The 458,691-nt window shown below is 53.6% G+C and carries 397 protein-coding genes, 19 pseudogenes and 3 riboswitches (1 of these 419 only partly in view); of the genes and pseudogenes, 212 read left to right on the top strand and 204 right to left on the bottom strand.

What is annotated here, in order from left to right:
* From ACTJKZ_RS12375 to ACTJKZ_RS12365, 3 genes are all read left to right on the top strand, one after another.
* Nucleotides 1-37, top strand: the final stretch of a protein-coding gene (locus tag ACTJKZ_RS12375; protein WP_161735723.1) for a LysR family transcriptional regulator. The gene continues 845 nt to the left of window position 1, outside the view; the window shows 37 of its 882 coding nt (coding positions 846-882); the start codon falls outside the window, past its left edge; it ends in the stop codon at nt 35-37.
* Between the two features lie 36 nt (nt 38-73).
* Nucleotides 74-493, top strand: a complete 420-nt coding sequence (locus ACTJKZ_RS12370; RefSeq protein WP_161735725.1) for a bleomycin resistance protein — start codon at nt 74-76, stop codon at nt 491-493.
* Between the two features lie 478 nt (nt 494-971).
* Nucleotides 972-1,274 (top strand): type 1 fimbrial protein, encoded by a 303-nt coding sequence (locus ACTJKZ_RS12365; RefSeq protein WP_161735727.1) that lies wholly within the window; start codon nt 972-974, stop codon nt 1,272-1,274.
* Between the two features lie 329 nt (nt 1,275-1,603).
* On the opposite strand, the gene gabP is transcribed toward ACTJKZ_RS12365, so the two are convergent.
* Nucleotides 1,604-3,019, bottom strand: a complete 1,416-nt coding sequence (gene gabP / locus ACTJKZ_RS12360) for a GABA permease (RefSeq protein WP_222925593.1) — start codon at nt 3,017-3,019, stop codon at nt 1,604-1,606.
* Between the two features lie 76 nt (nt 3,020-3,095).
* Nucleotides 3,096-4,382 (bottom strand): 4-aminobutyrate--2-oxoglutarate transaminase, encoded by a 1,287-nt coding sequence (gene gabT / locus ACTJKZ_RS12355; protein WP_161735731.1) that lies wholly within the window; start codon nt 4,380-4,382, stop codon nt 3,096-3,098.
* A gap of 110 nt (nt 4,383-4,492) precedes the next feature.
* On the opposite strand from gabT, the gene pdxR reads away from it, so the two are divergent.
* The 4 genes from pdxR to ACTJKZ_RS12335 all read left to right on the top strand — a co-directional run bounded on the left by pdxR (nt 4,493) and on the right by ACTJKZ_RS12335 (nt 9,640).
* On the top strand, nt 4,493-5,983 hold the full coding sequence (gene pdxR / locus ACTJKZ_RS12350) for a MocR-like pyridoxine biosynthesis transcription factor PdxR (protein WP_222925591.1): 1,491 nt from the start codon (nt 4,493-4,495) through the stop codon (nt 5,981-5,983).
* A 90-nt stretch (nt 5,984-6,073) separates the two neighbouring features.
* Nucleotides 6,074-7,450, top strand: a complete 1,377-nt coding sequence (locus ACTJKZ_RS12345) for a glycoside hydrolase family 10 protein (protein WP_440829659.1) — start codon at nt 6,074-6,076, stop codon at nt 7,448-7,450.
* Between the two features lie 81 nt (nt 7,451-7,531).
* Nucleotides 7,532-8,272 (top strand): nitroreductase family protein, encoded by a 741-nt coding sequence (locus ACTJKZ_RS12340; protein ID WP_222925572.1) that lies wholly within the window; start codon nt 7,532-7,534, stop codon nt 8,270-8,272.
* A 165-nt stretch (nt 8,273-8,437) separates the two neighbouring features.
* On the top strand, nt 8,438-9,640 hold the full coding sequence (locus tag ACTJKZ_RS12335; RefSeq protein WP_161735736.1) for an MFS transporter: 1,203 nt from the start codon (nt 8,438-8,440) through the stop codon (nt 9,638-9,640).
* 63 nt (nt 9,641-9,703) lie between these two features.
* Here ACTJKZ_RS12335 and ACTJKZ_RS12330 read toward each other — a convergent pair.
* From ACTJKZ_RS12330 to ACTJKZ_RS12320, 3 genes and pseudogenes are all read right to left on the bottom strand, one after another.
* Nucleotides 9,704-9,817, bottom strand: a pseudogene (locus tag ACTJKZ_RS12330) (YdgH/BhsA/McbA-like domain containing protein); the annotation flags it as partial.
* A 119-nt stretch (nt 9,818-9,936) separates the two neighbouring features.
* A pseudogene (locus ACTJKZ_RS12325) lies at nt 9,937-10,290 on the bottom strand (universal stress protein); the annotation flags it as partial.
* A 6-nt stretch (nt 10,291-10,296) separates the two neighbouring features.
* On the bottom strand, nt 10,297-11,775 hold the full coding sequence (locus ACTJKZ_RS12320) for a SulP family inorganic anion transporter (RefSeq protein ID WP_440829686.1): 1,479 nt from the start codon (nt 11,773-11,775) through the stop codon (nt 10,297-10,299).
* Nucleotides 11,776-12,257: 482 nt separating this feature from the next.
* Between ACTJKZ_RS12320 and ACTJKZ_RS12315 the strand changes: the two genes are divergently transcribed.
* The 9 genes and pseudogenes from ACTJKZ_RS12315 to ACTJKZ_RS12275 all read left to right on the top strand — a co-directional run bounded on the left by ACTJKZ_RS12315 (nt 12,258) and on the right by ACTJKZ_RS12275 (nt 20,749).
* Nucleotides 12,258-12,611 (top strand): metalloregulator ArsR/SmtB family transcription factor, encoded by a 354-nt coding sequence (locus ACTJKZ_RS12315; protein ID WP_161735738.1) that lies wholly within the window; start codon nt 12,258-12,260, stop codon nt 12,609-12,611.
* 85 nt (nt 12,612-12,696) lie between these two features.
* A complete protein-coding gene (locus ACTJKZ_RS12310) occupies nt 12,697-13,980 on the top strand; it encodes an arsenic transporter (protein WP_440829658.1) in 1,284 nt (427 codons plus the stop codon).
* A gap of 49 nt (nt 13,981-14,029) precedes the next feature.
* Nucleotides 14,030-14,458 (top strand): glutaredoxin-dependent arsenate reductase, encoded by a 429-nt coding sequence (gene arsC / locus ACTJKZ_RS12305; protein WP_222925570.1) that lies wholly within the window; start codon nt 14,030-14,032, stop codon nt 14,456-14,458.
* A gap of 78 nt (nt 14,459-14,536) precedes the next feature.
* A pseudogene (locus ACTJKZ_RS12300) lies at nt 14,537-15,127 on the top strand (DinB/UmuC family translesion DNA polymerase); the annotation flags it as partial.
* A 165-nt stretch (nt 15,128-15,292) separates the two neighbouring features.
* The gene (gene ycgZ, locus ACTJKZ_RS12295) at nt 15,293-15,532 is read left to right on the top strand and encodes a regulatory protein YcgZ (RefSeq protein WP_253418014.1); all 240 of its coding nucleotides are present in this window, start codon (nt 15,293-15,295) and stop codon (nt 15,530-15,532) included.
* Between the two features lie 55 nt (nt 15,533-15,587).
* On the top strand, nt 15,588-15,866 hold the full coding sequence (locus ACTJKZ_RS12290; protein WP_285088531.1) for a hypothetical protein: 279 nt from the start codon (nt 15,588-15,590) through the stop codon (nt 15,864-15,866).
* A gap of 871 nt (nt 15,867-16,737) precedes the next feature.
* On the top strand, nt 16,738-18,297 hold the full coding sequence (locus ACTJKZ_RS12285; protein WP_161735752.1) for a sensor domain-containing diguanylate cyclase: 1,560 nt from the start codon (nt 16,738-16,740) through the stop codon (nt 18,295-18,297).
* 316 nt (nt 18,298-18,613) lie between these two features.
* On the top strand, nt 18,614-19,249 hold the full coding sequence (locus ACTJKZ_RS12280; protein WP_440829657.1) for a DUF2268 domain-containing protein: 636 nt from the start codon (nt 18,614-18,616) through the stop codon (nt 19,247-19,249).
* Nucleotides 19,250-19,861: 612 nt separating this feature from the next.
* Nucleotides 19,862-20,749, top strand: a complete 888-nt coding sequence (locus ACTJKZ_RS12275) for a GntR family transcriptional regulator (protein WP_134187325.1) — start codon at nt 19,862-19,864, stop codon at nt 20,747-20,749.
* A 42-nt stretch (nt 20,750-20,791) separates the two neighbouring features.
* Here the strand turns inward: ACTJKZ_RS12275 and ACTJKZ_RS12270 are convergent, their stop codons facing one another.
* A complete protein-coding gene (locus ACTJKZ_RS12270; protein ID WP_440829656.1) occupies nt 20,792-22,129 on the bottom strand; it encodes a CitMHS family transporter in 1,338 nt (445 codons plus the stop codon).
* An 81-nt stretch (nt 22,130-22,210) separates the two neighbouring features.
* Nucleotides 22,211-22,954, bottom strand: a complete 744-nt coding sequence (phbB, locus tag ACTJKZ_RS12265; RefSeq protein WP_440829655.1) for an acetoacetyl-CoA reductase — start codon at nt 22,952-22,954, stop codon at nt 22,211-22,213.
* Between the two features lie 315 nt (nt 22,955-23,269).
* Between phbB and ACTJKZ_RS12260 the strand changes: the two genes are divergently transcribed.
* A complete protein-coding gene (locus tag ACTJKZ_RS12260) occupies nt 23,270-24,373 on the top strand; it encodes a lactonase family protein (RefSeq protein ID WP_440829654.1) in 1,104 nt (367 codons plus the stop codon).
* 1 nt (nt 24,374) lies between these two features.
* On the opposite strand, the gene ACTJKZ_RS12255 is transcribed toward ACTJKZ_RS12260, so the two are convergent.
* From ACTJKZ_RS12255 to ACTJKZ_RS12225, 7 genes are all read right to left on the bottom strand, one after another.
* The gene (locus ACTJKZ_RS12255) at nt 24,375-25,328 is read right to left on the bottom strand and encodes a LysR family transcriptional regulator (protein ID WP_440829653.1); all 954 of its coding nucleotides are present in this window, start codon (nt 25,326-25,328) and stop codon (nt 24,375-24,377) included.
* 9 nt (nt 25,329-25,337) lie between these two features.
* Nucleotides 25,338-27,986 carry an aconitate hydratase gene (locus ACTJKZ_RS12250; RefSeq protein ID WP_440829652.1) on the bottom strand — a complete coding sequence of 883 codons (2,649 nt, stop codon included), beginning with the start codon at nt 27,984-27,986 and terminating at the stop codon, nt 25,338-25,340.
* A gap of 124 nt (nt 27,987-28,110) precedes the next feature.
* Nucleotides 28,111-28,821 carry a transporter substrate-binding domain-containing protein gene (locus ACTJKZ_RS12245; protein WP_440829685.1) on the bottom strand — a complete coding sequence of 237 codons (711 nt, stop codon included), beginning with the start codon at nt 28,819-28,821 and terminating at the stop codon, nt 28,111-28,113.
* Nucleotides 28,781-30,166: an MFS transporter gene (locus ACTJKZ_RS12240; RefSeq protein ID WP_440829651.1), complete on the bottom strand. Its 1,386-nt coding sequence runs from the start codon at nt 30,164-30,166 to the stop codon at nt 28,781-28,783. The genes ACTJKZ_RS12245 and ACTJKZ_RS12240 overlap by 41 nt, the downstream gene beginning before the upstream one ends.
* A gap of 26 nt (nt 30,167-30,192) precedes the next feature.
* The gene (locus ACTJKZ_RS12235; RefSeq protein ID WP_440829650.1) at nt 30,193-31,065 is read right to left on the bottom strand and encodes an amidohydrolase family protein; all 873 of its coding nucleotides are present in this window, start codon (nt 31,063-31,065) and stop codon (nt 30,193-30,195) included.
* A gap of 40 nt (nt 31,066-31,105) precedes the next feature.
* Nucleotides 31,106-31,762 carry an arylsulfatase gene (locus ACTJKZ_RS12230; RefSeq protein WP_440829649.1) on the bottom strand — a complete coding sequence of 219 codons (657 nt, stop codon included), beginning with the start codon at nt 31,760-31,762 and terminating at the stop codon, nt 31,106-31,108.
* A gap of 56 nt (nt 31,763-31,818) precedes the next feature.
* Nucleotides 31,819-32,889, bottom strand: a complete 1,071-nt coding sequence (locus tag ACTJKZ_RS12225; RefSeq protein WP_134187307.1) for an isocitrate/isopropylmalate dehydrogenase family protein — start codon at nt 32,887-32,889, stop codon at nt 31,819-31,821.
* A gap of 327 nt (nt 32,890-33,216) precedes the next feature.
* Here ACTJKZ_RS12225 and otnK point away from each other — a divergent pair, with 327 nt between their 5' ends.
* The 4 genes from otnK (at nt 33,217) to ACTJKZ_RS12205 (ending at nt 37,247) form a co-directional block, all read left to right on the top strand.
* Nucleotides 33,217-34,473, top strand: a complete 1,257-nt coding sequence (gene otnK / locus ACTJKZ_RS12220) for a 3-oxo-tetronate kinase (RefSeq protein WP_440829648.1) — start codon at nt 33,217-33,219, stop codon at nt 34,471-34,473.
* Nucleotides 34,470-35,108, top strand: a complete 639-nt coding sequence (gene otnC, locus ACTJKZ_RS12215; RefSeq protein WP_440829647.1) for a 3-oxo-tetronate 4-phosphate decarboxylase — start codon at nt 34,470-34,472, stop codon at nt 35,106-35,108. The genes otnK and otnC overlap by 4 nt, the downstream gene beginning before the upstream one ends.
* A 79-nt stretch (nt 35,109-35,187) precedes the next feature.
* Entirely contained in the window at nt 35,188-36,489 is a 1,302-nt protein-coding gene (locus ACTJKZ_RS12210; RefSeq protein WP_440829646.1) for an SLC13 family permease, read from the top strand.
* An 11-nt stretch (nt 36,490-36,500) separates the two neighbouring features.
* Nucleotides 36,501-37,247, top strand: a complete 747-nt coding sequence (locus ACTJKZ_RS12205; RefSeq protein WP_440829645.1) for a DeoR/GlpR family DNA-binding transcription regulator — start codon at nt 36,501-36,503, stop codon at nt 37,245-37,247.
* Between the two features lie 122 nt (nt 37,248-37,369).
* Here ACTJKZ_RS12205 and ACTJKZ_RS12200 read toward each other — a convergent pair whose 3' ends face one another.
* The 3 genes from ACTJKZ_RS12200 to ACTJKZ_RS12190 form a co-directional block, all read right to left on the bottom strand.
* A complete protein-coding gene (locus tag ACTJKZ_RS12200; RefSeq protein WP_285088560.1) occupies nt 37,370-37,990 on the bottom strand; it encodes a LysE family translocator in 621 nt (206 codons plus the stop codon).
* 540 nt (nt 37,991-38,530) lie between these two features.
* Nucleotides 38,531-40,195 carry a carboxylesterase family protein gene (locus ACTJKZ_RS12195; protein ID WP_440829644.1) on the bottom strand — a complete coding sequence of 555 codons (1,665 nt, stop codon included), beginning with the start codon at nt 40,193-40,195 and terminating at the stop codon, nt 38,531-38,533.
* 399 nt (nt 40,196-40,594) lie between these two features.
* Complete coding sequence (locus ACTJKZ_RS12190) at nt 40,595-41,203, bottom strand: TetR/AcrR family transcriptional regulator (protein WP_285088564.1); 609 nt, start codon at nt 41,201-41,203, stop codon at nt 40,595-40,597.
* A gap of 93 nt (nt 41,204-41,296) precedes the next feature.
* On the opposite strand from ACTJKZ_RS12190, the gene ACTJKZ_RS12185 reads away from it, so the two are divergent.
* The 6 genes from ACTJKZ_RS12185 to ACTJKZ_RS12160 all read left to right on the top strand — a co-directional run bounded on the left by ACTJKZ_RS12185 (nt 41,297) and on the right by ACTJKZ_RS12160 (nt 46,952).
* Nucleotides 41,297-42,178: an SDR family oxidoreductase gene (locus tag ACTJKZ_RS12185; protein WP_440829643.1), complete on the top strand. Its 882-nt coding sequence runs from the start codon at nt 41,297-41,299 to the stop codon at nt 42,176-42,178.
* Nucleotides 42,179-42,728: 550 nt separating this feature from the next.
* Nucleotides 42,729-43,160, top strand: a complete 432-nt coding sequence (locus ACTJKZ_RS12180) for a MarR family winged helix-turn-helix transcriptional regulator (protein ID WP_161736038.1) — start codon at nt 42,729-42,731, stop codon at nt 43,158-43,160.
* A 115-nt stretch (nt 43,161-43,275) separates the two neighbouring features.
* Nucleotides 43,276-43,992 (top strand): nitroreductase, encoded by a 717-nt coding sequence (locus ACTJKZ_RS12175; protein WP_440829642.1) that lies wholly within the window; start codon nt 43,276-43,278, stop codon nt 43,990-43,992.
* A gap of 64 nt (nt 43,993-44,056) precedes the next feature.
* On the top strand, nt 44,057-44,803 hold the full coding sequence (locus ACTJKZ_RS12170) for an NADPH-dependent F420 reductase (RefSeq protein ID WP_253418061.1): 747 nt from the start codon (nt 44,057-44,059) through the stop codon (nt 44,801-44,803).
* Nucleotides 44,804-44,916: 113 nt separating this feature from the next.
* Entirely contained in the window at nt 44,917-45,825 is a 909-nt protein-coding gene (locus ACTJKZ_RS12165) for an NmrA family NAD(P)-binding protein (protein WP_440829641.1), read from the top strand.
* A gap of 236 nt (nt 45,826-46,061) precedes the next feature.
* Entirely contained in the window at nt 46,062-46,952 is an 891-nt protein-coding gene (locus tag ACTJKZ_RS12160; protein WP_440829640.1) for a helix-turn-helix domain-containing protein, read from the top strand.
* Nucleotides 46,953-47,330: 378 nt separating this feature from the next.
* Here the strand turns inward: ACTJKZ_RS12160 and ACTJKZ_RS12155 are convergent, their stop codons facing one another.
* From ACTJKZ_RS12155 to ACTJKZ_RS12140, 4 genes are all read right to left on the bottom strand, one after another.
* The gene (locus ACTJKZ_RS12155) at nt 47,331-48,788 is read right to left on the bottom strand and encodes a sugar porter family MFS transporter (protein WP_161736042.1); all 1,458 of its coding nucleotides are present in this window, start codon (nt 48,786-48,788) and stop codon (nt 47,331-47,333) included.
* A gap of 114 nt (nt 48,789-48,902) precedes the next feature.
* Nucleotides 48,903-49,844, bottom strand: a complete 942-nt coding sequence (locus ACTJKZ_RS12150; RefSeq protein WP_161736043.1) for a sugar phosphate isomerase/epimerase family protein — start codon at nt 49,842-49,844, stop codon at nt 48,903-48,905.
* Nucleotides 49,845-49,853: 9 nt separating this feature from the next.
* A complete protein-coding gene (locus ACTJKZ_RS12145; RefSeq protein WP_122889439.1) occupies nt 49,854-51,032 on the bottom strand; it encodes a Gfo/Idh/MocA family protein in 1,179 nt (392 codons plus the stop codon).
* Nucleotides 51,033-51,086: 54 nt separating this feature from the next.
* Nucleotides 51,087-52,010, bottom strand: a complete 924-nt coding sequence (locus ACTJKZ_RS12140; RefSeq protein ID WP_122889438.1) for a substrate-binding domain-containing protein — start codon at nt 52,008-52,010, stop codon at nt 51,087-51,089.
* A gap of 389 nt (nt 52,011-52,399) precedes the next feature.
* Between ACTJKZ_RS12140 and ACTJKZ_RS12135 the strand changes: the two genes are divergently transcribed.
* Nucleotides 52,400-53,416: a LacI family DNA-binding transcriptional regulator gene (locus ACTJKZ_RS12135; protein ID WP_161736044.1), complete on the top strand. Its 1,017-nt coding sequence runs from the start codon at nt 52,400-52,402 to the stop codon at nt 53,414-53,416.
* Nucleotides 53,417-53,425: 9 nt separating this feature from the next.
* Nucleotides 53,426-54,256, top strand: a complete 831-nt coding sequence (locus ACTJKZ_RS12130; RefSeq protein WP_440829639.1) for a sugar phosphate isomerase/epimerase family protein — start codon at nt 53,426-53,428, stop codon at nt 54,254-54,256.
* A 375-nt stretch (nt 54,257-54,631) separates the two neighbouring features.
* Here the strand turns inward: ACTJKZ_RS12130 and ACTJKZ_RS12125 are convergent.
* Both ACTJKZ_RS12125 and ACTJKZ_RS12120 read right to left on the bottom strand, forming a co-directional pair.
* Nucleotides 54,632-55,388, bottom strand: a pseudogene (locus ACTJKZ_RS12125) (transposase); the annotation flags it as partial.
* Between the two features lie 154 nt (nt 55,389-55,542).
* Entirely contained in the window at nt 55,543-56,460 is a 918-nt protein-coding gene (locus ACTJKZ_RS12120) for a LysR substrate-binding domain-containing protein (protein WP_440829638.1), read from the bottom strand.
* A 161-nt stretch (nt 56,461-56,621) separates the two neighbouring features.
* Here ACTJKZ_RS12120 and ACTJKZ_RS12115 point away from each other — a divergent pair, with 161 nt between their 5' ends.
* From ACTJKZ_RS12115 to ACTJKZ_RS12100, 4 genes and pseudogenes are all read left to right on the top strand, one after another.
* The gene (locus tag ACTJKZ_RS12115; protein ID WP_161736046.1) at nt 56,622-57,302 is read left to right on the top strand and encodes a type 1 glutamine amidotransferase domain-containing protein; all 681 of its coding nucleotides are present in this window, start codon (nt 56,622-56,624) and stop codon (nt 57,300-57,302) included.
* A 1,441-nt stretch (nt 57,303-58,743) separates the two neighbouring features.
* A complete protein-coding gene (locus ACTJKZ_RS12110) occupies nt 58,744-59,016 on the top strand; it encodes a hypothetical protein (RefSeq protein ID WP_253418078.1) in 273 nt (90 codons plus the stop codon).
* An 18-nt stretch (nt 59,017-59,034) separates the two neighbouring features.
* Nucleotides 59,035-59,235, top strand: a pseudogene (locus tag ACTJKZ_RS12105) (VasL domain-containing protein); the annotation flags it as partial.
* 160 nt (nt 59,236-59,395) lie between these two features.
* Nucleotides 59,396-59,920 (top strand): phenolic acid decarboxylase, encoded by a 525-nt coding sequence (locus ACTJKZ_RS12100; RefSeq protein ID WP_161736048.1) that lies wholly within the window; start codon nt 59,396-59,398, stop codon nt 59,918-59,920.
* Nucleotides 59,921-59,939: 19 nt separating this feature from the next.
* Here ACTJKZ_RS12100 and clcA read toward each other — a convergent pair whose 3' ends face one another.
* Nucleotides 59,940-61,268 carry a H(+)/Cl(-) exchange transporter ClcA gene (gene clcA, locus ACTJKZ_RS12095; protein ID WP_253418353.1) on the bottom strand — a complete coding sequence of 443 codons (1,329 nt, stop codon included), beginning with the start codon at nt 61,266-61,268 and terminating at the stop codon, nt 59,940-59,942.
* Between the two features lie 154 nt (nt 61,269-61,422).
* Nucleotides 61,423-61,626 (bottom strand): YicS family protein, encoded by a 204-nt coding sequence (locus tag ACTJKZ_RS12090; RefSeq protein WP_311202147.1) that lies wholly within the window; start codon nt 61,624-61,626, stop codon nt 61,423-61,425.
* Nucleotides 61,627-61,896: 270 nt separating this feature from the next.
* On the opposite strand from ACTJKZ_RS12090, the gene ACTJKZ_RS12085 reads away from it, so the two are divergent.
* Both ACTJKZ_RS12085 and ACTJKZ_RS12080 read left to right on the top strand, forming a co-directional pair.
* A complete protein-coding gene (locus tag ACTJKZ_RS12085; RefSeq protein ID WP_440829637.1) occupies nt 61,897-63,114 on the top strand; it encodes an FAD-dependent oxidoreductase in 1,218 nt (405 codons plus the stop codon).
* Nucleotides 63,115-63,275: 161 nt separating this feature from the next.
* On the top strand, nt 63,276-65,048 hold the full coding sequence (locus tag ACTJKZ_RS12080; protein WP_161736051.1) for a sensor domain-containing phosphodiesterase: 1,773 nt from the start codon (nt 63,276-63,278) through the stop codon (nt 65,046-65,048).
* A 36-nt stretch (nt 65,049-65,084) separates the two neighbouring features.
* On the opposite strand, the gene ACTJKZ_RS12075 is transcribed toward ACTJKZ_RS12080, so the two are convergent.
* The 6 genes from ACTJKZ_RS12075 to ascF all read right to left on the bottom strand — a co-directional run bounded on the left by ACTJKZ_RS12075 (nt 65,085) and on the right by ascF (nt 71,401).
* A complete protein-coding gene (locus ACTJKZ_RS12075; protein WP_440829636.1) occupies nt 65,085-66,020 on the bottom strand; it encodes an ABC transporter substrate-binding protein in 936 nt (311 codons plus the stop codon).
* A gap of 23 nt (nt 66,021-66,043) precedes the next feature.
* Nucleotides 66,044-66,799, bottom strand: coding sequence for an ABC transporter permease (locus ACTJKZ_RS12070; RefSeq protein ID WP_161736053.1), 756 nt, complete (start codon nt 66,797-66,799; stop codon nt 66,044-66,046).
* Nucleotides 66,796-67,536: an ABC transporter ATP-binding protein gene (locus ACTJKZ_RS12065; protein ID WP_161736054.1), complete on the bottom strand. Its 741-nt coding sequence runs from the start codon at nt 67,534-67,536 to the stop codon at nt 66,796-66,798. The genes ACTJKZ_RS12070 and ACTJKZ_RS12065 overlap by 4 nt, the downstream gene beginning before the upstream one ends.
* The gene (locus tag ACTJKZ_RS12060) at nt 67,533-68,234 is read right to left on the bottom strand and encodes a TenA family protein (RefSeq protein WP_440829635.1); all 702 of its coding nucleotides are present in this window, start codon (nt 68,232-68,234) and stop codon (nt 67,533-67,535) included. Before ACTJKZ_RS12060 ends, ACTJKZ_RS12065 begins: the two co-directional genes overlap by 4 nt.
* A 69-nt stretch (nt 68,235-68,303) precedes the next feature.
* Nucleotides 68,304-68,406, bottom strand: a riboswitch (TPP riboswitch).
* Between the two features lie 61 nt (nt 68,407-68,467).
* A complete protein-coding gene (locus ACTJKZ_RS12055; protein WP_222925768.1) occupies nt 68,468-69,898 on the bottom strand; it encodes a 6-phospho-beta-glucosidase in 1,431 nt (476 codons plus the stop codon).
* A 36-nt stretch (nt 69,899-69,934) separates the two neighbouring features.
* The gene (gene ascF, locus ACTJKZ_RS12050) at nt 69,935-71,401 is read right to left on the bottom strand and encodes a PTS cellobiose/arbutin/salicin transporter subunit IIBC (RefSeq protein WP_161736710.1); all 1,467 of its coding nucleotides are present in this window, start codon (nt 71,399-71,401) and stop codon (nt 69,935-69,937) included.
* Nucleotides 71,402-71,659: 258 nt separating this feature from the next.
* Between ascF and ACTJKZ_RS12045 the strand changes: the two genes are divergently transcribed.
* On the top strand, nt 71,660-72,676 hold the full coding sequence (locus tag ACTJKZ_RS12045; protein ID WP_222925769.1) for a LacI family DNA-binding transcriptional regulator: 1,017 nt from the start codon (nt 71,660-71,662) through the stop codon (nt 72,674-72,676).
* Here the strand turns inward: ACTJKZ_RS12045 and ACTJKZ_RS12040 are convergent.
* Nucleotides 72,673-73,422, bottom strand: a complete 750-nt coding sequence (locus ACTJKZ_RS12040; protein WP_161736708.1) for a DeoR/GlpR family DNA-binding transcription regulator — start codon at nt 73,420-73,422, stop codon at nt 72,673-72,675. The genes ACTJKZ_RS12045 and ACTJKZ_RS12040 overlap by 4 nt on opposite strands.
* A 76-nt stretch (nt 73,423-73,498) precedes the next feature.
* Entirely contained in the window at nt 73,499-74,761 is a 1,263-nt protein-coding gene (locus ACTJKZ_RS12035) for a DUF1479 domain-containing protein (RefSeq protein ID WP_440829634.1), read from the bottom strand.
* 254 nt (nt 74,762-75,015) lie between these two features.
* Here ACTJKZ_RS12035 and ACTJKZ_RS12030 point away from each other — a divergent pair, with 254 nt between their 5' ends.
* Nucleotides 75,016-75,837, top strand: coding sequence for a Cof-type HAD-IIB family hydrolase (locus ACTJKZ_RS12030; RefSeq protein ID WP_222925796.1), 822 nt, complete (start codon nt 75,016-75,018; stop codon nt 75,835-75,837).
* Between the two features lie 30 nt (nt 75,838-75,867).
* On the opposite strand, the gene ACTJKZ_RS12025 is transcribed toward ACTJKZ_RS12030, so the two are convergent.
* Complete coding sequence (locus ACTJKZ_RS12025; protein ID WP_150037431.1) at nt 75,868-76,260, bottom strand: winged helix-turn-helix transcriptional regulator; 393 nt, start codon at nt 76,258-76,260, stop codon at nt 75,868-75,870.
* Between the two features lie 110 nt (nt 76,261-76,370).
* Here ACTJKZ_RS12025 and ACTJKZ_RS12020 point away from each other — a divergent pair, with 110 nt between their 5' ends.
* Nucleotides 76,371-77,420, top strand: coding sequence for an NAD(P)-dependent alcohol dehydrogenase (locus ACTJKZ_RS12020; RefSeq protein ID WP_285088588.1), 1,050 nt, complete (start codon nt 76,371-76,373; stop codon nt 77,418-77,420).
* 215 nt (nt 77,421-77,635) lie between these two features.
* Here ACTJKZ_RS12020 and ACTJKZ_RS12015 read toward each other — a convergent pair whose 3' ends face one another.
* The 3 genes from ACTJKZ_RS12015 to ACTJKZ_RS12005 form a co-directional block, all read right to left on the bottom strand.
* On the bottom strand, nt 77,636-78,322 hold the full coding sequence (locus ACTJKZ_RS12015) for a RipA family octameric membrane protein (RefSeq protein ID WP_222925772.1): 687 nt from the start codon (nt 78,320-78,322) through the stop codon (nt 77,636-77,638).
* A gap of 93 nt (nt 78,323-78,415) precedes the next feature.
* Nucleotides 78,416-78,658: a hypothetical protein gene (locus tag ACTJKZ_RS12010; protein WP_161736704.1), complete on the bottom strand. Its 243-nt coding sequence runs from the start codon at nt 78,656-78,658 to the stop codon at nt 78,416-78,418.
* 2 nt (nt 78,659-78,660) lie between these two features.
* The gene (locus ACTJKZ_RS12005) at nt 78,661-78,885 is read right to left on the bottom strand and encodes a hypothetical protein (RefSeq protein ID WP_161736703.1); all 225 of its coding nucleotides are present in this window, start codon (nt 78,883-78,885) and stop codon (nt 78,661-78,663) included.
* A 220-nt stretch (nt 78,886-79,105) separates the two neighbouring features.
* Between ACTJKZ_RS12005 and ACTJKZ_RS12000 the strand changes: the two genes are divergently transcribed.
* Together ACTJKZ_RS12000 and ACTJKZ_RS11995 are read left to right on the top strand one after the other, a co-directional pair.
* Entirely contained in the window at nt 79,106-79,414 is a 309-nt protein-coding gene (locus ACTJKZ_RS12000; RefSeq protein ID WP_161736702.1) for a hypothetical protein, read from the top strand.
* Nucleotides 79,415-79,591: 177 nt separating this feature from the next.
* On the top strand, nt 79,592-80,686 hold the full coding sequence (locus tag ACTJKZ_RS11995) for a sensor domain-containing diguanylate cyclase (RefSeq protein WP_161736701.1): 1,095 nt from the start codon (nt 79,592-79,594) through the stop codon (nt 80,684-80,686).
* 36 nt (nt 80,687-80,722) lie between these two features.
* Here ACTJKZ_RS11995 and map read toward each other — a convergent pair whose 3' ends face one another.
* Together map and ACTJKZ_RS11985 are read right to left on the bottom strand one after the other, a co-directional pair.
* Complete coding sequence (gene map / locus ACTJKZ_RS11990; RefSeq protein ID WP_440829633.1) at nt 80,723-81,508, bottom strand: type I methionyl aminopeptidase; 786 nt, start codon at nt 81,506-81,508, stop codon at nt 80,723-80,725.
* Nucleotides 81,505-81,750, bottom strand: coding sequence for a ParD-like family protein (locus tag ACTJKZ_RS11985; protein ID WP_161736699.1), 246 nt, complete (start codon nt 81,748-81,750; stop codon nt 81,505-81,507). The genes map and ACTJKZ_RS11985 overlap by 4 nt, the downstream gene beginning before the upstream one ends.
* Before the next feature lie 325 nt (nt 81,751-82,075).
* On the opposite strand from ACTJKZ_RS11985, the gene ACTJKZ_RS11980 reads away from it, so the two are divergent.
* Nucleotides 82,076-82,495, top strand: a complete 420-nt coding sequence (locus ACTJKZ_RS11980; protein ID WP_237566769.1) for a cell envelope integrity TolA C-terminal domain-containing protein — start codon at nt 82,076-82,078, stop codon at nt 82,493-82,495.
* A 157-nt stretch (nt 82,496-82,652) separates the two neighbouring features.
* Here the strand turns inward: ACTJKZ_RS11980 and ACTJKZ_RS11975 are convergent, their stop codons facing one another.
* Entirely contained in the window at nt 82,653-82,898 is a 246-nt protein-coding gene (locus ACTJKZ_RS11975) for a hypothetical protein (RefSeq protein ID WP_440829632.1), read from the bottom strand.
* A 343-nt stretch (nt 82,899-83,241) separates the two neighbouring features.
* Between ACTJKZ_RS11975 and ACTJKZ_RS11970 the strand changes: the two genes are divergently transcribed.
* Nucleotides 83,242-83,922: an SOS response-associated peptidase family protein gene (locus ACTJKZ_RS11970; protein ID WP_161736697.1), complete on the top strand. Its 681-nt coding sequence runs from the start codon at nt 83,242-83,244 to the stop codon at nt 83,920-83,922.
* A gap of 79 nt (nt 83,923-84,001) precedes the next feature.
* Here the strand turns inward: ACTJKZ_RS11970 and ACTJKZ_RS11965 are convergent, their stop codons facing one another.
* Nucleotides 84,002-85,165 carry an EAL domain-containing protein gene (locus tag ACTJKZ_RS11965; RefSeq protein ID WP_222925775.1) on the bottom strand — a complete coding sequence of 388 codons (1,164 nt, stop codon included), beginning with the start codon at nt 85,163-85,165 and terminating at the stop codon, nt 84,002-84,004.
* A gap of 529 nt (nt 85,166-85,694) precedes the next feature.
* Here ACTJKZ_RS11965 and ACTJKZ_RS11960 point away from each other — a divergent pair.
* The 4 genes and pseudogenes from ACTJKZ_RS11960 (at nt 85,695) to ACTJKZ_RS11945 (ending at nt 91,130) form a co-directional block, all read left to right on the top strand.
* Nucleotides 85,695-86,663: pseudogene (locus ACTJKZ_RS11960) on the top strand (D-2-hydroxyacid dehydrogenase family protein).
* 388 nt (nt 86,664-87,051) lie between these two features.
* A complete protein-coding gene (locus ACTJKZ_RS11955) occupies nt 87,052-88,623 on the top strand; it encodes a methyl-accepting chemotaxis protein (protein ID WP_440829684.1) in 1,572 nt (523 codons plus the stop codon).
* A gap of 415 nt (nt 88,624-89,038) precedes the next feature.
* Nucleotides 89,039-89,587 carry a GNAT family N-acetyltransferase gene (locus ACTJKZ_RS11950; protein WP_161736483.1) on the top strand — a complete coding sequence of 183 codons (549 nt, stop codon included), beginning with the start codon at nt 89,039-89,041 and terminating at the stop codon, nt 89,585-89,587.
* A 118-nt stretch (nt 89,588-89,705) separates the two neighbouring features.
* Entirely contained in the window at nt 89,706-91,130 is a 1,425-nt protein-coding gene (locus tag ACTJKZ_RS11945; RefSeq protein ID WP_440829631.1) for an alpha,alpha-trehalose-phosphate synthase (UDP-forming), read from the top strand.
* A 266-nt stretch (nt 91,131-91,396) separates the two neighbouring features.
* On the opposite strand, the gene ACTJKZ_RS11940 is transcribed toward ACTJKZ_RS11945, so the two are convergent.
* On the bottom strand, nt 91,397-92,533 hold the full coding sequence (locus ACTJKZ_RS11940; protein ID WP_440829683.1) for an MFS transporter: 1,137 nt from the start codon (nt 92,531-92,533) through the stop codon (nt 91,397-91,399).
* Between the two features lie 242 nt (nt 92,534-92,775).
* Between ACTJKZ_RS11940 and ACTJKZ_RS11935 the strand changes: the two genes are divergently transcribed.
* Nucleotides 92,776-93,396: a TetR/AcrR family transcriptional regulator gene (locus tag ACTJKZ_RS11935; RefSeq protein WP_440829630.1), complete on the top strand. Its 621-nt coding sequence runs from the start codon at nt 92,776-92,778 to the stop codon at nt 93,394-93,396.
* Nucleotides 93,397-93,732: 336 nt separating this feature from the next.
* Here the strand turns inward: ACTJKZ_RS11935 and ACTJKZ_RS11930 are convergent, their stop codons facing one another.
* Nucleotides 93,733-95,694: a sigma-54-dependent Fis family transcriptional regulator gene (locus ACTJKZ_RS11930; protein WP_371876257.1), complete on the bottom strand. Its 1,962-nt coding sequence runs from the start codon at nt 95,692-95,694 to the stop codon at nt 93,733-93,735.
* Between the two features lie 185 nt (nt 95,695-95,879).
* Here ACTJKZ_RS11930 and ACTJKZ_RS11925 point away from each other — a divergent pair, with 185 nt between their 5' ends.
* The 4 genes from ACTJKZ_RS11925 to ACTJKZ_RS11910 all read left to right on the top strand — a co-directional run bounded on the left by ACTJKZ_RS11925 (nt 95,880) and on the right by ACTJKZ_RS11910 (nt 100,144).
* Nucleotides 95,880-97,328, top strand: a complete 1,449-nt coding sequence (locus ACTJKZ_RS11925) for a sugar porter family MFS transporter (protein WP_440829629.1) — start codon at nt 95,880-95,882, stop codon at nt 97,326-97,328.
* A 12-nt stretch (nt 97,329-97,340) separates the two neighbouring features.
* Entirely contained in the window at nt 97,341-98,354 is a 1,014-nt protein-coding gene (locus tag ACTJKZ_RS11920; RefSeq protein WP_161736489.1) for a Gfo/Idh/MocA family oxidoreductase, read from the top strand.
* Nucleotides 98,354-99,133: a TIM barrel protein gene (locus tag ACTJKZ_RS11915; protein ID WP_253418100.1), complete on the top strand. Its 780-nt coding sequence runs from the start codon at nt 98,354-98,356 to the stop codon at nt 99,131-99,133. The genes ACTJKZ_RS11920 and ACTJKZ_RS11915 overlap by 1 nt, the downstream gene beginning before the upstream one ends.
* An 87-nt stretch (nt 99,134-99,220) precedes the next feature.
* Complete coding sequence (locus ACTJKZ_RS11910; protein ID WP_440829628.1) at nt 99,221-100,144, top strand: substrate-binding domain-containing protein; 924 nt, start codon at nt 99,221-99,223, stop codon at nt 100,142-100,144.
* 319 nt (nt 100,145-100,463) lie between these two features.
* Here ACTJKZ_RS11910 and ACTJKZ_RS11905 read toward each other — a convergent pair whose 3' ends face one another.
* A complete protein-coding gene (locus ACTJKZ_RS11905) occupies nt 100,464-100,811 on the bottom strand; it encodes a hypothetical protein (protein ID WP_161736492.1) in 348 nt (115 codons plus the stop codon).
* A gap of 693 nt (nt 100,812-101,504) precedes the next feature.
* Between ACTJKZ_RS11905 and cybB the strand changes: the two genes are divergently transcribed.
* Nucleotides 101,505-102,029 carry a cytochrome b561 gene (gene cybB / locus ACTJKZ_RS11900; RefSeq protein WP_222925784.1) on the top strand — a complete coding sequence of 175 codons (525 nt, stop codon included), beginning with the start codon at nt 101,505-101,507 and terminating at the stop codon, nt 102,027-102,029.
* 124 nt (nt 102,030-102,153) lie between these two features.
* A pseudogene (locus tag ACTJKZ_RS11895) lies at nt 102,154-102,465 on the top strand (DUF3147 family protein).
* 93 nt (nt 102,466-102,558) lie between these two features.
* Here the strand turns inward: ACTJKZ_RS11895 and ACTJKZ_RS11890 are convergent.
* On the bottom strand, nt 102,559-102,762 hold the full coding sequence (locus tag ACTJKZ_RS11890; protein ID WP_013196355.1) for a hypothetical protein: 204 nt from the start codon (nt 102,760-102,762) through the stop codon (nt 102,559-102,561).
* Between the two features lie 302 nt (nt 102,763-103,064).
* On the opposite strand from ACTJKZ_RS11890, the pseudogene ACTJKZ_RS11885 reads away from it, so the two are divergent.
* Nucleotides 103,065-103,538 (top strand): annotated as a pseudogene (locus tag ACTJKZ_RS11885) (LysR family transcriptional regulator); the annotation flags it as partial.
* Here ACTJKZ_RS11885 and ACTJKZ_RS11880 read toward each other — a convergent pair.
* Nucleotides 103,528-103,828: pseudogene (locus ACTJKZ_RS11880) on the bottom strand (LysR family transcriptional regulator); the annotation flags it as partial. The pseudogenes ACTJKZ_RS11885 and ACTJKZ_RS11880 sit on opposite strands and share 11 nt — an antisense overlap.
* Here ACTJKZ_RS11880 and ACTJKZ_RS11875 point away from each other — a divergent pair.
* The 7 genes and pseudogenes from ACTJKZ_RS11875 to fetB all read left to right on the top strand — a co-directional run bounded on the left by ACTJKZ_RS11875 (nt 103,827) and on the right by fetB (nt 108,910).
* The gene (locus ACTJKZ_RS11875; RefSeq protein WP_440829627.1) at nt 103,827-104,312 is read left to right on the top strand and encodes a (R)-mandelonitrile lyase; all 486 of its coding nucleotides are present in this window, start codon (nt 103,827-103,829) and stop codon (nt 104,310-104,312) included. The pseudogene ACTJKZ_RS11880 and the gene ACTJKZ_RS11875 overlap by 2 nt on opposite strands.
* Before the next feature lie 10 nt (nt 104,313-104,322).
* Nucleotides 104,323-104,679, top strand: coding sequence for a carboxymuconolactone decarboxylase family protein (locus ACTJKZ_RS11870; RefSeq protein WP_440829626.1), 357 nt, complete (start codon nt 104,323-104,325; stop codon nt 104,677-104,679).
* A gap of 72 nt (nt 104,680-104,751) precedes the next feature.
* Nucleotides 104,752-104,868, top strand: a pseudogene (locus ACTJKZ_RS11865) (alpha/beta hydrolase); the annotation flags it as partial.
* Between the two features lie 1,010 nt (nt 104,869-105,878).
* Nucleotides 105,879-106,538, top strand: a complete 660-nt coding sequence (locus tag ACTJKZ_RS11860) for a DUF1345 domain-containing protein (protein WP_161736497.1) — start codon at nt 105,879-105,881, stop codon at nt 106,536-106,538.
* A 188-nt stretch (nt 106,539-106,726) separates the two neighbouring features.
* A complete protein-coding gene (locus ACTJKZ_RS11855) occupies nt 106,727-107,215 on the top strand; it encodes a hypothetical protein (RefSeq protein WP_222925787.1) in 489 nt (162 codons plus the stop codon).
* Between the two features lie 260 nt (nt 107,216-107,475).
* Nucleotides 107,476-108,144 (top strand): iron efflux ABC transporter ATP-binding subunit FetA, encoded by a 669-nt coding sequence (gene fetA, locus ACTJKZ_RS11850; RefSeq protein ID WP_285088614.1) that lies wholly within the window; start codon nt 107,476-107,478, stop codon nt 108,142-108,144.
* On the top strand, nt 108,131-108,910 hold the full coding sequence (gene fetB, locus ACTJKZ_RS11845; RefSeq protein ID WP_161736938.1) for an iron efflux ABC transporter permease subunit FetB: 780 nt from the start codon (nt 108,131-108,133) through the stop codon (nt 108,908-108,910). The genes fetA and fetB overlap by 14 nt, the downstream gene beginning before the upstream one ends.
* 402 nt (nt 108,911-109,312) lie before the next feature.
* On the opposite strand, the gene ACTJKZ_RS11840 is transcribed toward fetB, so the two are convergent.
* A complete protein-coding gene (locus tag ACTJKZ_RS11840) occupies nt 109,313-109,825 on the bottom strand; it encodes a hypothetical protein (RefSeq protein ID WP_161736937.1) in 513 nt (170 codons plus the stop codon).
* Between the two features lie 212 nt (nt 109,826-110,037).
* Between ACTJKZ_RS11840 and ACTJKZ_RS11835 the strand changes: the two genes are divergently transcribed.
* Nucleotides 110,038-110,349: a hypothetical protein gene (locus ACTJKZ_RS11835; RefSeq protein WP_440829625.1), complete on the top strand. Its 312-nt coding sequence runs from the start codon at nt 110,038-110,040 to the stop codon at nt 110,347-110,349.
* Nucleotides 110,350-110,554: 205 nt separating this feature from the next.
* Entirely contained in the window at nt 110,555-110,851 is a 297-nt protein-coding gene (locus tag ACTJKZ_RS11830; RefSeq protein WP_405038674.1) for a hypothetical protein, read from the top strand.
* Nucleotides 110,852-111,142: 291 nt separating this feature from the next.
* Here the strand turns inward: ACTJKZ_RS11830 and ACTJKZ_RS11825 are convergent, their stop codons facing one another.
* The 6 genes and pseudogenes from ACTJKZ_RS11825 to ACTJKZ_RS11800 form a co-directional block, all read right to left on the bottom strand.
* Nucleotides 111,143-111,367: a hypothetical protein gene (locus ACTJKZ_RS11825; RefSeq protein WP_161736935.1), complete on the bottom strand. Its 225-nt coding sequence runs from the start codon at nt 111,365-111,367 to the stop codon at nt 111,143-111,145.
* Between the two features lie 224 nt (nt 111,368-111,591).
* The gene (locus ACTJKZ_RS11820) at nt 111,592-112,689 is read right to left on the bottom strand and encodes an ATP-binding protein (RefSeq protein ID WP_440829624.1); all 1,098 of its coding nucleotides are present in this window, start codon (nt 112,687-112,689) and stop codon (nt 111,592-111,594) included.
* Nucleotides 112,686-113,381, bottom strand: coding sequence for a response regulator (locus ACTJKZ_RS11815; RefSeq protein WP_440829623.1), 696 nt, complete (start codon nt 113,379-113,381; stop codon nt 112,686-112,688). The genes ACTJKZ_RS11820 and ACTJKZ_RS11815 overlap by 4 nt, the downstream gene beginning before the upstream one ends.
* A 171-nt stretch (nt 113,382-113,552) precedes the next feature.
* Nucleotides 113,553-116,647, bottom strand: a pseudogene (locus ACTJKZ_RS11810) (multidrug efflux RND transporter permease subunit).
* A gap of 1 nt (nt 116,648) precedes the next feature.
* The gene (locus tag ACTJKZ_RS11805; RefSeq protein WP_161736972.1) at nt 116,649-117,809 is read right to left on the bottom strand and encodes an efflux RND transporter periplasmic adaptor subunit; all 1,161 of its coding nucleotides are present in this window, start codon (nt 117,807-117,809) and stop codon (nt 116,649-116,651) included.
* A 170-nt stretch (nt 117,810-117,979) separates the two neighbouring features.
* Nucleotides 117,980-118,870: a transcriptional regulator gene (locus ACTJKZ_RS11800; protein ID WP_161736973.1), complete on the bottom strand. Its 891-nt coding sequence runs from the start codon at nt 118,868-118,870 to the stop codon at nt 117,980-117,982.
* A gap of 591 nt (nt 118,871-119,461) precedes the next feature.
* On the opposite strand from ACTJKZ_RS11800, the gene ACTJKZ_RS11795 reads away from it, so the two are divergent.
* A complete protein-coding gene (locus ACTJKZ_RS11795; RefSeq protein ID WP_285088622.1) occupies nt 119,462-120,571 on the top strand; it encodes an SDR family oxidoreductase in 1,110 nt (369 codons plus the stop codon).
* Between the two features lie 72 nt (nt 120,572-120,643).
* On the opposite strand, the gene ACTJKZ_RS11790 is transcribed toward ACTJKZ_RS11795, so the two are convergent.
* Nucleotides 120,644-122,818, bottom strand: coding sequence for a TonB-dependent siderophore receptor (locus ACTJKZ_RS11790; RefSeq protein ID WP_202605063.1), 2,175 nt, complete (start codon nt 122,816-122,818; stop codon nt 120,644-120,646).
* Nucleotides 122,819-123,094: 276 nt separating this feature from the next.
* Between ACTJKZ_RS11790 and ACTJKZ_RS11785 the strand changes: the two genes are divergently transcribed.
* Nucleotides 123,095-124,234, top strand: a complete 1,140-nt coding sequence (locus ACTJKZ_RS11785) for a site-specific integrase (RefSeq protein ID WP_161736327.1) — start codon at nt 123,095-123,097, stop codon at nt 124,232-124,234.
* Between the two features lie 17 nt (nt 124,235-124,251).
* Here ACTJKZ_RS11785 and pagP (ACTJKZ_RS11780) read toward each other — a convergent pair whose 3' ends face one another.
* Complete coding sequence (pagP, locus tag ACTJKZ_RS11780) at nt 124,252-124,824, bottom strand: lipid IV(A) palmitoyltransferase PagP (RefSeq protein WP_440829622.1); 573 nt, start codon at nt 124,822-124,824, stop codon at nt 124,252-124,254.
* A gap of 443 nt (nt 124,825-125,267) precedes the next feature.
* On the opposite strand from pagP (ACTJKZ_RS11780), the gene fhuE reads away from it, so the two are divergent.
* The 3 genes from fhuE to ACTJKZ_RS11765 all read left to right on the top strand — a co-directional run bounded on the left by fhuE (nt 125,268) and on the right by ACTJKZ_RS11765 (nt 128,552).
* A complete protein-coding gene (gene fhuE, locus ACTJKZ_RS11775) occupies nt 125,268-127,490 on the top strand; it encodes a ferric-rhodotorulic acid/ferric-coprogen receptor FhuE (RefSeq protein WP_440829621.1) in 2,223 nt (740 codons plus the stop codon).
* A 343-nt stretch (nt 127,491-127,833) separates the two neighbouring features.
* On the top strand, nt 127,834-128,145 hold the full coding sequence (locus ACTJKZ_RS11770; RefSeq protein ID WP_440829620.1) for a type II toxin-antitoxin system HigB family toxin: 312 nt from the start codon (nt 127,834-127,836) through the stop codon (nt 128,143-128,145).
* Complete coding sequence (locus tag ACTJKZ_RS11765; RefSeq protein ID WP_161736331.1) at nt 128,142-128,552, top strand: helix-turn-helix domain-containing protein; 411 nt, start codon at nt 128,142-128,144, stop codon at nt 128,550-128,552. The genes ACTJKZ_RS11770 and ACTJKZ_RS11765 overlap by 4 nt, the downstream gene beginning before the upstream one ends.
* Nucleotides 128,553-128,666: 114 nt before the next feature.
* Here ACTJKZ_RS11765 and ACTJKZ_RS11760 read toward each other — a convergent pair whose 3' ends face one another.
* From ACTJKZ_RS11760 to ACTJKZ_RS11690, 15 genes are all read right to left on the bottom strand, one after another.
* Nucleotides 128,667-129,512 carry a VOC family protein gene (locus tag ACTJKZ_RS11760; RefSeq protein ID WP_253418136.1) on the bottom strand — a complete coding sequence of 282 codons (846 nt, stop codon included), beginning with the start codon at nt 129,510-129,512 and terminating at the stop codon, nt 128,667-128,669.
* Nucleotides 129,513-129,532: 20 nt separating this feature from the next.
* The gene (locus ACTJKZ_RS11755; RefSeq protein ID WP_285088630.1) at nt 129,533-130,672 is read right to left on the bottom strand and encodes an amidohydrolase; all 1,140 of its coding nucleotides are present in this window, start codon (nt 130,670-130,672) and stop codon (nt 129,533-129,535) included.
* A 2-nt stretch (nt 130,673-130,674) separates the two neighbouring features.
* Nucleotides 130,675-131,775: an alkylhydroperoxidase domain protein gene (locus tag ACTJKZ_RS11750; protein WP_440829619.1), complete on the bottom strand. Its 1,101-nt coding sequence runs from the start codon at nt 131,773-131,775 to the stop codon at nt 130,675-130,677.
* Nucleotides 131,772-132,779, bottom strand: coding sequence for a putative FMN-dependent luciferase-like monooxygenase (locus ACTJKZ_RS11745; protein ID WP_440829618.1), 1,008 nt, complete (start codon nt 132,777-132,779; stop codon nt 131,772-131,774). The genes ACTJKZ_RS11750 and ACTJKZ_RS11745 overlap by 4 nt, the downstream gene beginning before the upstream one ends.
* Nucleotides 132,776-134,395: a dipeptide ABC transporter ATP-binding protein gene (locus ACTJKZ_RS11740; RefSeq protein ID WP_440829617.1), complete on the bottom strand. Its 1,620-nt coding sequence runs from the start codon at nt 134,393-134,395 to the stop codon at nt 132,776-132,778. The genes ACTJKZ_RS11745 and ACTJKZ_RS11740 overlap by 4 nt, the downstream gene beginning before the upstream one ends.
* Nucleotides 134,392-135,237 (bottom strand): ABC transporter permease, encoded by an 846-nt coding sequence (locus tag ACTJKZ_RS11735; RefSeq protein ID WP_440829616.1) that lies wholly within the window; start codon nt 135,235-135,237, stop codon nt 134,392-134,394. Before ACTJKZ_RS11735 ends, ACTJKZ_RS11740 begins: the two co-directional genes overlap by 4 nt.
* Nucleotides 135,234-136,175 (bottom strand): ABC transporter permease, encoded by a 942-nt coding sequence (locus ACTJKZ_RS11730; RefSeq protein ID WP_440829615.1) that lies wholly within the window; start codon nt 136,173-136,175, stop codon nt 135,234-135,236. Before ACTJKZ_RS11730 ends, ACTJKZ_RS11735 begins: the two co-directional genes overlap by 4 nt.
* A gap of 12 nt (nt 136,176-136,187) precedes the next feature.
* Nucleotides 136,188-137,822 (bottom strand): TIGR04028 family ABC transporter substrate-binding protein, encoded by a 1,635-nt coding sequence (locus ACTJKZ_RS11725; protein WP_440829614.1) that lies wholly within the window; start codon nt 137,820-137,822, stop codon nt 136,188-136,190.
* Nucleotides 137,823-138,034: 212 nt separating this feature from the next.
* Nucleotides 138,035-139,264 carry an MFS transporter gene (locus ACTJKZ_RS11720; protein ID WP_253418148.1) on the bottom strand — a complete coding sequence of 410 codons (1,230 nt, stop codon included), beginning with the start codon at nt 139,262-139,264 and terminating at the stop codon, nt 138,035-138,037.
* A 78-nt stretch (nt 139,265-139,342) separates the two neighbouring features.
* Nucleotides 139,343-141,697: a GNAT family N-acetyltransferase gene (locus ACTJKZ_RS11715; RefSeq protein WP_440829613.1), complete on the bottom strand. Its 2,355-nt coding sequence runs from the start codon at nt 141,695-141,697 to the stop codon at nt 139,343-139,345.
* Nucleotide 141,698: 1 nt separating this feature from the next.
* The gene (locus ACTJKZ_RS11710; protein WP_440829612.1) at nt 141,699-142,991 is read right to left on the bottom strand and encodes a lysine N(6)-hydroxylase/L-ornithine N(5)-oxygenase family protein; all 1,293 of its coding nucleotides are present in this window, start codon (nt 142,989-142,991) and stop codon (nt 141,699-141,701) included.
* A 1-nt stretch (nt 142,992) separates the two neighbouring features.
* Complete coding sequence (locus ACTJKZ_RS11705) at nt 142,993-144,555, bottom strand: pyridoxal phosphate-dependent decarboxylase family protein (protein ID WP_440829611.1); 1,563 nt, start codon at nt 144,553-144,555, stop codon at nt 142,993-142,995.
* A 549-nt stretch (nt 144,556-145,104) separates the two neighbouring features.
* Complete coding sequence (locus tag ACTJKZ_RS11700; protein WP_285088644.1) at nt 145,105-146,478, bottom strand: PTS ascorbate transporter subunit IIC; 1,374 nt, start codon at nt 146,476-146,478, stop codon at nt 145,105-145,107.
* A 38-nt stretch (nt 146,479-146,516) separates the two neighbouring features.
* Nucleotides 146,517-146,789 (bottom strand): PTS sugar transporter subunit IIB, encoded by a 273-nt coding sequence (locus tag ACTJKZ_RS11695; RefSeq protein WP_003855084.1) that lies wholly within the window; start codon nt 146,787-146,789, stop codon nt 146,517-146,519.
* A 47-nt stretch (nt 146,790-146,836) separates the two neighbouring features.
* Nucleotides 146,837-147,286, bottom strand: a complete 450-nt coding sequence (locus ACTJKZ_RS11690) for a PTS sugar transporter subunit IIA (protein WP_161736990.1) — start codon at nt 147,284-147,286, stop codon at nt 146,837-146,839.
* A gap of 432 nt (nt 147,287-147,718) precedes the next feature.
* Here ACTJKZ_RS11690 and ACTJKZ_RS11685 point away from each other — a divergent pair, with 432 nt between their 5' ends.
* The 20 genes from ACTJKZ_RS11685 (at nt 147,719) to ACTJKZ_RS11590 (ending at nt 167,620) form a co-directional block, all read left to right on the top strand.
* A complete protein-coding gene (locus tag ACTJKZ_RS11685; RefSeq protein ID WP_222925737.1) occupies nt 147,719-148,453 on the top strand; it encodes a GntR family transcriptional regulator in 735 nt (244 codons plus the stop codon).
* Nucleotides 148,454-148,862: 409 nt separating this feature from the next.
* Nucleotides 148,863-149,324, top strand: coding sequence for a type VI secretion system tube protein TssD (gene tssD / locus ACTJKZ_RS11680; RefSeq protein WP_440829610.1), 462 nt, complete (start codon nt 148,863-148,865; stop codon nt 149,322-149,324).
* Entirely contained in the window at nt 149,324-149,641 is a 318-nt protein-coding gene (locus ACTJKZ_RS11675; RefSeq protein WP_440829609.1) for a tlde1 domain-containing protein, read from the top strand. Before tssD ends, ACTJKZ_RS11675 begins: the two co-directional genes overlap by 1 nt.
* Before the next feature lie 41 nt (nt 149,642-149,682).
* A complete protein-coding gene (locus ACTJKZ_RS11670) occupies nt 149,683-150,258 on the top strand; it encodes a hypothetical protein (RefSeq protein WP_285088648.1) in 576 nt (191 codons plus the stop codon).
* A 415-nt stretch (nt 150,259-150,673) separates the two neighbouring features.
* Complete coding sequence (locus ACTJKZ_RS11665) at nt 150,674-151,672, top strand: MsnO8 family LLM class oxidoreductase (protein WP_440829608.1); 999 nt, start codon at nt 150,674-150,676, stop codon at nt 151,670-151,672.
* A gap of 19 nt (nt 151,673-151,691) precedes the next feature.
* A complete protein-coding gene (locus ACTJKZ_RS11660) occupies nt 151,692-152,843 on the top strand; it encodes an amidohydrolase (RefSeq protein ID WP_440829607.1) in 1,152 nt (383 codons plus the stop codon).
* An 80-nt stretch (nt 152,844-152,923) separates the two neighbouring features.
* The gene (locus ACTJKZ_RS11655) at nt 152,924-154,237 is read left to right on the top strand and encodes an LLM class flavin-dependent oxidoreductase (protein WP_440829606.1); all 1,314 of its coding nucleotides are present in this window, start codon (nt 152,924-152,926) and stop codon (nt 154,235-154,237) included.
* Nucleotides 154,238-154,248: 11 nt separating this feature from the next.
* On the top strand, nt 154,249-155,190 hold the full coding sequence (locus tag ACTJKZ_RS11650) for an ABC transporter substrate-binding protein (RefSeq protein WP_161736790.1): 942 nt from the start codon (nt 154,249-154,251) through the stop codon (nt 155,188-155,190).
* Nucleotides 155,191-155,200: 10 nt separating this feature from the next.
* Entirely contained in the window at nt 155,201-155,719 is a 519-nt protein-coding gene (locus ACTJKZ_RS11645; RefSeq protein ID WP_098050091.1) for a GNAT family N-acetyltransferase, read from the top strand.
* 9 nt (nt 155,720-155,728) lie between these two features.
* On the top strand, nt 155,729-156,655 hold the full coding sequence (locus ACTJKZ_RS11640; RefSeq protein ID WP_253418167.1) for an amino acid ABC transporter permease: 927 nt from the start codon (nt 155,729-155,731) through the stop codon (nt 156,653-156,655).
* Nucleotides 156,639-157,433, top strand: a complete 795-nt coding sequence (locus ACTJKZ_RS11635; protein WP_253418169.1) for an amino acid ABC transporter ATP-binding protein — start codon at nt 156,639-156,641, stop codon at nt 157,431-157,433. The genes ACTJKZ_RS11640 and ACTJKZ_RS11635 overlap by 17 nt, the downstream gene beginning before the upstream one ends.
* Nucleotides 157,430-158,329 (top strand): ABC transporter substrate-binding protein, encoded by a 900-nt coding sequence (locus ACTJKZ_RS11630; protein WP_161736793.1) that lies wholly within the window; start codon nt 157,430-157,432, stop codon nt 158,327-158,329. The genes ACTJKZ_RS11635 and ACTJKZ_RS11630 overlap by 4 nt, the downstream gene beginning before the upstream one ends.
* Nucleotides 158,330-158,479: 150 nt before the next feature.
* Nucleotides 158,480-159,040 carry a non-canonical purine NTP pyrophosphatase gene (locus ACTJKZ_RS11625; RefSeq protein ID WP_161736794.1) on the top strand — a complete coding sequence of 187 codons (561 nt, stop codon included), beginning with the start codon at nt 158,480-158,482 and terminating at the stop codon, nt 159,038-159,040.
* Entirely contained in the window at nt 159,037-159,831 is a 795-nt protein-coding gene (locus ACTJKZ_RS11620) for an SIR2 family protein (protein ID WP_003855101.1), read from the top strand. The genes ACTJKZ_RS11625 and ACTJKZ_RS11620 overlap by 4 nt, the downstream gene beginning before the upstream one ends.
* 156 nt (nt 159,832-159,987) lie before the next feature.
* On the top strand, nt 159,988-160,329 hold the full coding sequence (locus ACTJKZ_RS11615; protein WP_161736795.1) for a YebG family protein: 342 nt from the start codon (nt 159,988-159,990) through the stop codon (nt 160,327-160,329).
* Between the two features lie 720 nt (nt 160,330-161,049).
* Nucleotides 161,050-162,381 carry a carbohydrate porin gene (locus ACTJKZ_RS11610; protein WP_237566771.1) on the top strand — a complete coding sequence of 444 codons (1,332 nt, stop codon included), beginning with the start codon at nt 161,050-161,052 and terminating at the stop codon, nt 162,379-162,381.
* Between the two features lie 163 nt (nt 162,382-162,544).
* Entirely contained in the window at nt 162,545-163,378 is an 834-nt protein-coding gene (licT, locus tag ACTJKZ_RS11605; protein ID WP_161736808.1) for a BglG family transcription antiterminator LicT, read from the top strand.
* Between the two features lie 136 nt (nt 163,379-163,514).
* A complete protein-coding gene (bglF, locus tag ACTJKZ_RS11600; protein WP_161736809.1) occupies nt 163,515-165,374 on the top strand; it encodes a PTS beta-glucoside transporter subunit IIABC in 1,860 nt (619 codons plus the stop codon).
* A gap of 12 nt (nt 165,375-165,386) precedes the next feature.
* The gene (locus ACTJKZ_RS11595) at nt 165,387-166,781 is read left to right on the top strand and encodes a glycoside hydrolase family 1 protein (RefSeq protein ID WP_253418173.1); all 1,395 of its coding nucleotides are present in this window, start codon (nt 165,387-165,389) and stop codon (nt 166,779-166,781) included.
* Between the two features lie 92 nt (nt 166,782-166,873).
* Complete coding sequence (locus tag ACTJKZ_RS11590; RefSeq protein ID WP_161736811.1) at nt 166,874-167,620, top strand: glucosamine-6-phosphate deaminase; 747 nt, start codon at nt 166,874-166,876, stop codon at nt 167,618-167,620.
* Between the two features lie 43 nt (nt 167,621-167,663).
* Here the strand turns inward: ACTJKZ_RS11590 and ACTJKZ_RS11585 are convergent, their stop codons facing one another.
* The gene (locus ACTJKZ_RS11585; protein WP_285088655.1) at nt 167,664-168,794 is read right to left on the bottom strand and encodes a Fic family protein; all 1,131 of its coding nucleotides are present in this window, start codon (nt 168,792-168,794) and stop codon (nt 167,664-167,666) included.
* Nucleotides 168,795-169,315: 521 nt separating this feature from the next.
* Here ACTJKZ_RS11585 and ACTJKZ_RS11580 point away from each other — a divergent pair.
* Entirely contained in the window at nt 169,316-171,256 is a 1,941-nt protein-coding gene (locus ACTJKZ_RS11580; protein WP_285088656.1) for a methyl-accepting chemotaxis protein, read from the top strand.
* 71 nt (nt 171,257-171,327) lie between these two features.
* Here the strand turns inward: ACTJKZ_RS11580 and ACTJKZ_RS11575 are convergent, their stop codons facing one another.
* The 5 genes from ACTJKZ_RS11575 to ACTJKZ_RS11555 are packed head-to-tail and all read right to left on the bottom strand — an operon-like array spanning nt 171,328 to nt 176,360.
* Nucleotides 171,328-172,410, bottom strand: a complete 1,083-nt coding sequence (locus ACTJKZ_RS11575) for an ABC transporter ATP-binding protein (RefSeq protein ID WP_440829605.1) — start codon at nt 172,408-172,410, stop codon at nt 171,328-171,330.
* Nucleotides 172,411-172,412: 2 nt separating this feature from the next.
* The gene (locus ACTJKZ_RS11570; protein ID WP_440829604.1) at nt 172,413-173,360 is read right to left on the bottom strand and encodes a carbohydrate kinase family protein; all 948 of its coding nucleotides are present in this window, start codon (nt 173,358-173,360) and stop codon (nt 172,413-172,415) included.
* Nucleotides 173,361-173,365: 5 nt separating this feature from the next.
* Entirely contained in the window at nt 173,366-174,205 is an 840-nt protein-coding gene (locus ACTJKZ_RS11565) for a carbohydrate ABC transporter permease (RefSeq protein ID WP_440829603.1), read from the bottom strand.
* Nucleotides 174,195-175,103: a carbohydrate ABC transporter permease gene (locus ACTJKZ_RS11560; protein ID WP_440829682.1), complete on the bottom strand. Its 909-nt coding sequence runs from the start codon at nt 175,101-175,103 to the stop codon at nt 174,195-174,197. Before ACTJKZ_RS11560 ends, ACTJKZ_RS11565 begins: the two co-directional genes overlap by 11 nt.
* A gap of 9 nt (nt 175,104-175,112) precedes the next feature.
* Nucleotides 175,113-176,360: an extracellular solute-binding protein gene (locus ACTJKZ_RS11555; RefSeq protein ID WP_440829602.1), complete on the bottom strand. Its 1,248-nt coding sequence runs from the start codon at nt 176,358-176,360 to the stop codon at nt 175,113-175,115.
* A gap of 306 nt (nt 176,361-176,666) precedes the next feature.
* On the opposite strand from ACTJKZ_RS11555, the gene ACTJKZ_RS11550 reads away from it, so the two are divergent.
* Nucleotides 176,667-177,836, top strand: a complete 1,170-nt coding sequence (locus tag ACTJKZ_RS11550; RefSeq protein WP_440829601.1) for an ROK family transcriptional regulator — start codon at nt 176,667-176,669, stop codon at nt 177,834-177,836.
* A gap of 37 nt (nt 177,837-177,873) precedes the next feature.
* Here the strand turns inward: ACTJKZ_RS11550 and ACTJKZ_RS11545 are convergent, their stop codons facing one another.
* From ACTJKZ_RS11545 to ACTJKZ_RS11535, 3 genes are all read right to left on the bottom strand, one after another.
* Nucleotides 177,874-179,148, bottom strand: a complete 1,275-nt coding sequence (locus ACTJKZ_RS11545) for a Glu/Leu/Phe/Val family dehydrogenase (RefSeq protein WP_440829600.1) — start codon at nt 179,146-179,148, stop codon at nt 177,874-177,876.
* Nucleotides 179,149-179,612: 464 nt separating this feature from the next.
* The gene (locus tag ACTJKZ_RS11540; RefSeq protein WP_161734681.1) at nt 179,613-180,002 is read right to left on the bottom strand and encodes a DUF1090 domain-containing protein; all 390 of its coding nucleotides are present in this window, start codon (nt 180,000-180,002) and stop codon (nt 179,613-179,615) included.
* Nucleotides 180,003-180,123: 121 nt separating this feature from the next.
* A complete protein-coding gene (locus ACTJKZ_RS11535; RefSeq protein ID WP_161734678.1) occupies nt 180,124-180,894 on the bottom strand; it encodes a MerR family transcriptional regulator in 771 nt (256 codons plus the stop codon).
* A 360-nt stretch (nt 180,895-181,254) separates the two neighbouring features.
* Between ACTJKZ_RS11535 and ACTJKZ_RS11530 the strand changes: the two genes are divergently transcribed.
* The gene (locus ACTJKZ_RS11530) at nt 181,255-181,650 is read left to right on the top strand and encodes a hypothetical protein (protein ID WP_222925750.1); all 396 of its coding nucleotides are present in this window, start codon (nt 181,255-181,257) and stop codon (nt 181,648-181,650) included.
* 43 nt (nt 181,651-181,693) lie between these two features.
* On the opposite strand, the gene ACTJKZ_RS11525 is transcribed toward ACTJKZ_RS11530, so the two are convergent.
* Entirely contained in the window at nt 181,694-182,167 is a 474-nt protein-coding gene (locus tag ACTJKZ_RS11525) for a nuclear transport factor 2 family protein (RefSeq protein ID WP_440829599.1), read from the bottom strand.
* A 55-nt stretch (nt 182,168-182,222) separates the two neighbouring features.
* Nucleotides 182,223-182,657, bottom strand: coding sequence for a 6,7-dimethyl-8-ribityllumazine synthase (locus tag ACTJKZ_RS11520; protein WP_033735722.1), 435 nt, complete (start codon nt 182,655-182,657; stop codon nt 182,223-182,225).
* Nucleotides 182,658-183,047: 390 nt separating this feature from the next.
* On the opposite strand from ACTJKZ_RS11520, the gene ACTJKZ_RS11515 reads away from it, so the two are divergent.
* The gene (locus ACTJKZ_RS11515) at nt 183,048-183,755 is read left to right on the top strand and encodes a phage antirepressor KilAC domain-containing protein (RefSeq protein ID WP_161734668.1); all 708 of its coding nucleotides are present in this window, start codon (nt 183,048-183,050) and stop codon (nt 183,753-183,755) included.
* Nucleotides 183,756-183,888: 133 nt separating this feature from the next.
* Here ACTJKZ_RS11515 and ACTJKZ_RS11510 read toward each other — a convergent pair whose 3' ends face one another.
* Entirely contained in the window at nt 183,889-184,686 is a 798-nt protein-coding gene (locus tag ACTJKZ_RS11510; protein WP_161734665.1) for a MetQ/NlpA family ABC transporter substrate-binding protein, read from the bottom strand.
* A gap of 273 nt (nt 184,687-184,959) precedes the next feature.
* On the opposite strand from ACTJKZ_RS11510, the gene ACTJKZ_RS11505 reads away from it, so the two are divergent.
* Both ACTJKZ_RS11505 and ACTJKZ_RS11500 read left to right on the top strand, forming a co-directional pair.
* Entirely contained in the window at nt 184,960-185,343 is a 384-nt protein-coding gene (locus tag ACTJKZ_RS11505; protein ID WP_161734662.1) for a cupin domain-containing protein, read from the top strand.
* 166 nt (nt 185,344-185,509) lie between these two features.
* Nucleotides 185,510-186,091 carry a DJ-1/PfpI family protein gene (locus tag ACTJKZ_RS11500; protein WP_161734659.1) on the top strand — a complete coding sequence of 194 codons (582 nt, stop codon included), beginning with the start codon at nt 185,510-185,512 and terminating at the stop codon, nt 186,089-186,091.
* Between the two features lie 62 nt (nt 186,092-186,153).
* Here ACTJKZ_RS11500 and ACTJKZ_RS11495 read toward each other — a convergent pair whose 3' ends face one another.
* Together ACTJKZ_RS11495 and ACTJKZ_RS11490 are read right to left on the bottom strand one after the other, a co-directional pair.
* Nucleotides 186,154-186,840 carry a molybdate ABC transporter substrate-binding protein gene (locus ACTJKZ_RS11495; protein ID WP_260058523.1) on the bottom strand — a complete coding sequence of 229 codons (687 nt, stop codon included), beginning with the start codon at nt 186,838-186,840 and terminating at the stop codon, nt 186,154-186,156.
* Entirely contained in the window at nt 186,840-187,889 is a 1,050-nt protein-coding gene (locus ACTJKZ_RS11490) for an ABC transporter substrate-binding protein (protein WP_222925751.1), read from the bottom strand. The genes ACTJKZ_RS11495 and ACTJKZ_RS11490 overlap by 1 nt, the downstream gene beginning before the upstream one ends.
* Nucleotides 187,890-188,175: 286 nt before the next feature.
* Nucleotides 188,176-188,274: riboswitch (guanidine-I (ykkC/yxkD leader) on the top strand.
* Between the two features lie 60 nt (nt 188,275-188,334).
* On the opposite strand from ACTJKZ_RS11490, the gene ACTJKZ_RS11485 reads away from it, so the two are divergent.
* The 6 genes from ACTJKZ_RS11485 to uca all read left to right on the top strand — a co-directional run bounded on the left by ACTJKZ_RS11485 (nt 188,335) and on the right by uca (nt 196,117).
* Nucleotides 188,335-189,390 carry a putative urea ABC transporter substrate-binding protein gene (locus tag ACTJKZ_RS11485; protein WP_440829598.1) on the top strand — a complete coding sequence of 352 codons (1,056 nt, stop codon included), beginning with the start codon at nt 188,335-188,337 and terminating at the stop codon, nt 189,388-189,390.
* Nucleotides 189,391-189,414: 24 nt separating this feature from the next.
* The gene (locus ACTJKZ_RS11480; RefSeq protein ID WP_161734650.1) at nt 189,415-190,230 is read left to right on the top strand and encodes an ABC transporter permease; all 816 of its coding nucleotides are present in this window, start codon (nt 189,415-189,417) and stop codon (nt 190,228-190,230) included.
* Nucleotides 190,227-191,012: an ABC transporter ATP-binding protein gene (locus ACTJKZ_RS11475; RefSeq protein ID WP_222925838.1), complete on the top strand. Its 786-nt coding sequence runs from the start codon at nt 190,227-190,229 to the stop codon at nt 191,010-191,012. The genes ACTJKZ_RS11480 and ACTJKZ_RS11475 overlap by 4 nt, the downstream gene beginning before the upstream one ends.
* A complete protein-coding gene (locus tag ACTJKZ_RS11470; RefSeq protein ID WP_440829597.1) occupies nt 191,009-191,737 on the top strand; it encodes an urea amidolyase associated protein UAAP1 in 729 nt (242 codons plus the stop codon). Before ACTJKZ_RS11475 ends, ACTJKZ_RS11470 begins: the two co-directional genes overlap by 4 nt.
* A 10-nt stretch (nt 191,738-191,747) precedes the next feature.
* Entirely contained in the window at nt 191,748-192,383 is a 636-nt protein-coding gene (locus ACTJKZ_RS11465) for an urea amidolyase associated protein UAAP2 (RefSeq protein WP_440829596.1), read from the top strand.
* Between the two features lie 128 nt (nt 192,384-192,511).
* A complete protein-coding gene (gene uca, locus ACTJKZ_RS11460) occupies nt 192,512-196,117 on the top strand; it encodes an urea carboxylase (protein WP_440829595.1) in 3,606 nt (1,201 codons plus the stop codon).
* Between the two features lie 104 nt (nt 196,118-196,221).
* Here the strand turns inward: uca and ACTJKZ_RS11455 are convergent, their stop codons facing one another.
* Entirely contained in the window at nt 196,222-197,127 is a 906-nt protein-coding gene (locus ACTJKZ_RS11455; protein WP_440829594.1) for a LysR substrate-binding domain-containing protein, read from the bottom strand.
* A 99-nt stretch (nt 197,128-197,226) separates the two neighbouring features.
* Here ACTJKZ_RS11455 and ACTJKZ_RS11450 point away from each other — a divergent pair, with 99 nt between their 5' ends.
* Complete coding sequence (locus ACTJKZ_RS11450; protein WP_260058518.1) at nt 197,227-198,000, top strand: HalD/BesD family halogenase; 774 nt, start codon at nt 197,227-197,229, stop codon at nt 197,998-198,000.
* Nucleotides 198,001-198,364: 364 nt separating this feature from the next.
* Here the strand turns inward: ACTJKZ_RS11450 and ACTJKZ_RS11445 are convergent, their stop codons facing one another.
* From ACTJKZ_RS11445 to ACTJKZ_RS11435, 3 genes are all read right to left on the bottom strand, one after another.
* A complete protein-coding gene (locus ACTJKZ_RS11445) occupies nt 198,365-198,679 on the bottom strand; it encodes a type II toxin-antitoxin system RelE/ParE family toxin (RefSeq protein WP_285088676.1) in 315 nt (104 codons plus the stop codon).
* Complete coding sequence (locus ACTJKZ_RS11440) at nt 198,679-198,939, bottom strand: type II toxin-antitoxin system ParD family antitoxin (protein ID WP_285088677.1); 261 nt, start codon at nt 198,937-198,939, stop codon at nt 198,679-198,681. Before ACTJKZ_RS11440 ends, ACTJKZ_RS11445 begins: the two co-directional genes overlap by 1 nt.
* 272 nt (nt 198,940-199,211) lie before the next feature.
* On the bottom strand, nt 199,212-200,420 hold the full coding sequence (locus ACTJKZ_RS11435; protein ID WP_440829681.1) for an aldose 1-epimerase family protein: 1,209 nt from the start codon (nt 200,418-200,420) through the stop codon (nt 199,212-199,214).
* A gap of 367 nt (nt 200,421-200,787) precedes the next feature.
* On the opposite strand from ACTJKZ_RS11435, the gene ACTJKZ_RS11430 reads away from it, so the two are divergent.
* The 4 genes from ACTJKZ_RS11430 (at nt 200,788) to ACTJKZ_RS11415 (ending at nt 203,865) form a co-directional block, all read left to right on the top strand.
* The gene (locus tag ACTJKZ_RS11430; RefSeq protein WP_222925844.1) at nt 200,788-201,345 is read left to right on the top strand and encodes a peroxiredoxin; all 558 of its coding nucleotides are present in this window, start codon (nt 200,788-200,790) and stop codon (nt 201,343-201,345) included.
* 24 nt (nt 201,346-201,369) lie between these two features.
* The gene (locus ACTJKZ_RS11425; RefSeq protein WP_285088678.1) at nt 201,370-202,611 is read left to right on the top strand and encodes a protein-disulfide reductase DsbD family protein; all 1,242 of its coding nucleotides are present in this window, start codon (nt 201,370-201,372) and stop codon (nt 202,609-202,611) included.
* 71 nt (nt 202,612-202,682) lie between these two features.
* Nucleotides 202,683-203,237, top strand: a complete 555-nt coding sequence (locus ACTJKZ_RS11420) for a sigma-70 family RNA polymerase sigma factor (protein ID WP_161734687.1) — start codon at nt 202,683-202,685, stop codon at nt 203,235-203,237.
* Entirely contained in the window at nt 203,224-203,865 is a 642-nt protein-coding gene (locus tag ACTJKZ_RS11415; RefSeq protein WP_440829593.1) for a DUF1109 domain-containing protein, read from the top strand. The genes ACTJKZ_RS11420 and ACTJKZ_RS11415 overlap by 14 nt, the downstream gene beginning before the upstream one ends.
* Nucleotides 203,866-203,947: 82 nt before the next feature.
* On the opposite strand, the gene ACTJKZ_RS11410 is transcribed toward ACTJKZ_RS11415, so the two are convergent.
* A complete protein-coding gene (locus ACTJKZ_RS11410; protein WP_222925847.1) occupies nt 203,948-205,099 on the bottom strand; it encodes an MFS transporter in 1,152 nt (383 codons plus the stop codon).
* A 120-nt stretch (nt 205,100-205,219) separates the two neighbouring features.
* Between ACTJKZ_RS11410 and ACTJKZ_RS11405 the strand changes: the two genes are divergently transcribed.
* Together ACTJKZ_RS11405 and ACTJKZ_RS11400 are read left to right on the top strand one after the other, a co-directional pair.
* Nucleotides 205,220-205,990: a DeoR/GlpR family DNA-binding transcription regulator gene (locus ACTJKZ_RS11405; protein WP_161734612.1), complete on the top strand. Its 771-nt coding sequence runs from the start codon at nt 205,220-205,222 to the stop codon at nt 205,988-205,990.
* A gap of 156 nt (nt 205,991-206,146) precedes the next feature.
* On the top strand, nt 206,147-206,557 hold the full coding sequence (locus tag ACTJKZ_RS11400) for a GFA family protein (protein WP_260058515.1): 411 nt from the start codon (nt 206,147-206,149) through the stop codon (nt 206,555-206,557).
* A gap of 16 nt (nt 206,558-206,573) precedes the next feature.
* Here the strand turns inward: ACTJKZ_RS11400 and ACTJKZ_RS11395 are convergent, their stop codons facing one another.
* Together ACTJKZ_RS11395 and fdhF are read right to left on the bottom strand one after the other, a co-directional pair.
* Nucleotides 206,574-207,059: a DUF1641 domain-containing protein gene (locus ACTJKZ_RS11395; protein ID WP_253418234.1), complete on the bottom strand. Its 486-nt coding sequence runs from the start codon at nt 207,057-207,059 to the stop codon at nt 206,574-206,576.
* Nucleotides 207,059-210,031 carry a formate dehydrogenase subunit alpha gene (gene fdhF / locus ACTJKZ_RS11390; RefSeq protein WP_253418237.1) on the bottom strand — a complete coding sequence of 991 codons (2,973 nt, stop codon included), beginning with the start codon at nt 210,029-210,031 and terminating at the stop codon, nt 207,059-207,061. The genes ACTJKZ_RS11395 and fdhF overlap by 1 nt, the downstream gene beginning before the upstream one ends.
* Before the next feature lie 798 nt (nt 210,032-210,829).
* Here fdhF and ACTJKZ_RS11385 point away from each other — a divergent pair.
* The gene (locus tag ACTJKZ_RS11385) at nt 210,830-211,450 is read left to right on the top strand and encodes a response regulator transcription factor (protein ID WP_161734604.1); all 621 of its coding nucleotides are present in this window, start codon (nt 210,830-210,832) and stop codon (nt 211,448-211,450) included.
* Between the two features lie 28 nt (nt 211,451-211,478).
* Here ACTJKZ_RS11385 and ACTJKZ_RS11380 read toward each other — a convergent pair whose 3' ends face one another.
* From ACTJKZ_RS11380 to ACTJKZ_RS11360, 5 genes are all read right to left on the bottom strand, one after another.
* Nucleotides 211,479-217,019 (bottom strand): trifunctional serine/threonine-protein kinase/ATP-binding protein/sensor histidine kinase, encoded by a 5,541-nt coding sequence (locus ACTJKZ_RS11380; protein WP_440829592.1) that lies wholly within the window; start codon nt 217,017-217,019, stop codon nt 211,479-211,481.
* Nucleotides 217,019-217,402, bottom strand: a complete 384-nt coding sequence (locus tag ACTJKZ_RS11375) for a response regulator transcription factor (RefSeq protein ID WP_161734598.1) — start codon at nt 217,400-217,402, stop codon at nt 217,019-217,021. Before ACTJKZ_RS11375 ends, ACTJKZ_RS11380 begins: the two co-directional genes overlap by 1 nt.
* A gap of 43 nt (nt 217,403-217,445) precedes the next feature.
* Nucleotides 217,446-217,700, bottom strand: a complete 255-nt coding sequence (locus ACTJKZ_RS11370; RefSeq protein ID WP_161734595.1) for a XapX domain-containing protein — start codon at nt 217,698-217,700, stop codon at nt 217,446-217,448.
* A 2-nt stretch (nt 217,701-217,702) separates the two neighbouring features.
* The gene (locus tag ACTJKZ_RS11365) at nt 217,703-217,924 is read right to left on the bottom strand and encodes a DUF1427 family protein (RefSeq protein WP_253418241.1); all 222 of its coding nucleotides are present in this window, start codon (nt 217,922-217,924) and stop codon (nt 217,703-217,705) included.
* Between the two features lie 62 nt (nt 217,925-217,986).
* Entirely contained in the window at nt 217,987-218,679 is a 693-nt protein-coding gene (locus ACTJKZ_RS11360; RefSeq protein WP_010670331.1) for a hydrolase, read from the bottom strand.
* Nucleotides 218,680-218,968: 289 nt separating this feature from the next.
* On the opposite strand from ACTJKZ_RS11360, the gene ACTJKZ_RS11355 reads away from it, so the two are divergent.
* Genes ACTJKZ_RS11355 through ACTJKZ_RS11340 form a run of 4 tightly spaced genes read left to right on the top strand, consistent with a single transcriptional unit; the run spans nt 218,969 to nt 223,746 of the window.
* Nucleotides 218,969-220,846, top strand: coding sequence for an amidohydrolase (locus ACTJKZ_RS11355; protein WP_440829591.1), 1,878 nt, complete (start codon nt 218,969-218,971; stop codon nt 220,844-220,846).
* 2 nt (nt 220,847-220,848) lie between these two features.
* Entirely contained in the window at nt 220,849-221,271 is a 423-nt protein-coding gene (locus tag ACTJKZ_RS11350) for a DoxX family protein (protein ID WP_440829590.1), read from the top strand.
* Nucleotides 221,258-222,874 carry an MFS transporter gene (locus ACTJKZ_RS11345; protein WP_440829589.1) on the top strand — a complete coding sequence of 539 codons (1,617 nt, stop codon included), beginning with the start codon at nt 221,258-221,260 and terminating at the stop codon, nt 222,872-222,874. Before ACTJKZ_RS11350 ends, ACTJKZ_RS11345 begins: the two co-directional genes overlap by 14 nt.
* 50 nt (nt 222,875-222,924) lie before the next feature.
* The gene (locus ACTJKZ_RS11340) at nt 222,925-223,746 is read left to right on the top strand and encodes an alpha/beta fold hydrolase (protein WP_161734582.1); all 822 of its coding nucleotides are present in this window, start codon (nt 222,925-222,927) and stop codon (nt 223,744-223,746) included.
* A 41-nt stretch (nt 223,747-223,787) separates the two neighbouring features.
* On the opposite strand, the gene ACTJKZ_RS11335 is transcribed toward ACTJKZ_RS11340, so the two are convergent.
* From ACTJKZ_RS11335 to ACTJKZ_RS11315, 5 genes are all read right to left on the bottom strand, one after another.
* Complete coding sequence (locus tag ACTJKZ_RS11335) at nt 223,788-224,513, bottom strand: pirin family protein (protein ID WP_161734580.1); 726 nt, start codon at nt 224,511-224,513, stop codon at nt 223,788-223,790.
* A 163-nt stretch (nt 224,514-224,676) separates the two neighbouring features.
* A complete protein-coding gene (locus ACTJKZ_RS11330; RefSeq protein ID WP_161734578.1) occupies nt 224,677-225,657 on the bottom strand; it encodes a LacI family DNA-binding transcriptional regulator in 981 nt (326 codons plus the stop codon).
* A gap of 68 nt (nt 225,658-225,725) precedes the next feature.
* Nucleotides 225,726-226,787, bottom strand: a complete 1,062-nt coding sequence (locus ACTJKZ_RS11325; protein WP_440829588.1) for a sugar phosphate isomerase/epimerase family protein — start codon at nt 226,785-226,787, stop codon at nt 225,726-225,728.
* On the bottom strand, nt 226,774-228,042 hold the full coding sequence (locus ACTJKZ_RS11320) for an MFS transporter (RefSeq protein ID WP_285088701.1): 1,269 nt from the start codon (nt 228,040-228,042) through the stop codon (nt 226,774-226,776). The genes ACTJKZ_RS11325 and ACTJKZ_RS11320 overlap by 14 nt, the downstream gene beginning before the upstream one ends.
* Before the next feature lie 145 nt (nt 228,043-228,187).
* Nucleotides 228,188-229,099 (bottom strand): DMT family transporter, encoded by a 912-nt coding sequence (locus ACTJKZ_RS11315; RefSeq protein WP_222925858.1) that lies wholly within the window; start codon nt 229,097-229,099, stop codon nt 228,188-228,190.
* A gap of 229 nt (nt 229,100-229,328) precedes the next feature.
* On the opposite strand from ACTJKZ_RS11315, the gene ACTJKZ_RS11310 reads away from it, so the two are divergent.
* On the top strand, nt 229,329-230,345 hold the full coding sequence (locus tag ACTJKZ_RS11310; protein WP_440829587.1) for a lipoate--protein ligase A: 1,017 nt from the start codon (nt 229,329-229,331) through the stop codon (nt 230,343-230,345).
* Nucleotides 230,346-230,527: 182 nt separating this feature from the next.
* Here the strand turns inward: ACTJKZ_RS11310 and cspE are convergent, their stop codons facing one another.
* Both cspE and ACTJKZ_RS11300 read right to left on the bottom strand, forming a co-directional pair.
* Nucleotides 230,528-230,740, bottom strand: a complete 213-nt coding sequence (cspE, locus tag ACTJKZ_RS11305; RefSeq protein WP_003855207.1) for a transcription antiterminator/RNA stability regulator CspE — start codon at nt 230,738-230,740, stop codon at nt 230,528-230,530.
* Nucleotides 230,741-231,163: 423 nt separating this feature from the next.
* A complete protein-coding gene (locus tag ACTJKZ_RS11300; RefSeq protein WP_161734568.1) occupies nt 231,164-232,360 on the bottom strand; it encodes an MFS transporter in 1,197 nt (398 codons plus the stop codon).
* Nucleotides 232,361-232,664: 304 nt separating this feature from the next.
* Between ACTJKZ_RS11300 and ACTJKZ_RS11295 the strand changes: the two genes are divergently transcribed.
* Complete coding sequence (locus tag ACTJKZ_RS11295; RefSeq protein ID WP_161734566.1) at nt 232,665-233,414, top strand: NAD-dependent epimerase/dehydratase family protein; 750 nt, start codon at nt 232,665-232,667, stop codon at nt 233,412-233,414.
* A gap of 114 nt (nt 233,415-233,528) precedes the next feature.
* Here the strand turns inward: ACTJKZ_RS11295 and ACTJKZ_RS11290 are convergent, their stop codons facing one another.
* Nucleotides 233,529-234,422, bottom strand: coding sequence for an ABC transporter six-transmembrane domain-containing protein (locus ACTJKZ_RS11290; protein ID WP_161734564.1), 894 nt, complete (start codon nt 234,420-234,422; stop codon nt 233,529-233,531).
* Between the two features lie 104 nt (nt 234,423-234,526).
* On the opposite strand from ACTJKZ_RS11290, the gene ACTJKZ_RS11285 reads away from it, so the two are divergent.
* The 3 genes from ACTJKZ_RS11285 to ACTJKZ_RS11275 all read left to right on the top strand — a co-directional run bounded on the left by ACTJKZ_RS11285 (nt 234,527) and on the right by ACTJKZ_RS11275 (nt 238,441).
* Nucleotides 234,527-235,111, top strand: a complete 585-nt coding sequence (locus tag ACTJKZ_RS11285) for a TetR/AcrR family transcriptional regulator (RefSeq protein WP_222925860.1) — start codon at nt 234,527-234,529, stop codon at nt 235,109-235,111.
* A gap of 463 nt (nt 235,112-235,574) precedes the next feature.
* Nucleotides 235,575-236,960, top strand: coding sequence for a diaminobutyrate--2-oxoglutarate transaminase (locus ACTJKZ_RS11280; RefSeq protein WP_440829586.1), 1,386 nt, complete (start codon nt 235,575-235,577; stop codon nt 236,958-236,960).
* Between the two features lie 14 nt (nt 236,961-236,974).
* Entirely contained in the window at nt 236,975-238,441 is a 1,467-nt protein-coding gene (locus ACTJKZ_RS11275; protein ID WP_440829585.1) for a pyridoxal phosphate-dependent decarboxylase family protein, read from the top strand.
* A gap of 966 nt (nt 238,442-239,407) precedes the next feature.
* Here ACTJKZ_RS11275 and ACTJKZ_RS11270 read toward each other — a convergent pair.
* The gene (locus ACTJKZ_RS11270; protein WP_440829584.1) at nt 239,408-240,721 is read right to left on the bottom strand and encodes an MFS transporter; all 1,314 of its coding nucleotides are present in this window, start codon (nt 240,719-240,721) and stop codon (nt 239,408-239,410) included.
* A 207-nt stretch (nt 240,722-240,928) separates the two neighbouring features.
* Between ACTJKZ_RS11270 and ACTJKZ_RS11265 the strand changes: the two genes are divergently transcribed.
* Nucleotides 240,929-241,240, top strand: coding sequence for a VF530 family DNA-binding protein (locus tag ACTJKZ_RS11265; protein WP_222925870.1), 312 nt, complete (start codon nt 240,929-240,931; stop codon nt 241,238-241,240).
* Between the two features lie 71 nt (nt 241,241-241,311).
* Here the strand turns inward: ACTJKZ_RS11265 and mqo are convergent, their stop codons facing one another.
* Nucleotides 241,312-242,961, bottom strand: coding sequence for a malate dehydrogenase (quinone) (gene mqo / locus ACTJKZ_RS11260; protein WP_222925863.1), 1,650 nt, complete (start codon nt 242,959-242,961; stop codon nt 241,312-241,314).
* Between the two features lie 306 nt (nt 242,962-243,267).
* On the opposite strand from mqo, the gene ACTJKZ_RS11255 reads away from it, so the two are divergent.
* Nucleotides 243,268-244,902 (top strand): sensor histidine kinase, encoded by a 1,635-nt coding sequence (locus ACTJKZ_RS11255; RefSeq protein ID WP_161736155.1) that lies wholly within the window; start codon nt 243,268-243,270, stop codon nt 244,900-244,902.
* A complete protein-coding gene (gene dcuR / locus ACTJKZ_RS11250; RefSeq protein WP_033735650.1) occupies nt 244,899-245,618 on the top strand; it encodes a two-component system response regulator DcuR in 720 nt (239 codons plus the stop codon). Before ACTJKZ_RS11255 ends, dcuR begins: the two co-directional genes overlap by 4 nt.
* Here dcuR and ACTJKZ_RS11245 read toward each other — a convergent pair.
* Both ACTJKZ_RS11245 and ACTJKZ_RS11240 read right to left on the bottom strand, forming a co-directional pair.
* The gene (locus ACTJKZ_RS11245) at nt 245,612-246,574 is read right to left on the bottom strand and encodes an FAD:protein FMN transferase (RefSeq protein ID WP_161736156.1); all 963 of its coding nucleotides are present in this window, start codon (nt 246,572-246,574) and stop codon (nt 245,612-245,614) included. The two genes, dcuR and ACTJKZ_RS11245, sit on opposite strands and share 7 nt — an antisense overlap.
* 62 nt (nt 246,575-246,636) lie before the next feature.
* On the bottom strand, nt 246,637-249,417 hold the full coding sequence (locus ACTJKZ_RS11240; RefSeq protein WP_161736157.1) for a flavocytochrome c: 2,781 nt from the start codon (nt 249,415-249,417) through the stop codon (nt 246,637-246,639).
* 590 nt (nt 249,418-250,007) lie between these two features.
* Between ACTJKZ_RS11240 and ACTJKZ_RS11235 the strand changes: the two genes are divergently transcribed.
* Complete coding sequence (locus ACTJKZ_RS11235) at nt 250,008-251,516, top strand: anion permease (RefSeq protein ID WP_161736158.1); 1,509 nt, start codon at nt 250,008-250,010, stop codon at nt 251,514-251,516.
* Nucleotides 251,517-251,672: 156 nt separating this feature from the next.
* Nucleotides 251,673-253,319, top strand: coding sequence for a class I fumarate hydratase FumA (gene fumA / locus ACTJKZ_RS11230; protein WP_222925866.1), 1,647 nt, complete (start codon nt 251,673-251,675; stop codon nt 253,317-253,319).
* 384 nt (nt 253,320-253,703) lie between these two features.
* On the opposite strand, the gene ACTJKZ_RS11225 is transcribed toward fumA, so the two are convergent.
* On the bottom strand, nt 253,704-254,360 hold the full coding sequence (locus ACTJKZ_RS11225) for an NAD(P)-binding oxidoreductase (RefSeq protein ID WP_222925801.1): 657 nt from the start codon (nt 254,358-254,360) through the stop codon (nt 253,704-253,706).
* An 89-nt stretch (nt 254,361-254,449) separates the two neighbouring features.
* A complete protein-coding gene (locus ACTJKZ_RS11220) occupies nt 254,450-255,517 on the bottom strand; it encodes an SDR family oxidoreductase (RefSeq protein WP_222925802.1) in 1,068 nt (355 codons plus the stop codon).
* Nucleotides 255,518-255,617: 100 nt separating this feature from the next.
* On the opposite strand from ACTJKZ_RS11220, the gene ACTJKZ_RS11215 reads away from it, so the two are divergent.
* From ACTJKZ_RS11215 to ACTJKZ_RS11200, 4 genes are all read left to right on the top strand, one after another.
* Complete coding sequence (locus ACTJKZ_RS11215; RefSeq protein ID WP_260058484.1) at nt 255,618-256,520, top strand: LysR family transcriptional regulator; 903 nt, start codon at nt 255,618-255,620, stop codon at nt 256,518-256,520.
* A gap of 320 nt (nt 256,521-256,840) precedes the next feature.
* Nucleotides 256,841-258,283: a sugar porter family MFS transporter gene (locus ACTJKZ_RS11210; protein ID WP_161736163.1), complete on the top strand. Its 1,443-nt coding sequence runs from the start codon at nt 256,841-256,843 to the stop codon at nt 258,281-258,283.
* 98 nt (nt 258,284-258,381) lie between these two features.
* A complete protein-coding gene (locus ACTJKZ_RS11205) occupies nt 258,382-259,209 on the top strand; it encodes a TIM barrel protein (RefSeq protein WP_285088712.1) in 828 nt (275 codons plus the stop codon).
* Nucleotides 259,210-259,218: 9 nt separating this feature from the next.
* Nucleotides 259,219-260,229 (top strand): Gfo/Idh/MocA family protein, encoded by a 1,011-nt coding sequence (locus ACTJKZ_RS11200; protein ID WP_440829583.1) that lies wholly within the window; start codon nt 259,219-259,221, stop codon nt 260,227-260,229.
* 135 nt (nt 260,230-260,364) lie between these two features.
* On the opposite strand, the gene ACTJKZ_RS11195 is transcribed toward ACTJKZ_RS11200, so the two are convergent.
* From ACTJKZ_RS11195 to malT, 4 genes are all read right to left on the bottom strand, one after another.
* A complete protein-coding gene (locus ACTJKZ_RS11195) occupies nt 260,365-260,838 on the bottom strand; it encodes an OmpA family protein (RefSeq protein ID WP_253418282.1) in 474 nt (157 codons plus the stop codon).
* Nucleotides 260,839-260,840: 2 nt separating this feature from the next.
* Nucleotides 260,841-262,049 (bottom strand): diguanylate cyclase domain-containing protein, encoded by a 1,209-nt coding sequence (locus ACTJKZ_RS11190; RefSeq protein ID WP_222925806.1) that lies wholly within the window; start codon nt 262,047-262,049, stop codon nt 260,841-260,843.
* A gap of 1 nt (nt 262,050) precedes the next feature.
* Nucleotides 262,051-262,611 (bottom strand): YfiR family protein, encoded by a 561-nt coding sequence (locus ACTJKZ_RS11185; RefSeq protein WP_253417706.1) that lies wholly within the window; start codon nt 262,609-262,611, stop codon nt 262,051-262,053.
* Nucleotides 262,612-262,971: 360 nt separating this feature from the next.
* Nucleotides 262,972-265,674, bottom strand: a complete 2,703-nt coding sequence (malT, locus tag ACTJKZ_RS11180) for an HTH-type transcriptional regulator MalT (protein ID WP_440829582.1) — start codon at nt 265,672-265,674, stop codon at nt 262,972-262,974.
* A gap of 282 nt (nt 265,675-265,956) precedes the next feature.
* On the opposite strand from malT, the gene malP reads away from it, so the two are divergent.
* Nucleotides 265,957-268,359, top strand: a complete 2,403-nt coding sequence (malP, locus tag ACTJKZ_RS11175; protein ID WP_440829581.1) for a maltodextrin phosphorylase — start codon at nt 265,957-265,959, stop codon at nt 268,357-268,359.
* 8 nt (nt 268,360-268,367) lie between these two features.
* A complete protein-coding gene (gene malQ / locus ACTJKZ_RS11170) occupies nt 268,368-270,434 on the top strand; it encodes a 4-alpha-glucanotransferase (RefSeq protein ID WP_253417710.1) in 2,067 nt (688 codons plus the stop codon).
* A gap of 187 nt (nt 270,435-270,621) precedes the next feature.
* Here malQ and ACTJKZ_RS11165 read toward each other — a convergent pair whose 3' ends face one another.
* The 6 genes and pseudogenes from ACTJKZ_RS11165 to malK form a co-directional block, all read right to left on the bottom strand.
* The gene (locus ACTJKZ_RS11165) at nt 270,622-271,092 is read right to left on the bottom strand and encodes a type II toxin-antitoxin system YhaV family toxin (protein ID WP_161736172.1); all 471 of its coding nucleotides are present in this window, start codon (nt 271,090-271,092) and stop codon (nt 270,622-270,624) included.
* A gap of 6 nt (nt 271,093-271,098) precedes the next feature.
* Nucleotides 271,099-271,443 (bottom strand): type II toxin-antitoxin system PrlF family antitoxin, encoded by a 345-nt coding sequence (locus tag ACTJKZ_RS11160; protein WP_161736173.1) that lies wholly within the window; start codon nt 271,441-271,443, stop codon nt 271,099-271,101.
* 99 nt (nt 271,444-271,542) lie between these two features.
* On the bottom strand, nt 271,543-271,758 hold the full coding sequence (locus ACTJKZ_RS11155) for a type II toxin-antitoxin system Phd/YefM family antitoxin (protein WP_222925810.1): 216 nt from the start codon (nt 271,756-271,758) through the stop codon (nt 271,543-271,545).
* A 189-nt stretch (nt 271,759-271,947) separates the two neighbouring features.
* Nucleotides 271,948-272,880, bottom strand: a complete 933-nt coding sequence (gene malM / locus ACTJKZ_RS11150; protein WP_222925811.1) for a maltose operon protein MalM — start codon at nt 272,878-272,880, stop codon at nt 271,948-271,950.
* Between the two features lie 98 nt (nt 272,881-272,978).
* Nucleotides 272,979-274,279 (bottom strand): annotated as a pseudogene (locus tag ACTJKZ_RS11145) (maltoporin).
* Nucleotides 274,280-274,322: 43 nt separating this feature from the next.
* On the bottom strand, nt 274,323-275,432 hold the full coding sequence (malK, locus tag ACTJKZ_RS11140) for a maltose/maltodextrin ABC transporter ATP-binding protein MalK (RefSeq protein ID WP_150015485.1): 1,110 nt from the start codon (nt 275,430-275,432) through the stop codon (nt 274,323-274,325).
* Nucleotides 275,433-275,794: 362 nt separating this feature from the next.
* Between malK and malE the strand changes: the two genes are divergently transcribed.
* The 3 genes from malE to malG are packed head-to-tail and all read left to right on the top strand — an operon-like array spanning nt 275,795 to nt 279,493.
* Nucleotides 275,795-276,985, top strand: a complete 1,191-nt coding sequence (gene malE, locus ACTJKZ_RS11135; protein WP_161735456.1) for a maltose/maltodextrin ABC transporter substrate-binding protein MalE — start codon at nt 275,795-275,797, stop codon at nt 276,983-276,985.
* A 58-nt stretch (nt 276,986-277,043) separates the two neighbouring features.
* A complete protein-coding gene (gene malF / locus ACTJKZ_RS11130; protein WP_161735454.1) occupies nt 277,044-278,570 on the top strand; it encodes a maltose ABC transporter permease MalF in 1,527 nt (508 codons plus the stop codon).
* Between the two features lie 32 nt (nt 278,571-278,602).
* Nucleotides 278,603-279,493: a maltose ABC transporter permease MalG gene (gene malG, locus ACTJKZ_RS11125; protein ID WP_013196178.1), complete on the top strand. Its 891-nt coding sequence runs from the start codon at nt 278,603-278,605 to the stop codon at nt 279,491-279,493.
* An 85-nt stretch (nt 279,494-279,578) separates the two neighbouring features.
* On the opposite strand, the gene ACTJKZ_RS11120 is transcribed toward malG, so the two are convergent.
* From ACTJKZ_RS11120 to ACTJKZ_RS11070, 11 genes are all read right to left on the bottom strand, one after another.
* On the bottom strand, nt 279,579-280,187 hold the full coding sequence (locus tag ACTJKZ_RS11120; protein WP_161735452.1) for a TetR/AcrR family transcriptional regulator: 609 nt from the start codon (nt 280,185-280,187) through the stop codon (nt 279,579-279,581).
* Nucleotides 280,162-280,779 (bottom strand): NAD(P)H-dependent oxidoreductase, encoded by a 618-nt coding sequence (locus ACTJKZ_RS11115; RefSeq protein WP_161735451.1) that lies wholly within the window; start codon nt 280,777-280,779, stop codon nt 280,162-280,164. The genes ACTJKZ_RS11120 and ACTJKZ_RS11115 overlap by 26 nt, the downstream gene beginning before the upstream one ends.
* 97 nt (nt 280,780-280,876) lie before the next feature.
* Nucleotides 280,877-281,947 carry an iron-containing alcohol dehydrogenase family protein gene (locus ACTJKZ_RS11110; protein ID WP_161735449.1) on the bottom strand — a complete coding sequence of 357 codons (1,071 nt, stop codon included), beginning with the start codon at nt 281,945-281,947 and terminating at the stop codon, nt 280,877-280,879.
* A gap of 9 nt (nt 281,948-281,956) precedes the next feature.
* On the bottom strand, nt 281,957-282,625 hold the full coding sequence (locus ACTJKZ_RS11105) for a methionine ABC transporter permease (RefSeq protein ID WP_013196174.1): 669 nt from the start codon (nt 282,623-282,625) through the stop codon (nt 281,957-281,959).
* Nucleotides 282,613-283,401, bottom strand: a complete 789-nt coding sequence (locus ACTJKZ_RS11100; protein ID WP_161735445.1) for a methionine ABC transporter ATP-binding protein — start codon at nt 283,399-283,401, stop codon at nt 282,613-282,615. The genes ACTJKZ_RS11105 and ACTJKZ_RS11100 overlap by 13 nt, the downstream gene beginning before the upstream one ends.
* The gene (locus ACTJKZ_RS11095; RefSeq protein WP_033785173.1) at nt 283,394-284,197 is read right to left on the bottom strand and encodes a MetQ/NlpA family ABC transporter substrate-binding protein; all 804 of its coding nucleotides are present in this window, start codon (nt 284,195-284,197) and stop codon (nt 283,394-283,396) included. Before ACTJKZ_RS11095 ends, ACTJKZ_RS11100 begins: the two co-directional genes overlap by 8 nt.
* A gap of 35 nt (nt 284,198-284,232) precedes the next feature.
* On the bottom strand, nt 284,233-285,252 hold the full coding sequence (locus ACTJKZ_RS11090; RefSeq protein WP_161735443.1) for an isopenicillin N synthase family dioxygenase: 1,020 nt from the start codon (nt 285,250-285,252) through the stop codon (nt 284,233-284,235).
* A gap of 130 nt (nt 285,253-285,382) precedes the next feature.
* Nucleotides 285,383-287,698, bottom strand: a complete 2,316-nt coding sequence (locus tag ACTJKZ_RS11085; RefSeq protein WP_222925814.1) for a molybdopterin-dependent oxidoreductase — start codon at nt 287,696-287,698, stop codon at nt 285,383-285,385.
* Nucleotides 287,699-287,701: 3 nt separating this feature from the next.
* Nucleotides 287,702-288,370, bottom strand: a complete 669-nt coding sequence (locus ACTJKZ_RS11080; RefSeq protein ID WP_222925815.1) for a methionine ABC transporter permease — start codon at nt 288,368-288,370, stop codon at nt 287,702-287,704.
* Nucleotides 288,363-289,388: a methionine ABC transporter ATP-binding protein gene (locus tag ACTJKZ_RS11075; RefSeq protein WP_260058754.1), complete on the bottom strand. Its 1,026-nt coding sequence runs from the start codon at nt 289,386-289,388 to the stop codon at nt 288,363-288,365. Before ACTJKZ_RS11075 ends, ACTJKZ_RS11080 begins: the two co-directional genes overlap by 8 nt.
* Nucleotides 289,385-290,197, bottom strand: coding sequence for a MetQ/NlpA family ABC transporter substrate-binding protein (locus ACTJKZ_RS11070; protein WP_253417724.1), 813 nt, complete (start codon nt 290,195-290,197; stop codon nt 289,385-289,387). Before ACTJKZ_RS11070 ends, ACTJKZ_RS11075 begins: the two co-directional genes overlap by 4 nt.
* Nucleotides 290,198-290,415: 218 nt before the next feature.
* Here ACTJKZ_RS11070 and ACTJKZ_RS11065 point away from each other — a divergent pair, with 218 nt between their 5' ends.
* Both ACTJKZ_RS11065 and proP read left to right on the top strand, forming a co-directional pair.
* Nucleotides 290,416-291,609 (top strand): aminotransferase class I/II-fold pyridoxal phosphate-dependent enzyme, encoded by a 1,194-nt coding sequence (locus ACTJKZ_RS11065; RefSeq protein ID WP_440829580.1) that lies wholly within the window; start codon nt 290,416-290,418, stop codon nt 291,607-291,609.
* A 295-nt stretch (nt 291,610-291,904) separates the two neighbouring features.
* Nucleotides 291,905-293,371, top strand: coding sequence for a glycine betaine/L-proline transporter ProP (gene proP / locus ACTJKZ_RS11060; protein WP_095708080.1), 1,467 nt, complete (start codon nt 291,905-291,907; stop codon nt 293,369-293,371).
* Between the two features lie 53 nt (nt 293,372-293,424).
* On the opposite strand, the gene ACTJKZ_RS11055 is transcribed toward proP, so the two are convergent.
* Complete coding sequence (locus tag ACTJKZ_RS11055) at nt 293,425-294,012, bottom strand: CGNR zinc finger domain-containing protein (RefSeq protein ID WP_222925819.1); 588 nt, start codon at nt 294,010-294,012, stop codon at nt 293,425-293,427.
* 177 nt (nt 294,013-294,189) lie between these two features.
* Between ACTJKZ_RS11055 and ACTJKZ_RS11050 the strand changes: the two genes are divergently transcribed.
* Nucleotides 294,190-295,056 (top strand): alpha/beta fold hydrolase, encoded by an 867-nt coding sequence (locus tag ACTJKZ_RS11050; protein WP_440829579.1) that lies wholly within the window; start codon nt 294,190-294,192, stop codon nt 295,054-295,056.
* A gap of 52 nt (nt 295,057-295,108) precedes the next feature.
* Here the strand turns inward: ACTJKZ_RS11050 and ACTJKZ_RS11045 are convergent, their stop codons facing one another.
* Nucleotides 295,109-295,657 (bottom strand): YbhB/YbcL family Raf kinase inhibitor-like protein, encoded by a 549-nt coding sequence (locus tag ACTJKZ_RS11045; RefSeq protein ID WP_222925821.1) that lies wholly within the window; start codon nt 295,655-295,657, stop codon nt 295,109-295,111.
* 244 nt (nt 295,658-295,901) lie between these two features.
* Here ACTJKZ_RS11045 and ACTJKZ_RS11040 point away from each other — a divergent pair, with 244 nt between their 5' ends.
* Complete coding sequence (locus ACTJKZ_RS11040) at nt 295,902-296,780, top strand: LysR family transcriptional regulator (protein WP_161735428.1); 879 nt, start codon at nt 295,902-295,904, stop codon at nt 296,778-296,780.
* Between the two features lie 5 nt (nt 296,781-296,785).
* Here ACTJKZ_RS11040 and ACTJKZ_RS11035 read toward each other — a convergent pair whose 3' ends face one another.
* Nucleotides 296,786-298,429 (bottom strand): dihydroxyacetone kinase subunit DhaK, encoded by a 1,644-nt coding sequence (locus ACTJKZ_RS11035; protein ID WP_440829578.1) that lies wholly within the window; start codon nt 298,427-298,429, stop codon nt 296,786-296,788.
* 251 nt (nt 298,430-298,680) lie between these two features.
* On the opposite strand from ACTJKZ_RS11035, the gene fucO reads away from it, so the two are divergent.
* The 5 genes from fucO to glsB all read left to right on the top strand — a co-directional run bounded on the left by fucO (nt 298,681) and on the right by glsB (nt 302,984).
* Nucleotides 298,681-299,829: a lactaldehyde reductase gene (gene fucO / locus ACTJKZ_RS11030; RefSeq protein WP_161735424.1), complete on the top strand. Its 1,149-nt coding sequence runs from the start codon at nt 298,681-298,683 to the stop codon at nt 299,827-299,829.
* A 320-nt stretch (nt 299,830-300,149) separates the two neighbouring features.
* Nucleotides 300,150-300,323, top strand: a complete 174-nt coding sequence (locus ACTJKZ_RS11025) for a GhoT/OrtT family toxin (protein ID WP_008924737.1) — start codon at nt 300,150-300,152, stop codon at nt 300,321-300,323.
* Between the two features lie 104 nt (nt 300,324-300,427).
* Nucleotides 300,428-300,598, top strand: coding sequence for a hypothetical protein (locus ACTJKZ_RS11020; RefSeq protein WP_202605013.1), 171 nt, complete (start codon nt 300,428-300,430; stop codon nt 300,596-300,598).
* 174 nt (nt 300,599-300,772) lie between these two features.
* Nucleotides 300,773-301,972, top strand: coding sequence for a CynX/NimT family MFS transporter (locus ACTJKZ_RS11015; RefSeq protein WP_161735422.1), 1,200 nt, complete (start codon nt 300,773-300,775; stop codon nt 301,970-301,972).
* 91 nt (nt 301,973-302,063) lie between these two features.
* The gene (gene glsB, locus ACTJKZ_RS11010; protein ID WP_222925824.1) at nt 302,064-302,984 is read left to right on the top strand and encodes a glutaminase B; all 921 of its coding nucleotides are present in this window, start codon (nt 302,064-302,066) and stop codon (nt 302,982-302,984) included.
* A 149-nt stretch (nt 302,985-303,133) separates the two neighbouring features.
* Here glsB and ACTJKZ_RS11005 read toward each other — a convergent pair.
* Nucleotides 303,134-303,839, bottom strand: a pseudogene (locus tag ACTJKZ_RS11005) (Rpn family recombination-promoting nuclease/putative transposase); the annotation flags it as partial.
* 216 nt (nt 303,840-304,055) lie between these two features.
* On the bottom strand, nt 304,056-304,994 hold the full coding sequence (locus tag ACTJKZ_RS11000; protein ID WP_161735418.1) for a D-2-hydroxyacid dehydrogenase: 939 nt from the start codon (nt 304,992-304,994) through the stop codon (nt 304,056-304,058).
* A 218-nt stretch (nt 304,995-305,212) separates the two neighbouring features.
* Here ACTJKZ_RS11000 and ACTJKZ_RS10995 point away from each other — a divergent pair, with 218 nt between their 5' ends.
* The 3 genes from ACTJKZ_RS10995 to ACTJKZ_RS10985 all read left to right on the top strand — a co-directional run bounded on the left by ACTJKZ_RS10995 (nt 305,213) and on the right by ACTJKZ_RS10985 (nt 308,215).
* Nucleotides 305,213-305,635, top strand: a complete 423-nt coding sequence (locus ACTJKZ_RS10995; RefSeq protein WP_440829577.1) for a DUF2946 domain-containing protein — start codon at nt 305,213-305,215, stop codon at nt 305,633-305,635.
* A 45-nt stretch (nt 305,636-305,680) separates the two neighbouring features.
* Nucleotides 305,681-307,411: a DUF2534 family protein gene (locus ACTJKZ_RS10990; RefSeq protein ID WP_440829576.1), complete on the top strand. Its 1,731-nt coding sequence runs from the start codon at nt 305,681-305,683 to the stop codon at nt 307,409-307,411.
* A gap of 126 nt (nt 307,412-307,537) precedes the next feature.
* Complete coding sequence (locus tag ACTJKZ_RS10985) at nt 307,538-308,215, top strand: pirin family protein (protein ID WP_161735412.1); 678 nt, start codon at nt 307,538-307,540, stop codon at nt 308,213-308,215.
* Nucleotides 308,216-308,257: 42 nt separating this feature from the next.
* Here the strand turns inward: ACTJKZ_RS10985 and ACTJKZ_RS10980 are convergent, their stop codons facing one another.
* Complete coding sequence (locus ACTJKZ_RS10980) at nt 308,258-308,485, bottom strand: hypothetical protein (protein WP_440829575.1); 228 nt, start codon at nt 308,483-308,485, stop codon at nt 308,258-308,260.
* A gap of 171 nt (nt 308,486-308,656) precedes the next feature.
* Here ACTJKZ_RS10980 and ACTJKZ_RS10975 point away from each other — a divergent pair, with 171 nt between their 5' ends.
* The 6 genes from ACTJKZ_RS10975 (at nt 308,657) to crtB (ending at nt 315,168) form a co-directional block, all read left to right on the top strand.
* Nucleotides 308,657-309,187, top strand: coding sequence for a YtfJ family protein (locus tag ACTJKZ_RS10975; protein WP_161735468.1), 531 nt, complete (start codon nt 308,657-308,659; stop codon nt 309,185-309,187).
* A 219-nt stretch (nt 309,188-309,406) separates the two neighbouring features.
* Nucleotides 309,407-310,315, top strand: a complete 909-nt coding sequence (locus ACTJKZ_RS10970) for a polyprenyl synthetase family protein (RefSeq protein ID WP_222925872.1) — start codon at nt 309,407-309,409, stop codon at nt 310,313-310,315.
* A 9-nt stretch (nt 310,316-310,324) separates the two neighbouring features.
* On the top strand, nt 310,325-311,620 hold the full coding sequence (locus tag ACTJKZ_RS10965) for a glycosyltransferase (RefSeq protein ID WP_161735409.1): 1,296 nt from the start codon (nt 310,325-310,327) through the stop codon (nt 311,618-311,620).
* Nucleotides 311,607-312,767, top strand: coding sequence for a lycopene beta-cyclase CrtY (gene crtY, locus ACTJKZ_RS10960; protein WP_440829574.1), 1,161 nt, complete (start codon nt 311,607-311,609; stop codon nt 312,765-312,767). Before ACTJKZ_RS10965 ends, crtY begins: the two co-directional genes overlap by 14 nt.
* Nucleotides 312,764-314,242, top strand: coding sequence for a phytoene desaturase (locus ACTJKZ_RS10955; protein ID WP_161735405.1), 1,479 nt, complete (start codon nt 312,764-312,766; stop codon nt 314,240-314,242). Before crtY ends, ACTJKZ_RS10955 begins: the two co-directional genes overlap by 4 nt.
* Complete coding sequence (crtB, locus tag ACTJKZ_RS10950; RefSeq protein WP_253417748.1) at nt 314,239-315,168, top strand: 15-cis-phytoene synthase CrtB; 930 nt, start codon at nt 314,239-314,241, stop codon at nt 315,166-315,168. The genes ACTJKZ_RS10955 and crtB overlap by 4 nt, the downstream gene beginning before the upstream one ends.
* On the opposite strand, the gene ACTJKZ_RS10945 is transcribed toward crtB, so the two are convergent.
* The 6 genes from ACTJKZ_RS10945 to ACTJKZ_RS10920 form a co-directional block, all read right to left on the bottom strand.
* Nucleotides 315,107-315,634 (bottom strand): sterol desaturase family protein, encoded by a 528-nt coding sequence (locus tag ACTJKZ_RS10945; RefSeq protein WP_161735401.1) that lies wholly within the window; start codon nt 315,632-315,634, stop codon nt 315,107-315,109. The two genes, crtB and ACTJKZ_RS10945, sit on opposite strands and share 62 nt — an antisense overlap.
* Before the next feature lie 189 nt (nt 315,635-315,823).
* Complete coding sequence (locus ACTJKZ_RS10940) at nt 315,824-316,933, bottom strand: fimbrial protein (protein ID WP_222925830.1); 1,110 nt, start codon at nt 316,931-316,933, stop codon at nt 315,824-315,826.
* Between the two features lie 16 nt (nt 316,934-316,949).
* Nucleotides 316,950-319,490 (bottom strand): fimbria/pilus outer membrane usher protein, encoded by a 2,541-nt coding sequence (locus ACTJKZ_RS10935; protein WP_440829573.1) that lies wholly within the window; start codon nt 319,488-319,490, stop codon nt 316,950-316,952.
* Between the two features lie 34 nt (nt 319,491-319,524).
* Nucleotides 319,525-320,193 carry a fimbrial biogenesis chaperone gene (locus ACTJKZ_RS10930; RefSeq protein WP_253417752.1) on the bottom strand — a complete coding sequence of 223 codons (669 nt, stop codon included), beginning with the start codon at nt 320,191-320,193 and terminating at the stop codon, nt 319,525-319,527.
* A gap of 54 nt (nt 320,194-320,247) precedes the next feature.
* Nucleotides 320,248-320,835 carry a fimbrial protein gene (locus tag ACTJKZ_RS10925; RefSeq protein WP_253417754.1) on the bottom strand — a complete coding sequence of 196 codons (588 nt, stop codon included), beginning with the start codon at nt 320,833-320,835 and terminating at the stop codon, nt 320,248-320,250.
* A 410-nt stretch (nt 320,836-321,245) separates the two neighbouring features.
* Complete coding sequence (locus ACTJKZ_RS10920; protein WP_161736151.1) at nt 321,246-321,515, bottom strand: hypothetical protein; 270 nt, start codon at nt 321,513-321,515, stop codon at nt 321,246-321,248.
* Between the two features lie 306 nt (nt 321,516-321,821).
* Here ACTJKZ_RS10920 and ACTJKZ_RS10915 point away from each other — a divergent pair, with 306 nt between their 5' ends.
* Complete coding sequence (locus ACTJKZ_RS10915) at nt 321,822-322,364, top strand: DsbA family protein (protein ID WP_222925569.1); 543 nt, start codon at nt 321,822-321,824, stop codon at nt 322,362-322,364.
* Nucleotides 322,365-322,587: 223 nt separating this feature from the next.
* Nucleotides 322,588-323,001, top strand: coding sequence for an ASCH domain-containing protein (locus ACTJKZ_RS10910; RefSeq protein WP_161736149.1), 414 nt, complete (start codon nt 322,588-322,590; stop codon nt 322,999-323,001).
* Between the two features lie 9 nt (nt 323,002-323,010).
* Here ACTJKZ_RS10910 and ACTJKZ_RS10905 read toward each other — a convergent pair whose 3' ends face one another.
* From ACTJKZ_RS10905 to ACTJKZ_RS10875, 7 genes are all read right to left on the bottom strand, one after another.
* The gene (locus ACTJKZ_RS10905) at nt 323,011-323,979 is read right to left on the bottom strand and encodes a HesA/MoeB/ThiF family protein (protein ID WP_440829572.1); all 969 of its coding nucleotides are present in this window, start codon (nt 323,977-323,979) and stop codon (nt 323,011-323,013) included.
* Between the two features lie 9 nt (nt 323,980-323,988).
* Nucleotides 323,989-324,747 carry a thiazole synthase gene (locus ACTJKZ_RS10900; protein ID WP_222925567.1) on the bottom strand — a complete coding sequence of 253 codons (759 nt, stop codon included), beginning with the start codon at nt 324,745-324,747 and terminating at the stop codon, nt 323,989-323,991.
* Nucleotides 324,748-324,749: 2 nt separating this feature from the next.
* Entirely contained in the window at nt 324,750-324,947 is a 198-nt protein-coding gene (gene thiS / locus ACTJKZ_RS10895; protein ID WP_161736146.1) for a sulfur carrier protein ThiS, read from the bottom strand.
* Nucleotides 324,931-325,875, bottom strand: a complete 945-nt coding sequence (locus ACTJKZ_RS10890) for an FAD-dependent oxidoreductase (RefSeq protein ID WP_440829571.1) — start codon at nt 325,873-325,875, stop codon at nt 324,931-324,933. The genes thiS and ACTJKZ_RS10890 overlap by 17 nt, the downstream gene beginning before the upstream one ends.
* A gap of 131 nt (nt 325,876-326,006) precedes the next feature.
* Nucleotides 326,007-326,126, bottom strand: a riboswitch (TPP riboswitch).
* Between the two features lie 145 nt (nt 326,127-326,271).
* Nucleotides 326,272-326,586: an ArsR/SmtB family transcription factor gene (locus ACTJKZ_RS10885; RefSeq protein ID WP_161736144.1), complete on the bottom strand. Its 315-nt coding sequence runs from the start codon at nt 326,584-326,586 to the stop codon at nt 326,272-326,274.
* Nucleotides 326,587-326,602: 16 nt separating this feature from the next.
* Nucleotides 326,603-327,721 (bottom strand): alkene reductase, encoded by a 1,119-nt coding sequence (locus ACTJKZ_RS10880; protein WP_440829570.1) that lies wholly within the window; start codon nt 327,719-327,721, stop codon nt 326,603-326,605.
* Between the two features lie 205 nt (nt 327,722-327,926).
* Nucleotides 327,927-328,655, bottom strand: a complete 729-nt coding sequence (locus tag ACTJKZ_RS10875) for a hypothetical protein (protein ID WP_440829569.1) — start codon at nt 328,653-328,655, stop codon at nt 327,927-327,929.
* Between the two features lie 438 nt (nt 328,656-329,093).
* Here ACTJKZ_RS10875 and ACTJKZ_RS10870 point away from each other — a divergent pair, with 438 nt between their 5' ends.
* Complete coding sequence (locus ACTJKZ_RS10870) at nt 329,094-329,639, top strand: AAA family ATPase (protein ID WP_253417763.1); 546 nt, start codon at nt 329,094-329,096, stop codon at nt 329,637-329,639.
* 183 nt (nt 329,640-329,822) lie between these two features.
* On the opposite strand, the gene ACTJKZ_RS10865 is transcribed toward ACTJKZ_RS10870, so the two are convergent.
* On the bottom strand, nt 329,823-330,452 hold the full coding sequence (locus ACTJKZ_RS10865; RefSeq protein WP_161736141.1) for a LysE family translocator: 630 nt from the start codon (nt 330,450-330,452) through the stop codon (nt 329,823-329,825).
* Nucleotides 330,453-331,010: 558 nt separating this feature from the next.
* On the opposite strand from ACTJKZ_RS10865, the gene ACTJKZ_RS10860 reads away from it, so the two are divergent.
* Nucleotides 331,011-332,120 (top strand): efflux RND transporter periplasmic adaptor subunit, encoded by a 1,110-nt coding sequence (locus tag ACTJKZ_RS10860; RefSeq protein ID WP_253417765.1) that lies wholly within the window; start codon nt 331,011-331,013, stop codon nt 332,118-332,120.
* Complete coding sequence (locus ACTJKZ_RS10855; protein ID WP_440829568.1) at nt 332,117-335,197, top strand: efflux RND transporter permease subunit; 3,081 nt, start codon at nt 332,117-332,119, stop codon at nt 335,195-335,197. The genes ACTJKZ_RS10860 and ACTJKZ_RS10855 overlap by 4 nt, the downstream gene beginning before the upstream one ends.
* Before the next feature lie 228 nt (nt 335,198-335,425).
* Here ACTJKZ_RS10855 and ACTJKZ_RS10850 read toward each other — a convergent pair whose 3' ends face one another.
* The 3 genes from ACTJKZ_RS10850 to ACTJKZ_RS10840 all read right to left on the bottom strand — a co-directional run bounded on the left by ACTJKZ_RS10850 (nt 335,426) and on the right by ACTJKZ_RS10840 (nt 338,630).
* Entirely contained in the window at nt 335,426-336,457 is a 1,032-nt protein-coding gene (locus ACTJKZ_RS10850; RefSeq protein WP_161736138.1) for a methionine synthase, read from the bottom strand.
* 27 nt (nt 336,458-336,484) lie between these two features.
* Complete coding sequence (locus ACTJKZ_RS10845) at nt 336,485-337,465, bottom strand: DUF1852 domain-containing protein (protein ID WP_222925560.1); 981 nt, start codon at nt 337,463-337,465, stop codon at nt 336,485-336,487.
* A gap of 454 nt (nt 337,466-337,919) precedes the next feature.
* On the bottom strand, nt 337,920-338,630 hold the full coding sequence (locus ACTJKZ_RS10840) for an IclR family transcriptional regulator (protein ID WP_161736136.1): 711 nt from the start codon (nt 338,628-338,630) through the stop codon (nt 337,920-337,922).
* Between the two features lie 173 nt (nt 338,631-338,803).
* On the opposite strand from ACTJKZ_RS10840, the gene ACTJKZ_RS10835 reads away from it, so the two are divergent.
* From ACTJKZ_RS10835 to ACTJKZ_RS10825, 3 genes are all read left to right on the top strand, one after another.
* Entirely contained in the window at nt 338,804-339,496 is a 693-nt protein-coding gene (locus ACTJKZ_RS10835; protein ID WP_222925559.1) for an RraA family protein, read from the top strand.
* Nucleotides 339,496-340,443: a hydroxyacid dehydrogenase gene (locus ACTJKZ_RS10830; protein ID WP_161736134.1), complete on the top strand. Its 948-nt coding sequence runs from the start codon at nt 339,496-339,498 to the stop codon at nt 340,441-340,443. The genes ACTJKZ_RS10835 and ACTJKZ_RS10830 overlap by 1 nt, the downstream gene beginning before the upstream one ends.
* A 1,343-nt stretch (nt 340,444-341,786) precedes the next feature.
* Complete coding sequence (locus ACTJKZ_RS10825) at nt 341,787-342,425, top strand: acyl-homoserine-lactone synthase (protein WP_440829567.1); 639 nt, start codon at nt 341,787-341,789, stop codon at nt 342,423-342,425.
* A 13-nt stretch (nt 342,426-342,438) separates the two neighbouring features.
* On the opposite strand, the gene ACTJKZ_RS10820 is transcribed toward ACTJKZ_RS10825, so the two are convergent.
* On the bottom strand, nt 342,439-343,092 hold the full coding sequence (locus ACTJKZ_RS10820) for a LuxR C-terminal-related transcriptional regulator (RefSeq protein ID WP_440829566.1): 654 nt from the start codon (nt 343,090-343,092) through the stop codon (nt 342,439-342,441).
* 887 nt (nt 343,093-343,979) lie between these two features.
* Complete coding sequence (locus tag ACTJKZ_RS10815; protein ID WP_440829565.1) at nt 343,980-345,320, bottom strand: MFS transporter; 1,341 nt, start codon at nt 345,318-345,320, stop codon at nt 343,980-343,982.
* Nucleotides 345,321-345,735: 415 nt separating this feature from the next.
* On the opposite strand from ACTJKZ_RS10815, the gene ACTJKZ_RS10810 reads away from it, so the two are divergent.
* On the top strand, nt 345,736-346,206 hold the full coding sequence (locus tag ACTJKZ_RS10810) for a DUF1203 domain-containing protein (RefSeq protein WP_253417776.1): 471 nt from the start codon (nt 345,736-345,738) through the stop codon (nt 346,204-346,206).
* Nucleotides 346,207-346,269: 63 nt separating this feature from the next.
* Here the strand turns inward: ACTJKZ_RS10810 and ACTJKZ_RS10805 are convergent, their stop codons facing one another.
* Nucleotides 346,270-346,896: a LysE family translocator gene (locus ACTJKZ_RS10805; protein WP_440829564.1), complete on the bottom strand. Its 627-nt coding sequence runs from the start codon at nt 346,894-346,896 to the stop codon at nt 346,270-346,272.
* 476 nt (nt 346,897-347,372) lie between these two features.
* Between ACTJKZ_RS10805 and ACTJKZ_RS10800 the strand changes: the two genes are divergently transcribed.
* Nucleotides 347,373-347,846 carry an Lrp/AsnC family transcriptional regulator gene (locus ACTJKZ_RS10800; RefSeq protein WP_440829680.1) on the top strand — a complete coding sequence of 158 codons (474 nt, stop codon included), beginning with the start codon at nt 347,373-347,375 and terminating at the stop codon, nt 347,844-347,846.
* A gap of 3 nt (nt 347,847-347,849) precedes the next feature.
* Here the strand turns inward: ACTJKZ_RS10800 and ACTJKZ_RS10795 are convergent, their stop codons facing one another.
* A complete protein-coding gene (locus ACTJKZ_RS10795) occupies nt 347,850-348,302 on the bottom strand; it encodes a GNAT family N-acetyltransferase (RefSeq protein ID WP_161736152.1) in 453 nt (150 codons plus the stop codon).
* A gap of 51 nt (nt 348,303-348,353) precedes the next feature.
* Between ACTJKZ_RS10795 and ACTJKZ_RS10790 the strand changes: the two genes are divergently transcribed.
* From ACTJKZ_RS10790 to ACTJKZ_RS10780, 3 genes are all read left to right on the top strand, one after another.
* Nucleotides 348,354-348,587, top strand: a complete 234-nt coding sequence (locus ACTJKZ_RS10790; RefSeq protein WP_161736128.1) for an FAD-binding domain-containing protein — start codon at nt 348,354-348,356, stop codon at nt 348,585-348,587.
* The gene (locus ACTJKZ_RS10785; protein WP_161736127.1) at nt 348,584-349,384 is read left to right on the top strand and encodes an SDR family oxidoreductase; all 801 of its coding nucleotides are present in this window, start codon (nt 348,584-348,586) and stop codon (nt 349,382-349,384) included. Before ACTJKZ_RS10790 ends, ACTJKZ_RS10785 begins: the two co-directional genes overlap by 4 nt.
* Nucleotides 349,385-349,565: 181 nt before the next feature.
* Complete coding sequence (locus tag ACTJKZ_RS10780; RefSeq protein WP_161736126.1) at nt 349,566-350,042, top strand: glutathione peroxidase; 477 nt, start codon at nt 349,566-349,568, stop codon at nt 350,040-350,042.
* 241 nt (nt 350,043-350,283) lie between these two features.
* On the opposite strand, the gene ACTJKZ_RS10775 is transcribed toward ACTJKZ_RS10780, so the two are convergent.
* A complete protein-coding gene (locus tag ACTJKZ_RS10775; RefSeq protein WP_222925554.1) occupies nt 350,284-351,012 on the bottom strand; it encodes an SDR family NAD(P)-dependent oxidoreductase in 729 nt (242 codons plus the stop codon).
* A gap of 98 nt (nt 351,013-351,110) precedes the next feature.
* Between ACTJKZ_RS10775 and ACTJKZ_RS10770 the strand changes: the two genes are divergently transcribed.
* Nucleotides 351,111-351,494, top strand: a complete 384-nt coding sequence (locus tag ACTJKZ_RS10770; protein ID WP_222925553.1) for a winged helix-turn-helix transcriptional regulator — start codon at nt 351,111-351,113, stop codon at nt 351,492-351,494.
* 110 nt (nt 351,495-351,604) lie between these two features.
* Here ACTJKZ_RS10770 and ACTJKZ_RS10765 read toward each other — a convergent pair whose 3' ends face one another.
* Entirely contained in the window at nt 351,605-352,852 is a 1,248-nt protein-coding gene (locus ACTJKZ_RS10765) for a diguanylate cyclase domain-containing protein (protein ID WP_440829563.1), read from the bottom strand.
* A 757-nt stretch (nt 352,853-353,609) separates the two neighbouring features.
* Between ACTJKZ_RS10765 and ACTJKZ_RS10760 the strand changes: the two genes are divergently transcribed.
* A complete protein-coding gene (locus ACTJKZ_RS10760; protein ID WP_440829562.1) occupies nt 353,610-354,383 on the top strand; it encodes a COG4705 family protein in 774 nt (257 codons plus the stop codon).
* A 113-nt stretch (nt 354,384-354,496) separates the two neighbouring features.
* On the opposite strand, the gene ACTJKZ_RS10755 is transcribed toward ACTJKZ_RS10760, so the two are convergent.
* Both ACTJKZ_RS10755 and ACTJKZ_RS10750 read right to left on the bottom strand, forming a co-directional pair.
* Nucleotides 354,497-354,823 carry a hypothetical protein gene (locus tag ACTJKZ_RS10755; RefSeq protein WP_440829561.1) on the bottom strand — a complete coding sequence of 109 codons (327 nt, stop codon included), beginning with the start codon at nt 354,821-354,823 and terminating at the stop codon, nt 354,497-354,499.
* Between the two features lie 184 nt (nt 354,824-355,007).
* Complete coding sequence (locus tag ACTJKZ_RS10750) at nt 355,008-356,078, bottom strand: LacI family DNA-binding transcriptional regulator (RefSeq protein ID WP_161736920.1); 1,071 nt, start codon at nt 356,076-356,078, stop codon at nt 355,008-355,010.
* 266 nt (nt 356,079-356,344) lie between these two features.
* On the opposite strand from ACTJKZ_RS10750, the gene ACTJKZ_RS10745 reads away from it, so the two are divergent.
* Nucleotides 356,345-357,607 carry a maltoporin gene (locus ACTJKZ_RS10745; RefSeq protein ID WP_253417792.1) on the top strand — a complete coding sequence of 421 codons (1,263 nt, stop codon included), beginning with the start codon at nt 356,345-356,347 and terminating at the stop codon, nt 357,605-357,607.
* A 106-nt stretch (nt 357,608-357,713) separates the two neighbouring features.
* Here ACTJKZ_RS10745 and ACTJKZ_RS10740 read toward each other — a convergent pair whose 3' ends face one another.
* From ACTJKZ_RS10740 to ACTJKZ_RS10715, 6 genes are all read right to left on the bottom strand, one after another.
* On the bottom strand, nt 357,714-358,028 hold the full coding sequence (locus tag ACTJKZ_RS10740) for a glucose PTS transporter subunit EIIB (RefSeq protein ID WP_150015418.1): 315 nt from the start codon (nt 358,026-358,028) through the stop codon (nt 357,714-357,716).
* Nucleotides 358,029-358,452: 424 nt separating this feature from the next.
* Complete coding sequence (locus ACTJKZ_RS10735; RefSeq protein WP_440829560.1) at nt 358,453-360,513, bottom strand: beta-galactosidase; 2,061 nt, start codon at nt 360,511-360,513, stop codon at nt 358,453-358,455.
* 41 nt (nt 360,514-360,554) lie between these two features.
* Complete coding sequence (locus ACTJKZ_RS10730) at nt 360,555-361,748, bottom strand: glycoside hydrolase family 53 protein (RefSeq protein WP_440829559.1); 1,194 nt, start codon at nt 361,746-361,748, stop codon at nt 360,555-360,557.
* A gap of 3 nt (nt 361,749-361,751) precedes the next feature.
* Entirely contained in the window at nt 361,752-362,603 is an 852-nt protein-coding gene (locus tag ACTJKZ_RS10725; RefSeq protein ID WP_033786803.1) for a sugar ABC transporter permease, read from the bottom strand.
* A 10-nt stretch (nt 362,604-362,613) separates the two neighbouring features.
* Nucleotides 362,614-363,963, bottom strand: a complete 1,350-nt coding sequence (locus tag ACTJKZ_RS10720; RefSeq protein ID WP_202605113.1) for a carbohydrate ABC transporter permease — start codon at nt 363,961-363,963, stop codon at nt 362,614-362,616.
* Nucleotides 363,963-365,183, bottom strand: coding sequence for an extracellular solute-binding protein (locus ACTJKZ_RS10715; RefSeq protein WP_440829558.1), 1,221 nt, complete (start codon nt 365,181-365,183; stop codon nt 363,963-363,965). The genes ACTJKZ_RS10720 and ACTJKZ_RS10715 overlap by 1 nt, the downstream gene beginning before the upstream one ends.
* A gap of 224 nt (nt 365,184-365,407) precedes the next feature.
* On the opposite strand from ACTJKZ_RS10715, the gene ACTJKZ_RS10710 reads away from it, so the two are divergent.
* Nucleotides 365,408-366,616, top strand: coding sequence for an ABC transporter ATP-binding protein (locus ACTJKZ_RS10710; protein ID WP_374206940.1), 1,209 nt, complete (start codon nt 365,408-365,410; stop codon nt 366,614-366,616).
* A gap of 184 nt (nt 366,617-366,800) precedes the next feature.
* Here ACTJKZ_RS10710 and ACTJKZ_RS10705 read toward each other — a convergent pair whose 3' ends face one another.
* Nucleotides 366,801-367,112, bottom strand: a complete 312-nt coding sequence (locus ACTJKZ_RS10705; RefSeq protein ID WP_161736835.1) for a cupin — start codon at nt 367,110-367,112, stop codon at nt 366,801-366,803.
* A gap of 328 nt (nt 367,113-367,440) precedes the next feature.
* Entirely contained in the window at nt 367,441-369,429 is a 1,989-nt protein-coding gene (locus ACTJKZ_RS10700) for a sigma-54-dependent Fis family transcriptional regulator (RefSeq protein ID WP_440829679.1), read from the bottom strand.
* 202 nt (nt 369,430-369,631) lie between these two features.
* Here ACTJKZ_RS10700 and ACTJKZ_RS10695 point away from each other — a divergent pair, with 202 nt between their 5' ends.
* The 4 genes from ACTJKZ_RS10695 to iolE all read left to right on the top strand — a co-directional run bounded on the left by ACTJKZ_RS10695 (nt 369,632) and on the right by iolE (nt 373,898).
* Nucleotides 369,632-371,083, top strand: coding sequence for a sugar porter family MFS transporter (locus ACTJKZ_RS10695; RefSeq protein ID WP_440829557.1), 1,452 nt, complete (start codon nt 369,632-369,634; stop codon nt 371,081-371,083).
* A 33-nt stretch (nt 371,084-371,116) separates the two neighbouring features.
* Entirely contained in the window at nt 371,117-372,124 is a 1,008-nt protein-coding gene (locus ACTJKZ_RS10690) for a Gfo/Idh/MocA family oxidoreductase (protein ID WP_161736714.1), read from the top strand.
* A gap of 9 nt (nt 372,125-372,133) precedes the next feature.
* Entirely contained in the window at nt 372,134-372,913 is a 780-nt protein-coding gene (locus tag ACTJKZ_RS10685) for a TIM barrel protein (RefSeq protein ID WP_440829556.1), read from the top strand.
* Nucleotides 372,914-373,001: 88 nt separating this feature from the next.
* Entirely contained in the window at nt 373,002-373,898 is an 897-nt protein-coding gene (iolE, locus tag ACTJKZ_RS10680) for a myo-inosose-2 dehydratase (protein WP_440829555.1), read from the top strand.
* Nucleotides 373,899-374,782: 884 nt separating this feature from the next.
* Here iolE and ACTJKZ_RS10675 read toward each other — a convergent pair.
* On the bottom strand, nt 374,783-375,331 hold the full coding sequence (locus ACTJKZ_RS10675; protein WP_161736717.1) for a TetR/AcrR family transcriptional regulator: 549 nt from the start codon (nt 375,329-375,331) through the stop codon (nt 374,783-374,785).
* A gap of 133 nt (nt 375,332-375,464) precedes the next feature.
* On the opposite strand from ACTJKZ_RS10675, the gene ACTJKZ_RS10670 reads away from it, so the two are divergent.
* The 5 genes from ACTJKZ_RS10670 (at nt 375,465) to ACTJKZ_RS10650 (ending at nt 380,804) form a co-directional block, all read left to right on the top strand.
* Nucleotides 375,465-376,556: an alkene reductase gene (locus ACTJKZ_RS10670; RefSeq protein ID WP_260058709.1), complete on the top strand. Its 1,092-nt coding sequence runs from the start codon at nt 375,465-375,467 to the stop codon at nt 376,554-376,556.
* 60 nt (nt 376,557-376,616) lie between these two features.
* Nucleotides 376,617-377,399: an SDR family NAD(P)-dependent oxidoreductase gene (locus tag ACTJKZ_RS10665; RefSeq protein WP_253417809.1), complete on the top strand. Its 783-nt coding sequence runs from the start codon at nt 376,617-376,619 to the stop codon at nt 377,397-377,399.
* Nucleotides 377,400-377,531: 132 nt separating this feature from the next.
* The gene (locus ACTJKZ_RS10660; protein ID WP_222925646.1) at nt 377,532-378,350 is read left to right on the top strand and encodes an oxidoreductase; all 819 of its coding nucleotides are present in this window, start codon (nt 377,532-377,534) and stop codon (nt 378,348-378,350) included.
* On the top strand, nt 378,351-379,379 hold the full coding sequence (locus ACTJKZ_RS10655) for an NADP-dependent oxidoreductase (RefSeq protein WP_440829554.1): 1,029 nt from the start codon (nt 378,351-378,353) through the stop codon (nt 379,377-379,379).
* An 804-nt stretch (nt 379,380-380,183) separates the two neighbouring features.
* Nucleotides 380,184-380,804 carry a protein phosphatase CheZ gene (locus tag ACTJKZ_RS10650; RefSeq protein ID WP_253417811.1) on the top strand — a complete coding sequence of 207 codons (621 nt, stop codon included), beginning with the start codon at nt 380,184-380,186 and terminating at the stop codon, nt 380,802-380,804.
* 149 nt (nt 380,805-380,953) lie between these two features.
* On the opposite strand, the pseudogene ACTJKZ_RS10645 reads toward ACTJKZ_RS10650, so the two are convergent.
* Nucleotides 380,954-381,676 (bottom strand): annotated as a pseudogene (locus ACTJKZ_RS10645) (type 1 glutamine amidotransferase).
* A 116-nt stretch (nt 381,677-381,792) separates the two neighbouring features.
* Here ACTJKZ_RS10645 and ACTJKZ_RS10640 point away from each other — a divergent pair.
* Nucleotides 381,793-382,564: pseudogene (locus ACTJKZ_RS10640) on the top strand (AraC family transcriptional regulator).
* A gap of 561 nt (nt 382,565-383,125) precedes the next feature.
* On the opposite strand, the gene ACTJKZ_RS10635 reads toward ACTJKZ_RS10640, so the two are convergent.
* Nucleotides 383,126-383,377 carry a hypothetical protein gene (locus ACTJKZ_RS10635; protein WP_222925541.1) on the bottom strand — a complete coding sequence of 84 codons (252 nt, stop codon included), beginning with the start codon at nt 383,375-383,377 and terminating at the stop codon, nt 383,126-383,128.
* A gap of 736 nt (nt 383,378-384,113) precedes the next feature.
* Between ACTJKZ_RS10635 and ACTJKZ_RS10630 the strand changes: the two genes are divergently transcribed.
* Together ACTJKZ_RS10630 and ACTJKZ_RS10625 are read left to right on the top strand one after the other, a co-directional pair.
* Nucleotides 384,114-386,030: a methyl-accepting chemotaxis protein gene (locus tag ACTJKZ_RS10630; RefSeq protein ID WP_440829553.1), complete on the top strand. Its 1,917-nt coding sequence runs from the start codon at nt 384,114-384,116 to the stop codon at nt 386,028-386,030.
* 391 nt (nt 386,031-386,421) lie between these two features.
* On the top strand, nt 386,422-387,285 hold the full coding sequence (locus ACTJKZ_RS10625) for an alpha/beta fold hydrolase (protein ID WP_440829552.1): 864 nt from the start codon (nt 386,422-386,424) through the stop codon (nt 387,283-387,285).
* A gap of 258 nt (nt 387,286-387,543) precedes the next feature.
* Here the strand turns inward: ACTJKZ_RS10625 and ACTJKZ_RS10620 are convergent, their stop codons facing one another.
* Nucleotides 387,544-388,437: a LysR family transcriptional regulator gene (locus ACTJKZ_RS10620; protein ID WP_440829551.1), complete on the bottom strand. Its 894-nt coding sequence runs from the start codon at nt 388,435-388,437 to the stop codon at nt 387,544-387,546.
* 112 nt (nt 388,438-388,549) lie between these two features.
* On the opposite strand from ACTJKZ_RS10620, the gene ACTJKZ_RS10615 reads away from it, so the two are divergent.
* Nucleotides 388,550-389,512, top strand: coding sequence for an aldo/keto reductase (locus ACTJKZ_RS10615; protein WP_440829550.1), 963 nt, complete (start codon nt 388,550-388,552; stop codon nt 389,510-389,512).
* A 10-nt stretch (nt 389,513-389,522) separates the two neighbouring features.
* Nucleotides 389,523-390,551, top strand: coding sequence for an aldo/keto reductase (locus ACTJKZ_RS10610; RefSeq protein WP_440829678.1), 1,029 nt, complete (start codon nt 389,523-389,525; stop codon nt 390,549-390,551).
* A 130-nt stretch (nt 390,552-390,681) separates the two neighbouring features.
* Here the strand turns inward: ACTJKZ_RS10610 and ACTJKZ_RS10605 are convergent, their stop codons facing one another.
* Nucleotides 390,682-392,040 (bottom strand): esterase-like activity of phytase family protein, encoded by a 1,359-nt coding sequence (locus ACTJKZ_RS10605; protein WP_440829549.1) that lies wholly within the window; start codon nt 392,038-392,040, stop codon nt 390,682-390,684.
* Between the two features lie 377 nt (nt 392,041-392,417).
* On the opposite strand from ACTJKZ_RS10605, the gene ACTJKZ_RS10600 reads away from it, so the two are divergent.
* From ACTJKZ_RS10600 to eptA, 7 genes and pseudogenes are all read left to right on the top strand, one after another.
* The gene (locus ACTJKZ_RS10600) at nt 392,418-394,628 is read left to right on the top strand and encodes a DUF4401 domain-containing protein (RefSeq protein ID WP_440829548.1); all 2,211 of its coding nucleotides are present in this window, start codon (nt 392,418-392,420) and stop codon (nt 394,626-394,628) included.
* The gene (locus ACTJKZ_RS10595; protein WP_440829547.1) at nt 394,621-395,151 is read left to right on the top strand and encodes a GDYXXLXY domain-containing protein; all 531 of its coding nucleotides are present in this window, start codon (nt 394,621-394,623) and stop codon (nt 395,149-395,151) included. The genes ACTJKZ_RS10600 and ACTJKZ_RS10595 overlap by 8 nt, the downstream gene beginning before the upstream one ends.
* A gap of 191 nt (nt 395,152-395,342) precedes the next feature.
* The gene (locus ACTJKZ_RS10590; protein WP_253417820.1) at nt 395,343-396,029 is read left to right on the top strand and encodes a hypothetical protein; all 687 of its coding nucleotides are present in this window, start codon (nt 395,343-395,345) and stop codon (nt 396,027-396,029) included.
* Between the two features lie 364 nt (nt 396,030-396,393).
* Nucleotides 396,394-397,011 carry a dTMP kinase gene (locus tag ACTJKZ_RS10585; protein WP_253417822.1) on the top strand — a complete coding sequence of 206 codons (618 nt, stop codon included), beginning with the start codon at nt 396,394-396,396 and terminating at the stop codon, nt 397,009-397,011.
* Between the two features lie 177 nt (nt 397,012-397,188).
* Nucleotides 397,189-398,502, top strand: a complete 1,314-nt coding sequence (locus ACTJKZ_RS10580; protein WP_440829546.1) for an NAD(P)/FAD-dependent oxidoreductase — start codon at nt 397,189-397,191, stop codon at nt 398,500-398,502.
* 67 nt (nt 398,503-398,569) lie between these two features.
* Nucleotides 398,570-398,914: pseudogene (locus tag ACTJKZ_RS10575) on the top strand (LysR substrate-binding domain-containing protein); the annotation flags it as partial.
* A 567-nt stretch (nt 398,915-399,481) separates the two neighbouring features.
* Entirely contained in the window at nt 399,482-401,167 is a 1,686-nt protein-coding gene (gene eptA / locus ACTJKZ_RS10570; RefSeq protein WP_440829545.1) for a phosphoethanolamine transferase EptA, read from the top strand.
* A 338-nt stretch (nt 401,168-401,505) separates the two neighbouring features.
* On the opposite strand, the gene ACTJKZ_RS10565 is transcribed toward eptA, so the two are convergent.
* The 4 genes from ACTJKZ_RS10565 to ACTJKZ_RS10550 all read right to left on the bottom strand — a co-directional run bounded on the left by ACTJKZ_RS10565 (nt 401,506) and on the right by ACTJKZ_RS10550 (nt 403,881).
* Nucleotides 401,506-402,183 (bottom strand): anti-sigma factor, encoded by a 678-nt coding sequence (locus ACTJKZ_RS10565; protein ID WP_285088816.1) that lies wholly within the window; start codon nt 402,181-402,183, stop codon nt 401,506-401,508.
* Entirely contained in the window at nt 402,180-402,728 is a 549-nt protein-coding gene (locus ACTJKZ_RS10560) for a sigma-70 family RNA polymerase sigma factor (protein WP_285088817.1), read from the bottom strand. The genes ACTJKZ_RS10565 and ACTJKZ_RS10560 overlap by 4 nt, the downstream gene beginning before the upstream one ends.
* A gap of 61 nt (nt 402,729-402,789) precedes the next feature.
* Nucleotides 402,790-403,350, bottom strand: coding sequence for a fasciclin domain-containing protein (locus ACTJKZ_RS10555; RefSeq protein ID WP_440829544.1), 561 nt, complete (start codon nt 403,348-403,350; stop codon nt 402,790-402,792).
* 129 nt (nt 403,351-403,479) lie between these two features.
* Nucleotides 403,480-403,881, bottom strand: coding sequence for a RidA family protein (locus tag ACTJKZ_RS10550; protein WP_253417844.1), 402 nt, complete (start codon nt 403,879-403,881; stop codon nt 403,480-403,482).
* A gap of 143 nt (nt 403,882-404,024) precedes the next feature.
* On the opposite strand from ACTJKZ_RS10550, the gene ACTJKZ_RS10545 reads away from it, so the two are divergent.
* Nucleotides 404,025-404,618, top strand: coding sequence for a TetR/AcrR family transcriptional regulator (locus tag ACTJKZ_RS10545; protein WP_161736100.1), 594 nt, complete (start codon nt 404,025-404,027; stop codon nt 404,616-404,618).
* Between the two features lie 64 nt (nt 404,619-404,682).
* On the opposite strand, the gene ACTJKZ_RS10540 is transcribed toward ACTJKZ_RS10545, so the two are convergent.
* From ACTJKZ_RS10540 to ACTJKZ_RS10510, 7 genes are all read right to left on the bottom strand, one after another.
* The gene (locus ACTJKZ_RS10540) at nt 404,683-405,462 is read right to left on the bottom strand and encodes an ABC transporter ATP-binding protein (RefSeq protein WP_010246775.1); all 780 of its coding nucleotides are present in this window, start codon (nt 405,460-405,462) and stop codon (nt 404,683-404,685) included.
* Nucleotides 405,459-406,145: an ABC transporter permease gene (locus ACTJKZ_RS10535; protein ID WP_161736099.1), complete on the bottom strand. Its 687-nt coding sequence runs from the start codon at nt 406,143-406,145 to the stop codon at nt 405,459-405,461. Before ACTJKZ_RS10535 ends, ACTJKZ_RS10540 begins: the two co-directional genes overlap by 4 nt.
* A gap of 9 nt (nt 406,146-406,154) precedes the next feature.
* Nucleotides 406,155-406,880, bottom strand: a complete 726-nt coding sequence (locus ACTJKZ_RS10530) for an ABC transporter permease (RefSeq protein ID WP_202605044.1) — start codon at nt 406,878-406,880, stop codon at nt 406,155-406,157.
* A 6-nt stretch (nt 406,881-406,886) separates the two neighbouring features.
* Nucleotides 406,887-407,735: an ABC transporter substrate-binding protein gene (locus tag ACTJKZ_RS10525; RefSeq protein WP_222925522.1), complete on the bottom strand. Its 849-nt coding sequence runs from the start codon at nt 407,733-407,735 to the stop codon at nt 406,887-406,889.
* A 21-nt stretch (nt 407,736-407,756) separates the two neighbouring features.
* Nucleotides 407,757-408,944, bottom strand: a complete 1,188-nt coding sequence (locus ACTJKZ_RS10520; RefSeq protein WP_440829543.1) for a M20 metallopeptidase family protein — start codon at nt 408,942-408,944, stop codon at nt 407,757-407,759.
* A gap of 241 nt (nt 408,945-409,185) precedes the next feature.
* Complete coding sequence (locus ACTJKZ_RS10515; protein ID WP_161736393.1) at nt 409,186-410,085, bottom strand: alpha/beta fold hydrolase; 900 nt, start codon at nt 410,083-410,085, stop codon at nt 409,186-409,188.
* A gap of 49 nt (nt 410,086-410,134) precedes the next feature.
* Nucleotides 410,135-410,749 carry a TetR/AcrR family transcriptional regulator gene (locus tag ACTJKZ_RS10510; protein WP_285088829.1) on the bottom strand — a complete coding sequence of 205 codons (615 nt, stop codon included), beginning with the start codon at nt 410,747-410,749 and terminating at the stop codon, nt 410,135-410,137.
* A gap of 200 nt (nt 410,750-410,949) precedes the next feature.
* Here ACTJKZ_RS10510 and ACTJKZ_RS10505 point away from each other — a divergent pair, with 200 nt between their 5' ends.
* Nucleotides 410,950-411,981: an AI-2E family transporter gene (locus ACTJKZ_RS10505; RefSeq protein WP_222925518.1), complete on the top strand. Its 1,032-nt coding sequence runs from the start codon at nt 410,950-410,952 to the stop codon at nt 411,979-411,981.
* Here the strand turns inward: ACTJKZ_RS10505 and ACTJKZ_RS10500 are convergent.
* Complete coding sequence (locus ACTJKZ_RS10500) at nt 411,970-414,699, bottom strand: cation-transporting P-type ATPase (RefSeq protein ID WP_440829542.1); 2,730 nt, start codon at nt 414,697-414,699, stop codon at nt 411,970-411,972. The genes ACTJKZ_RS10505 and ACTJKZ_RS10500 overlap by 12 nt on opposite strands.
* Nucleotides 414,700-415,213: 514 nt before the next feature.
* Here ACTJKZ_RS10500 and ACTJKZ_RS10495 point away from each other — a divergent pair.
* Genes ACTJKZ_RS10495 through ACTJKZ_RS10485 form a run of 3 tightly spaced genes read left to right on the top strand, consistent with a single transcriptional unit; the run spans nt 415,214 to nt 420,322 of the window.
* On the top strand, nt 415,214-416,302 hold the full coding sequence (locus ACTJKZ_RS10495; protein ID WP_440829541.1) for an efflux RND transporter periplasmic adaptor subunit: 1,089 nt from the start codon (nt 415,214-415,216) through the stop codon (nt 416,300-416,302).
* Nucleotides 416,302-419,364, top strand: coding sequence for an efflux RND transporter permease subunit (locus ACTJKZ_RS10490; protein ID WP_440829540.1), 3,063 nt, complete (start codon nt 416,302-416,304; stop codon nt 419,362-419,364). Before ACTJKZ_RS10495 ends, ACTJKZ_RS10490 begins: the two co-directional genes overlap by 1 nt.
* Nucleotides 419,357-420,322 carry an acyltransferase family protein gene (locus ACTJKZ_RS10485; RefSeq protein ID WP_440829539.1) on the top strand — a complete coding sequence of 322 codons (966 nt, stop codon included), beginning with the start codon at nt 419,357-419,359 and terminating at the stop codon, nt 420,320-420,322. The genes ACTJKZ_RS10490 and ACTJKZ_RS10485 overlap by 8 nt, the downstream gene beginning before the upstream one ends.
* Here ACTJKZ_RS10485 and ACTJKZ_RS10480 read toward each other — a convergent pair.
* From ACTJKZ_RS10480 to ACTJKZ_RS10470, 3 genes are all read right to left on the bottom strand, one after another.
* The gene (locus ACTJKZ_RS10480; protein ID WP_440829538.1) at nt 420,272-421,000 is read right to left on the bottom strand and encodes a DJ-1/PfpI family protein; all 729 of its coding nucleotides are present in this window, start codon (nt 420,998-421,000) and stop codon (nt 420,272-420,274) included. The genes ACTJKZ_RS10485 and ACTJKZ_RS10480 overlap by 51 nt on opposite strands.
* 115 nt (nt 421,001-421,115) lie before the next feature.
* Nucleotides 421,116-421,439: an AzlD domain-containing protein gene (locus ACTJKZ_RS10475; RefSeq protein WP_033784885.1), complete on the bottom strand. Its 324-nt coding sequence runs from the start codon at nt 421,437-421,439 to the stop codon at nt 421,116-421,118.
* Nucleotides 421,436-422,104 carry an AzlC family ABC transporter permease gene (locus ACTJKZ_RS10470; protein WP_260058680.1) on the bottom strand — a complete coding sequence of 223 codons (669 nt, stop codon included), beginning with the start codon at nt 422,102-422,104 and terminating at the stop codon, nt 421,436-421,438. The genes ACTJKZ_RS10475 and ACTJKZ_RS10470 overlap by 4 nt, the downstream gene beginning before the upstream one ends.
* Nucleotides 422,105-422,215: 111 nt before the next feature.
* Here ACTJKZ_RS10470 and ACTJKZ_RS10465 point away from each other — a divergent pair, with 111 nt between their 5' ends.
* Nucleotides 422,216-422,764 (top strand): helix-turn-helix domain-containing protein, encoded by a 549-nt coding sequence (locus ACTJKZ_RS10465; protein WP_440829537.1) that lies wholly within the window; start codon nt 422,216-422,218, stop codon nt 422,762-422,764.
* A 3-nt stretch (nt 422,765-422,767) separates the two neighbouring features.
* On the opposite strand, the gene ACTJKZ_RS10460 is transcribed toward ACTJKZ_RS10465, so the two are convergent.
* Nucleotides 422,768-423,103: an ASCH domain-containing protein gene (locus ACTJKZ_RS10460; RefSeq protein WP_161736384.1), complete on the bottom strand. Its 336-nt coding sequence runs from the start codon at nt 423,101-423,103 to the stop codon at nt 422,768-422,770.
* A 118-nt stretch (nt 423,104-423,221) separates the two neighbouring features.
* Between ACTJKZ_RS10460 and zigA the strand changes: the two genes are divergently transcribed.
* Together zigA and ACTJKZ_RS10450 are read left to right on the top strand one after the other, a co-directional pair.
* Nucleotides 423,222-424,451, top strand: a complete 1,230-nt coding sequence (zigA, locus tag ACTJKZ_RS10455) for a zinc metallochaperone GTPase ZigA (RefSeq protein ID WP_440829536.1) — start codon at nt 423,222-423,224, stop codon at nt 424,449-424,451.
* Between the two features lie 92 nt (nt 424,452-424,543).
* Complete coding sequence (locus ACTJKZ_RS10450; protein WP_161736382.1) at nt 424,544-425,722, top strand: NAD(P)/FAD-dependent oxidoreductase; 1,179 nt, start codon at nt 424,544-424,546, stop codon at nt 425,720-425,722.
* A gap of 3 nt (nt 425,723-425,725) precedes the next feature.
* On the opposite strand, the gene ACTJKZ_RS10445 is transcribed toward ACTJKZ_RS10450, so the two are convergent.
* Nucleotides 425,726-427,096 (bottom strand): aldehyde dehydrogenase family protein, encoded by a 1,371-nt coding sequence (locus tag ACTJKZ_RS10445; RefSeq protein ID WP_440829535.1) that lies wholly within the window; start codon nt 427,094-427,096, stop codon nt 425,726-425,728.
* Nucleotides 427,097-427,558: 462 nt separating this feature from the next.
* Between ACTJKZ_RS10445 and ACTJKZ_RS10440 the strand changes: the two genes are divergently transcribed.
* From ACTJKZ_RS10440 to ACTJKZ_RS10430, 3 genes are all read left to right on the top strand, one after another.
* Nucleotides 427,559-428,488, top strand: a complete 930-nt coding sequence (locus tag ACTJKZ_RS10440) for a RepB family plasmid replication initiator protein (protein WP_003855845.1) — start codon at nt 427,559-427,561, stop codon at nt 428,486-428,488.
* A 1,557-nt stretch (nt 428,489-430,045) separates the two neighbouring features.
* Nucleotides 430,046-431,245, top strand: coding sequence for an AAA family ATPase (locus ACTJKZ_RS10435; protein WP_033735792.1), 1,200 nt, complete (start codon nt 430,046-430,048; stop codon nt 431,243-431,245).
* Nucleotides 431,246-431,252: 7 nt separating this feature from the next.
* Entirely contained in the window at nt 431,253-432,224 is a 972-nt protein-coding gene (locus ACTJKZ_RS10430; protein WP_161736379.1) for a ParB family protein, read from the top strand.
* A gap of 1,090 nt (nt 432,225-433,314) precedes the next feature.
* Here the strand turns inward: ACTJKZ_RS10430 and ACTJKZ_RS10425 are convergent.
* The 4 genes from ACTJKZ_RS10425 to ACTJKZ_RS10410 are packed head-to-tail and all read right to left on the bottom strand — an operon-like array spanning nt 433,315 to nt 437,284.
* Nucleotides 433,315-434,325 (bottom strand): transketolase family protein, encoded by a 1,011-nt coding sequence (locus ACTJKZ_RS10425; protein WP_222925635.1) that lies wholly within the window; start codon nt 434,323-434,325, stop codon nt 433,315-433,317.
* 1 nt (nt 434,326) lies between these two features.
* A complete protein-coding gene (locus ACTJKZ_RS10420; protein WP_440829534.1) occupies nt 434,327-435,169 on the bottom strand; it encodes a transketolase in 843 nt (280 codons plus the stop codon).
* A gap of 12 nt (nt 435,170-435,181) precedes the next feature.
* Nucleotides 435,182-436,480, bottom strand: a complete 1,299-nt coding sequence (locus ACTJKZ_RS10415; RefSeq protein WP_161736870.1) for an MFS transporter — start codon at nt 436,478-436,480, stop codon at nt 435,182-435,184.
* 54 nt (nt 436,481-436,534) lie between these two features.
* Nucleotides 436,535-437,284, bottom strand: coding sequence for an SDR family NAD(P)-dependent oxidoreductase (locus ACTJKZ_RS10410; RefSeq protein WP_440829533.1), 750 nt, complete (start codon nt 437,282-437,284; stop codon nt 436,535-436,537).
* Nucleotides 437,285-437,481: 197 nt separating this feature from the next.
* Here ACTJKZ_RS10410 and ACTJKZ_RS10405 point away from each other — a divergent pair, with 197 nt between their 5' ends.
* From ACTJKZ_RS10405 to ACTJKZ_RS10390, 4 genes are all read left to right on the top strand, one after another.
* Entirely contained in the window at nt 437,482-438,384 is a 903-nt protein-coding gene (locus tag ACTJKZ_RS10405; protein ID WP_440829532.1) for a LysR substrate-binding domain-containing protein, read from the top strand.
* A 199-nt stretch (nt 438,385-438,583) separates the two neighbouring features.
* Nucleotides 438,584-440,035 carry a sugar porter family MFS transporter gene (locus ACTJKZ_RS10400; protein WP_440829531.1) on the top strand — a complete coding sequence of 484 codons (1,452 nt, stop codon included), beginning with the start codon at nt 438,584-438,586 and terminating at the stop codon, nt 440,033-440,035.
* Between the two features lie 303 nt (nt 440,036-440,338).
* Nucleotides 440,339-440,899: a lipid IV(A) palmitoyltransferase PagP gene (gene pagP / locus ACTJKZ_RS10395; protein WP_440829530.1), complete on the top strand. Its 561-nt coding sequence runs from the start codon at nt 440,339-440,341 to the stop codon at nt 440,897-440,899.
* An 18-nt stretch (nt 440,900-440,917) separates the two neighbouring features.
* Nucleotides 440,918-442,417, top strand: a complete 1,500-nt coding sequence (locus ACTJKZ_RS10390; protein WP_253417900.1) for an alpha/beta hydrolase — start codon at nt 440,918-440,920, stop codon at nt 442,415-442,417.
* A 39-nt stretch (nt 442,418-442,456) separates the two neighbouring features.
* Here the strand turns inward: ACTJKZ_RS10390 and ACTJKZ_RS10385 are convergent, their stop codons facing one another.
* Complete coding sequence (locus tag ACTJKZ_RS10385; RefSeq protein ID WP_222925631.1) at nt 442,457-443,311, bottom strand: aldo/keto reductase family oxidoreductase; 855 nt, start codon at nt 443,309-443,311, stop codon at nt 442,457-442,459.
* Between the two features lie 95 nt (nt 443,312-443,406).
* On the opposite strand from ACTJKZ_RS10385, the gene ACTJKZ_RS10380 reads away from it, so the two are divergent.
* Nucleotides 443,407-444,336: a LysR family transcriptional regulator gene (locus ACTJKZ_RS10380; RefSeq protein WP_253417904.1), complete on the top strand. Its 930-nt coding sequence runs from the start codon at nt 443,407-443,409 to the stop codon at nt 444,334-444,336.
* On the opposite strand, the gene ACTJKZ_RS10375 is transcribed toward ACTJKZ_RS10380, so the two are convergent.
* Together ACTJKZ_RS10375 and ACTJKZ_RS10370 are read right to left on the bottom strand one after the other, a co-directional pair.
* Nucleotides 444,320-448,834, bottom strand: coding sequence for an ATP-dependent helicase (locus ACTJKZ_RS10375; protein ID WP_440829529.1), 4,515 nt, complete (start codon nt 448,832-448,834; stop codon nt 444,320-444,322). The two genes, ACTJKZ_RS10380 and ACTJKZ_RS10375, sit on opposite strands and share 17 nt — an antisense overlap.
* A gap of 106 nt (nt 448,835-448,940) precedes the next feature.
* Complete coding sequence (locus ACTJKZ_RS10370) at nt 448,941-450,134, bottom strand: MFS transporter (RefSeq protein WP_440829528.1); 1,194 nt, start codon at nt 450,132-450,134, stop codon at nt 448,941-448,943.
* Nucleotides 450,135-450,286: 152 nt separating this feature from the next.
* On the opposite strand from ACTJKZ_RS10370, the gene ACTJKZ_RS10365 reads away from it, so the two are divergent.
* The 3 genes from ACTJKZ_RS10365 to ACTJKZ_RS10355 all read left to right on the top strand — a co-directional run bounded on the left by ACTJKZ_RS10365 (nt 450,287) and on the right by ACTJKZ_RS10355 (nt 451,603).
* On the top strand, nt 450,287-450,559 hold the full coding sequence (locus ACTJKZ_RS10365; protein ID WP_033735365.1) for an AbrB/MazE/SpoVT family DNA-binding domain-containing protein: 273 nt from the start codon (nt 450,287-450,289) through the stop codon (nt 450,557-450,559).
* Nucleotides 450,559-450,924, top strand: a complete 366-nt coding sequence (locus tag ACTJKZ_RS10360; protein WP_222925627.1) for a type II toxin-antitoxin system PemK/MazF family toxin — start codon at nt 450,559-450,561, stop codon at nt 450,922-450,924. The genes ACTJKZ_RS10365 and ACTJKZ_RS10360 overlap by 1 nt, the downstream gene beginning before the upstream one ends.
* Before the next feature lie 286 nt (nt 450,925-451,210).
* The gene (locus ACTJKZ_RS10355) at nt 451,211-451,603 is read left to right on the top strand and encodes a VOC family protein (protein WP_222925643.1); all 393 of its coding nucleotides are present in this window, start codon (nt 451,211-451,213) and stop codon (nt 451,601-451,603) included.
* A 40-nt stretch (nt 451,604-451,643) separates the two neighbouring features.
* Here ACTJKZ_RS10355 and ACTJKZ_RS10350 read toward each other — a convergent pair whose 3' ends face one another.
* Nucleotides 451,644-452,261, bottom strand: a complete 618-nt coding sequence (locus ACTJKZ_RS10350; RefSeq protein ID WP_222925626.1) for a pyridoxamine 5'-phosphate oxidase family protein — start codon at nt 452,259-452,261, stop codon at nt 451,644-451,646.
* Nucleotides 452,262-452,533: 272 nt separating this feature from the next.
* Here ACTJKZ_RS10350 and ACTJKZ_RS10345 point away from each other — a divergent pair, with 272 nt between their 5' ends.
* Complete coding sequence (locus tag ACTJKZ_RS10345) at nt 452,534-453,082, top strand: GNAT family N-acetyltransferase (protein ID WP_161736859.1); 549 nt, start codon at nt 452,534-452,536, stop codon at nt 453,080-453,082.
* Nucleotides 453,083-453,476: 394 nt separating this feature from the next.
* Nucleotides 453,477-454,022 (top strand): TetR/AcrR family transcriptional regulator, encoded by a 546-nt coding sequence (locus tag ACTJKZ_RS10340; RefSeq protein WP_253417926.1) that lies wholly within the window; start codon nt 453,477-453,479, stop codon nt 454,020-454,022.
* Nucleotide 454,023: 1 nt separating this feature from the next.
* Here ACTJKZ_RS10340 and ACTJKZ_RS10335 read toward each other — a convergent pair whose 3' ends face one another.
* The gene (locus ACTJKZ_RS10335; RefSeq protein ID WP_440829677.1) at nt 454,024-454,905 is read right to left on the bottom strand and encodes a LysR substrate-binding domain-containing protein; all 882 of its coding nucleotides are present in this window, start codon (nt 454,903-454,905) and stop codon (nt 454,024-454,026) included.
* Nucleotides 454,906-455,001: 96 nt separating this feature from the next.
* On the opposite strand from ACTJKZ_RS10335, the gene ACTJKZ_RS10330 reads away from it, so the two are divergent.
* Genes ACTJKZ_RS10330 through ACTJKZ_RS10320 form a run of 3 tightly spaced genes read left to right on the top strand, consistent with a single transcriptional unit; the run spans nt 455,002 to nt 456,220 of the window.
* On the top strand, nt 455,002-455,307 hold the full coding sequence (locus ACTJKZ_RS10330) for a carboxymuconolactone decarboxylase family protein (protein ID WP_161736861.1): 306 nt from the start codon (nt 455,002-455,004) through the stop codon (nt 455,305-455,307).
* Nucleotides 455,307-455,696: a tautomerase family protein gene (locus tag ACTJKZ_RS10325; RefSeq protein WP_440829527.1), complete on the top strand. Its 390-nt coding sequence runs from the start codon at nt 455,307-455,309 to the stop codon at nt 455,694-455,696. Before ACTJKZ_RS10330 ends, ACTJKZ_RS10325 begins: the two co-directional genes overlap by 1 nt.
* Nucleotides 455,693-456,220: a DUF4865 family protein gene (locus ACTJKZ_RS10320; RefSeq protein ID WP_440829526.1), complete on the top strand. Its 528-nt coding sequence runs from the start codon at nt 455,693-455,695 to the stop codon at nt 456,218-456,220. The genes ACTJKZ_RS10325 and ACTJKZ_RS10320 overlap by 4 nt, the downstream gene beginning before the upstream one ends.
* 25 nt (nt 456,221-456,245) lie before the next feature.
* Here ACTJKZ_RS10320 and ACTJKZ_RS10315 read toward each other — a convergent pair.
* The 3 genes and pseudogenes from ACTJKZ_RS10315 to ACTJKZ_RS10305 form a co-directional block, all read right to left on the bottom strand.
* Nucleotides 456,246-456,622, bottom strand: a pseudogene (locus ACTJKZ_RS10315) (RidA family protein).
* A gap of 49 nt (nt 456,623-456,671) precedes the next feature.
* Nucleotides 456,672-456,970 (bottom strand): annotated as a pseudogene (locus ACTJKZ_RS10310) (hypothetical protein).
* Between the two features lie 434 nt (nt 456,971-457,404).
* Entirely contained in the window at nt 457,405-457,671 is a 267-nt protein-coding gene (locus ACTJKZ_RS10305; RefSeq protein ID WP_440829525.1) for a hypothetical protein, read from the bottom strand.
* A gap of 509 nt (nt 457,672-458,180) precedes the next feature.
* On the opposite strand from ACTJKZ_RS10305, the pseudogene ACTJKZ_RS10300 reads away from it, so the two are divergent.
* Nucleotides 458,181-458,691, top strand: a pseudogene (locus ACTJKZ_RS10300) (hypothetical protein); the annotation flags it as partial.

Raw genomic sequence — 458,691 nt, 5'->3', positions numbered from 1 at the left:
GCTGGATGAACTGCAAAACAGCATTCAGAGCCGGTGATGAGAGGAAATCGAACTGAGAATGATGGGGACATTTATGAATGATGATCAACAACTGTACTGGAACCCTATGGTGCCAGAACTGACCGTTACTGACTTTGCCGTTTCGCTGCATTTTTACACCGTTGTGCTGGGCTTTGAGGTGCGGATCCAGCGTCAGAATCCTGACTTCGCATACCTCTGCTTTGGTGAGGCGCAATTGATGATTGAACAGTGCCATCCGCAGGGGTGGAACACAGCTGAACTGGAGAGGCCGCTGGGGCGGGGCATTAATTTTCAGATCGAAGTCGATGACATTCAAGCTGTAATGACAGGTTTGCAACAGCATGCCGTGCCACTTTTTCGTGCGTTGAGTGATAACTACTATGACACCGGCGAGACAACCGCCTGCCAGCGGGAGTTTCTGGTACAGGATCCAGATGGTTATCTGCTGCGCTTTAGCCAGTATCTGGAATAAGCTGAAAGCGTTTTCGACACTACCAGTGATGACTTAAATAGCGTAAAAAACGCGCCTGTATTCTGCATTTTATTTTGAATGTTCAGTCATAATAAATATATGTTTTAACTTTACCGGCTTTATTTCAGTCGTAGAGGAAATTCAGCCTGCCATTTACAGCAGGACAATTAATGATTACCCGATCCGCTAACAAAAAATCCATGCGTAGCAAGGTAATGAGTGTAAAGATTAAATAAAGGGGCTGAAGGTGTGGCTTCTTTCTGAAAAGGTCATCAGGAAAAAGAACCCAGGCGAAAAAATCTTTCACGCTATGGTCTACACTCACGTTACTTAGCTGGATTAGATAATTCTTAACATTGTCTTTGTAATGAATTTCATTTGGGTAAGTGGTTAAAATTTACATTTATTTTTTCACTCAGCACTTAATCTTTGGGCATGTATGCCGATAACAGGTGATACATACTCAGGAGGACGCACTATGAAATTATTTTTATCTCTCTGCTTTACCACGTTGCTGATCACCCTGGCTGGTCCAGCGAGTGCAGATCCAAATTCAGGTACTATCATCTTCAGGGGAGCCATAACGAACGGTTCGTGTAATATGAATATCGGGCAGAATCCTGTTGTGTTTGACTGCTATGATCCCGCTCGTGGCAAGGCTGTCGTTACAACTGCTGACCTGATGAACCCCAAATCCCTGACTGGCTTGCCTGTAGAAGTAAAAATGCACTGGTTTAACCCTGCGAAATCGAAAGGGATTATTGAGGTCAGCTATCTCTGATTCCCATAACGGATTTTAGTGTTTACCTGAAAACCCCAGTGCGATCTGCAGGTCATAACTCGCAGAGAGTGAATAAAGCATAAAGTCCCTGACATAATAAGGTCTAATCTTCCGTATACCTGTTCAGCAAGAAACAATGTGCTGCACCTTCACCAGGAGATTCAGGTGAGTGAATTCCAGGTGCAGGCTGATGATGCTGACAATTTATTAAAACTCTTTTATTTTATGTGTTCTCAAGCGCTATACCGGTTCCCGAATGGATAAAGATAAAAACCCACCTTTATAGCTAAAGGTGGGTTTTTAATGGTTTTATAAAAAACATCCGGGGATCACGAAGGATCAGAAGAGCGCTGAGTAAAGTACTTCGTACTTTGACGCTTCTCCTTTTTACGACGCAGAACCAGACTGGTGGTAATGATCAACAGTGTTAATCCGCCGGTTGCCAGTAATTCAGCCTGATGCTTCGCGTCAAACAACATGATCACAAGTACGGTCGTGATAAACAGAATCGTTACCCACGTCAGGCCTGGGAATAGCCACATCCGGTAATTCAGGACTTCACCCGCCTTTTCGCGCTTTTTACGCAGCACAAGATGCGATACGGCAATCACCAGATAGACCAGCAGCGCAATCGCCCCCGACGTCGCCAGTAAAAACTCAAACACGACACTTGGCGCAAGGTAATTCGCAATTACTGCCAGAAACGCAGCAGCGGTCGAGAGCAATACCGCAACCCACGGCGTGCCGCTGCGATTAGTGCGTGAAGCAGCAGCAGGCGCATCTTTGCGGCGGGAGAGGGAGTAAAGCATGCGCGATGAGGTATAAAGTGCAGAGTTAAGACAGCTGCACACCGCCATCAGCACCACCAGGTCGACAATCAGCCGGGCATGCGGAATGTTCATCGCCGTTAATACCGTCTGCCATGAGCCCTGTTCAACCAGGCCAGGCGTGTTCCACGGCACCAGTGCGACCACAAAGAAAATCGACAGCAGATAAAACAGCGCAATGCGCCAGATAACCGAGTTAGTTGCCTGGGTAATCTGCTTGCCAGGGTTTTTAGACTCGGCAGCGGCAATAGTGACGATTTCGGTACCCATAAAAGAGAACATCGTGGTCAGGATGGCCGCTACAACCGCACTCATACCATTCGGCATAAACCCGTGCGTGTCATAAAGATGCGACAGGCCACTGGTGTTGCTGTCAGGCAGCAGACCCAATACTGCCGCCCCCGCCACACCCAGAAACAGGATAATGGCCACGACCTTGATCAGCGCAAACCAGAACTCAAATTCCCCATAATTTTTAACGCTGAGCAGGTTGGTAATGGTCAGCAGTAACGTGATGGCAAAGGTATATTGCCAGATGGCGACCTCGGGGAACCAGGCGTGCAGAATCGTCCCCGCTGCATTGGCTTCAAGTGGGATCACCAGCACCCAGAACCACCAGTAGAGCCAGCCGATGGTAAAACCGGCCCAGCGACCCAGCGCTTTGTCCGCATAGGTTGAGAAAGAGCCTGAATCGGGTGAAGCGACGGCCATCTCGGCCAGCATCCGCATAATTAACACCACCAGCGCACCGGCAGCCGCGTAAGAGATCAGCACCGCAGGACCGGCTTCAGAAATAGCGTGGCCGGAGCCGACAAACAGCCCTGCGCCAATCACACCCGCAATTGAGAGCATACGCACGTGGCGCGGTTTCAGGTTTTGAGCCAGCGAATCTTCATTCGCACTCTGATTCATCGTCATGTAAACGTCTCCAGGCGACGTCCGGCCTGAATGGCCGGACGAAAGGGGAACAGGCTTGCGTGAACGCACAGCGAAATCAGGCCGGGACGACGGGATGTCCGGCAGAAGCAACACAGTGATTAATTACCGTGGAGAGAATGGTCAGCGCCTGGCTGAACTGGGCATCAGGAATGGTGAGCGGGTAGAGGAAGCGGATGACGTTGCCTTTAGCTCCACAGGTCAGCAGCAGCAGGCCCTGTTCCATTGCCATCTTCTGAACCGCCTGCGCGGTGCTGGCCTGATAGAACTCCATCGCCACCATGGAACCCAGCGCACGTACGTCAGCAATGTCCGGATGTTTGCGTTGATGCTCCAGCAGTTCAGCTTCAAGCCTGGCACCGAGATCGACGGCGCGCTGGCAGAGCTGCTCCTCTTCAATCACATCCAGCACCGCATGGGCTGAGGCGATAGCCAGTGGGTTACCGGCATAGGTTCCGCCCAGGCCCCCAGGCGCAGGTGCGTCCATGACCTCTGCACGACCGGCGATGGCGGAAAGCGGCATGCCGCCTGCCAGGCTTTTTGCCATGGTGATAATATCGGCCTTCACCGGATAGTGCTCCATGGCGAACAGCTTGCCGGTCCGGGCAAATCCACTCTGGACTTCATCCGCAATCAGCAGAATGCCGTGGCGATCGGCCAGCTCCCGCAACTGCACCATAAACTCTGCCGGTGCGGCATGGAATCCGCCTTCCCCCTGCACCGGCTCCAGCACGATCGCGGCCACATCATGCGGTGCAATGTCCTGGGTAAAGATTTCGTCGAGGCTGATCAGTGACGCCTCAATGCTGATCCCCTGAACTGCGCTGGGGTAGCGTGCATGGAAGACAGAAGGTGGCATCGGGCCGAAGTCCCGCTTGTAGGGCGCCACTTTACCGGTCATCGCCATCGTCATGAAAGTACGACCATGGAAAGCGTTACCAAAGGTGATGATGCCGTGACGGCGGGTATAGGCACGAGCCACTTTGACCGCATTTTCCACCGCTTCCGCGCCAGTCGTGAAGAAGGCCGTTTTGGCCGATCCGGCAATGGGCACGCGCTGATTAATGCGCTCGGCCAGGGCGATATAACTTTCGTAAGGGGTTATCTGAAACGCTGTATGGGTAAACTTTGTTAACTGATCGGCAATGGCCTGTTCAATACGTGGATGGCGGTGGCCCGTGTTCAGCACCGCGATGCCGCCAGCGAAATCGATCCAGCTTTTACCGGCCTGATCCCATAAGGTGGCGTTTTCTGCCCGGGCAACGTACCAGTCGCACAGCGTACCGATGCCTTTAGGGAGAGCCTGTGCTTTGCGCTGCTGCATCAGGTTATTATTTTCGCTCATTTCATCCACCTCGTTAATATGCGTGTTTACAATTCCCGACAAACACGTTTATTTATGCCTGAGGCGTGGTGAGTTGCCAGAGCCAATTCTCAGAGGAAAGGTGGAGCCAATTGCGACTCTTGTACGCAGATCATCTATTAGCACGGTTACAGTTTTTAAGAACCGGCTCATTACATCAGCGGCTGCTGAATTGTATGCAGGCCGCAATCGCGGAAGAGGTGTTTCCCCGCGGAAGCCGTCTGCCGCCAACCCGCGATCTGGCGCGCGAACTCGGCGTGTCGCGAAACACGGTAATGCATGTTTATGAAAGTCTGATGGCGCAGGGGTATGTCACCGCGCGCACCGGCAGCGGGACATGGATTGCCGAGACGTTGCCGGAGAATTCTCTGCAAAGTGATGCGATTGCCGATCTTCAGGCGGTGAGGGCGCAACGACCCGCGACGCTGTCAAAGCGGGGTGCCAGTCTGCTGGGGCATGCAACTGCCTCGCCCTGGCAGTGGGGCGCGTTTGTGCCCGGCGCACCCGATGTCACCGAATTTCCTCACAAGCTGTTCAGCCAGATTCAGGCGCGGCTGAACCGCGAACCTGACGTACATCGCCTGGTCTACAGCAGCGGCGGCGGCTGTCCCGATCTTCGCCATGCGCTGGTGGATTATCTGCGGGTGGCGCGTTCCGTACGGGCCGATGCTGACCAGATCCTGATTACCGAAGGGGTTCACCAGGCGGTTGATCTGGTGACGCGGGTGTTATGTGATCCCGGCGATCGGGTCTGGATGGAGGAACCGGGCTACTGGGGAACACGTAATCTGCTGCGCATGAATGGTCTGAAGATTCGCGCGATGACGGTGGATGAGCAGGGACTGGTACCGGACAGCGGCCCGGCCCCTAAAATGGTGTTTGTAACGCCTTCCCATCAGTATCCGCTGGGGGTGCACCTGAGCCTGGCGCGTCGTCAGGCATTGATCGCCCTGGCACGCCGTCATCAAAGCTGGATTGTTGAAGATGACTACGACAGCGAATTTCGCTTTTCCGGTCAGCCTCATCCCTCACTTCAGGGGCTGGAAGCCGATGCACCGGTCATCTACATGGGCACATTCAGCAAGACACTCTATCCCGCTCTGCGTATTGGCTACATGGTGGTGCCGAAATCGCTGGCACAGCCGTTGCGCATCGCGGCGGCGGAACTCTATCGCGGCGGACACCTGCTGATTCAGCGGGCGCTGGCTGAGTTTATCCGACTGGGCCACTACATGGAGCATATTCGCCGGATGCGCCTGCTTTATCGTCAGCGGCGGCAGTTTCTCTGCAGGCTGATTGAGCGCTATCTGGGGCCAGCATTTTTACCGGCATTCAATCATGAGGCGGGACTGCATCTGGTGATGCCGCTGCCAGCGGGCGCGGATGACGTTGCGATAGCTGCAGAGGCGCTGAAACGCGGGGTCAAAGTGCGACCGCTTTCGCAATACTATATGCATCCGCAGGAGGCGCGCGGATTGCTGTTGGGTTATGCCTGCGTCAATGAGCGGCAGTGTCAGGACGCCTTCGGCACACTCAAAGCCTGTCTTATGTCCGCAGGGATGGTCTTTAGTCCGCCGCGTTAGCGGTTCATGGGTTTTAAAAGGCAGCAGTTTCAGGGCTGGAGCTGTGCTAACGCATTGACATTTCATCAGCGTCACCGAGAATACAGCTCTTTGCGTTTCGACCAGAAAATACTGGAGTTTATCATCGCCCTTAATCCCTTTTCTGCACAGGCCAGAGCGGCTATTAAGCGAGGCGCTGCGCTGGCTGCGGCGTTATTGCTGGTCAGTTGCGCATCCGAACCGCCGAAATCGCTGGTGACCCCTTTTCCGCCGGTAACGAAACAGCCATTACCTGTGCCCGGCAAGCCAGCACAGCCTCAGGCTAGTCAACCGATGCGGGGTGTCTGGTTAGCCACGGTGTCACGTCTCGACTGGCCGCCCGTGGCGTCGGTGAACGGCACCAGTCCGGCGCAGCGTATCCGCCTGCAGCAGCAATCCCTGACCAACAAACTGGATAAGCTGAAAAGCCTGGGCATTAACACGGTGTTTTTCCAGGTGAAGCCGGATGCCACGGCGCTCTGGCCCTCAAAAATCCTCCCCTGGTCGGATATGCTGACTGGCAAAATCGGTGAAGATCCAGGATATGATCCGCTGCAGTTTATGCTGGATGAGGCGCACAAGCGCGGCATCAAAGTTCATGCCTGGTTTAATCCCTACCGGGTATCGGTCAATACTAAACCTTCGACCGTCAGCGAACTGAACCGCACGCTGTCACTGCATCCGGCCAGTGTTTTTGTGCTGCACCGCGACTGGATCCGCACCGCAGGGGATCGCTACGTGCTCGATCCGGGCATTCCTGAGGCGCGTGACTGGATCACCAGTATTGTGGCCGAGGTGGTGGCGCGTTATCCCATCGACGGTGTGCAGTTCGATGACTACTTCTATGCCGAATCAGCAGGTTCGCTGCTCAACGATAATCAGACCTTCAGTCGCTATGGGCAGGGGTTTGCCGGTAAAGCGGACTGGCGACGTCAGAATACTCAGCAACTGATTGAGCAGGTGTCACGCACTATCAAACAGCTGAAGCCAGACGTTGAATTTGGTGTCAGTCCGGCGGGCGTCTGGCGCAATCTGTCGCACGATCCTGCTGGTTCCGATACCCGAGGCGCCGCAGCGTACGACGAAGCCTTTGCGGATACCCGTCACTGGGTGCAGCAGGGTCTGCTGGATTACATCGCCCCGCAGCTCTACTGGCCTTTTTCCCGTCAGGCTGCCCGATATGACGTGCTGGCAAACTGGTGGGCAGAAGTGGTGAAACCGACTAAAACCCGGCTCTACATCGGTCTTGCGCTTTATAAAGTCGGCGAGCCATCAAAAATTGAACCTGACTGGACGCTCCAGGGTGGTGTGCCTGAACTGAAAAAGCAGCTCGACCTGAATGAATCTAACCCCAATATTGATGGCACCATTCTGTTCAGAGAGAACTATCTGAATCAGCCGCAGACTCAGCAGGCGGTGAGCTACCTTAAAAGCCGCTGGGGAGGCTGAAATGCCCGAACAGCATGACCAGTGCGGTTAAGTTTTTCCCTGTGACTTACTGCTATTCTTGCGCTTTATATGGGAGGAACCATGAGCGAACTGATTAATATTTTTACAAGTCATAAAAGTGAACGCAGTTTCACTGAGCAACCTGTCGATGAAGCGGTGCTGGATCGTATTATCAGTACTGCATACCGCGCACCGACATCAGTAAACTCACAGCAGGTTTCTGTGGTGATCACGCGTGATGCCGGACGTCGCGCAGAGATCGCCGCCATCGCGGGCGGTCAGCCGTGGATTGCCAAAGCACCCGTCTTCATCACTTTCGTGCTGGACATGCATAAATCGGCGGTGGGAATGGCCGCTGTCGATCAGCAGCAGATTGCCCATCAGAGCATTGAGAGCATCGTGTCGGGTTCTACCGATATTGGTATTGCCCTGGGCTCAGTCATGGCCGCTGCGCGTGCAGAAGGTCTGGGCATTGTGCCGATTGGCGGAATCCGTCGCGATCCACAGGCGATGATTTCACTGCTGGAGCTGCCGCCGCTGACCTTCCCGGTTGCGGGTGTGGTCATCGGTCACGTGGACGAGCCTGCTCATCAGAAACCGCGTCTGCCTCTGGCTACTTTCCGCCATGATGAGACCTATCAGACGCAGGGGCTGGAGCAGCAGATTGCAGCTTACAACGATGAAATGGTTCAGCACTGGAAAAACATCGGTCGTCACGACGGTGAGAGCTGGAGCGAAAGCGTCAGCGGTTACTATAAAAATATCTACTTCCCGGCTGTATTGCCCGCACTGCTGAAACAGGGTTTCGGCACAGATAAATAATTCCTTCTGCGCGAAGTGAAAAGTCTCAGGCCATCCGTCCATTGTGACGGGTGGCCTTTTTCATTTTGTTACTATAACGAAATGTGACTTTCTTCTTTGTAACACATAATTTCCCTGTTAACCGAAGCGCTACTGCCTTTAACACTTACTTTCCAGGGAAATAACATGTCTCAGCGTTCACTCTATGCGCTCTGTTTAATGAGCTTTTTTCTGGCTGATGTCCGCGACGGGTTGGGACCTTTTCTGGGAATATTTCTGACGGAACGGCACTGGCGTCCTGATGAAATCGGACTGGTGATGACCTGTGGCGGCATCGCCGGACTACTTGCCACGCTGCCTGCTGGGATAGCTGCCGATGCGACCCGCCATAAAAAAATGATTGTGCTGCTGGGTTGTCTGGTGATCACCGTTGCTACGCTGCTGCTGTGGTACAGCAATCAGACCTGGACGGCGATGGTCTCGCAAATTGTGGCGGGAATTGCTGCGGCGTTTATCGGTCCGACCGTGGCGGGGATCACCCTGGGGCTGACCGGTCAGCGCGGCTTCAACCAGCAGATGGGACGCAATGAAGCCTTCAATCATGGTGGTAACACCATTGCAGCGTTGCTGGCGGGTTTTTCTGCCTGGTACTGGGGCATGGGTGCTGTCTTTATTCTGATGACGGTGATGGCGATTTTTGCTGCCTTCGCCACACTTGCGATTCGCGGTGATGAGATTGATAACGAGGTGGCGCGAGGCTTTGAACAGAATGAAGAGCGTCAGCCAGCGCTGAGCTTATCGATGCTGATGCGTAAACCGGCGCTGATGATAGCGGGCGTGACGCTGCTGCTGTTTCACCTTGCCAATGCCGCGCTATTACCGATGCTGAGCATGCGCGTCGCCTCCGCAGGCGGACAGGCGGCGGTTAGTCCCGGTCTGTACGCTGCGGCAACGGTGGTGATTTCCCAGCTGGTGATGATCCCGGTCGCGCTGTGGGTCTCGAAACGGGTGGAAACGCACGGCTATCGCCTGTTCATCATGGTCGCCCTGATGATTTTACCGCTGCGCGCGGTTATTGCAGCAGGCTTTGCCGAACCGCTCTTTGTCATTCCGGTTCAGATTCTGGATGGTATTGCGGCAGGGATTCTGGGCGTGGCGGTGCCGGGCTATATTGTGTCTCTGATGCGGGGAACCGGCCATGTTAATGCCGGGCAGAGCGTCATTATGCTGATGCAGGGCGCAGGCGCTGCGCTGAGTCCGGCCATGACCGGAGCAATCGCCGCGCGTTATTCTTACAGCACTGCGTTTGCAGTTCTCGGGGCGATAGCCCTGCTGGCGCTGATTTTATGGTGGCGCACCGGTAGCTCACCTGCCACCCGCCTTGCCTGAGCAGGCATAAAAAAGGCTGCCCATTGGGCAGCCTCTTCTGGCAAATCCATTTGCGACCATCCGTTATTTATACAGTTCTGGGGTCATGTGAACACGGTTATGGGTGTTCGCTTCCGTAATTTTGTACTGCGCACCCTGCTCCTGAGCCTGAGCGGCGATTTTCGATTCTGCCTCATCCTCTAACTACGACCTATTTGGGAATTCGATTAGCCACACTAAATGTATGGGTTAAAGGTTGTTATGTAAACTGACCCGCTCCCCGTATGTGATCCATCCATAATCAGGCATATCCGGGTAACGGATTCATCGTTATGTAAATGGGCCTCAGTGGTGGTGGCCGCCTCCTGCAAAATCGCCTGTGCGGCCTGCAGGGCGGACATTTCGCCGTTTACCATCACAATATGGCAGGCAAGATCGTTCAGCAGAGGGCTGACCGTGAGGCGCGTCAGGTTACTGCGACTCTCCTTGCTGCCGTCGTATGCAAACATCACTCGTGCGGGCGGCGTAAACGTCTCCGGCACAACCATCACCGGCCGTTTCTGCAGGCGAATGATGCTCTCAAGGTGGCTGCCCACCGGGTTATGCGCACCACGGCGACCCAGCACCATTAGCCGTGTTCAGCCCGGTTTCGCGAGAATTTCATCCAGGGCACTCGGTTAGTGGCCGCCCATCAGCTTGTCCACTTCTTCGGGCTTATCGTGTACACCGAAGCGGTCAACGAGGGTGCGTGTTGCCTCATTCATGCCGCGGATATCCACTTCTGTGCCTTCGCGGCGGAACTTAATCACCACTTTGTCGAGCGCGCTTATCGATGTGATGTCCCAGAAGTGCGCGTGTGTGACGTCAATCACCACGTGTTCAGCCGCCTCGCGAAAGTCAAAGTGGCTCATAAAGCGATCGGCTGAGGCAAAAAATACCTGCCCGTTGACGATGTAGGTACGGGTCCCATTGTTCAGCCTGGAGTTCACCACCATAAAGCGTGCCACCTTGGTGGCGAAGTTCAGCGAGGCTATCAGCACGCCGGTCAGCACGCCAAAAGCAAGGTTATCTGTCGCCACCACCACCACGACCGTTGCCAGCATTACCACGCTGGTTGAAAGGGGATAGCTGCGCAGATGGGTAATGGATCGCCAGGAGAAGGTGCCGATGGAGACCATGATCATCACGGCCACCAGAGCTGCCATCGGTATCCGGGATACCCAGTCGCGCAGGAATACCACCATCAGCAGCAGCACCACGCCTGCAGTGAGCGTTGAAAGACGCCCGCGTCCGCCCGACTTCACGTTAATCACCGACTGACCGATCATCGCGCATCCCGCCATGCCACTAATAAATGAGGTACAGATATTGGCCGCACCCTGCGCCTTGCACTCGCGGTTTTTATCGCTGGGCGTGTCGGTCATGTCATCGACAATGGTGGCGGTCATCATCGATTCCAGCAGTCCCACCACGGCCAGGCCCGCAGAGTACGGCAGGATGATCATCAGTGTGTCCAAGTTCAGTGGAACATCGGGGATCAGAAAAACCGGCAGGCTGTCAGGCAGTTTGCCCATGTCGCCGACGGTGCGCACGTCCAGGTGGAGCCACATGGAAATGGCCGTCAGCACGATAATACAGACCAGCGGTGAGGGGATGGTTTTGTTGATATACGGGAACAGATAGATAATGGCCAGGCCCGCTGCGGTCAGGGCATATACGTGCCAGGTCACATCGGTGAGTTCCGGCAGTTGCGCCATGAAAATCAGAATGGCCAGCGCGTTAACGAAGCCGGTTACTACCGAGCGCGAAACATAGCGCATCAGGCTACCCAACTTCAGGTAACCGGCCGCCAGTTGCAGGACGCCGGTGAGCGCCGATGCGGCCAGTAGATACTGCAGGCCGTGATCTTTTACAAGCGTGACCATCAGCAGGGCCATAGCGCCAGTAGCCGACGAAATCATCGCCGGACGGCCACCGAGGAAGGCCATAACCAGGGGAATACAGAATGCAGAGTAGAGTCCGACCTGCGGATCCACACCGGCAATAATGGAAAAGGCGATCGCTTCAGGTATAAGCGCGAGCGCGACCACAATACCGGCAAGAACGTCACCACGGACATTACCCAGCCAGTCCTTATGTGTCGAGGACAGCAACATAGTCATTTCTCAGTTTTTGATTGCGGTTAGCCCGTGAGGGCAAAAAATTTACAGACGAAAAAGCACATCCGCAGACGGGATGTTTTTGAGTGCGCGCCGAAGTTTATTCAGTGCGACGGAGAGGGGATGAAACTCAGGGTGGCGTAAGACGCATGGCGGTGTTTATCACTCCTTCACGGCTGACAGAGCAGCGCGAGTAACCAGAAAGACCGTCTGAAGAGCTGTTCAGTACCGGTCATGAATGCCAGCCGTGCAGCTGACGCACGGCAAAAAGCGTTTTTTACTCTACACCAATTGTTAACAGGGTCAACGCAGAGGACGAAAATGCCGTTTGCAGAATGGGGGGCGGCGGCACTCTGACAGCCCGTTATTCTGCAGGCCTTTGTAATCAGGAAATGGATATACAAATATGGTTTATTGAATATATTATTAACATACAGAGCTTCTCTGGGAGACTCAGTCAGTAACCATCAGGAGTGACCATGTTGTCAGTAAACCCCCTGCAGCTTTTTAAAAACCTTTCAGATGACACGCGGCTCAGCCTTGTGCTTCTGCTGCGCGAAAAAGGTGAGCTCTGCGTCTGCGAACTCTCAGACATCCTGAAACAAACGCAGCCTAAAATCTCACGACATCTGGCTCTTCTCAGAGCAGGCGGACTGCTTATCGACCGGCGGGATGGAAAATGGATCTATTACCGTTTGTCTCCGCACATGCCAGCCTGGGCAGCAGCAGTGATTGAACAGGCTTACCTTTGCCAGCGGGATGACATTATGCAACTCAGCCAGCAGGCTGAACGCAATAATGCGACAACTAACGGCAAGCCGGTCTGCATGTAAAAATTTTATCGAAACATATCCGAATTTTCGAATATGTTATAAGCAGCACGGATCAATGGGCCATTTTATTCAAAAAGGAGAAGATATGTTTCTGGCGGGTGAGATTTTCGTCCTGACCCTGATACTGGTTATCTGGCAGCCAAAAGGACTCAGTATCGGCTGGAGTGCCGTTATCGGCGCTGCGCTGGCACTGCTGACCGGCGTAGTACACATCGGAGACATCCCTGTGGTCTGGCAGATTGTCTGGAACGCCACGGCCACGTTTATTGCGGTCATAATCATCAGTCTGCTGCTCGATGAGTCAGGCTTTTTTGAATGGGCCGCGCTGCACGTCTCCCGCTGGGGAGGCGGTAAAGGCAGGCTGCTTTTCACGTATATCGTTCTGCTGGGGGCGGCGGTGGCGGCCCTGTTCGCCAATGACGGGGCGGCGCTCATTCTGACGCCGATCGTTATCGCTATGCTGCTGGCGCTGGGCTTCAGCCCCGGTGCCACGCTGGCATTTGTGATGGCGGCGGGCTTTATCGCCGATACCTCCAGCCTGCCGCTCATCGTATCGAACCTGGTCAACATCGTCACGGCGGACTTCTTTAAGCTGGGTTTTAGCGAATATGCCTCGGTGATGGTGCCGGTGAATATAGCCTCAGTTGCCGCCACGCTGGTCATGCTGCACCTGTTTTTCCGCAGGGATATCCCCGCCACTTACGACCTTGCGAAGCTTAAATCACCGCGTGAGGCTATTCGCGATGCGCGCACCTTTAAAACCGGCTGGATTGTTCTCATTCTGCTGCTGGTCGGCTTCTTTGCCCTCGAACCACTCGGCGTGCCGATCAGCCTGGTGGCAGCGGTGGCGGCTTTTATTCTCTGGCTGGTAGCCCGTAAAGGCCATGTGATTGATACCGGAAAGGTACTGAAAGGTGCGCCCTGGCAGATCGTTATCTTTTCGCTGGGCATGTATCTGGTGGTATACGGACTACGCAATGCCGGGCTGACTGATTACCTTTCCGCCGCGCTGAACCGGTTTGCAGAGCATGGTGTCTGGGGCGCAACGCTCGGCACCGGCTTTCTGACGGCGGCGCTTTCCTCGGTGATGAACAACATGCCTGCCGTGCTGGTTGGGGCGCTTTCGATTGACGGCAGCACCGCGCAGGGCGTGGTGAAGGAGGCGATGATTTACGCCAACATCATCGGCTGCGACCTCGGCCCGAAAATCACCCCTATCGGCAGCCTCGCTACCCTGCTGTGGCTGCACGTCCTGGCACAGAAAAACATTACCGTCAGCTGGGGTTACTACTTCCGCGTGGGCATGGTGATGACCCTGCCGGTACTGTTTGTGACGCTGTCGGCGCTTGCTCTGCGCCTGTCTGTTTAACACTGGCAACGGTGCTGTGACTATGCAGCGCCTTAACGGAGTACCACTTATGACTGACATTACCATTTACCACAACCCGGCCTGCGGGACATCCCGCAACACCCTCGCGCTTATCCGTAACAGCGGCGCCGAACCCACGGTTATTTTGTATCTGAAATCGCCACCGTCGCGCGATGAGCTGAAGAAGCTGATTGCGGACATGGGCATCGGCGTGCGTGCCCTGCTGCGCAAAAATACCGAACCTTACGAACAGCTCTGCCTGGCAGAAGACCGCTTCAGCAATGAAGAATTGCTCGATGCCATGCTGGCTCATCCGATCCTCATTAATCGCCCGGTGGTGGTGACGCCGCTCGGAACGAAGCTGTGCCGTCCCTCCGAAGAGGTTCTGGACATCCTGCCGGACCCGCAGAAGGGCGCATTTACCAAAGAGCAGGGTGAAACAGTTATTGATGAGCACGGGAACCGTGTCAGCCTCTGATTTTTACCAGGCTGCGGGCATAACAGTGTGAAAAAGCCGGCATCAGCCGACTTTTTATATGCTGCGCTGGTTTACCCGCTCAGGGAGCTGCGCGGCGAGTCATGTCTGGCGCTTGAGGAATTTGCACCCACCAGACAGCAGGTTGTCTGCTCACGCTCATTCGGTTCACGTATCCCTGAGTACATGGATATGCAGCAGGCGGTATGCGCATTTGCTGAGCATGCCGCCGAAGAGCTGAGAAAAGAAAGGCAGTACTGCAGGCAGATAACCGTTTTTGTGCCGACCAGCCGGCATGCTGACGGTGGGGTGTCTTACGGTAATCAGGCAACCGGCAAACTGCTGACCCCGTCGAACGACACCCGCGATATTATCCAGGTCGCCATAGATGCGCTTTAACGGATATAGGTAGACGGGCATCGTTATATGAATGCGGGCGTAATGCTGGGCGACTTCTATAGCCAGGGCGTGGCTCAGCTCAGTCTGTTTGATGAATACCGTCCACAGGCCAACAGTGAGGTTCTGATGCGGGTGGTTGACGGACTTAACCAGAGCGGCAAGGCCAGCCTGTTTTTTGCAGGGCAGGGGATCCAGAAATCCTGGTCGATGAAGAGAGACATGCTGTCGCCAGCCTATACAAAGCCGGTATGGGACCCGCCCCGGGCAAGATAAGACTCCAGGCAGGCTGTAGCAATACTCCAGCCGGATGGAGACTCTCCCGGCCTCTGTCCTTGTCAGTAGCTGTTATAAGCGAAACGGAAATATCTGTACAAAGCCATGTTTTTTGTATAATTTGCGCAAAAAAGGTCATTTTCGAATCATACAGTGGGGTCAGTCATGCAACTCAAGCTGAACAGCACAGGTTTCAACAGCGATATCGCTGACTATTTCAGCCGCGCAAAATTACCTTCGCAGCAGGAAATTCTCGGTGCAGTTGTTGCTGAGATTCTCCGCTCAGGTCAGATACTGAACCGCAAAGCTATCTGCTTAAGGCTGATTGTACGTCTTGATAAGGCTTCATCTGACGCAGAAGAGCAGCAGTTGCATGCGCTGATAGAGCTGTTGTTCAGCAAATGAGTTTTACTACGCTGCCGTCTTTTCGGTGTTGTGAGACAGGAGACCAGTTGCGGTAATGACAGAACAGGATATGCAATTGCTGCGTGATGTGTTCATCGGGGAGGCGACCCTCGCCATACTTAATGACAACACACGCGTCTCATGGCCGGGCATACTGAACAAGCTGAACAGTTTTCTCAAAACAGAGAGCGATACTTACAGGATTAATGCCCTGAAACGGGCAATCAATGATGTCAGCGACGAAATCAAAAGGCGCGATGCACTACAGAGAAGTGGCATGGGAGAATTCACCATGAACTCAACCGACAATTACGATGATCTGACCTGGCATTGATCGTCTTTTCATATCCCTTTTTTCCGGATGACAGGGCAGTGCCCTGCGTGCGGTCTCTGCAGAGGTATCCCGACAGGGGCATGTTCTCTCTGATTACTCAAAGGGAGATGTGTATTGACCTTCTCAGTCCTGGTGTACTGCGCGGCTGTAGGGTAATTCTGATGGGCCTCAAAGAGGCAACGGGATCATCCTGATCGGCTTCCGGCGTTCGCCAGATCGGTTTTAATTAATTCACTTCATCTGCTGCTCAATAAATTTCAGACAACTGAAGCGGACTTTACTGTGAATGGTGCTATCACGCAGTCACTGAAATGCACGCGTAATGGTGTCAGCTGTTTCAGTATTGTTCCGCGTCGGCACCCTCGTTCATGCCAGCCATCTTATCTGAAGTAATATGCGCTTTGTTTTTTCAATTTGTCTCAGGATGGTTTTAAGATACCCCGTAGCATCATGTAATACTTCCTTTCCGGGAGTGGAAAAACAGTACTCCTCTCATTATCTTACCTATTTTTTCATGACTGAAAGGTGATTTTCAGGATGTGAATTTAAACAATAGGTGAGTGTCTGTATGAAAATATAAATCCGCCTCACCCGAAATCCCACATGAAAGCCTCAACCCTCAGTGCCGGGGGCTTCAACCTCATCGTGCTGATGTCCGGCAGCGCCAGAAGCGGAGTTGGATGACCTCACCGCGCATGCATTAACGAAATAAATGAATCTCACTGCCCCTGACCGCACCGGTGTGGAGGAAGAGATGGCATCGGGTCACGCCCGGTTTATCCCGGCCGTTCAGCATTACCCTCCGGGGATATGCCCTTCATGTGATAAGCTTATTCATAAATTATGTTTCAGTTTCAGACTGGATGAGGATATGAATACCTTGGATAACAAAACCGGCAGCTCCGTGCCACCTTATGTGCGCAATTCGCTGGGCCGGACCATGGCCTTTTTCCTGCTGCTGACCGTGCTTGCCGTCGTGGGTGTTAATATATGGACGCTGTGGAACTCCTGGCAGCACAATCAGAAGTTACGCGAGGACGATGCCCGCAACCTGTCGGTTTCGCTGGCAAAACAGGCGGAAGACGCCTTCCTTCAGGTGGATATTACGCTGGCTGACGCGGTCAGGCAGCTCACCCTTAACGGGCTTAACTATGCGGCAACACCCGCCTTTGCCTCGCAGCTTAAAGAGAAGCAGGAGAGGCTGCGTCAGCTGCACGGCCTGTTTATTTATGACGCGCAGGGTAAGTGGATTGCCACATCGGGTAATTACACGCCTGCAAAAGGGAACAATGCTGACAGAGAGTATTTTGCCTGGCACCGCACACACACCGGGACCGGCGTGCACGTGGGGCGTGTTATCCGCAGCCGCTCGACGGGCGACCTGGTCATTCCCGTATCGGTGCGCCTGAATGATGAGGTAGGTCGCTTCGCCGGCATCGCGCTGGCTACGGTAAAGGTTGACTACTTCCGGCAGTTCTACAGCTACTATACGCTGGGTGAACGCGACGTCCTGGCGCTGATACTGGCTGACACTTCTGTGTTGTATATCCGGCCTTTTCCGGACACGGCCATTAACCGCAGTCTTTCATCCAGCCCACTGTTTACAACGGTCCTGAAAACGTCTGCCAGCGGCAGCGCAACGTGGCGTTCAGCTCTGGATGGCGTCGAGCGGGTATATGGCTACGCTCGTCTTGAACAGTATCCCCTGATAGTCACAGCGGGATATGACCGTGATGCAATCAGGACAGCGTGGCTTTCTGCCAATGCTGCCGACGTTGTGCTGAACCTGGTGTTGCTTATGATGATTACCGGCATGGGTATGTTTGTGCTCAGACAGGTAAAGGCTAACGTCAGAAACCAGATTGAACTGACGCAGGTTAGGGATGAACTTACCACCATCAACCACACGCTGCAGACTCTGGCGCTGATTGACGGACTGACCGGGCTGGCGAATCGCCGTCAGTTTGACGCTATGCTGGAAAAGGCCCTGCAGCGCTCGTACACGTCAGGCGAACCTGTATCCCTGATTATGTTTGATATTGATTTCTTCAAGCGTTACAACGACACGTACGGACACGTGGGAGGGGATGCGTGCCTGCAAAAGGTGGGCGTCATTCTGAAGGGGCTCACTCACCGCAGTGGCGACGTGGTGGCACGCTACGGCGGCGAGGAGTTTGCCATTATTCTGCCTTTCACCGGTAAAGCCGATGCAGAAAAAGTGGCACGGCGGGCGGTAGCGGCCGTTATGAGTGCCGGAATAGTTCATGAAAGCTCCGGGCTTCCGGAAGGGGTCGTTACCCTCAGCGCCGGTTACTGCGCTCTGATTTCTGACGGCCAGGCGGATCAGGCTGAGCGTCTGAAGCAGCAGGCTGACAGAGCACTTTATGAGGCGAAAAGCAGCGGTCGCAACCGCGTTCATGGCATGAGGTAATATGGTTTTCCGGGACGAGGCATGTTGTCCGGTACTGGGAGATTTTAGCCTCCACTTATTGATACCGGACTTTCATTGCTGCTGATTTTGTACGCATACTTATCGCCGGTAAATGCGCTACTGGCACAGATCTGACTGCTGCATAAGTCGATGTCCGCTTCTGGCTCATAGCGGACTTTGTCGCGCGCGCATGTCCGCGCTGTGCCAGGAGCGGACATTAGTGATCATTGCTCGGCCACTTGCTGAGTAGCAACATGGCATGCCCTCTATGTCTGTTAGTATGCGCACATTACTAATGTTTCTGGGTAAGAATCACATGTCTCAAATAACCATCCATATTCTGAACGCTCAGGATAAACTCACTGTTCACAGTGAATGGCTGCGAACTAACCTGACCGATACCTACGTACAAGTCACAAGGTTGATGCCGACTCCTTCAGTAGATATCGTAGTTAAGGCCGGGAAGTTGGTTATCCCTGAAAAAGGGCATGCCGGTTATTGTCCTGAAGCTGGTGTTATCTATATAACCGTCGATCCTGAAAACCCTGCATTCTGCAAAAACGTTGCGCACTCTATTGAGCGTCTATTTGCTCATGAACTTCACCATGCTGCAAGGTGGGCAGGACCGGGATACGGCTCAACGCTGGGAGAAGTGCTTGTCTCTGAAGGACTGGCCGGGCATTTTTCTCTTGAGCTTTTGGGGGGTGAATGTGAGCCCTGGGAAAGCCTCAGGTCTGATATTGTAAAGCCCTACTATCCACTCATGCTTGAAAACTGGCATCGCACTGATTACGACCATAATGCCTGGTTTTTCGGAACAGGAGATTTACCAAGGTGGCTGGGTTATACGGCAGGTTTCAACCTGATAGCCAGGTATCTCGCATCATCCCCAAACTTGAAAGCATCAATGCTGGCGAACATAGATGCTGAGGAGTTAAAGGCTTTTATATGACGTACATACTTTTTATTTCCTTTAAGCTTTTATTCAACTTTTAAGCGAAAGTCGCATAGTCCGATTCTCGCTCATAGCGGACATGGGTCTATACACAGTCCGCTTCGTGCCAGAAGCGGACGTTGCTAAAGCTTAGGTTAATTGAGGAATACCATCAGATTTTGACCTTTACCCCACCTGAACAAACACCGTGTTGGATACGTAACGGAACAGTCATTAAGTCGAAGGAGCTCAAACACAGCCGGAAGCTGAGCTTGATAATATTAAGCGTGCACTGTCACTCCCTCCTTAAGCCTTAAACTTTCCGTGTGCTTGTCACGCATGCTGTCAGTTAATTCAAGCATGTAGCCAATTATCAAAATCCAGATATGTGGATGCACGCAAAACGTATGCCAGCTTAAGTCAAAGGGATCCACTCGGGTATTCAGAATTCGTTGTTAGAATTATCAAAGCTGGTGGTGTCTGGTTCCATGGTCTAAAAATTGTAGTAACTATCAATAAAATAGAGTGTTGCACTAAAAAAATTGCATTTTTAATTGCATTTAATCATTTTTAAATGCAATTATTTTGTTGGATTTTGTACTTCTGACCGAACATCTTAGGGCTATCAGCATGAAAATAAGTGCTCTTACAGAAAGGCTATCTCAGAAAATCATCTCGATGATCGATAGCGGCGGATTGGTAGCAGGTGGGCATATCAGCGTGCCAAAGCTGGCAGAGTCCTTTGACGTATCACGCTCGCCGGTGCGTGAGGCTTTAGTCTATCTTGAACATAAAGGCATACTTGAGCAGCAGCGTAACCGGGGATTTTTCGTTAAACAGGATTATGCCCCGCCCCTCAAGAGCACTAATGAAAGTGAAGCCGACAGCGATTTACCTGAGTATTATCAGCTAGCTGAAGATTGGTTGCAGGATAAGATTGAATCAGAAGTTAACGAACTTTATTTGTTAAAGCGTTACAACCTTTCTAAAACACAGCTCACTACCATTTTGGCGCGCGGTATCAGTGAAGGATGGGTTGAGCGCAAACAAGGATATGGCTGGCGTTTTTTACCGGTCGCCAAGACGAAGGCTGCCCTCGAGCATATCTTCAGCTTCCGTATGGTCATTGAACCGATGGCCATTCTTGAATCAACGTTTAAAGCGCCTCAGAGCAAGATTGATGAAATAAAACGTGAACTGGATATGCTTCTGGTAAGTGGTATAGAGCGCTTGTCTCCAACCCAACTGCAGCTTGCCGGTTATCGCTTTCATGAAACCGTAATTAGCTTCTCAAATAATCCATTTTTTGAGATTTCACTGCGCAACGTTAACCGTATGCGACGTCTGATGGATTATCGCATCATGGATGACCGCAGCCGTTACTACGCTGAAGTTAAAGATCACATGCACCTGCTGTCATTGATTGAATCTGGACAGCTTATCGAGGCGTCCTACATGATGAAACAGCATCTTGCGGTGGCGCTGGAGAACAAGAAACAACGCAGCATCGGTGTATAAAAAAATGGCCCTTTCGGGCCATTTTTTATTGCTCTAACGATATTACCCTGCGGGTGAATACAGCGGATAGAGCCCCAACAAAAGACCCGATGCCAGGAAGATCATGCAGAGCAGGAATGCCCACTTAAAGGTGTATTTTTGATGGTCACTAAATTCCACTCCGGCCAGACCAACCAACAGATAAGTGGATGCCACTAAAGGGCTCAGTAAGTGAATTGGCTGACCAACTAACGATGCACGGCCAATTTCTACCGGGTCGATACCGTATACTTTCGCAGCCTCGGCCAGCACCGGCAGTACACCATAGTAGAAGGCATCATTAGACATAAAGAACGTGCCCGGAAGGCTAATCAGTGCAGTAATCGGTGCCAGATATGGCCCCCAGGAATCAGGCAACACGTCCAGCAGAGAAGCTGACATTGCTGTGACCATGCCGGTTCCCGAAAGAATTCCAGCAAAGATCCCTGCCGCCAGGAAGATAGACGTTTGGTTAAGTGCGGCCGGTGCATGCGCTGCAATACGCTGACGCTGTGCATCAATGTGGGGATAGTTAATCAGCAGTGCGAGTGCAAACGCCACCATGAATAATACTGACAGTGGCAACAGTTCCATAACCAGTGAGCCCATCAGAAGTAAGGTCAAACCGGCGTTGAGCCAAAACAACTTAGGACGGCGCAACTCTTCATTTATTTCATTAATTGCTGGCAGATAGCTTTCTGCATCATCTTCCGTTACTGAGCCATATCCGTTGGTATTGATACTCAGCTTACCTAAACGACGGCGTTCACGAATGCCGATATACCATGAAAGAACCAGTACGCCGACAAAGCCACATACCATTGTTGGGATCAGTGGAATAAACAGATCGCTTGACTCAACCTTGAGTGAAGCTGCAACGCGGGCTAATGGACCACCCCATGGCAGAAGGTTGGTAATACTACCTGATAGGAACACCACACAGGTCAATGCTAATGGGTCCAGACGGATGCGCTTGAAAAGCGGCAGCATGGCAGTCACACAGATCATATAGGTGGTTGAACCGTCACCATCAAGTGACACCATCGCCGCCAAAACCGCGCTACACATAACTGCTTTAACCGGATCACCATTAATTATTCGCAGGAAGAAACGAATAATGGGATCAAATAATCCGGTATCAAACATGGTGCTAAAGTAGAGAATGGCAAAAATGACCATGATGGCCGTTGGAGCAACTTTTTTAAGTCCCTCAATCATCATTTCGCCCATCTCTCCACCGAATCCTGCAAGCAGAGCAAATATTATTGGAATAATAATCAGAGCGACCAGTGCAGAAAGTTTTTTTGTCATGATCAGGATCATAAAGACCACAATCATGCCATATCCCATAAGCGAGAGCATAAGAGCCTCCAACGCATATTATTGCTAATATGCGTGATAATTAATTTACGAAGATTTTTATCCGGACGTGCTGTTAATTAATTAGCCCATATGCAGGCCGCCATTAACAGAGAAATCAGCGCCTGTAGCGAACCCTGACTCATCAGATGCAAGCCAGGAACAAATGGACGCGACTTCCTGTGGAGAACCTAAACGACGGACTGGAATTTCCTGGACGATTTTATCAATGATCTGAACAGGTGTGACTGTCTTCAGTTTAGACGTGGCCAGATAACCCGGTGAGACGGTATTCACTGTCACGCCGCGTGCAGAGACTTCACGTGCCAGCGCACGCGTAAAACCACGGACTGCAGATTTAGCTGTGGAGTAGTTAACCTGGCCGGTTTGACCGATTTGCGCATTTACGGAAGAAATATTGATAATGCGCCCCCAGCCTCGCGACATCATGCCATCAACGACTTGCTTAGTGACGTTGAATAATGAGTTCATGTTAGTATTAATAACCGCTTGCCACTCTTGCGGATGCATATCCCTAAATAACACGTTGCGTGCTGTGCCTGCATTATTAACTAATACGTCGATTTCACCAATTTCACTTTTTATTTTTTCAAAGGCTTTTACTGTTGATTCCCAGTCGGCAACGTTGCCTTCTGAAGCAACAAAATCAAAGCCAAGTTTTTTATTATCGTCTAGCCAGGCAGCTTTACGTTGAGAATTGGGGCCGCATCCTGCAACTACTTTAAAACCATCCTTCGCCAGGCGGCGACAAATAGCGGTTCCAAGACTTCCCATCCCGGATGTGACATACGCAATACGTTGGGTCATAACCCTTCTCCCAGATGCATTTATGTAACAGTTTTTACGACTTGTTAACAGTAAGCGACTTGCGCTTTTTTTTAGCAATATCGGACCGTTGAAATTGTGACCATGATCGTTAAATTTCTGCATTTAATTAACTTCAAATGCAATTTCGGTTGTCCTGTGCAATCCTGGTCTGGCAGGTATTTTAAGATGGGTAGGCTAAATACAAGCGTATCAGTTGGGTTTCGGCAAGGCTCAAAATGAAATCGTGACATCCATCACAGGTTTATTTCTGCACTTATGTTTAAATAAATGCATATTGCGCTACTGGAGCTTTAAATGGATAAGTTCGCCTATGTTGGCTGCCGTACATCCGAATGGCGAGGTGCGCGCGGAAAAGGAATCGAGGTTTACCATATAGATGATTCAGGCAACTGGCATCACATCCAGCGTGTCATATCTGTTCAGGAAAACCCGTCCTGGCTCACGTTAGATAAAAAACGTAATCGCTTGTATGTGCTGCATGGTGATGGCAATCAGATTGCGATTTTTGCACGCAATCCTTTGGCGGGCACCCTGACATTAGTATCGGAGCAAACCACTGGGCCGCAAAATGCGCATCCAGATCTTGATCCATTACGACGCAATAATCCGGTTCATGCAGCACTTACACCTGATGGCCATCATCTTTTAATTGCTAACCATGAAGGTGGAAACGTTGCGGCACTGCCGTTTGCGGATGACGACACGCTACTTGCGCCTGATCATTTGGCACTGGTTGAAGGACATGCGCACTCAGATGAGGCGCCGAGCCTGTCACGCCCTCATGAAATTATTTTTGCTCCCAACAGTGACTTCTATGCATTGCCAATTCAGGGACGTCAGGCGGGAAATGGCATCGATATGGTGCGTATTTACCAATGGCGAGGTGAGCAATCACTGTTGAATGACGAAGTGCTTTTGCCTGCGGGAACCTGGCCGCGACATGTCGACTTTCACCCAACTGGCAACTGGCTTTACAGCTTGAGCGAACTTGGCAATACCATCACCGTTTTCGACTTCGATCGGGAAACCGGCAATCTTAGTCTGAAGGAAACGCATAGCAGCTTGCCAGAAGGGTTTGAAGAACGGAATGACGCCAGCGAAATTGAAGTGCATCCATCTGGGCGATTTTTATATGCCGCAAACCGTGGTCATAACAGCATTGCAGTATTCAGAATCGATCAACTTGAGGGTAGCCTGACACCTCAAGGTTGGGTTTATTGCGGTGGAAACACCCCGCGCTTTACCACCATCTCTGCTGATGGAAAGCGTTTTTACAGTGCCAATGAGGACTCGGATACCATCCGTATTTTCAGCATTAATGAAGAAACCGGCATGCTCAAAGATACCAACAAAGAAATAGTTACTGCCAGCCCAACCTGTATTGTGTTCTCCAGCTAATTCAGTGTTTGAGACCAGCTTCATTGATGCTGGTCTCAAATGTTTGCTCCTCTTCTTCAACATTTGGCCGTTTTGACGGCGTAACATTTTCTATAAATGCTTTAACTGAAGGGGAAGCTAATGCATAACTCTTCACACCCACGTAGAGCTCACGTTTAGCCCATGGCTCGATAAGCGGAATACACTTTACCGTGTCATTGCTACGCGTTTGCGCGATTTCATTAACGGGTAAGATGGCGATGCCCAGCCGCTGCGCAACCAGTTCAGCCATCGAGACAAAACTACTCACTCTCAGGCCGATGTTGAGAGCTTTGCCAAGCTTTCTGGCTTCACGATCCAGTATGTGGCTCACGGCGCTTTCCCTATGAGGGCCGATCATTTTTTCATCTATACAATCGGCCAACTGCAGAGAGCTGCGTTCAGCTAACGGATGTCCCTGCCACACCAGAACCGAGAGTTGGTCATGCTGCCATGGCCAGACTTCGATACCTGAAGCGGGCGTCCAGCTGGAAAAGAAACCCACATCTGCATCGCCCTGTAACAGTCCCTGAACCACGCCAATCCCTGTGTGCTCTTCAATATCAATATCGGTATGTGGATAGTGCGTCAGAAACTGGCTAATGGCGCGCGGCAGATAATGCATCAGTGCTGCTGAGATAGTGAAGATACGGATGTGACCGCGAACGCCAGCCACGTAATCATTCAGCTCTTCTTCCATCTGATCAAGATTGCGAAACACCTGGCGTGCATGAAACAACAAGGAGTGACCGGCTGGCGTAAGTTCAATGCCGCGCGGCAGGCGCAACATTAAGGGTGTCCCGATTTGCTGCTCAAGCTCAGCAATGCGTTTGCTCACAGCCGAAACAGCCAAATGCTTGCGTCGCGCTGCGCGGGTGAGATTGTGTTCCTCCGCCACCGCGACAAACAACGAGAGTGAGACCAGATCGTAACGCATAGGCATCCTTTAATCTGTGAGGGTTTGCTGGATAACGAAAGGCAGAATTCCGCCATAGCGCAGATAGCGCAGCTCTTGCTGGGAGTCTATCACTGCCTCAAGGCCGATCGCAGCAATCAGCCTGCCGTCGCGGCTGATGTTGAGCACTAATGGCGTTATACCCGGTTTGATCGCCTCCAGCCCCACGATATCCAGTACTTCGCTGCCTTCCATCTCCGGCAGTTTTTCTGCCTCGCCTGCGATGAAATGCAGAGGGAAAATCCCCATTCCAATAAGATTGGTGCGATGTATGCGTTCAAAGCTGCTGGCAATCACCGCTTTTACCCCCATTAATGCCTGCGCTTTTGCTGCCCAGTCACGGCTCGATCCTGCGCCATAGCGCTCACCCGCTAACACAACCAGCGGCGTACCTGTAGCAAGCCAGGTTTGCGCGGCTTCAAAAGCAGGAAGGATGTGTTGATGACGCGCATCCCAGGCAAAACCGCCGCCGCCTCGCTGGTCTGCCGGCAACAAACGATTGGATAGCGCTTTATTGGTAAAAGCACCGCGAACCATGACTTCATGGTTGCTGCGCCGGGTGGAGTATAGGTTGAGATCCTGTGGATCTTCGTGATGCTCCAGTAACCACTGACCTGCCAGGCTGGCACCCGAAATCGCGCCCGCAGGCGAAATGTGATCGGTGGTGACGTCATCGCCAAACCAGAGAAAGGGTCGGGCATTCGTCAGCGAAAGCGGTTCAGCCGGATCGCGCGGTAAACGCTCCAGGTATCCCGGACGCCTTAAATAAGTTGAGGTGGATTCCCACGGATAATGCACGCTACCCGGCGCTTCAATCTGCTGCCAGTGTGGTGTTCCCTGCCAGATAATGTCTCGGCGCTGGATGTAGTGTTCACGTTTCATCGCGGCTTTCACCCAATCCTTAACTTCTTCACGACCCGGCATTAAATCGCGCATCAAAATGGGCCGGTCATCAGCATCGTAACCCAGCGGATCGCTCAACATGTCGTGCTGCATATTCCCGGCGATTGCCCATGCAATCACCAGTGCTGGTGAGGTGAGGTAACCATGCCCGAGGCTGGGATTCACACGACGTGGAAAGTTGCGGTTGCCCGAAAGCACACACACAGCCTGAAGGCCATCACTCACCAGCATTTCCATCGCGGGTTGCAACGCTCCTGAGCTGCCAATGCAGGTCATGCATCCATAGCCTGCGACATCAAATCCCACTTTTTCCAGCTCGCTAAGCAGGCCGGATTCTCCAAGGTAATCGGTAACCGCCCGAGATCCAGGGGAAAATGAGGTCTTAACCCAGGGCTTGGGCTTTAACCCTAAGCGTGCGGCATTGCGCGCAAATAAGGCGGCCTGAATGACCAGCCAGGGATTGGCCGTTGTGGTACAGCTGGTGATGGCTGCAATGGCGACTGCACCCTGTTGAACGGATTCCGGATAATCGTCATGGTGCCATTGCAAATTGCGTTGTGAGGGTGTCAGCGTTTGCAGAAAACTGTTCGCTGATTCGCTAAGCGGTATTTGTTGATGCGGATTGTAGGGCCCCGCGACGCTGGGTTGAATCGTGCCCAGATCCAGCTCAATCAGTTGGGTAAAGGTTGGCTGGATATCGCCGGGTAAGCGCCACAGATGCTGATGCTGCATATAACTACGAATAATCGCCTGCTGCTCTTCGCTACGCCCCGTCGTGTTGACGTACTCTGCACTGCGCTCATCAAACGGGAAGAACACCACTGTAGCGCCATACTCGGGTGCCATATTCGCAATGGTTGCGCGCGATTCCAGTGGCATGGTGTGCAGCGATGGCCCGGTGAACTCTACAAATTTTCCCACCACGCCTTTTTCACGTAACAGGCGGGTAATGTGCAGTGCCAGATCGCTGTCGCTGACATCCTTCGGCAGCTGACCTGACACGGAAATACCAACCACATCCGGGAAACGCAGCGTTACGGGTTCACCCACCAAAGCCGCCTGTCCTTCCAGCCCACCGACGCCCCAGCCCAAAACACCAAGGGCATTGATCATGGGAGTGTGGCTGTCGGTCGCAATCATGCAATCGGCATGTAGCAAAGGGATGGCTTCACGCTCATCAATCGAAACGACTTCCGCTATGGCCTCAAGATTCATTAAATGAATGATGCCGGTGCCCGGCGGGATCACCCGAAAATTATCCAGGCTTTTCTCTGCCCAGCGAATAAAACGGTAACGTTCTGCATTTCGGCGGAAATCAAAGGTGAGGTTATCTTCCAGTGCATTAGCGCTGGCATAGCTCTCCACTATTACGGAGTGGTCTATTGTCAGTACGGCGGGAATATGCGGATTTATCGCTCGCGGATCACCACCTAACTCGGCGGTGAGATCACGCATAGCGGCAAAATCAGCCAACGCAGGTAAGCATGTCGTGTCATGAAACATCAAACGATCCGGGTAAAACGCGACCTCACCTGGAGCAGACTTTGCAGATAGATAATTGAGAAATGCCGGCAGCGTATGCGAAGAGCATCGTGCTACGTTCTCCAGCAAAATACGAATGCTGTAGGGCAGCGTTTGTAATTGGGTCAACGGCAGGATGTGAGTCAGATCGATGACGTTATAAAGTCGGTCGTTAATGACCAGCGGTGAGCGTGGCGGAGTTGAGGGCGATGTCATAAGAAACCTTCCGTTACAGCAATCTAATTATGTTCGTTGCTGGATAACGTCTCATGCCCTGATTTGAATGAAAATTGAACTTTAACTAATGCAGCGTTCTCCATAGGAGAACGCTAATCTCTCATTAAGCTTCAGCCAGGTTTTGATTGATTATTTCGTCAATCGCCCCGTCTTCCTGCCACTTATTCAAGTAATGGCTGATTTCGCTGAAGAGTTTTTCTTTTTTATGCGGCAAACAGATCGCCTGAAAAATTTGCCCAAAGTTGTCGGGTAGCACGCGATAGCCGCTATTTTCCCTGGCTGCACGCTCTATTGGCTGTCTGATACCCGCAGCCATATCGCCTTCTCCATTGAGAAACGCATCAATAGCCTCTTGCGATGAAGCCAGCCGGTTCAATGCTGCCTGCTTTAATTCTCGCGTCAGAAACAGATCGTAAGCCGCACCTTTACCGACATTAATCACCACGTTTGCCTGGTCCATCTCACTAACGCTTTGCCAGTGACTGCCTTCCTTGACTAAAACAGTGCCTTCAATAGTGATGTAGGGACGAGTAAATCGCAGCACTTCTTCGCGCTTTGGGTCGATTGCCAAAAAGGCCACATCCCAGCGATCGCTGGTAGCATCCTCAACCACCATACCCGCCGTAGGATAAGTAACGAACTGCGCAACTTTTCCCTGCTGCGCAGCAATTTTATTGGCAATGTCTACCGTTATGCCGCCAGGCTGCCCGTCGGGGAGCGTTTTGGCTAATACAGCATTACCTAAATTAATAGCGAAACGTAGTGTGGTTCCTTCATCGGTGGCTGGCATGGGGTTCTCCTGAGAAGTCATCATCATGATCCTGCTTAGGCGTTTCAAAATTCAGGCGCTGAATTTTTCCTGCCACAAACAGATAGCAGCACAGATTGAGGAAAGCGCAGACGCCGACAAAAATCAAAGCGCCATTAAACGAGCCAGTATCTTTAATGATGTAGGCGATAATGATGGGTGTGAATACCCCGGAGATATTACCAATCATATTGAATAACCCGCCGCTCAGGCCCACTGCCTCCTTTGGCGAAAAATCTGAGACTACGCACCAGCCCATAGCGCCGAAACCTTTGCCGAAGAAAGCCAGCGACATAATCGCCACCACAATCCACGCCGAGTCAACATAGTTACAAATCACCATGCTGACAGCCAACAGCATACCGATAACAATGGGTGTTTTACGTGCAGCTGACAAGCTGAAGCCACGCGCCAACATATAATCAGACAACACACCACCGAGCAGCGCTCCCGCACAGCCGCACAGCGCAGGCAAAGAGGCGATGAAGCCAGCTTTGAGAATGGTCATACCTCGATCATGAACCAGATAGACAGGGAACCAGGTCAGGAAGAAATAAGAGAGAACAGTAAAAAAGAACTGCCCCATATAGACGCCCAGCGCAAGTCGGCTGGTCAGTAATTTGCGGGTATAGCCTTTACCTACATTATCGCCTTTTTTACTGGCCTTCATGTTCGTCAAGCCGCCGCCAGACTGGATGTATTGCAATTCGGCGTCGTTCACTAATGGATGAACTTTAGGCGTATCGGTAAGCACGCGGGTCATCAACAGCGAAACCAGAATACCAACAGCCCCCATGAACCAGAACACAGATTCCCAGCCGAATGAATATGAGAACCAGCCCATCAGAGGCAGGAAGACCACGAGTGCAAAATATTGTGCAGCAGTGGTAAATCCAGACGCTTTACCGCGCTCTTTTGCCGGGAACCATGCAGCCAGAAAACGTGAGTTAGCAGGTAGCGTAGGCGCTTCAATCAACCCCATCATAAAGATGAAGCCAAACATTAAGATACGCGTGACCCAAACATTGTCGAAAGCGGTACTAAAACCGACGAGGAAAACGAAAAATGACCAGGTGAAAACGCCTGTAACCAGCACTTTTTTGGAGCCGTATCGGTCTAGTAACCATCCGCCCGGATATTGCCCGAGAACATATGCCCAGGTGAATGTAGAGATCAGATAACCAAGCGCAACAATATCCAGACCAGCAGATTCCACCATGTCTGTTCCGGCAATAGAAAAGGTTGCTCTGTCGCCGTGGTTTAACGCAATACTGAGGAATACCATCAGCAAAATCATATAACGATAATGCGTTGGTCTGTTCTTTTTAGCAGTGGAGTTCAGAGTAATCATAATATTCGGCCTTGTCTGGCATACGATTAATTAAATCGGTAAAGTTCAGCCGGGTTTTCCACAAATAACTTGTGGCGAACCTGATCGTTATGCGCCCAGTGGTATATTTTCGATAGTATCAATGCATCATCTGGCATATTTTTATTGGCACTCATTAAATTGGGATGTGGCCAGTCACTTCCCCATAAAACACGCTCTGTAGCTTCGCGCAGGAAGCAACTCACTAATGTAGCCATATCTGAAACATCATCACGTTGTGATTGATGGTAAAGCGCAGAAAGTTTTACCCAGCATTTGCCTCTCTCAATCAGCTCCCAGGCAAGTCTCCAGGAAGAATGCGAAGTTGCGCCTGGTGGCAAGCGGAAGTAGTGATCTATGACCAGGTTTCCCGGTATCTGAAGCAGAAGTGGCCTTAAATCCCAAAGTTGATCTGCAGTTGCATGAACCTGCACATGCCAGCCACGCTCAGCGACTCGCATCGCTATAGGTAAAATCATGTCGGGTGTGGTTGCATTACCCGCGCCGAGGTTGAAACGAACACCCGTAACTCCCGCCAATTGCAATGTATCTAGTTCAGTGTCACTGACGGTCTCATTCACCACAGCCTCGCCGCGCGCATTGGGTCCGAAAGCAGCCAACGCATCCGTCAGGCAACGATTATCTGTTCCATAAGAAGAGGGTTGCACTAACACATGACGAGAATGTCCCAACCACTTTTTAAACTGGTTGTAATCATCAACAGTTGCGTCGGGTAAATTTCGCGTGTCGTCCGCCACATAGGGAAAACGCCTGTCATAAATATGATGGTGACAGTCACAGCTATTATTTGGCAGTACGAATTCAGGCGAGTGAGAAATATGACTATATTTCACATCCGCCAATATATCCCGGCTTTCCACGATGATGCCTTTTTTTAAAAATTAGATTCGACTGAATAAATTAATTCGTCATTAATATTTTCAGTTTTGAGACCGCAGCATGCGGACTGCTAAGCACCGGGCACGTTACAGCGGCCTGCACCAGATCCCAGGCAATCGCCATTGAGAAATGTGCAAGCAATATGGCGTCAGCATCTTGATGTTCACGCGCAGCCTGAACAAGTAGCTCGTTATGACGGCTTGCATCACCCTGCTCAAGTGCATCACGCGCGCCTTCAACGACGATACTTTTGAGCGTGGCTTTACGATAACCCTGGCGGACCAGCTCATTGAATTCAGCTTCCATTCCCGCAACAGCCGGAGCAAAGGTTGCCAACATAACAATATTTTTACCTTTAGCGAATGCAGCCTCAAACATCGCGGCGTTCGGCTTCAGAACAGGCAATTCGTGTGTCGCCGCACTGGCATCAATGGCCTCGCCAAACGCAGAACAGGTGAATAAAACTGCGCCAGCATCAATGCTTTCGGCGTAGTTAACCAGTGCATCAATCCGCTTATAAAGACGATCATTTAGCAAAGTAACCTTACGACGATCTGTACTCAGCGAATCATCCAATAAATTACTGATCTCAGCTTCTGGCCACTGGGCTGCAAAAGCCTGATTGATGGGCTCAACGGCCAATGGCGTTGCATGGATTAAAACGATACGTTGATTCATCTTCGGCTCCATGAAGGAAGGTTGCCGCTGAATTGCGGCAACCTCATGACGTTAAATCAGGCGCGAATAGATGCAGCCACTTTGTCAGCAAAGGCTTTGGTGCCACACTTGCCCCCCAGATCCGGCGTTCGGGTTTCTGGATTTTCCAACACTTCGTCAACTGCACGGTTGATCTCTTCAGCAGCTTTGAGGAATTTTGGTTGATTGTGTTTCTCTGCGTACCACTGCAGCATCATCGCAACAGACAGGATCATTGACACAGGGTTAGCCTTGTCCTGATTCTGAATGTCCGGTGCGGAACCATGTTGAGCCTGAGCGCAGCAATGGGTATCGCTGGCCATGATTGAACCTGCCAGACCAAGGCTACCGGACAATTCACTTGCCAGGTCACTGATGATGTCGCCATAGAAGTTGGTAGCAACCAGCACGTCGAAACGCTCTGGATTACGCACCAGGTGCGCAGTTGATGCATCAACCAACAGATCATCCAGCTCAACTTCAGGGAACTCTTTCGCGACATCACGAACGGCTTCAAGGAACAGTCCGTCCGTCATATGGAAGCTATTTGCTTTATGAATAGCAGTCACTTTCTTACGACGCTGCATCGCCAGCTCAAATGCCTTGCGTGCGATACGCTCAGAGCAATGACGGGTGATTTTACGGGTCGACAGCGCCATATCCGGGCTTGGCATCACTTCACCCCAGCCACGCGTCATATTGCGGTCAGGATAGAAACCTTCAGTCGCCTCACGCATGATCACCAGATCCATCGATTTGCCTTCTTTCATATTTGAAGTCAGGAATGGACGAGTACGCGCCGGACGCACGTTAGCGTAAAGATCCAGGCCGATACGGAAACCTGCAGAAACGTTACGACCGCCTTTTTCCGGTGCTGGATAGTCAGCGTGCGACTGTGTACCCAGGATAATGCCATCATACGTTTTGGCACGGTCGAGTGATTCCTGTCGCAGCGTAGTGCCGTGTAACTCCAGGCTTTTAAAACCCACGTCTTCGTAGTCGAACTCAAAGTTCAGGGCATACGCTTTATCCAGCGACTCAAGCACAGTTACCGCAGCAGAAGTGATCTCAGGGCCGATACCGTCACAAGGCAGAACCAAAATACGCATAAATACTCCAGATGGTTGGTCAGTGTTAGATTGCATTTTTATACCAATAAATGCACTGAAGGCAAGGTGATTGAGATCACATTTATGAAACAAAAAAAACACATCAGAACATTTATGCGCTGAATCAGTGAGTTATATGAAAAGCTTAGTAGCTTTAGGATTAATACCCGATATGACAAGGTTTAATAACCCTTAGTGATTTGTGGAATGTTATGCAAAGCGCTTTATTTTGTGATCTTAAGCACAAATTAACCCCAGGCCTGATTGCACTTTTATTTACATAAAAGCAATATATGCTCAATTTGTTACCGCTCCTGAGGAACACATATGATTAAGTTGGGCGTCATCGCAGATGACTTTACGGGTGCCACTGACATCGCCAGCTTTATGGTGAATGCTGGCTGGAAAGTGGTGCTGTTCAATGGCGTTCCTGCTAAGGCTTTTGATCAGGAAGGTATCGATGCGGTTGTTATCGCACTAAAAAGTCGTTCGATTCCAGCCAGAACAGCGGTAGCACAGTCATTATCTGCATCCAATTGGCTAAAAGCTCAGGACTGTAAGCGGCAGCTTTTCAAATACTGCTCAACTTTTGATTCAACCAGTGAAGGCAATATCGGTCCGGTTACTGATGCGCTGATGGAGAATCTTGGTGAAACCATGACGCTGATTTGCCCGGCAGTGCCTGACAACGGCCGCACGATTCTACAGGGGCATTTATTCGTTAAAGGGCAGTTACTCAATCAAAGCGGAATGGAACATCATCCAGTAACGCCGATGAAAGAGTCGTCACTGAAAAAATTGATTGAAGCGCAATCTACGGGGCGTTGCGAAATAATCAGTCTCGACACGATCAAAAATCATGTTGCAGACATTTCTGATACGTTGGCAAAACTGGCGCAAGAAAAATTTAAATATGTTATCTGCGATGTGCTCGATAACAACGACCTGTTAACCGTGGCGAGTAAGACAGCAGATTTTAAATTGATTACCGGAGCTGCAGGCATTGGTTATGCGATTGCCGCACTGGATACGGTGAGTAAGCGCGCTGAAAACCGTTCTTTCTCCATCAGTAAAGAAGGCGCGAGCGTGGTTCTGTCGGGCAGTTGCTCTTCAATGACTAACCAGCAAGTTAACTTTTATCAACAGCGCGCTTCTTCTCTGGCACTGGATGTGGAAAAAATTCTCAATGAACCCACCTATCTGCAGACGGTAACTGGCTGGGTGTTAACCCATACCAATGATTCATTGGCTCCAATGGTTTATGCCACCCAACCGCCGCAGATAATCGAGATCATTCAAAAGAATTATGGTGCGGAATTTGTTAGTGAAAAGATTGAAGGTTTCTTCTCTGCGCTAGCCAGCACTCTAAGCAAGCAAGGTTTCAACAAATTCATTGTAGCCGGTGGTGAAACGTCAGGCGCGGTGTCACAGGGCCTTAATATCAAAGGCATGGTAATTGGTGATGCTGTTGCACCGGGTGTGCCGTGGACGCAGGTTCTGGACGAAGAAAAGTGGGTCATTCTTAAATCAGGCAATTTTGGCAACAGTGATTTCTTCTTAAAAGCACAGGAGTATATGAAATGAGCGAAGTGCAATTACGTCAGGATTTAGTTCGCTACGCACGCTCCCTGTTTGAACGCGGCTACAGTAGTGGTGGTGCTGGAAATATTAGTCTTAAATTACCCGATGGTCATATTCTCGCCACACCCACTAATTCAAGCTTTGGCGATCTGGATCCTGATGAACTTAGTAAAGTGACCATGACCGGTGACTTAGTTTCTGGTCAAAAGGCTTCAAAAGAGGTACTGATGCATCTGGCCATTTATCGCCAGCGTCCAGCGTGTGGCGGTATTGTGCATCTGCATTCTCCCTGGTTAACCGCGTTATCCTGCCTGCCTGACCTCGATCTCGACAATGCATTGCCCGCCATCACACCTTATTACGTGATGCGAGTAGGCAAGTTACCTGTCGTTCCCTACATTCGTCCAGGCTCTCCGGATATTGCAGTCCATGTGGAAAGATTAGCTAAGGAGCATAATTCAATTCTGCTGGCTAATCATGGCCCAATTATTTCAGGTAAAAACATTCGCGAAGCGGTATTCAATGCAGAAGAGTTAGAAGAAACAGCAAAACTGTACTTCGTTCTTAAACCCTATGGTATGAAAATATTAACCTCCGAAAATATTGATGAGTTGAATGCGCTATTTAATATGAAATAAATAATTATTTTAAAGCTGTGCAGACTCCCTGCACAGTGTTTTCATACATCTAATGCCCTGAAAATTTAAAGGACAATTCATGTCTTTAATGCTTATCACCGGGATCGTCATGTTCATTATACTGACATGGTGCTTATTGAAGAATAAGTTTCCACCCAGTGTATTGTTTATTTTTTTACCCACCGTTGCTGCTCTGGTCTGTGGATTTGGTTTTAAAGAATTGGGTGGTTATGTCGCCTCCGGATTAAAGTCAGTGGTAGGAACCGCCACACTTGTTGCCTTTAGCGCCATGTTCTTTACCCTAATGAAAGAGGCGGGTGTCTTTGACGTTATTGTGCGTTTTATCCTGCGCTTCGTAACGCAATCTACTTTCTCAGTATTGCTGGCGACTCTTGTTATTGCCTCAGTTTGTAGTCTTGATGGCAATGCCTACGCAACTTTGCTGGTTACCGTACCTGCATTGCTGCCCATCTATGAAAAGATGAATATCAGCCGTAAAACTTTATTGATGCTGGTAACTGTCGGTGTTGGCGTAACGGGAATAACTCCCTGGGGTGGCTCGCTTAATCGCGCGATTGCCGTAACCCATCTCGATATCCTTGAAGTCTATTACAAATTGATCCCGCTGCAGGTTGTGTTGTTCGTGCTGGGTGTTGTTCTGTGCTGGTACATGGCCAGAGTTGAAAATAGAAGCGGCTCAGGGATCAGTAAGGAAGCTTTTCTGGTGATGCGTCAGGAGATGCTGGCCAGCACAGGAGATCACAATCCGTGGTTGTTACGTGCGAACTTTGTACTGGTCATCGCCACCATTGTTATTCTGGTCTCAGGCTTAGTTGCCGGTAACTTCCTGTTCATGATCGCTTTCTCACTGGCAGTAATGATTAATTACCCTGATGCCAAAAAAGCACAGCAGAAAATAAAAGATTATGCGCTGACCATTTTCCCGGTAATTGTAATTTTCTTAACTATTGGTGTATTTGTTGGCATCCTACAGAATACGGGGATTGTTAAGGTTCTGGTAAATGAACTTGCTGCGGTACTCCCTTCCAGCTTAGGACCTTATCTCTATGTTATTCTGGCGGCATTTAGCGTGCCGATCGTTATCCTGATTGGTTCAGATGCATTTTATTTTGCTCTTCTTCCTCTCGCCGTGGGCCTTGGGCAAAGTTTTGACGTCTCACCACTGCACGTCACTATCGCCATGTTGATAACTGAACAAATTGGTCTGCTGTTAAGTCCCGTAATACCGGCGACGCATCTTGGGTTAGGTCTGCTTAATCTTCAGGTCGGCGAACATATTCGTCACTCCATGATGAAAATTTGGATCATGAGTGTCTGTGCGCTTTTCGCTGCAGTTGTTTTTGGCATTATTCCTGTCTGATGAGGAGGGCTATGATTCCTGCTGAACGTCATCAACGGATACTCGAAATGGTATCCATCAAACATTTTGTTAGCCTCCGTGAGCTGTCGGATATGCTGAATGTCACGGTGATGACCATTCGGCGGGATATTGAGCAACTCAGTGCGCGTGGCATCATCACGTCCACGCGCGGTGGGGTTAAGTCAGGAGATGAAGCGCCTGTGCATAAACTGGCTAAAGCCGCTGATTCTAACGCGCTGGTTCGTGCTGCGTTGAGCTACCTTGGCGACAGTAAGGTGGTTTATATCGATGGCGGGAAACTGACCTTAGAGCTGGCCATGTTTTTTCCCTATAGCGATGAGATGACTATTGTCACAAATGACTTTTCTATTGCACAGCATGTGATGGCCCACAGCAGCGCTGCGCTATTTTTTATAGGTGGAAAACTAAGTCGCCATGACAACACCTTTCATCAACGCGTCGCACTTGAAACCTTAAAAAGCCTCAATTTTGAAAAAGCATTCATTGCGCCGGAATCATGGGATGATAAAGGCGTATTTCATCATGATGAATTTAGAACGTCTTATTACGATGCAATCATTAGCGCATCACGCAAATGCATCATGCTGGCAGACAGCCAAAGTTATGGCAGCAACACCCTTTACAAGATGTTCTCCCTCACCGATATGGACATGGTCATTACAGATCTGTCTTCTTCAGAGGTGATTTTGAGCAGACGAATTGATCCGCTAAAACTGCATCCCATAGCGAGAAAATAACGATAGCCATCCAGCGTTAGTGGTCAAAGTTGACGAGTGGTCATTCTTTTGCTTATAGCGGACCTTACCCATCTCGCATGTCCGCTTTGTGCCAGAAGCGGACGTTTACAACCAGCCCAAGGCTATCTCGTGCTCATAGCAAGTTTAGCCGCGAAGCATAAAAATAAGCCGCCTGTTGCTCTATCCATCACCTGGACAACGCGACTTTTCTTCAATACGGCTGACGCAAAATGTGTGGATAAAATGAGTGTAAGTGACCATATAGTTCCAATCGCTACATGGATGCTGACCAGGATAAAAGTCCATATCAAAGGAGAGTGACCGGCAGGTATGAACTGTGGCAAAAAAGAGATATAGAAAATACCCATTTTAGGATTAAGCACATTCCCCAGCATTCCTCTGATAAATCCGTTTCCCTGAGAAGCATTGTTGTCATCGCCATCACTGAAAGATGATCGAGGACGTATCAGCAGTTGTAAGCCCAGCCAGCTCAGGTAGACCGCGCCACAAACTTTGAGCAGAGTGTAAGCCATCTCTGAAACCGCCAGAAGAGCACCAAGTCCTAACGCGACCAGCGCGCCCCATACAAAACATCCAGCATCAATGCCAAGCGCAGCGTGAAATGCCTTTTTGCCGCCCTCAGCACAAGCGGTGCGCAGAATAAGTGCCGTATCGAGGCCGGGAGTCAGGGTAAGTAACAGTGCTGCGAGAGAGAATGCGAAGAGGGAATCGTTAACAGTCATTTTCTTTATCCGAAAGAGCAGATGTTAATCATTTAGCTCTTTACAATCAATCCATCAAATATTGCTTTTTAAAGGTCCGCTCTTCGCTCATAGCGGACTACGCACTTACCGTTGTAAGCGTTGTCTTCAGTTTAATGCCAGGCTGGTGCAGTCAGGTTGATAGGTTTAATTGAACAAGTTGGCAGTGTGTGAAGTTCGTTCGGCAGACATTCGGGAAAAAGACTGCAAAGGCGGTTAACTCAGCATACTGAGCCAGATTTTATGACCAGAGCCAGCGAGAAAAAGAGAAATCACATCAATAAACTTTCGGGCTCTGGCGTTTAAATCGATATGGCGTCATCTGAGCACAGAGCACGATTTACATTCAGCGTAATGTGTCGGAAACCGAAGGGGTGATGCTGGAAGCCCTGGAATGAAGGTTGCGGCAAAGCTATACGGTGGCACATTAACAGGAGCTAATAACAGCAAAGTACGCAAAATAATCTACAGTTCGCTCGCTGAGTAAAAAATTTGCCTCCTGCAATAGCAGGAGGCATCGGATTAGTGGCTGAAGTGTTGATCAAGCGGTGCGCTGAACCAGCGATTGTTCAGCACGTTTTTGATAACAAAGTTTTTGTCTACAGCTGACAAGGAGTTGTCCTGCTCAATGCGGGTGAGAATATCTTTATAACTATAGGTCTTGTTGCTCATGTAGATGATGGCTTTCTGCCTGTTGGCATCCATCATCAGAAGTGATTCCCCCGCAGCTGCATTTTCCGGAGTCCATTTCTTCCATTCCGGAAGGGTCTGATCGTTTGGTGACCCTGTTGCCAGGAAGTTTTTAATGTAGGTATTAAAAGATTCTCCTAGTGCCCTGGAGCCTTTTAGCTTCAGCGCATCCTGCGTAAATTCAGCATACTTATCTTTATCCCAAAAAGGCATAAACACGCCGTGGAAAGAACCAATGGCGGATAATTTGTCACCAGTAACAAACGCATCCGTGCCATAGCGGAACTCCATGCCATACAGCGGCGCGTGATAATTTTTATACATCACCTCAGCAGACTGATTAACATTAAACAGGCTGTATAGCAGCCCGCCATAGTGATTTGCAAAGGCGTATTTATTCAGCAAGGTGGTGTTGTTTTCAAGCGTACCGTCTTTCACCTGTGTGGCAAACATAGGGTCGTTACGGGCGAAGAAAGAAAACTCCTGTTGCCCTGTGGCCATAATGGCTGGGACGGCATTATATTTTTTGGTCTCAAAGCCATCCTTCGGGATCACCACACCATCGCGGTAGAGATGGGGAAATTGATTCATGCGAATCCCCGCATCGCCAAACAGCATTGCCAGTTCTGCGGCGGGGAGCTGATAGAGAAAATGACGGACCTCTGGCGAGCCTGACAGGAGCCAGATTTTCGCCGCCCCGGCATCTGGTTTAATGCCATGTTTGACTACCAGAGGTGCTAGTCTTTGCGCGAACACGCTTTCCGCTTCATGTTTGTCAGAGGTGGTCATGCCGCCACTGAAAACAATGGCTTTGTCGAAGGTATTTTTAAAATAGGGTGATATAAGCATCGCCATCACGTCTCTGCCGCCAGCCGAAAATCCGGAGACGGTAATATTATTTGTGTCACCACCAAAAGCCTGAATATTATCTTTGATCCACTCCAGTGATTTTTTGATGTCGAGTAAGCTGTAGTTTCCGGAATCATTCAGCGGGTTGCCATCGTTAAGGGCTTTTAATGGATTAAAGCCGAGTGCGCCCAGACGATAATTTACGGTAACAATCACAGCATTGTATTTTTCAGCGATAAACGCCGGAGCAAACTCACTGGAACTGCCCAGCTGATTATTGCCGCCGTGTATATAAACCAGCACCGGAAGCGGGGTGCTGGTCCCAGTTGGGCGATAGATATTGAGATTCAGGCAATCCTCATTACCTTTGACTCCGTTAGGGGATACCTGGATACAGTCGGCGGCGGGCCGGGTCGCATCGAAGACGGTGTTTGATGCGTCCGGAGAAACCGGTTTTTTCCAGCGCAGTTCTCCGACCGGGGCTTTCGCATAAGGAATACCGGTCCATGACAGCGTATTGTGATGGTCTTCGCCTTTGACCTTACCAAATTGCGTCGTAATTTCGGGGGAGATATTTTGTGCGGTGGCTGAAGAGGCAAGCAAAAAGAGTAAAAATGTCGGGGAAAATCTGAACATAGAATTTTTCATGCGTACCGTGCTCTGGGGAAATATTTCTTATACATGAAATGTCGTAATGCCCGGTAATGTCAGGCTCACAAAACAAGATAAAGCCAGCCCCATTATCGCGTGTTGCTGTTCTTTTGCACTCAACGTCCGTTCCTCGCTCATAGCGGACCTGACATGCGCGTCCGCTTTGTGCCAGAAGTGGACGTTGTTAACATCGGGATGTACTAATCTGCGGGGAGCAGGCCATCTCCAGCCGTTCACGATAGCTAATGCCATATTTGCAGTACCAGCGTACTGCCAGGAGAATGATGTCTCACTGAAAATGGCGCCTTTAAATATGTTCACGAGTAGCGTAGTGACTGGTGAAAATGGCTGCAAAGTTTATCAATGCGACGATCTTTGCAACAGCACCTGAAATAGTCATCCCAGCATAGAAAAAGAGACTAATAATATCTTCTTCACAGTTTGCGGATCTTCCCCATGAGCGAGCAGTGACGAAGCATTAGTTAACTGTGCGTCGATATAAGTAGCGGCAAACTCTGGAGACATATCGGCCGAAAATTCTCCATTGGCTTTTGAGCGCTTCACCCATTCTTTGAAAGTGGATAAGCCTTGCTCCTCAAGTAAATCGACCTGGGCGCGAGTTGCTTCGCCTAAGTGCATCCGTGCCTCACGCATTTTTACAAAAAGACACCCCATGGGAGACTCATGGTGACAACTCGCTGACGTGGCAAATAACACCAGATTATCAAGTGCTTCCCGAAACGGAGAGTTACTATTTAACATCTCTTGCACAGGACTGAGCACTTGTTCCTCGTACCTGATAAGAACAGCTTTCATCAAGCCATCTTCATTCGTAAATTCACGATAAAGGCCAGGCTTCGATACACCCGATCTCCTGCAAATTTCGTTAAGGGATAAACTGCCTATATCCTCTTTCCAGTAAGAATCCATTGCTACATCTAAAACATGGTCACGATCAAGGGTCTTAGGCCGCCCTCGGGAAGGTTTAGTTGGGTTCAAATTCATTTTATACTGCCCGGTATTTTAATTTGACAGATCATACATTACCTTTTATTGTACCAGCCGGTATTTAATTTTCAATCCAACAGGAAAGTAAAAATGAGTGTAGAAAAGAAAAGCATAGTGGTCACAGGAAGCAGCAGTGGATTTGGTCAAAAGTCAGTAAAAGATTTTGCAGATAGAGGCTACCAGGTGTTCGCCACGATGCGCGGCCCAGAAGGCAAGAACGCTACAGTTAAGGCTGAATTAGAAGCGTACAGCGATTCCATCCATGTAGTCGATATGGATGTTACCAATGACGAATCGGTCGAAACAGCGATTGCAAGCGTACTAGAAAAAGCGGGCAAAATTGATGTTTTGCTAAACAATGCGGGTGTAATGTACCTCGGCATTACAGAAGCATTTAGCATTGCCCAGGCTCGCGCGCAGATGGAAACCAACTACTATGGCGCTATGCGTACTATTCAGGCAGTTTTACCTGCTATGCGTGAAGCCAGGTCAGGCCTGATCATCAACACCTCATCCATGGTTGGCCAAATTTCAGCGCCATATTTTTCTACCTACGCCGCGACTAAACACGCTTTGGAAGGCTACCTCCAGGGGTTACGCTACGAATTGGCACCATTCGGGATCGATATTGCCATCGTACAACCTGGCCCATTCCCCACAGGTCTGAGTGCAGCAGGACAACAACCGTCACGCACAGACATACTGAACAGCTACGGTGAATTAGCCGATATTCCTGCTGCTATGTTCGAAGAATTCGGGAAATTTATGCAGAGCGATCAGGCACCTGATCCACAAAGGGTCGTAGATGCCTATTTAGCGCTCGCCGATATGCCTGAAGGCAAACGCCCGACACGCACGGCGGTTGGCTTAGTCTGGGGGGTTGATGAAATTAACGCGGCTAAACAACCCATTCAAGACCGGGTGTTGAAAGAAATGCAACTAGACAACGTTTTAGGCGGTGCTGACGCGTGATTTTCGGTCCCAGGGGCAGACTATATGGCCTGCCACTGGGATCGTAGGCTTTTCAGGCCTATAGTCTGAGCATAGCAACTCTCTTACGAGCCCGACGATGAACCATGTCGATGTTACAACGGAGTACTGTTGCAAAGTTTGCGATGAGGTAGCCTCTGGTACTATTGAAAGATGTTATCCATCAAAGATTCTGCTCACCAGACGCACCTCGCCCAGGGGATGCACAAAATCTGCTCTTGCTCATATATTCAGCTTGCAGCGCGGATATCGTAGTCGACAGCCTTTATCGTTTACAGCTAAGTCCGCTCTTCGCTCATAGCGGACGTTTATCTGATTCCATCCGGTTTGTGCCAAAAGCGGACGTTGCAACTTTCATGTTACGTTAATTGCTGAGCAGCCCTGGCTTCTTTCACCCGCTCATCCAGAAAGGCAATCAAAGCTTATAATTCGCGGCACGGTTGACGCTTTATTACCCACACAGCCGACTACAGCACTTGAAATTATTTCAAGCTGGTTTAATCTAGTGCACTAGAAGATATCAGGCGAATTAATGATGACACAATCCCGCAGCGTTGGTATGGAGCTCTCTTTTGCTCTCTATGGAGCGGCTAACCGTATGGCCAGGATGCACAAGCCCTTCCTGGAGCCGTTAGGCCTGACGTTCCCGCAATACCTGGTGATGCTCAGACTGCTGAACGGATCGCCCTTATCTGTGGGCACGCTTGGTGCCTGTCTCGACATGGACACGGGGACGATCACGCCTCTTGTCAAACGCCTTGAAAGTGCAGGATTTGTTACTCGTACTCGTGACCCAAACGATGAACGACGTGTGCTGGTCGATCTGACCCCTCGCGTCGAGAGCATCCGGGAAGAAATCCTGAGCGTTAGTCAGAAGATCAAGAGCGCCTGTAAACTGGACGAAGCGGGAATGATCGAGCTTCGCGACACCTTGCGCGATCTCAGTAGACCACGACAGGATTAAAGAGACTGTACATGCCCTTTTTGCACCATTTTATCTAGTGCGCTATGGTCTAGTAAGCAAGAGATGTTTGTGCGAAGTGGTAATCACCACTAACTCTCATACAAAGGAAACCTTTATGACTATGACTGCAGTCCATCTCCGAACCGAAACATCATCAGATGAGACACTGCCATTTAGCGAGGCAGCCCACGCGCGTCACTCTATCCGTGGCTTTCTCGACAAGCCCGTGCCGTTAAGCCTTATCCGCGAGGTGCTGGAGGATGCCCAGTGCGCGCCGTCCAACTGCAATACGCAGCCCTGGAATACTCACATTGTCCGCGGCGAAAAGCTTAAGCAGCTATCTCAAATCCTGCACGCCAAAAACGACGCCGGAGAATTCACGCCGGACTTCTCTTTCGACCAGAACGACTACTACGGCGAATATCGTAAGCGTAACGACGCGCTGGGCAAGGCCTATTATGAAGCCATGAACGTGATGCGCGAGGACAAGGAGGGGCGGCGTCGCGTGGGCGCGATGAACTACTCGTTCTTTAATGCTCCCCAGGTCGCGTTCCTGTTTATGCCCTCATTTGGTGACAATGTCCGTGTTGCAGGTGACATAGGTATGTATGGCCAAACCTTCCTGCTGTCGCTCGCGGCGCGCGGTCTCGGTGGTATTCCCCAAACTGCGCTTGGTTTTTTTGCCGAGACAATCCGTGAATTCCTCGGCATTCCCGATGAGTTGAAATTGCTCTTTGGCATCTCTTTCGGCTACCCGGACGAAGCGGCACCCGGCAACCGGATCCGTATGGATCGCGTACCGGTGGACACCAGCGTGACTTTCCACGACTGAAACACCAGGGCGGCATCATTTTGCCCGCCCCCAAACGGCAATTGCTCATTACGAGGATGACATCATGAAGATTGGCATACTGGGCACAGGTAACATTGGCATAACGCTGGTTATGAAACTCAGCGCTGCTGGTCATGACGTAAAGGTTGCCAATTCGCGCGGCCCTGACACGATCGAAGGCGACATCCTGACCTACGGCGCTCAGGCCGTTACGTCCACTGAAGCAGTGACGGGGGTCGACGTGGTAATCCTGTCGACGCCGCTCAGCGCCATTACGAAGATCGCTCCGCTGTTCGCGAGCGTGCCTGCCAGCACCGTTGTCATCGACACATCGAACTACTATCCCAAACGTGACGGCGAAATCGCTGACATCGAAGCCGGACAAACCGAGAGTGAGTGGGTTGCAGGGCAGCTGGGTCGTCCCATTGCCAAAGCGTGGAACGCCATCACCTCCGCCTCCTTCGCACAGAAGGGTGTCCCTGCAGGATCGACCGGGCGGATCGCCATTCCCGTTGCAGCCAACGGCGAGCGGGAACGTGATGTGGCGATGAGACTGGTCGACGAGACCGGGCTCGACGCGGTTTATTCGGGACCGCTCAGCGAATCATGGCGCCAGCAGCCCGGCGCACCAGTTTACTGTACGGATCTGGCGCGCGATGAGGTGCCCGATGCCCTGGCCGCAGCCGAGCGGGGCCGCCTGCCGAAACGCCGCGACCTCGCGATCGAGGCGATCATGGAACGGGTTGGCGACAGCACTACCAACCCCGACGCGGACTACGCCGTGCGTCTGACGCGCGCGCTCTTTATGTAGCTGACGTAGCGGGCAAAGTATGCAGCCCGTTGTGGGGGATTCAGACATCTCCTTTCCTGAAACGTGGCGTTGCCCTGACGCTCTATCAACCAACTGAATAAGGTATTGTACTCATGACAATACATCAGAAGCCCGTCGTCCTTGTTCTGGGCGCTACCGGAACTATCGGTAGCCATATCGTCAAAGAACTTGACGATAAAGATGTTCATCTGCGCATCGCTTCACGCAAGCAAGACACGGTAAACCAGCTGCGCAGGGAAGGAAAAGATGGCGTTTATCTCGATCTCGATAAACCGGAGACCTTCGCGCTCGCGATGGCGGGCGTTGATCGCGTCTTCCTCTTAACCGGCTACAGCGTTGCCATGCTCACGCAGAGTAAAACCCTGGTGGATGCAGCCAAGAAGTCAGGTGTGAGCCATATCGTTCATGTGGGTGTGTTCGCTGAATGGGATACCACGGATGCCCACTTTGTATGGCACCAGATGATTGAAAAATATATTGAGGCGAGTGGCATTGCCTGGACGCATCTCCATCCAAATATGTTTATGAATGTATTCACCGGCCTTTACATCCCCAAAAATTTCAACTACACAACTTACTGGGGCGATCGGAGAGTCGGCTATATCGCGCCCGAGGACATTGCCGCCGTCGCTGCAAAAGTGCTCTTCGATGGGCCTGCGCGTCATGCCGGACAGCATTACTGGCTGAGCGTGGAAAGTTTGAACGGTGAAGAAATAGCCGTGCTGATGAGTGAGGTGACCGGGCTTGAAATCAGGTGCGAAGACAAAGGACTGGAAGGCTTCCGTCAGCTGATCGATTCACTTATTTCTCAAGGTGCTGACAGCTGGTATGCCAGTGCAAACATTGATTTCGTTACCCAGATGCTTGATGGCAGGATGTCCTATATGTCGATGGTGCAAAACGATCTTCCTTATATTCTCGGCAGGCCAGCGAAAACGGTGCGGGAATACTTGACTGAAAATAAAAGTGCGCTGATTGCTTCAGCAAAGAACCCCCAATAAAAAAGAATCAAGGCTCTTGAGATGCTGACATTTTCTTCACGAGCACGCTTTTACCCGCCTTACTGATATAAAGATTTTTTGCAGCAGGTTCGCTGCCCTGACACACGCGACTTAACGTGTGTCAGGGCCTTTAAGGCTTTACGTAAAACGTTTCGATGAATAATAACCAGCGGCTTTCCTGTCTCAGGCATTCAACAATAGATACGTAATTTTATGATGCTCCGGGGCCAATACAAATGAAAAGTTTTACCCACGATCTCATTGTCTGGATTGAAGAGAATCTTGATAAAAAAATCATCCTCGACGAAGTGGCAGAGAAGTCCGGTTACAGCAAGTGGCATCTCCAGCGACTGTTTCGCCAGGAAACTGGCATGAAACTGGCCACCTACATTCGCGAACGCAGACTGTCTGAATCGGCTATCCTGCTGAAAATGACCGGCGCACCTGTCATCCATGCGGCTGAACAGTTCGGCTTTACCAATCAGCAAGCTTTCACCCGGACCTTTACAAAATATTTTTGTCTGCCCCCGGCGCGTTACAGGCAGACGAAAGAGTGGCATTTTCACGGCCTGCAGCCCAGCCTCTTATCATCCGCTCGCACCATGCCGGAACCGGAAACAGCATGGCTCAGCGCGCCCTCGCTTTCTGATGTGACCTTTAGCTACCAGTGTGAAAGCGCCGACCTCTACTCTATTGCTTTCCACACGGATCAGCGTGAGCAGGGCCTTAAAAAGGCGGCGCGCCTCCTTCGCGGAGAATCACCCACCTGGTTCGCAGAACGGTTTGAACCTGACAGCTCCTCCGGCAACATCCGACTGATACTGACCTTTGGCTGTCGCGAGGATAAAGATGAGCATGGCGGGCAGAATGCATCCAGTCCGGGCATGTTCCTGCGCTTTCCGTTTGAAGGTAGTGCGGCAGAGTTGACTGAAATGCAGATGAATGTTTATCGGCACATTCTGCCGCGCCGTGCTGAAGCCCGGCGTGAAGGTGACGACCTGTTTATTGTGGGGCCGGACCACGAGGCAAACCTCATGTCATCCCATTTTTGGGGGGATTATTATATACCGGTGACAGCAGGCAAAATGCGTTTTGAACGGTTTCCTGACATCCTTAAGGATATCTAACGTACCTGTGGATAAATTCTCCAGATGAAGTAATAACAGGCCTAGAAAACTTCATTTCCGGCAAAATAACAGGTCGAAATATTGCTCTGTGCACGCATTTTGTTCCAGCAGATGCGCGGATTGCATGTCGATTTTTTCTGATAAACGTGCCGGTAGCAGCATATAGAGTGGCAAAAATTGAGTATATGCAGGTTAACGTTGGTAAACGTCCGCTCCTCGCTCATAGCGTACCTGTCAGCACGCATTTCCACTTTGTGCGAGAAGCTGACGTTCCATCATCCTGCTAAGCTAAATAGCGGTGAGCAGTTCAGCAGGTCATAAAAAGCGCTATTTCATGCCTCATTTTTTTCAATATTTCTGTGAATTTATAAATCTGAATTATTCAGACAGTGCCGACTTCACTCCTTTTTTATCCTTATAAATATCGCGCAGATAATGCTCAATTTGCTCCAGACTTCGGCCGCGGGTTTCCGGGATGAATTTCAGAACAAAAGCGCTGCCTAAAACTCCTACGATGCCATAGATGCCAAATGTGCAGGCAAGCCCGAATGAGGAAAGAAGTACCGGAAAAGACATAGTGATTATGACATTAGAGCACCAGAGCGCACATACTGCGCCGCCCATACATATACCGCGAATTTTACTCGGAAACATTTCTGACAACATTAGCCAGATAACAGGTGAGTAGAAGCCCTGCATGAAGCAGAGGAACAGTAACATTGCCCCAAGAATGAAATAACTGCGTAACAGATTGACATCGTTACCCATATGTTCCGGCATAAAAGCCGATATGGCGGCGAGAAGAAACAGGCAGCAGGTGCACCCTATCTGGCCCATCGCAGCCATGGTCCGACGACCGATATAACCCAGCAAAACAATGCCGATCAGAACCATGATGACTGACACCACACCGTTAGCTATGGTCGCAAACAGTGAGGCATTCGTGCTCATACCGGTATTCTGTAGGATAATGGGGGCATAATACATGATGCTGTTAACGGCCGTTGCTGCGTGGAAAAAGGCAAAGGTGAGACCGATAAAAAAAACTTTGCACATCCAGGGCGTACGTAAATCCTGCAACGAACCTTTTTGCTGCGCTTCTTCCGACAAATTTTCTTCGATTTCCATCATTTCCCAATCTACATCTTCTTTTGCTCGTGTCCGGCTCAGAATACGGCGAGCCTCAGCAAAGCGCCCTTTAAGCGCATACCAGCGGGGAGAGTCAGGCATAAAAAGCATACCCAAAAAGAGAACGACTGCCGGTAGCGTGGCAATGCCCAGCATCCAGCGCCAGGTGTTTTCGCCACCCCAGAGTGCATTGAGCGCGAAATTCGAGATGTAAGCCAGCATCTGACCGGAGACAATCATTAATTCGCTGATGGTGACAAGCTGTCCGCGCCTGTTTGCTGGTGCAATTTCTGCCAGGTAAACAGGCACGGTACTTCCAGCGCCACCGACTGCCAGTCCGAGAACCACGCGGGAAATGAGCATAACTTCCAGGTTAGGCGCAACGGCTGTTCCCAGCGCTCCCAGAGCAAAAATGACAGCAAGGATAAGGATGATATTACGACGGCCAAGGCGATCTGCCAGTCCACCTGAAATCAGCGCGCCTGTAGCCGCGCCCACTAACAGTGAACTGGTTACCAGACCTGTGGTGAAGGGGGTTAGCTGTAGTTCAGGCCCCATAAAAAGTAATGCACCTGAAATCACGCCGGTATCATAACCGAACAACAAACCGCCTAAAGTAGCAATGGCGGTAATGACCTTCACGAGAGGTTCAGTTCGTACTTTACTGTTGGGGCCGGAGGCAGGATTTTTCGAAATATAATGTTCCATCAGGCTACTCCATCTGAAGATTAGGCTATGTGGGGTACATTTTTTAATGGTCTGTTCAGGCATGAACATATTTTTGATAAGGCTGCCGCTTTACGGCAGCCTTAAGGGGAAAAACTACTGACTGATAGTCTGCTGTAACGCAGCAACTGATGAGGTAACACCTGCCTCAACGGACATGGTTAAATCCTCCATCTCCAGTGAAACCCAGTCGTTGTAGCCCATCATGCGTACGACCGAGAAGAACTCTTTCCACCATTGAAGGTCCTGACCACAACCTACAGCCACATAGTTCCAGGCGCGGTTTGCGACGTCCTCAACCGGTTTGGTTTCGAGCAGACCGTTGATGTTAACCAGTCCACGCTCAAGGCGTACGTCTTTACCGTGACAGTGATGTATGGCCGGTCCAAGTGCGCGGGCGGCAGCGATAGGGTCGGCACCCATCCAGATAAGATGACTGGGGTCAAGGTTCAGTCCAACCATAGGTCCCACGGCGTCACGCAGCCGGAACAGGGTTTCCGGATTCCAGACAAGCATTGAACTGAAGTTCTCCAGCGCAAATTTTTCTACGCCGCTGGTCTTCGCCTGCTCGACCAGATCCCGCCAGTATGGAATAGCAACCTCATTCCACTGATAGTCCAGACAGTTTTTCAGCGTGGGTGGCCAGCTGACGGTATAGGTGATCCAGTTCGGGATGGTGTCATGCGGACTGGCCGGAGGCAGGCCGCTCATCATTACAATTTTTTTTACACCCAGTTCCCCGGCCAGCCGCAGTGCATTTTCAGTATCCTGTCTGTGGCATTTCCCCAAATCTCCCGGATCCAGAGGGTTCCCGGAAACGTTCAGAGCCGCGATGGTCATGCCGCGGCTTTCAAGCGCGTGAAGAAACTGCTGACGCTTTGATGCGCTTTCCAGAAGCTCAGCCGTTGGGACATGCGGTGCTGAAGACCAGCCTCCGGTAGTCATTTCAACGCCGTTAACACCCAGCTCAAGCAGCTTGTCCAGCATCTGCTCATAAGGCAGGTGGCCGAGACTGTCCGTACAGAAAGAGAGTTTCATCGTCATTCCTTATTCGTAGTTAACCCAGCTGGAACCGCTATCTGCCGAGCGCACACAGTTTTCAATCCAGCGCACGCCTTCGGCGCCCGCGTTGATGTCCGGATAAACCAGCCCCTCAAGAGTTTTACTGTCGCCGCGCTGAGTCGCGCTGATGGCAATGGCGAACTTGAGATAGATGTTGGCCCATGATTCAGCCAGCCCTTCGGTATGCAATGCCCCAAGGCGCTCATCGGCCAGGGCACTTTCATCAAGGTAGGGCATACCATGATGCAGCATCTGGTTAGGCTGGCCCTGAACCTCAAATTTAAGTTCTCCCGGGTTATAATCGCTCCATTCCAGGCTGGCCCGGGAGCCGATAACGCGAATACTCTGGCTGTCCATTGAGCCTGCATTTATTGCAGAGGCCCACATGCGTCCTACGGCACCGTTTTCATAATGCATCAGCACCATAGCGTTATCTTCCAGTGGTGCCCGGGACGGAATGAAGCTCTGACGATCGCATAACAGACTTTTGATTTTCAGGTCAGGAAGTACAAGCTGAGAGATGTAAAAGGTATGCGTTGAGATGTCACCCAGCACAAATGACGGACCGGCAATTTTAGGGTCTACGCGCCATTTCTGCGCATCGCTGAACTTGTCCGCGTTATCAGTTGCGCTAAATCCATGTGTGTACTGCAGTTCAACCATGCGTACATCACCAATTTCGCCCTTAGCAATCATGGCGCGCATCTGCATCAGTAATGGATGGCCTGAAAAGCCATAGGTAACGCCCACGATCAGGCCTTTTTCCGCCGCCAGTGCTTTAATTTCCTGCGCTTCAGCCGAGGTAAAAAAAAGCGGTTTTTCACAGATAACATGAATCCCGGCATTAAGCGCAGCTCTGGTGATTTCAAAATGCGTGCCATTAGGCGTGGCAACAGTAACAACTTCAACACCATCTTCACGCTTAGCTTCTTCAGATAGCAGCTGTCCATAATTCTCATAACAACGTTCGGCCGGTAAGCCAAGGTTGATGCCGAACTCACGGCCTCGGGTGGCATCGACGTCAAATGCGCCAGCAACAAGCCGGAAGGCAGTGTTATCGCGCAGTGCACCCGAACGATGTTTATAGCCAACCTGACTGAGCCGGCCGCCGCCAATCATGGCCCAGCGTAGTGGGCGGGAAATACTTTTTTCACCGTTTAGCATAAATACTCCGAATTAACGCTTTGCACCCGGGTGCAAAGATGGGTTTAATAAAAATCACTTCTGGTTCTGCTGGATAAATTGTTCGTAGTTGGCTCTGGTAACAGTCTGGTAGGGGATCCAGTGGTAATTATCTGTCTTCTGCTTATTAATCAGCGCATTTGCCACTCTTACGGCACCGGTAGCCTGTGCTTTAGCATCCTGGAAAACAGTTACAACCATCTCACCGTTTTTAATAAACTGCAGTCCGTCAGGTGTGCCGTCAATGCCAGCAACCATCACGTCTTTTTTCTTCGCCTGGTTCAGGGCCATAATGGCACCGATGGCCATTTCGTCGTTATTGGCGACGATCGCATTGATTGACCTGCCGTTAAGCAGCCATGAAGAGACCACGTCTACCGCCTCATTTCGCTGCCATTTTGCGGTTTGTTTCTCAATCACCTTCATATTTTTATGCTGCGCAACAAACTCTTCAACAGCGCGTGTACGTTCGCGAGCCTCCTCATTCGAAAGTGCACCCATCAGAATGGCGATGTTGCCTCGGTAATTCATTAGCTTAGCCAGTTCTTCGATCTGCATTTTGCCACTCAGGGCAGAGTCCGATCCCACATAACTCATTGCCCCTGTCAGCGGCACTTCTGGTTTACGATTCACGAAAATCAGCGGGATTCCGGCATTTTTAGCCGCCTGGATCATTGGAAGTACACCCTGAGTGTCGACCGGATTAAGTATGATGGCGTCTACCCCCTGATTAATAAAATCATCAATCTGCTGTACCTGGAGCGCAACATCGCCTTTGGCATCAGAAAACTGGCCTTTCATGCCCTGCGTATCCAGCTCATGCATCATTTGTGTGCGAAGGATCGACACAAAGTTAAGGTCGAAATTTGCCAGCGCGACGCCAACCTGCGCCGTTCTTGCCTGAACCGCCGTAGCCAGTGTCAGGCTTATCAGCATCAGTAAACCGAGAGTCTTTTTCATGATTGAATCCTGTAGCAAATTAGTATGTTCGGTCCCTGACGTGAAGAGCGACAGCTTTATGCTCAGGTTAATTTCCGCTCCTGCGTATGCCGTCTGATAAAGCCATAATCATTTTGCTCTCGGGTGCAAAAATGCATCCAGATGCAAAATCTTTTCACCCTGGCATGATGGCTGAAGAAGATGTAGCGAATGTGTAAGAGCCTGAAAATTTAGTCAACAAGCTTTTAAAAAACACTCACACGGGATCACATTTTTTTTGCAATCGGGTGCATTAAGTTTGATTACGGTGTAATTTCTAGCCAGACTCTGGATAAACCACACGTCTTTGAAAAAGATTAAATTCTCCTTAATCTCTAAATTGCATGCATGCATTTAACAACCGGATTTTTATGACAAATAAGGCAGCAAAGCGTCAGAAGGTAACGGCACGGGACGTAGCATCCCGCGCTGGAGTGTCTAAATGGACGGTTTCCCGCGCTTTCACACCGGGTGCCTCCATTTCTGATAAGGCCCGCGGAAGAATTCTGGAGATTGCGCAGGAACTGGGATACCGCCCGAATTTACTTGCCAGGGGGTTATCGCAAAAGCGTACGCACATCGTAGGCGTGGCGATCGATGAATTAAAAAATCCTCACTCAATGCTATTGCTGGACGAGGTGACACGGCAGCTTCAGAGCTTTGGATACATGGCTTTGCTTCTGAATATCACCGGCAATAATTACAGTGCCGTAATGTCGCTGGCCGATCAGCTCCAGGTTGATGGGATTCTTTTTATGGGTACAGCACTGACGCCCGAATTCATTGCCATCGCCCTGGATATGCATTCTATACCGCTGGTGCAGGTAGGCCGCAATACTGAGGGTCAGGGAATAGACGTCGTGAATATTGACGACTACCAGGCCGGACGGGTCATTGCCCGCTTACTTATGGAGCAGGGTCATAAGAAATTTGGCTATATGGCCGGGCCGGGCAGTAATGAGGGGCATCTGCAGCGTAAGGAGGGGTTTCATGATGCATTATCCTCACAGGGATTTGGACTGACACTCGAATTCAGCGCCGAGCATTACGATCGTCGGCTGGGTTATGACCTGATGAAGCATTATTTGCTTGAAACGCCAGTACATGAACGCATTGAGGCACTGTTCTGCGAGAATGACATACTCGCCCTGGGAGCGATGGAGGCGTTGCGCGGTGTTTCGGGAAAAGATTCTGTTGCAGTCGTTGGTTTTGATGACATTGATGAAGCTGCGGCCCCTGCCTGGCAACTTACTACATACAGTCAGCGTCTTGACCTGCTTGTAAAGGAGGCGCTGAACCGGCTTCTGTTGGGAAAATCGGATCCGGACGGTCTCTGGAAAAAAGGAGAGCTTCGCGTTCGCCGTTCACATCTTCATATTTCTGATTGAGGAGATGCAATGAAACTGTCATTACATGGAGTTTCTGTATGGTACAGCAACGCAGTGACGCAATTACGTATTGCTCGTGAGGCCGGTTTTACCGGGCTGGAATTACTGCCTGAACATATATTTCGTTATCTGGAAAATGGTGGCAGCTATGCAGAATATCGTCAGCTGATGCAGGATAACGGTATTGATATTACCTGTATTAACGCTCTCAAACGTATCGGTCGCTATCAACCACAGACCCGTGCTGAACTTATACAGGAGGCCAGGATGATTTGTCATGCTGCTGCTGAGCTTGCCTGTCCTGTCGTTCAGATCATGGCGCTTGATGAAATCAATGAACTTACTGAAACAAACCGCAACACCATCCTGCACGATAACATCTGTGCCATAGCCGATATTGGTAAACCTCTTGGCATCAGATTTCAGATTGAAGTTGTTGCCTTCACACCCTTTAATTCATTACAGCAAGGTCTGGACATAATTGCCGCATGCGGCAGGGATAATGTGGGGCTGGTTATTGACTTCTGGCACTTGCACGCAGGCGGTAAGACTCATCCGGACGAAGTTGCCAAAATGGATCCCAGCCTGATTTACGGTGTCCATTTCTGCGATGGTCGCGCTGCTCGTAAGGACGAGGCATGGGATGAGTGGGTACTTCGTGATTACGCACCGGGCCAGGGTGAAGTGAACATTGATAGCTGGGTCAGAGCCTTACGTAAAACGGGCTACAACGGTGTATGGTCTCCTGAATGGCTCAGCCCACATGCCTGGGAACACGACGTATTTGAAGCAGGAAAGCTGAGCATGCAAAGCCTGAAGCACTATGGCATAAGTGATTGAATCCGGCCTGACTGAATTCTAAACGTTTACGCCTGAGCTTCTGCTTTCACGCATAGCGGACTTTAAAGCACCAATAATTTCAGTAGATTTCCCATTCCACATAAACGGCGACATGTCAGCACGCATGATGGCCATACTGGGGTAGATGGCTGCGGGTCAGGACGTTTACTCCATTGATGAGTCTTTTCTGGACGTTATCGGGATTGGCGGCATTATCCCGCTCGAGACATTCGGCCAGCAGATGCGCGAGCGTATCTGAAAGGAAACCGGGCTGATAATCGGCGTGGGATTTGCACCGACCAAAGCGCTGGCCAGACTTGCCAATCACGCGGCCAGGAAGTTGACACAGACGAACGGCGTTGTGGACCTGTCTGACAGAATACGCGTGACCTGCACGCCTGAAATCCGGAAGGCAACAGTGACCGTCAGGCATTCCTTTGTGAAATCGTCCACCCAGGTCAGGCACTTGTTCCTGCGACCGGTGGCGAGCGCGTCCATGACAAAATCCATCGACCAGGTCAGGTTGGGCGCCGCCGGGCGGAGCAGCGGCAGATGTTCTGTTGCCAGCCCTTTACGACGTTGTCTGCGTTTTACGCCCAGCCCTCTCAGATGATAAAGGCGGTACACGCGCTTGTGATTAACCAGAAGCCCTTCACGGCGCAGTAACTGCCATATGCGGCGGTAGCCAAAACGCCTGCGCTCCAGTGCCAGTTCAGTAATGCGCCCTGATAAATGCGCATCAGCCGCCGGACGCTGGGATGAATAACGGCAGGTCAACAGGGACAAACCTGTCAGCCTGCAGGCACGACGTTGCGACAGACCGGTCGCATCACACATAAACTCAACGGCTTCCCGTTTCTGAACTGTCGTCAGTACTTTCGCCCCAGAGCCACCTGAAGCGCCTCCTTATCCAGCATGGCTTGGGCAAGCCGCTTCTTTAGGCGGGCGTTCTCGTCTTCAGGTGACTAAGCCGCTTAACCCCGGGCACTTCAATACCGCCATACTTCCTGAGTCAGGTATAAAAGGTGGCGTCGGAAATGGCGTGCTTGCGGCATAGCTCACGGGCAGAAACCCCGGCTTCAGCTTCGCGGAGGATACTGATGATCTGTCCGTCGGGAAAACGCTTCTTCATGGGGATGTCCTCATGTGGCTTATGAAGACATTACTGACATTGGTGTGTACTCATCAACGGGGAGCAGGTCAAGGGTATTAGCCTCCGATGGGGACAGTAGTAACCCCTGTTAACCCTATCAAAATTAACTATTAGTCAGGAAGCGGTGAGCGTGCTAACTCTTTATTTGAGGGTCGGCCAGCGCGTGGGCTGTTTCTGCAATTAAACCCCTGAACCAGCGATGTGCAGGATCGTCGCGATAGCGCGCATGCCACCCCATTTCAACCGGAAAAATGCCGAGATCAACAGGCGCGGGAACAATTCTGAGCCGCTGATCTCGGGAAAGATGCTGACAGATCAGGCGAGGCAGGGTCGCGCAGTAGTCCGTGACCGCAATCATCTCCGGTACAGCCAGAAAATGTGTCACTGACACGGCAACCTGCCGACGCAGGCCGCGCTTTTCAAGTGCCTGATATAAACCTGCGCGCATGCGGCCAGGCGGCAGGACATTAACGTGTTTGAGCTGCTCATACTGTTCTGCGCTGAGGTTTTCGCCTACCAGCGGATGATCTGCGCGTATCACACATGCCAGACCTTCATTCATCAGGTGCTGCACAACCAGATTATCAGGAGGTTCAACGATACGACCCAGCACCATATCAGTATTGCCTGAAATTACGCCGGTTTCCGTTACGTCGTTGCCAAAAGGGGTAAGGCGAAGCCTGATACCGGGTGCGCAGTCATGAAGACGCGCCACAATGGCAGGCATCATGATGAATTCAACATAGCTGTTAGGTGCGAGGGTAAAGAGTCGGGTGGCGTGCAGCGGATCAAAGTCCTGCTGACCAAGGATCACCTTGTCGATGGATGACAGGGCAGTACCGACCACCTGGGCCAGCTGTTCCGCTTTTGGTGTCGGGCGCATACCGTAGCGCTCGCGGATAAACAGGGGATCGTTGAGCGTTTCCCGCAGCCGGTTTAATGCATTAGAAAGTGCCGGCTGGGTAATACCCAGGCGCTCTGCGGCGCGAGTGACGCTGCGCTCTTCTATCATAACCAGCAAAACTGGCAGTAAATTCAGATCATATTTCATTAAGTTATAATTCTATGTGAATATCTAAAATTAAAGAAATAAATTTCATAAATATTCTGAAACGCGCCATGATTAACGGGTCAACACAGAAGATAGCGGTTCACGCGCTGGTTCTGACTATCCTTACACGTGAGACCGACTGACTGTTATACGGAGCATAAATGAAAATTTTAATGGTTTTGACCTCGCATGATGAGTTGGGCACCACTGGCAAGAAGACCGGTTTCTGGCTGGAAGAACTTGCGGCACCTTATTATGCATTCCTGGATGCGGGCGCTGAAATTACCCTGGCTTCACCGAAGGGCGGACAGCCGCCACTCGATCCAAAAAGTGATGAGCCGGATTCTCAGACTGATGAAACTCGCCGTTTTCATGCGGACTCTGCAGCTCAGGCCGCGCTGGCTTCGACCGTGAGGCTTGATACGGTTAATCAGGAAACGTTTGATGCCGTTTTCTATCCGGGCGGTCATGGTCCTTTATGGGATCTGGCAAACGACAAACACTCCATTTCGCTGATTGAGCAAACCCTGCAGGCTGGTAAGCCGGTGGCGCTGGTTTGTCACGCGCCAGGTGTTCTGCGTGATGTGAAAAACGCCGATGGCACACCGCTGGTAAAAGGCAGGAAAGTAACCGGGTTTACTAATAGCGAAGAAGAGGGCGTTGGCCTGACTGACGTCGTGCCTTTCCTGGTGGAAGATGTGCTGAAACAGAATGGCGGTCTTTACTCACGTGGTGATGACTGGCAATCCTACACTGTGCAGGACGGTTTGCTGATTACCGGACAGAACCCAGGTTCTTCAGCCGAGACTGCCAAAGTTTTACTGGCAAAACTGGCGAAATAAGCGTTTTACAGCATGCTGTGTTCTGAGGGCGCCTGCGGGCGCCTTTCTTTATTGCGGGTATTAAGTGAGAAGATTGATAGTGACGGTGTAAATTATTTGTATTTAATAAATCAGGGTTTTATTTTTCTTAACATTGATAATAAATTTGAGATGTGTTTTCAGACGAAAATATAAGTCCTCGAGTTCCACTGAAAATATAAACATGTTTTTAAAACCAGTGTTGACATCATTTTTCATATCCGTAAAGTAGGACTCATCAGCGGCAAGTAGTTGCCCTGATAGACTGAAAAACCAAAGGCGTTATGAGTAAAGGTGCCGACAAATGTTTCAGTTGAAGTTGTCGGTGGTTCTGTTAAACACTGTTCTTTGAAACTGTTCGTTAGTTAATGATAACCCTGTTAAATGGAGTCGAAGTAAGTCTTTAAGAAGTCTGTAGTTGGATGTTAGTAGCAAAAAGCATGCAACAGGACGCTTGTAGTATCGCGTCGCGATGATGTAAGGCCTCGTAGTTCTGAACGTTACGTTACGACAGGATACGATTGCGGTTTAAACGTCGTAATGAAAGTAAGGCAACGCATCAAAGAGTCTATATCGCGATGGGGGTGTGCAGATTTATACGGGCCTGACCTGTCTTTGTCTCCTGAAAGACTATCAGGTGGTTGAAACCGCTAATAATAGTGACATTTCTGTATCGTGATCATTATTATCCGCAGGATCTGTTCATAAATAGCAGTACCGAAGCAGTACCTATCAATTAAGTTAGTTAATGTTAAATGCTAAATCTGTAGTACCTTAAAAGCCCTGACTATTTCAGTCAGGGCTTTTATCATTTGAGCCTGTCTGTCAGATTTTTCAGGGGTCTCATTATTCGTTGTCATTTTCGAATTCTTTCCCGTTAACCACTACCTGCCGCATTCGCGCATGCTTAATTTTACTCCAATTCATGCATCCTCTCCATCGCTTCGCATCAGGGTTCCTTGCTCTGCTGAGAGTATTCACAAGGTGTGGCTTTAGCACTGTCATCTGGAATGACTGCGGGCATTTACTCGGCGCAACACCCTCATCGCTGAGATCAGCAATGAACATCACGTTGACTCATCACAAGACATATCCACTATATGGCAGAGCAGATGCGGCTGTACCATCGCAAGGCGTTCTTTGACGAATACCGTCCAGCGCTGATCCGTAAAAATCAAAAATAATTCACAACATTAATAATTCAGTCAGTAAATGGAATGTACTCGCTTCTGATCCCGGTTCTGCTCATCACTCAATGTTTAAAATCAGAAATGTTTCATGGCAGGGTAAGCCATTTTCAACATTTCCCACTGACAGTGACGTCAGCGAACCTGGTGATACCCCCGATAGCGTCTCTCCGGCGGGCATGGCGGACTTTCGCTGCGGGTATGCTGACCATGCTGGTTCTGGGTGCGGGCGGTCTGTGGAGCTGCTAAAAGTCGCCCCGCAGCCGCTCAGCCCCGTACCGGCTATCGTCGATGCGCACGTACTGACAACGCTGGCGCAGCTGCCGCCATTGTGGCAACAGGTGTATGGCTTTGTGCTCGCCGCCAGAGCTGGACCTGTCCAAACAGAGACGCTTAAAGCGCAGTGGCAGCAGCACCTTATGGGAAATGCACACCCACAGAATCATTATCCGGCTGGCATCAGGGGATGGAAGATTGCAGGTACTGACATACCGCCTGAATATGCTTGATGAGCGCAAAGGCAGGTATCCACCGGCTCGGAACTGAAATCGATGGTGTTCACGATAACACAGGACTTCAGCCGTTCAGTTCCACTCGAAGAGCAGCTTTATCAGCTGGGGCAGTCAGAAAGTACGACATCAGGAAGAGCAGCACAGCTGGCGCAGGTCGATATGCAGTTTACTCAGTTGCAGAACCGCTATGCGCTGATTAAAAACCAGTCAGAGTGATGACGGACAGCGATAAGCACTGGGGCGATCAAATGTCTGCCGGGTCGCTTATGGCAAAATCGATAATCTGCGCCATAGTCAATATTCACCGATTAATTGCGCTTTAGCTTTTATTAAATCCATCGGCGCATAGGTTATGCGCTATTTAACAGAGGTTAAAATGTCTACAGAATCTTTAGAAGATATCTCCGGCGATCTCTCCCAGTTCGTTGGCACACATTTTGTCTATACCTACGATAATGGCTGGAAATATGAGTGGTACGCCCGCAATGAAACGACCTGCGACTATCGTATTCATCAGGGGCTGGTGGGCGGTCGTTGGGTGACTAACCAGAAAATGCACGCAGTGCAGTTTGCACCCGGCATTTATAAAGTAGACTGGCATGAACCCACCGGCACCTGCGTCAGCCTGCTGTTTGATCTCAATCGTACCCTGCTTCACGGGACAATTTTCTTCCCGCAGTGGATTGCCGGAGAAGGTCAGCATCCGGAAAAAACCATCTGCTATCAGAATGACTTCATTGAAGATATGCACCGATTCCGCGACGAAGGCCCGGCCTATCCTTATGTGATCATTCCTGAGTTTGCGAAAGTGACTTACATGAAAAACGAAGGGCCGGATAATGATGAAGTCATTAATCAGGCACCGGGGCAGATGCCTGCTGACTATTTTGATGGTAAGTAACTGATAGCACGGCCCGCCGCTATGGGCGGGTCGCTTCTGCCTGGCGTGCCAGCGTGCGGGCCAGTATGGATGAATAGAGTGGTTTCCCCCCCAGAAACTGCGCCAGCAGCGTAGCCCCAAGGCAGGTAATAATCATCGGCAATATCAGCTGATAGTTATCGGTCATCTCCAGCACCAGCACAATCCCGGTTAGCGGTGCCCTTACCGAAGCCGCAAACAGTGCGCCCATCCCGGCGATAGCAAAGGTTCCCGCGTCCAGATGATATAACGGGAACAGATCCGTCATCGCTACCCCAAAAGCTGTCCCGAGCAGCGTTCCCAGTGCCAGCATCGGCGCAAAGATACCGCCCGGCGCACCTGAGCCAAAACAGAGCAGGGTAGTGACCAGCCTGACCATGAAGATGAGCAGCAGCAGGGTGAACGGAAATACACCATGAACCGCCTGTGGAATCAGTTCTGAGCCGCCGCCTGCGCCAGGCGCGAACAGCAGCGCCAGAACACCGCAGCCACCACCCAGTAATGCACCCGCCAGCACTACGCGTGCCGTTTTGCCGGCATAAAAGCGAGCAAAGAGGTCCTGCGTAATAAATATCAGGCGGTTAAACAGCACGCCTACCATGCCGATGATCATACCCAGCACCAGATACATCCACAGCGTCTGTACTGGCGCATCAGCCAGTTTGCCAACGGAGATCACCGCCTGTTCGCCGTTGAAACAGCGAAACACGATGCTTGCCATAATCACACCGGTAAACACCGCTTTAATCGAAATCAGGTTATAACGAAACTGAGGACGCATCTCCTCGATGATAAACAGTATGCCTGCCAGCGGCGCATTAAACGCGGCGGCCAGGCCTGCTGCCGCACCCGTTGCCAGCAACGTATGACGCGCTTCGTTGCTGCGCATCCCCAGAACATCAATCACCATGCGGCCGATATTGCCACCCAGTTGCACTGTCGGGCCTTCACGTCCCAGTACCATCCCGGCACCCAGCGTGCCCATGCCGCCAAAAAATTTTACCGGAATCACCCGCCACCAGCGCACAGGTCTTAGCTCTTCCAGCGCCCCTTCAATTTCAGGAATGCCGGAACCACCCGCTTCGGGCGCAAAACGTCTGACGAGAAAATAGCCGACCATCGCGAGCAAGGCCGAAATGGCAAAAGCGGCGGCGTAGAGCATCCAGCCCTGAAACTGTGCGGGGATAAGCGTAGCGGCGCGCCACTGCTGTATTGTTTCAACGGCCCGGGCAAACGCCACGCCCGCCAGACCGACCAGCGTACCGACCAGCGCGGCGCAAAACAGCATCGCCAGCGGCGTTTTGTCACGATAGAGCAGGGCGCGAAACATCCGGCTGCGCGCCGCGATAGAACGGGGAACGTAAACCGGCTGCGGTGATTCTTCATTCATTGAGAGGCATCTTTGTTCAATCAGACCAGCGTGCCAGTTTACTGAGTGATAAGGTGAAAACAAACGTCAGGATCAATTTCAGCCGGGAAATGAGTTAATCGGTCTGCGGTGGACAAACCACTTGTGCCATGCGTTCGCGGTAGGCTGGATTGTCCTGGTTTTTCAGCGCCTGAGCCGCGGCGGTCAGCGTGAGCTGATTTTGTTTCAGGTTATGCTTGTCATTGAGAAATGTCTGGCGCAGTTTTTCATCGGAGAAGGCTGGCGGTAGCTGACACGTCTGGCGCAGATCGTCGGTTATCTGCTACTGACGCAGTGTAAACTGCAGCCTTTGATAAGGCCCGGCGGACACAAGCATGGGACAGACTGAAAGCAGTATAAATAACGTATTGCGAATCACGTTCATGATGATCTCCTGACTGCTGAGGACAGGAAAGGCTCTTCGGCAGTTTTCAGTTGAGTGTAATCGCATTGAGTGATTAGCCTGAGCACAGCACCATCGACCGGGTGCAGCAATGTCGCCACGGTTGACGCAATAATCATAGTAATACTGGCGCGACAGGGAGCTGACATGCAGCCACATTCCACTGAAATTCTTACCGCTGACTGCTGTATCGTCGGCGGTGGCCCGGCCGGGTTAATGCTGGGTTATCTGTTTGCCCGCGCGGGAGTGCGTGTAGTCGTCATCGAAAAGCATGCTGACTTTCTTCACGACTTTCGCGGAGACACCATCCACCCTTCGACGCTGGAAATCATGCATCACCTCGGACTGCTGGAATCTTTCCTTACGCTGCCGCATCAGCGTGCCGAAAAGCTGGAAGCGGAAATTGCAGGACAAAGCATTACGATGGCCGACTTCTCACGTCTGCCTGTTCAGTGTCGTTTTATTGCCTTCATGCCGCAGTGGGATTTCCTGAACTATATGGCAGAGCAGAGTGCCCGCTATCCGGGCTTCAGTCTGCTGCAGTCGACTGCCTTCGGGTCGCTGATTGAAGAAAATGGCACGGTCATCGGCGTGACGGCTTCACGCGGCAATCAGCAGTTGCATATCCGCTGCAAACTGGTGGTCGGTGCTGACGGTCGCCATTCGCGCGTACGCGACGCGTCCGGGCTGATCGGACAGGAATTTGGCGCCGCGCGCGATGTCATCTGGTTCCGCTTAAGTAAGCAGGCGCAGGATCCCGATTTGGGCATGGGGCATAAAGGGCCGAAGCAGAACTTTATTGTTATCGATCGTGGCGATTACTGGCAGTGCGGTCTGACCATTCCGAAAGGGGAGTTTGAGGCGAAACAGTCCGCCGGTCTCGACGCGTTTAAAGCAGAGGTGGCGGCGGTGTCGCCTTTTGAGGCGGCGCGCATGACGGAAATCGAGAGCTGGGAGGCGTTCAAACTGTTGTCGATACGTATCGACCGCCTGAACAAGTGGGCGAAACCCGGTGTGCTCTGCATTGGTGATGCGGCGCATGCCATGTCGCCGATTGGCGGGGTTGGCGTCAATCTGGCGATTCAGGATGCGGTGGCGACGGCGAATCTTTTGACCGATCCTCTGAAGCGGGGAGAACTGCAGCTGCGCGACCTGGAAAAAGTGCAGAAGCGCCGTCAGTTCCCTACCGTTGCCACGCAGTTTTTGCAGATCAAGATGAGCCGTAATAAAGCCAGAAGAAAACCTGCGGGAAGCAGCAAGGTTCCCGCGATTATCCAACGCCTGCCGTTTCTGCGTTTTGTGCTGGGTCGTCTGATTGGTCTGGGCTTCCGAACGGAGTCGCCACAGGTTGCGCGTATGAAGTAAGTGCGTTAAATGATTTCGACAGCAATCAGATATCGTGCGACACTGTTTCACTGTGAAAGTACTGTCAGATTGAGCCGCTATTTATCTGATAATTGGGCGCTAATTGAGCATTATTAAGCTAAATTATTTTCGATTTTTGCGCCTGCAAAGGAGAGGTTTCAGTGCATAACGAGCAAAACGGCAGCGACGTAAAACGCCTGAGTGCAATTAAGGCACTTTTGTCGCCGGATGAAACCCGGGATAAGGTGCTGGAGAGATTCGTGAATCTCGCCAGTCAGGTGCTGGGTATTTCAGGCAGCTTCATTTCGATTATTGACGATAATAATCAATACATAAGAGCGTCACGGAACTTCGATCTTAAACAATCGACCCGTGATGAATCTCTTTGCCGCCACGTCGTTGATGGTGAGGGACATCTGGTGGTGGTTGACACCTTACTGGATGAGCGCTTTGTCACGCACCCGTTTGTGAAAGGCGATCCGCATATTCGTTTCTATGCCGGTGTCTCGCTGCAGAACCTCGACGGTGCGGTGCTGGGCACGCTCTGCGTCACCGATACCCAGCCACATCCCTTTACGGATGAGAAACTCGCCACGCTGCGCTCACTGGCTACGCTGGTCACCTCTTTTCTGGATGCCTGGAACAACGCGGGTTTTGCCGACGTCATTACGCACCTGCCGAATCGCCCACGCCTGATTCGTGATATTCAGCAACTTACCCTTGTCGCACCGCAGAGCCGCTTTCGCCTGATTCTTATCGACTGCCTCGACATCATTCGTGCCTATGAGCTTTCCCGTGCGGTGGGTATTGCGCCGATGGAAAAATTGCTCAGGCAGATGGCGCAGGATGTGGCACACCGGCTCAATCTTCCGGAGAATGAGACGCTCTATACTTTCGCCCCAGGCCGTTTCGCCCTTGTTCAGCCCTACTCAGGCCGTTATTCAGCGCATAACATAAGCGATCTGTTCAAAGGCATGCGGGCCGATCTGGCGGAAAATATCACGCTCGATCTGGATGTCTTTACCGGCGAAACAGAGTTTGTACCGGGACAGATGGATGCCAACGAAACGGTACGTCAGGCCGTTAGCGCGCTACATGAAGCGATTGATGAGAACATCAGTGCGATGTCGTTTGATGAGAGTTACGACTCGCGGCGCACCGAAGACTTTTTGATCATGAATGATCTGGCCCAGGCGCTGAATAAAGATGAAGAGTTGTATCTCGCCTGGCAGCCTAAAGTGTGTCTCAAAACCGGTAAAACGGTCGGGCTGGAGGCCCTGATCCGCTGGAATCACCCTGAGCGGGGTGAGCTTTTCCCATCAGAATTTATTCCGTTAGCCGGTAAAACCAACCTGATCTCCGATCTGACCAACTGGGTTATCGATCACGCTGTTGAGCAGCTGGCGCGCTGGAATCGCGAGTACGACCTGATTCCGGTCTCGATCAACGTCAGTGAACGCGACTTTGCCAGGCCCGATTTTGCCGATCAGCTGGTGGCGAAATTAGCGGCAGCGCAGTTACCTAACTCGATTATGGGTATTGAGTGTCTTGAGAATGAGCTGATCACCAAAAGTGATGTGGCGATCAAAGGGCTGGAAGCGCTGAAGTCGCACGGCTTTATGGTCTCTCTGGATGATTTCGGCACCGGCTACAGCAATATCAGCTACCTGCAGGATATCCCGCTGGATGTGATTAAGATCGACCGATCGCTGATCTCGCGTATGGGCGAAGACGACGCATCTAAAATCATCGTCAGATGCATTATCCAAATGCTGAAAGAGCTGAATTACACCGTGCTGGCCGAGGGTGTGGAAGCAGAAGCTACGCTGGGACTGCTGAAAACCTACGGCTGCGATCAGATTCAGGGCTACTTCTTTTCAAAACCGCTGCCAGCCAGCGACATTGAACACTGGCTTTATCAGAAGTCACGCTAGTCAACCCGCCCGCAGCACTCGCTGCGGGCGCGCTTATCACTCACTACCGATAGCGTAACGCTCAACCGGAGTGATGTGTTTAATCAGCTTATTATCAAACAAAAACTGCTCATAAGTCTGATAGCGTGCGCGATCCAGTTTTGCCGGATCGGCGGCGAACAGCGGCAGCGTAGCCTGCCATGCCTGATGGTTTAGCGGTGTATTCAGCTCAGGATGCGCCTGTGCAAATGCCTGCCAGCTCTCTTCGGGGTGAGCCTGCAACTGTGCATTCCCCTTTTTCAGTGCCCGCAGAAACTGTTTAATTTTTTCTGCATGCGCCTCATCACGGTTAGCAACGATAATCAGCTCATCATAGGCCGGCACGCCGTAATCCTCGACGTTTAACACCACCGGATCTTTGCCAGCAAGTTTCATCTCCAGAGCTTCGATATTGCGATAGCCGCCTATCACCGCATCAACCTGCCCGGTCATCAGGGCGCTGGTGAGCTGAAAATTGACGTTAACCCGCTTTACCTGATCGGCCTTAATGCCGTCATGGCTCAGCATGGTCGCCAGCGTTGCTTCTTCAATGCCGCTGACGGAATAACCGATACGTTTTCCTTTCAAATCCGCTGGTTTTTTCACCGTTTTGTCCAGCGTCATCAGCGTATTCAGTGGCGTATTAATCAGCGTGCCCACACGCATCAGCGGCAGGCCCTGGTCGGCGAAAAATTGCAGCTGCGTCTGATACGTTATCGCTAAGTCCGCCTGCTTAGCGGCGACCAGACGCGGCGGCAGCGCAGGGTCGGAAGGCGGCACAATGTTAACCTCCAGACCCTCTGCCGCAAACGCACCGGTTTGCTGAGCCACCATAATGGGTGCATGGTCGGGGTTGATATACCAGTCGAGCACCAGCGTCAGTTTTTCCATCGCCTGAACCTGCGAGGCTAAGGAGGCGCTGAACAGCAGGACAAACAGGGGCATTTTAGTCATAGGTTGTCTCATCAGTAGGGTCGTCAGTGTGGCTCGGGAATCCAGGTAATCAGGCGGCGAAGCAGAAGGTCGATGATCAGCCAGAGGGTCAGCGTCATCAGCACCAGAATAAACAGGGCAGCGAAACAGAGGTCGCTCTGCATCCGGGCGTTGGCATTCAGCATCACGTAGCCCAGCCCTTCAGCCGATCCGACCCATTCACCAATGATGGCACCGATCGGCGCGACGGCCGCTGCCATCCGTAAGCCCGAACCCAGGGCGGGCAGTGCGGCTAACAGCCGGACATGACGCAGTTGTGCTATGTGTGAAGCGCCCATCGTGCGAGCCAGATCGAGATAGCCAGGCGTGACGCGACGCAGGCCATCAAAAAAAGCGGAGGTAACAGGAAAGAAGATCACCAGTACCGCCATCACGACTTTGGCGCTCATGCCAAAGCCAAACCAGAGCACCAATAGCGGTGCCAGGGCAAATACCGGAATCGCCTGGCTGGTGATCACCAGCGGCATCATCCAGCGCTGTAACCACGGCGAAAAGGTCATGCCCAGTGCCAGCACCGCGCCCAGCAGCACGCCGAGCGCCATACCGATGAGGATTTCAGTCAGGGTGATCAGGCTGTGATGGCCGAGATAGCCAGCGTTGTCCCACAGTGCGGTAGCAACCGCAGCGGGCGAGGGCAGCAGAAAGGCCGGAACGGAAGTGAGTGTGGCGAGCCACCACAGCGTAATCAATCCGGCAGAGAGCATGACTCCACGGCGAAGCGCGGCGAAACGTAATCTCATCCGCCCAGCCTGCTTAGCTGTTTCAGCAAGGTGGCCTGACTCTGGATCACGCTGGTATCGTCTGCTGCCCGTGGTGGCTGGCCCTGGAGTGGCGGGCAGGTTTCAATGCCTGCTGAACCCATTACCAGCAGGTGATGACCGAGGCGACAGGCTTCCGCGGCATCATGAGTGATCAGCAGCACGGTATGTCCGGCCAGCACTTCTGCCGCCAGAGTCTGAATCTGTGTCCGGGTCAGTGCATCCAGCGCCGAGAAGGGCTCATCCATCAGTACAATGGGCTGACGGGTATAGAGGGTACGCGCCAGCGCTACCCGCTGACGCATACCGCCCGAAAGTGTCGCAGGTCGCGCACGGGCACAGTGGCTCAGGCCAACCCGCGCCAGCAGATGCTGCACCAGATCACGATCGGCTTTCTCACCTTTCAAGCGGCTGGCGAGGCAGACGTTCTGTTCCACCGTCAGCCAGGGATAGAGCAAATCCTGTTGCCCCATCCAGGCGATGCGCCCGGCCAGCGGCAGACCATCGCTGCCCTTAATTTGTCCCGAAGTGGGCGGCGTCAGACCGGCAATCACTCGCATCAGGCTGCTTTTACCTACGCCGCTGGCACCCAGCAAAGCGGTAAATGCACCACCCGCGATCTCCAGATTAAGCTCGCTGAACAATGGCTGCTGATCCAGCGTCAGGCAGAGCTGGCGAACGGAAATACCCGGCGGCACGGCATCGTTCAGCGGCTTCATGAGCTGCCCCGCAGACCGTCAGCATGATTAAGACCCATCTGCCAGAACGCCGCTTCCAGCCGGGTTGCGGTCGTAAAAATCTCCGACAGTGAGTTAATACGTTGTTCACCGGCGCGCTGCTGAGCCAAAGTTTCAAACAGCAACAGTGAGGAACCGACGCCCGTCAGGTAGGACTTATCGCCGTAATTCTCAATCCATGCCGCGTAAGGATTCCCCTCAAAGCAGGTCGCAGGATCGTCCAGCAGCCTAAGGCCGATTTCCGCATAACCGGCGACGCAGGGCATCAGCGCCGTCATCAGCGCCAGCGCATCTCCGGTGTGACCCACGTCCAGCACGTAGCGGGTATAATTGATTGTTTCCATTGCCTCAGGTTCGCTCGCCACCGCCTCTTCGCTGATGCCCCATTGCTGGCAGTAAGCCAGATGCAGCGGCAGTTCGCTGATAATGGCGTTCAGCGATGCCGTCGCGCTGCGTAACGCAGCCGGTTCAGAGAGCTTACTGATCAACAGGCCCCACGCACGGGCGAAGTGCAGCAGGAACAGATAATCCTGGGTGAGATAGTGGCAGAAAGCGGCGGGTGGCAGCGTACCCTGACCGAGCTGCTGCACAAAATTGTGCCTGACATAATCGTGCCATTGCGTGCCCGCTTGCTGGCGCAGACGACCATAAAAACCGGTTTCGAAAAGCGGATGTGACATAGGATCTCCAGTAACAGGGGAGATCCGGGCATAAGGTCTGGAACAGGGGATGAAGCAGGAGATGAGGCAGAACATCTGCCGACCCGTCCCTTCGCTGGCATGACCCAGATCAGGTTCAAAGGGTTCGGCTTGCGCCATCTCAGCCCATGACAGGACACCCCTCGGAGACATTCGTTATACGATATTTATTGCTGGAGTACAACGACACCAGTACGCGTTATTCAGTGACAATGTCACTCAAGATTGGCCCCGTTGCTGGCAATCACTTTCTTATACCACCAGAAAGACTTTTTGCGCGTGCGCGCCAGCGTGCCGTTACCCAGGTCGTCGCGGTCAACGTAGACGAAACCGTAGCGCTTGCTCATTTCACCGGTTGAGGCGGCAACCAGATCGATGCAGCCCCAGCTGGTGTAACCCATCACCGGCACGCCATCTTCAATGGCATCGCCCATGGCGCGGATGTGTTCACGCAGATAGCTGATACGATAATCATCATTGATCTCGCCATTCGCGTCGATTTCATCGCGCGCCCCCAGGCCATTCTCTACCAGGAAAAGTGGCTTCTGGTAACGGTCATACATCATATTCATAGTAATGCGTAAGCCCAGTGGATCGATGCCCCAGCCCCACTCACTGCGTGGCACATGGGGGTTGGTCAGGGATTTTACCACATTGGCTGCGCTGCTGTTCTGTTCGTTCATTTCCGCCGAGGCGCAGCGAGAGGCGTAATAACTGAACGAAACAAAGTCGACGCTATTTTTCAGGATATCGGCATCGCCATCAGCGATCTCAAGCGTAACGCCTTTTTCCCGGAACACGCGGGCGGCGTAAGCCGGATAGGCACCGCGTGCCTGCACATCAATGAAGAACAGGTTTTCACGATCCTTCTCCAGCGCCGCCCAGACATCCTCTGGTTTACTGGACCACGGATAAAAGTTGCCGCCTGCCAGCATACAGCCGATCTGATTCGCTGGATTCACTTCATGCGCGATCCGCGTAACCAGCGCGCTGGCAACCAGTTCGTGATGCGCCGCCTGATACTTCACCTGCTCCTTATTCTCACCCGGTTCGAACACCAGACCCGCACCGGAAAACGGGCTGTGCAGCAGGATATTGATCTCGTTAAAGGTTAGCCAGTATTTCACCAGGCCATCAAACGCCTCGAAACAGCTGCGGGCATAGCGGGCAAAGAAGTCGACCATTTTGCGATTGCGCCATGAGCCATATTCGGTCACCAGATGCATCGGCACATCGAAATGACAGAGCGTAACCAGCGGTTCGATATTATATTTCCGGCACTCCTCAAAGACGGCACGGTAAAAAGCGATGCCCTCCGGATTGGGCGTCAGTTCATCACCGTTTGGATAGAGGCGGCTCCAGGCAATTGACGTACGAAATACGCTGAATCCCATTTCCGCCATCAGCGCAATATCTTCCGGATAGCGATGATAGAAATCAATGGCATCATGGCTGGGATAAAATTCATCATCCCGCAGCGTAAAGCGCTTTTCCAGACCCAGTTTGACCGCCAGTCGGTGTGGGCCATGCGGGATCATATCGACGGTGGTTGCGCCCTTTCCGCCCTCACGAAAACCGCCTTCACTCTGATTGGCGGCTAACGCGCCGCCCCATAAAAATCCTTGCGGGAACCTTGAATCAGACATGCAATCCTCTTTTCCGGGTCAGAATGACCCTTTCCTTTAGTGGCTATTAATCGCGTTGGTGCGTTCGGTAAGCGGCGCGGGATGCGCGGCGGTAGCGGATTCGGATTTCGTTTCAGTTTCCGCTTCAGGAATATCTTCAAACCCTAACAGCAGCGTCAGCACAAACGACAGCACCACCGACAACACCATAACCGCACCGACCCAGACGATACTGATGGGATTGCTGGGGTCAAAAAACTGAACGCTGGTGAAAAGACCCGGTGAGGCCATTGAGTGGCTGGCCAGCCCGCCAATGCCCGCGACCGCGCCGCAGATAAAACCGCTGATCAGACAGGCGATCAGCGGACGTTTCAGACGAACCGCCACACCATACAGCGCCGGTTCAGAAATGCCGGCAATGATGGCAGACGCTGCTGCTGCCAGTGCCGTCTGACGCAGTTCGCGGTTTTTGGTGCGGAACGCCACTGCCAGCGACGATCCGCCCAGCGAGAGATTGGCACCAATTTCTGACGGCATCACCATGCCCTCTTTGCCGGTTTCAGCAATGGTCTGGATGATGGTCGGTGTGAACACACGATGCATCCCGGTCATCACCAGCAGCGGCCAGATGGCACCCATAATCGCGACGGAAAGCCAGCCAAGATAGCCATGCACGGTGTAAACCAGCGCAGAGATGCCGCTGCCGATCCAGATGCCAATCGGGCCAATCAGCACAATCGCGATAGGGGCAGCAATCAGCACAATCAACATCGGTTTCAGAAAGTTTTTGGTAACGGCCGGGGTAATACGGTCCACGCCGCGCTCGATGTGCGACAGAATCCAGGTCATCACCAGTGCCGGGATCACCGTGTAGGTATATTTCACCGCCGTCACCGGAATGAAAGCGAATTCAACGTGCTGACCCTGCGCCGCTTTTGCCATCAGCTCAACAAAATTGGGATGCACCAGTACGCCAGCAATCGCGATCGCCAGCGACATATTGGTTTTGAATTTCAGCGCCGCAGAGGCTGCCACCATGACAGGCAGAAAGAAGAATGCGCCGTCGCCAATCACGTTGAGGATCACCAGCGTTGACGAACCTTTCTCAAACACGCCAGCCATATCCAGAATCATCGCCAGCAGCTTAACCATCGACCCGCCAATAATCGCCGGGATGAGTGGTGACATGGTGCCCACCAGCGCATCCAGAATGCCCGCGCCGATGCTTCGCAGGGTGATTTTGCGCTTCACCGGTTCAGGGGCTACCGCACCGGGCGATCCCAGTGCCAGTACCGCCTGGTAAGCCTGAGAGACGTTATTGCCAATGATCACCTGGCACTGCGTGTCGTTGTGCACCACACCCATGACACCTTTAATCGCTTTGAGGCGGGGATAGTCGACCCGAGTTTCATCTTTCACCACAAACCGCAGACGCGTCATGCAGTGAGTGACAGCTTCGATATTGGTGAGGCCGCCTAGCGCATCGACAATGGCGCGTGACACCTCGGCATAGTTCATGGGCATGATCGTTCTTCTCTGTAGGGTAAATCGGTTAGCATTTTTATGTTTTTAGCGGCTGCTATCAGGTAAATAGGAAACCGGTTTCACAAAATCATGAAGTGCTTTCTTTGAGACGACAAGGTGATAAATCAGCCAGATTTCTTTTTTGTGAACTTCATCACTCCCAGCGAATCAGGTATTTGCGCCAGCGGACAGGGTAAATATTTCCAATATTGAGAGGCTTGGGTAGACTGCAGAGCGACGCAGCGAGGGAAATTCACCATGGCAACGATTCAGGAAGTGGCAGAGAGAGCAGGCGTCTCAAAAGCGACAGTGTCACGTGTGCTTTCTGGCAATGGCTATGTCGGGCAGGAGAAGCGTGAAAGGGTGTTAAAAGCGATTGCCGAAACCGGCTACCGTCCCAATCTGCTGGCCCGCAACCTGGCGACTAAAACGTCTCAGACCATCGGACTGGTGATCACCAATACGCTCTATAGCGGCAGCTATTTCACTGAGTTGATGGCGCACTCCGCACGCATCATGGAGCAGCAGGGCCGCCAGCTGATTCTGGCAGATGGTAAACACACCGCTGAGCAGGAAGAAGCGGCGATTCAGTTTTTGCTCGACCTGCGCTGTGACGGCATCATTATCTACCCGCGCTTTCTGAGTATTGACGCGCTGGATGCGATTATCTCCCGCCATAAACAGCCGATACTGGTCATTAACCGGCGGCTACGCGTCAACCAGAGCTACTGCATTTACAGCGATCAGCATACCAGCAGCGCGAAAGCGGTGAGCCATCTGCTGAGTCAGGGACATCGCGATATCGCGTTTATCACCGGTTCGCTGGATTCCCCGACCGGCGTCGAGCGTCTTTCCGGCTATCGCGCTGCGCTGGCTGCTAAAGGTATTGAAGCCGACGACCGCCGTATTGTGGCTGGGAAATGGACGGCGCAAAGCGGCATGGCGGCAATGGACTGTCTGCTGGACCGCAACGTCCCCTTTACTGCGCTGGTGGCGAGTAATGATGAGATGGCGATTGGTGCCATCAAGCGGTTGACCGAATGTGGCATCGCGGTGCCCGATCGGGTATCGGTGATAGGCTTCGATGATATTCCGCTGGCACCTTATATCACGCCGTCTTTATCCAGTATGAAGCTGCCGGTGACGGAGATGATCGATGAAACGATTAACCGCCTGCTGACCATGCTGGATGGCGGTGACTGGCACAGTCAGGCGCCTTTTACGGCCAGCCTGATGCTGCGCGATTCCGTTACTAAAGGCCCCTGGTCCGCTTAATTTGACGCGATTTGTATCACCTCAATGGCCTGTTCCCTGAGGTGTGCGATGGTTCCGGCATCCAGCGTCTCATCGGTAATCACATGGCCGACCTGGTAACCGGATGAGAGCGGATAAGGGCGAATCTGCCCGAATTTAGAGGAATCGGTCAGGGCATAGCTTTCAGCACCTTTCGCCAGCACGGCATCCACCACATCACAGCGCAGCATATTGCGGCCGGTGAAACCGGTCTCCGGGTGCCAGCCATCCACACCCACAAACGCTCTGTGAAAATGGACCTGCTGAATAGAGTAACGCGTCAGCGGGCCGACCACCGACTCACTGCTTTTCTGCAGCAATCCACCCAGCACAATCACTTCACAGGTGGCGTCCCGCAGAAGCTGGGCGATATAGTGGCTGACGGTAATCAGTGTGAGATCGGCACGGTCAGCCAGCGCACGTGCCAGCAGCGCATTGGTACTGCCCCCTTCGATGAACACCGATTCACCCGGCTGCACCAGGCTGGCGGCGTGTTGCGCCAGCGCCTGCTTAGTGGCATAGCGGGTATTCATGCGGGTGCCGACATTGTCACTGTCCAGCGCCAGCGCGGAGCCATGCACCCGGCGCAGCAGCCGGTCGCGTTCCAGCAGCGTGAGATCCTGGCGCACCGTCACTTCAGAAACACCGGTCAGCTGCGCCAGTTCACTAACCGTTACGCTGCCCCGGCTGTTAACCATTTGAATAATCTGGTGATGTCGCGGATTCATAATTGGGTTTCGTCAGGAATAAAAGGAGCAGTGTATCAGGGAATCTCCCGCGCCGGTGCACAACGCGGGGTCAGGGTCAGTCTAAATCCAGTGAACAACGTCCGTTACTATTCAGAGCTTCCGGCTTAAAACGTTGCTTCCACCCGGCTTCATAATCTTCCGGCGGAAAATCATCCGGCGAACGTCCCTGTTCCAGTGCCTGCGCAACCCGCCGGGCATAGGCGCGGTTTTTATCGCACATCGGCGCAGCGGGGATATACATCACATTGCCCCAGCCCTGCTGAGCCTCCACCGGTGCAACAGAATGGATCACATCACAGTGCCACCATACTGAATCGCCCGCCTCCAGAGCCGGGATTGAACAGAGTCCGGCGATCAGGTGCGGATGCCACTGCGCATTGACAGGTAATACCCGACCCGGCGCGACGCCACAGAGTTCATCTTCAGGTACATCGGAAAGCAGCGGTCGCAGCAGAATATACGCCATCGCCTGGGGCACCGGCACCACATGCAGCAGACCCTGACCGGGGATCATATCGGAGAGTGCGGTCCAGCCCTGAAACGTGCGGAACACAGAACACTTAGTCGTGCCAGGCAGATCATACTCATCAACGTCGGTACGATGTGCCGCATCCCAGGGATCGTAAGCGGCAAAATCACCGTGAAACAGCTTGCTGAAAACCTGCTGATAAGCCGGCAGTAACCAGCGTTCCAGCGCACCGGAGTCGGTATGGGCACCTAATCCTTTCGACGTGGTGCCCGGCAAACGGCGACGGATGCGATCGGGATAGATGACGCTGACATTGGGATCAAACCACTGTTTGCCCTGAGAGTTAACTGTCCATAACCGGTTCAGAAAAGATTGCGCATCAGCCATTGCCGCACTCTGCCGTGCTTCCATCTGCGCCTGTGACCAGTAAATCGGATAGATTTCGGGACGTGAGGCAGCGAGCGTGCCGAAAAAGTCATCACCGGGACCGCGGTATTGCTCATCAAAACGGTTGTGATCCAGATAGTCGAGCATCGACTTATCCCACGCCAGCGCCTGGTCACGATCGAAGTGCTGCCTGATCACGACACAGCCGCGACGTTTAATCAGTGAACGGGTTTCATCCGAAACCTTTCCTTCTGTAATGTCCTGCATCGGCACGATCGGCCAGGCAGTGCCGGTTCGCGTCTCGTCCGCTTTTGCTTCAGCAATTGCAGCAGTGATGTTATCGCACACCTGCTGGAAAAGGGCGTCCACGTCACCGATTTGCTGGCGTAGCTGCTGTTTTATTTCGCGGATAGCGCGCTTAACGTCATCAGGCAAAGGTGTTGCTCGGGATTCATTACGCATTTCACACTCCTCACAATTTGGGGTTGAGTTACGAATGTAATTAAAATAACCTTCATTCGTAATTTGCGGTCGAGGTTAACATCCTTTTAACGATAAAAAACGTGCGTTGTAACACAACTTCTTAACCGGAACGCTCTGAAAGCCGTTAGCAAAGTCACTATTTGCATTCTCATTAATCCACACAGCGAGTAAGCTTTATGAATCAAATCAATCAGCCGACAGGACAGAACGGCGAACGTAAAGGGGCAGGCGAGATGGCGGTTAAGATGATTGCGGTGGATATGGATGGCACCTTTCTGGACGATAATAAGCAGTACAACGTTCAGCGGTTTTCACGTCAGTATGCGCTGCTGAAGCAGAAGGGCATCCGTTTTGTGGTGGCCAGTGGTAATCAGTATTACCAGCTGCAGCGCTATTTTCCCGACATCAAAGATGAGATCGCTTTCGTGGCAGAAAATGGCGCCTGGGTCTCTGACTGCAATGAAGAGATTTTCTGTGGTGAGTTAGCGCAGGAGAAGGTGCACAAGATTCTCGATATTCTGGCACATGAACCGGACATCGCGGTGGTGGTGTGTGGACGGAAGGGTGCCTATATGCATTCTTCTGCCTCTGACGAGGTGATGGACCAGCTGGCAAACCACTATCATCGTCTGGAAAAGCGGGATGACCTCTATGCCATTGACGACACCATCTTCAAGTTTTCGCTTAAGCTGGAACATGAAGGGGTAGAGGCACTGCTGCAACGCCTGCATGCCCGTCTGGGCGAGCTGGAAAATATCATGCATCCGGTTTCCAGCGGCTTTGGTTTCATTGACCTCATCATTCCCGGTTGCCATAAAGCCCACGGCATCGCGCTGTTACAGGAAAAATGGGGCATCAGTGATTGTGAAGTGCTGGCGATTGGTGACAGCGCGAATGATATCGAGATGCTGCGCCAGGCCTGCTTCAGTTTCTCAATGGCCAATGCGGCCGACGCTGTCGCCGCCGTGGCACGCTACCAGACGCAGAGCAACAATGATGAAGGCGCGCTGAATGTGATTGCGCGCGTGCTGGCGCGTGAATTCCCGTTCGACTAAGAGGCGGTAACCTGCATAACGGACGGCGTGTTATCCGCCACTCTCCTGATGGCTGCGCGCATGATTTTCCATTTCATCCAGCGCAGCCTGATTCTCCAGTCCCCACTGATACATCTGCTCAATCGGCTGTGCGAAGGTATGGCCCAGCGCGGTGAGGCTGTATTCCACCTTTGGCGGCACCACCTGCCAGACATGGCGTGACACGAGGCCGCGTTGTTCCAGTTCACGCAGCGTCTGAATCAGCATCTTCTTCGAGATGCCCTGCAGACTACGCTCCAGTTCGCCCGTGCGCGCCCGATTGTCCGGCCAGTGAAAAAGCGCATGCAGCACCATTGTGCTCCACTTCACCGAAAACAGTTCCAGCAGGCGGCGCGGCGGTGAGTCCGCATAAAAACAGAGTTTCCCGTCAACCCAGACCGGCATAATCGCCATCCCATTTCATGGTAACCAAAAGGTAACTACTATCAAAAGCGGTTCCGTGTGTCTATAGTGTGCCGCTTTCTTTACGACCATCAGGTAAGAAGAGGCAACAGATGAAAATTAACGCGCTGGTCGCTACTCAGGCAGATCAACCGCTCCGGACAGGTGAGGTTGAGTTACGCGATCTGCAGGCTGATGATGTAAAAATTGAGATTCTCTACTGCGGCGTCTGCCACTCTGACCTGCATATGGCGCGCAATGAATGGGGCGTCAGCCGTTATCCGCTGGTGCCCGGTCACGAGATTGTGGGTCGTGTGGTAGCAATAGGTGACAACGTCACTAAATTCTCTGTTGGAGAGACGGTTGGCGTTGGCGTGATGGTCGATTCCTGCCGGACGTGTCACTTTTGCCAGCAGCATGAAGAGCAGTACTGTGAGACGGGTTTCACGCCGACCTACAACGGCACCGATAAATATACCGGCAACACGACGTTTGGCGGCTATGCGCAGCACGTTATCGCCGACCAGCATTTTGTGGTCACAGTGCCGGATAATCTGGCGCTGAACGCGGTGGCTCCACTGCTGTGCGCTGGCGTGACCGTCTGGTCACCCTTACAGCACTTCAATGTTAAAGCAGGCGATCGTGTAGGGGTGGTCGGTCTGGGCGGACTGGGCCATATGGCGGTTAAGCTGGCCAGCGCGCTGGGTGCAGAAGTGACCCTGTTTACGACCTCTCCGGCGAAAGGGGCAGATGCGCGTCGGCTGGGTGCCAAAAACGTCGTGATCTCGCGAGACGCAGCCCAGATGGCAGGATGTCAGGCGTCGCTGGATATTATCCTCGACTGTGTTGCTGCCCCTCATGACCTCGATCCTTATCTCAGCACGCTGAAAACCAACGGTCAGCTGGTGCTGGTGGGGATACCCGATCAACCGCATCCGTCACCCAATGTCACGCCAATGGTGTTCCGCCGACTGAGTATTACGGGAACCTCGATCGGCAGCATTCAGGAGACGCAGCAGATGCTCGACTTCTGTGGCATACACAACATCACGGCTGACGTAGAGATGATCACCGGTGAAGAGGTGGAGTCTGCTTTTGAACGCATGCTGACCAGCGATGTGAAATATCGTTTCGTTATCGATATGCAGAAAACCCGCTGGTAACTCGCCTGGCCCGCCGTAAAAGCGGGTCATTTTCTTTCCAGCGGCAGAGGTGAACACGAAAAAAGTAAGTTTTATAGTTACAACATACTTTTAATTGTAAGCTTAACAGCGTGCCTGCATCAGCCCCGATACTCAGTTAGTCTGACAGCAAAAGCCGGGCAAAAAAATACCCGGCTCGATGACCGGGTATCTGCATTGCTACCTGACGCTGTCAGCTAATCCTGCTTTTTATCCGCGTTACTCTTTTCGGGTTCATCCTGCTCAACTACATGAATAAACGGCTTGAGCAGCTGGATATCCAGAATGACATAAACCATCGTGCTGATGAAAAGCGAAATCACACTGCCAAAAACGCCGCTGGTGGTAAACGTCAGATAGTTATAAATCACCAGCCAGGTCACACAGATAAACAGTGCGAGCGAAATTGAAAGACTGGACACAGAGTAATTGCTGGTGCCGCCACCCTGAGTATGCGTTGCTTTAAACAGGTTACCGATGGCGTACTTCTCCAGCACCAGAATACTTTTTTCCCAGTTACGCTGCTTCCGCGCGCTGGCGCGAGTGAGGAAGAGATAAAGAATGGAGATGAAGAAGCCCGAGAAGGCGATGAGCACCGGAATGGCTTCCAGCGCATATTCGATACTCTTATGCGCAGCGCCTCTGGTGCTAAGATCCAGCGTCAGCGAGGCACCCAGCGCAGCATATAAAAAGAGAAACAACAGCAGAAAAGTCAGGCTGCGCTTCCAGTCGCTGTCTGCCTCTGCATTCTTCTGCTGGATGGCCAGCTGAAGCGATTGCTGAATGTGTTGTGCCTCAAGTGAGTCTGTATCAAAGGTATCGCAGGGTGCAGCAAAGAAGTTGTGCATAAACAGCTCATCTTCTTTGTGAATAGTGATTTTCATCAGAAACCTGTGTACGGGAAATTTTCTCTATTCTAATCAGCACAGCATGAATTAACAGTAACTTCGCCCGTAAACCTGCAGCCCCATGCTGACTCAGCGGGATATCAGACCCAGAAGAGAGCTGAACAGCGAATCCGTTGCAAAGTTCTGCGCAGCGTTACCCTCATCGTGACGCAACTGCTGATAGCGCAAAAGCGCCGCATCAGCGTTATCAGCATTGACCACGTCCCATACTTCTTTATAGCCTTCCGCTACTAACCGGTCCTGCTGATCCTGGCTGACATGATTCACGGCCCTGACTGTCTGGTTTTTCTGGAACAGACGGTAAGCTGGCATGCTTATTTCTCCGCAGGGTTGTCCAGCGCTTTAAACTGCTTAATCGCGTCATTGATATTATTCGTTTCAACGGTCGCGATACAGCGATCGCCATTGAAAACTTCATAGCGGGCATTATGCAGTTGAAACAATAAATCCCTGCCACGAAAATGTATACGTTTCTGCTTAACGCCAATCCCATGCCGCCGTAATAACGCCTGTGACAGACGATCGGTCTCTTTAATCATTCCTTCAGCTCCTCGGCAGTACGTGGTCACTACCAGTAAACCTGATGAACATTAGTTTTATATTAAGAGACAACCTTATTTTTAACAGGGCTAAGGCGCGCCTTTCAGAGAAATTACCTGATAGCAGGGACGTGAGGGAATATGAGCCTGCCATTTGCTGCGTTAATGGGGCCTGGATGCGGTACACTTGAGCGGACAATTTGCCACAGGACACGCCGCTATGAGCGATAAGAAGATGATTTCCATTGATCAGTTCAATGCTGATGAACGTCTGGCCGTCGAACAAACCTATAAAGGGCTGGCTGAAAAGTACCGTCAGCGAACCGGTAAAGAACCGGATAGTAAAAAAGAGAAAGAATTCAACAGCGAAGCCCGGCAGATGGTGATGACCAGCAAGCTGGAAAAGGAGAGAGCAAAGGCAGAAAAGGAGAAGAAAAAACCGGTTCGCAAAAAGAAACCTGAGTCACTCACCGCCAGTGAAGTCAGTGATTTCAGCTGGTCTGCCTCGATTGTCAAAGGCCGCAGATAGTCTGCTACCGCGCGCAACAAGTCGCGCGGCATTTTTCCGCCACAACTTCGCTCCAAAGAAATATCATTTCGATCTGGTAATTTAACAGACAGGCAATAAGAACATTCTGTAAAAAGGTTTATCTTATTTAACTTAATGCCGATAAAATGCCTTACCTGTCGCTGCTTCAGTTCACCTATGAATTATTACACTCCTGATGATGTTCAACTGAAGCACCGCTCGATGCGATTTGTGCGTCGTATGTTCATGATGCGCCAGCTCGGCACCGTTCTCTGTTTTTTGCCTATTCTGTCTGTTCTGATGGAGATGGGAAAAAGCACGGCACTTTGTGCTCTTCTGTGTACCAATGCCTTTATCTGGCCGTATATCGCTTACAGAATGGCGTTACGATCACGCGACTCTACCGGCTTTGAGCGTAAGAATCTGACACTGGATGCCGCTTTTGGCGGCGTCTGGGTTGCTGCGATGGCCCTGAGTCCATTGCCCTCAATTATTATCATGGCGGTGCTGATCTCCGATCGTTACTCGGCAGGCGGCTGGGTTCAACTGAAATCTGCGCTGCAGGCCTTTCTGTTTGCCTTTGTGCTGGTCTGGTCAGCGGAAAAGGCTCCGCTGGTGCTGACGTTCAGTACCCGAACCGTCTGGCTGACACTGCCGCTGGCCAGCCTGTATCTGCTGGCACTCAGCGTGGTGTCATATAATCTGACGCTGAGTCTGCGCCAGAAGAACCGCGAGCTGGAACGCATTGCGCTAATGGATCCGGGCCTGAAAATCCCTAATCGTCGGCTGTTTGAGCGCCGGCTTGAAAGTGAGTTTTTGCGCACGCAGCGAGGCGAGGGCAAAGCCTGGTTAATGCTGCTGGATGTCGACCACTTCAAACAGGTTAATGATACCTATGGGCATGAAGCGGGTGACTTTCTGCTGACAGAGATTTCGGCACTGCTGCGTGACAGCGTCGGCCTGAAAGATGTGCCCGCCCGCTTTGGCGGTGATGAGTTGTGTGTGATCGTACGGGATGCGGATGAAACCAGCATCCTGCTGCTGGCAGAGCAGATCAGGCAGGGGATTGCCCTGTTGCGGCTGCCAGCGTCATCCACATTTCAGTGTTCGGTGAGTATTGGGATTGCAGCAGCACATGATGCGGCATCGATTCATGAGTGGCTGAGATGTGCTGATGAGGTGCTTTATCAGGTTAAGCGCGCCGGCCGCAACAATGTGAAGATATGGCATTCAGACTCGCTGAACATACTCAGTGCAGTCAGGAGCAAATGAAGAAGTCAGCCTGGGACGCGTCCTCAGGCTGAGTGATCAAATTGTCGGGTAGTCGCCAGTACCTTCAGGCCACGGCGTCAGCAGATCGAAACCCTCTTCAGTGACGGCGATGGTATGTTCCCACTGCGCCGAGAGCGAGCGATCCCTGGTAACGACCGTCCAGCCATCTGACAGCACGCTGGTTCCGGCTTTACCGGCATTAATCATCGGTTCAATGGTAAAGATCATTCCTGCCTTCAGTGGCAGCCCTTCGCCTGGCGTGCCGTAATGCAGCACCTGTGGATCAGTGTGATAAATCTCACCCACGCCGTGACCGCAATATTCTCGCACTACAGAGAAACCGGCAGCTTCTGCAACACGCTGGATTGCCGCACCTACATCACCCAGTGTCGCGCCTGGACGGACCGTTTTGATCCCCGCAACCATCGATTGATAGGTAATCTCTACCAGACGTTTTGCACGTACTGACGGCGTGCCGACAAAATACATCCGGCTGGTATCGCCATACCAGCCATCTTTAATAACCGCCACATCGATATTAACGATATCGCCATTCTTAAGCTTTTTGCTCGCTGGTATACCGTGGCACACCACGTGATTGACCGACGTGCAGGTCGTTCGGGTATAGCCGTGGTAGCCGATGTTCGCGGGTGTCACCTTCAGTTCATTCACAATGAAGTCGTGACAGATAGCATCCAGCTCTTCGGTGGTAATGCCGGGTCGAACGTGCGGTGTAATCATCGCCAGTACCTGAGCCGCAGCCTGTCCGGCTGCCCGCGCCATCTCAATCTCTGCGGCGGTATGAATTTTAACGGTGTTCATAACACGTCTCCTTGTGTGGTGAGGCGCTCTTTTTGGAGCATAGTGCGGATATCAGCGCCGCCGTCCAGTTCAAGCCGGACCAGCATCTGTGCCAGCTGGTGTTGGGTCTGCTGAGGATAGAGTTCAGCCAGCATACCGAGTTTGAGCCAGTGTTCTGCCTGTGCATTGATCGAACGGCTCATCGCCTGACTGGCGATGCGCAAATTTTCATGCATCAGGTCGGAGATCTTTACGATACCCATATGAGCCTTATATGAAACGTATATGTTTCGTATATAGTAACGCTAACGCAGTGGTTTGAAAAGAGTGGAAGATTCTCGCTCGCAGGAAATGTGGTACAACGTTTTTAACTACGACCGCTTATTTGATTTTAGGATAGAAAAATTTACTGTTTATACAGAGATGCGTTTGATTGGGTAACCGCAGTGCAGGCGCTCGACAAACTTTGTCTTTTCTTGAAGGTTCGCAGATGACTGATTAGATGAAATCAGCATTTTTATCAGCCGGTTGTGGATATAAAGTCTTTAGCCTTGATGGGACAAAATTTGATCAAACAACAGGGATGTAATGATGAAAAAAATAATTGCGTTGACTGCGGTATTAGCAGTTTCCGGATGCCACATGAGTACAAATCACATCCGACAGCAGGGAATCAAGACTCCAGATGCGTCAGAGATTAAAAGTCAGTGCGAAGCTCAGACACCACAGCATATTCAGGAGCGTGAAACGCAGCTCTGGCTCTGCCAGGCTGTAACAGCCATACAATATCGTTTTTTTGATGCAGATTCTTATCGCGGTAAAACATGTGATGTAAGGATCAGGCAGCCGGCAGGCGAGCCTCCGGTAAGCATCGACGTTCAGGCCGGAGATCCCGCTCTGTGTACGGCTGCTATTGAATCAATTAAACAAGCTGTAGAGGCTCAGACTTTTCCAATGAGACTCGCCTTTCTGAAAGACGAATTTCCGATACATTTCGCCCCGCAGTAAGCCTATACGACTATCGAAAGCGTTGAATATCAGATCGATATGCAGTAAGCCGTCGGCCAGCCAGAACTGATGCTATCACTATGTCGATCTCTGAAGTACTGCGATCAGATGCGGACCCGTAAAACGTGAGGTGCAGAGGTTTACCGCGATGCAGTTATCATTTGTCGCCAGTAGAATCTAAACCCTTCTTCCTTAACACTCGCCATTCATCCCAGCATTTTTCAGGGTTGATATCAAAATATCCGCGGCATTCTGCCATTGTAAAAGCAATATCGCTTGCCACTTCGATACAGGTGGCGCTATCCCTGACACTGATGACTTCCTCTTCTGTAAGCGGGCTTCCTTTCTCATTCTCTTTTTTTAATAAGAGTGGAATGAGAGCAGGTATATAAACGAGGCTCATTTGTTATTTTCCTGATGGTTAAATATCACGCTGTGACTAAGAGCTGAAATCACACAGCGCTTTAATGATGTGCTGTACAGTGCAGTCGCCGGGTAACATCGATTCAGCGCCCTTCTTCTGTCGGCAGGGTCAGCAATCAATAATTATGTCCGGGGCAGAGAGGCAAGTTTGCTTAACCTGGCTTGCCATCAGAAAAGGTGAACACGGATCCGCTCAGGTTATTCCGTTCTCTGCATTCCCTTTACTATATTCTCGACAGCTGGCGCGATATCTTCAGCCAGAAAGTTGATATTTTGATCATGACTTAATCAACACCGGTCTATCCTTATGCCAGGAGGTACCTATGTGTGGACGGTTTGCGCAGTACAGTAGCAGAGACGATTACTTTGACTCTCTGGGACTGAAGCCCGATGAAATCATTTATGATCCGGAACCTATAGGGCGTTTCAATGTTGCGCCAGGCACCAACGTGCTGCTGCTCAATGAGCGGGATGATGAACTTCACCTGGACCCGGTTTACTGGGGCTACGATCCTGAGTGGTGGAATAAGCAGCCGCTAATCAATGCCCGGAGTGAAACAGCCCCAACCGGCCGTATGTTTAAGCCGTTATGGGAGCAGGGACGAGCCATTGTACCTGCCGATGGCTGGTACGAGTGGAAGCGTGAGGGTGACAGGAAACAGCCATATTTTATCCACCACAAAGCGAAGGAACCGCTGTTTTTCGCCGCGATCGGCAGGGCGCCTTACGGTAAAGACCATGGACATGAGGGATTTGTTATCGTCACAGCGGCGAGCAACAAAGGCATGGTCGATATTCATGACCGCCGTCCACTGGTTTTACGGGCGGACGCGGTACGCGAATGGCTCGGTGCTGAAACCACACCCGGTCGGGCACAGGACATTGCACATGAGGCCGCCTTACCCGAGCAGGATTTCACCTGGCACCCTGTTTCAGCCAAAGTCGGTAATATCCATAATCAGGGCGAGATGCTTATTGAAGAGATAAATCCTGAAGGCACATGAAGCGCAGGTGAGATAGGCACACCGCAATCTGCCATGTTGATCGTTAATGAGTGTCATCACGCTGAAAAAAACGTTCAGCTTAATGGCGCTTGCGGTCACTCATTTTCACACCAAATACACAAAAGCCCAGTAAATCCTTGGCCTCATCTTCCACCCGGGTCACCATGACCAGATCGGACGAACCGTCAGGCAGCACAACCTCATAAGGGGGATAGGGAAGTCCTTTCAATCGGAATTCCTGCAGCCAGAGTAGTTTTTCAGCCTGAGACGGAATAACTTCATAAATATATTTATGGATAAGATCCTGCGGAGCCCAGCCGACCCGTTCGGCAAACGTGTCACTTGCATCAACGATCACCAGTTCCGGATTAAGAAAACAAATAGACGTGCCGGGAATCGCATACATGGATGAAATCTGATGCGCTCGCTGATCGAGGGAAAGGCGCGCAACCCGCCGCAGCGATCCTTTATCTGGTACTGCATTAAGCATCCGGCAGCTTTCCGCTCCTGAGACAGGTTTCCCGAACAAATAGCCCTGCGCATAGAGGCAACCTATACCCCGGAGCATTTCAGCCTGTTCTTCGGTTTCAACGCCCTCCGCGATCACATCCATATCAAGGCTTCGGCCCAGACCGGCGACGCTGGAAATGATTTTGCGGCTGTCTTTTTTGTGCAGCATGGAGCGAATAAAACTGCTGTCAATTTTAAGCGTGTTAACCGGTAACTGAATCAGCCAGGCGAGGCTGGAATAGCCTGTTCCAAAATCATCCATTGCAATCTTACAACCCATACGTGACAGGGCTTCAATCTCTGTCCGGGCGGTATTGATATCATTTAACAGGGCTGTTTCAGTTATCTCAATCTTCAACCTTGCAAGATCGAGCTGAAATTCACTGGCTGTATTCCTTATAATTTCAGTAAGATACCTGCCATCAAGCTGCGAAGGAGAAACATTCATCGATATAAACTGCTGTTCTGGCCATGTGGCAGCAACTTTGAAACCCTGTGCCATAAGGCTGAGCATCAGCTCGTCGAGCAGACCACTTCGCTCCATAGCCGGAATGAAGTCTGAAGGAGGCGTAACAATACCCTCCGGGGATATGTGCCGCGCGAGCATCTCAAACCCCATTACGCGCAAATCTTCCAGAGAAACTATCGGCTGAAAAAACGGGCGAAACTCGCCCAGCTTAATACGCTGTTGCAAACGTTCGCGCGTTTCATCATTTTCTACACCAGGTTTCATTTCATTCCCGTAAATACATAATTTTCAGCCTGTTAACGAAAATTTTTCTGCAATTCAGGCTTTATAAACTCAGCGAACTCTGTCGACAATCGCATACTGGTTTAATCTTTTTTTCAGCATAATCATTAAGATAAACAGCTTCATATGACGGCTTATCTCAATACTGGCTTACTGTTTAATTGGGCAATATTTTATTACATTTGCTGTGTGTTCATATCTTATGCTGGTGAGTAAGACTACTAATTCACTATCGTTATCGGCTTCGACTTACTTTTCATTATATCGTAATAGCACGACACCGACGTGGGTATTAACCCACATTAAAAATGGTCGCTTAGCTCAGAGCAGATGAATAAGGATAGGTGGGGGAAGTTACCTGTAATGTTCGTGGTCATAAAAGGATAAATAACGATACAGGCTGACAATGAATATTAGCAAAGGTAATGAGTCCCAAAGTTGTAAAACTGATAAAGCTTTTAATCATTAACGTTTAAATGTGTGCACAGCTGTCAAATAATGAGGTTTCTTAATGACCATTCATATCGTCATCCCAGATGATTATCAGTTTGCCACTCAAAAACTGGATTTTCTACATAGTGATAACAGCTTTCATTGCGCTGCTCTGGGCAATGTCAGCATGGACCCGATGGCAGAGAAATAGCTGTTATCGGCTGAAGCATTGATACTTATCCGCGAAAGGACGGTTATTGACGAAGCCTTTCTGCGACGCACGCCACCTCTTAAATTGATCAGTCAGACGGGTAAGCTGACGAGAAATGTCGATAGTGATGCCTGCACGCGAGCGGGTGTTGCCATTGTGGAAGGGAGTGGCTCACCGGTTGCGCCTGCTGAGCTAACCTGGTTGTTAATCATGGCTTCCCGCCGAAAATTTGTCTCGTCGGTGAATGCAATAGCCGAAGGGCACTGGCAGACAGAAATCGGATCTGCGATTCACAATCAGGTCATCGGCATTCTGGGCTATGGAAAAATTGGTAAACGGCTTGCGTCTTATGCTGCCGTTTTTGGGATGCAGGTGCAGGTGCAGGTGCAGGTATGGGGAAGTTCGCGTGCGCAGGAAGAGGCACGAGCAGACGGATGGACCGTTCCCGAAAGTCGGGAGCAATTTTTCGCCACGCGCGATGTGTTAACCGTGCACCAGCGGCTGGTGGCTGCGACGCAAGGCAACATCACGCCAGCCGATCTCGCGCTGATGAAAACTGATGCGTTATTCGTCAATACCAGCCGGGCTGAACTGGTTCATGACGGCGCGTTGCACAATGCCCTGACACAGGGGCGGCCTGGATTTGCGGCGTTGGATGTTTACGAAGAGGAACCGCTTTACAACACCCGGCATCCTTACCTGCAGATGCCCAATGTACTGTGTACGCGGCACCTGGGATATGTAGAAAAGGCCAGCTATGCGCTCTATTTCAGAACGGCATTTGATAATGTTGTGCGTTATTTTAGCGGTGACAGGTCGCATGTGATTAATTTCTGACTCCTTTGCGAAACTTCAGGGTGTGACTTTTTGAAAAAAATTGCCAGTTCAGGGCCAGATAATTAAGCAAGTAACAGAATCAAATGCACAACGCACCAGAGCGCCATTCTCGCGCTTTCCATACACCTTTTGGGCAAAAACTGCATAATTTACTTCGTAAAAAGAGGTGAAAGATCTTTCACATCTCTGGCGCTCAGTCTTACTAAAACTCACTCTCTTATGGCATCCCTCTTCTATTAATAGTCTCTTCCCCAGAAATTATTGCGCCTCGCATGCTTCCTTACTGCAATTTTCATGCTCGCTGCCGATAAAGACGGGAGGGACCAGCGAGCCACAGGTGCGGAACGTCGGTAATAACTTTATAAATCAGACGTCGGAGTGTTCAGCGATGAGCAACAAAAAAACAAAATTAAGCGTTATGCTCACCGCAGCATTTCTCACTGTCATCTTAGCGGGCGTTTTTGTAACAGGTTTTGCCGGGTTTAAACTTAATACCGCCAGCGAACAGCAGGCGTTGACCCGCGCGCGCCTTGGCGATCTTCAGGCACTTCAAACGCTAAAAGATAACCTGACTCAGCAGGCGCTTCTTTTAGTCTCTGGGGCTGCAGGCACTCAGCCCCAGACAGAAGAAAAACTTAAAACGCAGTTTTTTGTCTTACAGACCACGAATGACAATACCACTGCGCATTTCCGGCAGCTGATCAACGGTGCTAAAAGCATTCCTGGAATTAATCTTGCTGAAGTTGAAGAGGCTTCCACGCAACTCAATAAAATTGAAGTAGCATCAGGTCCGCTTCGTCAGGCTGAGCAGAATGTGTTTACGCCAGATGCTATTGCGTTCCGGGATAAGCTTCGGAGCGAACTGATTCCTGCGCTTACTCAATATCGTATCGCAGTGGACGGCATGGTGAATTATCAGGCGCGGGTTACAGGTAAAACGGCGGAAACCTCAACGCAGGCGCTCTCGGGTGTTTATGTAACGCTGGCGTTTCTGACGACCCTGTTTGTCATTTTGGGGTTTGTGATGAGTGGCCTGATTACCCGCTGGCTCAAGGTTCAACTGGGTGGCGAACCTTCTCATGCGCAGGGCCTGGCCGCCGCGATTGCTGCAGGGGATCTGACAACGACGGTGACACTTCGTCAGGGGGATACCGTCAGCATGATGGCGTCCCTGGATAGCATGCAAAATAATCTGCGCAAGTTGGTCTCCCATATCAAAGACTCCTCCGCTTCGGTAGCCATGGCTGCTGATGAAATTTCCCAGGGCAATACCGAACTTTCCTCCCGTACAGAACAGCAGGCTGCCGCGTTACAGGAAACTGCCGCCAGTATCGAACAGCTCACCGTCACGGTAAAAAGCAATGCAGCGGGTGCGCAGCAGACTGCGGACTCTGCACGCGAAACCGCTACCCTGGCGCGGTCGGGCGAGCACGATATGCAGCGGATGTCAGAGACGATGAATGATATTTCCAAAAGCGCAGTGAAAGTCCGGGATATTACTGCCGTTATCGAAGGAATCGCCTTCCAGACCAATATTCTGGCGCTCAACGCTGCGGTAGAAGCCGCTCGTGCGGGCGAACAGGGGCGGGGTTTTGCCGTCGTTGCCGGTGAAGTCAGGACGCTTGCTCAGCGCAGCGCCACGGCTGCCAGAGATATCAAACATCTGATTGAAGAAGCCGTAGCACAGGTTGAAAGTGGTGTTGTTGTCGCAACCGGAACAGGCAAGAGCATCCTTGATATCAATGCTATGGTCGGAAAACTGGCCGACGCGATGGACAACATCTCACTTGCCTCAGCAGAGCAGATGCAGGGCATTTCTCAGGTCAGTATTGCGGTCAATGAGATGGATGGCGTCACGCAGAATAATGCTGCACTGGTTGAGGAATCCTCTTCGGCATCGCAGTCACTTTCAGCCCAGGCACATTCGTTACGTGAAGCAGTGAATGCCTTTCGTCTGTAAGCGTCATGGTTTGAGTGCACACTAATTAAAGCCCTCTGACCGAGGGCTTTTCTCCGTGAGCATATTCAGGGCCGCTCAGAGAACTAAGGATCACGGTTAAGTAGAGTTATGTTCCCCGACGCATTTCCGCCAGCAGCCATTGCCTGAAAGCCTTTAGCGCCTTTTGTTTATGCCCGTTTAAACAGGTTTCTCTGAACAATACTTTTGCTGAGAGAGGCAGATCCAGGCCAGTTCCCGGTTAGCTCACCACCATCCAGCGCTGACTTTCACGCCGTACTCGCCCGCTAATGCCATGGCGGCAGTTGTTTTGCAGCGTTTTTACACTTCACCAGCCTCTTTTTACGCCATTTTTACGGGCCTCCCGGTTTAATTGACGGCACCGGGCGCTTGTGCGCCTCTTATCGGAAAGCCGTGAATGAAATGCATTAATAAGCCCTGGTCCATACCGGGCTGCCGCGAGGCGGCATTAGCCGATCTTGCTGAGCAGCAGCGCCTTCGCCTCATTTCGCCCCGCAAGTGGTTCCGGGATGCTATTGAGGCCAGTACCGATCCGTCACTGCTGAACTATCGCCTGGTTGCGCAATGGCTGGGCACAACGATACCCGACAGCCGCGCGCTGATTCTGGCCCTCAACAACAGCCTGTGCTTCGGGCTTTATCGTAATGGCCGACAAATCGGTTTTGCCCGGGTTGTAACTGACATGGCTGAAACCTGGGTAATCCGGAATCTGTTTATCTCGCCGGAGTATCGCTTTGTCGGGCTTGGATCCTGGCTGCTGCACTGCTGTGTTTCTCATCCGGGCACCAGAGGCTGCCGCCGTATTATTGCAATGGGTGAACCCGTGCCGGATTTTTTTGAGCGTAACGGATTCATCGCCTTTCCCTCACTGCCTGGCGTCTGGGTGACGACTCTGCACGATGGGATTAATGATTCAATCTGCGCCAGAAGCGCCAGCAGGCATTAAGCGGACAGGGCGCGCACTCATGAGCGGTTTTCTCCAGTTTATCCTCCGACCTCAGCTTAACAGCCGCAGGCTGCCAGGCTTGATCGCCTGTCCACAGCCTTCAATCAGGGAACACACCATGTCAGGCCTTATCCTTGTTTCTCATAATCAATCGCAACGCTCGACGCTTACTGCAGTTTATGACGGGATACTCTCCCGGCTGGGCGGCCTATGGATTAGCTGGAATGGTGAAAGCACGGTTATCTCTCAGGATGCGTCAAGAGCCGATGTTGCGAAGCAGCACGATCGGTATGAAACCGTGACCTTCCCCTATACGCCGGGCGAGCTTAATGAGGGATACCATAATTACATTCATAAAGGGCTATGGCCTGTTTTCCACCAGCGTCCGGACATGGCCCGTTTTTCCACCAATGGTTTTCAGGAATATAAAAACATTAATAAAGCCTATGCGCGGGCCATCTGTGAAAATGCCACACCAGACGATGTTATCTGGATTCAGGATTATCACCTGCTGGGCTGTGCCCGCTACATCCGCGAAGAGGGCCTGCCCAATTCAGTCGGCATCTTTCTGCATCAGCCTTTCCCGGCTGGCAAAATGTTTGAAACCATACCCGAGTGGCGCTGGTTTACAGAGTCGCTGTTGTGTTGTGACCTGATTGGCTTTCAGACCGTGCAGGATATGAATAACTTCCTCGTCTGGCTGGAGAGCGAATTCCGGCTGGAATGGCTGGAAGCGCACAGCTTTCGCATTCATGGCCGGATCATCAACGTTGGTGTGTTCCCGGTCGGGATCGACCTCGACGATGTTGAGTCTCTGCGTGAGAGTAACAGCTGCGCCTATATGGAAATGCAGTGCCGCGAAAGTCTGCCCGAAAATAGCGTACTGAGCGGCGGCCATCTTGATGAGAGTTCAGGACTACCTTATCGAATCAGCACGCTTGAGGTGCTGCTGCGGAGGCATGATTGCTACCAGAAAAATATCACGCTGTTGCAGCTTGCGCCGCCAGCAGCCGGACACGCACATGATGCGTCACAACTCGGTCACGCTCTGGAAGCGCAATGTGGAGAACTCAATGGTGTGCATGGCACCATGAACTGGTATCCGGTGAACTATCTGACTCACGCTTACAGCCGGGAAGAGCAGGCCGGTATCTATCGGGCCTCACGCGTTGCGCTGGTTACGCCGCTCATGGCGGGCATGAGCCTGATGGCCAAAATGTACGTCGCGCTGCAGGACCCGAAAAATCCAGGGGTACTTATCCTGTCGCAGTTTGCCGGTGCCGCCGGGCAGATGGAAGGTGCCATCATCGTCAATCCTTATGATCCTGATGCCATGGCCAGTGCGGTCCATCGCGCCCTGCAGATGCCGTTACACGAACGGCGCTGTCAGCACGCCCGTCTGATGAAAGGCCTGCATATGCACAACAGCCATCACTGGGCTGCGTCATTTTTGCGGATGCTGAACAACGTGCCTGCTGACCCGGAAGCGTTGCCGCCGCCCGCGGCTTTTCCACGACTGAGTAGTAGCCGCGCGAGGTACTGAGTTGTCAGATTTCATAAAAACCAGCACTTCAGTAACCCGATCTTCGGACGTCAAAAAGTGAGCGTCACCGATGACAGCCAAAAGGTGATGTCCTTAGAACTTTTCCTGAAATAAAAGTGACCTGTTTTGTTAGTCCGTTTCAGGCAAGGTTCCTCATCGCAATGCGATGCAGGAACGCCATTTTGCTCAGCATCTTCAGGCGGACATCCGTGTCGCAGATTGCAAAGCAAATTAGAGAAATGTGTGGTTTCAGACAATTTACGCGGCTACGACTTCCCTGAACTGCCTCTGACGCCAGGCCTGAAGGCGTGCTTTTTCGCACGCCACGCGATGACAAACGCAACAGCCATAAAGGCCAGAAGCGCCCAGGGGAATGACTCAGCACCGGCATTATTGAGCAGCAGCCCGCCAACGACCCCGCCGCTGGCAATGGCCAGATTCCATGCGGTAGTCACCATCGCCTGAACGACATCGACATAATTGCCCGCCGAGTCGGCAGCGGCCGTCTGCATCTGAGTTGACGCGCCGCCAAACGACCATCCCCAGACGATGACGGCCAGAAAGACGAGAACCTGTTGCCGCATGCCTGCGGCGAGCACCACAGAGACAACCGCCAGGGCCGCAAGGCTGAGCAGAACCAGATTGCGCAGATAGCGATCTACCAGCATTCCGGTAATCCAGATGCCGATAAGTGCCGCAATGCCAAAAACCAGCAGGATAAGTCCGACGTTTGCAGCCAGTCCCGACAGCTGCAGGAACGGGCCAATAAAGGTGTAAAGAATGTTGTGTGCCGTCATCCACAGAAAGATAACCGCCAGAACGGGTGTGACGCCGGGCATCAGGAAAACGTTCCACACAGGGAGGCCACGGCCTGACTGCTGCCCCGGCAGATCAGGAACCACGATCCATGTCCAGATGAACAGAATCACGGCCAGGGCTGCCATGATCCCAAAGGGCACTCTCCATCCTATCAGGCTGCCCAGCCATGCGCCTGCCGGCGTACCTAGCGACAGAGCCACCGGTATGCCAACCATAGCAATAGCCAGTGCGCGACCCTGTAACGCAGCAGGAACGAGGCGGCGTGCATAGCCTGCCAGGATCCCCCATGCCAGTCCGGCTGCCACACCCGACATAAAACGGGCCGCCATCGTCAGCCAGTAACTGGACGAAAGGGTGGTAATGGTGTTGAAAATCAGAAAGGTGCCGACGGCAAGCAGCAGAACTTTTTTACGCCGCCATGCACCGGTCAGCACCGTTAACGGGATCGCCGCAAGCAGCGATCCCAGCGCATAAATACTGACCAGCTGGCCCGCCATCACCTGAGTAACACTCAGGCCTTCGCCGATTTCCGGAAGCAGACCTGCCGGTAGTGTCTCTGTCAGGATGGCAATAAAGCCCGTCATGGCAAAGGCCAGCAGGGAAGCCAGAGGCAGACCCCGCTGGGGGGTGGTTTCATGGAATTCTGAAGTGGTGTGCACGTGAGCCCCTTTTTAAATCGTTGATAGCGTGAAAACCCTTGTGGCAAAAAATTTTCTGATTAATGTATCGATTGGTATATATCTGAAGCTATAGGCCGGCCTGAGCCTTGTCAAGCACATATGTATCGATTAGTATTTAAATCTGACAGGTAAAAACAGGAGCGGATATGGCTCAGATGGGACGTCCACGGACATTTGATCGTGATGAGGCAATTCGTCAGGCGATGACCCTTTTCTGGCAGTATGGCTACGAGTCCACCTCGCTTGCCATGCTTAAGTCGAACCTCGGTAACGGTATTACCGCACCGAGTTTTTACGCTGCGTTTGGATCAAAAGAGGCGCTGTTTGAGGAGGTGGTTGAATGCTATGCGTCGACTTACGGCCAGGTTAACGCTTGCCTGTGGGATGACACGTTTGAGCCTCGCGAAGCTGTCGAACTGGCATTGCGCCGTTCGGCAAAAATGCAGACAGAACCGGGGCATCCCAGCGGCTGCCTGATTGCGCTGTCCGTGAATACCTGTTCACCCGCTAATGATCACATCCGTGAAATTCTGACTGTGCAGCGCGAACGGACAAGGGCGGGATTTTTGCGATGTGTCACGAGAGCGAAAGAGGCGGGACAGCTGGCTGCCAGTACAGACGTGCGGGCGCTGGCGGCAACGCTCCACAGTTTTGAACTCGGCCTGTCAACGGAAGCCCGGGATGGGGCAAGCGGTAAAGAACTGGATGCGGCGGTATCCGCCGTGATGAAAGTCTGGGATGCGAATATCTCTGATGCTAAGAATTGATGAGTAAGATCGTTTTTAGCACGCAGCACGCGTGTAAAAGGTGCAGCTATACAGATGCGTAAAGCCGTTTCCCCCATCGACTTGATCTCCACTTCATTCCGATTATTGGCTATCTCGATGACCTGATCATCGTGCCATCAGGCATCATGCTGGTGGTGCATCTCATTCCAGCCGAAGTCATGCATGAGCATCGGGAAAGCGCAGTGTCGGCCAGCAGAGGTCCTGTCAGTCGCATAACGGCGGGAGTATTTATCGTGATTTGGGTGATTTGCGGCATTTTGCTGGCCAGCAGCGGGTACGATTTTATGCCGCTAATCAGTCAGGCCATTGCAGAGATTAAGGCATGTTTTTTCTGAAAGCACGGTAATCGATTTCCCAGCCATTCAGCTTGTTGTATAACGCTGTTCGTGAAATGCCCAGCAACTGGGCCGACTGACGCAGATTCCCGTGTTGATCACTTACAACCTGTAAAATATGCATACGCTCAAGATTTTGCAGTGAGGATGGCATATCTTCGGACACATCACTGGGTAAATTCTCCTGCAGCGATTCCGGCAAATCGGATCGGGTAATTTCAAATCCTTCACTCAGGTTAACGACACGCTCAATGACATTTTCGAGTTCGCGCACATTTCCAGGCCAATCCCAGGATTGCAGACATGTCATTGCCTCGGGCGCGACCACCGGTGGAATACGCTTCAGACGCGTGCAGAGTGCCTGAATGAAAATGTTCACCAGTTCCGGAATGTCTTCACGACGATCGCGCAATGGTGGGATTTCCAGTGAAATCACATTCAGACGATAATAGAGATCGCGCCGGAACGCGTTTTTCTCTACGGCTTCAGGTAAGTTGCAGTGGGTTGCTACGATAATGCGCACATTAACTTTCACCGGCTGCGCAGCGCCAATACGCAGCACTTCGCTCTCCTGTAAAACACGCAATAAGCTGGTTTGCGCTTCAAGTGGCATCTCACCAATCTCATCCAAAAAAAGGGTTCCGCCGTCAGCCAGTTCAAATTTGCCCGGTGAACCGCCACGACGTGAACCGGTAAAGGCGCCATCGGCATAGCCAAACAGCTCGCTTTGCACCAGATCACGCGGGAGTGCGCCGCAGTTCAGAGCGATAAAGGCTTCCTGATGGCGTGGACTCGCATTATGAATGGCCTGAGCAAACAACTCTTTACCGGTGCCGCTTTCGCCGCTGAGCAGCACTGTGCTGTCGGTACGGCTGCTGACGCGTGCCTTATGGATCGCCTGCTGCAGGCGTGATGAGTGGCCGCGGATCATTTCAAACGTGTAACTGGCGTTCACACCCATTACACGTCGTGTAATCGCGCGGATACGCTGATTTTCACGCAGTGACAGCACGCGTCCGCCATCCGGAGCGGGCATTAACGATATCAGGCAGGAGAGGGGAGCGAGGCCTGCTGGCCTGAACTGCAGCTCAAGGTCATTACAGAAAGGCATGGTCAGCAGCGATCCGGCCTGCGGTCGCAGCAGTTCATCAATCGGAGTATCGCGTGGTTCCAGCCCGCTGAAAATCTGGCGCGCATAGCGGTTAAGCGTTTTGATGCGTCCCTGTTTATCACAGACAATAACGCCTTCATTCAGCGTCTCCAGAATGGACTGTTGTTCAGCCAGCAGGCGTCGTAACATCAGTTGCTGCCCGACAGCTTCCGCCGCCGCCTGAACCGTACCCAGCGTGTGGGCGTTAAAATTATCCGGCGTGGCGGTCAGGGTCAGCACACCAATCAACTCTCCATTTTCATTGCGGACCGGTGCCGCAGCGCACTGTCGGCGACGTTTGCGCAGATCAAACTTCCAGTTCTCACCGCTCAGCACGTACACCAGCCGCTGTTCAATGAGGCAGCGCGCGGTACAGTTAGTGCCCAATACCTCTTCACGCAGAATACTGCCGACCGGTGTCAGGTCGGCCCCGCAAAAATGGAGCGTTACCCCCTGTGCGTCGGTGAGGTTAATGTGCCCATCCGGATTATAGGCGAGCAAATTTTCCATGATGCTGCGCGCAACAAGAATCAGTTCTGCATTGTTTTCGAGAATTGCCGTCAGCTCACTGGCTGGCGGAGCGGTATAGATAAAGCAGTGCGGATCGATAGCGTACTGCTGCGAACGCTGCCAGGAATGCAGAATAGTTTGTCGCAGCGCAGGTGGCTGTTCGCCTTGAATGAAACGCTGCCAGCTCTGCCATAACAGCGCATCCCAGCCGTCAGCGTCTTCCCTGTCCGGCAGGCTGAAAATTGCTTCGCTCTCATCGCGTAATAACAGTTGCTGACTCACACGCCACCTCACGGGATCAAATGCCCATTTTATGGACATGTTAAGTTGACATGTAAATTTTGTTGCAAATTTGTGAGGTGGGGCTGTGGCAGCGCTCACAAAATTTCCCGGATTTCGGTTGGCATCACCTTTGCAACTGTGGATGCAGTTACCTGAACCAAACAAGCGAAGGGAAATAAGTTGTTATGTGCAAACATAATTTACGGCTGATTCTGTTTATCTGCGCCATTGCTTCACTCAGTGGCGTCATTCTGGGTTATGACGCTTCCGTTATCTCCGGCGTTATCGAGCCGCTGACAGAACATCTGTACTTAACCCCGTGGGAGAGTGGCTGGGCAGTATCGAATGTCATTACTGGCTGCATCGTTGGCGCATGGGGCGCGGGCTTCATTTCAGATCGTATTGGCCGCAAATCAACACTGATCCTCACCGCCATACTTTTTTTGCTCTTCGCAGTAGGTGCTGCGCTGGCGAGTTCTCTGACCGGGTTTGTTCTCTGGCGGCTGACAGGTGGGCTGGCAGTCGGGATGGCATCAGCGATTACGCCGCTTTATATCGCGGAGGTTTCACCGAAAGACTGGCGGGGCCGCATGCTCGGCCTGCAGCAGATGCTGATGGTCGGTGGACAGGTAACGGTCTATATCGTGAATTACCTGATTGCACGCGGTATGCCGCATCAGTGGATTGTCAGTGAAGGCTGGCGCTGGATGCTGGCCTCCGGCGTGGTGCCCTGTGCGCTATTCCTGCTGCTGGTGCCATTTATGCCGGAGTCGCCGCGCTGGCTGGCGCTGAACGGTAAAAAAGATCGCGACCTCGACGTGCTGACCCGTCTTTCAAATGCCCGGCACGCCGAGCGACTGTTACAGGAGATCCTGACGTCACATCAGCATGACAACGCCCGGGCCAGCCAGCCCGGCATTCTGCGGGATGCACGGGCACGCTATATCCTGCTGATTGGCTGTGCCATTGCCATTTTGCAGCAGATCTCCGGTATCAACATCCTGCTCTATTACGCGCCGTCACTCTTACAAAACATCACCGGCAGTACCCAGTCTTCCCTGTTTCACAGCATTTTCCCTGGACTTGCGCTGCTGGCTGGTGTGGCCGTTTGTCTGAGTACCATCGATCGTCTGGGCCGGACGCTGCTGCTGCGCTGGGGAGCACTGGGATGTGCGCTCTCTATGGTCTTCACCGCCTGGGCATTTATCGCCGATGCTGGAGGGATGTTGCCAGTGATGGGGCTATTAGCCTTTGTACTGATATTTGGCCTTTCCTGGAGCCTGGGTGCCTGGCTGCTGATCTCTGAAATCTTTCCTAATCGTATTCGTGCCGTGGCGATGGGCTTTGCGTTTGCCTCAATGTACGTCGCGAATTTTATCGTTACCCAAAGCTTCCCGATGATGAACCGCAGCCGGGTGCTGACGGAACACTTTCATGGTGGCTTCCCGCTGATGCTGTGTGCGGTGGGATGTCTTATCGCGTTCTGGTTTGTCCGCCGCTTTTTACCGGAAACCCGGGGCGTTTCACTTGAGCATATTGAGCCGCTGATGCTCTCCAAATCCCGTCGTTTCGCCGCTGATGCGCAACGATCTCATCAACACCCGTCCTCGCCCGCCTGGGCTAAAGCGAAATAATAAGGAGTTTTTATGAACCATCAAACAGTGCGTGTGGGTTTAATTGGCGCAGGCCGCATGGGCAGTTTTCATGCCGAAAATCTGGCCTGGCGCGTGCCTGGCGCCACCCTGGCAGCCGTGGCCGATCCGTTTCCTGGCGCGGCGGAAAAGCTCGCCAGCCGACTTGGGGTCAGCAAAGCGTACAGCGATCTGCATGCGCTGCTGCAGGATGATGAAATTGACGCTATCGCGATTGCGGCTCCTGCCCGGACACATGCAGAGTGGGTGATTGCGGCGGCTAATGCCGGCAAACATGTGTTCTGTGAAAAGCCAATGGCAGTGACGCTGGAGGAGGCCGATCGCGCTATCGCGGCGGCAAAACAGGCCGGCGTGGTGTTACAGGTAGGCTTTAATCGCCGCTTTGATTCCGGCTTTGCTGCGGCGATTGCGGCGGTGAAAAACGGCGAGAATGGTACGACGCAGCTCAGCCGATCGGTAACCCGTGACCCGGGCCTGAACGATCCCGCCCCGATTCCGCAGTGGACAATTTTCCTTGAAACCCTCATTCACGATTTTGACACCCTGCTGCACTTCAATCACGGCGCGAAGCCGGTTGAAGTCTATGCGCTGGCCGATGCACTGGTGCGGCCAGACTTTAAAGATAAAGGCCTGCTGGATACCTCGGTTGTCACTATTCGCTTCGACAACGGCGCCATCGCGATTGCTGAGGCAAACTTTCAGGCGGTGTACGGCTACGACGTGCGTGGCGAGGTTTTTGGCAGCAAAGGCATGCTTCAGGCGGGCCACATCAATGCCAATCACTGCGTGCGTTATACCGCCAGCGGAATTTCGGTCGATACGTCAAGACTGGATTCAGATCTGCTGCGCGAAGCGTACGTGGCAGAAATGAGTGAGTTTGCTCACTGTATCCGCAGCGGTGAAACGCCCCGCGCCACCGGCGAAGACGCGCGAAACGCGCTGGAAATCGCGCTGGCCTGTATCGAATCTGTGCAGCGCAACCTGCCGGTTAAGCTGGGAGCTCGCTGATGGCCGTTTATCAACTTTCCGTATGCGCTGAAATGGTATTTCTGGAACTGCCGTTTGTTGAGCGCGTAAAACGCATTCACGAACTGGGTTTTGGCGTCGAAATCTGGGGATGGGCCAGCAAGGATATCGATGCGCTGGTCGCGACCGGTGCGCGCTTTACCTCTATGACCGGTTATCTGAGCGGTAATCTGACGGATGAGACGGAAATCCAGCAACTGCTGCAAAGCGCTGAAGCGTCGCTGGCCGTAGCTGCACGTCTCGGCTGTCCGGTACTGAATCTGCATGGCACCGGGCTTGACGATCGCGGTCTGCCGGTAAAACCCGTGACAACGGTAACCGGCGCAATGTGGCTGAAGGCCGCCGATACGCTGCGGCAGGTTGCGCTTCTTGGCGAACGAGCCGGACGGGTTTTCACACTCGAGAACCTTAACCTGCCGGTCGATCATCCAGGCACACCCTTTGCCCTGGCGTCTGAGACGCTGGCGCTGGTCGAGGCGGTCAATAGCCCGGCGCTGAAGATGAATCTGGATCTCTACCATGCGCAAATTGGCGAAGGCAATCTGATTGAACTGCTGCGGCGCTGCGGTTCCGCCATCGGAGAAATTCAGGTTGCCGATGTACCTGGCCGCCAGCAGCCGGGCACCGGGGAGATCAATTACCGTGCTATCGCCCGGACGCTGCAGGAGATGGGTTACAGCGGCACAGTGGCTATGGAGGGCTGGGCCAGTGGCGATAGTACAGCGGCTATCCAGCAGTTCCGCGATCACTTTACGTTGTAAGCGCAGTGCGTCGGATATCTGCCTGTTGCCCGACGCAAAATAAAGTTAATGAAAACAATAACAACCTCAACCCTACAGGAACACACTATGAACATCAGAAACCTCCTTCTTTGCCTATGCGTCCTGCTGTTTAGTGTCAGTGGCAACGCCAAAACCCTTACCGTTGGCGTCGCACTGGCTAACTTCGACCTTAACTTTGTCTCTATACTTCGTAGCCGCATGCAACAGGAGCTGAAAGCCAGCCAGCTCAACAGCCAGTTTGTCGATGCCAAAGGTGATGTCGCGCTGCAGGTGCAGCAGGTAGATGACTTTATCAACCAGGGCGTAGACGCCATTATTCTTAATCCGGTCGATACCCAGGGCGTCTTGCCGATGATTAATGCGGCAAAAAAGGCCGGTATTCCGCTGGTTTTTGTGAACCGAAAACCGGAAGTGAAATTGCCCGAAAACATGGCGTATGTCGGCTCTGATTCGGCGCTGGGCGGCGAAATGCAGATGGAAGCACTGGCAAAAAAAATGAACTACAAAGGCAATGTGGCCATTCTTATGGGGGCGCTGTCGAATGAAGAGGCTCGGGAACGTACCCGCGCGGTAGAAGCCGTTATCAGCAAATATAAGAACATGAAAGTCATTGAGAAGCAGACGGCGAAATGGCAGCGCAATGAAGCGGTAGATGTCGTGTCAGGCTGGCTGCTGAATCAGCGTCCGATTGATGCCATCGCCGCAAATAACGATGAGATGGCAATCGGTGCCATCATGGCGTTAAACCAGGCGAAGAATGAAAAAATTCTCGTGGCCGGTATCGACGGAACACCGGACGGTCAGCAGTTCATTAAAAACGGCAAGATGGCGCTGACTATTTTTCAGGATGCCAGAGGACAGGCCACAGGTGCGGTCCAGGTGACCAAAGCGCTGCTGGATAAGAAGAAAGTTGAGACGCTTAACTGGGTGCCTTATCAGCTTATTACACCCGAAAATTACCTGACGTTTTCTGCTGAGCATGCCGGGTAGTTTTTCATCCAACGTAGCTGTACACCTTTGGTGCTGACGAGAACTTAATCACTCTTTATAACCAAAATCATGATGCGCGCGAGTTCAGAACGCTTTCAGTAAAATGGGGGAAAACGGATTGTAATAAGCGCGCATATAGTCTTTGTTTGCGGTTCCCGTATTTATTTGCACTTATTTATCTCTGATAGCATTGCTGATCAGATTTGGTCCTCTATGAATATTTCCCACAGTGCTTCAACAGCCCAGGACATTCTTGCCGCGTGTCTGAACAGCCTGAGCTCCAGGGGAACTCAACGCGCGCGCTCCTTATTAGCCTGATTTACAATCCCACCAGCGTAATATGTTTTTTCAGTGTCAGCGCTTTATATAACGCGTTCGCCAGGCTGCCTGACGCTATTTCAGGGTGAGCACCGTCTGAATCGGTCCAGAATGATTTAATACGCAGTAGGGTATTAATGCTGGTGACGCGCTCCATCTCAAGCACAGCCAGCACAGGGTAGCGCATTTCGCCAAGTTGCTCTGTTGTATCTGCCTCGATCACCGCGGCGCGGGACGCCTGACTATCAAAGATAACGTGGCATCGTGCGCCGTTCAGGTTGAGTATGTCGATAACTTCGTAAAGGCACTCAACAGCCTCTGCACTGTAGGTTGCGGGTACGTTAAACATAGCAAATCCCTCTGACGCAAAATGTCGTGAGCAGCCAGCATAGGCGAACTCTAATGAGAGGAGAAGTTACTGTTTTTGCATGAGAAATGTAGAGTTCTAAGGTTACGGTAACGCGCGTTATTTTTACTCTTATTTACGCTGGTACTAAAGTTAAGCGAGGCGCAAGCGGGTCATGGCGGCAGGGCGCGGATTTGACTTAAAGAAACATTCGCACAGGGCGGGCTAATCGTTCCAGTGCGGAGTGTATTTATGGCGGCACGCAGCGCGTCAGCTGCATGCTTTCGCCATTTTACAGGATGAACATCAGGTTAAGTTTAAGATTTATCGCTGTGTTAAATCATAAACTTCTTATACCCACAGCGCTGAATGTTAAAGGCGTAATGAACTAAAAAGCCTGATTAGCCTTAGGGATTAACGGGATATTCATACGCATGAAATTGCTCAGTGGGCCTGCAGGACAAGAGGAAATCGAATGCTGAGCGCCGCAGGCAATATGTCAGCGGCAGGCACTCTTAACCACAGGCTATCTCTGTGGCACGTAGCTGATCCTGCGTTGCGTTTGAGGCAGATTGGTCCTTATCAGCCTGTATCATTAAGCCGTGTGGCCTGTCATAACGCGCCAGTAATCGCTTAATAAACATCTAATAAATAACTGGTATAGTGACGCAAAAAAATAGTGACGGAAGTTTATCTATGCTGAAGAAATACCGGGGTTCGCAAATTCTTTTCCACTGGCTGACGGTTTTACTGATTATCGTCGCCTATGCCACCATCGAACTGCGCTGGATGGCAGAGAAGGGAACCTGGCAGCGAAATGCAGTGATGATCACCCACTTTTCCGCAGGCTTCTGTGTCATGATCCTGATGATAGCCCGCCTCTGGCTGCGTACCCGTGCTGTAACGCCGCCGATTACGCCGCCCGTGGCACGCTGGCAGATCGGTCTTTCACATCTGGTGCACACACTGATTTATGCGCTGTTTGTGGTCTTACCGATTCTCGGGCTGAGCTCGCGTTACCTGCGTGGCAAAGAGTGGGCCCTGTTTGGGATCAATATGCCTGTGGCGACATCGCCCGATCCTGCCACGGCCAGTATGCTGATTGGCTGGCACGAGACTCTTGCCCCGCTGGGATACTGGTTAATCGGTCTGCATGCGCTGGCGGCGCTGTTCCATCACTATTTTCTGAAAGATGACACGCTGCGCAGGATGATGCCGTAACTGCGTCTGCTGACATCCCGGAGCGGGACGATTGTAAACGGTCCGGCACTCAGGTGTCGGATGAACAGGAATATTGAGAACAATCAGGCTCTGGCTGATATCGAAATATGCTATCACGGCTTTTATGGTCGTGCTGATTTCAGAAGCGGCTAAACGTAGCGATCGCCTGGGCGGCTTACTTGCGGCCTGACCTCTGGTTACCGTGCTAATGCTTATCTGGATGAAGGTAGAAGGACAGACCCAGGCAAAAATTAGTGCTCATGCCTGGTACACCTTCTGGTATGTGGTGCCGATACTGCCCATGTTTATTCTGTTCCCTTTTCTCTATCAGCGCACCGGCTTCTGGCTGACGCTGCTCATCTCCTGCGCTATCACTCTCCTGCTTTTCGCACTCTGGGCTTTGCTTCTGAAACGCTGTGGTATCGTGCTGATGTAGCGCTAAAGCCGCTAAGGTAAGCAAGTCGTCCTTATTCCATGCAAGCAGGCTAAAAACCGCCTCAGAGGGCGGTTAATAGCGTCTTACCGTGCGCTAAGCGGGCCGGACTCTGGCCTTTGTTGGATGCCCGTCACGCCCGTCATCATGGGTGTGGTCCGGGTCAGGCTCAATGATAACAATATAATCTTTGCCAACCCCGTCGCGCGTTAACGTCACTAAATCGCCGGCAACAGGTTTGGAATCAAAATCATGTTCCTCTTCGACGCCAGTATCTTCAAATATCACACCGAATTTCATATTTCCGTCCTCTTTATGATGAGTCGCGCCGTTAACTCGGTTTTATGCTGACGCTTACCTATTGAATTCTAGCCTGGACTGAAAATGCCACTGAGCTCATTGGATTAGCGTGTCGCGATCTGGAGTGTAAAAACGGGTGGGAGTCAGGAGACGCAAGGCCACCCGACGGTCACGTTATGCCGTCATTAATGCCAGGGGCTTCGCGATTTTTCACTGTGGCTGATTTGCCTGACTCTCTTTATGATGGATTTTTCCCGGGTGATTATCGGGAACGATCAATGACTTAGGGAAGTACTCTTGCTATGACCTTATTAAATGACCTCGATCTGCGTCAGCTGGAAGCCTTCCCGGCCGTAATTTCTGCGGACAGCGTCACTGCGGCGGCCAAAGCACGAAACCGCTCGCAGCCCGCCGTCTCTCGCCTGATTCAGGAATTAGAGCAGTCGCTGGGTTATCCGCTGTTTATTCGCAATGGCCCGCGTATCCATCCGTCAGAAGAGGCGTTGCAACTGCATCAGTATGTGCAGAAAGCGCGGCTGTCATTGCACCAGATTCGCTTACGCGCACAGGCGATCGCGCATCAGCAGCATCGTCCACTCAGCATTGCTGCGACGCCCGCACTGGCTGCTGGTTTATTGCCGCAGGCACTGGTTGCGCTGAATGTGCAGAATAAAGTGCAAATCATCAGTGAATCCGCCGTACAGACGGCGCATGCGGTGATCACCGCAGAGGCTGTCATCAGGTTATGCAGCTCGCTGCTGGAGCATCACGCGGTCGGATGCCGGCATCAAACTGCTGCCACAATATCCGTCAGCGAATAATCGACACTCAGTTCTATCTGAATGTCCGGAAAGCGTTTCAGCAGAGGCTTTAGTCGGGGCCAGAGAATGGAATCAATAGCGTGATCGTGCGCGGTCAGGATTTCAGCTGTCATTGTTGCATGCCCTGCACATAAGCATTCAGTTTTACCTGGCTTATCAACCAATCCTGCCAGGCCTACACTTAAAAAGTGCCGGGCGTGATGTCCGCGTCCGGCTTTTCCAGCTCTGGAAAACGGATCCTGCATGAAGAGACTTGCCGTTGCTGCAGTGTCCCTGGCACTGTCTGTTTCAGTCACCTACGCAAAGGAGATCACCCCGATGATTACGATTATGCAAAGCGGAGCAAAACCCTCCGTAAAAGGTTCGCCAGACTATTTCACCGGAACGGTTCGTATCGATTCCCCTTTTCAGGGCACTGAGCCTGCGCGTATCGGCGGGGCTACCGTGACGTTCGAGCCTTCTGCCCGCACGGCCTGGCATACGCATCCGCTTGGTCAGACGCTGATCGTGACGGCTGGTGCTGGCCTGGTGCAGGAGTGGGGTGGTCCCGTGCGTGAAATCCGGCCCGGCGACGTGGTGTGGATACCGACCGGCGTTAAGCACTGGCACGGGGCCGCACCGGAGACTGCCATGACCCATATTGCCATCGCCGAAGCCCAGGACGGCAAGGTCGTTGACTGGATGGAGCAGGTCACGGATGAGCAGTACGCCTCAGCAGACAGGTCATGAACGTAACCTGATGAAACGGCGTCTCTGCTCCGTTGTCGTGCTGTGCGCTGCGCTGGCTGGAAAGGCGGTCAGCGGCCCCCTGTTCGGGTTTGCTCGGGCTGCCGACGCGTATCTGAAGACGTATCTTTTCGGTGATATTTTCAATCGCAACAACCTGGACTTGAAAAGCCGCGAGCTGGCTACCGTAGGGATGCTGGCCGCCATGTCCGGCACTGAGCCGCAGCTGAAAGCGCACCTGAATATGAGCATGAATGTCGGAGTCACGCCGTCTCAGCTTGCGGAACTGGTGGCTTTCTTTATGGAGAATGACGAGCAGGCAAGCGCTGACCGGCTGCAGGCCGCTCTCGATTCAGTCCCTGCCGGTTAAGTTCTTCCGTGTTACAGACATTTTGTTTTTGTCCGGATCCCCGGCCGGAAAGTGTTACAGGCGGTGTTACGCAGGCCAAAAGAACTGCTGATCGTGAAGGATGCAACGCATGTCGATTTATACGATCGTATGGGTAAAATTCCATTTGCGAAGATGACCGACTTCTTCAATCAATACCTGAGTAAGTAATCAGTGAGGCATGCAGTGTCTGCATGCCTTCACCACCGGGAATTAGCATCAACACCGGTCTCTGTTCTGCCCTCTGATAAGGTCCTGCCGACAGTTACGGCAAAAACATGCAGCCTGACATGACAACGATGACCTTACGGATAACGGGCAAGGCACCCTGTCGGGTTAAGGACAGAGATGTGATCAGTGCTAATTTGAGCATGTCTCACTCAGGAATATCAGCTAATACGCTGACTCTGCTCACGGCGATACTTATGATAATCCTCGTCGCATTCAGCTGAGCAAAAAGCCGTTTCGGCCACGACAGCTTCATCTTTGCACCAGACGCATAAACCGTTGGGACTTATAAGTTTGGTCTTACGGGCTGCCAGAGAAGCGGCGAGATGCGCTTCTTCGCGCTCCTAGGCCAGATCAACATCATCCATAAAATTTCAGAGCCTCATCAACTTTCAAGGATTAAAACACAAACCGTTATGTACAGAGAACGCGTTTGTGTAAACGAATACGTAATTATACAGCAAATCAGACTCATACTTAATCACAGCGCTATATTTCCAACATCTTACACTGACTTTCAGAATTATCAGGAAACAGTACGCCTGAGCCCGCCATTTCTTACTTACTTCCATTAGAGGAAAATATTAATAGCTTCTGCTGAGACAGCTGGCTTCACAGAAATAATGTTTCAGAGATGACTGTTAAAGCATTCAGTATTTTATTTGCGAGTTGACTCACTGATTCCGGATTATTAATTGTTGTGTAACTATGCAAATAGCCTGAAAGAGTCGCTTAAAAAGCGCGTCAGAGACAACGCTATAATTTGTTGATTTCAGCATCAGGTGACGACTGTCTGCATTACACCTTGCGCTGACCTGTTTGACACTTTTCATGATTCAGCATTGAACCCACACCGGTACATTAAAAGTGTAAGAATTAATGCTTAGTGCAGGATTTTCACCTGATTTTAACTACAGTTGTTATCACTCCGATTAAACCACCATGGTTTTACGATGCCGACATCTTTAACCTCCACGCTTTATGCTCGTTTGAGACTGCTGATCTCCATCACTGCCGGACTGATCTGTTATTTTCTGCTCTCTGATCATCCCGGGCAGATGCAGCGGTTACTGATTAGCTGGAATGTCTGGGCCTGGCTCTATCTTGGTATTCTCTGGTTTCGCATGCTGCGTACCGATGCAACGGGCATCAGGCGCATTGCTCAACAGCAGGATCAGAGTGCTGCACTGGTGCTGGGCATTGTGATCGTGGCCTGTATCGTCAGCATTGTGGCCATACTGAGTGAACTCCCCACGCTTAAAGGTCTCACCGGCACGCCGAGACTGCTGCATTTATTGCTGACGGCACTGACGCTGATTGCATCCTGGGCCATGTTACCCAGCGCCTTTGCGATGCATTATGCCCATCAGCACTATCTTTACCGGGATAACAGCGTGAGTCCGCTGAGATTTCCGGATAAAACAAAAAATCCTGGCTACTGGGATTTTCTCTACTTTTCATTCACCATTGCGGTTGCCTCGCAAACGGCGGACGTCGCCACCGGAACAACAGAGATGCGTAAGCTGACGTTATTGCAGTCTGTTATCTCATTTATTTTTAACCTGGCTATTTTGGGTTTATCGGTCAATGTCGGTGCCAGTTTGCTTAATTAGGCTGTTGTCATCAATCGACAGCCGGGCAACGTTTATCCGACGTGAGCTTCTGAAATAATCTGGTCACCTGTCGTGATTATAACAATGTGTAATAAGGTGTTAGCTGCCTCTTCACCAGACACCCGCTGCCGTGTAAGTTCGTGGGTGATTTACGCTATTGGCCCCCAAATCCGATAAGGAGAAATAGAGTGAAAGCCACCGCCATGATCACTACAAGCCTGTTAATGCTGATGAGCAGTGCTCACGCTAAAGGTCTGACGACATCAGCAGAAGGTAACAAGCTTTCCGTCAGCTTTGGTCAGCCCACCATCAAACAGGTTCTGCACTATCGAAAAATGTATGACAAAAAACCATTTCCGGATGCGGAGATTTATTACTACGATAACGGCACCTATAAGATCATTTCTCAGGGTGAAAACCATTACGGCGTTTATGTCATGCAGGGCAGGTTTGAGGATGAAACCTTCACCGTACGCTTTATCTCACTGCCTTCATCCGACTGGGGCAATAAAACGGCCTTTCACCAGTTAACCTTTATCAGAAATGAAAAGCAGAACGTTTTTATTCAGAACGCGATTGTGGATACCGGCGAGGCTATCGCGCAGCAGAACGGCACCTATACGCAGGAAAAAAACAGCGTAACCAATCCGGTTTCAACAAGCTGGGAAAAAAAATAAGTCTCGCCTGGCAGGTCTGTCACGCTTCCAGTTTTGACCGGCTGCAGCCGGGCCGGTCACAATTGTTCTCAAAAGATGAACAGCCGCAGCGTAATGCCCTATGCTTTTCCTCTCAGTAGATGCCCCTGATGCGCTATTCCGGTTGTGTTTAAGGGCAGGGAAGTACACTACCGGTAATCAGTCTGTGAGTCATAACGCCCGCTTTTTACGGATACTAAACTCCAGTCATTCTGAATTTTGTCAGGCCCCGAGGCGTAAATATGGACAGAGATTTGCCCCTGCTGGCTGTGCAGGATGTGACTTTTTCGGTCGGGGACCGCCAGTTACTGCGACCGGTATCTTTGCAGTTAAATCAGGGCGATTATGTGTTACTGACCGGTCCATCCGGCAGCGGAAAAAGCACGCTTCTGAAAATCCTTGCTTCACTTATTACCCCAACGACAGGTCAAATCCTTTTCAGGAACAGTGACATCACCACGCTAAAAGCCGAGACCTATCGTCAGCAGGTTTCGTACTGTTTTCAGACGCCACAACTGTTCGGCCAGACAGTTTATGACAATCTTGCGCTGCCCTGGGAGATTCGCCGTCAGAATCCACAGCGGGACAAGCTCGTTGCTGCGCTGGAAAGCGTTAAACTTTCGCCTGACATGCTGGAAAAATCGGTTGAACAACTTTCAGGCGGAGAAAAGCAGCGTGTCGGACTGCTCCGCAATCTGCAGTTTATGCCTGACGTACTGTTACTGGATGAAGTGACCAGCGCCCTTGATGAGGAGAACAGGCTGGCTGTACTTTCACTGATTAACCGGATCGTAGCTGAAGAAAAGGTGGCCGTGGTACGGATCAGTCATGATGTCAGCGATATTCAGCAGGCCGGGCACGTGCTGCGCCTTGAACCGTCAGAGAAGGAAAACGAGCGTGAATCAGCATAATATCAGTGACACTTCGCTGTTGCTGTCACTGACGCTGGTCGTCATCGCGCTGTTGATCAGCCAGAAAGAAAAACTTGGCATGGGCAAAGATATTGTCTGGAGTGTTTGTCGGGCGATTGTTCAGTTGGTCATCGTCGGCTTTGTGCTGAAGTCGATTTTTGATGTCAATAACCGCTGGCTGACAGTATTGATGGTGCTGTTTATCTGCGTGAATGCCGCGATTAACGCCCGCAAACGCAGTCAGAATATTGATAACGCGTTTGCGATAGCGCTTGTTTCAATCTTCAGCGGCACCGTCATAACACTAACGATTCTGGTACTGAGCGGCGCGATAGCGTTTGTGCCGATGCAGGTCATTCCCATTACAGGCATGATCGCCGGGAATGCCATGGTTGCAGTGGGGCTCTGTTTCAGCAACCTGAATCAGCGCTTCAGTGACAACCACCAGAAAATTATGGAGATGTTGAGCCTGGGTGCATCGGTGAAGCTCGCCTCAGGCCGGATTATTGCTGACAGCATTCGCACAGCGATGATCCCGACAGTGGATGCAGCCAAAACCGTCGGACTGGTCAGCCTGCCCGGCATGATGTCCGGACTGATTTTCGCCGGAATCGATCCGCTCAAGGCGATTAAGTATCAGATTATGGTGACGTTCATGCTGATAGGCACCGCCAGCCTGTCAACCATCATCGCCGTCTGGTTATCCTATCGACGTTTCTATAATGCCAGGGCGCAGCTGAAGATATCGGGTACAAAGCAGAATTAATGGTGCTGATGGCTGTGGTAAATATTGCAGTCATTGAATACATCATTTTTTAAAATCAGAATTAAACATTTAAGCGTGCGGATGTGATCAGGACTATGGGAGATATTGGTTGCCTCCGTTTACCCGATTAAGATTGCTTTTATAAAGGACAGGGATTCTCCCGAAATGCTGAACTAATCGCGCTGGGTCAGCCATTAAAATTAGTTACATCATACATAATGACGTGCTTTCAGGAGCGTTCCAGGCGACATACCAGGCGGCTATATCGCCTGGAAGTAAGTCAGACGTCTGTAAACAGGGTTTAGCAGCCTGCCAAATTTAGTACTGTAGTGAAAATTATCTGGCCCGATTTACCCGCCTGCGGTCGTCTTTTCGGGGCGAGGAATAGAGACGGATTGCGTCTCAATCTTTAAGAACTGAGTTAACAATGGTCATGCCTGCCGCAGTACTACGTTTGGTAACACTAAGCATTCCTCCACCGAAATAATTGCCCGCAGGTTCGCACACTTTAATCCGTCTTTGCAGATCTGGATCGTTAACATCTACGCCAGAACAGCTGTTACGACTGCCAGCCGAAAACTCGCTATATGCCGTATAGGTGCTGATGGTACCCGGAAGTAGCCAGACTAGGGTGGTGAGCAGCATGTAACCTAAAAAGATAACCATCAGAACGGCACCTGCGAAAAGCTTGATGTTATTCATCATGCCTTTCACAGGCTCCCCCTTACCCCATTTTTTTATGATCAAAAAAACGGACAGTCCCAGAGGAAGAACGGCGCACCATAGTGCTTTAAGTACGGGTTGTGCCAGAAAGGTAGTGCGGTCGATTTCATTGAGCCACACAAAAAAAGTAAATATGCAGCCCAAAGCACTGGTGATTATCAGCGCCAGACGAGGTGTCGAACAGGAATTCATCTGTAACTCTCTCCATGAGTCAGTTTTAAGCAGTACGAGTCACGAGATTAACGCCGCGACTGGCACATTCTCTGAACCTGCAGGTAGTAAGGTGGGGCATGGATCAGGCGAAATTATTTTGCGGTTAAAGATTATCATGCTGTTCTTACCATAGACAAAGAGCATAAACTTTTTTTATGTTTTAAATCGTTCCACAACATGAGGAGAGCGAAATGATTGTCAGAACATGGCACGGATGCGTACCGCTCAGGCATGCGGAGGGCTTTGCGGCTCACCTGCAAAAGACCGGTGTCGAACATTCAGAAGGGACACCAGGAAATCTGGGAGCCTGCGTGCGCAGGGAAACGCAGGGTGAATGGGAGCATTTTTTTCTTGCTACATACTGGGAAAACGTCGAGGCGATTAAAGCCTTTGCAGGCGATAAGTATCAGATTGCCGTGACATATCCGGATGATGAGCAGTTTGAACTGCTCTCCGATCCCTACGTTTTTCAGCATCAGGTGCAGAAAGTAATGCCTTTATAATTATTTCCCCGCTGCCGCCCGGCGGCGGCTTATGTCTGATTCAGCAAATTTTCTCAGAAGACGTATTGGCCTGGTTCAGTAAAATCAGTCACTTTCCCCCCGGGCGAAGAACATCCCTCCGGGTTGACAATCTTTAGCCTTTTATTCAGAGGATCGCCCGATTTTATTCTGCGTTAACGTAACCTCCTCACTTCTGGAGGAAATCATGAATAACAGAAAAATCGTCTTTTCTCTGTGTATGGGCATGATGATTTTTTGGGTTAGCGCATCTGAAGGTAAAACATCTAAGCAAACCGATGATCAGATTCGCCAGCTCATCATAGAGGATTCAATCGACTCATACCCGGGTGTTTGTGCATGCCCCTTTAACTCCGCACGTAACGGCAGTAGCTGTGGCAGGCGCAGCGCATGGAGCAAGCAGGGCGGATATGCACCGATTTGTTATAAAAAAGAAGTCTCAAAGGAGCGAATTGAAGAGTGGCGCAATAGCCACGACGCTTAGGCCGTCGAGCGAATACATCTCAGGGAAGGAAATAACGTAATAATCAGCTAAGAACATACCTGAATAGCCGGTTATGGCTTAAGTCTGCTACTGTTATTTTTTAACGAGCCAGTATAAAAAGAATATTGCCGGTCAACGTGGCTCCTTTTACACCTGATAAATCTAAAAGATAATATCCCGCAAACTGTCAAACCTCTTATCTGCTATTTTATAAAAAAATTAGTCTTACGCGATTGCCGGACAACAGCGTGTCCGGCAATCAGCTATTTTACATCAGAACCAAAGCCCAGCTTAATTCTGCGCCGGCTGATTTTTCTCGGCCTCTTTCTGTTTTTTCTTCGCCATATGGTGACCGACTGCGCAACCGGCTGCGGCCCCGGCAACACCATGATGATGAGCAACATGACCGGCCACGCCGCCGACTGCGGCGCCTTTCAGACATCCTTCGGCGTTAGCCTGTAAATTCACAGACAAAAACAGACCGGTAGCCATAACAATAACTGATAATTTTTTCATCTTTTTATATCCTGATAGTCATAGTTGCAGGTTGAACTCCGCTGAGCATAGCCAGGCTTTGAGATGTTACGCTCGCCAGGATACACGAATCACGAAGTTAGTTACCTGTCGTTACGCTTTTAGGGCAATGACCAGGGCAATGACAAATGCAGGTGATGCATTATTAATCATGAAGTCAGGCTGGCATCATTTTCAGATGGGATATAAGCGAGAAATGATGCGCATCAGGATAAGATGACGGGGTTGAGCACAGGTTGACTTGTTTTAGCATCGGGCAGCCAGAAAGAGAATCGCGTACCGTTTAATTTGTTTTTTTCGCAGCAGACTTTTCCACCATGGGCCAGCACGATGGCTTTTACAACCGCCAGACCCAAGCCTGTCCCGCCACTCAGGCGTGAACGGGAATCATCGGTGCGCACAAACGCATCCCATATCGTCCTGGCAAAATCCTGATCGATTCCCGGCCCCTCATCGTCTATGTGCACAGCGACGCCTGCTGCATCCTGCTCACAGGAAATCATGACAACGCCCGGGATGGAATAACGGCGGGTATTTTCCAGAAAGGCCAGCATCACCTGTCGGAAGCGTAAAGCATCGCATTCAATAATAGCCGGATTCACTTTCAGCACGAGTGAGTGGTGACTGGCTTTGAAATCCTCTTTCACCAGTTCAGCTAACGATTCAATCTCACTTTTAATATTCACGCGCTCATAGTGAATATGCAGATGTCCCGACTGCGCCAGACTCAGGGTTCTGAGATCCTCAATTAACCGCGTCAGACCATCAGTCTGATGAATCAGATTAACGAAGAGCTTATGATCGGGCGCAAATATGCCGTCCGCTAAGCCCTGAAGTCTCCCACGCAATATCGTCACCGGGGTTCTTAACTCATGAGCGATAGCGGCGTTCCAGGTCCGGCTATCATTTGACAGGGTTTCCAGTGTTTCCGCCATGCGGTTGAAGTCTTTGACCAGCGCATTAATCTCGCCAATTTCTATGGCACCTTGACTGGCTCGCGCGCTTAAATCCCCTTCAGCCACGCGTTTTGCACTGTGAGTCAGCGACTCCAGCGGAACGATCATCTGGCGCGCAAAGCGGGCAGAAAAAAACACCGAGACGGCTATCGTTAACAGCGTCGACACCAGCGTGGTAATCCAGTCGCCGGTTGTCCCCATGTCTAAGTCGAGTGGCAACAGCTGACCTGAAAATAATCCGATAACGGTCGGGTAAAGTGAATAGGTGGCAAAGGAGGTCAGAAAAGAGTAGATCGTGACTTTGACGATGAGCCAGTTCAGTTGCCCGCTAAGACCACGTTGCTTCATTTACTCTCTCCCAGGCGATATCCGAAGCCTCTCACATTCTGCAGCAGTCCTGACGCACCCGCATCATCGAGTTTCTTGCGTAATTTACTGATATGGCTGTCAACAGTTCGTGGTAATGTGTCACCTTCCGGAAAACACGCTTCCAGCAGTTCATCCCGGCTAAATACCCGGCTGGGTTCGCGCACGAACTGGGTGATTAGCCTGAACTCGGTTGTTGTCAGGCGTGAGGCAATATCCACCCCGTCAGGTTTAACAACAACGCTGTGCTGCTGTAGGTTAATGGAAAGCGATCGGGTCGAGTAAATATCTTTCGAGCGTGTGATAACCTGGGTACGTCTTAACACGGCCTGGACTCGTGCCACCACCTCAGCAGGATTAAACGGCTTAACGACGTAATCATCGGCTCCGATGCGTAATGCAGAAAGTTTATCCACATCATCGTCATTAGCCGTGAGCATAATAACCGGGATATTTCCCCGGCGACGCACTTCGGCCAGGACCTGCCAGCCGTCCATAACCGGCATACGGACATCCAGTACGATCAAATCAGGTGAGGATGTTGCACAAAACGCTAATGCTAACGCTCCGTTTTCCGCATGGCTTACCGTGAAACCTGCATTCTGCAGATAGGCGGTTAATATGGCGGCTATTTCGACATCATCTTCGACAATTAAAATCACGCTGCTATTCATCCTTATCCTGTCATCGATCTGAATCGGCCCGGACGGCGGCTCAGCGCTTATTCTGAAGAGCGCCGCCGGGTGCGCTATAAACGCTATTGTGTTACAGCCGTTGCCATCATGATATCAGGTCTGTGAAACAATAAATCAGACGAGATACCCGCTGGAAGCGCAGTTTGCATATCATTTTTCATGAGTGATCAGCTTATTTCGCAGAGTCATCACGATGACAAAAAACAGCGGTACAAAAATAACGGCCAGAATCGTAGCACTGATGATGCCGCCAAAAACCCCGGTGCCGATAGCATGCTGGGTTTCACTGGCGGGTCCGGAGGCAATGATTAACGGGACGACGCCCAATCCGAAAGCCATTGACGTCATGATAATCGGACGCAGACGCATTCTGGCCGCGGTGATTGCTGCTTCCCGCAGGCTCTTGCCCTCCTGGTATAACTGTCTGGCAAATTCAATAATCAGCACGGCGTTCCTGGCCGATAGCCCGATAACAGTAATCAACCCGACCTTGAAGAACACGTCATCAGGCAATCCGCGAATCATCACGGCAGCGACAGCGCCCGCGATCCCCAAAGGAATCACCATCAATACGGAGAGCGGAATGGCCCAGCTCTCATAGAGCGCAGCTAACACCAGGAAGATCACCAGGATGGAGAGCACCATCAGCATAGGTGCCTGTGCAGCAGACTGCTGTTCCTGCAACGACTGGCCGGTCCATTCAACCGCGAAACCCGGCGGCAACTGTTTTGCCAGCGCTTCCATCTCTTTCATAGCATCACCACTGGAAACACCCGGCGCAGCACTGCCTGAGAGCCTCATCGCGGGATAACCCTGATAGCGGACCTGCTGGAGAGGCGCGGATGACCATACCGGTGTAACGAAGGCTTTCATCGCGACCATCCGGTTTTCACTGCTTCGGACATACAAATTGAGGATGTCATCAATCTGCATACGATCTTTCGCCTCAGCCTGAATAATCACCTGCTGCATTCGACCTTTATTGGGGTAATCGTTGACGTAGAGCGAACCCATCGCAGCGGAGAGCGTGTCGCTGATGCTGGTGAACGAGACACCCATGGCATTGGCCTTTTCACGATCGATATTCAGCCGGACAGTCGTTCCCGGCGGCAAGCCGTCAGGATAAACCTGCGTGACTTTGCTGCTTTTAGCGGCAAGCTGCAGAAGCTTAGTCTGTGCAGCTTCCAGCGCTGCATAACCCTGATTCGCGCGATCCTCCAGCCTCAGCGTAAAGCCTGAAGAGTTTCCCAGCTCCTCGATAGCCGGGGGCATCATCGTCATGATGGTGCCTTCCGGTGAGTCGCGCATCGCCTGCCCGACAAATTCAACTTCCCCCCGGATGGTGTTATCACCGCGTTCCTTGCCCTCTTTCAGGACGGTGAAAGCCAGTGCGGTGTTTGCCCCAGCGCCGGAAAAGCCAAAGCCAATGATGGATTGATTAGTTGCGATGGCGGGACGCGAACTCAGGGCATCTTCATATTTTTTCACCACAGCCAGTGTCCGCTGCTGCGTTGCCTCCGCTGGAAGCTGAAACGCCGTCATGAAGTAGCCCTGATCTTCTTCGGGGAGAAAAGCGGAAGATAGCTGACTGAATGCCAGTCCGGTTCCTGCGCACAGTGCAATAAACAACAGCATCATTCGGCCGGAGCGTTTCAGGGTAATGGCTGTCCAGCCGGAATAGCGGCTAGTCAGTCGATCAAAGCCGCGGTTGAACATGCCGAAAAAACCGCGCCGGGCATGATCGGAAGGCATTTTAAGCAGCGTGGCGCAGAGTGCGGGGGTCAGTGTCAGCGCCAGCAATGCGGAAAACAGAATTGCGGTCGCCATTGAGAGGGCAAACTGACGGTAGATAATGCCGACTGAACCGCTGACGAATCCCATGGGGATAAAGACCGCCGTGAGCACCAGCGTAATGCCGGTGATGGCACCCGTTATTTCGCGCATCGCTTTTGAGGTCGCCTCGCGGGGGTTGAGGTTCTCCTCACGCATGATGCGCTCAACGTTTTCAACCACGACAATCGCATCATCAACGATGAGGCCGATGGCGAGCACCAGTCCAAACATCGTGAGAACATTGACGGAGAAGCCAGCGAGCAGCATGACGGATAGCGTGCCCAATAAGGCAATCGGCGCGACAATGGCGGGTATGAAGGTATAGCGGATGTTCTGTAAAAACAGATACATCACCACGAATACCAGCACCATCGCTTCGAGAAGGGTGTGGATCACCGTCCCGATTGAGAGCTTTACGAAGGGTGCGGTATTGAAAGGGAGCGCGTAACGAATATCCTCCGGCATCGACAGACTCAGTTCTTTCATCCGGGTCGACACCGCCTCTGCGGTCTTTACCGCGTTGGCACCGGGCGCCAGCATAATCGCTGCACCCGTTGAGTTCTGACCATTTTCACGCATCAGCATGCTGTAACTCTGAGAACCGGTCTCCACTCTTGCCACGTCAGAGAGCTTGACGCTGGAGCCATCCTGATTCGCGCGCAGCACAATGCGGCCGAACTGCTCAGGCGTGGTTAGCTGACCCTCCACCGTTAAGGGAAGGGTAACCATCTGACCGGGCAACGCGGGCTCGTCACCGACCCGTCCCGGGGCCATTTGGGCATTCTGCTGGGTGATGGCGGCAAAATGTCGTTCATCGTCAGGTTGAGTGAAAGCAGTCTGGCGGGATCGATCCAGACGCGTAGCGCGCTTTCCGCGCCGAACAGCTGAACCCGTCCTACGCCAGGCAGTCTGCGCAGTTCTTCAACCACATTTCTGGCCATGTAGTCACTTAACGCTTCACTGTCTGTTTTCCCGGCTTTGGAGGTCAGACTGACAATCATCAGGAAGCCGGTGTCAGCCGATTCAACCTGAAGCCCATTCTGCCGCACCGTCTGCGGCAGGCGGGATTCCACCGTCTTGATGCGGTTCTGTACATCAACCTGAGCCAGTTCGGCATCTGTGCCTGGTTTGAATGTGACCGTAATGGTCGCCTGACCCGAGGTGTCCGTGGATGATTCAAAATAGAGCAGATTCTTGACGCTGGAGAGTTCGCGCTCAATCAGGCTGACGACGGTGTCGTTCATCGTCTGCGGCGAAGCGCCTGCCCAGGTCGCGGTGATGGTGACATTCGGTGGTGCAACCGAGGGGTAACGGGCCACCGGCAGTTTGGGGATCGCAATGATCCCGAACAGAATGATGAACAAGGCGACAACCCAGGCGAAAACCGGGCGCCTGATGAAAAACTCAGCCATATTACTCTCCGGCCTTCATGGTCAGATTTGCAGGGGAGGCAGTTGAAATCACTGCCGCGACTTGGGTGCCGTTGCTGAGCTTATCCATGCCCTGGACAACAACACGGCTGCCGGCAGGTAATCCTTCGGCAATGCGATAGGCGCCATGGATTAATTCCCCGACGTGCACGTTGACCTGACGGGCCTGTTGCCTGTCGTCAACTACCCAAAGCGCAGCGTGACCCTCCTGAAGTGATACAGCCTGCTGGGGAACCAGCAGCGCATCGTCATAGTGCTGACGCAGGATCTCAACCCGAACAAACATGCCGGGCAGGAGTTCGCGGTCAGGATTACTCACTTCAATGCGCACCATAACGTCACCCGTTGCGGGATCGACGCTCATGCCGGAGAACAGGATCCTGCCTGGCTGGTGATAGACAGCGCCACCGGGTAACAAAATCTTTACCGGCACGCCTGTAGCGGCATTCTGCTGACTCACTGCCTGCTGGCGCAGCTGGTGGTAAACCTCAGCGGGCTGGTGGACGTCCACATAAATAGGGTCTGTCTGGTAGATGCGAGCCAGCGGGGTGCTATCACTGGCTGTCACATACGCCCCTTCGGAAATCAGAGCCTGATCAATACGTCCGGATATCGGTGCTTCAACGGTGGCAAAACTCAGATCAAGCGCTTTGCGCCTGAGCGCAGCGCTGGCCTGCGCGACATCTGCCGCCGTCTGGCGGGCATTCGCAATGGCTTCATCAAAGCTCTGACGGCTCACTGCGCCCGTTTTCATTAGTGGTCGCAGACGCGCAGCCTGCTGCTGGGCTTTGTCATTGCCGGCTTTGGCACGCAGTAAACCGGCCTGAGCACTGGCAACTTCCGCTTCAAAAGGCGCCGCGTTAATCTGGAAGAGTGGCATGCCTTTTTTAATGTCTGCGCCCTGTTCAAACAGGCGGCGCTGAATAATACCGCTGACCTGCGGCCGTATTTCTGCAGTGTGCAGCGCATTAACGCGACCTGGAAGCGTCTCGCTGACCGATAAAACCTGTGGCTGGATCACCTCAATGGCAACCTGAGGAGCAGGGGCTTCAGTTTCCATAATCGCTTTTTCATCGCAGCCCGTCAGCGCGGCAATCAGGGCAACCAAAAGTAAAGGCAGCGAAAAAAGTTTGCGGGATAACATGGATTTCTCGTCTCTAAAAGTGATAACCCATGTTATCGGACACGCGTTTATTCTCAGTTGAGGGTGTGTTGAGATTGTGTGTAGACGCTAAATTATTTAACGTTTAAAAGATGATTGCATTGCCGGGATGAAATTCAGTTTGCAATGCAATCACCTAAAAGGATCTCGCTTCAGAATAGCGTACGGCCTGAGGGCATAATATCGCACCACTGTTTTTTATAATGCCAGCCTGGGTTGTAAGCCCCCAGAGAAAAAATAAATTTCTTATCCGATGACGCCGCTAACGCTCTGGCGTGCTGAATGTTTTCCCAGAGTAAGACAGAACCCACCCCCATCGATTTAAACTGCGGGTCAATTCCGCCATTAACGTCCTCGAAATAAAACCATGATGGGCATTCAACTTTATAATTGAGGTCAAAAGCGCAGGGTGAGTCATTGATGAATAAGACTTTGCCGAAAATCATATCTCTGAACGTAGTGAACGTCTCAGTCAGGATGCTGGTGTCAGTACACGTAAGGGTGTTTTGCCACCGCAAATCGAACAGGTGCTGATAAATAGCCGACAATTCAGCAGGGGAAAAAGAGGAGACATCTTCGACTGTTCCACCCGCTTTTCTGAATCGCCGTACCTCTCCGGTACGCTTCTTAGCGGTTTTCATGGAAAAGTCGGACTTGATGTGAGCTATTTTTTTCTTAAACAGGTTGTGACGGATGCTGTTAAAAATTACGCCCTGAGAATGGGGCGATAACCGTTTGGTTTTAAAAGGGAGGATAATTTTCTCACCCGATTTAATCGGGAGGATTAAATCATCAAAAACAAAGGGAAGCTTTGATTTTTTATATTCCAGAGAGCCATTAATTGAAAATACCCCAGCAATGGGTTGTCCATGTCGCCTTTTTATATAGTACTGAATACAGACGCCTTCACGCTCAGAAAGATAGGCGAGAACACGGGGATGGGTGCATACGCTTCCCCCAAATACAGTGTAAAGCTGAGCATAAGCAGAAAGGGTGCACTCTTCCCAGCCGGTATTTTTAAGTTTTAAGTGTGTTGTAAACATGCCTGTCACCTGAAGTGCAACGCGAGAATGCGCCGGAGAGTCTGCCCGGAAATATTTTATAACGGCCAAGGGTGTAATTGATGAACATTAAACAAGGGATAAACAAGTGCAGGGATTTATAGGATAAATCGTTTTTGTTTAGCTTCTACACATGTTCTACACACAGTCTGAACTGACTCTCCATAAATAACCTACCAACAAACTTCATTCTTTAAATTAATAATAAGTTCAGGAAAAAAATTTTAAAAAAATCTTGATCCCAAATGGCAAAAATTGTTCAAATCAGATCGTGAGTTCAACAGAGAGTGTAAATATTTAAAGGTGGCACTCTGATCATGGAATATAAACAGAATCTAAATGAACAAGTTTAATGAAATATCTTCAGTCTTGTTGAGCCTGACGATAGTTATTACCTTTATACTGGTCTGGTTCTCAGGCTGAGAAGTGTTTAAGTCGTCAGTTTAGGATTTGGCGTCAAACCTTAATTTATCTTTAAGACCACCATAAATATGGTAACCACAATAATTTTTCCTGTTCGGGAAGCGTTCTGTTAATGCTTTCCTTTGATCAACCAGATTAAATGGCACTATCATGAAAAAAATCCTTATTACCGGTTCTACAGGTTTTTTAGGCGGGGCTGTCGTCGCAAATTTATTACAGAACAGCGTTAAGGATCGACTGCTGCTGCTGGTCAGAGGCGAGACCGTTGATGAAGGGTTGAAGAGGCTTACAGCCAACCTGAAGAATTTTGGCTTAAAGGAGTCAGTAATCAATTCGATAGCACCTGAAAATATTATCCTGGGTGACCTGGCATTTACGGATAATTTTATTCATGACTCACGACTTAATGACGTTACCCATGTCATTAACTGCGCCGCCGTCGCCTCATTTGGTAATAATCCTGCCATCTGGAAAGTGAACGTTGAAGGCACGTTCCGGTTTGCCGAACGAATGAGCCGGGTTGAAGGCTTGAAAAAATTTATCCACGTTGGAACCGCTATGTCCTGTGCGCCGGAACCTGGCTCACTGGTGACTGAGGGCGGACTCAACTCCAGTCGGGATCAGCATATCGTTGAATACACATGGAGTAAGGCTTCGATTGAAAAGCTGATGACAGAGAAATTGCCAGGCCTGCCACTGGTGATTGCCCGTCCGTCGATTGTGGTGGGTCATTCCGATCAGGGATGCCTGCCTTCAGCCAGCATTTTCTGGGTATTCAAAATGGCACTGGCGTTGGGTAAATTCACCTGCGACCTTGACGATCGTATTGATGTGGTTCCGGTTGATTACTGCGCGGATGCACTGGTTCTGCTGCTCGACGCAGATAACGTCATTAATGAAGTCATTCACATTTCTGCCGGAACACACAGCAGTGTTACGTTTGCAGAAATTGATGAGGCGATGGCCAGAGCGTCAGGAAACAAGGCGCTGGGTGTGGATTATCAGAAGGTGTCCTATAAACAGCTGTCAGATAGCAGAAGAACGTTTAAGGATCTGTTTGGCCCCTGCAATGAACGCATCATGCTGCGCGCGATGAACCTGTATGGGCACTTCTCAAACCTGAATGTGGTGTTTGATAACACCAAACTGCTGCAGCTTGGCATGAATAAGCCTTCCAGATTCACCGAGTATCTGGATCGCTGTGTGCTGACAACACGTGATTCAACAATTGCCGAATTGATGCAGGTCGATTTTAAGTAGTTGGGAACGAAGTAAGGGAAGAGGGTTGTTTTTCCTGAAAAAAGCGCTTCCGGCTGGAAGCGCTTCGGTTAATTAAAACGTCATGGTCAGACCCGCATAATAAGCACGGCCTGGTTCGTTATAGGTCGATGCCCCATCTGCTTCCCGGTAGAGTTGCTTATCCAGCAGGTTATTGATGCCGGCGTTGGCCCGCAGATTTTTGGTAATGTCATAATTGAAATTAACCCCGAATACCGAGTAAGCCCCGACTTCACGAGTCGACATTGAGCCATTTTCTGTGCGGGATTCCGCATACTGCCTTGGTTTCTGGCGGCCATACATTGTCCAGTTCAGGTTGGTAGAGAAATCCTGCGTCACCTGCCAGTCCAGCATGGCGTTGATGGTGTATTCCGGAATAATCGACAGCGGATTGCCGGTCTTTTTATCCTTTGACTGGATCATGTAAGTGGCATTAGTCCGCCACTCAAGTTCGTCACGGACCAGCGGTATCGTAACGTTACCTTCCAGACCTTCAACCACCGCTTTGCCGCCGTTGCTCCACTTCAGAATGTTGTTGCCATTAGAGGCGTAACCCAGCACATCGGTCCCGGCGACGATCTTGTTCTTATAATCATTGCGGAACCAGGTAAGACCCGCCACATATCCACTCTGACTGAACTCAATACCCAGCTCTTTATTGACGCTGACTTCAGGATCAAGATTTTGATTGCCCAGCAGATAGCAACTGCCACGTGTAATGTTGACCGGACAACCATTACCTCGTGTAGCCAGTAAATAGCCTTCGCTGGACTGATAGAGGTTAGGGGCTTTAAATGCACGGGCGATACCGGCTTTCAGGGTAAAACTTTCTCCCAGCGCCTGAGAAATATTCAGCGACGGACTCCAGTTAGCCCCAAAGGTATCGTGATAATCAAAGCGCAGACCCGGGATCACCTCAGTACTGTCGGTCGCGGCGATATTATCTTCGAAATAGAGCGAACTCAGCGTCGCACTGTTTTTACTGTTGCGGCTGCCCGCATCACCACTGATACCGTCAATCGAAACGCCTGGCGCACTGGTGCCATTCATGGAGTTGGGATCGTTCAGCTCATCACGGTTCCACTCGGCGCCCAGCGTAACGGTCTGTTCACGCAGCAGTTCCAGCGGGAAGCTGACTTCACCTCCTGCCCGGTAACTTTCAAAGCGGCTGGTCGAAAACGTACTGCTGTTGATTCGGCCTTCGCCCGCGCCCGCGGTGCCTTCGTTCAGACGGGTGTTATTGGTCTTCTCATAGTTAAAAGTCAGTTTTGACTGTCCCCAGTCCCAGATGCCATTGTGCGAGAGGCCCCAGGTCTGACGGTAAAGACGATTAGTTTCCGAGCCGTCGAGAGATTCGATAAGCTTATTACCGGCTCCGTTACTGTACTGGGTATCCCCGGCGTAAATATTGCCCTGACGACTGTAGCCATAGCTGAAATCCAGCACCTGCAATGGCGTAATCTTCCAGGACAACACGCTATTGATGTCTTTATTGCGAACGCCTTCACGACCGGCCGCGCCGGAGCCGTTATGCGACTGATTGATATCGAAAGCATCGCTGTCGGTTTTATTGATGTTGCCATAAAGCCGCATAGTCAGTGCATCACCCGCCAGCGGGCCACTCAGGTTAAAGTTGGCGCGTCGGGTTGCCCCTTCTTTATCATCTTCCGGCTGGTTGGTGTAGAGCGACAGCGATCCGCTCCAGTCATTTGTCGGACGTTTGGTAATGATGTTAACCACACCCCCAGCAGCGCCTGAACCGTAACGGGCTGCCGCTGGTCCACGAATAACTTCAATCCGTTCAACCATTTCCGGCGGTACCCAGTTGGAGTCGCCACGGGAATCACGCTCGCCGCGCCAGCTGTAACGCACCGAATTGCGAGAGGTTGTTGGCACACCGTCGATCAGAATCAACGTGTTTTCCGGTCCCATACCGCGAATATCGATTTGACGATTGTTACCGCGCACACCATTGGCGCTGTTACCGGTAAGATTGACGCCCGGCATTTTACGGATGATGTCGGAGAGGTCGTTGACCGGCGGATTCTTTTCAATGTCCTGTGAGGTAATCACTGAAACACCGGGCTGCTGTTTTAATTCCTGCTCCGCGGTGACCAGCATTGTTTCATCATCAGCCAGCCTTTCTGTCTCCTCCTGAGTAGCGCCGTTAGCAGAAGTACTTAACAAACCTGCCAGCAGCAGAGCGGCAGGGCGCTTATGGACACGCATGGTTACATTCACTTAGAAAATCTCCCTGAATTATTAAGGTCTGTAAACAAATGCGTATGGTAATGATAATAGTTATCATTGTATATCTCGTTAAGGCATTTTTTACATCCCCTGACAGTGGGCTTTTTATTCATCAGTCTGATCACGCAGATGAGCAAAACAGCGCATAAAAATGCTTCTTTGTCATGACCCGAAAAGTTTCTCAGAATGCCTCAGAATACGTCATTGTGACTCCAGACTTATTAGGTCTGGAGTCATAACTTAACGATGGGTAGAATGGCGGCTTTTAAACGGGCAACAGGTAATAATGTGATAACAGATTCGACAATAACCACAGCGCGTTCAGCACATGTTGGCCGTCATGTCCTTATCTGGCTGGAGCAGGTTAAAGCGGCTTCGCTGAGCGAACTGGATAATTTTGGCGATGAAGGCACGGTAGAGCAGGTGATGAAGGTCTGGGTAAAACTGTCACTGTTGATCAGCCGGCGGCGTCCTGAGATCGCCATTTCGTCTCTGCTGAAACATGTTCTGCCCAACATCGGATCGCAGCCGCTCAAAACGCTGAACCGTTTGCGCCTTAACCGGCTTTACAACATCCTGATTGCCGACGGTAAAAAGGAGGAGGCGCGTCGGGTGTTCGCGCTGACCAAACAATTTCTCGCCTGGGCCGAGATGCAGGGCTATCTCGATCATTCGCCTATTGCCTCGATGAAAAAACGGGATGTCGCAGGCCGCGCTACGCCACCGCGCAATCGGCAACTCACCGATGCGGAAATCTGGGTTTTCTGGCACGGTCTGGATAACTGGGCATTATCGGAACAGGCACGCTGGGCGCTGCGCTTATGTCTGGTCAGCGCCCGACGGCCGGATGAGATTGTGCAGGCGCAGAAAGGGGAATTCGATCTGCAGTTAGGATTGTGGATGCAGGGCACCCGTAATAAATCACAGCGCGAGCATGTGTTGCCGATTTCACCGCTGATGCGGCTGTGCATCGAAGCGTTACTTAATGCTGCCGATCCGGATTCGCCCTGGCTGGTGCCCGCACCACGCGATCCCCAACAGCCGCTGTCAAAAGGTGCGCTGAATCAGGCGCTGCGCCGGATGATCCGCGCTCCGCGTGGGCTGGGACTGGAGCCGTTTACCCCACGCGATCTGCGCCGAACCGCCCGATCAAAACTTTCAGCCCTCGACACGCCTAATGATGTCGCCCGCAAAATCATGAACCATGCGCTGGAGGGGATTGATCGGGTCTATGACACCCATGACTATCTGAGCCAGATGCGTAGCGCAATGAATACCTTTTCAGATGCGGTTAAGCAGATTATTGAATGCGAAAGTTATCATCTGCTGCGACATCGCTATGATGGCGAGACCCTCACTTTGAGCAATCTCTCCATCATGGCGATGTCACGCTAAGGCTGCGGTTTTCACGATCAGAAGTGGTAGCGCAGCCAGGCAAAATAGACGTTACCGTTATTATGCGTACCCGGTATGTAGGTCATCTGGAAATCGAGATCGCCATAGCCGATTGAGGCCAGCGGCAGCAACGCAGGCACCGGTATATAGTCCCAGTTATGCCGGGCGGTAACGCCTGCCGTGTAACCTGCACCCCAGTGAAAATTCTGGTCAGCCAGCGGACGCCATGTGGCTACCCAGCCATAACCTCCAAAGGGCTCCCATTTATTGAAGGAGTCTTTGAACGCCATTAAATAGATGCCGTTCCAGTTGCCTTTTTCATCGTAGCGGGAAATCCCCCCGCCTGCGCCCCAGGGCCTTTCATTATATTTATTGATGTGTTCCCGATCGTACGTGGCACGGTTGTGCCACGTAATCGCAGGCAGATAAAAGTCGATTCCCTCTGGCTGCTGCCATGTTGTGGCAACCTTATCACTTAAGCTTTCCCAGCCTGCGCTGACATTCTGAACCAGTGTGGCGGAGTGAGCTGTAAAAGCAGTGAGAACGGTGGTTGTCATCATCAGCGCTTTAAGAGTTGAAGTTTTGCGCATGTGCGAATACCTGTTAAGTCTGGTGTTAAATAAGGAAATAAAAGCTTTAAGACGAGTATTGTCGCACAAAGAGTGGCAACTTAAGGTCAATGAGCGGTTGATGCAGGATTTTATAATTAATAAAAGCGATGTGGCATTTCTGCTGCTCAGATCGTTTGTTTATCCATCGGCTATTTTAAGACTCTCTCCTTAATAGCAGGCTTTGAAAAAGCTTAACGTGCAGACGATATCCTGAAAAAAATCGCATTATTTGTTAACAAAATCTTGCAATGATAATCGCAATGCGTATATTTCTCATTTGCTTTGAAAGTTCATCACACCCGCGCACAGGCGCTCACGGAAAGGGTTTCTGGTTCCTCAAACCCAAAGCAGGGCAGCGATGCCCGCAGGATGCAAGGTCGTGACAGTGGCAGCATAAAAACATAAAGATAATTGAGGAATTAATGAACGCTTTCGATCTTCAGGACCCCAGGGCTACAGGGGCGTCTGCGCTGCAACGCCCATTCCGATTCTCCTTACTGGCCGCCATCATCGCCTCGTCGCTGACGCATAACGCCGCCAGGGCCGCAGAAACGTCCACACCCGCTGCCAGCGATGGTCAGACGCTAACGGTCAGCGCGTCAGCCGACAATGCCGTGACAACGTCACCGCAAACGGATTACAGCGTTCCGGTTACCCGTGCTGGCACCAAAATGCTGGGCACCGTACGTGATGTGCCGCAGTCCGTCAGCATCGTCAGTACTCAGCGTATGGCCGATCAGCAGCTCCAGTCACTGAATGATGTGCTGTCCAACACCACCGGCATTCATGGTATCAGTGGCGATATGGACCGCACTAACTACTATGCGCGTGGTTTTTTGATCGACAACTACATGGTTGATGGCATTCCTACCGCCTTTGCGGAGCGCTGGAATCTGGGCGATGCTCAGACCGATATGGCGCTGTATGAGCGCGTTGAAGTGGTACGCGGGGCGACCGGGCTGTTGACCGGGCCGGGCAATCCGTCTGCTGCCATCAACATGGTGCGCAAGCACGCGGACAGCAAAACGTTCGGTGGCACCGTTTCCGCCAGTTACGGCAGCTGGAACAAACAGCGCTACGTGGCCGATCTTTCCACGCCACTCAGTGAGTCCGGCAATGTTCGTGGCCGCATGGTCGCCGGCTGGCAGGACAACAACAGTTTCATTGAGCGCTACGGTGCTAAAAAACAGTTTTTCTATGGCGTGATTGACGCCGATCTCACCGATTCTGCCACGCTGTCGGTGGGTTATGAGTTCAGCCAGGTCAATACAGACTCCACAATGTGGGGCGGCGCACCGCGCTGGTACACCGACGGCACGCAGATACATACCCGACGCGGCTATAACACGGCGCCAGACTGGGCCTACAACGATAAAGAGAACCGTAAAGTCTTTGTGAACCTGAAGCAGGACTTCGACAACGGCTGGAACCTGACGTTAAACGGCACGCACACCGATATGCGTCTGGACAGTAAGCAGATCTATCTTGATGGCTATTTTGATCGCAGCACGGGTGCGGGCGTCTCTTCCTATGCCAATTATCCTGTGGTGGGCGGAACCGGTTATAACACCGGGAAGCGCAAAGTAGATGCCGTCGATGCCTTTGCCAGCGGCCCGTATGAACTGCTGGGCCGTCAGCACGAGCTGATGGTGGGCGTCAATTATACCCGCCAGGATAACAAGTACTTCAGCACCTTTGAGAATATTTCCTCTGAGTCGCTGGGCAACTTCAACGATTTCAATGGCCAGTACCCGGAATCTGACTGGACGCCACGTCTGCCCGCCAGTGATACCCAGCTGGTTCGCCAGAAGTCGACGTACATGGCGACCCGACTGTCGCTTGCCGATCCGCTGCACCTGATCCTCGGCGCACGCTACACCAACTGGAATCGTGAAACGCCAGGCGGGGAAGCGGAAGAAAATAACATCACCCCGTATGGCGGGCTGATTTATGACTTTGCTGAAAACTGGTCTGCTTATGCCAGCTATACCTCGGTGTTCCAGCCTCAGGATTATCGTGATGCCAGTGGCGCTTATCTGTCGCCGGTTATTGGGAAAAACTACGAAGCCGGGCTGAAATCTGACTGGATGGACAGTCGCCTGACTGCCTCTGTTTCTGTATTCCGCACCGAACTGGATAACGCTGGCGAGGCGACCACCCAGACCATTCAGGGTTCAGGTGATGTGGCCTACATTGGCCGTAAAGGCGTAGTGAGTCGTGGCGTCGAGTTTGAGGTCAATGGCGCATTGACCGACAACTGGCAGATGACCTTTGGCGGCACGCGCTACATAGCGGAAAACCGGGACGGCAGTACCTTTAATCCACAGTTACCGCAGACCAGTTTTAACCTGTTCAGCAGCTATCGCCTGCCGACCCTGCAGCAGCTTACGCTGGGCGGCGGCGTGAACTGGCAGACACATATCTGGAACGACGTCGGTGGACCGGAAGGCAACGGCACATGGCGCGCCCGACAGGGCAGCTATGCACTGGTTGATCTGTTTGCCCGCTATCAGGTGAACAAAAATCTGTCGCTGCAGGGCAACCTGAATAACCTGTTCGACAAAGAGTATGACACCAACGTGGCCAGCTCCGTTGTCTACGGCCAGCCACGCAACTTCGCGGTAACCGCCAGCTATACCTTCTGATTTATCTGCGGGTAAGCCTGTGAAAAACGCCTCGGTTGAGGCGTTTTTTTATCCAGCCAGCTATCTCTCGCCTCTGTTGGCACAATTTTTCCAGAAAAGATTTCAGAGCACAGGCAGGATTATCGTCCGACAGAAAACTGCAATGTTGCCTGTGCATTTCGATGATTCTTATCAGTAACCCTTCATCCATTCTCATATTGGTGAAGCTTCTGCCAGATTTTTACATCAGCTTAAGGCGCATTAAGTACTCGGGAACCAGCAGGTTTCTGCGTTTCTGGCTTGTCAACGCTCAGCCGTCTTGAGAAGATGGTTTCCATAATGGAAACAGTCAGGAGCCAATGGAATGCATGTTATTTCATGCGTGCCGTTTGACGAGGCGGCCAGAAAATATCCCAATGCAGCGGCAGCACTGGATCTGCTTTACCGTCACCTCAGACAGGGCAATTTCAGTGGTCCTGACGATCTCAGGGCGCTTTATGCAAGCCTTGATCGTATGAAGTATCGCGCTAAATGGTGGGTCATTGACGTCAGTGGCAACCATTTGCGCGTGATATTCTTCGCGGATTTTGAGCGCAGCAAAATCTTCATCAAACATATCTGCACGCACGCTGAGTACGACAAGCTTGTTAAGAAATATCGGGAGGTAACCGAATGAATACTGAAGCTATCAGGCTGTCAAACCAGCTGGCAGAAGCGGTGCCGCTGCTGGCCGGCAGCAACCAGCGACATGATTATCAAGAAGCACTGGAACTGGTCGAATACCTTATTGAACATGAGCCGGATAATCCGCTGGTAGATTTGCTTTGTGCCCGCATTGCTCATTATGAAGATAATGATCCTGCGATGGCCGACTTCAATAGCCGCCAGCGTGAAATCAGCACCGGACCTGGCGTTCTGAGGGTATTGATCGAGCAGCACAACCTCAGCCTGAGTGACTTCGAAAATGAAATTGGCAAAAAGTCGCTGGTCAGCCGAATCCTCAGCGGCGATCGTCAGTTGACCGTGTCACACATACGGGCGTTGTGCGCGCGATTTGGCCTGTCACCATCGTTGTTTTTTTGATTTAAGACGACGCCAAACGCCGACCGAACGCCAAAAGTGATTATGACGTATCACTCCGATTGATAAAAAAACGCCTCAGCCGAGGCGTTTTTCATCACAACGCAGGCCCGTGCTTCACGTAAAACGCAGGGCCAGATTAAATCCTTCACCTGACTCCACGACAATCGCCTCAGGGTGCTCCTGAAACGCAATATCACCTGCCTGCAATGCGATTCTGACCTGCGCGAGATCGCCGGTCTCAAAGCCCAGCGCGACCATGCGGGCGCTACCATCATAGTCTTCGGGCAGCGGACCAAAGCGACGTTGCGCATACTCTGCTGATGCAAACCGAACTGTGGCGGCACCGGCGCGCAGGACAAAGGCGCCTTCAGGGCAGGCAAGCACTGTTGCGGCACCAAAGAGACGACTATAGACCTGAGCCGAGTGCGCCGGGTCCTGCGCCACAATGACAAATTCACTGATGTTCCGCACGCCATTGGGATGGCGTTGCCAGGCAGGCTGCCATACCGCTTCAGGCGTCAGATGCTGGCAAAAAAAGCTGCGGCCATTGGGTATCAGCGAAGGGCGCAGTCGCACGGTACGAAAGCGCGCCTCAGTTACCGTACCGTCGGGCAGATCGACCGGGCGATGAAAAGAGGCGGGTGGATCACCATCCAGATCCTGACGTTCCAGATGCTGAAACTCACGGTCGGCGTCACTGCTTTTCCATACCAGGCCACTCAATCCTAATGGCGACTGCCAGAGATCGGCGCGCTGGCTGCCTTTACCGGATTCATAACCAAGTAGTTCAAGATAATTTTCGCCAAAGATGGCCAGATGATTGCTCGAACCCAGCGAATGATGACCGCGTTCTGTGAGCTGAAAGCCAAGCCGCCGGAAGCGCGCACTGGCGCTGTCGAGCTGGTCGGCAACGTTAATCACCGCGTGATCCAGAATCGGTTGCGGAACCGGAACGGACATCGCTGCACTCCTTTTCCTGGTCATTGCGCCGCCACAATCTGCAACGCGCGCGGGACCAGCTGCGTGAAGTATTCTACTGCCGGGCCGATCAGTGCTTCATCCGGATCGAAGGCGGCGTGATGCAGGCCAAATTCGCTGGCGCTACCGATACTGACAAAAGCGCCCGGCACCTGTTGCAGATAGAAGGCAAAATCTTCTCCGCCCATCTGCGGTGACTCAGCATGCTCCGCGAGATAACCGCTCTGCTGTGCGATTTCCAGTGCCAAATCCACCCAGCCTGGGGTGTTAATCAGGGCAGGTGGCCCCTCGGTCCACGCCAGCTCCGCGGTCGCGCCAAATCCGGCGGCGATGCCCTGAATCAGCGAGCGGATGCGGTGTGGGATCTGCGCCCGGATCTCACCATTGTGGGTGCGCACGGTGCCTTCCAGCTCAACGCTTTGCGGCAACACGTTCCAGGTATTTCCGGCGGTAAAGCGCGTCACGCTCAGCACCACCGTCTCTAGCGAGCTGAAAACCCGGCTCGGCAGCGTCTGTAAAGCGGTCACAATATGGCTGGCAATCACAATCGAATCGATGCCCTCCTGCGGTCGTGCCGCATGCGCGCCTTTACCTTCAACGCGGATCACAAAGCGATCGACGTTGGCATAAAACGCGCCCGCCCGACTACGCAGTGTACCGAGCGGCAGGTCGGGCGCATTGTGCAGGCCAAATATTGCCTGTACGCCTTCCAGCGCACCGGCATCAATCAGCTGACGTGCGCCATCAAACGTCTCTTCGGCGGGCTGAAACAGAATCCGTACACGGCCTGTCAGCGAGGCTTCCTGCTGTTTAAGCTGCAGGGCAACGCCCAGCATCACCGCGCTGTGAAGGTCATGACCGCAGGCGTGCATGACGCCCGGCGCCTGAGATCGCCACGGGCGATCGGTGATTTCATCAATCGGCAACGCATCAATATCCGCGCGCAGGGCAATCAGTGATTCACCGTGACCAATTTCTGCCACCACGCCAGTTTTCAGTCCCAGCGGCAACAGCCGGATACCCGCCTGTTCAAGCCAGCCGGCAATACGCTCAGTTGTGGCAAATTCATGGTTTGAAAGTTCCGGATGCTGATGCAGTTCGCGACGCCACTGCACCAGTTGTTCAGTTAAAGGCAATGTCATGTTTATCCCTGTTTTTCCGGCAGAAAAGGCTCGCCCAGCGTCAGCATCAGGCGATTGGCCCAGGCAAAGAAGGCGGTGGACTGAATCAGGTCGAGCAGGTCGAGCGTATCCAGACCCTGCTCACGCAGTGCAGCGATCTGCGACTGCGTAGGTTGCGCAGGGGTCAGCGACAGCGCTGCCGAAAAGGCAATGATCGCCTGCCAGCGGGCAGTGTGTCCGTGGGATAACACTGCGCCGGGCGCGACATTCAGCAGCTTCTGTATTGCGTCATCCTGCTTTGAAAGCTGGCTGGCTTTACGCGCATGAACCGAGGCGCAATAAATACAGCCGTTGACCTTACTGACCACCGTGGCGGCCAGCTCACGCTCGGCGCGCGGCAGCCCGCCAGCGGTGTAGAAAATGCCTTTGTCGGTCAGGGTACGCTGCTCCAGCAGCGGCAGGTTACGCCCCAGCAGACGGAAATAGTCGGAATCGGTGTGACCAAATTTTGCCAGTATCGCCTGCTCCTCCTCACTGAACTCAGCCAGCGGTCTGGCGGGCAGCCACGGCTCCCAGCCGAGTTCCTGCTGCGTAAACGCGGTCAGCGCCGTTTTGCCGCTGGCGGTCTGCAGTGCCTCATGCCAGTGACCGGCGACGACCGGTGCAGCTTCAACCGCTGCTTCATGGCCCTGCAGGCTGCGCAGGCCTGTGATTAAACGGCTCTGAAAACTGACGAACGCCACCAGTTGCGCCAGCGTGACAATGCCACGCGGACTCCAGCCCGCCTGCTTCAGCGCCTCCAGATCGGCAGGTGTGGCGGCAACCGGCTCGAAGGTGAGGCGATGCGCGAAATTCAGCGCGGCACTAATCCGATCACTATCGGGCACGGGCTGCTGCGGCTGATAGTGCGCCTGCAGACCAGGCTGTCCATGCCAGTCTGCGACCTTTGCCGCCAGAAGGCGCCGCTCGGTTAACGGAAAATCGTCATCGCCTTGGCTGAACAGCACCTCGTAGCTGCCCTGGGCATGGCGCGTCGCGGCGTGGCGTGTCTGGCGCGCGTGGGCCAGTCCGGAATCGGGGTCGATATCGGCCAGTGTGGCAATCAAATCGTCAGGTTGACTCATGAAATTCTCCTGTCTGGTTCGCCAGCAGCACGAAGTGCGGGCGCAATATGTCCGGCAATCAGCTCAATCGAGCGCAGCGTATCGGCATGCGAAGGCTCTGCTGAATGCACCTGGAATGAGATGTCGGTGACGCGAGGCAGCACGCTGTCCTGCACCAGCGAGCGCGCGACCTGATCGATGCCGCCAACATGGGCATCAAACTGTGCCAGCAGGTCATCAAAGCTTTCCCCGCATATTTCGCCACGGTACTGAGCAGCCTGTTTGCGAATGCCCGGTTCAGCGATCTGACGCGCGTAGTGGTCTGAATCCGCGACAAATGCAGTGCGGGAGGCAAGAATACGCGGCTCAATTCCCGCCGGAAGTGCCGCGAGATAGGCATCAATCAGCGGATTCTGCAGCGCATCGAGCGGAAGTCCGGCCTGGCCTGCTGGTCGTGGCTGGGTGCGCGACAGCATCAGACCGTGTCCGCCCTGGCCGGCACGGATTGCGCCCTCAACCGAAAAGGTGGCGATCCACACGCGTCCGGCGAGTTGCGGCGCGGCAGGATAAAGATGATTATCAGGATGACCCAGCGAATCACCGCGCCAGGCACTAAGCAGCGTATGCAGATTCTCTGCAAATGCCGCGCCGCGTTCGCCAGACGTCAGCCCAAAGGGTAAAAACGAGTCCGGCGTGCCGCCCGAACCCAGCCCGATCTCCAGCCGTCCGTCCGACAGCAAATCCAGTACTGCGGCATCTTCTGCGACCCGTAGTGCATTTTCCATCGGTAGCGTGATGATGGCAGTGCCGAGCCGTATGGTGCGGGTATGGGCGGCGGCGTGCGCCAGAAAAACCAGTGGCGAAGGCAGTCCGCCCTCATCCTCATGAAAGTGATGTTGAGCAATCCATGCCGTATCAAAGCCACAGTGCTCGGCATGCTGAATCTGCTCAGTGGCCAACTGATAGCGCTGTTTAGCCGGGACGTTATCCAGCAGTCGGGTAAAAAATCCGAGACGTCGGCTCATGCTGACTCCTTATGAGTTAACGGAATGAGCGGAGGAATCGCACCGATCAATTCGCGCGTGTAGGGATGCTGAGGTGCGCTGAATATCGTGACAACGTCACCTTGCTCTACCGCTTCGCCCGCTTTTAATACGGTGATGCTGTCGGCAATCTGTCGCACCGTCGCCAGATCGTGCGTAATAAAGAGATAAGTCAGCCCCAGTTCGGCCTGAAGCTGCTGCAACAGGTTGAGGATTTGTGCCTGCACCGTGACATCCAGCGCCGACGTCGCCTCGTCCAGCACCAGGATTTCAGGCTCACAGATCAGCGCTCGCGCCAGGGCGACACGCTGCCGCTGACCGCCCGAAAGTTCATGCGGCTGACGTGACAGCAGAGAGAGCGGCAGTGCCACCCGCGAGGTGATCGCTTCCACCCGTTCGCGGCGCTGGCTGCGGTTCAGCCGGTCAAAGTTACGCAGAGGTTCTTCGATAATCGCATAGACCGTCTGACGGGGATCGAGCGAGGAAAACGGGTTCTGATAGACAAACTGGATCTTACGGCGCAGCTGACGCATTGCCTCGCCGCGCAATCCATTGACTACAATGCCGTTCAGCGTCACTGCGCCTCTATCGACGGTTTCAAAGCCCAGAATGATACGTGCCAGCGTCGTTTTTCCGGATCCGGATTCGCCGACCAGCGCATGCGTGGTGCCACGTGCCACCTGAAAACTGACGTTATTCAGCGCCTGTAGCCGCTGCTGTTTACCCAGCGAAAAGCTTTTCATCACGCCGGTTGCCCGAATTGCCGGAGCAGAAAAACGGGCGGCCGCAGGTTTTACGCGGGCCGGTCGCTCTGGCGCAGCATCGTTCAGTAACTGACGGGTGTAGGGATGTGATGGCGCGCTGATGACCTGGGCGGTGCGTCCCGCTTCCTGAATTTCACCGTGGCGAAAAACAATGATGCGGTCTGCACGCTGTGCTGCCAGCGCCAGGTCATGGGTGACAAACAGCACGGCGGTATTAGACTCCTGCCGCAGGTCATCCAGCAGATCGAGAATGCGCTTCTGCACCGTGACATCCAGTGCGCTGGTCGGCTCATCCGCAATAATGATCTCCGGCTGCAGGGCGAGGGCGATAGCGATCAAAACACGCTGCTTCATGCCGCCTGAGAGCTGATGTGGAAACTGCCTGACCCGCTGTTCCGGGTGGCTGAGACCGACGCGGGTCAGCAGATCAATGACCCTTTGCTTGCGCTGTGCTGCCGGTAATCGCAGATGCAGGCGCAGGATCTCCTCCACCTGTTCGCCGACAGTTTTAACCGGATTCAGTGAGTTGCCGGGATCCTGCGGCACCAGGCTGATGCGCGCACCGCGCAGCGAGTCGACGCGCTTCTGCGACCACTGGCTGATATCAACGCCGTTGAGCCGGATTTCGCCCGCTTCGCGGCGGCCGTTTTCTGCCATCAGGCCCATAATGGCCTGTGCCGTGGTGGTTTTGCCGGAACCGGATTCGCCGACCAGTGCCACCATCTCACCGGCGTGCAGTTCGAAGCTGACGTTATTCACCACCGGCTGCCACTGGTTGCCGCGGCGATAGCTTAACGTCAGGTTGTTGACGGCGAGTAACGGCTGAGCGCTCATCGGCGTCCTCCTGAAAGTTGCTGACTGATGCGGTTCGCAGCGAGCACGACAGCCACTACCACCACACCAGGAAATGTGGTCAGCCACCAGGCGGTAGCCAGATAATTACGGCCTTCAGCGATTAACAGACCCCATTCCGGAATCGGCGGCGGCGTGCCGTAGCCGAGAAAACTCAGGGTCGACAGCGCCAGAATAGCCTGACCAAACTGCAGGGCGGCATAGGCGATCACTGGCGTCAGTGCATTGGGCAGAATGTGACGCCACAGCACGCTGAAAAACCGGCCGCCGCTGCCGTAAGCGGCTTCGACATACTCGCTGTGGCGGATGCGCACCACTTCGGCCCGTGCCAACCGGGCGAAGCTGGCAATGGAGGCGATGCCCACTGCGAGCGCGGCATTCAGGGTGCCGAAGCCGAGCAGAATCAGTACGCTCAGGGAGAGCAGCAGTGAGGGGATCGCCAGTAATACATCCACAGCGCGCATCACTATCGATTCAGTTTTTCCGCCCGTGGCTCCCGCCAGGACGCCTAGCGCGGTTCCGGCCAGCAGACCGATTGCCACTGATATGACGGCGGCAGAGAGGGAATGTGACGCGCCGTAAACAATGCGGGAAAAGAGATCGCGGCCCAGTTGATCGGTGCCGAGCCAGTGTCCGGCCTGCGGCGCCAGTCGCTGTGCGCCCGCGATGCCTTCCAGCGGGTTAGCCTGGGTAAAAAGGGCCGGAAAAAGGGCCGCCAGCACGGCCAGCACCATCACGAATACAGCGAGCCACAGGCCCGGCGCGAAGCGGTAACGCTTAGACGAGACGGATTGCCGGGCGGCCGCGTAATCAACCAGACTCATGTTGCACCTCTTAAGAGCTGTAAGCGCGGGTCAAACAGCGGCATCAGCAGATCCACCAGCAGGTTGATCACCACAAAACCCAGCGCGGAGATCATCACTACCGCCTGCAACACCGCCACATCCTGATTGTTCACCGCCTGCTGCGTCAGCTGACCCAGCCCCCCCAGGCCAAAGACCGTTTCGGTAATCAGCGCGCCGGCAATCAGTTCCCCCAGCAGCAGTCCCGCTACGGTAAGCACCGGCAGCATCGCGTTACGCAGGATATGCCGCCAGAGGACATAGTGCTCGCTGGCACCTTTGGCCCGCGCCACTGCCACGAAAGGTCGGGTGGAAACCTCATCAATGCTGCGCAGCAGAATCTGTGCCAGCGGCGCTGAGATCGGAACGGCGACGGTGATAATGGGCAGAATCAGTCCCTGCCACGGCGAGGGATTGATGACCGGGATCCAGCGCAGCTGGAATGAGAAGAGCTGAATCAGGGCGATGCCGAGCCAGAAGGTCGGCACGGAGATAAACAGCGCGGGCAGGGACTGCAGCAGATTACGCAGGAAGCGCAGGGCGGGCAGCCTTGAGAGGGCCGCCAGTACGAAAGCCAGCAGCGTTGCCAGCAGGAATCCGCACAGCGCCAGTCGCAGCGTGCCGGGCAGGTTGCTGGTCAGCAGTTCATTGACCGGCACGCCCGCCTGCACCGAATAGCCGAAGTCGCCATGCAGCATCGCCGCCAGCGTATGCAGATACTGTTGCCACAGCGGGCTGTCTGCGCCATAGGCCTGGCGCATCTCAGCGATCTGCTGGGGACTCAGGCCGAGATCCGGATTCTGAAACTTGATCAGCACCGCATCACCCGGCAGCACCTGTAACAGCACGAATGACAGGGTAAACGCAGCCCACAGTACCAGCAGTCCCAGACCGGCGCGTTGCAGCAGATAGTGGCGCATCCTCACCTCCGGTTACTGTTTTTCCAGCCAGGCACCATACAGCGCCGGACGGCCTACCGCTTCAAAACTGACCCCTTTCAGCCAGGGCGCGCCTGCATAAACCTGCGGCTCTTCAAAGATAGGAATTACATAGGCCTGGTCCAGCAGATAGCGCTGAACATCACCGGTCAGCTGCAGCCGTTTTGCCGGATCAACTTCGGAGGAGACATCCACCAGCAGCTGATTGAGTTTGTCGTCACGGAAGTTTTTTACTTTGTCGCTGGAGCCGCCTTTCTGCAGCAGGTTGTCGCGGTTAGCCGGGTAGAAACTGCTTTTGATCACGTCGGGGTCGGCGCGACCAACTTCGGTGACGTTAAGCGGCGTCTTCAGGGGATCGAGGTTATCCAGCGTTTTGCTGCCCGCATCACCCGCTTTGACGGTGAGGGTAACCCCCGCCTGTCGCCACTGCTGCGCGACCAGTTGCAGCACCTCTTTGTTCTGCGGCTGCGGCAGGGATTCATAGACGGTCAGAGCCAGTCGCTGGCCCGCTTTTTCACGGATGCCATCTGCGCCCGGTTTCCAGCCCGCCTGGTCGAGCAATGCCTTCGCTTTCGCCAGATCAAACGTCAGTTTGTCCGCCAGATTGACGTAGCCGGCAGCGGTGGTCGCGACGACCGAGGTTGCCTGCGGATAGTTGGGAGAGAAGAGCGTTTCAACCACCTGCTTCGCATTGGTGGCGTGCAGCAGCGCCTGACGCACCCGGATATCACTCACCAGCGGATTATCAGGACGGAAGCTCAGGCTGTCGTTGACGCCACGGGTCGGCGCGGCATAAACCGGGAAGTTCTGATCTTTCGCCTGCTTCTCATCATAAGCCTGCACCTGACGAATCAGTCCCGCCTGGCCCGCCAGCAGCGCACCGATGCGCACGCTGTCTTCCGGCGTCACAATCACTTTAATTCCGTCGAGGTTAGCCGGACCCTGCTGCCTGATGTTTTTCGGGCCCCACTGGTACGCTTTGCGCGCCACCAGATCAACTTCACGACCGAGCTTCTCATCACTGACCACAAATGGTCCGGAACCAATGATATGCCGGGCATCACCCAGTTGATCGAAACTGCGTGCCAGGGTACTCAGCGACACCAGGCCGGAGCCAATGGTGGCGGTGCCCTGCAAAAATCCAGGCGAGGGTTTTTTGAAATAAAACTTCACCGTCAGCGGATCAATCACTTCACTGTGGTCGTAGTTATTAATCACTTCTGAAACCGGCAGGCGCAGCGCTTTATTTCCCAGCCCGTAGGTATCAAAGTTTTTCGCCACCGCGTTGGCATCTAATGGTGTGCCGTCAGAAAAAGTCACACCCGGACGTAATTTAAAGGTGTATTCCGTTTTATCGGCATTGGTGGTCCAGCTTTCCGCAATCCAGGGTTCAACCTGTAAAGTTTCAGGATTCTGCCAGGTTAATTTATCGGTGATCTGATTGAGAATGCCGCCATTAGGGTAAAAGCCCCCGGCTGGCGGATAGAGGTTGGTATGTGCCTGCTGTTCAAGATAAATCAGTGTGCCGCCTTTAACCGGCGCGGCCACTGCATTAAAGGTGAGAATCCCGGTAAGTAAGGTAAAAACCAGCGTCTGTGCGCGTGGTTTAAGGGGAAATAACGTCGTCATGGTGAATTCCTTTGTTATCAATTGCCTCAGCAGGCGGAATCATCATCGAATGACGCAACTCACAGATAAAGTAACGATTTGGTCAAAGCTTATCTGAAAATAATAAATGCGGGAGTGGGTGGGTTTTTATGAATGTTTTAATATGCGGAATGGCAAATAAATATCTGCCATTCCGCGGATTTATATTTTCTTAACGACCTGCAGGGGCGTCATTACAATTCGGCACATAATTTACGTTGTCCGGCACGCAGAAACGCACTCACCAGTCCCAGCCACAGCAGCCCGCAGATCAGGTTCACCAGGCTAAAGCCTCCGGTTCCAAAGCTGAAATATGCGGTTTTGGCGGCTTCAATGCCCAGCGCAATAATCAGGATGCTTACCATACCCAGCATTGCCGCCACGCTGCCTTTTCCGGCGCTGCTTGAAAACAGCGTCATGCGATACAGTCCGGCATTAATCAGCCCGGTGCCGAAGCCGTAAAGACTCATTCCGGCGGTGAGCCATAGATAACTTTGCGGATCCAGCAAAGTAGCGACCACCGCAATAGCCAGTCCGCAGACCACGGGCCAGGCACCAAGCCGTACCGGCTGTTCAATCGGCAGACGGCTGGACAATCGCCCCAGCATCAGATTGCCCGCAATCATCGCGGCAAAGACCGGCAGCTGAAGCAGGGCATAGTGGATGCGGCTAAGTTGCGCGCCGTGGATCAAAATCACAGGTGATAGCGCCACCCAGGCGATGCAGGGCACGGTGACCAGTCCGATAGCCAGTGAACCACGCATCACCTGACGATCCTTCAGCAACGCCGCGTAACCGCTGATAATCGATCGCAGCGACAGCGGTTTCTGACGATCGCCTGCTGTTTCAGGCATGGCATACCACAACCCGGCCAGCGCCAGCGCCGCAACCGCCCCAATCAGCCAGAACAGGGTGCGCCATTCACCTACGGTCAGAAAAGCCGCGCCTGCCAGCGGCCCGGCCAGCGGGGCGAGCAAGGCAACGTTGGCCATCAGCGCCATCATTTTGATGCTCAGCGACTCCGTGAACGCCTCCTGCACCGCTGCGTAACCCACCGCACCGATAAAGCAGAGGCTGATCCCCTGCAGAAACCGCAGCAGGACAAACTGCTCAATGCTTTGCACCCAGTGGGTCGCGATGCAGGAGAGCATAAAAAAGGCCACGCCGCTGAGCAGTACCGGACGCCGTCCGATGCGATCCGAGAGCGGACCCAGCAGCCACTGCAGCAGTATGCCACCGAACAGATAGGCGGTCAGCGAGGTGGAAACCCATTCCGGGCCGACCTTGAATTCCTGCGTCACCAGCAGCATGCCGGGCTGGATCATGTCATGGGCGATATAGGTGGCGAACTCGAACAATACCAGCGATAGCGGAAAGATAAGATGTCGCCGGGTCAGCGTTGCCAGCGGTTGAAAAGAAGCCATTAAAGATTCCTGCAATAAAACCATTAAAAAAAGCGGCCACCAGGGTGACCGCATAATAATCGAGTGACAGTGTAACGCTTAGCGCCAGCGGGCAATCGGGTTGATCAATGTGCCAGCGAACTTAAGGTTCTCGGCGGGATCGGAGAGGTTGATCATCTGCTGGTTATTCGCCAGCTGCAGGCGGTTCAGGCAGGAGCGGGTAAACTCAGGCGCGAACATGTCATAGCGCGCGAACTTAGTCGCATGCTCCGGATGCGCCTGCTGGTAATCCTTCACGCACTGCGCCACTGCCTGCCAGAAATCGTCTTCCGGCAGCGTCTCTGACTGATCGAGAATCGTGCTGATAAAGCGGAAGATGCAGTCAAACACATCGGTGAAGATAGAGAGCAACTTAAGCTCCTCCGGCACCTCGACGGCCAGGCGCTGCACGCCTTCCGGCAGCACCGCGTCAGGGTTCATCACGGCGATCTCTTCGCCGATATCCTTCATATAGGCGCTGACCGGCACGTTGTTTTCCAGCAACATGATCAGGTTTTCACCGTGCGGCATAAACACCAGATCGTGCTGGTAGAAGCAGTGCAGCAGCGGGCTGAGATAGCAGGTCAGATAGCGTTCAATCCACTGCTTCGCAGGTAAACCGGAGTCCGCGATCAGCGCGGGCAGCAGTGGCTGCTGGTGGTGATCGACGTGCAGGAAAGAGGCCATCGTCATCAGACGCTGGCCTGGTTGCAGGCTGGCGGCTGGATTATCGCGCCACAGCGCAGCAAACATCTTTTTATAGGCGGAGTCGCCTTTGATGGCCTGCTCGTAGTAGCGGTTGTGATAGCCAACCGACGCAACTTCACGCAGGATGCGGAAATCACAGCGTTTCAGCCAGTCATCGCCCGCCACCAGTTGTTCCAGCCAGCCGTTTATCGCGGGTGTTGTCGCCATGTAATAGGGCGACAGGCCGCGCATAAAGCCCATGTTAAGTACTGACAGCGCGGTTTTCACGTAACGCTTTTCAGGCTGGCTGCGGTTAAAGAAGGTGCGGATGGACTGCTGCGCCTGGTATGCGTCGTCGCCGGTGCCGAGATAAACAATATCGTGATTAGCGATGTCCGCTGCAAACACGGTCAGCAGTTTGTTCTGCCACTGCCACGGATGTACCGGCATCAGGATATAGTCCTCTGTCGCCAGCCCTTTCTTTATCAGCTGCGCATTGAACTGTTCCACGGTAGTGTCGCCCAGCTCATCACGCATCAGCTGCTCATAGCTCAGCTCGCTGAGGCTGGAGAAATGGGCGTTGCGGCGGTGGACCGCGACCCAGATAAGATGCACGGGCGCGGCTGCTTCCGGCGCATAGGCCAGATAGTCCTGTGCATCGAAGCCAATACGTCCGTTGTTGGCAACAAAGCAGGGATGGCCTTCGGTCATCGCCGCTTCTACCGTCTGGAAATCAGCTGCGACCAGCGCCTGGCTGTCGGGGTTATTCTTCTGCAGCTTATAAACGCTGCTGCACAGCGTGCTGCTGATCTCTTCCATGTAAGTTGCCAGCAGCGCCTGCGGAATCCCGATCTCACCGTTGAACTCCACGATAAACTTCAGCGCATCCAGCGGCAGCGCGTGACCGTTCTCCTGCTTGCGCAGGGAATCTGCGTCGATCTCCCAGTGATCCAGCGCCAGCCGCGACGCCCGGAAATGGTAAGTTGCTTCACCGCCCGGCACCGCCAGCTGATAACTGCCATCGCCCGTTTCCTGCGGCGCAATGATTTTTTCATGCGAGAACTCAGCAATTGCTTTGCGGATCAGCATGCGGTTTGCCTGCGCCCAGTGGTCGCCCGTCAGATGCGTGCCGTCTGTCAGTGATGAGAGGGTGTTCATGGTCTGCGACTCCTGCTGTAACGCGTGTTGATAATCTTCCCGCTGGCAGAAGGCCAGCCAGGCGGTTTTATGGCCCATGTCGATGGTGTGCTGGTAGCGGAACCCGGCGCGCTTATTCAGCACGTGAATTTTTTCATTGCGCACGTCCGGTTCGACCACCACGCGACGCACCTCGGGGCGGCTGAACATGTAGTCCATTACCAGCGTGAAGACCTGCCAGCTGAAGGCTTTGATCGGCTGGCTGGCCGGGGCAATCAGAATGTGCATGCCGTAATCATCAGGCGCGGCCGGATAAAATTTGCCAACCTCATCGTCACCGGCGCGGTAGCACTCAATCAGGCAGACGGGCTGATCGTTGCAGCAGCCAATCAGCGCGGCATGCGGATCCGTTGCCGTCAGCGTCTGGTAGAACGCCGCGACCTGCTCCAGGCTCTGCTGCTGCATGCCCCAGAAGCGTGCGTAATCGCGGGTAACCCAGCTGTGGATTAGCGGCGCATCACTCTCAAGCATCGGTCTCAGGGTAAACCGTCCTGCGGGGCGGTCGGCACTGAACAGTGGTAGTGATTTCATCTCAGTGCTCCGATTTAGCCGGGAAGGTCTGGAAGGCGATCTGGCGCTCAATCGGGTAGACCTCGCGTCCGGTCAGTTCACGCAGCAGCACAGAGTTGCGGTAGCAGGCCATGCCGAGATCCGGCGTGACAAAGCCATGGGTATGCAGTTCGGCGTTCTGCACGAAAATCTGATTATGATGATCGATGCTGTAGTTGCGCTGCACGTCGTAGCGGCCTTTGTCATCCCAGCGCAGGCGTGCGGTAATGCCCTCTAAAAACATTGGTGGCTGATAGTGATAGCCGGTCGCCATCACCAGTCCTTCAGTGCGACGGGTGAAGGTGCAATCCTGCTCCTCCTGATGTAGCGTCAGCTCGAATTCGCCCTGCGGCAGCCAGCGCATCGCGGTCAGCGCCGAGTGGGTAAACAGGTTGACGTTGAGATCGCCGTCGAGCTGTTTGACATACATCAGGTCATAAATGTCATTGATTAAGCTGCTGTTGATGCCTTTGTAGAGATTCTTATGGCGCGCATTCAGCTCATCACGGGTGGTGGCGGGCAGGGCGTGGAAATAGTCGACCCACTCTGGTGAGGTCATCTCCAGCGTGAGCTTGGTGTACTCCAGCGGATAGAAGCGCGGCGCGCGGGTGATCCAGTTGAGCTGATAACCAAAGCGGTCAATATCGGTCAGCAGGTCGTAGTAAATTTCTGCGGCGCTCTGGCCGCTGCCCAGTACGGTAATTGAACGCTTCTGCTGCAGTTCTGCTTTGTTAGCCAGATAGTGGCTGGAGTGCGTCAGGCGCTGACGATGCGGCTGGCTGCACGCTGGCATCCAGGCTTTAGGCCCGGTGCCGAGAACCAGATGACGCGCCTGATAGCGCAGTTTTTCACCCGTTCGGGTGTCGGTCACCTGAAGATGATAGATCCCGGTGGCCTCATCATGGCTGACATACTCGACATGACTGTTCCAGCGCAGATTGGAGAGCCGCGAGCTGGCCCACTGGCAGTACTGGTTATACTCTTTGCGCATCAGGAAGAAATCTTCACGGATATAAAAAGAGTATAACTTTCCCTTTTCCTTCATGTAGTTGAGCAGACTATACGGGCTGGTGGGGTCGGCAAGCGTCACCAGGTCGGCCATAAACGGCGTCTGCAGATGCGCATTTTCCAGCATCATGCCGGTGTGCCAGTCAAAGCCCGAATTCTCATCCAGGAAGAGACCATTCAGCCCCTCAACCGGCTCGCTCAGACAGGCCAGGCTCAGGTTGAACGGGCCGATGCCGATACCAATAAAATCGTAAACAGGATTATTCATTTCAGATCTCTCCATGATTCGCCGCGCTCAGCGCAGAGGCACGCACCTGTTCGCGGCCATAGTGCGCAATCAGGCTCAGTACATCTTCAATGTCGGCAGTGGTCGTGGTGGGATTTAACAGGGTAAATTTCAGATACTGACGCCCGTCGACTTTGGTGCCCGCAATCACCGCATTACCGGAACGGAACAGCGCTTTACGGATGGCAGCGTTGATCTCGTCGATCTGCGCGTCGCTGGCATGTTTGCCGGGAACGTAGCGGAAAATCTGGGTCGTCAGCTCAGGCGCATGCAGCACTTCAATGGCAGGATGCGCCGTTAACAGCTGGTGCGCGGCCTGGGTCAGATCTATCAGCGTATCGAAGGCGTCACCCAGCGCCGCGGGGCCCATCACACGCAGTGTCAGCCACATCTTCAGGGCGTCAAAACGGCGGGTGGTCTGAATACTTTTGTTCACCAGATTGGGCGTGCCTTCCTGCTGAGCGCTGAGTGGATTCAGGTAATCTGCATGGTGCGTGACATGCTTCAGGTCATGACTGTCGCGCACAAAGAAGGCGCCACAGCTGACAGTCTGGAAGAACGATTTGTGATAATCGACAGTGACGGAGTCAGCATGCTCAATGCCGTTAAGCCGTGCGCGATGATTCTCAGAAACCAGCAGGCCGCAGCCGTAAGCGGCGTCAACATGCATCCAGAGACCGTAATCGTCACAGAGACGGGCGATTTCGGGCAGCGGATCGATGCTGCCAAAGTCTGTGGTGCCGCTGGTGGCGACTACGGCAATCGGGATTAGCCCTTCACTGCGGCAGCGTGCGATCTCTTTTTCCAGGCATTTTGCGTCCATGCGGTAGTGGTCGTCGTGATCAACGGCGATAACCGCGTCATAGCCCAGACCCAGAATCGCCATCGACTTCTGAATGCTGAAGTGGCTGAGTTTCGAGGTAAATACCCGCCACTTCGGCGCTGTCTCCGGCAGGCCGCGATGTTTGATCAGATGCCCCGGATGATGTTCCGCGCACCAGCTGTCACGCGCCAGCAGCATTGCCATCAGATTGGACTGGGTGCCGCCGCTGGTAAAGATCCCATCCGATCCGGCAGGCAGGCCAATACGGCTCAGCGTCCAGTCGATCACCTTCTGCTCAATCAGCGTGCCGCCGGCACTCTGATCCCAGGTATCGACCGAACTGTTCACTGCCGCCATAATCTGCTCGGCCATCAGAGAGGGCAGCACGACCGGGCAATTCAGATGCGCCAGGTATTTAGGGTGGTGGAACCAGACGGCGTCACGCAGATAGAGCTGACTCAGCTCTGCCAGCGCGTCATCGTTATTGCCCAGCGGACGATCGAGATCGACATCGCTGAACGCCGCCGCCAGTTCGTGGGGCAGAATCCCGCTGAAAGGCTTCTCTACGCCAGTAACGGTGCGCGTCATCAGCGACAGCACCTCCTGAGTCTGCTGCGACCAGGCCGCCAGTTGCTGATCGTTAAAAATAGCCGTTTCGGCTCCGCTGGCATTGGAGGCTGGCGCGAGGTCCAGTGCCGTCTGAGTGGATGAGCGTAAAAGCATGTTCAGTTCCTGTGCGTGAATATCAGTGACCCTGCCGACACCACGTCAGCAGCGTTAGAAATCCGCTCAACAACTCCAGTAAACATAAAACTAACTAACCAGATAAAAACCCTGACCATTACGTGGGTTAGGGTTTTCACCTTAAAAAGAGAAAATACCGCATATTATTTGTGGATTTGGCAGCGTTTAACGCTTTGTTATATGCGGGTGAGAGTGTAAATGTTAATCATTATCATTCAAATGTTTTGTTGTTAAATTTTATTTATTAGTATGTCTAATGTTGAAAATGTGATTCAGATCACTTTTTACGTTCGGAATAGTCCTTTTTTTATGGAAAATCAGGACCGGGTTGAACCAGAAATGAGGGGAGCAGTGGCGTTGTGCGTCAGCGTACGGGCAAAACAAAGGGGAGAAATGACTTTAATCGATATCAGGATTGGCGCGCTGCAGCCAGTAAGTGTGGGAATACCGGGGGTTCGGTCAGTCTGGTCGGGTGTGAAAAACCGGAAAAGGCGGAGGGCCTTTTCCGGTTAGCATTACAGCGGCTGATTACACTTCATTTGTTTCAGCAGGAACTTTCTTTTTGGCCATGAAGTTATAAACCACAAGCAGGCCAAAAATGCCGGTGATAATCAGGGTAATGGTTCCCTTATCCATAAAGTGCGCCATATTACCGAGCAGGATGCCTGTTACGCCAAAGTCCGTATCCGAGAAAGTGGTGTTGGTCAGTCCAATCTGTCCGAGCACCGGCAACAGGGCGACAGGCAGGAAGGTGATTAACAGGCCATGAGCGAAGGCGCCACAGATTGCTCCGCGTTTGCCGCCGGTCGCATTACCAAACACGCCAGCTGTCGCACCACAGAAGAAGTGAGGAACAACACCCGGCAGAATCAAGACCCAATGCAGCTGACCCAGGACAAACAGTCCGACCAGACCACCGACAAAGCTGGAGATAAAGCCAACCAGCACCGCATTCGGCGCATAGGGGAAGACAATCGGGCAATCGAGCGCGGGTCTGGCTTCCGGCACCAGTTTTTCTGAAAAGCCGGTAAAGGCCGGAACGATTTCAGCCAGAATTAAACGCACGCCCTGCAGAATAATAAAGACGCCTGCGGCAAAGGTAATGGCCTGAATGAAGGAGTAAACGAGATAGTTCTGACCATTGCTGAAGTTAGACTCTACGTACTCTTTACCGGCAGACACCGACAGGATTAAGTAAATAATCATCATCGTCAGGGAGATAGAGATTGTACTGTCGCGCAAAAAACTCAGGTTTTTTGGCATATTCATCTCTTCGGTGGATTTCGAACCTTTACCAACTAAAGAACCAATCCAACCTGATAAGACATAACCTATTGTCCCGGTATGCGCCAGCGCGACATGGTCACCTCCGATGATCTTGCGAATATAGGGCTGAGCGATAGCCGGGAAGGTGGCCATCAGAATACCTAACAGCAGTGACCCGGTATAAATAAGCTGAATACCTTCAAAACCAGCAACCGATAAAATAATCGCGATCATACAGGCCATGTAAAACGTCACATGTCCTGACAGGTAGATATATTTGAGTCGGGTGAATCGGGCAACCACAATGTTGGCAACCATGCCGAAGGCCATGATCATGGTGGTTGGCGCGCCATATTTAGCCAGCGCGATAGAGACCATTGCTTCGTTATTTGGAATGATGCCCTGAACATCAAACGCATGTTTGAAAATGTCGCCCAGTGGCGTCAGGGAACCGACCAGAACGGTCGCGCCACCTGCCAGCACCAGAAAGCCCAGAATAGTTTTTACCGTGCCCTTAATCACATCTGGAAACGGCTTTTTCTGCGCAATCAGTCCGAAAAATGCCACCAGTCCGACCAGGATTGAGGGCACTTTCAGTACATCGACGACGAACTGCAAAAGATTTTGAGTAAACATATTAACCTCGAGGTAAGGCGTTTATCTGATTATTAGCGTCAGTTTTTCTCAAAATACTCGCGTATTTTTTGCTCCACTTCTTTCAGGTCGATAATATTGTTGATGATGATGACCTTCTGTTCCGGCAGGTTTGCGCTGTAGGCAATATCTTTTGCCATCACAAACACATCCGCCACATCAGGCGTAACAGAACCAAGATCTGAATGTTCAACTTCCGCTTCAACGCCGATTGTTTTAAGCACTTTTTTGATGTTCATTTCCATCATAAAGCTGCTGCCCAGGCCTGAACCACACACTGCCATAATCTTCATATCAAACCTCATTAACTGTTGATTAAAAGTCGCTTTTAACGGGCGGATCAGACGCCTGATAAAATCGTCATGAGCGCGTCCTGGCTACTCGCATTAAAGATCCGAGCCATGATCTCTTCATCGGACAGCACTTCCGCCAGCTGGGAAATCATTTCGATATGGCTATTACTGTCCGGTGCCGCAAACATAAAAATCGCCTTTACCGGATCGTTCTCTTCAGAGTCAAAATTTACAGGTGTGCCCAGCAGCACAATCGACAAACCCAGTTTGTGCGCGCCCTGTTCCGGGCGCGCGTGAGGCATGGCAATCTGCGGCGCGATAACAAAAAAGGGACCGATCTCCTCTTTCTGTCGAATAATGGCATCAATATAATCCTGCGATATTGCGCCTTCACTGAGCAGAGGTCGCCCGGCTATCGCTATCGCTTCCTGCCAGTCCGCAACGCGTTCAACGTACTGGACTTTCTCATTGTTTAACCACTTCGCCAGGTGTGACATCGCTTTGATCTCCCTCAAAATGCCTGAGTATGTACAGTCAGTTTTTCAAAACTCCTGCTTCACCACTTTTTAACTGAGCCTGCTGAGAACCGAAGCTCAGGACAATGAAGGGCTTAAGATGATTAAAAGAGCCTCTTCTCATAGTGTTACGAGAAAGTTAGTTGCTGACCGTGGACGTAAGGTTGTATGTCATCTTCGTCATCACATCTGTACATGTTGAAGATGTCTAGTCATCCTGATGATGTCCCTCGATGTGTATGGACACAACCTGTAAAGTCAAAATATCGCTGAATAGCCTTAACATCAGTGCCAACTTGATAAGTTGGTCACATATTCAGGTCGCCGAAGTAGTACTTATCCGGCAATGTCAGGCAGAACTGTACTGATACGGATTGATGGCGTTCCACCTTCACGCATACAGGAAGACATTCGATGGCTGATGGCATCACAGAAAAGCAAAAAGAGGTTGTTGATTACATCCTCAATAAAATTAAGGATGATGGCCTTCTCCCCGGAGAAAAGCTGGATACCGAAATATCCATCGCAAAAAATATCGGCATTACCCGTGCGACGGTTCGTGAAGCGACACGTATTCTGGTTGAGCAGCAGAGAATTTATCGCGTCAAAGGTTCAGGTATCTTTGTGGGCTCTACTGAAGTGAGCAGTCAGGCGCACAGATATCATGTGCTTTCACCGTTTGATTTTCAGGCGCAACGAAAGGGGCATAAAGGCGTCAGGAAAATCATTTCGGTCAGCATAATTAAAGTCCCTTCAGCCGATATGGCGCAGGCGCTCCGTATTAAAAACAGCGATCAGATTTATAAAATTTTACGCCTGATGTGTTTCGATGATATCCCCGTGGCTCTGGAACATATTCACCTGCCGGTGAATATGTTTAATAGCCTGGAATTCAGCAAGCTGGAGGTCTCAAAATATGGCTATATTGAAGAGGTTACCGGTAAGAAAGTGCAGCTCAGGGATCAGCATCTGACGGCCGTGAATCTCGCTGATTCACAGACGCTGACTCTGCTTAATTTAGCGGAAGGGGATGCTGTCATTCAGCTCAATGAAACCGTTTATCTCGACGACGGCGTTCCCTGTGAAGTGAATGTGGCGCTTATCAACACCCGCTTTTTCCCGTTGAAACAAAACTCGCAACGGCCTTAGAAAATACGCTTTAGACACCTGTTTTTACGTATATCAACGCTATTACTTTGCGCAGACATCAACAGGCAAGCGATCCTGAATCAGCTGACTCCGGGATAGAGTTTGCGCTTTGGCGTGTAAGCAAGTATGCCAGGCAGCATGCTTTAATCAGCCGCTTTCGGTATCATCAGACAAAATGATCTTTCATCTAAAAATAAAATTGTTCAATATCATTATGATTTTAATTTACATGAGTAATTACTCGATGACTTAACTTGTTTTTTCGCTAAAACCCAAAGAAATGCCATCACTTGATTGATATCAAAAAATCTTCCAATACTCTCTTGCTAAAAAGATATAACAGATGATTATTACACTGTCTGATAATAAAAGGGAGTTAGTAATGGCTATTCCAGTTTAGCTATGGCTTATGGATGATAGTGGTAAGACCATAAAAGGAAGCGTTGATGTAAAAGGCAGAGAGGGAAGTATAGAAGTTAGCGAACTAATGCACTCTATTGAACAACCTACAGAGATTTTAACCGGAAAAATCACCGCAAAATGCTTACATAGTTCATTCTCATTTATGAAAGAAATTGATAGTTCTTCTCCCTGGCTTTACAAAGCCCTGTCTACGGGGCAGACACTAAAGTCAGCAGTATTTAAATTCTATAGAATAAATAATAACGGACAGGAGGAGGAGTATTTTCGAACCAGCCTTGAGAACATTAAGGTTACAGAAGTAGATTCCCTGATGATGGATGTTAAAAAACACCAGTGGGCCAGGCACAATCATGTTGAGTTTATTGATTTTTCCTATAAAAAAATTACATGGCATTATCTGGACGGTAATGTCATTTATTCTGATTCATGGAATGAGAGGAATGGATAATGGCATGGGAATATGATGTCACATCACACACCTTCAGCCGCAATGGTGAAACATACACCGCAGATTACGCCGGGGCGACAGGTTATAAGAATGATTTTTCTCAGGAATGTGTAAGCAGCAAAGGCCCACTACCCAGGGGTAATTATACCATTGGTTCTCCGCATAATTCAGTTCACACCGGAAAATATACTCTCGATCTCACACCCGCTCTGAGCAATGCCATGTGTGGCCGCTCTGCGTTTCGTATTCATGGAGCAAGCAAGAAGCATCCACTGGATTCATCTGAAGGTTGTATAATCGCTTCACTCAGTGTATGAAAAAGCATATGGGCAAGTGGTGACAGGGAGTTAAATGTTAAATGAAATCACTTCTTATCATTACAATATTTTCTCCTGCTGTGATGGCTGCTCAGATGACTGGCTTCGGCGCCAGTTATTATGATGACAAATCATCAGTCACTTATCACGACACACGCAAAGAATTAGTTCCCGAAGTAATCATTGGTGACAGGCTTTTTGCCATGGAGTTTAGCCGCCTTGAAGACATTGCAAAACAAACCGGAGCTGTAGTTAACCACGATAATCAGGCATCGTGGTTCTGCCTGACATCCAGAAATGTAAACTTCTGGTTTATTTCAGATAACGAGATGGGGCAGGGAGACTTAACGATGATAGCCATTGCGAGCGAGGGAACGAAAAAAGAGTGTTCTGAATATCAAGGGTATTTGAATGTCTCTGTTACAGGCATCCCTTTACTCAACGCATCTTCAGACACTCTGTTCTCGATGTTCTCCAGTAAGCCAGAGGGGAAAATTAACCAATATTGCAATAATTCACGTCGATACGGAGAATTTACTCAGTTGAATTGCCTTCAATATTATCGTGAAAACAGCACCATCAAGGGCGTAATGATCAGCCAGGTTACGGCCAGTTAACAATATTCCGGAGGCTACATGCTGTGTAGCCTCTGACTTGTACGAATGCTTACAAGACTTATTTCCTGTCTCATTTTTCTGCCCCGTTAAGAGTCGACTCAATAATGCTCCATCCCTGATGAATGAAATTCCTGCAGTCGCGGCTAATAACAACTGTCATCTCTCCATACGTAAGACGATTTTCTGCAGACCTTTGCCAGTTCGCCGATTTTACTCACCTGAATATCAGGCATCGAAAAACGTTATACGCAAAATATCTGCCTGATTCCCTGTTTCAGAGCCCGTTTTCCCTCTTTCACTTCTCACTGTTCCCCATTATGACGAATTCAATAAAGCATAAAACAATATGATGTTTTACCAATTATCGACTGCGCAGCACACTGGTCCGCAACCGGAATGAATAAGGACCAGGTGAATGGCATATCGATTAAGTCTGTTAGATAAAGCGCCCGTGCTGCAGGGCGAGTCGCCTGCAGCAGCACTGCAGCGCACGCTGCAGCTGGCACAGTTAGCTGAGGAGTGGGGTTATCACCGCTTCTGGCTGGCGGAACATCACAACACCGCGCAGCTGGCCAGTCCTTCACCGGAAGTGTTGATTGCCTGGATCGTTGCCCAGACCCGCCATATTCGTGTCGGATCGGGTGGGGTGATGTTGCAGCACTACAGCCCGTATAAAGTGGCGGAAAACTTTAACCTGCTCGCCTCACTGGCACCGGGCCGCATTGATATTGGTGTGGGCAAAGCGCCGGGCGGACTGCCACTTTCCACACATGCACTGCAACAGGGTGTCGATGCGGCTAAAAAAGGGAGCTTTGCCGAACAGCTTCAACTGCTGGATAGCTGGCTTAAACCCACACAGGCGCAGCCTGATGTCGAAGGTTTAGCCGCGACGCCGCTGCCATCACGTCCTGCTAACCGATTTTTGCTGGGCGCCAGTGAAGAGAGCGCCCGGCTGGCGGCAAGTCTGGGCTGGCAGTTTGTCTTTGCAGCTCATCTCAATGGCGACCGCCAGTTGCTGGAGCATGCACTGAGTACTTTCTCTCACCTCAGTAACGGCCAGCGCGCTCTGGTGGCTGTTCAGGTAGTGGTGGCCGACTCGCCCGCCCAGGCTGACCTGCTGGTTTCCACGCTGCGTCATTATCATGTGTCGGTGAAAGACGGACCTGGCGTTAACGTCGCGAGTCTGGAACAGGCTGAGCGCTATGTGCGGCAGGGTGGATATCGCGATTATCAGATTGAGCCGCGCACACCGTCACTGCTGAAAGGCACCGCAGCACAGGTTCATGCCCAGCTTGATGCGCTGCACCATAATTTCGACATTGATGAGTTCGTTATCGACACGCCGATTACCGAGCCGGTTGCCCGCCTGCAGTCACTGGAGTTGCTGGCTACACATCATCTGGTTGCAGCCTGAGTCTGAGTGGAGAGTCATCATGAGCAATGCATCACAACTGATTGAATGGCGGCGTGAACTGCACACCTGGCCAGAGCTGTCGGGTCAGGAGTTCGCCACCACCGCCCGGCTGCGGGGCTGGTTGCAGGCGTCGGGCATCAGGCTGCTCGACTATCCTCTTGAGACGGGTCTTGTGGCGGAAATTGGCAGCGGAGAGACCGTCATCGCCCTGCGCGCCGACATCGATGCGTTGCCAATCCATGAAGCGAGCGGTGTGCGTTTTCACTCCCGTCATCCCGGTGTGATGCACGCCTGCGGTCACGACCTCCATAGCGCTGTGATGCTGGGCGCGGCGTTACAGCTTAACGACCAGGCCGATCAGTTGCCTGGTCGGGTGCGCATCCTCTTTCAGCCCGCTGAAGAGATTGCTCGCGGAGCACGCCAGTTTATCGAGGCGGGCGTGCTGGATGAGGTGCAGGCTATTTTCGGCATGCACAACGAGCCTTCACTGCCTGTTGGTACGTTTGCTACCCGCAGCGGGGCGTTTTACGCCAATACGGACAAATTTATTATTCGCGTCACCGGCAAAGGCGCACATGCCGCGTATCCGGAGCAGGGCGTGGACAGTATTGTCACCGCCAGCCAGATCATCCAGGCCTTACAGGGACTCACCAGCCGCAGCTTTAGTGCGCTGGACAGTCTGGTGCTGAGCATTACCCGCATCGACTGCGGCAAAAGCTGGAACGTATTGCCGGGCGGCGTTGAGTTTGGCGGCACCGCCCGCACGCACGATTTACAACTGCGTGCCGAACTGGAACAGCGGGTGCGTACGCTGGTTGAACACTTTGCTGAAGCCAATGGCGCGCAGGCGACCCTGAGCTGGCAGCCCGGCCCGCCAGTGCTAATCAACGATGCGCACTGGGCAACCTTCAGCAGTGACGTCGCGCAGCAGGCTGGCTATCGGGTGCAGTCCGCCGAACTGCATCTGCTGGGTGAGGATTTTGCGTTCTATCTGCAACAGGTGCCAGGCGCGTTTGTCAGTATCGGCAGCGCCAGTGATTTTGGTCTGCACCATGCCAGTTTTACCCCGGATGAGGCGCTGATTGCCCCCGCCGCCGACTACTTCGCCCGACTGGCACGCCAGGCGCTGCAACACCTCAATGCGCGATGTCGGGACGCCATTCTGAACTGAATTCTTCTGCAGCCCGCCAAAACACGGGGGTTCTGACAACCCTCGTCGGGCATCGCTACGACTAAAAAAGAGAGAGCATCATGACCACAAGACAACTTCGGCTGGGCACTATTCTGCATGGCGCATCGGGAAACATGTCTGCCTGGCGCCATCCCGCGGCGCAGGCCGATGCCAGTATTAATCTGGAGTACGCCAAAAAAATCGCCCGCAAGGCGGAGCAGGGCAAGCTCGATTTTCTGTTTGTTGCCGACGGGTTGTTTATCAATGAGAAATCGATCCCGCACTTTCTCAATCGTTTTGAACCGCTGACGCTGCTCTCTGCACTGGCGGGCGTTACAGAACATCTGGGGCTGGTCGGTACCGTTTCCACTTCTTATAGCGAGCCGTTCACGGTAGCGCGTCAGTTTGCCAGCCTCGATCACCTCAGCGGCGGGCGTGCGGGCTGGAACGTTGTTACCTCGCCGCTGGAGGGTTCCGCCAAAAACTTTTCCCGCGAGAAACACCCGGAACACGCGTTGCGTTACCGCATTGCCGACGAGTATCTGCAGGTAGTGAAAGGCTTGTGGGATTCGTGGGAGCAGGATGCCTTTGTGCGCGACAAGGAGAGCGGGCAGTTCTTCGATCCGGCGAAGCTGCACACGCTCGATCATCATGGCGACTTCTTCCAGGTGCAGGGACCGCTAAACATCGCCCGCACGCCGCAGGGCCGTCCGATTATCTTCCAGGCGGGTGCGTCCGACGACGGTAAAAAGCTGGCGGCGCGTCATGCTGACGCCATCTTTACCCATCAGCCCACCCGCGAAGAAGCGCAGGCGTTTTATCAGGATGTGAAACAGCAGCTGGTAGCGAACGGTCGTCAGCCAGAGGATCTTCACATCTTCCAGGGTGTCAGCGTGATCGTGGGCGATGATGCGGAAGACGTAGAGCGCCAGTATCAGACCACGGCGGCGCTGGTATCGATTACCGATGCCCTTAACTACCTTGGTCGTTTCTTTGACCACCACGACTTTTCTCAATATCCGCTGGATCAGCCGTTCCCGGACATCGGCGACATTGGTCAGAACAGCTTCCGCAGCACCACCGACGAGATCAAACGCAAAGCACAGCAGCATGGCCATACGCTGCGCCAGGCGGCACTGGAAGCCGCAACGCCACGTCCGCTGTTTCACGGTACGCCGGAAGAGGTCGCGGATGGCCTGCAGCTCTGGTTCGAAACCCACGCCACAGACGGCTTCATTATCAATGGCGGCACACCCGACACCTTTGAACGGTTTGTTGACCGCGTGGTGCCGATTCTGCAGGCTCGCGGCCTGACGCGCCGCGACTACCCGGGCAGTACGCTGCGCGACAGCTTCGCCCTGAAGCAACCCGTTAATCAGTTCACCTCACAATAAGAGCCTGCGTCATGAAAAAAACATCGCGTCTTCTTGCCCTGCTTATTCTGACCGCCAGCAGCCATGCGCTGGCTGAAGGCACCAGCGTGTCCTATAACGGCCAGCGCGTCAGCCTGGAAGCCAATAAAGCGCCGATTAATACGGTGAAGAATCCTGACGCCATCGCGCAACTGCCCGCGGGACATCACTTTGTAGTGCCGGGCTCCTTTACCGTGGCCGTGGCGGCGCAGAACTCTCCGCCGCTGACGGTATTTTCCGATGACAACAAAACCCTGCTCGGCAGCGAGGTGGATATTGCCCGACTGGTTGCGGATAGCCTGGGATTAAAACTCAATGTCGTGCCGACGTCGTGGGAAGGCTGGCCGCTGGGTGTGGCCTCGGGCAAGTATGATGCGGCGATCTCCAACATTACCGTGACTAAAGAGCGCAAAGAGAAGTTCGACTTCGCCACCTATCGCAAAGACTCACTCGGCTTCTATGTCAAAACCAGCAGCCCGATTAAGTCACTGACCAAAGCGGAAGACATTGCCGGATTGCGGATCATTGTGGGATCCGGCACCAATCAGGAGGCGATTCTGCTGGCGTGGGATAAAGAGAATCAGGCAAAGGGTCTGAAGGGCTTTACCCCGATCTACGCCAAAGATGACGCCGCCCAGACGCTGGCACTGCAGGCGGGGCGGGCCGATGCCTGGTTTGGTCCTAACGTCATTGGTGCCTGGAAAGCGGCACTGACCGGTAAAACCCGGCTGATCGGCAGTGTGGATGGTGGCTGGCCAAAAGCGGCGCACATTGCCGTTACGGTGAAAAAAGGCAGCGGCCTTGCAGAACCGATCAGCACTGCGCTGAATGGCGTCATCAGCAATGGTGATTATCAGAAGGTGCTGAACCGCTGGGGTGAAGGCGTGGAGCATATCGATCGTTCTGAAATTAACCCCGCCGGGCTGGGCGACTAAGGAGCTGAGCATGAGTGAATCGACTTTCCGCGAAGTTTCGCCCGAGGCCCCCGAGCTGCAACCGATTCTGGGTGGTCTGTTTGGTGAATATTCGGCACGTTATGGCGACTTCTTTTCCCGCCGTAACGAGCAGGAGCAGGAGCTGACGGAATGGTATCTGCCGCCGCAGGGGCTGTTTATTGTGCTGGAACGCGACGGCGAAATCATTGCGATGGGCGCTTATAAACCTTATGACCCACAGACCGCTGAGCTGAAGCGCATCTGGACCCGCAGCGATCTGCGCCGTCAGGGGCTGGCGCTGGTGGTGTTGCAGGAACTGGAACGGCGCGCGCTGCAGGCGGGCTATCAGCGGCTGTTTCTCACCACCGGCTTTCGCCAGCCAGAGGCGGTGCGGCTTTATACCGGTCACGGCTATCAGCCACAGTTCGATCTGAGCGGCGATCTGGAGCGTTACGGCCAGCCGCCACATGACGGGCGACTGCGTTTTATTAAAGTAATCGGCGTTTATAACGTCGCTGAGGCGAGTTAAGGAGTGACGATGAGCAAACATCAACATCTACAGGTGGTCCCGGCACGTTATCCGGCGCGCACCGCCGGCGCTATTCTGGCGCTGTTTATCCTGGCGGGTGTGGTGCAGTCAGTGGCCTTTAACCCGCGCTGGGAATGGGGCGTGTTTGCCCGCTGGTTTTTCGATCCGGTGATCCTGCACGGTCTGGGTCAGACGCTACTGCTGACCCTGCTGGGCACGATATTCAGCCTCTTTTTCGGCGGTCTGCTGGCGCTGGCACGTCTCTCCTCATCGTGGCTGCTGAGCACGCTGGCGTGGGGCTACATCTGGCTGTTCCGTTCGCTGCCGCTGATCGTGGTGCTGATCATTCTCTATAACTTCTCCTACCTCTACGACACGCTGTCGATCGGCATTCCATTTACCGGCCTGTCGTGGGGCGCATTTCAGACGATTAATGTGCTGGGCCAGTTCCCGGCGGCGGTAATTGGTCTGACGCTGGTGCAGGCGGCTTACAGTGCAGAAATTATCCGCGGCGGGATCCTCGGCGTCGATCACGGGCAGGTTGAAGCCGCCTCCGCGCTGGGGCTTTCCGCCTCACGCCGGACCTTCCGCATCATTCTGCCGCAGGCGCTGCGCGCCATTATTCCGACCGCATTCAACGAGATCATCAGTCTGGCAAAAGGGACTTCGATGGTTTACGTGCTGGCGATGCCGGAGCTGTTTTATACCATTCAGATGATTTACAACCGTAATCAGGAAGTGATCCCGCTGCTGATGGTCGGTGCCGCCTGGTATCTGATTATCACCACCGTCCTGTCCGTGATTCAGTATTACGTTGAGCGCTGGCTGGCCCGCAGCGTGAACCGTGAGCCGCAGCCTTCGCGCTGGCAACAATGGCGCAATCGCGTCACGCCACTTCATCCGACCGAGGAGATCAGCCATGTCCGAAGCCATTGATTACCGCACTTCTCACACAACAGGTGCCATCACTATTACCGGCGTGACCAAGCGTTTTGGTAAACACAAAGCACTGGATGATGTTTCGCTGTCGCTGGAACCCGGTTCGGTCACGGTGATTCTGGGGCCATCCGGCTCCGGCAAATCCACGCTGCTGCGCACCATCAATCATCTGGAGCGGGTCGACGAGGGATTCATTCAGATCGATGGCGACTATATCGGCTATCAGCAGCGCGGCGACAAGCTGTATGAACTCAAAGAGAAGGCGATTCTGCGGCAGCGTATCAACGTCGGCTACGTGTTCCAGAACTTCAATCTGTTTCCGCACCTCAGTGTGCTGGATAATCTGATTGAAGCGCCGATTGCCCATCGTCAGCTGACGAAATCTGAAGCGATAGCGCGGGCGGGTGAACTGCTGGACATTGTCGGCCTGCGCCATAAATCCGATGCCTGGCCGCGTCATCTGTCGGGCGGGCAGCAGCAGCGTATCGCCATTGCGCGCGCACTGATGCTCAATCCCCGCGTGATGCTGTTCGATGAGCCGACCTCGGCGCTGGATCCGGAGCTGGTCGGTGAAGTGCTCGACGTGATCAAAAAGCTCGCGCGTTCCGGCTCCACGCTGGTGATTGTGACCCATGAGATCGGCTTTGCCCGTGAAGTGGCGGACAACGTGGTCTTTATGGTGGATGGCCGGATTGTTGAGCAGGGCAGCACGACGCAGGTACTGAACAATCCGCGCCATGAGCGCACCCGCCGTTTCCTGGCGCGCGTGTTATGAGGGCGCTGACCTTAACAGCGCTGACGCTGCTCCCGGTGCTGAGCTGTTCGGCTGCGGAGAAGCTCGATGTGCTGAAAAATGAGACGCCAATCCATGCCCCGGCGAATCCGCAGGCGATCGCGAAAATCCCGGCTGGCTTTCACTTTATACAACCCGGTACGCTGACGGTGGCGACCGCCGCGACTAATTCTCCGCCGCTGTCGCTGCTGGCGTCTGACAACGTCACGCGGATCGGCAGCGATCCGGACATTGCCAGGCTGCTGGCTGACAGTCTGGGGTTAAAGCTGAAGCTGGTTCCGGCCTCGTGGGAAGACTGGCCGCTGGGCATCAGCGCCGGACGTTATGATGTCGCCATGTTTAATATTGCCGTTACCGAAGAGCGTAAGAAGAAGTTCGATTTCGCAACCTATCGCGCTGATAACCACGCCTTTGCGGTAAAAAGCGACAGTAAAATCAGCCAGATAAACAGCCCGCCTGATATTGCCGGTAAGCGGATTATCGTTTCGTCGGGCACCAATCAGGAGCGCATCTTGCTGAGCTGGGATCAGCAGAATCGGGCCAATGGTCTGCCTGCGGTGACGCCAGTCTATCTTACCGATGATGCCTCAGCGACGCTGACGCTGCTGTCGGGACGAGCCGATGCGATCTTTGGTCCGCACTCGATGGCCGCCTGGAAAGTGGCCTCACGCGGACAGACAAAGCTGGTTGGCAGCGGTCCATTTCGCGCCTGGGTTGCCGTGACCACCAAAAAGGGCAATGGGCTGGCACCGGCTTTACAAGCCGCTCTGGATGGCACCATTACAGGTGGGCAGTATCAGCAGGTGCTGGCCCGCTGGGGTGAACAGGATGAAGCGGTTACACACTCCACGGTGAATCCACCGGGCATTGTTTACTGAGGCTACAGAACCGGCTCTCCTGCTGAAGCCGGTTCTGCAATTTAATGCCCACAGAATTGAACTACACTCTCCAGCGTTAGTGATTTATCCTGCCCGCCTGTTTTCGTAAAAATCCTCACTGCGTGGCGGAGTAATTGACCTGGAAGCCCCATGAAAATCAGATTCCTTTCTGCCAATGAGCCAAAACTGGCTGAGGTGCGCAAAATACTCGAACCCATCGGGGTCGAAGTTCTGCCCATCGCCCGTCGCATCGAAGAAATTCAGACTGAAAACGAGCTGGACCTGGTGCGCGATAAACTGACCAAAGCCTTTTCGCTGATTGGGCGGCCACTGTTTGTGGAGCATACCGGCCTCTATCTGGACGGCCTGAATGGTCTGCCGGCCGGTCTGACCCGCATCTTCTGGAACCGCCTGGACGCAGAGCGCTTTACCGCGCTGGTGCAGGGGCTGGACAGCCAGGCCGTGACGGCCAAAACGGTGCTCGGCTACTGCGACGGCCGCAAAATGTATCAGTTCTCGGGTGAACTGCGCGGCACCATCGCCCCTAAACCTGCAGGAACGCGCGGCTTTCAATGGGATTGCGTGTTTATTCCCGAAGGCTATGAGCAGACCTTTGCAGAAATGGGCGAACTCAAGAACGAGATCTCAATGCGGCGCATCGCGCTGGATCGCTTCGCCACCTTTTTAAAAACCTCGCGGGGAGTGGCATGAAACCTGAACTCAAACGCGCCTATGATTCCGGCAAACTGATTCTTTTTGCCGGTGCCGGTATTTCGCGCAATTTTGGCTTACCCGAGTGGCATGAACTGATTGCTCACCTCGCAAATGAGCTGGGCTACGATCCTAAGATTTTTAATACCTACGGCACGCATCTGTCGCTGGCGGAATATTACAAACAGAAGAAAGGTTCACTTGGCCCGCTGCGCAGCTGGATGGATCGCGAGTGGCACCGCCCGGATATCGATGTCCGGTCTTCAGAAATTCACACCATGATTACTCAGGGTAATTTCTCGCGTATCTACACTACCAACTACGATCGCTGGCTGGAAGCAGCGCATGATGCGCACGGTGTTCCCTATTATAAAGTGGCGAACGCCGCTGACCTGGTCTCACTGACCGAAGATAAACGTCACATCATCAAACTGCACGGTGACTTCGATGATGACACCTCTATCGTGCTTGATGAGAGCAGCTATTTTGAACGCCTCTATTTCGACTCACCGCTCGACATCAAACTGACCCATGACGTAATGGGCAACTCTGTGCTGTTTGTCGGCTATAGCATCAGCGATTTCAACATCCGCCTCCTGTTTTACCGTCTGACCAAGATGTGGGGCCGCACCGGGCTGGCGACAGCCCGGCCCAAATCGTATCTGTTCACTAACCGTAATAACCCGGTAGCCAAAGAGGTGCTGGGGCAGTGGGGGATCGAGGTGATCGTTTCCGAAGAAGACGATCCGCGTAAGGCGCTGGCGATGTTCCTTGAAGAGCTGCTGGTGTAGTCAGCCTGGCTTCTGGCAGAGAAGCGGCAGGAAAAAGAAAAAAACCTGCGCCCGGTTAAGGTTAGCCTGCGCGTAGCAAGTAAACTTGATTCTCTGCTGGCAAAGCATAACCGGCATGATATACTGTATGTATACACAGTACCTGAGGGCGAAAAGATGGCTGTTGAAACAAAATTTGTTGTAGTCAGAAAGGGTGAAGAGAAGATGACGTTTGCCAATAAGAAAGAGGCCGATGCCTACGACAAAATGCTCGATATGGCCGAAGCCTTTACTGACTGGCTGTTACAGCATCAACCTGCACTGGATGAATCTCAGGCAGAAACGCTGGGCCTGCTGATTGCAGAGCAGAAAGACACAGTGCAGCATATTCTGCGTACCAGCAAACTGCCGGACGTGTCCGCAGGCGCGACGAAGCCTGAAGCCGTGGCAGATAATGGTGCGGATGAGCAGGTGGAAGAGCCTGCTGCGAAGAAAGTACGCCCCGTTAAAGCTGCGTAATTGCCACAACGCCGGAAGCGACCCTCCCGGCGTTGTTGTTTCTGATTAACGGATTTATCCGACCTTTTGTCAGGACATACAAAACACATCCTCCTGTCATTTCCTTGTGCTGAATGCCCGCCTGCAATCTCCCTGTAAATCACGCAAATCAACCAGCTACATTTTTGAACTCAGCGCTATAGCATCAATCAGGATTCAATAATCTGGATTTTTGATCATTCATTTTTAAGCTTTGACGCCGTTTGCGTATTTTAACTCTACGCATAAACATCATCAGTCTTAATTGAATGAATTAGCAAGAAAACTAATATGATATTCTCCTGGTGATTTCTTACCTCATTTTAAATATTAATTAACACCAGTCACATGAAATAAGAGATATTAATTGTTAATCGGCTCACATTTTCTTGTGAAATAATCCGGCAGTGCTATTCAATTTTAAAAAGCAGTGTTAGGTTAGAGCCGTTTTCAGCGTAGGGTTGTTACTGGATAACAGGCAAAACCTAAGCGTTCCACAGTCTTAACCACTGTGGGGGGCTTAGGTTTTTTTTTGCCATAAATTTACTCCGTCATAGCGTAAATCATTAATAACCATAGCGATAACGAATCGACCTATTCAGGCCAGGGAAACATGACGTTGAGCAAAGCAGGTTCAGGGCTCTCCTGCGAACCGTACATCATTAAAATCAAAAACAGGTTGCTAAGATGAAATATAAAAGCATGCTGTGCGCACTCTCATTATTGACCTTTTCACCCTTGTCGACAGCGCAGGAATGGAGCGGAACGGTATTAGGGTTTGAATCTCCACCGGATCCCGTTCTGGGTGATATGTATGGTCTTCGTAAATCGCTTAACAATAATGGATTTACCTTTAACCTGGGTTATCTGAATGAAATTGGCTGGAATGGCGGCGGTGGATACAATCATGCGTCACACGTCGCTTATATCGATCAGTTTGCTTTGACCTTTAATCAGGATTTGTCGCGCTGGACAAATATTCCCGATGCACGTATTGAAGCGAACATTGTTAACCGCAATCACAACGATGATCTGACCACGCGACGGGTGCAGGATCCTCGCGTGAATGTTAACGATCTCACGCAGGAGAGCTGGGGCGGACAATCTATTACCCGACTGGGCTGGCTGACCTTTGCCCGAAGTTTTGATGATCGGCGTATAACATGGCGTATCGGAATGATGAACAAGGTTCAGACCTTCGATCAGATTATACCCTGTGATTTCCAGATGCTTTCACAATGTGGCGGAAAATCCGCGAACTCACTAACCTGGAATAACTGGAACGTTCATACATGGGGAACCACGCTCGAATACCGGTTAACGCCCATTGTCACTTTGAAAGGCGGCGTGATGGAGCAGAACCCGGACGCTTCCAGTCGTCATCACGCCTGGAGTGGTTCCACCCGACGCAGCAAAGGTGTCCTGCTGCCGGTTGAGATCGAAGCCCGCCCAATCATTAATGGCCTGCCGGGAGCCTACAACCTGGGCGTAGTTTTTACCAATGCTCCGCAAACTGAACTCTATCGCGGCCGGTCCGGTGGCGCGGGAGTCAGTGATCCCGGCGGTGATGAGAAGCATAACCGGACAGGGTTTCTTTACGCCGGACTTAATCAGCAACTGACGCGACATCAGGATGACGCAAGTCGCGGGTTAAGTACTTCATTCAGTATGAGCCTGGCCGATCAACGCACTAACTACATGCACTCGGTCTATGCGGCTTCGCTCCGCTATCGGGGTCTGTCTGACGCTCGTCCTGAAGACTGGATAGGTTTTGGCCTGACCTGGACAGATATGAGCAATCAATACGCGCGTAACCAGCGCTACATGAACACGATCAGTGGTATTTCTGACTACAACGATGCGGCTTATCATCCGGTGCCTGGCCATTCACTGAATGGAGAATTCTATTACCGATTCCGCCCCGTTTCCTGGCTGGAACTGCAACCCGGGCTTCAGTACTGGCATCGTCCGGCGGGTATTGCCCATACGCAGGATGCCTGGGTGACTGAACTCAAAACGGTGGTTACTTTTTAAGTTAATAAGCGGATTTCGATCGCTGTCACGCTTTTTACCCTGACAGATTGAGGTCACGAATAAAACTGATAGAGTGCCCGGACTGGATTGTTACTGCTTAGGCAGGCAAAACCTGATTTCTGGCCTCTGCCGGATGTCAGGTTTTTTTGTTTCTGGGGTTCCGATGAAAATCGCCAAAATTCTGAATAATAACGTGGTGATGGTTCAGGATGAGCAGGGGCGCGAGCAGGTCGTCATGGGACGTGGGCTGGCCTTCCAGAAGCGCGTCGGCGACAGTCTCAATGACGCGCAAATTGAGAAAGTGTTTGCACCACAAAGTGATCTGCTGGTCCGTCGGCTGGAGGAGTTGTTACATCAAATCCCGCCTGAAGTGATGACGACCTCCAATTGCATTATTGATCTTGCGATACAGCGTCTCGGGAAACTGCAGGAGAGTCTGTATATCACGCTGACCGACCACTGCTTCTTTGCCATTGAAAGACAGAAAAAAGGTCTGGCGATTAAAAATGTGTTGCTGTGGGACATCAAACGTCTCTATCCCAAAGAGTTCGAACTGGGGCAGGAGGCCAGGGCAATCATCTCCCGTCGTCTTAATGTCGAACTACCTGAGGATGAAGCCGGGTTTATCGCGTTACATCTGGTGACGGCACAGCTCAATAACGAAATGCCGGAAGTGATGCATGTTACGCGGGTAATGCAGGAGATTCTGCAACTGGTGAAGTATCAGTTGCGGCTGGAATATAACGAATCGTCGCTGAGTTACCAGCGTTTTGTCACCCATCTGAAGTTTTTCGCGCAGCGTATGCTGACGCGAACCGTAGTCGACGATGACGATGTTTCATTGCATACGGCAGTAAAAGATAACTACCCCAAAGCCTGGAAATGCGCGGTGAAAATCGCGCAGCATTTGCAACAAAGCTATCAGCGTGAGCTGACCGCAGAAGAGATTATGTTTCTCGCTATTCATATTGAGCGGGTGAGGAAAGAGGGGCACTAAGCCCCATCAAACAGGATTGTTACTGCTTAACGCAGGCAAAACCTGAGCGCGGCCTCTGAAAGGAGGACGTTCTCGGGTTTTTTTATTTTTGGCTCAGTCAACGGATGTCCATGGACATCGGTTTAAGGAAATCGAGATGGAATATCACACGCTGGCGCAGGATATCCTCGGCCATATCGGTGGCAGAGATAACATCGTAAGTCTGGTTCATTGTGCCACCCGGCTTCGCTTTAAACTGAAAGATAACCATAAAGCCGATGCGGAAGGACTGAAGAAAAATCCGGGGGTGATTATGGTCGTCGAAAGCGGCGGTCAGTTTCAGGTGGTGATTGGCAACCATGTTCATGATGTCTGGCAGGCTGTCCGTGCTGAAGCGGGACTTTTGGATGAGGCCCCTGCATCAGCCGAAGATAAGGCGTCAGGTAACCTTTTCAGTCGCCTGATCGATGTTGTGTCTGGCATTTTCACGCCGTTTATCGGGATACTTGCCGCCTCGGGTATTCTCAAAGGCTTGCTGGCTCTGGCCGTGGTCTGCGGCTGGCTTTCTGTTGAAGGTGGAACATATAAAATCTGGTTTGCGGCAAGTGATGCGCTGTTTTTCTTCTTTCCGCTAGTGCTGGGCTACACCGCCGGAAAAAAGTTTGGCGGGAATCCCTTTATTACCCTGGTGATTGGCGGTGCGCTCACTCATCCGACGATGATTGCCGCCTTCAATGCCAGCCAGCAATCCGGCGCCATGACGGAAGCGTTTCTCGGCATCCCTGTGACCTGGTTTAATTACAGCGCGTCGGTGATACCCATCATCCTCGCCGCATGGGTGAGTTGCTGGCTGGAAAAACAGAGTACCCGTCGGCTGCCCGCCTCCATGAAAAACTTCTTTGCGCCACTGATCTGTCTGAGCATCACTGTGCCGCTGACCTTTCTGGTGATCGGTCCACTGGCCACGGCCTTAAGTCAGATGCTGGCGAATGGCTACCAGTGGATTTATGCGCTGGCCCCCTGGCTGGCTGGCGCCGCCATGGGCGCGCTATGGCAGGTCTGTGTAATTTTTGGTTTGCACTGGGGACTGGTACCTCTGATGATTAACAATCTTGCGGTACTGGGGCATGACTCGATGCTGCCTATGCTGTTGCCTGCTGTCATGGGCCAGGTTGGCGCGGCGCTGGCCGTTTTTTTGCGCAGCCGGGATGCGCGGCAGAAGATGCTGGCGGGTTCATCCGTGACCGCTGGGATTTTTGGTATTACCGAACCGGCCGTCTATGGGGTTAATCTGCCCCTGCGTCGTCCCTTTATCTTTGGCTGTGTGGCGGGCGCTATCGGCGGTGCCATTGTCGGTTTCAGTAGCACACACGTTTATTCCTTTGGCTTTGCCAACATCTTCACTATCGCCCAGATGATCCCGCCTGGCGGTGTCGACGCCACGTTATGGGGTGGTATTGCCGGGACCACACTGGCGCTGATACTGGGCTGTAGCCTGACGCTGGTAGCGGGTATGCCTGCTACCAGTGTGCCAGTTACGGCAACCCCGGTGATAACTGGCGAAGATGACATTCTGTCACCGATGACCGGTACCGTAATCGCGCTTGATCAGGTGCCCGACCCGACCTTTGCCAGTGGCCTGCTGGGACAGGGCGCAGCCATCATTCCTTCCGACAACAAAGTCATTGCGCCTTTCGCGGGTGAAGTTGCCTCTCTGTTTCAGACCCGGCACGCCATCGGCCTGTTGAGTGACAGTGGGATTGAGCTGCTAATCCATGTGGGTATCGATACCGTCAGGCTTGATGGCAAACCTTTTACGGCACATGTAAACGTGGGCGACACGGTTAAGCCCGGCGATCTGCTGCTGACGTTTGATCGTCAGGCCATTCTTGATGCCGGATATGACCTTGCAACACCGATCATTATCACTAACAGCGATGCGTATCATGAAGTTTTGACGGTGGCAGGGACAGCTGTCACCGCAGGAACGCCATTACTCAGCATCATTCATCAGTAAAAGGAGCACAGGATGAAAACTTTCCCGGATACATTTTTATGGGGTGGTGCGGTCGCCGCTAATCAGGTTGAAGGCGCCTGGCGTGAAGAGGGGAAAGGCCTTTCCACCTCTGACGTCCAGCCACAAGGGATTTTTGGCCCGGTAGTCGATCGCGTTGCGGGGAGTAAGAGCCTTAAAGATGTGGCGATCGATTTTTACCACCGCTATCCGGACGATATCAGGCTGTTTGCAGAGATGGGATTTAGCTGTCTGCGGGTTTCAATTGCCTGGACGCGTATTTTCCCGAACGGTGACGAGCAACAACCTAATGAAGCAGGCCTGGCCTTTTATGACCGATTATTCGATGAGCTGGCAGCACATAACATTACGCCACTTGTGACGCTGTCACATTATGAGATGCCCTGGAATCTGGTTCAGCAGTATGGCGGCTGGGGAAACCGCCGGGTGATTGGCTTTTTTGAGCATTACGCGCGTACGGTGTTTACCCGCTATCAGAAAAAAGTCAGGTTGTGGCTGACCTTCAATGAAATCAATATGTCTTTACATGCGCCGATGACTGGCGTAGGCCTGCCAGAAACCAGCAGCCTGGGCGAAATTTATCAGGCGATTCATCATCAACTGGTGGCCAGTGCTCTGGCGGTTAAAGCCTGTCACGAAAGTAACCCTGAAGCCAGTATCGGTAATATGCTGCTGGGTGGGCTGGTCTATCCGCTGAGCTGTAAGCCTGATGATGTGCTTGAAGCGCTGCAGGAGAACCGGAAATGGCAATTTTTTGGCGATGTACAGTGCCGGGGAGCTTATCCGGGCTATATGTTGCGCTTCTTCCGCGAAAACGATATCCAACTTGATATTACCGATGCCGATCGCCAGATACTCAAATCGACCGTCGATTTTATCTCTTTCAGCTATTACATGTCCGGCTGCATCACCGCCGATGAGGCGCTGAATCAGCAGATGCGCGGTAACATTCTGAGCATGGTGCCTAATCCCCACCTGCAGAGCTCTGAATGGGGCTGGCAGATTGATCCGGTCGGGTTGCGTACCTTGCTGAATCTGTTGTGGGATCGTTATCAAAAGCCGCTGTTCATCGTTGAGAACGGACTGGGGGCCAAAGACATTCCGGATGCCACCGGCGTCGTGCAGGATGACTACCGCATCAGCTACCTCCACGATCATCTGGTTCAGGTGCGGGAGGCCATTGAAGATGGCGTTGAGGTCATGGGGTATACCAGCTGGGGTCCAATCGATTTGGTCAGCGCATCCAAAGCCGAACTCTCTAAACGTTACGGCTTCATCTATGTTGACCGCGATGATAATGGCGAAGGCTCGCTGGCGCGTAGCCGCAAGAAAAGCTTCTACTGGTATCAGGAGGTTATAGCGACAAACGGAGCCTCACTTAAAGGGTGAGATGACTGCCTGTTAATACCCATCATTGTGGCTCACGACAGGTCGCGATGCCACATTGATGTTTGTCAGTAAAACGATTACGAGATGATGAAATGAAACTGATCGTGACGGACAATTATAATGAAATGAGCCAGATCGCAAGTCATCATATGTTGGGTTATATGACACAAAACCGACGTGTGAATCTGGCAATAACGGCAGGTCGTACGCCTGCTAAATTGTACGAATATCTTGTTTCAGCCATCGGCGGACGCTCCGGCTATTCACATGTTCATTACTATAACTTTGATGAAATTGCGTTCAAAGGTCAACATCGTGAGGGCGTTACGATATCCAGTCTGCGTCAGCTTTTTCTGTCACCAGCACAAATTAAAGAAACGAACATTCATAAACTCACCGATGACAATTTTCTGGATTTTGAGCGTCTGTTAAAGCAGGAGGGTGGATTAGATTTAGTGCTAATGGGACTGGGGTCAGATGGACATTTTTGCGGCAACATCCCTGGCCTGACCCGATTTCATCACCCGGTGGTTAAGCATCCCATAGAGGGTGATCTCGCTGAATTCATTGCCCGGACTGAAATGAAGGGTGATTTAAGCTCTGTGCCTGATCATTATGTAACTATGGGGCCGATGAGCGTTATGGCAGCAAAAAATCTGTTACTCATTGTCAGCGGCGAAAATAAAGCCTGGGCTTTGGCACAGGTTATTGAGGGAGCGGTGACGGAGCAGATTCCTGCATCCGTTCTGAAATTACATCCTTCTTTGTTAATTATCGCTGACAGGGCTTCTGCCTCTCAATTAAGTACTGAGTCGCTTGAGCGTTATGTTCAGGGTTAAACTAACCTGGTAGTTAACGTTACAGAACATCACGTGATTAACGCTATAGCTTTTTAGCATCTGTTACTACCTGATAGCGGGTGCTTCTGCCGCCACCCTCAAGCCGGTAAAGACAACCTTTCTCTACCAGGTCCGCCAGATGACGGGTCGCGGTCGCTTTACTCACTTTAGCCACCTTCTGATACTGACTGGCGCTGATCCCCCGTTCGAAACCCTGCTCGCCACCATCCAGCAGCCGGTTCAGCACTTTCACCTGTTCCGCGCTTAATCCCATCCCCTGGTGACGTAGCCAGAAACGCGCTTTCATCTGGGTACGATCGATGACGTGCATCGCCTGCTTCAGGCTCTCATCCAGGATATCAAGAAACCACACCAGCCAGTCTGTGATATCAAGGCCGCCTTTCTGCGTCTGCTCCAGGATGCGGTAATAACCGGCACGCTGCGCCAGGATAGCGGGTGACATGGCATAAAGGCGAATGCTCTGACTGTCGGCCTGCGCCAGTGCCAGATCGGTTAGCGCACGGGTGATACGGCCATTCCCATCGTCAAATGGATGCAGCGTAACAAACCAGAGATGACAGATGGCAGCGCGCAGCATCGGGTCCAGCATCACATCCTGCTGACTGCTGTTGAACCACTCAATAAACTGCGCGAGCTGCGGCTCCAGTCCGTGTCGCGGCGGCGCTTCAAAATGCACCGTGGGGCGATCAATGCGACCTGATATAACCTGCATTGGCTCACTGCCGCGCAGCGTGCCGACGCTCAGACGCTGCACCGTCCATTCATCGGCCGGGAAGAGCCAGTGATGCCACTGAAATAATCGGTCGAGCGTCAGTGGCTGACTGCGGTTGTTGATGGCATCCAGCATCATGGCGGCCAGCCCTTCTGAGCGATCAGAGACCGGATAAGGCTGTTCTTCTGTGACGCCTAATCGGCGTGCCAGCGATGAGCGTACTGACTGTACGTTTACCCGCTCCTCTTCAATCGCGGAAGAGGAAAGGATATTACTTAACAGAGTATCCAGCGTCTGCGAATCACTGTCTGACTGCAGGCTGGCACGGCCCAGCAGCAATCCGCGCTGCTGCTGCAGATGGCGCAGGCGCGGTAACAGCACGGCATCCTGCCATTGAAAATCGGGCCAGTCCGGCTGTTGCCAGATCCAGGTAACGCTCATATTCGGCTCACGCTAAGGGTGGATGAGCCGAATAAAGGAGGCTATTCGGCTCACAGAATGAGCTGATAATAGCGAGTATTTGGCTCACAGGTCAACCCGGCTGAATTGAGGGCAAAAAAAAGGACCCGAAGGTCCTGTTTGCTTAGCGGGAGAACTGCATAAAGGTGTCTGAATAGTAGTGAACGATCCAGGCGACATACGCCAGCCAGACAACCATCCCGATAGCTAATCCTGATTTACCGATCATTGTTCTATCTCCACTGCGATAAGGGGGCTACAGCAACTGTTGACATAAACTGACAGTAATGGTGGGCACCAGTATTGTTGCAGATCAAAAAAAGGCCGTTCATTAGCAGCGCCATAATCCCTTTGCGATCAACTTCCCGTAATCACGCTCTGTGAGACCCCCATCACGGCGGTGAAATGGCCATTAAAGTTCAAAAAAACGCCGCCGATAGATGATCTCAGGAGCACCATAACTACAAGGAGGTATTGAGCCAGGTAAATTTCAGGGGATCACTATGGCCAGTCAGTTAACACATAAGAAAAGAATGAGTACCCGTGCGCAGATGCTGATCATGGGTGGTTTGACAATTATGCTGGGATTTACCGTGACCATCGGCGTCCTCAGCTGGCAGTCGGGTAAAGAGCAGAAGGTGCTCGCAGAAAACTATCTGCAGCAGATTGCACAGAGCCGTGCGCTTCAGGTGCAGCAGGAGCTGGGGCATGCCCGTGATGTTGCCAGTCATCTCGGGCAAAGTCTGATCGCGTTGCCTCAGGCCGCTATTACCGACCGTAAAGTGGCCGATAAAGTCATGGAGTATGCGCTGCGCGCCAACCCTGATTATCTGTCGATGTCGGTGATATTCGAACAGAATGCGTTTGATGGCCGCGATGCGGAGTTCGCGTCACAGCCGGGCCAGGCGCCACAGGGACGCTATGCCTTTTTTGTGGATCGTGACGCATCAGGTAAATACGCGATGCATCCGCTTCTCTCCTATCTGACACCGGGTCAGGGCGATTACTATCTGATCCCGCAAAAATCACAAAAAGATACGCTTACCGAACCTTATAGCTATGCCTACAACGGCGTGCCGACCTTGCTGACTTCCGTAGCTGCCGCGATTATCGATCAGGGGACCTTAAAAGCGATCGTCACCTCTGACATTTCACTGGCCTCACTGCAGCAGAAAGTGAATCAGATCAAACCCTGGCAGGGCAGCGGCTATGCGCTATTGCTCTCGAATGGCGGGAATGTGGTGTCCTCACCCGTGAAAGAGGAAGCCGGTAAGCCCTGGAAAGGCGAAAAAGATGGTTTTACGACGAAAGTCGTACAGCATTTTGATGACGTGCTGGGCGAAGACGCATTAGTCACCTGGCAGCCGGTGGTGATTGGTAACAGTGACAAACCCTGGTATCTCGGCGTTGTCGCACCGGTCAGTCAGGTGATGGCTGCTGCCAACCGGCAACTGATGTGGGCACTGCTGCTGATGGTGGTCAGTATTCTGCTGGTCGGCACCGTACTCGGCATGCTGTTCAGTCGTAAGGTGCTGCGGCCGATTGGCGGCGAGCCGATTGAAGCGGCAAATATTGCGCTGGCCGTCGCGGATGGCAAGCTGGATAACGCAATTGCAGTGAAAAACGGCGATCGCAGCAGCCTCTTCTTTGCGCTTCATACTATGCAAAGCCAGCTCCGGCAGATTGTCGGGCAGATTAAAGATTCCAGTGAATCAGTACGACAGGGCGCGGGCGAAATTGCCAGCGGCAACCTGAATCTGGCGTCACGCACCGAAGAACAGGCCGCCGCGCTGGAGCAGACCGCAGCCAGCATGGAGCAGATCAGCGCCACGATCCGCCTGAATGCCGACAATGCGCAGCAGGCGACCAGCCTGACTGAAAACGCGACGCACATTGCCAGTCGCGGTGCCTCGCTGGTAGGCGAAGTGGTGCAGACCATGGCGCAGATCGATGACAGCTCGAAAAAGATTGGCGACATTACCACGATGATCAATAGCATTGCCTTCCAGACCAATATTCTGGCGCTCAACGCGGCGGTAGAAGCAGCACGCGCCGGAGAGCAGGGGCGCGGTTTTGCGGTGGTCGCCTCAGAAGTGCGTAATCTGGCCCAGCGCAGTGCTAATGCGGTGAAAGAGATCGGCGCACTGATTGAAGAGTCGAGCGTACGGGTGGAGAGTGGCGTCCGGCTGGTGAACGATGCCGGTAAGACCATGCAGGAGATGATGCAGGCGGTAAATTCAGTGCAGGGAATTATCGGTGAGATCGTTACAGCGTCAAGCGAACAGGCACGTGGCATCAGTCAGGTAACGATAGCGGTTAATGAAATGGATGGTGTTACCCAGCAGAATGCCGCGCTGGTGCAGCAGATGTCGGCGGCTGCCAGTTCACTGGAAGATCAGGCGCAGCAACTGTCACAGACGGTGGAGCAGTTTCATCTGGCGTAAAGCGGACGTATGCTCCCTGAGCCCATATCTGCTTCACAGACTAAAAAACCCGCCAGCGGCGGGTTTTTTTATCATTGTTCCGTCAGCCGCACACCGCTGCTGGCATCGAACAGGTGCATCTTATCCGGATTCACGGTCACCGGCAGCGTGCCGCCCGGCACGGCATCGCTCCGACCAGTCAGCTGCATATGCAGCGGGAAACCCTGCCAGTTCAGATGTAATAGTGTCGACTCGCCGGTAATCTCCACAATGTTCACCGCCGCCGGTTGCCCGCAGGCATCAAAAATCAGATCGTGGGGTCGTACACCCAGCGTCACCGGCTGACCGGCCTGCTGCCGCGCGGCGTGGTGCCAGCGACCGGGCAACGGTAGCCACTGCTCGCCACAACAGACGCCGGGCAGACCATCGCGAGGCTGGAAATGCGCATCCAGCAGATTCATCGGCGGTGAACCGATAAACCGCGCCACAAAGGTGTTAACCGGCCGGTCGTAAATCGCCAGCGGCGCACCCTGTTGCACAATCACCCCCTCTTTCATTACCACAATCTGATCCGCCAGCGTCATCGCCTCGACCTGATCATGGGTGACATAGACCATCGTAGTTTTGAAACGCTGGTGCAGAGACTTAATCTCGGCGCGCAGCTCCATGCGTAACTGCGCATCCAGGTTAGAGAGCGGCTCATCGAACAGAAATACCTGCGGATTGCGCACCATCGCCCGGCCCATCGCCACACGCTGCCGCTGCCCGCCAGACAACGCCCGTGGATAACGCTGCAGCAACTGGTCGATACCCAGAATAGCCGCGATACGGGCGATTTTGCTTTTCTGCTCCTCGCGCTTCACCTTTTTCACCTGCATGTGAAACGCCAGATTCTCGGCAACGGTCAGATGCGGATAAAGCGCATAGCTCTGAAACACCATCGCGATATCGCGGTCGGCGGGATCGAGGTCGTTGATCTGCTTTTTATCCAGCATAATCGCCCCGTCAGAGACGCTGTCCAGACCGGCGAGCAGCCGCAGCAGGGTAGACTTGCCGCAGCCGGAGGGACCGACCAGCACGGTAAAACTGCCGTCGGGAATGGTTAAATCGAGCGGATGCAGCACGCTCTGTTTTCCGTAGCGCTTCGCCACCTGTACAAGTTCAACACTGGCCATGGTCAGCGCACCTCATTGGTTAATTGGAGTTGTTGCCAGCTGGGATAGCGACGCGGGGAGCTGCTTATCGCCTGTGAGGCCACTTCAATGCCCCAGCGCAGCGCGGTGTGTGACGACTGCCCATAGAGCAGCGCGGTAAGAAAACCAGCGTTGAAACTGTCACCGGCACCGATGGTATCCACCACCGTTACTGGCTGGGCGGCAGCAAACTGCACCGAGGCGGCAGACCAGAGACGTGCGCCCTCTGCGCCACACTTGATCACACAGCCGCCGCGACCACTGAGACGGGCGGCCAGCTTTTTACCGCTTTGATCCAGCAAATCTGCGGCTGCTAAACCCAGCGCTTCAACCTCATTCAGCAGCAGCCAGTCGCAGTTCGCTAACCATCTGTCCATCTCAAGGCGAAGCTCATCGCTCCAGCCCGCAGGCGGCCAGCCGGTATCCACGGCCACACTGAAGCCACGCTTTTGTAGCTCGGCCAGTAGCGCCGGATAGTGGTCATAGAGTTCAAGACAGAGAAAAGTGCCGCACAGCAGCACGATGTCGCCCGGCGTCGCCTGCAGCGGCAGCTGAGCCAGCACATCGTCCGCGGTCAGCACGGTAATATGGCCGTGATTGCTCAGAAACGATCGTTCGTTATCGGGATGGGTAACGCCCACCGTCAGCGAGGTCTCACAGGCGTAGCGCGGCCAGTGTGCGGCGCTGAGGGGAAAGTGACTGGCGAGCCAGTGGCTGAAGCCATCGTCGCCCTGATTAGCGATGGCCCGATATGGCACCTGCATCGCCTCCAGCGCCAGCGCACAGTTACCCGCAGACCCGCCTGGACGTAGCTCGCTGTGCTGTAGCATCACTTCTGTGCCGCGTTTCGGCCAGTCGCTGAGCGTACTCATGATTAAATCGACATTGATATTGCCCACCACATAGAGTGTGGACGCAGTGCTGTTATCCATGGTTCTCATCCCTTACTCCCACCGCTGGTAAGACCGCTGACCAGCGTCTTCTGCAACCAGATGGCAATAAACAGAGGCGGCACTGACGCCAGAATGCCAATCGCTGCGATCAGCCCGTCATCGGTGGCGCGTCCGGCGGTAAAGCCGGCAATCGCGACCGGCAGGGTCTGTGCCGAAATATTGCTGGTGAACAGCAGTGCATAGAAAAACTCATCCCAGGCAAGCAGCCAGCCAAACAGGGCAGCCGCGCCCAGTACCGGCTTCGCCAGCGGCAGCGTGATGCGCAGCAGAACCTGCCAGAAGCGCAGGCCATCCAGCCGTGCCGCCTGTTCGATATCTTGCGGCAGCGAGTCAAACTGATTCTTCAGCATCCAGGTCAGGAACGGCAGGATCAGCGAGCAGTAGACCATCACCAGACCGGGACGGGTGTTGAGCAGCCCAAGCTGTTGCAGCAGAAAGTAGAGCGGCAGCACAAACGCCACCGGCGGCACCATGTAGATCGCCAGTGCGCCGGAAAGCCAGGCATCGCGACCGCTGTAGCGTGAGAAGCTGAAGGCGGCCGGTATCGCCAGCAGCAGCGAGATCGCCGTGGCAACCGTCGCCACCAGCACACTGTTGCCCAGCGCATGCAGGAAAATGTTGCCCGGCTGGTTCGGTGCCAGCGAAACCAGTCCCTGATAGCGACTGAAATCCCACTGACGTGGCAGCCATTCCAGTGGCACGCGGGAAAGATCGCTGACGGAGCTGACGCTCATCAGAAAAAGCCAGCCCATCGGGGCCAGAATGCTGATAGCGACCAGCAGCGCCGCGCCGTAACGCAGCACCCGGCGCAGTTTAGTTTTCATAAGCGGAACTCCTGCGGCGCTGATGCCATAACATCAGCAGGTAAAGCGTGATTAGCAGAGCGCACATCAGGGTCATCAGGATCGCGTGAGCGGCACCGCTGCCGGCACGCAGGTAGCTGAAGGACTCCTGATAGACGAAAAAGCTCAGGGTTTTGGTACTGTCCACCGGCCCGCCGCGCGTCATCACGTAGATAATGTCAAAGATCTTAAAGGCATCGATGGTACGTAACACCAGCGCGACGCCCAGCGGCGCGACAATCGCAGGAAAGGTAATGGCGCGGAAACGACGCCAGGCAGATGCGCCATCCAGCCGTGCCGCTTCAAACAGATCTTCGGGGATCGACTGTAGCGCTGCCAGCACCAGCAGCGTAACCAGCGGATAGTTTTTCCAGATATCCGCGAACATCACCGCATTAAGCGCCGCGTCCGGCGAGCCCAGCCAGCTGCGATAGCCATCAATAATGCCGAGCTGGCTGAGCAGGGCGTTGATGCTGCCGTAATCGGGATTGAAGTTGAGCCGCCACATCATGGCGTTGACGATGGTCGGCAGCGCCCACGGCAGAATCACCAGCACCCGCAGCACGTTGCGCCCGACGAATTTCTGATTTAGCAGCAGCGCCACCAGCACGCCAATGACGCCTTCAAAAGTGACAGACACCAGCGTGAAGTAGAGCGTGCGCCAGATAGACGCCCGAAAATCGGGATCGCTCAGCGCATAGAGGTAGTTTTCCAGACCAATCCAGGCAGGCGTTTCATCGCTGCCAATCAGCGCAGCATCGGTAAAGCTGAGCCAGATGGTGCGCAGCAGAGGCCAGGCGGTTAACAGCAGCATCACCAGCAGCATGGGTGCCAGCAGCACCCATGCCTGACGCTGTTCGCGTTGACGCAGACTCAGCATCATGACTCCTTAACGCAGCCGGGCGGCGCTTTTGTCCACCGTCGCCATCGCGTCCTGCGCCGGTATTTTACCCAGCAAGACCTGCTGTAACTGCTGCTGCAGCTGGTTCGACAGGCGGGAATAGTCGGCGGTTTCAGGACGTGACAGCATCACGTTTAGCGATTTGTCCGCTGCGGCAATCAGGCTCTCCTGATCCTTTTTCACCGCCTCGTCCTGATAAGAGGATTTCCAGATCGGCAGGCTGAGCTTCGCATACTGATTTTGCACCGGCTGTGAAGTCATGTACTGAATATACTGCCACGCTTCGTTAGCATGCGTGCTGCCTTTGGTGATCCCCAGACCCATCGAACCATTCACCGCACCCACTTTTCCTGGCACATCACCCGGCGCAGGCATGATACCAACATCACCGGCTACTTTGCTCTGCTTAGGGTCGTTTGCCATGTTGTACATGTAGGTCCAGTTGAGCGCGAACGCCGCATCGCCATTCGAAAACGATTTGCGCACGTCCTCTTCCAGATATTCACGGGAAGCCGGGTTACTCAGGCCATCGTCGAGCGAGCTTTTCATCAGGTTCAGCGCCTTGAGTGAAGCCGGGCTGGAGAAGTCGAGCTTGCCATTCTGATAGAACTGCCCACCAAAGCCTGATACCAGCGTGGTGTAGTCACACACCAGCGCTTCCGCCTGGGACCAGCTCCAGACCAGCGGGTAAGTCACAATCTTTTTCTCTTTGATGATTTTCGCGTCATCCAGCACCTGCTGCCAGGTCTGCGGCGGGGTGGTTATGCCCGCTTTCGCCAGCATTGCTTTGTTGTAGTAAAGGTATTTGGTATCAAGGATCCACGGCATCCCCAGCGTTTTACCCTTATAAATCACGGTGTTCATCGCGCCCGGAAAAACCTTCTCTTTCTCCTCTGGCGTAATGCGCGCGCTGACATCCTGCAACAGATCGAAGCGGGTAAATTCCGCTGGCCAGATGGCGTCGAACAGCACCACATCATAGCCATTGCCGCCTGCGCCACGCGCCGCCACAATCTTATCGTGCAGCGCTTCATAGGGAACAAACTCCAGATTGACGGTGACATCCGGATGCTGCTTCTGAAAATTCTGCGTCATCGCGCGAATGTCATTCTCGCTATAGGCCGCCTGGGTCATAAACAGGGCATTAATCTGGCTGGCTGCCGCCGCGCTGCCTGCGCTTAACATCAGTAAAGCGGCAAAACCGGCTTTCAGTTGAGGGGTATAACGCTGTGACATGGTCTTCTCCACTAGGTGACAACAGGGCAGCAACAGGCTGTCGGTTAATTAAATCAATTTGATTGATTTAATCAGGGGCGTAATTCTGGTCAGTGGGTGAACTGACCTGTCAGTATCAAGCAAACGGCGTGCCACAAGATTAAAAACTACGCAACAGTACTGTAACAACGCTAAAAAACAGACTGCGCTTTTATGGCAAAATTGCCTATTCTGATGCGCGGGATTTGTGTGCAGGATCAAAGATATTGTTTGCCCGAACGCTTTCAGAGACCAATACTGTCGGGTCGCGCTGTAATGGAAAACAACATGAAAACCTCGGGTACAAACCTTGAACATGCGCGGGCGCACAACCGGCGTGTTGTGATTGAAGCCATTCGTCTGCACGGAGAGCTGACCCGTGCCGAACTGGCGCGCATGACGGCACTGACGCCGCAGACCGTATCGAATATCGTGGCAGAACTGGAGCAGGCCGGACTGCTGACCAGCCGTCAGCCGCGCCGCAGCGGGCGCGGTCAGCCTTCGATTCCGGTCACACTCAATCCCACCAGTGCGTGGTCGATTGGCATTCATCTTGATCACCAGACGCTCTTGCTGGTGCTGGTCGATCTGAGCGGTGAAGTGCATTTCCGCCGCCTCATGCTGGTGCAAAAGCCCCAGCCTGCTGCCACCCTGGCGTGCATTGCTGGCGTGCTGGAGGAGATGCGCGCTTTTCTGGGCTCGCAGTGGAAGAAAGTACTGGGGATCGGCGTGGTGATGCCGGGACCTTTTGGCGTGGAGGGCATTTCATCCGTCGGACCGACCACGCTCAATAGCTGGGAGCAGGTGGATATTGAAGCTGAGCTGGCCGCTATCAGCGGGCTGCCGGTAACGCTGGAAAACGACGCCACGGTCGCCGCCATCGGTGAACGCTTTCACGGTACGGCGCGCCATCTCAACTCATTTATCTATCTCTACATCGGCACCGGTCTGGGTGCCGGCATCTTCACCGATGGCCACATCTATACCGGTCATGCTCATAATGCTGGAGAGATTGGTCACATTGTGGTGGAGCCGGGCGGGCGTGACTGCTACTGCGGTAATCAGGGTTGCCTGGAACGTTATGTCTCATTACAGGCCGCCTATGAATTCTGTGGTCTCGATCCGATGCGGGCGCTGCCTGAAGATCTGCTGCAGATTGAACCGGCGCGTTTCACCGCCTGGATTGAGAGCGTGATAACGCCCTTGCGCCAGGCAATCAATATTCTGGAGTCAGTGTTTGATGCAGAGGCGGTAATTATTGGCGGGATGATGCCTGCGCCGTTGCTGGATCAGATGGTCGCGCGCCTGCCGCCGCTTTATCAGTCGGTGCGTGGACGTTACCTGTTAGATATGCGGCTGAAGAGGGGCATGACCGGCAGCGATACCGCTGCGCTGGGGGCCGCCGCGTTGCCAATCTTTGATGAATTTAATCCGCAGTTTCAGGTGCTGATGAAGTAGAAAAAAGGCGCTATTGCAGACAACAGCGCCATAAGCATTAACCCGGGTAGATACCGCGATCTTTACGCGCCATCAGGATCCGTTCACACGCCACGATATACGCCGCAGTGCGCAGCGAGCAATCCTTCTCCTTTGACTTCTCCCAGATATGAACCATCGCTTCGGTCATAATCTTATCAGAGCGACGATTGATCTCATCTTCACTCCAGAAGAAGCTGGCCATGTCCTGAACCCATTCGAAGTAGCTGACGGTCACGCCGCCGGCATTACAGACCACATCCGGCACAACGATAATGCCGCGCGTTGCCAGCATATCATCGGCATCCGGATAAGTCGGACCGTTTGCGCCTTCCAGCACGATTTTGCAGCTGAGGATCTCTGCCCGCTCACGGGTAATCTGACCTTCCAGCGCCGCCGGGATCAGGATATCCATCTCAGTGGTCCAGAACGCCTCTTTCTCAATACTTTGTGCGCCCGGAAAACCGGCAATCTGCTTATTGGCGATCTGCCATTCGGTCAGGGCAGCCATATTAATGCCGTCTGCATTAAACAGGGTCGCGGTGTGATCCTGAATCACCACTACACGTGCGCCTGCTTCATCAAACAGGCGTGCCGCTTCGCTGCCGACGTTACCAAAGCCCTGAACCGCCACGCGGGCACCTTCGATTTCAATACCTGAACGACGAGCCACTTCACGGCCGGTAATAAACACCCCACGGCCAGTGGCTTTTTCACGGCCCAGCGAACCGCCCAGGTGAATGGGTTTGCCGGTGACCACGCCGGTAATCGTGGTGCCGTGGTTCATGGAGTAGGTGTCCATCATCCACGCCATCACTTTGCTGTTAGTGCCGACGTCCGGTGCCGGAATATCTTTTTGCGGTCCAATGATGATGCCGATCTCGCTGGTATAACGACGGGTCAGCCGTTCAAGTTCACCCTCAGAGAGTTTGAAAGGATCGACCCGGATGCCGCCCTTAGCCCCACCGTAAGGAAGGTTAACCGCCGCACATTTGATCGTCATCCATGCAGATAGCGCCATGACTTCATTAAGATCGACATCAGGATGATAGCGAATACCGCCTTTACCCGGGCCGCGTGAAAGGTTGTGCTGAACGCGATAGCCTTCAAAATGGCGAATCGAGCCATCATCCATCTGAAGAGGAATGTCGACAATCAGTGCGCGTTTTGGATGCCGCAAAGTATCTATCCAACGTGAAAGATCGCCAAGATAGGGCGCAACCCGGTCGATTTGCTGTAAGTAGGTGGACCAGGCAGATGTGCTGCTTTCAGACGCATAAGATAACTTATCCATAAAAAACCTTTCTTAATGAAGTTATTTATTGTGTGGAGCCGTGGATGGTGAGCGCATTGTATGGCGCGGACATAATCTAACACTTCTGAAACAAATAAGATGGGGTATCCGCCCTGGAAAAGTGCAGACATGCCCCTTTTTGGGGCGCGTGTAGTGAATAGATTTTGAGAGATGCCCTTTAAAGACGAATAATAATGCGCTACGGGTGCGTACAGCCTGCATATAAGGGGGGGCTCGCTATCTTTCAATTCTTTGAGGACGTTCAAAAAGTTAAATAATTGATCTTAACTTCATTGACTTTGCCGCACCAATTAAGTGCATGAGAATAAGTAATAGAAGGATTACCTTAAGTAATGGGTTGAGCGGAAAATAAGCAGCTTAATCATCTGGTTAGAACAGACAGGAATGATAAGGCGAGAAAAATAAAATTGGCGGGCCAGCGCCGCAAGGCTGGCCCCGAAGCATTACTGCCGCAAAGCCTGTTCGGCTTCTTTCAGCTCTTCACGCGCTTCTGCCAGCTTATCTTCGCGCTTCTGAATCTTGCTGGCACTACGTCCTTCCGCTTTCGCTTCTGCCAGCTCCTCTTCACGCTCCTGCACCTTAAACTTTTTCTCTGCTACTTTTTCCTGGCGCTGCTTTAACAGGCTCTCTTCAGTGCAGTTCTGATCCACTTCACGCAGCGCTTTTTCAAGGCCGGCAACCTGATGGGTATTATTGTGCTGGCGGGCAAAGGAGAGCTGTGTCTCAATCTCCTGCTTTTTGGCAGCACAACCGGTCAGATTAGAAGCCGCATGCGCAGCGGTGAAAGCGAGTGGTGACAGGCACAGAGTCAGGGTCAGTAAAGTCTTTTTCATCGTAGTCTCGTCAATGAGTCAGGGTTGAGACTCCAGTATACGTAGCCACCTTAAGAGATTCTTAACGAAAAAAATTATTTACTGGCGCGGAAAAGCAGGGGAATAGTGAAGCTGCCTGCTATCAGGCAGCGCTGGAAGAGGAGGTTTGTGAAAAATGCAGATTACGATCAGGTCCACTGAGCATGATCGGAAAACCATCCTGACTCTGCTGGTCATAATAGTCCTGCATCACCTGACTGATCCCCGCACCACACCACATCACATGATGCTGATGAATGGCGGTTTTAATGGCAGGCTGTCCAGTGGCACGCGAGTCAACCGCGACATTAAAGCCCAACGCCGTCAGACGAATTGCCTCCAGCCAGATTTCCGTTTTATCCAGTACGCTTACCGCTTCCAGAAACAGAGGAACGGACGATTCACTGCGCGATGAGACACGCATCACTTTGTCCGCCTGCTGCTTAACGGTTTTCTCAAAACGGTCAAGGCGTCGTGCCGCGCCCTGACGGTGGTCGGCATAGAGCCAGACGCTCAGCGGTCGCAGCAAATTAATGATTAAATCATCACCGCTATAGTTACTGGACATGTCGTGCATCTGACGTGAAAGCGACAACGGTGTGCCAAATTCAAGCTGCCAGAGCATGTCGCCCTTGCGCGCCGCCCAGCCGTAGGTCTTAACCGATGAGGCGTCCTGCTGACCCTGCCTGATCTCATTAAGTGTTGCACCGGTTGCCGTCAGGCCAACCAGAGTGTGGATTTCGCTGAGATGAGCATTGCTCCACTCGTCAGCATTCTGCTGTGATGTCAGTAATCCCTGCTTCATCCAGCGCTTCAGATTCGCAGGATGCGTGCCGGTTATCGCACAAACAGTATCAGTAGTATGAAATTGCATATCGTGCCCTCTGCTGAGGGAAAGGCCGCCGGAATTAACCGGGGATGAACAACCACTATGAACCTTATAATCGTTAATTAACAGCGTTAACGCCTGTTAAAAGCGCTAAATAGCACCAATCACGCTGCGCTTATTCGGGTTTTTGAACAGGTTAAATTCAGGGTGATCAGCAGGTTAAATGCGTGATGACTCATCATAAAAAGACTGTGTATTTATTCAGTAAATATTCTTTACGCAGATAGTCCGCAAAAGCAGCGCTGTTTTATCCATTTTAAGAGCATGCTGACTTCACACCCCCTTACATCCGGCCTGCAAACCGCTAAAATAGTTGGTTCTGATGATCAGGAGAAAGAGTGTCCAATGCGTTATCGTTTTACTCTCGCCGTTATGACGGTTGCTGCTGTACTGACCGGCTGTGCGAAACATGCCGCCAGCGAAGCACCAGATGAATTTGCTGCTGGTCCGACACAGATCGATGTCTCGCATATCAAGACCCGTGCGGATGATGGCTCCAGTGTATTCCTGACGGTAGATGGCAAAGACGCTGGCAGATTGCCGAATGGTGAAAGCAAACTGCTGCATGTGCCGGCGGGTAAGCATCAGGTCGGTGGGTATGTGCCGACGCTGTTTGGTATGGGCCGTGTCACTATTGCGCCAGTTGAAGTGACCACGTCACCTGAAGATGTCAAAAAAGTGGCCTATACGGTCACCCGCAATAAAGCGACCTTTGTCGAGAACAAGGGCGAGCAGGGCTGAGTTATTAACGGCGGAGAGCAGCGCTCTCCGCTGGAAACGGCTGTTATAAACCGAGCTCGCTTAGCGAAGGATGGTCATCCGGGCGACGCCCCTGTGGCCAGTGAAACATCCGCTGTTCTTCGCTGATTTTCAGATCGTTAATGCTGGCAAAACGCTGCGTCATCAAACCCTGCTCATCAAACGCCCAGTTCTCGTTACCATAAGAGCGATACCACTGTAGCTGCTCGTCGTGCCATTCATAGGCAAAGCGCACCGCAATCCGGTTCTGGTCAAAACTCCACAGCTCTTTAATCAGCCGATACTGGTGCTCCCGCTGCCATTTTTGCTGCAGGAACGCGACAATCTCTGCCCGGCCGGTCAGAAAGGTATCGCGATTACGCCACCGGCTATCTGCGGAATAGGCCAGCGCCACACGTTCAGCATCGCGACTGTTCCAGCCATCTTCAGCGAGCCGTACTTTTTCCATTGCCTGTTCAGGCCGTGTAAATGGCGGTAAGGGCGGGCGTGAATTTTTCAACTTTCTCTCCTCAACGGCGCGGGCAGATGCGTTATCCGCATCCATGACAGGTTAATCAGAGGTCGAGCGCGTGGATCTGACAGACAGCGCGTGCCGCTTCCTGACCTTTTTTAACAAAGTGCTGGGTATAGAAATCGATGAACTCGGCCGATGGCTGGAAATTATGTGGTGTGAGTGACACGGAGAAGACGGGCACGTTAGTCGTCAGCTGCGCCTGCATCAGACCACTCACGACCGCCTGAGCGACGAAATCATGGCGATAGATGCCGCCATCCACCACCAGTGCCGCACAGACAATCGCATCGTAATTGCCGGTCTGTGCCAGACGTTGCGCCAGCAGCGGCATTTCAAAAGCGCCAGGAACATCCCATGTTTTAATCTCGTATGAGGCTCCGCGACTTTCCAGTTCCTGTTCAAACCCGGTCAGAACCTGAGAAACAATTTCGCTGTGCCAGTTAGCTTTGATAAAGGCGACTTTCAACGGCTGCATGACTTACTCCAGTAATAGATAACATTCAGTGGTAACGGGCCAGACTGAGCCTCAGCACACCGAATCAAAATAGTGAGCATCGCAGGTCAGTAACCTGCTGAGAGCCTTCACTATACTGCAATGTAAAGAGTCTGTGTCCATCATTGTGATTATATGTAAATAACAGATGACATCATTAGCCTTACTGGCCGCATGAAAAAAAGTACGCCTGCCATCGATAGCTCGTCCTGAACACGTCTCCCAGACCGGAAAACGCTTTCTGCTCCCATGTTTGCGTAACCGGTTCCATTTACGTTATTGCTTAAATAAAATACTGGATATTTGAACAGGTGTTTGTATAATAAATGGACTGCCCGCCGGGTATTGGTAGCGTTAGCGAGGGGTGAACCCATGATGATTTCGACTGAAAGCCTCAAATCTCTGGAACAATCGGTCACAATGAGCAGCCGTGAACTGGCTCAGATGACCGGCATTACACACGGAGAAGTGAAGCGGTTAATCAAAAGTCTGGAAACGGCTCAGCGTCTTTCTCAGCCACTCAAAGTAAATGACTATGAGCGGGATGGAGAAGTGCGCCAGGAGTATCGTCTCAGCAAGCGTGACTCTCTGCTGGCTGTAGCACGTCTTTCCCCGGGCTTTACGGCTGAAGTGCTGGACCGCTGGCAGGATCGTGAAAAAACCACGCATCTGCCTGACTTCACTAACCCGGCTGAAGCGGCTCGCGCATGGGCTGAGCAGTTTGAACAGCGTCAGGCAGCTGAGCAGCAACTGGCCCTTTCGGCTCCCAAGGCGGCGTTCTTTGATAGCTTCGTGGAAGTTGACGACTCGCTGGGCTTTCGTCAGCTCTGCAAGATGCTGAAAGTGAAAGAACCAGAATTCCGCCAGTTCCTGCTGGAGCGCAACATCATGTACCGCGCCAAAGGAACCCTGACGCCGCAACACTACCATATGCAGGCGGGCTACTTTACGCTGCATACCGGCACCGGTGAAAACCAGCACGCTTTTTCTCAGGCGCGCTTCACCTCAAAAGGGGTGAAATGGGTGGCGAGTCTGTGGGCAGGGCATCTCTCTGCTCAGCCTAAAGGTGCAGCTGCGTAACTTCACCTCTGGCTTTCCTGACGGTCGCCTGTACGCAACCGTGCCGACAGACGTGCAGATTAAAGGGCAGATATAAAAAAGGCCGCATCAGAGTGCGGCCTTTTTTGATCGTTCAGGGTCGATTAAGGGCGATTTACCAGCCTTTAATAGCATCACCTTTATAGACTTCTTCCGCTTTCGCCGCGACTTCCGGTGACTGCAGCGCAGACTTCAGCTTCTGAATTTTGTCGCTGTCTTTATTATCTTCACGTGATACCAGTGCATTGACGTAAGGCGACGAAGCACTTTCCATAAATAAACCATCGCGGTGTGCTGATAATCCAGCCTGAGCCGAGAAGTTGGTATTGATGATGGATAAAGAGACGTTCGGATCATCTAACGTGCGGGTCAGCTGTGGCGTGTCCACTTCAACCAGCTTCAGATTTTTTGGATTTTCGATGATATCCAGCGAGGTCGGTAAATAACCCACACCGTCTTTCAGTTTAATCAGACCCTGCGCCTGAAGTAACAGCAGGCTGCGTCCCAGCGTGGTCGCCTCGTTAGAGATCGTCACAGTAGCGCCATTCGGCAGTTCACTGATGTTTTTGATTTTGTGCGAATAGGCCGCAATCGGGAACACGAAAGTCTTGCCTACCACCGCAAATTTATAACCGCGCTCTTTCGACTGATCTTCAAGATAAGGCAGGCTCTGGAAGGCGTTGGCATCAACCTCTTTGTTATTCAGTGCTTCGTTTGGCAGCACATAATCATTGAAGTTAAGAACTTCAACATCGAGCTTGTATTTATCTTTGGCAACCTGCTGTACCACCTGCCAGATTGCTTCATCCGGCCCGGTATTAATCGCGACTTTAACTTTGTTATCGTCGTCTTTAGAGCAGGCGGATAATAATAAAACAGAACTGGCGAGTAATGCCGTAAACAAACCTTTCATTATCAGAAATCCCTCAGATAGTAGATGGCTTCAAAGATAATACAGAACGCACAGGTTGCGTACTAACGGCGGAATATATCTTATAACCGCAAAGCAAATTTCGAACATTAATTAACCACCCACTCTGCTGGCTCAATCATTCCCGCTATTTTTTTGCACTGGCTGACTGATCGTTTACTGGTTCATCACGTATGAAACCCTCAGCGCCATTTTCTTCTACGCTTACTGCTCAGTCACTACTGGCATTCTATTAATTAACAACAGGGATTAACCATGTCAAAGCAGGATAACAAGATTAACGCAGTCGAAGTGATGCGCAGCGGCCAGGCCTGGAACGGTGAGGTGATTAATGCTTATCCCACCGGCGAACCTGAACTGACAGTGATGCGACTGTCACTGCCTGCCCATACGTCATTGCCCTGGCACACCCACCCGATGCCGAATGCGGCGTTTATTCTTTCCGGCACCCTGATTGTTGAGGATAAAGAGAGCGGCGAACAGCGCACGTTCACAGCAGGTGAAGCTCTGAATGAAACGGTTAACAGCGCGCATCGTGGTTACACTCTGGATGAACCCGCTGAACTGGTGATCACGTATGCCGGTGTGAAAGGACAGGAACTGACCGAGCCGCTGCCGGGAGAACCTGAAGAGTTTTAGGTGGCGGCTTTTGACATAACTCATGACGGCCGTGTTTCCGCTTCCGCTTTTTAGCCCTGAACTAAACCCCGCCCGGATTTGATTCGGATCAGTAAACGGTGTGCCTGCACAGACCAGGATGAACATTCTTTGCTCCATCCACACCCACAATGTAAAAGGATTTTTCATGGATAAGAACGTTGCTCTGCTGCTCGCGCCCGGTTTTGAAGAAGCTGAAGCCATTATCACGCTCGATATTCTTTCACGGCTTGGCGTTCGCGTGACCACTGTGGCCTGTCAGCCTTACCGGGAAGTGACCAGCTACCATCAGGTGAAGGTCGTGGCTGATGAGCTGCTGGAGGAGAATTGCGAGCGGCTGTTTGATGCGGTGATTGTGCCAGGCGGCCCGGACGGCAGCAAAAATCTGTCAGCGAATGCTGCGGTGATCGATTTTATTCGCCGGCATGATGAAGCGGGTCGTCTGGTCTGCCCAATCTGTTCCGCAGCGGCCAGAGTGCTGGCACCTCACGCGCTTTTAAAGGGACGGCGTTATGTCAGTTCCGGCACCTCTTCAGAGGGTGTGACCGATGGCGTTTATGTTAATGCATCGGTTGTGAAAGATGGCAATCTGCTGAGCGGACAGGATCTGGGCGCGGCGTTTGATTTCGCCTTCGCCATCGCTTTTACTCTGACAGGTGAGGGCGACAAAGCCACCGAACAGGCGGAACACATCAGTCATAAGCTTAAGGTGGATTTCGCTAAGCTCTGATTCGATTTTTCGCCCCCGAAGCGTCAGGCTGACGGGGCGCAAAGTCATAGCAAGAACGCTTTTTATTCACAACCAAATCCCGCATCCCGTAATACCCCTTTTGCCTGCTCTGAACCTAAGAACGTCGCCAGCTTTTGCGCCTCTGGCGTGATGACCGCACAGGCATAGCGTGCAACAGGATTAACAGCCGCCGGAATATCCAAAACCGTCAACCCCGCAGCCCGACTCAGGGCTGTCCGATAGCTGGCATAGCCGATAAACAGATCCGCCATATCCGCCTGAATAATCCACTCTGCTGCCAGCCTTCCTGTGGGAATTACTGGTGAGTCACGCCCGCCAGCAAGTGGGAGGGCGCGCTGGCGCACCGCTTCACCGGCATTACCCATCCGGGAGAAAAGAACCTGCGTATAGTCACCCGACGGGTCGGTACCAGGTGTGGACGTGGCGATTCGCAGCGAGTCACGGGTGAGCAATGTGAACCAGTCGTCTCCAGGCAGAAGACAATCGCTGCGCACCGTAATACAGAGCCGGTTGCTGGTAAACGGCATGACTGCCAGCGCGCGTCCGGCAGCCAGCAGCGTCTGCGGATGATCCTCACTGGCTGAAGCAAAGAGGTCGCACGACTCACCGGCCTCAATCCTTTCGCGGAGCAGGCCGGCGGGCCCAAAACGGGTGTCAACCGGCGCCGGAAAGTACGCCATTAGTGCTGGCCAGACGCCTTTCAGGCTGCCCGCCGCCAGTATCTGCATCACTCTGGCCCCTGATAAGTGGTGCGATAAAAATGCTGATACCAGCGGTTAGCCAGCGTGCTCATGTCGACATCCTGAAACTTCTGCGGATAGAGTTTTTTTGCCATCCACAGCTCGCCAATCCCCATCGCTTCCGGCATCGGATAGCCCCAGGCTTTTGCGTAGTCAGGCATCAGATAAACGCGATGATTTTTTACTGCATCAATGGCCTGCCATTGCGGCGAACTGTTGATCTCATTGATGACAGAAGGATAGCGATCCTGGACAAAAATCACCTGCGGATCCCAGGCGATCACCTGCTCCATCGACACAGTTTTAAATCCTTTCACGGTCGCCGCAGCAACGTTAACCGCTCCCGCATGCTGCATCATCAGACCGGTATATTTCCCGGAACCATAAGTAGTCAGTTCCGGATTTGCCATATAGGCGCGAATACGTTTTTCCGCCGGAATATCTTTCAGCCGGTCGCTGACGATTTTGCGCCCCTGATCGGTAGCCTCAATCAGCGCTTTCGCTTCAGCGGGTTTATTGACGATCTCGCCAATCAGCGTAATGCCGTCGCGCAGACCTTTGTCATAGGCCATTTCCTCATCAGTGAGGGTCGGATTCATTTTGTCCTGTTCACCCGGCAGGCCATGACGCAGCGAGATAGCCACGACAGGGATCCCCAGCGCGGTAATACTGTCGATCATCTCATGCGGGGCATAGTTGGTGACAAACACCACCTGCGGATGCAGCGCCACCAGCTTCTCCGGATCAACGTGCGTCAGATCGCCAAGCGTAGCCATAGGGTTCAGCTCAGGGGCCAGTCGGGCATAGCCGTCGCCGAGTTGCTGCTTCCAGTTCGCCATCACCCCGACGATTTTATCGGTGGCGTTCATCTGCACCAGCAGGTTCAGCGTCTGATGCTGAAGCACAACAACGCGGTCAACGTGGTCAGGAATCGTAACCTGGCGGCCAATCTGGTCGGTGATCTGGCGTGAGGCGTGGGAAGAGAGCGGGAGAAATATCAGTAAACCGAGTGTGCATACCTGCCAGAAGCGCTTCATTAACTATCCTCGAAAATCGTTATGCATTGGATTATATAGCGATAGGTGATGTGCGTCACGGTCCGGGTCATTATTTTGGGACAGCAGCAGGTAGAAAAAGAGACTGACTGTGCAAATCGCCCTTATCCCCACCACAGCACTGATTATGTGCAATGCCCGTTGCTGGTTCACCATCCCGGTGCTTCCTGTACCAAAACTCGTCTACCTTACTGATATGACTTACTTTAATTTCTGGCACGCCATTTGCTCAAGTCTTAGCAGTAAGCAGCGTATGACACATTGATAGCAAATAGCTGGCTAGGGTTCCGGTTCACGCAGGTGAATGTCTGGTCCGAGAGCTGGCGACCTCTGCGAGGTTACACGGCGGGACAAAAGCCCGGGAGACAGCGGCACCATCTGGTGTCCTGCGCTGCTCCCGTTTTTTTGTGCCAACCAGAGGTCAATCATGAAGAAATCCCTCCTCCTGACGCTGATTCTTTCGCTGACACTGCTGGTCAGTGCGCCGTCTTTCGCCGCCGTCAAAAAAGAGTTCAACATCTGCTGGACCATTTACGCGGGCTGGATGCCCTGGGGCACCATCAGCAATGAGAAGATCATTGATAAATGGGCCAGCAAATATGGCATTAAAATCCACATCACTCAGCTCAATGACTACATCGAGTCGATCAACCAGTACACCGCCGGGCAGTTCGACGGCTGCACTATGACCAATATGGATGCCCTGACCATTCCTGCAGCCGGCGGCATTGATAGCACGGCGCTGATCACCGGCAGCTATTCGGATGGTAACGACGGCGTAGTCCTGAAAGGGGAAAATAAAAAGCTCAGCGATCTGAAAGGGATGTCGGTCTATCTGCCTGCGCTGTCAGTGTCGCACTATCTGCTGGTACGCGGGCTGGAGAAGGCCGGACTGCAGGAAAAAGACGTTAAAGTTGTAAATACCTCCGATGCCGATATTGTCTCAGCGTTCGGCACCAGCAACGTTAAAGCGGCTGTGGCCTGGAACCCGCAGCTTTCGGTCATCAAAAAGACACCGCTGACGACAGAAGTGTTCAGCTCATCGGCCGTGCCGGGCGAGTTAATTGACATGATGGTGGTCAATACCGACACCCTGAAAGATAACCCCGCACTCGGCAAGGCGCTGACCGGAGCCTGGTTCGAGATGATGGCGAAGATGCAGGCCGGAGACACCCAGGCGCTTAGTGCCATGGCGGCCGATTCCGGTACGGACCTCACCGGTTATAAGGCACAGCTGAAAACCACCCACCTGTTCTGGACGCCAGCCGAAACCCAGACCTTTGTCTCATCCCCTGAACTGGCGAAAACCATGCAGCGCGTCGCTGCGTTTTCCTTTGATAAAGGATTACTGGGTGAGGGCGCGCAAAGCGCTGACTTCATTGGTATGCGCTTCCCTGGCAAGGTCACCGTCGGCGACACCGCAAACATCAAACTGCGCTTTGACGACAGCTATCTGAAGCTGGCCGCTGCGGGCAAGCTGTAATCACCGGACTCAGGAGTTTCTGCCATGCGCCACATCAACCGCTATCCCCGGCAGGGAATGCGCCTGACGCTGATGCTGTTACCGTTTGTGTTGCTTATCGCCGCGTGGTTTATCAGTTCGGCAGTGCGTCTGGAAGCCAATCCCCACGACAAACTGCTGCCCGGCCTGTCGCAGATGATCGCGGCCATCGACCGGATGGCGTTCACGCCGGACAAGCGCAGCGGGGAGTATCTGCTGTGGGTGGATACGTGGATTAGCTTGACTCGTCTGCTGACTGGCCTGGCGCTCTCTTCGGTAATTGGCTTGTGCATCGGCATTGCTGCGGGCGTCTTTCCGATGACCCGCGCGGCGCTGTCACCCTTCATGACCGTGGTGTCGATGATCCCGCCGCTGGCGCTGCTGCCAATGCTGTTTATCGTCTTCGGGCTGGATGAGCTGTCAAAAGTGATGCTGATCGTCATCGGCATCACACCGATGCTGGCACGCGATCTGGAACATCGGGCGCGGGAAATCCCCGCAGAGCTGTTTATCAAAGCACAAACCCTGGGTGCGAACAGCTGGACGGTGGTGCTGCGGGTCGTGCTGCCGCAGCTGTTATCCCGGCTGATTACGTCGCTGCGTCTGCTGCTGGGATCGGCATGGCTCTTTCTGATCTCCGCCGAAGCCATCTCCGCGACTGCCGGGCTGGGTTATCGCATCTTCCTCGTCCGCCGCTATATGGCGATGGATGTGATCATTCCTTATGTCATCTGGATCACGCTGCTGGCGTGGCTGATGGACCTCGCGCTGCGTCAGCTGCACAAAACCTTTTTCCCCTGGGCGGAAGGAGGCCGGGAATGAGTTTTATCGATATCAAAAATATCTGGCAGGAGTATGGCGACCACGTGGTGCTGGAGCGCATCAATCTGCAGGTGAAAGAGGGCGAGTTCTGCTCGCTGGTGGGTGCGTCCGGCTGCGGTAAGTCGACGTTTTTACGCCTGCTGCTCGGTCATGAGAAGCCAACGCGGGGAACGATCACGCTGGATGGCGAGCAGCTGCCCGGAGAGCCGGATCGCAGCCGTGGCGTGGTGTTTCAACGCTACTCGGTTTTCCCTCATCTCAACGTGCTGGATAACGTCACCATTGGCCTCGAACTTCCGGCGTCACCCTTTATCGGGCGGCTGTCTGGCGCCCGGAAACGCCAGGCCCGTGAGCAGGCAAAACAGATGCTGGAGAAAGTCGGGCTGGGCCATTCGCTGGATAAATATCCGGCGCAGCTTTCCGGCGGAATGCAGCAGCGGCTGGCCATTGCGCAGGCGTTTGTGATGCAACCACGCGTGCTGCTGCTGGATGAGCCGTTTGGCGCGCTGGATCCCGGCATCCGCAAAGATATGCATGCGCTGCTGCTCCAGCTGTGGAGCGAAACCCGGATGACGGTGTTTATGGTCACGCATGACCTTGCCGAAGGCTTCAATCTGGGAACCCGGCTGCTGGTGTTTGACAAAGTGCGCATCGACCCGCAGGCCCCCAATGCGTGGGGTGCGCGTATCACTTACGACATCCCGCTTAATGAAACGCGGCTGTCGCAGCTGACGACCGGCAGCAGAAACAACATTTACCCTTTAAAGGAGACCGCTCAATGACAGATCTTTTTCATTCAGCCCCGAGCGTGCGCGAAGAGCCGCTGCCCGGTGGCGCGCATACCTCGCTGATTCTGCGTAAAGGGCAGATCCTGCGCCTGACCGACATTGAGGGCGGTGCGAACGTCAGCATGATGATGCTCAATCCGCACGAGAAAAGTGAACGGCTGAATCTGCCGGACACCCTGAAAGGCCAGCACACCGCCCGACTGACGACCGGCTACTGCTTCTACTCCGATATGGGGCGCGTGATGGCCGGGATCGTTGCGGATAGCTGCGGCTGGCACGATCCGTTCGGCGGCGTACTCAACGCGGCGGAAACACAGGAAAAATACGGTGCCGGGCGCTATCAGGAGCTGCGCAACGGTTTCTATCGCAACGGCGTAGATAATCTGCTGGTTGAGATGGGCAAATGGGATCTGGGTCTGGAAGATCTGCTGATGGTCGTTAACTTTTTCAGCAAGGTCACGGTTGATAACCAGGGCCGCTTCGGGTTCAGCGCAGGCAATAGCCAGGCGGGTGATTTCGTTGAGCTTTACGCGCCCATGGACGTGCTGATGGTGCTGACCGCGCTGCCACATCCGCAGGATCCCGCCACTGACTATCTCCCGCGTCCGGTCCAGTTGAGCTGGTATCAGGCTGACGATATGCAGGTTGTAAGCGATGCGATTGCGAATCGCGGTGAAAACCAGCGTGCGCTTCAGAACACCCAACTTTTTGCCCTGTGAGGAGGCTGCGATGACCCTTATTAACTCTGATCGTCGTCCTGAAGATGCTGTCTATCGCCACGTAATCCCGGCAGGCGAGCCGTGGCTGTTCGAAGTCAAAAAAGGACAGACACTGCGCCTGCTCGACCTCGAAGGGAATCAGGCAATTGATACCCTGTTTTACAACAGCGATAACCCGCGGGAACGCTACGATCCTCAGCGCACGCTGCGTCGTCAGGGAAACGTCTATCTGACCACCGGCAGCGTGCTCTATTCGAATCTCGGCAATCCGCTGATGACGATCGTCGCCGACACCTGCGGTCGTCACGATACCCTGGGCGGAGCCTGCTCGCAGGAGAGCAACACTGTGCGCTATGCCCAGGATAAGCGCTACATGCACAGCTGTCGGGATAACTTTCTCTGTGCCTGCCTGCACGATGGCCGCCTTCACAAACGTGATATCGGTGCCAACATCAATTTTTTCATGAACGTTCCGGTCACGCCTGAAGGCGGTCTGACCTTTGAAGACGGCTTATCTGCGCCCGGCAAATATGTCGACCTGGTGGCTGAATGCAACGTAATGGTGCTGATCTCCAACTGTCCGCAGCTGAATAACCCCTGTAATGGCTGGAATCCGACACCCGCCGAAGTGCTGGTGTGGAAGTGATATGGCCTTGCGCACTGACCTTCTGAACATTCCGCCGACGTACGCCGCTTAAGTGCCGGTCAGCCCCGGGGACGGCCCCAGGGAATATCGAATTTTGCGGGACGACCCGCATCCCTGAGAGTTCGCCTATGTTTGATACCTTACTGATTGCCAATCGCGGCGCGATCGCCTGTCGCATCCTGCGCACGCTGCGGCCCATGCAGATGAAAGGGGTCGCCGTTTACTCCGAAGCCGATCTGAGCAGTTTACATATCCGCGAGGCGGATGTGGCGCTAAGCCTTGGCGAAGGCCCGGCTGCACAAACCTATCTGGTGACGGAAAAGATCATCGCCGCCGCGCAGCAGAGCGGGGCGAAAGCGATCCATCCTGGCTACGGTTTCCTTTCGGAAAATGCCGCCTTTGCGGAAGCGTGCGAGGCTGCCGGTCTGATTTTTGTCGGCCCCACACCGCAGCAGTTAAGGACCTTTGGCCTGAAACATACGGCCCGCGCGCTGGCGAAGGCCGAAGAAGTGCCATTGCTGGAGGGCAGTGAGCTGCTGGCGGATGTCAGCGAAGCCTGCCGCGCCGCAGAGCGTGTCGGCTATCCGGTCATGCTGAAAAGCACGGCGGGCGGTGGTGGTATTGGGATGCGCGTCTGTCGTGATGCAAATGAACTGTCCGACGCGTTTGAAACGGTCCAGCGCCTCGGCCAGAACAACTTCAGCGATGCCGGAGTATTTCTCGAAAAATATATCGAACGCGCCCGTCATCTTGAAGTGCAGATTTTCGGTGACGGGAAGGGCGAGGTAATCGCGCTGGGCGTACGCGACTGCTCGGTACAGCGGCGTAACCAGAAAGTGATCGAAGAGACGCCAGCGCCGAATCTGCCCGCAGGTATGGCGGAGGCTTTATGCGCGGCGGCTATCGCGCTGGGAAAAGCGGTGAACTATCGCAGCGCCGGAACGGTTGAATTTGTTTACGACAGCGCATCACAGCAGTTCTATTTCCTTGAAGTGAATACCCGCCTGCAGGTTGAACATGGTGTGACAGAGCAGGTGTGGGGCGTGGATCTGGTGCAGTGGATGATTGAGCTGGCGGCAGGCAATCTTCCGCCGCTAAGCGTATTAGCCGCCACGCTGAATCCACAGGGCCATGCCGTGCAGGCGCGCATCTACGCGGAAGATCCGGGACGGCAGTTCCAGCCTTCACCCGGACTGTTAACTGAAGTCCATTTCCCGGCGGCCGACGGTAAAAACCTGCGCATCGACCGCTGGGTGGAGGCCGGATGCGAAGTCCCGCCATTTTTTGATCCAATGCTGGCCAAAGTGATTGCCTGGCATCCCACACGCGAAAAAGCTATCGCCGCACTGGCACAGGCACTGACGGAAACCCGCCTCTATGGCGTTGAAACCAACCGCCTCTATCTGTTGCAGATCTTAGCCTTTGCGCCTTTTACCGCTGGCGACCCCTGGACACGCTGCCTGGAGCAGCTCGGCTATCAGGCTGCAACGGTTGAGGTATTGAGTGCCGGCACCCAGACCAGCGTGCAGGATTATCCCGGACGACTGGGATACTGGGCGGTGGGCGTGCCGCCATCAGGGCCGATGGATGATCGCGCCCTGCGCTCAGGCAACCGTCTGCTGGGCAATGACGAGAGTGACGCCGCGCTGGAAATCACGCTGAACGGGCCCACCCTGAAATTTAACACGGAGATTCAGGCGGTAGTCTGTGGTGCGCCGCTCAGTGTCACGCTCGACGGCGCTGAACAGGTAATGGACGCCGTATTTACTATCCCGGCGGGCGCCACACTGAAGCTGGGCGCGATGCGTGGTGCAGGCGTCAGAAGTTATCTCTGCCTGAGCGGTGGTATTCAGGTGCCGGACTATTTAGGCAGTAAAAGTACCTTTACGCTCGGTCAGTTTGGCGGACACGCTGGTCGTGCGATGCGCAGCGGTGATGTGCTGCATCTCGCGCCGCGGGCTACGAACACAGCCGGAACACAACTGCCCACGGCGCTGCGCACACACCCCGCCACAATCCGCACGCTGCGCGTGATTTATGGTCCCCACGGTGCGCCGGAATTTTTTGCGCCGGACTATATTGCGACGTTCTTTGCCACAGAATGGGAAGTGCACTTTAACTCCAGCCGAACCGGCGTGCGCCTGATTGGGCCAAAGCCGATCTGGACACGCGACAGCGGCGGCGAAGCGGGACTGCACCCCTCAAACATCCATGACAACCCGTACGCGATCGGCGCGGTCGACTTTACCGGTGATATGCCAGTCATTCTGGGTCCCGATGGTCCCAGTCTCGGCGGGTTTGTCTGCCCGGTGACGGTCATCGAAGCGGATCTCTGGCAACTGGGCCAGCTGAAAGCCGGTGACAAAGTGCAGTTTGTTCCGGTAGATATCCCGACGGCACGGCGGCTGGCAGAGGGGCGGCGTATTGAGCTGACCACGCTACAGCCACAGGACATTCTCTGGGAGCCTGCGCCACTGATGTCGCCGATAATAATGACCTGCGGTGAAGCGGATAAACGTCTGGTCGCGCGGCTTTCAGGCGATACGCATCTGCTGCTGGAGGCAGGCGAGCCGGAGCTGGATCTGGTGCTGCGTTTTCGTATTCACGCGTTAATGCAGGCGCTGGAAGCGCAAACACGCCACGGCATTATTGATATCACGCCGGGCATCCGCTCGCTGCAAATCCACTTTCAGCCGGAGACGCTGACGCCACACGTGCTGCTGGCGTGGGTGCGCGGTGAATGGGAAACGGTCTGCATGAGTGACGACCTTCAGGTCCCCACACGCGTAGTCCATCTGCCGCTCTCCTGGGACGATCCCGCCTGTCAGAAGGCCATCGAAAAGTATATGACCACCGTGCGTCCGGACGCGCCCTGGTGCCCGAGTAATCTTGAGTTTATTCGCCGGATAAACGACCTGCCAGATGAGCAGGCCGTCTGGAACACCGTGTTTGAGGCCCGTTATCTGGTCATGGGGCTGGGCGATGTTTATCTTGGCGCACCGGTTGCCACACCGCTGGATCCGCGTCATCGGCTGGTAACGACGAAATATAACCCAGCCCGCACCTGGACGGCGGAAAACTCAGTTGGCATCGGCGGCGCTTATCTATGTATTTATGGCATGGAGGGGCCGGGCGGCTATCAGTTTGTGGGCCGCACGCTGCAGATGTGGAACCGATATCACGAAGTCGCCGATTTTGGCGGAAAACCCTGGCTGCTGCGCTTTTTCGATCAGATCCGTTTTTATCCGGTCTCTGCTGAGGAACTGCTGCAGATTCGTCGCGACTTTCCACTGGGTCGCTATCCGCTGCGCATTGAGCACAGCACGCTGAGGCTGGCGGCGTATCAGGATTTCCTTACGCGTGAAGCGGAAAGTATTGGCGAGTTTCGTGAGCATCAGCAAAGCGCATTCAATGCTGAACGTGACCGCTGGATAGCCAGCGGCCAGGCCCATTTCGACAGTCAGGAAAACGTAGCGGATGAAGGCGGTGACGCACCGCTGCAACCGGGCGAGCAGGGGGTTGAAAGTCCGGTATCCGGCAATCTCTGGCAGGTGCAGGCGACGGCGGGCAGCCGGGTGCAGGAAGGCGATATCCTGGTGGTGCTGGAGTCGATGAAGATGGAGATCCCGCTTCTGGCTCCGTGCAGCGGCATAATTCAGCAGGTCAGCGTCCAGCCAGGCAGCGCAGTGCGTGCAGGACAACGCGTGGCGGTAATCGTTGAAGACAATGCGTAACGACGATCACAACCGACCAGCCGGATAAGGTCATGCTTAAGTAACAATCTGCCGCTGCGCCCGTCAGCGGCTACATGCTGGCGGGCCATCACAGCAGCTGGGTATCAGCACCGCGCGCCCAGTTCTTTTAACCAGCCGATCATCGCCTCACTGCCAGGCTGACTCAGCGTGCGTTGCGGCCAGACAAGGTAATAGGGTTTGCTCAGCGGCAGGCAAAGATCATCCACTACCACCAGATCGCCCCGCGCCAGTTCCGCCGCAATAAGGCGTCGCTGCCCCAGCAGCACACCAGCTCCCGCGACAGCCGCATCAATCGCCAGCGAGGTCAGATTGAAGCTGAACGCGGGCTGCGGCAGCGGTTCATCCATGCCTTTTGCCTGAAACCAGCTTCGCCAGTCAGGCAGAAAACGGCCTTCATTGCCCCAGTCGAGGTGGATCAGCGGCGCCTGGCTTAAGATCGTTTCCGGCGTAAAACGATGTAACAGAGCAGGGCTGGCCACCGGCAGCACGTCATCATGAAACAACTTCAGCTTATCTGAATGCGGGTAACGATCCTCACCAAAGCAGATCACAAAATCGGCGTGCATCGCGGTGAAATCGACCTGAGAATGCGTACCGTGTAACGAGAGATCGATATTCGGGCAATGGTCGCGCCAGCTCGCCAGTTTGGGCAACAGCCATTTGGACGCCAGCGCCGGTAATGTGTAAACCGTGAGTTTTGGCGCGATGGCCGCATGGCGGATGTTTTGCTGACCCAGGTGCAAAATATCAAAGGCTTCGGTAACATAGCGCAGATACTCTTTGCCGGTTTCAGTCAGCATCACGCCGCTCTGCGTGCGCAGAAACAGCGCGCTGCCAAGTTGCTCTTCCAGCTGGCGAATCTGCTGACTGACCGCCGCCGGGGTTAAAGCCAGCTGGGCGGCGGCTTTTGCCAGGCTGCCCAGTTCGGCGGCCACTTTAAAGGACTGAATGACGCTGATTTTGGGCAACCTTGGCAATTGGGCAGGCATTAACTCTTCCTTATCAGGGCAGTAAGTTTTTATCGTTACGCAGCGTGGCAGGCGACAGGTAGAGTAACATCACACCTGCCCATCATGAGAGCTGTTGCTATGTCTGAATCCCTTGTTCGTCTTGATCTTCATCCGCTGACCGACCAGGGCTGGCGTCAGCGCTGTCGTGAGCAGTTAAACCACTCCGGCGCGCTGGTACTGCGTCAGTTTTTACAACCACACGCTTTAGAGGCGATGATCGAAGAGGGCAATGCCCGGCGTCATCTGGCCTATCACACCCGTAGTAAACACAATGTCTATCTGATGAAGCCGGATGAGGCGTTCAGTGCGGATCATCCGCGTAATCGGGATGTGCTCAGCACCAAAGGCTGTATCACGGATGATGTTATCGCTGCCGACTCGCCACTGCGCCAGCTTTATAACGATGACCTGTTTAAACGTTTCCTGTGCGATGTGCTGGGAGAGGAAGCGCTCTATCCCTACGCCGATCAGCTTTCGTCGATTAACCTGCACTATGCGCCTCACGGTCAGGAGCTGGGCTGGCACTTCGACAACTCCTCCTTTGCTATCACCTTACTGGTCCAGAAACCGCTGGCGGGCGGCGTGTTTCAGTATGTGAAAGATCTGCGGGATGCCGATGCCGGTGATATGAACTTTGCCGGTGTCGACGCAGTGCTGGAAGAACGGCAGACCGTTGACGCGCTGGAGATAGATGCCGGGGATCTGGTGCTGTTTCGTGGCCGTAATTCCCTGCACCGCGTGACCCCAACTGAAGGCGAGGTCACCCGTATGCTGGCCGTGCTGGCTTACAATACGCAGCCGGGTATTGAGTTGTCAGAAACCGCGCGTATGACCTTTTACGGCAGACTATGACATCATGGCGTGTCTGCAAGGGCACCCCAGCCGCGCAGAAAGATTTGCTGCGTGCGGAAAGCCACCAATGCACGCCAGTCCGCATCTTCGGGCCAGAATCCCTCGACCAGTTAGCTTTACCGGTCAGATACCCCTGGATTAGGACAGATATTGGCTGTCTGCCCCGACACAAGACAATGCGCACAATCTATCTTATGTTAAATAACATATCGCACATGTATTCAGGTAGCTTAAGTAATCTCAATTCCCCCCCCTTCGGGTTTTCACTTCAGACACAGGAGGCTGTCTCGCAACTAATCTGCAGGATTATTTATTGGATAATTACTACGGACGGCACGCTCTGACGTTTACGGGAGGACCCTGCTCAGCGAGAGCTTCCCGGCGTCTCCTGTTCAGAGAACAGCGTGATAATATCCCGCGAACCATGTAGCAGCCTCTCTATACGGACTTCGGTGTCCAGCACCCTGAACACGATGAGATACCGCCCGTAAGTACAACTTCTGACGCTCTGTCCCAGTTCCGGTCTTTCTTTGTAAATAACCGGCGACTCGGCTATCAGCAAGCATTGCTGGTATAGTTCTTCCATGAAACTCACCGCGCGCATCGGATTATCCTGTGCGATATAATCACCGATGGCCTCCATATCCTGTTCTGCCAGAGGCGAAATACCCAGTTTCATTACGCTTTACCACTTTCGGCCTGCCGCCGATATTTTTGCGACAGGCGACCAAATACCTCTTCCGCGTTTTTGCTTTCGCCGCTGTTTATACCTGCGCTGACTGCTGTTTGCAGAGCATCAAGTTTCATCTGCTGCTCCCGTTCTTCCAGTGCCCTGAGGCCCGCACGGATCACTTCACTGGTGTTGTTATATCGCCCGCTTTCTATCTGTTCGCGGATGAACGCTTCGAAATAAGGACTGAGTGCTACGCTGGTTGGCATGATTCCTCTCCCGCTGAGTTACTATCAGTTATTAACTGTTAGTATTTCAGGGTTACTCTTCTCTTTCAACTTCCGGCTTAACACCCTTCCACAGGTTTGCCGGATGTTTACCTGCGTGTAACTTTGCGTTGACCAACCCAGCGACCTTATAGCATCGCCAGTATCCTGTGCAGATCTTTGCCACTTTCTCGCATTTGTGATGTCATCCCGTGACGGAAAGCTGGCCTGTAAAGTAAAAACCCCAACAATTTAGCTGGGGTTATGATGGGTCGTTACTCTTTCGCTATTGGCGTCTCGCTCACATCAATCTTCGTTTCGCCCTGAATGCCCTTAATGCGTTTCTCAACGTCATTCACCTGCTCGCTGCTGTGCAGCAAGGTGTACGTCAGATCAAATGCCGTGCTCGCGCCCGGTTGCAGTTGCTTCACACGTTTTTGTTCACGTTCAATGGTGACCGGATAGGCGTAACTGGTACCAGGTTCGATACCGGTCACGTAGCCCTGTTTCAGGGTGTCGGTATTTTTCCATAAGGTCAGCATCGGGAGTTGACGCGTATCGAACTGAATGGATGCGCCGCTGTTGCCCGCTTTATTTATCACCGCAGCGACGGTCTGATGATTGCTGTCGGAAAGCGGCTTGATGTTGAACACCATCTCATCGAAATCTTTGGTCGGACCTTTATAGGTCTGCCACTCTTTTAGCCCGGCTTTCGCGTAGTCATTGAACGGGCTGATGCCGGACATCGGTGCCATGAAGCGTGCGCCCTCTTCCAGAATAGGCTGGCCGAAGTTGCTGTGATAGATGATCTGGTAATCGTGCGGATAGTCGGCATGGTTGGTTAACACATCATGCAGGCTGAAACTGTTGCTGCCTGGCACGTAACGCAGCTCGGTCATGGTCTGCAAATCAGCTTTTTTAAAGGTGCTCTCTTTAATCAGGCCGCGAATACGGATTTCGTGTGGTGCCGCATCTGCCACTTCAACTTCCAGCTGGGAAACCGGCGTATTCCCCGCTTTACCGTGCAGCGTATAGATTCGTCCTTCATCGGTGACCGGATGACCGGTCCATTCGTAGCCGCAGCGCACCATCATCTCGTTGAAGCCGTCCAGCCAACCCAGACCGTTGCGGCTCTCAAGATTGATGTAGGCAGGATTGACGACCTCTTTCACTGGTGAATCCCAGCCCATGCGGGTGCCAAAGCCCTCAACATGCAGTAAGTTCATGCCGCGGGTCGGACTTAACGTAATTGTCAGGCCATCCTCACTGCGGATCGTCAGAATTTTACTGCCTTCCTGCTTGCCGCCATGCAGGACTTTCTGTTCGATGCTGAACGGTTTGCCCTGAGACTTCAGCTCATTGCTGGAAATCTTCCAGTTTCCCTGCTCGGTGCCCTGTTCAGCACTCGTCAGCACCCAGGTTTTCGCCGCTGCTGAACCTGATACCAGAACCGTCAGTACTGTTAATGCCAGTTTAATCTTCATCATTCGCCTCATTTGCTGAATCGTTTTTTCATTCCATAAATGGAATTTACTGTCTGAAGCCGAACAGAAACGTGACGATGCTCACCTGCCAGAAAACCGGCGCTTTTTAGCAAAATTATTGCGGCTCAAATCACATAAATTTTACTTAATCAGGAATAACCACGATGCAATCTGTGACTCAACGACGCATGAGCTGCACTCGATTCAGCAAATGATGCAATGACCACCTGAAAATTGTGGTTAACGTCCTCTTAAATAAATCGTTAAAAAAATTTCAAAACCGCGCAACTTTTTCTCGTTTTAAACGAACCTTAAAAATGAGACGTCAGACAACCCCGTCTGCTCGTTAATGGAGAGAGTCACGCCAATGAAAAACACCCTGAAAACCCTTGCCGTCGCTACGCTGCTGGCACTGAGTGTTCCGGCAACATCCGCTTTTGCAGCGTTACAGGTCGGTGAAAAAGCCCCGGATTTTAAACTCGACGCCGCGCTGGCGGGCAAATCGACCACCTTTTCATTACAGCAGGCGCTGAAGAAAGGCCCGGTTGTGCTTTACTTCTTTCCGGCAGCGTTCAGTGCGGGTTGTACGCTTGAAGCGCATGACTTTGCTGAAGCGACCGATGAATTCAAAAAACAGGGTGCGACCGTCATTGGTGTCACCGCCGGTAATACCGATCAGATTGCTAAATTCTCGCAGCTTGAATGCCGTGACAAATTTACCGTAGCCGCCGACCCGGGAGCCAAAGTCGCCGAAGAATATAAGAGCACCATGGAGATGAAAGGTCAGAAGCTTTCAGACCGGACCTCTTACGTGATTGCGCCCGATGGCAAAATCCTGCTGAGCTTCACCGATAAAAATCCTGATACGCATATCCAGAAAGCGATGGATGCCGTTAAAAAATATCGTCAGGCCAATCCGGCATAACTTCATCATCTGAGCAGGTACACCATGCTGACTGCGATTGCAGCCGCCTTCCTGGGCGGCATTATTCTGAACCTCATGCCCTGCGTGTTTCCGGTGATCTCACTGAAAGCACTGAGCCTGATCCGCCACCACGAATCACCCTCCCACGCCCGGGCAGAAGGCCTGGCCTTTTTGCTCGGCGTCGTGGTGACGATGGTTGCCCTGACCGCCGTATTGCTGCTGGCCAGGGCGGGTGGTGCCTCGGTGGGCTGGGGATTTCAGCTGCAATCGCCGCTGGTCATTGCAGCGCTGATTCTGGTGATGCTGGGTTCAGCACTGAATTTGCTCGGTCTGTTTGAAGTCGGACTGTCGATTCAGCGGGTTGGCGAAGTGGGTGGCGATCGCGGAGGATTAGTGGGTTCAGCACTGACCGGCGCGCTGGCCATCATTGTCGCCACTCCCTGTAGCGCACCTTTCATGGCCAGCGCAGTGGGATATGCCCTGACTCAGCCTCCGCTGGTGAGTGTGGTGATCTTTATATCGCTGGCGCTGGGCTTTGCTGCGCCCTTTACCCTGATCTCATTCTTCCCGGTGCTGGCGAGAATATTGCCAAAACCGGGCGCCTGGATGATCACCTTAAAACAGGGTCTGGCGTTTCCAATGCTGGGTGCGGTGGGCTGGCTGATCTGGGTACTGGAACGTCAGGCGGGATCGGCTGCACTGGCCGCGATTCTGGCCTGCTGCTTACTGTTTAGTTTTGCTGCCTGGCTGTATGGCATGGCGCAGAAACGCCGTATGATGGGACAGCGTCATGTGGTAATGCATGTTGCCACCGCGTTCTTTCTGGCGCTGGTCGTGGTGCCGTTGTTGAATATCAACAGTTTTGCCACGGGACCAGCTGAGACGGAAACCACCTCACCGGCTGCTGCAGCGGTGGCCTGGTCGCCCCAGAATGTTGACGCAATCAAAGGCCAGGGCAAGCCCATCCTGGTGAACTTTACCGCGTCCTGGTGTATTACCTGCCAGGTCAACGATCGCACGTCGTTGTCGACGCAAGCGGTAAAAGCAGCCATGGCGCGTACCAGCACCATTTACATGGTCGCGGACTCGACTAAATACAATCCCGATGTTGAACAGGCGCTTAGCGATTTCGGACGCGGTGGATTACCCCTCTACGTGGTCTACCCGGCTGACGGTGGTAAACCCGTGGTACTCCCGCAGGTGCTGACGCCAGGCATCGTGATTTCAGCGCTGGATCAGGCAACGGAAAAAGGAAAGAAAACCTGAGACGATTGATGAAACGATGTTCTGCTCCGGTATCAGCACACGGCGACAGTGTGCTGACCTGCTGATAAATGATGTCAGACACTGATCAACGCGCACAGCACTGGCCAGCCTTAATGGCCCGGGCGCAGGCGGGCGACAAAGCAGCCTATAACCAGTTACTCAAAGCGATGGTTCCGGCCATCCGGGCACTGGTGCGCAAAAAAATGCGTGACGAGGGGCTGGTTGAGGATGTGATTCAGGAAACGCTGCTGGCAATCCATCGGGTGCGGCATACCTACGATCCGCAGCGCCCGATCTTGCCATGGGTAGCCGCTATCGCCTCTGCCCGAACGATTGATACGCTGCGCCAGCATGGTCGTCGTCAGGAGGTTCAGGATGATGAGGCGCTGCAGCAGCGGCCCGCTGAAAGTGCAGAAGCCTCAGCCGATGCCGATATTCTCTCAGGCTATCTCGATACCCTTCCGCTACGTCAGCGGGAGATCGTCGAATCCGTGCATCTGCGCGAGCAGAGCCTGGCGCAGGCAGCCGCTGAAACCCATCAGTCTCTTTCTGCCGTTAAATCCCTGTTGCATCGCGCAATGGTCAACCTTCGTAAATATGGACGGGGTCATCATGAGAAATCATGACCAGTTAATTAATCAGCTCAGCGCCTCCGCGCAGCCGGTGCAGCGCGTCTGGCCCACCGCCTGGCGCGTTGCGGGCTGGATCGCGCTTGCTCTGCCTTTTGGCGCACTGACCAGCTGGGCGTTTCACAGCAGGTTTACTGACTGGAGTCAGCCTGGCGCATGGCTGGCATTTATCGCCGTACTGCTCTCTCTTGTCATCGCGGGCAGCACGCTGGCGGCTGCGTTTACGCTGAGTATCGCCGGCAGAAAACCAGTCAGCCTGCGCTGGCCGCTGATGCTGGCAGTGATGTGGCTGGGGCTGAATCTGATCAACATGTCATCTGAAACCACGTCTGCGGGCGCAAGCCGCTTTGGTGAAGGGATACATTGCTATCTGTTTATGCTGTCGGCCAGCGCGCCGATGATGCTGATGTCCGTGATCGCCCTGAAGCGCACCCGTTCACTCTATCCCGCGCGCAGTCTGGCGCTGAGCGGCTGTGGCAGTGCGTTTACCTCATCGATGTTGCTGTCGCTGTGTCATGACACCCATCTGCACGCCATCGATTTTTCTATGCATCTGGCTGCGGGCATCACCATCGTGGCGCTGACGGTGCTGGCCGGCCGCCGCTGGGTCAGGCTGGGAAAGTAATGGCAGGCCACTTCCGTTCCTCCTGAAGATTAATCCGCGCCCCGTTCAATGAAAGTCTGTCAGGAGCGCGAACTGTGTAATTTTATGCATTCTTTCCCGCGCGGCTACGGCCAAGATCCAGGGTCAGAGAGACCGCACCGACGATCAGCATCAGCGCCATAATCAGTGAAAACGAAAAAGCGAGATGCGTGTAATGCGCCACGTAGCCAATCACGGCTGGCCCGCTCAGTACCCCCAGGTAACCCAGAGTAGTAATGGCAGGCACGGCGACCGCCTGCGGCATCACCGTCTGACGTCCGGCGGCGGTGAACATTACCGGCACGATATTGGCGCAGCCTGCGCCGACAAGGGTGTAGCCCAGCAACGCCAGCGGCCAGGAGGCGATAAAGGTCACCATCGCCATGCCAGCGGCGGCAATCAGTGCGCCACCCAGTACTACAGGCAGACGACCCAGCGACGAAATGATGCGATCGCCGGTCAGACGCGCCACGGTCATCGCAATGGCAAAGCAGGTATAGCCCAGTCCGCCCAGTGATGCCGGCATGGCCCGGACGTCGGTCAGATAGACAGCACTCCAGTCCAGCACGGTGCCTTCGGTCAGGAAGACGGCAAAGCAGATGATGCCGATAATCAGTACGCTGCCGCGCGGAACAGCAAATACCGGGCCTTCAGCGGGGTTCGCGTAGGTCAGTAAACCCGGTGCGCTGACCAGCGTCATGATAATCACCGCCGCTACCGCCAGCAAACAGCCGGTGAGCACGCTAAAACCCATCGCCAGCAGCAGCGTCATAAAGCCCGCCCCGGCAATGCCGCCCACACTGTACATGCCGTGAAAGCCAGACATCACAGGCTTCGCCGCCTGCTTCTCCACCAGGATCGCCTGGATGTTCATGGCGCAGTCGGTCACGCCGATGCCGATGCCAAAAACCAGCAACGCCAGCGCCAGCAATAGCGGGTCGCTGAGCACCGACAGCCATGGCGTACTGATGATGACCAGCGCGACAGCGACCAGAATCACCCGGCGGCAGCCAAAGCGGCTGGTCAGCCAGCCCGTCACCGGCATCGCAATCAGCGCGCCGACGCCAAGACAAAGCAGCAAGGTGCCGAGTTGCGCCTCATTAACGCCGGTATTGCCGCGGGCGAAAGGCACAATCACCGCCCAGGTCGCGGTTATAAATCCAGCGATAAAAAAGATAATGCGTGTTGCCAGTGTGGAAGAGACGTTATTAGCCATTGCATTCCTTTGAGGGATGTCGTGAAGAGCTGACAGGACTGAGAGATCGCTATTGACTCCCTGCCCGGCAGTGAACGATTATGCTCACTATAGCTCGATTTTGAATTATTTGAGGTTTATATGCTCGATTATGCAGCTTTCCCGCAGCAGCGACAAGCGCTGATTCGTGAGATATTGAAGGACAAAGGACGTGTGGTCTGCGCTGACCTTGCAAGGCAACTGGCCGTGTCAGAGCACACTATCCGCCGCGATCTCCATGAACTCAGTAAAGAGGGTTTATGTAAAAAGGTCTATGGCGGTGCGGTGTTACAGCTGCAGGAGGCGGGCAGCTTTGTCAGCCGGAAAGCTCACGATCACGCAGCAAAAGCCCTGATTGCGCAGCGCTGTGCCAGCCTGGTGAAAGCCAATAGCTGCATCTTTGTTGATGCCGGTACGACCAATCTGGCGCTGGCACAGGCGCTATCACCAGATTTGAATATCACCGTCGTCACCAATGCGCCCGATATTGCTGCGCTACTGATCAACCATCCTGCTGCGGAGGTAATTATGCTGGGCGGGCAGATACAGAAGAGCACCGGCGGCGCGGTCGGGCAAACCGCGATCAACCAGATCCAGGGGATTCTGTTTGATCAGGCGTTTATTGGCGGCTGCGCCATGAGCCCGGAGGCCGGGCTGACCGGTTTTAACTATGCGGATTGCGAATTCAAGAAAGTCGCCATGGCGCAAAGCAATCAGGTCATTGTCGGGCTGACAGCGGATAAAATCCCCGCAGTAGCGCGATTCAGCGTGGCGAAATGCCGTGAAATCTCAACGCTCGTCGTGGAAGAGAAGCTCGATAAAGAACTGCTTGAGGCGTTTGAAGCGGAAGAGATGATGCTTATTACTGTCTGATACGGCGTGATGAAATAAATCATGTCGCAGGCGAACCCGATAAATGCACACTGCCCTGGCTATACTAATGGTCGACAAATCCGCACCCGATGCTGCCAAATCCCAGGCTTTGGCGTAGGCTGAAAGCTGGTTGGTTTCACTACACAGGAGATCAGGATGCAAAATGAAATGACAGCGCAATGCCACTGTGGCGCGGTGGCGTATCGGGTGACGCTGAAGGATGGATTTCATTCGGTGCGCCGCTGCAACTGTTCGTTTTGCCGGATGCGCGGCGCGGTGGTGGTATTTGCGACAAAGGTGGAGCTGATCCGGGGTGAAGCGCAGCTCACCGAATATCGATTCAACAGCAAAGAGGTGGGCCACTACTTCTGTTCGGTTTGTGGCATTTACACCTTTCATCAGAGCCGCTCACAGCCCGATCAGTTCGGGGTGAATGTCGCCTGCCTTGAGGGGGTTTCGCCGTTTGATTTCACCGATGTCCCGGTCTCCGATGGTATCAATCATCCAAAAGATGGCGGCGCGGGCGGTGTAGCCGGTCATCTGATCTACACCCCCACGCAATCCTGAACGAACGCAGGCTGAACTACTCCCGTGTGGGCTTGCCACTGAAGCGGGTAATCGGCTTCTGCTCTTCACGGTCAATCTGCTGTGAGAAGACCTCCAGCGCGGCGAAGATCGGGCGCAGTCCACGCCACAGATCTTCATCATTGAGCAACCGGATGATGCCGCGGATGCCTGGCGCGGCTTTTTCCTGACGGGCCTCATCGCGCGCCGGTTTAACGGCCATCGCGGCATCGCGAACGGCCAACAGCAGATGATTAAAACTTTCTGGCGGCACACTGCCCAGCGTCATCATCAGTAGCGAGAGATTCTGTAGCGCGTTCTGCGTACCCGGCTGATTAAGGCCCGAAACCAGGATTTTCCCCACCTCGCTATTTGATTTAACCAGGTCGTTCGCCAGCCGCAGAAAACCGTGCTGGTGGAGATTTTCAATCAGCTCATCCATCGCTTCGCGTGCGGTTGGCTCAGTACGTGTCGGCGTGACCTGATATTTCATCCGTTCTGCCATTAAAATTTCTCCGGTTTGTCTACGTGTTCAGGCGGTTCACGGTAGCCTGCCTGCTGCCATTTTTGTTCAATCGGCAGGTGATCCAGCGGGGTCCGACTGCCGTAACGGAAGTTGTGTAACGGCAACGGATTGGGCTGCGTCCGCCGTTCGATTCGCTTCATGTTCACGGCAAGCTCTTTATAAGCCGGTGTGTTGACGTCGGGATCGTGATGTTCGCCGGTCAGCGCGTTGACGCCATCCTTACCATGATGAATTGGCATAAACATGACGTTGCCCGCCACGCGTTCGGTGATAACAACCGGCACATCCAGCGAGCCGCGCCTTGAGGTGATGCGCACCCATTCTCCTTCCGTCAGCGCGCGCGAGGCAGCCAGTTCCGGTGAGATCTCAACAAAGGCATTAGGTGACAGCGACATCATGCGGCCACCCTGACCGGTCTGGTTCATCGACTGAAAATGCTCCAGCATCCTGCCGTTATTCAGCAGGAGATTGTACTCTGCATCCTCCTGCTCGGCGGGTGGTTGCCAGCTCAGCGGATAAAGCCGGGCTTTGCCATCCGGAAAATTAAACCGTTCCGTGTAGAGACGCGGCGTGCTTTCACCTGCGGCATTGACCGGCCAGAGTTGCGACTGCCAGCCGACCAGTTGCTCATAGCTTACGCCGGCGAAAATATCTGCAATGCCCGCTGCTTCCGCCATGATCGCGCCCGGATTCGGGTAATGCCACGGGTGACCGAGGCGCGCGGCGAGTTCGGTGAAAATCTGCCAGTCGGGACGACAGTCGCCCAGGGGTTTCATGGCGGGCGAGAAGTGCTGGATGCGTCGCTCGGTGTTCACAAACGTCCCCTCTTTCTCCACGCTGGGCGCGCCGGGTAACACCACATCGGCAAACTCAGCCGTGCGCGACATGAAAATGTCCTGAACCACCATAAATTCCAGTTTGGTGAAGGCGGCATGCACAGAATCTGAGTCAGCATCCGCAAAGGCGGTCTCTTCGCCGGTGATATACATCGCGCGGATTTTACCTTCACCCGCCTCCTGCACCATTTTGAAGTTATCCGCGCCGGGCTGGTCGGAGAGTGCCTCAGGCGCGACGCCCCATGCTCGCGCCCATTTCTCCCGCACCGCCGCGTCAGTGACTTTTTCATAGCCGGGATAGAGATTGCTCAGGCAGCCGAAGTCGCTGGCGCCCTGCACATTGTTGTGTCCGCGCATCGGGTATCCGCCGGTGCCAGACCGGCCATAGTTGCCGGTGACCAGCAGCAGGTTCGACAGCGCCGTGCTGGTGTCGGCACCGTGGCTGTGCTGGGTAATCCCCATCGCCCACAATATACAGGCGCTGCTCGCCTGGCCAATCATCTCCGCCGCCTCTGTAAGTTCGGCTTCGCTCAGGCCACAGATCTTGCTGGCATAGTCGAGCGTAAAGGCATCGAGCGAGGCGCGGTACTCTTCGACCTGATTAACCCGCTGTGACAGAAACGCGTCATCGGCATAACCGTGATCGAACATATATTTCGCCATCGCTGAGGCCCAGACGAGATCGCTACCTGGCCGGATGCGCAGATAGCAGTCAGCCCGTTCCGCCATTTCGTGACGACGCGGATCGACAACCAGCAGTTTCTGACCGCGATGTTTATGGCTCTGTTTGATGTGCGAAGCGATAACCGGATGGTTCTCGGAAAGGTTACTGCCGACCAGCACAATCAGATCGGTTTCCTGCAGATCTTTTATTGTTCCGGCATCGCCACCGTAGCCCACAGTCCGAAATAACCCTTCTGTGGCCGGGTTCTGACAATAGCGTGAAGAGTTATCGACATTGTTGGTGCCGAAGATTAAACGGGCGATTTTCTGGGTGAGATAGGCTTCTTCGTTACTCGCTTTACTGGAGCCAATAAAGCCTATCGCGTCACCGCCATAGTTCTGCGCAACACCACGTAATCCATCGGCAACCCGCTGTAATGCTTCATCCCAGCTGGCAGGCCGGAAGCGGCCATTCTCGCGAATCAGCGGCGTTGTCAGGCGTTCCGCGCTGTTGACGAAATCCCAGCCAAACTTGCCTTTAACACAGGTGGAAATACCATTGGCTGGCGCTTCGGCGACCGGCTGAATTTTCAGGATGTGACGATCGCGGGTCCAGATTTCGAAGCTGCAGCCCACGCCACAATATGTGCAGACTGTTTTGGTGCGTTTGATTTCTGACTGGCGCAGCGCCACGTCAATTTTTGACACACCGGTAATTGGCTCCATGCCGATACTGTTTTCCAGCGTTTTCACAAAGTCGATAAGCGGACGCTTCAGCCCTTCATCCATCGCGGTGAACGGGCCCGCATCGGGCTGCATCGTTTTTTCCAGCAGTGCATTGCACGGGCAGACCGTAACGCAGTGCCCACAGCTGACGCAACTGGAGCCGGCGATTTCCGTGCCGCCATCCCACAACACGCGTGGGTGCGCCTGGGTATAGTCAATCGAGAGCGTCTCGTTGACCTCTACATTCTGGCACGCCTCGACACAGCGACCACATAAGATGCACTGGTCAGGGTCGTAGGTGTAAAACGGATTGGAGTGATCTTTCGCGTAAGGCTTGGGCTGATGAGGATAGTACTGAATCGGAATGTGCATATCGGCTACTGCGTTATGCAGCGTACAGTCGCCGGTGTTGTGTTCGCAGACGGTGCAGTAAAGCTCATGACGATTAAGCAGCCTATCCATACCCTCCTGCTGCGCGGCTTTCAGCACACTGCCCTCACTCCGGACCGACAAACCCTCTTCAGTACGAAGCGTACAACCGCGAACACGCTCGCCATTAGCATCGACCCAGCAGACATCACAGCTTTGTAGCGGCGTTAACGCCGGGTGATAACAGACATGAGGCAGTTTTTTCCCGTGAGCATCCAGAAAATCGATAAGCGGTTGATCAGCAAATCCTTCTAATCGTTCACCATTGAAAAGAATGGTGCAGTAATTTTCACTCATTTGAGCCTCATGACGACATGGCGGATAGCGCTGGGCTGGAAAATGTCCCCAAATTTAAAGGGTTACTTCACAAGCTTAGTGAGGATTATCAGCCGTGCCATGAATACCGCTACGCTTATTGAGGTTAATCGCTGACAGGTAAGGATTTTTTAAAATGTAATGACTTCTTACCGGATGAAATCAGGGGTTTTTTATGACAAAACCTTCGTGATAATGACAAAGGGGATCTGAATGCTGCTTAGCAATGATCACTCTGTTGCCTGACCCCTGATACATTTATCCGCCAAATGTATGTTGTAACTATAAACTGACTTTTTGTTGTGTATCGCGTGAATTGCGGCGCTGTTCAGTCTGAAGTGAGTTAACCACTGATTGTCAGTTACCGTGCCGCTTATTCCAGAGATGAATTACACACTGGCATGAACTTATTACGGCATTAAAAAAGCGAGGCAGATTTAATCCGGTGAGCAATTTTATGGACTATTTCAGCGTATGGCGATCACTATTCTGCTGGCCGCAAGTGAGCGCTCTGTTGATTGCACAAATATGGCGCTCAGCTTATAGTCCAATACCCAGCAGACCGGAATGACGGCACACAGCCCACAGAATAACGCTCACGTTTTAATCATATCTATCAGTAATTTATCTGATTCTTAACATGCTGTTAATTATAAGATGATAATGATAACTGTTATGGTAATATCCTGTTAACCCTGCCGGAGGCTCACTGTTCAGGGCCTCTTTACGCGTCATGTTTAATTTAATTATCAGTAAAACTCTGGCTGGAATGAGGTCCCTATGAATCCCATCGTATATATTGTTGACGACGACGCTGCTGTGACTTCAGCATTACGTAATCTGCTCACCGCCGACGATTACACAGTTATCACGTTTTCATCGGCAGATGATTTTCTGGCTCATGCATTCACTCCCCTTCCCTGTTGCCTGATTCTGGATATTAATCTTCCCGGCGCAGATGGATTCGATGTCGCACAGGCTTTGCTCGATCGCGGTTACACGATCCCCACCATCTTTTTAACCGGTTTCGGGACCATTCCGGTCACAGTGCGGGCGATGAAAACCGGCGCTTATGAGTTTCTGACTAAACCGGTTGATCCCGATCATATGTTGCAGGCAGTAGCGGAAGCGTTGCGCATCGCTGAACAGAATATGGCCGCCTCTGAGGAGCGGCGAGAAATATTCCAGCGGCACCAGACCCTGACGCCGCGTGAAAGCGAGGTGATGCTGCTGGCGATTAGTGGCCTGCTCAATAAGCAGATTGCTGCCGAAATGGGCGTCAGTGAAATTACGGCTAAAGTCCACAAGCGGCGAGTGATGGAGAAGATGCATGCGCGCTCGCTGACCGATCTGGTGCGTGCGGCTGAGCGGCTCAATATTGATCATACCCGCCGTCGCTAAAGCCACGATGTAAAGCTGGCCCGCACGCTTATTCCAGTGGCAGTGTAAACCAGAAACGGCTGCCGCCTTCTGGCCGGTTCTCTGCGCCTAACTCTCCGCAGTGCTTTTTGATGATCCCTTTACTGATGGTTAATCCCATGCCCATGCCGCTTTTCTTGGTGGTGTAGAACGACTCAAAGATCCGGTCACGCACGCCATCAGGCAATCCGCAACCGCTATCCAGCACCTCAAATCGCAGCGTTTCAGCCGTGGGATTCTCTGAGGTGAGGCGCAGCAGGGCCGCGCGCGGTAAATCATCGGACATGGCATCGATAGCATTAATGACCAGATTGAGCAGCACCTGCTGAATCTGAACGCGGTCGCAGAAAATATCTGCCCTGGCCGCCTTGAGTTTCAGTTCCAGTGAAATGCCCCGCCGTTCCAGCTCGATCCGGGAGAGCGCCAGAATATCACGGGCAATCAGATGCAGGTTTTCTGGCGCAAAGCTCGGTTCATGATTGCGGGTCAGCGCCTGCAGACCGCGAATAATCTCTCCGGCACGTTTACCCTCTTTAATGATCTCGTTCAGACTGCTGCTGGCATTTTCCAGCATCAAGGGTTCACGCTTTAACCAGCGCAGGCTGGCACCCGCGTTAGCCACGATTGACATCAGAGGCTGGTTAATCTCATGGGCGATGGAAGCAGTAAGCTGCCCGACCGTGGTGGCGCGGCTAACCCGAGCCAGGTCCGCCTGCGCCATACGCGCGCTATCTTCTGCCTGACGCTGTAAAGTGATATCCGAAATGGTGCCGAAATACTCTTTCACCTCCGGGAAATTGTCCACCGGTTCTCCGATGCCTTTAATATAGCGGCATTCCCCGTCCGGCCTGAGTATACGGAACTCAGCCTGCATACTGCGCCCCTGGCTGACGCTAAGCGTGACCAGTTCACTGATGCACGCATGATCATCGGGATGAACGCGGGTGAGAAAGTCAGCCATCGACAGCCCTTTTTGTTCAGCTGGCAGGCCAAGAATGCGACCATATTCTTCAGAGACCATCATCATGTCCTCTGTCAATTCCCAGCGCCAGGTGCCGGTATGGCTGATCTTCTCGCCGAGCATCAGCGAGGTTTTACTGGCTCGCAACTGCTTCTCAACCCGCCGCCGATGAGTGTTCTCCTCCAGCAGCTCTGCGTAGAGCCGTGCGTTTTCCAGCGAAACGGCCGCCTGCGCACTCAGGGTTTTTACTATATGGGAGTGCTCAGCAGTAAACGCGTCGGGCATCAGGCGGTTCTCCAGATAGAGCACCCCGACCATGTTGGCCTGCCTGAACATCGGGACACACAACACCGCTGCGCCTGAAGCCACCAGATAGGGATCCTGGCTGAAGGGACTGAACGCCTCCGGTTTGCCGGTGCGTATCTCCTGGCCTGTTCGGATCACCGCTGACAGCACGGATAAAGGCAGGTCGGACGCGAGAGGTCGTTCTTTAACAATCTGCACACGCACCCCCTCTGCCATGCTCTCTGCCCAGGCCTGCGTCTCCGGCAGATTGCCATCCAGAATCCGGATGAGCCGACAGCGCTGAGCACCGGCCCGCTCCAGCAGCATGCGCATCAGGGTATGTATCAACCGATCAAGGTTGATCTCCTCCGTCAGGGCGCGCACGGCGGTCAGCACGCTCTCCATGTCATAGAATGCGGCATCCTGGGTAAACGGAATTGTCGCCAGTGCGCTGTTTTGCAGCGGCGCGGACAGATGCGGATAGCGCTGCTCCAGCTGGCGCACCATTGCCTGCGCGCCCCAGTTTTCCCAGCTTGCCATTGCCGCTTTAATCCAGGCATCTGCGGCGGTGTCCAGCTGTAAGGCTTTGCAGCAGCGACCCGCCAGCTGATTCGCCAGCGCATGGATGTGCAGATAGCCCGCCTGTCTGGAGAGACGAATGGCCTGTTCATACTGCTTCAGAGCGTCGCCCGTGTTGCCCGCCAGACGCGCGCACTCTGCCCTGAGCAGAGCATATTTGTCTGCAAACAGACCAGGATTGAGGTCAGCCCAGTCAGCAAACTTGTCGAGATGGCCACGCAGCACATTGCTGTCAGCCGCTTCAGGCTGGTGACTCAGTGATAATGCGCTGTAGAAATGAAAATCCATCAGATAGATATAAGCGGGCACTGCGCTAATCAGCGGACGAATATCCTCAAAACAGCGCAGCGCCTCCCGGTATTCAGCCGCAAAGAAATGCGCCATTCCCCGATAGAGACCGTCCCAGAACCGCACCATCGCTTTAGGGCCGGATATCGGCCCCGGCTCACTGCCCGCTACCAGCGGCAAAGAGGCGACGCGATCCTCTGCCCTGAATCCATTGCTATTACGCAGTTGCATCACCAGTTGCTTCTGCATAACGAGCACGTTCTCGACGTCGGGATAATACGATTTGCGGGTAAACGCCAGTCCACGCTCAATGGAGGTCAGCACCGACTCAAGGTGGTCGCCGCGTGTCAGCGTGTTCATGATCTGATGACGCAGCGAGAGGCAGGCAAAAGAGCGGTCGCCATGCATTACCGCCACGCGAAAGCTTTCGCGGGCACACTCCACGGCGACATCCAGCGGCTGTGTCCAGATCCCTACCTGATCCAGTGGCAGCAGCGTGCGTGCTTTGTAGCGGATAAAGTTATGCTCTTCCACCAGCGCACGCGCCACCCGGCCACAGTCATAGCTAAACTGCCAGGCCTGATAGCGGTCGCCAGTCAGCACGCTGAACCAGGCAAGGCCAAACGCAGAAGCCCCTGTCATGCCCTGGTCCAGCGTCATCTTCAGCATCCGGCAGACCAGCATCAGATGCAGCTGCGGGCAGTCGTAGGCGGAAACAAAAATTGTGCTGGCCATCAGGTTCAGCACCGACTCCGTTTCGTCATTGTTGTTCAGCGGCAGCCGTGAAAAAGCGGTCTGCGGGGAGTCGCCAATCCGCGTTCTGAGCGACAGCCATTCGGCGTCGATCTCCGCGTCATTCGGATTACGGTTGAAATGCTCACCAAAAACCGCCAGCCAGGCGAGTGCGGTTTCCAGTGCCAGATGATTGTCAGACTGGCGCATATGAATTTCAGCAGAGAGACAGGCAGCCCTGGATTTTTCACTGAGCGTTCCCGGCTCACGCAGCAGTCGGGTGCAGAGCGATTGTGCGTTGCTGAGATTACCGTGCAGAAACTCGCACTCCGCCTCATCAAGACCCAGCATAAAGTCATTGCCGGTCACCATCCGCTGGCTAAGTCGCTGGGCGGTGCGCAGATAGCGCAGCGCCGAGAGATAGTCCCCCGCACGTTTCGCTCCCTGTGCAGCGCGCAGACAGAGCGGATAATACCGCTCACGCTCTGCGACACTCAGCGGCAGTTCAGCAATCATGCCAATGTGATAAACCGCGCGGAACAGTGTTTCACCGTTATCCGCCGTCACCACCGCGTCTGACAGCCATGCCGCCGCCTGCTGGTGAAGATGCTGTTGCTGCCGACGGTCGGGCAGCGAAAATGCCGCGTTGTGAACCCGATCGTGGGTAAAGGCGTAGTTACCGCCCGTTAGGGTGATAAATCGACCACTGACTGCCGGTTCAAGCTGCTGCTGAAGCCGTTTAACAGGGGTTCCGCTGATATGACTTATCAGGGAGAGTTCGCCGCTGGCGCCCAGGCAGGCCAGATCGCCCAGCAGCTGCCGCGTTATCTCCGGCATCCGTACCAGCTGATTCAGCACCAGCGTTGCCACATTGTCGGTGTACTGACGCGTACTCAGTGTCTGGCTGTCGTAATGCCATTTCAGCGGGTTCTGACGAAAGTAAATGACCCCATCGTCCACCGCCTGACGAAAGAACTCCTGCACAGAGAGTGGATTGCCGCCGGTTTTGTCGAAAATAATCTGTGCCAGTTCGCGATGGCCGCCGGGACAGGTATGCAGCCTCCCCGCCAGCCAGCGACCGATACTTTTCACGCTGAGCGGCTGTGGCGTCAGCGCCACGGCCCGCGCCGCGGATTCTCTGATCCGCAGTAGAAAACCGGCAATCATCGGACAGGGCATTGATTCACCCTCCCGGAAAGCGAGCACCAGCATAAAAGGCAGATGTTCACTACGAATAATCAGCGTTTCCAGCAGTTGCAGCGTGGCATTATCTGCCCAGTGAACATCATCAATCAGCATCACCAGCGGGCGACCCGGCGTGGCAAAAGCCTCAATCAGCGCACACGCCATCTGGTTAAACTGCTCGCGGGCGTCCGGAGCATGGCGCACCACGGGCGACAGTGTCCGGATATTCAGCAGCTGTTTTAATTCGGGTACCAGTTCAATGGCTAAATCGGTATACCCGCCCAGTAACCGTAACAGTCGCCCCCGCCATTTGCTGACTTCCGGGGCGGACAAACCCAGCAGATAGAGCGTGACCGTGCGAAAGGCGGAGGCGATTGAGGCATAGGGGGCGACTGGCGAATGCTGATCGGCCTTGCTGGCGGCCAGCAGAATCTGTCGGTGCTGCAGGTTTTTCAGTGCGGAGGCGATAATGGCAGACTTCCCGGAGCCGGGCGCACCGCTCAGCATCACCAGGCTCTGCGTGCCGCTGCGGTTGACCGCCTCAAGCGTGGTCAGTAACAGGCGCGCCTGCGGATGCTGCGTGAACAGCGTTTCGGGCCGGAAACTGCTGCTGAACCGCTCCTGCAAACCGGGCGTAAACGGCGCAATGGTGTTTTCCGCTGAGAGGGTTGCCTGACAACGGCGCAGATCGGCCATCAGTCCCTGCACGGTCTGATACCCCTCTGCGGGCGACTTTGCCAGCAGGCGCAACAGAATCACCGAGAGCATCGGCGGCACATCCTCTCTGACCTGTTCGGCGGGACGGGGGGCGGTAGCAATGTGATGATGAATCCACTCTGCTTCACCCGCTTCTGCTGATCCAAACGGCAGTCTGCCGGTCAGGTACTCATACAGCACCACACCCAGGCTGTAGAGATCGCTGAGGCTGCTGACGGGATGCGGTGTGCGACCGGTATGCTCAGGAGACATATAGGCCAGCGTACCGCCTGAGGCGCGCAGGCTGGTTTTGTCCGCCGACTGCGCTGCCAGCGAGGCCAGTCCAAATCCGCCCAGGCGGAAGCGCCCATCGTCAGTGACAAAAAAGTGACCCGGCTTGATATCCCCATGCACGATACCCTGATGATGCGCCTGACCGAGCGTGTGGCAGAGCTGCAATGCCACCTGCAGGAAGTCGGCGATGTTTTCAGGTGGAGTGGCGAGATTGTGAGCCAGAGTACGAAACGGAAAGCAAGGATAAATCAGGGCATACCGATTGTGATAACGGGTGGTGCCGGTGGCGGTGATTGCCCAGCGCGGTGAAAGATAGCCCGCCAGCGCACGCTCATTTTTAAGTCGCTGCGTCGCCTGAAAGGTGACCTCGTCACTTTGACCCGTAGCGATAATCAGGGATTCACCAGAGTGGCAGCGCGCCAGTATCCAGAGCAGGCAGCCATCCTGCGCCAGCGGTGTCAGCGTGTTGAAGTGGTCAATCGCGATCCCTGCGTCGTCACCTTCCTGGACATTAACTGAAAGCATGCTCATCAGCGGGCTTCTCCCCTGGATAACTCGCAACGGATCAGTGTCAGCAGCGTATCAACATCAATGGGCTTTCGCAAAAACGTGACCGCCCCCAGGGCGATGGCATACCACAGTGTTGTTTCTTCCAGATCTGCTGAGATAAAGATGACCGGGGGCAGCTCTGTCTGCTGTTTCAGGAGGACAAATAGCTCAAAACCGGACATGCCCTTGAGTCCGACATCAATAATCAGCAAGCCCGCCTCTGAAAGGGCATTGTCATCGCTCAGGAGCGCCTCACCGGACTCATATAAGCGCGTCGGGTAGCCGTCTGAGTGCAACAGATTGCTCAGTCCACTGCGGACCGCGCGTTCATCATCAACAATGATAATACGCTGTGACAGCGCCATGCAGTTATTCTCCGGAACGCCTCACTGTGCGGTACGCGAGGATTTAAGGGGTGTTATCGCCATCGGGTGGCGGTGTCCCACTGATTTTTGGCACACACTCATGGCGAAACCACTTCAGCGTCACCGGCTGACGGCGAAGCAGACGCTTAGCCAGCGGAATGATCTGTTCCCCCACCAGCATGCCGAACAGCCCCACCAGTGCAATAATCGGCGGAGCCGGAGAGTTGACGTTAATCAGCGCATAGATTACCCCGGCAAGCAGGCCCACCGCGAGAGAAATGATGTAGGATTTCAACATGTTCAGCTTGTCCGCAACAGGTATGTTTCAGGCTGAGCGCTGAGCGGCTGAAGGACGGTCGCATGCGCTGCTGGAATAACCGCCTGCATCAGCGCCCCGCCCAGTAACATTCCCAGCAGGCCCACCAGCGCAATCGCGGGCGGAGCGGGTGAACGTACTTTAAGCAGGCCATAAAACAGGCCAATCAACACCCCTGCTGCCAGGGAAAGAAGTAAAGGATTCATGACCGGACTCCTGTGCTGCCCGTCTGCTGACCGGCAGCGCGTGCCGATCAGCAGAGCGACCCTTAGCGGACCGGCGCGTGAACCGGTGCCAGAGTACGGTGTTCGCTTTTCTGACGTGATGGCGCTTTATGCACCATGGTGTAGGCGTAATCCACACCAATGCCATAGGCACCTGAATGCTCTTTGGCAATATTCATCACCGCATCGTAAGTGTCACGGTTAGCCCAGTCACGCTGCCACTCCAGCATCACCTGTTGCCAGGTCACCGGCACGACACCCGCCTGAATCATGCGCTGCATTGCGTAGTCGTGCGCTTCTTTGGTGGTGCCGCCTGACGCGTCGGCCACCATATAGATTTCGTAGTCGCCTTCCAGCATCGCGCACAGGGCAAAGCTATTGTTGCACACTTCCGTCCAGAGACCGGACACCACCACTTTTTTCTTGCCGTTCGCTGCCAGCGCGTCACGCACTTTCTGGTCATCCCAGGAGTTCATTGAGCTGCGCTCCAGAATGTCCTGACCAGGAAAGACATCCAGCAGTTCCGGATAAGTGTGACCCGAGAAGCTTTCGGTTTCGACCGTGGTGATGATGGTCGGGATGTTGAAGACTTTTGCCGCCTTCGCCAGCGCAACGGTGTTGTTTTTCAGCACCTGGCGGTCAATCGACTGCACGCCAAAGGCCATCTGCGGCTGCTGGTCGATGAAGATAATCTGGCTGTTATGTGGCGTGAGGACTTCAAGCTTTGCGTTGGACATGCGTTCACCCATAGAGGTTAAGTAACGGAATTTCCGCCAACTGGCGCGGAGCAAAAAGACGGTCAGGACAGGTTTATTAATCCTGCTGCTGACTTGTCTGGTCGCAGTGTAGGGCGAGGTGACACGGCAAACTATTATCTCTGCGTATAACTATACGAAGGTATAGGTATCCCTCTGTATAACTAGACGACCCATCAGCCCGCTCACCATAATCCGGCTTATTCGTGCCCTGCTTATTGCGGCACTTCCTGTCCCGCGCTGAGTCGGACAACCCCGTTGAGGAGGATCTATGGTTACGCTGGGTAAAGCAGAACTGATACTGACCCATGGCAAATTTCATACTGTTGACCGCAGCAATCCGGTCGCAGAAGCCGTGGCAATTCGTGATGGCAAATTTGTTGCGGTAGGTACGCTGGCAGAGGCGATGGAGTATCACTGTGACGGCACCAAAGTGATCGATCTGAAAGGTCACACCGCCGTGCCGGGCCTGAACGATTCACACCTGCACCTGATTCGTGGTGGTCTGAACTACAACCTTGAACTGCGATGGGAAGGCGTTCCGTCGGTTGCCGATGCGCTGCGGATGCTGAAAGAGCAGGCGCTGCGCACGCCGTCACCGCAGTGGGTGCGTGTGGTAGGCGGCTGGACCGAGTTCCAGTTTGCCGAGCGCCGGATGCCGACGCTGGATGAGATCAACGAGGCTGCCCCCGATACGCCAGTCTTCGTGCTGCATCTTTATGACCGCGCCCTGCTCAACCGCGCCGCACTGAAAGTCGTCGGCTATACCAAAGAGACGCCGAACCCGCCGGGTGGTGAAATCCAGCGAGACAGTAACGGTAATCCCACCGGTCTGCTGATCGCCCGTCCCAATGCGATGATCCTCTACGCCACGCTGGCGAAAGGCCCGAAACTGCCGCTGGAACAGCAGATCAACTCGACCCGCCAGTTTATGCGCGAGCTGAATCGACTGGGCCTGACCAGCGCCATTGATGCGGGCGGTGGCTTCCAGAACTATCCCGAAGATTACGAAGTGATCGCTGAACTGCATCAGAAAAAGCAGATGACGCTGCGTATCGCCTACAACCTCTTCACGCAGCGTCCGGGTCATGAACTGGAAGATTTTGAGAAGTGGACGGACATGCTGACGCCAGGCCAGGGCAGCGACTATTTCCGTCACAACGGCGCAGGCGAAATGCTGGTGTTCTCGGCCGCCGACTTCGAAGATTTTCTGGAGCCACGTCCGGACTTAGCGCCTGGCATGGAGGATGAACTGGAGCGCGTGGTGCGTCATCTGGTGGAACATCGCTGGCCTTTCCGTCTGCATGCAACTTATGACGAGTCGATCAGCCGGATGCTGGATGTCTTTGAGAAGGTCAACCGCGATATCCCGTTTAATGGTCTGCACTGGTTCTTTGACCACGCGGAAACGGTCACTCAGCGCAATATCGATCGTATCAAAGCGCTGGGCGGTGGCATTGCGGTGCAGCATCGCATGGCATTCCAGGGCGAATACTTTGCTGAACGCTACGGCATTGAAGCCACCCGCCACACCCCGCCGGTACAGAAAATGCTGGAAACCGGCGTCCCGGTCGGACTCGGCACCGACGCAACCCGCGTCGCCAGCTACAACCCCTGGACCGCGCTCTACTGGCTGGTTTCTGGTCGCACCGTGGGCGGCATGCAGATGTATGACGTCAATGCCCGCCTTGACCGTGAAACGGCGCTGATGCTCTGGACACAGGGCAGCGCCTGGTTCTCCAGCGAACAAAATAAAAAAGGTCGGATTCAGGTAGGTCTTCTGGCGGATCTGGCCGTGCTGAGCAAAGATTTCTTCAGCGTGCCGGAAGAGGAAATTAAAGGCATTGAGTCGGTGCTGACCGTGGTGGATGGCAATATTGTCTATGCCGCCGGTTCGTTCAGCGCGGATGCACCGCCCGCGATTCCGGTCCTGCCTGAGTGGTCGCCAGTGGTAAACGTGCCGGGTCACTATCGCAGCGCCCCGCCAGTTGCGCAGAGCCGTGCAGGCATGATGCCCGCCGTCCACCACTGCAGCGGCCCGTGCGGGGTTCATCAACACTCGCATGAGATCGCCCGGGGTTCCAGTGTACCGGTCGCCGAAGATAACGCCTTCTGGGGCGCGCTCGGCTGCAGCTGCTTCGCGTTTTAATCATGAATAACGCTAGGGATCTGTCGCCCCGTATCAATGCGGGGCTGTTCTTCCTGCGCCTGACCGGCAGCCTGCTGCTGTTGCAGGTGCATGGGCTGCCGAAAATTCTGCATTTCAGCGAAGAACTGACGCGTATAGAAGACCCGTTTGGTCTGGGACCGATGATGAGCCTGCTGCCAGCGATAGTGGCAGAAGTCATCTGCCCGATCTTTATTATTCTCGGCTGGGGTAGCCGGATTGCCTGCCTGCCGATCATCGCGGTGCTGCTGGTCGCGATGCTGATGGTACACCCTGGCTGGTCACTGGCGGAAGGCCAGTTCGGCTGGCTGCTGCTCATTATCTTTACCACGCTGGCGCTGACCGGGCCTGGCGGCTGGCGAATCAGCGCGGTGAAACATCAGGGGGTTCGTCATGGCACAGGTTAATGATATCCACCAGCTCGAGCAGGAACAGCCTGCGGGTGAGGTTTCACCGCTACAGCCGCTGCGTCAGCCGGTGTTCCGCATGCTGTGGATCGCCACCGTCGTCTCCAATATCGGTTCATGGATGAACGATGTGGGTGTGAACTGGAGCATGCTGACGCTGAGTGCCGACCCGCTGGCCGTGGCGCTGGTGCAGGCGGCCAGCAGCCTGCCGATGTTTCTGTTCGCGCTGCCCTCAGGCGTAATGGCGGATATCGTTGACCGCCGCAAATATCTGCTGTTTTCCCAGCTCTGGACCTTTATCGCCGCGGCCGGGCTGACGGTGCTGGCCTGGACCGGCCATGTAACCCCTGAAGTACTGCTGGGCGCTGCCTTTTTGCTGAGCGCGGGTGCCGCCATGAGTTCGCCGCCCTTCCAGGCGATCGTGCCGGATCTGGTGACTAAACAGGAACTGGGTCCAGCCATTGCCCTTAAGTCGCTCGGCATTAATATCAGTCGCGCCATCGGTCCGGCGCTGGGCGGCCTGATCCTCTCATTCACCGGGCCCTGGATGGTTTTCCTGCTCAATGCGTTGTCCGTGCTGGGCGTGACCTGGGTGCTCTGGCGCTGGAAAGCAGAACCCAGCGTGCAGCGCCTCCCGCCCGAGCACTTCTTCCCGGCGGTGCGTGCCGGTCTGCGCTATGTGCATGCGGCACCAGTGTTGCGTAACGTGCTTGTGCGGACCTTCGCGTTCTTCCTGTTTGGCAGCGCAGGCTGGGCTTTGCTGCCATTGGTGGCGCGTCGTGAACTCGGCCTCGGCCCTGGCGGCTACGGCATTATGCTGGCCTGCATCGGTGTCGGCGCGATAACCGGTGCCGTCCTGCTGCCGCGTCTGCGTCGTCGCCTGAGTTCCGATCGCCTGATGGTGCTTGCCAGTCTGATCTTTGCCCTGACTATGCTGGCGCTGGCCTTTGTGCGGCACTTCTGGCTGCTGAATGCGTTTGAGTTCTTCACCGGCTTTGCCTGGATCGCGGTGCTGTCGACGCTGAATCTTGGCGCACAGCGCAGCGCCGCGAAGTGGGTGAAAGCGCGTGCGCTGGCGGTTTATCTGACGGTGTTCTTTGGTTCGATGACCGCAGGCAGCGCCCTCTGGGGACAGCTCGCCTCGCACTTCGGCATTCCGCTGTCGCTCTGCATCGCCGCGCTGGGCATGGTACTGGCCAGCAGTACCGTCTGGCGCTGGCGGCTCGATCAGGATCCCGATCTCAATCTCGATATGATTGGTGACGGCGTCAATGCGCCTGCGCTGGATATTCGTCACGAACGCGGGCCGGTTATGGTGAATTACGAATACCGGATTACTATTGATGATGTACATGCTTTTACAGTCTGCATGCAGGATATGCGGCGGGTCAGACGCCGCGGTGGCGCCATCAACTGGTCACTGTATGAAGATATTCTGCAGCCCGGCATTTTCGTTGAAACGTTTGTGGTCGGTTCCTGGGTCGAACATCTGCGTCAGAAAGAGCGCTACACCATCAACGACAAAAAAATAGAGCGGCGGGTTTTCGCTTTTCATCAGGGCGAGCGCTCACCCGAGGTACGCTATCTGGTGGCGCCAGTGTAACTGGCGCAGTACCAACTTCTCATCTATCACGTCATACAGAGGGCAATACTATGAGCACTTTTAAAACGACCGACGGCACACAGATTTACTTCAAGGACTGGGGAACCGGTAAGCCTGTATTATTCAGCCACGGCTGGCCGCTGGATGCCGACATGTGGGACAGCCAGATGAAATTCCTGGCCGATAACGGCTATCGGGTGATTGCGTTTGACCGTCGTGGCTTTGGCCGCTCTGACCAGCCCTGGACCGGCAATAACTACGATACCTTTGCTTCAGATATTAACGATTTGATCACCCATCTTGACCTGCAGAACGTGACGCTGGTGGGCTTCTCCATGGGTGGCGGCGACGTTACGCGCTACATCGGCAGCTACGGCAGCGATCGCGTCGCGGCGCTGGTGCTGCTCGGTGCCGTTACGCCTATCTTTGGCAAAACGGCAGACTACCCGCAGGGTGTCGATATGTCGGTATTCGAGGGGATTCGTGATGGCCTGCTCAAAGATCGCGCGCAGTTTATCAAAGAGTTCGCTACGCCGTTCTACGGCACCAACGCCGGGCAGACTGTTTCAGATGGCGTGATGACGCAGACGCTGAATATCGCGTTGCTGGCTTCGCTAAAAAGTACCGTGGACTGCGTTACCGCGTTTGCGGAAACCGATTTCCGTGCCGACGTAGCGAAAGTCAATGTGCCAACGCTGGTGATCCATGGCAGCAACGACCAGATCGTGCCGTTTGAATCCACCGGCAAAGTGGCGGCGGAGATGATTGAGGGTGCTGAACTCAAGGTTTATGACAATGCGCCGCATGGTTTCGCGGTGACGCATCAGGATCAACTGAACCAGGATCTGCTGGCGTTTCTTAACGCGCAGTGATGCAAAAAAAACTGCGCGGTGAAAGCCGCGCAGTTTTCATTTTAACGGGTTGGATGATTCACTTCGTTGGGACGCAGATCGAATAACAACACCTCCGCTCCTTCACCGTGACTGAACGACAGCGTTTTCTCATTGCGAACCCGCGCACCGTCTCCGGCATTAAATTGCAGGCCATTTACCCTGACACTGCCGCGCGCCACATGAATATACGCATAGCGGTCGTCCGGCAGCGTGATCGTCTGCTGCTCATCGCCCTGGAACAGTCCCGCATAGATGCGAATATCCTGGCGTACCCGTAATGCCCCGTTTTCACCTTCCGGCGAAATAATCAGTCGCAAATTACCGCGTTTATCCGCTTCGGTGACGGAGATCTGCTGGTAGCCTGGCGGCGTGTTCTTCTCAGCAGGAACTACCCAAATCTGCAGGAAATGCACGCCCTCAGTACCAGAGTGGTTAAACTCACTGTGGGTCACACCACTGCCCGCACTCATCAACTGCACGTCGCCGGGAACAATCACCGAGCCGGTGCCCATTGAGTCTTTGTGCTCCAGCGCGCCTTCCAGCACATAAGAGATAATCTCCATGTTGCTGTGCGGATGAGCACCAAAACCACGCCCTTTAGCGACGCGATCATCGTTGATCACCAGCAGATCAGAGAAGCCCGCCTGTTTTGGGTCCCAGTAGTTTGCAAAAGAGAAGGTGTGACGTGAATTCAGCCAGCCGTGATCGCCCACACCGCGTTGCTCTGACAATCTTTGCTCAATCATATTCTGCCCCTTCGTTGATTCGGGAAGTGCGAATGCCCTTCGATGGAAACAGCATATAAGTAAACAAGAGAGTCACACAATGGTGTGAACGGGCAATCACTGTCGCTTTTTAGTGGACAATAGAGGCGTCGTTAAATTGGGAAAAGGCTGGCGGGTCATGCTTTCAGCTGCTGCACCGCACCACCAGCTCACCCTGCATGATCACACATTGTGAAGGCGCATCGGGCCGGGTGATTTTCTGCAACACCAGTTCACAGGCCCGGCGACCTATTTCCTTAGAGGGTTGCGCCAGGGTGGTCAGTGGCGGCGATACCATTTCAGCCAGTTCGCTGCCGTCAAACCCTACTACGCCGATATCGTCAGGTATCCGCAACCCCGCCTGCTGAATTGCCGTCATGGCGCCAGCGGCAAGCGTATCAGACACGGCAAACACCGCATCAGGAATGGTTTTGTCCGCCAGCAACTGCTCCATCGCCGCTTTTCCGGCGCTAAAGCTTAACTCGCTGGCGTAGGCAATCGCCTCCCAGGTCAGGTGCTGTTCTTTGATCTGGCGGGTATAGCCCTGCTGACGCAGTCGGGCATATCGATAGCGGAGGTCGTGATTAATTAACGCGATGCGCTGCCGTCCCCGTGCCGCAAGGAACTGCACCACTGACTGCGCAGCGACGTCATCATCAATACCGACGCAGGAGACCTGCCCGGTGTCATCATGTTCGGCACACTGAACCCAGGGGGCCGCGCCTATCAGCTGGCTCAGCTCCGGCAGCTTGCTGAAGGCATCCATCGTAATGATGCCATCCACCATTTTGCCGGAAAGCAGTTGCAGACTGGATCGCGAACGTTCTATCTCCGCGCCCGAGTTGCACAGCAGGATGCGATAACCATTTTTCTCGGCGTGCGCCTCTATGCCTTTAACCACTTCGGCGCAGAACGGGTTGGAGATATCTGAAACCAGCACCAGAATCATCGCGCTGCGCGCCGTGCGTAGCTGGCGTGCCAGCAGGTTAGGCTGATAATGGCTTTCTTCGATGGCCGCCAGGACTTTCTGGCGATTAGCTGGTTTTACGCTGTCGCTGTTATTCAACACCCGGGAAACCGTAGCAACTGAAACACCCGCCATCCGGGCGATTTTCTGAACAGACATAACGATCCTTCTGTTTTAATGCGTGTAAAGCCGACTCACCGCTCATCCGCTGAATCCACATGGCCACCTCAGACGTCGCGATCCAGCCCCAGCTGGTGGCGTATCGATGGGGCGTTCTCTGCTAAAGCAAAATCATCAAACGCGCGGTCAGCCACGGGAATAATATGGCGACGGATAAACGCTGCACCTTCACGCGCCCCGGTTTCGCCCTCTTTCAGGCAGCACTCCCACTCCAGCACCGCCCAGCCATCATAGTCATACTGTGCCAGCTTGCTGAAAATACGACCAAAGTCGATCTGGCCATCGCCCGGCGAGCGAAAGCGTCCGGTCCGTGCCAGCCAGGGCTGATAACCGCCATAGACGCCGCTGCGTCCGTTAAGCTGATATTCAGCATCCTTAACGTGAAAGGCTTTGATACGCGGATGGTAGAGGTCGATAAACTGCAGATAGTCGATGTGTTGCAACAGCAGATGGCTGGGGTCGAACAGAATATTGCAGCGCGGATGGTGATTCACCTCCGCCAGAAAACGCTCAAACGTAACACCGTCATGCAGGTCTTCGCCGGGATGAATCTCATAGCAGAGGTCAATGCCATGCTGGTCAAATACATCCATCACCGGTAGCCAGCGCCTTGCCAGCTCAGCAAACGCCTCATCAAACAGCGCTTCATGATGCGGCGGCCAGGGATAGAACCAGGGCCAGGCGAGTGAGCCGGAAAAGGTGGCGTGGGCGCGCAAACCTAACTTCTCAGAGGCCGCGGCCGCCTTTTTCAGGGTGGCGATAGCCCAGTCAGTGCGCCGGACGGGATCGCCGCGCAATGCCGCTGGGGCAAAATTATCAAAAGCCATGTCATAGGCCGGGTTAACGGCAACCAGTTGCCCTTCGAGATGGGTAGACAGCTCGCTGATCTCCAGCCCAAAACCGGCCAGCAATCCCCGTACCTCATCGCAATAGGTCTGGCTGACCGCTGCCTGCTCAAGGTCGAAAATAGCGGGCTGGTGACAGGGGATCTGCAGCGCCCGGTATCCCAGCGCGGCGGCCCACTCCGCCAGACCCGCCAGGGAATTAAATGGCGGCTGCGAGTTGATGAACTGCGACAGGAAGATGCCCGGTCCCTTAACTGTTTTCATTAGTAACTCCTGTTTTTGCTACCGCCTCATCACGATATTTAAACGAGAAGAAGAAAATAATCGCGATCAGCGCGGCGGCAACGGCGGGGATCCACCAGAAGAGTGCCCAGCTCTGCGCGCTGACGTTACCTGCAACCAGATGGTTGTAGAGCGCGCCAGAGATTTGCGATCCCAGCAGCATGCCGATGCCGTAGGTGAACATCACCACCATGCTCTGCGCCTGCCCTTTTACCTTTTCACCGGCAATCCGATCGGTATAGATGAAGCCCACCACGAAGAAGAAGTCATAGCAGATGCCATGTAGCAGAATGCCGAGGTAGATCAGCGTGCGCGTCTCATCACTCATGCCCAGCGCAAACAGGGCATAGCGGACAAACCACGCCGTCATCCCAATCAGCAGCATGTACTTCACACCCAGGCGACGAAATAGCAGCGGGATGATCAGCATGAAGGCAATTTCAGACATCTGCCCCAGTGACATTAGCGTGCTGACTTCGCGGATACCGGCATCCGCCAGCCAGGAAGCAGTAAACGCGTAGTAGGTGCCAAGTGGAATGGAGATCAGGGTGGCACACAGTGCAAAGACCATGAAATGCCGCAGCCGCAGCAAGGCGAAGGCGTCGGCGCAGAAGAGATCGCGGACTTTTAACGGTAAACCTTTAGCCGGTGCCGGTGTGTGAGGCAACGTCAGGCTATAAATGGCCAGCAGGACTGAACAGAGTGCCGCCAGCTGGAACACCGCCACGCTGTCTGCAATGCCGGTCACGCCGATAAAGATCCCCGCCACGATCCAGCCGATAGTGCCGAAGACCCTGACGATGGGGAAACTCTTCTCACTGCTGGCGAGACTGTGAAAGGCGATGTTATTCGAGAGCGCCAGCGTCGGCATAAAGCAGAGAGTATAGCCAAATAACAGGGCGATCAGCAACGCGCCATTCTCTGCGATCAGTGCCTGCGGCACGAACCAGAGAATCGCTGCGCCCGCCAGATTCATGACGGCCATCACTTTCTGCGAGGGAAAGAAACGATCCACCAGCATACCGAGCACAAACGGCGAGAGAATCGACGCGATAGGCCCGGCCGAAAACGCATCCCCAATCAGCAACGGCATATTGTGACGGGTCATCACCAGCCCCAGCGTTACCGACCAGCTGCCCCAGATAAAGAACTGCATAAACATCATCAGTGAAAGACGCGGCACCAGCAGCTTATGCTGCACCCGCTGACCTGCACTCTCCTGCACCGTTGCAATCATGAGAACCTCACGAATAAGTAATCGATTACTTTATGCCGGATTTAAAAGTAATCGATTACAACCGTTCATTCTTTCGCCGCGCTCACAAATTGTTAACTGTACGTTATTATCCTTTTGTTATTCAGCATTCTGATGCGTGCTCTGCTCAGGTCGTAATATCCGCTACCCGCGCTTTACGAAAGCGGTAGCGCTCATACAGCACTGAATAGAGGCCGCCGCACACCACCAGAACCGCACCGATCACCGTGGTGGTAGTCGGCAGGTTACCCAGCAACAGATACCCCACCGCGACTGACCAGAGCAGCGTGGTGTAGTCGAACGGAGCCAGCAGGGAGGCTTCTGCGTACCGCAGGCTCAGGGTCATCAGAATCTGCGTGATTCCGCCCAGCAGCCCGCATCCTATCAGTAGCGCTACCTGATTACCGTGCGGCACTTTCCAGCCGCCCGGCAGCGTGACCAGCGACGTTATCGCTGTGGTGACGGCGAACCAGAAGGCGATGGCGCCCGGTTTCTCTTTGCCGTTAAGAAACCGAATCTGGACCAGTGCACAGGCGGTACAGAAGGCTGCCATCAGCGCCAGCAGAATGCCCGCCGACGCGGAGAGCGAGAATGCTGCCGACTGCGTCAGCGAAAGATGCCCGGAAAACATCACCAGAATGCCGCTGAAACCGGTAAAGACCGCCACCCAGCGATGGTGGCGCACTTTTTCACGCAGCAGCAATGCCGCCAGCAGCACGGTAAATAGCGGTGCGGCATAGTTAATCGCGGTAGCGTCGGTCAGGGAAATATAGAGCAGCGACAGGTAGCTGAAATAGAGACCACCGGTTCCGGCCAGCCCGCGCACAAAATGCCCGCGAATATTACGGGTGCGGATGCCCTCCAGCACGCTGCCCTGAACGCGTAGCCAGATGAGCAGTGGAACCAGTGCCAGCAGCGAGCGGAAAAATATCACTTCGCCGACCGGTATTGCGCCATCCAGCCCTTTTACACAGGCCAGCATCAGCGTTGAGCTCAACGCAGCTGTGATCTTCATCGCGATGCCAGCGGACGCGTTCATAAGTTTTTTAATCTCATCGGGGAAAATAAGCAGTAAAATCAGCAGACTCAGACAATATACTGGCACAATGTTCTACAGCAATGTGCCGTGATTGCGCCGCAGACGGCATTTTATCTTTTTTTGCCGCAGCATCACGGCATGAAGAGGCATGTGAGTCCGCGTCCGTGCTGGTAGACTCTGCGTTCTGCCTGCTTTACGGGCCGCTTCTCATAAGGATCGGGAGTTACTGATGTCCACGCTGCGTTTACTGTTATCTGAATCCAATGATCCCTGGTTTAATCTGGCGGTCGAAGAGTGCATTTTCCGGCAGATGCCTGCCACCCAGCGGGTGCTGTTCCTGTGGCGGAATGCGGAAACGGTGGTGATTGGACGGGCGCAGAACCCGTGGAAAGAGTGCAATACCCGGCGCATGACGGAAGATGGCATCCGTCTGGCGCGTCGCAGCAGCGGCGGTGGCGCGGTGTTTCACGACCTCGGTAACTGCTGTTTTACCTTTATGGCCGGCAAGCCGGAGTACGATAAAAGCGTTTCAACTGCCATTATCCTGCACGCACTGAACGCGCTGGGTGTTCCGGCGGAAGCGTCCGGCCGTAACGATTTAGTGGTGAACACCGCTGACGGACTGCGCAAAATCTCCGGGTCTGCGTATCGTGAAACGCCGGATCGCGGTTTTCATCACGGCACTATTCTGATGGATGCCGATCTTTCCCGGCTGGCAGATTACCTTAATCCTGATGTCAAGAAACTGCAGGCTAAAGGGATTACGTCAGTGCGCGCCAGGGTTGCTAATCTGACGGAGTTAACGCCCGGTATCAGCTATCAGGCGATCTGCTCAGCCGTGACAGACGCCTTTTTTGCACATTTCGGCGAGCAGTGTGAGCCGGAGATGATCTCCCCCGATGCCCTGCCCGACCTGCCTGGATTCACTGAGCAGTTCGCAAAGCAGAGTAGCTGGGCATGGAATTTCGGTCAGGCACCTGCCTTCTCGCATCTGCTGGACCAGCGTTTTATCTGGGGCGGTGTGGAGATTCACTTCGATGTCGAACGCGGCGTGATCAGCCGCTGTCAGATTTTCAGCGACAGCCTCAATCCCGCGCCGCTCGAAGCGCTGGCCCAGCGGATGCAGAACGTCACATACCGGCCCGATGCACTGGACCAGGTCCTGAATCTGCTGATAGCCGATTTCCCGGCACAACAGGCGGAGCTGACAGAATTGCAGCAATGGCTGATCGCAAGCTTAAGGTGAACAGGCTCAGTCTGATACTGGCCCGCGCGAAACGCTGTTGTGGGCAAAAACTTCGCGAAAGTTTTCAGCCAGACATAAACGCAAAAAACCCGCACAAGGCGGGTTTTTTTATTATCAATTCAGGCTTATCTGCTCGGGCTATTGCCGTCATCGCGATTGTAAGCGTTATTGATAACAGAGGCTTACATAGGGACTACGTTTGCCGCTGAAGGACCTTTAGCGCCGTTTTCAATAGTGAATTCGACCTGCTGGCCTTCGTCCAGAGTTTTATAGTCGTTGCTCTGGATTGCAGAGAAATGTACGAATACATCTTTGCTGCCGTCCTGAGGAGAGATAAAACCGAAACCTTTACCCGCGTCAAACCATTTTACTAAACCAGTCATTTTATTAGACATCGATAATTCCTTAATTTATGAGCCACTAAGTGGCGAAGATGGCCTGTCTTTCAGAAGGTAACTTACCAGGCTTTTAGGAGGAGACTCATGAATAAGGGTATCTTGTGATATCGCTTGCACTGAGGACTGCTTTACTAAAACTGCTTTGATAAGGTCTGTGTTCCAAACCGAGGTCGCCATTAAGCCATCCCTTAACGACTTTAGCAAACATTATTTTAATTTAATTTTAACATCCAGACGTCCGGAACGCCATTATTGATTTTTCAAGCCTTTTTAAATTCCCGCGCTTTCAGAATGATAATTTTCATTAAACGGTCAGCCAGTAAAAAGTCTTGCGGTCAATCACTGCGGAAAAGTTATACGTCGGCGCTGTACACATTAAGCGCAGCGATAATCGGTATCGCTGCGTCCTCTTCTTTTATATCAGGCCAGTTGCGTCTGCTGACGCGCAGCATGGCGCGCCGTCATCACAAACACCATCAGACCGGCCACGCCCAGCGCAACACCCACCCACGCGGTGGAGATCCAGCCATAGCCCAGCGACACCGTCAGGCCACCCAGATACGCGCCCATCGCATTGGCGATGTTCAGCGCCGAGTGATTCATCGCAGCCGCCAGGGTTTGCGACTCATTGGCGACATCCATCAGGCGAATCTGCAGTGACGGCAGCAGCACCGAGCAGGTGCCAATCAGGAAGGTCGCCAGCAGTCCGGTGGCCACATGCTGAACCAGCACCGGGAAGGCCAGCATCACCAGCACGTTCCATAACAGCGTCCAGCCAATAATATTCAGCACCGGGCCATCAGCCAGACGGCCCCCCACCAGATTACCGATGATCATTCCCAGCCCAAACGCCACCATCGCCCAGGGGATCAGCGAAGGAGAGATGCCAGCGATATTAATCAGCGTTGGCGCGATATAACTGAAGATCGCGAACATGCCGCCAAAGCCTACCGCGCCCACCAGCAGGGTCAGCAGCACCTGTGTGTTTTTCAGCGCACCCAGTTCACGCAGCGGATGTGCATCCGCATCGCCTGGCGTGTAAGGCACGTAGCGACCAATCAGCAGGCAGGTCAGGAGACCAACCGCGCCCACAAAGGTGAACACCACGTGCCAGCTGAATAGCTGCCCAATCCATGAGCCTAGCGGTACGCCAATCAGGGTCGCCACCGTCAGTCCCAGCATCAGTGACGCCAGCGCACGACCGCGCCGTTCAAGCGGGACCAGTGAAGCTGCCACCAGTGAGGCAACACCAAAGTAAGCCCCGTGCGGCAGGCCGGTCAGAAAGCGCGCCACCAGCAGGCCGTGATAGCTGTCGGCCATCGCACTGGCGACATTGCCGACGCTGAACAGCGCCATCAGGATCAGCAGCAGCGATTTACGTGCCATCCGCGCTGCCAGTACGGCAATAAACGGTGCGCCCACCACCACACCCAGCGCGTAACTGGCGATAGCGTTGCCCGCCTGCGGTTCGGTGATCGTCAGAGAGCGTGAAACATCGGGCAGCAGGCCCATCATGATGAACTCACCGGTTCCGATACCAAAGCCGCCCAGTGCCAGAGCGAGTAATGCCCAGCGGACAAAACCGGCATCGTCGGTTTTATGATTTTTTCTTAACAAAATGGATTCCCAATGACCTGAACTGAAAAGCTGACGTGAGTCGGCGGGAGAAAGCAGAACGTTATCCCGTCCGGATGAAGCGGCTTGACTATAGAAAGTGAGGCCGCGCTAAGCAACCCATTTTGTGATCTGACGCACAGTAAAGGCTGTTCCAGGATTACGCTTCCACTGTGCGGGTCTGGCGCGAATCGCGCTAAGCCAGCTTACAATCCGGAGAGGTCAGGCAGGCTTAGATCGGGGATGTCTGCTTTACTGACCGATTAACGCGTCTTTATTTAACAGGTTACTGAACAGGAATCAGCAGATGACGACCAGAGTGATCCTTCTTACCGGCGCCAGCGGACGCATCGGCCGGACCTTCTTCGCAGCCAGCCAGGATCGTTACCGCTTTATCCTGACGGATGTGCGGCAGCCCGACTACGCGATCCCCGCCCCGCATCGGTTTATCGCGGCGGATTTATCGCAACCGGATGCGGCAGAGAACTTACTGTCAGATGAACCTGTCGATACCGTTATCCACCTCGCCGGTATCCCTGATGCACAGGCCAGCTTCGACGATCTACTGCCCGCAAACATTCTCTCCACCACCTGGTTACTGAAGGCAGCCGCAGATCATCGCTGTCGTCGTCTGGTGTTTGCCAGCAGTGCGCAGACTATCGAGGGTTATCCGACAGATATTCAGGTACATCCCGGCATGGCTGTCTGTCCTGCGAATCTGTATGGCGTCACCAAATGTTATGGGGAAGCACTTTGCGCTTTCTACGCCAGCCAGCACGATCTGAGCTGCGTGGCGCTGAGAATCGGGGCGTTTGAACCGGCACTGGATAATAGCCAGCACACTGCACGGGATTACAGCGCCTGGCTGAGCCCGGATGATGCCGTCAGACTGCTGACCGGCGCTGTCGAAGCGGAGAAGATCACTTTCTTTATTGGTTACGGCATTTCCGATAACCGCTTTAAACGGTTTGATCTGACGCAGACGCGTGAGGTGCTGGGCTATACGCCGTCCGATAACGCATTCAGGGCATTTACGCCGGGCGAACTGGATTATTAATCCTGCACCAAAGAGGTCAACGCGGTCGTAGTTTTGCCGGGTTGTGGCGCTTTATCTCAACAGCCGCCGGAAAGTCCGGCGGTTGCTTCAGGAATGTGGCAGAGATCGTCAAAATCAGTGCGTACCGGTATTCACCCGCCGGCCAATGTCTTTGAGCTGTGAATATTTCTCCAGCAACTGAGGACCATCATCCAGGCTCATGGCAAACATCCACATATAGGTCATTACCGAATAGATATGACCCGCATTGGTGCCGCCACGGCCCGACATTAGCGCGATAGTGACCGCAAACAGCAGTGCCGCCACGCTACCGATGGCCAGATAACCGCACGCTTCCCGATCCGAGAGGCGGATCCGCAGACTGGCCAGCACGCCATAGTGGCGGCCCAGTGACGCGGCGTTCGCGTTGCTGACAAAGCTCACTTCTTTCTCCAGCCGGTTGTTAAGACGGCCAAACAGCGCATCGTTCTTGCGGGTAAATCCCGGCAGGAAACAGGCGAAGAACAGCAGGATCGCCAGACAGCCTGCGCCGGTCCAGAACTCGATAGCCAGCAGCATCACTGCCGCACCGGTCATCGACGCCAGCGAAGTAATCAGCACCGGCAGATGCTTCTCGAAAAAGTCGACAAACTCGCGAGACAACGCCACCCGCGCAGCAATCGTCGACGCACTCTGTTTTTCGCTGCGCTGTGCCACAATCACCGGCACGGCCAGCTCAGCATAGATGCGGGCAAAAGTCCGGGTATCGACACTGCGCCGCGCTGCGCCGATAGCCCACATGGTAAAGACCATCGCCGCATAGAGCACCGCATGCCAGGTCCTGCCGGAGAGTATGGCGTTGATAGCGAAGCCCGCCAGCAGCGGATAAAGCAGATACATGACGTTTTCCGCCACCACCAGCAGCAGCGTGAGGAATAGCTTGCGGCTATGGCGGCGGCCAAGCATTTTTAATGTCAGAATAGCGCTGCGGGGAGCCGCAACGGGCAGGATCGTTTTTGAGGAAGACATAGTTTCTTTTTCTGATAGCGTCACTCTTGAGCGGTTGCTCAAGTACAAAAAGCAGTCTATTTGAGCGGTTGCTCAAAGTCAACGTGGCAATGATAGAGAGAATAATGAAAGAGTCGGCTGAGGTATTGAGAACCAAAATCCTGGATGCAGCGATAGTGCTGTTTATTGAGAAAGGGATCGAAAAAGTGACCACCCGTGAACTCACCGAGTCGGTAGGTATTTCACGCAGTCATATTTACCACTACTTCAGCAACTGGCAGACACTCTGCCTGGCAGCGCTGGAACGCTTTATGCGGGTCGATGTTGAAAATTTTGCCGACACACTGGCCTTGCTCACACCGCGTCAGCGGCTGCATACCCTGTTTGAAAGCCATCTGCCGAGTGCGCCGGATGCCACCTGGCAGCTCTATGCCTCTTTCTGGCAGATGGCTGCGCACAATGATGCATATGCTGCACTGGCTGAAGAGATGACTGAAGTGTGGCAGGCACTAATGGAGGGGATTATCCGTGACGGCGTCACCGACGGCACACTACGGTGTGATGATGTTCCCCGCACCGCCAGGCAAATCAGCGCCATGCTGAACGGCTATGCGGATTTGCTGACGATCAATCCTTCAGAATCTAAAGCTCGCGAAGCTATGGCAGACCTCGACCAGTTTGTTGAATTTGCCCTGGGGCCATGCCGTTAATCCCGGTTAATACGGTTTACCTTTCGCCATACATTAATTAAATGTTAAATAAAGGTTTATTATTTTAATTAGCCTGCAGTTTTAAGCGTCTATAAATGCGTATTCGTCAGTTGAGCGGACTTATGCTTTTTACGTCTGAAAAGCTGCCTTTTTGATAGCGTTTTTTACCGGAAACAGCTGTTTACACAGATTATTATCATTGACTTAGCGCCTTGTGAACCGGGTAAGCTGGTGTTTTTACGCCATTTATTAGCAAGCCGTTAGCGTAGCGGCAATAATGCATGCGGTCATAAACCCACCAACTGATTGATTCCTATAACAAAGAATCCGTTATCTGACGATAAAATTAATCATTGAGTCGGACCCGAAAAACACCTATATTGGCCGCGCTTTACACATAGCCACCCATTTTAATTCATTTATTCAACTGTGACGCTACGCCCGTCCCGGTTGTAGGAGAGATATGATGACGGATAAAGTCCGTATTGATAGTTTGAATGCACAGAACTTAAACGCAACCAACGAAACCTATTTAGTCCGTCAGGCTGAATTTGAATCAAACGTTCGAAGTTATCCTCGCAAATTGCCGTTCGCGATTGCGAAAGCTCAGGGTGTCTGGATCACCGACGTCGAGAATAATCAGTATCTCGACTGTCTTGCCGGTGCCGGAACGCTGGCGTTGGGTCATAACCATCCAGACGTTCTGCAGAGCATTCAACATGTCATTACCAGCGGCTTGCCGTTACATACTCTCGATTTAACTACGCCGTTAAAGGATGAGTTCTCTGAGTACCTGCTCTCGTTATTACCGGGTCAGGGCAAAGAGTACTGCCTGCAGTTTACCGGCCCGTCCGGCGCAGATGCCGTTGAAGCGGCGCTGAAACTGGCGAAAAAGCACACCGGTCGTTCCGGGATCATCAGCTTCTCGGGTGCGTATCACGGTATGACCCACGGCGCGCTGTCGGTCACCGGCAACCTGTCACCGAAAGAAGCCGTAGATGGCATGATGCCGGAAGTGCAGTTCATGCCTTATCCGCACCTTTATCGCTGCCCGCTGGGCATTGGCGGTGAAGCAGGCGTGAAAGCACTGACTTACTACTTTGAAAACCTGATCAATGACGTTGAAAGCGGCGTTCGCAAACCTGCGGCGGTGATTCTTGAAGCAGTTCAGGGTGAAGGCGGGGTTAACCCGGCTCCGGCTGAGTGGCTGCAGCGCATCCGCAAAGTGACCAAAGAGCACGGCATTCTGCTGATCATCGACGAAGTCCAGGCGGGTATTGCCCGTACCGGTAAATTCTTCGCCTTTGAGCACGCGGGTATCGAACCAGACATCATCGTAATGTCCAAAGCGGTCGGCGGCGGTCTGCCACTGGCGGTACTGGGCATTAAGAAAGAGTTCGACGCCTGGTCTCCGGGTCACCACACCGGCACCTTCCGTGGCAACCAGCTGGCGATGGCGACCGGCCTGACCACGCTGAAGCTGCTGAAAGATAACAACATCGCTGACAAAGTCGCGGCACAGGGTGAATGGCTGAAAGGCAAACTGGGCGAGCTGCAGCAGCGCTACCCGGTAATCGGCAACGTGCGTGGTCTGGGTCTGATGCTCGGCATTGAGCTGGTGAAACCCGACGAACCTGCTGACCATATGGGCAGCTTCCCGGCTGACGGCGAACTGTCTGCACTGGTACAGAAAAAATGTTTTGAGAACGGCCTGATTCTGGAGCGTGGCGGACGTCACGGCAGCGTATTACGTCTGCTGCCTTCCCTGCTGATCACAGATGCAGAACTGGACGTATTCATGGATAAATTTGAAAACGCCCTGCTGTCCGCTGGCGTGAAAGCAGTTTAAGTGGAGTGAATGCAATGTCCCGGTTAAACCCGATTCTGGCGGCCTCAGCACAGAGTACCGAGGCCTACCAGCAGGCGATTGCCCAGAGTAGCGCGGCCGTCGTTAAGTGGCTGGAACAACCTGAGATGTATCAGGGAAAAACCGTCGCAGAGCTGCGCGAGCGCATTACGCTGGACTTCAATCCTCAGGGCCTGGGTAACCAGGCCGCGATTGAACGCGCCATTGAGTACTTCCTCAAAGACAGCCTGTCGGTGCATCACCCGCAATGTGTGGCGCACCTGCACTGTCCAAGCCTGGTTATCAGCCAGGCGGCGGAAGTGCTGATCAACGCCACCAACCAGAGCATGGATTCATGGGATCAGGCACCGTCTGCCACCCTGATTGAGATGAAGCTGATTGAGTGGCTGCGCACCCAGGTCGGTTATCAGCCTGGCGACGCGGGCGTCTTCACCAGCGGCGGCACCCAGAGCAACCTGATGGGTCTGATGCTGGCGCGTGACGCCTGGTTTGCGCGTCAGGGTCATTCTGTTCAGCAGGATGGCTTAACCGGCGATCTGAAGAAGATTAAAGTCTTCTGCTCAGAGAACGCGCACTTCTCCGTACAGAAGAATATGGCGCTGCTGGGTCTGGGCTATCAGTCCGTCACGCAGGTGAAATGTGACCAGTTTGCCCGCATGGATATGGATGATCTGCGTCAGAAGCTGGCCGCATCCAAAGCTAACGGCGAAAACATTCTGGCGATCGTTGCCACGGCGGGAACTACCGATGCCGGTGCAATCGATCCCCTGCGTGAAATCGCGGCGCTGGCGGCGGAAGAGAACATCTGGGTGCACGTCGATGCGGCCTGGGGCGGCGCGCTGCTGCTGTCAGAGAAGTATCGTGACTATCTGGATGGCATTGAGCTGGTCGACTCCATTACGCTGGACTTCCACAAGCAGTTCTTCCAGACCATTAGCTGTGGTGCCTTCCTGCTGAAGGAAGCGCGTCACTATGAGCTGATGCGCTACCAGGCGGCCTATCTGAACTCGGAGTTTGATGAAGCACAGGGCGTGCCGAATCTGGTCTCCAAATCGCTGCAGACCACCCGTCGTTTTGATGCACTGAAACTGTGGATGGGTCTGGAAGCGCTGGGTCAGAAGCAGTATGCCGAAATCATCGATCACGGTGTGACGCTGGCACAGCAGGTGGCACAGTACGTTGAAGAGCAGCCTGCTCTGGAGCTGGTGATGAAACCGCAACTGGCCAGCGTGCTGTTCCGCTATCGTCCGACGCATCTGGCGCACCTCAGCAGTACGGATATCGCCCTGCTGAACCAGCGCATCGGGGATGCCCTGCTGGAGTCAGGCCGCGCCAACGTCGGTGTGACCGAGCATGATGGCGTTACCTGCCTTAAGATGACCCTTCTGAACCCAACAGTAACGCTGGAAGATATCAAAGTGTTGCTGACGCTGGTGGAAAAAACGGCACAGCAGCTGGTGTAATTCATCACATCGGTTCACACCACACAGGCGCCTTCGGGCGCCTTTTTATTTTTCTGCCGCTCTCTTTGCGTTGATGACCTGTTCATCCCTGCCCCCTCCGATCCGTAACCTGGCCTCTTCATCTCAGGTCTTGTACTGGCTGCTTCATTCGGTGCAAAAATCGAGGTACACGAGCGTAGTGGCCTGAATGTCTGGCATAATGCCGTGCCCTAATCACGCATCGACGCGCTGGAACGCATGCTGGATAACATTCAAAAAACGAAGCGGCTGATATGCTAATTGATGAGCAGATTGAGCCGGGTTTAATTATTGCGCTTATCGATCCCGGAATAGTCAACGTTAAAGCAGCACCGCATTAAAATCATTTGTAGAAAATTGCCTGCACCGGAATCAGCTCGTCGCCGCCGGCCAGCCAGATTCCGGTCTCAGGCATCTCTTTTTTTTAGCAATGCCCTCACGGCGTACGCCTGTATGTTCAATTCTTATTGACCAAACGCACGGAAGCGTAACCGGCGAATTTAATGAGCCTGTTTAGCCCGTGTTTAATATTCAACCCGCATAACGTTTTTATTTTATCTGATATTGATAAACCGCATCGCGATCAAAAAATAAAGCTTATCTTTCAGCCATAATAGATCAATATTCAAATTAACTCTCTGATTAACCGAAAATAATGACTGTTCGTCTGGGTTAGTTAATTCAACAGGAGTAATGACTTATGCTGCTGCGTAAATTAATCATCATTATTATGGGCCTGATTATGGCGGCTGTGATTATCATTGCCGATAACCACGCTGATAAAGTCCGTTCGCGTGATCAGGTTTTCAGTTTATCGTCATCGCATGATCGCTAATCTGTTCTGAATAACCAAAGCCTGCCCCCTTACGGGCGTTCATGCTAACGGGCTGCCTGATGCACAGGCAGCCTGCCGGATTATCCTTTACCGCTCAAACCACCATCCAGAACTTAGCGCGACGGCGGCTCATCCAGCCGTCGCAGATGATCATCTTTATTCAGCGTCATCAGCGCCACAATACTCACCAGCGCCGTCGCCATCACATACCAGGCGGGAATATCGGGATTACCGGTCTCTTTAATCAGCCCGGTGATGATTAGTCCCGCGCAGCCGGAAAAGACTGCATTGGAAAGTGAATAGGCCAGCCCCAGCCCGGTGTAGCGTACCCGCGTCGGAAACATCTCGGCGAGCATCGCGGGGCCGGGTACTGCCAGCAAACCGACCACGCCACCTGCGATAAAGACCACCAGCGCTTTCAACAGCAGTCCGGTACTCTCTGCCTGCAAAACGTTTAACAGCGGCAGAGAGAGCACCAGCAGCAGCACCGCAGCTGAGACCATCACGGCGCGGCGGCCAATCCTGTCGCTCAGCATCCCGGCCGGGATGATGGTGGCGGCAAAACCGAGGTTCGATATCACCGCAATCAGCAGTGCCTGGTTAAAGCCGGTGTGCAGCGATGCCTGCAGATAAGTCGGCATAATCACCAGCCAGGTGTAACCGGCCGCTGACCACACCATCAGCCGGCAGATACCGAGCAGAATCGTTTTCAGCGTGTCGCCCAGGCTGGCGTTCACTTTTGCATGGGGCTGTGCCTGCTGCTGAACAAATGCGGGCGTCTCTTCCATCTGCACCCGCAGCCAGAGTGCCAGCCCCCCCAGCGGCAGTGCGATAAAGAATGGGATGCGCCAGCCCCAGCTCAGCATCTGCTCTGGCGTCAGCAACACTGAGAGCAATGCCACTATGCCTGCGCCCGCCAGTAATCCCAGCGCCACGGTAAAGGATTGCCACGCGCCATACAGACCGCGCTTTCTGCGTGGTGCAAACTCGGTCATCAGCGACACCGCCCCACCATACTCGCCTCCTGCGAACAGGCCCTGCAGGATACGCAGGCCGGTCACGATCAGCGGCGCCAGGATACCCAGTTGGGCATAAGTCGGAACCAGACCGATGGCAGCTGTCGCCAGCGTCATCATAATCAATACAAAAATCAGTGTGGGTTTTCGCCCGATGCGATCGCCCATCCGGCCAAAAACAATCGCACCCAGTGGACGGAAGAAAAAAGCGATGGCGAACGACGCGTAGGTCAGCAGCAGTCCGGTCAGCGCAGACTCGCCTTCCAGCCGGAAAAAGTTCTGCGCAATCACCGTGGCCAGAAAGCCATAGACCGCGAACTCATACCATTCAATGAAATTACCGACCGAACCGGCAAGCAGAGCACGTTTTCGGCTGGCGGAGGAGAGCAGATTATCAGCAGGGGCAGACATGACAGGCGATCCTTTTTAAAGCATCATCAGTCGTTTATGATTAGCACAATCGCTGCTCATCTGCGCAAACTTCTGCCCGTCGCGTTAGCGCAGACACATAAATCTGCAGGTACACCCCCCCACACGCTCTTTTTCACCTTCAGTCCTTGCACAACCGCTTTACGGTTGTCAGGATGTGCGGCATTGAATGAATCAGGCGGATAGATGATGAACGCACACACCTCAAAAGATCCTCTTCACGGCATCACACTGGAGATGCAGATAAACAGTCTGGTCGCGCAGTATGGCTGGGCTGAAATGGCAAAACGGATCAACATTAACTGCTTTAAAAGCGATCCCAGCGTTAAATCGAGCCTGAAATTTTTACGCCGTACGCCGTGGGCGCGGGCTGAAGTCGAAGCGCTTTATCTGGCCTCGTTAAACGCGCAACCGGCAGCACGCGACGAACCGGCTGAAGAAGCCGATCAGGCACCCGCTGAAGATCCGTGGGGCAAGTGGCGCGGTAACACGCCGGAGTAACACTGACAACGAAGCAGTAAAAAAGCCCGCGCAGGTAAACCTGGGCGGGCTTTTTTCACGTCAGGCTGCTGTTACAGCGCCATGTCGTGTTTCGCTGACGGCGCAGCTTGCTGAGGCTGTGCTGCCGGCGCGTCTGCGGTTTTGCCTTCCATGTTGATCACGGGCGGCGTGGTCAGTTGCAGGGTCGCTGCGGTCTCATTCCAGACCTGCTGCAGCAACGGCACGTTGTCATTCAGTTTCTGACCGTAGCCTGGGATCATTTTGTGGATCTTCGCCTGCCATTCCGGTGATTTGAACTCTTCCGGGAACAGTTTCTGCATCACGCTCAGAGAGATTGGCGCTGCGGTTGATGCACCAGGAGAAGCACCCAGCAGAGCCGCCACGGTTTTCTGCTGATCGGTCACAATTTCTGTACCCAGTTTCAGCACGCCACCTTTATCAGCATCTTTCTTGATAATCTGCACACGCTGACCGGCCTGAATCAGTTTCCAGTCCTCTTTCTTCGCGTCCGGGTAGTACTCTTTCAGCGACTCAAAGCGATCTTCATCACTCAGCATCACCTGTCCAATCAGGTATTTTACCAGGTCGAAGTTATCCATACCCACATCGGTCATTGGCACGATGTTATGGGTAGTGGTGGTGCTCAGCAGATCAAACAGCGAACCGTTTTTCAGGAACTTGGTTGAGAAGGTCGCAAACGGTCCAAACAGCACGACGCGTTTACCATCCAGATAACGGGTATCCAGATGCGGAACGGACATCGGCGGTGCACCGGTTGAAGCCTGGCCGTAAACTTTCGCCAGATGGCGATCGGCAATGGCACTGTTTTCGGTGACCAGGAATGAACCACCGACCGGGAAGCCTGCATAGTTATCGGCTTCCGGGATGCCGGTCTTCTGCAGTAATTTCAGCGCGCCGCCGCCTGCACCGATAAAGACATATTTTGCGTCAACCGCACGTTCGTTGCCGTTTTTGGCATCTTTAATCGTGACGTGCCAGGAGTTGTCGCCGTTACGTTTGAAATCGGTAACTTCAGAAGAGGTTTCCAGACGGAAGTTGTCATTCTTCTTCAGGCTGCCGATCAACTGACGGGTAATTTCACCATAGTTAACGTCGGTGCCGACTGGCGTCCAGGTGGCGGCCACTTTCTGCTGTGGATCACGGCCTTCCATCACCAGCGGTGCCCACTGCGCGATCTGTTTGTGATCGGTAGAGAACTTCATCCCCTGGAACAGCGCCGTTTTCTGCAGTGCCGCATAGCGTTTGGTCAGGAAGTCAACATTGTCGCCCCAGACAAAGCTCATGTGTGGCGTTGAGTTGATGAAAGAGCGCGGATCGTGCATGACGCCCTCTTTAATCTGTGAACTCCAGAACTGGCGAGAGACCATAAAGGCTTCGTTGATTTCCAGCGCTTTGGACACGTCAATCGAGCCGTCTTTACGCTCAGGCGTATAGTTCAGCTCCATGTTGGCAGAGTGACCGGTACCGGCATTATTCCAGCCGTTAGAGGATTCCAGCGCCACGCCATCCAGCTTCTCGACCATGATCTGTTTCCAGCCAGGCTGCAGCTCTTCCAGCATGGTGCCCATAGAGGCGCTCATAATGCCGCCGCCAATTAACAGGACGTCGGTTTTCTCTGGTGAGGTTTCAGCATGGAGGGCTGAAGAAACTAACAAGGCCGCGAGGGAAAGGGTGGGAATTACTTTCTTTGAATTCATCATTTTAATCGACAGCTCGGACGGTACTGGTTAAAAAAAGTCCTTAAAGTTTAAAATAATGTTATTTGTGAGTTAATGTGAAAATAGTTATAAAATTAAAAATAGCAATTTAGCCTTAATTTAATTACAAAAGGCTTACTGAATTGCTCACATATTTTAACCACACATTAAGGGTGTCCTTTGAATTATACAATCCCCTAACCCAAATATTGTTATTGCTCTGTCGCCCGCGCGCAGACCGCTAAAACTGTACTGATGCGGTGAGTTAGCGTATGTTTCAAGCCGATCCCCTACCCGTGCTGAACATCGATGACAAGCCAACCACAGAACCGACATGCCGTGACTAAACGACCCATGAAACTCAGTACCCTGACCACCCTGATGATGACTGCGGTGATCGTTACCGTGCTGCTCGCTGTCCATCTGCTCTATTTCGTTCAGATTGATAACTTTGCGCAGTCGCATCTTAAAGATAAAGCGATGGCGGTGGCGCGAACGCTGGCAGACAGCCCGGAGGTGCAGCGCGGGTTACTGTTGCCAGACGGCAGCAGCCAGATTCAGCCGCTGGCGGAAGCCGCGCGCAAACGCAACGGCCTGCTGTTTGTGGTGGTGACGGATATGCACGGCATCCGCTTTTCACATCCGAATGCCGCGGTGATCGGAAAACATTTTGTCGGCAATGACATCTATCCCACGCTTGGCGGCCGGGAAAATGTCGCGGTCAATCATGGGGTGCTGGTGGAGGCACTGCGGGTCTTTACGCCGGTTTATAACGCCCAGCATCAGCAGATTGGCGTGGTGGCAATCGGCATTGCACTGAATGATGTGGCGGCTCAGATTGCGAAGAGCCGCTGGAATATCGTCTGGACCGTCCTGTTTGGCGGTGTGGTTGGCCTCCTGGGTATTCTGATTCTGGTCAGGCGACTCAAGAACATACTGCTGGGGCTGGAGCCGCACGAAATCTCCAGCCTGTTTGAACAGCGCCAGGCGATCCTGAATTCCATTAAAGAAGGGGTGATTGCGGTCGATGATCAGTCACGCGTCAGCCTGATTAACCATGCGGCTCAGCAGCTACTGCATGAGACCACCCGCAGGATGCCGTTAAGCGGTGATCTGATTGCTGAGGAGAGCGTCATGCATCGTCATCAGCAGGATGCGCTGCATGCGGGCAAAGCCTGGCACGATCAGGAGCTGACGCTGGGTAATCGCATCCTGATCAGCAACACCGTTCCGGTGCGCAGTCGTGACCGCATTATCGGCGCGGTAACCACCTTCAGGGATAAGACCGAAATCAGCCAGCTGATGCAGCGTCTGGACGGCATGGTAAACTATGTAGATGCGTTACGTGAGCGGTCTCATGAGTTCATGAACAAGCTGCATGTGATTCTGGGCCTGCTGCATATGAAAAATTATGCACAGATGGAAGAGTACATCCTGAAAACCGCTAATGCCTATCAGACGGAGATCGGTTCGCTGCTGCAAAAGATCAAATCGCCGATCATTGCCGGTTTCCTGCTCAGCAAAATCAACCGGGTAACCGATGAAGGTCATCAGCTGATTATCGATGAGGCGAGTTTTCTGCCTGACTGCGGCAGCGAGGAGCAGAGCGCGGTTCTGATTACCGTGCTGGGCAATTTAATTGAAAATGCCCTGGAGGCGCTGGACCCGGAAACCGAAGGGGAAATTCACCTCATGCTGCATTATCAGAATGGCTGGCTGGCCTGTGAAGTGAGTGATGACGGCCCAGGTATCGACAGCTCGCAGCTCAGCGCCATTTTTGAGCGCGGCGTCTCGTCAAAAGGTGACGATCGCGGTGTCGGACTGTTTCTGGTTAAGCAGCAGACCGAAAGCCTGGGCGGCAACGTTAGTGTCGAGTCGGAACCCGGTGTATTTACCCAATTTTTAGTGCAACTTCCGTGGGAGAGAGGAATGATTACCCAATGATCAATGTGTTAGTTGTCGATGATGACGCCATGGTAGCCGAGCTGAATCGCTGTTATATCGGGCAGATCCCTGGCTTCACCTGCTGCGGCACGGCCTCAACCTTACAGCAGGCCAAAGAGCGGCTGGCCGAGGCTGAACCACAGGTTGATCTGATCCTGCTTGATATCTATATGCAGCAGGAAAACGGTCTCGATCTGCTGCCAGAACTGCGCAGCGCAGGGCGGCCAGTTGACGTGATTATTATCTCATCAGCGGCGGATGCCGCCACCATCAAGACTTCGCTCAACTATGGCGTGGTGGATTATCTGATTAAGCCTTTCCAGTTTGCCCGCTTTGAAGAGGCGCTGACCGGCTGGCGTCAGAAAAAATCGCTCATGGATAATCATCAGTTCTATCAGCAGTCGGACGTTGATCAGCTGTTGCATGGTAATCCGCCTGGTGCCAGCGAACAGAAACGCCTGCCGAAAGGGTTAACGCCGCAGACGCTACGTACACTGTGCCTGTGGATCGACGCCCATCCCGGCACGGAATTTTCTACCGACGAACTGGCGACGGAAGTCAATATCTCGCGCGTCTCGTGCCGTAAATACCTGATCTGGCTGGCGCAGATTAATATTCTGTTCACCAGCATTCATTATGGGGTTACGGGCCGTCCGGTTTACCGCTATCGCCTGCAGCCGGAGTATCACACCTTACTCAAACAATACTGTCAGTGAACCAGCCGGTAGTCCGTGTCGAGTAACTGAAACGAAAAGTGACGTTGTGACGAGCAGATTATCTGCCTGTCACGGGTCACAAAGATAGCTTCAATGCCCGGTTTGTCGGTCAGGCAGGCGATGCCCTTTTCAACGCCCAGTCCGTACAGCAGCGTCGTATAGATGTCGCCATCCAGCGATCGATCGGAAATTACAGTTACACTCAGCAGCTCGTTATCCAGCGGATAACCGGTCTGTGGATTAAGGATGTGGTGATAACAGACCTCATCCAGCTCGAAGTAGCGCTCATAGATACCGGACGTCACGACCGAGCGGTTGTTCACACCGATGACACCGATCAGCGCATCGGCCTCACCAAACGGCTTTTTCAGACCGATTGCCCAGCCCGCGGATTCTGGTGGCGCGCCCACCGTCTGAACGTTACCGCCCAGATTGATCAGCGCACTGCTGACCTGCTGCTGACGCAAAAAAGCCTGGACTACGTCGGCGATATAGCCCTTGGCGATGGCACCCAGGTCAATCTCCATTCCTGGCCGTGCCAGCATCACGCTGCGGGTGGCAGCATCAAGGATAACGTCCTGTGGATTGATCAGCGTCATGCGCGCCTGAAGATCGGCTTCTGACGGAACGCTGTGGCCCTGAAAGCCAATTTTCCAGCACTTCACCAGCGGACCGATGGCCAGATTAAACAGGCTGTCGGGCAACAGGCTCACCGCATGCGCACAGGCGATCACATCAAACACGGGCTGACTGACGACCACCGCATGCTCTCCTGCCGCGTGGTTAATCGCCATGACTTCCGACGCCGCGCGATTTACCGTGAAGAGATTCTCCTGCTGTTTGATCAGGCGAAAAACCTGCCTGGCCAGCGTCTGGTTGTCTTCGAAGAGTTTGAGCAGGATGGGCGAACCCATTAATACAGCGGAATAAGCATAGACACGCGCATCAGTTAACATAGGCGACTCTGCTTTAAAGGGGAAAACCGGCACCCGCAGGAGGCGGATGCCGGAGACTGCCGTTAACGTCGGGCGTAGGCGGCGGCGTTACCGCCGGCCAGGATACCGAAGATAATGATATCTGCAACGGCGTTACCGCCAATACGGTTCGCGCCATGAATGCCGCCAACCACCTCGCCACATGCCCAGGCACCGTTAATCACCTGTTTCTGGCTGTCCAGCACCGCGGTGGTGGTATCAATGGTGACACCGCCCATGGTGTGGTGCACGCCTGGTGCAACACGAATCGCATAGAATGGCGCTTCGCTCAGCGGATGACGCAGCGCGGTCTGGCGACCAAAGTCTTCGTCTTTCTGCATTATTACGAAGTTATTGTAACGTGCCAGCGTCGCTTCCAGCGTGTGATGCTCACTCATGTTGAGTTTCACCGCCAGTTCCGCCACGGTTGGCGCGCTGACCACAAAGCCCTTGGCGATGTACTCGTCAGCCGCTTTGTTATTCATGCGCACCTGCTCGTCAAACACAATCCAGGCACTCTTCTCTGGCAGGGCAATAATCTGCGCTGAGACTTTGTCGCGGGTCTCCATCTCGTTGTAGAAACGCTTGCCGGCCTGACTGACCAGAATAGCGCCGCCGCCGCGAATCGATTCAGAGACCAGATAAGAGGTGGTCTGCTCAACAGTCGGGTGAATCTGAATTTCCCCCATATCCACCGTTCCGGCACCAATTTTCTCCAGCATCGCAATACCGCTACCGGTCGCACCTTTGTGGTTGGTGGTGACAAAGCCATCAAGTTCAGGGCGATATTTCACCACCAGCTCACGGTTCGCACTGAATCCGCCGGTCGCTACAATGACGCTTCTGGCGTTAAGGATACGGCTGTCGTTGTATTCATCGACCACTTTCACACCCGTTACAGCACCGTTCTCATAAAGAATTTCTGCAACAGAGGTTTCCAGCAGCACTTCGATGTTGCGGCTGTTGATATTTTTCACCAGGCCGCTGATCAGGAAGCCACCTACCGCTGAACGGTCAGCCGGACGGTGAGTACGGTCGATGCTCATCCCACCGGTAATAGTGATGTCATTCAGTTCAATGCCGTGATTCGCCAGCCACTCAATCGCCTCAGGCGCCAGGTCCACAAACTCGCGCAGCAATACCGGGTTGTTTTTGAACTGGCCGCCTTTGAGCGTCTCCTCGTAGAACAGCTCTTTGCTGTCTTCGATGCCTTTGAGTTTCTGGAAACGGGTTTCGGCGGCGTTCATACCCACAGACGCTTTGATGGTATTGCCGCCAATGGTCGGCATCTTCTCGATGATAACCACACGTGCGCCTTCATCGTGCGCCTGAATCGCCGCCGCCAGACCGGCACCGCCGCTGCCCACAATCACCACATCGTAATTCTGTGGGGCATTAGGGTTACCGCCCTCTTCAATCACATGCTCTTTGCTGGAGGTGGTCAGCGCACGGGAAACCGCTTTTTTCAGCGCTTCACTCTGGGTGGTCGCGCCGGTAATCGCATCAACATGTGGGCTGTTCGCCACCAGAATACGGTTACGCAGGCTTTCAAAGGTGGTGGTGAAGTCCACATCCAGCGTATCGTCCGGCACCAGCGAGATGTCGGTAATACGGTCGGTATCCAGTGTGACGTTGATTTTCAGCTTCAGCGCTTCGGCTTCCACTTTCTCCTGATAAACACCCGCTTTGTATTTACGGCCCGATTCGCTCATGTCGCGGATCATCGCGTCGACCAGCGAGAAGCGCCACAGCGGTTCCGGGATCTGCAGCTCTTCGCGTTTATTGCTGTCGATGTAGAGTTCGAGATGTTCGTTATTGATGATGCGGTCAGCCCAGTTCGGATAGGCGATACAGGCTTTACCAATGGCCACCAGGTCATAGCCTTTTTCCAGCGCCAGTTCGGCGTCGGCTTTATTCACCACGCCGCCGACACCAATCACCGGCACTTTTGCCAGCACTGGCGAGCGCATCGCAACGAATTTCTCGATCAGCGGCGTCGGGTCCTGCGTATCGACAATGGACGGGCGCAGCAGCTGGCCGACAGAGAAGTGAACATAATCGAGTCCGCGCGCGGCCAGTTTTTCCAGCAGATAGAGGGTGTCGTCAAAGCGGATGCCGGGCACTTCGATCTCTTCTGGCGAGAAGCGATAGCCGATGATGAACGAGTTATGGGCGAAGCGCTCCGCCATTTTGTGAGTGATTTCCAGCACTTCCAGCGGGAAGCGCGCGCGGTTATCGCGGCTGCCGCCCCACTTGTCATCGCGCTGGTTAGAATTCGGAGAATAGAACTGCTGAATCAGATAGGTGTTCGCACCATGAATTTCGACGCCGTCGAAACCGGCCTTAATAGCACGGTTCACCGCATCACCAAATTTGGTGATCATGGTTTCGACTTCTTCAGCGCTCAGCGCCAGCGGTTGAGTGGCACCTTCGCGTGGTGCGGCAATGGCGCTCGGCGCAACCGGTGTTTTCCCGCCGATGAGTTCCGGCTCGACCATGCGGCCACCGTGATAGATCTGCAGAATGGCCGTGGAGCCTTCCGATTTAATCGCGTCCGCGATGCGTTTCAGACCAGGAATTTTGTTGTCACTGTCGATAGCAATGGCACCCGGAAACGCCGGGCCGCGGTTATCAATAAAGCAGCACTCAACGATCACAGTTCCGATGCTGCCTGCACGTGCGCGGTAATACTCGACCAGTTCGCTGGTGACCGTTCCGTCATAAAAACCGGTACAGGTGGTCATGGGGGCCATCACCAGTCGGTTTTTTAACACAGCGCCGCCAGGCAGGGTAAGTGGATTAAGGATGGGGGTGAGAGATTTCATTGCGATAAACTCCAAGATTTAAAAGTCTGGAAATTTTTTAGCGGACGCAAATTATCGCTTTATTAAGTGGTCCGATGTCATGCGTCTAATATACCCTTATCTTTGCTTTCATAAGTGATAAATTTACTTTTTTAACTTTTAAACGATTCAGAGTTTTTATTTGCTGAATTCAGGAAGTGTAGTTATATTAATTGTTAACCATGGGTAACTAAAAATCAACCATTGATTTACATAAATAATTTAACCTTTATGATCATAGTGTTAAGATGAATGCGTCGACCGGGGCCTTCCCATGATTTGTCGATCAGCTTCACAAAACTGTCAGAATGTCGATGTCAAAAATATAAATAAAAAATAAATGTTAAAAACGGGGGAATAATGAATAAATTTCTTTGATCTGGATCAAAATCTATATTTGCAAAAATCGCATCATATTTACATGGATTTAAAAATGCTGCTCAATAGTCCAGCAGCAGATTGATAAAATCATTGCATCGCGGTTTATTCACATTATTAAGAATAAATAAGAAAGTCATCAGTGAAGGTCCGGGGCGCAAATCGCATTCTTCTCAACGTGCAGATAAAATACTATGAAACCACTCTCAGCTGTAACTGAACCCCCTAAAGCTGCCCCTGCGGCGGCGGGTAAAAAGAAAGCTATCATGCTGGCTCTGCCAGTCATCGTTGCTGTGTTGCTGTTGCTGGTGCCAACACCGGCCGGTCTCGAACCCTATGCCTGGCACTTCTTCGCCATCTTTGTCGGCGTGATTGTCGGATTGATCTTTGAGCCGCTGCCCGGTGCCGTTATCGGCCTGACCGGCGTCGTGGCCATCGCGCTGTTCAGTCAGTTTGTCCTCTTCAGCCCGGAGGAACTGGCTAACCCGAAATTCAAAGTCGCCAGTGAGTCCTTTAAGTGGGCGGTCAGCGGTTTCGGTAACTCCACGGTCTGGCTCATCTTCGGTGCCTTTATGTTCGCCGCCGGGTATGACAAGACGCAGTTTGGTCGTCGTCTGGCCCTGATTCTGGTGAAATATCTGGGTCGCCGCAGCCTGACGCTGGGCTATGCCATTACCTTCGCTGACCTGCTTCTGGCACCGTTTACCCCCTCAAACACCGCGCGCAGTGGCGGTACTATCTATCCGATTATCGCTAACCTGCCTCCGCTTTACGGCTCTAAACCCAACGACCCGAGCGCCCGTAAGATCGGTTCGTATCTGATGTGGGTCGCGATCACCGCAGCCTGTATCACCAGTTCGATGTTCCTCTCAGCGCTGGCACCTAACCTGCTGGCACTGGCGCTGGTGAAAAGCATCATCGGTTTTGATATCTCATGGGGTATGTGGTTCCTGGCCTTCCTGCCGCTGGGCGTGCTGCTGATTCTGACCATGCCGCTGCTGGCTTACTGGTTCTATCCGCCAGAAGTCAAAATCAATGATGAAGTGCCGAAATGGGCTATCGCTGAACTGGAGAAACTGGGCCGCCTGACACGCAATGAAATCCTGCTGCTGGTGTTTGTAGTCTGTGCCCTGCTGATGTGGATCTTCGCCACCTCGTGGATTGAACCTGCGATGGCTGCGCTGCTGGTGGTGGTACTGATGCTGTGGACCGGCGTCCTGAACTGGAACGACATTACCAGCAACAAGCCGGCCTGGAATACATTCGCCTGGTTCGCAACGCTGGTGGCGCTGGCTGATGGCCTGGCCCGCGTCGGCTTCATCGCCTGGCTAGGTAAAGAGGGAGGCATGCTGCTGCAGGGCTATGACCCACAGATTTCAGCCGTGGTGCTATTAATCGCCTTCTTCCTGCTCCACTACCTGTTTGCCAGTACCACGGCACATACTACTGCCCTGTTACCGGCCATGCTGACCATTGCAGCGTCAATCCCGGGCATCAATATGCCAGTCTTCTGCCTGATGCTGTGTACCTCTCTGGGTGTGATGGGCATCATCACGCCCTACGGTACTGGCCCAAGCCCGATTTATTACGGCAGCGGTTATCTGCCGACAAAAGATTACTGGCGTCTGGGTACCATCTTCGGTGCCATCTTCCTGGTCTCTATGATGGTGATTGCTTATCCGTGGATGGTGTGGATGTTCTGACGGATACAACATGCAGATCAACGCGTTATAAGATACCATTCCTTCACTTCCCCGCTGCACCCGCAGCGGGGAAGCATAATAAACAATGAATTCGCCTATGATGTTGCGCCCCGCAGCCTGCCCGCGGAGGTTCAGCCGGTCATTAAGTGAGAAAAAATGTCGAACAAACCTTTTGTCTATCAGAACCCTTTTCCGCTGTCCCACGAAGATACTGAATACTACTTGCTGACTCGGGAGCATGTCTCGGTCGCCGAGTTTGAGGGTCAGGAGATCCTTAAAGTCGACCCGCAGGCGCTGACCTTGCTGAGCCAGCAGGCGTTCCACGACGCCTCTTTCATGCTGCGTCCGGCCCACCAGCAGCAGGTGGCTTCTATCCTTAATGACCCGGAAGCCAGCGACAATGACAAATATGTCGCCCTGCAGTTTTTAAGAAACTCTGAAATTGCCGCCAAAGGCGTGCTGCCGACCTGTCAGGATACCGGCACCGCGATCATCATGGGCAAAAAAGGCCAGCGCGTCTGGACCGGCGGTGGCGACGAGGCCGCGCTGTCACAGGGTATCTACAACACCTACATCGAAGATAACCTGCGCTATTCACAGAATGCCGCGCTGGATATGTACAAAGAGGTGAACACCGGCACTAACCTGCCGGCGCAGATCGACCTCTACAGCGTCGATGGCGATGAGTATAAATTCCTCTGTATCGCCAAAGGTGGCGGCTCCGCTAACAAAACCTATCTCTATCAGGAAACCAAAGCGCTGCTGAGCCCCGGCAAGCTGAAAAATTACCTGGTGGATAAGATGCGTACCCTCGGCACCGCAGCCTGCCCGCCTTACCATATTGCGTTTGTTATCGGCGGCACCTCGGCTGAAAGCACCCTGAAAACCGTTAAGCTCGCCTCGACGCACTATTACGACGGCTTACCGACTGAAGGCAACGAGCACGGTCAGGCTTTCCGTGACGTTCAGCTTGAGCAGGAGCTGCTGGAAGCGGCGCAGCAGCTCGGCCTTGGCGCGCAGTTTGGCGGCAAATATTTCGCGCACGACATCCGCGTGGTGCGTCTGCCGCGTCACGGCGCGTCATGCCCGATCGGCATGGGCGTCTCCTGCTCGGCTGACCGTAATATTAAAGCGAAGATTAACCGCGAAGGTATCTGGATTGAAAAGCTGGAAGCCAACCCAGGTCGCCTGATCCCGGAAGCGCTGCGTCAGCAGGGTGAAGGTGAGGTGTTGCAGGTTGATCTTAACCGTCCAATGGAGCAGATTCTGGCGCAGCTTTCTGCGTATCCGGTCTCTACCCGCCTGTCACTGACCGGCACCATTATCGTGGCGCGTGACATTGCTCATGCCAAACTCAAAGAGCGCATCGATAACGGCGAAGGATTACCGCAGTATATTAAGGATCATCCGGTCTATTACGCCGGTCCGGCCAAAACGCCCGAAGGTTATGCGTCTGGTTCACTCGGCCCGACCACCGCAGGCCGCATGGACTCCTACGTCGATCTGCTGCAGGCTCACGGCGGCAGCAAAATCATGCTGGCAAAAGGCAACCGCAGCCAGCAGGTGACGGATGCCTGTCATAAACATGGCGGCTTCTATCTGGGCAGCATCGGTGGCCCGGCCGCGGTGCTGGCGCAGCAGAGCATCAAAAGTCTGGAATGCGTGGAGTATCCGGAGCTGGGAATGGAAGCGATCTGGAAAATCGAGGTGGAGAACTTCCCTGCCTTTATCCTGGTCGATGACAAAGGTAACGACTTCTTCCAGCACATTGAGCGCGCGCACTGCGCGAAATGCGTGAAGTAAAAGCTGCGTCAGATAAGAAAAAAGCCCCGGTCTCGGGGCTTTTTTGTGATGCGGACTGACAGATTTAAGGAGCGGATGGCTGTAAGAGTAAGCATGCGCAGGGAACGGAATCCCGACTCAATATAAATACAGCAGCAACTTTTTAGCCCGGCGCATAGCGACAATGAAAGCAGCATAAATCTGACAGCAACACCTTAGCTTAACGCGCAGGAAACACGGTCAGAGGAGGAAAGCGTCCCGCGCCAGGACGGCGCGGGCCGAGCGTGCCATGGATGGCGGCTTTTGCGTCTTTCCGATCTGACCGCGTTTCCTGAGCAGCCTCGATCAAAACGCTAACCCAGCCCTACCTTCCCAGGTAAACTAAAGCGCCGCTATCGGACCCTGTTAACCGCGCTGCAACCGCTGCAACGCCATATCGATCTGCACCTCACCTTTGGTGAGTTCGATAATCTGATACTTAATCGCCGGATTCTCAATCAGACCGACCAGCGTCGCCGCCACATCTTCGCGCGGGATCTCACCATAGGGGATCGCCAGATCTGCATGCACCCGACCCGTACCAGCCTCATCGGTCAGCGTGCCAGGCCGCAGGATCACCCACTCCAGCTTGCTCGCCACCAGTTCCACATCCGCCAGGCGTTTCACCCGCATATAGTTCTCAAATCCCTCAGACGGCGTTTTACCGCGGCCCGCATCCGGAAAAGCGGATACCAGCATAAAGCGCGACACGCCAGCCTGCTCTGCGGCGGCGACTGCCAGCTTCAGCCCTTCACCGTCAATGGCATTGGTCAGCGCGATACCGGCACCGCCCGCACCCGCTGTAAAGACCGCCACGTCGTGACCGGCCATCAGCTCTGCCAGCGCCGTCACGCTCAGCTGCTGAATATCGCCCGCGACAGGCTTAGCGCCTGCGGCCTGCAGGGACTCAGCCTGTTCCGGCTTGCGGTGCATTGCCGTGACAGTGTGGCCTTTGTTGCTCAGCTGACGGGTCAGCTTTTGGCCAACCTTACCTGCCGCCCCGATAATGAAACATGTCGCCATAGGATTCACTCCTCCATTCACTGATTAGGTGTCAGAGTATAGCTATCTGCCAGAAACGAAACAGGCGCCTGATGCGGCGCCTGCTGGGTTTATTTCGGGATGACTTTTTCCGCTTTCAGCTTATCAAACAGCTGTGTAAAGGAGTCCAGCGTACTGCGATAGCCGGTAAAGCCCGCTTTGCGGCTCTTACTCATGTCGGTAAAGGCTTCCATCGGACGACCCAGGTCGGCATCGGTATGCCACCACGAGGCCAGCTTAGTCACATCGGCCTCACGCAGCTGATGCTGCTCTGCTATTGCCCGCCATGCGCTCTCAGCTTCCTGCATGCGATCTTCCAGCGGCATCATCTTCGCCGGGTAGTCTGCAGCTTCGATACCGAAATAGTCAGCCAGTTTTGGCCACATCCAGTTCCAGCGGAACACATCGCCATTTACCGCGTTGAAATCCTGATTAGCGGCGTTTGGTGACGTTGCCGCCCAATGCAATTGCTCGGCCAGCAGACCCGCATCGGTCATATCAGCGACACCATTCCACTGCTCTGGCGAACCCGGGAAGATAAACGGCCAGCCCTTCTCTTTGCACAGCGTCGCATAAACCGCCAGCGTCTGTCCCATGTTCATCGCATTGCCTACGGCATAGCCGATGATGGTATGCGGACGGTGCACGCTCCAGCGATAGTCATACTTATCTGCGCCCGCGAACACTTCATCTTCCTGCGCATAATAAAAGTTATCGACCGGCTGACGCCCCTGCTCCTCACGGAACGGCGTAACCGGCACGGCGCCTTTACCGTAGGCTTCAAACGGACCCAGATAGTGCTTCAGTCCGGTCACCAGCGCGACGTGCGAACCTTTGAGGCGTTCACCGAGTGCTTCAATCACATTGCGAACCATGCCGCCGTTGACGCGGATATTCTCTTTCTCATTTTCCTGACGCGCCCAGACGCTGAAAAACAGCGCATCCGGTTTTACCTCTTTCAGTGCTTCACGGACAGCCTCTGCATCGGTCAGATCGGCTGTCAGGCTGGTTGCGCCTTCAGGTACGGCACCACGTCCGCGTGACAGGCCACTGACCTGCCAGCCTTCCTGCTGTAATTTATCTGCCAGTGCGCGACCAATAACGCCGCTGATGCCCACAATCAAAGCGTGCTTTTTCATTTGATTTCTCCTCGTTTTGCGTAATGCTAAGCCTAATAGAGAATTCAGTTCTTATCTCTGGCATTTATTCACAGCATTCTCAACCTGAGTTCACTAATCGATGCACGATCATCGCCTTAAAGATATTCTCCCGTTTGTCGCCAGCGTGGAGTGTGGCAGCTTTACCGCCGCGGCTGAACGTCTGCACGTGACCGGCTCGGCGGTCAGCAAGAGCATCAGCCGACTGGAAGCGCGCTTAGGCTCGCGGCTGCTGGAGCGCACCACGCGTAGCCTGAATCTGACCGACGCGGGCAGCGCCTATTATCAGACCTGTCTGCGGGTGCTGGAGGATCTGGCCGAAGCCGAGGCGGTACTGGCGGCTCAGCGCACCATTCCTTCCGGCCGGCTGCGTCTGGCGGTGCCCACCACCTATGGCCGCCTCAACGTCATGCCGCTGCTGATGCCCTTCTGCCAGCAAAATCCAGAGCTGGCACTGAGCCTGAGTTTGTCCGATCGCTTTGTTGACCTGTTTGAGGAAGGCGTGGATGTGGCGGTGCGGATCGGCGGTGCACCCGACCTTCCCGCGTCGCTGGGCTGGCGTAACATGGGTCGCGAGAAGATGCAGTTCTGTGCCTCTCCCGCTTATCTGGCCCGGGAAGGCCGTCCTGAAAATGAAGCAGCGCTGCTGAACCATCCCGCCATTCTTTATGAGCGTGTGGATGGCACAACCAAACCCTGGCTATTTACCACCGAAGATGGACAGCCCCACTGGCGCGACGTGCCCTACCGGCTGGCGCTGGGCGACGTCGATGCACAGCTTCAGGCAGTCATTGCCGGGCTGGGTGTCGCGCAGATGCCCTCATGGTTGATTCAGCGCGCCGTGGCCGCCAGTGAACTGGAAATTATTATGCCGCAGTTACAGCCCGACGGGCTGACGCTGAGCGTGGTGTGGCCACGCCGCAAACAGTTCCTGCCAAAAGTGGACGCGCTATTATCAGCGCTAAACGCCCTGGCCATTCGCTGACACCGGCCTGTTTTTTTGACTGCGGTTGGGATGTTTCATCCTGACCCTTTTTATTTTCTTTTTGCCGCCGTGCATTCCTGACTGTTCTGCCCCGTCTGAAATACCCCCAATCTGTTATTCCCCCAAATAATCCCTTTAACTTCAAAGGGCTTATTTGGGATTTGATGGAATCCCATCAAAATAAAAAACGCGAAAGGCTTGAGCTCACATAATGAAAACTAAGTTTCAAATATAATTTAACCCGAAATAAAAATATCAGTAGGGTGATGGCTTCTTCATGTTCTGACGTTTTGTCTTTGTTGTTATTGCCAGGAGTATTCATGGAAAAAGAACTTTATATCTCGTCGAACCCGGCCTCCGGTCCAAATAGCGCCACCCGCACCGAGCCTTTTGTGAAGATTATTGCGCTGGTTGCTACCCTGGGTGGATTGCTGTTTGGTTATGACACCGGCGTGGTTTCGGGCGCGTTACTGTTTATGCGCGGCGATTTGCATCTTACCCCGTTTACCACCGGGCTGGTCACCAGCTCCCTGCTGTTTGGTGCCGCCTTCGGCGCGCTGGCTGCCGGTCATCTGGCGGATGGTCTGGGCAGACGCCGCATCATCATTGCGCTGGCGCTGATCTTCGCCTTTGGCGCTGTCGGCTCGGCGCTGGCGCCTGATGTCACCTGGATGATCGCTTCTCGCCTGTTCCTGGGCTTTGCCGTGGGCGGTGCTGCCGCGACCGTGCCGGTCTACATCGCAGAAATCGCCCCCGCCAATAAACGTGGCCAGCTGGTCACCCTGCAGGAACTGATGATCGTCAGCGGTCAGCTGCTGGCGTATATCTCCAACGCCACCTTTAACGATATCTGGGGCGGCGAAAATACCTGGCGCTGGATGCTGGCGCTGTCGATTGTCCCCGCCGCTCTGCTCTGGATCGGCATGATATTTATGCCTGAAACCCCGCGCTGGCACGTAATGAAAGGCCGCAGTCAGGCAGCGCGTGAGGTGCTGGAAAAAACCCGCGCCGCTGAAGATGTGGAGTGGGAACTGGAAGAGATTGAAGAAACCATCGAAGAGAACCGGCAGCGAGGTAAAGGCCGCCTGCGCGATCTCGCGACGCCATGGCTGATGAAAATCTTCCTGCTGGGCGTGGGCATCGCTGCGATTCAGCAGCTGACTGGCGTCAATACCATTATGTATTACGCACCTACTATGCTGACCGCAGCCGGACTCAGCAACGATGCCGCGCTGTTTGCCACCATTGCGAATGGTGTGATTTCGGTAGTGATGACACTGGTGGGTATCTGGTTAATCGGCAAAACGGGACGTCGCCCGCTGGTATTAATCGGTCAGATGGGCTGCACCTGCTGCCTGTTCTTTATCGGGCTGGTCTGCTGGCTGATGCCGGAATACCTCAACGGCACGGTCAACCTGCTGCGGGCTTATCTGGTGCTGGCGGGCATGTTGATGTTTCTCTGCTTCCAGCAGGGCGCATTGTCACCGGTCACCTGGCTGTTGCTGTCGGAAATCTTCCCCGCCCGGATGCGTGGCATCTGTATGGGTGGCGCAGTCTTCTCACTGTGGATCGCCAATTTCGCCATCTCCATGGCCTTCCCGCTGTTATTAGCCGCGTTTGGTCTGGCGGGTGCCTTCTTTATATTCGCCCTGATTGGCATCGGCGGCTCTGTATTTGTTGTGAAGTTTATTCCCGAGACCCGGGGAAGAAGTCTTGAGCAGGTCGAGCACTATTTCTATGCGCTTTATAACGGCAAAAAATAACCTTTGCATGCTCTGTGTTAAATAAATAACGGCCCGTGTCATGAGGCATGACGACCCGACCGCCCTTAGCACCTCACCAATAATTTAAGGAAATCGTTATGAGCCTGAATATTCCCAATGCGCGCTTTTGCGTTAATCGTAAAATAGCGCCCAGCCTGAGTATCCCGCAGTTTTTTAAACTGGTCAGCCAGCTCGGTATTCATAATGTCGAACTGCGCAATGATATGCCCAGCGGACGCGTTACCGACGATCTCAGCGGCGATGAGGTAAAAGCGCTGGCGCATGAGTCAGGCATCCGGATTGTTACCATCAATGCGCTCTACCCGTTCAACCAGCTGAATGAAGAGGTGCTGCAACGCGCCCGCCAGCTGTTAAGCGATGCGCAGGCCGTCGGCGCCGAATCGCTGGTGCTCTGCCCGCTCAACGACGGCACGCCCATCAGCGCTGCCGACAGCGAAAGCGCGCTGAAAACCCTGGCCCCGCTGTTCGCTGAGGCAGGCATTCAGGGGCTGGTGGAACCGCTGGGTTTCCCGCAAAGCTCGCTGCGTTCGGCGACTCAGGCGCAGACGCTGATCCGCGAGGCGGCCGTGCCTTTCCGCTTGCTGATCGACACCTTTCATCATCATCTGTTTGAAGAGGCCGAACAGACTTTTGAGCAGGAAATCGACATTCAGCAAATCGGTCTGGTTCACCTCTCCGGCGTCACCGACCCGCGCCCGGTCAGCGAACTGACCGACGAAGAGCGCATCATGCTCAGCGCAGATGACAGATTGCGCAGTAAACAGCAGGTCGAACGCCTGGAGAAGATGGGCTACACCGGCCTTTACGCCTTTGAGCCGTTCTCCTCCGTGATGAATAGCTGGCAGGAAGCGGACATCACCCGCGAAATTCGCAACAGCATCCAGCTGTTAAACCACTCAGCGTAAGGAATCATTATGACCATTAATATTGGTGTTATCGGCACCGGCGCAATCGGCCGCGAACATATCCGCCGTTGCAGTACCGTTTTACAGAATGCGCGCGTGGTGGCACTCAACGATATCAACCGTGACAACTGCCAGCAGATTATTGACGAACTGACGCCGGAAGCGCGCATTTATGACAATGCGATTGATCTGATCAACGACCCACAGGTTAACGCGGTGCTGGTTACCTCCTGGGGTCCGACGCATGAAGCCTTTGTGCTGGCCTGTATTGAGGCGGGTAAAGCAGTATTCTGCGAAAAACCGCTGGCGGTCACCGCGCAGGGCTGTATGAACATTGTGGAAGCAGAAATTAAGGCAGGACGTCAGCTGGTGCAGGTCGGGTTTATGCGCCCTTACGACAGCGGCTATCGCGCACTAAAAGCGGTGATCGACAGCGGCGAGATTGGTGAGCCGCTGATGCTGCACTGCGCGCACCGTAATCCTGAAGTGGGCGACAGCTACACCACCGACATGGCGATCACTGACACGCTGATCCACGAACTTGATGTGCTGCGCTGGCTGCTGAATGATGACTATGCCAGCGTGCAGGTGATCTTCCCGCGTAAAACCCGTAAGGCGTCGTCCCACCTGCGTGACCCGCAGATCGTGCTGCTTGAGACCACCAAAGGCGCACGCATTGATGTCGAAATTTTCGTGAACTGTGAATATGGTTACGACATTCAGTGTGAAGTAGTGGGTGAAAGCGGCATTGCCCGCCTGCCGGAGCCGGTCTCTGTGCAGCTACGCAGCGCGGCTAAGCTCTCCACCACCATTCTGACGGACTGGAAAAAGCGCTTTATCGATGCGTATGACGTGGAGTTGCAGGCCTTTATCAACAACGTCATCAGCGGCGAGATGACCGGTCCCTCCGCGTGGGATGGCTATGCCGCTGCCGTCGCCGCCGATGCCTGCGTCGTGGCGCAAACGTCTGGCGGGATCGTGCCGGTTGCTATGCCAGCCAGACCAGCCTTTTATCGCTGACAGGCAAAATGCACGGTGGATCCCACCGTGCACGTCCCTATCCCGCCCCCCTTTTCAGCGACGCTTCCCGCTATAGGTAATCAGGCGATCCGCTATGTTTAATGCGGGCCGCAAAATTACGCGGCCGCTGAATAATTACGGCGCGGTGATGACAATAGCCACGCGCCGGTTCTGCGCACGTCCCTGCGCGCTATTGTTGCTGGCAACCGGTGCACTCATGCCCAGGCCACGCGTCATAACATTTTCACGCGGTATCGCCGCGCCTTCCGCCCACTGAGCCGCGACCGCGTTTGCTCTTTTCAACGACAGCTGCTGATTATAATCCGGCTTGCCGTAATTATCGGTATGCCCGTCGATGCGCACATGCTCAATACCGGTCGACGCCAGACTTTTCGCCATTCCCTGAATGGTGAGCTTACTCGAGGGTGTCAGCTCTGATTCATTTACACCAAACAGGATCTTATCAGATAAGCCTAATCCCCAGCCTTCCAGGTTCTGCGTGAATCCGGCGCTTTTCATCGCTGCGATTTGCGCGTCGCTAAAACGCGCTTTCGACTGACAACCGACCAGCGCCAGAGTAACCAATAGCAGGGAAAGGTTTTTCTTCATATTTACGCCCTATTTATTCGCTTGTTTTTGTACATATTCATATCGGCACGTTCGAGGATCGATTCAACCGTATCGCCAGGTCGTGACCAGGCGTAGCCAATAGTCACCGAAGTTGTAACCGGCATGTCATCCGTAATAAGGATGCGTTCCCCAATGGTGTCATTAATGCGCTGCATGAGCTGCTGTAACTGCGCCTCACTCGTCCGGCTGTTGACCAGCATGGCAAATTCATCGCCCCCTAATCGTGCGACTACATCCTGTTCAGTCGCCAGCGATAAAAGACGCGATCCTATCGCTTTTAATACCTCATCCCCGGCGGCATGGCCCCAGTTATCATTGATGCTCTTGAAGCGATCGCCATCCAGAAACAACAGCGCAAAGCGCTCGTGATCGTCTGGCTGGTCAAGGCGCTGTGTCAGGCGAGCAGAGAAGGCGCTGCGGTTGGCAAGACCGGTCAGCGGATCGGACAGGGCTTTAGCTGCCAGCGAGCGATTGTCACGCATCAGCGACGCCTTCAGTGATTGCATTTCCATCAGCAGGGAGTTGAGGTCATCTGAAAAGAGCTGAAATTCTCTGATTGGGCCACCCGGAATACGCAGGGAAAAATCACCCGAATGAATGACATAGTGAATCGAACTGGTAATGGTACGCAGTGTCGCAATCATACCCCGATGCAGAAACTCACTCAGCATCAGCGAGATAATCAGTACGCAGAGCATCCCTATGGAGAGAATCATGAATGAGTATTGAAGGAAACTCACCGCGCCGGTTACGGTCCCTTCCAGCATTAGCGTACCAACAGCCACGTCAGCATGAAGAATCTCGACGTTAAGTGGTTTGTGATAAATCCACTCACGCAGCAACCGCGAAAACCAGCCCGTCTGTTCCCGCTGTGCATTCCACTGGACCAGAACCAGCTGATCCCGTGTAACCAGCTTCGCAGAAGCGTACATGCCTTCATTGCCAAGCCGTTCGATTTTATTACGTGCATCGTAGCTATCGGCAAAAACGGTTGCCGCGGTGAGCGTGGTACTTAGCGTCGAGCCGATTAATTCGAGGTTTCGTTTCTCATAATTTTTAATAAAAAGCAGCGACGTCGATGAGAGCAACAGCCAGCACAACAGTAATATCACCGCCGAATTGATGGTGCTTATTTTGCGCAGTTTATTGCGGATGGATGATTTATCGTGCTTTAGTTTATCGAATTTCATTTCATTCACTTCCCTCGCGGGAGAGCAAAAGCACATCCGGATTCACTCTGACACCGCTTCTGGCAAGTGAATCGAGATTAACGGAAAAATGCGTATGGTCCGGTTGAAAAATCAGACAAAAAGCGGCGCCCAGCGTGCATTCCGCATTGTTCTCTGCAAGGGTAAGCACCGCTCTTCCCTTCAGCTTCTCAATAATGTCCACCTGCTGCTGCGGTGTCTGATCGCCGAAATAAATGGCATCGCATCGATGCATTGCAGAATCACCTGCACCCGCAAGATAGAGAACGGTGAATGTCGCGGCCGCAGCGGCGCTGTTTTCCGGCAAAGAGAGATGGCGTGCTGAAGTAAAAACACATAATTCAGGCGGCCTGTTTAAATTTTGCCAGTGAGTGAAACTGATGATGCCGCTAACGATACGATTAGCTTTGTCATCTTTTGTCCCGGCCAGCGCAATAGGGGGATGAAGAAACAGCAGAACAAGTAGCGCCAGGGCGAGCTGGCAGATGCGGCGCAGCAGAAGCAGCACATCGACATTATGATGCAGGTGATATTTATGGGTCATACTGCGTTCCGGTAATACTACGCACGGCAGGAGAGCTGAATAAGCGCGCAAATATTAACATAGCGCTGGTTACGCTTGCACACAGAATTTTCTTAGCTATAGATCATTCTGCTTATACTTTCAGACAGGTTCATTCACGGAATATTCGTTGGTCGTAACAGCTTCTGATAGCGAACGCCGACGGAGAATTACCTTACTTCACCGGCTTTTTCTGGTGGGTGATAACGTCTCTCTTTTGGTAAAGCAATTCGCCAGGCTTTTCGTTTCAAGGCGCAGACTGGATAAAGACGCCTGTAATAACGTGATGCTGATAATGCATCGCCAGCGATATTCCGCAATTAACCTGTCCAACCAATACCCTCAAACATACCCCATCATTTTCAGAAGCGACTGCACCTGATTCATCGCTTCGCTACGATGTGACACGCCCAGTTTCTGATAGAGATTACGGATATGGGTTTTGATCGTGGTTGACGCTACCGCCAGCTCACCGGCAATTTGATCGTTGCTGTAGCCCGAATAGATTAACCCCAGCACCTGCCATTCGCGCTGCGTCAGCGGGCTGGTGCGAATCAGCTCCGGCACGTCAGGATGGTTAAGCAACCGGCTGACAAAGCCTTCATCGAAATGGGCGAACTTGTGACGGTGATATTTGTTGATCTCCAGCAGGATGCGGCGGGCGCGGTGGTTGTCCAGCTCATTCAGGGTATTAAGCTGTATCAGCTGCCGCAGTTGCTGCGCCATCATCTCGCCTTCAATGACAAAATGGCTGATAAAGCCCGTGCTGCGCGCCAGTTTCAGCGCCTCAATCAGCACGCGCTGCGCCTCCGCTTTGCGGTCAGTCTGCCAGTAGATCTGATTGAGCAGCAGCAGATTACGGTTTAAGTCGCTCATCAGGCGCAGGGCGCGGGCATTCTCATTCAGCTCCTCCAGCACCACTTCCGCCTGGCTGACATCACCCAGCAGAATCTGCGCGCGGGCGATGTTACGCCACTGTCCCTGCAGAAAATGGTTGTTGGCGAAGGCGGGTTTAGGTGTCTGCCGCATCCAGTCGCGGGCGTTCTGACTGTCGCCCGTCATCTGCCAGTAAATCACCCGGACTTTATCGGCATTGGCGATCCAGTCGCTGTGCCAGTTGCCGTTGTTCAGCAGGTTTTCCAGCCGGTTCAGATAGCTGCGGGCATTATCAATATTGCCGCGCGCCAGCGAGCACTGCACCAGCAATCCCAGACACTGAATCTGCTGCTGCGGCTGGTAACCATTCAGCACCTTGATGCCTTCGCGCGCCGCCTGTTCCGCCTCTTCCAGACGGCCCCAGGCCCACAGCAGCTGAGCGCGAATGCGCAGCAGAAACTCATGCAGCGGGAACTGTGCCAGATGCTGCTCTTCCACCAGCACAAAGGCGCGGCTCTGGATCTCCCAGGCGGCCTGCAAAAAGCCCTGCGCAAACAGGATTTCGCTCTGCTGAATCAGGCTCCAGAGCGCGTAGTGCCATATTTCATCGCGACGCGCCATCTGTTCGGTCTGCCGCATCAGCTTGAGTGAGTCGTCCAGTTCGCCTTTGCAGTGCATCACCTCGCCATGCACCGAAGTTGCCACAATGCGGCTGTAGTGACGGCTGGCGGGCAGAGTATCGAGCGCCACTTTCGCCAGCCGCTCCGCTTCATCGGTATTGCCATCGTTGATCGCCACCTGAGCGCGCAATGCATTAAATTCACCGCGCAGTGCCGCATCTATCTCGCAGTGGCTGGCCTGCTCAAAACGCGCCAGCAGGCTGTCGACTTCTGAAAAGCGATGCTGAGTCTGCATCAGCCACGCCTGCAATAGCACCAGCATCGGGTTGTCGAGCATCATCTCCCACGGCAGCGCTTTTAAAGAGTTCTCCAGCAGCGGCAGCTCGCTCTGATTAAACAGCGTCCAGGCGTGCTTCAGCAGCACGTCCCGCAGCATGGTAGCGTCGCCTGAGGCAAGCGCATGGTGAATCGCCTCGCCCGGAAAGCCCTGCGCCATCCAGCTCTCGGCTGCGGCTCGATGCAGCGCAGGCAGCTCCGCCGCCAGTTCCCACTGACAGCGCTGACGCAGGAAGTTGCCGAACAGCGGATGGTAGCTGAACCAGCAGCCGGAATCGTCCATACGCTGCAGAAACAGTCCCTGTCGCTCAATCTCCTCCAGCCGCATCTGACCGTTCTCTTCACGGGTCACGCAGGCGATCAGTTCATCATTCATTGAGCGCAGCAGCGCGGTTTTCAGTAAAAAATGGCGGGTCGGCAGATCGACGTTATCCAGCACCTCTTCCACCAGATAGTCGGCGAGATGGCTGGCATTAATGCCCGAGAGACGTCGGGCGGAATGCTGAGCCGAACTGGCTCCCTGACGTGCCGACAAGACAATCAGCTGCAGCGCCGTTGCCCAGCCTGCGACATCATCACAGAGGCGACTGCTCTCTTCGCTTTCAAGCGGGGCCGCCAGACGGCAGTCAAAAAACTGGCGCGCTTCCTGATGGGTGAACGCCAGCTGCTGGCTGCCCAGTTCGATCAATTGCTCACGCACCCGCAGGTTCGCGATACCGAGCTGCGGCAGGTTACGTGACATCAGAATCAGGGTCAGATTTTCAGGCTGATGACGCAGGAAAAAGCGCATCGCGTCGTGAATGACCGGGTTGGTGATCAGATGGTAGTCATCAACAATCAGCCACAGCGGCTGCTGCCACTCCACCAGCTCGATAAAGAGCTGTGAAAACAGCGCATTGAGATTCACATATTGCCGCTTCTGCGCCAGAAGCTCACTGCGAGGACAGCCGCCGTGCGTCGCCTGTTGCAGTGCCGCGATCAGGTAATCGGCGAAGCGTTCCGGCTGATTATCGCCCTCATCCAGAGAAACCCAGCCCAGGTCGCTTTTCCCCGCCGCCCATTGCGATACCAGTGTGGTTTTACCGTAGCCCGCCGGACTGGTCACCAGCACCAGCCGATAGTTACCGGCAGCGGTGAGCTTTTGCAGCAATCTCTCGCGGATTACGGTGCCTTCAAGACGCACCGGGCGACTGAGTTTGGCGGGTATTAACATGGGCGCACGTTTCTCCATTTGTCGAGCGCATCATTATTTTACGCTTCGTAATTATTCCTTACACAGGTTCAGCATTTCGTCAGATGAATGCAAGCAAACCCATTAATTAAACTTTACAAAAGCGTGCGCAATCACACTCCTGCGACGATTTCGGATTAGCCTCATCCTCTCCACCCTCCCTATCCTCCTGCCCTAATTCTTTTCAGGAGGATGAGCAATGATTTCCGCCTGGGCAGACTGTCGGCACATTGATCCATTTTCTGTTTTTACAGGACATCAACCATGACACAGCCCGATTTCAACCCGACTCAGTTCAACGCTGCCCTGACCCGTCAGTGGCAGCGTTTTGGCCTGCGCAATGCGCAGGAGATGACCCACGCACAATGGTGGCAGGCACTCAGCGGTGCGCTGGCCGATATGCTGGCCGCACAACCCGCTCGCCCGGCCCCGACAGATCTCCGCCATGTTAACTACCTGTCGATGGAGTTTCTGATCGGTCGCCTGACCGGCAACAACCTGCTGAACCTGGGCTGGTATGACGCGGTTAACGACGCGCTGTCGGCCTGGAACATTTCACTGACCGACGTGCTGGAAAACGAAACGGATCCGGCGCTGGGCAACGGCGGACTCGGTCGTCTGGCCGCCTGCTTCCTGGATTCCATGGCGAATGTGGGGCAGCCTGCGACGGGCTATGGTCTGAACTATCAGTACGGACTGTTCCGCCAGCGCTTTGAACAGGGCGCACAGATTGAAGGCCCGGATGACTGGCAACGCGATTGCTACCCGTGGTTTAACCATAATGCTGCGCTCAACGTCAGCGTTGGACTGGGCGGTAAAGTGTTGACCGCTGCGGGGCAGCAGCAGTGGCAGCCGGCGTTTGAACTGGTTGGTGAAGCCTGGGATCTGCCGGTCGTTGGTTTTGAGAATGGCATCAGTCAGCCACTGCGTTTGTGGCAGGCGAAACATGCGCAGCCGTTTAATCTTAGTCGCTTCAATGACGGTGACTTTCTGCGCGCGGAGCAACAGGGCATTGATGCAGAAAAACTGACCAAAGTGCTCTATCCCAATGACAATCACCAGAACGGTAAAAAGCTGCGTCTGATGCAGCAATATTTCCAGTGCGCCTGCGCGCTGGCTGATATTCTGCGTCGTCATCATCGGGCCGGACGCAGCATCGAAACCCTGGCCGATTACGAAGTGATCCAGCTGAACGACACCCATCCGACGCTGGCAATCCCGGAACTGATGCGTCTGCTGCTGGATGAGCATCAGCTGAGCTGGGATCGCGCGTGGCAGATTACGCAACAGACCTTCGCCTATACCAACCATACCCTGATGCCGGAAGCACTGGAGTGCTGGGATGTCCGGCTGGTGCGCAGCCTGCTGCCGCGCCATATGATGATTATCAACACCCTGAACGCGCAGCTGAAAACAGCTGTCACGGCGCGCTGGCCGGATGATGAAGCAAAATGGGCGAAACTGGCGCTGGTGCATAATAACCAGTTGCGGATGGCTAACCTCTGCGTTACCAGCGGCTTTGCAGTTAACGGCGTGGCGGCGCTGCACTCGAAACTGGTGGTGCAGGATCTCTTCCCGGAATATCACCAGCTGTGGCCGGAGAAATTCCATAACGTGACCAACGGCATCACACCGCGCCGCTGGATCAATCAGTGCAACCCGGCGCTAAGTGCGCTGATCACCCGAACGCTCAACAAGCCGTGGCTGAACGATCTTGATGCCCTGCAGGGACTGGAAGCCTTTGCGGATGACGCCGCCTTCCGCGCGAAATATCGCGCCATCAAGCAGCAGAATAAGCAGGCGCTGGTCGGCTGGATCAAAAACCGTACCGATATCGAAATCGACCCCACTGCGCTGTTTGATGTGCAGATCAAACGCCTGCATGAGTACAAACGTCAGCATCTGAGCCTGCTGCACATCATTGCGCTGTGGCAGACGCTGGTCACCGATCCGCAGGCAAACCGTGCGCCGCGTGTGGTGCTGTTTGGTGCCAAAGCAGCGCCCGGTTATGCGCTGGCGAAAAACATTATCTACGCCATCAATAAAGTGGCCGGGGTGATCAATCAGGACCCGCGCATCGGCAACCGCCTGAAAGTGGTGTTTATTCCCGATTACAACGTCTCCGTTGCCGAGCGACTGATTCCCGCCGCCGATCTCTCCGAACAGATTTCTACCGCCGGTAAAGAGGCCTCCGGCACCGGTAACATGAAGCTGGCGCTTAACGGAGCGCTGACCATCGGCACACTGGATGGGGCGAACGTTGAGATCGCTGAGCAGGTCGGCAGCGAGAACATTTTTATCTTCGGACATACCGTGGAACAGGTGAAGGCGTTAAAAGCCGATGGCTATGCCCCGGCGCAGTGGCGCAAAAAAGATCCGCAGCTCAATCGGGTTTTACAGGCGCTGGAAGATGGCACCTTCAGCCAGGGTGACCTCCACGCCTTTGACGCGATGCTGCACAGCCTCGGTCCGGAAGGCGGCGATCCTTATCTGGTGCTGGCTGACTTCCAGCCCTATCTGGACGCGCAGGCGCAGGTGGAACTGCTGTGGAGCGATCAGGAGGCCTGGACCCGTGCCACCATCCTTAATATCGCGCGCTGTGGCATGTTCAGCTCCGATCGTGCGATCCGCGATTACCAGCAGCGCATCTGGCAAGCGAAACGCTAAGGAACGCGATGAAAGTTTTGGACGATTTTTCGCTGGCAGGCATCGCCGCAGAGTACATCAATGCGCACGGTAAGCCGCAGGCGATCCCGACCCTGACCCGCCAGCGTTTGCTGGCGGTGATGCAGCCTCCCCATCCGCTGAGCACGCCGCTGCCGCCAGGAGTCATTTTTCACAGCGGCGACCTGCTGAGTCTGTCGCCACAGCTGAGCGACGATGCCCACTGGCATCTTACCAGCGAGGCGGGTGAGATCAGCTCAGGTCGCTGCCAGCCCGCCCAGCCGCTGCATCTGCCGCCGCTGCCCGAAGGCTATCACCAGCTGACGCTGCAGCAGGGCGCACAGCAGTGGTCGTGCCGGGTGATTATTGCACCGGCCCGCTGTTATGAACCCCCTGCACTGCTGGCGGGTGAGTCGTTGTGGGGCGCCTGCGTGCAGCTCTATACCCTGCGCTCGGCGGAAAACTGGGGCATTGGCGACTTTGGCGATCTGCGCAGGATGCTGCCAGAGGTGTCCGCACGCGGCGGCGCATTTATCGGTCTTAATCCTGTCCATGCGCTCTTTCCTTCCTGCCCCGAGAGCGCAAGCCCTTACAGCCCGTCGTCCCGACGCTGGCTCAATGTACTCTACATCGATGTAGGCGCGGTCACTGACTTCCGGCAGAGCGCCACCGCGCAGGAATGGTGGCAGTTGCCGGAGACGCAGCAGGCGCTGGAGCAGGCTCGCGCGGCCGAATGGGTCGATTATGCGGCGGTAACCCGGCTGAAAATTCATGCACTGAGCCTGGCGTGGTCGCAGTTCACCCAGCGTGACGCCGCCGATTCAGAGGTACAGGCGTTTAATGTGTTTATCCGGGAGGGTGGCGAAAGCCTGCAGCATCAGGCGCTGTTTGATGCGCTGCACGCCGACCAGATGGCACAGGATAGCGGGCGCTGGGGCTGGCCAGTCTGGCCGGAGGCGTTGCAGAATCCCGGCACCCCGGCTGTGCAGGCATTTTTGAAACAACATCAGGATCAGGTGCGCTTCTGGCTCTGGCTGCAGTGGCTGGCCGCGAAGCAGTTTGCCGACTGCTGGGACATCTGCCAGCAGCAGCAGATGCCGATTGGCCTTTACCGCGATCTGGCGGTGGGTGTTGCGCAGGGTGGCGCAGAGACCTGGAGCGAGCGCGATCTCTACTGCATGGAGGCCAGCATCGGTGCGCCACCCGATATTCTCGGTCCGCGCGGCCAGGACTGGGGGTTGCCGCCCATGGATCCGCAGGTGATGCGGCAGCGCGCCTGGGAGCCGTGGATCGCCCTGCTGCGCGCCAGTATGCGCCACTGCGGCGCGCTGCGTATTGACCATGTGATGGCGCTGATGCGGCTGTGGTGGATTCCGGCCGGTGATAGCGCGATGCACGGTGCCTATGTGCACTATCCCATCGACGATCTGCTGGCGATTCTGGCGCTGGAAAGTCAGCGTCACCGCTGCATGGTAATTGGCGAAGATCTCGGCACCGTGCCGGAGGCGATTGTCGATAAGCTGAGGGACGGCGGGGTCTACTCCTATAAGGTGCTCTATTTTGAGCAGGAGTCAGCCCATGGTTTTCGTCCGCCCGCCGAATGGCCACGGCAGGCAATGGCGGTCGCGACCACTCACGATCTTCCGACGCTGCGTGGCTGGTGGCAGAGCGATGATTTGACCACCGGCGCACAACTCGGCCTCTATCCCGACAAGGTGATGCTGGCCGGGCTATATCAGGATCGGCTGCGGGCGAAGCAGGCACTGCTGCAGAGTCTGCATCGCGTTGGTGCCCTGCCGAAACGTGCCGGACGCGATGCACGTCGCACCGGCATGAGCAAGGCATTAAACCGGGCGATGCAGCACTATCTGGCTGACAGTCACAGCGCCCTGTTGGGACTGCAACCAGAGGACTGGCTGGATATGGCGGCGCCGGTCAATATACCGGGCACCCGCGATGAATATCCGAACTGGCGACGCAAACTGAGCGTACCGCTGGAAACGTTGTTCAGCGATCCTGCCACTGACACGCTGCTGCGTGATCTGACGGCACGACGTAAGCGGCTACTGCGCGACTGAAGGTTAACGCGCGACGCAGACTCTTAACTGACGCAGCCTGTTTTACATAATTTTCAGTTATTACAGCGTGCGGGCCGGCAACGGCTCGCACGCTGCTACTGTAATCAGCGCCTCTCAACAGTGATAAGATCACCCTGAGCACGAGCATCTGAAAAACACACCGGATGCTGTTCAGGATTTAATCAACTTAAGAATTTGTATTCGCCCATTCCTGAGATTGCTTTAACAGCAATGCCCAGTCGTCAGGTGGATAGCCGTTATGCAACATTCCTGAAAATACTTTATAGGCGTCACGCTTACTGCCATAAGCACGTTTCGTTTCAGCGTCATTCATCCATGCAAGGATGATGGTTTTATGTTGCTCACTGAATCTAAAGAACAAACGATACTGCATCAAAAACTTTGCACGGAACCAATGCTTATTTTGTTCTCCCAGCGTATCGCCCTGGCGAAACTTTGCCTGATGTGGATCGGTGCAAATCTCACTATTGATAACTTTAAACACAGCGGCTAAAAGCTTAGTCGTCGCTTTTCGCTGGTAACTTTCAGGATATTTAGCCCTGAGTAACTCCACTTCATTGGTCAGCGCAATCAGCTGCGATTCAAAACAGGGATGAACATAAACGTGCCATCCATTTATAACCGTGCTGTCTTCCATACTTAATTACTCATCGTCCATGAGTGGAGCATCCAAATCAACGTCCATACCTTCGGTCAACGATGTAATGCGAGTTAATAATCCTCGATCCAGCGTTTTAATATTTGCAGGCGTGTTGCGTATGTCAGCAGCAAGAAAACTCAGAAAGCTCGCCATCACTGGATCATCATCAGTCACCGTTTCCTGACGGGCAATAAGGACTTTGCCGCCCGGCAGAACAGCGTATTCGATATTCTCACCAGGTTGCAGATTCATCGCATCACGAACTGCGGCAGGGATAGTGGTCTGGCTGCGGGCTGTCAGTTTTGATGAAGCACGCAGAGAGATGTTTGCATGAGTCAGAGTTCCCATTGCGGATTCTCACTAGAAGAAACAAGATAGCGCAACAGTAATGCAAGTGCATTGGCAATGCAAATGCATTGTTCGCGAATAAGAGCGAATGTTTTGTTACTAAGTCTTCATTAAAAGCTTCTGATTACGCTTTTCCGTATCGACTGAAAAATTGGCACCCTGTTTTATTTCCTGCCAGACATCAAACTCTTCGCGACTGATAAGCACAGCAGCAGAGCCGCCCCGGCGGGTGATAATCACAGGCTCACGCGCCATCACGATATCCATGATTTCAGCAAGATATTTTCGGGCCTGTGTTGTCGTGTAACTTCGCATTTAGCCTCCAGAAAAGTCATCCCTGAAACAGCTTAGTTAGCCTATATTCATCAAACGCTATTGCCCACAGCATGACTTACGCAATGCGTAAAACCACGCAAAAAAATCATGCAATCAGGATCTCTGCAACAAAAAAAAGGTGCGCCGCAGCGCACCAGATGGAACAACATCAGTATTGTCGGGGCAGCTTCACCCCTTGCCTTTAACACTACTGATAAAGGTTTGCCGCGCAGAAGTGGAACCCAGCCGCTCGGCTTCATCCAGCAGTTTCAGCGCCTTGTCGATATTGCCGCTGTTCACCGCCTCGGTGATCTTCTGATTAAAGTAACGCTCGGTGTCGCTCATGATCGGTTCCGCGCGGGCTTTGGGCGCGGGCGCTGCGGCGGGTGCCGGTGCTGCGCTGTACGCTGCCGCAGGTGCGGTATTGCCGACGGTCACCGCGCTCGGGCCGGATGAACCAAACAGCGGCCCGACCAGAATGGATGAGCCGGAGCTGGTCTGCATCTTCAGCTTGATCGTGCCTTCCCGGCTGTGGCGGGCGACGGGATCGGGGATATCCGGTACCGCATGACCGGTGCCCTGGGCGTAGGCCTTGGCCGGGTCAAGCAGCGTGGTGGTTTGCGTCAGATCGCTGTCGGTGGTGAACACCAGCAGGTAGATTTTTTGCTGACCCAGCGCCGGGGTTAGCTTCATCACCCCTTCCAGTCGATCTGCCGCCATCACGCCCGGCTTCTGATAGGTAAAGTAGCGGCTGGGGAACCAGGCCGCGGGACGCAGGTTTTCATCCAGCACCAGCACGTTCGGCGCGAAAACCTGACCGTTCGCCACTTCACTGCTCAGCGTCAGCGTCAGTTCGCCGATATTGGCGGGCAGACTGTAGGCCGCGACCGACCCGGCAATGTGTGGCGCGTTCAGCGTCTGGCCGCTGTTCGAAAGTGTCGTGGTCTGGGTCTGAGAGGCCGCCAGCGGTTGCCAGCTCAGACGTTGTAGCGATTCAGGTGCCACGACGGGTGCAGCGGAGAGATCCTGTGGCACCAGATTAACATCGGCCAGGGCAGGCAGAGTGTGCCCTGTCAGCAGCGCCGCACTCAGACAGAGTGCAGCCAGTTTTTTCATTTTCATTATGCGTACCTTATTACAGGTCGCGATGTGAACCAGGCAATGGCACACCACGACCAAAGAGATCCCTCAGGCGCGACGCCGCGCCTGTCAGAAAAGGGTTACCACCAGATTTCCATCTGCGCGCCGAAGGTGACTTCGTCGTTGTTGCCACGGCTGTTAGTCAGGATGCCGTTGCCGCTGGTGTCCGCAGAGGCGAAGGTGGTGAGATCGCCTGAGTTATCTTTGTTGTAACCCCACTTTTCATCCCATTTGGCGTAGGTCGCGAACAGACGCAGTGCCGGACGAGACCAGATGCTGTCGCCCGCCTGCCACTGCTGCGCCAGCGTCACTTTGTACTGGCCGTTGCGCTCGTTAGCCTGCTGCGATTTGACGTTGTCGTAGCCCAGTTCCAGCAACGTGCTCATGATCGGCGTCCATTTGTACATCGGGCGCACACCCACGGTGTACCACTCGGTGCCGCGGTTGTTGTCCAGATCGATGTTCTGATACATGGCGACGTACATCAGGTCCCAGCGTTCCGCCAGCGAGATCGCGCCGTGATCGAGAATACGATACATGTCACCATTGTTATTCAGACTGGTACCCTGCGGCACGCCTTTGCCCTGCGAGGTCAGCGCATCAGTGGCGTACTGCAGCACGAACTTGTTGTAACCCTTCAGCATGCTCTGGGTATGTTCAGCCGTGAACATCCAGCCATCTTTCGACGCGCCATCCTCCAGACGGTAGTCGTCACGGGCATTGGCACGACCGTAATCGACACCCAGTTCCAGCACGCCATCCGTGTTAGTTTCCAGACCGGCCAGACGCACATCAAACACGTCGTTGGCAGTGCTGGTGGCGAAGTCACGGATACGATCGCTGGAGAAGGTATAAGAGCCGCCGGCTTCAGACGAACGGGTTGCCGCGAAAGAGAGCTTACCAAACCCAAATCGACATCTTCCAGACCCGCGCCCGGACCGGAGATATCCCAGTAGTAGAAGTCGATCATATGAACGTCGTGACGCTGATAGAACCGCTTACCGGCCCAGATGGTTGAACCTGGCAGCGCATCAATCAGGTTTTTACCTTTGACGTTGGCTTCGCGGAAAGCGGGGGATGTCGCTTCCCAGTCATTCTGCTGTGCCACGGAGTAAGCCACATTGGTGTCGAAATAGAAGCTTTTGTCGCCCTCTTTCCACACTTCCTGGCCTAATTTCAGTTCGGCGTAGGTTTCACACTCGTTACCCAGACGGTACTTACTTTGAGCGCCGGTCGCCTGAAAACATTGCTGCTCGCCACCGCTGCCGGTCCAGCCAATGCCGGAACGGGCGTAACCGGTAAAATCAACCGCCATCGTCGGGGCGGAGAGGGTGCCCACCGCGACGGCAACGGCAATGGGAAGTTTGCGCAGAGTTAACATTTTCTATCTCCTGAGGTCATTGCTTTTATTGTTTTTGGCAGGGCTATACACCCGGCTCCTGATACAGCCTGCGGCACGCGCTCCCGTCCTCGCGGAACAGGTGACAACGCTCGGGCGGCAGGCCAATACCGAGGATGGCGCCCTCTTTTACCAGCACGACGTCCTCCTGGCGGTAGACCAGGTTCTGACGGATAGCGGGAATCTCGATGTGAATCTGTGTTTCATGCCCCAGCTGTTCCACCACCTGCACTTCCCCTTCCAGGGTGACGTCGGCGATATCGCTGGAGAGCAGATGTTCCGGGCGAATACCCAGTGACATATTGCTGCCGACCTGGACGCCAGCACTGTCCACCGGCAGCCAGACCAGCTGCTGATTCGGCAGCCGCACCTGGACCTGATCAATGGCGGTGGCGGTCACTTTGACCGGCAGGAAATTCATTTTGGGTGAGCCAATAAACCCGGCGACAAAGCGGTTGGCGGGATAGTGATATAACTCAAGCGGCCTGCCGACCTGCGCAATGCGCCCGGCATCCAGCACCACGATCTTGTCTGCCAGCGTCATCGCTTCGATCTGATCGTGGGTGACGTAAATCATGGTGCGCTTCAGGCGCTTATGCAGACGGGAGATCTCAATGCGCATCTGGACGCGCAGCGCCGCGTCGAGGTTCGACAGCGGTTCATCCAGCAGAAAGACGCGCGGCTCCGCCACCAGCGTGCGGCCAATCGCCACGCGCTGACGCTGACCGCCAGAGAGGGCTTTAGGCCGGCGATCGAGCAGGTGCGCCAGTTGCAGAATCTCTGCCACCTGATTGACGCGCTGATGGATCTCCGCTTTTTTCACCCCGGCCAGCTTCAGGCCAAACGACATATTCTCCGCCACCGACAGGTGGGGATAGAGCGCATAAGACTGAAACACCATGCCGATGCCACGTTCGGCGGGCGGCACCTCATTCATGCGCCGGTCGCCGATCAACAGTTCGCCGCTGGTGATGGTTTCCAGTCCGGCAATCATGCGCAGCAGCGTCGATTTGCCACAGCCCGACGGGCCGACGAAAACAACAAATTCCCCTTCACGAATAGTGAGATCAATATCTTTCGACACCACCGTATCGCCCCAGGCTTTTGTGACATTGCGTAGCACAACGCTCGCCATGATCCCTTCCCTCTTAGCTGCACATTCGTGTCTGCCGGGCGGCAGACGGGTTCCGGGGCTCACTATGCGAGAGGAAACAGGGAGTAACATCCTCCGCCGCGACGCAATCTGATGGGGGAGGAGGCGGGAGGAGGAGAAATGCGGGCTGACTCGGCAGGCCGCGCGCTGCTGCGCTTTTTTGTGATCGCTGACGCAGACCTGCAGGATTTTTTACCGCTTCAGCACGCGCTTAAGGCGCTTTTTGCCTGTGCGATCACAGCGATTACGCCAGGGGCGTAGAGCGCAGGAGGATGAGATGCCGGTGTGGATCCGCACAATGATGCCGACAGAGCATTCACCACTTCCGCTAACAGGATGGATTTATGACGATGAAAACCGGAGCACGAATTCTGGCCCTTTCTGCCCTCTCTGCTGTGCTCTTTTCAGCAAGCGCGATGGCAAAAATCGAGGAAGGTAAACTGGTCATCTGGATCAACGGTGACAAGGGGTATAACGGCCTTGCCGAAGTGGGTAAGAAATTTGAGCAGGAGACCGGTATCAAAGTCACGGTCGAACATCCTGACAAAATGGAAGAGAAGTATCCGCAGGTCGCGGCGACCGGCGATGGCCCGGACATTATCTTCTGGGCGCATGACCGTTTTGGCGGCTACGCGCAGTCGGGCCTGCTGGCTGAGGTGACACCGGATGCCAGCTTCCGCGAAAAAATCTTCCCTTTCACCTGGGACGCGGTGCGCTTTGACGGCAAGCTGATCGGCTATCCGATTTCAGTGGAGTCGCTGTCACTGATCTACAACAAAAAGCTGCTGCCAACTCCGCCAAAAACCTGGGAAGAGATGGCCGCGCTCGACAAGCAACTGCGCGCCAAAGGCAAAAGTGCCATGATGTTTAACCTGCAGGAGCCTTACTTCACCTGGCCGTTGCTGGCCGCTGGCGGAGCTTACGCCTTTAAGCTGAGCGATGGGCACTATGATGTGAAGGATGTCGGCGTCGATAACGCCGGGGCGAAAGCGGGCATGCAGTTCCTGGTCGATCAGGTCAAAGCCAAAACGCTGAATGCGGATACCGATTACTCCATTGCCGAAGCCGCCTTCAACAAAGGTGAGACTGCCATGACCATCAATGGTCCGTGGGCATGGGGCAATCTGGATAAGAGCGGCATCGACTATGGCGTCACAGAATTGCCTGCCTTGAAGGGAAAACCGTCTAAAGCCTTTGTCGGCGTACTGAGCGCCGGGATCAATGCCGCCAGTCCAAACAAGGAACTGGCGAAGGAATTCCTGGAGAACTATCTGCTGACCGATTCCGGACTGGAAACGGTCAACAAAGACAAGCCGCTGGGTGCCGTGGCGCTGAAATCTTATCAGCAGACGCTGGAGAAAGATCCACGTATCGCCGCCACCATGAGCAACGCGAAACAGGGCGACATCATGCCGAACATCCCGCAGATGGCGGCCTTCTGGTACGCGATGCGCACAGCGACCCTGAATGCGCTGGGCGGTCGTCAGAGCGTTGACGCCGCACTAAAAGATGCCCAGGCCCGTCTGAAGAAGTAATTCTCCCTTTTGCAGCCGGGGCAACCCGGCTTGAGTGATCGTTAAGGAAAACCGCATCATGTCAGGAAAACCGAAAACGCGCAGTCTGCTGCTGAAAAGCGTTCTCATCGCGCTCTGCTGTCTGCTGGTCGGCTATCTGCTGGTGCTGATGTACGCGCAGGGCGAATATCTTTTTGCGCTGCTGACGCTCATCCTCAGCGCGACCGGACTGTGGATTTTTGCCAACCGTCGCGCCTATGCGTGGCGCTATGTCTATCCTGGTGTCGCCGGAATGGCGCTGTTTGTGTTGTTCCCCCTCGCCTGCACTATCGCCATCGCTTTTACCAACTACAGCAGCAGTAACCAGCTTACCTTTGAGCGGGCGCAGCAGGTGCTGCTGGGCCGCACGTTCCAGTCGGGTGAGGCGGTGAATTTTTCACTCTTCCCGGCGGGTGATCGCTGGCAGCTGGTGCTGAACGATGGCAAAGATAATTTTGTCTCCCCTCCCTTTGCATTTGGCGCAGATCAGACGCTGAAAATGGCTCCCGCGGCACTCCCTGCAGCCGAGCGTGCCACCTTCAGGGTGATCACCACCCACCGTCAGGCGCTGAGCCAGATCCGCGCCGAGCTGCCGGATGGCCGTCAGCTGCGGATGAGTTCGCTGCGTCAGTACTCTGGTACCCAGCCGCTTTATCGGGTTGGCGCGCAGGATGAGCTGATTAATCAGCAGAGCGGCACGCATTACCGCGCCAATCCGCAGACCGGTTTTTATCAGGCCATCAACGCAGACGATAACTGGGGCAACGAAACCCTGAGTCCCGGCTTTACCGTGAATACCGGCTGGAAAAACTTCGTACGGGTCTTTACCGATGAAGGGATTCAGAAGCCGTTCCTGGCGATATTTGGCTGGACGCTGCTCTTCTCGCTGATCACAGTGGTGCTGACCGTGGCTGTGGGCATGGTGCTGGCCTGTCTGGTGCAGTGGGAAGCGCTGCGCGGCAAAGCGGTCTATCGGGTGATGCTGATTCTTCCCTATGCCGTGCCGGCCTTTATCTCGATCCTGATTTTCAAGGGGCTGTTTAACCAGAGCTTTGGCGAGATCAACGTGATGCTGAGCGCGCTGTTTGGTGTAAAACCCGCCTGGTTCAGCGATCCGACGCTGGCACGCACCATGCTGATTATCGTCAACACCTGGCTCGGCTATCCCTACATGATGATCCTCTGCATGGGGCTGCTGAAAGCCATTCCTGACGACCTCTATGAAGCCTCGGCGATGGACGGTGCCGGCCCGCTACAGAACTTCTTCCTGATTACGCTGCCGCTGCTGCTGAAACCGCTGATGCCGCTGATGATTGCCAGCTTTGCCTTTAACTTTAATAACTTTGTGCTGGTGCAGCTGCTGACCAACGGCGGGCCGGATCGCCTGGGCACTACCACACCAGCCGGTTATACCGACCTGCTGGTGAACTACACCTGGCGTATCGCCTTTGAAGGCGGTGGCGGGCAGGACTTTGGTCTGGCCGCCGCTATTGCCACGCTGATCTTCCTGCTGGTGGGTGCGCTGGCGGTGATCAACCTGAAAGCCTCGCGGATGAAATTCGATTAATAGCCTGTTGGACCAGGCGCTAAGGAGTTGTTATGGCTATGGTACAACCCAAATCGCAACGGCTGCGTCTGCTGACCACGCATCTGCTGCTGCTGCTGTTTATCGCGGCGATTCTCTTTCCGCTGCTGATGGTGATCGCGATTTCCCTGCGAGCCGGTAACTTTGCCACCGGCAGCCTGATCCCGGAGCAGATTTCCTGGGAGCACTGGCGGCTGGCGCTGGGCTTTAGCGTTGAACATGCCGACGGCAGGGTGACACCGCCGCCCTTCCCGGTGCTGCTGTGGTTATGGAATTCGATCAAGATTGCGGCAATCAGCGCGCTGGGCATCGTGGCGCTCTCCACCACCTGCGCCTATGCGTTTGCCCGTATGCGCTTTACCGGTCGCGCCAGCCTGCTGAAAGGGATGCTGATTTTCCAGATGTTCCCGGCGGTGCTGTCGCTGGTAGCGCTCTATGCGCTGTTTGATCGTCTCGGCCAGTATCTGCCCTTTATCGGGCTGAATACCCACGGTGGAGTGATCTTCGCCTATCTGGGCGGCATTGCGCTGCATGTCTGGACGATTAAGGGCTATTTCGAAACCATCGATGGGTCACTGGAAGAGGCCGCCGCGCTGGATGGCGCAACGCCGTGGCAAGCGTTCCGGCTGGTGCTGCTGCCGCTGTCTGTGCCGATTCTGGCGGTGGTGTTTATTCTGGCGTTTATCGCTGCAGTAACTGAAGTGCCGGTGGCCTCGCTGCTGCTGCGCGACGTCAACAGCTATACCCTGGCGGTGGGGATGCAGCAGTACCTCAATCCGCAGAACTACCTGTGGGGGGATTTTGCCGCGGCGGCGGTGCTCTCCGCGATTCCGATCACCCTGGTTTTCCTGCTGGCACAGCGCTGGCTGGTCAGCGGATTAACCGCGGGCGGGGTGAAAGGCTAAACGATCATCATTGTACGTTGCCACTGCTTACACAACGCCTGTTGTGGTTGAATGATTCGGCGGCCTGCGGGCCGCCTTTTTTATCCTAATCCGCTTCTGACGCCAGACTGCCCGCCACTAGCGCCATCACCATAGCCGCTATCGCCTGCTGACCTTCAGGCTTGCTGATATCGCCGCGTGCCACCGCGCCTGCGATGGCATCCGCGCCCCCCAGCAGCCCCCACATGCCGGCTTCCGCAATACCGCTGCTGCCAGCAAAAGGCGCAAGCCAGCGCTGACAGCGGGCAATAAAATCGAGCTGATAGTGGCGTTTGACGGCGGCCAGTTCCGGTGAGGTACTGAGCGCGGACAGCAGTTCGGGTATTTCGCGCCCCTCCGTCATCACACAATCGACATAACAGGCCGCGAGCACGTCCGCTTTTTCTGGTAATTGCATCGGCGCGGCATCCATCGCCGCATTCATCCGCTCGCTCTGGCGGCGATCAAAATCGTCATACAACGCCGCCAGCAGCCCATGACGGGTAGTGAAATGGTCATACACCACCGGTTTACTGACGCCTGCCGCGTCGCCGACCCGCGCCAGCGTCAGCGCCTCGCTGCCTTCCGTCTGCATTATCTGCCACGCGACGTCTGACAACTGCCTGCGTCGGGCCTCACGTGACAGACGCTTACGGGGTGTTTTTTCTACGGTCATGTTTTTCCTGATGGGCGAACAGACGCTGGCCCAGAGCCTGCGCCAGCTGATAGTGCGACTCAGGATAACCTTCATCGCCGATCAGTAACAGCTCACTGGTCACCACCGGCGCACCGCAGTAGTCAAAGATGCCGTTTTCAATCTGATTACGCATGCTGGTGAAATAGCCGCGCCGCACAAAGGTTCGGGTGTCCGCCGCGCCAATGGCCAGCAGATGCACAGGCAGATGGCCAAGGCGTTTAATTACCCGGCCATCCTGTTCGCTGAAGGCCCAGTCCTGGATAAACACCCGGTCGATCCAGCCTTTGAGCTGTGCCGGGAATGACCACCAGTAAATCGGATAGACCAGTACCAGCGCATCGGCGCGGTCCAGTCGCTGCTGTTCCGCCAGCACTTCGGGCGATGCCATAGCCTGACCGTTGAAACGTCGATGATCATCGAGCGTGAAGCGTGGATCAAACCCTTCTGCCGCCAGATCGGCCTTTTCAACCGTGTGGTGCCCTGTCGAGATTATGCCCTGCGCCAGCTGGTCCGCCACGTGGTGGGAATGCGCATCCTGATTAGGATGGGAAGTCACTATGAGTGCATGCATCGTTGTCACCTTACCTGATTAGCCATTAAGCTACTAAAGGTAAGTTACTATTGGTAGGTTATCAAGCGGCAACGTCTGTTCTTCTGACTCACCGCATTTACGGTTTAAACGCGGCCGTCGCCAGCAGAGCCTTCTCCAGTTGATGAGGGTCAAACGTAAAGGGAAGATGCGCCAGGCTGGCGGCGGGAAAGTGGATTTGCTGCGCGATTTGATGCACGGTGTCGGCGTCGATAGCCGCAGGTAGCGTCAGGGGCGAGTGGAAACGGCGCAGCAGCGACAGCAGTTCCGGCTCGACCTGTTTGCCCTGCTGTTCAATCCAGGACTGGATCAGCAGGCTGAAACCGACCTTTTCGCCGTGCAGCCAGTGATGCAGTTCTGGCTGGTGCGTCAGACGGTCGTGGATAACATGGGCAAAGCCGGGCGTCGCCATTGCGTCCTGAATACTGTTCGCCAGCCCTGCCAGTACAATATTGGCTTCAATCACCTTCTCCAGCGCCGGGGTGACCTGTTGCGCTAGGTTATCGGCCACCGCCGTTTCACCCCACTGTCTCAGCACCGTCACCGCCTGCCAGGCGGCGGCGACTTTAAGATCCAGCGCCATCCGGTGCGGCGTCTGTCGCTGATAAGGTTCAAACTCAAACCATTTCGCCAGCGCGTCCACAATACCGGATCGCAGGTAGCGGACGTCGCTATGGGCAATCACTTCACTGTCCACCAGAATCCATTCCGGCATGGCGTTAAGTGGCTGACTGCGAAGATGCCCGCCCTGCTTGTTATAAATAATTGCCAGCGGAGACCAGGCTGCGCAGGTGGCAGCCAGCGTAGCGAAGTTGACCAGCCGCACATCCGGCAGGGCATCATTGACCGCTTTGGCGCAGTCCAGCACCCGCCCGCCCCCGACGGCCAGAATCAGGGTGGCTCCGTGCGTCTGCACCCGCTGTTGCAGTGAAGCTATCGCCGCATCGGTGCATTCACCGGTCAGCATGTCGAGCTGCCAGCGAATGCCTGCCTGTTCCAGGCTGATGGTCAGTGCCGGATTCACCGCCTGCCAGGCGTGCGGCGAGGTGAGGATATGTATATGCGAGGTCAGCGGCCGGATAATCTCACCCACTTCAGACCGGAGTCCTGGCCGTTGCAGATAGCCTTTTGGCGACATTACACGAAACATCGCTGCCCCTTAACGCCGATAAGCCAGCGAACGCACCAGGCGGTCACCGAGTTTCTGAATCAGCATCACCAGCGCCAGCAGCACCACAATGGTGGCCGCCATGATCTGGTTATCGAAGCGCTGATAGCCGTAGCGAATCGCCAGATCGCCCAGTCCGCCGCCGCCGACCACACCCGCCATCGCCGAGAAGCCAATCAGCATCACAATAGTCAGGGTAATGCCCGCCACCAGCGCAGGGAGTGCTTCCGGCAGCAATACGCGGCTGACGATATGCCACAACGTGCCGCCCATTGAGACTACCGCCTCAATGCGGCCGCGATCGACCTCATCCAGCGCGTTCTCCACGATGCGGGCAAAAAAGGGAAAGGCGCCCAGCGTAATCGGGACAATCGCGGCGGTACTGCCGAGCGTGGTGCCGACCAGCAGGCGGGTAAAAGGGATCAGTGCGATCAGCAGCACCACAAACGGCAGCGCGCGCCCAGTATTGACCAGCGCATTGAGCAGTAGTGAAATCGCGCGGTTAGGCAGAATGCCCTGGGGACGGGTCAGGAACAGCAGCACGCCCACCGGTAAACCTATCGCAACCGTAAAGAGTGCCGCCAGCAGCACCATATATAACGTTTCGCCTGTGGCGTTCAACAGCAGTTCCTGAAACCGATCGCTACTCATGCTACGCATCGGGTTAATGCCTCTCGCTGATATTTTTCAATAAACGCCCGGTCCGCTTCGCCATCCTTCAGCAGCATTTTGCGCAGGCGTCCCTCTTCGCGTCCCATAATCTGGCTCAGCGTTCCGCTCTCGACCAGCTGGCCATTCTCCAGCAGCGCCGCACCGTCACAGATACGCTTTACTACCGCCATTTCATGGGTAATCAACACAACTGTGATATTGAGCTGCTGCTGAATATCGGCCAGCAGATCGAGAATCGAGGTGGTGGTTTCGGGGTCCAGCGCGCTGGTCGCCTCATCGCACAGCAGATAACGCGGTCGGGCGGCCAGCGCGCGGGCAATGCCGACGCGCTGTTTCTGTCCACCTGAGAGCTGCGACGGCCAGGCGGCCGCAAAGGACTCCAGCCCCACCAGTTTCAGCAGCGAGGTGACCCGCTGGCGGCGCGCCGCCTTAGGCACACCCGCAATCTCCAGCGCCAGATCGACATTGTCCTGCACGTTACGGGAATGCAGCAGATTGAAGTGCTGGAAGATCATCCCCATCTGCTGGCGCTGCTGACGCAGCTGCGCCAGGCTCAATGTGGCGAGATCCTGACCATCTATCTCAATCCGCCCGCTGGAAGGACTCTCCAGCCGGTTCAGGCAGCGCAGCAGCGTACTTTTGCCCGCCCCGCTCCGGCCCAGGATACCAAAGATGGTGCCCTCTTCGATGGTCAGAGAGATATCGTCTAACGCTGGCGCAGGTGCGCCAGCGTAGTGTTTGCTGAGATGACTGAGCTTAATCATGCTGCTGGTCCGCAACCGGAATCACAGAGCCCTGATAGGTTTTACGGATGAACTCTGCCACCTGCGGCGAGCGCAGATCTTTCGCCAGCTGAATCACTCGCGGATCTTTCGCCAGTTCAGGCGTGGTCACCAGCAGGTTGGCGTAAGGGTTATGCGCCGCGGATTCCAGCCCCAGCGCATCTTTCGCCGGATTCAGACCCGCTTCCAGCGCATAGTTGCCGTTAATAATGGCGGCATCAACGTCATCCAGCGAACGTGGCAGCTGGGGTGATTCGATCTCAACAATTTTAATTTTCTTCGGGTTCTCACTGATATCTTTCGGCGTCACCAGCGTCGAGCCCGCTTCGCCCTGCGCGTTGAGTTTAATCACCCCTTTGTCCTGCAACAGCCAGAGTGCGCGGCTCAGGTTGGTGGTGTTGTTCGGCACGGCAATGCTTGCGCCCTCTGGCAACGCTGCCAGCGATTTCACCTTACGCGAGTAGATCCCCAGCGGCTCAATATGCACACTGGCGACCACGGCAAAGGTTTTTCCCAGCGCTTTCTCCTGATCTTTTAAATAAGGCAGATGCTGGAAGTAGTTGGCATCGACATCCCCGGATGCCAGCAGTTCATTGGCATTCACGCCCCCGCTCAGCTCAACAATTTTGATATCCAGTTTCGGATCCAGAGTTTTGACATACTCAAGGATTTCCGCATGCGGCAGCGGATCGGCCGCCACGCGCAGCGGTGCCGCCTGTAAACTTTGAGCAATCAGCAGTGAAAGACCAGCCAGAACCAGAAAGCGCTTTTTAATCATCATCATTTATCTCTTATCGTTATCAGTCGTAGTTTTTAGTGGGTGTTGTGTTCGGGATAGAAACGCTGGGCAACTTCCGGATGCGAACGCAGCCGGCCTTTAAGGTAATTCCAGCCAACTTCTCGCAGGAGCGGGTTAAGCGGATCGCTGCTCGGTCCCTGCGCCAGCTCAGCCAGCTGCGGGGGAAGCTGATAGATTGGCACGACGGCGTCGAGCTGTGCGCCAAGGAAGAAGGCGATGGATAAGCGCTCATTGTTCTGCTGCGGCGACACCACGCGGTGTACCGTCGCGCGCAGATAGCCGTTGGTCGCCAGCTCCAGCAGTTCGCCAATGTTGACCACAAACGCGCCCGGCAAAGGTGAGGCATCAATCCAGTTGCCCGGCGTCACTTCAACCTGCAAGCCCGGCTGGTCGTCCTGTAATAACATGGTCAGGAAACCCGAATCCTTATGTGCACCTACACCCTGGCGTGATTCACCCTCGGTGCGGCCCGGATAGCGGATCAGTTTGATGTGTTCGTTGGGATAGTCGCCGTAAAGGTTATCGAAGGCGTTACGTGGCAGGTTCAGCGCTTCGGCAAAGGCGCGCAGCAGCTCCAGCGCCACGGCAGTCATCTGCTGCTGCCAGCGGGTCACCACCGTCTGCAATTCAGGCAAGGCTTCAGGCCACTGGTTCGGCCCCTGCATGCGTTGCCAGGTCGGGGAATCGGCGGTGACGGGCAGCGCTTCGCGCTCTGCGCCAATATCGAACTGCTCACGATAGTCGGGCTGGCTGCGGGTGATTTCCACGCCCGCCAGGTTGTAACCACGAAAATGCGGTGAGTTGGCCATCGCGACCGCCGTTTTGTCCGCCTGCGGCAGAGCAAAAAACGTCCGTGCGACCCGCTGAACCTCATCCAGTAATTCACGGTCGATACCGTGATTAATTAAGTAGAAGAAACCGACATCACGCGCGGCCTGGCTTAATTTTTCCAGAACCTGTCGCTGCTGCTGTTGATGACCTGACAATAATGCGAAATCAATGACCGGCAATTCTGATGGGGTTAACGCACTCATGATTAACACTCTGTTGGCATAGAATCGTTTTACCTTGCCATTTCAGTTATGCGTTAACTACCAACTAATCCTGCTATGGATATGCGGCGGATGGGAATATCCCACCGCCCCTTAAGTCCCCGCCCGCAGATTACTCTGTGGTCGGGATCACAAATTCCGGTGGCGACCACGCTGTGATTTCAGGCAGGGTCTCGTGGTAAAGCGCAATCTCTACAAAACAGGTCTGCGCGCTGCACCCCTGGCCCAGTCGTGAACTGCCGCGATCCTGGGTCAGCACATTAGGGTTGCCATGTTTATCCAGCGGCTTGCCCTCCTGCTGTTCCAGCGGGTCATACCAGGCCCCGGTCGACATCTGCACCACCCCCGGCAGGATATCCTGTGTCAGATGCACGCCCGCCAGCAGCGCGCCGCGTCCGTTAAACACTTTCACGATGCTGTTCTCCTCAATGCCACGCGCAGCCGCATCCTCAGGGTGCATCCAGAGCGGCTCGCGCCCGGCAATTTTGGTGGCCCGGCTGACCCGGCCATGATCGTACTGGCTGTGCAGCCGGGTTCGCGGCTGGCTGGAGAGCAGATGCAACGGCCACTGCTGCTTCTCCTGCTGCTGAGCCTGATATTCCGGCGGATACCAGAAGGCAAAGCCGGGCGCTTCTTCATAGCCAAAGTCAGCCACCCGCTGCGAAAAGAGTTCGATTTTTCCCGATACCGTGCTGAGCGGGGCCGACTCCGGGTTATCGCGAAACGCTTTAAGGAGGATCTGTGGTGTGTCAGGCGCGGGATATTCCACCACGCCCTGTGACCAGAAGGCCTCAAAGGGCGGCAGTTCGATGCCCTGCGCCGCTGCGCGTGGCCGGGAGTCTGCGTAAATGGCTTCAAGCCACTGGCGCTCACCGCGTCCCTGAGTAAAGGCATCAGCAAAACCGAGCCGCTGCGCCAGCTCAGCAAAGATGGCGTAATCCGATTTTGCCGCCCCAAACGGCGGCAGATGCTGCGGCATGGCAATAATAAAGCCGTCGTTGCTGGCGCTGCCGATATCCTCGCGCTCCAGCGAAGTGGTGGCGGGCAGGACGATATCGGCAAATCTGGCCTGCGCCGTCCAGAACTGCTCATGCACAATCACGGTGTCCGGCTGCTGCCATGCGCGTATCAGCTTGTTGATATCCTGATGATGATGGAAGACGTTGCCGCCAGCCCAGTAGACCAGCCGGATGTCGGGATAGGTTCGCTGCTGGCCGTCAAACGCGTAGAGACCGCCGGGATTAAGCAGCATGTCAGCGATACGTGCCACCGGTATAGTCTGCTGTACGGCATTATGGCCGGCAGGCAGCCGGGGGCCAGAGAACTGTCGCCGGGCGGCACCCGCCAGATTGGTTGAGGCGTAACCAAACCCCAGCCCGCCGCCGGGCGTGCCAATCTGCCCCAGTAGCGCAGTGGTGGCGACAGTGGCCCAGAACGCCTGCTCGCCCTGCCGCGCACGCTGCACTGACCAGGCAATATTGACCATCGTTTTGTGAGCCGCCATCTGCCGTGCTAATCCGCGAATCTGATCGGCTGCCAGCCCGGTTAGTGACGCAGCCCATTCGGGCGTTTTGGCGATGCCATCGTGTTCACCCAACAGATACGCCGCATAGATATCGAAGCCTACGGTGTAGCGCGCCACAAAGGCCGCGTCATACAGGGATTCCGCAATCAATACCTGCCCGATGGCCAGTAGTAACGCCGTATCGGAGCCGGGCTTTATCGCCAGCCACTCCGCATCGGCCACCCCGGCGAGATCGTTTCTGACCGGACTGATGTTAATAAAGCGGGTGCCATTCTGCCGCAGTGTGGTCAGCCAGTGAGCCAGCGCATGATCGTTAGCCCCACCGCCATTGACCTGCGCATTGCGCAGCGGCAATCCGCCAATCGCCACAAACAGCTCACAATGCTCCGCCAGTACCGGCCAGTGAGTATGGTGACGTTGTAACTCATCCAGATTACCGATGATGTGCGGCAGCGTGCGTTCACCGGCCGCAATGCTGTAGGTATTGGTGCTGGCGGTGTAGCCGCCGTAGTGGTTAAAGAAGCGGTGCAGCTGGCTCTGGGCATGATGAAATCGTCCGGCGCTGGACCAGCCATATGAACCGGCATAGATCGCTTCATTGCCGTGCCCGGTTTTCACCCGCGCCAGCTCTTCAGCCACCAGTTGCAGCGCCACTTCCCAGCTCACCTCGACAAACGGCTCTTTACCGCGTCCGCTGCGTGAAGCGCTTCTGTTCTGCAGATAGCCGAGCCTGACAGCCGGATTTCTGACCCGGGTTTCACTCTGCACCGCGCCCGGCAGCGACTGACCGATAGCGGACGGATTACGGTCCCACGCCACCGGCCTGACCGACGTCAGCGTGTCACCGTCGGTGGTGACGTGATAGGTGCCCCAGTGCATTACCGCTAAATCATTCTTCTTCATGGTTTACTCGCGTCGGATACGACGTGAAATACGCGTACCCAGGGTTTGCAGAAGCTGGACAATCACAATGAGAACCAGCGCAGTGGAAATCGTGGCAAAGGCGTCAAAGCGCTGATAACCGTAAGTAATGGCGAGGTCGCCAATGCCGCCGCCACCCACCGTGCCCGCCATCGCCGTGGCGCCCAGCAGTCCGATGGTGGCAGTGGTCAGGGCCAGCACCAGCGAGGAAGCCGCTTCCGGCAGCATGAAATACCAGATGGTCTGCAGCGTAGTAGCCCCCATCGCGTTGGCTGACTCCAGAATGCCTTCGTCGACCTCCAGCAACGCGCTTTCCACCAGCCGCGAGATATAAGGCGCAATAAAGATCACCAGCGGTACAATGGCCCCCGCCGTGCCAATCGTGGTGTTCACCAGCAGGCGCGTCAGCGGCAGGATAGTAATCAGCAGAATAATGAACGGCAGCGAACGGATGATATTCACGACAGGGTTCAATAGCTGATGCACCAGACGCTGGGGCTGTATCCCGCCCGGACGGCAGACCACCAGAATAATGCCAAGCGGCAGCCCCAGCAGCGAACCAAAGCCCAGCGACAGCCCCACCATAATCAGCGTGTCCTGCATCGCCGTCAGGAACTGATCGCCGGTTACAGCCGTTTCAAAGAGTTCAGACATCACTGATTTTTACTCCGGTCGCGGTGAGAAACTGAATCGCCGCCTCGCGCTGCGCGGGTTCGCCTTTGATCTGCACAATCATGAAACCCAGAATGGTGCGCTGCACCTCCGTCATGCTGGCGAACAGAATATTCACCTCCACCTCATAGTTGCGGATCAGCTGATTGATCACCGGCTGCTGTGCCGTGCTGCCGACAAACTCCAGCCGTAACGCGTCGGCTGCCGGATGCTCGCTGAGCAATTCAAGCGTCTGCTGTGGCAGGCGATCGTGAATGACCGACTGCACAAAGCTGGCGCTCACCGCCTGCTGTGGTTCGGCGAACAGCGTCAGGACATCGCCCTGTTCAACAATGCGACCGTGCGCCATCACCGCCATCCGGTTGCAGATCTTCTGCACCACTGACATCTCGTGGGTGATCAGCACAATGGTGATGCCGTAACGCTGATTGATTTCCTGTAACAGCAGCAGAATCTGCACCGTGGTCTGGGGATCCAGCGCCGACGTCGCCTCATCGCACAGCAGAATGGCAGGGTTGGTCGCCAGCGCACGGGCAATTCCGACGCGCTGTTTCTGACCGCCGGAGAGTTCGTCCGGGTAGCTGTGGGCTTTGTCGCTGAGGTTCACAAACGCCAGCAGTTCCGCTACGCGGGTGGCGATAAAATCTTTACTCCGCCCCTGCAATATCAGCGGGATGGCCACGTTGTGAAATACGGTACGGGCATTGAGCAGATTAAAGTGCTGAAAGATCATCCCAATCTGCTTTTTGACGTCAATTAACCGCTTTTTGCTGATCCCCTGTAACGCTTCACCCTGCACCTCCACCGTGCCGGTCGTCGGCGTTTCCAGATGATTAATCAGGCGCAGCAGCGTGCTTTTTCCGGCACCGCTGGTGCCGATAACGCCAAAAATATCGCCCTGGTTGATGCGCAGATTAATATCCTGCAGCGCCTGCACTTCTGACCCGTTACGTGCAAAGGTTTTGCTGACCTGGTCAAACGCGATAGCCGCCTGACTCATTTGAAATAGTCTGGCAACAGATAGCCCGCATATTGCGCATTACTGGTGATATACGCTTTGAATTCCGGCGAGTGATAGCCGGCAATAATGTCACGGGCAAACTGAGCCTGCTTATTTTTACCCGCTACCGTTACTACGTTAATAAACTGGCTGGTTGGTGCCTCCAGTTTCAGCGCGGAATTGAGTTTCAGGCCACTGGAGACCGCGAAGTTACCCTGAATAACACCATAATCCACATCAGGCAGTGCGCGCACCTGCTGGGCATTATCCATCTCTTTCAGCACGATTTTGTAGGGGTTCTCCGTAATGTTTTTCTGCGAGAAGGTTGCGGCGTCGCTCTCAGGGCTGATTTTCAGCCAGCCGATACTCTGAAGTAGCAGCGCAGCCCGATACTCATTTGAGGGCTGGTTCGGCACAGAGACCGTGCTGCCTGGCGCAGGCTGCGTCAGCGTTTTTGCGCGTTCAGAATAGAGTCCCATTGGCGGGGTCGGCACCTGCACAATACCGACGTTATCAATGCCAAGCCGATCGTTAACCGACTTCAGATAGACCGGATGCTGCATGATATTGGCGTCAATCGTGCCGCGATGAACAGCATCATTAACCTGTATGCCATCGCTGAAATCCTTATATTCCAGCGTATAACCCTGCTTAATTAGCAGAGGTGCCACGCCTTTTTCAAACTGCTCTTTATACGGACCCGGATTAAAACCAATGCGTATTTTTTTCTGGTCTGCGGCTTGCGCAGCAGAGGTAAAAATTGAAACAGCCGTCAGTGAAAAAATAATTCCCCGTGAAGTAATGCGCATAATGCTTCCTGATTCATTATCGTGAGAGCAATCGATTTAATCACAGCCCTTACAATCAGGAACAGGCAAAACCGGCCCCGACTTTGGCTTATTTATGCTAACGATAGTCACAGGCTGAATATCCAGATGGCGGCAATCTTCAGCGTTATTTCTGCTAAAGAAATGAAACCCGGCTGTGTCATTCTTTTCCGCTTCACACTCTTTATTGCGGGACGGTTATGGCGGAGTTTGCAGCTTCAGATTTGGTCGCAGGGCTGGAAGAGAATCTTTTCAGCTTACTTGAGAAGCAGGCAGCAGAACTGGATGCATCGCAGTTACCGCTTATCGATCTCTCATCGGGCAGCCCACGTCAGCCTACGCCGCCTGCGGTCATCGCCTCCTTACAGGCTGCGGCGGCGCGGCCGGAAAATCATGAATATCCCTCCTTCTGGGGAAAGCCCGCCCTGCGTCAGGCTATCGCAGACTTTTACCAGCGTCACTATGGGGTCATGCTGGATCCCGATACCGAAGTTGCGCTGTTTCAGGGCGCGCACATTGGCGTCAACGGCTTTCCACGCGCCCTGCTCAACCCGGGCCAGGTGTTAATCTCCACCGATCCCTGTTATCCAATCTATCGCTCAGCAGCACGCCAGGCCGGTGCCGATTTTTATGGCATCCCGGTGGAGGCGCGTAACGCTTTCCTGCCCGATTTTACTCAGGTGCCGGATGAGATTACCGCGCGCGCCGGTCTGGTTATGCTCAACTATCCCCATAATCCCACCGGCGCACTGGCGACGCCCGCGCTGTTCGCCGACGCGCTGGCTTTCGCCCGCCAGCACCCTATTCCGCTGATCCATGACTTCGCCTACGCTACGCTAGGCAGTGAGCCGGACGAGCAGCCGCTAAGTCTGCTGGCCCAGCCCGATGCCAAAGAGTGGGGGGTGGAAATTTACACCCTGTCGAAAAGCGCGTTGATGGCAGGCTGGCGTGTGGGCTTTGCTGTGGGAAACGCCTCGATTATTACGGCTTTTAAAAAACTGCATACTCACAGCTACAGCACGGTGTCTGGCGCGGTGCAGGATGCCGCCATCACCGCCTTGTCGCTCTCTGCTGAGCAACTTAACCGTCTGGCTGATCCTTATCACCAGCGTCGTCGCGTGGTACTCGCCAGGCTGGCAGAGATGCACTGGCCGGTGCGCGCTCGTCAGGGCACCTTTTTTCTCTGGCTGCCTGCGCCACCCGGTTTTACCGGCGAGGAGTTCGCCAGCCTGTTACTGCAAGAGTGTCATCTGCTGGTGGCACCAGGTCACGGCTTTGGCCTCGCCGGGCGGCATTATATTCGTATCAGCCTGACCGCCAGCACGGAACAGCTGCTGCAGGCGCTGGACCGCATTGACGGGTTGAAACTGTTTAATGAGCGCAGGCGTGGCTGATGAAATCAGAGCCAGACAGCATCTGAGCCATAAACGCGGGATATGACCAAATGTTTATAAGCGTAAGCAGGCATGATTAAGTGCAGTGTGCTGGTTTTGTCAGCAAAGCCAGTTATTTCGGCTGAAAACTTGCAAAACCTTACATTCGTAGTCTAAGGTTTACCGGCTGCGGTTTCTGCCGCTTCACTTAAAAATTATTCGGCTTCTTATAGCTTTCATTTCCACGGTTTCTTCTGAACATTATTTGCGGCTGCGAAAGCTATAAGACTCCTTCATTGACGTACCTGAGGAGAATATGGACACCAGAAACACATCGTCTGAACACCCAAAGAAACATTTCTGGAACAGGAAGCCCAAAGAGCTGACTGTTGACGACATTACCGTCATCGATAACGACATGCTGAAGCGCGCAGTTGGCGCAGCGGCGCTCGGTAATGCGATGGAATGGTTCGACTTTGGCGTATACAGCTATCTTGCCGTCATCATCGGCAAAGTCTTTTTCCCGGATGCCAACAACGCGGTGCAGTTGATTGCCACCTTTGGTACGTTTGCGGCGGCCTTCCTGGTGCGTCCGATTGGTGGCCTGGTATTTGGCCCGCTGGGTGACCGCATCGGCCGCCAGAAAGTGCTGGCGATGACGATGATCATGATGTCGATCGGGACATTCTGCATCGGGCTAATCCCGGCCTATTCGTCGATAGGGATTATGGCCCCGATTCTGCTGCTGGTAGCACGCCTGATTCAGGGCTTCTCGACCGGCGGTGAATATGGTGGCGCAGCGACCTTTATCGCGGAGTACTCCACCGACAAACGCCGTGGCTTTATGGGCAGCTTCCTGGAGTTCGGTACCATTGGCGGCTACCTTCTGGGTGCCAGCCTGGTCACGGTGATGACCACGGTGATGTCGAACGAGGCGATGATGTCCTGGGGCTGGCGCGTGCCGTTCTTTATTGCCGCGCCGCTGGGTCTGTTCGGCCTTTATGTCCGTCTGAAACTGGAAGAGACGCCGGCATTCCAGCAGCACATGGAAAAGCAGGAAGCGCTGGAACAGAGTAAACCGCGTCTGACGCTGATGCAGATGCTAAGCAAATATCGTGCGCCCATGCTGAAATGTATCGGTCTGGTTTTGCTGTTCAACGTCTCTAACTACATGCTGACCTCTTATATGCCGAGTTACCTGACCGGCGTGCTGGGTCTGCCAGAGCTGAGTGGTCTGCTGCTGGTGATGGTGGCAATGTTCGTGATGATGCCGCTGACGCTGCTGTGGGGGCGCTGGACCGATCGCATTGGTCGTCGTCCGGTGATTGGCTTTGGTGCAGTAGGCCTGATCCTGCTTGCCATTCCGAGCTTTATGCTGATTGGCTCCGGTAATATGTGGGCGGTATTTGGCGGCCTGCTGATTCTGGGCGTGCTGCATACCTGCTTCAGCGGCACCATGCCGTCGACGCTGCCTGCCCTGTTTACCACGGATATTCGTTACAGCGCACTGGCTATCGGTTTCAACCTGTCGGTGTCGCTGTTCGGCGGTACGACACCGTTGATTACCGCGTGGCTGGTAGATACCACCAAAAACAACATGATGCCCGCTTACTACATGATGGGCGCAGGTGTGATTGGCCTGCTGACCATTCTGACGGTGCGGGAAACGGCGCGTCAGCCGCTGACCGGTTCATCGCCTGCGGTAGCAACCAAAGCGGAAGCGCATCGACTGATCGACAAGCTGCGCAAACGGCAAAAGCCCGCCACGACCGCGGCTAAATAACGTTTCTGACACCCTGCTCTGCAGGGTGTTTTTTTATCTGGCAGACGCACGCTCTACCCACCTGATTTTACTGCCCTGAAACGCGCAACTTTCGCCCGATTGCCACACAGCGCCATGCTGCACCAGCGGCGGCGATGCGCTTTGGTGCGATCGTAAAACCACAGGGTGCAGTCGGGATGTTCACAGGCACGGACTCTGCTGAAATCTTCCTGCGTGAGCAGCATTGCAGCCTGTTCTGCAACCTGTCCCAGCCGTTGCCTCACGTTCTGGCTGGCGTAAACGCGCCGGATAGTCAGCGAACCCGACTCCACGCTCAGTTGCAGGTGACTCGTTGCCTGGCCCAGCCAGACATTCAGCGCCTCAGTACTCACATTCTCACCTGCTTTATGCTGCTGCACAGCGTCACGAACAATCTGACGTAACTGACGAGCGGCCTGCACCAGCGCGCCCGGCTCATACTGCGGCGCAGATCCGTCGGTTAGTAGTCCGGCCTGTTGCAGCCAGGCTTCAACATCCTGATCGCTTTGCCAGAAATCGTATGGCCGCCCCTCTGCGATAGCTTCGGTGTTGATAAAATCCAGCGCCGGATGATCGGCCAGAAACCACGGCCCCTGGCCGGAGTGTGATTGCGTTTCCGCCATGATGTCGCCCTCATTATTGAAATCTTCTGACGCTACTGTAACCGATAAAAAAGCAGATGAGTAGTTACAGACGGCCTGATGTAACCACTAAATATCAATTTGACAGGTTACATTATCACTGCATAATAAGCTCTTGTAACCCTATAAATGCCATTTAACCAGTTACAGGAAAATATCATGAATACACACTCTGTTTCTTATCGTTATCAGCAGGCCGACGGCGTTAATGTTTTCTATCGAGAAGCGGGCGATCCATTACTGCCGGTGTTGCTACTGCTGCACGGTTTTCCCACCTCTTCTCATCAGTTTCGCAATCTCATCCCGCTTCTGTCCGATAAGTTCCATATCATCGCGCCCGATCTGCCTGGCTTTGGTTTTACTGACGTCCCCGCCGAACGTAACTATTCATGGACTTTCGACGCATTCGGCCAGACGCTGACCGCGTTTGTCGATGCACTCGGGCTGAAACGCTACGCAATGTATGTTTTCGACTATGGTGCTCCCGCAGGTCTGCGGCTGGCGCTGGCCTACCCGGATCGTGTCAGCGGACTGATATCGCAAAACGGTAATGCCTATCTGGAGGGACTGGGAGACGCCTGGGCACCGGTTCGCGCCTACTGGGACGATCCCAGCGAAGCAAATGGTGAGGTGATCCGCGACGCCATCCTGACAGCCGAAGGGGTTAAATGGCAGTATCTGCATGGGGTCAGCGATCCGCAGCAGATCGCCCCGGAAAGTTATACTCTGGACACGCTGCTGATGGAGCGTCCCGGAAACAAAGATATTCAGCAGGCACTGTTCCTTGATTACGCCAGCAATCTCAAACGCTATCCGGAATTTCAGGCATTCTTTCGCCTGCAGCAGCTCCCGACGCTGGTGATTTGGGGCAAACACGATCCTTTCTTTATTCCACCCGGCGCCTTGGCCTGGCAGCGCGATAATCCGCAGGCGGTGGTCGAGCTGCTGGACAGCGGTCACTTCGCGCTGGAGACACACACGCATCACATTGCGTCGCGCATCCGCGAGATGTTCAGTGGCGACTGATCCGTAGCGCGCAGAGGCAGGCTATTCAGCGCTGCCTCTGCAAACGTGCAGGTCATTCATTGCTAAAGCGGCCAACGGTGCTGGCCGCGCCCAGCGCATGGCCTTTCAGCTGTGCCACCAGCTCGGCCTGTGTTAACCCTGCTTTCAACTGACCCACCGGCAAATCGGTGGCGATCAGCACAAAGTTATAGTGATGCAGGCCGCTGCCTGCAGGCGGGCAAGGTCCATAATAGTGCAGTGTCCCGGGTGTATTTTTTCCGCCGGTGTAGTCCTTGCCCTTTGTCAGCGCCCCCTGCGCGAACGACGAACGGCTGGCCGGAATGTTATAGGCCACCATATGAGTCACGCCCAGCCCTTTGGCCCCGACCGGATCGGTCATCAGCAGGGCCAGACTGCGGGTGCCCGCCGGAATCGCAGACCAGTTGAGTTCGGGAGAGATATTCTCACCGGTGCAGGAAGGATTACTTTTATTAGCACCGGCAAACTTTTTATCCAGTAGGGCATTATCGCTGAAATCCTGTGATTGCAGCGTAAACACCGATGCTGCCAGCGTGGTTATTGGCAAAACAGCCAGCACCGTTGCGCAGAGTAATTTTTTCACCAGCCACTCCTTATCAGGTTAGTTCCGGATGGATTGCATCACTGCCTGCTTACTATAACGGCTTTAACGCGATTAGCCCGGCTGACAGCCCGTTTAGACATTACGGAACGGTAAATCTATGATCCCTGTCGCGCTGGCTGAGGGTGCTGACGCGTTGCCCTGTGACCCAATACCCGATATAAGTTAACGCCTGCGGCTGAGTTTTCGCCAGACACCCCGTCACTGTTACCAATAAGTGGACACTATGCAGATCGAAGATCTCCGGATTTACATCGCCGTGATACATGCTGGTAACTTCACTGCAGCCGCTGAGCAGCTGATGTTATCGAAGCAGTATGTCAGCCGCCGCATGGCCGCGCTGGAAGCGTCGTTAGGCGTACGTCTGCTGATACGTAACACCCGCAAGCTGTCAGTGACGGATGCGGGTCTGCTTTTTGCGCAGCATGCTCAGCGCATTCTGGATGAGATTCAGGAAGCCGAACTGGCGGTGTCGGAGCAGCAGCAGGCGCTGCGCGGGACTTTCCGCATCAATCTGCCAATGTCGTTTGGCATGAGCCACCTGTCACCGCTAATCGCTGAATTCCTGAGCCATCATCCGGCACTGCAGTTTCAGATTGAGCTGGCCGATCGCTATGTTGATGTAATTGGCGAAGGCGTCGATATGGCGATTCGCATCGGCACCCTGGCAGATTCCACGCTGATTGCCCGTCCGCTGGGTGAATTGAAACGGGTAATCTGCTGCAGTCCCGGTTACCTGCAGCGGGCCGGCACGCCGCAGCAGCCCGAGGAGTTGCTGCAACACGCCTGTCTGCGCTACGGACGGGAAGGTCTGAATGGCTGGGAATTGCAGGTCAATGGCAAAGCGAAATGGCTGGCGGTTCAGGGCCCCATGGTGAGTAACAATGGCGAAGTGCTGCGTGATGCCGCCCTGGCGGGACTCGGACTGGTCTTGCTTCCCGCTTTTATCGTAGAGACAGACCTGCAAAGGGGTGAACTGGTGACGGTGCTGGACGGCTGCCAGCCGCCCCCACTCTCCCTGAATGCGGTTTACCCACAGCACCGTCAGCGCAGCGAAGTAAACCGCCAGTTACTGGCCTTTTTACAGACGCGTTTAGCGCTGTGATTGAGCTAAAGCGTTTTTAATGCCGCAAAAACGCGGGCGACGGCAACCGCACCGGGATCGGGCACGCCATTCAGGTTCGCGCTGTTGAGATAAGATGATCGGCCCGCCTTTGCTTTTCCCATGCTGGCGGTTGCATCACTGCCCTGCTGCGCCGCATCTGCTGCGGCTGCCAGCGGTTTGCCCGCCACCAGCGCCTCAATAGCGGGCTGGAGCGCATCAATCAGTGTGCGATCGCCCGGTTTAGCCCCACCATACTGCTTCATTTTTTCCAGACCCTGCTGTAAGGCGACCGGCAGGTCATCTCCTTCCGACAGGTGCTGCGCCGCGGCGGTGAAGAAGATGGCCATCAACACGCCGCTGGATCCGCCCATGACCGTGGCCAGTCGCTCACCCGTTACCGCGAGCAGGTCGGGCAGAACATTCAGTGGCAGCTGGTTATCTGCGCATTCACGCTGGATCTGACGCGCGCCAGCAGCAAAGGTCGAGCCGGTATCACCATCACCCACCTGAGCATCGAGTTTATTCAGCTCGCTTTCACTGGCGATCAGCGTTTCACAAATGCGGTTAACAAAGGCTGCGACTACCGGATTTTCTGAGGGTTGCACCGAATGCGCTGTCGCCTCTCGGGTCGCGTTAACCGGCTGAAGCGATGTGATCTTAACCGCCGGAACCCAGCCGGTCACTTCAACCGGGGCGCAGATCGCCGCTTCGAACAGCGGCGTCAGCGTCATGCAGGTAACGGAAAACCCTTTCATGTCCAGCGCGGTCATCAGCGGTGCCGGGCCAATCAGATAACGGCTTCCCCGGCTCAGCGGCGACTCAATCAGATCACGTGTGACCAGACTCATCTCCAGCGCCGACATCCCGCCAAGGTTATTCACCAGCAGCGCGCAGGGCAGATCCTTGTCTGGACCTGGCATCACCTTCTCCAGCAGATGATGCACAATCTGCTGACTGTTCTGAGTCGGCATGACGTCAACGCCCGGCTCACCATGAATCCCCAGCCCCATTTCCACGCTGCCGTCGGGCACCCGCTGGCCGGTCTGTTCTTCCGGCAGATGACAGCTGGAAAGCGCTACCCCCATGGTGGCGATAGCACGACTGGCGGCCTCTGCGGCCTCCGTTACCGCCGTCAGATCATCACCGCGTTCGGCGACAAAGCCTGCCACTTTATGCACCAGCAACGTGCCTGCCACGCCGCGTGGCTGAGGATTGTCCGGTAAGGCTATATCATCACCGACAATCACCATATTGACGCTGAATCCTGCCTTGCGGGCTTTTTCAGCCGCCAGCCCAAAGTTGAGTCGATCGCCGGTGTAGTTTTTCACAATCAGCAGACATCCCGCGTCACCGGTAAGGTTGATGATGGCGTTATAAACCGCATCAACGCTGGGTGAGGCGAACACATCGCCACAGACGGACGCCGTCAGCATTCCTTTGCCGATAAAACCGACGTGCGCCGGTTCATGGCCGGAACCGCCACCGGAGATCAGTGCGACCTGCTGTTTTTTCCAGTCTCTGCGCATCACGATGCGAATGTGGGGATCGACCTGCAGCCGCACCAGATTGCGCCACGGACTGGCGTAAATCATGCCATCCAGCGCGCTGTCGACGAGTTCATCCTTTTTATTCATTACGAATCGGGTCATGTCTTCATTCCTCATGGACGGACAGGTTTGTAATAAAGAAGTGTTGCACACAACTGACGATGGGCATAATCCACCGCCTCTCACCGCATACCCACCAGACGAAAGCCCTGCCTGAATGAATTGCGCGCAGTACTTTTTACTAATTCATTGATTTTTATCAAATGTTCTTACCTGAAACTGAGAGGTTATGCGCAGAACCTGAAAAGCGGATAACGGATCGTAGAAAACCATTTTTAACAGAGGATGTTTTGATGACCCAACGTATGATTCTGAATGAAACCGCCTGGTTTGGTGCTGGCGCATTACGTCATTTGCCTGAAGAGGTACAGCGTCGCGGGATGCGTAAAGCGCTTATTGTCACTGACAAAGCGCTGGTTGCGGCCGGTGCGCTGAAGCGGGTAACTGACCTGCTGGAACAGCATCAGCTTGCCTGGGCGGTCTTTGATGAGGTCGTTCCGAATCCGACTATCCGGGTAGTGCAGCAGGGCGTTGCCGTGTTCAGGGAATCAGGTGCTGACTACCTCATCGCCATCGGCGGTGGTTCACCGCAGGACACAAGTAAAGCGATCGGCATTATTATCAACAACCCTGAATTCGAAGATGTTCGCAGCCTGGAAGGGGTTAGCCCAACCCGTCATCCGTGCGTGCCAATCATCGCAATTCCGACCACGGCAGGCACGGCGGCAGAAGTCACTATTAACTATGTCATTACCGATGAAGAGAATCGTCGCAAGTTTGTCTGCGTCGATCCGCATGACATTCCAAAAGTGGCGATTATTGATGCGGAGATGATGGCGAGCATGCCCGCCTCGCTGAAAGCGGCCACCGGTATTGATGCCCTAACTCACGCGATTGAAGGGTACATTACGCGCGGTGCCTGGCCCCTGACTGACATGCTGCACCTCAAAGCCATTGAAATTATCAGCCAGTCGCTGCGCGAATCGGTGGCGGGAAATATTGTTGCTGTTGAGCAGATGGCGCTGGGGCAGTATGTGGCCGGTATGGGCTTCTCCAATGTCGGACTCGGTCTGGTGCATGGTATGGCACATCCACTGGGCGCTTTTTATAACGTGCCGCACGGCGTGGCGAACGCCATTCTGCTGCCACAGGTGATGGCATGGAACGCCCCATCAACAGGCGAAAAATATCGCGATATTGCCCGTGCGATGGGCGTGAAACAGGTCGACACGCTGACGCTGGATCAGGCGCGGGAAGCGGCTGTCGCTGCAGTTCGTCAGCTCTGCCGCGATGTGGGTATTCCGCGTTCGCTGCGCGAGGTCGGCTTACAGGAGGCGGATATCCCTGCACTGGCGCAGGCGGCGCTGGATGATGTCTGCACCGGCGGTAACCCTCGTACCCCGGATCTGGAAGCGGTGATGGCACTCTATCGTCAGAGTTAAAACGCGTACGCTGTTTAGTCATGCACTGCCATGTCTGGCCCGCCCACCATAGCGGGCTTTTTTACGTCAGGGTAACGGTCAGTCAGCAAGCGTTCGCCAGGGGATGTAAAGATAGGATGGCGGCATCAGCAAAGGTTCGACCCACATTTCCCGCCACGGTTTCAGCCTGAAATCGCCCGTTATCATCATCGATGTCAGAGCGTAAATCAGCCATATTGACCGATAATTTCTTTAGATGCTTAACCCTGATTCACTTGATCTGGATCACAAAAATCCGCATCATGCGCAGCGAAAACCATAATGACGCTGCGGAGATATCAATGACACTGTACCAGGGTATGCTAATTTTTTATGCCGTTGTTGCACTGGTCGCGACGCTAATCACTTTCTTCATCGCCAAAGATAAGCTGAGCATCAAACTGCTGAGCGCTTTTCTGGTGGGTGCCACCTGGCCGATGAGTTTTCCTGTTGCGCTGATGTTTGCGCTGTTTTAATTGACATTATCCCCTTAGCGACCACACTCAGGTAAGACGTCCCTGACCTGCCAACCGCCGATCACCGACGTGACCTTGCTCAAAAGGGTTAATAAGGAGCGGATATGCGCGTATTCAGTGTGATGATTCTGGTTTCTCTTCTCAGTGCCTGCAGTGCCCCGTGGCACGCTGAAAAAACGGTTCCCGCGGCCGAAACCCGTCAGCAGACCTGCCAGCCCGGATCTAATCCCAGCCAGAACGACTGTGGTCACTTCCCTGAGCCTGAGTTCCACTAATCACTCATACAGCGATCGCGGCGGCGAGATCGCATTTACGCTATTTCATCATATAACAAGGCTTTACAGGCCGCTAACCGGTCAGTAAAGTAACGCCCAGACATCAATTCTGATGCGTAAGCGTTAACGTCAACCAACGCCCCCGCAGCACTGCTGCATGTGATGATCCCTGCCATGATGCCTGTACAACAGCAAGCTAAACCCCTCGCTGCGTTTTCCAGCGCCAGCTTTTTTTTGTTCGTCCTGCTGCTCACCGCAGCAAATCTTCGGGCACCGATTACCGCCGTCGGGCCGGTGCTGCAGGATGTCCGCCAGACCTTTGGCCTCAGCGCCAGCGAAGCAGGCCTGTTTAACTTTATTCCACTGATGCTTTTTGCCCTGCTCGCCCCGCCTGCCGCCTGGCTGGGAAATCGGGTCGGGCTGGAGCGCAGTTTGTGGAGTGCACTGTGCCTGATTACTGCTGGTTCACTGTTGCGCTGGTTGCCTGCTGAAGCGGCATTATGGAGCGGAACGCTGCTGCTGAGCGCAGGTATTGCCGCGGCCAACGTACTGCTGCCGCCCCTGATTAAGCGCGATTTCACCGCCCATACCGCCAGATACATTGGCCTTTATGCCGCCACCATGTCGATTACTGCCAGCCTCGCGTCGGGCATTGCCGTGCCGCTGAGCGAGCTCTCAACGGCGGGCTGGCGACTCTCACTGGTTGTCTGGGCGCTGCCAGGGCTGGTTGCGCTGCTCGCCTGGCTGCCGCTTTTACGTCAGCGGCAGTCATCTTTAGCGTCGGCTGAAGCCCCTGTTGCACATCGTCATGCGTGGCGCTCAGCCGGTGGCTGGCAAATCGCCCTGTTTATGGCACTGCAATCGCTGGCATTTTATACCCTGATCGACTGGTTTGCCGTGTTTGCTCAGGATAATGGCTTCACTCAGGCGCAGGCTGGGTGGCTGCTGTTCTGGTATCAGGCAATTGCAATCGTTGCTAATCTGGCCTGTATGGTTGCGCTGAAGCGGGTAAAAGATGCCCGGCTCACCGCATTCATTGCTTCCTCGGGTATTTTCCTCGGTATGTCAGGTCTGCTGCTTAATCCGCAATGGGCGTTGATCTGGCTGACACTGGCCGGACTGGGTGCCGGGGCTTCACTGGTGCTCTGCCTCTCGCTGTTTAATCTGCGCGCCACACATCACCGTCAGGCCTCACAACTTTCAGGCATGGCGCAATGTGTGGGCTATGCGCTGGCAGCCCTGGGCCCGCTGTTTTTTGGCGTGCTCCATGAACAGAGCGGTAACTGGACGCTGCCCTTCAGTGTGCTGGCACTGCTGAGCCTGTTACAGATGGTATTGGCTCCGCTGGCAGCACAGTCAAAACCCATCAGCTGAAAATGCGGCTCAGCGACTCACAACAGATGACTGGCCGGTCGCAAATGCATCACGCATTGCCGGCCAGCGTAAACCGACGGGAGAAAAGTGCGTGTCTGAACTAAATAATGCTCTGCTGCAGGAGGTCCTGGATCAGGTGCGTCCGCTGGTCCATCGGGGAAAAGTCGCTGACTATATCCCCGCGCTGGCCGATGTTGCGGCCGACAATCTGGCCATTGCCGTTTGCCTGCGTGACGGCACCCTCTTTCAGGCGGGCGATGCGGAGACGCGCTTTTCTATTCAGTCGATATCCAAAGCGCTATCGCTGACTGTGGCACTGACCCGCTATGACGACAGTGAAATCTGGCAGCGGGTTGGCAAAGAGCCATCAGGCCAGCCATTTAATTCACTGGTCCAGCTGGAGCTGGAACAGGGCAAGCCACGTAATCCGTTTATCAATGCCGGTGCGCTGGTGATTTGCGATCTGCTGGAAACCCGCCTGACGGCGCCACGCCAGCGAATGCTGGAAATTGTGCGCCAGCTTAGCCAGCAGCCCGATATCAATTATGATCGCCACGTTGCCCGCTCTGAATTTGAACATTCTGCCCGCAATGCCGCGATAGCCTGGCTGATGAAGTCGTTTGGTAATTTCGATAATGATGTCACCAGCGTCATGCAGACCTATTTCCACTATTGCTCACTGTCGATGAACTGCGTTGAACTGGCGCGCACCTTCATCTATCTGGCTAATCAGGGTAAAACACTGGATGGCAGCCAGATGATTACACCGCGTCAGGCGCGGCAGATTAACGCACTGATGATCACCAGCGGGATGTATGATGGCGCAGGCGAATTCGCGTGGCGGGTTGGGATGCCTGCAAAGTCGGGCGTAGGTGGCGGAATTATTGCCGTCATCCCTGGCGAGATGAGCATTGCCGTCTGGTCACCCGGGCTGGACAGCGCAGGTAATTCGCTGGCGGGCACTGCTGTGCTGGAATTGCTGACGGAAAAGCTGGGGCGCTCGATATTTTGATACTGAGCGCGCAAATAACAGGCTCGCCGTGATGAAAAGCGATGGAGTTCCCATGATTCCGGCAAGCTGATTTTATATTTTCAGTGCAGTACGCTGGCGATTTGAGTCGTCAGCGTTAATCAGCGCTCAAAAAATTCTTAGCGCGAAATCTGTGCCAGCTCCTGTACAAAGGTTTTGGCGTTTGAGACTTCGCCCGCCTGCACAATGCAGTTTGCCAATGATTATCACCTGCGATGAAGAGTGATCGCCTGCCATCAAAATGGATACCAGCTTGTCCATCATTTCTGCCAGATCACGTTGCCGGATATGTTTCTGCAACAGGGTCAGTGCCGCCATGCTGCGGTGTTGCATGATCTCATCGTCAGGAATCGTCGTGACATCGACCAGTGGAAAACTGTGGCTGTAAAGCCTGTCCGCCAGCAACGGGTCGTCGAACTCATCCAGCCACCGGGTCGAATAAGGATAGGGAGTGCGTCTGCCCGCGTAAAACAGTATAGGTATTACCCGCGGCAATCTCTTGTGCCCAGCTTCAGGATGGCGCTGCATGGCAGCCACTGCATAGCGCATCAGCCGAAATGCCATATGTTTGTCAGGTGATGACTGATGCTCAATGAGTACATGGATCTATCCATTGCCAGCGATAGTCTTACGACTGTAAAGCACATCGCTAACGTACTGCCGAAGGTCATCCTCGACAAACGACCCCGACTCCAGCTTCAGTGTGCTGAGATCACAGCGTTGGCACAACTCTGGCGGCAGGTGCAGCGCCAGGAAATCCCGGGCAATATCCGGCTGAGTCAGAAATTGCCGGAATGTCGCATCATGAGGCGTGTGCGTGCTGTTGTTCTTTTTCACTGACCAGACTCCTTTCTGTTCCTGAAGCGCTGACAACGGCTGATTCAGCAGGATAAAAGGCGCTAAATCCTGTAGCGCACGAACGTTTAAAGACCGGATGGAAATAACGAAATGAATACTCTGATGATTGAACCCCGTAAAACGCTTTTCCTGAATTCTACGAGGTTGCTCTGAATATTAACGAATTGCAGGCCTCAGAAAGCCATTCGACCCAGCTCAGCTCACCACATTAACCGGCTCGCCCTGAATAAAGGCCGCAATATTGGCCATCACACCCGTCACCAGATTCTCTACGCCGCTGCGACTCGCCCAGGCAATGTGCGGCGTCAGCAGCAGATTGGGCAAATCTGCCAGCAGCGGGTTATCTGCAGAGGGTGGTTCGCTGCTCAGAACATCCAGCGCCGCGCCGCCAATCAGCCCCTGCTTTAATGCCTCAGCAAGATCGGCCTCGTTAATGAGGCCACCACGCGCGGTGTTAATCAGCAGCGCATGCGGTTTCATTTTCTCCAGCGCCTCGCGATCAATCATCTGACGGGTGCTGTCACTCAATGGGCAGTGCAGCGAAATAATATCGCTGGTGGCCAGCATCTGCTCAAAGCTGACATAGCCCTCACGCACCCGATCACTGCCTTTGCGCTCCGCGTACTGGACCTTCATTCCCAGCGCCTGGGCCAGCCTGCCGACCGCCTGACCGATATCACCTTTGCCCGCGATACCCAGCGTGGCGCCGCCAATATCCCCTATTGGCTGACGATGCAGACAAAAGTGCTGCGCCTGCGGCCAGTCGATGCGGGTATTAACGGCATAAGCCATCATGTGACGACGCAAGGCGAAAATGGCGGCGATTACCGCCTCCGACACGCTCTGAGAAGAGTAGCCGGGTACATTACTGACCACGATGCCGCGGACGCGGCAGGCCTCTGTATCAATACAGTCATAACCGGTTGCCGCAATACAGATAAAGCGCAGTTCAGGAAGCTGCGCCAGGGTGTCGGCACACAACGGCACCTTATTGGTAATCGCAACCGTCGCGCCCGTGAGCGAAGAGACAATGTCACTGACCGGTGTTTGTGCGCGAATCTCCCAGTCAGCCTGTAGTTGCCCGGTCGGCAGAGAGACAGGCAGTGTGTCACCATCCAGCATTACAATTTTCATCTTCATTCCTTTATGGGTTCGGTTAAATGCAACCGACTCATTAATGTTATTTGTATGTATTTAACGAGTAACATCTAAGTTAAATGATGCTGGAATTAAAGTGAATATGTTCAAAGAGTGCGAATTTTTTCGGAACAGATGCCACTTTATTTAACCCTTTTATCCCCTTCGCGTTACACTGCCGCCCGGAATTCTCACCCCTTGCGTCCGTTACAATCATGCAGAAATCTTCACTCAGACATCGACTCACTGCCGGTATTGCGATACTGGCCGTGCTGCTGTTGTTTGTCGCCCCGATGATTTCAAAGAATCTGGCTGAGCATCACGCCACAATGCAGCGTGTCTCCGCTATGAGCGCAGAGATGCCGATGATGCATCATCACAGCGAAATGATGTCAATGGCGGACCATGGGATGATGATGGATCCTGGTTTTGCCTGTGTTTACTGCGATTTACTGGTGCACGTGCCGCTGATGCTCTGGGTATTTATCCCGTTCATCGAGTGGATGAGCCTGATCAGCCGCGCCCCGCCGCCCTCTGCGATTAATCCGCCTCCGTGGCGATGGATGTTGCGTCTCCACCGACCACGAGCGCCGCCTGCTTTCACTTCACACTCACTGCTTTCTGATTCGATTGCGTGACAACGTCACCCAATCGCCTTTGTCTTTTGAAAAGTGTGGAATGCTATGTCCTCTTCTCAGGAAATTATCCCTGCACCGCGCGGCACGCTGTTTAATCTGTTTCGCCGCCTGCATTTTTATATCGGTCTGTTTATCGCACCGTTCATTTTTGTCGCCGCGCTCACCGGCACGCTCTACGTTCTGACGCCGCAGCTGGAACAGGCTATCTATCACGATGCCCTGACCACCGATGCACAGGGCCAGGCACAGCCGTTGTCAGCCCAGATTGCCGCCGCACGTGCGCGTGCGGGTGAGTCTGCACGTATCTACGCCGTGCGTCCCGCACCGGGTCCGCATGATACAACCCGCGTGCAGTTTGCTGAGCCTCAGCTTGGCCCATCGGAATCACGATCGCTGTTTATCGATCCCTACACTCTGCAGGTGAAAGGCGATATGACGGTGTATGGCACCAGCGGTGTGTTGCCGCTGCGCATGTGGCTGGATCAGCTGCATCGCGGCCTGCTGCTCGGCGATTTTGGCCGTAACTACAGCGAGCTGGCAGCCTCATGGCTGTGGGTCGCTGCGCTGGGTGGGATCATCTTATGGTCCGGCACCCGGCCACCACGTACCCGTAAGAAAGTGCGCAGCGGATTTGCGGCAACGCGTCACTGGCACGTTACGCTGGGTCTGCTGCTGGCTATCGGGCTGGTGTTCTTTTCGGTAACGGGACTGACCTGGTCACAGTGGGCAGGCAACAATATCGAAAAGATGCGCAGCGACTTTGGCTGGAAAACGCCGCAGGTTAATACCGCACTGAACGGTGACGCGCCCGCCGAAGCAGCCGATCCGCATGCTGACCATCGCGGTGCGATGGAAGGCATGACGATGTCCGGCATGACCATATCAGCCAGAATCGCCGCGCCAGTGGTTCTCAATCAACCGAATGCCAGCTGGGATCAGGCACTGGCAGCAGCACGTCAGGCCGGACTGCACGCCGCGAAACTGGAGCTGCGTCAGCCTAAGAACGCAGAACAGGCCTGGACCGTATCGGAGATTGATCGCAGCTGGCCAAGTCAGGTTGATGCGGTTTCTATCAATCCGGCTGATTTCAGCGTGGTCGACCGCGTTGAATTCGCCAGCTTCCCGCTGGTGGCAAAACTGACCCGCTGGGGCGTGGATGCGCATATGGGGGTACTGTTTGGTCTGCCTAACCAACTGATTCTGGCCCTGTTCGGCTTTGGACTCTGTGCGATGATAGTGCTGGGCTACCGCATGTGGTGGATTCGCCGCCCGGCGGTTCCCCAGCTCAGCCCCTCGCAGACGCTGTTGTCCGTCTGGCTTGCACTGCCGCGTTATACGCAGGGCACCAGCCTGATAGTGACGCTGGCGCTGGGTTATGCGCTGCCTGTTATGGGCATCAGCCTGGTTGTGCTGATCCTGCTGGATATTCAGCGCTGGCGCAGCGCGCAGCATGCGTCGGTCATTCGGGAAGAAATTGCGCCAGATAAGCAGTCGCCGCTGGCTATCGTCCAGTCACGCTTCGCCGGAAAGCGCAAAGAAATGCGCTATTTTCTCCGCAGCGTCACGGTGCTGGCGCTGATTGTGATTTCAGTGATGGCGAATGCGATGATCGGCGGCGTAATTGACCAGTATCAGATCCCCTTCAGCCACTGGTCACTGACCATGTATATCACCCAGGCGATGATGATCCTGCTCTACTCCACGGTCTTTACCGGGCTATTGTCGATCCCACTCTGGTATTTCTTCCTGGGTGAGAGCGACGAACAGGGCAAATAAGCAGATGACACACCGCGTCATTTTTTATTCAAAATAACTGACGAAGCCGGGCAAATCATCCGGCTTCTCATTCTGCGCCTGAGGTCTATGATCGTTGTTATGCCTTCCTTTATCTGAGAACTCATCATGAATATTGTGCGAGCTAATTCTGAACAACTCTTTGAGTACGGTCCTTTTACCGTTCGTCGTCAGCGGCCTGGCGAGGCGCTTAGCCCGTTGCTCATTGTTGACCTGATGTCGCTGAAACTGGATGCCCGGATCCCGATGCAGCAGCATCAGGACGAAGAAGTGTTCACCTACCTGTGGCGCGGTTCAATGCAGCATCAGGACAGCAACGGCGAGCGTACTCAGCTCTCTGCGAAAAAGGTAATGGTGGTGAATGCCGGTGAGGGTGTTCAGTACGAAGAATCAGTGCCGCTGTATGAAGCGGAACTGTTGCAGGCCGTTATCCGGCCTTCACTGCCGGGCGGTGAAGCGATGACTCAGGTGCTGGAGCGCGATCAGGGCATTATGACTAACGGCTGGACCGAACTGGCCGGGCCGGAAGAGTCTGATGCCCCGCTGGAATTGCGCCAGGAAGTCTATATCTACGATACGCTGCTGGAGCGTAACCAGACGGTGGACGTGCCCTCGATGCCGGGCTTTGTGGCTTATCTCATCGTGCTGGAAGGAATTATTCGCATCGGCGATCAGCGACTCAGTCGCGGCGATGCGGTGAGCGGGCTGGATAGCAGCATGGAGGTTACCGGCGATCGGGATGCCAATCTGGTCTGCTTCCTGGTGAAGCCTGATAATGTTGCATAACAAAGCGCGGGATAATCCCGCGCTTTTTTTTTGATGGGCGATTTAAAGCGTTTTACGTTGCTGCATCGCTTGCACCCGCTTATAGACATGATCAAACTGACGTACATCGTCGCGTAGCCAGTGGCGTTGTGTCAGCGGTGCATCATCCAGTGCCTGCGGCAGCGGCACGCCGGACAGCGATCCCCGGCAGCAAAAGGCGCGCGCCAGCGTCGGCGTAGTGATGCCAATGTAGCGGGCAAACTCAGGTAAGGTCATCAGTGCAGTGCTCATATTCCACCTCCTGTTAACAAAATATTCCCTGCATTTTCAGCCCAAATCTTTAATGCATTTATTGATCTGAAACATAGATATGGTACTAATCTTCTGCCTGCTGATGAGATAGCTCGTCTCGCCTGCCGTAAAACGAAAAGAAGTGAGGACCCCGTGCGCCATTATGGATTGATGATAGCCCTGCTGTTTTCCGGCTTTACAGCTGCTCATACTCTGACACCCGGTCAGCCTGTCCCGCCGGTCTACATTGCCGACAAAGGCGAAATGGTGCTGAACCAGGGTGACATCGATTATCAGCGCTGGAACAGTCAGACACTGACCGGAAAAGTGCGTCTGGTGATTCATGTTGCTGGCCGGCTTTCTGCGAAAGATCAGAGTGCCTCCTTAATTAAAGCCATTCAGCAGGCCCAACTGCCGCGTGACCGCTTCCAGACTACCACCATCGTAAATACCGACGATGCCCTGCCCGGCAGTGCCATTTTTGTGGTGCGCAGCATCGCCTCCAGCAAAAAAGCAGCACCCTGGCAGCAATTTATTATCGACAGCAGTGGCGTCACTGCGCATAGCTGGCATCTTCAGCCGGAAAGCGCGTCTGTCGTGGTGATTGATCGGGAAGGGATTGTACGCTTCGCTAAAGATGGCGCATTATCGGATGAGGATGTCACCAGCGTGATGAAAGCGCTGCGCGCATTACTGGGCTGATTCAGGCAATATAGTGGTCAGGATGGCACGTTAAAACGCGGAATGCTGCTGAATTCGCCGACATTTTTATCACTGTGAGCTACGCTTAGTTGTAATGGATTTACCCGCCGTTCTTTGAAAACCTGCCAACTATGCTGTGGCAGTCGGGGACGATTATTGAAGATGGCATCGAATCATTTCGACCTGCTGTGACTTCCTCTGTAGATAAGGACAGCCATGATGACGGTCTGTGCAGAACAACACGTCAATTTCAGCCATAGTGATGCAGCCACCCTGTTGAACGACATTGAGCAGCGGCTTGATCAGCTTTTACCGGTGGAGAGTGAACGTGATTTAGTTGGCGAGGCAATGCGCGAGGGTGCGCTGGCACCGGGAAAGCGTATCCGCCCGCTGCTGCTGCTGCTGGCCGCGCGCGATCTCGGCTGTAGCGCCACCCCTGCCGGGCTGCTTGATCTCGCCTGCGCGGTTGAGATGGTGCACGCCGCCTCCCTGATTCTGGATGACATGCCCTGCATGGATGATGCGCAGTTGCGTCGCGGACGTCCGACCATTCACTGCCAGTATGGTGAACATGTCGCGATTCTGGCCGCAGTGGCGCTGCTGAGTAAGGCTTTTGGCGTGGTTGCAATGGCTGAAGGCTTAACGGCAGCTGCCAGAGCTGATGCGGTCGCGGAGCTATCTCACGCTGTCGGCATGCAGGGTCTGGTGCAGGGTCAGTTCAAGGATCTTTCAGAAGGTGACAAGCCACGCAGTGCCGACGCCATTCTGATGACCAATCACTACAAAACCAGCACCCTGTTCTGCGCCTCTATGCAGATGGCCTCTATTGTGGCGGAAACGCCAAAAGAGGCGCGCGAACAGCTACACCGCTTCTCGCTTAATCTCGGTCAGGCCTTTCAGCTGCTGGACGATCTCACTGACGGCATGGCGGATACCGGCAAAGATGCCCATCAGGATGAGGGGAAATCGACGCTGGTCAATCTGCTGGGGCCTCAGGCGGTTGAAACGCGACTGCGCGATCATCTGCGCTGTGCCAGTGAGCATCTGCTTTCGGCCTGCCAGGACGGTTATGCCACTCATCATTTTGTTCAGGCCTGGTTTGAGAAAAAACTCGCTGCCGTCAGTTAAGGATGCTGCATGAGTCACTTCGCGGTCATTGCACCGCCCTTCTATAGCCATGTGCAGGCGCTTACGCATCTGAGCCAGGCCTTAATCGCACGCGGACACCAGATTACCTTTATCCAGCAGACGGATGTCAGCGCACTACTTACTGACAGCCGGATAGGGTTTTTCCCGCTGGGTCTCGCCTCGCATCCGGCAGGCAGTCTGGCGCATACCCTTCAGCTGGCGGCGCATCCTCTTGGCCCATCAATGCTTAAATTAATCAATGAGATGGCCCGCAGCACAGAGATGCTCTGCCGTGAACTGCCGGTGGTGCTGAACACGCTGGCGATTGATGGCGTGATCGTCGATCAGATGGAGCCAGCCGGTGCGCTGGCGGCAGAGTCTCTGAACCTGCCCTACGTCTCTGTGGCCTGTGCGCTGCCACTTAACCGTGAACCCCATTTTCCGCTGGCCGTGATGCCGTTTGACTATGCTAACACCGACCAGGCACGCGAACGCTATCGCGCGAGTGAAAAGATCTATGACTGGCTGATGCGCCGTCACGATCGCGTTATCGCCCGTAACGCCCATGCGATGGGATTAGCACCACGGGAAAAGCTGCATCACTGCTTTTCACCCCTTGCGCAGATCAGCCAGCTGTTGCCGGAACTCGATTTTCCCCGCCAGGCGCTGCCCGACCATTTTCATTCGGTCGGTCCGCTGCGTGCAGCGGTAACAGCGCCTGCCGCGTCGCAGCCACGTTATTTCCCACATGGCGACAGACCACGCATTTTTGCTTCACTTGGCACGCTGCAGGGGCACCGCTACGGCCTGTTTAAAACCATTGTTCGCGCCTGCCATGAGATCGACGCGCAGTTGCTGCTGGCGCATTGTGGTCGTCTGTCACCGTTTCAGGCGGAAAAACTGGCGCAGTCCAGCCATGTTCAGGTGGTCGATTTTGCCGATCAGGCTGCCGCACTGGCGCAGGCCGATCTGGCGATAACGCACGGCGGCATGAATACGGTACTGGATGCTGTTAACTATCTGACGCCAATGCTGGCGATTCCCCTGGCCTTTGACCAGCCGGGCGTCGCGGCCAGAGTGGTCTGGCACGGTATAGGGCGTCGCGCGTCACGCTTCACTACCAGCCACTCAATGGCCCGTCAGCTTCAGACTTTGCTGGCTGATGAAAGCTACGGCCAGCAGATGAAAACGCTGCGCACTGCGCTCTGTCAGGCGGGCGGCACCACCCTCGCAGCGGATATTGTCGAACAGGCGATGCAGACCCGCAAGCCGGTACTCCACAGGAGAGATTATGTCGCGGTATGATCTGATTCTGGTGGGCGCGGGGCTGGCTAACGGGCTGATTGCTCTGCGCCTGCGCCAGCAGCGTCCGTCACTGCGTATGCTGCTGATTGATGCAGAAAGTGAGCCTGGCGCGCATCATACCTGGTCGTTTCATGCGGAGGATCTCACTGACACGCAGCATCACTGGATTGCTCCGCTGGTGGTTCATCACTGGCCCGGTTATGAGGTGCGCTTTCCGCAACGCAGTCGCAACCTGAACAGTGGCTATTTTTGTGTGACCGCAGCGCGTTTTGCGCAGGTGATCCGCGATCGGTTTGCGCCGGATCTGCTGCTGAATACCCGCGTGGCGAGCATCGCTTCACGCCTTGTCACGCTGGAGGATGGTCGGGTGCTGGAAACTGACGCGGTGATCGATGGACGCGGCTATCAGCCCGATGATGCGCTGCGCATGGGCTTCCAGGCGTTTGTGGGTCAGGAGTGGCAGCTCAGTGCGCCCCACGGCCTGACCGCACCAGTCATTATGGACGCGACCGTGGATCAGCAGTCAGGCTATCGCTTTGTCTACAGCCTGCCCTTTTCGGCGGATACGCTGCTGATTGAAGATACCCACTATATTGATAACGCCACGCTGGAAGGCGATCGCGCCCGTCAGAATATCCGTGACTATGCTGCTCAGCAGGGCTGGCAGTTAAAGCAGCTATTGCGTGAAGAACAGGGCGCGTTGCCGATTACGCTGACCGGCGACGTGGACGCCTTCTGGCAGAAACGCGATCTGCCCTGCAGCGGTCTGCGTGCCGGGTTATTCCATCCTACCACCGGCTATTCGCTGCCGCTGGCGGTCGCGCTGGCGGACCGGCTGGCGCAGATGCAGTCGTTCACTTCTGAGACCCTGCACGCCACCATTCAGCAGTTTGCCAGTCATTCCTGGCAGCAGCAGCGCTTCTTCCGCATGCTAAACCGGATGCTGTTTCTGGCGGGTCCGGCAGACCAGCGCTGGCAGGTTATGCAACGATTTTACGGCCTCCCCGAAGGTCTGATTGCCCGTTTTTATGCGGGAAAACTTACTGTGTCTGATCGGCTGCGCATCTTAAGCGGCAAGCCGCCGGTTCCCGTACTGGCTGCGCTACAGGCTATTATGACTCCTCACCGTCAACAGGCGATGCAATGAACAGAACGACAGTAATTGGTGCAGGCTTTGGTGGTCTCGCGCTGGCCATTCGCCTTCAGGCGTCAGGGATCCCTACGCGGCTGCTGGAGCAGCGTGATAAACCCGGCGGCCGCGCCTATGTTTACGAGGATCAGGGCTTTACCTTTGATGCCGGCCCCACGGTGATTACCGATCCCAGCGCTATTGAAGAGCTCTTCACCCTGGCAGGTAAAAAACTCTCTGACTATGTCGAACTGCTGCCGGTGAAGCCGTTTTATCGCCTCTGCTGGGAGTCCGGCAAAGTCTTCAGTTATGACAACGATCAGCCCGCGCTGGAAGCGCAAATCAGCGCATTTAATCCGCGTGACGTAGAAGGCTATCGTCGCTTTCTGGCCTATTCCCGTGCGGTGTTTGCAGAAGGTTATCTCAAGCTCGGCACCGTGCCATTTCTGTCATTCCGGGACATGCTGCGCGCCGCCCCTCAGCTGGCAAAACTGCAGGCGTGGCGCAGCGTCTACAGCAAAGTGGCGAGCTATATTGAAGATGAGCATCTGCGTCAGGCGTTCTCTTTTCACTCGCTGCTGGTAGGCGGAAATCCATTTGCCACCTCGTCAATCTATACCCTGATTCATGCGCTGGAACGTGAATGGGGCGTCTGGTTCCCGCGTGGTGGCACAGGCGCCCTGGTACAGGGCATGGTGAAGCTGTTTCAGGATCTGGGCGGCGAAGTGGAGCTGAATGCCAGCGTTGCCCGGCTGGAGACGCAGGAAAATAAAATCATCGCCGTGCATCTGGATGATGGCCGGGTCTTCCCGACCCGCGCGGTTGCCTCTAACGCTGACGTGGTTCATACCTACCGCGAACTGCTGAGTCAGCATCCCGCCGCTGTGGCCAGGGGAAAATCCCTGCAGAACAAGCGCATGAGCAACTCGCTGTTTGTGCTCTATTTTGGCCTGAATCATCATCACGATCAGCTCGCGCACCACACAGTCTGCTTTGGTCCGCGCTATCGTGAATTGATTGATGAGATCTTTAATAAAGACGCCCTCGCAGAGGACTTCTCGCTTTACCTTCACGCGCCCTGCGTGACCGATCCGTCACTGGCACCCGAAGGCTGCGGCAGTTATTACGTGCTGGCACCGGTGCCGCACCTCGGCACCGCCGATATCGACTGGGCCGTGGAAGGTCCTCGCCTGCGCGATCGCATCTTCGACTATCTGGAACAGCACTACATGCCAGGCCTGCGCAGCCAGCTGGTGACGCATCGCATGTTCACGCCGTTTAATTTCCGCGATGAATTGAATGCGTATCAGGGCTCGGCATTCTCGGTCGAGCCGATTCTGACGCAAAGTGCCTGGTTCCGGCCCCATAACCGCGATAAGACCATTAAAAATCTTTACCTGGTCGGCGCGGGCACCCATCCTGGCGCGGGCATCCCAGGAGTGATTGGTTCGGCCAAAGCCACCGCAGGATTGATGCTGGAGGATCTTGCTTGAATAGTCCGTCACTGCTCGATCATGCCGTTGAAACCATGGAAGTGGGCTCGAAAAGCTTTGCCACGGCATCGAAACTGTTTGATGCCAAAACCCGACGCAGTGTGCTAATGCTCTACTCATGGTGTCGTCACTGTGATGATGTGATTGACGATCAGGTGCTGGGATTCAGCAACGATACGCCGTCACTGCAATCTGCTGAACAGCGCCTGGCGCAGCTGGAGATGAAAACCCGTCAGGCCTATGCCGGATCGCAGATGCATGAGCCTGCCTTTGCCGCCTTTCAGGAGGTAGCGATGGCGCACGATATTCTGCCTGCTTACGCTTTTGATCACCTGGCGGGCTTTGCGATGGATGTCCATGAGACCCGCTATCAGACGCTGGACGATACGCTGCGCTACTGCTATCACGTGGCGGGCGTGGTGGGTCTGATGATGGCGCAGATTATGGGCGTGCGCGACAACGCCACGCTCGATCGCGCCTGCGATCTCGGTCTGGCCTTTCAGCTAACCAATATTGCCCGCGATATTGTTGAAGATGCTGAAGCGGGACGCTGTTATCTGCCCGCTGAGTGGCTGGCAGAAGAGGGGCTGACGCGGGAGGCGCTGGCGGACCCGCGCCATCGCCAGGCCGTCAGCCGCGTTGCCCGCCGACTGGTGGAGACGGCAGAACCTTATTATCGATCGGCATCGGCGGGGTTGCCCGGTTTACCGCTGCGTTCAGCGTGGGCCATTGCGACGGCAAAACAGGTTTATCGTAAGATCGGTATGAAAGTAGTCGAAGCGGGTGCACAAGCGTGGGATCAACGTCAGTCCACCAGCACGCCAGAGAAACTGGCCATGCTGGTGGCAGCATCCGGTCAGGCAGTTACTTCCCGGATGGGACGTCCTGCTCCACGCCCTGCTTACCTCTGGCAGCGCCCCGTTTAACGCCGTGACGTTCCCTGAGCGTCGCCTGCAGTTTTGACAGCGGCGGCGCATAGAGAAAACCAAATGAGACACAATCTTCCTTACCCCGTACCGCATGATGCAGTCGGTGCGCCATGTAAAGCCGGCGCAGATAACCCCGGCGCGGCACATAGCGGAATGGCCAGCGCTGATGGACCAGCCCGTCATGCACGATAAAATAGAGCAGACCGTAAAGCGTCATCCCTGCACCGATCCACTGTAGCGGCCAGATGCCTGTGCTGCCCAGATAAATAAGTAAAATCGACAGGCCCGCGAACACCACCGCATAGAGGTCGTTAACCTCGAACCAGCCCTTATGTGGTTCATGATGTGACAGGTGCCAGCCCCAACCCCAGCCATGCATGATGTATTTGTGCGCCAGCGCAGCCGTTATCTCCATGCCGATAACGGTGACCAGAACAATCAGGGCATTCCAAATCCACAACATAGCTTCTCCCGAACATGCATCCTGCAAAGTGGTACAGAGGAATAATTTTAACAGAGATTAGGGAAAACCGCGGGTCATGGTTAGCGGGTTTTAACAATTGCTGCAGGAGACGGGGCGTAATGCGCAGGGCTGATGACACATGCAGCCAGCATCACGCAGCATTCGTCAGTGATGCACAGCCTGTGCCTGTTAATTATAAACGAGATTGAACGTCACCGTGCCGTCCGCTTTTCCCGCCATCACCTGCCCGCCAGTCTGAATATATTGCGCGTTAAACGTCATCGACGCCGCCTGATTGGGAGAAGAAACTGTCGTCAGCACCGGCAGCTGATCGGTTGAGACATTCAGCGGCACGCGCTGACCTTCCGGGACCTGCAGGCCGGGTCCATAAGTCAGCGCAATGCCTACACCGGATGCTGAGTTGCTCTGAGGCGTCAGGCTGATGGCATCTTTATCACCTGATGTAGCCATACCAAAGAAACCGACTTTTACGGCTGCACTGTGCTCACACATCACCTGAATCCGGAAGCGCTTCTCGCTTCCTGCCCGGCTGCCGATACCGGTGAATTCCGTCTTACTCACCTTTCCCATGTCCACATTAATAGCGGACTGGGAGGCGACCACAGAACAGCTGCCATACTGCACGGTAAAGCTGGAGAGGAATATTTGCGGCTTGTCGTTGATTGGCTGGCTGCTGGCTGCACTGTCCCCGACCTTCAGGCTGGCATTGCCAATGTTCACCTCACCGACAGATGCGGGTTGATCGCCAGGGTTAAGCGGCGAGCGCTGTCCGGGAATTTTATAGAACACCACATAGGACTGAAGGGTTATGTCGTGGGCAGAATTTAACTGTGGGCTGGTCTGGGAGTTGCAGATCGAGCTGGTTTTACCTTTACCGGTGGTATCAGCGAAACCGCCACCGCAATAAGACGGCTCCTTGAAACCAATAGCGAACCCGATGCTCTCAACGCCTGGAACACGGTATATCGGCGTATTGTGCCCGCCCGCGATATTGGTCTGTAAGCCGGACTCTTCAGCATTAATCTCAAACCCCATATCTTTGTAGTTATAGCCCTGCTCACCGCTGTTTTTATTGCATGTAAAAGCATTGCTGCTTTGCAGGGGCATCTGCGCCGAGATGGGGGTGCCATCGGCTGCGCCCGGCACATAGTTGACGTTATGCACCTGCACGACCACCTGGCTGACGCCCTGACAGGACTCCTGTCCCAGTGCAGGTAAAGCACATAATGTCGGGATAATCAGCATCATCCCTTTCGCTAAACGCAGAACTGATTTCATCTTACATTCCTGTGAATTACTGGCAAACCGCAGAGACGAGTCTGACCGGATTGGTGCCGCTGGCGGCAGGCAGGCGGAACGGCGCGCGGCAGCTTTTCTCCCCCCCCTCTTCCTGCCATTTCACCTCGATAACACCCTGGGCGGGTACACCACTCAGATAGAGTTCGCCTTTTTCAGCGACGATGCCGCTGGTGCTGCTGTTTTTTCCCTCTTCGGCGAGCGCGATCTGCCCCGTCGCCCCGAAAGGTGGGAAGGCATCCTGCCAGCTAAGCGTGAACAGCACCCGATTACCCACGTGGGTGGCATAGTCGGTCATCACAATCGCGCCGCGTGTCGGGATAGCCGTTTGACCATCCAGTTCGACGTCAACATTGTCGGGCAGCGTATCCGTTTCCAGTTCGATGGCATTTTCATGATAAGGCGAAAGTGACGGCACAATCGCATAGCCGCGACCATCGGTGACCACATTGCTGCTGCTCTGAATGCCCACATCGGCCGTACCCGGCACACGCACAATCGCGAAGGTGTCGCCCAGCGGCTGGCTCAGCGTAATGCCGTGTGCATGTGCGACGATGCCGCCCGAGAGACCATAGTTAAACTGAGTGCTGTGGCGATCATGACTGACCCCAGCACTGAGGCTGCCGCGACTGCCACGATAGTCCAGCGAGCCGTTGCTGTTCAGATTTTGTCCCTGGCTGTTGTGGCCCTGCTGCAGGTTGTAATGCAGGTTGTTGTCCTGTAACGCGCTACCCGACAGGCTGACCTGCTGCGAAACATTCCCATCATTGCCGGAGTTCATGCTGTAGCTGACGGAGCTGTCTGGCAGCAGCGCGATGAAGGGAACAGAGACATTAAAAGAGACCGCGCGGTCAGCCTTACGGACGCTGGTCGAGTCGGTGTAAAACCAGGCGATGCCCCAGGAAATGGCTTTGTAATTGCTGTAAAAACCCAGATGCAGGGTGCGATCTTCACTCTTTGAACGCCAGTAGCGCTGCACATAGGCAGAGGCGCTAAGGCTGCCGTAGTCACCCATTTCCTGAGAGACCATTATTTCTGACCGACTGCGTTTGTTAGCCACGTAGCGGGTCGGGCTGGTCATCGCATTGGCTTCGCTGAAGGCATAGAAACCACTGGAGGAGTAGCGATAGCTCGCCATGCTGAAAGTCGTATTGGTGGAGGCGAAATTTTTCTGATACTGCGCGCGGACTGACTGACCACTGCTGCTCTGGCCTTGCGCTAAACGGGTTTTAGCCACGGTAACATCGGTTCCCAGCGAGCCAAAATCGCCAAGACTTTTACCCAGACCGATCGCCACAGCGTGATAATTCTGCGCCATCTGAACGCCACCAAAGGCGGTAAAGTCATGCGGCAGTCCGTAAAACAGTGTGGACTGCACAAATTCAGGTGAACGTAGATTGTTGCTGCCTGAGTAATGATAACGACCGCCGCTGACGCTGTACTTCATATGCCCCTCACGCAGCATATAGGGCACCGCCGAGTAGGGCTGGGTGAAGGTTCGCACCGTGCCATCGCTTTCATGGATAGTGATATCGAGATCACCGCTCTGCGCCGTGGGATAGAGATCTTTGATTTCGAATGCGCCCGGTGCGACTACAGTTTCATAAATCACGTAGCCATGCTGACTCACCGTGACCCGCGCATTGCTGTGGGCGATGCCGTGTATCACCGGGGCAAAACCACGCTGACTCTCGGGAAGCATGGTGTCATCAGACATGATCTGCACACCGCGAAACTGCACGCTGTCAAAAACGTCGCCAGAGGTGTAGGTATCTCCGACCCTGAACTGGCTTTTCAGTGTCTTAAGATCCCGCTCCAGATAAGTAGTCTGGGATTGCCAGTGACTGACCAGATCACAGCGCCAGGTGGCCGTGTTACGCAGTCGCCATGCGCCAAGATTGGCCCCACTGCGCAGGCTGAGCAGCGTTGAATTCCAGCGGTCGCTTTCATTACGGCTGCTGCTTCCGGTGAGGTTATAATTTACAAAAGCGGCCGATACACCCTCATCCCAGCGCGAAGGATCGACATAATCGCGATCTTTTATTTTCAGGGCAATCTGGGGAATGGAAAGATTTAACTGCTGGTGCGCGAAATCAAAGTTGGCCGCAGCATCGGGTATGAAATCACCCAGCTCCTCAACCGTCTTATCTTTCTTCAGATTTCTGAACGCAGAGAAGCCGTTTACGTTGACACCAATCGCTGAAAGTTCTTCCGCCGTCAGTTGCGGAACAAGCCCGTTTCTGCCCTGCACAAAAGTGACATCGCGGCTATCAATCATCCGGTTGTTGAGCAGCAGCGTGACATGATAGGTACCCGGTTGCTGGCCGCCTTCATGGGCGAAATAGTGGAGATCGGCGGCGTTATGCTGATCGGATGAAAATTCCAGCGCCGCCGGATTAAAGTAGTCATCCGCACGCGCACCACGCAGCGGGCAGAACATAAGCAGCATCAGACCTGGAACGCCTGCAAGCCAGGAGGAGGCGTAAAGCGGTTTCGCGTGCTTTTTCTTCTCTGTATTGGCCTGTTGAGTGACTTTCACTGTTGATGCCCCGGATTCAAATCAAAATAAATGACTAACGCGTACGTTGTTCAGTGATGCCGCCAAAATCATTAATGGCCGACCATGTCACTGCGCCTGAATCAGCGACGTTCCACTGACGATCTTCACCCGGGCCAATCATGCCAGGATCCTGAATGGCGTGATGATTAACGCTTATCGAATAAAAAGAGACAAAGTAAGGGGTTGGGTTATGTGCAATCAGCTGCCTGCCTTCATGGCGAAACGAGAGTTGTTGCCAGGCATCAGCCGGATTTCCCGCCAGGCCTTTGGGCCGATAAAAAAGTTTAAATTTCGATTTGATATTAACCTGCAGCTGGTTGCTTTTATCGCGTGGCGCAGGCGAAATAGATTTCACATTGAGCCAGAATACCGATTCACGATCTTTCGGCAGGGGCATTCCCAGATAATTAATCCTTAACAGATTCTCTTTTCCCGCATCGAGGCGGAAGAGTGGTGGCGTGACAATAAAAGGCACGCGGGCGTGATCATCTGAATTAAAATTCTCTATCCAGGATTCAATCAGGTAGGGGATAGTTTCATCCTGATTAGTGACAGAAAGCGCTGCCTCCTTTTTTCCTTCAACAAAAATAATACGCGTCCCTCCCATCACAACACCTGCATGAGCAGCCATGCTCAGCATACACGCAGAGAAAAGCGAAATAATTCTTATTACTTTAAACATAGTCATTTACGCCGTTGATATTCAGGAGGGAAGCAGGGTTGCCCCTGCTTTTAATCAGTTATAAACCATTACAAAATTTGAAACTGAGTTGGCGGGACCGACTGCAATTTCAGCACCATCACTTTTATAATCGGCAAAGAAATTCAGGTCGGCAGATCCCCCATCTGAAGACTTAACCACGTTGACCGCTTTGGAAATGGTACCGATAGCAATCGGTGTGCTGCGGTCAGCTTCGTAGAGTTTGATGCCCACGCCAGTTGCGCCACCGTCAGTCACTTTCAGCAGGGTATTGTCGCCGCTATCTTTATCGCCATCGAACAGCACGGCCACTTTAGTGACCGATGCCGGGCAGTCTTTGACTGAAATAGTGAAAGGGGTTTCGGTGGTTTCGCTGCGGCTTTCGAAATAAGATTTCGCCCACTTACCTAAATCAACGCTCTGATTTTTACTGGCAGTTGAAACGTCACAGGAAACATCGGTAATTTCACCGGTAAATTTCACTTCGCCACCTGCACCCTGAGTACCGGCGGCGGTTCCCGGATTAGGCACAATGGGTGATGGGCCGTCAGCTGCGGCTAATGCCGATCCGGAAATCATAAGGCCAGCCAGTGCCACTGGCAGAATACGTTTTCTGATATTCATCAAACCTGTCTCTTTTCAATACATGCAAAGCGGCTGGGATCAGCCACCTGATGGATAAATATGCATTTATAAAATGCGCCAACATAACAACCCGGTGTTTATTATGTTGGGACTATATTAGCGCTGTGCAGCTATATAAAAGATAAACAGGTCGTTTCGTTACATTCCCAAATAATCTATTAAACGCTTTTCATGTTCTGGATCAATTTCCGGTAATTTAAGAAAAGGATTAGTCAGCCGGTTAAACATCCCTTTTTAATAACACATTCACCTATACAGCCCTTTATATTTACTTTAATTATTTATAGGTTCCAGAATGGGAATATCTTTTTCGCCAGCAGCACATACGTGTCGCTCAACAATAGCCTGCAACAATTATTCATTACGATGAAATAGCAAGCCAGTGCAACTTAAAGCAGATCGTGATCCATCGGCGTGCGAAAAGCTTGCCGTGCGGCAACCATCAGTTGACTGGCTGTTACAGTGGTGGGGAGTCGAAGCAGAATTTTACTTGCCTGCCAGTAACAGAGCACCATGACCTCATCCTCCTCTTTTTCAGCCAGCTCATGCAGCCGGGCGCGCAGTGATAACACGTCAATACTCTGCTGATCATCCAGCATGTCAGAGATTGTCTTGTTAATAACGCGATGGAGAATTTTCCAGGTAAGATCGGTATGCAAAATTAACCTCTTCTAACGCTTATCGGCCCCAGGCAGACGATTAGCATACAGTTAACAGAACTGACTTTCTCATTCGGGCGAGCAAATTCTGCAGATAACTATAGCTGCGTTGCAGGGCCAGCAGTTGAGAATGCCAAAGCCGATAATTCTAACGATTAATGGCCCTTGCTGTCGCCTGTTACGCGCGTCTCAGCCGCTGATTGCTGTTTTTTGTAACAATTACGGCTGATTCTCAACTGGCTGATGCGATGAGGATTTGCCAGGGTAAGGACACTTTCCGTTCCGTTTATCTTAAAGGAGTTTTCGATGAGTCAGCATGCTGATGTCCTGATCTGGGGCCACGGTCCCGCAATCTTTGAAGTCTTTCTGGAACCCACCTGCCCTTTTTCGGTACGCGCGTTCAATAAATTTGACGCGTTACTGGCGCATGTGGGTGAAGAGAAGATGACCCTGAAGATTCGCCTGCAATCACAGCCGTGGCACCTCTATTCCGGCGTGATTGTGCGTTACATCCTTGCCGCCGCCAGCGAAAGTAAAGAGGCGGCAAAGAAGGTAATGCAGGCAGTCGCCGATCATCGTGAAGAGTTTGAGTTCACCGATCACTGTACCGGCCCGAATCGCGATGCAACGCCGAACCAGATTCTGGCCCGCCTCAGGGAGTACAGCGGCGTGGATGCCAGCGCCGCGTTTGATCAGCCCGATCTGCAGAACGCGATTAAATGGCACTGCAAATATGCCCGCCAGAATGGTATCCACGTTTCACCGACCTTTATGGTGAATGGTCTGGTGCAGCCCGACATCAGCAGCGGTGACGACATTGAACACTGGGCGAGCTTTCTGATGCGTTAGTTTTTGTGCGCGGCTGTGGCTGGCCGCGCCAGAGTATGCCTCTCCTTTGCGATCCAGCACACACCAAAACCCAATATCATGATAATTAAGCCTGTTTTCCCATGAGCAGGCCGGGTAAGCTGTAACGCGCTTAGCAGCATATAAACCGCTGCTGCTTTATCTTAACGGCGACACTGGCCTGCATTTATTCCGGTCAGGCGCTTCTTTCATTAAGGATTTGCGGATGTCGATGACGCTGGAACAACTGCAGGACAAATATCCGGGTGCATTCACAGATGCATTCGGTGATTCCCCGGAATTAGCTAACGAGCTGGCAACGCTGATTATTGCCGGAAAAAAGGTAGCCACCTGCGGTTCGTTACAGAGCTGGCAGGATCAGGAAGTCCTGCCACAGCCGGGCGGCTACACCATTGTTCTGAACGGCGAAAAACGGCCCGTCTGCGTGATCCGCACTACCGGACTGTTCCTGACGCGCTTTGATCGCGTGACGCCCGAGATGGCGATGCTGGAGGGCGAAGGCGATCTCAGCCTCGACCACTGGCGGCAGGAACATCAGCGCTACTTCGAACGTGAAGGCTATTTCCACAGCGAAATGGAGCTGATCTTCGAAACGTTCCAGCTGGTCGAGGTGATCTAAACCCGAACCTTACAGCGTATTTGCCGCCATCAACGCCAGACGCGTAACACCACGCGCGGCGAGGTTCTCAGCCGCCTGAGCTGCACGCATGCCACTGGCACACACCAGTACCACACGCTGATCGGATGGCGGCTGCCAGGCTGCTATCTGCTGCGGCAAAATCCGTAACACCCGTCCGGCCACACTGACCGGCGCTTCTTCGGGACTGCGCAGTTCCACAATGCAATCGTCCTCACTGAGCATCAGCTTATCGATAAACGGGATGCCCGGCACGTCGGGTTCAGGTGCATCATCAAAGCGAAATTGCCTGATGTGCCAGTCCACAAAGTCGCAGTGAATCATGCAGCCGAGCGGCGACGGCGTCAGTTTCAATAACACACTCAGCACCATCTGGGCCTGCATTGCACCCAGCGTCGCTACCGCAGGCCCCATCACGCCCGCCGTATTGCAGGTTCCCGACGCTATCGGCAGTTGAGGAAAGAGCGCACGATAGCCAGGCGCACCGCCGCAGAATCCGCCGACATAGCCTTTGCGACCTAGCACCGAGGCGCAGATCAGCGGCAGACCACGCGGAGAGCAGGCGTCGGAGAGTTGATAGGTGATGGCGAAGTTATCCGCCGCATCCACCACCAGATCGACCCCCTTCAGCGCCTGCGGCAGTTGGCTGGCGCTCAACATCTGGGGATGTACCTCAACGTGGCAGTCAGGATTACGCAGCGCCAGCTCGCGCTGAGCACAGATTGCTTTCGGCTGGCCCACATCCCCGACGCCAAACAGCGTCTGCCGGTGGAGGTTGTGCAGCTCGACCCGATCGCCATCGTAAAGACGAATAAATCCGATGCCCGCTCCGGCCAGCAATGGCAGCAGCGTCGCGCTAAGGCCGCCCGCACCCACCACCAGCACCCTTGCCCCGCTCAGGCGCTGTTGCCCCGCTTCACCAATCTCCGGCAGCATCGCCTGTCGCTGATAACGCGTCATCGCTGCTCCTTAACTGAACTGTGCCAGACCAAAAATGGGCGTAGAAGCTGACGCCATGTCGCGTTGCTCCATCAATCCTGCCTGAAACGCCTCGTACCCGCCGTGGATCGCGGCGGCAAAGGCACCCGCCATGCGCACCGGATCGCGTGCTTTCGCTACCGCCGTGTTAAGCAGCACGCCATCAAAACCCATCTCCATCGCCTGTGCCGCCTGGCCTGGCGCACCGATGCCCGCATCAATAATCAGCGGCACACCTTTAAACCACGCACGCATGGCGCGTAGTCCCTCTATATTGCGCAGCCCCTGGCCGGAACCAATCGGCGCGCCCCAGGGCATCAGCACTTCACAACCCGCTTCCAGCAGTTTCTCGCCAACGATCAGATCTTCGGTAGTGTAGGGAAAGACCTGAAAGCCATCAGCACAGAGGATTCGGGCCGCTTCAACCAACGCAAAGGGATCTGGCTGCAGCGTGTCGGCATGACCAATCACTTCCAGCTTAATCCAGGGCGTGTCGAACAGTTCACGCGCCATCTGCGCCGTCGTCACCGCCTCTTTCACCGTGTGGCAGCCTGCGGTATTCGGCAGAATCCGTTTATTGAGCTGCTGCAACAGCGTGCGAAACGCACCGCCTTCGCTGCCTTCACGACGCAGGCTGACGGTAATGATCTCCGCACCTGACGCGTCGATTGCCTGATGCAGAATATCGGGTGATGGATAGCCGGCGGTGCCGAGCAGAAAGCGTGATTGCGGGGCAAATTGATAGAACATGGTTAACCTCCCTGCATCGGTGACAGGATTTCCAGCTGGCTGCCCGGCTCAAGCTGCTGGCTGGCATAACGGCTGCGCGGCACAAACTCACCGTTCAGCGCAGTGGCGACGGTGCGCGGGTCAATCTGCTGCTCCGCCATAAGTTCCGCCAGCGTGATTGCGCTGGTTTCAATCATGCGTCCATTAAGTTGAACTCGCATGAGTCATCTCCTGAGTGAGTTGCAGCATGAGTTTTTCAGCCATGATCGGGGCCAGTAAAAAGCCGTGGCGGTACAGCCCGTTTAACGAGAAGCGGCCATTTTCATAGCGGACTTCCGGCAGGTTCTGACGGTAGGCGGGACGCAGACCGGTGCCACTCTCCACGATGCGCGCTTCAGCCAGCGCCGGATGCAGGCTGTAAGCCGCGCTCAGCAACTCCATCATCGCCCTGCCGCTGATCGGGCTGCTGTCGTGACTTTCGACCATGGTGGCTCCGAGCATGAAGTGGCCTCCGGCACGCGGCACCAGATAGCAGGGAAAGCGCGGATGCAGCAAACGGACCGGACGGGAGAGCTGAACATCATGCGTGCGCAGGATCAGCATTTCGCCCCGCACGGCGCGCAGAGCGGGCTGCTGATCAAGAGCGTGAATGCCGCGGCAGTCGATAATTTTGCCACCGGGTTTACCGCTGTGAAAGGGTACGCCAGCCTCCTGCAGTGTGGCGCGCAGTTGCTGCAGTGCGCCGCGCGGATCAAGATGCGCCTCTGCAGCAAAGAACAGGCCACGGGCAAAGCGATTTTCCAGCGCCGGTTCGATGTCACCGGGGGCGACCCACCGATGCTGCTGCGTCATGCTGGCGAAGCGCGTCAGTTCACGGCTGTCACGTGGTGGCGCAACCACCAGCGTGCCCTGCTGCTCAACGCCATCAACGCGTTGCGCCCACCAGCCCGCCGCATGCTGGCCCCATTCGATCACCTGCGGCGGCGCGCTTTCCGCTTCGCACCAGGGCGCAAGCATACCGCCCGCCCAGTGCGAGGCGGCACGACAGTCCGGCTGCGTAATAATTTCGACGGATTCTCCCCGCTCCCTGAGCAGTGTGGCGACGCACAGCCCGGCGACGCCGCTGCCGAGCACCGACCAGCGGCTCATGGTGTCCACCGGAGAGGAAGAAAGGGGTTCAGGATGAGATAGTTCACTTTGGCCTCGTTATCAGTTAACGAAGACCCGTGATACGGAGGGAAAAGGCAGAGACGTCGCGAACGCGCCCCTGCGGCAAGTATCGGATGCGATACCCGTCTTCCTACGCCAGTATCAACTGGGTCAGGTTCTAAGGGTCGCTAAGCCGCGCACTGCGCTATTAGCCTCTCAGTCTCTCTGGCGAGACTCCCCTGACGGCTTTAGTTGTAAGTTAAGCGGGCAGCTTCGTCAAGCCGCGTGCGTGAAGACGCGCCAGAAATTCGGAGGATATGTGCAGGCGTTTACTGTGAGTGCAAAGGCTATGCATTCGCATATGAGAAAAGAGAGATGTGTTAAACGGCAGGTGCTCTAAAGCGCCTGCAGCGATTGTGTCACCACGTCGGTTATTTCACGAATACGCAATTCAGCGCGGCGATAGTAGGTCCATTTCCCGACTTTGCTGGCTTCGACCAGTCCCGCATTGTGCAGGGCTTTCAGACATAACGAGGTAGCGGGCTGTGATAAGCCCGCCTTGTCCTGGATGAGGGTGGCACAGACGCCATACTGAGCGAAGGGATAGAGCTGCGAATAGCCCGCAAACGCTTCGTCAGGATTTTTAAGCCACTTCAGTACTGCCACTCTGGTCGGGTTGGACAGTAACTTCAGGGCATTTTCGGGGGACATGCCGCCTCACATAAGATCAGGATTGAAAAACAGGATAGTCAGTATAACCTTTCTCAGTGCCGCCATACAGGGAGGCGTTGTCGACCTCATTCAGCGGATAGCCCGATTTAATGCGCGCAGGCAAATCGGGATTCGCGATAAACGAGCGGCCAAAACCCGCCAGGTCGCCCCAGCCGTTATCCAGCATACGCTGTGCTTTTTCCGCCGTGTAGCGACCAGAATAGATGATCGGCGATCGGAATGCTTCCCTCAGCGCAACCCGGAAACACTCTGGCATATCCGGGCTATTATCCCAGTCCGCTTCGGCAATAGAGAGATAACCAACTTCCAGCTCATTCAGAAGCTGAGCGGCGCGGATGTAGGTTGCGTGGGGATCGCTTTCAACCAGGCCAAGATAGACGCGCTCTTCGTCGGTACTCGAAAACAGCGGCGCAAACCGCACGCCAACACGGTGGCTGCCAAATACCGAGCTGACCGCCTCAACCACTTCACGCAGAAAACGCAGACGATTCTCTGCTGAACCGCCATATTCATCCGTACGGAAGTTGGTGTGCTCCGAAATAAACTGGTTAATCAGATAACCGTTGGCGGAATGCAGTTCCACACCGTCAAAACCCGCCTCTTTTGCATTTTCCGCTGCGCGTCGGTAAAGCGCCACGATCTCTTTTACTTCCGCGTTGGTCAGTACCCGTGGTTCGCTGGGTGCGGTCAGTATCCCGGCACCAGGTCCGGTTTCAATAAATACCCGGACGTTATCAGCCGCGATGGCTGAAGGGGCAACCGGTGCCTGTTTACCGGGCTGAAGTTCATTGTGAGAGACGCGACCAACATGCCAGAGCTGACAGAAAATCGTTGCGCCTTCCTGATGTACCGCCTCTGTCACCTTTTTCCAGCCAGCGATCTGAGCGTCGCTGTGGATCCCCGGCGTCCATGCATAGCCCTGCCCGCGAGGTTCAATCTGGGTGCCTTCGGTGATCATCAGTCCCGCGCTGGCACGCTGGCGGTAATACTCCACCATCAACTCGCCGGGAATATTGCCCGGCTGTTCACTGCGACAACGCGTCAGCGGCGGCAATACAATGCGGTTACGAAGCGTGAGATCGCCTAGGTTCAGGGGGGTAAAAAGTGACGGCATAACAAAAGGTCCTCTGATGTGTAAGAGGCGCCATTATATTTACACATTTAAATTTGTAAATGTGTAATCAGTGCTTTTTGTTTTAGTCGGGTTTATCAGAGTGTCTCATCATACTAAACAGCCTCATCGTAGCAATCCTGCCGACGCGACGCTCAGGATGGCTTTATTGTCACGAAAGAGCCGCCAGCCGCAGGTTCATCACCTTTTAAGCTATGTATTTATCAGCGAACGCCTGCCACTGCTGGCGATAAACCTCCAGCTGTTTAAGTGCGTCATCGATTGAGGGTTGCGATTTGTTGCCCGGATTCGGTGTGGAACGAATCACATCAGCAAACGCACTGAAAATGGCGTTCATGTCACTGCCCGATTTTGTCGCTTCGAACATCCTGGCCCGTTCATTCTGTGGCCGCGCGGTGCCGCTCTTTACCTGGTTGAGATAATCACGCGCAGCCGCCACGATTTCGCGGGTGCCATATTGATGCGCAATATCCAGCCTCTGCTGAGCCCCCAGCAGCGTGCGCTCTTCGCGGAATGCCACTTTACCGTCGATCATCTCATCAACAATGCCCGTCGCCTGCTCCCACTTGTCCTCCGGAACATATTTCTCAATAAGTTTGTGCAGTTTCACCTGCGTTAACGTTATTGCCATCGCTTCAGAGGTATCGCTGTTATCGTACTGATTTTGTCCCACCTGACCTTCAGCGAGTACCTGATGAAGTGCGCCCGCAAACTCATCCATACTGGCCTGGGTGTTATCTGTCGTCATGTCCACCAGGGGCCGGAATGTCCTTGCATCCCAGTTAGTGTAGGGATCATTGAAAAGCGCATAGCCGAGGTTAAACGTGGGTCCCTGATTAGCGGATCGACTTGTCAGCAGACCTTTCAGATTTATATCCTGCTGTTCAGCTGAGACAGGATCAGCTACGACCTGCATCAGGCGGTCTCTTGCCGCCTGAGAGATGTTAACTACAGCGTCAGGAAGCGTTTTTCCGGTAATTGACTCGGTATTGACGCCTGAAGATGGTTTGATTGCACCGGAAGTAGCATAGCTATTTGCCACGCCGTCTGTAAGTCCATTGATTAACACCATAATGCCCTCTACGGTTTGATGAATTGAGTAATTAATCGGCAGGATGTAACAAACCTTTACCGTTAAAAATACAATCCGTAAGGCGGGTGACTTCTTTGAAAATCAGATCATCAGGTTCGCTTTGACATGACTTTGATTCATAATGCCTTCAGAAACCCTTATTTTCGCCTCCTGCAGGTCAACACATTCCATATAAGATTAAAACCTTGCGAAATGCATAGAAAAGCATCATGTCAGCAGGCCGTTATTCCTTTCAGACAAGGCAAATTCAAAGGACATATTATGAATAGTGCACTGACTTTAGAGGCGCTGGGACCACGCATTTGTATTATGGGTCCTTCAAACAGCGGTAAATCCACCTTAGCAGAGGCTATTTCCCGCAAAACGAATTTACCTGTTGTTCATCTTGATCAACTTCACCATCTTCCAGGTAGTCAATGGATTCCCAGAGCGCCGGAAGCATTTCGCCATTTGCATGCGGATGCAGTGAGTCAGGAAAAATGGGTGATGGAGGGAAATTATACAAAATGCATTGAGGAACGATTTGCTCATGCCACGGGATTGATTCTTCTGGATGTAAAAGTGACCGTGGCACTGCTGCGTTATATTCGCAGGTGTTATTCATCCACACCGCGAATAGGGGGTCTCGGCATCAGCAGAGAGTCCGTAAGCCTGGAGATGCTTAAATATATTGTTCGTACTGCCCCGCAGAATCGTAAGTACCATCAGACGCTTTACGATCAGGTCAGATTGCCAAAAGTTCTGCTTAATTCTCCGCACGAGATTAAAGCCTGTTCAGAATACTGGGGCTTACAGTTAAAAAAATAAGTAAACCCACACCGCTTCGATAAATCACCCATCTATAAGCTCGTCAGCAAGTCAGCGCGATAACCTGTTGGTTTACGCCATGACATTATCAGGGTTGCATCGCCTGCTGCCGCTCCGGCTCATCATCTGATCGTTCCTCGTAAGGAGTCAAAACGGATGACGCTCCGTCATCATTAGCCGTAATTAGTTACGGCTGAAGACCAGTTTCAATCCTGCCAGCGCAAAGCAACAGGCTAGCAGCGCATCCAGCCCGCGACGAATTCGACGGTAAAAAGCGCTCATTACAGCCGTCGAAAATAGCAAAGCATAACCACCGAATACAACCATGCAGATCGCCGCACAGCCGCAGATAATCATTGGTAACGTCGAGGTGACCGCTTGGGGTTTAAGGGCAAATGACATAATCGCCACCCAGGTCAGAATCGCTTTGGGGTTGCCGATATGCATCAGGATACCCTGACGGAACAGGCTGCCATAAGCGACCCGGGTATCGCTGGTTTTAAACTCTCCGGCTTCCGTACGGCGTAACGCAGATTTACCGGCTTTAAACGCCAGCCAGAGCAGATATAATCCGCCGCCAATTTTCAACGCAATCAGCAGTTGAGCAAAGGTTGTCAGTATGGTCAGCACACCGCAGGCTGCCAGCAGCGCCCAGATCATCGACCCACTCACGACACCCGCAGCCAGCGCCAGCGCGGCACCTCTGCCCTTTTTCATCGCTGTCCCCATTATCGCCATATTGCTCGGTCCGGGACTGGCCGTGGCAACAAAATAGGTTGTAAAGATCAGGATTAACTCGTGTGAAAGCGCCATATTTTTCTCTGCGATGCGGGATTATCAATATGTTATATCCGCTGGCAAAGAAATTTACTATTCATTAACACATTGCCGGTTTTTACGGAGGAGGCTTAATAAAAAGGGCAGGCATCAGGTACGGCAGCGATAAGCTGTATTCACTGAATGACAGGGGCGCGTTAACGGCTATACAGACCTTGTTTTCCGAAAAAGCGGGAGGAACATCGATCTGCCTGACATCCCTCGCGATTTGTGACCTAATTTCATAATGGTCACTTTAAGTCAATCAGGGTCAGCGACGTTAAGGGAACAGGATCTGCCGATACCCATCTGCGGCTGAATCATAGATCCACCTGGCTTGCCGCCCCAAAAATGCAAGGTGAACAGGAACCGTTTTCATTGCCCGCAGCCTCGGATATTCTCCTGCTCAGCTGCCACAACCTTTTGTTATGACTCCTTTACAGTGACATGCCTTAATTTGTTGATGATAAAAATCCAGCCATAAGTGACCATTGACTTAATTAGTCACAAGAATGAGAATGCGCAAACTATCCTGTTACCGCTTTAAGGGAACTTATGCTCAGGCTTAAATCCGCCACCCTTGCTGTTTACGTGTTGCCGCTGGCTTTGGTGGCCTGCGGTGAACCTTCCACCCGCGACGATCCCCGAACGCAGGCTCCTCTGGTGCGGACTGCAACCGTGGTAAGCGCGATAGATCGATCCCACGCCTTTACCGGCGTTGTGGTCGCCCGGATTCAAAGCGATCTCAGTTTCAGAGTACAAGGCAAAATCCTTGAACGTCTGGTGGATACCGGTCAGGCGGTCAAACGCGGTCAGCCGCTGATGCGTCTGGATCCGATTGACCTGACACTGCAGTCTCAGGCTCAGCAACAGGTTGTGGAGGCAGCGCGGGCACGGGCTAAGCAAGCCACACAGGATGAAGCGCGCTATCGAGGCCTTGTCACGACGGGTGCCGTATCGGCATCAGCCTACGACCAGATAAAGGCCGCTGCCGATACGGCCAGAGCCGATCTCAGAGCCGCACAGGCACAGGCCAGCGTCGCGCAGAATGCAACGGGTTATGCCGTGCTGCTGGCCGACGCCGATGGCGTTGTCGTAGATACGCTGGCAGAACCGGGTCAGGTGGTCAGTGCCGGACAGGCGGTTATCCGGCTCGCCAGAGCCGGACAGCGTGAGGCCATCGTACAGCTACCTGAGACGCTCAGGCCTGCGCCGGACAGTGATGCTCAGGCGACGCTTTACGGCTCCGGAGATAAACGGGTGCCCGCCAGGCTGCGCCTGCTATCAGATGCCGCTGATCCGGTGACGCGAACCTTTGAAGCGAGATATGTACTGGAAGGCGCGCTGGCTAATGCACCGCTGGGCTCGACCGTCACGCTTAACATCGCGGAAAACGCCAGCAAAGCTGCGGTAATGAACGTGCCCTTAGCCGCGCTCTACGATCCGGGTAAAGGGCCGGGCGTCTGGAGCATTTCAGGTCAGCCCGCAACCGTCTCATGGCGCCCGGTGCAGGTGATTAACCTTGGGGATGACAACGCCGGCGTTGTCGGAAAACTCAAGCCGGGTGAGCAGGTCGTTGCGCTTGGCGCGCATCTGCTCCATGAGGGTGAAAAAGTGCGCACGGCTTCGCACGGCAACGCGCACAGTGCGGGGAGTCATCCATGAGCAAGGGACGTTTCAATCTCTCGGCGCTGGCTGTACGTGAGCGATCGATTACCCTCTTCCTGATCATTCTGATTACTGTTGCCGGTATTCTGTCGTTCTTCGAACTTGGGCGAGCGGAAGACCCGCCTTTTACTGTCAAGCAGATGACCATTATCACAGCCTGGCCGGGTGCTACTGCCCGGGAGATGCAGGATCAGGTTGCTGAGCCGCTGGAGAAGCGTCTGCAGGAGCTTAAGTGGTACGACCGCAGTGAGACCTATACCCGTCCGGGTCTGGCGTTTACCATGCTGTCACTGCAGGACAGCACGCCGCCTTCACAGGTGCAGGAAGAGTTCTATCAGGCGCGCAAGAAAGTCCGTGATGAAGCCAGCAGCCTGCCCGCGGGTGTCATCGGACCGATGGTTAATGACGAGTTCTCTGATGTGACTTTTGCCTTATTTGCGCTTAAGGCCAGGGGGGAGCCGCAGCGTCTGCTGGCAAGGGATGCTGAATCGCTGCGCCAGCAGCTTCTGCATGTAGCCGGCGTAAAAAAGGTCAACATTATTGGTGAGCAGAGTGAGCGAATTTTTATCTCGTTCTCTCATGACAGGCTGGCCACGCTCGGCATTTCCCCCCAGGATATCTTTTCTGCCCTGAACAGTCAGAACGTGCTGACCCCGGCCGGTTCGATAGATGCCAGCGGCCCCCAAATCTTTATTCGTCTTGATGGCGCCTTCGACACACTGGAAAAAATCCGCCAGACGCCTGTCGTTGCCGGGGGCAGAACACTGCGCCTTTCAGACGTCGCGACGGTTGAGCGAGGCTATGAAGATCCGGCGACTTTTATCGTACGTAATCAGGGCGAGCAGGCGCTGTTGTTAGGCGTCGTTATGCGCGACGGCTGGAATGGCCTCGATCTCGGTAAGGCACTGGATGAGGAAACGGCCAGAATTAATGACGGCATGCCGTTGGGTATGACGCTGACGAAGGTCACCGATCAGGCCATCAACATCAGTTCAGCCGTAGACGAATTCATGATCAAGTTCTTTGTCGCCCTGCTGGTGGTCATGGTGGTCTGCTTTGTCAGTATGGGCTGGCGGGTTGGTGTGGTGGTCGCCGCAGCCGTGCCACTGACACTGGCTATCGTGTTTGTTGTGATGGAGGCTTCCGGCAAGAATTTTGATCGCATCACCCTGGGTTCGCTGATCCTTGCCCTGGGTTTGCTGGTCGATGACGCCATCATCGCGATTGAAATGATGGTGGTCAAAATGGAAGAAGGTTATGACCGCATCAAAGCCTCTGCCTATGCCTGGAGTCATACGGCGGCACCAATGCTGGCGGGTACGCTGGTTACCGCTGTGGGCTTTATGCCGAATGGTTTTGCACAATCTACCGCCGGCGAGTACACCAGCAATATGTTCTGGATTGTCGGCATCGCCCTGATCGCCTCGTGGATAGTGGCGGTGGTCTTTACGCCTTATCTTGGCGTGAAAATGCTGCCGGAGATCAAAACGGTGGCGGGAGGACATACCGCGATTTATAACACCCGCCATTACAACCGATTCCGTCATATTCTGGGCCGTGTCATCGCAGGCAAATGGCTGGTGGCCGGTTCGGTGGTTGCTCTATTTACGCTTGCCGTGCTCGGCATGGGGATTGTGAACGCACAATTTTTCCCCACCTCTGACCGCCCGGAAGTGCTGGCAGAAGTCCAGATGCCTTATGGAACGTCAATCGAGGAGACCAGCCAGGCGACTGCAAAAATCGAAGCCTGGCTGCATAAGCAGCCAGAGGCAAAAATCGTCACATCTTATATCGGACAAGGGTCACCGCGTTTTTATCTGGCCATGGCTCCCGAACTGCCCGACCCCTCGTTTGCGAAAATTGTTGTGCTGACGGACAGCCAGGAAGCGCGTGAAGCACTCAAGCACAGGTTACGCGAAGCGGCGGCTCATGGACTTGCAGCAGAGGCGCGCATCCGCGTGACACAACTGGTGTTTGGCCCCTACTCGCCCTATCCGGTGGCGTATCGCGTCATGGGGCCGGATCCCGACACGTTGCGCGCCATCGCAGCCGACGTAGAGGCAGTGCTACAGGCCAGTCCGCTAATGAGAACAGTTAATACGGATTGGGGGCCAAAGGTGCCGACGCTGCATTTCACGCTTAATCAGGATCGTCTGCAGGCCGTGGGACTGACATCGAATGCGGTGGCAGAGCAGCTTCAGTTCCTGCTTTCTGGCGTTCCGATTACCTCAGTACGTGAAGATATCCGCTCCGTACAGGTTATGGGACGTGCGGCGGGTAACATCCGGCTCGATCCGGCCAGAATAGCGGGCTTTACCTTAGTCGGTTCCTCAGGTCAGCGTATTCCACTCTCTCAGATAGGCGACGTTGATGTACGCATGGAAGATCCGATTCTGCGCCGCCGCGATCGCACCCCGACGCTGACGGTGCGCGGTGATATTGCTGAGCATCTGCAGCCGCCGGAGGTCTCAAAGCAGATGCTCAAAGCGTTACAGCCCATCATCGATTCACTGCCAGCGGGCTACCGCATTGAACAGGCAGGCTCGATTGAAGAATCTGGCAAAGCGACCAAAGCAATGGCACCGCTGTTCCCGATTATGATCGCCATGACGCTGCTGATTATCATTCTGCAGGTGCGTTCGATGTCGGCGATGGTGATGGTCTTTCTGACGTCGCCTCTGGGACTGATTGGTGTGGTGCCGACGCTACTTCTGTTTAACCAGCCGTTTGGCATCAATGCACTGGTTGGACTGATAGCGCTGTCGGGCATCCTGATGCGCAACACGCTAATCCTGATAGGGCAGATTCACCATAATGAGCATCAAGGACTCTCGCCTTTTGATGCGGTGGTAGAGGCAACGATACAGCGTGCGCGTCCGGTGCTGCTGACGGCAATGGCTGCCATTCTGGCCTTCATTCCGCTGACGCACTCCGTATTCTGGGGAACGCTGGCATATACCCTGATTGGCGGTACGTTAGGCGGCACCCTGATTACGCTGGTATTCCTGCCGGCGATGTACGCGATATGGTTCAGAATTCGTCCGGGTCAACTCCGCTCCGCTGACGCCCCCTGAGCTGAACGTAACCTGAAACGGGCGTGAACGCTGAACCCGACAGCCTGGCGGATTACGTTACAAAGGTTTCAGACCAGGGAATTTGATCGTGATGTAAGAGGAGTGGGATGAAGAGAATAATAAAAAGACGGATGGCGGGAAAGATAAAGCAACACTAAGGGCAGTTCAGTCCGGTTTTAAATCGCCTTTCAGGCCTCTGAAACCGGACTGCGTCTGCTCAGGAAAAGATTATTTTCCCAGAATTTCCCGGCGGACAATCTCGGCACCCGCACTCAACGCATGCAGTTTGCCATTGGCAACCTGGCGCGGCAGAGGAATCATGCCGCAGTTGGTTGAAGGATAGAGATTTTCAGCATCCACAAACTGCAGCGCTTTACGCAGCGTGCTTGCCACTGCTTCCGGCGTCTCAATTTCATGAGTCGCTACGTCGATAGCACCGACCATGACTTTTTTACCGCGAATCAGCTCAATCAGATCCATCGGAACGCGCGAGTTCTGGCACTCCAGTGAGACGATGTCGATAGCCGAACGCTGCAATTTTGGGAAGACCTCTTCATACTGGCGCCACTCTGTGCCCAGCGTTTTCTTCCAGTCGGTATTGGCTTTGATACCGTAGCCGTAGCAGATGTGAACGGCGGTTTCACACTTCAGACCGTCAATAGCACGCTCCAGTGCGGCAATACCCCAGTCATTCACTTCATCAAAGAAGACGTTAAAGGCTGGTTCGTCGAACTGAATAATATCAACGCCTGCGGCTTCTAACTCTTTCGCTTCCTGATTCAGGATTTTTGCGAATTCCCAGGCCAGCTTTTCACGACTTTTATAGTGATTGTCATAAAGGGTATCGATCATCGTCATCGGACCCGGCAACGCCCACTTAATAGGACGATCGGTCAGCTTGCGCAGGATTTTTGCATCTTCAACAAACACCGGCTTCTGACGTGAGACTTCACCCACTACGGTCGGCACGCTGGCGTCATAACGATTACGGATGCGGACCACTTCACGCTTCTCAAAATCCACGCCGCTGAGGTGTTCAATAAACGTCGTTACAAAGTGCTGACGGGTCTGCTCACCATCACTGACGATATCAATGCCGGCGCGAACCTGGTCGTCCAGACAGAGACGCAGTGCATCTCTTTTACCGTCAACTAACTCTTCATCCTGCAGTTTCCAGGGTGACCACAGCACCTCTGGCTGCGCAATCCAGGACGGTTTAGGCAGGCTGCCCGCAGTGGATGTGGGTAATAAAGTTTTCATAGCAGGTGACCTTTTGTTTTTAATTAATCAAAGAACGGATTCAGCAGACCATTGTGCGAGAAGTGTCTGATTAGGCTTGATGAAATGCGCCTCAGTAAACTTACCCTGCTCAACGGCCAGACGGCTGCGCTCTTCGCGATCGTAAACGATGCGGGTTAATGAATAATCCTGATGGTGCAGCGTTGGCTGATAGCACTGTCCGGCTGCAGAATTCGCGTTATAAATTTCCGGGCGATAGATCTTCTGAAAAGTTTCCATGGTGCTGATCGTGCTGATCAGCTCCAGATTGGTGTAATCGCTGAGCAGGTCACCGTGGAAGTAGAAGGCCAGCGGCGCAACACTGCCCTGCGGCATAAAGAAACGCACTTTCAGGCCCATTTTTCCAAAATAAAAATCAGTCAGCGAAGGCGCATCCTGCTGGTATTCGATGCCCAGCACCGGATGCACATTACCGGTACGCACATAGGTATTTTTGCTCGACACACTCAGACAGATGACCGGAGACTTATTGAAGTTTTCTTTATAGGCCGCTGAGTTGACGAAACTTTTAAAAATGTTGCCGTGCAGCTGGCCAAAATCATCCGGCAGACTGAATTCTGTCTGCCCTTTATTGTGCTCTGTCAGCACCACGCTGAAATCATAATCACGTACGTAGGATGAGAAGTTATTGCCGACAATCCCTTCGAAACGTTCACCGGTTTTGTGATCGACGATATGGGTCTTCAGAATCTCAATCGCCGGGAACGATTCGTCGTTGCTGCCAGGACGAAGATTCAGCTCAGCAGAAATAATCTCAAGTTCGACAGAGTAACGATCGCTTTTTGGGTTGTCCCAGTGCGCCAGCGCGTTAAACCGGTTGTCGATCATCGCCAGCGCGTTATGCAGGTTTTCCTGGCGTTTTTCACCACGCGCCAGATTAGCGAAGTTAGTCGTCGCCCGCGTATTTTTCGAAGGGTTATAGTTTTCGTCGAAACGAATGCGCTTAAGGGTAAAGGCTACGTTGTTCATCGCTATCGGGTATCCTGGTCGCTGATATGATTTGTTGCTTCAGGGTTATGCAACTTCGCTATCCCTTAACAAGCGTTCATATGACTCAAAGTTATTAACAATTCTTACTTTATGCCTCAACATCCGGTTGAAAAAAAGTGATTAAATTTCAACGAACATGAAGGAAATTCATGTTGAGGCGGGAAAGCGGGGAATTTTTCATGCGGCCAGCGTGCCTGAAAACATCTGGAGTGAAATCAGGACTTTTTAAGACGCTACGGAAATAAATAATTTTAATATAAATCAATAAATTATTATCACCCCACCACATCTGCGAGGCTTTTGACGGTTTCGTACTCAGACACGCCAGACATCTTTTTATTCACCTTAGCGGAAATCAATCGATTCCAGCCTGCAGAAAATTGCTGCTAAGGGCACGGCCCTGACAGGGGATCACCTGTGCCCTACACATTTGCTAAATCTTATAAAAATTATCGCATGTCACTTTATGCGCGCCTGATTTAACTGAGAGCCGGCTGGCCGCTTCTTTCATCAGTTTCCCTAGTCCGCTCTCACACTTCGCCTGCGTCAGACGTGACGATGGCCCGGTGAGTGCCAGCGCAGCGAGCAGCCTGTCATCTTCCCCAAACACCGGTACGGAAAATGCCGCAATGTGCGGATCGCGCATCCCGGAGGTAAACAGCGGAAGTTCAGGTACAGCATCAAACAGGGGTTCGTGCTTGCCCCAGTAGCGAAGCACCTGCCCGATGGCAGAGTTATCCAGCGGCAGAAAGGTGCCGGGCAGACGCGTTTCACGCAGTCCTTCAGAAGGCTCAGCTCTGAACAGACAGAGTCGCTGATCATTTTCAATCACATACCATGAGGCGCTTTCACCCGTCGCGGTCGCCAGAGCGTGAAGCTCAGGCTGAACAATGCTGGCCAGATGGAAAGATTGTTCATAGAGCTTGCCCAGATAGAGCAGCCTCGGCCCCAGGGTATAGACGCCATTGTCACGGCGAATCACATAATTCATGCGCTCAAGTGAGTTCATCAGGCGATAGACCGTCGTTTTGTGATAACCCGACAGCTGCGCCAGCGCGGTAAGCGTCAGCGACTCCTCGCCAGGTTTGAAACAATCCAGCAGCGCCAGCGCTTTTTCTACGGCAATTACGCCTTCATTCCCCATGGGTACGTCCTCCTGTATGCGACGGCAGGCAGTTTACCGCGCAATTTGTGATTCACATCGTATTTACATCACAAATGAGTGCTTAACACTGGTGCGATACGAATTAACATCGATATAGTAATTTTATATTGTACAACTAAGTTGTATCTGGTAAACCGAAAGAGGAATAATCTATGCCACATGCAGAGAATACCTTCATCAATCGCGACATTATCCGTGTCGCACCAGAGCTTGTTCAACAGGCGGCTCAGTTCCAGGCTGCGATACTGGCTGATGTCGCCGGTCGACGCGGGACGCTGCATGGTCGCGTCAAACCAGTCGCCTCCACGATGAAAGTCGCTGGTCCCGCTATCACCGTCGAGGTCCGGCCCGGCGATAATCTGGCGATCCATGCTGCACTGGCTATCGCCCAGCCGGGCGACGTAATTGTGGTTGATGGCAAAGGCGATATCAGCTGTGCATTAATCGGCGAGATTATGTCGGCCCAGGCTAAAGCCTCCGGCATTGCGGGGATTATCATTGATGGCGCGGTGCGTGACGCCGATGCACTGAGTACGAACGGCTTCCCGGTGTTTGCTGCAGGTCTGAATCCCTGTGGCCCGACCAAGTCTGTTGCGGGACGGGTCAACTATCCGGTTTCTGTCGCGGGCGCTGCCATTCAGCCCGGCGATCTGGTCATCGGAGATAGTGATGGCGTGGTGATTCTGCCGCGTGAAGAGATCCCTGCCCTGCTCGAGCTGGCGCAGAAAAAACTGGATTTCGAGACCGGGCGTATTGCCGCCATTCGTGATGGCGACCTTCGCGCGCCGTGGCTGGAGAAAGCCCTTCTTACCGCTGGCATGCTGGCGGATGGGGAGACGCTCTGATGACAACCCAACTTCCCGTCATTCTGGTCACGGCCAGCGATCTGGCTCCGCAGGCAGTCAGCCTGCTGAACGCGTTCAGCCTGGTTTATGCAGGCAAACAGCCGGACGAAGATACCCTGTTCAGACTCTGCCAGCAGCATAATCCGGTAGCGATAATTGTTCGTTACGGAAAAATTAATGCCCGCATCATGGATGCTGCGCCTGCCCTGCGCGTGATTTCCAAACACGGCAGCGGTATTGACGTTATCGATCAACAGGCAGCCGCGGCACGCGATATTCGTGTGCAGTCTGCGCCGGGTGCCAACGCAGCCGCTGTAGCCGAGCATACCTGGGCGATGATTTTGGCCTGCGCCAAATCCGTGATAACGCTGGATCAGCGCATGCGTCATGGGCACTGGGACAAATCCACGCATAAATCTGTGGAGCTGGAAGGCAGAACCCTGGGTCTGGTCGGGCTTGGTGCAATTGGCGGTCGCGTTGCCCGCATTGGGCGGGCGTTTGGTATGAAGGTGCTCGCCTATGATCCTTTTGCAAAAACCTTTCCTGATGAGTGTGAGTCCGCCTCACTTGACGACCTGCTGCAACAGGCAGACATCATTTCGCTGCACTGCCCGCTGACCGGACAGACACGCCAGATGATTAATGCAGAGAAACTGGCGTTGTTTAAAAAAGGCGCCATTCTGGTAAACACGGCACGCGGCGGTCTTATTGATGATGACGCGCTTTTAGCTGCACTGAACAATGGCACCGTCGCCTGGGCCGCACTGGATAGTTTCCCCACTGAACCTCTGACGGCACCGCATATCTGGCAGCATGTTGAGAATGTGATTCTGTCGCCCCACATTGGCGGCGTCAGTGACAACTCCTACGTGAAGATGGGTACGGTGGCGGCCAGTAATATTCTGAACGTTCTGGAATCTCTGAAAAATGAAAGCGCGGTGTCCTGAGCCATCTCTGTAGCCGACTAAACAGGCTTTATCGCTATGTAGTCGGCATTTTTACAGATTTGAGTCTCTGCAATCACTAAAAGCGTTAAGAAGCTATCATTGATGCCAGGGGGTTATAAATAATGCGTGTCTGCTTTTAGCGAACAGCTGAAGTCAGACTGATAACAAATCAGAATTGACTCCACCACCCTGGTATACGATCGGGAGTTCATTTACACATTTTCCAGACTCATAAATCCTGATATAACCCGTTGACGTCAACTTCGCGGACTTTTTCCGAATGAGGGATTAAGTCGTCGAGCTGCTTGTAGCGCTCACTCAAGCGTATGAAGTCAATCACGTCACAAATTCCTTTTTAATGAGGTCTGCAGGCTGAGAGTTTGAACCATTAAGCATCCCCTGACTTTATGGCACGTGACAGTTTTAACGAAAATGCCTGTTGAAGTTGATGCTTAGCTATTAGATTCGATCCTGCCGCGAGCCATTCGCTCAGGGCAGGATAACCTCAGTACGGGTCCCTGTCGGCAATAACGATGAGAGGATGCCACATCCAGATGAAAAAAAAAAAACCGCCTCATGACAGATAACTTTCAGAGCCTGAATTTATTTTCCACGCGACGAGCCATGGCCTTTAAGCTTGATATTAAGTTACGCTTAATTTAGCTGGTGAGCCAAAGCAATATGAGTTTGATGGAAACGTCGAAAGCCGCATTAAGGATGAATACCTGAAAGAAAAGGGGTTCAGAGATATTCTTCATGTGCGGAAAATAATGAATAACTGTCAGCAGACTAATAATGCCTGCATAGTCAGGTGATCTCAGCATCACCATAAGCGCTCTTAAAATATGGAAAATTATATAAATTGAAAATAAGAAGTTAAAAAAACGATATTATTAACTCATCACTACTTATGATAACGCTGGCAGGCTAACCACTGAAGTGCTTTCAGACAGACTCACTGCAGTAGCTATCAAATGAAGAGCAATGTTGCTAGCTTAATGCGTATTTTTACATCCATTACTTGACTGGAGTAACTGAACAGGAAATTTTGCCCCTTAAAACACTAAGGGGCAATAAATTAATGATGGTTATTTGACTTATTTCGTATTCTGGTATTTTTATTATTTGAATGCTTTTTGCACTCTGTACGCAAGACTTTAAAAATCACATAATCTTGCGTGGTTTTCCCTGGTGTTGCATTGGTCTTTGACCGCCTGACCGCTATGCATTGAAAGTGCTAAGCAGTCAGGCACATTTTTATTATAAGACCTGTACGATATAATAAAAGCTGTCCTTAAGGGCAGGGGTGATAGTTTCATCATGTGATTATTTAGGGGGAGTTAATGAGTTCTGCTATTGATTTTTTTTTGCGTGATTATGATGAATTGTCGGTTGAACAAGCGAATGAGTTATACCGGCTGAGAAGAAAAACATTTCGGGATCGGCTCGACTGGGAGGTCGAATGCATTGACGGTATGGAAAAGGACCTTTTCGATAACAAAAACACAACTTACTTACTGGGTATGCACGCCGGTAAATTGCTATGCGGCGCACGATTCATAGACTCGACGCAGCCGACGATGATGAGCGAAATTTTCCATAAATACTTCTCAGGTGTATGTAGTCTCCCTACAGATATTCCCTGCTGTGAAATTACTCGCCTGTTTTTAGACAAAGAAAGACGTGATGCTGCAAAACTGGATGGTTTACCCGCCAGTAAAGCATTATTTCTTGCAATGATTATTTTTTGCATGAAGAAGAAATATTCAGGGATGTACGCAGTGGTCAGTCGCGGCATGTATACCATATTTCGCCACGCCAACTGGAAAACAGAGGTCATTCAAAAAGGGATTTCTGAAAAAGGAGAAGTTATCTACTATATTTTTATGCCTGCTAACAGTAGCGTCATTGAGGATATCATCATTAAGGACAAACACTCTGAATGGCTTCGTGAGAAGCTACAGCACTTACGCCATCTTTAAATAAGTATCTGGCTCAGTTTTCCAGTAAGCGGAGTTCTGCGCCAAGTTTTATAGCGTGTCTTGCGTTATTAACACCGAGTTTTTTCATTACATTACCCATGTGGAATTTTACCGTGCGCTCTGCAATGGATAAAATAATAGCAATCTCAGCATATGTTTTCCCGTCACTGACCCACTTAAGAATCTGTCGCTCTCGCGGTGATAAAAAGGCATTTTTTTTCTGCTGATGTTGACTATATAGATTGAGCGTCTTCTGGTGCAGATGAATAAGGAAACTCATGAATTTTGACCGATGTTTATCAATGTCAAACTCGAAATCCTTCTTCCCAATAACAGATAATACAACCAGGTTATTCAGGTAGTCATGCAGAGGAAATGTCTGCCCCCGATATATGTTATATTGAAAACTTTCGTTGAAAATCCTGGTGAGATTGTAACCTTCTGACAAAATAACTTCATTCTCCCAAAAGTAGTCTTCAACGCAGCGCAAGCCGCGGATAATGACGGGATCGATAAACTGATATTTTCTTTCAAGGTAAACATCAAACCACGCCGGATTGTTATTGATAATCTGCATCTGCGAAGGGTCTTTTTTATTCATAATAGCGTATGCATAGATAATACCCGGGTATTCCTCGAAGAACGCATCCAGTTCCTCCTGGATCAACGAATTTATCCTTTGGTCGTTATAGTATGTATCCTTCACGTCAGCTGTTACCTTCAGGTTGAGTGGTTTAGAAGTATAATCTGGTTCATGAACTGCTGTGAATCGTATTTTCACTCAACTCACATATCCGAAGGACAACATCATACAGTAATATCCCACTCATTTCTGCCTTAAGAAAGCGAGGACAGGAGTGGCTCATGAGATTGTTGATGGGTATCGGAACGTTGACATAACACCATGATCAACAGGAATAGCCGAATAGTTTTTGACGGTTATAGGTAATGCATGCCTGTCTGAAGCGACAACAGCAACGTTTCCTTGCAAATCCTTAGTAAGGAAAGGCTGGAGGATCGTGCAGGGGTATGGATCTGTCTTCAACGGGCGGGGAATTGTGATCATGAATTTTCATCAGGTATTGACGCCTGACAAGCTTCTTTTAAGCGAAGTGCTTCTTAGATTGCATCCTGTTTTTCTGATCCTAAACTCTTGCTAAATTTCTCTTAGCGAATACTTCCCTGCTTGCTTTATGTCACCCGCATTTTAAAAATTACCTCATGGAATATATGTACTTCCTGATGGTTGTAATATGAATGTTTCAGCCCACCGGGGGTTTTCTCTTCACTCCTGCTCTGATGCAGGCTTTGAGCCATCGCTTTTAGAGGGTGCGAGGCTTTAAACCCACTTGTATGATGAGGTAATAGAACTTACCGTTCAAAGCGAAAGTCTGTGACAGAAAGCCTGATCTCGTCTCTGCTCAATTAATCCACTGACGTCTTAAAATCAAAAGATGAATATTCAAAGGCTATTCAAAACAGTGCTCTTGTGTCAGTAACGCTGAAAGGACTCACCTGCAGACGCAATGTTCAGCATCTGCAGATGATATTACGTTATTTACTGACTGGCGAAGCGTGCGTGTCAACTTCGATGTTTAACTGTTTTCTGCGACCCATAACCAGCACCGCAATACCGCCGATGCCACAGAGGATTGCCAGTGGCATCATTGCCAGCGTATGGCTGCCGGTCGCCTGATTAATGATGCCGTAAACGTTGACCATTAATCCTCCGCCAATCAGGTTCGCCATCGCACCGATAGCGGCCAGACCCGCAGCAGCGGTAGTGGATGACATCCATCCCGATGCCAGCGCCCAGAAAGGTCCTTTCATTGAGTAGGCACCCATTAATACCAATGACAGGATGACAACACTGCCGGTCAGGCTGTTAGTGATAAAGGCGGAGAGCAGACCACCCGCAATCAGGAACAGCGTTAATGCGGTATGCCAGCGACGCTCGCCGCTTCGGTCAGAACTTCTGCCCCATACAACCATCAGAATGGATGCCAGACCGTAAGGAATCGCATTGACTAAACCGGTGGAGAAGTTATCCAGCCCGAACGATTTCAGCAGTTGCGGAGACCAGACGCTCAGCGTTGATCCCGCCGCAGAAGCACCCGCATAAATCAGCGCCATCACCCAGATATGCTTGTGACGCAGTAACTGCCATAGCGAGATATGACCAATCGCTTTTTTCTTCTCGTTTTCTGCCTGAATAGTTGTACTCAGCCACGCTTTTTGTTCCTGATTTAACCAGCTGGCGTCAGTCGGACGATTACTGAGTAAAAAGAAGGCTGCAATCCCCAGAACCACCGCCGGAATACCTTCCAGGATGAATAACCAGTGCCAGCCACGCATGCCCAACCAGCCGTCGAACGACAAAATCAGGCCGGAGATAGGCGACCCTATAAAGTTCGCTGCCGGGATTGCCACCATGAAGGTAGCAATCACACGCGCACGGTACTTGCCCGGGATCCAGTAAGTCAGATAAAGAATCACGCCAGGGAAAAAGCCTGCCTCGGCTGCACCCAGTAAAAAGCGCAGTACGTAGAGCGTATTGGCACTTTCAACAAAAGCAGTACAGACCGAAATAATGCCCCACGACACCATGATGCGAGAGATCCAAATCTTTGCGCCAATTTTCTGCATGGCGAGGTTACTGGGAACTTCAAACAGGAAGTAACCCACGAAAAACAGGCTGCTTGCAAAACCAAATACCGCTTTCGACAACCCTAAATCTTCGTTCATCTGTAATGAAGCCATTCCGATGTTGCCGCGGTCGATGATGGCAATCAGATAACAGACAATCAGAAAGGGCAAAATGCGCCAGACCACCTTCTTAACGGTCTGCTGCTCAATATCGGCAGAGAATGTCGTGATGTGCTTTTTCTCAGACATGGTAATCCTCACAATTTTGTCATCGATTTAGGGCAGTGGAGAAACCGTGTTGTTGTACTATGTACAACAGAAATGTACGGAGTAAACTATTATCACGATAAAATCTTACCCCTGCCTGACGATGTAATCAGGTTGTGTTAGTTGTCACAAAAAAGTATTCATCTGTTTTTGTTTATGTGATGGGCATGTCGTTAACGGGTCGGATTCAGCGATCTTTTTCCGAGGTACCAATCAGAGAACAGGTATGGAGGAGAAAAAATAGGATGTTTTGAGGTTCAGTGGCTAATGATTGCAACACGTGCGACGACCAAAGGTTTATGTCACTGATTCCCCGGACCGAAAACGGCAAGTTTTGCCCCAGGCTATTCGATAACGTAATGACTCGCGGTGTAACGATGAAACCACAGGGGTCATTATGAAATACAAAATCTCCGGCCTGAAAGCCGAGCCGTTTGCTCATCTTTTTGGACAAAGCGAAAGCTATCTGAAAAATCATAATGCTATACGACAAACGGTAGAGTGCTATCCGGGTTATCCTGACCGTATCTCATTGTGTGATATCCCCGTCGGTGAAACCGCTTTGCTGATCAATCACATCTATCAGCCTGCAGACTCCCCCTTTTTTGGCACTCATGCGATTTATGTCTGGGAGGGATGCACCCGACAAGGCATTTACCTGAATGCCTTACCCGAAGTGATGCAAAGCAGAATTCTGTCACTGCGGGCCTTTAACAAGGAACATTTTTTAATAGTGGCAGACATAGCTGAAGGGAAACTTGCTGAAAACCTCATAGGCCTTTTGTTTAGCGATTCACAGGTGAGTTATATCCAGATACATAATGCGAAACAAGGATGCTATTTATGTTGTGCTGAGCGTTGTGAATGACGAGTCAACTCAGATGTATCTGATGTGTTGCAGAATCCTCTTCTGGCCCTGAGGTGCTGGCTTTTACAAAGTCTTTATCACCATGCCGACTGCGGCCAGCATCATAATGAATCCGGCTGCACGGAAAATGCGTCGTTGCGCTTTTTCACTGGTGAGAAGGTGGCGTATTCTGAGCGCAGCAAGTATAAAAACCGCGCCTACACCCAAAAGGACAATCACGGTTAGCGGTACCAGAATTCCTCCCCACATCTTCAATGATGCATTATCCAGAGAGATTACCAGAGGCAATATTGCCAGATAAAAAGCGATGGTTTTAGGATTTCCCAGCGTGATGGTCAGCCCTGAAAACCAGGCTGAAGCCAGTTCTCGTTTTGTCGCTTTCCGGGCAATGTTTATAGTCTGAGACTGGTGACACCAGAATTTCCATGCCAGCATACATAGATAGAGTGATGCAGCCCAGTTAATCAGAGCGAAGAGAGAAGTATAGGTATGAGCGATCACCGCCAGCCCAAATACCGCTATAGATAAATAGATTAAGTCTCCGAGAATAAGGCCGGCCAGCATCGTAAAGCCCGTCACCGCCCCACCACTTACACTGCGAGCGACTAATGCAGTCATACCCGGACCCGGAATTACGGCAGCTAAACCGAGCGCAGCCGTATAAGCTATTATCTGAGCGGCATCTGACATGATGATTCCTTTTAGTATCTAATTTCAGGAAGATCGGTTTGATATAATGTCTTAAACATATCTGGCCTGAGTGAAAACGGAGTAACTCAGGCAGTAATAGCCTTAGTTGTTTTTAATCCTTTTTTGCTCGTGGTGCGCGTATCTGGCTCCATTATTAAGCTTGCCTGTTTTAATGATATTAACTGCCATGCACCGTCCGTTATTTTATCGATGTAACACTGCGGGATGCACATGACTCAATCTGCATGGGTGCCTGAGAAATATGGCGTATCCCATGCGCCATTTAAAATAAAAATGCCAAAACAGATTAAATGCAGATTCATACTCCCCCCAAAACTGTGTGTAATAACTGTTTAGATAGTGGATTTATTATGCAGAAATGATGCGGAAAATTGTTACCTATATCATTTACTAAATGCCGCTTTTAAGGTAAAAACAACCCTTTAATGCTTATGAAAAGAAAGGAATTTCCTCATATAGCCCTTAGCCTGACAGATATGAAAATCCTTGAAATTTTACAGGATGATGCTCGCGTCACTAACCAGGTGCTGGCAGAGAAAATAAACCTTTCAGCTTCTCCCTGCTGGCGCAAGGTCCGCAAGCTCGAAGAAGATGAAGTTATTCAGGGCTACCGTGCGGTTCTTGATCGCAAAAAAATTGGTCTGGGTGTGATGGTTTTCATTCGGGTCGTTATTGACAGTCATAGCGAGGCGGAGGCCAGAAAATTTGAAGAAGAAGTGACCGCGCTGGAGGATGTGGTTGCCTGTTATAGCATCGGAGGGGATGCCGACTTTCTGCTACAGGTTGTGGCATCAGATCTGGACTATTATGCTGATTTTGCCATGTCAGTGGTACGCAGATTGCCAGGCATCAAAGAAATGCAGAGCATGTTTGTGCTTAAAGAAATCAAACCACTCGTCACTTATCCGATTAAGAAAACCCCTGAATAAATATCATTTCAGGATTTTCGCAAAGCACACCGCCTCTTTGCGATTAATGTAGGGTCCATAATTATCAATCCGTTCATAACCCTTTCTCAGATAAAAATTTACAGCCTTATGGTTAACAGAACGCGTTTCAAGCCAGATTTGGCTATAACCCACACTAAGGGCAGCGTTTTCCAGGAAAGTGAGCAAAGCACCACCAATAGCCGGGGAACTACGATCTGAGAACATCCTTTTAAGTTCGGCAATATGTCCGGTTAACGGTCTGATTGCACCACACCCTACTGCTCTGCCCTTGTCGTTTCTGGCAATTACCCAAAGCGATCTCATATCATTCAAAGAGTCCATGGTGAAGTTACTGTTGCCGCCATCACCAGTAATCGCCGCAAGCTTAGCTGACAGTTTACTTACCAGAAGTTGTGACTCTGCTGAGCGAGGATCTGCTTTTTCGACCGTTATCATGCTGATACCCTTTTTGATGATTACAGTCAGGATAAAAGGAGATGAACCCAAATGCATCCCGGTCATTTTCCGCCAATCCCGATACCGACCACAACATCAACCAACCCCGCACTTCGCATCTATAATTCAGTGTCCCAGGCCCATGCGCGCGATCCGGCCACCAGCTTTCTCATCGTATGGGTGTCTGAAAATCGTGGTGTCAGCGATACCTCGATTTTCAATGCCATGATGAAGCCCGCCGGATTTAACAAGCTCATCATTTACAGAATTAAGGAAGCCACATGATCTTATCACTCGAAAATCAGGTTGCACTGGTTACTGGCGCTAGCTCAGGTCTCGGCTATGCCTGCGCAGAAGCACTTGCCAAAGCAGGTGCTGGTGTGGTGGTTAACTACCATAGCCAGGCGGAACCTGCCGAAGAGCTGGTTGAAAAAATCCGTGCAGACGGTGGACGCGCCATTGCAGTAAAGGGAGACGTATCAAAAGAGGCTGATGTAGAAAATCTCTTTGCCCAGACGATTGCTGAATTCGGCAGGCTGGATATCCTTGTGGCTAACTCAGGGCTGCAGAAAGATGCGCCTTCCATTGAGATGTCGCTTGCAGACTGGAATACCGTTCTGGACGTGAACCTGACCGGGCAGTTCCTTTGCGCACGGGCTGCGCTGCGTCAGTTTCGTGACCAGGAGCACCGCCCGGAGATCAGTCGGGCTGTAGGTAAGATCATTCATATGAGCTCGGTTCATCAGCTCATTCCCTGGGCCGGACATGTTAATTACGCCGCCTCAAAAGGCGGGGTTGATTTGCTGATGAAAAGCCTGGCACAGGAAGTAGGCGAAGATCGCATACGCGTAAACTCAGTCGCACCCGGCGCTATCGCGACTGCCATTAACGAAGAAGCGACCCAGGGCGAAGCGGGTAAAGCGTTGTTAAAACTCATCCCTTATGGGCGTATCGGTGCGGCGGAAGATGTGGCGAATGCAGTGGTCTGGCTGGCCAGTGATCTTTCCGACTATGTTCATGGCACTACACTGTTTATCGATGGTGGGATGAGTCTTTATCCCGGATTTCGCGATAATGGTTAAGTGATGTGTCTGGAATGATATTAACTACCTGGCGGTAAGAGTGCTGCTCTTCCCGCCAGGTGCATTCAGCGATTGCTCGCGCCGCAAATATCGAACCAGACACTCAATCTCGTGATCCAACGCCGTTATCCGCACTGTGCTAATGTTGACGGACAACAGGTTCCGCTCTGAGGATTGCATCATGTCTCCCTTTTATCAACTCTCTGCCACCAGCCTGAATGGTCAGCCAATCCCGATGGCCGACTATGCTGGCAAGGTGGTTCTGGTGGTGAATACCGCCAGTCATTGTGGATTCACGCCACAATATGCAGGGCTTGAAACACTCTACAAAAAGTATGCCGCTCAGGGCCTGGTGATACTCGGTTTTCCCTGTAACCAGTTCGGTAAACAGGAACCGGGTAGTGCCGATGACATCGCGCAGACATGCCACATCAACTATGGTGTGAGTTTTCCTATGTCAGGAAAAGTAGACGTTAACGGCACCGGAACGCACCCGATTTTCCGTTACCTGAAAGAAGAATTACCCGGCGTGCTGGGTGGCCGTATTAAATGGAACTTCACTAAGTTCCTGATTGGGCGTGATGGCAAACCCATCAAACGATTTGCCCCGACCACTACGCCGGAAAAAATGGAAGCTGCCATTCTGGCTGCACTTTAAGAGGGTGAGAGTGGGGATGGGCCATTAATGTAGAAGATGAAATTAACGATGTTCAGAGCCCGACATTTATTATTCTTTGTGCTCTTGTCAATTTGGAACTTATCTGCCGATATCAGCGAATACTTAGCCTTTACTCGCTTCGCAACCTGATACCTGCGAAAGCTTCAATGGGCAAAGTGATTTTGCTGATGGTCAGAATGGCGTCACAGGCACGATAACCCGTGACGCTCTCAAGGGTATTTTATGCAATCATCCCGCCATCAATCACCAGCTCGGTGCCACTGATATAGCTGCTTTCATCTGAAGCCAGGAACAGTGCCGCAGCCGCCACCTCCTCAGGATTTCCCAGCCGCTTTGCCGGGATCCGGGCGGTCAGCGTCTGCCTGACTTCATCGCTGGCCCGGTCAAACATCGGGGTATTGGTCGGACCAGGACTCAGCGTGTTGACCCTGATGCCGCGCGGTGCCAGCTCACTATTCCAGGTGCGGGCATAAGACCGTACCGCGGCCTTGCTGGCGGAATAGCTGCCATAACCGGGATTCGCTATCGCGCCCGCAACGGAACCCACCAGCACGACACTGCTGCCCTCGCCCATCAGCCGCACTGCGTGCTGCACCGTCAGCACCATGGCTCGCACATTCAGATTAAAAGCGCGATCGATGTGTTCTTCCGTGGTCTCTTCCAGGCTGGCCGGTTCTGACACACCTGAAGCGTTGACGAGGATATCAAGGCGACCCGCTCTGGTGCCCAGGGTTTCGAACAGACGCGCAAGGTCATTTGAGCGGGTGATATCGCCCTGGATGGCCTCGACCTGACCGCCGATCAGTGCGACTGCCTCAGCCAGCTGCGCTTCCCGTCGGCCGATGATAAAAACGCGTGCACCTTCCTCTGCAAAACGGCGAGCGACAGCAAGACCGATACCGCTATTACCCCCGGTGACAAGGGCGATTTTTCCACTCAGTTTCATCATTGCGACTCCGGATAGAGGTTAGACACCTGATGGTATATTTATTATATTTAGTGTCAATTACGCACCTGATGTACACCAGATATCCTAAAGGAAACCTCATGGCAACTGATATCACCCAGCTACTGGCCGAGATCAACAGCACGCGCCCTGTCCTGGAACAGGTAGCGAATAAGTGGTCGGTCTTAATCCTGACTGTATTATGCTCTCAGCCCTCACGTTTTAATGCCATCAAACGCAGGCTCGACCCCATCACCCATAAATCTCTGACAGAGGCCTTACGCCGGCTGGAACGCAACGGACTGGTAAGCCGCCGTGTGATTGCTTCATCGCCAGTGGCGGTCGAATATGCGATTACGCCGCTGGGCCGGACATTGCAGGATCCTTTCGTCGCGCTGGTGAACTGGGCAAAGCAACATGGAGGTGCCATGGAGCAGGCGCAGGTGGATTATGATGAAGGGCGGGATAGCGAAGAATCTGCATGAACTTAGCCTGAGCGACGTTCCTGCATGTTGATAGCGTAGGGTGATGAGCAGATAAGTGCAGGATAACCACTTAAGGAGTGGAAGCGGAGACGCGCCATCATATACAACGGCTACTCCGCTGCTGGCTCAAAAAACTGATAAGAACCATCACGTCGTGCTTTAGCCTGATACATCGCCTTATCTGCATTCTCGAATAACATTTTAGCCGTTGCTGTCCCGAAGCGGGCAAGGCTGATACCAATCGCTGCGCCGATGCGTACATCCATGCTATTGATGGCGAAAGGTGCATGCAGACTGTCAATAATCCGCAGGGCAATAGCTGACGCGGCCTCGTGATTGATGCATTTAGCAGCCACAACAAACTCATCACCACCCAGTCGGGCAACGGAGTCGCCCGGACGCATACAGTGCTGCAACCGTTCACTGACCTGCTGCAGCAGGGCATCGCCTGTTGCATGACCCATCAGATCGTTCACCGCCTTGAAGCCATTCAAATCGATAAACATCACCGTGGTGTAGGCCTGATCGTCTGCCTGCGCCAGCATGAATCCCACCTTCTCGTTAATCCAGGCACGATTGTGCAGCCCGGTCAGCGTGTCCAGGGTTGCCAGCCTCTCAAGATTACGCATCCGTTCTTTGTCCCGCGTGATGTCGCGCGACACCAGCACGGCACCAATATTTTTTCCTGAACTGGGATTGATGACGCCACAGGCTTTAGTACCCAGTGAGATGTAATGGCCGTCGCGATGCAGTTTACGCACCTCAACGACATCCGGCAGTACCCCGCCGCTGAAGATGCATCCCAGCGCTTCGGTGGCTAACTCGCGGTCATCGGGATGCAGGAAATCCACCACCAGTTGCCCCACAACCTCTTCGGTTGTCCAGCCTATGATTTCGCTGTAAGAGGGAGAAATTGATACGTATCTGCCTTCCGCGTCGCAATGGGCGATCAGATCGGTACTGTTTTCAATCAGAAGACGATATTCCGCCGCCGTGCGCAGTGCATCTTCCAGCGCTTTACGCTGCCCGGTCACATCCAGAATAAAGCCGTTGTATTGCAGATGGGAGGTGCCAGGCTGGCAATCCGGCAGGCCGGAAACAAGAACCCGACGCGTCCTGCCATCAAGACAATGAATCGGCACTTCAATATGGAAAGGCCTCAGCAATTCCAGGGCTGCAGTCAGTTGCAGTGCGATCTTTGCATCGTCGTCAGCCTGCGCCAGTCTCAGCCATGAACTCAGCGTCACGCCTTTAAGCTCAGGTATCAGACCCGCAGGACTTTCCTGACTGGCGATGCAGATCCCCTGAGCATCCGTAGACCAAACAGCGGTAAAAGAAGGTTTGATCATTGGATTCATGGTGGCCGACTCCGACGTTGCTGACGATGTTAAATAAGTTCAATACACGTCGCTACAGACCTGATTATAACCGTTAATGCCTGCCTGTAGCTGAGGGAGGCTATGGATAAGGGTTCAGTATTGCGGGCCGTGATAAATGCTGGCGGACACTGAAGCCTTTCCGGCAGCGGTTTCTGAGGTGCCCTCTCCTGTGGCATTACGCAAAGCTGTCAGGCTGCAGTATCAGAAGTATGAGCCTGTTTATATCGGCTCATCGGGGCATAATCTTTAATCACAGCATATTGTCTGAGGGCTGTGAACACTGAAACCAGCTGAACAGCGCTGCATCAGTAAATCCCAGCGGGTTTGGGACGTCACTCAGTGATGACATTCCGGCTGGCGAATGACGGGGAAAGAGATAGCCGGGTCGACAAAGGCTATGCTGCTGGCAATGAGTTGCGCCTCACAATTCGTTAATTTTTTTACTCATAGATGATGTGCTGACAGAGAGAGCCATCTGAGTCGTTCTGAAAATTTCTTCAGGACAGTGACGATTTAATAGCCGGAAAAATATAAAAGCGCTTTTAATACAGATGAATAATTGCATTCACCCTGTAAAAAATTTGCACATCGTGGCGCATTTCTATCCTCAGGGCAGCAGTAAAAAGCCGGTCAAAAATTTCTCTCGCCTCGCCTACAGCTTAACCTTTCCTTAAGATTAATCCTATAACATCTCCGCTGTATTAGCCCATGTTGGGCTTTTCCGGAGTATCACCCTATGCAAAATAACAACACAGCTTCTCACGTTCTGAGTAAAGTTCCGGCCGTTACCGCGGCGTTCTGGTTGACCAAAATCGCTGCGACTACCTTGGGTGAAACCGGCGGCGATGCGGTGACGATGTCGATGAATCTCGGTTACCTGACCGGAACACTGATTTTCGCCATCATCTTTCTGGTCGCTGTCGTGGTGCAGATCAATCGCAACAGCTTCAATAAATGGATCTACTGGTTCACCGTCGTGGCGACGACCACCGTCGGTACAACGATGGCGGACTTTGCCGATCGCTCACTGAACATTGGTTATCTGGGCGGTACGCTGCTGCTGAGTACTCTGCTGATCCTCTCTCTTTTCCTCTGGAAAATGACCTGTGGAACGGTCGCAGTGAGTTCGGTAAGCAACGGTGTTACTGAGAGTTTTTACTGGGTCACCATTATGTTTTCTCAGACACTGGGCACCGCATTGGGTGACTGGACGGCAGACAGCGAAGGGCTGGGTTACGATGGCGGGATCCTGCTGTTTGTCGGCGCGCTGGCAATCATCTGGGCGGCAAGTCGCTTTACCTCCCTTTCACGCACCGCGCTGTTCTGGGCAGCCTTTATCCTGACCCGGCCACTGGGTGCCGTTGTCGGCGACTTCCTGGATAAACCCCTTGCTGCGGGCGGACTCGCGCTGAGTCGCTATGGCGCCTCGCTGACGCTGGCCCTGATCATCATCGCTTTTCTGGTGGTACTGCCACAGCGCCCGGCAATGAAGACTGCTCCTGCGAATTAAAAAGCGCTACCGGAAGATTTACAGGTCACGCTTCTTTTTAAACGTAGTCAGGGCCGCCAGTGATGGCGGCTTTTTCATTATCTGATCTGTCATCGTCCGCGCAGGCTGTTAAATCAGGCTGGCCGCTCGATGGAAACGATAAGCCCTTCATGTGCAGCAGAGAGGACGGGCAGACTTTCTGCAGGCTCCTGCATTTTTACCCGAAATGCTGTATTGCTGGCATCCAGGAAAACGGTTCTAAGATGACGGTTGCAGATAAACCAGATTTCATCGCGGTCATTTGAAAGAATGTAATAAGCATCCGAGGTTTCAGAGGGGTTAAAGCAGCCCAGCGCGCGATAAGCCGTCTGCGGGGTAAAGCCACTGGAAAGCGGCAGCGGCCGGGGGCCATGCGCTAACTCTTCGATCCTGAGGTAAAGTCCCTGTTCAAGCCACAGCATAGTGTCACATCCTGGATGTAGAGGAATCGGGCTGAGCATGCCGGCTGGCTTACAGGTAATAAGAATGCCCGTTTACCGACCAGCTCAGGCAATGGGTAATTTTTCTGACATTCAGAAACGTTATCCTGATCTGAGCATAGCAGCGAGGTGTTGTTATGCTTTTTTATCTTTGCCTGGCTCCCCGCTACTCAAGCCGGCTGGCAATCAGCCGCAGTTGTTCCGCAATCTGCTTTAAATCACGCTGCTGCTGTCCGGCGATACCGGTCGAGCTGCGCACCACCAGCTTTGCCGGCAGAATCGAGGAGGAACGCTGCTCGTCCTGCTCACTGGCCAGCAACAGACGGGCAACCGCCTCTTTGCCCTGCAAATCGAGATCCAGCGACACCGTGGTCAGCGAAGGATGGAAAAAGGCACTTTCATAAGTGTCATCGTAGCCAATCACCGAAATCTGCCCAGGCACGGCCACACCACGCTGATGCAGCGCACTCAGCACACCCAGCGCCATCTGATCGTTGCCCACCAGCAGTGCACTGAACTCTGGCGCTTCACGCAGCAGTTGCAGCACGCCATTGTAACCACTCTGCGCATCCCAGTTACCGTGGCTGATGCTGACCGGCCTCAGACGGTAGCTTTCCAGCGTGTCGAGCCAGCTCTTTAACCGCAGATTGGCGGAGACCGACTGCTCAGGACCCGCCAGCAGGGCAAACTCGCGATGCCCCTGCTCATAGAGGTATTTGACGCTGGCGCGGGTGCCGTCAGCCGGGTTAAACGAAACGTTAAACACTGCGCTGTAGGGATCAACATCAAGGAACAGACAGAGAATATCGTCGTTCTCCTGCACGACCTGCTCAGCAGCGCTGCTCTCCAGCGGGACATTGATGATCACTTTATCCACCCGCTGAGATTTAAGTTCATTGATGCAATCCTGCAGACTTTGATTGACGTTCTCATCAATCATGGCGATCAGCACCTGGTAGTCCGCAGCATTCGCATAACGTTTAACCGCAGCGGCCACCTGTGAGGGCGCATGCAACGCCAGCGAAGTCGTTACCAGACCCAGGGTTGTACTCTGCTTGCCCACCAGCTGCTGAGCCAGGCGGTTGGGTACGTAGCGCAGGGTTTCAATTGCGTGTTCCACCTTGCGCCGCGTTGATTCCGAGACGTTTGCCGACTTATTCAGAACCCTTGATACCGTCTGATACGACACGCCAGCATGACGGGCGACATCCTCTAAGGTGGCATTTTTTGATTTCATAATTCGCATCCCTGATTACCGATGGCGGAATGTTATCACAGCCCTGATGTCAGCCAGACTACCGCAGTCACATTGCGCGAATAAAAAATAAAAGTAATACCTTCACATCGTAAAATTTGGTGATCTGATTCACTAATCGTTACAGATTCCGCCATTTTATTTGCAGTAAATCACACATTATCGCGATTTTATTTGTCACTCATCTGACAAAAAGCGTTTACTGCCGCTGTCATGTGAACGTATTACAAATAAAAACTGAGGATAACATGGAAACAAGGTTACGTACTGCTGCTGTGGCGCTTGCTGCGGCCCTGACCTCCCCGACGCTCTATGCCGCCATCGACAACATCGATTTCCATGGCTATCTGCGTGGTGGCGTTGGCGTATCGCAGGATGGCGGTATTGAAGAGTATCAAAAGAACAAGGTTGGCCGTCTCGGCAATGAAGCCGACACTTATGGCGAGGTTGAGCTGGGCAGCGAAGTCTACAAAAAGGATGACGTCAGTTTTTACGTCGACACCATGGTCAGTATGTTCTCCGACGGCTCAAACGATAACGAAACTACCTTCGGCGACGATGCGCAATTTGGCCTGCGTCAGCTCAACCTGCAGATCAAAGGACTGGTGCCGGGTGATAAAGATGCGGTGATCTGGGGCGGTAAACGCTACTACCAGCGTCACGATCTGCACATCATTGATACCAAGTACTGGAACATCTCGGGTTCAGGTGCCGGTATCGAAAACTACACGCTGGGTCCGGGCGCGATCTCCTTTGCCTGGATTCGTGGCGATGCGAATGACGTGGATTACCGCGTCGATGGCGACAACGACGTCAACATCAACTACCTCGATCTTCGCTATGCCGGCTGGAAACCCTGGAACGGCGCCTGGACCGAATTTGGTATTGATTACGCCATGCCAAACACCACCAACAAACAGAAAGAATATGGTGGCCTGTATGACGCAGATAACGGCGTCATGCTCACCAGTGAAATCAGTCAGGACATGTGGGGCGGCTACCAGAAGCTGGTGTTCCAGTACGCCAACAAAGGTCTGGCGCAGAACATGATTTCGCAGGGCGGCGGCTGGTATGACATGTGGAATGATACTCAAAACGCCACCGGCTACCGCGTGATTAACACCGGTCTGCTTCCGATCACCGACAAGTTCTCACTGAATCAGGTCTTTACCTGGGGATCGGCGGACGATGTCACCGCACAGACCCGCAAAAGTACCCTGCTGTCGCTGGTGGGGCGTGGTCAGTATCAGTTTACGCAGTATGTCCGCGGCATCGGTGAAGTCGGTAGCTTCTGGCAGAAAGATGAAAACAAAGTGGGCAGCGACTATAAAGCGGCAGGACAGAAATATACGCTGGCGCTGGGTCTGGCAGCCGGTCCCGAATTTATGTCTCGTCCGGAACTTCGACTGTTTGCCTCTTACCTGAATGACTCAGAGGATGGACACAGCTTCAAAGACAACACCAGTAATAACACCTGGAACTTCGGCGTACAGGTTGAAGCCTGGTGGTAACCGCGCAATCTCCTCATTGTGATCATTATTGAGCTCTTATGCAGGGGCTTATTTGGATAACCGGCGACGGTTATCCATTTTTTTATTCATATTTCTCGGGCGTCTGTTACTCCGGTTTGAAGAAACGTTCTTCCAGCAGCTGACGCAGCTGGTCGGACTGCTTACCAAAGATCGCATGCACCTCATGCCCCAGAATCACCACGCCAATCGCACCCGCCTTCTGCAATCCCGCCGTATCCACCGCTTTCAGCGATGTCACCTTCACCCGCAGCCGGGTTAAACAGGCATCCACCTGCTGAATATTGTCACGTCCGCCAAAACAGTTGACCAGACGCTCCAGTAGCGCGCTGTCTACCTCAAGCTCTTCCACCGTCAGCGGCTGCCGACTGAAATATTGCTTAAACGATTTGAGACTCAACATGTGGTTCTCCTTCAGATAATAAAAAGGCGGGCAACTGCCCGCCACTCACGAGTGATAAACGAAAACGCGGGGCAGAATGCCTGGGGCTGCTCTCAGAATATACACGCTTCCTGCGCCTATCCTGCAATCAGCCTCTTAAAACCTGCTCTATATCAACAGTTATATGCAGACCTTCCAACAGACAGCTCCCAATCCATAAGCGATGGGGGCATATGCCTCTAGCAAAGCATCACACCGCCCGGATAAAAACGCGATGCGTTGGCCCGCTAACGGGCGCACCTCAGGGATGAGATGCGTAATTGCCCCTGCTGAGCGGACATGGATGCCGTCTTTTGCGTCTTTACGGAAGGCATATGCCCCCTGAGCCAGTGCTCAGACTGCCAGCAATCGCCAATGAATTAACTCCTGAGCCTGTACTCCCCCCCTACTCCATTGGCCCACTCAGAACCCGACATCCCCATGGCCCAAGCGTCAGCAATTCCCCCACACCCGAGCCATCAATCAAATCACTCACCCCGACAGGCAACGAGACCTGCTGCGTCTGACCGGTAAAGTTCTGCACAAACAGAAATGCCTGTTCACCATCAGTTCGCCGCTGAACGACAACGCCTGGCGGCAGCTCAGTCGCCAGCGCACGCGGTAACCCAAGCTGCTTAATCAGCGCACCATAAAAATCCCGATGGAACGGCAGATCATTACGTGACGCAATATACCAGGCTTTACCCTGACCAACCCGATTCACCGTCACCGCCGGGGTTCCGGCATAAAAATCACTCTCGTAACTGGCCAGCGCCGTGGCCCCTTCGAGATGAATATGCTCGCAAAGCTCCCGCGCCTGATATGGCCCGCTCAGACCCAGCTCATTGCCGCGCACCCCGCGCACGCCGTTAAACTCCTCATCGGTCAGACTATCGATCTCTTCTGACCAGATGCCGAGCAGCGGCCGCAACGGCCCAGGGAATCCTCCCGGATAACAGAGATCGCTCTCATTCACGATGCCGCTCCAGTAACTGGCCACGAAATGCCCGCCCCGCTCAACATGCTGCTCAACCCGCGCCGCAAAACCGTCGCGTACCATATACAGCATTGGCGCTATCACCAGATCGTAACCGCTGAGATCGCTGTCGCCGTTAATCACATCTACCGCAACACCCTGCTCCCAGAACGCGCGGTAGTGCTCGTTTACCGTACGCTCATAGTGCAGACCAAGATTGCGTGGGCCCTGCGCGTTATCCATTGCCCAGCGACTCTCCCAGTCGAAAATAATCGCGACGCGCGCCTCAACCCGACTGCCCATTACCGGCGTCATGGCCGCCAGCATCCGGCCCAGCTCACTCACTTCACGCCCTGTTCGCGTATCAATATGGCCGACATGATCAACCACCGCGCCGTGAAACTTCTCGACCGATCCCCGACTCTTGCGCCACTGAAAATATTGCACCGCGTCCGCACCATGCGCCACTGCCTGCAGCGAAGAGAGAATATGCATCCCCGGCTTCTTCAGTTTACTGGTCGGCTGCCAGTTCGTTGAGCCCGGCGTCGATTCCATCAATACAAACGGCTTGCCCTGCTTCAGGGTGCGCATCAAATCATGGTACATCGCGGTATAACAGGCGAGCGTGGTCTCATCCTTCTCGTTATGCCACATCGGGTAGCTATCCCAGGAGATAAAATCGAGCGCCGGTGCAAGCTTCCAGTAATCGTAGTCGTAGAAATATTCCATGAAATTAGTGGTCGCGGGCAGATCGGGATTGGCCTGCTTCAGCGGTTTAATCTCCTCCCGACAGAAGTCAGTCACCTGATCGGTCATAAATCGCCGCCAGTCCAGATTCAGACCATGAATCGACATCTCGCCCTGCGGCGCAGGCGACACAATCTGTGACCAGTCTGTGTAGGTATGACTCCAGAAGTCACTCCACCAGGCGAGATTCAGCTTCTCCAGCGTCTCATAACGACGCTGCAGCCAGCCGCGAAAGGCCTGCTGACAGCGATCGCAATGACACTCGCCCCCATACTCATTAGAGATATGCCAGCCGACCACCGCCGGATGATGCGCGTAACGCGCGGCCAGGCGGCTATTCATCGCCTGCACTTTCTGGCGATAAACCGGCGAGGTCATACAGTGGTTATGACGGCCACCGTGCAGGGCAGGTACGCGATCGCGCCCCACGCGCAACACCTCAGGATACGCCTGCGACATCCAGGCCGGCCTGGCCCCGCTCGGTGTGGCGAGAAACACGGAAATCCCCTGCAGCCAGAGCGTATCGATCACCTCATCCAGCCAGCCAAACTCATAGCGCCCCTCTTCCGGCTCCAGCTTCGCCCAGCTGAAAATACCCACCGACATCACGTTGCAGTTCGCCTGCTTCATCATCGCGACGTCGTCATCAATAATGCCCGGCTGGTGCGCCCACTGTTCCGGATTGTAGTCAGCACCATGCAGCAGCCGGTTAACCCGGGCGCTCAGCGGGGGAAATTTATTCATACCTGGTCCTCAGAGGAAGAGATCAGCGTTAGTGCTGATAGTTAATGAAAAACCTGTAGCGAAGGCAGCGCCTTGCCGTGACAGTCAAACAGCGCCTGGTTCTCGCGGGCGTTACCCTGTTTCCATTCGTCGTGGATATATTTCATGCCGGCGGGCGTAGCCCAGGTATTGCCGGGCGCGGGGATCCACGCCGGTTCCCAGTAGACCACACCCTTGCCGCGATGGTCCGGCACTGCCAGCACCGCTTTAATCAGGTCATGCAGATAGGCCGCCTGCCCCGCGACCGTGCCGGGATAGCCGCCTGCCTTCTCCTCTTTTGCCTGGAAACTGTTCTCAGCGTTGTCGCAGTTTTCCAGCGTGTAACCATAGGCGGCTTCCACCACCATCACGTCTTTGTCATAGCGCCGGGAGATATCATCCATGTTGGCTTTCAGAGCGCTAATCGGCCCGTTCCAGTAGGTGTACATCGACAGACCGATCACATCGAACGGCACATCACGCTTAACGATTTCATCGAACCACCAGCGGAAGGTATCGTTTTTAGTACCCTCGGCCAGATGCAGCATGATCTTCACCTGATGCGGATCGCTGAGGTTCTCGCGCACCCCGCTGATGCCCGCCTTCAGCAGGCCGGCCAGCCGATCAAACTCGCCGCCGTTCTGGCCCCAGCTCTTGCCTTCCGGCCAGAGCATGCCGCCGTTAAGCTCGTTGCCAATCTGCACGATATCCGGCATGACGCCATCTGCTTTAAAGCGGGCGATGGTGTCGCGGGTGTAGTCATGCACCTGCGTTTCCAGCTGCGAAAAGGTCAGTGACTGCCAGGCTTTGGGCTTGAACTGCTTGCCCGGATCGGTCCAGAAGTCGCTGTAGTGAATATCCAGCAGCAACTTCAGGCCCGCTGCTTTAACCCGCTTCGCCAGCGCCAGCGTAGTCGCCAGATCGTTGCCGCCACCACCGTAGGTGTGACCGCTGCCGTCAGTGGGATCGACCCACAACCGCAGCCGGATAGTGTTGATGCCGCTGGCTTTCAGAATGGCGATAGCATCCTGCTGCTGGTTGTCCGCGTTGTAGAATTTCGCGCCCTGCTTCTCCAGCTCTGCCAGTGAAGAGATGTCCGCACCTTTGATAAAATCGGCGGGCCACGGCCCGGCAGAGCCGATGGCAGGCTTATCGGCGGCGAGCAGCGGCGTCGCCCAGGCCAGCGCCAGGGCGAGAATCAATGTTTTGGGCGTCATGATTTATCCTTTAGTACTGCCTGAAGCCAGGCCAGAGACGAAGTATTTTTGCAGAGCCAGATAGAACACGGCTACCGGCACAGCGATCAGCACGGCTCCGGCCGCATAGGTGGTGTAACTGGCACCCATTTTTTGCGACACCAGATTGTAGAGTCCAATCGGCAGCGTGAACTGTTCCGGCGTGCGCAGAATGGTGCTGGAGAGAATGAAATCGCCCAGCGGCCCCGTGAACGAGAACAGCGCAACGACCGCCAGAATCGGCTTCGACAGCGGCATGATGATCTCAACAAAGATGCGGAAGTTGCCCGCGCCATCCATGCGCGCTGACTCATCGAGATCTTTGGGTATCGAATCGAGATAGCCCTTCATCAGATACGTGTTCATCGGGATCATCCCGCCAACGTAGATCAGCACCAGCGCCAGGTGGCTGTTGATTAATCCCAGCAGCTGCGACAGGACGAAGATCGCGATCAGCGCTGAAAACTGCGGGATCATCTGCAGCAGCAGAAACAGCATCAGTCCATTCTGTCGTCCCTTAAACCGAAAACGGGAAAAAGCGTAAGCGGTACAGCTGACGCTGATTAATGTCAGCACCATGGTCAGGAAACTGATTTTCATCGAATTCCAGTACCAGGTCAGGTAAGGCACCGTGCCGTTAAACAGGTCGCGATAATGCTGAAGCGATGCATTCTCCGGAATGATCGAACTGCTGAGCAGGCTGTTACCTGCATTCAGTGATGCTCCTACCGTCCAGACCAGCGGATAGATAATGATGGCCGAGACGGCCAGCACCACCAGCCAGGTCAGCGACAGGCGTATCCACCTTTCGCGTTTAATACTGCCGGACTTCGCCATAACTGCTCCCTTACGCCATCTCATCTTGTTTAAACGACCGGGTCGCGCGGAACTGCCACAGCGCCAGACCTACCACGAAAATCGACAGCAGAATGGTAATCGTGGCGGCGATAGCATATTGCGACGACGACATGGTGAGCTTGTAGATCCACGACACCAGAATATCGGTGCCTCCGGCATTCGACCCCGCCACCGCCGGACCGCCGTTGTTAAACAGATAGATGATGTTGAAATTATTAAAGTTGAAGGTGTATTGCGTGATGATGATCGGCGCAATGGCGTAGAGCACCAGCGGCAGCGTGATGGTTTTCAGCCGCGTCCAGGCGCTGGCACCGTCCATGATCGCCGCCTCATAGAGATCGTCCGGGATCGCCTGCAGCACCCCGGTGGTCATCGCAAACACAAACGGGAAGCCGAGCCAGGTCTGCATCATAATCAGCGCGGTTTTGGTCCAGAATGGATCGGTCATCCAGGCTTTCGGTGCAATGCCAAAGAAGTCGAGAATTGCGTTGTTGATCACTCCAAAGCTGTCGTTGAACATCCCGGCGAAGACCAGAATGGTGACAAAACCCGGCACTGCCCACGGCAGGATAAAGATGGTGCGGATCAGCGGCTTAAAGCGCAGGTCCTTCTGATTGACCAGAATCGCCAGCATCACGCCGACGGTACACTGCAGTGTGGTCGCCAGCAGCGTCCAGACCACCGTCCACTGCAGCACATCGAAGAAGGTGGAACGCCAGATCGACAGCGTAAAAATGTTGATGAAGTTTTTGAATCCTACCCAGTCCACCAGCTTCGCCGGCGGCGTGTGATAGAGGTTGTAGTTTGTGAAGGCGATGGCAAAACCAAAAAGAATCGGAAACACCACCACGAAAACCAGCAGAATAAACCCCGGCGAAATCATCAGGTAGGGGAAGCCGTCGCGCAGCAGCAGCTGATACTGCTGACGCACGCTGTTAAGGGGTTGCCCCCTGTCGCGCTTAACGCCATTGACCCAGGCATCGCGCACCGACAATCCCCAGACCGCCACGCCAAAGGCGGCGATCAGCACGCTGATAATTCCCTCCGCCAGCAGGAAAATGGAGTTATCGCGCGGCACCGATTCACCCAGCGTGTATAGCCCCCAGAATCCTTCTCGCAGAAAATCGTGGAAGACGCCGGTAAAACTGCTGAGCAGAATCAGAAAGCACAGGCCTTTCGCCCACTGGCGGTGATAAAACTGGCCGAAGCCAGGCAGCAGTGCCAGCAACGCACCAGTCGTCGCATGACGACGCGGACGCTTAGCGGTCACCAGATGTTCATCGGAAGATATAGCCACACTCTGATCCTTATCCTGTACGGTTATCCCGTGAACCAGCATTACTGGTTGCTGGCCTGCATCGCTTCAATCTGCATGGTGATCTGTTTCACCGCGTTATCCAGCGCCGCTTTTGGCTCCTGCTTGCCGGAAACGCTCAGCTCCAGCGCCGCATTGGCCGGGCCCCACACTTCCTGCATCTCCGGCACGCCCGGCATGGCTGAGGCTCGCGCCGCCTGCACCGCAACCGCGTTGGCTTTCTCATCATCTTTGATAATCGGATCGTTCATCAGCGCAGTAACCGGTGGGATCTCCTGAGTCTTCTGATAGCGCTCTTTCACATACTGCGGCTGGTTGATAAAGGTCAGGAACTTCTGCGCCAGCGCCTGATCTTTACTCCATGTCGACACCACATAGCCTTTCACGCCCAGGAAAGAGCTCATCGGTTTGCCGTTAGGCAGCAATGGCAGGGGTGCCACGCCGTAGTTGATCCCGGCAGCCTGATAAGGCTGGAACGCCCATGGCCCGTTGATCACCGCCGCCGCTTTCTTCTCGGTAAACAGCGAGTCGATGGCATTCAGGCCGTTGTCGCCCATGATGCCGCCAGGCAACAATCCTTCGCTGAAGAAGCGCCTGAGATAGGTCACCGCTTCCACGCTACCAGGGGTGTTCAGCCCGATATCGTTGGTGTTAATCACGCCTTTTGCGTCTTTACCAAAAATGTAAGACCCCGTTGGTGCCATCACGCCCCAGCTGTAGTAAATCTGGTCAAACTTCGCCAGCAGGCCATACTGTTTTGCCTCGCGCTGCTTCTGCGAGAACGCGCGATACTCATCCAGCGTTTTCAGCGGCGTGGGCAGCAGATCTTTGTTGTAGATCAGCACCAGGGTTTCAACCGCCTTAGGCACGCCGTAGACCACATTATTCTGTGTGAACGCGGCCATTGCCGAAGGCGTATAAGCGCTCTGCTCTGCCGCATCGATTTTCAGCGGAGCCAGCAAGCCCTGCACTACCGCGCTGCCGAGCTGGTCGTTAGGGATCACCAGCACATCCGGGCCAATTCCGGCCGGGCCATCCAGACGCAGCTTTTCAATCTGCTGCGCAAACGGCATCTCCTGCACTTTTACGTCAATGCCGAACTGTTTCTGAAAATCGGCGATCGCCGTTTTGATGCCGTCCGATTTCTTAATGTCTTCCCAGACGGTGAGTTGCTGAGCGGCCCAGACGGATTGATTAAGCATCAATGCTGAGAGGAGTAGCGTAACGCTGATTTTGATTTTCATTACCGGCCTCGTGTGAAGGTATGACATTTTTAGCTGCCATTTGCTGATGTTCTTTTTATAAACACATGCTGATTGTGCATATGAAGTATGAGTAACGTATCGCATTTGAGTCATACGCTACGCGGAACAGGTGCTGCGCTCCAGCCCGTTTGCACCAATGTGTGATCGGTATTACAGAAATCAAAAACAGCGATAGGGCGTGCCCGGACGGAACGTTATAGTCAATGCAGGCACCATCAGGCCTGACGTGGAATCTGACCCACTGTTATACGTCGTACATTTTAGCCACCAGACTCTTTGCCATGAGGTTCAGCATGTCCAGCATCAGATTGAGAAATGTCACCAAACGCTTTGGTAAAACAGAAACGCTAAAAAATATCGCACTCGATATTGAAGCTGGTGAGTTTGCAGTATTCGTCGGTCCATCAGGCTGCGGAAAATCCACGCTGCTGAGGCTGATTGCCGGACTGGAAGAGATCAGTGACGGTGAGATTCTGATTGGCGATGAGGTGATGAATGATGTCGCACCTTCGCATCGTGGGGTGGCGATGGTGTTTCAGTCTTACGCGCTCTATCCCCATATGACGGTAGCGGAGAATATCGGTTACGGCCTGAAGGTCAACGGGCTGCCAAAAGCGCAGATTCAGCATCAGGTTGAAATGGTGGCGAAGACGCTGCAGCTGGGGCAACTACTGGATCGTAAACCTAAGCAGCTTTCCGGCGGACAGCGTCAGCGTGTCGCCATTGGTCGCGCGATTGTGCGTAATCCCCGGGTGTTTATGTTTGATGAGCCACTGTCGAACCTGGATGCAGAGCTGCGTGTCGATATGCGGCTGCACATCGCTAAGCTTCATCAGGAGCTGAAAACCACCATGGTTTATGTGACGCACGATCAGACGGAGGCGATGACGCTGGCCGATAAGATTGTGGTGATGAACTACGGCAAGGTGGAACAGGTCGGTTCGCCGATGGAACTCTACTACAACCCGATCAACCGCTTCGTTGCGGGTTTTATCGGCTCGCCGAAGATGAACTTCCTGCCCGCGCGTGTAGAGCAGTGTGGCCCTGGCGGGCTGGTCGCCCTGATCAATGACGGCGAACACCGGCTGCAACTCCCCTCACCCATCCGCCAGCTGCAGTCAGGAGATGAGATCACCCTGGGTATCCGGCCGGAACAGTTGCAGATCAACGGCGATGCGCCTCTGAATATCGACTTCCACTGCGAGGTTGTGGAACGGCTCGGCAATAATACCTATCTGTTTGGTCAGAGCCACGGCCACGACGGCTTTAAGATGCTGCTGCCGGGCGATGTGCATTTCCGCCCTTATCAGACGCTGCGTCCCAGCTTCCATCCGCACCACTGCATGGTGTTTGATGCCGACGGCGCACGTATCAGCGCAGATATTGCGATGCCGCAGGTGCGCGCGGCCTGAGGTTTTATAAATCTGGCAGGCTGGATATGACATCGACAGCCTGCCCCTGGCAAACATAGGTCTGGTCTGCCGTTTCCTGCAAGATTATCCCGTTCACGCCAGCCTGCGGGTAGCTGGCTGGTATTACTGATGGCCAAAGCAAACACTGACATCCGGCTTTACCGGTTAACGGAGCAGACATTAATTAAACGGAACCCTCTTTTTCAATGACCAACACGCGGGCGACACCTTGCGGACGCGCAATGTGTTCTGTCCCTTCGCTGGCATAAAAAATATCACCTGTGTTGAGGATCCTGCTTTTGATATCACCGTTTTCTTTGTATTGCATCTCAACACACCCATCCATGACAGCAAAAACCTCCTGTCCGTCATTGATGTGCCATTTATAGGGCTGATCGGTCCAGTGAAGTTTCACGCTGATATTATCGAAGCTGGCAATGTGTTGAGCATCCCAGGCTTTAGAGCCGGTAAATGCTTTACTGCGATAAAAGTTCATCTTTTCTCCCTCAACAGACATGATTTAACGTCATGAATAGCTGAGAGCGTTGATGGGTTCCATACGCTGCCCGTATGTTGTCCTGATTTGTCCCTGCGTTGTCCGTTTGAGGGTAAAGCCGGGATGCAGGATCAGAGAACGAGGCCGGGAGATCAAATGCGCTTAGAATCAGGGTGTTTCGAAGTCAGAACCCTGTTCTTTATCAGATGACTGCCCGATGATCTCTGTGTGTGGCTAACGCTCTCTTACGGCATATCTCAGGCCCGGGAAGGAGCCGATGTCCGCTCAGTGCCAAAGGCGGACGTTTTTCCGGTCTGTTACAGCTGATTCAGACATCATGACATAACCTGCGGTAATCATCGGGTTCAATCCCGTAACGCTTCATTTTGTTATACAGCGCACCGCGTGAAAGATTCAGCGCGATAGCAACCTGACGCATATTGCCCTTTTTTTCCATCAGACAGAGTTCTATTAGCGTCTTCTCTCCATCCTTCAGACTAAAACTTTTCACGCTCTCGCCTGGTATATCGGAAATGGCACAGGCGGACAGACGAAGCTCCTCAGGTAGATCTTTATCACTGATATCGTCCGTTTCGGTCAGGTTGATGGTTCGTTCAACAATATTTTCCAGTTCACGCACATTTCCGGGCCAGTCATAGTTTTCCATCATCTGCAGCGCCGAACCGGAAAGTAATGCGCGTTCACGATTGAGTGCGCGGCATATTTTTTCGCAGAACCAGTCAGCCAGCTCTTTAATATCTTCTTTTCTGACTCGCAAAGGTGGAATGGGCAGACTGATCACGTTCAGGCGAAAATAGAGATCACGACGGAATGAGCCATTATCAATATCTCTTTTCAGATCGCGATTGGTTGCAGCAACAATACGCACATTGACTTTTAGTGGTTGCTTCCCGCCGATGCGCGTCACTTCACCTTCCTGCAGTACTCTCAACAAACTGGCTTGCGCATCGAGCGGCATATCACCGATTTCATCAAGGAACAGCGTTCCTCCATCTGCCAGTTCAAATTTACCCGCTGAGCCACCACGTCTTGAACCGGTGAACGCGCCATCCTCATAGCCAAACAGTTCGCTCAGCACAAGATCACGAGGAATTGCGCCACAGTTAACAGCAAGGAACGGACCGGTATTGCGATTACTGCCATTATGGATGGACTGAGCAAATAGCTCCTTGCCGGTACCGCTTTCGCCTGTAAGCAGTACAGTACTATCACTGCGTCCAGCGTTACGTGCTTTATTACGCGTATCCTGCATTATGCGTGACTGGCCGAGAATCATGTCAAAGGTATAGCTGGCACTACTGCCAATAACACGACGCGTCATATCACGTATACGGCGGTTATCACGCATAGAAATGACGCGGCCACCTTCAGGTGTGATAACAACGGAAATCACACATGTGATACGCGAAACAGGGCCAGGAGAAAGAGTAATGTTGCGATCTTTACAGGCTGGCAGCGCTCTGAATGAACAATCATCCGGCATGAATACTTCATCAGCATCACGGAAGCGGACATCTTCCTGTATACCTAATATCTGGCGGGCATAGCGGTTTAACTGCCGAATTGTGCCTCTCTCACTGACAACCAGAACGCCTTCATTCAGCGATTCCATTACTGATTCCTGCTCATTTACTAAATGACGCAAAATCAGCTGCTGTGAAATTGCCTCTGCAGCAGCCTGAACGGTTCCCAGAGTATGGTAGTGAAAATAGCCAGGATTGGCAGTTAATGTCAGCACGCCCAGCATAACGCCATTTTCATCCCGGATGGGAGCCGCAGCGCAGTGTTTGCCACGAATACGCAGCGCTTCTTTATAATTTTCTGCGCTCAGCATATAGACCAGTTTGTTCTCTTTAATGCAGCGACCGGTGCAGTTGGTACCGGATATTGCCTCGCTGAGAATACTGCCTACTGGCGTTAAATCCTGGCCACAATAGTGCATCGTTACACCATTAGCGTCAGTCAGATTGATGTGACCATCAGGATTATAGGCGAGCAGATTACGCATGATATCGCGCGCTATGGCGATTAATGCCGAGTTCCGTGTCATGACTCTGCGAAGTTCGTGCTCTGCGCATAACTGGTATTCGAAGCGATAGGCATCAATACCTTCTTCATGGCTACGTATCCATGATGCGTGAACAGCCGGGCGTAAGCCTTTCGGTACATTTCCCTGCTCGAAAGCTTTCCAGGCTATCCCCAGTTCTTCTATGTATTCGTCAAATTTCTGCGCATGGTTCAGCCTGGCGATCAGCTCCCATTCCTCGTCCCACGTTTTTTCGTTTTTATGGTTCATACGTTTCATTATCTAATATTTTGAATATGTCCATTCTATAGACATGTTATGGAGACATGTCCTTTTTATAAACACTTTGTGATCGTCATCTTTTTTTATTCCCATATAAAACAGCGATGTGTGAGTTGGCACATTCATTGCTAACCAGAAAGGTCTTACCTACAAATACAAATCATAAAAACCACCGTGGAGAAATATTGAAATGTCTACACGAAAGCATAATGTGCCTTACCTCATTTTCATCTGTGCCATCGCATCAGTCAGCGGGATCATTCTTGGCTATGACGCCTCTGTTATTTCAGGCGTTATCGAACCACTGACTGAACATTTATCGCTCACGCCTGCTGAAAGTGGATGGGCGGTTTCTAACGTTATTTTGGGATGTGTTATTGGTGCCTGGGGTGTCGGGCGCCTTACTGACCATATTGGCCGTAAAGCGACATTAATCATTACTGCAGTTCTGTTTGCCATTTCAGCAGTCGGCGCGGCTCTCGCCAATGACCTTACCTGGTTCGTTATCTATCGCATGATTGGCGGTCTGGCCGTGGGAATGGCCTCTGCCGTTACTCCACTCTACATCGCCGAGGTGTCTCCGAAAGATCTGCGTGGGCGCATGCTGGGTATGCAGCAGATGCTGATGGTGAGCGGCCAACTGGTGGTTTACGTGGTGAACTATCTGATTGCCAAAGGGGCGGCTCACGAATGGATTGTATCGATGGGCTGGCGCTGGATGCTGGCGTCAGCACTGGTTCCCTGCGTCCTGTTCCTGGTGATGGCCTTCTTTATGCCAGAATCGCCACGCTGGTATGCGATGCATAACAGAAAAGAGAAATCACTCAAGGTGCTGACCTCTCTTTCCAACGCAGCACATGCTGAACGCTTATACGCCGAGATCCGTAGTTCTATTGATGTTGATTCCGCCTCAACCAGTGCGCCATCGCAGCGCGGCATCCTTAAGGACAAAAAGGCATCTTATATTCTGTGGATCGGTTGTGCCGTTGCCGTGCTTCAGCAGGTTTCCGGCATCAATATCCTGATGTATTTCGCACCATCACTACTGCAGAACGTGACGGGTAATACACAGGACTCTCTGTTTCAAAGCATTTTTCTGGGTCTGGCTTTGTTAGCGGGTGTCAGTATTGCGTTGGTTGCGTTTGACCGCGTGGGCCGTATTCCGTTACTTCGCTGGGGTGCTTTAGGTTGCGCTGCCTTCCTGTTCTTCACTTCCTGGGCCTTCATGAACGAAGCCAAAGGTTACCTGCCGGTGGTTGGCTTAGTGGGATTTATCTTTGTATTCGGCTTGTCATGGAGCCTCGGTGCCTGGCTGCTGATATCAGAAATCTTCCCGAACCGTATGCGTGCTGTAGCGATGGGCTATGCCTTCTGTTCCCTGTGGATTTCAAACTTCATCGTTACTCAGAGCTTTCCAATGATGAACCGCAGTCCGGCACTGATGGCGCATTTCCACGGCGCCTTCCCGCTGCTGCTATGCGGCGGGTTCAGCGTCATCGCTTTCTGGTTCGTTGGCCGCTTCCTGCCTGAGACAAAAGGTGTATCGCTGGAGCACATCGAACCGCTGATGCTTTCTAAATCCCGTCGTTTTGGACATGAGCAGCAACCGCTCGTTACACCAGAATCGGTATCCCAAAAGTAAGCCTTAAATACCCTACATATTGAGGAGAGTCACATGTCTTTAAAAAATATTGTGCGCGTTGGTCTGATTGGCGCAGGTCGTATGGGCAGTTTTCATGGTGAAACGGTTGCTCAACGTATTCCAGGTGCCACTTTAGTAGCAGTTGCAGATCCTGTTCCAGGCGCCGCAGAGAAACTGGCCGCTAAACTGGGCGCACAAAAATCCTATACCGACCCGCAGGCAATGCTGAATGACCCTGACATCGACGCAGTCGTTATAGCATCTCCAGCGCGTACTCACGCTGAGCTGATTGTAGCAGCAGCAAAGGCGAGTAAAGGCGTTTTCTGTGAGAAGCCAATGGCTGTGACTCTGGAAGAGGCAGATAAGGCAATCAACGCCGCTGAAGAAGCCGGTGTTACGCTGCAGGTTGGCTTCAACCGTCGCTTCGTGAGCGGTTTTGCTGCTGCTTACGAAGAAATCAAAGCAGGTAAAATTGGTGTGCCGCAGCTGCTGCGTTCAACCACACGCGATCCAGGCCTGGGCGATCCTGCTCCAATCCCACACTGGACCATTTTCCTGGAAACCCTTATCCACGACTTCGACATCCTGCTTCACCTGAACCCGGGGGCGAAACCTACCCAGGTTTATGCCGTTGCCGATGCTTTAGTTCGTCCTGATTTTAAAGACCGTGGATTGCTGGACACCGCCGTAGTGAACATTCGTTTTGATAACGGCGCAATAGCTACTGCTGAAGCTAATTTCCAGGCAGTATATGGCTACGACGTGCGTGGTGAAGTGTTCGGCAGCAAAGGGATGCTGCAGGCTGGCAATATGAACGTGAACAACTGCGTGCGGTACACCGCTGAGGGTATCTCAATCGATACTGCACGCCGCGATACCGATCTGCTGCGTGATGCCTATGTAGCAGAGCTGACCGACTTCGTGCGTTGTGTTGCGACCGGTGAAACCCCGAAGGCAACGGGCGAAGATGCTCGCAACGCGTTGGAAATTGCGCTGGCATGTATTGCCTCTGTTCAGCAGTCTCAGCCGATCACTCTGTAAGGATTACTCATGTCTGACTATTCATTATCCGTATGCGCTGAAATGGTGTTCCTCGAACTGCCATTCATTGAGCGCGTGGAACGCCTTCACGCCATGGGCTTCGGCGTGGAAATCTGGGACTGGACCCAGAAAGACATCGAAGCGCTGGTGAAAACCGGTGCCCGCATTACTTCAATGACCGGCTATATCTCAGGAAACCTGACCGACGACGAAGAGATTGCACAGCTGCTTTCCAGTGCCAGCAAGTCAATTGAGGTTGCCTGTCGTCTTGGCTGTCCGTCACTGAACCTGCACGGAACCGGTTTGAACAATGTCGGCCTGCCTGTGAAACCAGTTGAAGTAGTAACCGGTGACATGTGGCTGAAGGCGAAGAAAACGCTGGATGCGCTTGCAAAACTGGGCGAGCAAGCCGGCAAGGTGTTCACTCTGGAGAACCTGAATACGGCCGTTGACCATCCGGGTACGCCTTTCGCCAAAGCAGACGATACGCTTGCGCTGGTTGCCGCAGTGAACAGCCCATACCTGAAGATGAACCTTGATATTTATCACGCGCAGATTGGTGAAGGAAACCTGATTGAGCTGATTCAGAAAAGCGAGAAGTACATTGGTGAAATCCAGGTCGCTGACGTGCCGGGCCGTAAGGAGCCGGGAACGGGCGAGATCAATTACAAAGCCGTTGCCCGGGCGCTGCAGGGCATCAACTACCACGGCGTGGTAGCACTGGAAGGTTGGGCATCAGGTGATTCTGTGGCGGCGCTGGACGCTTTCCGCGAAGCGTTCACCCTGTAATCCCTGCCCCCCCGAGCCTCGCAGGACCTGGTTAGCATCGCTTCGCAGCTCATCGGGAGCGGTGTTTTTTATTTTGAAGGATAGAAATATGAGCGTATCAACGCGTATTCTTGTTGGAGTGAGTCCACTGTCCTGGACCAATGATGTACTGGCAGATCTCGGCGGCGATATCCCGCTAGAAACCTGCCTGGAAGAAGCCGCAGCAGCTGGTTATGAAGGGATTGAGTTGGGGCGTAAATTCCCGGGAACAATTAATACACTCCAGCCGATTCTCTCCAACGCAAAGCTCAAGCTGGCATCCGGCTGGTTTAACGGATTTCTTGCTGAGCGTAGCGTCGAGGAAGAGCTTGAAGCTGTTCACAATCACGCATTACTTCTCAAGTCTCTTGGGGCGAAAGTAATGGTTTATGGTGAGTGCGGTGTTATGCCAGGCAATTCTCCTCTGGATGAGCCATTATCGCTGTCTCCAGCTTTAGGGAGCATCAATCTTGAGCAGTATGCGCAGAAGGTAAATAGTCTGGCTGCGTCACTGTTGAAAACTTACGGCTTGCGTCTCGCTTACCATCATCATTTGATGATGATTGTAGAAACTAACGATGAGTTGAAAGCATTCCTGGAAGCGACTGATGATGTAGTGGGTATCGTGCTGGATTGTGGCCATGCGACAACTGCTGGCATAGACATTAGCTGGGTGCTGGAAAACTACGGCAACCGGGTGGCACATATCCATATGAAGGATGTGCGTGGAAATGTATTAAATAATGTGATCAACAATGATTGGAGCTTTAATAATGCTGTCAGAAACGGTCTGTTCACCATTCCTGGAGATGGCATCGTCGATTACACGCCAGTAATTAATTTTCTGAAACAATCAAATTATAGTGGTTGGATAATTATTGAGGCAGAACAAGACCCGGTAAAAGCACCGCCATTAGAGACGGTCAAAAAAGCGCGAGCATGGGTTAAAAATGAGATTGGAATCTGAGTCGCCGTTAAAAATTAGCCATCAGGTTACTATATAGGGTCATCTGGCGCTGATTAAGCGCCTTTTTTAATATGAAATAAACTGGCCATTATGCCTGGTGCTTACTCTAATAAACTAACCCTGGATGATTAGCATCGATCGTTGGATGAAAAAAGGATGGTGCCTGGCGACTGTTAATTACCCAAGCATTTATTAATACAATGCGTTATTTTAAAGCCACCAGAAGGCAGTGAGCATAATTTTTAGCTACCGTTTTCACTTAAAACGCATTTAAGACCCTATCGGACTGCTTTATGCTGAAAGTTAAACCGGAAATAGAGGCTGGTGTATTCATCTTTCGTCAGCTTTATTCAGGCTTTCGGTGCAAAAGTTCGTAACCAGATACTCGGCGTACCGCTCCGCTGGACGACCGGTAATGGTTTCCACAGTGTTGCTGACCAGCGGCGATAAAGGGGCGCCTTGGTAACTTCCGATTTCATCTTTGTCATCGGTGTCTGTCTGAGCAGCTATTCAACATAGCTGTCAGGCGTAAGGTCTGGCACATCAGCCGCACAACCCCAGACCGAAGCAAAGTGAACAGCAATCTGATCGAGGGTCAGCCTCTCCGGGTACGGTTAGCGGGAATATACGCCCTCCGAACGCTTGAACGAGCAGCAGTGCGGCTATATCCTCAGGTGTAATCGTCGCGATCGATATTCCCCGGAGGCAGACCATAATGTCTGCATCTCGCTCATATGGGACATCCATAATCAAATCTCCTGACACTATGAAGATTGAACATGACAATGTCCTCATGGAACAAAAGCCGTATCATGGGCCAGAAGCGGACATGGGTTATTTAATTACTGCACTGCTCATAAAATAATTCCCGCAACAGAATATATTCAATCCTTATGGACATCCTGACTGCAAAGGCGAGTACGGCACACATCCAGAATTTCATCAGCCAGTGCTGAGTTATCAGGGCAGGCACGAGATAGAACCAGGGCACCAACAAGATGTGCAATATTATCAATCAGGTCAGCGCGCGTTACATTTTCATTCCCCAACACTGCGAGCTGACGTTCAATCCCGGCCGCAAATGCCGCCTTCATTGACTCAGACTGACGCGCAGTATCGGTGCCTAGTGCCGACATCACACACCCGTTCCCCATATCATCGCGGTGTTGTCGGGAGAGGTAGTATTCAATAAATTTTTCCCGGCTCACACCAACCGTACTTTCTGCCGATCGCGTAAAACCACATCTCATGGCCTCCGACATCAGGTCAGCCTTGGAACTAAAGTGCTTGTAGAACCCGCCGTGTGTTAATCCCGCCGCAGCCATCAGTTCCGCGACGCCCACGCCATCGTAACCGCGCTCACGAAAAAGTTCTGAGGCCGTTTCAACAATGCGTGTCCGGTTTTCCCGGACCTGCTCTTTCGACACTTTCATGGTTTCCTGCCCCTCTTAAAAATTGAGTTTAAGTATACATTGATGATGACCATAATCAAACGGGTTGACTTTATTGATTATGATCATCATCATTATATTGACACCACAACCCACCATTAACGGGCGAATAAGCATGACGAATCAGACATTATTTCAACCCTATGAACTTGGCTCACTAACACTGGCCAACCACATCGTGATGGCACCGCTGACACGTAATCGGGCCGGAGCGGGGCTGGTACCGGGCGAACTGGCGGCGACCTACTACGCCCAGCGTGCCACAGCAGGATTGCTGATCACTGAAGCGACACAGATCTCCGCACAGGCGCAGGGCTATCAGGATACGCCGGGGATCTACACACAGGCTCAGATCGATGGCTGGCGTAAAGTGACTGACGCGGTGCATGCCAAAGGTGGGCGCATATTTGTACAGTTATGGCACGTAGGACGAATTTCGCATGTCGATTTACAGCCGGGTGGGGCTGCACCGGTCGCGCCGTCTGCGATGCGCGCCGGGACGAAAACCTTTGTGAATAATGGCTTTGCTGATGTTTCTGAGCCACGTGCGCTGGAGTTGCAGGAAATACCGGGGATTATTGACGATTTCAGAAAGGCATCGGCCAATGCCATTGCCGCCGGATTTGACGGTGTAGAGATTCACGGCGCGAATGGTTATCTACTGGAACAGTTCCTTAAAGATGGCGCAAATCAGCGAACTGATGAATACGGTGGCTCTATCGAGAACCGTGCGCGCCTGCTGCTGGAAGTTACAGCGGCTGTTAAAGATGAGATCGGTGCTGACCGCACCGGCGTGCGCATTTCACCAGTTTCCCATGCTAATGCCATTTCATGCAGTGATCCGCAGCCATTGTATGACTACGTCGCTGATGAACTTAATGCATCAGGCATCGTGTACCTCCATGTAGTTGAAGGTGAGACGGGCGGCCCGCGTGATGTTTCACTGTTTGATTACGACTCCCTGCGCCGGCGTTTTAAAAACACCTATATCGGCAACAATGGCTATGACCTGGAACTGGCGTCCACTCAGCTTGCGCAAGGCAAAGCCGATCTGTTCGCGTTCGGTCGCTTGTTCATCTCCAACCCGGATCTGGTCGAAAGGCTGAAGACGGGCGCGCCTCTGGCCTCACTCAATCCTGAAACCCTTTATGGCGGTGGCGCAGCGGGATATACCGATTACCCGTCGCTGACTGAGGCCAGCAAGTAAAGCCCTACATACATCGCACATTGCAGATTCTTTTTACACATTAATAAAGAAGATCAACTTATGACTAAAGCTTCAGTTCTCATCACAGGCGCATCCACGGGTATTGGTGCTGTTTACGCAGAACGGTTTGCCAGCCGGGGCCACGACCTGGTGCTGGTCGCGCGCGACAAAACGAAGTTAGAAACACTGGCCGCGCGTCTGCGACAGGAAAATGGCATTTCTGTCGACGTTCTGCCTGCCGACCTCACGCAAACGCGTGATTTAGCCGCGGTCGAATCCCGTCTGCGTGAAGACACACGGATTGGCACCCTTATCAATAACGCGGGTATCGCGCAGTCTGGCAGTTTTACAGAGCAGACGCCTGATTCGATAGAAAGCCTTATCGCGCTTAACGTCACCGCCCTGACCAGACTGGCCAGTGCCGTGGTGCCACGCTTTGTGCAAACGGGCGAAGGATCGATCGTCAATATCAGTTCCATCGTCGGACTCGCCCCGGAATTTGCCATGACGGTTTACGGAGCAACCAAAGCCTTTGTGCTTTTCCTGTCTCAGGGAATGAATGTCGAGCTGTCATCTAAAGGCATTTATATCCAGGCGGTGCTTCCTGCCGGCACTTATACGGAAATCTGGGACCGCGCAGGTATCGACATCAGTAACTCGGCAAATTTCATGGAAGTGGGCGAGTTAGTGGATGCCGCATTGGTGGGCTTTGACCGCCGTGAACTCGTCACCATCCCGCCTTTACGTAATGCTGCCCACTGGGACACCCTTGATGCTTCGCGTCAGGCGCTGCTTACAGACATCAAACAGGATGAAGCCGCTGAACGATATAAAACACGGTAATCAATGAGGTGCACTGTGCAGAACAGTCTTCCGGCTGTTCTGCGCAGCGGTAAATCCGACATAAATCCCTTACAGCCTGTCGTCTCATCCGCGATGAGAAACCTCAAACACATCATTAAGGTCTTATTCAGCATGATAAAAAAACGTGTTGCACTGGTTACCGGTGCGTCCTCGGGTATCGGCGAAGCGACTGCCCGTAAACTTTTAGCCGCTGGATTTACTGTATATGGCACAAGCCGGCGTGGTTCACAGGCGGGAAAACAATCGTTTCCGTTACTTACGCTGGATGTGACCGACGACGCCTCTGTCGGGGCCGCCATTGAGGAGTTACTGGGTCTGGAAGGGCGTATCGATGTTCTGGTGAACAATGCGGGCTTTGGGGTCGCTCCGGCGGCGGCGGAAGAAAGTTCTGTTGATCAGGCCAGGCACATTTTCGACACCAATTTTCTGGGCATCGTCAGGTTGAGCCGGGCAGTAATCCCTCATATGCGCCGTCAGGGCAGCGGGCGTATCATCAATATTGGTTCGATACTCGGCATCGTTCCGTTGCCGTATGTGGCACTTTATGCGGCCAGTAAGCATGCGGTCGAAGGGTATTCGGGCGCACTGGATCATGAACTGCGCACGCAGGGCATCAGAGTTTCTGTCATCGAACCTGCTTACATGAAAACACAGTTTGAAGCCAATAATATCGAGCCGGACGCCAGGCTTCAGGAGTATGACCAGATTCGGGCTAAGCTGACGAAAGTAGTGAACAAGGCAATGGCTGAGGCGGAAAGTCCAGAGGTGGTGGCTGACGTGGTGGTTAAAGCCGCACAGACTTCACGTCCAAAGATTCGCTATACGGCAGGAAAGCTGGCTGGTCAGTTGAATTTTATTCTCAGGTTCGCCCCTGCGTCATTCCTGGATAAGGTGGTGCGCAAAAGTCTTCAGCTTGATGCAAAACAATAAATGAAGAATAAGACGATGAAAGCATTTACGTTTAAACGCTACGGTAAATCCCCTGAGCTGGGATTTGAAAACATCGATTATCCAGCCCCTGCTGCTGATGAAATCCTGGTTAAAGTTTACGCCGTGGGTCTGAACCCGATTGATAACTTGATCCCAACCGGAATATTCAAGCCGGTTTTGCATTTCAAGCTCCCCGCCACATTGGGTAGCGACTTAGCTGGGGTTGTGATCGCAGCGGGGAGTCGCGTGACGCGTTTCAAGCCAGGCGACGAAATTTTCGCCAGCATTTTCGACACGGGAACGGGTTCTCTTGCTGAATTTGCTTTAGTGACTGAAAGCGCTGCGGCCATGAAACCCGTAAACCTGGATTTCGTCCAGGCGGCTTCGCTCCCGATGGTGAGCCTCACATCCTGGCAGGCGCTGACAGATCGAGCCGGGTTGCAGCCAGGCCAGAAGGTTTTCATCCCGGCAGGTTCCGGGGGGATTGGCAGTTTTGCTATCCAGCTGGCCAGACAATTTGGTGCAAAGGTGGGAACGACTACCAGTACAGACAATGTCGAATGGGTAAGTCATCTTGGCGCAGATGAAGTTGTTGATTATAAAAAACAAAATTTTGAAAAACAGTTGAGTGACTACGATGTGGTTCTCGGCACTATCAGAGGCGACTCAATTGAAAAGTCTGCCCAAATTCTCAGGCCGGGCGGAAAGATTGTTTCTCTTGTCGGCCCGTTAGATACTGCGTTCGCCCGGACTCGGGGACTAAACTTTCTCCTGCGTTTTGTGTTCGGGCTGATGAGCCGCAGGATTTTGCGTCTTACCAGAAAGCGAGGCCTGACCTATTCATTTCTTTTTGTCCGGCCTGATGGCGATCAGCTTACTCAAATCTGTAAACTCGTAGAAACTGAACAAATCAAGCCTGTGATCGACAAGGTATTTACTTTCGCGGAAACAAAAGAAGCTCTTGCCTACCTTGGGCAGGGACATGCGAAAGGCAAAGTCGTCGTTAAGATACCGAGTGACAGCAACTGAGGTCTGCATCTGCTTAAGGAAAATCGCCAGAGTCTCTTGCTTCGGACAAGAAGCGCAGCATGAGCGCATTTCTCTCACAGCGTACCTTGCCACGCGCGCACATAGGTTCTGTGTCAGAGGCATCAAAAACGAGGCGCAGGGGCTGCTTTTGCTGGATGCGTATAGTGCGACGCGCAAGTCCATTCTGTGCCAGAAGCGGACATTGGTCAGTCGGCATTGAAGTAAATACCCCACATTGCCCAGCCCTCTGTCCGGGCTGGCAGTCGTGAATCATCGAGCACTTTAAAAACAGCGTCATCAAAGTCCATGGATCGCTGAAGGTCATTTGTACCAATCGTGATATACGTCAGCATTTGATTACAACCTCTCGCCGTTTGTCTGAACAGATATTATACCGTTCGCAGCAGCAATGAAGATTTACCTGATGCGCTAATTTCCGTTTCAAATCATCGCACCGGCTATCAAAAGCACCATATCAATGGCTGCCGCTGGCATGCCTCTGTTAATCAATAAGCAACTTCGCTGACGGTTACGCTCTCCGCAGTGGAACAACGACCAAAGCCCGCTTCTAGATCAAAACAAACGTAACCGCTGGCACATTCTCCAGGCAGAAAAGCCCGCTGTGTGAACACAGCTATTCAGCCACATTTTTCCCTTTCCCAAACCTGAAAATATCCGCACCGAGGCGTCTTTTTAACATTCTGATACGTCTGTTCGATGGGAAAAATCACAGGAAATTTAAAAAACCGCCGGACTCTGCCGATAACCTCAGATATCGAAACTCTGTCCGCAGGAAAAACATTCATGTCACCATCCGACACCCATAGTAAGCAGCAGGAAATTAGCGAAATCACGGCGCGTGCTGGCTCCATCCTGCGGCAGCTTCGCGACAGTCTGCAACAGCTAGGGCTTGATAAAACCATTGCAGAGGTGGCGGGAAGTATCCCCAATGCCCGTGAAAGACTGGGTTATGTGGTCACTATGACCCGTGAAGCCGCAGAGGGCGTCATCAACAGCGTGGAGATCACGCAGCCTCTGCAAACCGAACTGGGCGAAAAAGCGGAGAAGCTCACTCAACGCTGGGATGCCACTTCCGGGAATCCGTCGGACAAAGAACAGGATCAGGCATTAGCTGCTGATACTGTTGCCTTACTGGATGAGGTCCCCCGCATCACGGGTCTGACACAACAGCAGTTGCACGCGATTATGATGTCACAGGGCTTCCAGGATCTTACCGGACAGATAGTCCAGGCGATGATGGCCGTGCTGAATCAGGCTGAGCAGCAGCTGATACAGGTCATCCGTGATAACACTGGTTCACATGGCACGACCGAGCGCGCAGCGCCGTCTAAACCCGCTTCCTCATCAGAAACCCCTGCCAGCCAGGATGATGTAGACGACCTGCTGGCCAGTCTGGGAATGTAAGCAGATATAAAAAAGCAAGGCTGAGAACGCATGATTGAGAAGAGGAAGGTCGGCGGCAAGTCAATTTGACTGAAAGTCAAAAATCCTCTTCATGCTCAACACCCGCTTATCTGCCATAAAACCGGCAACAGTTTTCACCCGGAATGACCTTATGCCTGAGCGGCTTTATAACGTTTTTCCAGCTTGTTCAGAAATTTAAAGAGTACCTGATTCATTTCGCTGTAATCATGCGCCCGAAGTTTTTCCGGCGTGTCAACGAAGCGGTATTCTGCAGCACGGCTCAGATCTTTGTCAGGATGCGCGATCAGCAGCTCAACAACATCCGGCGTCAGTTCCATATGGCACTGGAACCCAAACACACGGTCTGAATATGAAACGATCTGGCGCGGACAGCCTTCGCTGAAAGCAATCATTTTTGCTTCCGGAGTAAGACCCGGCATGCCGTTATGCCAGTGGCGACATCAAGCGATTTCGTAAAATGAGAGAACAACGCATCCCTTCTGCCCTCTTCAGTCAGGGTAATCGGAAATTTGCCAATCTCTTTTTCCGGGCTATGGGCGAACGGCGCATCGAGCGCTTCACCGGTCAACTGTGATCCCAGGCAGATACCAATCACAGCCTTACCGGTTTTAACAGCGGAGGCAATCAGCGCCTGCTCACCTTTTGAATCGAAGTGCGGGCACGCTTCAGATGTTGTGGCTGGATCTTGTGGACCGCCCATAATGATTAGAAAATCGATGCCCTGAGCGTTGGCTGACAACGCATCATCTGCGTATCAGTGTGAGTAAGTCACATCATGACCCTGATTTCTCGCCCATGTTTCTTATGCCTTGGTGCTTCGAAACGTTCATGTAAGTAAAGTGTACCCGCATTAAGACAGGCTCCTGTTATACCTGGGATAATCTGGCGATAAACATTCTCTATCCCGTGAACTCGCACGCCGGATGATTCCGATTTAAGTATCATAGTGGCAGGGTCTGAATCTGAAATGCCAGGTAGTTTAGATAAAGCGCCGGGACATGAAGACTTTACTGGCTGGTCTGGCACGGCTATAAGCTATCAACGTGGATAAATCGATCCTCCCCAACATCATCTTGAGTGGCAATAACGCTATGCCGTCAGGAGGTCATGCTGGTTGAAACGGAAAACAACCGATGGGTTATCCCCCTCAGCGTGCATTGTGGCTGCCACCTCTGCAGATCCATAGTTACAATTTGCTGTCTCATACCGATCTTAGGGCTGTCTGTTTTAGTTGCAGCCTTTTCGCAGAATGCACCAATTTTACGAAGAGTGACCCGGTACACGTCATTACGGCGCTGCCCCTGGTGAAAGAACTGATAACAGGTCTGTTCAGTGAGAACGACAACAGACCGAGTCAGCGCAATATGGCCCTGTTGCTTCTGGAAATACTCAGCGAAACTCAACCATTAACTGCAGTACTTCCAATGCCAAATGATGAGCGATTATTCTCTGCTGTCAGGGAACTACTGGTTAACCAACGCTGAGAAGCATCGATGAGTTTTCTCGCTTTTATAGCGGCGATGTCAGAGCGTACCTTTTCGCGATTGTTTATTAAAGGTACGGGCTGTAGTTTCAACACCTGAAAACAAAGAGCAATGATTTACGTTTCGCTGGATCAACTCGCGAATGGCATTCCAATCAAAAAGGCCGCTTATGAGCCTGGCATTTCATGTCCGGCGTCCTATAGCGCTGCTTTCCGTTCCATTCTGAGTTCAACACCGCGTGATTTTTTGCCTTAATCTGTGAATCAATTTCCGCCTTTCAATTAAAACAGACGCAGGTAAAAGACAGTCTGTTTACGCTGAAAATGCACTTCGGTTAAAACAGGGGCGTTCCTGAACGGCTCTCGCTTCACTGACGCTGAAGAGACGCACGCTGGCGCTTTATTTGAATATCCTGATACGTCTGACAGAAGGAAATTACGCCGGGCTTCGCGAGAGTCTGCAACACACGGGGCTTGATAAAACCCTTACTGATGTAGCCGGATGTACGTGAACGCCCGTGTAAGGCTGGGTAATATGATCGCTATAACCCGTGCAGCAGCAGCGTCATCAACAGCGTGGAGATCATGCAGCCCCCGCCACCAGGAATCTGCGCTGGGGGAACGGGTTGTTCTGGCTGTGAGCAAACCTATTATTCAAGGTCAGCTTTGTGCCAGTAGGAGGTGTAAAAAAACAGGATTGTTTTGAGCGGTCATAGAAGGTCACCGTATTACATTTTTATGTGGTGACGGAATGACCCGCCTGAGTCCGATGGAATCATTGCTGCCTCACAGGGATTCTGCTTTTTTAACAGTTATTTTATTCATTCAGGCCAGCGAGTATCTGCAGATAAAGTGCGTGCTGTTCGGCAGGAACCGGAGTGATGAACTCTCTCAGCCATGTTCTGGCTACAAAAATTTTATTGAGGCGCTCGTCGTGGCAGTTATCTGTTGCCATGTGTCCCAGTTCAATCAAAAGGGAATTAATATTTATCTCTTTTTCAGCGAGGGCCAGACGTAGTGCGGCCTCGCTAATAATTGTCTGCCCTTTATCTTCATCTCGTAGTGGCATAGTCTCCTCCTCGGGTTAAATTCATTAATACATTTCCAATCCACGTGCCACACAAAATATCATTTTACTAAACATTCAGAGATTGATTGAAGTTGAGGATTCCAGCATATTACCTGTCCTGTATTTGCAGCTAATCTGTTTAGCTGATTTATTTCTTCAGGACTACTGCTGCAGGCCTGCCTGTGACAGTTTATCGGCATAATCGCACCATGCTTTAAGATAAAACCGGCGTTTTTTAATTTTTACAATAAAATATTTATACGTTCTTAAAAAGCGAAATTATCACGGTAAAAGTGTGATTGAAGCCTTCACAGGTTTAATCTCATTCTGCTATCGATAATGGGCAGCCCAATACAAGATTTATGATATTTAGCTATATTTATCATAAGCTTGCTTGGTTTACTTTGGATGCACACTGTGGGTAAGCATGATGAATGCAAACGTGCGCATTTCTCTACACGCACTTATTTACATTTCCTTTCATGCACAGGTAAACATGTTTATTAATTGTCTGTCCGCTAAAACAAGGTTGATACCAAACCATAACCGCAATGACAATCAATCCAGGTAGTGTCCAGCACTAACCGAAGCGGGATGACTCATTAAATCCTTCCTGAAAACATCTTTTTAAATGCATTCAAAAAAGGTGTAAACAAAGCATCTTTTTTACCGATACCGTATTGAAGCCTGAGGTTATTTCAGGAGCAGGGTATTATTTAACACTGGGATTATTAAAATGAATATTATAAAAAAAGTTACGGATTTAAAAATAGGGGGCAAACTGGCACTGGGATTCACACTGGTCATCCTGGCCTCTGTTATCATAGCGGCGCTCGCGTTTCGCTGTTTTTTAAGTATTCAGGAAAACTCAGCCAAGCGGGATGTTACCGTTCAGATGCTGGACACGCTGGCAAAAGCCAGGCTTAACCGCACGCTTTTTCAGTACACCCGGGATAAAAAGTTTATCGAGATTAACGGCGAGGCGATGAATCAGCTGTTTGCTTTACGAACCAGTCTCGATAAGTACTCGTGGTCAGCCGAAGGAAGTGAGAGGCTTTCTCTCCTGGGCGTGGTTCTGACGCAGTATCAGGAAAAACGTCGGGCCTTTCTTGAGAGCAGTGACAGGGCTGCACTCGCGTTTAGTCAGATAAACACGATGGATCTGGCCTCACTGGCTGAAAAACTGGCTTCCAGTCAGGCTTCTGTCCCCGCCGGGATTGCTGCGCCCCTGCTTTCTCTCAGTTTCAAAACAGAGCAGGCAGCGTTTTATATCCAGGCCTTTATCAGAAAGCCAGAGTCTGTCGCGCTGGATAAATTCACTGGGATCAGGGACACGATTGCTCCGCTTGTTAACCAGCTCAAAGGCGATTCTGACAATGCGCTCGCTGAAATACTGGCGGAAGTGGACCAGAAAACTTTATCGGGTTCCGCCCTGTTAAATAATTATCTCCTTTCGGTGCGGGCAGAAAGCCTGGCTTCAGAGGAAATGACCGCAGCGGCAGGCAAACTGAATAGCGCCATCACAGGACTCGCGTTCTTTCAGTCAGAGATGGCTCAGAAGTATATCCACACCGCAATCTGGCAGATTGGTTTGGCTACCCTCGCCTGTATTATTCTCAGCCTGATTATTGCCTGGCGAATGACGCGGAGCATCACCATCCCGCTGAGAGAAACGCTGTCGTCTGCAAAACGTATTGCTGAAGGTGACCTGACGTCAGAAATAACCAGCTCCCGCACTGATGAGCTTGGCGAGCTGATGACTGCCGTGGGCACCATGAACCAGAGCCTGCGTAACATCATCTCGCGGGTCAGGGACGGCGTGAATAACGTTGCCCGCGCCTCCTCTGAAATTGCGGCCGGTAACACCGATTTGTCGTCACGTACCGAACAGCAGTCGGCTGCAGTGGTCGAGACGGCTGCCAGCATGGAAGAACTGACATCCACGGTTAAGCAAAATGCGGAGAACGCGCATCACGCCAGCCAGCTGGCTACCGACGCGTCACACAATGCCAGCCGCGGCGGGAATATCATCAGCGACGTGATTAGCACCATGGGGGGAATAAGTCAGAGTTCAGGCAAGATTGGGGAAATCATCTCCGTTATTAACGGCATCGCTTTCCAGACGAACATTCTTGCGCTAAACGCCGCAGTCGAGGCGGCCCGGGCTGGCGAGCAGGGGCGCGGATTCGCTGTGGTTGCCGGTGAAGTCCGCAACCTTGCGCAGCGCAGTTCGCTTGCTGCAAAAGAAATTGAGACGCTGATAAGTGAGTCTCTAAGCCGGGTAAGTAACGGGACCGAGCTGGTTAACCGTGCCGGCAATACGATGGAGGATATCGTCAGGTCTGTATCGCAGGTCAGGGACATCATGGGTGAAATTGCCGCTGCGTCGGACGAACAGAACCGCGGGATCACGCAGATTGCGCAGGCCATGACGGAAATGGATACAACTACTCAGCAGAACGCTGCGCTGGTTGAAGAGTCATCCGCAGCGGCCAGCAGCCTCGAAGAGCAGGCGCTCGAGCTTGAGAGAACCGTTGCCGTGTTCCGTGTGCCTTCTTCCGGATTGCTGACGCCGAAGGTTCAGGCGGTCACGCCTGTGTTAAAACCTCAGTCGTCCTTCAGGACATCAGAAACCAACTGGGAAACTTTCTGATATCCATCCGGCAGCCAGAGGTGGGTTTAACCTCATCTGGCTGTTTCCTTCCGTAAATAATATCGGTAAGGTGACAAGCCTTTTTATGACGCTGAGTCAGTCTGGGCTGCCCCCTGCTGACTAATACGCACTGATATCAGCCGACACATCTGCTTGTTACCTATGATTTCTTCCGAATGTTCGCTTCTGGCACGAAGCGGACGTTGTGCAGGCCAATGTCCGCTTTGAGCGAAGAGCGGACATTCATTTTGAATTTTTTCCATAATGTTTTTTGCGTTGCATTCCCAGTTTTGCCATGAGGGGCGAATATGCTCGGCCTCTTGCGTAGCAAAGTGTCCGACTAAACAGCAGCCTATAATTATCCCCACACTACTGCCGTGAGAGTCAGCATATGTTTGAAGGATTTACACATACACGAGTCAGCCTTTCAGAAGCAGAGCTCAATGTGCGCTACGGGGGGAACGGATCACCTGTTCTGTTATTGCATGGACACCCTCGTACACATGTAACCTGGTCAAAAGTGGCTCCCGAACTGGCTAAATCATTTACCGTCGTATGCCCTGATTTACGGGGGTTCGGCCAATCGTCAAAGCCGGCTGATCAGTGTGATCATGCTGGTTCTTCTAAAAGAGCTAAAGCAAAAGATTGTATTGAGTTGATGAGTCATCTTGGTTTTGAGCAATTCGCGCTTGTTGGGCATGACAGAGGAAGTTACACAGCTTACAGAGCCGCTCTTGACTATCCAGAGCGAATCACACGGCTTGCCGTACTTGATTGCATTCCAATACTAGAAGCCCTTAACCGGTGTAATGAGAAATTTGCACGGCAGTGGTATCACTGGTTCTTCTTTGCTCAACCAGAAAAGCCAGAGCGGGCAATACTCGCTGATCCTGACAAGTGGTATGGAGGGCAGCCTGAAACAATGGGAAATGAAGAGTACTATGAGTTCAGAAAAGCTATTCATGATCCGGAAACTGTACATGGGATGCTCGAAGACTATCGTGCCGGCCTTAGTATCGATAAAGAACATGAGCTCCAGGATCGCCAAAAAGGAAACCTGATTATGTGCCCAACGCTTTGTTTATGGTCGAAATATGATGATCTGGAAGATATATATGGCGATGTATTAGGTATCTGGAAAACCTGGGCACATGATGTTCGGGGCAAGGCAATAGCCAGCGGTCACCATATGGCCGAGGAGAATCCAAAAGAAGTCACGGCTGAATTACAGCGTTTTCTGTTGCAACTTAGCTAGCAGCATACAGATATATACTTATAGTGAAATGGCAACGTCCGCTTCTGGCACATAGCGGACATTCTTATCGAATCGAAGGTCCGCTTTGAGCGAGGAGCGGACGTTTCACTTTTGACAGCTGAAGGTTTCCAATAGGTTGAACATAACTTCACATGTGCAACTTCCGCTTCTGGCACAAAACAAACTATGAGCAGACTGATGCCAGCTGAAAGTAAGAAGCTTATAAAGCCACTCCCGATATCACCTAAAGTGTTTACTTTACTTTCTGTATCGAAGCGCATCGATAAGTAGGGCGAACGCAGGCGTCTGCTGTCGCCGGCTGGGATAGTAGAGGTGATACCCGGGCCAAATGGGACACCAATCTTCCAGCACTCTGATAAGACGTCCTGTGACGATTTCTTCCTCGACCTCATCTTCAGGACAGTAACCCAAACCTAGTCCGCCCATTACCGCCTGGAGACCAAGGCTATTGGTATTGAAAATAAGCTGGCCTTCCGCGCTGATGCTAACTTCCTTCCCGCCCTTCTGAAATTCCCATGGGAGCAGGTTGCCGTAAGTGGGAAGGCGCAAAGTGATGCAATTGTGTCGGGCCAAATCGCTGGGCGTTTGTGGCTCTGGATGGGCAGCAAAATAGGAACGTGTACCGACCACCGCCATCCGCAGGCCGGGCGCGATAGGCACCGCGATCATGTCGGATGCGACCTGATCACCCAGGCGAATACCCGCGTCAAAGCGGTCGGCAACGATATCGATAAGCGCGTGATCAACACTGACTTCGACGCAAATGTCAGGATATTCGGAAACGACCCGAGCTACTGCTGCATAGACGATCGTGCGTGCCGCATGTTCAGGAGCGGACAATCGGATGGTGCCCGAAGGTTGATCTCGTGAAATGACGATTGATGCTACCTCCATTTCGATCTCTTCCAGTCGAGGGGCAAGCGAACGGAGTAGTCGTTCGCCAGCTTCAGTAGGCGATACGCTCCTGGTGCTTCGTGCAAGGAGGCGCACACCAAGCCGCTCCTCCAGTCCCCGCATCGCGTGACTCAAGGCCGATTGAGAAACCCCCAATTGGGCGCCTGCTTTCGTGAAGCTACGCGCCCGGGCGACGGCGACGAATAAGGCCAAATCGTTCAAATTCAGGCGAGGCATTAATGAGATTTCCTCATAGGTCTTAGCATATAACACCGTATTATAATGAACCCATTCGCGCCATATAATTAACGTGGACAGATACTTTCGTTGATTATAATAAGGTTTTAGAATGAAAAAGCGCTTACTTGGCCGAAATGGCCCTGAGGTTTCAGAACTGGGCTTTGGTTGTATGAACCTGAGCCGGGTATATGGTCCTGAGACTGACCGCAAAGAAGCGATAGCGTTAATCCGTGCCGCGCATGAGCATGGGATTACGCTCTTCGACACTGCCGAGTTCTATGGCCCATACACCAACGAGGAGGTCGTTGGCGAGGCGCTGGCACCAATCCGTGACAAAGTAGTGATCGCCACGAAATTCGGTTTCGATCTTGCACCCGATGGCTCTGTTCGAGGCCTCAATAGCCGTCCAGACCATATTCGGGAGGTCGCAGAAGCGTCGCTTCGTCGGTTAAAGACTGATCGTATTGACGTGTTTTACCAGCATCGGCTCGATCCTGCAGTCCCAATCGAAGAGGTCGCAGGAACACTCAAGGATCTCGTCGAGGAGGGCAAGATACTTCACTACGGCCTATCCGAAGTCGACGGCGAAACCATTCGCCGCGCGCATGCCGTTCATTCCCCTGCAGTCGTCCAAAACGAATATTCAATCTGGACCCGCGATCCTGAACCCGATGTGCTGCCGACCTGCGAAGAGCTCGGCATCGGATTCGTGCCCTGGAGCCCGCTGGGTATGGGATTTTTTGGCGGTCAGATCAGCGAAGACACACCTACCAAAGAAGGCGACATGCGCGCAGGCTTTGCGCGATTCACTCCGGAAGCACGCTCACATAATCGTCAATTATTTGATGTCGTGCAGACTGTAGCGACACGAAAAGACGCAACGACAGCGCAGGTTGCGTTGGCATGGCTGCTGGCGCAGCGTCCCTGGATCGTGCCTATCCCCGGCACCACCAAGCTCAAGCACTTCCAGGATAATTTAGGCGCGATCCGGTTGACCCTGACCGATCAGGACATCCGTGAAATCGACGAGGGCTTTCATTCCCTTGGAGTACATGGCGAACGAACTGCGTAAGGATAAAACAATGCAAAAGCGTGTACTTGGATCAAGTGGCCTTGAGGTCAGCATCATTGGCTTCGGCTGCATGGGGCTGAGCCCTACCTATGCAGACTTTCTGCCGCTGGCGGCGGGAGTCTCGCTCATTCGTCAGGCGGTCGAACGGGGCGTCACTCTCTTTGATACAGCTGAGGTCTATGGTGGGTCCGAAAATGAGAAGATGGTGGGAAAAGCACTTGCTCCTGTTCGCGATCAGGTGGTTATCGCTACCAAGTTCGGGTTCGACATCGATCCTCATACCCGCCAGATCCAGGGCCTCAACAGCCGGCCAGATAATATCCGCAAGGTTGCGGAAGCCTCGCTGAAGCGACTCGGTGTCGATGTTATCGACCTGTTCTATCAGCATCGTGTTGATCCAAACGTTCCGATCGAGGAGGTAGCCGGCGCAGTCAGGGACCTCATCGCTGAAGGAAAAGTCAGGCATTTCGGTCTGTCTGAACCCAGCATTCAGACGCTTCGTCGCGCGCATGCAGTGCAGCCGATTACGGCGCTACAGAATGAGTTTTCGCTCTGGACTCGCGATCCAGAGACGAACGGTATTCTCGACGCTTGTGACGAGCTCGGCATCGGTTTTGTGCCCTACAGCCCATTAGGAAGAGGGTTCCTGACCGGCACCATGGGGAAAGAAACGCAACTCGCTGACAGCGACTTCCGTAAAGCTCTGCCGCGTTTCACAGCAGAAGCAATGGAGAAAAATCAGGCTATTGTTGATCTACTCAAACGGATTGCTGCCGATAAAAACAGTACACCGGCACAGATAGCGCTCGCATGGCTCCTTGCCAGGCGGCCATATATCGTTCCGATCCCCGGTACGACCAAGCTGCACAGGCTGGAAGAAAATATTGCTGCCGCCGAGGTAAAACTGACGCAATCTGAGTTGACTGAGATCAAACGAGCGGCGGCTCTTGTTTCAGTTGAAGGCGAACGCTGGGCTCCGCTAATGATGGATTGGGTCGATAAGGATACGCCACTAACCAATGCAGATAAAAAAAACTGAGTAAGTAAGCTTCACTATTTTTTCACTGTGTAGCATGTCAACGTCCGCTTCTGGCACAAAGCGGACATTAACATGCGCATCTGTCCGCTTTGTGCCAAAAACGAACGTTAACGCTTTACTCCTTTGAATCTTATTTCAGCGATTCCGCCAGCGTAACAACCCACAACTCACTGTCCGACTCCGGTTTCTTCAGTGGCTTCAGGCTAATAGTCGTGGCAACCGGCTTGTCATCAACCTTAAGCGTCCCCTGCTCCGTCACCCGATAATCCTTACGATTCTTACCTTCAACCGGATCCTGCATCACCGCTTTCACGCCAAAGTCATTATCATTAGTGATCGCCAGCGTTTTATCGTCGATCAGCGCCAGCCCTTCGGCTTTCTCCTGCTGCCAGCCGAGCTGACGTAAATCAACCACTCGCTTTTTAGCGGCAAACTTAATGCCGCGTTTCAGCAGCGTTTTCTCGTCGTCAAACTCCGGGTATTCACCGGGCTTATCAAATGCTGAAAGCTCGGTAGCCGGGCTAAGATCCACCTTATAGACAAGGTTGCGCATCGCATCGTTTTTATCGGTGCCCTGTTCTATCAGCAGGATATGCTGATTGTCGATCGCCACGATATCGCCAATTTTTGCGTCACTGTTTTTACTGTAAGCCTCGCTGTCGATAGGGTAACCATACATCGCGGTTTTCCCGGTCGCCGGATCGAAACTCACCAGGCGGGTAAAGCGCGCCTGCTTTTTGCTTTTACCGTCGATATTAAGCGTGCTCTGCACCGCGGCAATGATACGCCCATCGGGCATGCGGGTGATCCCCTCAAAGCCACGGTTTGGCTGACGCCATTTGAGTATGTTCGGCAGACCGCCTGCGATGGATTTCTCCCCTTCGGCTGCCTGCGGCCCGTGAATGGCCAGGATTTTACCGCGCTCATCTACGTTAATCAGGAACGGACCATACTCATCGCATAGCCAGTATCCGCCCTTGCCATCCGGCGTAATGCCTTCTGTATCCAGACCACGGTTGTCACCCTGCAGCGCTTTCAGCGTATCGCTTAGCGCGACTTCATTAGTTGATCCAATGACGCCATCCTGCAACGGCAATCCGTTTATATTGCCCTTATCGTCATGCAATGGTCGGGCATCCGTGGCCTCGGCTTTGCCGTTCTGCACCCGAATATTCATCAGCAGTGGAGCGAAGTCCGGCGTGACGAATATTTTTGATTCTTTCTTACCGACATCAGGTGAGTCGGCATTGGGTCCGCGATCGGTGACGGTAACAAAGGTCAGCGCCTCCCCCTGCTTACCGGTAAACAGCAAACCGGAACCAATACCCACCGGCAGACCCTGAGGAAATGCGCTGGCGAATGCCCCGTTGTAGCTCACGCGCGTTCCTTCAGGGAAACTGACGACGTCGCTTTCAACTTTCGGCTGTGCCGCTAATGTTGATAAAGAGAGTGCGCAACCGATAAGCAGAGAAATCGCTTTTATTTTCATATTTTTATATCCGTTAAGGAAAGCCACGAGCCTAAAGAATAAAAGTGACAGAAAAATGAAATCACCGGGAAACATTGGCGGTTAACAGAGTGATTATTTTCCCGTGAGCTCAGTGGGATGGACCTGTCTGTTCAGACAAAACGATCAGGATTATGACATCAGTAAACGCAGGTGCTCTGGTCAGCGATGCTCATATTCAAAAGAGTGTGGCGGATCGCGCAGCGTTCCCCCCTCGTATTAGATTGACACTGTTATATCCCGCAAAAGATGTTTACATTTGTTCAGCAAAATTATCGGCCGCTCAGCAAAGCGTGAGCGCAGGGAAGAATCGTGGTTATCGTCATCAAACTCACACCGCAAACAGAGGCAGAGATTGTATGAGGGAGATTGCACCTGATGGAATAACCGGGATGCCATCACGAACGGCAGCCTATCTTTGCCGTCAGATTGCTGGTCTGGTCAACGTCGGAAGACTGAGCCCGGAAACCTGCCAGCGCATCTTTGTTTTCTGTGGTATCAGGCCGTCACATGCGCAATGGCGTCAGTTTCTTATCCCGATGCTTAGCTTTCTGGGGTTGCTGTCACTGGTTGCCGGGTCGGTATTTTTTATTGCCTGGAACTGGGCCTGGCTGCCGAAGATGGCGAAATTCGCCCTGACCGAACTGCTGATCGTCGCGCTGGCGGTAGTGGTCTGGTGGCGCTGGTACAGCACGCTGGCACGCAGCGCATTGCTGGCAGCAGGATTAAGTTTCGGTGCTCTCTTTGCGCTTTACGGACAGATTTATCAGACGGGTGCGGATAGCTGGGAGCTATTCCGGGCCTGGTTATGCATTCTTCTGCCGCTGGCGCTGATTGCGCGGCAAAACAGCCTGTGGTTTTGCAGCTGGCTGGTCGCTAACCTGGCGTTCCAGCTCTATTACACCGCCACGTTGCCGACGCCACTGCTGGAGCTCGCCGTGTCTGACAGCTTCTTCTGGCTCCCGACGACAGTGCTGCACGTCTATCTGGCGCTGCTGGCAGCCTGCCTGATTATCAGGGAAGTTCTGGCCTGTCGGGCAATAACGCATCATCCTGAGAGCTGGCTGGCAAGCCGCTGGTTCTCACGCGTCATGGCCGGATTTTTACTGCTGCTGCTGACCGGCATCGTGGCCGGAAATATCTCTGACGGGCACGGTGCTAACCACTTTACGTTAGTCACGGGCGGCTGGGTGGCCACCCTGCTGGCAGGCTATTACCTGTACCGTTATCGCCATGTTGATCTCTGTATGCTGACGCTGGGCATCGCCAGTCTGACGATTGTGGGCTGCGCACTGATCATGCAGTTATTCCTTGTGGCCTATGTTACGGCTGACCTGTATCTGACCGGCGTCCTGATGATTTTCTGGGTGGCGGCAAATGGTTCGATCCTGCTGAAGTGGCAGCGCAAACTGGCTGAAAAGGGACCTCTCGATCAGGCTCCGGCCAGGCTGACCTTCCTGGAAGATGCCCTGCGTCATCAGGGCCTGCTGAGCGACGCACAGATTAGGGAGATTCAGCAACGCGGTCACGCATCCAATCTGCCCTGGTATCTGAGGCTGGCGCTGAGCGTCGGAGGCTGGGTCGCCGCGCTCATCACTCTGTTACTGATGGCGCTGGTGCTCTATAGCACTGACCTGCTCGACGACCCGAATGCTGTGACCCTTATCGTGCCTTCACTGGTCCTCGCCGTGATTGCCCGCGGCCTGTTACGCAGCGATCGTGACGGTAAGTATCACCTTGGCCTGGCATGGGCCATTGCGGCGACGTGTGGGCTGGTTATCGGCGTTGTGTTACAAATCCAGAGCGATGACGTCAGCTTTATGATGCTGAGCTCACTGTGCGCATTACCGATTCTCGCGGCGATGGCGGTGGCGATGCCTGACAGCACTTACCGATTTATGGCCATCACTGCCCTGACTTTTTTTCTGGTGCTGGCGGGCTATTTACTTTCCCTGCTCTACCTGTCGCCAACGGCAGGCCGCGTTGCTGTTTCCCTGCTGGTGGCAGCGGTGATGTTTTTGTGGCTGTGGATTGTCAGCCATCAGCTGAAATTACTGGCAGGAACCTATGCTGACGCCGTACATCCCCTGCTGTATGGCATCCCGGCGGGTCTGATGCTGCTGAGTTTCCTCGGAATAAACGCGGCGGTTCTCATGGATTTATTCTGGACTTCTGCGCAGTTTTCTAGGCTTCAGTCTGCGACAGGCACCGGTATTGCGGCAGGTTTAGTGCTGAGTGCGCTCAGTCAGAAAAGGAGCGGTCAGCCGCTGTTTTCGATCATCACGCTGCCCGCCGCCGTTATCTGCGGGGCTGCCGCCCTTTATGCGCCGGGTATCGGGCTGGGCTTATGGTTGATTCTGATGGCGCGTTATCTGGGAAGTCCGGGATTGCTGGTGGTCAGTGGCGGGTTCATGGTGCTGTATGTCATTGGCTGGTATTACTTCCTGGAAGTGCTACTGCTGCATAAAGCGCTGTTGCTGCTGGCTGGTGGTCTGGTTTTGCTGGGGCTGGCGTGGGTCGTCACAAAAGTGTTACCCGCACAGATCGGAGGTGCGAGTGAGAATGCGTAAAAAGAGCCGATGGCTGACAGGCGCGGTGATAGCGCTGGCGCTGGTGACCGTTAATGTCAGCATCTGGCAAAAAGAGCAGTTGCTGAAACAGGGCGCGGTCATGATTTTACCCCTTGCGCCGGTGGACCCGCGCTCCCTGATGCAGGGTGATTACATGGCGCTGAATTATGCCCTCACCCGACCGCTGGAGCAGACGCTGTATCAACAGGCAGTGGCCTGCGGCGCGACCCGGTCAGCGCCATGCCTGCCCACCAGCGGTACTCTGATTGTGGACCTCGATGCGCAGCGTCATGCAACTCAGGCCCGATTTGATCAGGGTGAGCCGCTGCAGGCAAATCAGCTACGGGTGAAATACCATCAACACGCCGGCTCGCTGACCGTCGGCACCAACGCTTATTTCTTTCAGGAAGATCATGGCGAGCGTTTCGCAAAGGCACGATACGGTGCATTTCGCGTGGGGAGCGACGGCACAGCACTTCTGACGGATCTGCTTGATGAACAGGGGAAGGTCATTCAGCCTTAGTTATGCGAGTCGCTCGCTGAACAGTACAAAACAGACTGGCAGTAGCCTTAATAGCTTTACTGAAAGGATTTCTGTAGCAGCGCATCACGATGCCTTCGCAGGTCTGCGGCCATCGGATTAATCAGGTAGCCTGAAACGTCAGTCAGAAATACCCTTAGCGATAAACAGATTTAAATGGCAAAAGGTCTGATATGAAGTCGATAAATCTGCACAACATTTACCGTTCTGCAAATGAGAATACCGTTGGGATGTGGCGGGAAAATGCAGGCATTGGCGATATCAGGCAAGGAAACTACTACGATCCGGTAAAACTCGCTCTCGCAGCAGGCAGTCAGCCGTCTGTATCCTCTGATGTCTCACGTCTGCTGCGTGAACTGCAGCAACTCACCCGAGATGATCAGCTTGCCGATGTTCTGCCAGCAGACGGTTTTCATTTTACCTTCTTACCTCTGACCCTGCCGCTCTATCACGAAAACGCGCCGTTGCCTGAAAAAGTGGATCAGCTGACGGCTATCTGGAGCGGATTTGAGGCGAAGAAAATCGTTATCAGGGATCTCCGGCTCGTTGCGTTGCCCGGTCAGTTGTTGCTCGCAGGGATCCCTGAACGTCCTGCCGTAGCCATGCGTCAGTCATTCTGCGAAAAGGTGCTCGATTCTGACTGGAAAAATGAGCTGATGATGCGTCATTCGGGCAGCCCATTACCGGCCCCCTTCTGGCATAGCACCCTGCTGCGCTACAACGCGGCTTTTTTACCCGCAACCTTACGTCACTATTTTCTGGAACGTCAGGCCGTTGATTTTGGGGAGGTAGCCGGAGAACTGACGCTGGCAAAGATCAACTACAACTGGACCAAATGTTATCCATTACGGGTTAACTGATGCGATGTGATTCCCTGTCAGAAACGATTTTTAGCCTGCATCTATGTGAGCTTACTTATAGCCGCATACGTTCAGGTCCGTTTTTCTCTCAAACCCTCCGTCAGCAGACTAAATCAGGATCTTTTCGTTTACCTGGCTGTTCCCGTAAACTACAGGACGCAGGTTTTAATTCATGAGCACGAAAAGAGGATGATAAAGCCTGCCGGGCAGAGCCGTTCCATTATTGTCTGTGACTACTCCTCGATTCTGTTCTCGCAACCAGGGCTGACGGCTCAGGAAAATACCCGCTTATCACACCAGGAAATAACATGCTTTTAGCGAATGTACCTTTTACTGCAATCCTGACTCAATCGTCATTCCGGGCATGAGTCGTCAGCTGTTTGTTTCTCTGGATGGCCCCAAGGGAGCCGGTAAAACCACGCTGCTGGAGGCCATCACGCAAGTGCTCAGGGCAGACAACCTGAAAGTGATCCGACTCAGCGAGAAAAAGAGCGATCCTTTCAGGTCGGAATCCATGGCGCTGGTTAACCGGCTCGCCAGAGATCCCTCGGCAGATCTGGAATGGGAAATCTGTCAGCGCTTTGCTGTCAGCCGCGCCTGGATTTCACAGAACGTACTGGCTAAACAGCCGCAGGACAGCGTTATCCTGATGGATCGCTGGTATCCATCGGATGCCGCGTTTCGCCGGATGGTTCCGTTTACAGAGATTCTGCAGCTAAACCGTGAGCACAACGTCCGCGCGCCAGATCTGCATGTCGGGGTGGTCACTGCGCCCGAGGTATCCTGGGAAAGAGCCGCAGCACGATCGCGTGGCCTGGGAAGTACGGTAATTCACCGGCTGGAAGAACATATCGCCTGCACCCGCGCGTTTGAGCAGGAAGTTGCGAATAACGGCTGGTTTTTATGCCGCAATGAAGGGAGCATTGATGAGGCAACGATGCAGGTGGTGGCTGAAATTAACAGCATGCTTTACCGCTCCTGAATAGCAAATCTGTGGGCGCGTTATCCTCTTTCCTCCGCAAATCCGCGCGCATCGGGTTGTGCAGAAAAAACCCTTTATTTTACTTGTCTGTAATCAAGATAAGTCAGATTACCGCTGGCACTGGCATCCCGCTTTCCCCTATAAAATTGCTTTATTTTTTATATAAGGCACAGGGAATTGCGCTACGCATCAATACCATTCAATCATAATCAACCGGGCTGGCCTGCGGGTGAGCACAGTTTTTCGCCACAGCCAGCGTTGCAGGGCGATATCTCTGCAGACTGGGTCATCGTCGGGGCAGGATTTGCAGGCGTCGCCTTTGCGCGCCGTCTGGCAGAAATCAATCCGAACCTGAAAATCATTATCGTCGAAGCTCATAGCACGCAGCAAAGCGCATCGGCACGTAATTCCGGCTTCGTTATCGGCCTGCCGCATAATATTGGCAGTTCAACTGCTGAATTAAAGAAGGCAAACGCATACCGGAACTTGCTTCAGGAAGGCATTCGTCAGCTGGAGCAGGTTATTTCGCAGCATCATCTTCAGTGCGACTGGGAACGGGTCGGCAAATATCACTGTCAGGCTGAACATGGTAATGACGCTATTTTAAAGGAGTATGCCAGCCATCTCGATCTGATGAACGAGCCGTGGCAGATGTCAGACAGCGAGGAGCTGTACCAGAAACTCGGTACGCGCTTTTACAGCAAAGGGATTTATACACCGGGCTGCGTGCTGGTTAATCCGGCGCAGCTGACTGCCGGCCTGAACGCGTGTTTACCTGAGAATGTTCAGCGCTTCGATAACACACCCGTGCTGGGGATCCGTTACGGCAGCATGGCTGAAGTGCTGACACCTTTTGGGATGATTAAAACGCCAAAAGTGATGCTGGCCACCAACGCACTATCACCGGAGCTGCGTCCGGGGCTTTCGCGTCAGGCTGCCATGGCTACCTTCGCCAGCATCACCGATCCGCTGACGGACGAACAACTGGCTACCCTGCCCCCGATGCAGAGCTGGGGACTCACGCCGGTTAATGCCATTGCCGGAGCGACCTTCCGTTTTACCTCGGATCGCTGTTTCCTGATTCGCCAGCATGTCATACCCGCGCTCAGGGGCCAGGTGAACGTAGCCCGGACTTATGAGGCGACCCGGCTGCATGCGCACTTATTTAAGAAAGTCTATCCGACGCTGGGCAGTGTGAAGATCAGCCACACCTGGTCTGGCACCATCAGCGTCACGCGTAACGGCGCGCCGGAATGGGGTATGCTGAACAAATTTCTCTGCACGGCGGGCGGCTGTAACGGCGCAGGCATTTCAAAGCAGACCGTGGCAGGCACGCTGCTGGCGGATTTCATGATGAAACAGGATAACCCGCATATTGCAGATATGCTGTCGCTGGGCAAAGCCAATGTCATGCCACCCTCGCCAGCGCTGGATATCGGCATTGCCCTGTCGCTGATGAAAGAGCGATATCTGGGCCGTAAGGAAGTTTGATTTTTATAAAAACGGGCCTGAACAGACCGCTTATGAGGATATTTATTCAGGCCCGCCTTTTCGTTAAACGGTAGAAGATCTGCAGCATCATCAGGCTATTAACTGGATTAATAGCAGCAGCCGACAAATTATGCCCTGGACATTCCCTATTCCCGGAGGTATCGCTGAAATCAGCCCATCGGGTAAGCTTGTTGTTGGTAACTCAGAAGCTTACGTTGCTGCAGGCCTTGCCGGCCTGGGAATCATGCAGGGAATGAATGTCTTCCTGCAACCTTATATCGACCGCGGGCTGTTAACAGAGGTGTTACCTGACAATCCTTCTCCTGAACGCAAATTGTCGCTTCTTTATCCGCATCGCCACCTCTCCCATAAAGTGCGTGTCTTTACCGAGTGGCTTGAAAACCTGTTGTAAGAGATCGCTTAAGGGGAAACGGCTGAAGTCTTTAGCAAACTGATACGCTGACCACAAAAGTGGCAGCCAGAGATAGTAATCACAGGTTTAAGCACAAGCCTGCTCATACTGAGGGGATTGTCAAATTCACTACTTTTAATCTGGCACACCCGCACGCATTGATTTTGCAAAAGAGAATAAACAAGCACTGACGCTATTTTTTCTATAAGTTCCGATTCACATCCATGGCAGCTATCCAATCGTTAAGTAACACGACCCAGTCAGGTTTAAAATCGCGTTTTCTTAAACGAACCGGCGTGATCGGCATCACAAATTAACCACATAAACCGCACAAAGTGTAGCAAAAAGTTCATTTTTACTTAACATTGTCAGGGGTGAAAATGAGCCTCTCGTAAAATAATCAGGTTATTAACGGTATTAGACAGATGTTTTAAAGCAGTTATTTACATTATCACGGTCATCAACTACTTAATTCAGAGTTGCTGGCATATAAATTTTATTAACGCTTACTGATTATTTCAGAAAGAACTTTTTTGGCTTATTCCCGCAAGGTTATGGAATACCTTTATGCCACGATTTAATGTCAGTCAGCCCGTATTGCCCCGCGCCGCGTTCATACTGCTATTCTCGCTTTATATCGCTGTTTTCCTCAATTTCCCTTTTTACAAACAGGCTTGGTCACTTATCGCGCCAGACAGGATAGGCAATATTCTGTTTTTCCTTTCCATGCCGATTGTCGCGTTGTGTGTGATAAATAGTGTGGTAACGCTGGCCTCCTTTTTCTGGCTGGAGAGAATAACCCTTGCGTTATTTATCGTTGTCGCTGCCATAGCCCAGTACTTTATTCAGCACTATGGCATCGTTCTTGATCGTTCAATGATTACCAATATGGTGGACACCACACCCGCTGAAAGCCTGGCACTGCTGACGCCGAAGATGATATTAGTCATTTTCTTTACCGGCTTCTTTATGGCCGCACTCACCTTCTGGCCTGCTTTTAGAAAGTCGGTACCGGTGTGGAAGGGATTACTTCAGCGCGGATTAAGCCTGGTTATTTCAGTTGCATTAATAGCGCTGATAGCGATGTTTTTTTATAAAGACTATGCATCACTGATTCGCAATAACCACGAGCTGTTGAAATCCCTGAGCCCCTCTAATTTTATTGCTGCCTCGCTCTCTTACTATAATCATCGCGAGCGGGCGAATCTTCCTCTGGTGAAAATAGGTGAAGATGCGCATCAACGCCCCCAGATGCTTAACGGCCCGAAAAAGAACCTGACGATTCTGGTCGTAGGCGAAACGTCCCGCGCCGCTAATTTTTCTCTGGGCGGTTACCCGCGCCCTACCAACCCTTTGCTGACAGAAGAAGATGTTGTCTATTTTCCTGACGTCGCATCCTGTGGCACCTCTACGGCGGTCTCTGTCCCCTGCATGTTCTCAAATATGCCGCGCAGGCACTACGATGATGCGCTGGCCAGTCATCAGGAGGGATTACTGGATATTATTCAGCGAGCTGGCCTGAGCGTTTTGTGGCATGAGAACGATGCAGGATGTAAAGGTGCCTGCGACCGGGTGCCTAATCAGGATATGACAGCGCTCAATCTTCCGGAAATGTGCATCAAAGGCGAGTGCTATGATGAGGTGCTTTTTCATGGGCTGGAAGCCTATATCAATCAGCTTAAGGGTAATGGCGTGATTGTGCTGCATACGATTGGCAGCCATGGGCCGACCTATAATCACCGTTATCCGCCGGCGTTTCGCAAATTTACGCCGACCTGTGAGACGAAACAGATTCAGGAGTGCTCTCAGGAGCAACTGATTAATACGTACGACAATACCCTTCTCTATGCGGACTATATTGTCGATAAAGCGATTGAATTACTCAAAGCCCATCAGGAGAAGTTTACAACCAGTCTGGTTTATCTGTCAGATCATGGTGAGTCACTGGGCGAGAAAGGCGTCTATCTGCATGGCCTGCCCTATGCTATCGCACCTGAATTTCAGACTCGCGTGCCGCTGCTGATCTGGCTGTCACCCGATTACCAGCAGCGTTATGGCGTGGACTACACATGCCTGAACCGGCTGGCGACTTCGCAAAAACATTCTCAGGATAATCTTTTTTCAACCATGCTGGGCATGACCGGCGTTCAGACCCGCGAATATGTCGCAGCAGACGATATACTGGCGACATGCCGGAATCAGCTCGCCCAAAACAAAAGTGATAAAGCCCCTGACAGGGCGCTGAAACAATGATTATTTCCGTGATATCACCTCGCACTGAGCAGACGTTCCTGACTATCTCTGCCAGGCAAAAGAGCAGGATACGTAATGCCGTCATTCCTGTGCTTACAGCATGAGCGTCTCAGCGCAATGTCCGAACCGGCAGTCATGGCGGATAAGCGGCCCTGCATTAATGAATGTCAAGGCTATCCGGGCTATCCTGACGGCCGGACGGCCGGACGGACCACCATATTTCAGTCAGCTTTAGAGGCGGTGGTTCAGTCATAAAGTGATCACAATATGAAAACACGGCCCCAGGCCGGGGCACGCATGAATGGCCTTGCAGCAGGGGGTTACCCTGCTGATAAAGGTTAAAGCAGCGTGACTTTGCCCTGGAAAATCACCGGCCCGGACGGCCCGCTGAGTTTAGAACCACCCACCGGTTCCAGACTTACCGCCAGTATGGTCTTATTATCCAGCTCCCCGGAAGGCAACTTAAAGGCGTTACTGTCACGGTGATCGATCAGTCCCAGTGATTGTGGCGGAGCACTGCCCTCAATCAGCCACAGCTGTAAGTTTTTATTTTCGGGCAGCGTGACGTTCAGTGCAGAAACCTGAATTAATGACGCGCTCTTGTCCAGACTCACGACAAACTGTGTATCTGGCTGCGCGCCGCTGAGTACCGCAATCGGCTGCAGCGCGTGTGTGGCATCGGGCTTCGTCACCCAGCTAAAAACGAGGATGCCGGTCATTGCCGCGGCGAGGCCCCAGCCGAGCCATAATCCGGGATGCTGCTGTTTGCGTTTTTTTCCGGGGAGGCCAGGTTTCCGCTCAAGATCCTGCGCAATCTGCTGCCAGAGTGCAGAAGGCGGTGCGACCTCCTGAGTCGTCTGGTCAATGCCACTGAACGCGTTCTGCCAGCGCACCACCTCAGCGGCAAAGGCTGCATCGTCATTAAAGCGTTTATCCAGCCGTTGCCGGGTGTCAGCGTCCGTTAGCCCAAGCACATATTCCGCGGCAGTGAGATCATCATTTTCCTGACCAGTCATAAGCCTATGCACTCCCGAAGATGGGTTAACGCGCGACGGATCCAGCTTTTTACCGTGCCTTCGGGCTGGCTCATGGAGAGTGCGATCTCACTCTGTGACAGGCCACGATAATAGGCGAGCGAAAGGCTTTGTCGCTGTTCTGACGGTAACTGCGCCATACAGTGCTGAAGGCGGCGCGCCTCTGCAGGACTGTCGTCAGAGGGACGTGAACGCTCAAAGCCCGCTTCCGCTTCGCTGATTTCCTCTATCGAACAGCATCTGTTCTCGTGTTTACGCAGAAAATCGATCGCCTTGTTTCTTGCAATGTGACTGAGCCAGATGAGCGGTTCACTGCGCTTGTGGTCGTAGTCGTTTGCCGACTGCCAGATTTGAATAAAGGTGTCGTGGAGGATCTCTTCTGCCCAGTCGCGCCGTCTGACCATACGCAGAATAATGCCGTAAAGCCGGGGTGAGAGGACGTGATAGAGGTGCGCCAGCGCAGATTTATCGCCGCAGGCAATCTGGTTCATTAAGTCAGCCTGAATATGAGGCACAGTTTTTGTCATCGGCTTCCCTGTTAAAGGTGTAGCCACAGTATCAGTGGCTACACACAGTATAGGTAACGCTTTACGGCATCAGCACGGTATCGATAACGTCAATGACGCCGTTACTCTGATTCACATCATAAGTGGTAATGTTAGCGACATTGCCCTGAGCATCTTTAAGCTGAATGTTGTGCGGGCCGTTTGCCATCACCCACAGGGATGCGCCATTTACCGTTTTCAGCTCCGCTTTGCCTCCACCCGATTTGATTTTTTTCTCCAGTGCTTTAATATCCAGTTTTCCTGCGACCACGTGATAGGTCAGAACGCTGGTGAGCTTCTGTTTGTTCTCTGGCTTGAGCAGAGAGTCGACGGTGCCCTGCGGCAATTTTGCAAAGGCGGCATTGGTCGGCGCGAAAACGGTAAATGGCCCCTTCCCTTCAAGTGTCGGAACCAGACCGGCAGCCTTAACAGCTGCGACCAGCGTGGTGTGATCTTTCGAGTTAACAGCATTCTCAACAATATTTTTTGACGGGTACATGGCAGCGCCACCGACCATGACCGTATCGCTGTCCATGGATGCCGCATAGGTGGTACCGCTGAAAACTAATGCAGAAAAAAGCAGAGTTGGCAGGAATGGTTTCATTTTCACTTCCCTCATTGAGTTTGCAGACAGGGCCGATGTGCCCTTATCTGTTAATACGAATGAGTGAAGAAAACGGATGCAAAAATTTTTAATTATTTTCTTCCGGCATCCGTTTACGGCACGAACAGATTATTTTTGTTGTGGCGGAATGCGGGCAATCACCTTGATTTCAAAATCAAATCCCGCCAGCCAGGTGACCCCTACCGCTGTCCAGTTAGGATAAGGCGGCTGCGGAAAAATGCGCTGCTTCACCTGCATGATGGTTTCAAACTGGTTCTCCGGATCGGTGTGGAACGTGGTGACATCGACCAGGTCGTCAAAAGTGCAGCCTGCCGCAGCGAGCGTGGCCGCCAGATTTTCAAACGCCCGTTCAACCTGAGCAGCAAAATCGGGTTCGGGCGTGCCGTCAGCACGACTGCCCACCTGACCGGAGACAAACAGCAGATCGCCTGAGCGGATGGCAGCAGAATAACCATGCTGCTCATACAGGGCATGACGGTTAGCGGGGAAAACAGGTTCGCGCGTAATCATAGTGGTTCCTTTCATAGCGTCAGTCTGGAAAGCAGGATGCGGCGTACACAGGATTGATTTAATATACGCGGCGTATGTCACATTAATCATGCATACGCCTCGTATGTCAAATAATATACGAGGCGTATGTGAAAGGAGAGCTTATGGCCGCTAAACGTCGCGCTGAAACAATGGAAGAGAACCGTGCAAAGCTGATTGCAGCGGCGCGCACCGCATTTGCTGAAAAAGGGTTTGCGGCAGCATCAATGGATGAACTGACGTCCAGCGTTGGCCTGACCCGTGGTGCGCTTTACCATAATTTCGGCGATAAAAAAGGGCTGCTGGCAGCGGTCGTGGCACAGGTTGATGGTGAGATGGCACAGCGGGCTAAAGCAGCCGCATCTGGCGTGGCAGATGAGTGGGAGAAGCTGGTGGCAGAAGGCATTGCCTATATTCAGTTAGCTATGGAGGCCGAAGTGCAGCGTATTGTGCTGCGCGATGGCCCGGCGTTTCTGGGCGATCCCGCGCATTGGCCCAGCCAGAACAGCTGTCTGGCAGCCACGCGCGAAACGATTGTGAAGCTGATCGAAAGCGGAACGATCAAGCCGGTAGACGCCGATGCCGCCGCGCATCTGCTGAACAGCGCAGCGCTGAATGCCGCACTCTGGGTCGGCTCCAGCCGTGACCCGGAAAAGGCACTGCCGAAGATGATCGAGGTGTTTATCCAGCTGACGGGCGGCCTGCGCCAGAGTGATTAATCCTGAACATGGCTTCAAACAATAGCCATCAGTGCTGAAGCCAGATTGCATCATCCCGGTTGCTTTAGCCTGCATTGCGCTCAAAGTGGCTGTTCACAAAGGCACGACAGCGCGGCGAGATCGGATCGAGGAACACCTGTTCCGGTGAGCCCGACTCCTCAATCATCCCCTGATGCAGAAACACCGCTTTGTTCGATACGTCACGCGCAAAGCCCATTTCATGAGTCACGATAATCATGGTGCGCCCTTCTTCTGCCAGACTGCGGATCACCCGCAGTACTTCACCCACCAGCTCCGGATCCAGCGCAGAGGTCGGCTCATCAAACAGGATCGCTTTCGGCTGCTGCGCCAGCGCCCGGGCAATCGCCACGCGCTGCTGCTGTCCGCCGGAAAGCTGCGACGGCCAGGCGTCGCGTTTTGCATAGAGTCCTACTTTATGGAGCAGCGCTTCTGCTTCTTCAATCGCCTCTTTATGGCTGCGCTTCTGCACATGAACCGGTGCTTCAATGATGTTCTGCATCACCGTTTTATGCGGCCACAGGTTGAAGCTCTGAAATACAAAGCCGAGCTGCATTCGCATCAGCTTGATGCGACGGCGCTGCTCGCGGCTCAGTTTTTCGTCGGCGTTATCCAGCGTGACGTTCACCTCGCCGACCGCAATTTCGCCTGCCTGTGGCACTTCAAGAAACGGAATGCAGCGTAGCAGCGTACTTTTGCCTGAGCCGCTGGCACCGATCAGCGAAATCACATCGCCATCCTGCGCAGTCAGGCTGATGTCGTGCAGCACTTCGTGTCCCGCATAACTCTTTCTGAGATGACTCAGCATGATGGTGGGTGCGGTCATGAGCGTGCTCCAAAATAGTAAGGTGATAAGCGTCGTTCCAGCATCGATACGCCTTTGCTGACCAGCATGGTGAGTATCAGATAGATCACCGCTGCGCTCAGGAACACCTCCAGCGCCCGGAAAGTGGAAGAGACTATCGAGTCGGCAATGCCAGTCATCTCCATCAGGCTGATAGTGCTGACCAGCGACGTCGCTTTGATCATCGAGATGATCTCATTGCTGTAAGCCGGCAATGCCTGCCGAATCGCAATCGGTAAAGTGATGCGAGTAAAGATTTTATACGACGACATGCCCGAGACTTTAGCGGCCTCCAGCGACTGCTGACTGACGGCACGCAGCCCGCCGCGCAGGATCTCCGAGGTGTAGGCGGCATCATTCAGAATCAGCGCCAGCAAGCCGCACCAGTAGGGATCGCGCAGCAGCGGCCAGAACAGGCTTTCCCGCACCGCCGGTAAACTGCCAAGACCGTAATAGACCATAAAGATCTGTATCAGCAGCGGCGTACCACGAAACAGCCAGACGTAGAAGCGACAGAAAACGCTGCCGACACGCGTCATGCGCAGCAGGTTAAGCAGCAGCGCCAGCACGCCGCCGCCAGACAGTGAGAGCAGCGCCAGGTTGATGGTCAGCGGCAATCCTTTCAGCAGCGCCAGCAGCGTCTGCTGTAAAAACATGATATCCACGTGGACTCCTTATCCCTTCACGCGCTGTTGACCGCGCATCGCAAACTTTTCCACGTAGCGGAAAACCATATCGGAACAGGTGGTGATAATCAGGTAGATCACCGCACCCACGCTGTAGAAGAAAAAGGACATCTGGGTGGAGTTGGCTGCGGTGGAGACCTGGTTCATCGTTTCCACCAGTCCGGTGACCGAGACCAGCGCCGACTCTTTGATCACCGATTGCCACTGGTTGCCCATGCCGGGCAGCGCAGTGCGTAACGCCTGCGGCACGATAATGCGGCGAAACATCATCAGCCGCCCCATGCCGGTCACGGTCGCCGCTTCCAGCGTTCCGCCGGGAATGGCGTAGAAGGCGCCACGGAATACCCCGCTCTGATAGGCACCAGAGATCAGCCCGATGGCAATCGCGCCCGCCACAAAGCCGTTCACATCGAACGGTCCCTGGAAGCCCAGCGCCGTGCCCACGGTTGAGACCACCTGTCGTCCACCGAAGTAGAAGAGGTAGATCACCAGCAGTTCCGGCACGCCGCGAAACAGTGTGATATAGCCTGCCGCCAGTCGCTGCTGCCAGCGCGAACCGGCAATCTGTATCCAGCAGAGCACGCTGCCCAGCAACGCACCCAGCAGCCAGGCGCATATCGATACGCTGACGGTAACGGCGGCGGCATTAAGCAGCACGCCACCCCAGCCCTCATCCCCGAAGCCCAGTATCTGCCAGTCAATATTCATCAGCATCAGCGGTTACGCTTTCGGCGCGACATCTTCGCCAAACCATTTGATCGACAGTTTGCTCAGCGTCCCATCTTTGATCATGGCGTCCAGCGCCTGATTCAGCACCTGCTGCAGCTCACTGTTGCCTTTACGCAGACCAATCGCCGAGCCTGCGCCCAGCACGCCACCGGAGAAGCCATAGCCGCTGCTGCTGATCGACTCAGCATGTTTTTTCACAAAGGCGTTGAGGTTGGTACGAGACGCCATGACGGCATCCACCCGGCCATTCATCAGGTCGGCGAAGGTTTCAGGACCCGCCTGATAGGTGCGGATAGTGGCAACATCGCCCAGGTATTTTTGAAGGAAATCCGCCTGAATGGTGGCGACCTGCACCGCAATGGTTTTGCCTTTGAACGTGGTTTTCAGATCGTCGATTGCTTTTTTCATGCCGGCGTCATCATTCGCCGTCACAATCGTGCCGCTGCCTGGCAGCGTGGCCAGCGGGCTTTTTTTCGCAGTCACAAAGCTGGAGACGCTGACGGTGTACTGATGGGTAAAATCGATCGCTTCAGCACGTTTTGGCGTTACGGTCACCGCATCGATCACCGCATCATATTTACCGTCGATAAGACCTGGGATCATGCCCGACCATTTCTGGGCGATGATTTCATATTTAAAGCCAGCACGTTTAGCCAGTTCCGCCACCATATCCGGCTCATAGCCGACGATTTTGCCGCTCGGTGTGGTCTGGTTGAACGGAGGATAAGCCGCTTCAGTCGCAAACTTCAGGGTGCCGAAATCTTTCGCCTGGCTGAACGCGGAAGTGGCGAGCAGCGCCACGGTCAGAGAAGCCGTGAACAGGCGGTTACGCATCATCATATAAACCTCATTTATTTATTATTAAGAGAGTAAATCAATTGCAAGGCGGGTCAGCGCCTGCGTCCCGGCGGCAATGCTGCGTTCGTCCGGCTGATAGTCGGAGTTATGCAGGTGATCGTCACGGCCCGGCGTGGCCGATCCAATATGAATCTGGCAGCCCGGTACCCGTTCCGTGAACAGTGAAAAATCTTCGGCACCAAAGCTGGCGCTGGGCTGCGCAATGATGGGCTTATCAAACTGATGCGACAGAATCTGTTCCAGTGAATCGATCAAACGATCGTCATTCATCAGAGGCGGCACGCCGCGCTGGAAGTTAACCTCCACCCGTACGTTTTGCGCCAGCGCCACCCCTTCGCACATCCGTTTAAACGAGGCTTCCATAGCAGCGCGTACTTCCGGCGACTTAGTCCGGATGGTGCCCTGAAACAGGCAGCTATCGGGAATGATATTGTGGGTGGTACCACCCTGAATGTGCCCGATGGTTAGTACGGCGGAGTAAGCGGGATCGCGTTCACGTGAGATGAGGGTCTGTAGCTGGCTGATGAGATGCACGGTCGCGATAATCGGATCGGTGCCCATGTGAGGACGTGCCGCGTGGGTCGATACGCCATGTACCGTAACGTCGAATTCATCACTGGAGGCGGTGCTGGCCCCGCGCGTCAGGGCGACTTCCCCCGCAGCCAGTTCAGGCTTGTTATGCAGGGTCACGGCCCAGTCGATGCCATCTGCCGCGCCGTCCGCAATCATCGCCTCAGCGCCACTTTCTGGCGTCTCCTCCGCGGGCTGGAATATCAGCCGGACCCGGCCTTTGAGCTGCTGACGATAGTGCGGCAGGATCGTTGCCACACCCAGCATCGTTGCGGTGTGAATATCATGCCCACAGGCATGCATTTTTCCGGGATAGCGGCTGGCAAACGGTAAACCGGTCTGCTCATGGATTGGCAACGCGTCCATGTCGGCGCGCAACAGCAGCGTCTTACCCGGCTCTGCGCCGTCGATATCCACCACAACACCGCTGCGACCAACGCCGGTGCGGGGATTGAGTCCCAGCGCCTGCAGATACTCTGTGACCAGGCTGGCGGTACGCAGCGTATCAAAGCCTAATTCCGGATGCGCATGGATATCACGTCGAATCGCCACTAACTGCGATTCAAGTTCATTAACTCTGGCTTTTATTTCCCCGGCCAGTCGTGCTTTTTCCTGATTCATAGCAGCCCCGGCAATATGCGATCGGCACTTTGCTGCCGACCGCTAATTTAATCTTATCCTGATGGCGGACGTTGATGACCGTTTATTTATTCACAGCACGCGACAGAAAGCAACGCGCAACAGCCTGCTCTACATGCTTAAAAATCAATAAGATAGTGTTATTTATTGGAAACCTGTATGAGATAACAGCGGATCAGCAATAATATTAATAATCCGCCACACGACATTACTTTCCCTACTGTCACTGAGGTGATATTGCGCTTTTATCCGGAGAGGGAACAAAGAAGTCTGCCAGTATTTCCGCTAATTTCTCGGGTTGTTCGTCGGGAATAAAATGGCCGCAGTTGAGAACAGTTTCACTGCTTACCTGATGCGCTACGGTGCGCAGCGGGGTGGCCATATCGGGTATCGATCCCTGGTCGGCACTGACAGCCAGCAGCGGTAAAGCCAGTTTGCCTGTTAACGCGCGCTGTCGATTCTGTTCTGCCGACTGTGCAAAAGCGCGGTAAAAAGCCAGTCCGGCCCGCAAGGCTCCGGGCTGCTGAAAAACGCGCAGATATTCACGACGGGCTGCCGCATCGATGCGATGTGGATTAGCTGACTTACGGTTAAAAAACCAGTCCAGGTAGATCGCCTCTCTGCCAGTGATCAGCGCTTCCGGTAAATCATCCACACAGTGAAATCCAAAATGCCAGGTTTTCCAGGCGCTATCACCCACCATTGGCAGTAAGTCAGGCAGTGTGATGCCGGGAATGCCGCCATCCAGCAGCGCGAGACGCCTGACCTTTTCGGGATGGCCTGCCGCCAGTGACCAGGCGACCCACGCCCCGATATCATGCCCGGCCAGATGAAAGCGTTCGATACCCAGCAGGTCCAGCAGCGCCAGTATGCGCTCTGCCACGCTGTCAGTGTCGTAACCACTGGCTGGAAAGTCAGAATCACCCTGCCCTGGCAGGTCGGGTGCGATCACGTGAAAGCGGCTGGCAAGCAAGGGAATAACCTCCCGCCAGGCATAACTGCTTTGCGGGAAACCCGCGAGCAAAACCACAGTCTCAGCGTGTTCACTGCCTGCGCTGAGGTAGTGCAGCCGCTGCGCGTCAATATTAATGAAGTGGTGCTGGTAGAGTGGATATACGTGCATAAAACCTCTGAAAATAAGGAAACGATCACTTCCTTAATGAATAAAAAATTTAGTCGAGTAATTTCAGCGCCAGGGGGATGATGCTGACATCGGGCCGGGTCGCAGCAACTTTACCGGCTACCCGCATCCCCAGCACGATGCAAAGCATTAACGAAGCGGTGGCCTCTCTGTCCAGTGCGGGATTGATCGAACCATCCTGCTGACCCAGGCTGATTATCTGCTGCAGATTCTGCTGGTTGCGTATTAGCGCCGCGCTGACGGCTCCGGCAAGTTCCTCATCCAGAGTTTGCAGCTCCACGGCGCTGACAGCGACCAGACAGCCGCGCTCACCTTCGACATCGCGCACTGAATCCACATAAAAATTGAGTAGCGCCGCCAGTTTCTCACGGCCATTTTCACATTGCGCCAGCCGCGCGGCTAAACTGCTGGTACGCATTGAGAGATAGCGAGCAAAGACGCTTGCAAACAGCGTGCGCTTGTCGGTAAAAGCTTTATAGATGCTGCCGGTAGTGAGTTGCATTGCCTGGCCCAAATCGCCTATCGAGGTGGCGTGATAGCCCTTTTGCCGGAATACCAGCATTGCGCTGTCCAGTGCCGCATCGGTATCAAACGCCCGCGGTCGTCCCCGCTCTTTAAAACGGTTATCGTTCATCGCAAACACCATTAGAGAATGATCATTTCCTTTAAGATAGACTGATTTGTCCCGCAATGAAAATCTTTTTCCCAGCAGCTAAACAATGCATTATGACGCTGATACGCATTTCATAACCTTTCTCCAGCCCCTCCCCCCTCTGACCTGACGCAAGGCACTGAAGCTTAAGCCTCATCTATACTGCAGCTTATCTTTGCTGAAGGAGCCCAATCATGGGAATGAGCTGGTTCACCCTGTGGCCGCCACTGGCACGCGTGCTGTTTATCCTCGCCTGTCTGACCATTATTCTCACCGGCCTTTATCTGGCAGCACCGCTGATCAATCAGGTCCTGCTGGCGATGTTACTGGCCATCATGCTTGATCCCCTGATTACCCGGCTGGAAAACAAACGCATACCGCGCATCGTCTCGTCACTACTGATGATTATGCTGATGCTGTTGATCATGGTGGTCACTATCCTCAAGTTAACCGTGCTGACCCCCGATTTGATGCAGCTCAGCCGCCAGGCGCCCGTGCTGCTGGCGGCCCGGCTTGAACAGCTGACGCTGGCCTTTGCCCGGCTCGATATCGGTATGACGCCCGACCAGTTGCTGACCTTTGTGGATGCGGGGGCAATAGTGCGCATCGTCACTGCATTTCTGACGCAAATTCCCGGCGTCATCTCCTGGTGGATCATGGTGTTCCTGATGCTGCTGTTCATGCTCTATGAGATGCCGCTGCTGAAAGCGGCGCTTCAGCAGCGGGTCAGCGGAAAAAATCAGGCCTTTTATCTGGCGCTGCAGGAGGGAATTGAGAGCGTTATTGTTTATGCCAGGGTGAAAACATTGACCAGTATTCTTGGCGGGATCATCGTGGGTTTAGGTGCACACCTGATCGGACTGAAGTTTGCCTTTTTCTGGGGCGTGTTAATGTTTATTTTTAACTACGTGCCGGTGCTGGGTTCTTTCCTGGCCGCAATTCCGCCAGTGATCCAGAGCTACATCATGTTTGATTTACAGGTTGCGCTGGCAGTCTCAGGCTTCTTTATGGTGCTGAACCTCTGCCTGAGTTCGGTGATTGAACCTCTGCTGATTGGTAAACGACTCAATCTGGCGCTCACCACACAGCTGCTGGCGTTTCTCTTCTGGCAGGCATTACTGGGGATTACGGGCGGGATACTGGCTATTCCTCTGACCTATCTGATTAAGAAGGTCCTGCTGGCGAGCAATCCGCAGCAGGACCCGGAGTCAGAGTTAACTCAGTGACGCCGTCTTCACCCGCCATGTGCGGGTGAGGCGTTTCTCGATCTCAACCACAATGAAGATCGCGATGCTGACAATTAGCGAAATCAGCCAGTAGTTAATTGGCAGTGGGCGCGTACCAAACAGCGTATTCATTAATGGCACATAGATAATGATCGCCTGAAGAACAATCAGTACCAGCGTCACCAGCCAGATTCCGCGGTTTTTCAGCAGACCGCGATCCAGTGAGAAGCCATCAGAATTACGGCAGTTAAGCATGTAAGCCCACTGCGCGGTGACCAGCATCTGCAGGAGGACGGTGCGGATAAACTCAGCGCTGTAGCCGCGCGGTTGCAGCCAGGCCTCCAGCACAAAGGCACTGATGGAGATTAGCAGGCCGACAAACACCACGCGCCAGATAGCATAAGCATCCATTACATGCGCTTTCACATTACGCGGTGGCCGGCGCATCGCATTGGCTTCAGCAGGTTCAAACGCCAGACCAAACGACAGCGTGGCCGACGTCGCCATGTTCATCCACAGGATCTGTACCGGAGTCAACGGCAGCAGATTGCCCATCAGAATCGCGATAATAATCAGCAGGCCCTGCGCCAGGTTTGTTGGCATGATAAACAGAATGGTTTTCCTGAGGTTGTCGTAAACGCGACGTCCTTCTTTCACCGCCGCAGCGATAGTGGCGAAGTTATCGTCGGCCAGAATCATATCGGCCGCCTCTTTTGTCACCTCGGTGCCTTTGATGCCCATCGCAATGCCGACGTTGGCCTGTTTCAGCGCCGGTGCGTCATTCACACCGTCGCCGGTCATGCCGACGATCTCACCGCTCGCTTCCAGCGCTTTCACCAGACGCAGTTTATGTTCCGGGCTGGTTCGGGCGAAGATGTCATAGGTTTTTGCGGCGTCGGCCAGTTCGGCATCGCTCATGTGTTCAAGCTGGTAGCCGGTGATGGCGGCCTGACTGTTACCAATACCCAGCATCTGACCAATCGCCATCGCGGTTTCCTGATGGTCGCCGGTGATCATTTTGACGCGAATACCCGCTTTCTGACACTCGTCAATGGCGGCAATCGCTTCCGGGCGTGGGGGATCCATCATGCAGGCAAGACCCAGCAGCACCATGTCACTTTTCAGATCGGCATGGTCCAGCGCGGTAACGGGTGCAGATGTTCGCTTCCAGGCGGCGGCTACGGTGCGCAGCCCTTCGCTGGCGTAAGTGGTGATAGCGGCATCCCAGTAAGCGCGATCAATCGGCTCGGCGCCCTCCGGTGTTTGCTGCTGCTGACACAGCGTCAGCAGTACATCTGGCGCACCGGTCAGCAGCACATAAGACTCGCCGCTGGCAACACAACTGACCGCCATATATTTATAGAGGGAATCGAACGGCAGCTTGCTCACCACCTCAACCGGCTGAGGTGTCGTCTGGCCCTTCGCCGCCAGCACCTTCAGCGCGCCTTCAGTCGGGCCGCCAACAATCGTCCAGTGACCCTGACTTTCCTGACGCAGCTGGCTTTCATTACAGGTGTCTACCGCATGCAGGAACTGCTGAAACAGCGGATCCTGGGCCGCAGAGAGTCCACTTGCGTCGCCCTGCTCAGCAACAATCTCCCCTTTGGGTTCATAGCTGTTTCCGCTGACGCGCCAGCGGCTCTTCGCCAGCACTACGGCTTTCACCGTCATCTCATTCATGGTGAGCGTGCCGGTTTTATCGGAACAGATCACGGACATCGCGCCCAGTGTTTCGACAGTCGGCAGCTTACGGATAATCGCTTTAGTGCGCGCCATCGACTGCACGCCCAGCGACAGGATGATGGAGATGATAGCGGGAAGACCTTCCGGCACGGCCGCAACCGCCAGGCTGATCACGGAAAGAGACAGCTCACCCAATGGAATGTCACGCAGCAGGTAACCGAAGATAAACAGAGCGACCATCATCAGCAGGATGATGAAAAAGATCGCTTTACCCAGTTTGTCGATCTGCACCAGCAGCGGGGTTTTAGCCTCTTTTATGCCGCTGATCATTTCGTTGATATGGCCCAGTTCCGTGTCCCCCCCACTGGCGATGACCACACCTGAGGCGGTGCCGGAACTGACTGTGGTGCCGGAAAACGCCAGATTCAGACGGTCCCCCAGCGATTTTTCACCGCTCAGCGTGTCGATTTTCTTCGACACCACCGTTGATTCGCCGGTAAGTATCGCCTCTTCAACCCGCAGGTTATTAACTTCAAACAGTCTCAGGTCAGCCGGGATTTTGTCGCCGGGTCGTAACATCACCACGTCACCGACCACAATATCGCGTGTTGCGACGGTGACCTGTTTGCCGTCCCGCACCAGCATCGCTTCACTGGCGAGCATGTTCTGAATGCTTTTCAGCGATTTCTCGGCATTGCTCTCCTGAATAAAGCCAATTAGGGCATTGATAACGGCCACGCCGATAATGACAAAGGTATCAACCCAGTGGCCCATAAGCGCGGTGATCACCGCTGCGGCCAGCAGAATATAAATCAGCACATCTTTAAAATGGGCGATAAATTTGAACAGCGCTGATTTATCCGCTTTTTGCGGCAGCGCGTTTGGCCCCTGTTTATGCAGACGTTCCTGTGCGTCAGCAGTCGATAATCCTGCTGGAGAGCTTTGCAGGTCAGAAAATATCTCGACTACACTACGCTGATACCAGGGGCGCTCAGATAAAGCTAACGCTTTATCCTGCTTATCATTATTTAGCATATATAAACCTCGTGCCATTTAGCGATGAATTAAAGGCGCAATTAAAAGACATGCATTTTGCGGGGAGCCGCTCCCGCCGGTAATGACCGATATCATATTTAGGTAAGAAACGTCTGATGAATAACATAAAATGGCTAAATTAAATCTAACCTATATTATGAGAATAACAACGTTGTTTTTGTTTAGGTAAGGTTTAAGTATGCTGATGCAGTGTGCTTCGGCTTGTACTCTGGCTCGCAAAAGGAAACTCTGATGAAAAAACAGAGCATTATCATGCTTTGCGGTTTCGTTATTCTCGCGGTCACCGCAACCACATTAGTCGGCTTACTGACCTGGCTGGTGGTCTCTCATATGGCAGCGTAACCCGATCCAGGCGAAGCGGCCCTGCCGTCTCGTTAAAATAAGATTACGAATATTAAAAAATATTTTTATCCCGGTGGCGATAAGCACCAGGCTAATGACGCCTTAACGCTTATTAAACCGCAGTGAAATAGCTGATGTTAAGGCGAATAAAATGATTAAACGCAAGGTTATTCCTGTTTTTCTCTGTTGCTTATTTATGACAGCGTGCGATGAAAAAAAAGAACCGGACGCGCCACCACCCCGCGTAATAAAAGTTTTTACCCTTGAGCCGGACATTGCGCAGAATATCCGGGTATTTCCTGCCCGTATTCAGGCTGGAGATAATACCGACCTGGCTTTCAAAAGGGCGGGCCAGCTGGTACAGCTCGACATCCGTGACGGAACGCCCGTGAAAGCGGGTCAAATTCTTGCCACCCTGAACGACACGGATGCGACACTACGGGTGCGCGATCGTCAGACCGCGCTACAGCTGGCGGAGCGGCAATTTCAGCGCTTTAACACGCTGGCCCAGCGCAGCGCCGTTTCAAAATCGGAAATGGATGTGCAGCGTGCTAACCGTGATGCCGCCGCTACCGCACTGAAAATCGCGCAGGAAGAGTTACAGTTCCTGACCCTGCGCGCGCCGTTTGATGGGGTGATTGCCAGAGTACAGGCGCGTAATCATCAGGTCGTAGCCGCCGGACAGCCGATTGCGCTGCTGACCCGGGCCGATCTGCTCGATGTTATCTTCACGCTGCCTGAAACCCTCTTTACCAGCCTGGACATCCAGAATATTCACTATCAGCCGGAGGTGCAGTTTAACGCCCTGCCAGGCCGCTTTTTCAACGCGCAATATAAAGAGCACACCAGCCAGACCGACGCTGCCACGCTGACGTACCAGGTGGTGCTGACCATGCTGCGTCCCGATGATCTGCCTGGCGTTGCCGGCCTTAGCGGCTCAGTGCGCGTTAAGCTGCATAAGCTGCCGAATGCCCCAGCGCAGCCGCGGCTGGTGGTACCGGCGGCTGCGGTGTTCAATCCCGATCGCAGCCCCACTAATCAGCCGCACGTCTGGCTGGTTGAGCAGGATGGCGAGGCTCTGCGCATTAAAGATCGCCCCGTCGAAGTAGGTCGTCTTACCGCGCAGGGCATTGAAATTATCAGCGGGCTGCAGCCGGGCGACCGCATTGTTGCTGCCGGTGTGGGTGAGCTGCGTGACGGTGAAGCGGTGCGCATCTGGCAGCGTGAGCGGGGGTTATAATGCGTATTCAGGAGCACTTTCTTGATAAACCCATTCGCATCTGGATGGTTATTCTGCTGCTGGGCGTGGGCGGCATTTATGCCCTGCTGAACATTGGCCGCCTTGAGGATCCGCTGTTTACCATCAAGTCGGCGGTGATTGTCACCCACTATCCTGGCGCGTCAGCCCAGCAGGTCGAAGAAGAGGTGACCCTGCCGCTGGAGAATGCGCTGCAGCGCCTGCCATCACTGGACAATGTCACGTCTATTTCAGGCAACGGCCTGTCGCAGATTACCGTCAATATCCACACCCGCTATCTTGCCGATCAGCTGCCGCAAATCTGGGATGAGCTACGTCGCCGCGTCGGCGATGCGGCCCGGCAGTTTCCCCCAGGCGTGCAGGCTCCACTGGTGAACGACGACTTCGGCGATGTGTATGGCTATTTCTTCGTTATCCACGGCAAAGACTTTACGAACAGCGAACTGCGTAACTATGCCGATCAGCTGCGGCGCGATCTCGTACTGGTGCCGGGCGTGGCGAAAGTCGCGGTAGCGGGCGTTGAGCAGGAGGAGGTCCGCATTGCCCTTTCCGCCAGCAAAATGTCCGCCTATGGTATGACGCCGCAGCGCATCGCCGATCTGCTGAACCGGAATAACAGTGTTGCCAGTGCCGGCACGCTGCGGGTCGACAGCGAATCCATCCGTTTTCACCCTACCGGCGAGCTAAAGACACTCGACGACCTGGCGAATCTGCCCATTCTGCCTGCGGGCAGCCCGCAGAACGTGCATCTGCGCGATATCGCCACCCTGACACGTGGCGTGACCGATAACCCGGCCAATATCTACTTTGCCGATGGTGAAGCGGCACTGGCAATCGGCATTTCGTTTGCGCCTGGCGTCAACGTGATTGATGTTGGCGACGCGCTCTCCGCCCGGATAGCGCACTATCAGCAGGATACCCCCGCCGGGATCAGCCTGAAGGTGTTCTACAATCAGGCGCACGAGGTGAAACAGTCTGTTGATGGCTTTATCCTCAACTTTCTGATGGCGTTGGCAATTGTAGTGGGAACGCTGCTGCTGTTTATGGGCCTGCGCAGCGGCATGGTGATTGCCGCATCACTGGCACTTAACGTGCTCGGCACACTACTGATCATGTACCTGTTTAAACTGGAACTGCAGCGGGTATCGCTAGGCGCGCTGATTATTTCGCTCAGCATGCTGGTGGATAATGCCATCGTCGTCGTCGAAGGGGTGAAGATCGATCATCAGCGCGGACATCCTTTACAGCAGGCGATTTCCCGCATGGTACGCCGTACAGCCCTGCCCCTGCTGGGTGCCACGATTATCGCGATACTTGCCTTCGCACCGATTGGCCTGTCGCAGGACTCAACCGGCGAATATTGTAAATCGCTGTTCCAGGTGCTGCTGATTTCGCTGATGCTGAGCTGGGTAACCGCGCTGACACTGACCCCGGTATTTATTAACTGGAGCGAGAAACGTCGTGGCGCAGCGAAGCCCGCCAAAACTGACCTCTCCGATCCTTACCAGGGCATCGTTTTTCGGCTCTACCGCCAGGCGCTGGGCGGCCTTTTGCGTTTTCGCTTGATCACGCTGGCGACGATGGTCGCGCTGCTGGCACTGTCGCTGTATGCCTTTACTCTGGTGAAGCAGAACTTTTTCCCCTCATCCAGCACGCCGGTCTTTTTTACCGATCTCTGGCTGCCCTATGGCACCGATATTCACTACACCGCAGATACTGCGGGGGAAATAGCCCGGTTTATTAATCAGGATCCGGCTGTTACGGCAACGGTGACCACAGTGGGTCAGGGTGCACTGCGTTTTACCCTGACCTATGACGCGGCGCGCCAGTACAGCAACTTCGCACAGATTATGGTGCGGGTTAAGGATGCCCGGCAGCTGGATGCACTGGCGCTGAAGACCGAGTATTATATTCAGCAGAACTTCCCGCAGGTGAATCAGCGCATCAAGCGCATTCAGTTTGGCAGCGCCAGTGACAGCGCGATTGCCCTGAGAGTAACCGGTCCGGATCCGGAAGTGCTGCGTCACATCGGCAGCCAGCTGGATGCGATTTTTCTGGCGGATGGATCGACGTTCCCGGTACGTAATGACTGGCAGGAGCGCAGCAAAGTGATCCGCCCGGTCTATTCGGCACTGCGTGGTCAGGAGCTGGGCATTGATAAGCGCGATATCGATCAGGCGCTGAGAATGAATTTCAGCGGCGATGCCGTGGGCATTTTCCGGGACGGATCGCGGCTGATGCCGGTGATGCTCTATCCGGCTGATGAAGAGCGGCAGAGTGTTGATCACATCGAAAACATTCAGCTCTGGAGCGCTGCCCTGCAGCACTTTGTGCCGCTGAGCAATGTGATTTCTGACTTCCGGCTGGAGTGGGAGAACCCGCTGATTATGCGTCGTGACCGTACGCGCGTGATGACGGTGCAGACGGATCCCGATCCCGCCTCAGGCTTAACGTCCGCGCAGGTAGTAGCACGGGTTCAGCCGCAGATCGATCAGCTTAAACTCCCGGCGGGCTATCGACTGGATTGGGGTGGCGAACTTGAGAGCTCACGAGAAGCACAAAGTGGTCTGCTGAGTTCGCTGCCGGTAGGCTTTCTGGCCATGTTCATCATTACCGTGCTGATGTTCAACTCGCTGCGTGACGCCGTCGCAATCTGGATCACCGTGCCGCTGGCGATGATTGGTGTGACCTGTGGCTTTTTGATCACCGGTATTCCCTTTGGCTTTATGGCGCTGATCGGGCTGCTCAGCCTGTCAGGGATGTTGCTCCGCAACGGGATCGTGCTGATTGAGGAGATCCGGCTGTTCCGGCAGGAGAAGCCGTTGCAGCTCGCGATTATTGATGCGGCGACGTCGCGCCTCCGCCCTATCCTGCTCACGGCCTTTACTACCGTACTGGGCCTGCTGCCGCTGTTGCGCGACGTTTTCTTCCAGAGCATGGCGGTGGTGATTATTTTTGGTCTGGGATTTGCAACGGTGCTGACCCTGCTGGTGCTGCCGGTGATCTATCGCTGCTTCCACGGACGGGAGGCGCACGGTGAATAAGACCGGGCTGGCAATGCTGAAGACGCTGGCCTGCATCACCGCCGTGTCGTTTTTCACGCTGTATCAGAGTTACGACAGCTACCATTACGACGTTAATCTGACGCTGAATGTGCTGAGTTTTATCTCGACCATTGCTACGCCGCTCTATTTTCTGCTGAGCGGCTATCTCGACGCGGGCGAGCTGCACACACCCGCATGGCAGCTTGGCAAAATTCGCCGCATTATGCTGATTTTTATCTTCTGGTTCAGCTTTTTCTGGTTTGCCGGGATGCACCACAAAGGCTACCTGATCCAGCCGTGGTTTGTGATTGCACTGATTGTCATTTACATCTCGCATCCGCTAATCGACTGGCTGATTCAGCGGCCTGGCGCAATGGCAGCAGGGATTTTATTGTTGCTGGTGGTGGCCTTTGCTTATGACCTGCTCGCCAGCCTCTATCCGGACCAGCGGGCCTTTTCGCTGCTGCCACAGTACCGAATCTGGACCTGGGTACTTTATTACCTTACGGGCCGACTGATGGCTGCGCCACGGGTGATGCAGTTACTGACATCACCCAGAGTCATAAAGGTGAGCCTTCTACTGCTGCCCGCGGTGTATCTCTTTACCTGGCTGTATGAGCGCTATTACTTTATCGCGCGCTTTCTGGCGACCCACAATGATGTGGTGCTGACCGGCTCACAGGTTTATCTGCTGGTGGTGCTGATCGTGATCAGCATTAACGCTATCCGGCTGCCGGATAAAGCCCAATGGCTGACCTCATTTCTGACCACACTCGGCAAGACCATGACCGGTGTTTATATCCTGCATTACCTGATTTTTGGTGTGCTGGCAGCCGCTATCCGCATTCAGACTCTGGGCGATAAACTGCTGGTCATCGCCCTGACGCTGATCATCTCGATGGTGCTGTCACTTCTGCTGTTGCGCATCCCCGGCGTCCGTAAGCTGATCAGCCTGTAGTCGCCGCGCGGCCCGCTCAGTTGCTGCACGGCGCGTAGCAATGAACTCAGCCATTTTCGCCCGTGCCTGCGCCACCTCCGCGGGCGGCGCGGTCTGCGGCGAGCCGGAGGAAAACGGTGGTTCGGGGTCATATTCCATCTGCAGCTGAACGGCTCTGGCGACGGCGTCTCCTGCGATTTCCGCCACCAGCGTCAGGGCAAAATCGATGCCGGAGGTGACGCCTGCGCCGCTGATACGGTTGCGGTCACGCACCACCCGCTGATTCACTGGCTCCGCGCCCAGCAAAGCTAGTTGATCGATGGAACTCCAGTGTGAGGTCGCTCGGTATCCTTTCAGCAATCCGGCAGCGCCCAGCATCAGCGAACCGGTACAGACCGAAGTGACCCATTGCGCCTGGTCAGCCTGCCGTCGCAGAAAATTCAGCGTTTCATCATCCGACATCAGGGCAATCTGTCCTGGCCCGCCCGGTACGCAGATCACATCCAGTAATGGACAATCGTCCAAGGTGGTAGTCGGTAATATCGACAGGCCGCGATCGGAGCGTACCGGCTGACGATTTTTCCAGATCAGATGGCACTCCACGCCGGGCGTGCGTGCAAATACCTCCCACGGGCCGGTTAAATCGAGCTGGGTAACATCAGGGAAAAGTAACAGACCAATCTGTAGCGGACGATTCATGCGTAAACTCCGGCGGGTGATGAGTGACCATCATGCCGTGATGCCCGGTCAGATAGCAATCCTGGGCGCTGGAGGCGCTTTACAGTGATGTCCGGGGAAGTCGTGTAAAGCAGCATCAGGCCACGCCGAGAAAACGCAACAGCGCGGTCATCGCTGCCGCCCCCAGAATAATGACAATCAGTGGAGCCCGACGCCAGGCCAGCAACAGGGCAAACCCCACGCCCGCCACCCGTGCCACACCGGCAAAATGCTGGCCTTCAAACAGCGTGGTGGTCGCCGCGACGGCCAGCAGTAACACCGTGGCAGCGTCGGAGAGCATCTGCTGAGTGCGCTCGCTGATAGGCAGACGATTTCCCAGCCTGACACCGGCAAAGCGCATCAGATACGTTCCGGCGGCCAGCATGGCGATGCCGGCAATGATCATTCCCTGATGCGTCATTTGCGCGATCTCCATGTCAGCAGGCCCAGCAGCGAGAACAGTACTGGCATGCCCGCCGGAACCAGCGGCGTCGCCAGTAAGGAGAGCAGCGCGCCGACGGTGGCGGGGATTCTGGTTCGGCGCTGGCGCAGCGCCGGGAAGATCAGAGCAATCAGGATCGCCGGAAACACCGCATCCAGCCCAATCATTGAGACATCAGGAATAAACTGACCAATCGCCGCCCCGATCATAACACTCACCGGCCAGATTAAGCCGATACCGATGCCGCACAGCCAGTACGCGCTGCGACGCTGGGCAAGCTGTGGTTGTGAGATACCAAACACCACGCTTTCATCATTCATAATGTGACAGCCAAACCAGCCCAGGGAACCCTTTCCCACCAGATCTTTGACCGCAATGCCAAAAGGGAGATGACGTGCATTCACCAGCAGGCCCGCAGCGGCCGCGGTAAAGGGACTGCCGCCGCCAGCCACGATGCCGATAAACAGAAACTCAGACGCACCTGCCAGCACCAGCGTTGACAGCGCCAGCGGTACCCAGAGCGGAAACCCGTCGGCGGAGGCCAGCGAGCCATAGGATAAACCGACAATTCCATCAGCCAGGCAGACCAGAAAAATCGCTTTGATCACCCCTTTGTCCAGCAACTGCATTTGCGGAAAAAGCATTTCTCTGTCTCATAATGAACATATAATCCGATATAATGAACACTGCAGCGTCGCTTTACAAGCCGAACAATTCGTTCGTTATAAAAAACTTTTCGTTTATCAGGAGTGCGTTTGAATACCCCTATCAGCATCATTGCCAATGCCTTAGTGCGTGAACGTCAGCGAGCCGGCCTGTCACTGGCCGAAGTCGCGCGCCGCGCCGGTATCGCCAAATCAACGCTCTCACAGCTGGAGGCGGGTAATGGCAATCCGGGCATTGAGACGCTGTGGTCACTGTGCGTAACGCTGAATATTCCGTTTTCACGGCTGCTGGAGCCGGATGCGCGTCGTCTGCAGGTGATCCGCCGTGGAGAGGGCCTGACAGTAACCGCCGATCTGGCTGACTATCAGGCGATTCTGCTGGCATCCTGCCCGCCTGGCGTCCGGCGTGATATCTATCTGCTGGAGGTTCAGCCTGGCAGTGAGCGCATATCGCAGCCCCATATTCCCAATACTATAGAGCATATTATTATTGCTAAAGGTCGGGCGCTGGTGGGGCCGGTGGACAGCGCGGTAGAGCTGGATGTGGGTGATTACATTACCTATCCGGGCGACGAGCTGCATATCTTTCGGGCGCTGGAAGCCGATACGATGGCGCTGCTGGTGATTGAGCACAGCTGATCACTATTCAGGGAGCTTCTGCAGGGTTTCTGCGGGCGTGAGGTGAGTGATTAGCTGCACCTCACTGCTCAGCCTGATCTCCGGATAGTGCTCGCGCATCCCTTCCAGCAGCACCTCATCAGGCCATTCCTCCTGTTTTCCCAGCATTGCGGCGACTTCGCTTAAGCGCAGCGTGTCGACCTGCGTCACCGACACGATTACCGCGTCATTTTCATCCTGCTGATTCACCAGTCTCAGCGGGCCAATGGTGATATCGCCCTCCAGCCAGCGAATTGTCGAGGTTTTCTCTCCGCACCTGACGGCTGGCATCAGACGCGGGACAAGCGTGAGTTGTTGCATTTCCGCTCCTTTTAAACGCTCTTTGATACCCGAAACAAAAGCACAAATCCGGGTTGAAAACAAATCCATAAATGTTATGTTATAACATATCTTTAATTGCATTCTTACAGGTAGCACCATGACACTCTCTGCTCTGACATCAGACGATCCCCGTCTGCCGGTTGCCGTTCTCTCTGGCTTTCTCGGTGCCGGTAAAACTACCCTGCTTAATCATATTCTGAACAACCGCGAAGGACGTCGCATCGCGGTGATCGTCAATGATATGTCTGAAATTAATATTGATGCTGCGCTGGTGCGCGATGGCGGTGCGCAGCTCTCCCGCACCGACGAAAAGCTGGTCGAAATGAGTAACGGCTGCATCTGCTGCACGTTGCGAGAAGATCTGCTGCTGGAGGTAAAACGTCTGGCTCAGGCCGGGCGTTTTGATCACCTGGTGATTGAGTCTACCGGTATTTCTGAACCGCTGCCGGTCGCCGAAACCTTTACGTTTGAAGATGAAGCGGGTGAAAGTCTTTCAGCCTATGCCCGGCTGGATAGCATGATTACCGTGGTGGATGGCTTTAACTTCCTGCGCGATTACCGTTCAGTCGATGATCTTCAGTCGCGCGGTGAGTCGCTGGGCGAGCAGGATGAGCGATCCGTGGTTGATCTGCTGGTGGATCAGATTGAGTTTTGTGATTTGCTGGTGCTGAACAAAACGGACCTGCTCAGCCCGGCGCAGCTGCACCAGTTGAAGGGCCTGCTGCAGGCGCTTAATCCGCATGCGCTTATTGTGAACAGTGAGTTTGGGCAGGTTCCGCTGGACTGCCTGCTGAATACCGGCCGGTTTGATTTTGACCGGGCAGCGCAGGCACCCGGCTGGCTGCAGACCCTGCGCGGTGAGCATCAGCCGGAATCGGAGGAGTATGGCATTCGTAACTTTGTCTATCGCGCCCGTCGTCCGTTCCATCCGCAGCGTTTCTGGCATGCAGTAAACCACCAGCTTGATGGCGTTATCCGCTCTAAAGGCTACTTCTGGCTGGCCAGTCGGCCGGAATATGCCGCGATGTGGTCGCAGGCGGGCGCAGTGGCACGTCAGGGTTATGCCGGGCGCTGGTGGGTCAGCGTGCCGAGAACTGAATGGCCACAGGATGCGGATTCGCTCAACTTTATCACTGAACAGTGGCAGGAAGGTACCGGCGACGCGCGCCAGGAGCTGGTCTTTATCGGCATTGAGATGGACGAGAAGAGCGTCCGTGCCGCGCTGGATCATGCGTTGCTGACACCACAGGAGATGGCTGCGGGGCCTGAACAGTGGATCACTCTGGCCGATCCGGTGCCCGCGTGGTTCGATGAAACCACCGCCTGACGTAGCGGTTGACGTACTTCTTTGACTTCGCAATAGTAAGCGAACCGGCGGGTAGCAGTTTTTCACTAATCCCTGTTCAGGAGAGACCAGATATGCCACAACGTATTGCTGTAATCGGTGCAGGCGTGCTGGGTTTAGCCGTCGCGCAGTCATTGTCGCGACGGGGCGCACAGGTCACCGTCTTCGATAAAAACTATCCTGGCAACGGAACCAGTCAGATCAGCTACGCCTGGGTCAATGCCAACGGCAAAGAACCCACCAGCTACCATGATCTTAATGCCCATGCGATAGACGAGCATAAGCGCTGGCAGGCCAGTCATCCTGCATCGCCCCGATGGCTGCTGGAAACCGGCACGCTGGAGTGGGCAGCCGATGAATTATCCCTGCGTCAGCTGGCGCAGCGCGCAGCAAAGCTTACGACGCTCGATTATCCCGTAGAGAAACGTAGCCGCGCCGCACTCCTGGGAGCAATGCCTGAGTTGCGGCTCGATCCCCGCGTTCAGCACGCCTGGTCTTTCCCTTCGGAGTGCCTGCTCTATCCCAGCCTGTTTATCGCCTCTCTGCTGGCTGATCTGCGTACCAGTGGCGGGCAGCTGGTCTGCAATAATGAAGTGACGACGCTGACTGAATCGGCGCAGGATGTCCATCTTACGCTGGCCAGTGGGGATGAATGGCGCGGCGATCAGTTGGTGCTGGCAACCGGCCGTTGGGCGCCGGAACTGATAAGTCAGTGCGGGCTTGAACTGGCGATGACCGATGCGAACCGCGCCGATCCTGTTGCCTGCAGTTTTCTGGCGCAGACGCAGCCTTTGCCGATCCCACTTAGATGCAATCTGATTACCCCGGAACTGAATGTGCGGCCGGATGGCGGTGGTCGCCTGATGCTGCAGGCGCTGGATCTGGATCAGCACGCCGATCCGGCGCGGCCGGTCTCGCCGGATGGACTGATTGGCAAAGAGATGTTGCGTCGGTTGCGGCGGCTGTTTAAAAACACCGAAGGCGCGAGAATTGAGCGGATTGAAACAGGACAGCGATCGCGCCCGGCAGATGGATTGCCCGCACTGGGCTACATCAGTGAGTCAGCACGCGTTTATCTGATGGTCAGTCATAGTGGCATGACCCTTGCCCCCTTACTGGGCAGACTGGTGGCTGAGGAGATGCTGAGCGGTACACCTTCACCGATGCTGAGTGGGTTTGCCCCGCATCGGTTGCTGCGTCCGCTCAGTGAGGTCGCTAAAACTGCGCCTGCCTATCTTCCGGCAGCGCAGTAAAAACTAGCGGCGGTTTTTCCACACGGTCTGCACGTTACAGAATTCGTGCACACCAAAGTGTGACAGCTCACGACCATAGCCACTTTTCTTGACGCCACCAATGGTAACGCGCGGATCGGACGCGCCGTTGCCATTAATAAACACGGCACCGACTTCCAGCTGCAGTGCCAGCCGATCAGCAGTTTCTTCGTTACCACTCCAGACGGTAGCACTGAGGCCAAATTCGCTGTCATTGGCAATCTCCAGCGCATGCTGAGGATCCCGTGCTACGGCAATGGCCGCGACCGGACCAAACAGCTCCTGCCTGAACGCGGTCATGGTGCTGGTAACATCAGCGAGAATGGTTGGCGCATAGTAGTTACCCTGCCCTGCCACCTTCTCGCCACCCAGCACCAGACGCGCACCTTCACGTAGTGTTGCTTTCACCTGTCCATCCAGTTCATCGCGCAGATCGGCGCGTGCCATCGGACCCAGAAAAGTGCTTTCATCCAGCGGATCGCCCATGGTGAGTGCCTGGACCGCGGCAGTGAAGCGTTTTTCAAATTCTTCAGCGATTGGAGCTTCAACAATAAAGCGTTTGGCAGCCATACACACCTGCCCGGTATTCTGGAAACGTCCAATAACGGCAGATTTAACCGCTTCATCAAGATCGGCATCCGCCAGCACGATAAAGGGATCGGATCCACCCAGTTCCAGTACCGTTTTCTTGAGCGCTGCACCTGCCTGAGCCGCGATGGCTGCACCTGCCCGTACGCTGCCGGTAACCGCGACGGCAGCAATGCGGTCATCTTTAATCGCGACGGAGACACCGTCGTTGTCGACGTTTATCAGGTTAAAGCCGCCAGCAGGCAGATCGGTTGCCCTGAACAGTTCAGCCATCAGTGTGGCGCTTCCCATGACGTTAGGCGCGTGTTTAAGCAGATAGGTGTTGCCTGCCAGCAACATACTGACTGCGCCCCGCAGAACCTGCCACAGGGGGAAATTCCATGGCATGACAGCCAGGATCACCCCAATGGGACGGAATCGCTGCCACGCATCGGTAATCTGAGTGGGCTGATCGGCCAGCATTGCCGGGCCATATTCTGCATACCAGTCGCACAAATTTGCACATTTCAGTACTTCAGCGCGAGCCTGTGCAATAGGTTTACCCATTTCCAGCGTAATCATGCGAGAAAGATCCTGTTCTCTCAGACGGATCTGTTCGCCGAGCTGACGCAATACGCGCACCCGGTCACTCATACTGCTGTGCTGCCATGCTGCAAAAGCGGAAGCGCTTTCTGCCAGTGTCTGTTCCAGTTCGGTGCTGTTCTGCAGAGGATAGCGTGCCAGAATTTCACCTGTTGCCGGGTTACGTGATAGAGCATGTTCAGTCATGGTGCTGTATTCCTCATTCGTTCAGTAATTGAGAAACGATACACGCTGTAGTTAATGATGAAAAATGAATAATAGTGAGGAAGTTGTTTATCGATTGAGAATGTCAGAATTGCACAGGCGATGTTCAGGAAGTGTGAAGGGGTTGCGAAGATGGGGCTATTACGCAACCTGTCTGTGTGTCTGAAAATCATACCTGCCAGTCAGTTATCCACTTATACACTGACCCGATCCTAAAAAACGATCCTTAATAGATCATAGAGAGATCCTAAGAGATCCCCGATCGTCGCAGGCCGCACCCCGCAAGGGCTCAAAGGGTGATCGCGTTCACTATAATCAGTAAAGTGTTCACTGTAATCAGTACTTTATTCACTGTACCAGGTAGAATGTTCACTGTAAACAGTGCTAATGTTCACTGTAGTCAGAAAACGATCCCTTTCATCCACAGAATGAAGATCCTAAGCCATGGCAGATAAAGACAACGAAAACAAAGCGTTACTTGAACCTTTTCTGTCAGTGACCAAAAACAGTGGCGAAGTTATTCAGCTTCATCCCAACAAGAATAATACCGTTCAGCCGGTGGCATTGATGCGTCTTGGACTGTTCGTGCCGACGCTGAAATCAACCGCACGTGGTAAATCCGGCGCTATGGCATCAACGGATGCGACGAAAGAGCTGAAGAATCTGACGCTGGTGAAAGCGGAAGGCTACGAAAAGATTACCATTACCGGCGCACGGCTGGATATGGATAACGATTTCAAAACCTGGGCAGGCATTATTCAGTCCTTTTCGCGCTATCCGACCAAAGGCGATACCGTCACACTGCCGTTTATCGACTTTGTGAAGATGTGCGGCATTCCCTCTGCCAACTCGTCTGCCGCGCTGCGTAAGCGCCTGGATGCCTCTCTGCGCCGCATTGCGACCAATACGCTCTCATTTGAAGGCAACGGCAAGGCGTATCATACCCACCTCGTTCAGTCTGCTTATTATGACCGTGAAAAAGATATTGTGCGGATTCAGGCCGACCCTAAGTTGTTCGAACTCTACAACTTCGACCACAAGGTGCTGCTTCAGCTCCGGGCAATCTCCCGCCTCAAGCGTAAAGAGTCTGCACAGGCGCTCTACACCTTCCTTGAGAGCCTGCCGACCAATCCGGCACCGATATCGTTGGCACGCTTGCGTATGCGTCTTAATCTCGGCTCAAAGACCACCACGCAGAATCATGTGGTGCGGCGTGCGATGGAGCAACTGAAAGAGATTGGTTATCTGGATTATTCAGAAGTGAAGCGTGGCCGCTCAGTCTTTTTCATTATTCATAGCCGCACACCTAAACTTGATGGCATCGGTAATCTGGAGAGCATCGATTCACTGGATGAGATTGAGTTTGAGGATTAATTCCTGACGTTCACTATAATCAGCATTTCTGCGTGGCAGTGTCACTTTTATCGTGGCCGGTGACATTGCATCCTTCCTCTCACATTCACTGTAATCAGTACTCCACTTCTGTTCACTGCAATCAGTAACGTTCACTGTAATCAGTAAAACGGGCACGTTTTAAATCATGTCCTCCTCCCCTCTTTTCCTGTCGTGCTTTGCCATAAGGCTTAAGAAGTAAGTGTGTGCTTACATACTAATCGATTAGTTCCTTCCAGAATCGGCTTTGCTGATTACAGTGAACGTTCTGATTCAGGCAGGACAGCGCCTCTTTTTGCTGATTCCCGTTGAGCAGCTTACTGATTACAGTGAATGTCAGCACTCATGTTCATCACGGCTGACGTGCGTCCTGTATGGAGGGCTTTAACTTATCGTTACTGCAAGCGTGACACTGTTACTGATTACAGTGAATGTTTGCCGACTGGCATCGTCGTAGCACCGACGTGCTGCGTATTCCCCTGTCGGTTACTCATTACAGTGAATGTTGTAGCGCGGAGCTGTCTTCTCCACGATTAAACTCAGGAATGCTGCTTTACTGATTACAGTGAATACTTTGCTGAATATAGTGAATGTTAGCTTAAATTTGACGCAACGCTTTGCTGTTTCTACTGTTTATAGTGAATATTTGTGGGATAGCAGTGATGACATAATCAAGTGCAGGTGTTGATGTCTGCTGGCCTGAGCGTTACCAGAAGCAATGTCCACGGAGGTATCCATTTCCGAATCGCAGCCTTACTATCCTCAATTCCGGTCGAACTGAACTGACGCTTCTGCTGATTACAGTGAATGTACGGTGGCAAGGTTCCTTTTCTACTGATTATAGTGAATGTTCGCTATCCCCTGGGTTACTGATTACAGTGAACGTTATCGTACAGACTTTTACATCCCCGCTGACCCATTGGGGCTCCCGGACTGCAGTTGTCTGTTATCTCATCAGCTTCCGATGCTTTAATGAACCAGACAGAATTTACCCGCTCCCCACCCCTGACTACAGTGAACGTTTATTCGGTTCAGCTTCCTGTCCTGCTATTTCATGCGCAACTTTACTGATTACAGTGAACGTGATTTCTGCATGGGTATTTGAAATGACCCTACTGATTACAGTGAACGTTTGGCTCGTTTAGCGCCAGGCATCAGCCCAGCTTTACCGCATAGGCTTTTGAATGCGGTTTGTTTTTTGCACCACTACCATAAGTCCTCCGGTAAGCCACCTGATACAGAACTGACTTTACTGATTACAGTGAACATTCAGACGCATCAATGCGCTTTGTACAATCCATTTCCCCTGCTCTCTCTGCGGATCGATTTCTACTGATTACAGTGAATGTTCTGCTGATTATAGTGAACGCTGTTCGCATTTGAATTGCGTAAATTGGCAGGCCATAAGTAATAGTGTGATGAACCGCAACAAAAACCGTGGTGTTACATAAAAACGAAGATTATGTGGAAAAGATAATTTATTGCCTCACGTGCAGGAATTCTGTATAAAGTCATAAATCCTACATGTTTGGAGCAACGATGGCTAACGATGACAAGCAGGTGATGAAAGTTGCACAGCGTTCTGAACGCATGCTGCTAAGCCTTACCGACCAGATTCAGGCGCAAAAGCAGGAATTGCATGAAAATACGTACTATCAGGTTTACGCCAAAGCGGCGTTAGCAAAGTTGCCCAAACTGACACGAGCCAGCGTTGATTATGCTGTAAATGAGATGGAAGAAAGTGGTTATCAGTTTGATAAACGTGCGGCCGGATCTTCTGTTAAATATGCGATGTCGATTCAGAACATTATCGATATCTATCATCATCGAGGCGTGCCGAAATATCGCGATCGCCACAGTGATGCTTACACCATTTTTGTTGGTAATCTGAAGGGCGGCGTGTCTAAAACGGTTTCTACCGTTTCGCTGGCTCATGCACTTCGTGCCCATCCTCATCTGCTGTTTGAAGATTTACGTATTTTAGTGATTGACCTTGATCCACAGTCCTCAGCAACCATGTTTTTAAACCATGAACGTTCAGTAGGGCTGGTGGAAGCGACAGCGGCACAGGCAATGCTGCAGAATGTCACCCGTGATGAGCTTGTGAACGAATTTATCGTTCCGTCGATTATTCCGGGTGTCGATGTGCTGCCTGCCTCAATTGATGACGCCTTTATCGCCTCAAGCTGGGACCAGCTTTGCGCTGAACATTTGCCGCAGCAAAATGTTCATGCCGTGCTGTATGACAACGTCATTGCCAAACTGAAGAAAGATTATGACTTTATCTTTATCGACAGCGGCCCGCATCTTGATGCTTTCCTGAAGAACGCCATTGCGGCCTCTGATCTGCTGATGACGCCGGTACCACCGGCTCAGGTCGACTTTCATTCCACGCTTAAATACCTGACGCGTCTGCCGGAACTGATTGCGATCATTGAGGATTCCGGCGCCACCTGTCGCCTGCAGGGCAACATTGGCTTCATGTCTAAGCTATCGAATAAAGCAGACCATAAGCTCTGTCATAGCCTGGCAAAAGAGATTTTTGGTGGTGACATGCTTGATGCAGCCCTTCCCCGCCTTGATGGCTTCGAACGTTGCGGCGAATCCTTTGATACGGTCATCTCCGCAAATCCTTCGACTTATGTCGGCAGCAGTGAAGCGTTGAAAAATGCAAGATCTGCTGCAGAGGACTTTGCAAAAGCCGTCTTTGACCGTATCGAATTTATTCGCCTGAACTGAGGTTTGTATGAGCGCAAAAAGAATCACGATTGGCAGAACCTTCAGCCAGACTCCGCTGGAAAATGAGACGCCAGATAGTCAGCATAATCAGACATTCGTTCTGGCTACGGGCAAGCGCGCCCTGTTTCGTTTTGAACGCATTCCCGCCAGTGATGTTGAAAACAAGACATTCGTTACAATGGAAACCAATGGTCGCGATCAGGCCGGGCTGACACCCGATTCACTGCGGGATATTATCCGCACCATTAAGCTTCAGCAGTTCTTCCCGGCCATTGGCGTAATGCGCGATGACCGCATTGAGATTCTTGACGGTTCACGTCGGCGTGCGGCTGCGCTTTACTGCAAAACCGGGCTGGACGTACTGGTCACTGATGCCGCTATTACTGCCGATGAAGCCCGCAGACTGGCGCAGGATATTCAGACGGCACGCGAACACAATCTGCGGGAAGTAGGAATGCGCCTGCTGGCGTTAAAAGATGGTGGTCTGTCGCAAAAAGAGATCGCTGAAAATCAGGGATTATCGCAGGCGAAGGTCACACGTGCTCTTCAGGCAGCCAGCGTTCCGTCCGATTTGATTTCACTTTTCCCTAATCATGCTGAGCTGACTTATCCTGATTACAAAGCGCTGTTACAGGCGGCTGACAAATTGAGTGAATCTGGGCAAAGCGTTGAAGCTCTGATTAATTCTATCTCGCGGGAGATAGATGTGGTTTGCGCCCGCGAAGGGCTTGCCGAGGATGAGCTGAAAAATCACATTCTGCGTCTGATTCGACAGGGTAGCCAGACGTTGATGAAAGAGCCTGAGAAAGATAAAACACAGGCGACTGCGCTCTGGTCTTTTGCTGATAAAGATCGTTTTGCACGTAAGAAGGTACGCGGTCGGATGTTCAGCTATGAATTTAACCGGCAGTCGAAAGAGTTGCAGGAAGAGCTGGATAAAGTCATTGCTGAGACCCTGAAGAAATATCTCAATCGTTGATTTACATGCATCCAAAAAAGCCAGCGTCTGACGCTGGCTTTTTTATTGCCCGATTAACTCAATATGCTGGAAGATGCATAAAACCCGAATTTCAGGCTGAAATCGCCAGGTTTTCAATAGTAATTTTAAATGTAAGTAACTGAATTTATTGAAATTATATAAGCTGGTATTTAATCTGATTCCTGTGAAATCGCCATTACCCTGAAACATGTCGCCAGCGTTACTGGCAGCCTTTGAATCCATGAATTGCCTGTAATGGCAAAAGCGGATTCAAATTCTGTTGTCACCCCTAAAGGGTTCTGATGCTGCCTGTGCGTATTCAGCCATCACGAATTGCAAGCAAAGATTTTCAGGTGCTGGTTCATTAGTGACCAGATACTTCTCACCAGACCTTAGTTCCTGCACAACTGCTTCATATCGGCTGATGCTTTCTCTGCAAGCCCTTTTACAACTATGCTATCCGCCAGCGAAATTTAACCATTAACTCACTGTTTATAATGGGAAATAACTATAAATTTCAGCCTGAAATCGCCACGCAACCTGCTAAAAATCATCCTGGTTACCGCTTATAACTGCTTTATTGAGATCTTAATTGCAGTGCAGCCTGCTAACAGCAAAGGCATCTTCTCAGAGTGAAAAAAGATACTCAGAAAATATCCCTCACTTATCCACAGAAAAAGTGGATAACTTTCTCATCCGGCTAAAATTATTTTTCTGTTGATGCGAACGACATGAGCAGGATTGGACGTGATCGCGCCAGCTATCTGAAATCGGCTACTTCAGACAGATTCACTGTATTGAGTAAACCCGATGAAAGCATGTGCTCAACGGTAGAAATAGATAACCGTGCCACTCAGGAAAGGGACATGACCTACCGGAAAGCTGTTTACAGTGAATGGGGAGTCAAAGAGGATGATCGGCATTGATAAATGGCTGGCGAATCCATGAGAACCTGTTGATGCGCAGCCAGCGTTGATCACGGCAATCGTCACATTGCCTGCGGAATGCGTACGATGAAGGCGATAACAGGATAGGTATCTGGTGCGGCAAAAACGATACAAAACCGGGCCAGGCCCGGTTTTGCTATGAATCAGGCTTCAAGCCAGGCTGTTATTTGCCTGACCATCGCATCGGCAGAGATGCCATAACGGTCATGCAACGTCGGTAAAGCGCCTGCAGCCAGGAATGCGTCCGGCAGGGCAATCTGCTTAAAGCGTGGCGTCACATGATTCCGCATTAGCAGACCCGCAATTGCCTCGCCTAACCCGCCCGTGATTGAATGATTCTCTGCTGTAATAACCAGCTGGTTATGATGCAGCGCTTCCCCTGCTTCTCGCAGGATGGTCTCTTCATCCAGAGGCTTAATCACAGGAGAGTGAACTACACCAACCTCAATGCCCTGCTTTTCCAGCACCTCAGCGGCTTCAAGTGCCCGCATGGTCATTAATCCGCTGCTGATAATAACTGCATCTTTGCCCGCTCGCAGACGCTGAGCCTTACCGTGCTTATAGCGATAATCATATTTATCCAGTACCAGCGGAACCTTACCGCGCAACAGGCGCAGGTAAACCGGCCCCTGATGTTCGGCAATCGCCGGGATGACCTGGCTAATCTCCAGCGCATCGCAGGGATCGATGATTGTCAGGTTTGGCATACCCCGAAAAATAGCCAGATCGTCAGTCGCCTGATGGCTTGGCCCATAGCCGGTGGTCAGGCCCGGTAGCGCACAGGCGATTTTTACGTTCAGATTCTCTTCGGCGATGGCCATGCAGATAAAATCATAGGCGCGGCGGGAAGCAAATACTGCATAGGTGGTGACAAAAGGCATAAAGCCCTCGCGTGCCATGCCCGCTGCGGCACTCATCAGTAACTGTTCCGCCATTCCCATCTGGTAAAAGCGCTGCGGAAAAGCTTCTGCAAACAGGTGCAGATCGGTGTATTTACTTAAATCTGCTGTCAGGCCCACCACATCTGAGCGCTGCTCTGCCAGAGCGACAAGAGCATGCCCGAAGGGAGCAGAAACCGTGGGCTGACCCTCAGCAGCAATCGAGGCGATCATGGCGGAAGTGGTCAGCCGTTTTTTTTGCGGTTGTGAACTCATATCAGACTCCTTGCTCAAGTGCGGTCAGGGCTTTGTCCCACTCATCGGCATCAACACGGATGAAGTGGGTTTTCTCCCGGCTCTCAAGAAACGGCACGCCTTTACCCATTCGGGTATCGCAGATGATGACGCGCGGCTGCGGTTCAGGCCAACTGCGTGCTGCGTCAAAGGCATTCTGCAAAGCAGCAATATCGTTGCCATCAACGCGCTGGGTATACCAGCCAAAAGCCTGCCAGCGGTCCACTATCGGTTCGAACGCGAGAATCTCGCTGCTGTGACCGTCGGCCTGCTGATTGTTGACGTCGATAATGGCGATCAGGTTATCAAGCTGCCAGTGTGAGGCTGACATGGCCGCTTCCCATGTTGAACCTTCATTCAGCTCGCCATCAGAAAGCAGGTTATAGATTCGCGCCTGTGAGCCTTTTTGCTTTAGCCCCAGACAGGCACCCACGGCAATACCTAGTCCCTGACCTAATGAACCACCGGTGATCTCCATGCCTGGGGTATAGGCGGCCATGCCGGACATCGGCAGGCGGCTCTCATCGGTGCCATAGGTTTCCCGCTCCTCCTCCGGTATGACGCCCGCTTCCAGCAGCGCGGCATAAAGCGCAATGGCGTAGTGACCAATCGACAGGTAGAAGCGATCGCGCTCTTTCCACTCAGGCTCATCGGCGCGGTAATTCATAGCGTGAAAATAGCTGACAGCGAGTAAATCGGCTGCACCCAGTGCCTGACCGATATAGCCCTGTCCCTGAATCTGCCCCATTAATAAGGCATGACGGCGAATATTCATGGCACGCTGCGGTAATGAGAGCGTGTGTGAACTGTGATGAGAGTCAGTCATATAACCTCCAGATTAACGATTAACATCCGCAGCCCGAATGCGCAGTACGCATAGCGCACCACCCAGCAGAACGGCAGCAATAAAATACATTCCCGACGCGGGGGAACCGGTTGCAGTGGTGATTGAGCCAATCAGCCACGGCGAGAAAAAACCGGCCAGGTTGGCAATGCAGTTCACCGCAGCGATGCCTGCGGCAGCAGAGACGCCACCCAGCAGGTTGGTCGGCAGCATCCAGAACAGCGATGAGGCGGAAAGAATGCCCGCAGCGGCAATACAGAGGGAGAGTAATGACAGGGAGACGTTATGGCTGAGCAGCGTTGCCAGCGTGAGTCCGGAGAGGCCGACCAGCATCGGAACAATCAGGTGCCAGCGACGTTCACGATGACGATCGCCACTGCGTCCGGCCAGTAGCATAAAGATAATGGCGCACAGGTAAGGCAGACTGGTCAGTAATCCGATATGCAGAGGCTCGCTGACGCCTGAATTTTTTACCAGCGTCGGTAGCCAGAACGTTAATGCATACTGGCCCATCACCACACAGAAATAGATCAGCGCCAGCAGCCACAGACGACGGTCAGCAATAAAGGCTCTCACCGTGCCATGACAGGCTTTCTGCTGATTATCTTCGTCGAGATCGGCACGCACCCGGCGTTTTTCATCGTCATCCAGCCACTCTGCCTGTTCCACCCGATCCTTCAGAACCAGCAGCACGACAAATCCCATAACAAGGGTAGGGATAGCTTCCAGCATAAACATCCATTGCCAGCCCGCCCATCCGTGAAAGCCTGAGAAGGTCGCCATGATCCAGCCAGAGAGTGGGCCGCCAATCATCCCGGAAAGTGGGATCGCGACAAACCACAAAACCGTCATGCGAGCGCGACGGTGAGAGGGAAACCAGTAGGTCAGGTAGAGCAGTAAACCGGGTGCAAGTCCGGCCTCTGCCACACCAAGAAGAAAGCGCAGCAGGTAGAACTGCCATGCGGTTTCAACAAAGGCGAAAAGAGCTGAGATAACACCCCAGGTAATCATAATGCGGGCAATCCAGCGACGTGCACCGACCCGATGCAGAATCAGATTACTGGGCACTTCAAAAAAGAAGTAACCGATGAAAAAGATCCCGGCACCCAGTCCGTAGACCGTTTCGCTGAGTGACAAATCATCCATCATCTGTAATTTTGCGAAGCCAACGTTTACACGATCAAGATAAGCGCAGAGATAACAGAGCATCAGCCAGGGCATCAGTCGCCAGGCAATTTTGCGATAGGTGATATCGCGCGCAGCAGAGGCTGCGCTCAGATTAAGCGTGGTCATGGTGTTCACTCCCGAAGTTAGCCCGCAAGGCGTGCGGGCGGGGCAGGGCGCTGATTAATGGATCAGCATGCCGCCGTTCACATCCAGCGTGATGCCGGTGAGATAACCGGAGAGATCGCTGGCGAGGAAGAGCGCCGCATTCGCGACGTCGCTGGCGGTTCCGAGGCGGCCGAGAGGTATGCCGTCGAGAATGGTATGGCGGCGTTCATCCTGTAACAGGCCTCCGGTGATATCGGTCTGGATAAGGCCGGGCGTGAGGGCATTGATACGAATCTGGTCCGGGCCGAATTCGCGCGCCATCGCTTTTGTCAGGCCAAGCACGCCTGCTTTCGCTGCGCTGTAGTGCGGGCCGCCGAAAATGCCGCCGCCACGCTGAGCTGATACAGATGACAGACAGACAATACTGCCGCTTTTTTGCTGCTGCATCGTTGGGATAACCGCCTGAGACATCAGAAGCGTACCGCGCAGATTGACATCCAGAATGCGGTTGTAATCTTCGATGCCGATTTCCAGTGTTTTAACCGGCTGAGTGATCCCGGCATTGTTGACCAGCACATCAATACGGCCGTAGTGCTCAAGTACCTGATCGATAGCACGATGAACAGAAAGCGGATCGGTCACATCGGTGGCCAGGCCGAGATGCCCGTCGCCACACGAAAGCGCGCTGGCCTGGGCCGCCTGTAAATCTAAATCGAGTATCACCACGCGCGCGCCATGCTGAGCAAAACAGGCGGCTGTGGCTCGTCCAATGCCGCGCTGAGAAGCGGCACCCGTGATAATCGCAACTTTGTTTTCAAGTAACATTTTCCACTCCAGAAGAATAATTATTAGTGGTTCGGTATCGCTACCGGCAGGGTCACAATCAGAATTGATAAAGCGATTAATATTGGCAATGCAGAAAAATTCATTTGATGCTGAATGAATTTGTTGGTTTGATGCAGTTAACAAATCTGCGATTTAAAAATGGGCACACATCACATAATTTCTGTGTGGAGAGGCGGATGGAAAAGCAGCCGGAGCACTTACCTTCAATTAAATCACTGCGGGTTTTTGAGCAGGTGGCCCATTTTGGTAATGTCGCGCGGGCGGCTGAAGAATTAAATATTACCCCCTCGGCAGCCAGTCATCAGTTGGCTAAACTGGAGCGGGAACTGGGCTGTATTCTGTTTAATCGTTCGGCAAAAGGCGTAGCGCTCACGCTGTCGGGAGAACATTACCTCAGGGAGATCGGCCCGATATTGCTGGGCCTGGCGCAGGCCACGGCGCGCATCAGTAATGAGAAAGCGCGCAGTAACCTCAGGATCCACTGCGCACCCAGCTTCGGTCTGCTCTGGCTGTTGCCACGCATCCATAAATTCCGCAACAGCTATCCAGAGTTTCAGCTTACCCTCTCCTGCTCATATGAAAATCTCTCTTTCAGCCGGGACAATATTGATATTGCGATACGTCACGGCTTCCCGGACTGGAACGCGTTTGAGATTAAAACTCTCCGCCATGAAAAAATGTCGGTGCTGGCCTCACCGGCATATCTGAAACAGCATCCTGTCAGTCAGGCCGCGGATTTGATGCATCACGCGCTGATATTATCGGAGTCACCGCTTATTCAATGGCCGCAGTGGTTTGCGTCGCAGCAACTTCCTCAGCCGGATAAGGAGTGGTTATTTCGCTTTGACCGCTCTTATATGAGTCTTGAGGCAGCAATGTTAGGCCACGGTCTGATTTTTGAGAGTGAGTTGCTGGCAGAGGATTATCTGCGCAGCGGGAAACTGGTCAGAGTGCTGACTGAGCAGCATAGCCTGCCCGTCAGCGCCCACCATCTGGTCTTTCCGCGCGGATTTGCACAGTTTCCTCGTGTTGCACATTTCCTGAGCTGGATACAGGAAGAACTCAGAACGTTAAGTTGATGTTAAAATAAATTCCGCCCCGTCACTATGACGCGGGTTTATTTCTGCTGGTAATTATTCATACCTTAAAAGCCACATTGCCAAAGCTAACTTTTAAATACCGTCTACACTTCTTTACCCAATCGGTAAATATGTTCCATTTCTATTCCGTATGAAATTTAATCAAACGGATGTTTAACTTCTTAATGGCAGGAATATTATGAGTACAAATACACCAGACGCTGGGGAAGCGGGCGATAACGCGCCTGCGGATACGGTACGCCAGCGCATTTTTTTAGTGGTGCTGGTTGCCACCATGGGCGCGCTGGCTTTTGGCTATGACACCGGAATTATCTCGGGTGCATTACCTTACATGACTTCACCACCTGACCAGGGGGGGCTTGGACTGAACTCATTCACGGAAGGGCTTGTTGCCTCTTCGCTGGTGTTCGGTGCCGCTATCGGCTCTTTCCTCAGTGGTTTCTTCTCGGACCGTTTTGGCCGTCGTATTACCCTTCGCACCCTGGCGGTCATTTTTGTACTGGGTTCGCTCGGTACGGCACTGGCACCTTCCGTCAATGTGATGGTGGCCATGCGCTTCCTGCTGGGCATCGCTGTCGGCGGTGGCTCATCAACCGTGCCGGTGTTTATTGCGGAAATTGCCGGGCCACGTCTTCGTGCGCCGCTGGTAAGCCGCAATGAGCTGATGATTGTCACCGGACAGCTCATCGCCTATGTCGCCAGTACGCTTCTGAGCTATCTCCTGCATGATGAGCATCTGTGGCGCTACATGCTGGCCATTGCAATGGTGCCTGGTTTTCTGCTGTTTGTTGGCACGTTCTTCGTTCCGGCATCGCCACACTGGCTGGTGGCTGAAGGGCGTCTGAAAGAGGCAAAAAAGATTCTGAAGTATCTGCGTGAAACGCCGCGTGAAGTACGTCATGAAATGGCGCAGATGAAGAAGCAGGCGAAGGCAGCTGAACGCGGGCCGGATGCGAAAACCCTGATTCGTGAGAAATGGGTTATCCGCCTGATGATTATTGGTGTCGGTCTCGGCTTTGTCGCGCAGTTTACCGGTGTTAATGGTTTCATGTATTACACGCCGATCATCCTGAAGTCGACCGGCCTGGGCACCAGCGCCTCCATTGCTGCGACTATCGGTAACGGTGTGGTTTCTGTTCTGGCGACCTTTGTCGGTATCTGGGCGATTAGCCGTTTCCCGCGTCGTACCATGCTTATTACCGGTCTGTGTCTGGTGATTACGGCACAGATCCTGTTGGGCAGCGTGATGACCTTTATGAGTTCGAGCCTGATGCAGAGTTATCTCGCCCTGGGCTGTATTCTGCTGTTCCTGTTCTGCATGCAGATGTGCATCTCGCCGGTCTACTGGCTGATGATGTCCGAGCTGTTCCCGATGCAGTTGCGTGGTGTGTTAACCGGTGGCGCAGTTTCATTACAGTGGATTTTCAATGCTGTGGTCGCGTTCGGCTTCCCACCGATCATGGAGTATGCCGGCAGCACGACCTTCTTTATCTTTGCCGCGATTAACGTTGGCTCGCTAATTTTCGTGATGGCGATGGTGCCCGAGACCCGCGGTAAAAGTCTGGAAGAGATTGAGTCACACATGAAAGAGAAGTTTGGTGAAAAGCCGAAGGAGGCTGAAGCCTGTTAACCCCTCTACCGGATTCGGCCCGTCGGCTGAATCCGGTTTCCTCCCTTATCTGTACTCCCTCACGTCGTATCCCTTTCTGTCAGTTAAGCAGGCGTCATTCACTGTAATCAGCACAGTTCTGGAGATGGTTTCCGGACATCGCTGGCGATTTCAGGCTGAAATCGCCAGAATCTGGCTTAACCCTCAGATGTCGCTGACGGTTGAAACAGCCGTTTAAGCGAACCATGACCGTTGACAAAGATTGAATCTGGCTCTGCGCTATACTCACTTTTCATCTGCTCCGCATGCTGACCGGGATGCACCATGAACATATTAAACTCTGTGGCAGTGGTGGCTGCTGTGCTGATTGCCACGCCATTGCATGCTGAAAATGCGCCGGTTTCATCCTGGTGGAATGCGTTCACTGACGATGTTGCACAAACCTGGAATGCGCCTCAGCACACCGATCTCTACCTGCCGTTTATTAGCTGGCACGCTCGCTTCATGTATGACAAAGAAAAAACCGATAACTATAACGAAAATCCCTGGGGCGGTGGTCTGGGGGTTTCCCGCTATAGCGACAGCGGCAACTGGAGTGCACTTTACGCGATGGCATTTAAAGATTCGCACAATGAGTGGCAGCCTATTATCGGTTATGGCTGGGAGAAGGGATGGTATCCAGGCTCCGGTCAGGACTTCCGGCTCGGTGCCGGATTAACAGCGGGTATCACCGCGCGTGATGACTTTGGCAACTACATTCCGCTGCCGATTATTTTGCCGCTGTTCTCTGCGGGTTACAAAGCGGTGAACGTCCAGTTCACTTACATTCCCGGCACCTACAATAATGGCAATGTGCTGTTCGCGTGGTTTCGCTTAGCCTTTTAATTTTTCAGGAAAGGATTTATGGCCCGGAAGTTTAAAACTGCCACGCGCAGACTCTGGCGTTCAATGCTTATCGTGGGTTTGCTGTTATTGCTGCTACTGATTATTCGCATCTATGAGGCGGAACGTGGCCCGGAATTACATCGCTGGCACACCTGGATTCCACATGAGCTGACAGTTGAACAGCTCGATAAAGCCGGTTACACCGATTATCTTAACGCTGAACATCATCTGTTTGATGAGATGAAGCACCAGGTCACTGACAAACTGGATGCGGATGAGAAAACTCCGCTCAACCGATATTTCTCCGGCAGCATGATCTATCCGGGCCATTTCACCCAGGACTGGAACCGTTCCTATATTCTGCAACCAGAGGGCAGGCCGCGCGGTGCTGTGGTGCTGTTACATGGTCTGACCGACAGTCCTTACAGTCTGCGTCATATCGCAGAAACCTATCGCCAGCAGGGTTATGTGGCCGTAGCGATAAGGTTACCGGGTCACGGGACGGTGCCTGCTGGCCTGACTGATGTGGACTGGCAGGACTGGATGGCGGCTACACGCTTAGCGGTGCGCGAAGCAACCCGTCTGGCGGGCACTCAGACGCCGCTGCATCTGGTGGGATTCTCTAACGGTGGGGCGCTGGCGGTAAAATATGCGCTCGACAGTCTGGGCGACGCCACGTTGCGTCGTCCGCAGCAGCTGATTCTGTTATCACCGATGATCGGTGTCACCCGTTTTGCGCGGTTTGCCGGGATTGCCGGATTGCCCTCTGTTTTCCCGGCCTTCTCGAAAACAGCCTGGCTGAATATCGTGCCGGAGTTTAATCCGTTTAAATATAACTCTTTTCCGGTGCACGCTGCCCGGCAGACCTATTTGCTGACGCAGGCGCTGCAGAAAGAGATCCAGCACTACGCGCGTAATCAGCAGCTCTCAGGTTTCCCGCCCGTGCTGACCTTTCAGTCGGTGATGGATTCCACCGTCAGTACGCCGTCGGTCATCCGCTCGCTCTATAACTATCTGCCAGTGAACGGCAGCGAACTGGTGCTGTTCGATATCAATCAGGCGGTCAGCGTCAGCCCGTTATTCCGCCACTCCTCTTACACGGCAGTTAATCAGCTCTTACCCGCGGCCCGTCGGCATTATTCCTCCACGGTGATAACCAATGCTGCCGCCACGTCGCTGGAAATGGTGACCAAAAGCGTGCCTGCCGGTGAGATTCAGGAGCGGATTCAGCCACTGGCCATCAACTATCCGGCCGGGCTTTACTCGCTGTCGCACGTGGCGATCCCGTTCCCGGCTGAGGATGGTCTTTACGGCAGTGCGCCTGCGAAGAAAAATGAGTTTGGTATCAGTTTTGGTACGTTGTCACTGCGCGGCGAGAGTGCAGTGCTGATTGTGGGGCTGGACTCGATTATGCGCGCGACCTCTAACCCGTTTTACCCTTACATGATTAACCGAATCGATCACCACATCGGTTGCAGTGATAAGCCGCAACTGGCCACCTGCCTCAGCAGTTTCTGAATCAATAAAGCCACAGGCCCGCAACATGCGGGCCTGTGATTATATCGCGTTCAGCTTTTCCATTACCTCATCCGACAGTTGCAGGCTGCCACTGGCCAGATTCTCTTTGAGGTGTTGCGGTGAGGAAGTGCCGGGAATCAACAGAATATTGGGCGAGCGCCTCAGCAGCCAGGCCAGCGCGACCTGCATCGGGGTCGCATTCAGTGACGCAGCAACATCATTGAGCCGATCCGACTGTAATGGGGAGAAGCCGCCGAGCGGAAAAAACGGCACATAAGCGATGCCCTGCTGCGCCAGCTGATCCACTAGCCCGTCATCCTGTCGATGCGCCAGGTTATACATATTCTGCACGCAGACAATGGGCGTCATCGCCTGGGCTTCAGCAATTTGCGTGGCAGTGACGTTGCTCAGGCCAATATGCCGAATCAGCCCGCGCGTCTGTAACGCCAGCAGCGACTCCAGCTGGGGGGCCAGAGAACCCTCTTTGGGCTTCGCCGGATGCAGCATACTGCGCAGGTTCACCACTTCAATCACGTCCAGCCCCAGATTGCGCAGGTTATCTTCCACCGCCTGAGTCAGCGCTTCAGGTTCCATCGCCGCCAGCCAGCCGCCTTTTGCATCGCGGCGTGCACCCACCTTGGTCACAATTGTCAGATTCTGCGGATAAGGATGGAGCGCCTTTTTGATTAACTGATTGGTTTCGTGCGGGCCATAAAAGTCGCTGGTGTCGATATGATTAACACCTGCCGCAATGGCGTCGCGTAAAACCTGAATTGCCTTTGCTTCATCTTTTACCGGCCCGAATACGCCTGGCCCGGCCAGCTGCATTGCGCCGTAGCCGAGACGGTTAACTTCACGATCGCCTAACGGATAAGTCATGGTGATGTCTGACATGAAAACCTCCTGCGTGAATGTAGATCAATTGTAACGGTGATTTAGCTGTGCAACTATCCGGTGAAATCAGGACAGACTGTACGGGATGATGCACAATGGCAATCGATATGGCGCTGCTGGATGCTGTCGTGGCGGTGGCAAAAGCGGGAGGATTTCGGGAAGCCGCTCGTATTACAGGCAGCAACGCGTCACGCCTGAGCGATGCGGTGCGGCGGGCAGAACAGCAGCTGGGTATCCGACTGTTTCACCGGACGACACGCACGGTAGTATTAACTGAAGCGGGCAGGGCGCTGATGGAACGTCTGTTGCCCGCCATGAATGAAGTTAATGCCGCGCTCGATGCGGTGAATCGCTATCGCAACATGCCAGGCGGCACGCTGCGGCTGAATGTCCCGGTTAGCGCCACCCGGCTGGTCTTGCCCGGGCTGGTACCGGAATTTCTGCGGCGCTATCCCGATATTCAGCTGGAAATCGTGGCTGAGAGCAGCGTGCAGGATGTCTTTCGTGACGGCTGCGACGCCGGGATTCGTTATGATGAGCGGCTGGAGCAGGATATGGTGGCGATGCCCATTGGCCCCCGTCAGCAGCGGTTCGCGCTGGCCGCCTCTCCGGCTTATCTTGCGGAACATGGCCGACCGGCTCACCCTCGCGATCTGATCCATCATCGTTGTCTGCGTGGCCGTTATGCCAGCGGCATCATGGCTGACTGGACATTCAGCCGCGAAGGGAAAGAGATCAGCGTTGAAACTCGCGGGCCGCTGGTGGTGTCCGTCGGCGGGGCAATGGATCTGGCTGTAGAGGCCGCGATTGCCGGAAGTGGTGTGATCTATCTGTTTGATGAGTGGCTCAGACCGGCCCTGGACAACGGCAGGCTGGAACCGCTACTGCAACCCTGGTGGCTGACCTTTTCCGGTCCGTGGCTTTACTACAACGATCGCCGTCTGATTCCGGCTCCGCTTCAGGCGTTTATCGATTTTGTGCGCGAAATAAATGCGCGCGAAAAACCTGTCAGCTATACCAGCTAAATCCCTGCGGCACCCGTGAAAAACCGGCGTGTCGCAATGCGTTAAGCAGCGGTGACTGCGATACCGCTTTACCATCTACCGTCTCCAGCGTAAAACTTGCGGGCTTTTCACGTTTCAGCGCCACGCCCAGCGCCGCGACTGCGGTCTCAAGCTGTGCGAGGTCGTCGCTGAACATCAGCAACTCTTTTCCTCCTGGTGCCAGAAAGAGCATCAGCGCGCCGCCGGCGATCACGACCCGCGCGCCCTGACGACGCGTCGGGCGTATGCCGCTGGCATGAAGCGGCCAGCTCAGCATCGCGCCAAACGGATTGGCGGGGTCGAGTGCAGCCAGCGCCACCGCCTCAGTACCACTGGCCGGGGCTTCGGCCAGCGCCCGAAGCTGCTCAATGGTCTGGTGGTCAGCAAACTGCGCACCACCTGACCCGGCAACAAACTGTCCGCGCAGCAGTCGCCCGGCATCTTCCATGCTGCGCAGTACGGGCTGCAATGCCGGAAACCCACCGGGGATCTGCTCTGAAACTGCACTGCCTCGCGTGATCACCCCATAACGATCAAGCAGATTTTCTGCCAGCGAGAGAGCCAGTCGGGCAGGCGCAATTTCCTGCCGGTTAATCTTTGACCAGCGCCCGGCCAGCGTATTGACCGCTGGCCGCCGTGCGGGCAAAGCACCAGGCGTAAAGCGCTGTCCAAAGCGGGTGCGCAGAGTGCGTGCTGGTCGTGAACGGGTCACGCCGGGCGTGGTCAGCAGCCCACGTACCGCAATCCAGCTATCTGCCGTGACATACCCTCGCCACACCAGTTGCCACAGGACGTCATAGACGTCGGTGGGTTGTGTCTCTGGTGCGCCCATCTGCGCCATAATCTCATGAACAAACCATGCGCCGCCGCGGCTCAGTGCGTCGATCATCGCCTGCTGGGTTGGCGTAAGAGGGAGTGTGGCGTCTGCCTCCGGCAGCGTCTCAGCAGCGAATTCGGTGAGGTGCAGCGAGATCAGACCATCATTCTGTCCCTGCGCTCTATGTCCGCACCAGATCACTTCGCCACTGGCTAACAATTCGTCGAGCATCGCAGGCTGATAGTCGGCAATCCTGGCGCGCAGGATTTGTGACTCCCACAGAGAAGCAGGTAATGGCACGCCCGCCAGTTGCTCTATCACCCGCAGCAGCCCGCTGACACCCTGATGCGCGTGGTTAATCAGGCCATGCCGCGTCAGCAACAGGCTGACCCAGGCGGCGGGTGAAACCGGCCGGGTTGCTTCGCGTGCTGATTGCAGTGAACGTAAGCGCAACCTTTTGAAGATCTCTGAGGAAACCCACTCCGTTTCCGATGTGTCCGCTGCCGTATCTGTGTTCAGCAGGCTACCTTGTTGATACAGGCGTAGCAGTACCGTATTCACTACGGCTACACCCAGTCCCAAATGAGTTGCCAACTGTCGGGCGGTGAACAGCGTATGGGTGCGAGCGTAGCGGTTCGCCAGATCGCGTAGTGGATCGGTCTGCGTCTCCAGAAATGTGTCGGGCAGATCGTCAGGCAGCTCAGTGCCCAGCGCATCGCGCAGGCGAGCCGCATCATCAATTACGGCCCAGCGAGCTTCACCAGCGACCGTCACCGGGATCACGCGCCGGGCGGCAGCAAACTGCGACACGGCTTCTGCGATTTGCTGGTGATTGCCACTGAATCGCGCCGAAATACCGGCAACGGAGAGCGGACCGAGGTCGCGCAGCAGATCGATAATGCCTTCGGCGTGCTGTGCCTGATAGCGGGAATCAATGCGCTGCAGTTCCTGTCCGACCTGCTCAACCACGTCAGGTGCCAGCAAATCACGCTTGCTGGTCTGGCCGAGCAGTTCACCCAGCAGATTACTGTCGAGCGTCAGCAGTGAGGCTCGTCGTTCAGCCTGTGGAGCATCGCTGGCGTAGATAAATTCTGCGACATAGCCAAACAACAGTGGAGCGGCGAAAGGAGAGGGCTGTTCGGTCATCACCTCAACCAGCTTTACGTCTCCCTGTGCCAGCTGTTCCATCAGCTGGTGCAGGGCAGGCAGATCGTACACATCCTGCAGGCATTCGCGTGCGGTTTCGATCAGGATAGGGAAATCATCATACTGTCGGGCGACGGCTAGCAACTGACCGGCGCGCAGCCGCTGCTGCCAGAGTGGTGAGCGCTTACCCGGATTGCGCCTCGGCAGCAGCAGTGCGCGAGAGGCACACTCCCGGAAGCGGGCAGCGAACAGTGCTGATTGCCCGACACTCTCCGTAACGTCCTGAGTGAGCTGGTCGGCGTCGAATATAAACAGGTCAGCGCCGGGCAGATGCCCTTCGCTGGCGGGAAAGCGGGCTACGATGCCGTCATCGCTGGCTGCGACGGATGCATCAATACCCAGGCGATGCTGGATCCGGGCGGCAATTGCCAGCGCCCAGGGCGCATTGACCCGCTTTCCCCATGGCGAGTGCAGAATCAGCCGCCAGTCGTCAGTTTCGTCCCGGCAGCGTTCAATCAGTAACGTGCGATCGTCGGGCAGTACGCCGGTCGCGACACGTTGTTCAGCCAGCAAAGCCAGCAGATTTGTCACTGCACGGGCATTCAGCCCCAGCGCGTGCAGCTGCTGTTGCGCAGCATCCGGTGAAGCACTGTTCAGGTGACGCAGAAACATCCCGAGGCTGGCACCTGAATCGGCAGAACGGCCAATGCCCTCACCGCGCCAGAAGGGCAAACGGGCGGGACGGCCTGGCGCGGGAACCACCAGCACCTGATCGTGCGTGATCTGCTGAATGCGCCACGACGTTGCCCCCAGAGTAATGATGTCGTTGACCCGAGACTCATAGACCATCTCTTCATCCAGCTCGCCGACCCGACGAGAGCCCGCCTGCTCTTCGCCTTCGGGCAGGATGACGCTGAACATGCCGCGATCGGGAATGGTACCGCCGCTGGTCACGGCCAGATTCTGAGCACCAGGTCGCGCCGTCAGCAGTCCGCTCTGGCGATCCCATACCAGCTGTGGCCGCAGCTGAGCAAAGGCATCTGACGGAAATTTACCCGCCAGCATATCCAGCGTGGCATCAAACAGCCGACGGGAGAGAGTGCGAAATGGATCGGCCCGGCAGACCTGCGCATACCAATCATCGGCCTGCAAAGGATCCATTGCCACCGCCGCCAGCGTTTGCTGCGCCAGAATATCGAGCGGGTTACGGGGCGGAGCCAGCGCATCGAGGTGACCCGCCCGCATCGACTGTAATATCACGGCTGAATCCAGCAGATCACGCCGGGTGCGGGGAAACAGGATGCCGGTGGAGATGCCGCCAACCTGATGTCCGGCGCGACCCACACGCTGCAGGGCGCTGGCGACTGACAGCGGCGCGCCGACCTGAATCACCAGATCCACCGGCCCCATATCAATGCCCAGTTCCAGGCTGGAGGTCGCCACCACGCAGCGCAGTCTGCCCTGCTTCAGGGCAGCTTCAATCTCGCCTCGCTGCTCTTTTGAGACGGAACCGTGGTGTGATCGGACTATAATTTCGTCGGCGCGCTCTGCATCCCGTTCATCAGCGGTTTGCTTCGCCAGATAACGCGCATTGAGCCGCGCCGTCAGCTTTTCTGCCAGGCCGCGCGAATTCACAAACACCAGCGTGGCGCGATGGGCCATTACCTGCTGCAGAATGCGCGCTTCGATATGTGGCCAGATCGATCCGCTTGCAGTGCTCGCTTCACCGGTCAGGTCATCGGCGCTGGCAATATCGGTCATATCCTCAACCGGCACTTCGATCGTCAGGTGCAGCGTGCGATCGGCGGCAGGATTAACCACCTGAACCGGCTGACAGCCGCCGAGAAAGGCCGCTACCCGTTCAACCGGTCGCACCGTGGCAGAAAGCCCGATGCGCTGGGCGGGCTGTGGCAGCAGCGCGTCCAGCCGCTCCAGGCTCAGCGCCAGCTGGGAACCGCGCTTTGAACCCGCCACCGCATGCACCTCATCAACAATAACCGTGGTGACGCCCTGTAGCGTGGTGCGTGCTTTGGAAGTCAGCATCAGAAACAGCGATTCGGGTGTGGTGATCAGGATATCGGGCGGGCGACGTAACAACCTGGCGCGCTCCGCGCTGGGGGTATCACCGGATCGCATCCCGATATTCAGCGTGATTTCTGGCTCATTCAGCGCCTGCCGCTCGGCGTAAACGCCTGTCAGCGGCAGATTCAGGTTGCGCTGCACGTCGGCTGCCAGCGCTTTGACCGGTGAAATATAGAGAATGCGGGTGGTCGTTTCGCGTGTGGGAGCAGGCTGGTCAGTTCTGACCTGAAACAGCGTGTCGATGGCAGTCAAAAAGGCCGCCAGTGTTTTTCCGGAACCGGTAGGCGCGATCACCAGCGCATGCTCTCCACTGGCAATCGCCTGCCAGGCCGCCTTTTGCACCGGCGTCGGCGCAGCAAAGGCAGCAGAAAACCAGCGTCGGATGGCGGGTGAAAAACGGGCTAGGACCGTATCAGACTGGGATTTCGACATCATACTCACGGCATCGCGCAGTGACTGCGCCTGGAATTAATCCGTTGAGTGTAAGTGAAAATCGCCGTTTGTGGATGACGCGGCCGATCTCTGGCCGCATCAGTGGTGTTTAAGAACAGGCCGTGCCAGCTAAAGCGCGACCTCTGACCGCCAGGAGTGACACCAGCGCCAGCATAATAATGGTCATGCCATAGAGCCAGGCGGTGTTGGTCAGCCCGATATGGGGTGCGGCAATACCGGCCGCAATCGCGGGCAGGGCAAAGGCGAGATAGCTTTTGATCAAAAAAGCGGAGAACAACCCGGCCCGTTCATGACTCTCTGCTAACGGCATAATGATCTTCAGCATGCTGGAGAAAATCGATCCAAACCCCTGACCCGCAATGGCGGTGCCGATATAGAGCAGGGCCACGCTGTGCAGGGAAAGGCCTGTCAGTGTGACACCGACACCCGCCATCAGCATAAGGGTTCCAATAACTAATGCCCGCGCGGGCGGCAACGGACGAAAGAGTAATACGGCTGCTGTTGCACTTAGCATCAGCGTTGCCACAATCGAGCCGCCGATAAACGGCGATGTCAGGCCGGTTGCATTTGCCACCATCGTGGGCATCAGTGACAGATAAAATCCGCCCAGCATCCATGTTGCGATGTTCACCGGCGTCACCTTCAGCAACGGGCCCAGTGCGCGTCGCGGAATGCTGACCTGAGGCCGTAGCGCGGCCAGTACCCCAGGCTGAGGCGCAATCGTTTCAGGTATCAGTGGCAGAAGCGCCATCGCGACTATCATCAGCACCATCAGCAGCGCGTAAACCGTGACCGTAGGGAAAGGGGCAAAGCTAACCAGAATGCCACCTGTCAGCGTGCCGAGCGTCATCCCGAGAAACGCGGTGAACGAATTGAGCAGGGGTCCTCGGGTTTTACTGGCGTCAATCAGGCTGGCACCGAAGGTCGGCAGTGCAATACCCGTAGCAAAGCCCTGTACCAGTCGGGCGGCAATCAGGGTTGGGGCCGAACTGGCCACCATAAAGATCATCAGCGCGACCACGTTAATCGCCAGTGCCAGCAGCATCAGCGGACGTCGGCCAGTATAATCCGACACTTTACCCACCGTCAGCAGCGCGGCCAGCAACGCGAAAGCATAAGCACCAAAGATCAGCGTCAGCATGGTCGGCGTCAGATGAAACAGGCTGCGATAAAGCGGGTAGAGCGGCGTTGGCGCACTGCTGGTGGCTGAGATCAGCGCCGCACCGGTAAAGCTAAAAAGCGTGGTGCGGGTAGCCGCCTGCGCTGTCAGGATGGGGTTCATGGGAGTCGCCTTAATGCAAAGGATTAGCTTTTAATAAGGTATACGGTGATTCTGAGCTTAATGCAATATCTTTGCTTTAACGTTTATTGCGATGTGACTTAGTATCACCTTATGCTAAGCTATGTGTTACTAAGTTACACACCGGAGGACGCATGGCATCAACAAAACTTCGTCAGCAGGGCGGAGCTGTCGTGCTGACTATCCCCAGTGAGATTGCTGCCAGAGCAGGCTGGACCGTCGGCATTGAGCTGGACGTGACCGCTGAGGGCGAATCCGTCAATATAGTGCCGGTTACGCGTGTACCACGCGGACGCCGGACCGTTGCTCAGTTGCTGGCCGGTATTGATCAGCTGGAAATCCAGAGTTATAACGACGAGGCCGTCGACGGACTGAATGACGCGCCGCAGGGAAGGGAGCATATCTGATGGTTTCAAGGAGGGTGCCGCAGAAGGGCGAAATCTGGCACGTTAATGGCGATCCGGTTGAAGGGCGTGAGTTTAAAGGGCCGCATTATTATCTTGTTATCTCTCAGCGCGAGTTAGTTGCAGCTCTGGGGACGGCAGTTTGTGTGCCGGTAATAAGCGGCGGCGTTGCGTCGCGCTCACAGGGAGTCACTGTGTTTCTGGACGGTAACAGCACAGATACTGGCAAGGTGACCGGCGTGGCGCTGTGTTATCAGGTGCGTTCGCTTGACCTGATAGCGCGTAAGGCAAGCTATGCTGCCAGGGTAGAGCCATATGTTATGGATGAAATATTGCCTCTGGTTATAGACCTTATCGACCCGCGATAAATAAAACTCTGCGACAGCAAGATTTTAATAAATTACTGATTTATTCAATCCGGGAAGGCATACAGGCCTCATTTAAACTGTAAGTGTGTGACCTGATGAAAGCGTCATAGCCACTAAAGCGTGATGCTCCTCAATTGCCTCCTTCGCCTGTGTTTTTTCTCGTCAGGCCATTGTCCTTTATTCTTCTCTGTCTCTTTCCTGCAACGTGTTTTTATGTGCTCTGCGGGTTGTCTATCAATACTGTTTCGACCAGTCTCACTGTTAAAAACAATCATGGAGCCAGATGATGAAGATAGCTGAGATCGATCATATCCATCTTTACGTTGAAAATATTGAGCAGGCAGAACAATGGTATAACGAAATCCTGAGCTTTTCCCGCGATGATGCACTGTACTTCTGGTTTGAGCAGGGCGGTCCACTTGTCATCAGGAATAACAGTGCATCCCTCTCTCTTTTCCTCAGAAAATCCCAGCCACCTGGTCACACGGTAGCTTTCGGGGTGGCCGCGTCATCCTTTAACGAACTCCTGCCTGTACTCAGTAAGAATAAAATCCCTTTCAGCGTCAGTGACCACGACGTGTCGATGTCCGTCTATTTCAGCGATCTCAGTGATAATAAGATTGAAGTGACCTCTTACGACTACCTTCAGGCAAAGCAGATACTGGAGAGCATTGCGTAACACTCTCGCAAGGGCAGGATCGGCTGGTCACCAACGGCGATCAGTAAAGCGAGTTCTTTAATCGCTCTGGCAGCGCTTTGTCATAGGCATCGCCATCGATTTCCGCAATCTGTTTCAGAATCGAGCCGGTGCTGGGCAGCGACTGCCGCGCAATCTGCGTTTCAGCATTCCATAACCCGGAGCGGATAATCGCCCGGCTGCACTGAAAGAAAACGCTCTCCACGTGGATGCGCAGCACGGTTTTGGGCTGCTGATTGTTGACCGCAAAGCGCTCAAGCAGCGCCGGGTCGGTACTGATCGCCGCCGTACCGTTCACACGTAGCGTTTCGCCGATGCCGGGGATGAGAAAAAGTAGCGCAACCCGATTGTCATTTAAAATATTACGCAGGCTGTCGATGCGATTATTGCCACGTCTGTCCGGCAGCAGCAGGGTGTAATCATCTTCGATTTCGATAAATCCGGCCGGATCGCCGCGCGGTGAAACATCCAGCCCCTCCGGTCCCGATGTTGCCAGCGCCACAAAAGGCGAGGCGGCTATAAACGGACGATAGGCGGGATGAATATGATCGGTCACCTTAGCCACAGAAGGCCGGGCGACAGTGCCGTAAAGACGTTCAAGTTCGGTCAGTTCCGTCACTAAGCTGTTCTGTTCAGGCATGTTTGCACTTTCCTTTTATTGATCAGATCCTCAGGACGCTGACGATAAGACACCACAGATCCGACGCGCAGGTTTAACCAGGACTTTAACACCAATAACTGCAGAGTCAGAGCCACTGCGTCGTCCTTTGTGATCACTATTCACTGTGATCCGTCAATCCCGGCTAGACAGAAAGGGATTACCGGGCCAGACCTGTTAAACCCAAGTGTTGGTATCAGAACAACCTGCTGATATAAAGGATTAACCTGATCAGTATCCAAAAGGAGCAAAGGATGTTTTGGGAATCAGAGCGGTTGCTCTACAGATTTACCCTTCGTGAGGATCTTGACGACCTTTTCAGAATTTATGGCGACCCGGAAACGCATAAATTTAACCCGCGAGGCCCGTGGCCTGACAGGGAATTTGCTGTTCAGGCCATGGAGCGCATACAGGATAGCTACCGGAATCAGGGTTTCGGCGACTGGACAATATTCGAGAAAGCCCATCCGGAAAAAATTATCGGCTTTGGTGGCGTCTTCAGAAGCCAGTTTGACGGCCGTCAGACTAATAATCTCGGCTACCGGTTTGAGCCAGATGCCTGGAGTAAAGGATATGCCACTGAGCTTTCACGCAGAGCCATTCGCTACGGATTTGAGGAGGCCGGACTCAGCGTCATCACGGGCGTGGTGCGTGAAAACCATCTGGCTTCGCGCCGGGTGTTGGAAAAAGCAGGCTTAACGTTTTTGAAAAAGGTTAACGATCTCGAAGGGCTGCCTCCCAGCCTGATGTATGCCCTCAGCCGACGTGAATGGCTTGACGCTGGTAACGCGCTTAACGTCTGATTTTCCTCTTTGCGAGTCGGGCGCAGTTTTGTCTGCGTCCTCTTACTGCCTTAAACCTCTGAGAAACCCTCTCTTATCCCGCGATTACTTTCCTGCTCACTGGATTACCTTAACCGCCTTACTCAGGGGAGGATTTATGGATATTCGTACGATTTTTATTTCAGCGGTAATGGCAGTCAGTTTGTTGTGGATAGGCGCATCAGACAACCGTTCGTCTCATTTCAGCGGAGAGCCGGTCAAAGCAGGCCTGAGTAAACTTCAGCCCTGAGTGTCACACGCCCGATCGCACACTTTAGCGCCTGCTCAGCCAGAGATGCGGTACACTGCCGCTATCTGTTAATGCAACATCGTTGCGTTAACCAAAACGTTGACGCTGAAAAAGCAGGAGAACGAGATGGCGAGGGAGATGATTCGGCAGGGTGGGCGCAGCGCCCGTATTCAGGCGGAAGTGCATGATACCGTTAACCGGCTACTGGAAACGCGGGATCGTTCCGCCATTACCGTACCGATGATCGCCGAACAGGCAGGCGTAACACCCTCCACGATTTATCGACGCTGGGGCGATCTGGCCCAGTTGCTGGCGGATGTGGCCGTGGCGAGGATGCGACCGATTGCCGATCCGGAAGATACCGGCTCGATGATCGGCGATCTCACCGCGTTCCTTCAGCAGTATGCTGAAGAGATGTCCTCGAAAGTGGGTCGTGAACTGCTTGCCGATGTGATTGGCAGTCATGCTGAAGCGGCCAGCCATAAATGCTGTGGATTCACCTATCAGCATCTTGAAACCCTGAATAACCGGGCCATCGCGCGCGACGAAGCGGGTTTTGACGTTGATCGCCTCGTCGATGTCGCTGTCGCGCCCGTGATGTTCCACATACTGTTTGGTGATCGTGACGTTTCAGCGGAATACTGTTCGTTGCTGATTCAGCAGGCATTTTAACTCAGCCCTGAACGTAGGGCAGGGCGGCTTCGGTGATCAGGTGCTGCAACAGCGCACGAGCGGGATCGTCACTCTGGTCTGAGCGGGCCAGCGCAATACCCAGATGGCCAGGCTGCGGCAGTCGCTGTGATTCTGTCACCAGCCCCTCCGGCAACCCCGCGCGGGTGCGCAGGGTGATACCCAGCCCGGCCTGCAGCGCGGCCCAGATGCCGCTAAGACTGTGACTGGTAAACACCACGCGCCACGGAATGCCTGCCTTATCCAGCGCCCCGGTAGCGCGGGTTCGCATCACACAAGGCGCCTCAAATGCCACCAGCGGCAGCGGTTCGCCACGCTGCAGAATCCCCGCCAGATCAAATGCCGGATGCTGTATCCAGACTAACGGACACTGACCGATCACCTGCGTGCCGGATTGCTGTTCCGCCTGCCACAGGAGCGCTAAATCCAGCTCATGACGAGCCAGTGCCGTTAAGAGCGCCAGATTTCTGTCGACGCGAGCGGTCAGCATCACGCCCGGATGCTGCCGGTTAAACGCGCCGAGAATGGCAGGCATCAGCGCCTCGCCAAAATCCTCCTGCATGCCGATGCGAATTTCGCCCTGCAATGCCTCGCCTTTCACGGCCCGCAAGGTCTCATCGTTCAGTGACAACAGACGTCTTGCGTAACTCATCAACTGCTCGCCACTGCGGGTTAATTGCAGATGCCGCCCTTTTTTCATCACCAGCGCGGTACCGCATTGCTGCTCGAGTTTTTTAAGCTGCGCACTGACGGCTGAGGTTGACCGGCAGAGGTGCTGTGCCGCAAGAGCAAAGCTGCCCGCATCAATACCCGCCACGAAACTGCGCAGCGCATCCATATCGAGCGATTCCGGTACTGTGTTCATCATTGTCCTTAAAATGAGGATAGTGGATGCTGATTAATTTGATTTTCAGGATTAACGGGCTGAGTGACACTCTCTCTGACCAACGAGGAGCGTGCAATGAAAAAATCACTGGATCGGGAAACACTGGCGCAGCGCGCGCCAAAACTGGCTGAACTGACGCAGCAGGTGCTGTTTGATGATATCTGGCAGCGCGGCCTGCTGTCATCACGTGAGCGCAGCCTGCTGACGCTGGCAACCCTAACTGCGCTGGGACGCGTCCAGCAGTTGCCGTGGCACATTAACTACGCCCGGCAAAATGGACTGACGCTGGATGAACTGGTGGAGAGCTTCACGCATCTGGCATTTTATGCAGGCTGGCCTGCTGCCGTTACCGCGCTGAGCTATCTGGAGGATAATCACTGATGCCCTTCACCCGGATCACCTTGCGGCAAGGTTACAGCGATGCAGATCTTCATCTTCTCTCCACGCTGCTGCAGCAGGCGCTGGTCGCAGAATTTGACGTTCCAGAGCAGGACTGTTTTCAGATCATTGAGATGCTGCCTGGCTCTCAGCGTGTGTTTGATCGCCGTTATCTCAGCGGAGGCCGCAGCGAAAATTTCGTGCTATTTCAGATAACGGCAGGCCGTTCGCGTTCCCGGCAACAGAAGCAACGCTTTTATCACGCACTTTGCGTGGCACTTCAGACAAAGATGGCAATCGATCCTGATGATGTGATGATCATCATTCAGTTTAACAGCACCGAAGAGTGGAGCTTTAGCGGCGGCCGGATGCTGGCACAGGCGGCGTTATGATTATCATGCACTATCGCTTTACGCTGCCCGCTGACTACGACATGGGCATCATCGAACAGCGCATCAGTCTGAACGGAGCCCGGCTGGATGGCTTTCCAGGGCTGGTGGCAAAAGCGTATCTTTACGCCTGCCGTGAGGATGGAGTACTCAATGAAAATCGCTATGCGCCGCTCTATTTCTGGCGAGAGGCGAGTGGCATGCAGCGTTTCCTGCAAAGCCCGGGCTTTGCGACGCTGGTCAGGGATTTTGGCTGGCCGATCATCGAAAGCTGGCTGGCGTTTGAGGAATCGACTTTCATCACTAATCTGGCTGAAGCCCGTTTTATGACACTAAACCGCTGGACGATTTCGCCACATACGAACCTGGCAGCACTGCCGGTGAAAGCAGGCTTCAGCGCCTGGGATGTGACCCGCTGGCAGGGATTAACGGTTAACGCATCTCAGCAGCGACCAGCGTCCGGTCCGGAGGTCTATCGCATCGGTTATCTGGCGCGAGGCGCTGCCGCTGCAGATCTGCGGCTGTAGCAGCGGCGTTGATGCGGAGTGCCATTCAGAGGGCAAAAATGGCTTCAATCTCTATGCGCAGGTCAGCGGAGAACAGTCCGCTGACCTGTACCAGCGAGCTGGCGGGCAGATGTTCGCCGTAGTTGCGATAAAGCACTTCCCGCAGCGCGGTGATCTCTGTGAAAGAGGTGATGAATATCGTGACTTTCAGCAGCGCTGCGAGCGACGTATTCTCAGCCGCGGCAACCGCCCTGAGTTGATTAAAAATGGCTTCTGCCTGTCAGGCATGTCTCCCTGCTGAGCCGCCGTACCGAAAGCGGTTAGTCCTGAGACATACAGCGTCGCGTCATGTTTCACTGCGTGGACATAAGGCGCTTTTACTTCGTCCAGTGGCGGGTAATTTTTGCGTTCTGGCAGGGTCATATTTTCTCCTTCATTATGTGAATCATCAGACATTACTCTCCGCCACCACTTAGCGCATCAGCAGTTGCTGGCAGACAACATTATCCTGCGCGGCGCGCTGTTGCTCATCGGCTTTCAGTTGCTCCCAGCGGCCAATCACGCTGCGTCCCAGCCGCGGTTTATAGGCTATTTTCTGCAGCGCATAGTCAGAATTGCCGCCTTCAATAACATTTCGCATCTGCTGGTCGAACGGCTGCTGACCTTGGTGATCAATTGCGCAGAACACCGCGACGTAATACGCTTTGTCTTCCTCACTGTCGTGCGGGATTAAAAGCCAGCTAGGGCGAGGATAAGCAGCAGCGGAAGAATATATTTTAGCCATTTATAACACTTGTTTTCGTATGATTAACAGCCTCATACCCTTTTCAGTATGGCGATAGTATCTGAACTTGCACCCTGCACCCTGCACCCTGCACCCTGCCGCCAACGCAAATACCTTCTTATAGACATTTGTCGAATTAACGCTTTTGTGCCACATCATGCTCTGCAGCATCCTCATTGGAATGTCCGCATAGAGCATATGCATGGCGTAGCTACTGCTGAAAAGTAATGAAAATGTAATCCCGTCCAGCCTCGTTCAGCCAGATGCACACTGCGATGTCTGTCACGGCCCAGAGCCTGACTTTTCTCGGTACGGTCGGTCTCAGCATGACAGCGCCTAAGCAAAAATTTCGGTGTGGAGACCATCAGCTCTTGCTGGTCCACGTACTGCGGGTCGGACAGCGAAATCAGATGATGCAATACTATACCGGCAGGCGCTCGGTCAGGCCGCCGGTAGTGCCGTCAAAATAGCCCTGCAGAACGTCAATGCCATGCGCAAACGTGTCCAGATCGCACTCGTGGTCACCGAGTTCACCTGCGTCGCTCAGCACCTGACGGAACTCCGCATATTTTCTGCTGAATATTTTCAGCGCGGTTCCGTTCGCGAAGTCTGCGTCTCTCTTTACAGAGGAAGTAATTCCGTACAGGATTTTCTCGAAGGCGTAGCTGAAATCATCATGGGCTTTCATGGATTCGAACGTAACAGTTTTCCGGAGGATTCATAGCGTTCTTACAGAAGGGCTGATTTACTCAATATGTAAAAATTAATCAAAGATAATATGAGTGTGCTTATTTTATTCCTGGTTACCAATAGTTTGCTTAAATAAACCACTCGAAATTACTTGATGCCCATCCTGTCATGATCCGACTTTTTCAATTTATAGCATTAACCGGAAGCGTAACACGGCGGCGGGGCGGGGAAAAGCCCGGCGCAGACGGCCCTGGCTCACGTCATCACACCATATGTAGTGGTTAATGCAGATGACAGAGACACGATATGTAGTGCCATGCGCAAAAAACCGCCACCAGGGAAGAAAGATCCGGTGCTGCCTTTTTTCGGATCCGAGGCCGGAAAATCCCATAGCGGTAACGTAGCCGCACATTTATGACATCATGTCTTAAATACATAGAGAGTGATTTTTTAAAGAGACTGGTGCATTCTGATATCTAATTTTATAACGATACAGGAAAAAGCCTCATGCTGAGTCAGCTGACATTACGGTTCCCGAAAAAACTCATTGAAAGCCTTAAGTCCCGTGCGTCGGTCGAGGACACCTCGGTCAACGCCCTGACCGAACGGCTGCTCGACGGCGCACTGAAGTCCACCTCCCCGGATGATGCCTTTTTTGCCCTGCAGGCCAATCCCGCCGGCACCCGGGAGGCGCTTTACCGCAAGCTGGTCCGCGGGGAAACGTTCGGACGCCAGACAGTAAAGCCCGCCGAGCTGCGCTGGCTGTTTGCGCAGGCGCACGCGGCCTGCCAGACCGGGAGCGCCTTCATGAGCAGGCCTGTGATGGAGGCGCTGCTGGGCATCACCTTTGATGCACTGGTTTACGCCGCCGAAAACGGCATCCCGGTTGACACCTACTACATAAACCGGGCCTTTGATCTGACGGGCGAAGACTACCGCGCCGAAACGGACGCGTTCATGGCGGCCCTGCCGCACGGCGTGGACACCACCTGGGCCGAGTTCCTGCTGCGGCCGCTTT

Origin of the sequence: Pantoea sp. 22096, from assembly GCF_052045955.1 — a bacterium.
In the GTDB taxonomy this organism is placed as follows: domain Bacteria; phylum Pseudomonadota; class Gammaproteobacteria; order Enterobacterales; family Enterobacteriaceae; genus Pantoea; species Pantoea alfalfae.
The sequence above is the reverse complement of the archived record's forward strand: the minus strand, read 5'-3'. Positions and strand labels throughout refer to the sequence as shown.

Excerpts from the sequence above, each read along its gene's own strand:
- ACTJKZ_RS12370 (WP_161735725.1), top strand. The coding sequence starts at position 74 with ATGAATGATGATCAACAACTGTACTGGAACCCTATGGTGCCAGAACTG.
- ACTJKZ_RS12365 (WP_161735727.1), top strand. The coding sequence starts at position 972 with ATGAAATTATTTTTATCTCTCTGCTTTACCACGTTGCTGATCACCCTG.
- gabP (WP_222925593.1), bottom strand. The coding sequence starts at position 3,019 with ATGACGATGAATCAGAGTGCGAATGAAGATTCGCTGGCTCAAAACCTG.
- gabT (WP_161735731.1), bottom strand. The coding sequence starts at position 4,382 with ATGAGCGAAAATAATAACCTGATGCAGCAGCGCAAAGCACAGGCTCTC.
- ACTJKZ_RS12340 (WP_222925572.1), top strand. The coding sequence starts at position 7,532 with ATGAGCGAACTGATTAATATTTTTACAAGTCATAAAAGTGAACGCAGT.
- ACTJKZ_RS12335 (WP_161735736.1), top strand. The coding sequence starts at position 8,438 with ATGTCTCAGCGTTCACTCTATGCGCTCTGTTTAATGAGCTTTTTTCTG.
- ACTJKZ_RS12320 (WP_440829686.1), bottom strand. The coding sequence starts at position 11,775 with ATGTTGCTGTCCTCGACACATAAGGACTGGCTGGGTAATGTCCGTGGT.
- ACTJKZ_RS12315 (WP_161735738.1), top strand. The coding sequence starts at position 12,258 with ATGTTGTCAGTAAACCCCCTGCAGCTTTTTAAAAACCTTTCAGATGAC.
- ACTJKZ_RS12310 (WP_440829658.1), top strand. The coding sequence starts at position 12,697 with ATGTTTCTGGCGGGTGAGATTTTCGTCCTGACCCTGATACTGGTTATC.
- arsC (WP_222925570.1), top strand. The coding sequence starts at position 14,030 with ATGACTGACATTACCATTTACCACAACCCGGCCTGCGGGACATCCCGC.
- ycgZ (WP_253418014.1), top strand. The coding sequence starts at position 15,293 with ATGCAACTCAAGCTGAACAGCACAGGTTTCAACAGCGATATCGCTGAC.
- ACTJKZ_RS12290 (WP_285088531.1), top strand. The coding sequence starts at position 15,588 with ATGACAGAACAGGATATGCAATTGCTGCGTGATGTGTTCATCGGGGAG.
- ACTJKZ_RS12285 (WP_161735752.1), top strand. The coding sequence starts at position 16,738 with ATGAATACCTTGGATAACAAAACCGGCAGCTCCGTGCCACCTTATGTG.
- ACTJKZ_RS12280 (WP_440829657.1), top strand. The coding sequence starts at position 18,614 with ATGTCTCAAATAACCATCCATATTCTGAACGCTCAGGATAAACTCACT.
- ACTJKZ_RS12275 (WP_134187325.1), top strand. The coding sequence starts at position 19,862 with ATGAAAATAAGTGCTCTTACAGAAAGGCTATCTCAGAAAATCATCTCG.
- ACTJKZ_RS12270 (WP_440829656.1), bottom strand. The coding sequence starts at position 22,129 with ATGCTCTCGCTTATGGGATATGGCATGATTGTGGTCTTTATGATCCTG.
- phbB (WP_440829655.1), bottom strand. The coding sequence starts at position 22,954 with ATGACCCAACGTATTGCGTATGTCACATCCGGGATGGGAAGTCTTGGA.
- ACTJKZ_RS12260 (WP_440829654.1), top strand. The coding sequence starts at position 23,270 with ATGGATAAGTTCGCCTATGTTGGCTGCCGTACATCCGAATGGCGAGGT.
- ACTJKZ_RS12255 (WP_440829653.1), bottom strand. The coding sequence starts at position 25,328 with ATGCGTTACGATCTGGTCTCACTCTCGTTGTTTGTCGCGGTGGCGGAG.
- ACTJKZ_RS12250 (WP_440829652.1), bottom strand. The coding sequence starts at position 27,986 with ATGACATCGCCCTCAACTCCGCCACGCTCACCGCTGGTCATTAACGAC.
- ACTJKZ_RS12245 (WP_440829685.1), bottom strand. The coding sequence starts at position 28,821 with ATGATGACTTCTCAGGAGAACCCCATGCCAGCCACCGATGAAGGAACC.
- ACTJKZ_RS12240 (WP_440829651.1), bottom strand. The coding sequence starts at position 30,166 with ATGATTACTCTGAACTCCACTGCTAAAAAGAACAGACCAACGCATTAT.
- ACTJKZ_RS12230 (WP_440829649.1), bottom strand. The coding sequence starts at position 31,762 with ATGAATCAACGTATCGTTTTAATCCATGCAACGCCATTGGCCGTTGAG.
- ACTJKZ_RS12225 (WP_134187307.1), bottom strand. The coding sequence starts at position 32,889 with ATGCGTATTTTGGTTCTGCCTTGTGACGGTATCGGCCCTGAGATCACT.
- otnK (WP_440829648.1), top strand. The coding sequence starts at position 33,217 with ATGATTAAGTTGGGCGTCATCGCAGATGACTTTACGGGTGCCACTGAC.
- otnC (WP_440829647.1), top strand. The coding sequence starts at position 34,470 with ATGAGCGAAGTGCAATTACGTCAGGATTTAGTTCGCTACGCACGCTCC.
- ACTJKZ_RS12210 (WP_440829646.1), top strand. The coding sequence starts at position 35,188 with ATGTCTTTAATGCTTATCACCGGGATCGTCATGTTCATTATACTGACA.
- ACTJKZ_RS12205 (WP_440829645.1), top strand. The coding sequence starts at position 36,501 with ATGATTCCTGCTGAACGTCATCAACGGATACTCGAAATGGTATCCATC.
- ACTJKZ_RS12200 (WP_285088560.1), bottom strand. The coding sequence starts at position 37,990 with ATGACTGTTAACGATTCCCTCTTCGCATTCTCTCTCGCAGCACTGTTA.
- ACTJKZ_RS12195 (WP_440829644.1), bottom strand. The coding sequence starts at position 40,195 with ATGAAAAATTCTATGTTCAGATTTTCCCCGACATTTTTACTCTTTTTG.
- ACTJKZ_RS12190 (WP_285088564.1), bottom strand. The coding sequence starts at position 41,203 with ATGAATTTGAACCCAACTAAACCTTCCCGAGGGCGGCCTAAGACCCTT.
- ACTJKZ_RS12185 (WP_440829643.1), top strand. The coding sequence starts at position 41,297 with ATGAGTGTAGAAAAGAAAAGCATAGTGGTCACAGGAAGCAGCAGTGGA.
- ACTJKZ_RS12180 (WP_161736038.1), top strand. The coding sequence starts at position 42,729 with ATGATGACACAATCCCGCAGCGTTGGTATGGAGCTCTCTTTTGCTCTC.
- ACTJKZ_RS12175 (WP_440829642.1), top strand. The coding sequence starts at position 43,276 with ATGACTATGACTGCAGTCCATCTCCGAACCGAAACATCATCAGATGAG.
- ACTJKZ_RS12170 (WP_253418061.1), top strand. The coding sequence starts at position 44,057 with ATGAAGATTGGCATACTGGGCACAGGTAACATTGGCATAACGCTGGTT.
- ACTJKZ_RS12165 (WP_440829641.1), top strand. The coding sequence starts at position 44,917 with ATGACAATACATCAGAAGCCCGTCGTCCTTGTTCTGGGCGCTACCGGA.
- ACTJKZ_RS12160 (WP_440829640.1), top strand. The coding sequence starts at position 46,062 with ATGAAAAGTTTTACCCACGATCTCATTGTCTGGATTGAAGAGAATCTT.
- ACTJKZ_RS12155 (WP_161736042.1), bottom strand. The coding sequence starts at position 48,788 with ATGGAACATTATATTTCGAAAAATCCTGCCTCCGGCCCCAACAGTAAA.
- ACTJKZ_RS12150 (WP_161736043.1), bottom strand. The coding sequence starts at position 49,844 with ATGAAACTCTCTTTCTGTACGGACAGTCTCGGCCACCTGCCTTATGAG.
- ACTJKZ_RS12145 (WP_122889439.1), bottom strand. The coding sequence starts at position 51,032 with ATGCTAAACGGTGAAAAAAGTATTTCCCGCCCACTACGCTGGGCCATG.
- ACTJKZ_RS12140 (WP_122889438.1), bottom strand. The coding sequence starts at position 52,010 with ATGAAAAAGACTCTCGGTTTACTGATGCTGATAAGCCTGACACTGGCT.
- ACTJKZ_RS12135 (WP_161736044.1), top strand. The coding sequence starts at position 52,400 with ATGACAAATAAGGCAGCAAAGCGTCAGAAGGTAACGGCACGGGACGTA.
- ACTJKZ_RS12130 (WP_440829639.1), top strand. The coding sequence starts at position 53,426 with ATGAAACTGTCATTACATGGAGTTTCTGTATGGTACAGCAACGCAGTG.
- ACTJKZ_RS12120 (WP_440829638.1), bottom strand. The coding sequence starts at position 56,460 with ATGAAATATGATCTGAATTTACTGCCAGTTTTGCTGGTTATGATAGAA.
- ACTJKZ_RS12115 (WP_161736046.1), top strand. The coding sequence starts at position 56,622 with ATGAAAATTTTAATGGTTTTGACCTCGCATGATGAGTTGGGCACCACT.
- ACTJKZ_RS12100 (WP_161736048.1), top strand. The coding sequence starts at position 59,396 with ATGTCTACAGAATCTTTAGAAGATATCTCCGGCGATCTCTCCCAGTTC.
- clcA (WP_253418353.1), bottom strand. The coding sequence starts at position 61,268 with ATGTTTCGCGCCCTGCTCTATCGTGACAAAACGCCGCTGGCGATGCTG.
- ACTJKZ_RS12085 (WP_440829637.1), top strand. The coding sequence starts at position 61,897 with ATGCAGCCACATTCCACTGAAATTCTTACCGCTGACTGCTGTATCGTC.
- ACTJKZ_RS12075 (WP_440829636.1), bottom strand. The coding sequence starts at position 66,020 with ATGACTAAAATGCCCCTGTTTGTCCTGCTGTTCAGCGCCTCCTTAGCC.
- ACTJKZ_RS12070 (WP_161736053.1), bottom strand. The coding sequence starts at position 66,799 with ATGAGATTACGTTTCGCCGCGCTTCGCCGTGGAGTCATGCTCTCTGCC.
- ACTJKZ_RS12065 (WP_161736054.1), bottom strand. The coding sequence starts at position 67,536 with ATGAAGCCGCTGAACGATGCCGTGCCGCCGGGTATTTCCGTTCGCCAG.
- ACTJKZ_RS12060 (WP_440829635.1), bottom strand. The coding sequence starts at position 68,234 with ATGTCACATCCGCTTTTCGAAACCGGTTTTTATGGTCGTCTGCGCCAG.
- ACTJKZ_RS12055 (WP_222925768.1), bottom strand. The coding sequence starts at position 69,898 with ATGTCTGATTCAAGGTTCCCGCAAGGATTTTTATGGGGCGGCGCGTTA.
- ascF (WP_161736710.1), bottom strand. The coding sequence starts at position 71,401 with ATGCCCATGAACTATGCCGAGGTGTCACGCGCCATTGTCGATGCGCTA.
- ACTJKZ_RS12045 (WP_222925769.1), top strand. The coding sequence starts at position 71,660 with ATGGCAACGATTCAGGAAGTGGCAGAGAGAGCAGGCGTCTCAAAAGCG.
- ACTJKZ_RS12040 (WP_161736708.1), bottom strand. The coding sequence starts at position 73,422 with ATGAATCCGCGACATCACCAGATTATTCAAATGGTTAACAGCCGGGGC.
- ACTJKZ_RS12035 (WP_440829634.1), bottom strand. The coding sequence starts at position 74,761 with ATGCGTAATGAATCCCGAGCAACACCTTTGCCTGATGACGTTAAGCGC.
- ACTJKZ_RS12030 (WP_222925796.1), top strand. The coding sequence starts at position 75,016 with ATGGCGGTTAAGATGATTGCGGTGGATATGGATGGCACCTTTCTGGAC.
- ACTJKZ_RS12025 (WP_150037431.1), bottom strand. The coding sequence starts at position 76,260 with ATGCCGGTCTGGGTTGACGGGAAACTCTGTTTTTATGCGGACTCACCG.
- ACTJKZ_RS12020 (WP_285088588.1), top strand. The coding sequence starts at position 76,371 with ATGAAAATTAACGCGCTGGTCGCTACTCAGGCAGATCAACCGCTCCGG.
- ACTJKZ_RS12015 (WP_222925772.1), bottom strand. The coding sequence starts at position 78,322 with ATGAAAATCACTATTCACAAAGAAGATGAGCTGTTTATGCACAACTTC.
- ACTJKZ_RS12010 (WP_161736704.1), bottom strand. The coding sequence starts at position 78,658 with ATGCCAGCTTACCGTCTGTTCCAGAAAAACCAGACAGTCAGGGCCGTG.
- ACTJKZ_RS12005 (WP_161736703.1), bottom strand. The coding sequence starts at position 78,885 with ATGATTAAAGAGACCGATCGTCTGTCACAGGCGTTATTACGGCGGCAT.
- ACTJKZ_RS12000 (WP_161736702.1), top strand. The coding sequence starts at position 79,106 with ATGAGCGATAAGAAGATGATTTCCATTGATCAGTTCAATGCTGATGAA.
- ACTJKZ_RS11995 (WP_161736701.1), top strand. The coding sequence starts at position 79,592 with ATGAATTATTACACTCCTGATGATGTTCAACTGAAGCACCGCTCGATG.
- map (WP_440829633.1), bottom strand. The coding sequence starts at position 81,508 with ATGAACACCGTTAAAATTCATACCGCCGCAGAGATTGAGATGGCGCGG.
- ACTJKZ_RS11985 (WP_161736699.1), bottom strand. The coding sequence starts at position 81,750 with ATGGGTATCGTAAAGATCTCCGACCTGATGCATGAAAATTTGCGCATC.
- ACTJKZ_RS11980 (WP_237566769.1), top strand. The coding sequence starts at position 82,076 with ATGATGAAAAAAATAATTGCGTTGACTGCGGTATTAGCAGTTTCCGGA.
- ACTJKZ_RS11975 (WP_440829632.1), bottom strand. The coding sequence starts at position 82,898 with ATGAGCCTCGTTTATATACCTGCTCTCATTCCACTCTTATTAAAAAAA.
- ACTJKZ_RS11970 (WP_161736697.1), top strand. The coding sequence starts at position 83,242 with ATGTGTGGACGGTTTGCGCAGTACAGTAGCAGAGACGATTACTTTGAC.
- ACTJKZ_RS11965 (WP_222925775.1), bottom strand. The coding sequence starts at position 85,165 with ATGAAACCTGGTGTAGAAAATGATGAAACGCGCGAACGTTTGCAACAG.
- ACTJKZ_RS11955 (WP_440829684.1), top strand. The coding sequence starts at position 87,052 with ATGAGCAACAAAAAAACAAAATTAAGCGTTATGCTCACCGCAGCATTT.
- ACTJKZ_RS11950 (WP_161736483.1), top strand. The coding sequence starts at position 89,039 with ATGAAATGCATTAATAAGCCCTGGTCCATACCGGGCTGCCGCGAGGCG.
- ACTJKZ_RS11945 (WP_440829631.1), top strand. The coding sequence starts at position 89,706 with ATGTCAGGCCTTATCCTTGTTTCTCATAATCAATCGCAACGCTCGACG.
- ACTJKZ_RS11940 (WP_440829683.1), bottom strand. The coding sequence starts at position 92,533 with ATGACGGGCTTTATTGCCATCCTGACAGAGACACTACCGGCAGGTCTG.
- ACTJKZ_RS11935 (WP_440829630.1), top strand. The coding sequence starts at position 92,776 with ATGGCTCAGATGGGACGTCCACGGACATTTGATCGTGATGAGGCAATT.
- ACTJKZ_RS11925 (WP_440829629.1), top strand. The coding sequence starts at position 95,880 with ATGTGCAAACATAATTTACGGCTGATTCTGTTTATCTGCGCCATTGCT.
- ACTJKZ_RS11920 (WP_161736489.1), top strand. The coding sequence starts at position 97,341 with ATGAACCATCAAACAGTGCGTGTGGGTTTAATTGGCGCAGGCCGCATG.
- ACTJKZ_RS11915 (WP_253418100.1), top strand. The coding sequence starts at position 98,354 with ATGGCCGTTTATCAACTTTCCGTATGCGCTGAAATGGTATTTCTGGAA.
- ACTJKZ_RS11910 (WP_440829628.1), top strand. The coding sequence starts at position 99,221 with ATGAACATCAGAAACCTCCTTCTTTGCCTATGCGTCCTGCTGTTTAGT.
- ACTJKZ_RS11905 (WP_161736492.1), bottom strand. The coding sequence starts at position 100,811 with ATGTTTAACGTACCCGCAACCTACAGTGCAGAGGCTGTTGAGTGCCTT.
- cybB (WP_222925784.1), top strand. The coding sequence starts at position 101,505 with ATGCTGAAGAAATACCGGGGTTCGCAAATTCTTTTCCACTGGCTGACG.
- ACTJKZ_RS11890 (WP_013196355.1), bottom strand. The coding sequence starts at position 102,762 with ATGAAATTCGGTGTGATATTTGAAGATACTGGCGTCGAAGAGGAACAT.
- ACTJKZ_RS11875 (WP_440829627.1), top strand. The coding sequence starts at position 103,827 with ATGAAGAGACTTGCCGTTGCTGCAGTGTCCCTGGCACTGTCTGTTTCA.
- ACTJKZ_RS11870 (WP_440829626.1), top strand. The coding sequence starts at position 104,323 with ATGAAACGGCGTCTCTGCTCCGTTGTCGTGCTGTGCGCTGCGCTGGCT.
- ACTJKZ_RS11860 (WP_161736497.1), top strand. The coding sequence starts at position 105,879 with ATGCCGACATCTTTAACCTCCACGCTTTATGCTCGTTTGAGACTGCTG.
- fetA (WP_285088614.1), top strand. The coding sequence starts at position 107,476 with ATGGACAGAGATTTGCCCCTGCTGGCTGTGCAGGATGTGACTTTTTCG.
- ACTJKZ_RS11840 (WP_161736937.1), bottom strand. The coding sequence starts at position 109,825 with ATGAATTCCTGTTCGACACCTCGTCTGGCGCTGATAATCACCAGTGCT.
- ACTJKZ_RS11835 (WP_440829625.1), top strand. The coding sequence starts at position 110,038 with ATGATTGTCAGAACATGGCACGGATGCGTACCGCTCAGGCATGCGGAG.
- ACTJKZ_RS11830 (WP_405038674.1), top strand. The coding sequence starts at position 110,555 with ATGAATAACAGAAAAATCGTCTTTTCTCTGTGTATGGGCATGATGATT.
- ACTJKZ_RS11825 (WP_161736935.1), bottom strand. The coding sequence starts at position 111,367 with ATGAAAAAATTATCAGTTATTGTTATGGCTACCGGTCTGTTTTTGTCT.
- ACTJKZ_RS11820 (WP_440829624.1), bottom strand. The coding sequence starts at position 112,689 with ATGAAGCAACGTGGTCTTAGCGGGCAACTGAACTGGCTCATCGTCAAA.
- ACTJKZ_RS11815 (WP_440829623.1), bottom strand. The coding sequence starts at position 113,381 with ATGAATAGCAGCGTGATTTTAATTGTCGAAGATGATGTCGAAATAGCC.
- ACTJKZ_RS11805 (WP_161736972.1), bottom strand. The coding sequence starts at position 117,809 with ATGTTATCCCGCAAACTTTTTTCGCTGCCTTTACTTTTGGTTGCCCTG.
- ACTJKZ_RS11800 (WP_161736973.1), bottom strand. The coding sequence starts at position 118,870 with ATGTTTACAACACACTTAAAACTTAAAAATACCGGCTGGGAAGAGTGC.
- ACTJKZ_RS11795 (WP_285088622.1), top strand. The coding sequence starts at position 119,462 with ATGAAAAAAATCCTTATTACCGGTTCTACAGGTTTTTTAGGCGGGGCT.
- ACTJKZ_RS11790 (WP_202605063.1), bottom strand. The coding sequence starts at position 122,818 with ATGCGTGTCCATAAGCGCCCTGCCGCTCTGCTGCTGGCAGGTTTGTTA.
- ACTJKZ_RS11785 (WP_161736327.1), top strand. The coding sequence starts at position 123,095 with ATGGCGGCTTTTAAACGGGCAACAGGTAATAATGTGATAACAGATTCG.
- pagP (WP_440829622.1), bottom strand. The coding sequence starts at position 124,824 with ATGCGCAAAACTTCAACTCTTAAAGCGCTGATGATGACAACCACCGTT.
- fhuE (WP_440829621.1), top strand. The coding sequence starts at position 125,268 with ATGAACGCTTTCGATCTTCAGGACCCCAGGGCTACAGGGGCGTCTGCG.
- ACTJKZ_RS11770 (WP_440829620.1), top strand. The coding sequence starts at position 127,834 with ATGCATGTTATTTCATGCGTGCCGTTTGACGAGGCGGCCAGAAAATAT.
- ACTJKZ_RS11765 (WP_161736331.1), top strand. The coding sequence starts at position 128,142 with ATGAATACTGAAGCTATCAGGCTGTCAAACCAGCTGGCAGAAGCGGTG.
- ACTJKZ_RS11760 (WP_253418136.1), bottom strand. The coding sequence starts at position 129,512 with ATGTCCGTTCCGGTTCCGCAACCGATTCTGGATCACGCGGTGATTAAC.
- ACTJKZ_RS11755 (WP_285088630.1), bottom strand. The coding sequence starts at position 130,672 with ATGACATTGCCTTTAACTGAACAACTGGTGCAGTGGCGTCGCGAACTG.
- ACTJKZ_RS11750 (WP_440829619.1), bottom strand. The coding sequence starts at position 131,775 with ATGAGTCAACCTGACGATTTGATTGCCACACTGGCCGATATCGACCCC.
- ACTJKZ_RS11745 (WP_440829618.1), bottom strand. The coding sequence starts at position 132,779 with ATGAGCCGACGTCTCGGATTTTTTACCCGACTGCTGGATAACGTCCCG.
- ACTJKZ_RS11740 (WP_440829617.1), bottom strand. The coding sequence starts at position 134,395 with ATGAGCGCTCAGCCGTTACTCGCCGTCAACAACCTGACGTTAAGCTAT.
- ACTJKZ_RS11735 (WP_440829616.1), bottom strand. The coding sequence starts at position 135,237 with ATGAGTCTGGTTGATTACGCGGCCGCCCGGCAATCCGTCTCGTCTAAG.
- ACTJKZ_RS11730 (WP_440829615.1), bottom strand. The coding sequence starts at position 136,175 with ATGCGCCACTATCTGCTGCAACGCGCCGGTCTGGGACTGCTGGTACTG.
- ACTJKZ_RS11725 (WP_440829614.1), bottom strand. The coding sequence starts at position 137,822 with ATGACGACGTTATTTCCCCTTAAACCACGCGCACAGACGCTGGTTTTT.
- ACTJKZ_RS11720 (WP_253418148.1), bottom strand. The coding sequence starts at position 139,264 with ATGGCTTCTTTTCAACCGCTGGCAACGCTGACCCGGCGACATCTTATC.
- ACTJKZ_RS11715 (WP_440829613.1), bottom strand. The coding sequence starts at position 141,697 with ATGAAATCACTACCACTGTTCAGTGCCGACCGCCCCGCAGGACGGTTT.
- ACTJKZ_RS11710 (WP_440829612.1), bottom strand. The coding sequence starts at position 142,991 with ATGAATAATCCTGTTTACGATTTTATTGGTATCGGCATCGGCCCGTTC.
- ACTJKZ_RS11705 (WP_440829611.1), bottom strand. The coding sequence starts at position 144,555 with ATGCTTTTACGCTCATCCACTCAGACGGCACTGGACCTCGCGCCAGCC.
- ACTJKZ_RS11700 (WP_285088644.1), bottom strand. The coding sequence starts at position 146,478 with ATGTTTACTCAAAATCTTTTGCAGTTCGTCGTCGATGTACTGAAAGTG.
- ACTJKZ_RS11695 (WP_003855084.1), bottom strand. The coding sequence starts at position 146,789 with ATGAAGATTATGGCAGTGTGTGGTTCAGGCCTGGGCAGCAGCTTTATG.
- ACTJKZ_RS11690 (WP_161736990.1), bottom strand. The coding sequence starts at position 147,286 with ATGTCACACCTGGCGAAGTGGTTAAACAATGAGAAAGTCCAGTACGTT.
- ACTJKZ_RS11685 (WP_222925737.1), top strand. The coding sequence starts at position 147,719 with ATGGCTGATGGCATCACAGAAAAGCAAAAAGAGGTTGTTGATTACATC.
- tssD (WP_440829610.1), top strand. The coding sequence starts at position 148,863 with ATGGATGATAGTGGTAAGACCATAAAAGGAAGCGTTGATGTAAAAGGC.
- ACTJKZ_RS11675 (WP_440829609.1), top strand. The coding sequence starts at position 149,324 with ATGGCATGGGAATATGATGTCACATCACACACCTTCAGCCGCAATGGT.
- ACTJKZ_RS11670 (WP_285088648.1), top strand. The coding sequence starts at position 149,683 with ATGAAATCACTTCTTATCATTACAATATTTTCTCCTGCTGTGATGGCT.
- ACTJKZ_RS11665 (WP_440829608.1), top strand. The coding sequence starts at position 150,674 with ATGGCATATCGATTAAGTCTGTTAGATAAAGCGCCCGTGCTGCAGGGC.
- ACTJKZ_RS11660 (WP_440829607.1), top strand. The coding sequence starts at position 151,692 with ATGAGCAATGCATCACAACTGATTGAATGGCGGCGTGAACTGCACACC.
- ACTJKZ_RS11655 (WP_440829606.1), top strand. The coding sequence starts at position 152,924 with ATGACCACAAGACAACTTCGGCTGGGCACTATTCTGCATGGCGCATCG.
- ACTJKZ_RS11650 (WP_161736790.1), top strand. The coding sequence starts at position 154,249 with ATGAAAAAAACATCGCGTCTTCTTGCCCTGCTTATTCTGACCGCCAGC.
- ACTJKZ_RS11645 (WP_098050091.1), top strand. The coding sequence starts at position 155,201 with ATGAGTGAATCGACTTTCCGCGAAGTTTCGCCCGAGGCCCCCGAGCTG.
- ACTJKZ_RS11640 (WP_253418167.1), top strand. The coding sequence starts at position 155,729 with ATGAGCAAACATCAACATCTACAGGTGGTCCCGGCACGTTATCCGGCG.
- ACTJKZ_RS11635 (WP_253418169.1), top strand. The coding sequence starts at position 156,639 with ATGTCCGAAGCCATTGATTACCGCACTTCTCACACAACAGGTGCCATC.
- ACTJKZ_RS11630 (WP_161736793.1), top strand. The coding sequence starts at position 157,430 with ATGAGGGCGCTGACCTTAACAGCGCTGACGCTGCTCCCGGTGCTGAGC.
- ACTJKZ_RS11625 (WP_161736794.1), top strand. The coding sequence starts at position 158,480 with ATGAAAATCAGATTCCTTTCTGCCAATGAGCCAAAACTGGCTGAGGTG.
- ACTJKZ_RS11620 (WP_003855101.1), top strand. The coding sequence starts at position 159,037 with ATGAAACCTGAACTCAAACGCGCCTATGATTCCGGCAAACTGATTCTT.
- ACTJKZ_RS11615 (WP_161736795.1), top strand. The coding sequence starts at position 159,988 with ATGGCTGTTGAAACAAAATTTGTTGTAGTCAGAAAGGGTGAAGAGAAG.
- ACTJKZ_RS11610 (WP_237566771.1), top strand. The coding sequence starts at position 161,050 with ATGCTGTGCGCACTCTCATTATTGACCTTTTCACCCTTGTCGACAGCG.
- licT (WP_161736808.1), top strand. The coding sequence starts at position 162,545 with ATGAAAATCGCCAAAATTCTGAATAATAACGTGGTGATGGTTCAGGAT.
- bglF (WP_161736809.1), top strand. The coding sequence starts at position 163,515 with ATGGAATATCACACGCTGGCGCAGGATATCCTCGGCCATATCGGTGGC.
- ACTJKZ_RS11595 (WP_253418173.1), top strand. The coding sequence starts at position 165,387 with ATGAAAACTTTCCCGGATACATTTTTATGGGGTGGTGCGGTCGCCGCT.
- ACTJKZ_RS11590 (WP_161736811.1), top strand. The coding sequence starts at position 166,874 with ATGAAACTGATCGTGACGGACAATTATAATGAAATGAGCCAGATCGCA.
- ACTJKZ_RS11585 (WP_285088655.1), bottom strand. The coding sequence starts at position 168,794 with ATGAGCGTTACCTGGATCTGGCAACAGCCGGACTGGCCCGATTTTCAA.
- ACTJKZ_RS11580 (WP_285088656.1), top strand. The coding sequence starts at position 169,316 with ATGGCCAGTCAGTTAACACATAAGAAAAGAATGAGTACCCGTGCGCAG.
- ACTJKZ_RS11575 (WP_440829605.1), bottom strand. The coding sequence starts at position 172,410 with ATGGCCAGTGTTGAACTTGTACAGGTGGCGAAGCGCTACGGAAAACAG.
- ACTJKZ_RS11570 (WP_440829604.1), bottom strand. The coding sequence starts at position 173,360 with ATGGATAACAGCACTGCGTCCACACTCTATGTGGTGGGCAATATCAAT.
- ACTJKZ_RS11565 (WP_440829603.1), bottom strand. The coding sequence starts at position 174,205 with ATGAAAACTAAACTGCGCCGGGTGCTGCGTTACGGCGCGGCGCTGCTG.
- ACTJKZ_RS11560 (WP_440829682.1), bottom strand. The coding sequence starts at position 175,103 with ATGCTGAGTCTGCGTCAACGCGAACAGCGTCAGGCATGGGTGCTGCTG.
- ACTJKZ_RS11555 (WP_440829602.1), bottom strand. The coding sequence starts at position 176,360 with ATGTCACAGCGTTATACCCCTCAACTGAAAGCCGGTTTTGCCGCTTTA.
- ACTJKZ_RS11550 (WP_440829601.1), top strand. The coding sequence starts at position 176,667 with ATGAAAACCTCGGGTACAAACCTTGAACATGCGCGGGCGCACAACCGG.
- ACTJKZ_RS11545 (WP_440829600.1), bottom strand. The coding sequence starts at position 179,148 with ATGGATAAGTTATCTTATGCGTCTGAAAGCAGCACATCTGCCTGGTCC.
- ACTJKZ_RS11540 (WP_161734681.1), bottom strand. The coding sequence starts at position 180,002 with ATGAAAAAGACTTTACTGACCCTGACTCTGTGCCTGTCACCACTCGCT.
- ACTJKZ_RS11535 (WP_161734678.1), bottom strand. The coding sequence starts at position 180,894 with ATGCAATTTCATACTACTGATACTGTTTGTGCGATAACCGGCACGCAT.
- ACTJKZ_RS11530 (WP_222925750.1), top strand. The coding sequence starts at position 181,255 with ATGCGTTATCGTTTTACTCTCGCCGTTATGACGGTTGCTGCTGTACTG.
- ACTJKZ_RS11520 (WP_033735722.1), bottom strand. The coding sequence starts at position 182,657 with ATGCAGCCGTTGAAAGTCGCCTTTATCAAAGCTAACTGGCACAGCGAA.
- ACTJKZ_RS11515 (WP_161734668.1), top strand. The coding sequence starts at position 183,048 with ATGATGATTTCGACTGAAAGCCTCAAATCTCTGGAACAATCGGTCACA.
- ACTJKZ_RS11510 (WP_161734665.1), bottom strand. The coding sequence starts at position 184,686 with ATGAAAGGTTTGTTTACGGCATTACTCGCCAGTTCTGTTTTATTATTA.
- ACTJKZ_RS11505 (WP_161734662.1), top strand. The coding sequence starts at position 184,960 with ATGTCAAAGCAGGATAACAAGATTAACGCAGTCGAAGTGATGCGCAGC.
- ACTJKZ_RS11500 (WP_161734659.1), top strand. The coding sequence starts at position 185,510 with ATGGATAAGAACGTTGCTCTGCTGCTCGCGCCCGGTTTTGAAGAAGCT.
- ACTJKZ_RS11495 (WP_260058523.1), bottom strand. The coding sequence starts at position 186,840 with ATGCAGATACTGGCGGCGGGCAGCCTGAAAGGCGTCTGGCCAGCACTA.
- ACTJKZ_RS11490 (WP_222925751.1), bottom strand. The coding sequence starts at position 187,889 with ATGAAGCGCTTCTGGCAGGTATGCACACTCGGTTTACTGATATTTCTC.
- ACTJKZ_RS11485 (WP_440829598.1), top strand. The coding sequence starts at position 188,335 with ATGAAGAAATCCCTCCTCCTGACGCTGATTCTTTCGCTGACACTGCTG.
- ACTJKZ_RS11480 (WP_161734650.1), top strand. The coding sequence starts at position 189,415 with ATGCGCCACATCAACCGCTATCCCCGGCAGGGAATGCGCCTGACGCTG.
- ACTJKZ_RS11475 (WP_222925838.1), top strand. The coding sequence starts at position 190,227 with ATGAGTTTTATCGATATCAAAAATATCTGGCAGGAGTATGGCGACCAC.
- ACTJKZ_RS11470 (WP_440829597.1), top strand. The coding sequence starts at position 191,009 with ATGACAGATCTTTTTCATTCAGCCCCGAGCGTGCGCGAAGAGCCGCTG.
- ACTJKZ_RS11465 (WP_440829596.1), top strand. The coding sequence starts at position 191,748 with ATGACCCTTATTAACTCTGATCGTCGTCCTGAAGATGCTGTCTATCGC.
- uca (WP_440829595.1), top strand. The coding sequence starts at position 192,512 with ATGTTTGATACCTTACTGATTGCCAATCGCGGCGCGATCGCCTGTCGC.
- ACTJKZ_RS11455 (WP_440829594.1), bottom strand. The coding sequence starts at position 197,127 with ATGCCTGCCCAATTGCCAAGGTTGCCCAAAATCAGCGTCATTCAGTCC.
- ACTJKZ_RS11450 (WP_260058518.1), top strand. The coding sequence starts at position 197,227 with ATGTCTGAATCCCTTGTTCGTCTTGATCTTCATCCGCTGACCGACCAG.
- ACTJKZ_RS11445 (WP_285088676.1), bottom strand. The coding sequence starts at position 198,679 with ATGAAACTGGGTATTTCGCCTCTGGCAGAACAGGATATGGAGGCCATC.
- ACTJKZ_RS11440 (WP_285088677.1), bottom strand. The coding sequence starts at position 198,939 with ATGCCAACCAGCGTAGCACTCAGTCCTTATTTCGAAGCGTTCATCCGC.
- ACTJKZ_RS11435 (WP_440829681.1), bottom strand. The coding sequence starts at position 200,420 with ATGAAGATTAAACTGGCATTAACAGTACTGACGGTTCTGGTATCAGGT.
- ACTJKZ_RS11430 (WP_222925844.1), top strand. The coding sequence starts at position 200,788 with ATGAAAAACACCCTGAAAACCCTTGCCGTCGCTACGCTGCTGGCACTG.
- ACTJKZ_RS11425 (WP_285088678.1), top strand. The coding sequence starts at position 201,370 with ATGCTGACTGCGATTGCAGCCGCCTTCCTGGGCGGCATTATTCTGAAC.
- ACTJKZ_RS11420 (WP_161734687.1), top strand. The coding sequence starts at position 202,683 with ATGTCAGACACTGATCAACGCGCACAGCACTGGCCAGCCTTAATGGCC.
- ACTJKZ_RS11415 (WP_440829593.1), top strand. The coding sequence starts at position 203,224 with ATGAGAAATCATGACCAGTTAATTAATCAGCTCAGCGCCTCCGCGCAG.
- ACTJKZ_RS11410 (WP_222925847.1), bottom strand. The coding sequence starts at position 205,099 with ATGGCTAATAACGTCTCTTCCACACTGGCAACACGCATTATCTTTTTT.
- ACTJKZ_RS11405 (WP_161734612.1), top strand. The coding sequence starts at position 205,220 with ATGCTCGATTATGCAGCTTTCCCGCAGCAGCGACAAGCGCTGATTCGT.
- ACTJKZ_RS11400 (WP_260058515.1), top strand. The coding sequence starts at position 206,147 with ATGCAAAATGAAATGACAGCGCAATGCCACTGTGGCGCGGTGGCGTAT.
- ACTJKZ_RS11395 (WP_253418234.1), bottom strand. The coding sequence starts at position 207,059 with ATGGCAGAACGGATGAAATATCAGGTCACGCCGACACGTACTGAGCCA.
- fdhF (WP_253418237.1), bottom strand. The coding sequence starts at position 210,031 with ATGAGTGAAAATTACTGCACCATTCTTTTCAATGGTGAACGATTAGAA.
- ACTJKZ_RS11385 (WP_161734604.1), top strand. The coding sequence starts at position 210,830 with ATGAATCCCATCGTATATATTGTTGACGACGACGCTGCTGTGACTTCA.
- ACTJKZ_RS11380 (WP_440829592.1), bottom strand. The coding sequence starts at position 217,019 with ATGAGCATGCTTTCAGTTAATGTCCAGGAAGGTGACGACGCAGGGATC.
- ACTJKZ_RS11375 (WP_161734598.1), bottom strand. The coding sequence starts at position 217,402 with ATGGCGCTGTCACAGCGTATTATCATTGTTGATGATGAACGCGCGGTC.
- ACTJKZ_RS11370 (WP_161734595.1), bottom strand. The coding sequence starts at position 217,700 with ATGTTGAAATCCTACATCATTTCTCTCGCGGTGGGCCTGCTTGCCGGG.
- ACTJKZ_RS11365 (WP_253418241.1), bottom strand. The coding sequence starts at position 217,924 with ATGAATCCTTTACTTCTTTCCCTGGCAGCAGGGGTGTTGATTGGCCTG.
- ACTJKZ_RS11360 (WP_010670331.1), bottom strand. The coding sequence starts at position 218,679 with ATGTCCAACGCAAAGCTTGAAGTCCTCACGCCACATAACAGCCAGATT.
- ACTJKZ_RS11355 (WP_440829591.1), top strand. The coding sequence starts at position 218,969 with ATGGTTACGCTGGGTAAAGCAGAACTGATACTGACCCATGGCAAATTT.
- ACTJKZ_RS11350 (WP_440829590.1), top strand. The coding sequence starts at position 220,849 with ATGAATAACGCTAGGGATCTGTCGCCCCGTATCAATGCGGGGCTGTTC.
- ACTJKZ_RS11345 (WP_440829589.1), top strand. The coding sequence starts at position 221,258 with ATGGCACAGGTTAATGATATCCACCAGCTCGAGCAGGAACAGCCTGCG.
- ACTJKZ_RS11340 (WP_161734582.1), top strand. The coding sequence starts at position 222,925 with ATGAGCACTTTTAAAACGACCGACGGCACACAGATTTACTTCAAGGAC.
- ACTJKZ_RS11335 (WP_161734580.1), bottom strand. The coding sequence starts at position 224,513 with ATGATTGAGCAAAGATTGTCAGAGCAACGCGGTGTGGGCGATCACGGC.
- ACTJKZ_RS11330 (WP_161734578.1), bottom strand. The coding sequence starts at position 225,657 with ATGTCTGTTCAGAAAATCGCCCGGATGGCGGGTGTTTCAGTTGCTACG.
- ACTJKZ_RS11325 (WP_440829588.1), bottom strand. The coding sequence starts at position 226,787 with ATGAAAACAGTTAAGGGACCGGGCATCTTCCTGTCGCAGTTCATCAAC.
- ACTJKZ_RS11320 (WP_285088701.1), bottom strand. The coding sequence starts at position 228,042 with ATGATTGCAACGGTGCAGGAGAGTGCAGGTCAGCGGGTGCAGCATAAG.
- ACTJKZ_RS11315 (WP_222925858.1), bottom strand. The coding sequence starts at position 229,099 with ATGAACGCGTCCGCTGGCATCGCGATGAAGATCACAGCTGCGTTGAGC.
- ACTJKZ_RS11310 (WP_440829587.1), top strand. The coding sequence starts at position 229,329 with ATGTCCACGCTGCGTTTACTGTTATCTGAATCCAATGATCCCTGGTTT.
- cspE (WP_003855207.1), bottom strand. The coding sequence starts at position 230,740 with ATGTCTAATAAAATGACTGGTTTAGTAAAATGGTTTGACGCGGGTAAA.
- ACTJKZ_RS11295 (WP_161734566.1), top strand. The coding sequence starts at position 232,665 with ATGACGACCAGAGTGATCCTTCTTACCGGCGCCAGCGGACGCATCGGC.
- ACTJKZ_RS11290 (WP_161734564.1), bottom strand. The coding sequence starts at position 234,422 with ATGTCTTCCTCAAAAACGATCCTGCCCGTTGCGGCTCCCCGCAGCGCT.
- ACTJKZ_RS11285 (WP_222925860.1), top strand. The coding sequence starts at position 234,527 with ATGAAAGAGTCGGCTGAGGTATTGAGAACCAAAATCCTGGATGCAGCG.
- ACTJKZ_RS11280 (WP_440829586.1), top strand. The coding sequence starts at position 235,575 with ATGATGACGGATAAAGTCCGTATTGATAGTTTGAATGCACAGAACTTA.
- ACTJKZ_RS11275 (WP_440829585.1), top strand. The coding sequence starts at position 236,975 with ATGTCCCGGTTAAACCCGATTCTGGCGGCCTCAGCACAGAGTACCGAG.
- ACTJKZ_RS11270 (WP_440829584.1), bottom strand. The coding sequence starts at position 240,721 with ATGTCTGCCCCTGCTGATAATCTGCTCTCCTCCGCCAGCCGAAAACGT.
- ACTJKZ_RS11265 (WP_222925870.1), top strand. The coding sequence starts at position 240,929 with ATGAACGCACACACCTCAAAAGATCCTCTTCACGGCATCACACTGGAG.
- mqo (WP_222925863.1), bottom strand. The coding sequence starts at position 242,961 with ATGATGAATTCAAAGAAAGTAATTCCCACCCTTTCCCTCGCGGCCTTG.
- ACTJKZ_RS11255 (WP_161736155.1), top strand. The coding sequence starts at position 243,268 with ATGACAAGCCAACCACAGAACCGACATGCCGTGACTAAACGACCCATG.
- dcuR (WP_033735650.1), top strand. The coding sequence starts at position 244,899 with ATGATCAATGTGTTAGTTGTCGATGATGACGCCATGGTAGCCGAGCTG.
- ACTJKZ_RS11245 (WP_161736156.1), bottom strand. The coding sequence starts at position 246,574 with ATGTTAACTGATGCGCGTGTCTATGCTTATTCCGCTGTATTAATGGGT.
- ACTJKZ_RS11240 (WP_161736157.1), bottom strand. The coding sequence starts at position 249,417 with ATGAAATCTCTCACCCCCATCCTTAATCCACTTACCCTGCCTGGCGGC.
- ACTJKZ_RS11235 (WP_161736158.1), top strand. The coding sequence starts at position 250,008 with ATGAAACCACTCTCAGCTGTAACTGAACCCCCTAAAGCTGCCCCTGCG.
- fumA (WP_222925866.1), top strand. The coding sequence starts at position 251,673 with ATGTCGAACAAACCTTTTGTCTATCAGAACCCTTTTCCGCTGTCCCAC.
- ACTJKZ_RS11225 (WP_222925801.1), bottom strand. The coding sequence starts at position 254,360 with ATGGCGACATGTTTCATTATCGGGGCGGCAGGTAAGGTTGGCCAAAAG.
- ACTJKZ_RS11220 (WP_222925802.1), bottom strand. The coding sequence starts at position 255,517 with ATGAAAAAGCACGCTTTGATTGTGGGCATCAGCGGCGTTATTGGTCGC.
- ACTJKZ_RS11215 (WP_260058484.1), top strand. The coding sequence starts at position 255,618 with ATGCACGATCATCGCCTTAAAGATATTCTCCCGTTTGTCGCCAGCGTG.
- ACTJKZ_RS11210 (WP_161736163.1), top strand. The coding sequence starts at position 256,841 with ATGGAAAAAGAACTTTATATCTCGTCGAACCCGGCCTCCGGTCCAAAT.
- ACTJKZ_RS11205 (WP_285088712.1), top strand. The coding sequence starts at position 258,382 with ATGAGCCTGAATATTCCCAATGCGCGCTTTTGCGTTAATCGTAAAATA.
- ACTJKZ_RS11200 (WP_440829583.1), top strand. The coding sequence starts at position 259,219 with ATGACCATTAATATTGGTGTTATCGGCACCGGCGCAATCGGCCGCGAA.
- ACTJKZ_RS11195 (WP_253418282.1), bottom strand. The coding sequence starts at position 260,838 with ATGAAGAAAAACCTTTCCCTGCTATTGGTTACTCTGGCGCTGGTCGGT.
- ACTJKZ_RS11190 (WP_222925806.1), bottom strand. The coding sequence starts at position 262,049 with ATGAAATTCGATAAACTAAAGCACGATAAATCATCCATCCGCAATAAA.
- ACTJKZ_RS11185 (WP_253417706.1), bottom strand. The coding sequence starts at position 262,611 with ATGACCCATAAATATCACCTGCATCATAATGTCGATGTGCTGCTTCTG.
- malT (WP_440829582.1), bottom strand. The coding sequence starts at position 265,674 with ATGTTAATACCCGCCAAACTCAGTCGCCCGGTGCGTCTTGAAGGCACC.
- malP (WP_440829581.1), top strand. The coding sequence starts at position 265,957 with ATGACACAGCCCGATTTCAACCCGACTCAGTTCAACGCTGCCCTGACC.
- malQ (WP_253417710.1), top strand. The coding sequence starts at position 268,368 with ATGAAAGTTTTGGACGATTTTTCGCTGGCAGGCATCGCCGCAGAGTAC.
- ACTJKZ_RS11165 (WP_161736172.1), bottom strand. The coding sequence starts at position 271,092 with ATGGAAGACAGCACGGTTATAAATGGATGGCACGTTTATGTTCATCCC.
- ACTJKZ_RS11160 (WP_161736173.1), bottom strand. The coding sequence starts at position 271,443 with ATGGGAACTCTGACTCATGCAAACATCTCTCTGCGTGCTTCATCAAAA.
- ACTJKZ_RS11155 (WP_222925810.1), bottom strand. The coding sequence starts at position 271,758 with ATGCGAAGTTACACGACAACACAGGCCCGAAAATATCTTGCTGAAATC.
- malM (WP_222925811.1), bottom strand. The coding sequence starts at position 272,880 with ATGAAAATGAAAAAACTGGCTGCACTCTGTCTGAGTGCGGCGCTGCTG.
- malK (WP_150015485.1), bottom strand. The coding sequence starts at position 275,432 with ATGGCGAGCGTTGTGCTACGCAATGTCACAAAAGCCTGGGGCGATACG.
- malE (WP_161735456.1), top strand. The coding sequence starts at position 275,795 with ATGACGATGAAAACCGGAGCACGAATTCTGGCCCTTTCTGCCCTCTCT.
- malF (WP_161735454.1), top strand. The coding sequence starts at position 277,044 with ATGTCAGGAAAACCGAAAACGCGCAGTCTGCTGCTGAAAAGCGTTCTC.
- malG (WP_013196178.1), top strand. The coding sequence starts at position 278,603 with ATGGCTATGGTACAACCCAAATCGCAACGGCTGCGTCTGCTGACCACG.
- ACTJKZ_RS11120 (WP_161735452.1), bottom strand. The coding sequence starts at position 280,187 with ATGACCGTAGAAAAAACACCCCGTAAGCGTCTGTCACGTGAGGCCCGA.
- ACTJKZ_RS11115 (WP_161735451.1), bottom strand. The coding sequence starts at position 280,779 with ATGCATGCACTCATAGTGACTTCCCATCCTAATCAGGATGCGCATTCC.
- ACTJKZ_RS11110 (WP_161735449.1), bottom strand. The coding sequence starts at position 281,947 with ATGTTTCGTGTAATGTCGCCAAAAGGCTATCTGCAACGGCCAGGACTC.
- ACTJKZ_RS11105 (WP_013196174.1), bottom strand. The coding sequence starts at position 282,625 with ATGCGTAGCATGAGTAGCGATCGGTTTCAGGAACTGCTGTTGAACGCC.
- ACTJKZ_RS11100 (WP_161735445.1), bottom strand. The coding sequence starts at position 283,401 with ATGATTAAGCTCAGTCATCTCAGCAAACACTACGCTGGCGCACCTGCG.
- ACTJKZ_RS11095 (WP_033785173.1), bottom strand. The coding sequence starts at position 284,197 with ATGATTAAAAAGCGCTTTCTGGTTCTGGCTGGTCTTTCACTGCTGATT.
- ACTJKZ_RS11090 (WP_161735443.1), bottom strand. The coding sequence starts at position 285,252 with ATGAGTGCGTTAACCCCATCAGAATTGCCGGTCATTGATTTCGCATTA.
- ACTJKZ_RS11085 (WP_222925814.1), bottom strand. The coding sequence starts at position 287,698 with ATGAAGAAGAATGATTTAGCGGTAATGCACTGGGGCACCTATCACGTC.
- ACTJKZ_RS11080 (WP_222925815.1), bottom strand. The coding sequence starts at position 288,370 with ATGTCTGAACTCTTTGAAACGGCTGTAACCGGCGATCAGTTCCTGACG.
- ACTJKZ_RS11075 (WP_260058754.1), bottom strand. The coding sequence starts at position 289,388 with ATGAGTCAGGCGGCTATCGCGTTTGACCAGGTCAGCAAAACCTTTGCA.
- ACTJKZ_RS11070 (WP_253417724.1), bottom strand. The coding sequence starts at position 290,197 with ATGCGCATTACTTCACGGGGAATTATTTTTTCACTGACGGCTGTTTCA.
- ACTJKZ_RS11065 (WP_440829580.1), top strand. The coding sequence starts at position 290,416 with ATGGCGGAGTTTGCAGCTTCAGATTTGGTCGCAGGGCTGGAAGAGAAT.
- proP (WP_095708080.1), top strand. The coding sequence starts at position 291,905 with ATGGACACCAGAAACACATCGTCTGAACACCCAAAGAAACATTTCTGG.
- ACTJKZ_RS11055 (WP_222925819.1), bottom strand. The coding sequence starts at position 294,012 with ATGGCGGAAACGCAATCACACTCCGGCCAGGGGCCGTGGTTTCTGGCC.
- ACTJKZ_RS11050 (WP_440829579.1), top strand. The coding sequence starts at position 294,190 with ATGAATACACACTCTGTTTCTTATCGTTATCAGCAGGCCGACGGCGTT.
- ACTJKZ_RS11040 (WP_161735428.1), top strand. The coding sequence starts at position 295,902 with ATGCAGATCGAAGATCTCCGGATTTACATCGCCGTGATACATGCTGGT.
- ACTJKZ_RS11035 (WP_440829578.1), bottom strand. The coding sequence starts at position 298,429 with ATGACCCGATTCGTAATGAATAAAAAGGATGAACTCGTCGACAGCGCG.
- fucO (WP_161735424.1), top strand. The coding sequence starts at position 298,681 with ATGACCCAACGTATGATTCTGAATGAAACCGCCTGGTTTGGTGCTGGC.
- ACTJKZ_RS11025 (WP_008924737.1), top strand. The coding sequence starts at position 300,150 with ATGACACTGTACCAGGGTATGCTAATTTTTTATGCCGTTGTTGCACTG.
- ACTJKZ_RS11020 (WP_202605013.1), top strand. The coding sequence starts at position 300,428 with ATGCGCGTATTCAGTGTGATGATTCTGGTTTCTCTTCTCAGTGCCTGC.
- ACTJKZ_RS11015 (WP_161735422.1), top strand. The coding sequence starts at position 300,773 with ATGATGCCTGTACAACAGCAAGCTAAACCCCTCGCTGCGTTTTCCAGC.
- ACTJKZ_RS11000 (WP_161735418.1), bottom strand. The coding sequence starts at position 304,994 with ATGAAAATTGTAATGCTGGATGGTGACACACTGCCTGTCTCTCTGCCG.
- ACTJKZ_RS10995 (WP_440829577.1), top strand. The coding sequence starts at position 305,213 with ATGCAGAAATCTTCACTCAGACATCGACTCACTGCCGGTATTGCGATA.
- ACTJKZ_RS10990 (WP_440829576.1), top strand. The coding sequence starts at position 305,681 with ATGTCCTCTTCTCAGGAAATTATCCCTGCACCGCGCGGCACGCTGTTT.
- ACTJKZ_RS10985 (WP_161735412.1), top strand. The coding sequence starts at position 307,538 with ATGAATATTGTGCGAGCTAATTCTGAACAACTCTTTGAGTACGGTCCT.
- ACTJKZ_RS10980 (WP_440829575.1), bottom strand. The coding sequence starts at position 308,485 with ATGAGCACTGCACTGATGACCTTACCTGAGTTTGCCCGCTACATTGGC.
- ACTJKZ_RS10975 (WP_161735468.1), top strand. The coding sequence starts at position 308,657 with ATGATAGCCCTGCTGTTTTCCGGCTTTACAGCTGCTCATACTCTGACA.
- ACTJKZ_RS10970 (WP_222925872.1), top strand. The coding sequence starts at position 309,407 with ATGACGGTCTGTGCAGAACAACACGTCAATTTCAGCCATAGTGATGCA.
- ACTJKZ_RS10965 (WP_161735409.1), top strand. The coding sequence starts at position 310,325 with ATGAGTCACTTCGCGGTCATTGCACCGCCCTTCTATAGCCATGTGCAG.
- crtY (WP_440829574.1), top strand. The coding sequence starts at position 311,607 with ATGTCGCGGTATGATCTGATTCTGGTGGGCGCGGGGCTGGCTAACGGG.
- ACTJKZ_RS10955 (WP_161735405.1), top strand. The coding sequence starts at position 312,764 with ATGAACAGAACGACAGTAATTGGTGCAGGCTTTGGTGGTCTCGCGCTG.
- ACTJKZ_RS10945 (WP_161735401.1), bottom strand. The coding sequence starts at position 315,634 with ATGTTGTGGATTTGGAATGCCCTGATTGTTCTGGTCACCGTTATCGGC.
- ACTJKZ_RS10940 (WP_222925830.1), bottom strand. The coding sequence starts at position 316,933 with ATGAAATCAGTTCTGCGTTTAGCGAAAGGGATGATGCTGATTATCCCG.
- ACTJKZ_RS10930 (WP_253417752.1), bottom strand. The coding sequence starts at position 320,193 with ATGTTTAAAGTAATAAGAATTATTTCGCTTTTCTCTGCGTGTATGCTG.
- ACTJKZ_RS10925 (WP_253417754.1), bottom strand. The coding sequence starts at position 320,835 with ATGAATATCAGAAAACGTATTCTGCCAGTGGCACTGGCTGGCCTTATG.
- ACTJKZ_RS10915 (WP_222925569.1), top strand. The coding sequence starts at position 321,822 with ATGAGTCAGCATGCTGATGTCCTGATCTGGGGCCACGGTCCCGCAATC.
- ACTJKZ_RS10910 (WP_161736149.1), top strand. The coding sequence starts at position 322,588 with ATGTCGATGACGCTGGAACAACTGCAGGACAAATATCCGGGTGCATTC.
- ACTJKZ_RS10905 (WP_440829572.1), bottom strand. The coding sequence starts at position 323,979 with ATGACGCGTTATCAGCGACAGGCGATGCTGCCGGAGATTGGTGAAGCG.
- ACTJKZ_RS10900 (WP_222925567.1), bottom strand. The coding sequence starts at position 324,747 with ATGTTCTATCAATTTGCCCCGCAATCACGCTTTCTGCTCGGCACCGCC.
- thiS (WP_161736146.1), bottom strand. The coding sequence starts at position 324,947 with ATGCGAGTTCAACTTAATGGACGCATGATTGAAACCAGCGCAATCACG.
- ACTJKZ_RS10890 (WP_440829571.1), bottom strand. The coding sequence starts at position 325,875 with ATGAGCCGCTGGTCGGTGCTCGGCAGCGGCGTCGCCGGGCTGTGCGTC.
- ACTJKZ_RS10885 (WP_161736144.1), bottom strand. The coding sequence starts at position 326,586 with ATGTCCCCCGAAAATGCCCTGAAGTTACTGTCCAACCCGACCAGAGTG.
- ACTJKZ_RS10880 (WP_440829570.1), bottom strand. The coding sequence starts at position 327,721 with ATGCCGTCACTTTTTACCCCCCTGAACCTAGGCGATCTCACGCTTCGT.
- ACTJKZ_RS10875 (WP_440829569.1), bottom strand. The coding sequence starts at position 328,655 with ATGCAGGTCGTAGCTGATCCTGTCTCAGCTGAACAGCAGGATATAAAT.
- ACTJKZ_RS10870 (WP_253417763.1), top strand. The coding sequence starts at position 329,094 with ATGAATAGTGCACTGACTTTAGAGGCGCTGGGACCACGCATTTGTATT.
- ACTJKZ_RS10865 (WP_161736141.1), bottom strand. The coding sequence starts at position 330,452 with ATGGCGCTTTCACACGAGTTAATCCTGATCTTTACAACCTATTTTGTT.
- ACTJKZ_RS10860 (WP_253417765.1), top strand. The coding sequence starts at position 331,011 with ATGCTCAGGCTTAAATCCGCCACCCTTGCTGTTTACGTGTTGCCGCTG.
- ACTJKZ_RS10855 (WP_440829568.1), top strand. The coding sequence starts at position 332,117 with ATGAGCAAGGGACGTTTCAATCTCTCGGCGCTGGCTGTACGTGAGCGA.
- ACTJKZ_RS10850 (WP_161736138.1), bottom strand. The coding sequence starts at position 336,457 with ATGAAAACTTTATTACCCACATCCACTGCGGGCAGCCTGCCTAAACCG.
- ACTJKZ_RS10845 (WP_222925560.1), bottom strand. The coding sequence starts at position 337,465 with ATGAACAACGTAGCCTTTACCCTTAAGCGCATTCGTTTCGACGAAAAC.
- ACTJKZ_RS10840 (WP_161736136.1), bottom strand. The coding sequence starts at position 338,630 with ATGGGGAATGAAGGCGTAATTGCCGTAGAAAAAGCGCTGGCGCTGCTG.
- ACTJKZ_RS10835 (WP_222925559.1), top strand. The coding sequence starts at position 338,804 with ATGCCACATGCAGAGAATACCTTCATCAATCGCGACATTATCCGTGTC.
- ACTJKZ_RS10830 (WP_161736134.1), top strand. The coding sequence starts at position 339,496 with ATGACAACCCAACTTCCCGTCATTCTGGTCACGGCCAGCGATCTGGCT.
- ACTJKZ_RS10825 (WP_440829567.1), top strand. The coding sequence starts at position 341,787 with ATGAGTTCTGCTATTGATTTTTTTTTGCGTGATTATGATGAATTGTCG.
- ACTJKZ_RS10815 (WP_440829565.1), bottom strand. The coding sequence starts at position 345,320 with ATGTCTGAGAAAAAGCACATCACGACATTCTCTGCCGATATTGAGCAG.
- ACTJKZ_RS10810 (WP_253417776.1), top strand. The coding sequence starts at position 345,736 with ATGAAATACAAAATCTCCGGCCTGAAAGCCGAGCCGTTTGCTCATCTT.
- ACTJKZ_RS10805 (WP_440829564.1), bottom strand. The coding sequence starts at position 346,896 with ATGTCAGATGCCGCTCAGATAATAGCTTATACGGCTGCGCTCGGTTTA.
- ACTJKZ_RS10795 (WP_161736152.1), bottom strand. The coding sequence starts at position 348,302 with ATGATAACGGTCGAAAAAGCAGATCCTCGCTCAGCAGAGTCACAACTT.
- ACTJKZ_RS10790 (WP_161736128.1), top strand. The coding sequence starts at position 348,354 with ATGCATCCCGGTCATTTTCCGCCAATCCCGATACCGACCACAACATCA.
- ACTJKZ_RS10785 (WP_161736127.1), top strand. The coding sequence starts at position 348,584 with ATGATCTTATCACTCGAAAATCAGGTTGCACTGGTTACTGGCGCTAGC.
- ACTJKZ_RS10780 (WP_161736126.1), top strand. The coding sequence starts at position 349,566 with ATGTCTCCCTTTTATCAACTCTCTGCCACCAGCCTGAATGGTCAGCCA.
- ACTJKZ_RS10775 (WP_222925554.1), bottom strand. The coding sequence starts at position 351,012 with ATGATGAAACTGAGTGGAAAAATCGCCCTTGTCACCGGGGGTAATAGC.
- ACTJKZ_RS10770 (WP_222925553.1), top strand. The coding sequence starts at position 351,111 with ATGGCAACTGATATCACCCAGCTACTGGCCGAGATCAACAGCACGCGC.
- ACTJKZ_RS10765 (WP_440829563.1), bottom strand. The coding sequence starts at position 352,852 with ATGAATCCAATGATCAAACCTTCTTTTACCGCTGTTTGGTCTACGGAT.
- ACTJKZ_RS10760 (WP_440829562.1), top strand. The coding sequence starts at position 353,610 with ATGCAAAATAACAACACAGCTTCTCACGTTCTGAGTAAAGTTCCGGCC.
- ACTJKZ_RS10755 (WP_440829561.1), bottom strand. The coding sequence starts at position 354,823 with ATGCTGTGGCTTGAACAGGGACTTTACCTCAGGATCGAAGAGTTAGCG.
- ACTJKZ_RS10750 (WP_161736920.1), bottom strand. The coding sequence starts at position 356,078 with ATGAAATCAAAAAATGCCACCTTAGAGGATGTCGCCCGTCATGCTGGC.
- ACTJKZ_RS10745 (WP_253417792.1), top strand. The coding sequence starts at position 356,345 with ATGGAAACAAGGTTACGTACTGCTGCTGTGGCGCTTGCTGCGGCCCTG.
- ACTJKZ_RS10740 (WP_150015418.1), bottom strand. The coding sequence starts at position 358,028 with ATGTTGAGTCTCAAATCGTTTAAGCAATATTTCAGTCGGCAGCCGCTG.
- ACTJKZ_RS10735 (WP_440829560.1), bottom strand. The coding sequence starts at position 360,513 with ATGAATAAATTTCCCCCGCTGAGCGCCCGGGTTAACCGGCTGCTGCAT.
- ACTJKZ_RS10730 (WP_440829559.1), bottom strand. The coding sequence starts at position 361,748 with ATGACGCCCAAAACATTGATTCTCGCCCTGGCGCTGGCCTGGGCGACG.
- ACTJKZ_RS10725 (WP_033786803.1), bottom strand. The coding sequence starts at position 362,603 with ATGGCGAAGTCCGGCAGTATTAAACGCGAAAGGTGGATACGCCTGTCG.
- ACTJKZ_RS10720 (WP_202605113.1), bottom strand. The coding sequence starts at position 363,963 with ATGCTGGTTCACGGGATAACCGTACAGGATAAGGATCAGAGTGTGGCT.
- ACTJKZ_RS10715 (WP_440829558.1), bottom strand. The coding sequence starts at position 365,183 with ATGAAAATCAAAATCAGCGTTACGCTACTCCTCTCAGCATTGATGCTT.
- ACTJKZ_RS10710 (WP_374206940.1), top strand. The coding sequence starts at position 365,408 with ATGCAGGCACCATCAGGCCTGACGTGGAATCTGACCCACTGTTATACG.
- ACTJKZ_RS10705 (WP_161736835.1), bottom strand. The coding sequence starts at position 367,112 with ATGAACTTTTATCGCAGTAAAGCATTTACCGGCTCTAAAGCCTGGGAT.
- ACTJKZ_RS10700 (WP_440829679.1), bottom strand. The coding sequence starts at position 369,429 with ATGAACCATAAAAACGAAAAAACGTGGGACGAGGAATGGGAGCTGATC.
- ACTJKZ_RS10695 (WP_440829557.1), top strand. The coding sequence starts at position 369,632 with ATGTCTACACGAAAGCATAATGTGCCTTACCTCATTTTCATCTGTGCC.
- ACTJKZ_RS10690 (WP_161736714.1), top strand. The coding sequence starts at position 371,117 with ATGTCTTTAAAAAATATTGTGCGCGTTGGTCTGATTGGCGCAGGTCGT.
- ACTJKZ_RS10685 (WP_440829556.1), top strand. The coding sequence starts at position 372,134 with ATGTCTGACTATTCATTATCCGTATGCGCTGAAATGGTGTTCCTCGAA.
- iolE (WP_440829555.1), top strand. The coding sequence starts at position 373,002 with ATGAGCGTATCAACGCGTATTCTTGTTGGAGTGAGTCCACTGTCCTGG.
- ACTJKZ_RS10675 (WP_161736717.1), bottom strand. The coding sequence starts at position 375,331 with ATGAAAGTGTCGAAAGAGCAGGTCCGGGAAAACCGGACACGCATTGTT.
- ACTJKZ_RS10670 (WP_260058709.1), top strand. The coding sequence starts at position 375,465 with ATGACGAATCAGACATTATTTCAACCCTATGAACTTGGCTCACTAACA.
- ACTJKZ_RS10665 (WP_253417809.1), top strand. The coding sequence starts at position 376,617 with ATGACTAAAGCTTCAGTTCTCATCACAGGCGCATCCACGGGTATTGGT.
- ACTJKZ_RS10660 (WP_222925646.1), top strand. The coding sequence starts at position 377,532 with ATGATAAAAAAACGTGTTGCACTGGTTACCGGTGCGTCCTCGGGTATC.
- ACTJKZ_RS10655 (WP_440829554.1), top strand. The coding sequence starts at position 378,351 with ATGAAGAATAAGACGATGAAAGCATTTACGTTTAAACGCTACGGTAAA.
- ACTJKZ_RS10650 (WP_253417811.1), top strand. The coding sequence starts at position 380,184 with ATGTCACCATCCGACACCCATAGTAAGCAGCAGGAAATTAGCGAAATC.
- ACTJKZ_RS10635 (WP_222925541.1), bottom strand. The coding sequence starts at position 383,377 with ATGCCACTACGAGATGAAGATAAAGGGCAGACAATTATTAGCGAGGCC.
- ACTJKZ_RS10630 (WP_440829553.1), top strand. The coding sequence starts at position 384,114 with ATGAATATTATAAAAAAAGTTACGGATTTAAAAATAGGGGGCAAACTG.
- ACTJKZ_RS10625 (WP_440829552.1), top strand. The coding sequence starts at position 386,422 with ATGTTTGAAGGATTTACACATACACGAGTCAGCCTTTCAGAAGCAGAG.
- ACTJKZ_RS10620 (WP_440829551.1), bottom strand. The coding sequence starts at position 388,437 with ATGCCTCGCCTGAATTTGAACGATTTGGCCTTATTCGTCGCCGTCGCC.
- ACTJKZ_RS10615 (WP_440829550.1), top strand. The coding sequence starts at position 388,550 with ATGAAAAAGCGCTTACTTGGCCGAAATGGCCCTGAGGTTTCAGAACTG.
- ACTJKZ_RS10610 (WP_440829678.1), top strand. The coding sequence starts at position 389,523 with ATGCAAAAGCGTGTACTTGGATCAAGTGGCCTTGAGGTCAGCATCATT.
- ACTJKZ_RS10605 (WP_440829549.1), bottom strand. The coding sequence starts at position 392,040 with ATGAAAATAAAAGCGATTTCTCTGCTTATCGGTTGCGCACTCTCTTTA.
- ACTJKZ_RS10600 (WP_440829548.1), top strand. The coding sequence starts at position 392,418 with ATGAGGGAGATTGCACCTGATGGAATAACCGGGATGCCATCACGAACG.
- ACTJKZ_RS10595 (WP_440829547.1), top strand. The coding sequence starts at position 394,621 with ATGCGTAAAAAGAGCCGATGGCTGACAGGCGCGGTGATAGCGCTGGCG.
- ACTJKZ_RS10590 (WP_253417820.1), top strand. The coding sequence starts at position 395,343 with ATGAAGTCGATAAATCTGCACAACATTTACCGTTCTGCAAATGAGAAT.
- ACTJKZ_RS10585 (WP_253417822.1), top strand. The coding sequence starts at position 396,394 with ATGAGTCGTCAGCTGTTTGTTTCTCTGGATGGCCCCAAGGGAGCCGGT.
- eptA (WP_440829545.1), top strand. The coding sequence starts at position 399,482 with ATGCCACGATTTAATGTCAGTCAGCCCGTATTGCCCCGCGCCGCGTTC.
- ACTJKZ_RS10565 (WP_285088816.1), bottom strand. The coding sequence starts at position 402,183 with ATGACTGGTCAGGAAAATGATGATCTCACTGCCGCGGAATATGTGCTT.
- ACTJKZ_RS10560 (WP_285088817.1), bottom strand. The coding sequence starts at position 402,728 with ATGACAAAAACTGTGCCTCATATTCAGGCTGACTTAATGAACCAGATT.
- ACTJKZ_RS10555 (WP_440829544.1), bottom strand. The coding sequence starts at position 403,350 with ATGAAACCATTCCTGCCAACTCTGCTTTTTTCTGCATTAGTTTTCAGC.
- ACTJKZ_RS10550 (WP_253417844.1), bottom strand. The coding sequence starts at position 403,881 with ATGATTACGCGCGAACCTGTTTTCCCCGCTAACCGTCATGCCCTGTAT.
- ACTJKZ_RS10545 (WP_161736100.1), top strand. The coding sequence starts at position 404,025 with ATGGCCGCTAAACGTCGCGCTGAAACAATGGAAGAGAACCGTGCAAAG.
- ACTJKZ_RS10540 (WP_010246775.1), bottom strand. The coding sequence starts at position 405,462 with ATGACCGCACCCACCATCATGCTGAGTCATCTCAGAAAGAGTTATGCG.
- ACTJKZ_RS10530 (WP_202605044.1), bottom strand. The coding sequence starts at position 406,880 with ATGCTGATGAATATTGACTGGCAGATACTGGGCTTCGGGGATGAGGGC.
- ACTJKZ_RS10525 (WP_222925522.1), bottom strand. The coding sequence starts at position 407,735 with ATGATGATGCGTAACCGCCTGTTCACGGCTTCTCTGACCGTGGCGCTG.
- ACTJKZ_RS10520 (WP_440829543.1), bottom strand. The coding sequence starts at position 408,944 with ATGAATCAGGAAAAAGCACGACTGGCCGGGGAAATAAAAGCCAGAGTT.
- ACTJKZ_RS10515 (WP_161736393.1), bottom strand. The coding sequence starts at position 410,085 with ATGCACGTATATCCACTCTACCAGCACCACTTCATTAATATTGACGCG.
- ACTJKZ_RS10510 (WP_285088829.1), bottom strand. The coding sequence starts at position 410,749 with ATGGTGTTTGCGATGAACGATAACCGTTTTAAAGAGCGGGGACGACCG.
- ACTJKZ_RS10505 (WP_222925518.1), top strand. The coding sequence starts at position 410,950 with ATGGGAATGAGCTGGTTCACCCTGTGGCCGCCACTGGCACGCGTGCTG.
- ACTJKZ_RS10500 (WP_440829542.1), bottom strand. The coding sequence starts at position 414,699 with ATGCTAAATAATGATAAGCAGGATAAAGCGTTAGCTTTATCTGAGCGC.
- ACTJKZ_RS10495 (WP_440829541.1), top strand. The coding sequence starts at position 415,214 with ATGATTAAACGCAAGGTTATTCCTGTTTTTCTCTGTTGCTTATTTATG.
- ACTJKZ_RS10490 (WP_440829540.1), top strand. The coding sequence starts at position 416,302 with ATGCGTATTCAGGAGCACTTTCTTGATAAACCCATTCGCATCTGGATG.
- ACTJKZ_RS10480 (WP_440829538.1), bottom strand. The coding sequence starts at position 421,000 with ATGAATCGTCCGCTACAGATTGGTCTGTTACTTTTCCCTGATGTTACC.
- ACTJKZ_RS10475 (WP_033784885.1), bottom strand. The coding sequence starts at position 421,439 with ATGACGCATCAGGGAATGATCATTGCCGGCATCGCCATGCTGGCCGCC.
- ACTJKZ_RS10470 (WP_260058680.1), bottom strand. The coding sequence starts at position 422,104 with ATGCTTTTTCCGCAAATGCAGTTGCTGGACAAAGGGGTGATCAAAGCG.
- ACTJKZ_RS10460 (WP_161736384.1), bottom strand. The coding sequence starts at position 423,103 with ATGCAACAACTCACGCTTGTCCCGCGTCTGATGCCAGCCGTCAGGTGC.
- zigA (WP_440829536.1), top strand. The coding sequence starts at position 423,222 with ATGACACTCTCTGCTCTGACATCAGACGATCCCCGTCTGCCGGTTGCC.
- ACTJKZ_RS10450 (WP_161736382.1), top strand. The coding sequence starts at position 424,544 with ATGCCACAACGTATTGCTGTAATCGGTGCAGGCGTGCTGGGTTTAGCC.
- ACTJKZ_RS10445 (WP_440829535.1), bottom strand. The coding sequence starts at position 427,096 with ATGACTGAACATGCTCTATCACGTAACCCGGCAACAGGTGAAATTCTG.
- ACTJKZ_RS10440 (WP_003855845.1), top strand. The coding sequence starts at position 427,559 with ATGGCAGATAAAGACAACGAAAACAAAGCGTTACTTGAACCTTTTCTG.
- ACTJKZ_RS10435 (WP_033735792.1), top strand. The coding sequence starts at position 430,046 with ATGGCTAACGATGACAAGCAGGTGATGAAAGTTGCACAGCGTTCTGAA.
- ACTJKZ_RS10430 (WP_161736379.1), top strand. The coding sequence starts at position 431,253 with ATGAGCGCAAAAAGAATCACGATTGGCAGAACCTTCAGCCAGACTCCG.
- ACTJKZ_RS10425 (WP_222925635.1), bottom strand. The coding sequence starts at position 434,325 with ATGAGTTCACAACCGCAAAAAAAACGGCTGACCACTTCCGCCATGATC.
- ACTJKZ_RS10420 (WP_440829534.1), bottom strand. The coding sequence starts at position 435,169 with ATGACTGACTCTCATCACAGTTCACACACGCTCTCATTACCGCAGCGT.
- ACTJKZ_RS10415 (WP_161736870.1), bottom strand. The coding sequence starts at position 436,480 with ATGACCACGCTTAATCTGAGCGCAGCCTCTGCTGCGCGCGATATCACC.
- ACTJKZ_RS10410 (WP_440829533.1), bottom strand. The coding sequence starts at position 437,284 with ATGTTACTTGAAAACAAAGTTGCGATTATCACGGGTGCCGCTTCTCAG.
- ACTJKZ_RS10405 (WP_440829532.1), top strand. The coding sequence starts at position 437,482 with ATGGAAAAGCAGCCGGAGCACTTACCTTCAATTAAATCACTGCGGGTT.
- ACTJKZ_RS10400 (WP_440829531.1), top strand. The coding sequence starts at position 438,584 with ATGAGTACAAATACACCAGACGCTGGGGAAGCGGGCGATAACGCGCCT.
- pagP (WP_440829530.1), top strand. The coding sequence starts at position 440,339 with ATGAACATATTAAACTCTGTGGCAGTGGTGGCTGCTGTGCTGATTGCC.
- ACTJKZ_RS10390 (WP_253417900.1), top strand. The coding sequence starts at position 440,918 with ATGGCCCGGAAGTTTAAAACTGCCACGCGCAGACTCTGGCGTTCAATG.
- ACTJKZ_RS10385 (WP_222925631.1), bottom strand. The coding sequence starts at position 443,311 with ATGTCAGACATCACCATGACTTATCCGTTAGGCGATCGTGAAGTTAAC.
- ACTJKZ_RS10380 (WP_253417904.1), top strand. The coding sequence starts at position 443,407 with ATGGCAATCGATATGGCGCTGCTGGATGCTGTCGTGGCGGTGGCAAAA.
- ACTJKZ_RS10375 (WP_440829529.1), bottom strand. The coding sequence starts at position 448,834 with ATGATGTCGAAATCCCAGTCTGATACGGTCCTAGCCCGTTTTTCACCC.
- ACTJKZ_RS10370 (WP_440829528.1), bottom strand. The coding sequence starts at position 450,134 with ATGAACCCCATCCTGACAGCGCAGGCGGCTACCCGCACCACGCTTTTT.
- ACTJKZ_RS10365 (WP_033735365.1), top strand. The coding sequence starts at position 450,287 with ATGGCATCAACAAAACTTCGTCAGCAGGGCGGAGCTGTCGTGCTGACT.
- ACTJKZ_RS10360 (WP_222925627.1), top strand. The coding sequence starts at position 450,559 with ATGGTTTCAAGGAGGGTGCCGCAGAAGGGCGAAATCTGGCACGTTAAT.
- ACTJKZ_RS10355 (WP_222925643.1), top strand. The coding sequence starts at position 451,211 with ATGAAGATAGCTGAGATCGATCATATCCATCTTTACGTTGAAAATATT.
- ACTJKZ_RS10350 (WP_222925626.1), bottom strand. The coding sequence starts at position 452,261 with ATGCCTGAACAGAACAGCTTAGTGACGGAACTGACCGAACTTGAACGT.
- ACTJKZ_RS10345 (WP_161736859.1), top strand. The coding sequence starts at position 452,534 with ATGTTTTGGGAATCAGAGCGGTTGCTCTACAGATTTACCCTTCGTGAG.
- ACTJKZ_RS10340 (WP_253417926.1), top strand. The coding sequence starts at position 453,477 with ATGGCGAGGGAGATGATTCGGCAGGGTGGGCGCAGCGCCCGTATTCAG.
- ACTJKZ_RS10335 (WP_440829677.1), bottom strand. The coding sequence starts at position 454,905 with ATGAACACAGTACCGGAATCGCTCGATATGGATGCGCTGCGCAGTTTC.
- ACTJKZ_RS10330 (WP_161736861.1), top strand. The coding sequence starts at position 455,002 with ATGAAAAAATCACTGGATCGGGAAACACTGGCGCAGCGCGCGCCAAAA.
- ACTJKZ_RS10325 (WP_440829527.1), top strand. The coding sequence starts at position 455,307 with ATGCCCTTCACCCGGATCACCTTGCGGCAAGGTTACAGCGATGCAGAT.
- ACTJKZ_RS10320 (WP_440829526.1), top strand. The coding sequence starts at position 455,693 with ATGATTATCATGCACTATCGCTTTACGCTGCCCGCTGACTACGACATG.
- ACTJKZ_RS10305 (WP_440829525.1), bottom strand. The coding sequence starts at position 457,671 with ATGAAAGCCCATGATGATTTCAGCTACGCCTTCGAGAAAATCCTGTAC.